Annotated in this window: 467 protein-coding genes, 10 tRNA genes and 8 pseudogenes (2 of these 485 only partly in view); 202 read left to right on the top strand and 283 right to left on the bottom strand. The window is 60.3% G+C overall.

Annotated elements, in window-relative coordinates:
• Positions 1-67: the 3' end of a hypothetical protein gene (locus ACSQ2Z_RS13345; protein ID WP_436081655.1), read on the top strand. The gene continues 293 nt to the left of window position 1, outside the view; only the last 67 of its 360 coding nucleotides appear in the window; the start codon falls outside the window, past its left edge; the stop codon is at positions 65-67.
• Positions 68-165: 98 nt separating this feature from the next.
• On the opposite strand, the gene rplQ is transcribed toward ACSQ2Z_RS13345, so the two are convergent.
• From rplQ to rpsL, 31 genes are all read right to left on the bottom strand, one after another.
• On the bottom strand, positions 166-591 hold the full coding sequence (gene rplQ / locus ACSQ2Z_RS13350; protein ID WP_436081656.1) for a 50S ribosomal protein L17: 426 nt from the start codon (positions 589-591) through the stop codon (positions 166-168).
• 216 nt (positions 592-807) lie between these two features.
• Positions 808-1,818, bottom strand: coding sequence for a DNA-directed RNA polymerase subunit alpha (locus tag ACSQ2Z_RS13355; RefSeq protein WP_018328262.1), 1,011 nt, complete (start codon positions 1,816-1,818; stop codon positions 808-810).
• A 100-nt stretch (positions 1,819-1,918) separates the two neighbouring features.
• Positions 1,919-2,308, bottom strand: a complete 390-nt coding sequence (rpsK, locus tag ACSQ2Z_RS13360; protein ID WP_018328263.1) for a 30S ribosomal protein S11 — start codon at positions 2,306-2,308, stop codon at positions 1,919-1,921.
• 233 nt (positions 2,309-2,541) lie between these two features.
• The gene (rpsM, locus tag ACSQ2Z_RS13365) at positions 2,542-2,910 is read right to left on the bottom strand and encodes a 30S ribosomal protein S13 (protein WP_436081657.1); all 369 of its coding nucleotides are present in this window, start codon (positions 2,908-2,910) and stop codon (positions 2,542-2,544) included.
• Between the two features lie 230 nt (positions 2,911-3,140).
• A complete protein-coding gene (locus ACSQ2Z_RS13370) occupies positions 3,141-3,737 on the bottom strand; it encodes an adenylate kinase (protein WP_436081658.1) in 597 nt (198 codons plus the stop codon).
• On the bottom strand, positions 3,734-5,074 hold the full coding sequence (gene secY / locus ACSQ2Z_RS13375; RefSeq protein WP_436081659.1) for a preprotein translocase subunit SecY: 1,341 nt from the start codon (positions 5,072-5,074) through the stop codon (positions 3,734-3,736). The genes ACSQ2Z_RS13370 and secY overlap by 4 nt, the downstream gene beginning before the upstream one ends.
• A 235-nt stretch (positions 5,075-5,309) precedes the next feature.
• Positions 5,310-5,780 carry a 50S ribosomal protein L15 gene (gene rplO, locus ACSQ2Z_RS13380; RefSeq protein ID WP_349433998.1) on the bottom strand — a complete coding sequence of 157 codons (471 nt, stop codon included), beginning with the start codon at positions 5,778-5,780 and terminating at the stop codon, positions 5,310-5,312.
• A 13-nt stretch (positions 5,781-5,793) separates the two neighbouring features.
• Positions 5,794-5,997 carry a 50S ribosomal protein L30 gene (rpmD, locus tag ACSQ2Z_RS13385; RefSeq protein WP_436081660.1) on the bottom strand — a complete coding sequence of 68 codons (204 nt, stop codon included), beginning with the start codon at positions 5,995-5,997 and terminating at the stop codon, positions 5,794-5,796.
• A 13-nt stretch (positions 5,998-6,010) separates the two neighbouring features.
• On the bottom strand, positions 6,011-6,580 hold the full coding sequence (gene rpsE, locus ACSQ2Z_RS13390; protein WP_436081661.1) for a 30S ribosomal protein S5: 570 nt from the start codon (positions 6,578-6,580) through the stop codon (positions 6,011-6,013).
• A gap of 234 nt (positions 6,581-6,814) precedes the next feature.
• Entirely contained in the window at positions 6,815-7,177 is a 363-nt protein-coding gene (gene rplR / locus ACSQ2Z_RS13395; protein WP_349433996.1) for a 50S ribosomal protein L18, read from the bottom strand.
• Between the two features lie 12 nt (positions 7,178-7,189).
• Positions 7,190-7,726, bottom strand: a complete 537-nt coding sequence (rplF, locus tag ACSQ2Z_RS13400) for a 50S ribosomal protein L6 (RefSeq protein WP_037169468.1) — start codon at positions 7,724-7,726, stop codon at positions 7,190-7,192.
• Between the two features lie 43 nt (positions 7,727-7,769).
• Complete coding sequence (rpsH, locus tag ACSQ2Z_RS13405; protein WP_018328272.1) at positions 7,770-8,168, bottom strand: 30S ribosomal protein S8; 399 nt, start codon at positions 8,166-8,168, stop codon at positions 7,770-7,772.
• Between the two features lie 12 nt (positions 8,169-8,180).
• On the bottom strand, positions 8,181-8,486 hold the full coding sequence (rpsN, locus tag ACSQ2Z_RS13410) for a 30S ribosomal protein S14 (protein WP_037133565.1): 306 nt from the start codon (positions 8,484-8,486) through the stop codon (positions 8,181-8,183).
• 31 nt (positions 8,487-8,517) lie between these two features.
• Positions 8,518-9,078: a 50S ribosomal protein L5 gene (gene rplE / locus ACSQ2Z_RS13415; protein ID WP_436081662.1), complete on the bottom strand. Its 561-nt coding sequence runs from the start codon at positions 9,076-9,078 to the stop codon at positions 8,518-8,520.
• Complete coding sequence (rplX, locus tag ACSQ2Z_RS13420) at positions 9,071-9,382, bottom strand: 50S ribosomal protein L24 (RefSeq protein ID WP_113005482.1); 312 nt, start codon at positions 9,380-9,382, stop codon at positions 9,071-9,073. Before rplX ends, rplE begins: the two co-directional genes overlap by 8 nt.
• Positions 9,383-9,394: 12 nt before the next feature.
• Positions 9,395-9,763 (bottom strand): 50S ribosomal protein L14, encoded by a 369-nt coding sequence (gene rplN / locus ACSQ2Z_RS13425; RefSeq protein ID WP_018328276.1) that lies wholly within the window; start codon positions 9,761-9,763, stop codon positions 9,395-9,397.
• Positions 9,764-10,086: 323 nt separating this feature from the next.
• Positions 10,087-10,323, bottom strand: coding sequence for a 30S ribosomal protein S17 (rpsQ, locus tag ACSQ2Z_RS13430; protein ID WP_018328277.1), 237 nt, complete (start codon positions 10,321-10,323; stop codon positions 10,087-10,089).
• A gap of 12 nt (positions 10,324-10,335) precedes the next feature.
• Positions 10,336-10,536 (bottom strand): 50S ribosomal protein L29, encoded by a 201-nt coding sequence (gene rpmC / locus ACSQ2Z_RS13435; RefSeq protein WP_018328278.1) that lies wholly within the window; start codon positions 10,534-10,536, stop codon positions 10,336-10,338.
• Between the two features lie 12 nt (positions 10,537-10,548).
• Positions 10,549-10,962, bottom strand: a complete 414-nt coding sequence (gene rplP / locus ACSQ2Z_RS13440) for a 50S ribosomal protein L16 (RefSeq protein ID WP_018239489.1) — start codon at positions 10,960-10,962, stop codon at positions 10,549-10,551.
• 38 nt (positions 10,963-11,000) lie between these two features.
• Positions 11,001-11,714: a 30S ribosomal protein S3 gene (gene rpsC / locus ACSQ2Z_RS13445; protein WP_037133573.1), complete on the bottom strand. Its 714-nt coding sequence runs from the start codon at positions 11,712-11,714 to the stop codon at positions 11,001-11,003.
• A complete protein-coding gene (gene rplV, locus ACSQ2Z_RS13450) occupies positions 11,714-12,103 on the bottom strand; it encodes a 50S ribosomal protein L22 (RefSeq protein WP_018328280.1) in 390 nt (129 codons plus the stop codon). The genes rpsC and rplV overlap by 1 nt, the downstream gene beginning before the upstream one ends.
• A 2-nt stretch (positions 12,104-12,105) precedes the next feature.
• Positions 12,106-12,384, bottom strand: a complete 279-nt coding sequence (gene rpsS / locus ACSQ2Z_RS13455; protein ID WP_018328281.1) for a 30S ribosomal protein S19 — start codon at positions 12,382-12,384, stop codon at positions 12,106-12,108.
• A 15-nt stretch (positions 12,385-12,399) separates the two neighbouring features.
• Positions 12,400-13,236 carry a 50S ribosomal protein L2 gene (gene rplB / locus ACSQ2Z_RS13460; protein WP_018328282.1) on the bottom strand — a complete coding sequence of 279 codons (837 nt, stop codon included), beginning with the start codon at positions 13,234-13,236 and terminating at the stop codon, positions 12,400-12,402.
• A gap of 11 nt (positions 13,237-13,247) precedes the next feature.
• A complete protein-coding gene (locus ACSQ2Z_RS13465; RefSeq protein WP_037169458.1) occupies positions 13,248-13,541 on the bottom strand; it encodes a 50S ribosomal protein L23 in 294 nt (97 codons plus the stop codon).
• On the bottom strand, positions 13,538-14,158 hold the full coding sequence (gene rplD, locus ACSQ2Z_RS13470; RefSeq protein ID WP_436081663.1) for a 50S ribosomal protein L4: 621 nt from the start codon (positions 14,156-14,158) through the stop codon (positions 13,538-13,540). Before rplD ends, ACSQ2Z_RS13465 begins: the two co-directional genes overlap by 4 nt.
• A gap of 12 nt (positions 14,159-14,170) precedes the next feature.
• Positions 14,171-14,851, bottom strand: a complete 681-nt coding sequence (gene rplC, locus ACSQ2Z_RS13475) for a 50S ribosomal protein L3 (RefSeq protein WP_436081664.1) — start codon at positions 14,849-14,851, stop codon at positions 14,171-14,173.
• A 153-nt stretch (positions 14,852-15,004) separates the two neighbouring features.
• Positions 15,005-15,313, bottom strand: a complete 309-nt coding sequence (rpsJ, locus tag ACSQ2Z_RS13480) for a 30S ribosomal protein S10 (protein ID WP_003507767.1) — start codon at positions 15,311-15,313, stop codon at positions 15,005-15,007.
• A gap of 291 nt (positions 15,314-15,604) precedes the next feature.
• Positions 15,605-16,780: an elongation factor Tu gene (gene tuf / locus ACSQ2Z_RS13485; RefSeq protein WP_436081665.1), complete on the bottom strand. Its 1,176-nt coding sequence runs from the start codon at positions 16,778-16,780 to the stop codon at positions 15,605-15,607.
• A gap of 75 nt (positions 16,781-16,855) precedes the next feature.
• On the bottom strand, positions 16,856-18,955 hold the full coding sequence (gene fusA / locus ACSQ2Z_RS13490; protein WP_113004435.1) for an elongation factor G: 2,100 nt from the start codon (positions 18,953-18,955) through the stop codon (positions 16,856-16,858).
• A 29-nt stretch (positions 18,956-18,984) separates the two neighbouring features.
• On the bottom strand, positions 18,985-19,455 hold the full coding sequence (gene rpsG, locus ACSQ2Z_RS13495) for a 30S ribosomal protein S7 (RefSeq protein ID WP_037133877.1): 471 nt from the start codon (positions 19,453-19,455) through the stop codon (positions 18,985-18,987).
• A 78-nt stretch (positions 19,456-19,533) separates the two neighbouring features.
• Complete coding sequence (rpsL, locus tag ACSQ2Z_RS13500; RefSeq protein ID WP_003507760.1) at positions 19,534-19,905, bottom strand: 30S ribosomal protein S12; 372 nt, start codon at positions 19,903-19,905, stop codon at positions 19,534-19,536.
• A gap of 564 nt (positions 19,906-20,469) precedes the next feature.
• Here rpsL and ACSQ2Z_RS13505 point away from each other — a divergent pair.
• Positions 20,470-20,766 carry a hypothetical protein gene (locus ACSQ2Z_RS13505; RefSeq protein WP_037133873.1) on the top strand — a complete coding sequence of 99 codons (297 nt, stop codon included), beginning with the start codon at positions 20,470-20,472 and terminating at the stop codon, positions 20,764-20,766.
• Between the two features lie 164 nt (positions 20,767-20,930).
• Here the strand turns inward: ACSQ2Z_RS13505 and rpoC are convergent, their stop codons facing one another.
• From rpoC to ACSQ2Z_RS13555, 10 genes are all read right to left on the bottom strand, one after another.
• Positions 20,931-25,139, bottom strand: coding sequence for a DNA-directed RNA polymerase subunit beta' (rpoC, locus tag ACSQ2Z_RS13510; RefSeq protein ID WP_436081666.1), 4,209 nt, complete (start codon positions 25,137-25,139; stop codon positions 20,931-20,933).
• Between the two features lie 193 nt (positions 25,140-25,332).
• The gene (rpoB, locus tag ACSQ2Z_RS13515; RefSeq protein WP_436081667.1) at positions 25,333-29,472 is read right to left on the bottom strand and encodes a DNA-directed RNA polymerase subunit beta; all 4,140 of its coding nucleotides are present in this window, start codon (positions 29,470-29,472) and stop codon (positions 25,333-25,335) included.
• Between the two features lie 266 nt (positions 29,473-29,738).
• The gene (gene rplL / locus ACSQ2Z_RS13520) at positions 29,739-30,116 is read right to left on the bottom strand and encodes a 50S ribosomal protein L7/L12 (protein WP_113004439.1); all 378 of its coding nucleotides are present in this window, start codon (positions 30,114-30,116) and stop codon (positions 29,739-29,741) included.
• 58 nt (positions 30,117-30,174) lie between these two features.
• Positions 30,175-30,696: a 50S ribosomal protein L10 gene (gene rplJ / locus ACSQ2Z_RS13525; protein ID WP_113004440.1), complete on the bottom strand. Its 522-nt coding sequence runs from the start codon at positions 30,694-30,696 to the stop codon at positions 30,175-30,177.
• 332 nt (positions 30,697-31,028) lie between these two features.
• Positions 31,029-31,727 (bottom strand): 50S ribosomal protein L1, encoded by a 699-nt coding sequence (rplA, locus tag ACSQ2Z_RS13530; protein WP_436081668.1) that lies wholly within the window; start codon positions 31,725-31,727, stop codon positions 31,029-31,031.
• Positions 31,728-31,731: 4 nt separating this feature from the next.
• The gene (gene rplK / locus ACSQ2Z_RS13535) at positions 31,732-32,163 is read right to left on the bottom strand and encodes a 50S ribosomal protein L11 (protein WP_037133858.1); all 432 of its coding nucleotides are present in this window, start codon (positions 32,161-32,163) and stop codon (positions 31,732-31,734) included.
• Positions 32,164-32,430: 267 nt separating this feature from the next.
• Positions 32,431-32,961: a transcription termination/antitermination protein NusG gene (gene nusG, locus ACSQ2Z_RS13540; RefSeq protein ID WP_436081669.1), complete on the bottom strand. Its 531-nt coding sequence runs from the start codon at positions 32,959-32,961 to the stop codon at positions 32,431-32,433.
• Positions 32,962-32,977: 16 nt separating this feature from the next.
• Positions 32,978-33,178, bottom strand: coding sequence for a preprotein translocase subunit SecE (gene secE / locus ACSQ2Z_RS13545; RefSeq protein WP_037133855.1), 201 nt, complete (start codon positions 33,176-33,178; stop codon positions 32,978-32,980).
• Positions 33,179-33,377: 199 nt separating this feature from the next.
• Positions 33,378-33,453 (bottom strand) — tRNA-Trp (locus tag ACSQ2Z_RS13550).
• A 153-nt stretch (positions 33,454-33,606) separates the two neighbouring features.
• A complete protein-coding gene (locus tag ACSQ2Z_RS13555) occupies positions 33,607-34,500 on the bottom strand; it encodes an NAD-dependent epimerase/dehydratase family protein (protein WP_436081670.1) in 894 nt (297 codons plus the stop codon).
• A 183-nt stretch (positions 34,501-34,683) separates the two neighbouring features.
• On the opposite strand from ACSQ2Z_RS13555, the gene ACSQ2Z_RS13560 reads away from it, so the two are divergent.
• Positions 34,684-35,484, top strand: a complete 801-nt coding sequence (locus tag ACSQ2Z_RS13560; RefSeq protein WP_436081671.1) for a hypothetical protein — start codon at positions 34,684-34,686, stop codon at positions 35,482-35,484.
• 40 nt (positions 35,485-35,524) lie between these two features.
• Here the strand turns inward: ACSQ2Z_RS13560 and ACSQ2Z_RS13565 are convergent, their stop codons facing one another.
• From ACSQ2Z_RS13565 to ACSQ2Z_RS13580, 4 genes are all read right to left on the bottom strand, one after another.
• Positions 35,525-36,208, bottom strand: coding sequence for a glycosyltransferase (locus ACSQ2Z_RS13565; RefSeq protein ID WP_436081672.1), 684 nt, complete (start codon positions 36,206-36,208; stop codon positions 35,525-35,527).
• Between the two features lie 572 nt (positions 36,209-36,780).
• Complete coding sequence (gene tuf, locus ACSQ2Z_RS13570; protein ID WP_436081665.1) at positions 36,781-37,956, bottom strand: elongation factor Tu; 1,176 nt, start codon at positions 37,954-37,956, stop codon at positions 36,781-36,783.
• A 262-nt stretch (positions 37,957-38,218) separates the two neighbouring features.
• Positions 38,219-38,292: transfer RNA gene (locus tag ACSQ2Z_RS13575), tRNA-Gly, on the bottom strand.
• 23 nt (positions 38,293-38,315) lie between these two features.
• Positions 38,316-38,400, bottom strand: a tRNA-Tyr gene (locus tag ACSQ2Z_RS13580).
• Positions 38,401-38,615: 215 nt separating this feature from the next.
• On the opposite strand from ACSQ2Z_RS13580, the gene ACSQ2Z_RS13585 reads away from it, so the two are divergent.
• Positions 38,616-39,500 (top strand): TrmH family RNA methyltransferase, encoded by an 885-nt coding sequence (locus ACSQ2Z_RS13585; RefSeq protein ID WP_436081673.1) that lies wholly within the window; start codon positions 38,616-38,618, stop codon positions 39,498-39,500.
• A gap of 6 nt (positions 39,501-39,506) precedes the next feature.
• On the opposite strand, the gene ACSQ2Z_RS13590 is transcribed toward ACSQ2Z_RS13585, so the two are convergent.
• The 3 genes from ACSQ2Z_RS13590 to ACSQ2Z_RS13600 all read right to left on the bottom strand — a co-directional run bounded on the left by ACSQ2Z_RS13590 (position 39,507) and on the right by ACSQ2Z_RS13600 (position 40,881).
• The gene (locus ACSQ2Z_RS13590; protein ID WP_436081674.1) at positions 39,507-39,788 is read right to left on the bottom strand and encodes a hypothetical protein; all 282 of its coding nucleotides are present in this window, start codon (positions 39,786-39,788) and stop codon (positions 39,507-39,509) included.
• 71 nt (positions 39,789-39,859) lie between these two features.
• A complete protein-coding gene (locus ACSQ2Z_RS13595; RefSeq protein ID WP_436081675.1) occupies positions 39,860-40,072 on the bottom strand; it encodes an alkylphosphonate utilization protein in 213 nt (70 codons plus the stop codon).
• A 182-nt stretch (positions 40,073-40,254) separates the two neighbouring features.
• Positions 40,255-40,881 (bottom strand): FMN-dependent NADH-azoreductase, encoded by a 627-nt coding sequence (locus tag ACSQ2Z_RS13600; protein WP_436081676.1) that lies wholly within the window; start codon positions 40,879-40,881, stop codon positions 40,255-40,257.
• 176 nt (positions 40,882-41,057) lie between these two features.
• On the opposite strand from ACSQ2Z_RS13600, the gene ACSQ2Z_RS13605 reads away from it, so the two are divergent.
• From ACSQ2Z_RS13605 to ACSQ2Z_RS13620, 4 genes are all read left to right on the top strand, one after another.
• Complete coding sequence (locus ACSQ2Z_RS13605) at positions 41,058-42,002, top strand: LysR family transcriptional regulator (RefSeq protein ID WP_436081677.1); 945 nt, start codon at positions 41,058-41,060, stop codon at positions 42,000-42,002.
• 126 nt (positions 42,003-42,128) lie between these two features.
• Positions 42,129-42,204 (top strand) — tRNA-Thr (locus tag ACSQ2Z_RS13610).
• 151 nt (positions 42,205-42,355) lie between these two features.
• Positions 42,356-43,129: an NAD kinase gene (locus ACSQ2Z_RS13615; RefSeq protein ID WP_436081678.1), complete on the top strand. Its 774-nt coding sequence runs from the start codon at positions 42,356-42,358 to the stop codon at positions 43,127-43,129.
• Between the two features lie 153 nt (positions 43,130-43,282).
• Positions 43,283-43,825, top strand: a complete 543-nt coding sequence (locus ACSQ2Z_RS13620; RefSeq protein WP_436081679.1) for a hypothetical protein — start codon at positions 43,283-43,285, stop codon at positions 43,823-43,825.
• 74 nt (positions 43,826-43,899) lie between these two features.
• Here ACSQ2Z_RS13620 and prfB read toward each other — a convergent pair.
• From prfB to ACSQ2Z_RS13635, 3 genes are all read right to left on the bottom strand, one after another.
• A protein-coding gene (gene prfB / locus ACSQ2Z_RS13625) for a peptide chain release factor 2 (protein ID WP_436081680.1) occupies positions 43,900-45,031 on the bottom strand; the annotation gives its coding sequence in 2 pieces (ribosomal slippage) (positions 43,900-44,961 and positions 44,963-45,031; 1,131 coding nt in all).
• A 101-nt stretch (positions 45,032-45,132) separates the two neighbouring features.
• Positions 45,133-47,586, bottom strand: coding sequence for a penicillin-binding protein 1A (locus ACSQ2Z_RS13630; RefSeq protein WP_436081681.1), 2,454 nt, complete (start codon positions 47,584-47,586; stop codon positions 45,133-45,135).
• A gap of 366 nt (positions 47,587-47,952) precedes the next feature.
• Complete coding sequence (locus ACSQ2Z_RS13635; RefSeq protein ID WP_436083073.1) at positions 47,953-49,137, bottom strand: N-acetylmuramoyl-L-alanine amidase; 1,185 nt, start codon at positions 49,135-49,137, stop codon at positions 47,953-47,955.
• 826 nt (positions 49,138-49,963) lie between these two features.
• Between ACSQ2Z_RS13635 and ACSQ2Z_RS13640 the strand changes: the two genes are divergently transcribed.
• Positions 49,964-52,819: an Rne/Rng family ribonuclease gene (locus tag ACSQ2Z_RS13640; protein ID WP_436081682.1), complete on the top strand. Its 2,856-nt coding sequence runs from the start codon at positions 49,964-49,966 to the stop codon at positions 52,817-52,819.
• A 163-nt stretch (positions 52,820-52,982) separates the two neighbouring features.
• Positions 52,983-53,198, top strand: a complete 216-nt coding sequence (locus tag ACSQ2Z_RS13645; protein ID WP_436081683.1) for a hypothetical protein — start codon at positions 52,983-52,985, stop codon at positions 53,196-53,198.
• Positions 53,199-53,358: 160 nt separating this feature from the next.
• Here the strand turns inward: ACSQ2Z_RS13645 and ACSQ2Z_RS13650 are convergent, their stop codons facing one another.
• A complete protein-coding gene (locus ACSQ2Z_RS13650; protein WP_436081684.1) occupies positions 53,359-54,552 on the bottom strand; it encodes a pyridoxal phosphate-dependent aminotransferase in 1,194 nt (397 codons plus the stop codon).
• Positions 54,553-54,742: 190 nt separating this feature from the next.
• On the opposite strand from ACSQ2Z_RS13650, the gene ACSQ2Z_RS13655 reads away from it, so the two are divergent.
• From ACSQ2Z_RS13655 to aat, 5 genes are all read left to right on the top strand, one after another.
• A complete protein-coding gene (locus ACSQ2Z_RS13655) occupies positions 54,743-55,510 on the top strand; it encodes a DsbA family protein (RefSeq protein WP_436081685.1) in 768 nt (255 codons plus the stop codon).
• 114 nt (positions 55,511-55,624) lie between these two features.
• Positions 55,625-56,071, top strand: a complete 447-nt coding sequence (gene aroQ / locus ACSQ2Z_RS13660) for a type II 3-dehydroquinate dehydratase (RefSeq protein ID WP_436081686.1) — start codon at positions 55,625-55,627, stop codon at positions 56,069-56,071.
• Between the two features lie 22 nt (positions 56,072-56,093).
• Positions 56,094-56,561 carry an acetyl-CoA carboxylase biotin carboxyl carrier protein gene (gene accB, locus ACSQ2Z_RS13665; RefSeq protein WP_436081687.1) on the top strand — a complete coding sequence of 156 codons (468 nt, stop codon included), beginning with the start codon at positions 56,094-56,096 and terminating at the stop codon, positions 56,559-56,561.
• 10 nt (positions 56,562-56,571) lie between these two features.
• Positions 56,572-57,915 (top strand): acetyl-CoA carboxylase biotin carboxylase subunit, encoded by a 1,344-nt coding sequence (gene accC, locus ACSQ2Z_RS13670; RefSeq protein ID WP_436081688.1) that lies wholly within the window; start codon positions 56,572-56,574, stop codon positions 57,913-57,915.
• 8 nt (positions 57,916-57,923) lie between these two features.
• A complete protein-coding gene (gene aat / locus ACSQ2Z_RS13675; RefSeq protein ID WP_436081689.1) occupies positions 57,924-58,538 on the top strand; it encodes a leucyl/phenylalanyl-tRNA--protein transferase in 615 nt (204 codons plus the stop codon).
• An 18-nt stretch (positions 58,539-58,556) separates the two neighbouring features.
• Here aat and ACSQ2Z_RS13680 read toward each other — a convergent pair whose 3' ends face one another.
• The 4 genes from ACSQ2Z_RS13680 to gatB all read right to left on the bottom strand — a co-directional run bounded on the left by ACSQ2Z_RS13680 (position 58,557) and on the right by gatB (position 61,726).
• The gene (locus ACSQ2Z_RS13680) at positions 58,557-58,979 is read right to left on the bottom strand and encodes a DUF2155 domain-containing protein (protein ID WP_436083074.1); all 423 of its coding nucleotides are present in this window, start codon (positions 58,977-58,979) and stop codon (positions 58,557-58,559) included.
• Positions 58,980-59,131: 152 nt separating this feature from the next.
• Entirely contained in the window at positions 59,132-59,530 is a 399-nt protein-coding gene (locus tag ACSQ2Z_RS13685) for an NADH:ubiquinone oxidoreductase subunit NDUFA12 (RefSeq protein ID WP_436083075.1), read from the bottom strand.
• Between the two features lie 191 nt (positions 59,531-59,721).
• On the bottom strand, positions 59,722-60,219 hold the full coding sequence (locus tag ACSQ2Z_RS13690; protein ID WP_436081690.1) for an N-acetyltransferase family protein: 498 nt from the start codon (positions 60,217-60,219) through the stop codon (positions 59,722-59,724).
• Between the two features lie 4 nt (positions 60,220-60,223).
• On the bottom strand, positions 60,224-61,726 hold the full coding sequence (gene gatB / locus ACSQ2Z_RS13695; RefSeq protein WP_436081691.1) for an Asp-tRNA(Asn)/Glu-tRNA(Gln) amidotransferase subunit GatB: 1,503 nt from the start codon (positions 61,724-61,726) through the stop codon (positions 60,224-60,226).
• A gap of 149 nt (positions 61,727-61,875) precedes the next feature.
• On the opposite strand from gatB, the gene ACSQ2Z_RS13700 reads away from it, so the two are divergent.
• From ACSQ2Z_RS13700 to ACSQ2Z_RS13710, 3 genes are all read left to right on the top strand, one after another.
• Positions 61,876-62,184: a DUF1294 domain-containing protein gene (locus tag ACSQ2Z_RS13700; protein ID WP_436081692.1), complete on the top strand. Its 309-nt coding sequence runs from the start codon at positions 61,876-61,878 to the stop codon at positions 62,182-62,184.
• Between the two features lie 82 nt (positions 62,185-62,266).
• Complete coding sequence (locus ACSQ2Z_RS13705; protein WP_436081693.1) at positions 62,267-62,719, top strand: Rrf2 family transcriptional regulator; 453 nt, start codon at positions 62,267-62,269, stop codon at positions 62,717-62,719.
• A gap of 76 nt (positions 62,720-62,795) precedes the next feature.
• Positions 62,796-63,704: an NAD(P)/FAD-dependent oxidoreductase gene (locus tag ACSQ2Z_RS13710; protein WP_436081694.1), complete on the top strand. Its 909-nt coding sequence runs from the start codon at positions 62,796-62,798 to the stop codon at positions 63,702-63,704.
• 20 nt (positions 63,705-63,724) lie between these two features.
• Here the strand turns inward: ACSQ2Z_RS13710 and ACSQ2Z_RS13715 are convergent, their stop codons facing one another.
• The 5 genes from ACSQ2Z_RS13715 to ACSQ2Z_RS13735 all read right to left on the bottom strand — a co-directional run bounded on the left by ACSQ2Z_RS13715 (position 63,725) and on the right by ACSQ2Z_RS13735 (position 67,403).
• Positions 63,725-64,234, bottom strand: coding sequence for an N-acetyltransferase family protein (locus ACSQ2Z_RS13715; RefSeq protein ID WP_436081695.1), 510 nt, complete (start codon positions 64,232-64,234; stop codon positions 63,725-63,727).
• Between the two features lie 62 nt (positions 64,235-64,296).
• Positions 64,297-64,671: a GNAT family N-acetyltransferase gene (locus ACSQ2Z_RS13720; RefSeq protein WP_436081696.1), complete on the bottom strand. Its 375-nt coding sequence runs from the start codon at positions 64,669-64,671 to the stop codon at positions 64,297-64,299.
• 95 nt (positions 64,672-64,766) lie between these two features.
• Entirely contained in the window at positions 64,767-66,248 is a 1,482-nt protein-coding gene (gatA, locus tag ACSQ2Z_RS13725; RefSeq protein ID WP_436081697.1) for an Asp-tRNA(Asn)/Glu-tRNA(Gln) amidotransferase subunit GatA, read from the bottom strand.
• A 47-nt stretch (positions 66,249-66,295) separates the two neighbouring features.
• Complete coding sequence (gene gatC, locus ACSQ2Z_RS13730) at positions 66,296-66,583, bottom strand: Asp-tRNA(Asn)/Glu-tRNA(Gln) amidotransferase subunit GatC (protein ID WP_436081698.1); 288 nt, start codon at positions 66,581-66,583, stop codon at positions 66,296-66,298.
• Positions 66,584-66,698: 115 nt separating this feature from the next.
• Positions 66,699-67,403 carry a metal-dependent hydrolase gene (locus ACSQ2Z_RS13735; RefSeq protein WP_436081699.1) on the bottom strand — a complete coding sequence of 235 codons (705 nt, stop codon included), beginning with the start codon at positions 67,401-67,403 and terminating at the stop codon, positions 66,699-66,701.
• 81 nt (positions 67,404-67,484) lie between these two features.
• Here ACSQ2Z_RS13735 and ruvX point away from each other — a divergent pair, with 81 nt between their 5' ends.
• Positions 67,485-67,979 (top strand): Holliday junction resolvase RuvX, encoded by a 495-nt coding sequence (gene ruvX, locus ACSQ2Z_RS13740; RefSeq protein WP_436081700.1) that lies wholly within the window; start codon positions 67,485-67,487, stop codon positions 67,977-67,979.
• On the opposite strand, the gene ACSQ2Z_RS13745 is transcribed toward ruvX, so the two are convergent.
• Both ACSQ2Z_RS13745 and ACSQ2Z_RS13750 read right to left on the bottom strand, forming a co-directional pair.
• The gene (locus ACSQ2Z_RS13745; protein WP_436081701.1) at positions 67,916-68,260 is read right to left on the bottom strand and encodes a DUF6105 family protein; all 345 of its coding nucleotides are present in this window, start codon (positions 68,258-68,260) and stop codon (positions 67,916-67,918) included. The two genes, ruvX and ACSQ2Z_RS13745, sit on opposite strands and share 64 nt — an antisense overlap.
• Complete coding sequence (locus ACSQ2Z_RS13750; RefSeq protein WP_436081702.1) at positions 68,257-68,412, bottom strand: hypothetical protein; 156 nt, start codon at positions 68,410-68,412, stop codon at positions 68,257-68,259. The genes ACSQ2Z_RS13745 and ACSQ2Z_RS13750 overlap by 4 nt, the downstream gene beginning before the upstream one ends.
• Positions 68,413-68,581: 169 nt before the next feature.
• On the opposite strand from ACSQ2Z_RS13750, the gene ACSQ2Z_RS13755 reads away from it, so the two are divergent.
• Entirely contained in the window at positions 68,582-69,517 is a 936-nt protein-coding gene (locus ACSQ2Z_RS13755; protein WP_436081703.1) for an AEC family transporter, read from the top strand.
• On the opposite strand, the gene ACSQ2Z_RS13760 is transcribed toward ACSQ2Z_RS13755, so the two are convergent.
• A complete protein-coding gene (locus ACSQ2Z_RS13760; RefSeq protein WP_436081704.1) occupies positions 69,499-71,148 on the bottom strand; it encodes an acyl-CoA dehydrogenase family protein in 1,650 nt (549 codons plus the stop codon). The two genes, ACSQ2Z_RS13755 and ACSQ2Z_RS13760, sit on opposite strands and share 19 nt — an antisense overlap.
• A 211-nt stretch (positions 71,149-71,359) precedes the next feature.
• Here ACSQ2Z_RS13760 and ACSQ2Z_RS13765 point away from each other — a divergent pair, with 211 nt between their 5' ends.
• Genes ACSQ2Z_RS13765 through dprA form a run of 4 tightly spaced genes read left to right on the top strand, consistent with a single transcriptional unit; the run spans position 71,360 to position 75,383 of the window.
• Positions 71,360-72,301: an aspartate carbamoyltransferase catalytic subunit gene (locus ACSQ2Z_RS13765; protein WP_436081705.1), complete on the top strand. Its 942-nt coding sequence runs from the start codon at positions 71,360-71,362 to the stop codon at positions 72,299-72,301.
• A complete protein-coding gene (locus ACSQ2Z_RS13770) occupies positions 72,298-73,587 on the top strand; it encodes a dihydroorotase (protein ID WP_436081706.1) in 1,290 nt (429 codons plus the stop codon). The genes ACSQ2Z_RS13765 and ACSQ2Z_RS13770 overlap by 4 nt, the downstream gene beginning before the upstream one ends.
• A 26-nt stretch (positions 73,588-73,613) precedes the next feature.
• A complete protein-coding gene (gene plsY / locus ACSQ2Z_RS13775) occupies positions 73,614-74,225 on the top strand; it encodes a glycerol-3-phosphate 1-O-acyltransferase PlsY (RefSeq protein WP_436081707.1) in 612 nt (203 codons plus the stop codon).
• 6 nt (positions 74,226-74,231) lie between these two features.
• The gene (dprA, locus tag ACSQ2Z_RS13780) at positions 74,232-75,383 is read left to right on the top strand and encodes a DNA-processing protein DprA (protein ID WP_436081708.1); all 1,152 of its coding nucleotides are present in this window, start codon (positions 74,232-74,234) and stop codon (positions 75,381-75,383) included.
• Here dprA and ACSQ2Z_RS13785 read toward each other — a convergent pair.
• Positions 75,312-75,569 carry a hypothetical protein gene (locus ACSQ2Z_RS13785; RefSeq protein WP_436081709.1) on the bottom strand — a complete coding sequence of 86 codons (258 nt, stop codon included), beginning with the start codon at positions 75,567-75,569 and terminating at the stop codon, positions 75,312-75,314. The genes dprA and ACSQ2Z_RS13785 overlap by 72 nt on opposite strands.
• A gap of 355 nt (positions 75,570-75,924) precedes the next feature.
• On the opposite strand from ACSQ2Z_RS13785, the gene topA reads away from it, so the two are divergent.
• From topA to rpmG, 6 genes are all read left to right on the top strand, one after another.
• The gene (gene topA / locus ACSQ2Z_RS13790; protein WP_436081710.1) at positions 75,925-78,606 is read left to right on the top strand and encodes a type I DNA topoisomerase; all 2,682 of its coding nucleotides are present in this window, start codon (positions 75,925-75,927) and stop codon (positions 78,604-78,606) included.
• 2 nt (positions 78,607-78,608) lie between these two features.
• The gene (rnr, locus tag ACSQ2Z_RS13795) at positions 78,609-80,984 is read left to right on the top strand and encodes a ribonuclease R (protein ID WP_436081711.1); all 2,376 of its coding nucleotides are present in this window, start codon (positions 78,609-78,611) and stop codon (positions 80,982-80,984) included.
• 46 nt (positions 80,985-81,030) lie between these two features.
• Positions 81,031-81,492: a DUF983 domain-containing protein gene (locus ACSQ2Z_RS13800; protein WP_436081712.1), complete on the top strand. Its 462-nt coding sequence runs from the start codon at positions 81,031-81,033 to the stop codon at positions 81,490-81,492.
• Positions 81,493-81,578: 86 nt separating this feature from the next.
• A complete protein-coding gene (locus ACSQ2Z_RS13805) occupies positions 81,579-82,199 on the top strand; it encodes an NUDIX hydrolase (protein WP_436081713.1) in 621 nt (206 codons plus the stop codon).
• 13 nt (positions 82,200-82,212) lie between these two features.
• Complete coding sequence (locus ACSQ2Z_RS13810) at positions 82,213-83,397, top strand: MFS transporter (RefSeq protein WP_436081714.1); 1,185 nt, start codon at positions 82,213-82,215, stop codon at positions 83,395-83,397.
• A gap of 92 nt (positions 83,398-83,489) precedes the next feature.
• The gene (rpmG, locus tag ACSQ2Z_RS13815; RefSeq protein ID WP_018325943.1) at positions 83,490-83,657 is read left to right on the top strand and encodes a 50S ribosomal protein L33; all 168 of its coding nucleotides are present in this window, start codon (positions 83,490-83,492) and stop codon (positions 83,655-83,657) included.
• A gap of 712 nt (positions 83,658-84,369) precedes the next feature.
• Here rpmG and ACSQ2Z_RS13820 read toward each other — a convergent pair.
• On the bottom strand, positions 84,370-85,737 hold the full coding sequence (locus ACSQ2Z_RS13820; RefSeq protein WP_436081715.1) for a PleD family two-component system response regulator: 1,368 nt from the start codon (positions 85,735-85,737) through the stop codon (positions 84,370-84,372).
• An 89-nt stretch (positions 85,738-85,826) separates the two neighbouring features.
• Entirely contained in the window at positions 85,827-86,198 is a 372-nt protein-coding gene (locus ACSQ2Z_RS13825; protein ID WP_003547430.1) for a response regulator, read from the bottom strand.
• A 167-nt stretch (positions 86,199-86,365) separates the two neighbouring features.
• Here ACSQ2Z_RS13825 and ACSQ2Z_RS13830 point away from each other — a divergent pair, with 167 nt between their 5' ends.
• Complete coding sequence (locus ACSQ2Z_RS13830; protein ID WP_436081716.1) at positions 86,366-86,632, top strand: DUF3572 domain-containing protein; 267 nt, start codon at positions 86,366-86,368, stop codon at positions 86,630-86,632.
• 2 nt (positions 86,633-86,634) lie between these two features.
• A complete protein-coding gene (locus tag ACSQ2Z_RS13835) occupies positions 86,635-87,276 on the top strand; it encodes a hypothetical protein (RefSeq protein WP_436081717.1) in 642 nt (213 codons plus the stop codon).
• A 17-nt stretch (positions 87,277-87,293) separates the two neighbouring features.
• On the opposite strand, the gene ACSQ2Z_RS13840 is transcribed toward ACSQ2Z_RS13835, so the two are convergent.
• The gene (locus ACSQ2Z_RS13840) at positions 87,294-87,881 is read right to left on the bottom strand and encodes a GNAT family N-acetyltransferase (RefSeq protein ID WP_436081718.1); all 588 of its coding nucleotides are present in this window, start codon (positions 87,879-87,881) and stop codon (positions 87,294-87,296) included.
• 73 nt (positions 87,882-87,954) lie between these two features.
• Between ACSQ2Z_RS13840 and ACSQ2Z_RS13845 the strand changes: the two genes are divergently transcribed.
• Entirely contained in the window at positions 87,955-89,244 is a 1,290-nt protein-coding gene (locus tag ACSQ2Z_RS13845) for a DNA polymerase IV (RefSeq protein ID WP_436081719.1), read from the top strand.
• Between the two features lie 98 nt (positions 89,245-89,342).
• Complete coding sequence (locus ACSQ2Z_RS13850) at positions 89,343-90,563, top strand: L,D-transpeptidase family protein (RefSeq protein WP_436083076.1); 1,221 nt, start codon at positions 89,343-89,345, stop codon at positions 90,561-90,563.
• A 19-nt stretch (positions 90,564-90,582) separates the two neighbouring features.
• On the opposite strand, the gene dnaE is transcribed toward ACSQ2Z_RS13850, so the two are convergent.
• Positions 90,583-94,077, bottom strand: coding sequence for a DNA polymerase III subunit alpha (gene dnaE / locus ACSQ2Z_RS13855; RefSeq protein WP_436081720.1), 3,495 nt, complete (start codon positions 94,075-94,077; stop codon positions 90,583-90,585).
• A 441-nt stretch (positions 94,078-94,518) separates the two neighbouring features.
• Here dnaE and ACSQ2Z_RS13860 point away from each other — a divergent pair, with 441 nt between their 5' ends.
• A complete protein-coding gene (locus ACSQ2Z_RS13860) occupies positions 94,519-95,100 on the top strand; it encodes a hypothetical protein (RefSeq protein WP_436081721.1) in 582 nt (193 codons plus the stop codon).
• Between the two features lie 27 nt (positions 95,101-95,127).
• On the opposite strand, the gene ACSQ2Z_RS13865 is transcribed toward ACSQ2Z_RS13860, so the two are convergent.
• The 25 genes from ACSQ2Z_RS13865 to ACSQ2Z_RS13985 all read right to left on the bottom strand — a co-directional run bounded on the left by ACSQ2Z_RS13865 (position 95,128) and on the right by ACSQ2Z_RS13985 (position 119,359).
• A complete protein-coding gene (locus ACSQ2Z_RS13865) occupies positions 95,128-95,811 on the bottom strand; it encodes an ABC transporter ATP-binding protein (protein WP_113005663.1) in 684 nt (227 codons plus the stop codon).
• Between the two features lie 18 nt (positions 95,812-95,829).
• The gene (locus ACSQ2Z_RS13870) at positions 95,830-97,140 is read right to left on the bottom strand and encodes a lipoprotein-releasing ABC transporter permease subunit (protein WP_436081722.1); all 1,311 of its coding nucleotides are present in this window, start codon (positions 97,138-97,140) and stop codon (positions 95,830-95,832) included.
• Between the two features lie 10 nt (positions 97,141-97,150).
• Positions 97,151-98,479 carry a proline--tRNA ligase gene (gene proS, locus ACSQ2Z_RS13875; RefSeq protein ID WP_436081723.1) on the bottom strand — a complete coding sequence of 443 codons (1,329 nt, stop codon included), beginning with the start codon at positions 98,477-98,479 and terminating at the stop codon, positions 97,151-97,153.
• A gap of 702 nt (positions 98,480-99,181) precedes the next feature.
• A complete protein-coding gene (locus ACSQ2Z_RS13880; RefSeq protein ID WP_436081724.1) occupies positions 99,182-99,451 on the bottom strand; it encodes a DUF1467 family protein in 270 nt (89 codons plus the stop codon).
• Positions 99,452-99,563: 112 nt separating this feature from the next.
• Complete coding sequence (gene mce, locus ACSQ2Z_RS13885) at positions 99,564-99,968, bottom strand: methylmalonyl-CoA epimerase (RefSeq protein ID WP_436081725.1); 405 nt, start codon at positions 99,966-99,968, stop codon at positions 99,564-99,566.
• 33 nt (positions 99,969-100,001) lie between these two features.
• Positions 100,002-101,669 (bottom strand): ribonuclease J, encoded by a 1,668-nt coding sequence (locus ACSQ2Z_RS13890; protein WP_436081726.1) that lies wholly within the window; start codon positions 101,667-101,669, stop codon positions 100,002-100,004.
• Positions 101,670-101,688: 19 nt separating this feature from the next.
• Entirely contained in the window at positions 101,689-102,453 is a 765-nt protein-coding gene (locus ACSQ2Z_RS13895) for a biotin--[acetyl-CoA-carboxylase] ligase (RefSeq protein WP_436083077.1), read from the bottom strand.
• Positions 102,453-103,895, bottom strand: coding sequence for an NADH-quinone oxidoreductase subunit NuoN (nuoN, locus tag ACSQ2Z_RS13900; RefSeq protein WP_436081727.1), 1,443 nt, complete (start codon positions 103,893-103,895; stop codon positions 102,453-102,455). The genes ACSQ2Z_RS13895 and nuoN overlap by 1 nt, the downstream gene beginning before the upstream one ends.
• Before the next feature lie 18 nt (positions 103,896-103,913).
• Entirely contained in the window at positions 103,914-105,425 is a 1,512-nt protein-coding gene (locus ACSQ2Z_RS13905; protein WP_436081728.1) for an NADH-quinone oxidoreductase subunit M, read from the bottom strand.
• Entirely contained in the window at positions 105,425-107,422 is a 1,998-nt protein-coding gene (gene nuoL / locus ACSQ2Z_RS13910) for an NADH-quinone oxidoreductase subunit L (protein WP_436081729.1), read from the bottom strand. Before nuoL ends, ACSQ2Z_RS13905 begins: the two co-directional genes overlap by 1 nt.
• A gap of 7 nt (positions 107,423-107,429) precedes the next feature.
• Entirely contained in the window at positions 107,430-107,738 is a 309-nt protein-coding gene (gene nuoK, locus ACSQ2Z_RS13915; protein ID WP_436081730.1) for an NADH-quinone oxidoreductase subunit NuoK, read from the bottom strand.
• Positions 107,739-107,765: 27 nt separating this feature from the next.
• Positions 107,766-108,380 carry an NADH-quinone oxidoreductase subunit J gene (locus ACSQ2Z_RS13920; protein WP_436083078.1) on the bottom strand — a complete coding sequence of 205 codons (615 nt, stop codon included), beginning with the start codon at positions 108,378-108,380 and terminating at the stop codon, positions 107,766-107,768.
• A gap of 139 nt (positions 108,381-108,519) precedes the next feature.
• A complete protein-coding gene (nuoI, locus tag ACSQ2Z_RS13925) occupies positions 108,520-109,011 on the bottom strand; it encodes an NADH-quinone oxidoreductase subunit NuoI (RefSeq protein WP_436081731.1) in 492 nt (163 codons plus the stop codon).
• 64 nt (positions 109,012-109,075) lie between these two features.
• On the bottom strand, positions 109,076-110,119 hold the full coding sequence (gene nuoH / locus ACSQ2Z_RS13930; protein WP_436081732.1) for an NADH-quinone oxidoreductase subunit NuoH: 1,044 nt from the start codon (positions 110,117-110,119) through the stop codon (positions 109,076-109,078).
• Positions 110,120-110,140: 21 nt separating this feature from the next.
• The gene (gene nuoG / locus ACSQ2Z_RS13935) at positions 110,141-112,222 is read right to left on the bottom strand and encodes an NADH-quinone oxidoreductase subunit NuoG (protein ID WP_436081733.1); all 2,082 of its coding nucleotides are present in this window, start codon (positions 112,220-112,222) and stop codon (positions 110,141-110,143) included.
• 113 nt (positions 112,223-112,335) lie between these two features.
• Positions 112,336-113,022, bottom strand: a complete 687-nt coding sequence (locus ACSQ2Z_RS13940; RefSeq protein ID WP_436081734.1) for an NADH:ubiquinone oxidoreductase — start codon at positions 113,020-113,022, stop codon at positions 112,336-112,338.
• A 5-nt stretch (positions 113,023-113,027) separates the two neighbouring features.
• A complete protein-coding gene (gene nuoF / locus ACSQ2Z_RS13945) occupies positions 113,028-114,332 on the bottom strand; it encodes an NADH-quinone oxidoreductase subunit NuoF (protein WP_436081735.1) in 1,305 nt (434 codons plus the stop codon).
• 12 nt (positions 114,333-114,344) lie between these two features.
• Positions 114,345-115,457 (bottom strand): NADH-quinone oxidoreductase subunit E, encoded by a 1,113-nt coding sequence (locus ACSQ2Z_RS13950; RefSeq protein WP_436081736.1) that lies wholly within the window; start codon positions 115,455-115,457, stop codon positions 114,345-114,347.
• A 15-nt stretch (positions 115,458-115,472) separates the two neighbouring features.
• Positions 115,473-115,736 (bottom strand): hypothetical protein, encoded by a 264-nt coding sequence (locus ACSQ2Z_RS13955; RefSeq protein ID WP_436081737.1) that lies wholly within the window; start codon positions 115,734-115,736, stop codon positions 115,473-115,475.
• Positions 115,736-116,926 carry an NADH-quinone oxidoreductase subunit D gene (locus ACSQ2Z_RS13960; protein ID WP_436081738.1) on the bottom strand — a complete coding sequence of 397 codons (1,191 nt, stop codon included), beginning with the start codon at positions 116,924-116,926 and terminating at the stop codon, positions 115,736-115,738. The genes ACSQ2Z_RS13955 and ACSQ2Z_RS13960 overlap by 1 nt, the downstream gene beginning before the upstream one ends.
• 59 nt (positions 116,927-116,985) lie before the next feature.
• Positions 116,986-117,588, bottom strand: a complete 603-nt coding sequence (locus ACSQ2Z_RS13965; RefSeq protein WP_436081739.1) for an NADH-quinone oxidoreductase subunit C — start codon at positions 117,586-117,588, stop codon at positions 116,986-116,988.
• A 17-nt stretch (positions 117,589-117,605) separates the two neighbouring features.
• Positions 117,606-118,184 (bottom strand): NuoB/complex I 20 kDa subunit family protein, encoded by a 579-nt coding sequence (locus ACSQ2Z_RS13970; protein WP_436081740.1) that lies wholly within the window; start codon positions 118,182-118,184, stop codon positions 117,606-117,608.
• Entirely contained in the window at positions 118,175-118,540 is a 366-nt protein-coding gene (locus ACSQ2Z_RS13975; protein WP_026203374.1) for an NADH-quinone oxidoreductase subunit A, read from the bottom strand. Before ACSQ2Z_RS13975 ends, ACSQ2Z_RS13970 begins: the two co-directional genes overlap by 10 nt.
• 617 nt (positions 118,541-119,157) lie before the next feature.
• A tRNA-Asp gene (locus ACSQ2Z_RS13980) sits at positions 119,158-119,234 on the bottom strand.
• A 48-nt stretch (positions 119,235-119,282) separates the two neighbouring features.
• Positions 119,283-119,359: transfer RNA gene (locus tag ACSQ2Z_RS13985), tRNA-Asp, on the bottom strand.
• 119 nt (positions 119,360-119,478) lie between these two features.
• On the opposite strand from ACSQ2Z_RS13985, the gene ACSQ2Z_RS13990 reads away from it, so the two are divergent.
• The 3 genes from ACSQ2Z_RS13990 to ACSQ2Z_RS14000 all read left to right on the top strand — a co-directional run bounded on the left by ACSQ2Z_RS13990 (position 119,479) and on the right by ACSQ2Z_RS14000 (position 120,306).
• Entirely contained in the window at positions 119,479-119,721 is a 243-nt protein-coding gene (locus tag ACSQ2Z_RS13990; RefSeq protein WP_436081741.1) for a hypothetical protein, read from the top strand.
• Positions 119,722-119,764: 43 nt separating this feature from the next.
• Positions 119,765-119,840, top strand: a tRNA-Val gene (locus ACSQ2Z_RS13995).
• A 193-nt stretch (positions 119,841-120,033) separates the two neighbouring features.
• Entirely contained in the window at positions 120,034-120,306 is a 273-nt protein-coding gene (locus ACSQ2Z_RS14000; RefSeq protein ID WP_436081742.1) for a hypothetical protein, read from the top strand.
• Positions 120,307-120,414: 108 nt separating this feature from the next.
• On the opposite strand, the gene ACSQ2Z_RS14005 is transcribed toward ACSQ2Z_RS14000, so the two are convergent.
• The 4 genes from ACSQ2Z_RS14005 to ACSQ2Z_RS14020 all read right to left on the bottom strand — a co-directional run bounded on the left by ACSQ2Z_RS14005 (position 120,415) and on the right by ACSQ2Z_RS14020 (position 126,259).
• Positions 120,415-120,789 carry a CAP-Gly domain protein gene (locus tag ACSQ2Z_RS14005; RefSeq protein ID WP_436083079.1) on the bottom strand — a complete coding sequence of 125 codons (375 nt, stop codon included), beginning with the start codon at positions 120,787-120,789 and terminating at the stop codon, positions 120,415-120,417.
• Between the two features lie 178 nt (positions 120,790-120,967).
• Complete coding sequence (locus tag ACSQ2Z_RS14010) at positions 120,968-121,366, bottom strand: (R)-mandelonitrile lyase (protein WP_436081743.1); 399 nt, start codon at positions 121,364-121,366, stop codon at positions 120,968-120,970.
• Positions 121,367-121,505: 139 nt separating this feature from the next.
• The gene (locus tag ACSQ2Z_RS14015) at positions 121,506-124,982 is read right to left on the bottom strand and encodes an AAA family ATPase (protein ID WP_436081744.1); all 3,477 of its coding nucleotides are present in this window, start codon (positions 124,980-124,982) and stop codon (positions 121,506-121,508) included.
• The gene (locus ACSQ2Z_RS14020) at positions 124,982-126,259 is read right to left on the bottom strand and encodes a metallophosphoesterase family protein (protein WP_436081745.1); all 1,278 of its coding nucleotides are present in this window, start codon (positions 126,257-126,259) and stop codon (positions 124,982-124,984) included. Before ACSQ2Z_RS14020 ends, ACSQ2Z_RS14015 begins: the two co-directional genes overlap by 1 nt.
• A 169-nt stretch (positions 126,260-126,428) precedes the next feature.
• On the opposite strand from ACSQ2Z_RS14020, the gene ACSQ2Z_RS14025 reads away from it, so the two are divergent.
• The gene (locus ACSQ2Z_RS14025) at positions 126,429-126,896 is read left to right on the top strand and encodes a MarR family winged helix-turn-helix transcriptional regulator (protein ID WP_436081746.1); all 468 of its coding nucleotides are present in this window, start codon (positions 126,429-126,431) and stop codon (positions 126,894-126,896) included.
• Between the two features lie 201 nt (positions 126,897-127,097).
• Here ACSQ2Z_RS14025 and hupB read toward each other — a convergent pair whose 3' ends face one another.
• The 6 genes from hupB to ACSQ2Z_RS14055 form a co-directional block, all read right to left on the bottom strand.
• Positions 127,098-127,370 carry a DNA-binding protein HupB gene (gene hupB / locus ACSQ2Z_RS14030; protein ID WP_037121853.1) on the bottom strand — a complete coding sequence of 91 codons (273 nt, stop codon included), beginning with the start codon at positions 127,368-127,370 and terminating at the stop codon, positions 127,098-127,100.
• A 230-nt stretch (positions 127,371-127,600) separates the two neighbouring features.
• Positions 127,601-130,021 carry an endopeptidase La gene (gene lon / locus ACSQ2Z_RS14035; RefSeq protein ID WP_436081747.1) on the bottom strand — a complete coding sequence of 807 codons (2,421 nt, stop codon included), beginning with the start codon at positions 130,019-130,021 and terminating at the stop codon, positions 127,601-127,603.
• A gap of 465 nt (positions 130,022-130,486) precedes the next feature.
• Positions 130,487-131,764 carry an ATP-dependent Clp protease ATP-binding subunit ClpX gene (gene clpX / locus ACSQ2Z_RS14040; protein WP_037121850.1) on the bottom strand — a complete coding sequence of 426 codons (1,278 nt, stop codon included), beginning with the start codon at positions 131,762-131,764 and terminating at the stop codon, positions 130,487-130,489.
• A 301-nt stretch (positions 131,765-132,065) separates the two neighbouring features.
• Complete coding sequence (clpP, locus tag ACSQ2Z_RS14045; RefSeq protein WP_436081748.1) at positions 132,066-132,698, bottom strand: ATP-dependent Clp endopeptidase proteolytic subunit ClpP; 633 nt, start codon at positions 132,696-132,698, stop codon at positions 132,066-132,068.
• A 271-nt stretch (positions 132,699-132,969) separates the two neighbouring features.
• A complete protein-coding gene (locus ACSQ2Z_RS14050; RefSeq protein WP_436081749.1) occupies positions 132,970-134,529 on the bottom strand; it encodes a phospholipase D family protein in 1,560 nt (519 codons plus the stop codon).
• 18 nt (positions 134,530-134,547) lie between these two features.
• Positions 134,548-135,402: an endonuclease/exonuclease/phosphatase family protein gene (locus ACSQ2Z_RS14055; RefSeq protein ID WP_436081750.1), complete on the bottom strand. Its 855-nt coding sequence runs from the start codon at positions 135,400-135,402 to the stop codon at positions 134,548-134,550.
• A 210-nt stretch (positions 135,403-135,612) separates the two neighbouring features.
• On the opposite strand from ACSQ2Z_RS14055, the gene ACSQ2Z_RS14060 reads away from it, so the two are divergent.
• A complete protein-coding gene (locus ACSQ2Z_RS14060) occupies positions 135,613-136,860 on the top strand; it encodes a cytochrome P450 (RefSeq protein ID WP_436081751.1) in 1,248 nt (415 codons plus the stop codon).
• A 19-nt stretch (positions 136,861-136,879) separates the two neighbouring features.
• Here ACSQ2Z_RS14060 and ACSQ2Z_RS14065 read toward each other — a convergent pair whose 3' ends face one another.
• From ACSQ2Z_RS14065 to ACSQ2Z_RS14140, 16 genes and pseudogenes are all read right to left on the bottom strand, one after another.
• Positions 136,880-137,638 (bottom strand): adenylate/guanylate cyclase domain-containing protein, encoded by a 759-nt coding sequence (locus ACSQ2Z_RS14065; protein WP_436081752.1) that lies wholly within the window; start codon positions 137,636-137,638, stop codon positions 136,880-136,882.
• A 104-nt stretch (positions 137,639-137,742) separates the two neighbouring features.
• A complete protein-coding gene (locus tag ACSQ2Z_RS14070; RefSeq protein ID WP_436081753.1) occupies positions 137,743-138,087 on the bottom strand; it encodes a cupin domain-containing protein in 345 nt (114 codons plus the stop codon).
• A gap of 366 nt (positions 138,088-138,453) precedes the next feature.
• Complete coding sequence (gene arsK / locus ACSQ2Z_RS14075; RefSeq protein ID WP_436081754.1) at positions 138,454-139,803, bottom strand: arsenite efflux MFS transporter ArsK; 1,350 nt, start codon at positions 139,801-139,803, stop codon at positions 138,454-138,456.
• Between the two features lie 51 nt (positions 139,804-139,854).
• Complete coding sequence (locus ACSQ2Z_RS14080; RefSeq protein WP_436081755.1) at positions 139,855-140,139, bottom strand: FAD-dependent oxidoreductase; 285 nt, start codon at positions 140,137-140,139, stop codon at positions 139,855-139,857.
• 57 nt (positions 140,140-140,196) lie between these two features.
• Positions 140,197-140,517 carry an ArsR/SmtB family transcription factor gene (locus ACSQ2Z_RS14085; protein WP_436081756.1) on the bottom strand — a complete coding sequence of 107 codons (321 nt, stop codon included), beginning with the start codon at positions 140,515-140,517 and terminating at the stop codon, positions 140,197-140,199.
• A 548-nt stretch (positions 140,518-141,065) separates the two neighbouring features.
• Positions 141,066-141,263, bottom strand: a complete 198-nt coding sequence (locus ACSQ2Z_RS14090; RefSeq protein ID WP_436081757.1) for a hypothetical protein — start codon at positions 141,261-141,263, stop codon at positions 141,066-141,068.
• Between the two features lie 327 nt (positions 141,264-141,590).
• The gene (locus ACSQ2Z_RS14095) at positions 141,591-141,962 is read right to left on the bottom strand and encodes a c-type cytochrome (RefSeq protein WP_436081758.1); all 372 of its coding nucleotides are present in this window, start codon (positions 141,960-141,962) and stop codon (positions 141,591-141,593) included.
• A 109-nt stretch (positions 141,963-142,071) separates the two neighbouring features.
• Complete coding sequence (locus ACSQ2Z_RS14100) at positions 142,072-142,902, bottom strand: DsbA family protein (RefSeq protein WP_436081759.1); 831 nt, start codon at positions 142,900-142,902, stop codon at positions 142,072-142,074.
• Positions 142,896-143,630: an SCO family protein gene (locus ACSQ2Z_RS14105; RefSeq protein WP_436081760.1), complete on the bottom strand. Its 735-nt coding sequence runs from the start codon at positions 143,628-143,630 to the stop codon at positions 142,896-142,898. The genes ACSQ2Z_RS14100 and ACSQ2Z_RS14105 overlap by 7 nt, the downstream gene beginning before the upstream one ends.
• Complete coding sequence (locus tag ACSQ2Z_RS14110) at positions 143,627-144,268, bottom strand: TlpA family protein disulfide reductase (RefSeq protein WP_436081761.1); 642 nt, start codon at positions 144,266-144,268, stop codon at positions 143,627-143,629. Before ACSQ2Z_RS14110 ends, ACSQ2Z_RS14105 begins: the two co-directional genes overlap by 4 nt.
• A gap of 5 nt (positions 144,269-144,273) precedes the next feature.
• Positions 144,274-144,714 carry a DUF411 domain-containing protein gene (locus tag ACSQ2Z_RS14115; RefSeq protein WP_436081762.1) on the bottom strand — a complete coding sequence of 147 codons (441 nt, stop codon included), beginning with the start codon at positions 144,712-144,714 and terminating at the stop codon, positions 144,274-144,276.
• A 31-nt stretch (positions 144,715-144,745) separates the two neighbouring features.
• The gene (locus ACSQ2Z_RS14120; RefSeq protein ID WP_436081301.1) at positions 144,746-146,185 is read right to left on the bottom strand and encodes a multicopper oxidase family protein; all 1,440 of its coding nucleotides are present in this window, start codon (positions 146,183-146,185) and stop codon (positions 144,746-144,748) included.
• A 137-nt stretch (positions 146,186-146,322) separates the two neighbouring features.
• Positions 146,323-146,730: a hypothetical protein gene (locus ACSQ2Z_RS14125; protein WP_436081300.1), complete on the bottom strand. Its 408-nt coding sequence runs from the start codon at positions 146,728-146,730 to the stop codon at positions 146,323-146,325.
• Positions 146,731-146,915: 185 nt separating this feature from the next.
• Complete coding sequence (locus tag ACSQ2Z_RS14130; RefSeq protein ID WP_436081299.1) at positions 146,916-150,089, bottom strand: efflux RND transporter permease subunit; 3,174 nt, start codon at positions 150,087-150,089, stop codon at positions 146,916-146,918.
• Positions 150,086-150,775: pseudogene (locus ACSQ2Z_RS14135) on the bottom strand (efflux RND transporter periplasmic adaptor subunit); the annotation flags it as partial. The pseudogene ACSQ2Z_RS14135 and the gene ACSQ2Z_RS14130, both read right to left, overlap by 4 nt.
• Before the next feature lie 201 nt (positions 150,776-150,976).
• Complete coding sequence (locus ACSQ2Z_RS14140; protein WP_436081763.1) at positions 150,977-154,489, bottom strand: DEAD/DEAH box helicase; 3,513 nt, start codon at positions 154,487-154,489, stop codon at positions 150,977-150,979.
• Between the two features lie 552 nt (positions 154,490-155,041).
• On the opposite strand from ACSQ2Z_RS14140, the gene ACSQ2Z_RS14145 reads away from it, so the two are divergent.
• The 7 genes from ACSQ2Z_RS14145 to ACSQ2Z_RS14175 all read left to right on the top strand — a co-directional run bounded on the left by ACSQ2Z_RS14145 (position 155,042) and on the right by ACSQ2Z_RS14175 (position 160,217).
• Complete coding sequence (locus ACSQ2Z_RS14145; RefSeq protein ID WP_436081764.1) at positions 155,042-155,986, top strand: ABC-three component system protein; 945 nt, start codon at positions 155,042-155,044, stop codon at positions 155,984-155,986.
• Entirely contained in the window at positions 155,970-156,197 is a 228-nt protein-coding gene (locus tag ACSQ2Z_RS14150) for an ABC-three component system middle component 6 (protein ID WP_436081765.1), read from the top strand. Before ACSQ2Z_RS14145 ends, ACSQ2Z_RS14150 begins: the two co-directional genes overlap by 17 nt.
• A 579-nt stretch (positions 156,198-156,776) precedes the next feature.
• Positions 156,777-157,376, top strand: coding sequence for an ABC-three component system protein (locus tag ACSQ2Z_RS14155; RefSeq protein ID WP_436081766.1), 600 nt, complete (start codon positions 156,777-156,779; stop codon positions 157,374-157,376).
• Positions 157,373-157,978, top strand: a complete 606-nt coding sequence (locus ACSQ2Z_RS14160; RefSeq protein WP_436081767.1) for a DUF2326 domain-containing protein — start codon at positions 157,373-157,375, stop codon at positions 157,976-157,978. Before ACSQ2Z_RS14155 ends, ACSQ2Z_RS14160 begins: the two co-directional genes overlap by 4 nt.
• 375 nt (positions 157,979-158,353) lie before the next feature.
• Positions 158,354-158,974 (top strand): hypothetical protein, encoded by a 621-nt coding sequence (locus ACSQ2Z_RS14165; protein ID WP_436081768.1) that lies wholly within the window; start codon positions 158,354-158,356, stop codon positions 158,972-158,974.
• A 135-nt stretch (positions 158,975-159,109) separates the two neighbouring features.
• Entirely contained in the window at positions 159,110-159,691 is a 582-nt protein-coding gene (locus ACSQ2Z_RS14170) for a hypothetical protein (protein WP_436081769.1), read from the top strand.
• 52 nt (positions 159,692-159,743) lie between these two features.
• Complete coding sequence (locus ACSQ2Z_RS14175) at positions 159,744-160,217, top strand: ATP-binding protein (protein ID WP_436081770.1); 474 nt, start codon at positions 159,744-159,746, stop codon at positions 160,215-160,217.
• Here ACSQ2Z_RS14175 and ACSQ2Z_RS14180 read toward each other — a convergent pair.
• Positions 160,180-161,460 carry an O-acetylhomoserine aminocarboxypropyltransferase gene (locus ACSQ2Z_RS14180; protein WP_436081771.1) on the bottom strand — a complete coding sequence of 427 codons (1,281 nt, stop codon included), beginning with the start codon at positions 161,458-161,460 and terminating at the stop codon, positions 160,180-160,182. The two genes, ACSQ2Z_RS14175 and ACSQ2Z_RS14180, sit on opposite strands and share 38 nt — an antisense overlap.
• Before the next feature lie 133 nt (positions 161,461-161,593).
• Positions 161,594-162,022, bottom strand: coding sequence for a CoA-binding protein (locus ACSQ2Z_RS14185; RefSeq protein ID WP_436081772.1), 429 nt, complete (start codon positions 162,020-162,022; stop codon positions 161,594-161,596).
• 214 nt (positions 162,023-162,236) lie between these two features.
• Here ACSQ2Z_RS14185 and ACSQ2Z_RS14190 point away from each other — a divergent pair, with 214 nt between their 5' ends.
• Genes ACSQ2Z_RS14190 through ACSQ2Z_RS14200 form a run of 3 tightly spaced genes read left to right on the top strand, consistent with a single transcriptional unit; the run spans position 162,237 to position 163,656 of the window.
• On the top strand, positions 162,237-163,073 hold the full coding sequence (locus ACSQ2Z_RS14190; protein WP_436081773.1) for an EamA family transporter: 837 nt from the start codon (positions 162,237-162,239) through the stop codon (positions 163,071-163,073).
• Between the two features lie 50 nt (positions 163,074-163,123).
• A complete protein-coding gene (locus ACSQ2Z_RS14195; RefSeq protein ID WP_436081774.1) occupies positions 163,124-163,390 on the top strand; it encodes a type II toxin-antitoxin system Phd/YefM family antitoxin in 267 nt (88 codons plus the stop codon).
• Positions 163,387-163,656, top strand: a complete 270-nt coding sequence (locus tag ACSQ2Z_RS14200; RefSeq protein WP_436081775.1) for a Txe/YoeB family addiction module toxin — start codon at positions 163,387-163,389, stop codon at positions 163,654-163,656. The genes ACSQ2Z_RS14195 and ACSQ2Z_RS14200 overlap by 4 nt, the downstream gene beginning before the upstream one ends.
• Here ACSQ2Z_RS14200 and ACSQ2Z_RS14205 read toward each other — a convergent pair whose 3' ends face one another.
• On the bottom strand, positions 163,657-164,478 hold the full coding sequence (locus ACSQ2Z_RS14205; RefSeq protein ID WP_436081776.1) for an enoyl-CoA hydratase: 822 nt from the start codon (positions 164,476-164,478) through the stop codon (positions 163,657-163,659).
• 416 nt (positions 164,479-164,894) lie between these two features.
• Here ACSQ2Z_RS14205 and rplM point away from each other — a divergent pair, with 416 nt between their 5' ends.
• Positions 164,895-165,359, top strand: a complete 465-nt coding sequence (gene rplM, locus ACSQ2Z_RS14210; protein ID WP_113006048.1) for a 50S ribosomal protein L13 — start codon at positions 164,895-164,897, stop codon at positions 165,357-165,359.
• Positions 165,360-165,361: 2 nt separating this feature from the next.
• The gene (rpsI, locus tag ACSQ2Z_RS14215; RefSeq protein ID WP_113006025.1) at positions 165,362-165,835 is read left to right on the top strand and encodes a 30S ribosomal protein S9; all 474 of its coding nucleotides are present in this window, start codon (positions 165,362-165,364) and stop codon (positions 165,833-165,835) included.
• 114 nt (positions 165,836-165,949) lie between these two features.
• On the opposite strand, the gene ACSQ2Z_RS14220 is transcribed toward rpsI, so the two are convergent.
• The gene (locus tag ACSQ2Z_RS14220) at positions 165,950-166,411 is read right to left on the bottom strand and encodes an Lrp/AsnC family transcriptional regulator (protein ID WP_436081777.1); all 462 of its coding nucleotides are present in this window, start codon (positions 166,409-166,411) and stop codon (positions 165,950-165,952) included.
• A 163-nt stretch (positions 166,412-166,574) separates the two neighbouring features.
• Here ACSQ2Z_RS14220 and ACSQ2Z_RS14225 point away from each other — a divergent pair, with 163 nt between their 5' ends.
• Complete coding sequence (locus ACSQ2Z_RS14225; RefSeq protein WP_436081778.1) at positions 166,575-167,366, top strand: phenylalanine 4-monooxygenase; 792 nt, start codon at positions 166,575-166,577, stop codon at positions 167,364-167,366.
• 9 nt (positions 167,367-167,375) lie between these two features.
• Here ACSQ2Z_RS14225 and ACSQ2Z_RS14230 read toward each other — a convergent pair whose 3' ends face one another.
• Positions 167,376-168,401, bottom strand: a complete 1,026-nt coding sequence (locus ACSQ2Z_RS14230) for an acyltransferase family protein (RefSeq protein ID WP_436081779.1) — start codon at positions 168,399-168,401, stop codon at positions 167,376-167,378.
• Positions 168,402-168,731: 330 nt separating this feature from the next.
• On the opposite strand from ACSQ2Z_RS14230, the gene speB reads away from it, so the two are divergent.
• Positions 168,732-169,688, top strand: a complete 957-nt coding sequence (speB, locus tag ACSQ2Z_RS14235; RefSeq protein ID WP_436081780.1) for an agmatinase — start codon at positions 168,732-168,734, stop codon at positions 169,686-169,688.
• Between the two features lie 81 nt (positions 169,689-169,769).
• On the top strand, positions 169,770-170,702 hold the full coding sequence (gene argC / locus ACSQ2Z_RS14240; RefSeq protein WP_436081781.1) for an N-acetyl-gamma-glutamyl-phosphate reductase: 933 nt from the start codon (positions 169,770-169,772) through the stop codon (positions 170,700-170,702).
• Between the two features lie 66 nt (positions 170,703-170,768).
• On the opposite strand, the gene ACSQ2Z_RS14245 is transcribed toward argC, so the two are convergent.
• Positions 170,769-171,872 (bottom strand): COX15/CtaA family protein, encoded by a 1,104-nt coding sequence (locus ACSQ2Z_RS14245; RefSeq protein WP_436081782.1) that lies wholly within the window; start codon positions 171,870-171,872, stop codon positions 170,769-170,771.
• A 183-nt stretch (positions 171,873-172,055) separates the two neighbouring features.
• Here ACSQ2Z_RS14245 and ACSQ2Z_RS14250 point away from each other — a divergent pair, with 183 nt between their 5' ends.
• The 3 genes from ACSQ2Z_RS14250 to ACSQ2Z_RS14260 all read left to right on the top strand — a co-directional run bounded on the left by ACSQ2Z_RS14250 (position 172,056) and on the right by ACSQ2Z_RS14260 (position 174,448).
• Complete coding sequence (locus ACSQ2Z_RS14250; protein ID WP_436081783.1) at positions 172,056-172,268, top strand: DUF2842 domain-containing protein; 213 nt, start codon at positions 172,056-172,058, stop codon at positions 172,266-172,268.
• Between the two features lie 12 nt (positions 172,269-172,280).
• Positions 172,281-173,024 (top strand): metallophosphoesterase family protein, encoded by a 744-nt coding sequence (locus ACSQ2Z_RS14255; RefSeq protein WP_436081784.1) that lies wholly within the window; start codon positions 172,281-172,283, stop codon positions 173,022-173,024.
• Positions 173,025-173,179: 155 nt separating this feature from the next.
• Positions 173,180-174,448, top strand: coding sequence for a GNAT family N-acetyltransferase (locus tag ACSQ2Z_RS14260; RefSeq protein ID WP_436083080.1), 1,269 nt, complete (start codon positions 173,180-173,182; stop codon positions 174,446-174,448).
• Positions 174,449-174,458: 10 nt separating this feature from the next.
• Here the strand turns inward: ACSQ2Z_RS14260 and ACSQ2Z_RS14265 are convergent, their stop codons facing one another.
• Complete coding sequence (locus ACSQ2Z_RS14265; protein WP_436081785.1) at positions 174,459-176,573, bottom strand: GumC family protein; 2,115 nt, start codon at positions 176,571-176,573, stop codon at positions 174,459-174,461.
• Positions 176,574-176,848: 275 nt separating this feature from the next.
• Between ACSQ2Z_RS14265 and ACSQ2Z_RS14270 the strand changes: the two genes are divergently transcribed.
• The 5 genes from ACSQ2Z_RS14270 to ACSQ2Z_RS14290 all read left to right on the top strand — a co-directional run bounded on the left by ACSQ2Z_RS14270 (position 176,849) and on the right by ACSQ2Z_RS14290 (position 182,653).
• Positions 176,849-177,364 (top strand): polysaccharide biosynthesis/export family protein, encoded by a 516-nt coding sequence (locus ACSQ2Z_RS14270; protein WP_436083081.1) that lies wholly within the window; start codon positions 176,849-176,851, stop codon positions 177,362-177,364.
• 5 nt (positions 177,365-177,369) lie between these two features.
• Positions 177,370-178,545, top strand: a complete 1,176-nt coding sequence (locus ACSQ2Z_RS14275; protein WP_436081786.1) for a glycosyltransferase family 4 protein — start codon at positions 177,370-177,372, stop codon at positions 178,543-178,545.
• Positions 178,546-178,602: 57 nt separating this feature from the next.
• Positions 178,603-180,162, top strand: coding sequence for an undecaprenyl-phosphate glucose phosphotransferase (locus tag ACSQ2Z_RS14280; RefSeq protein WP_436081787.1), 1,560 nt, complete (start codon positions 178,603-178,605; stop codon positions 180,160-180,162).
• Entirely contained in the window at positions 180,159-181,424 is a 1,266-nt protein-coding gene (locus tag ACSQ2Z_RS14285; RefSeq protein WP_436081788.1) for an O-antigen ligase family protein, read from the top strand. Before ACSQ2Z_RS14280 ends, ACSQ2Z_RS14285 begins: the two co-directional genes overlap by 4 nt.
• 62 nt (positions 181,425-181,486) lie before the next feature.
• Complete coding sequence (locus tag ACSQ2Z_RS14290) at positions 181,487-182,653, top strand: glycosyltransferase (protein ID WP_436081789.1); 1,167 nt, start codon at positions 181,487-181,489, stop codon at positions 182,651-182,653.
• Here the strand turns inward: ACSQ2Z_RS14290 and ACSQ2Z_RS14295 are convergent.
• Positions 182,650-183,303: a hypothetical protein gene (locus ACSQ2Z_RS14295; RefSeq protein ID WP_436081790.1), complete on the bottom strand. Its 654-nt coding sequence runs from the start codon at positions 183,301-183,303 to the stop codon at positions 182,650-182,652. The genes ACSQ2Z_RS14290 and ACSQ2Z_RS14295 overlap by 4 nt on opposite strands.
• A gap of 192 nt (positions 183,304-183,495) precedes the next feature.
• Here ACSQ2Z_RS14295 and ACSQ2Z_RS14300 point away from each other — a divergent pair.
• A tRNA-Pro gene (locus ACSQ2Z_RS14300) sits at positions 183,496-183,572 on the top strand.
• A 543-nt stretch (positions 183,573-184,115) separates the two neighbouring features.
• On the opposite strand, the gene ACSQ2Z_RS14305 is transcribed toward ACSQ2Z_RS14300, so the two are convergent.
• Positions 184,116-185,057, bottom strand: a complete 942-nt coding sequence (locus tag ACSQ2Z_RS14305) for a hypothetical protein (RefSeq protein WP_436081791.1) — start codon at positions 185,055-185,057, stop codon at positions 184,116-184,118.
• A gap of 12 nt (positions 185,058-185,069) precedes the next feature.
• Positions 185,070-185,540 carry a hypothetical protein gene (locus tag ACSQ2Z_RS14310; protein WP_436081792.1) on the bottom strand — a complete coding sequence of 157 codons (471 nt, stop codon included), beginning with the start codon at positions 185,538-185,540 and terminating at the stop codon, positions 185,070-185,072.
• Positions 185,541-185,672: 132 nt separating this feature from the next.
• Between ACSQ2Z_RS14310 and ACSQ2Z_RS14315 the strand changes: the two genes are divergently transcribed.
• A complete protein-coding gene (locus ACSQ2Z_RS14315; RefSeq protein WP_436081793.1) occupies positions 185,673-185,888 on the top strand; it encodes a helix-turn-helix transcriptional regulator in 216 nt (71 codons plus the stop codon).
• Positions 185,889-185,909: 21 nt separating this feature from the next.
• Here the strand turns inward: ACSQ2Z_RS14315 and ACSQ2Z_RS14320 are convergent, their stop codons facing one another.
• Positions 185,910-186,086, bottom strand: coding sequence for a hypothetical protein (locus ACSQ2Z_RS14320; RefSeq protein ID WP_436081794.1), 177 nt, complete (start codon positions 186,084-186,086; stop codon positions 185,910-185,912).
• 305 nt (positions 186,087-186,391) lie between these two features.
• Positions 186,392-187,405, bottom strand: coding sequence for a hypothetical protein (locus ACSQ2Z_RS14325; RefSeq protein WP_436081795.1), 1,014 nt, complete (start codon positions 187,403-187,405; stop codon positions 186,392-186,394).
• Between ACSQ2Z_RS14325 and ACSQ2Z_RS14330 the strand changes: the two genes are divergently transcribed.
• The 3 genes and pseudogenes from ACSQ2Z_RS14330 to ACSQ2Z_RS14340 all read left to right on the top strand — a co-directional run.
• Positions 187,404-187,772: a hypothetical protein gene (locus tag ACSQ2Z_RS14330; protein WP_436081796.1), complete on the top strand. Its 369-nt coding sequence runs from the start codon at positions 187,404-187,406 to the stop codon at positions 187,770-187,772. The genes ACSQ2Z_RS14325 and ACSQ2Z_RS14330 overlap by 2 nt on opposite strands.
• Before the next feature lie 42 nt (positions 187,773-187,814).
• Positions 187,815-188,081: pseudogene (locus ACSQ2Z_RS14335) on the top strand (hypothetical protein).
• 33 nt (positions 188,082-188,114) lie between these two features.
• A pseudogene (locus ACSQ2Z_RS14340) lies at positions 188,115-188,612 on the top strand (non-homologous end-joining DNA ligase); the annotation flags it as partial.
• Between the two features lie 10 nt (positions 188,613-188,622).
• On the opposite strand, the gene ACSQ2Z_RS14345 reads toward ACSQ2Z_RS14340, so the two are convergent.
• On the bottom strand, positions 188,623-188,772 hold the full coding sequence (locus ACSQ2Z_RS14345) for a hypothetical protein (RefSeq protein WP_436081797.1): 150 nt from the start codon (positions 188,770-188,772) through the stop codon (positions 188,623-188,625).
• A gap of 273 nt (positions 188,773-189,045) precedes the next feature.
• Here ACSQ2Z_RS14345 and ACSQ2Z_RS14350 point away from each other — a divergent pair, with 273 nt between their 5' ends.
• The gene (locus ACSQ2Z_RS14350) at positions 189,046-189,378 is read left to right on the top strand and encodes a hypothetical protein (protein ID WP_436081798.1); all 333 of its coding nucleotides are present in this window, start codon (positions 189,046-189,048) and stop codon (positions 189,376-189,378) included.
• Between the two features lie 46 nt (positions 189,379-189,424).
• On the opposite strand, the gene ACSQ2Z_RS14355 is transcribed toward ACSQ2Z_RS14350, so the two are convergent.
• The 12 genes and pseudogenes from ACSQ2Z_RS14355 to ACSQ2Z_RS14410 form a co-directional block, all read right to left on the bottom strand.
• Positions 189,425-189,757: a phage holin family protein gene (locus ACSQ2Z_RS14355; protein ID WP_436081799.1), complete on the bottom strand. Its 333-nt coding sequence runs from the start codon at positions 189,755-189,757 to the stop codon at positions 189,425-189,427.
• A gap of 24 nt (positions 189,758-189,781) precedes the next feature.
• Positions 189,782-189,955 carry a hypothetical protein gene (locus ACSQ2Z_RS14360; RefSeq protein ID WP_436081800.1) on the bottom strand — a complete coding sequence of 58 codons (174 nt, stop codon included), beginning with the start codon at positions 189,953-189,955 and terminating at the stop codon, positions 189,782-189,784.
• Between the two features lie 33 nt (positions 189,956-189,988).
• Positions 189,989-190,714: a peptidoglycan-binding protein gene (locus tag ACSQ2Z_RS14365; RefSeq protein ID WP_436081801.1), complete on the bottom strand. Its 726-nt coding sequence runs from the start codon at positions 190,712-190,714 to the stop codon at positions 189,989-189,991.
• Between the two features lie 33 nt (positions 190,715-190,747).
• Positions 190,748-190,999 (bottom strand): annotated as a pseudogene (locus ACSQ2Z_RS14370) (hypothetical protein); the annotation flags it as partial.
• A 287-nt stretch (positions 191,000-191,286) separates the two neighbouring features.
• Complete coding sequence (locus ACSQ2Z_RS14375; RefSeq protein WP_436081802.1) at positions 191,287-192,240, bottom strand: gp53-like domain-containing protein; 954 nt, start codon at positions 192,238-192,240, stop codon at positions 191,287-191,289.
• A complete protein-coding gene (locus tag ACSQ2Z_RS14380) occupies positions 192,240-192,551 on the bottom strand; it encodes a hypothetical protein (protein WP_436081803.1) in 312 nt (103 codons plus the stop codon). Before ACSQ2Z_RS14380 ends, ACSQ2Z_RS14375 begins: the two co-directional genes overlap by 1 nt.
• 21 nt (positions 192,552-192,572) lie before the next feature.
• A complete protein-coding gene (locus ACSQ2Z_RS14385; protein WP_436081804.1) occupies positions 192,573-194,069 on the bottom strand; it encodes a hypothetical protein in 1,497 nt (498 codons plus the stop codon).
• A gap of 11 nt (positions 194,070-194,080) precedes the next feature.
• Positions 194,081-196,900, bottom strand: coding sequence for a phage tail protein (locus ACSQ2Z_RS14390; protein ID WP_436081805.1), 2,820 nt, complete (start codon positions 196,898-196,900; stop codon positions 194,081-194,083).
• A 5-nt stretch (positions 196,901-196,905) separates the two neighbouring features.
• Positions 196,906-197,325 (bottom strand): DUF6950 family protein, encoded by a 420-nt coding sequence (locus ACSQ2Z_RS14395; RefSeq protein WP_436081806.1) that lies wholly within the window; start codon positions 197,323-197,325, stop codon positions 196,906-196,908.
• Positions 197,322-197,945, bottom strand: a complete 624-nt coding sequence (locus ACSQ2Z_RS14400; protein WP_436081807.1) for a hypothetical protein — start codon at positions 197,943-197,945, stop codon at positions 197,322-197,324. Before ACSQ2Z_RS14400 ends, ACSQ2Z_RS14395 begins: the two co-directional genes overlap by 4 nt.
• Positions 197,946-197,947: 2 nt before the next feature.
• Positions 197,948-198,601 carry a hypothetical protein gene (locus ACSQ2Z_RS14405; RefSeq protein WP_436081808.1) on the bottom strand — a complete coding sequence of 218 codons (654 nt, stop codon included), beginning with the start codon at positions 198,599-198,601 and terminating at the stop codon, positions 197,948-197,950.
• A complete protein-coding gene (locus ACSQ2Z_RS14410) occupies positions 198,598-200,697 on the bottom strand; it encodes a phage tail tape-measure protein (RefSeq protein ID WP_436081809.1) in 2,100 nt (699 codons plus the stop codon). The genes ACSQ2Z_RS14405 and ACSQ2Z_RS14410 overlap by 4 nt, the downstream gene beginning before the upstream one ends.
• A 200-nt stretch (positions 200,698-200,897) precedes the next feature.
• Between ACSQ2Z_RS14410 and ACSQ2Z_RS14415 the strand changes: the two genes are divergently transcribed.
• From ACSQ2Z_RS14415 to ACSQ2Z_RS14425, 3 genes are all read left to right on the top strand, one after another.
• Positions 200,898-201,293, top strand: coding sequence for a hypothetical protein (locus ACSQ2Z_RS14415; RefSeq protein WP_156141910.1), 396 nt, complete (start codon positions 200,898-200,900; stop codon positions 201,291-201,293).
• Between the two features lie 110 nt (positions 201,294-201,403).
• Positions 201,404-201,682 (top strand): type II toxin-antitoxin system RelE/ParE family toxin, encoded by a 279-nt coding sequence (locus ACSQ2Z_RS14420; protein ID WP_436081810.1) that lies wholly within the window; start codon positions 201,404-201,406, stop codon positions 201,680-201,682.
• A 26-nt stretch (positions 201,683-201,708) separates the two neighbouring features.
• Complete coding sequence (locus ACSQ2Z_RS14425; RefSeq protein WP_113005990.1) at positions 201,709-202,017, top strand: HigA family addiction module antitoxin; 309 nt, start codon at positions 201,709-201,711, stop codon at positions 202,015-202,017.
• A gap of 23 nt (positions 202,018-202,040) precedes the next feature.
• Here the strand turns inward: ACSQ2Z_RS14425 and ACSQ2Z_RS14430 are convergent, their stop codons facing one another.
• The 7 genes from ACSQ2Z_RS14430 to ACSQ2Z_RS14460 form a co-directional block, all read right to left on the bottom strand.
• Positions 202,041-202,346, bottom strand: coding sequence for a phage tail assembly chaperone (locus ACSQ2Z_RS14430; RefSeq protein WP_436081811.1), 306 nt, complete (start codon positions 202,344-202,346; stop codon positions 202,041-202,043).
• Between the two features lie 23 nt (positions 202,347-202,369).
• Positions 202,370-202,771, bottom strand: coding sequence for a hypothetical protein (locus ACSQ2Z_RS14435; RefSeq protein WP_436081812.1), 402 nt, complete (start codon positions 202,769-202,771; stop codon positions 202,370-202,372).
• A 15-nt stretch (positions 202,772-202,786) separates the two neighbouring features.
• Positions 202,787-203,272, bottom strand: coding sequence for a hypothetical protein (locus ACSQ2Z_RS14440; RefSeq protein WP_436081813.1), 486 nt, complete (start codon positions 203,270-203,272; stop codon positions 202,787-202,789).
• A gap of 2 nt (positions 203,273-203,274) precedes the next feature.
• Positions 203,275-203,706 carry a phage tail terminator-like protein gene (locus ACSQ2Z_RS14445; RefSeq protein ID WP_436081814.1) on the bottom strand — a complete coding sequence of 144 codons (432 nt, stop codon included), beginning with the start codon at positions 203,704-203,706 and terminating at the stop codon, positions 203,275-203,277.
• Positions 203,707-203,891: 185 nt separating this feature from the next.
• On the bottom strand, positions 203,892-204,338 hold the full coding sequence (locus ACSQ2Z_RS14450) for an HK97 gp10 family phage protein (protein WP_436081815.1): 447 nt from the start codon (positions 204,336-204,338) through the stop codon (positions 203,892-203,894).
• Complete coding sequence (locus ACSQ2Z_RS14455) at positions 204,338-205,375, bottom strand: phage minor head protein (RefSeq protein WP_436081816.1); 1,038 nt, start codon at positions 205,373-205,375, stop codon at positions 204,338-204,340. The genes ACSQ2Z_RS14450 and ACSQ2Z_RS14455 overlap by 1 nt, the downstream gene beginning before the upstream one ends.
• Entirely contained in the window at positions 205,372-205,722 is a 351-nt protein-coding gene (locus ACSQ2Z_RS14460; protein WP_436081817.1) for a hypothetical protein, read from the bottom strand. Before ACSQ2Z_RS14460 ends, ACSQ2Z_RS14455 begins: the two co-directional genes overlap by 4 nt.
• 69 nt (positions 205,723-205,791) lie before the next feature.
• Here ACSQ2Z_RS14460 and ACSQ2Z_RS14465 point away from each other — a divergent pair, with 69 nt between their 5' ends.
• Positions 205,792-206,301, top strand: a complete 510-nt coding sequence (locus ACSQ2Z_RS14465; protein ID WP_436081818.1) for a hypothetical protein — start codon at positions 205,792-205,794, stop codon at positions 206,299-206,301.
• Here the strand turns inward: ACSQ2Z_RS14465 and ACSQ2Z_RS14470 are convergent, their stop codons facing one another.
• From ACSQ2Z_RS14470 to ACSQ2Z_RS14490, 5 genes are read right to left on the bottom strand one after another with little or no spacing between them, the layout of a single operon-like run.
• Positions 206,302-206,796 (bottom strand): DnaT-like ssDNA-binding protein, encoded by a 495-nt coding sequence (locus ACSQ2Z_RS14470; RefSeq protein ID WP_436081819.1) that lies wholly within the window; start codon positions 206,794-206,796, stop codon positions 206,302-206,304.
• A 52-nt stretch (positions 206,797-206,848) separates the two neighbouring features.
• Entirely contained in the window at positions 206,849-207,145 is a 297-nt protein-coding gene (locus ACSQ2Z_RS14475; protein ID WP_436081820.1) for a hypothetical protein, read from the bottom strand.
• A 2-nt stretch (positions 207,146-207,147) separates the two neighbouring features.
• Complete coding sequence (locus ACSQ2Z_RS14480) at positions 207,148-208,086, bottom strand: DUF2184 domain-containing protein (RefSeq protein ID WP_436081821.1); 939 nt, start codon at positions 208,084-208,086, stop codon at positions 207,148-207,150.
• Between the two features lie 11 nt (positions 208,087-208,097).
• Complete coding sequence (locus tag ACSQ2Z_RS14485) at positions 208,098-208,562, bottom strand: structural cement protein Gp24 (RefSeq protein ID WP_436081822.1); 465 nt, start codon at positions 208,560-208,562, stop codon at positions 208,098-208,100.
• On the bottom strand, positions 208,562-209,713 hold the full coding sequence (locus ACSQ2Z_RS14490) for a DUF2213 domain-containing protein (RefSeq protein ID WP_436081823.1): 1,152 nt from the start codon (positions 209,711-209,713) through the stop codon (positions 208,562-208,564). Before ACSQ2Z_RS14490 ends, ACSQ2Z_RS14485 begins: the two co-directional genes overlap by 1 nt.
• A gap of 65 nt (positions 209,714-209,778) precedes the next feature.
• Here ACSQ2Z_RS14490 and ACSQ2Z_RS14495 point away from each other — a divergent pair, with 65 nt between their 5' ends.
• On the top strand, positions 209,779-210,240 hold the full coding sequence (locus ACSQ2Z_RS14495) for a hypothetical protein (RefSeq protein WP_436081824.1): 462 nt from the start codon (positions 209,779-209,781) through the stop codon (positions 210,238-210,240).
• A 381-nt stretch (positions 210,241-210,621) separates the two neighbouring features.
• On the top strand, positions 210,622-211,443 hold the full coding sequence (locus tag ACSQ2Z_RS14500; RefSeq protein WP_436081825.1) for a hypothetical protein: 822 nt from the start codon (positions 210,622-210,624) through the stop codon (positions 211,441-211,443).
• Between the two features lie 6 nt (positions 211,444-211,449).
• On the opposite strand, the gene ACSQ2Z_RS14505 is transcribed toward ACSQ2Z_RS14500, so the two are convergent.
• Genes ACSQ2Z_RS14505 through ACSQ2Z_RS14515 form a run of 3 tightly spaced genes read right to left on the bottom strand, consistent with a single transcriptional unit; the run spans position 211,450 to position 214,338 of the window.
• A complete protein-coding gene (locus tag ACSQ2Z_RS14505) occupies positions 211,450-212,829 on the bottom strand; it encodes a DUF1073 domain-containing protein (protein WP_436081826.1) in 1,380 nt (459 codons plus the stop codon).
• Entirely contained in the window at positions 212,829-214,052 is a 1,224-nt protein-coding gene (locus ACSQ2Z_RS14510) for a PBSX family phage terminase large subunit (protein ID WP_436081827.1), read from the bottom strand. Before ACSQ2Z_RS14510 ends, ACSQ2Z_RS14505 begins: the two co-directional genes overlap by 1 nt.
• The gene (locus ACSQ2Z_RS14515; RefSeq protein WP_436081828.1) at positions 214,024-214,338 is read right to left on the bottom strand and encodes a DUF5681 domain-containing protein; all 315 of its coding nucleotides are present in this window, start codon (positions 214,336-214,338) and stop codon (positions 214,024-214,026) included. The genes ACSQ2Z_RS14510 and ACSQ2Z_RS14515 overlap by 29 nt, the downstream gene beginning before the upstream one ends.
• Before the next feature lie 99 nt (positions 214,339-214,437).
• Between ACSQ2Z_RS14515 and ACSQ2Z_RS14520 the strand changes: the two genes are divergently transcribed.
• From ACSQ2Z_RS14520 to ACSQ2Z_RS14530, 3 genes are all read left to right on the top strand, one after another.
• Positions 214,438-214,791, top strand: a complete 354-nt coding sequence (locus ACSQ2Z_RS14520; protein ID WP_436081829.1) for a 4-fold beta flower protein — start codon at positions 214,438-214,440, stop codon at positions 214,789-214,791.
• A 54-nt stretch (positions 214,792-214,845) separates the two neighbouring features.
• Entirely contained in the window at positions 214,846-215,097 is a 252-nt protein-coding gene (locus ACSQ2Z_RS14525; RefSeq protein ID WP_436081830.1) for a hypothetical protein, read from the top strand.
• A gap of 245 nt (positions 215,098-215,342) precedes the next feature.
• Positions 215,343-215,627: a hypothetical protein gene (locus ACSQ2Z_RS14530; protein WP_436081831.1), complete on the top strand. Its 285-nt coding sequence runs from the start codon at positions 215,343-215,345 to the stop codon at positions 215,625-215,627.
• An 83-nt stretch (positions 215,628-215,710) separates the two neighbouring features.
• Here the strand turns inward: ACSQ2Z_RS14530 and ACSQ2Z_RS14535 are convergent, their stop codons facing one another.
• Positions 215,711-216,730 (bottom strand): DUF2806 domain-containing protein, encoded by a 1,020-nt coding sequence (locus ACSQ2Z_RS14535; protein WP_436081832.1) that lies wholly within the window; start codon positions 216,728-216,730, stop codon positions 215,711-215,713.
• 352 nt (positions 216,731-217,082) lie between these two features.
• On the opposite strand from ACSQ2Z_RS14535, the gene ACSQ2Z_RS14540 reads away from it, so the two are divergent.
• Positions 217,083-217,934: a TIR domain-containing protein gene (locus tag ACSQ2Z_RS14540; protein WP_436081833.1), complete on the top strand. Its 852-nt coding sequence runs from the start codon at positions 217,083-217,085 to the stop codon at positions 217,932-217,934.
• Between the two features lie 52 nt (positions 217,935-217,986).
• Positions 217,987-218,223, top strand: a complete 237-nt coding sequence (locus ACSQ2Z_RS14545) for a hypothetical protein (RefSeq protein ID WP_436081834.1) — start codon at positions 217,987-217,989, stop codon at positions 218,221-218,223.
• 173 nt (positions 218,224-218,396) lie between these two features.
• Here the strand turns inward: ACSQ2Z_RS14545 and ACSQ2Z_RS14550 are convergent.
• Positions 218,397-218,474: transfer RNA gene (locus ACSQ2Z_RS14550), tRNA-Met, on the bottom strand.
• Between the two features lie 734 nt (positions 218,475-219,208).
• Between ACSQ2Z_RS14550 and ACSQ2Z_RS14555 the strand changes: the two genes are divergently transcribed.
• From ACSQ2Z_RS14555 to ACSQ2Z_RS14565, 3 genes are all read left to right on the top strand, one after another.
• Positions 219,209-219,382 (top strand): hypothetical protein, encoded by a 174-nt coding sequence (locus ACSQ2Z_RS14555; RefSeq protein ID WP_436081835.1) that lies wholly within the window; start codon positions 219,209-219,211, stop codon positions 219,380-219,382.
• Between the two features lie 163 nt (positions 219,383-219,545).
• Positions 219,546-219,878 carry a hypothetical protein gene (locus ACSQ2Z_RS14560; protein WP_436081836.1) on the top strand — a complete coding sequence of 111 codons (333 nt, stop codon included), beginning with the start codon at positions 219,546-219,548 and terminating at the stop codon, positions 219,876-219,878.
• An 80-nt stretch (positions 219,879-219,958) separates the two neighbouring features.
• The gene (locus ACSQ2Z_RS14565; RefSeq protein WP_436081837.1) at positions 219,959-220,474 is read left to right on the top strand and encodes a hypothetical protein; all 516 of its coding nucleotides are present in this window, start codon (positions 219,959-219,961) and stop codon (positions 220,472-220,474) included.
• Between the two features lie 948 nt (positions 220,475-221,422).
• Here ACSQ2Z_RS14565 and ACSQ2Z_RS14570 read toward each other — a convergent pair.
• Complete coding sequence (locus tag ACSQ2Z_RS14570; protein WP_436081838.1) at positions 221,423-221,641, bottom strand: hypothetical protein; 219 nt, start codon at positions 221,639-221,641, stop codon at positions 221,423-221,425.
• A 708-nt stretch (positions 221,642-222,349) separates the two neighbouring features.
• Here ACSQ2Z_RS14570 and ACSQ2Z_RS14575 point away from each other — a divergent pair.
• A complete protein-coding gene (locus tag ACSQ2Z_RS14575) occupies positions 222,350-222,580 on the top strand; it encodes a hypothetical protein (RefSeq protein WP_436081839.1) in 231 nt (76 codons plus the stop codon).
• Positions 222,581-222,772: 192 nt separating this feature from the next.
• Here ACSQ2Z_RS14575 and ACSQ2Z_RS14580 read toward each other — a convergent pair whose 3' ends face one another.
• From ACSQ2Z_RS14580 to ACSQ2Z_RS14635, 12 genes and pseudogenes are all read right to left on the bottom strand, one after another.
• A complete protein-coding gene (locus ACSQ2Z_RS14580; protein WP_436081840.1) occupies positions 222,773-223,402 on the bottom strand; it encodes a transcription termination/antitermination NusG family protein in 630 nt (209 codons plus the stop codon).
• Between the two features lie 86 nt (positions 223,403-223,488).
• On the bottom strand, positions 223,489-224,157 hold the full coding sequence (locus ACSQ2Z_RS14585; RefSeq protein WP_436081841.1) for a hypothetical protein: 669 nt from the start codon (positions 224,155-224,157) through the stop codon (positions 223,489-223,491).
• Positions 224,158-224,308: 151 nt separating this feature from the next.
• On the bottom strand, positions 224,309-224,521 hold the full coding sequence (locus ACSQ2Z_RS14590) for a hypothetical protein (protein WP_436081842.1): 213 nt from the start codon (positions 224,519-224,521) through the stop codon (positions 224,309-224,311).
• Positions 224,514-224,879, bottom strand: a complete 366-nt coding sequence (locus ACSQ2Z_RS14595; protein ID WP_436081843.1) for a hypothetical protein — start codon at positions 224,877-224,879, stop codon at positions 224,514-224,516. The genes ACSQ2Z_RS14590 and ACSQ2Z_RS14595 overlap by 8 nt, the downstream gene beginning before the upstream one ends.
• Positions 224,880-225,047: 168 nt before the next feature.
• Positions 225,048-225,461, bottom strand: coding sequence for a hypothetical protein (locus ACSQ2Z_RS14600; protein ID WP_436081844.1), 414 nt, complete (start codon positions 225,459-225,461; stop codon positions 225,048-225,050).
• 161 nt (positions 225,462-225,622) lie between these two features.
• Positions 225,623-225,802 (bottom strand): hypothetical protein, encoded by a 180-nt coding sequence (locus ACSQ2Z_RS14605; RefSeq protein ID WP_436081845.1) that lies wholly within the window; start codon positions 225,800-225,802, stop codon positions 225,623-225,625.
• Complete coding sequence (locus ACSQ2Z_RS14610) at positions 225,802-226,002, bottom strand: hypothetical protein (RefSeq protein WP_436081846.1); 201 nt, start codon at positions 226,000-226,002, stop codon at positions 225,802-225,804. Before ACSQ2Z_RS14610 ends, ACSQ2Z_RS14605 begins: the two co-directional genes overlap by 1 nt.
• Complete coding sequence (locus tag ACSQ2Z_RS14615) at positions 225,992-226,201, bottom strand: hypothetical protein (RefSeq protein WP_436081847.1); 210 nt, start codon at positions 226,199-226,201, stop codon at positions 225,992-225,994. The genes ACSQ2Z_RS14610 and ACSQ2Z_RS14615 overlap by 11 nt, the downstream gene beginning before the upstream one ends.
• Positions 226,202-226,203: 2 nt before the next feature.
• The gene (locus tag ACSQ2Z_RS14620) at positions 226,204-226,545 is read right to left on the bottom strand and encodes a hypothetical protein (RefSeq protein WP_436081848.1); all 342 of its coding nucleotides are present in this window, start codon (positions 226,543-226,545) and stop codon (positions 226,204-226,206) included.
• A gap of 509 nt (positions 226,546-227,054) precedes the next feature.
• Positions 227,055-227,306: pseudogene (locus tag ACSQ2Z_RS14625) on the bottom strand (DUF2312 domain-containing protein); the annotation flags it as partial.
• A 3-nt stretch (positions 227,307-227,309) separates the two neighbouring features.
• Complete coding sequence (locus ACSQ2Z_RS14630; protein WP_436081849.1) at positions 227,310-227,522, bottom strand: hypothetical protein; 213 nt, start codon at positions 227,520-227,522, stop codon at positions 227,310-227,312.
• Positions 227,519-227,752: a carph-isopro domain-containing protein gene (locus tag ACSQ2Z_RS14635; RefSeq protein ID WP_436081850.1), complete on the bottom strand. Its 234-nt coding sequence runs from the start codon at positions 227,750-227,752 to the stop codon at positions 227,519-227,521. The genes ACSQ2Z_RS14630 and ACSQ2Z_RS14635 overlap by 4 nt, the downstream gene beginning before the upstream one ends.
• Positions 227,753-227,847: 95 nt before the next feature.
• Here ACSQ2Z_RS14635 and ACSQ2Z_RS14640 point away from each other — a divergent pair, with 95 nt between their 5' ends.
• From ACSQ2Z_RS14640 to ACSQ2Z_RS14720, 17 genes are all read left to right on the top strand, one after another.
• Positions 227,848-228,657: a LexA family transcriptional regulator gene (locus ACSQ2Z_RS14640; protein ID WP_436081851.1), complete on the top strand. Its 810-nt coding sequence runs from the start codon at positions 227,848-227,850 to the stop codon at positions 228,655-228,657.
• 8 nt (positions 228,658-228,665) lie between these two features.
• On the top strand, positions 228,666-229,106 hold the full coding sequence (locus tag ACSQ2Z_RS14645; RefSeq protein ID WP_436081852.1) for a hypothetical protein: 441 nt from the start codon (positions 228,666-228,668) through the stop codon (positions 229,104-229,106).
• 185 nt (positions 229,107-229,291) lie between these two features.
• Positions 229,292-229,522 (top strand): hypothetical protein, encoded by a 231-nt coding sequence (locus ACSQ2Z_RS14650; protein WP_436081853.1) that lies wholly within the window; start codon positions 229,292-229,294, stop codon positions 229,520-229,522.
• Positions 229,519-229,770 (top strand): hypothetical protein, encoded by a 252-nt coding sequence (locus ACSQ2Z_RS14655; RefSeq protein WP_436081854.1) that lies wholly within the window; start codon positions 229,519-229,521, stop codon positions 229,768-229,770. The genes ACSQ2Z_RS14650 and ACSQ2Z_RS14655 overlap by 4 nt, the downstream gene beginning before the upstream one ends.
• Positions 229,767-229,901: a hypothetical protein gene (locus tag ACSQ2Z_RS14660; protein WP_436081855.1), complete on the top strand. Its 135-nt coding sequence runs from the start codon at positions 229,767-229,769 to the stop codon at positions 229,899-229,901. Before ACSQ2Z_RS14655 ends, ACSQ2Z_RS14660 begins: the two co-directional genes overlap by 4 nt.
• Positions 229,902-229,908: 7 nt before the next feature.
• Positions 229,909-230,439 carry a siphovirus Gp157 family protein gene (locus tag ACSQ2Z_RS14665; RefSeq protein ID WP_436081856.1) on the top strand — a complete coding sequence of 177 codons (531 nt, stop codon included), beginning with the start codon at positions 229,909-229,911 and terminating at the stop codon, positions 230,437-230,439.
• The gene (gene bet / locus ACSQ2Z_RS14670; protein ID WP_436081857.1) at positions 230,439-231,449 is read left to right on the top strand and encodes a phage recombination protein Bet; all 1,011 of its coding nucleotides are present in this window, start codon (positions 230,439-230,441) and stop codon (positions 231,447-231,449) included. The genes ACSQ2Z_RS14665 and bet overlap by 1 nt, the downstream gene beginning before the upstream one ends.
• A gap of 4 nt (positions 231,450-231,453) precedes the next feature.
• Positions 231,454-231,945: a hypothetical protein gene (locus ACSQ2Z_RS14675; RefSeq protein WP_436081858.1), complete on the top strand. Its 492-nt coding sequence runs from the start codon at positions 231,454-231,456 to the stop codon at positions 231,943-231,945.
• Between the two features lie 10 nt (positions 231,946-231,955).
• Positions 231,956-232,177, top strand: a complete 222-nt coding sequence (locus ACSQ2Z_RS14680; RefSeq protein ID WP_436081859.1) for a hypothetical protein — start codon at positions 231,956-231,958, stop codon at positions 232,175-232,177.
• Positions 232,178-232,600: a hypothetical protein gene (locus ACSQ2Z_RS14685; protein WP_436081860.1), complete on the top strand. Its 423-nt coding sequence runs from the start codon at positions 232,178-232,180 to the stop codon at positions 232,598-232,600.
• Positions 232,601-232,670: 70 nt separating this feature from the next.
• Complete coding sequence (locus ACSQ2Z_RS14690; protein WP_436081861.1) at positions 232,671-233,180, top strand: DUF1643 domain-containing protein; 510 nt, start codon at positions 232,671-232,673, stop codon at positions 233,178-233,180.
• Positions 233,177-233,371: a hypothetical protein gene (locus ACSQ2Z_RS14695; RefSeq protein ID WP_436081862.1), complete on the top strand. Its 195-nt coding sequence runs from the start codon at positions 233,177-233,179 to the stop codon at positions 233,369-233,371. Before ACSQ2Z_RS14690 ends, ACSQ2Z_RS14695 begins: the two co-directional genes overlap by 4 nt.
• 34 nt (positions 233,372-233,405) lie before the next feature.
• Positions 233,406-233,708 (top strand): helix-turn-helix domain-containing protein, encoded by a 303-nt coding sequence (locus tag ACSQ2Z_RS14700; protein ID WP_436081863.1) that lies wholly within the window; start codon positions 233,406-233,408, stop codon positions 233,706-233,708.
• Positions 233,594-234,730 carry a tyrosine-type recombinase/integrase gene (locus tag ACSQ2Z_RS14705; RefSeq protein ID WP_436081864.1) on the top strand — a complete coding sequence of 379 codons (1,137 nt, stop codon included), beginning with the start codon at positions 233,594-233,596 and terminating at the stop codon, positions 234,728-234,730. Before ACSQ2Z_RS14700 ends, ACSQ2Z_RS14705 begins: the two co-directional genes overlap by 115 nt.
• 216 nt (positions 234,731-234,946) lie before the next feature.
• Positions 234,947-237,553 carry an MrcB family domain-containing protein gene (locus ACSQ2Z_RS14710; RefSeq protein WP_436081865.1) on the top strand — a complete coding sequence of 869 codons (2,607 nt, stop codon included), beginning with the start codon at positions 234,947-234,949 and terminating at the stop codon, positions 237,551-237,553.
• Positions 237,550-238,629: a 5-methylcytosine restriction system specificity protein McrC gene (locus ACSQ2Z_RS14715; protein ID WP_436081866.1), complete on the top strand. Its 1,080-nt coding sequence runs from the start codon at positions 237,550-237,552 to the stop codon at positions 238,627-238,629. The genes ACSQ2Z_RS14710 and ACSQ2Z_RS14715 overlap by 4 nt, the downstream gene beginning before the upstream one ends.
• Before the next feature lie 173 nt (positions 238,630-238,802).
• Positions 238,803-240,839 (top strand): AAA family ATPase, encoded by a 2,037-nt coding sequence (locus tag ACSQ2Z_RS14720; protein ID WP_436083082.1) that lies wholly within the window; start codon positions 238,803-238,805, stop codon positions 240,837-240,839.
• A 308-nt stretch (positions 240,840-241,147) separates the two neighbouring features.
• On the opposite strand, the gene ACSQ2Z_RS14725 is transcribed toward ACSQ2Z_RS14720, so the two are convergent.
• The 9 genes from ACSQ2Z_RS14725 to ACSQ2Z_RS14765 form a co-directional block, all read right to left on the bottom strand.
• Positions 241,148-241,414, bottom strand: coding sequence for a hypothetical protein (locus tag ACSQ2Z_RS14725; RefSeq protein ID WP_436081867.1), 267 nt, complete (start codon positions 241,412-241,414; stop codon positions 241,148-241,150).
• 4 nt (positions 241,415-241,418) lie between these two features.
• The gene (locus tag ACSQ2Z_RS14730) at positions 241,419-241,769 is read right to left on the bottom strand and encodes a hypothetical protein (protein WP_436081868.1); all 351 of its coding nucleotides are present in this window, start codon (positions 241,767-241,769) and stop codon (positions 241,419-241,421) included.
• Positions 241,770-241,901: 132 nt separating this feature from the next.
• The gene (locus tag ACSQ2Z_RS14735) at positions 241,902-242,147 is read right to left on the bottom strand and encodes a DUF982 domain-containing protein (protein WP_436081869.1); all 246 of its coding nucleotides are present in this window, start codon (positions 242,145-242,147) and stop codon (positions 241,902-241,904) included.
• 139 nt (positions 242,148-242,286) lie between these two features.
• The gene (locus tag ACSQ2Z_RS14740) at positions 242,287-242,820 is read right to left on the bottom strand and encodes a MerR family transcriptional regulator (protein ID WP_436081870.1); all 534 of its coding nucleotides are present in this window, start codon (positions 242,818-242,820) and stop codon (positions 242,287-242,289) included.
• Positions 242,821-242,944: 124 nt separating this feature from the next.
• Positions 242,945-243,283 (bottom strand): integration host factor subunit alpha, encoded by a 339-nt coding sequence (locus ACSQ2Z_RS14745; protein WP_113003933.1) that lies wholly within the window; start codon positions 243,281-243,283, stop codon positions 242,945-242,947.
• 94 nt (positions 243,284-243,377) lie between these two features.
• A complete protein-coding gene (locus ACSQ2Z_RS14750; RefSeq protein ID WP_436081871.1) occupies positions 243,378-244,349 on the bottom strand; it encodes a beta-ketoacyl-ACP synthase III in 972 nt (323 codons plus the stop codon).
• 5 nt (positions 244,350-244,354) lie between these two features.
• Entirely contained in the window at positions 244,355-245,413 is a 1,059-nt protein-coding gene (gene plsX, locus ACSQ2Z_RS14755) for a phosphate acyltransferase PlsX (protein WP_436081872.1), read from the bottom strand.
• Between the two features lie 203 nt (positions 245,414-245,616).
• On the bottom strand, positions 245,617-246,168 hold the full coding sequence (locus ACSQ2Z_RS14760) for a YceD family protein (RefSeq protein WP_436081873.1): 552 nt from the start codon (positions 246,166-246,168) through the stop codon (positions 245,617-245,619).
• 87 nt (positions 246,169-246,255) lie between these two features.
• Positions 246,256-246,795, bottom strand: a complete 540-nt coding sequence (locus tag ACSQ2Z_RS14765; RefSeq protein ID WP_436081874.1) for a ubiquinol-cytochrome C chaperone family protein — start codon at positions 246,793-246,795, stop codon at positions 246,256-246,258.
• Between the two features lie 131 nt (positions 246,796-246,926).
• On the opposite strand from ACSQ2Z_RS14765, the gene ACSQ2Z_RS14770 reads away from it, so the two are divergent.
• Positions 246,927-247,451: an outer membrane protein assembly factor BamE gene (locus ACSQ2Z_RS14770; protein WP_436081875.1), complete on the top strand. Its 525-nt coding sequence runs from the start codon at positions 246,927-246,929 to the stop codon at positions 247,449-247,451.
• A 112-nt stretch (positions 247,452-247,563) separates the two neighbouring features.
• On the opposite strand, the gene ACSQ2Z_RS14775 is transcribed toward ACSQ2Z_RS14770, so the two are convergent.
• Positions 247,564-249,699: a sodium-translocating pyrophosphatase gene (locus ACSQ2Z_RS14775; protein WP_436081876.1), complete on the bottom strand. Its 2,136-nt coding sequence runs from the start codon at positions 249,697-249,699 to the stop codon at positions 247,564-247,566.
• A gap of 220 nt (positions 249,700-249,919) precedes the next feature.
• A pseudogene (locus tag ACSQ2Z_RS14780) lies at positions 249,920-250,165 on the bottom strand (MFS transporter); the annotation flags it as partial.
• A 253-nt stretch (positions 250,166-250,418) separates the two neighbouring features.
• On the opposite strand from ACSQ2Z_RS14780, the gene ACSQ2Z_RS14785 reads away from it, so the two are divergent.
• A protein-coding gene (locus ACSQ2Z_RS14785) for an IS3 family transposase (RefSeq protein ID WP_436080263.1) occupies positions 250,419-251,608 on the top strand; the annotation gives its coding sequence in 2 pieces (ribosomal slippage) (positions 250,419-250,671 and positions 250,671-251,608; 1,191 coding nt in all).
• Positions 251,609-251,723: 115 nt separating this feature from the next.
• On the opposite strand, the gene ACSQ2Z_RS14790 is transcribed toward ACSQ2Z_RS14785, so the two are convergent.
• Positions 251,724-252,176: a hypothetical protein gene (locus tag ACSQ2Z_RS14790; protein ID WP_436081877.1), complete on the bottom strand. Its 453-nt coding sequence runs from the start codon at positions 252,174-252,176 to the stop codon at positions 251,724-251,726.
• Between the two features lie 274 nt (positions 252,177-252,450).
• Positions 252,451-252,606, bottom strand: coding sequence for a hypothetical protein (locus ACSQ2Z_RS14795; RefSeq protein ID WP_436081878.1), 156 nt, complete (start codon positions 252,604-252,606; stop codon positions 252,451-252,453).
• A gap of 874 nt (positions 252,607-253,480) precedes the next feature.
• Between ACSQ2Z_RS14795 and ACSQ2Z_RS14800 the strand changes: the two genes are divergently transcribed.
• The 3 genes from ACSQ2Z_RS14800 to ACSQ2Z_RS14810 are packed head-to-tail and all read left to right on the top strand — an operon-like array spanning position 253,481 to position 256,962.
• Positions 253,481-255,175 (top strand): peptidase domain-containing ABC transporter, encoded by a 1,695-nt coding sequence (locus tag ACSQ2Z_RS14800; protein WP_436081879.1) that lies wholly within the window; start codon positions 253,481-253,483, stop codon positions 255,173-255,175.
• Positions 255,172-256,497, top strand: coding sequence for an HlyD family type I secretion periplasmic adaptor subunit (locus ACSQ2Z_RS14805; protein ID WP_436081880.1), 1,326 nt, complete (start codon positions 255,172-255,174; stop codon positions 256,495-256,497). Before ACSQ2Z_RS14800 ends, ACSQ2Z_RS14805 begins: the two co-directional genes overlap by 4 nt.
• A gap of 3 nt (positions 256,498-256,500) precedes the next feature.
• The gene (locus ACSQ2Z_RS14810; protein ID WP_436083083.1) at positions 256,501-256,962 is read left to right on the top strand and encodes a toxin-activating lysine-acyltransferase; all 462 of its coding nucleotides are present in this window, start codon (positions 256,501-256,503) and stop codon (positions 256,960-256,962) included.
• Positions 256,963-257,051: 89 nt separating this feature from the next.
• Here the strand turns inward: ACSQ2Z_RS14810 and ACSQ2Z_RS14815 are convergent, their stop codons facing one another.
• From ACSQ2Z_RS14815 to ribH, 3 genes are read right to left on the bottom strand one after another with little or no spacing between them, the layout of a single operon-like run.
• Positions 257,052-258,257 carry an MFS transporter gene (locus ACSQ2Z_RS14815; RefSeq protein WP_436081881.1) on the bottom strand — a complete coding sequence of 402 codons (1,206 nt, stop codon included), beginning with the start codon at positions 258,255-258,257 and terminating at the stop codon, positions 257,052-257,054.
• 40 nt (positions 258,258-258,297) lie between these two features.
• Positions 258,298-258,780, bottom strand: a complete 483-nt coding sequence (gene nusB / locus ACSQ2Z_RS14820) for a transcription antitermination factor NusB (RefSeq protein WP_436081882.1) — start codon at positions 258,778-258,780, stop codon at positions 258,298-258,300.
• Positions 258,777-259,238, bottom strand: a complete 462-nt coding sequence (gene ribH / locus ACSQ2Z_RS14825) for a 6,7-dimethyl-8-ribityllumazine synthase (protein WP_436081883.1) — start codon at positions 259,236-259,238, stop codon at positions 258,777-258,779. Before ribH ends, nusB begins: the two co-directional genes overlap by 4 nt.
• A gap of 206 nt (positions 259,239-259,444) precedes the next feature.
• On the opposite strand from ribH, the gene ACSQ2Z_RS14830 reads away from it, so the two are divergent.
• From ACSQ2Z_RS14830 to ACSQ2Z_RS14840, 3 genes are all read left to right on the top strand, one after another.
• A complete protein-coding gene (locus ACSQ2Z_RS14830) occupies positions 259,445-259,948 on the top strand; it encodes a cupin domain-containing protein (protein WP_436081884.1) in 504 nt (167 codons plus the stop codon).
• 39 nt (positions 259,949-259,987) lie between these two features.
• Positions 259,988-260,506, top strand: coding sequence for a GNAT family N-acetyltransferase (locus tag ACSQ2Z_RS14835; protein WP_436081885.1), 519 nt, complete (start codon positions 259,988-259,990; stop codon positions 260,504-260,506).
• A 146-nt stretch (positions 260,507-260,652) separates the two neighbouring features.
• The gene (locus ACSQ2Z_RS14840) at positions 260,653-262,404 is read left to right on the top strand and encodes an adenylate/guanylate cyclase domain-containing protein (protein ID WP_436083084.1); all 1,752 of its coding nucleotides are present in this window, start codon (positions 260,653-260,655) and stop codon (positions 262,402-262,404) included.
• Positions 262,405-262,440: 36 nt separating this feature from the next.
• Here the strand turns inward: ACSQ2Z_RS14840 and ACSQ2Z_RS14845 are convergent, their stop codons facing one another.
• From ACSQ2Z_RS14845 to ACSQ2Z_RS14875, 7 genes are all read right to left on the bottom strand, one after another.
• The gene (locus tag ACSQ2Z_RS14845) at positions 262,441-263,064 is read right to left on the bottom strand and encodes a riboflavin synthase (protein WP_436081886.1); all 624 of its coding nucleotides are present in this window, start codon (positions 263,062-263,064) and stop codon (positions 262,441-262,443) included.
• The gene (ribD, locus tag ACSQ2Z_RS14850; RefSeq protein ID WP_436081887.1) at positions 263,064-264,173 is read right to left on the bottom strand and encodes a bifunctional diaminohydroxyphosphoribosylaminopyrimidine deaminase/5-amino-6-(5-phosphoribosylamino)uracil reductase RibD; all 1,110 of its coding nucleotides are present in this window, start codon (positions 264,171-264,173) and stop codon (positions 263,064-263,066) included. Before ribD ends, ACSQ2Z_RS14845 begins: the two co-directional genes overlap by 1 nt.
• A 65-nt stretch (positions 264,174-264,238) precedes the next feature.
• Entirely contained in the window at positions 264,239-264,712 is a 474-nt protein-coding gene (gene nrdR / locus ACSQ2Z_RS14855) for a transcriptional regulator NrdR (RefSeq protein WP_037170417.1), read from the bottom strand.
• Positions 264,713-264,729: 17 nt separating this feature from the next.
• Positions 264,730-266,031: a serine hydroxymethyltransferase gene (gene glyA, locus ACSQ2Z_RS14860; protein WP_436081888.1), complete on the bottom strand. Its 1,302-nt coding sequence runs from the start codon at positions 266,029-266,031 to the stop codon at positions 264,730-264,732.
• A gap of 171 nt (positions 266,032-266,202) precedes the next feature.
• A complete protein-coding gene (locus ACSQ2Z_RS14865; protein ID WP_436081889.1) occupies positions 266,203-267,561 on the bottom strand; it encodes a L,D-transpeptidase family protein in 1,359 nt (452 codons plus the stop codon).
• A 338-nt stretch (positions 267,562-267,899) separates the two neighbouring features.
• A complete protein-coding gene (gene ldtR, locus ACSQ2Z_RS14870; protein WP_018326047.1) occupies positions 267,900-268,412 on the bottom strand; it encodes a transcriptional regulator LdtR in 513 nt (170 codons plus the stop codon).
• A 131-nt stretch (positions 268,413-268,543) separates the two neighbouring features.
• The gene (locus ACSQ2Z_RS14875; protein WP_436081890.1) at positions 268,544-268,981 is read right to left on the bottom strand and encodes a DUF6163 family protein; all 438 of its coding nucleotides are present in this window, start codon (positions 268,979-268,981) and stop codon (positions 268,544-268,546) included.
• A 374-nt stretch (positions 268,982-269,355) separates the two neighbouring features.
• Here ACSQ2Z_RS14875 and ACSQ2Z_RS14880 point away from each other — a divergent pair, with 374 nt between their 5' ends.
• Positions 269,356-269,661: a hypothetical protein gene (locus ACSQ2Z_RS14880; RefSeq protein ID WP_436081891.1), complete on the top strand. Its 306-nt coding sequence runs from the start codon at positions 269,356-269,358 to the stop codon at positions 269,659-269,661.
• Positions 269,662-269,927: 266 nt separating this feature from the next.
• On the opposite strand, the gene ACSQ2Z_RS14885 is transcribed toward ACSQ2Z_RS14880, so the two are convergent.
• The 7 genes from ACSQ2Z_RS14885 to ACSQ2Z_RS14915 all read right to left on the bottom strand — a co-directional run bounded on the left by ACSQ2Z_RS14885 (position 269,928) and on the right by ACSQ2Z_RS14915 (position 274,561).
• Positions 269,928-270,194 (bottom strand): DUF1488 domain-containing protein, encoded by a 267-nt coding sequence (locus tag ACSQ2Z_RS14885; protein WP_436081892.1) that lies wholly within the window; start codon positions 270,192-270,194, stop codon positions 269,928-269,930.
• A gap of 130 nt (positions 270,195-270,324) precedes the next feature.
• Positions 270,325-270,651 (bottom strand): hypothetical protein, encoded by a 327-nt coding sequence (locus ACSQ2Z_RS14890; protein WP_436081893.1) that lies wholly within the window; start codon positions 270,649-270,651, stop codon positions 270,325-270,327.
• A 265-nt stretch (positions 270,652-270,916) separates the two neighbouring features.
• On the bottom strand, positions 270,917-271,642 hold the full coding sequence (locus ACSQ2Z_RS14895; RefSeq protein WP_436081894.1) for an amino acid ABC transporter ATP-binding protein: 726 nt from the start codon (positions 271,640-271,642) through the stop codon (positions 270,917-270,919).
• On the bottom strand, positions 271,620-272,279 hold the full coding sequence (locus ACSQ2Z_RS14900) for an amino acid ABC transporter permease (RefSeq protein ID WP_436081895.1): 660 nt from the start codon (positions 272,277-272,279) through the stop codon (positions 271,620-271,622). The genes ACSQ2Z_RS14895 and ACSQ2Z_RS14900 overlap by 23 nt, the downstream gene beginning before the upstream one ends.
• The gene (locus tag ACSQ2Z_RS14905) at positions 272,276-272,947 is read right to left on the bottom strand and encodes an amino acid ABC transporter permease (protein WP_436081896.1); all 672 of its coding nucleotides are present in this window, start codon (positions 272,945-272,947) and stop codon (positions 272,276-272,278) included. Before ACSQ2Z_RS14905 ends, ACSQ2Z_RS14900 begins: the two co-directional genes overlap by 4 nt.
• Positions 272,948-273,019: 72 nt before the next feature.
• On the bottom strand, positions 273,020-273,775 hold the full coding sequence (locus tag ACSQ2Z_RS14910; RefSeq protein WP_436083085.1) for a transporter substrate-binding domain-containing protein: 756 nt from the start codon (positions 273,773-273,775) through the stop codon (positions 273,020-273,022).
• A gap of 51 nt (positions 273,776-273,826) precedes the next feature.
• Positions 273,827-274,561 (bottom strand): GntR family transcriptional regulator, encoded by a 735-nt coding sequence (locus ACSQ2Z_RS14915; RefSeq protein WP_436081897.1) that lies wholly within the window; start codon positions 274,559-274,561, stop codon positions 273,827-273,829.
• Between the two features lie 851 nt (positions 274,562-275,412).
• On the opposite strand from ACSQ2Z_RS14915, the gene hemB reads away from it, so the two are divergent.
• The 7 genes from hemB to ACSQ2Z_RS14950 all read left to right on the top strand — a co-directional run bounded on the left by hemB (position 275,413) and on the right by ACSQ2Z_RS14950 (position 280,124).
• Positions 275,413-276,429, top strand: coding sequence for a porphobilinogen synthase (gene hemB / locus ACSQ2Z_RS14920; protein ID WP_436081898.1), 1,017 nt, complete (start codon positions 275,413-275,415; stop codon positions 276,427-276,429).
• 44 nt (positions 276,430-276,473) lie between these two features.
• The gene (locus ACSQ2Z_RS14925; RefSeq protein ID WP_436081899.1) at positions 276,474-277,049 is read left to right on the top strand and encodes a class I SAM-dependent methyltransferase; all 576 of its coding nucleotides are present in this window, start codon (positions 276,474-276,476) and stop codon (positions 277,047-277,049) included.
• Positions 277,050-277,139: 90 nt separating this feature from the next.
• Positions 277,140-277,604 carry an RDD family protein gene (locus ACSQ2Z_RS14930; protein ID WP_436081900.1) on the top strand — a complete coding sequence of 155 codons (465 nt, stop codon included), beginning with the start codon at positions 277,140-277,142 and terminating at the stop codon, positions 277,602-277,604.
• 176 nt (positions 277,605-277,780) lie between these two features.
• Positions 277,781-278,551 carry an arginyltransferase gene (locus tag ACSQ2Z_RS14935; protein ID WP_436081901.1) on the top strand — a complete coding sequence of 257 codons (771 nt, stop codon included), beginning with the start codon at positions 277,781-277,783 and terminating at the stop codon, positions 278,549-278,551.
• A gap of 3 nt (positions 278,552-278,554) precedes the next feature.
• On the top strand, positions 278,555-279,451 hold the full coding sequence (locus ACSQ2Z_RS14940; RefSeq protein WP_436081902.1) for a DMT family transporter: 897 nt from the start codon (positions 278,555-278,557) through the stop codon (positions 279,449-279,451).
• Positions 279,452-279,516: 65 nt separating this feature from the next.
• Positions 279,517-279,738: an AbrB/MazE/SpoVT family DNA-binding domain-containing protein gene (locus tag ACSQ2Z_RS14945; RefSeq protein ID WP_436081903.1), complete on the top strand. Its 222-nt coding sequence runs from the start codon at positions 279,517-279,519 to the stop codon at positions 279,736-279,738.
• On the top strand, positions 279,735-280,124 hold the full coding sequence (locus ACSQ2Z_RS14950) for a type II toxin-antitoxin system death-on-curing family toxin (protein ID WP_436081904.1): 390 nt from the start codon (positions 279,735-279,737) through the stop codon (positions 280,122-280,124). The genes ACSQ2Z_RS14945 and ACSQ2Z_RS14950 overlap by 4 nt, the downstream gene beginning before the upstream one ends.
• Positions 280,125-280,138: 14 nt before the next feature.
• On the opposite strand, the gene parC is transcribed toward ACSQ2Z_RS14950, so the two are convergent.
• Positions 280,139-282,415, bottom strand: coding sequence for a DNA topoisomerase IV subunit A (parC, locus tag ACSQ2Z_RS14955; RefSeq protein WP_436081905.1), 2,277 nt, complete (start codon positions 282,413-282,415; stop codon positions 280,139-280,141).
• A gap of 258 nt (positions 282,416-282,673) precedes the next feature.
• Between parC and ACSQ2Z_RS14960 the strand changes: the two genes are divergently transcribed.
• Positions 282,674-283,867, top strand: coding sequence for a hypothetical protein (locus tag ACSQ2Z_RS14960; RefSeq protein WP_436081906.1), 1,194 nt, complete (start codon positions 282,674-282,676; stop codon positions 283,865-283,867).
• A gap of 56 nt (positions 283,868-283,923) precedes the next feature.
• On the opposite strand, the gene ACSQ2Z_RS14965 is transcribed toward ACSQ2Z_RS14960, so the two are convergent.
• From ACSQ2Z_RS14965 to aspS, 3 genes are all read right to left on the bottom strand, one after another.
• Entirely contained in the window at positions 283,924-284,241 is a 318-nt protein-coding gene (locus ACSQ2Z_RS14965) for a DUF1236 domain-containing protein (protein WP_436081907.1), read from the bottom strand.
• A gap of 136 nt (positions 284,242-284,377) precedes the next feature.
• Complete coding sequence (locus ACSQ2Z_RS14970; RefSeq protein WP_436083086.1) at positions 284,378-284,542, bottom strand: inner membrane CreD family protein; 165 nt, start codon at positions 284,540-284,542, stop codon at positions 284,378-284,380.
• Between the two features lie 96 nt (positions 284,543-284,638).
• Positions 284,639-286,429, bottom strand: coding sequence for an aspartate--tRNA ligase (gene aspS / locus ACSQ2Z_RS14975; protein ID WP_436081908.1), 1,791 nt, complete (start codon positions 286,427-286,429; stop codon positions 284,639-284,641).
• 295 nt (positions 286,430-286,724) lie between these two features.
• Here aspS and ACSQ2Z_RS14980 point away from each other — a divergent pair, with 295 nt between their 5' ends.
• From ACSQ2Z_RS14980 to ACSQ2Z_RS14995, 4 genes are all read left to right on the top strand, one after another.
• Positions 286,725-287,963 (top strand): MFS transporter, encoded by a 1,239-nt coding sequence (locus ACSQ2Z_RS14980; protein ID WP_436081909.1) that lies wholly within the window; start codon positions 286,725-286,727, stop codon positions 287,961-287,963.
• A gap of 91 nt (positions 287,964-288,054) precedes the next feature.
• Positions 288,055-289,455: a multicopper oxidase family protein gene (locus ACSQ2Z_RS14985; RefSeq protein WP_436081910.1), complete on the top strand. Its 1,401-nt coding sequence runs from the start codon at positions 288,055-288,057 to the stop codon at positions 289,453-289,455.
• Between the two features lie 83 nt (positions 289,456-289,538).
• Positions 289,539-290,684 (top strand): ribonuclease D, encoded by a 1,146-nt coding sequence (rnd, locus tag ACSQ2Z_RS14990; RefSeq protein ID WP_436081911.1) that lies wholly within the window; start codon positions 289,539-289,541, stop codon positions 290,682-290,684.
• A 191-nt stretch (positions 290,685-290,875) separates the two neighbouring features.
• Positions 290,876-291,946: an adenylate/guanylate cyclase domain-containing protein gene (locus tag ACSQ2Z_RS14995; protein ID WP_436081912.1), complete on the top strand. Its 1,071-nt coding sequence runs from the start codon at positions 290,876-290,878 to the stop codon at positions 291,944-291,946.
• An 89-nt stretch (positions 291,947-292,035) separates the two neighbouring features.
• Here the strand turns inward: ACSQ2Z_RS14995 and ppx are convergent, their stop codons facing one another.
• From ppx to ACSQ2Z_RS15015, 4 genes are all read right to left on the bottom strand, one after another.
• Positions 292,036-293,556 (bottom strand): exopolyphosphatase, encoded by a 1,521-nt coding sequence (gene ppx, locus ACSQ2Z_RS15000; RefSeq protein WP_436081913.1) that lies wholly within the window; start codon positions 293,554-293,556, stop codon positions 292,036-292,038.
• Between the two features lie 12 nt (positions 293,557-293,568).
• Positions 293,569-295,755: an RNA degradosome polyphosphate kinase gene (locus tag ACSQ2Z_RS15005; protein WP_436081914.1), complete on the bottom strand. Its 2,187-nt coding sequence runs from the start codon at positions 295,753-295,755 to the stop codon at positions 293,569-293,571.
• A 66-nt stretch (positions 295,756-295,821) separates the two neighbouring features.
• On the bottom strand, positions 295,822-296,508 hold the full coding sequence (gene hdaA / locus ACSQ2Z_RS15010) for a DnaA regulatory inactivator HdaA (RefSeq protein ID WP_436081915.1): 687 nt from the start codon (positions 296,506-296,508) through the stop codon (positions 295,822-295,824).
• Between the two features lie 7 nt (positions 296,509-296,515).
• On the bottom strand, positions 296,516-297,637 hold the full coding sequence (locus tag ACSQ2Z_RS15015) for an AI-2E family transporter (RefSeq protein WP_436081916.1): 1,122 nt from the start codon (positions 297,635-297,637) through the stop codon (positions 296,516-296,518).
• A 217-nt stretch (positions 297,638-297,854) separates the two neighbouring features.
• On the opposite strand from ACSQ2Z_RS15015, the gene purM reads away from it, so the two are divergent.
• From purM to ACSQ2Z_RS15035, 4 genes are all read left to right on the top strand, one after another.
• The gene (gene purM / locus ACSQ2Z_RS15020; protein WP_436081917.1) at positions 297,855-298,925 is read left to right on the top strand and encodes a phosphoribosylformylglycinamidine cyclo-ligase; all 1,071 of its coding nucleotides are present in this window, start codon (positions 297,855-297,857) and stop codon (positions 298,923-298,925) included.
• Positions 298,922-299,581, top strand: coding sequence for a phosphoribosylglycinamide formyltransferase (purN, locus tag ACSQ2Z_RS15025; RefSeq protein WP_436081918.1), 660 nt, complete (start codon positions 298,922-298,924; stop codon positions 299,579-299,581). Before purM ends, purN begins: the two co-directional genes overlap by 4 nt.
• Positions 299,582-299,672: 91 nt before the next feature.
• Complete coding sequence (locus tag ACSQ2Z_RS15030) at positions 299,673-299,918, top strand: type II toxin-antitoxin system Phd/YefM family antitoxin (RefSeq protein WP_436081919.1); 246 nt, start codon at positions 299,673-299,675, stop codon at positions 299,916-299,918.
• On the top strand, positions 299,915-300,316 hold the full coding sequence (locus tag ACSQ2Z_RS15035) for a type II toxin-antitoxin system VapC family toxin (protein ID WP_436081920.1): 402 nt from the start codon (positions 299,915-299,917) through the stop codon (positions 300,314-300,316). The genes ACSQ2Z_RS15030 and ACSQ2Z_RS15035 overlap by 4 nt, the downstream gene beginning before the upstream one ends.
• Here the strand turns inward: ACSQ2Z_RS15035 and ACSQ2Z_RS15040 are convergent.
• Both ACSQ2Z_RS15040 and ACSQ2Z_RS15045 read right to left on the bottom strand, forming a co-directional pair.
• On the bottom strand, positions 300,313-300,918 hold the full coding sequence (locus ACSQ2Z_RS15040; protein ID WP_436081921.1) for an NUDIX domain-containing protein: 606 nt from the start codon (positions 300,916-300,918) through the stop codon (positions 300,313-300,315). The two genes, ACSQ2Z_RS15035 and ACSQ2Z_RS15040, sit on opposite strands and share 4 nt — an antisense overlap.
• Before the next feature lie 7 nt (positions 300,919-300,925).
• Positions 300,926-303,058, bottom strand: coding sequence for a molybdopterin-containing oxidoreductase family protein (locus ACSQ2Z_RS15045; RefSeq protein WP_436081922.1), 2,133 nt, complete (start codon positions 303,056-303,058; stop codon positions 300,926-300,928).
• An 83-nt stretch (positions 303,059-303,141) separates the two neighbouring features.
• On the opposite strand from ACSQ2Z_RS15045, the gene ACSQ2Z_RS15050 reads away from it, so the two are divergent.
• The 4 genes from ACSQ2Z_RS15050 (at position 303,142) to ACSQ2Z_RS15065 (ending at position 305,869) form a co-directional block, all read left to right on the top strand.
• Positions 303,142-304,008, top strand: a complete 867-nt coding sequence (locus tag ACSQ2Z_RS15050; protein WP_436081923.1) for a 23S rRNA (adenine(2030)-N(6))-methyltransferase RlmJ — start codon at positions 303,142-303,144, stop codon at positions 304,006-304,008.
• Positions 304,009-304,069: 61 nt separating this feature from the next.
• Positions 304,070-304,501 carry a hypothetical protein gene (locus tag ACSQ2Z_RS15055; protein ID WP_436081924.1) on the top strand — a complete coding sequence of 144 codons (432 nt, stop codon included), beginning with the start codon at positions 304,070-304,072 and terminating at the stop codon, positions 304,499-304,501.
• Positions 304,502-304,506: 5 nt separating this feature from the next.
• The gene (locus tag ACSQ2Z_RS15060) at positions 304,507-305,241 is read left to right on the top strand and encodes a ribonuclease T2 family protein (protein ID WP_436081925.1); all 735 of its coding nucleotides are present in this window, start codon (positions 304,507-304,509) and stop codon (positions 305,239-305,241) included.
• Positions 305,242-305,278: 37 nt separating this feature from the next.
• Complete coding sequence (locus ACSQ2Z_RS15065; protein ID WP_436081926.1) at positions 305,279-305,869, top strand: glutathione S-transferase; 591 nt, start codon at positions 305,279-305,281, stop codon at positions 305,867-305,869.
• Between the two features lie 76 nt (positions 305,870-305,945).
• On the opposite strand, the gene ACSQ2Z_RS15070 is transcribed toward ACSQ2Z_RS15065, so the two are convergent.
• Complete coding sequence (locus ACSQ2Z_RS15070) at positions 305,946-306,584, bottom strand: outer membrane protein (protein ID WP_436081927.1); 639 nt, start codon at positions 306,582-306,584, stop codon at positions 305,946-305,948.
• 368 nt (positions 306,585-306,952) lie between these two features.
• On the opposite strand from ACSQ2Z_RS15070, the gene ACSQ2Z_RS15075 reads away from it, so the two are divergent.
• The 5 genes from ACSQ2Z_RS15075 (at position 306,953) to ACSQ2Z_RS15095 (ending at position 311,190) form a co-directional block, all read left to right on the top strand.
• The gene (locus ACSQ2Z_RS15075) at positions 306,953-307,717 is read left to right on the top strand and encodes an SDR family oxidoreductase (RefSeq protein WP_436081928.1); all 765 of its coding nucleotides are present in this window, start codon (positions 306,953-306,955) and stop codon (positions 307,715-307,717) included.
• Complete coding sequence (gene uvrC / locus ACSQ2Z_RS15080) at positions 307,714-309,735, top strand: excinuclease ABC subunit UvrC (protein WP_436081929.1); 2,022 nt, start codon at positions 307,714-307,716, stop codon at positions 309,733-309,735. Before ACSQ2Z_RS15075 ends, uvrC begins: the two co-directional genes overlap by 4 nt.
• A gap of 131 nt (positions 309,736-309,866) precedes the next feature.
• Positions 309,867-310,454 carry a CDP-diacylglycerol--glycerol-3-phosphate 3-phosphatidyltransferase gene (gene pgsA, locus ACSQ2Z_RS15085; protein ID WP_436081930.1) on the top strand — a complete coding sequence of 196 codons (588 nt, stop codon included), beginning with the start codon at positions 309,867-309,869 and terminating at the stop codon, positions 310,452-310,454.
• Positions 310,454-310,714 (top strand): molybdopterin converting factor subunit 1, encoded by a 261-nt coding sequence (gene moaD, locus ACSQ2Z_RS15090; protein ID WP_436081931.1) that lies wholly within the window; start codon positions 310,454-310,456, stop codon positions 310,712-310,714. The genes pgsA and moaD overlap by 1 nt, the downstream gene beginning before the upstream one ends.
• A gap of 5 nt (positions 310,715-310,719) precedes the next feature.
• Complete coding sequence (locus tag ACSQ2Z_RS15095) at positions 310,720-311,190, top strand: molybdenum cofactor biosynthesis protein MoaE (RefSeq protein ID WP_436081932.1); 471 nt, start codon at positions 310,720-310,722, stop codon at positions 311,188-311,190.
• Here the strand turns inward: ACSQ2Z_RS15095 and ACSQ2Z_RS15100 are convergent, their stop codons facing one another.
• A complete protein-coding gene (locus ACSQ2Z_RS15100) occupies positions 311,191-312,087 on the bottom strand; it encodes a branched-chain amino acid ABC transporter permease (RefSeq protein ID WP_436081933.1) in 897 nt (298 codons plus the stop codon).
• A gap of 75 nt (positions 312,088-312,162) precedes the next feature.
• Between ACSQ2Z_RS15100 and ACSQ2Z_RS15105 the strand changes: the two genes are divergently transcribed.
• A complete protein-coding gene (locus ACSQ2Z_RS15105; protein WP_436081934.1) occupies positions 312,163-312,723 on the top strand; it encodes a CGNR zinc finger domain-containing protein in 561 nt (186 codons plus the stop codon).
• Entirely contained in the window at positions 312,720-313,241 is a 522-nt protein-coding gene (locus ACSQ2Z_RS15110; protein WP_436081935.1) for a hypothetical protein, read from the top strand. The genes ACSQ2Z_RS15105 and ACSQ2Z_RS15110 overlap by 4 nt, the downstream gene beginning before the upstream one ends.
• A 98-nt stretch (positions 313,242-313,339) precedes the next feature.
• Here ACSQ2Z_RS15110 and ndk read toward each other — a convergent pair whose 3' ends face one another.
• A complete protein-coding gene (gene ndk, locus ACSQ2Z_RS15115; protein WP_112857430.1) occupies positions 313,340-313,762 on the bottom strand; it encodes a nucleoside-diphosphate kinase in 423 nt (140 codons plus the stop codon).
• 266 nt (positions 313,763-314,028) lie between these two features.
• On the opposite strand from ndk, the gene ACSQ2Z_RS15120 reads away from it, so the two are divergent.
• The 4 genes from ACSQ2Z_RS15120 to ACSQ2Z_RS15135 all read left to right on the top strand — a co-directional run bounded on the left by ACSQ2Z_RS15120 (position 314,029) and on the right by ACSQ2Z_RS15135 (position 318,023).
• Entirely contained in the window at positions 314,029-314,544 is a 516-nt protein-coding gene (locus ACSQ2Z_RS15120; protein WP_436081936.1) for a DinB family protein, read from the top strand.
• A 126-nt stretch (positions 314,545-314,670) separates the two neighbouring features.
• Positions 314,671-315,750, top strand: a complete 1,080-nt coding sequence (locus ACSQ2Z_RS15125) for a GGDEF domain-containing protein (protein WP_436081937.1) — start codon at positions 314,671-314,673, stop codon at positions 315,748-315,750.
• 58 nt (positions 315,751-315,808) lie between these two features.
• Positions 315,809-317,698, top strand: coding sequence for an ABC-F family ATP-binding cassette domain-containing protein (locus ACSQ2Z_RS15130; RefSeq protein ID WP_436081938.1), 1,890 nt, complete (start codon positions 315,809-315,811; stop codon positions 317,696-317,698).
• A gap of 172 nt (positions 317,699-317,870) precedes the next feature.
• The gene (locus ACSQ2Z_RS15135) at positions 317,871-318,023 is read left to right on the top strand and encodes a hypothetical protein (protein WP_436081939.1); all 153 of its coding nucleotides are present in this window, start codon (positions 317,871-317,873) and stop codon (positions 318,021-318,023) included.
• Positions 318,024-318,035: 12 nt separating this feature from the next.
• Here ACSQ2Z_RS15135 and ACSQ2Z_RS15140 read toward each other — a convergent pair whose 3' ends face one another.
• On the bottom strand, positions 318,036-318,878 hold the full coding sequence (locus ACSQ2Z_RS15140) for a GNAT family N-acetyltransferase (protein WP_436081940.1): 843 nt from the start codon (positions 318,876-318,878) through the stop codon (positions 318,036-318,038).
• Positions 318,879-319,037: 159 nt separating this feature from the next.
• Here ACSQ2Z_RS15140 and ACSQ2Z_RS15145 point away from each other — a divergent pair, with 159 nt between their 5' ends.
• The 3 genes and pseudogenes from ACSQ2Z_RS15145 (at position 319,038) to ACSQ2Z_RS15155 (ending at position 320,605) form a co-directional block, all read left to right on the top strand.
• On the top strand, positions 319,038-319,964 hold the full coding sequence (locus ACSQ2Z_RS15145) for a Gfo/Idh/MocA family protein (protein ID WP_436081941.1): 927 nt from the start codon (positions 319,038-319,040) through the stop codon (positions 319,962-319,964).
• Between the two features lie 113 nt (positions 319,965-320,077).
• Positions 320,078-320,369 (top strand): annotated as a pseudogene (locus ACSQ2Z_RS15150) (ribbon-helix-helix domain-containing protein).
• Positions 320,366-320,605, top strand: coding sequence for a type II toxin-antitoxin system RelE/ParE family toxin (locus ACSQ2Z_RS15155; RefSeq protein WP_436081942.1), 240 nt, complete (start codon positions 320,366-320,368; stop codon positions 320,603-320,605). The pseudogene ACSQ2Z_RS15150 and the gene ACSQ2Z_RS15155 overlap by 4 nt, the downstream one beginning before the upstream one ends.
• 75 nt (positions 320,606-320,680) lie before the next feature.
• Here the strand turns inward: ACSQ2Z_RS15155 and ACSQ2Z_RS15160 are convergent, their stop codons facing one another.
• Positions 320,681-321,130, bottom strand: a complete 450-nt coding sequence (locus tag ACSQ2Z_RS15160; protein WP_436081943.1) for a DNA polymerase III subunit chi — start codon at positions 321,128-321,130, stop codon at positions 320,681-320,683.
• Between the two features lie 8 nt (positions 321,131-321,138).
• Positions 321,139-322,635: a leucyl aminopeptidase gene (locus ACSQ2Z_RS15165; protein ID WP_436081944.1), complete on the bottom strand. Its 1,497-nt coding sequence runs from the start codon at positions 322,633-322,635 to the stop codon at positions 321,139-321,141.
• 323 nt (positions 322,636-322,958) lie between these two features.
• Between ACSQ2Z_RS15165 and lptF the strand changes: the two genes are divergently transcribed.
• From lptF to ACSQ2Z_RS15200, 7 genes are all read left to right on the top strand, one after another.
• Positions 322,959-324,134, top strand: a complete 1,176-nt coding sequence (lptF, locus tag ACSQ2Z_RS15170; protein WP_436081945.1) for an LPS export ABC transporter permease LptF — start codon at positions 322,959-322,961, stop codon at positions 324,132-324,134.
• The gene (gene lptG / locus ACSQ2Z_RS15175; RefSeq protein WP_436081946.1) at positions 324,131-325,216 is read left to right on the top strand and encodes an LPS export ABC transporter permease LptG; all 1,086 of its coding nucleotides are present in this window, start codon (positions 324,131-324,133) and stop codon (positions 325,214-325,216) included. Before lptF ends, lptG begins: the two co-directional genes overlap by 4 nt.
• Positions 325,216-327,549 carry an LPS-assembly protein LptD gene (locus ACSQ2Z_RS15180; protein WP_436081947.1) on the top strand — a complete coding sequence of 778 codons (2,334 nt, stop codon included), beginning with the start codon at positions 325,216-325,218 and terminating at the stop codon, positions 327,547-327,549. Before lptG ends, ACSQ2Z_RS15180 begins: the two co-directional genes overlap by 1 nt.
• Before the next feature lie 178 nt (positions 327,550-327,727).
• Complete coding sequence (locus ACSQ2Z_RS15185) at positions 327,728-328,666, top strand: peptidylprolyl isomerase (RefSeq protein ID WP_436081948.1); 939 nt, start codon at positions 327,728-327,730, stop codon at positions 328,664-328,666.
• Positions 328,667-328,676: 10 nt separating this feature from the next.
• On the top strand, positions 328,677-329,708 hold the full coding sequence (gene pdxA / locus ACSQ2Z_RS15190) for a 4-hydroxythreonine-4-phosphate dehydrogenase PdxA (RefSeq protein ID WP_436081949.1): 1,032 nt from the start codon (positions 328,677-328,679) through the stop codon (positions 329,706-329,708).
• Positions 329,708-330,535 carry a 16S rRNA (adenine(1518)-N(6)/adenine(1519)-N(6))-dimethyltransferase RsmA gene (gene rsmA / locus ACSQ2Z_RS15195; RefSeq protein ID WP_436081950.1) on the top strand — a complete coding sequence of 276 codons (828 nt, stop codon included), beginning with the start codon at positions 329,708-329,710 and terminating at the stop codon, positions 330,533-330,535. Before pdxA ends, rsmA begins: the two co-directional genes overlap by 1 nt.
• A 109-nt stretch (positions 330,536-330,644) precedes the next feature.
• On the top strand, positions 330,645-331,268 hold the full coding sequence (locus tag ACSQ2Z_RS15200; RefSeq protein ID WP_436081951.1) for a methyltransferase family protein: 624 nt from the start codon (positions 330,645-330,647) through the stop codon (positions 331,266-331,268).
• A gap of 4 nt (positions 331,269-331,272) precedes the next feature.
• On the opposite strand, the gene gmk is transcribed toward ACSQ2Z_RS15200, so the two are convergent.
• From gmk to fabD, 7 genes are all read right to left on the bottom strand, one after another.
• Entirely contained in the window at positions 331,273-331,938 is a 666-nt protein-coding gene (gene gmk, locus ACSQ2Z_RS15205) for a guanylate kinase (protein WP_436081952.1), read from the bottom strand.
• A 2-nt stretch (positions 331,939-331,940) separates the two neighbouring features.
• Positions 331,941-332,828, bottom strand: coding sequence for a YicC/YloC family endoribonuclease (locus tag ACSQ2Z_RS15210; protein WP_436081953.1), 888 nt, complete (start codon positions 332,826-332,828; stop codon positions 331,941-331,943).
• A 155-nt stretch (positions 332,829-332,983) separates the two neighbouring features.
• The gene (gene mltG / locus ACSQ2Z_RS15215) at positions 332,984-334,162 is read right to left on the bottom strand and encodes an endolytic transglycosylase MltG (protein ID WP_436081954.1); all 1,179 of its coding nucleotides are present in this window, start codon (positions 334,160-334,162) and stop codon (positions 332,984-332,986) included.
• Positions 334,163-334,463: 301 nt separating this feature from the next.
• On the bottom strand, positions 334,464-335,723 hold the full coding sequence (gene fabF, locus ACSQ2Z_RS15220; RefSeq protein WP_436081955.1) for a beta-ketoacyl-ACP synthase II: 1,260 nt from the start codon (positions 335,721-335,723) through the stop codon (positions 334,464-334,466).
• Positions 335,724-335,945: 222 nt separating this feature from the next.
• Positions 335,946-336,182 (bottom strand): acyl carrier protein, encoded by a 237-nt coding sequence (locus ACSQ2Z_RS15225; RefSeq protein ID WP_018327362.1) that lies wholly within the window; start codon positions 336,180-336,182, stop codon positions 335,946-335,948.
• 317 nt (positions 336,183-336,499) lie between these two features.
• Positions 336,500-337,237, bottom strand: coding sequence for a 3-oxoacyl-[acyl-carrier-protein] reductase (gene fabG, locus ACSQ2Z_RS15230; protein WP_436081956.1), 738 nt, complete (start codon positions 337,235-337,237; stop codon positions 336,500-336,502).
• 24 nt (positions 337,238-337,261) lie between these two features.
• A complete protein-coding gene (gene fabD, locus ACSQ2Z_RS15235; RefSeq protein ID WP_436081957.1) occupies positions 337,262-338,206 on the bottom strand; it encodes an ACP S-malonyltransferase in 945 nt (314 codons plus the stop codon).
• Between the two features lie 165 nt (positions 338,207-338,371).
• Between fabD and ACSQ2Z_RS15240 the strand changes: the two genes are divergently transcribed.
• Entirely contained in the window at positions 338,372-339,415 is a 1,044-nt protein-coding gene (locus ACSQ2Z_RS15240) for an aldo/keto reductase (protein ID WP_436081958.1), read from the top strand.
• Between the two features lie 376 nt (positions 339,416-339,791).
• Here ACSQ2Z_RS15240 and ACSQ2Z_RS15245 read toward each other — a convergent pair whose 3' ends face one another.
• Entirely contained in the window at positions 339,792-340,835 is a 1,044-nt protein-coding gene (locus ACSQ2Z_RS15245; RefSeq protein ID WP_436081959.1) for a class I SAM-dependent methyltransferase, read from the bottom strand.
• Positions 340,836-341,143: 308 nt separating this feature from the next.
• On the opposite strand from ACSQ2Z_RS15245, the gene ACSQ2Z_RS15250 reads away from it, so the two are divergent.
• The 15 genes from ACSQ2Z_RS15250 (at position 341,144) to ACSQ2Z_RS15320 (ending at position 356,081) form a co-directional block, all read left to right on the top strand.
• Positions 341,144-343,147 (top strand): putative bifunctional diguanylate cyclase/phosphodiesterase, encoded by a 2,004-nt coding sequence (locus ACSQ2Z_RS15250; protein ID WP_436081960.1) that lies wholly within the window; start codon positions 341,144-341,146, stop codon positions 343,145-343,147.
• A gap of 550 nt (positions 343,148-343,697) precedes the next feature.
• Entirely contained in the window at positions 343,698-343,919 is a 222-nt protein-coding gene (locus tag ACSQ2Z_RS15255) for a GrpB family protein (protein ID WP_436083087.1), read from the top strand.
• 226 nt (positions 343,920-344,145) lie between these two features.
• Entirely contained in the window at positions 344,146-344,592 is a 447-nt protein-coding gene (gene rpsF, locus ACSQ2Z_RS15260) for a 30S ribosomal protein S6 (protein ID WP_026204037.1), read from the top strand.
• A gap of 12 nt (positions 344,593-344,604) precedes the next feature.
• Positions 344,605-344,853, top strand: a complete 249-nt coding sequence (gene rpsR, locus ACSQ2Z_RS15265; protein ID WP_158473674.1) for a 30S ribosomal protein S18 — start codon at positions 344,605-344,607, stop codon at positions 344,851-344,853.
• 254 nt (positions 344,854-345,107) lie between these two features.
• The gene (locus ACSQ2Z_RS15270; protein WP_436081961.1) at positions 345,108-346,085 is read left to right on the top strand and encodes a DUF2232 domain-containing protein; all 978 of its coding nucleotides are present in this window, start codon (positions 345,108-345,110) and stop codon (positions 346,083-346,085) included.
• A gap of 24 nt (positions 346,086-346,109) precedes the next feature.
• A complete protein-coding gene (rplI, locus tag ACSQ2Z_RS15275; RefSeq protein WP_436081962.1) occupies positions 346,110-346,685 on the top strand; it encodes a 50S ribosomal protein L9 in 576 nt (191 codons plus the stop codon).
• 418 nt (positions 346,686-347,103) lie between these two features.
• Positions 347,104-348,603 (top strand): replicative DNA helicase, encoded by a 1,500-nt coding sequence (locus tag ACSQ2Z_RS15280; RefSeq protein ID WP_436081963.1) that lies wholly within the window; start codon positions 347,104-347,106, stop codon positions 348,601-348,603.
• A 140-nt stretch (positions 348,604-348,743) separates the two neighbouring features.
• Entirely contained in the window at positions 348,744-349,388 is a 645-nt protein-coding gene (locus ACSQ2Z_RS15285) for a TerC family protein (RefSeq protein ID WP_436081964.1), read from the top strand.
• Positions 349,389-349,518: 130 nt separating this feature from the next.
• Positions 349,519-350,682 carry an alanine racemase gene (gene alr / locus ACSQ2Z_RS15290; protein ID WP_436081965.1) on the top strand — a complete coding sequence of 388 codons (1,164 nt, stop codon included), beginning with the start codon at positions 349,519-349,521 and terminating at the stop codon, positions 350,680-350,682.
• 66 nt (positions 350,683-350,748) lie between these two features.
• Complete coding sequence (locus ACSQ2Z_RS15295) at positions 350,749-350,997, top strand: type II toxin-antitoxin system ParD family antitoxin (RefSeq protein WP_436081966.1); 249 nt, start codon at positions 350,749-350,751, stop codon at positions 350,995-350,997.
• On the top strand, positions 350,997-351,308 hold the full coding sequence (locus ACSQ2Z_RS15300) for a type II toxin-antitoxin system RelE/ParE family toxin (RefSeq protein WP_436081967.1): 312 nt from the start codon (positions 350,997-350,999) through the stop codon (positions 351,306-351,308). The genes ACSQ2Z_RS15295 and ACSQ2Z_RS15300 overlap by 1 nt, the downstream gene beginning before the upstream one ends.
• Positions 351,308-352,711: a DNA repair protein RadA gene (gene radA, locus ACSQ2Z_RS15305; protein WP_436081968.1), complete on the top strand. Its 1,404-nt coding sequence runs from the start codon at positions 351,308-351,310 to the stop codon at positions 352,709-352,711. Before ACSQ2Z_RS15300 ends, radA begins: the two co-directional genes overlap by 1 nt.
• Positions 352,712-352,950: 239 nt before the next feature.
• A complete protein-coding gene (locus ACSQ2Z_RS15310) occupies positions 352,951-353,565 on the top strand; it encodes a CvpA family protein (RefSeq protein ID WP_436081969.1) in 615 nt (204 codons plus the stop codon).
• 156 nt (positions 353,566-353,721) lie between these two features.
• Complete coding sequence (purF, locus tag ACSQ2Z_RS15315) at positions 353,722-355,212, top strand: amidophosphoribosyltransferase (RefSeq protein ID WP_436081970.1); 1,491 nt, start codon at positions 353,722-353,724, stop codon at positions 355,210-355,212.
• A gap of 128 nt (positions 355,213-355,340) precedes the next feature.
• Positions 355,341-356,081 (top strand): SDR family NAD(P)-dependent oxidoreductase, encoded by a 741-nt coding sequence (locus ACSQ2Z_RS15320; protein ID WP_436081971.1) that lies wholly within the window; start codon positions 355,341-355,343, stop codon positions 356,079-356,081.
• 70 nt (positions 356,082-356,151) lie between these two features.
• On the opposite strand, the gene pssA is transcribed toward ACSQ2Z_RS15320, so the two are convergent.
• The 4 genes from pssA to ACSQ2Z_RS15340 all read right to left on the bottom strand — a co-directional run bounded on the left by pssA (position 356,152) and on the right by ACSQ2Z_RS15340 (position 361,755).
• Positions 356,152-357,003 carry a CDP-diacylglycerol--serine O-phosphatidyltransferase gene (pssA, locus tag ACSQ2Z_RS15325; RefSeq protein ID WP_436081972.1) on the bottom strand — a complete coding sequence of 284 codons (852 nt, stop codon included), beginning with the start codon at positions 357,001-357,003 and terminating at the stop codon, positions 356,152-356,154.
• Positions 357,004-357,038: 35 nt separating this feature from the next.
• Positions 357,039-357,737, bottom strand: coding sequence for a phosphatidylserine decarboxylase (locus ACSQ2Z_RS15330; RefSeq protein ID WP_436081973.1), 699 nt, complete (start codon positions 357,735-357,737; stop codon positions 357,039-357,041).
• Positions 357,738-357,871: 134 nt separating this feature from the next.
• Positions 357,872-359,758, bottom strand: a complete 1,887-nt coding sequence (locus tag ACSQ2Z_RS15335; RefSeq protein WP_436083088.1) for an ABCB family ABC transporter ATP-binding protein/permease — start codon at positions 359,756-359,758, stop codon at positions 357,872-357,874.
• Positions 359,759-359,958: 200 nt separating this feature from the next.
• Positions 359,959-361,755 (bottom strand): LysM peptidoglycan-binding domain-containing protein, encoded by a 1,797-nt coding sequence (locus ACSQ2Z_RS15340; RefSeq protein WP_436081974.1) that lies wholly within the window; start codon positions 361,753-361,755, stop codon positions 359,959-359,961.
• Positions 361,756-362,014: 259 nt separating this feature from the next.
• Here ACSQ2Z_RS15340 and ACSQ2Z_RS15345 point away from each other — a divergent pair, with 259 nt between their 5' ends.
• Positions 362,015-362,635, top strand: a complete 621-nt coding sequence (locus ACSQ2Z_RS15345) for a TIGR00730 family Rossman fold protein (protein WP_436083089.1) — start codon at positions 362,015-362,017, stop codon at positions 362,633-362,635.
• 20 nt (positions 362,636-362,655) lie between these two features.
• Here ACSQ2Z_RS15345 and rarD read toward each other — a convergent pair whose 3' ends face one another.
• Positions 362,656-363,594, bottom strand: coding sequence for an EamA family transporter RarD (gene rarD, locus ACSQ2Z_RS15350; protein WP_436081975.1), 939 nt, complete (start codon positions 363,592-363,594; stop codon positions 362,656-362,658).
• 214 nt (positions 363,595-363,808) lie between these two features.
• Between rarD and ACSQ2Z_RS15355 the strand changes: the two genes are divergently transcribed.
• A complete protein-coding gene (locus ACSQ2Z_RS15355; protein ID WP_436081976.1) occupies positions 363,809-365,794 on the top strand; it encodes a bifunctional 2',3'-cyclic-nucleotide 2'-phosphodiesterase/3'-nucleotidase in 1,986 nt (661 codons plus the stop codon).
• 6 nt (positions 365,795-365,800) lie between these two features.
• Here the strand turns inward: ACSQ2Z_RS15355 and ACSQ2Z_RS15360 are convergent, their stop codons facing one another.
• From ACSQ2Z_RS15360 to cysS, 10 genes are all read right to left on the bottom strand, one after another.
• Positions 365,801-366,130, bottom strand: coding sequence for a DUF5615 family PIN-like protein (locus tag ACSQ2Z_RS15360; protein ID WP_436081977.1), 330 nt, complete (start codon positions 366,128-366,130; stop codon positions 365,801-365,803).
• Positions 366,130-366,354: a DUF433 domain-containing protein gene (locus tag ACSQ2Z_RS15365; RefSeq protein ID WP_436081978.1), complete on the bottom strand. Its 225-nt coding sequence runs from the start codon at positions 366,352-366,354 to the stop codon at positions 366,130-366,132. Before ACSQ2Z_RS15365 ends, ACSQ2Z_RS15360 begins: the two co-directional genes overlap by 1 nt.
• Positions 366,355-366,434: 80 nt before the next feature.
• A complete protein-coding gene (gene cimA / locus ACSQ2Z_RS15370) occupies positions 366,435-368,048 on the bottom strand; it encodes a citramalate synthase (protein ID WP_436081979.1) in 1,614 nt (537 codons plus the stop codon).
• Between the two features lie 231 nt (positions 368,049-368,279).
• On the bottom strand, positions 368,280-369,239 hold the full coding sequence (gene pip, locus ACSQ2Z_RS15375; protein ID WP_436081980.1) for a prolyl aminopeptidase: 960 nt from the start codon (positions 369,237-369,239) through the stop codon (positions 368,280-368,282).
• Positions 369,236-369,712, bottom strand: coding sequence for a GFA family protein (locus ACSQ2Z_RS15380; RefSeq protein ID WP_436081981.1), 477 nt, complete (start codon positions 369,710-369,712; stop codon positions 369,236-369,238). Before ACSQ2Z_RS15380 ends, pip begins: the two co-directional genes overlap by 4 nt.
• A 2-nt stretch (positions 369,713-369,714) precedes the next feature.
• Entirely contained in the window at positions 369,715-370,209 is a 495-nt protein-coding gene (locus ACSQ2Z_RS15385) for a GFA family protein (protein ID WP_436081982.1), read from the bottom strand.
• Positions 370,206-370,688 carry a GFA family protein gene (locus ACSQ2Z_RS15390; RefSeq protein ID WP_436081983.1) on the bottom strand — a complete coding sequence of 161 codons (483 nt, stop codon included), beginning with the start codon at positions 370,686-370,688 and terminating at the stop codon, positions 370,206-370,208. Before ACSQ2Z_RS15390 ends, ACSQ2Z_RS15385 begins: the two co-directional genes overlap by 4 nt.
• A gap of 4 nt (positions 370,689-370,692) precedes the next feature.
• Positions 370,693-371,091 carry a type II toxin-antitoxin system VapC family toxin gene (locus ACSQ2Z_RS15395; RefSeq protein WP_436083090.1) on the bottom strand — a complete coding sequence of 133 codons (399 nt, stop codon included), beginning with the start codon at positions 371,089-371,091 and terminating at the stop codon, positions 370,693-370,695.
• 14 nt (positions 371,092-371,105) lie between these two features.
• On the bottom strand, positions 371,106-371,360 hold the full coding sequence (locus ACSQ2Z_RS15400; RefSeq protein WP_436081984.1) for an antitoxin: 255 nt from the start codon (positions 371,358-371,360) through the stop codon (positions 371,106-371,108).
• Between the two features lie 57 nt (positions 371,361-371,417).
• Positions 371,418-372,809, bottom strand: coding sequence for a cysteine--tRNA ligase (cysS, locus tag ACSQ2Z_RS15405; protein WP_436081985.1), 1,392 nt, complete (start codon positions 372,807-372,809; stop codon positions 371,418-371,420).
• Positions 372,810-373,224: 415 nt separating this feature from the next.
• On the opposite strand from cysS, the gene ACSQ2Z_RS15410 reads away from it, so the two are divergent.
• Complete coding sequence (locus ACSQ2Z_RS15410) at positions 373,225-373,380, top strand: hypothetical protein (protein ID WP_436081986.1); 156 nt, start codon at positions 373,225-373,227, stop codon at positions 373,378-373,380.
• Positions 373,381-373,384: 4 nt separating this feature from the next.
• Here the strand turns inward: ACSQ2Z_RS15410 and ACSQ2Z_RS15415 are convergent, their stop codons facing one another.
• From ACSQ2Z_RS15415 to ACSQ2Z_RS15425, 3 genes are read right to left on the bottom strand one after another with little or no spacing between them, the layout of a single operon-like run.
• Positions 373,385-374,149 carry an SOS response-associated peptidase gene (locus tag ACSQ2Z_RS15415; RefSeq protein WP_436081987.1) on the bottom strand — a complete coding sequence of 255 codons (765 nt, stop codon included), beginning with the start codon at positions 374,147-374,149 and terminating at the stop codon, positions 373,385-373,387.
• Positions 374,150-374,152: 3 nt separating this feature from the next.
• Positions 374,153-374,839 (bottom strand): nucleotidyl transferase AbiEii/AbiGii toxin family protein, encoded by a 687-nt coding sequence (locus tag ACSQ2Z_RS15420; protein ID WP_436081988.1) that lies wholly within the window; start codon positions 374,837-374,839, stop codon positions 374,153-374,155.
• Complete coding sequence (locus ACSQ2Z_RS15425; RefSeq protein ID WP_436081989.1) at positions 374,836-375,168, bottom strand: hypothetical protein; 333 nt, start codon at positions 375,166-375,168, stop codon at positions 374,836-374,838. Before ACSQ2Z_RS15425 ends, ACSQ2Z_RS15420 begins: the two co-directional genes overlap by 4 nt.
• Before the next feature lie 51 nt (positions 375,169-375,219).
• On the opposite strand from ACSQ2Z_RS15425, the gene ACSQ2Z_RS15430 reads away from it, so the two are divergent.
• The 8 genes from ACSQ2Z_RS15430 (at position 375,220) to ACSQ2Z_RS15465 (ending at position 380,298) form a co-directional block, all read left to right on the top strand.
• Positions 375,220-375,642, top strand: a complete 423-nt coding sequence (locus tag ACSQ2Z_RS15430; RefSeq protein WP_436081990.1) for an NUDIX hydrolase — start codon at positions 375,220-375,222, stop codon at positions 375,640-375,642.
• Positions 375,643-375,700: 58 nt separating this feature from the next.
• On the top strand, positions 375,701-376,123 hold the full coding sequence (locus ACSQ2Z_RS15435; protein WP_436081991.1) for a TIGR02301 family protein: 423 nt from the start codon (positions 375,701-375,703) through the stop codon (positions 376,121-376,123).
• Positions 376,124-376,248: 125 nt separating this feature from the next.
• Positions 376,249-376,518, top strand: a complete 270-nt coding sequence (locus ACSQ2Z_RS15440; protein ID WP_113004128.1) for a hypothetical protein — start codon at positions 376,249-376,251, stop codon at positions 376,516-376,518.
• A gap of 25 nt (positions 376,519-376,543) precedes the next feature.
• Positions 376,544-377,275, top strand: coding sequence for a hypothetical protein (locus tag ACSQ2Z_RS15445; RefSeq protein WP_436081992.1), 732 nt, complete (start codon positions 376,544-376,546; stop codon positions 377,273-377,275).
• Between the two features lie 72 nt (positions 377,276-377,347).
• A complete protein-coding gene (gene ygfZ / locus ACSQ2Z_RS15450) occupies positions 377,348-378,187 on the top strand; it encodes a CAF17-like 4Fe-4S cluster assembly/insertion protein YgfZ (RefSeq protein WP_436081993.1) in 840 nt (279 codons plus the stop codon).
• Complete coding sequence (locus ACSQ2Z_RS15455; RefSeq protein WP_436083091.1) at positions 378,184-378,792, top strand: YfbR-like 5'-deoxynucleotidase; 609 nt, start codon at positions 378,184-378,186, stop codon at positions 378,790-378,792. Before ygfZ ends, ACSQ2Z_RS15455 begins: the two co-directional genes overlap by 4 nt.
• On the top strand, positions 378,792-379,331 hold the full coding sequence (locus ACSQ2Z_RS15460) for a tyrosine phosphatase family protein (protein WP_436081994.1): 540 nt from the start codon (positions 378,792-378,794) through the stop codon (positions 379,329-379,331). Before ACSQ2Z_RS15455 ends, ACSQ2Z_RS15460 begins: the two co-directional genes overlap by 1 nt.
• Positions 379,321-380,298, top strand: coding sequence for an NUDIX hydrolase (locus tag ACSQ2Z_RS15465; protein WP_436081995.1), 978 nt, complete (start codon positions 379,321-379,323; stop codon positions 380,296-380,298). The genes ACSQ2Z_RS15460 and ACSQ2Z_RS15465 overlap by 11 nt, the downstream gene beginning before the upstream one ends.
• 174 nt (positions 380,299-380,472) lie before the next feature.
• Here ACSQ2Z_RS15465 and ACSQ2Z_RS15470 read toward each other — a convergent pair whose 3' ends face one another.
• Together ACSQ2Z_RS15470 and ACSQ2Z_RS15475 are read right to left on the bottom strand one after the other, a co-directional pair.
• Complete coding sequence (locus ACSQ2Z_RS15470; protein ID WP_436081996.1) at positions 380,473-380,985, bottom strand: superoxide dismutase family protein; 513 nt, start codon at positions 380,983-380,985, stop codon at positions 380,473-380,475.
• Positions 380,986-381,136: 151 nt separating this feature from the next.
• Positions 381,137-381,868 (bottom strand): sulfite exporter TauE/SafE family protein, encoded by a 732-nt coding sequence (locus tag ACSQ2Z_RS15475; protein ID WP_436081997.1) that lies wholly within the window; start codon positions 381,866-381,868, stop codon positions 381,137-381,139.
• Between the two features lie 115 nt (positions 381,869-381,983).
• On the opposite strand from ACSQ2Z_RS15475, the gene ACSQ2Z_RS15480 reads away from it, so the two are divergent.
• Both ACSQ2Z_RS15480 and ACSQ2Z_RS15485 read left to right on the top strand, forming a co-directional pair.
• Positions 381,984-382,214 carry a hypothetical protein gene (locus ACSQ2Z_RS15480; protein WP_436081998.1) on the top strand — a complete coding sequence of 77 codons (231 nt, stop codon included), beginning with the start codon at positions 381,984-381,986 and terminating at the stop codon, positions 382,212-382,214.
• A 9-nt stretch (positions 382,215-382,223) separates the two neighbouring features.
• A complete protein-coding gene (locus ACSQ2Z_RS15485; RefSeq protein ID WP_436081999.1) occupies positions 382,224-382,460 on the top strand; it encodes a DUF6434 domain-containing protein in 237 nt (78 codons plus the stop codon).
• On the opposite strand, the gene nadC is transcribed toward ACSQ2Z_RS15485, so the two are convergent.
• The 4 genes from nadC to ACSQ2Z_RS15505 all read right to left on the bottom strand — a co-directional run bounded on the left by nadC (position 382,450) and on the right by ACSQ2Z_RS15505 (position 387,824).
• A complete protein-coding gene (gene nadC / locus ACSQ2Z_RS15490) occupies positions 382,450-383,352 on the bottom strand; it encodes a carboxylating nicotinate-nucleotide diphosphorylase (RefSeq protein ID WP_436083092.1) in 903 nt (300 codons plus the stop codon). The genes ACSQ2Z_RS15485 and nadC overlap by 11 nt on opposite strands.
• 150 nt (positions 383,353-383,502) lie before the next feature.
• Positions 383,503-385,101 (bottom strand): L-aspartate oxidase, encoded by a 1,599-nt coding sequence (locus ACSQ2Z_RS15495; RefSeq protein WP_436082000.1) that lies wholly within the window; start codon positions 385,099-385,101, stop codon positions 383,503-383,505.
• 223 nt (positions 385,102-385,324) lie between these two features.
• Positions 385,325-386,404: a quinolinate synthase NadA gene (nadA, locus tag ACSQ2Z_RS15500; protein WP_436082001.1), complete on the bottom strand. Its 1,080-nt coding sequence runs from the start codon at positions 386,402-386,404 to the stop codon at positions 385,325-385,327.
• Positions 386,405-386,582: 178 nt separating this feature from the next.
• A complete protein-coding gene (locus ACSQ2Z_RS15505; RefSeq protein ID WP_436082002.1) occupies positions 386,583-387,824 on the bottom strand; it encodes an MFS transporter in 1,242 nt (413 codons plus the stop codon).
• A gap of 212 nt (positions 387,825-388,036) precedes the next feature.
• Between ACSQ2Z_RS15505 and ACSQ2Z_RS15510 the strand changes: the two genes are divergently transcribed.
• The gene (locus ACSQ2Z_RS15510; protein WP_436082003.1) at positions 388,037-389,029 is read left to right on the top strand and encodes an aldo/keto reductase; all 993 of its coding nucleotides are present in this window, start codon (positions 388,037-388,039) and stop codon (positions 389,027-389,029) included.
• Positions 389,030-389,048: 19 nt separating this feature from the next.
• On the opposite strand, the gene ACSQ2Z_RS15515 is transcribed toward ACSQ2Z_RS15510, so the two are convergent.
• The 3 genes from ACSQ2Z_RS15515 to ACSQ2Z_RS15525 all read right to left on the bottom strand — a co-directional run bounded on the left by ACSQ2Z_RS15515 (position 389,049) and on the right by ACSQ2Z_RS15525 (position 393,522).
• Complete coding sequence (locus ACSQ2Z_RS15515; RefSeq protein WP_436082004.1) at positions 389,049-389,894, bottom strand: MOSC domain-containing protein; 846 nt, start codon at positions 389,892-389,894, stop codon at positions 389,049-389,051.
• A gap of 79 nt (positions 389,895-389,973) precedes the next feature.
• Positions 389,974-390,630, bottom strand: coding sequence for an HD domain-containing protein (locus ACSQ2Z_RS15520; protein ID WP_436082005.1), 657 nt, complete (start codon positions 390,628-390,630; stop codon positions 389,974-389,976).
• Positions 390,631-390,669: 39 nt separating this feature from the next.
• Complete coding sequence (locus ACSQ2Z_RS15525; protein ID WP_436082006.1) at positions 390,670-393,522, bottom strand: DUF2339 domain-containing protein; 2,853 nt, start codon at positions 393,520-393,522, stop codon at positions 390,670-390,672.
• Between the two features lie 187 nt (positions 393,523-393,709).
• Between ACSQ2Z_RS15525 and ACSQ2Z_RS15530 the strand changes: the two genes are divergently transcribed.
• Entirely contained in the window at positions 393,710-395,713 is a 2,004-nt protein-coding gene (locus ACSQ2Z_RS15530) for a PhoX family protein (RefSeq protein WP_436082007.1), read from the top strand.
• 118 nt (positions 395,714-395,831) lie between these two features.
• Here the strand turns inward: ACSQ2Z_RS15530 and recO are convergent, their stop codons facing one another.
• From recO to ACSQ2Z_RS15550, 4 genes are all read right to left on the bottom strand, one after another.
• Positions 395,832-396,578 carry a DNA repair protein RecO gene (gene recO / locus ACSQ2Z_RS15535; protein ID WP_436082008.1) on the bottom strand — a complete coding sequence of 249 codons (747 nt, stop codon included), beginning with the start codon at positions 396,576-396,578 and terminating at the stop codon, positions 395,832-395,834.
• Positions 396,579-396,748: 170 nt separating this feature from the next.
• On the bottom strand, positions 396,749-399,070 hold the full coding sequence (locus ACSQ2Z_RS15540) for a Tex family protein (protein ID WP_436083093.1): 2,322 nt from the start codon (positions 399,068-399,070) through the stop codon (positions 396,749-396,751).
• Between the two features lie 131 nt (positions 399,071-399,201).
• Entirely contained in the window at positions 399,202-400,458 is a 1,257-nt protein-coding gene (locus ACSQ2Z_RS15545) for a class I SAM-dependent methyltransferase (RefSeq protein WP_436082009.1), read from the bottom strand.
• 297 nt (positions 400,459-400,755) lie between these two features.
• The gene (locus tag ACSQ2Z_RS15550; RefSeq protein WP_436082010.1) at positions 400,756-401,754 is read right to left on the bottom strand and encodes a glutathione S-transferase family protein; all 999 of its coding nucleotides are present in this window, start codon (positions 401,752-401,754) and stop codon (positions 400,756-400,758) included.
• 176 nt (positions 401,755-401,930) lie between these two features.
• On the opposite strand from ACSQ2Z_RS15550, the gene ACSQ2Z_RS15555 reads away from it, so the two are divergent.
• From ACSQ2Z_RS15555 to arsH, 5 genes are read left to right on the top strand one after another with little or no spacing between them, the layout of a single operon-like run.
• A complete protein-coding gene (locus ACSQ2Z_RS15555) occupies positions 401,931-402,287 on the top strand; it encodes an ArsR/SmtB family transcription factor (protein WP_436082011.1) in 357 nt (118 codons plus the stop codon).
• A complete protein-coding gene (locus ACSQ2Z_RS15560; protein ID WP_436082012.1) occupies positions 402,280-402,807 on the top strand; it encodes an arsenate reductase ArsC in 528 nt (175 codons plus the stop codon). The genes ACSQ2Z_RS15555 and ACSQ2Z_RS15560 overlap by 8 nt, the downstream gene beginning before the upstream one ends.
• On the top strand, positions 402,807-403,502 hold the full coding sequence (locus ACSQ2Z_RS15565; protein WP_436082013.1) for an MIP/aquaporin family protein: 696 nt from the start codon (positions 402,807-402,809) through the stop codon (positions 403,500-403,502). Before ACSQ2Z_RS15560 ends, ACSQ2Z_RS15565 begins: the two co-directional genes overlap by 1 nt.
• Positions 403,499-403,921 carry an arsenate reductase (glutaredoxin) gene (arsC, locus tag ACSQ2Z_RS15570; protein WP_436082014.1) on the top strand — a complete coding sequence of 141 codons (423 nt, stop codon included), beginning with the start codon at positions 403,499-403,501 and terminating at the stop codon, positions 403,919-403,921. The genes ACSQ2Z_RS15565 and arsC overlap by 4 nt, the downstream gene beginning before the upstream one ends.
• Positions 403,914-404,621, top strand: a complete 708-nt coding sequence (arsH, locus tag ACSQ2Z_RS15575) for an arsenical resistance protein ArsH (protein WP_436082015.1) — start codon at positions 403,914-403,916, stop codon at positions 404,619-404,621. Before arsC ends, arsH begins: the two co-directional genes overlap by 8 nt.
• Before the next feature lie 37 nt (positions 404,622-404,658).
• On the opposite strand, the gene era is transcribed toward arsH, so the two are convergent.
• From era to rpoZ, 8 genes are all read right to left on the bottom strand, one after another.
• Positions 404,659-405,591, bottom strand: a complete 933-nt coding sequence (era, locus tag ACSQ2Z_RS15580; RefSeq protein WP_436082016.1) for a GTPase Era — start codon at positions 405,589-405,591, stop codon at positions 404,659-404,661.
• A gap of 103 nt (positions 405,592-405,694) precedes the next feature.
• On the bottom strand, positions 405,695-406,411 hold the full coding sequence (gene rnc / locus ACSQ2Z_RS15585) for a ribonuclease III (protein ID WP_436082017.1): 717 nt from the start codon (positions 406,409-406,411) through the stop codon (positions 405,695-405,697).
• Positions 406,408-407,151 carry a signal peptidase I gene (gene lepB / locus ACSQ2Z_RS15590; RefSeq protein WP_436082018.1) on the bottom strand — a complete coding sequence of 248 codons (744 nt, stop codon included), beginning with the start codon at positions 407,149-407,151 and terminating at the stop codon, positions 406,408-406,410. Before lepB ends, rnc begins: the two co-directional genes overlap by 4 nt.
• A gap of 174 nt (positions 407,152-407,325) precedes the next feature.
• A complete protein-coding gene (gene acpS / locus ACSQ2Z_RS15595) occupies positions 407,326-407,745 on the bottom strand; it encodes a holo-ACP synthase (protein ID WP_436082019.1) in 420 nt (139 codons plus the stop codon).
• A gap of 87 nt (positions 407,746-407,832) precedes the next feature.
• Positions 407,833-408,411, bottom strand: coding sequence for a DUF2062 domain-containing protein (locus ACSQ2Z_RS15600; RefSeq protein WP_436082020.1), 579 nt, complete (start codon positions 408,409-408,411; stop codon positions 407,833-407,835).
• A gap of 197 nt (positions 408,412-408,608) precedes the next feature.
• Complete coding sequence (locus ACSQ2Z_RS15605) at positions 408,609-408,761, bottom strand: DUF3563 domain-containing protein (RefSeq protein WP_436082021.1); 153 nt, start codon at positions 408,759-408,761, stop codon at positions 408,609-408,611.
• Between the two features lie 260 nt (positions 408,762-409,021).
• Positions 409,022-411,244 carry a RelA/SpoT family protein gene (locus ACSQ2Z_RS15610; protein WP_436082022.1) on the bottom strand — a complete coding sequence of 741 codons (2,223 nt, stop codon included), beginning with the start codon at positions 411,242-411,244 and terminating at the stop codon, positions 409,022-409,024.
• 156 nt (positions 411,245-411,400) lie between these two features.
• Entirely contained in the window at positions 411,401-411,808 is a 408-nt protein-coding gene (gene rpoZ, locus ACSQ2Z_RS15615; RefSeq protein ID WP_113006685.1) for a DNA-directed RNA polymerase subunit omega, read from the bottom strand.
• Positions 411,809-412,426: 618 nt separating this feature from the next.
• On the opposite strand from rpoZ, the gene ACSQ2Z_RS15620 reads away from it, so the two are divergent.
• On the top strand, positions 412,427-413,005 hold the full coding sequence (locus ACSQ2Z_RS15620) for an NYN domain-containing protein (RefSeq protein ID WP_436082023.1): 579 nt from the start codon (positions 412,427-412,429) through the stop codon (positions 413,003-413,005).
• Between the two features lie 58 nt (positions 413,006-413,063).
• On the opposite strand, the gene smpB is transcribed toward ACSQ2Z_RS15620, so the two are convergent.
• Positions 413,064-413,540: an SsrA-binding protein SmpB gene (smpB, locus tag ACSQ2Z_RS15625; protein ID WP_436082024.1), complete on the bottom strand. Its 477-nt coding sequence runs from the start codon at positions 413,538-413,540 to the stop codon at positions 413,064-413,066.
• Positions 413,540-414,424 carry a 4-hydroxy-tetrahydrodipicolinate synthase gene (gene dapA, locus ACSQ2Z_RS15630; protein WP_436082025.1) on the bottom strand — a complete coding sequence of 295 codons (885 nt, stop codon included), beginning with the start codon at positions 414,422-414,424 and terminating at the stop codon, positions 413,540-413,542. The genes smpB and dapA overlap by 1 nt, the downstream gene beginning before the upstream one ends.
• Before the next feature lie 326 nt (positions 414,425-414,750).
• Here dapA and ACSQ2Z_RS15635 point away from each other — a divergent pair, with 326 nt between their 5' ends.
• Together ACSQ2Z_RS15635 and ACSQ2Z_RS15640 are read left to right on the top strand one after the other, a co-directional pair.
• The gene (locus tag ACSQ2Z_RS15635) at positions 414,751-416,799 is read left to right on the top strand and encodes a transglycosylase SLT domain-containing protein (RefSeq protein WP_436083094.1); all 2,049 of its coding nucleotides are present in this window, start codon (positions 414,751-414,753) and stop codon (positions 416,797-416,799) included.
• A gap of 93 nt (positions 416,800-416,892) precedes the next feature.
• On the top strand, positions 416,893-417,804 hold the full coding sequence (locus tag ACSQ2Z_RS15640; RefSeq protein WP_436082026.1) for an alpha/beta fold hydrolase: 912 nt from the start codon (positions 416,893-416,895) through the stop codon (positions 417,802-417,804).
• A 100-nt stretch (positions 417,805-417,904) separates the two neighbouring features.
• Here ACSQ2Z_RS15640 and ACSQ2Z_RS15645 read toward each other — a convergent pair whose 3' ends face one another.
• The 4 genes from ACSQ2Z_RS15645 to ACSQ2Z_RS15660 form a co-directional block, all read right to left on the bottom strand.
• Positions 417,905-418,891 carry a porin gene (locus ACSQ2Z_RS15645; protein ID WP_436082027.1) on the bottom strand — a complete coding sequence of 329 codons (987 nt, stop codon included), beginning with the start codon at positions 418,889-418,891 and terminating at the stop codon, positions 417,905-417,907.
• A gap of 695 nt (positions 418,892-419,586) precedes the next feature.
• Positions 419,587-420,984, bottom strand: a complete 1,398-nt coding sequence (locus ACSQ2Z_RS15650) for an O-antigen ligase family protein (protein ID WP_436082028.1) — start codon at positions 420,982-420,984, stop codon at positions 419,587-419,589.
• Positions 420,985-421,015: 31 nt separating this feature from the next.
• Positions 421,016-422,740, bottom strand: a complete 1,725-nt coding sequence (locus ACSQ2Z_RS15655; protein WP_436082029.1) for a tetratricopeptide repeat protein — start codon at positions 422,738-422,740, stop codon at positions 421,016-421,018.
• A 325-nt stretch (positions 422,741-423,065) separates the two neighbouring features.
• Positions 423,066-423,155, bottom strand: a tRNA-Ser gene (locus tag ACSQ2Z_RS15660).
• Between the two features lie 296 nt (positions 423,156-423,451).
• Here ACSQ2Z_RS15660 and ACSQ2Z_RS15665 point away from each other — a divergent pair.
• Positions 423,452-423,631 carry a hypothetical protein gene (locus tag ACSQ2Z_RS15665; RefSeq protein ID WP_436082030.1) on the top strand — a complete coding sequence of 60 codons (180 nt, stop codon included), beginning with the start codon at positions 423,452-423,454 and terminating at the stop codon, positions 423,629-423,631.
• Positions 423,632-423,715: 84 nt separating this feature from the next.
• Here the strand turns inward: ACSQ2Z_RS15665 and ACSQ2Z_RS15670 are convergent, their stop codons facing one another.
• Positions 423,716-425,941 (bottom strand): caspase family protein, encoded by a 2,226-nt coding sequence (locus tag ACSQ2Z_RS15670; RefSeq protein ID WP_436082031.1) that lies wholly within the window; start codon positions 425,939-425,941, stop codon positions 423,716-423,718.
• A 326-nt stretch (positions 425,942-426,267) separates the two neighbouring features.
• Between ACSQ2Z_RS15670 and ACSQ2Z_RS15675 the strand changes: the two genes are divergently transcribed.
• From ACSQ2Z_RS15675 to ACSQ2Z_RS15685, 3 genes are all read left to right on the top strand, one after another.
• A complete protein-coding gene (locus ACSQ2Z_RS15675) occupies positions 426,268-426,624 on the top strand; it encodes a PilZ domain-containing protein (protein ID WP_436082032.1) in 357 nt (118 codons plus the stop codon).
• Between the two features lie 153 nt (positions 426,625-426,777).
• A complete protein-coding gene (locus ACSQ2Z_RS15680) occupies positions 426,778-427,266 on the top strand; it encodes a PilZ domain-containing protein (protein WP_436082033.1) in 489 nt (162 codons plus the stop codon).
• Between the two features lie 121 nt (positions 427,267-427,387).
• Positions 427,388-428,512, top strand: coding sequence for a pyridoxal phosphate-dependent aminotransferase (locus ACSQ2Z_RS15685; protein WP_436082034.1), 1,125 nt, complete (start codon positions 427,388-427,390; stop codon positions 428,510-428,512).
• A 22-nt stretch (positions 428,513-428,534) separates the two neighbouring features.
• Here the strand turns inward: ACSQ2Z_RS15685 and ACSQ2Z_RS15690 are convergent, their stop codons facing one another.
• Complete coding sequence (locus ACSQ2Z_RS15690; protein ID WP_436082035.1) at positions 428,535-428,801, bottom strand: sel1 repeat family protein; 267 nt, start codon at positions 428,799-428,801, stop codon at positions 428,535-428,537.
• A gap of 649 nt (positions 428,802-429,450) precedes the next feature.
• On the opposite strand from ACSQ2Z_RS15690, the gene ACSQ2Z_RS15695 reads away from it, so the two are divergent.
• Positions 429,451-429,792: a DUF2147 domain-containing protein gene (locus tag ACSQ2Z_RS15695; protein ID WP_436082036.1), complete on the top strand. Its 342-nt coding sequence runs from the start codon at positions 429,451-429,453 to the stop codon at positions 429,790-429,792.
• 48 nt (positions 429,793-429,840) lie between these two features.
• Here ACSQ2Z_RS15695 and ACSQ2Z_RS15700 read toward each other — a convergent pair whose 3' ends face one another.
• On the bottom strand, positions 429,841-430,542 hold the full coding sequence (locus ACSQ2Z_RS15700) for a glutathione S-transferase N-terminal domain-containing protein (RefSeq protein WP_436082037.1): 702 nt from the start codon (positions 430,540-430,542) through the stop codon (positions 429,841-429,843).
• Positions 430,543-430,723: 181 nt separating this feature from the next.
• Between ACSQ2Z_RS15700 and ACSQ2Z_RS15705 the strand changes: the two genes are divergently transcribed.
• From ACSQ2Z_RS15705 to ACSQ2Z_RS15720, 4 genes and pseudogenes are all read left to right on the top strand, one after another.
• Positions 430,724-430,897, top strand: coding sequence for a hypothetical protein (locus ACSQ2Z_RS15705; protein ID WP_037121339.1), 174 nt, complete (start codon positions 430,724-430,726; stop codon positions 430,895-430,897).
• A gap of 12 nt (positions 430,898-430,909) precedes the next feature.
• Positions 430,910-431,083 carry a hypothetical protein gene (locus ACSQ2Z_RS15710; protein WP_436082038.1) on the top strand — a complete coding sequence of 58 codons (174 nt, stop codon included), beginning with the start codon at positions 430,910-430,912 and terminating at the stop codon, positions 431,081-431,083.
• 179 nt (positions 431,084-431,262) lie between these two features.
• Positions 431,263-431,588: pseudogene (locus tag ACSQ2Z_RS15715) on the top strand (YnfA family protein).
• Positions 431,589-431,664: 76 nt separating this feature from the next.
• Positions 431,665-433,167 (top strand): AMP nucleosidase, encoded by a 1,503-nt coding sequence (locus ACSQ2Z_RS15720; protein ID WP_436082039.1) that lies wholly within the window; start codon positions 431,665-431,667, stop codon positions 433,165-433,167.
• Positions 433,168-433,170: 3 nt separating this feature from the next.
• Here the strand turns inward: ACSQ2Z_RS15720 and ACSQ2Z_RS15725 are convergent, their stop codons facing one another.
• Positions 433,171-434,127, bottom strand: coding sequence for a lysylphosphatidylglycerol synthase domain-containing protein (locus tag ACSQ2Z_RS15725; RefSeq protein ID WP_436082040.1), 957 nt, complete (start codon positions 434,125-434,127; stop codon positions 433,171-433,173).
• A 108-nt stretch (positions 434,128-434,235) separates the two neighbouring features.
• On the opposite strand from ACSQ2Z_RS15725, the gene ACSQ2Z_RS15730 reads away from it, so the two are divergent.
• Positions 434,236-435,243 carry a glycosyltransferase family 2 protein gene (locus ACSQ2Z_RS15730; RefSeq protein WP_436082041.1) on the top strand — a complete coding sequence of 336 codons (1,008 nt, stop codon included), beginning with the start codon at positions 434,236-434,238 and terminating at the stop codon, positions 435,241-435,243.
• 10 nt (positions 435,244-435,253) lie between these two features.
• On the opposite strand, the gene ACSQ2Z_RS15735 is transcribed toward ACSQ2Z_RS15730, so the two are convergent.
• Entirely contained in the window at positions 435,254-436,150 is an 897-nt protein-coding gene (locus ACSQ2Z_RS15735; protein WP_436082042.1) for a diacylglycerol/lipid kinase family protein, read from the bottom strand.
• A gap of 202 nt (positions 436,151-436,352) precedes the next feature.
• Between ACSQ2Z_RS15735 and ACSQ2Z_RS15740 the strand changes: the two genes are divergently transcribed.
• Both ACSQ2Z_RS15740 and ACSQ2Z_RS15745 read left to right on the top strand, forming a co-directional pair.
• Complete coding sequence (locus ACSQ2Z_RS15740) at positions 436,353-437,852, top strand: glycosyltransferase family 39 protein (RefSeq protein WP_436082043.1); 1,500 nt, start codon at positions 436,353-436,355, stop codon at positions 437,850-437,852.
• A 231-nt stretch (positions 437,853-438,083) separates the two neighbouring features.
• On the top strand, positions 438,084-438,530 hold the full coding sequence (locus ACSQ2Z_RS15745) for a DoxX family protein (RefSeq protein ID WP_436082044.1): 447 nt from the start codon (positions 438,084-438,086) through the stop codon (positions 438,528-438,530).
• Between the two features lie 64 nt (positions 438,531-438,594).
• Here ACSQ2Z_RS15745 and ACSQ2Z_RS15750 read toward each other — a convergent pair whose 3' ends face one another.
• The 4 genes from ACSQ2Z_RS15750 to ACSQ2Z_RS15765 form a co-directional block, all read right to left on the bottom strand.
• Positions 438,595-439,482 (bottom strand): ABC transporter permease, encoded by an 888-nt coding sequence (locus tag ACSQ2Z_RS15750; protein ID WP_436082045.1) that lies wholly within the window; start codon positions 439,480-439,482, stop codon positions 438,595-438,597.
• 96 nt (positions 439,483-439,578) lie between these two features.
• The gene (locus ACSQ2Z_RS15755; RefSeq protein ID WP_436082046.1) at positions 439,579-440,580 is read right to left on the bottom strand and encodes an ABC transporter substrate-binding protein; all 1,002 of its coding nucleotides are present in this window, start codon (positions 440,578-440,580) and stop codon (positions 439,579-439,581) included.
• 281 nt (positions 440,581-440,861) lie between these two features.
• Positions 440,862-441,476: a L,D-transpeptidase gene (locus ACSQ2Z_RS15760; RefSeq protein ID WP_436082047.1), complete on the bottom strand. Its 615-nt coding sequence runs from the start codon at positions 441,474-441,476 to the stop codon at positions 440,862-440,864.
• Positions 441,477-441,590: 114 nt separating this feature from the next.
• Positions 441,591-442,301: the end of a 4Fe-4S dicluster domain-containing protein gene (locus ACSQ2Z_RS15765; protein WP_436082048.1), read on the bottom strand. 954 nt of this gene lie beyond the right edge of the window; 711 of the gene's 1,665 nt are visible here — the last part of the coding sequence; the start codon falls outside the window, past its right edge; the stop codon is at positions 441,591-441,593.

Genomic DNA, 442,301 nt, shown 5'->3' on the forward strand with positions numbered 1-442,301 from the left:
GGGACCGAAGCTCTATCGAACACCCACCAAGATGAATGAGGAACCGAGCCTCAAATTCGAATTTTGACGAAATCGGGAAAACCACGCAGGGTTCGGGCAGTTCTTATGCAAGAAGGCCGGATGGTCTCCCATCCGGCCTTCTTGCATGACCCGTCGCCGGGTATTTTATGCGGCGTCTGCAGCTTCTGCTTCGGCGGCAACGCGAGCGATGTCCTTGGCGCCCTTGGCCGAAGTGTCGCGGTCAACGAATTCGATGACGGCCAGAGCGGCGTTGTCGCCGTGGCGGAAGCCGGCCTTCATGATGCGCAGGTAGCCGCCGTTGCGGGTGGCGTAGCGCGATGCGATGGCATCGAACAGCTTCGAAACGACAGCAACGTCGCGAATCTGCGAGATGGCCTGACGACGGGCATGCAGGTCACCCTTCTTGCCGAGGGTGACGAGCTTCTCGACGATCGGGCGGATTTCCTTTGCCTTCGGCAGGGTAGTGACAATCTGCTCATGTTCGATGAGCGAGGCAGCCATGTTGGCGAACATTGCCTTGCGGTGGCTGGCGGTTCTGTTCAGCTTGCGGCCGGCTTTCTGGTGGCGCATTGCTATTCTCCTTAAATGCAGGTGCCCTTCACTTTATGGGCCTGCCGTTTCCTGGCACATACAGGTTCGAAACCTGCTGTTTGACGGGGAAAGGCAGAGGGTTAACCTGCCTCTTGTTTGCGCGCATGTCCCTTTCAAATTCATTTGAAAGAAAGGCACATGCGCAATTAAAAGCGCTAAGGCCAAGCTGACCGCGTTCTTTGAACGCGGGCGGCCTTAGTATTGGTCTTCGTAACGCTTGGCGAGATCTTCGATGTTCTCGGGCGGCCATGCCGGCACTTCCATACCGAGGTGCAGGCCCATGGAAGCGAGAACTTCCTTGATTTCGTTCAGCGACTTGCGACCAAAGTTCGGAGTGCGAAGCATTTCGGCCTCGGTCTTCTGAATGAGATCGCCGATGTAAACGATGTTGTCGTTCTTCAGGCAGTTGGCCGAACGGACGGAGAGTTCCAGTTCGTCGACCTTTTTCAAGAGCGCCGGGTTGAACGCCAGTTCGGTAACGGCTTCTTCTTCGGCTTCCTTCTGCGGCTCGTCGAAATTGACGAAGACGCCGAGCTGATCCTGAAGGATACGGGCCGCAAATGCGACTGCATCTTCACCGGTGACTGAACCATCGGTTTCGATCTGCATGGACAGCTTGTCGTAGTCGAGAACCTGGCCTTCGCGGGTGTTTTCCACCTTGTAGGACACTTTCTTGACCGGCGAATACAGGCTGTCAACCGGGATAAGGCCGATCGGAGCATCTTCCGAACGGTTGCGGTCGGCCGGCACATAGCCCTTGCCGTTGTTGACGGTGAATTCCATGCGGATCTCGGCGCCCTCGTCGAGGGTACAGATCACGTGGTTCGGGTTGAGGATTTCGATATCGCCAACCGTCTGGATGTCACCGGCGGTTACAACGCCCGGACCCTGCTTGCGCACGACCATGCGCTTGGAATCATCGCCATCCATCTTGATGGCGATTTCCTTGATGTTGAGCACGATGTCCGTCACGTCTTCCCGAACACCCGGGATCGAGGAGAACTCGTGCAGCACGCCGTCGATCTGCACTGCGGTGACCGCAGCGCCGCGAAGCGACGACAGAAGCACGCGGCGAAGCGCGTTGCCGAGGGTGAGGCCGAAGCCACGCTCCAGCGGCTCTGCAACAAGGCTAACCTTGGTGCGGCCGGAAGAGGAGAACTCCACCTTGTTCGGCTTGATCAGTTCCTGCCAGTTTTTCTGAATCATATGTCTTGCCTTCCGTTCGTTGCCACCATCCAATCGTGGCAACCGAGCCTTGAAGCGCCGGAGGAAGCATGGCCTCCCCCGGCTTGATGAATGTCGCTGATCAGACGCGGCGCTTCTTGCGCGGGCGGCAGCCGTTGTGCGGGATCGGCGTCACGTCACGGATCGAGGTGATCATGAAGCCGGCAGCCTGCAGCGCGCGCAGAGCCGATTCACGGCCGGAACCCGGACCGCAAACTTCGACTTCCAGTGTCTTCATGCCGTGTTCCTGGGCCTTCTTGGCCGCGTCTTCAGCAGCCATCTGAGCTGCGAACGGGGTCGACTTGCGCGAGCCCTTGAAGCCCTTCGAACCAGCCGACGACCAGGCAATCGCGTTGCCCTGCGCGTCAGTGATGGTGATCATCGTATTGTTGAACGACGAATTGACGTGTGCGACGCCCGTGGAGATGTTCTTACGCTCGCGACGGCGAACGCGTGTGGCTTCCTTGGCCATGGTATACCTTTCGTTGATCTCTGCACCGCCGTAACACCAGCGGCTCCACCGGGCAGAGGAACACCCCTGCCCTGAATTTCAATAGGCGCGAACGGATAGCCCGAACAGCGCGGCGATATCGTCACTGCCGTAATGCCAGCAGCTCCACCGGAGGGACGCGACAAGCGCCCTTCCGAAACCACAAAAGAGGCCGGCGCCGAGCGCCAGCCTCTGCACTTCCCCTTTCAGGGAAATTACTTCTTCTTGCCTGCAATCGCCTTTGCCGGGCCCTTGCGGGTACGGGCATTGGTGTGCGTGCGCTGGCCGCGAACCGGCAGCGAGCGGCGATGACGCAGGCCGCGATAGCAGCCGAGGTCCATCAGGCGCTTGATGTTCATCGAGGTTTCGCGGCGCAGATCACCCTCGACCTGATATTCGCGGTCGATGGCTTCGCGGATCTGAAGGACTTCAGCATCCGTCAGCTGATGCACACGACGTTCAGCCGGAATACCGACCTTCTCGACGATTTCCTGTGCGAATTTCGGACCAATCCCGTGAATGTAACGGAGCGCGATTACCACGCGCTTTGCCGTCGGGATGTTGACGCCAGCGATACGAGCCACGCCTGTTCTCCTTGCTTCCAGTTGCCATCCGGCAATAGGTGCTTCGTTATGCAGCCTTAAAAAGGCCAACCGTTAAAGTGGTGTTCGGAACACGTCAAAAGAATCGCGCCCGGACTTCGTTATTTTGAAATCCGCGCCGATCCCCTGCATGTAGCGAGTTAGCGCGGTCTTTGAAGGAATCGACCGCAAAAGTCAACTCCCCGCCCATCCTTTTTCAAGAAGGGGCCTTTTCAGGCGTCGGCTGAAGCCGATGCCAGTATCTTGTTGATTTCCGAGGTCACCGTTTCAACCGATGCCATCCCGTCAACCGTCTTGAGTTCGCCCGTCGCCGCGTAATGCTGCGACAACGGCGCCGTCTTTTCGCGATATTCGACCAGACGCTTCCTGAAAGCTTCCGGATTGTCGTCGGAGCGAACCTTGCCGCCCGCGGCGATGGTTTCTGCTACGCGATTCTCCATCCGCCGCACAAGCGCGACTTCATCGACTTTCAACTCGATAACCGCATCGAGCCTGAGCCCCTTGTCTTCGAGCATCTTGCCGAGCGCAACCGCCTGCGGAACTGTGCGCGGATAGCCGTCGAGGATGAAACCCTTGGAGCAATCGGGCGAATCGATGCGGTCCGAAACGATCTCGTTGACGATTTCGTCTGAAACGAGTTGGCCGGCGTCCATAACGGCCTTGGCACGCTTGCCGACATCGCTCTGTTCTGCAACGGCCGCACGCAGCATGTCGCCGGTGGAAAGCTGCGGAATACCGTATTTTTCCGTTAAAAGCTTAGCCTGCGTTCCCTTGCCTGCTCCAGGCGGTCCCAAAAATATCAGTCTCATCGACCCCGCTTGCCTCCACGCAGCTTTGATTTCTTGATCAGCCCCTCATACTGCTGAGCAATCAGGTGACCCTGCACCTGTGCTACAGTATCAAGGGTCACGCTGACAACAATCAAAAGCGACGTACCACCAAGGTAGAACGGCACGCCGGTCTGCGCGATCATGACTTCGGGCAGAATACAGACGAACATCAGGTAAAGCGCGCCAAGCACGGTGATGCGCGTCAGCACGTAGTCGATGTATTCAGCGGTGCGCTCGCCTGGACGGATACCAAGGATGAAGCCGCCATGCTTTTTCAGATTGTCGGCCGTATCCTTCGGATTGAAGACAATGGCTGTATAGAAAAAGGCAAAGAACGCGATCATGCCGCCGTAGAGCGCCATGTAGAGCGGCTGGCCGTGGCCGAGCGCAGCAACGATCGTCGTCGCCCAGGAGGGCAGCGAAGAGGTATTGGCAAAGCCAGCGAGCGTCGCCGGCAAAAGCAGCAGCGAGGATGCGAAGATCGCCGGGATAACGCCTGACGTGTTGAGCTTCAGCGGCAGGTGCGAGGTGTCGCCCTGGAACATCCGGTTGCCGACCTGGCGCTTCGGATACTGGATCAAAAGGCGGCGCTGGGCCCGCTCGACGAAGACGATCAGCGCGATCACGCCGACGACCATTACGATGATGGCAAGGATGAGCGGCGTCGACAGCGCGCCGGTGCGGCCGAGTTCGAGCGTACCGGCAAGAGCCGTCGGCAGATGCGCGACGATGCCGGCGAAGATGATCAGCGAGATGCCATTGCCGATGCCGCGCGAGGTGATCTGCTCGCCGAGCCACATCAGGAACATCGTGCCGCCGAGGAGCGAGATGACGGTCGAGATGCGGAAGAACCAGCCCGGATCCCCGACGAGCCCGTTGCCGCTCTCGAGGCCGACCGAGATGCCATAGGCCTGCAACGCGCCGAGCAACACCGTGCCGTAGCGCGTATACTGGTTGATGACCTTGCGGCCCTGCTCGCCTTCCTTCTTCAATTGCTCAAGCGCCGGAACCACGGAGGTCATCAGCTGAACGATGATCGAGGCAGAAATATAAGGCATGATGCCGAGAGCGAAGATCGCCATACGCGAAACGGCGCCGCCCGAAAACATGTTGAAAAGACCGAGAATACCGCCGCTCTGGCCCTGGAAGGCCTGGGCAAAGGCGTCCGGGTTGAGGCCGGGAAGCGGAATATAGGTGCCGAGACGATAAACCAGAAGGGCACCGAGGGTGAACCAGAGGCGCTTTTTCAGATCTTCCGCCTTGGCGAAAGTCGAAAAATTCAGGTTGGAGGCGAGCTGTTCCGCTGCAGAAGCCATGCAATTCTCCGCGTAGCCAGTTCGGAACCCGCGGGAGAAACCCGGTCAGCTCCGGAAAAAGCTATCTTCTTTTGTGAAAACCGGCTCGGGAACGATCGCATCCGCAATCATGCGCCTCACCGTGGTTCCCCGTTAAATGCTTTGCGGCGGATCAATCCCGCCGCGAATCCGTGAGGCTCTCATATGGGAGCAAAACCGCCCGGTGTGAAGCACCCGGGCGGTTCATCAGCAACAATTATTCAGCAGCGCCCGAAAGCAGCTTGATCGAGCCGCCGGCCTTTTCGATCTTTTCGATCGCAGGCTTGGAAGCACCGGCAACTTCTAGCGAGAGCTTCGCCTTCAGTTCGCCGTCGGCCAGAACGCGGATGCCATCCTTGGCGCGGCGGATGACGCCGGCAGCCTGGAGGGCAGCTGCATCGACTGTCTTCGAAGCGTCGAGCTTCTTGGCGTCGATTGCGGTCTGGATGCGGCCGAGCGACACGACAACAAAGTCCGAACGGAAAATGTTGTTGAAGCCGCGCTTCGGCAGACGGCGGTAGATTGGCATCTGGCCGCCTTCGAAGCCGTTGATGGCGACGCCCGAACGAGCCTTCTGACCCTTCACACCGCGTCCGGCAGTCTTGCCGGAGCCGGAGCCGATGCCGCGGCCGAGACGCTTGCGGTTCTTGGTCGAACCTTCGTTGTCCTTGATTTCATTCAGTTTCATGATGGTATCCCCCTCACTTCTCGTCGACGACGCGAACGAGGTGCTGGACGGCCCGGATCATGCCACGAACGGAAGGCGTATCTTCCAGCGTGCTGACCCGGTGCATCTTGTTGAGACCGAGACCGACCAGCGTCGCGCGCTGTACGGCAGGCCGGCGAATGGGGCTGCCGGTCTGCTCGACCGTAACCGTCTTCTTTGCAACTTCTTTCTTGGCCATTGTTCAGACTCCCTTATTCTTCGGAAGCGACGCCGGCGGACGCACGACGGGCCTGGAGCGTGGCGTATTTCAGGCCGCGCTGTGCCGCGACGTCCTTCGGATGCGCCTGGTTCTTCAGGGCATCGAACGTGGCGCGAATCATGTTGTACGGGTTCGACGAACCGGTCGACTTCGCAACGACGTCATGCATGCCGAGCGTTTCGAAAACGGCGCGCATCGGACCACCGGCGATGATACCGGTACCAGCCTTGGCGGAGCGCAGCAGGACCTTGCCGGCGCCATGGCGGCCATGGACGTCATGATGAAGCGTGCGGCCCGAGCGCAGCGGAACGAAGATCAGTTCGCGCTTGGCAGCTTCGGTTGCCTTGCGGATGGCTTCCGGCACTTCGCGTGCCTTGCCATGACCGAAGCCAACGCGGCCCTTCTGGTCGCCGACGACGACAAGAGCAGCAAAGCCGAAACGACGGCCGCCCTTTACCACCTTGGCAACGCGGTTGATTGCTACGAGCTTGTCAACGAATTCGCTGTCGCGCTCCTCGCGGCTCTGGCGATCGTCGCGAGAACCTCTTTTTTCTTGTGCCATTGTCCTTTTCCTTTTTCTTTTCCGGGTGCAATCGGCAGGTTGACAAAAGTCGCCTCGGTTTCTTTGAACCGAAGCGACCGGGTCCTTACAGCGCCGCGCGTCGCAGACGCGCGCAAAGGCGCTGTAACACTCTGAGTGCCGCTTAATCTTGCCCTGAAATCGCCGAGCGATTTAAGGGATTAAGCGGTCCATGCAATTCGTTCGAGTCCAGACGATAACGTCTGGAAAATTGCATCAGAAGTTCAGGCCACCCTCGCGGGCTGCCTCGGCGAGCGCCTTGACGCGGCCGTGATAGATGAAGGCGCCACGGTCAAAGACGACGTCCTTGACACCAGCCTTCGAGGCGCGCTCTGCGAGGAGCTTGCCAACGGCAGCAGCTGCCGCCGTGTCAGCGCCCGTCTTCAAAGACGAACGCAGATCGGTGTCGAGCGTGGAGGCAGACGCAACGGTCTTGCCTGCAACGTCATCGATAACCTGTGCGTAGATGTTCTTCGACGAGCGATGAACCGACAGGCGCAGGCGGCCATTGGCGACTGCCTTGATTTGACGGCGCACGCGGCTGGCGCGGCGCACAAGTGTATCTTTCCTTGTAGCCATTTCGCGTGATCCTTACTTCTTCTTGCCTTCTTTGCGGACAATCCGCTCGCCGGCATACTTGACGCCCTTGCCCTTGTAGGGCTCGGGGCCACGGTATTCGCGGATTTCCGCGGCAACCTGGCCGACCTGCTGCTTGTTGATGCCGGTGACGACGATTTCCGTCGGCTTCGGCACAGCAATCGAAATGCCTTCCGGAGTCTGATAGACCACGTCATGGCTGAAGCCGAGCGCCAGCTGCAGGTTCTTGCCCTGCAGGGACGCACGATAGCCGACGCCGTTGATTTCGAGCTTGCGCTCGTAGCCGTCCTTGACGCCCTTGAAGATGTTTTCGATCATCGTGCGGGACATGCCCCACTTCGAGCGAGCATCCTTGGACTGGTCAACCGGGGTCACCGACACCGCGTTGTTGTCTTCCAGCTTTACGACGACTTCGTCATTAGCAACGAAGAAGAGTTCGCCTTTCGGGCCCTTTGCAGTCACCGTCTGGCCACTAACCGTGGCCGTGACACCTGCAGGAACCGGAACGGGCTTTTTACCGATACGAGACATATTTCAAACCTGTCTGTCCGTTATGGAGATCACTGCTGCCGTATTAGAATACGGAGCAGAGAACCTCGCCACCAACGTTCTGTTCGCGTGCCTGATGATCGGCCATCACACCCTTCGGGGTCGAAAGGATGGTGATGCCGAGACCGTTCGCGACCTGCGGAATGGACTTGACCGAGACATAAACCCGGCGGCCCGGCTTCGATACGCGGCCGATCTCACGGATCACCGACGCACCTTCGTAGTACTTCAATTCGATGTTGATCTCGGACTTGCCGTTACCAAATTCGACTTCAGAGTATCCGCGGATGTAGCCTTCAGCCTGAAGGACATCCAGAACGCGTGCGCGCAGCTTGGAAGCCGGAGTGGAAACACTCGACTTGCGGCGTGCAGCACCGTTACGGATACGTGTGAGCATATCGCCCAGCGGATCTGTCATTGCCATGTGCCCGTCTCCTTACCAGCTCGACTTGACAATGCCCGGCACCTTGCCGAAATTGCCCAGTTCACGAAGCGCAATACGCGACATCTTGAGTTTGCGATAATATGCGCGCGGACGACCGGTCACTTCGCAACGGTTGCGAATGCGGGTCTTGGATCCGTCACGCGGGAGGCTCGCCAACTTCAAGGTCGCCTTGAAGCGATCTTCGATCGGAAGAGACTGATTCATGATGATTGCCTTAAGGGCTGCCCGCTTGGAGGCATCCTGGGCAACCGACTTACGGCGGCGATTGTTCTTTTCAATTGCGCTCGTCTTCGCCATTCAACTTAATCCTTCTGCTTGTCGTTACGGCTTACTGGCGGAACGGGAAGTTGAACTCTGTGAGCAGAGCGCGTGCTTCGTCGTCCGTCGTTGCCGTCGTGCAAACGATGATGTCCATGCCCCACATCTGATCAACCTTGTCGTAGTTGATCTCAGGGAACACAATGTGCTCCTTGATACCCATGGCGAAGTTGCCACGGCCATCGAAGGACTTCGGATTCAGGCCGCGGAAGTCGCGAACGCGCGGAAGCGCGATGTTGATCAGACGGTCCAGGAATTCGTACATGCGAACGCCGCGAAGGGTAACCTTGGCGCCGATCGGCATGCCTTCGCGCAGCTTGAAGCCGGCGATGGAGTTGCGGGCCTTGGTGATGACCGGCTTCTGGCCGGCGATCGCTGCGAGGTCGGCAGCAGCAACAGTCGGCTTCTTGCTATCGCCCGTCGATTCACCAACGCCCATGTTGATGACGATCTTGTCGAGACGCGGAATCTGCATGACGTTGGAGTAGGAGAACTTCTCCTGCATCGCCTTGCTGATACGCTCGACATAGTCGGTCTTGAGCCGGGGCTCGTACTTCTTGGTGTCAGCCATCGATCGACACTCCCGAACGCTTTGCGACGCGAACCTTCTTGTCGCCTTCGATCTTGAAACCGACGCGGGTCGGCTTGCCGTCCTGCGGATCGGCGATCGCGATATTCGACAGATGGATCGACGCTTCCTTGTTGATGATACCGGCTTCCTGGCTCTGGGTCTGGCGCTGGTGACGCTTCACCATGTTGACGCCACGCACAACAGCCCGGTCTTCCTTCGGCAGCACCTGGAGAACTTCTCCGGAGCGGCCCTTGTCCTTGCCGGTCAATACGACGACCTTGTCGCCCTTGCGAATCTTTTGCATCTCAATCGCTCCTTACAGTACTTCTGGAGCCAGCGAGATGATCTTCATGTGGTTCTTGGCGCGAAGTTCGCGCGGAACCGGTCCGAAGATGCGGGTGCCGATCGGCTCTTTCTTGTTGTCGATAAGAACAGCTGCGTTGTTATCGAACCGGATGACGCTGCCGTCCGGACGACGGATGTCCTTGGCGGTGCGAACGACAACCGCCTTCATCACATCACCCTTCTTGACGCGGCCGCGCGGGATCGCTTCCTTGATCGAAACGACGATAATGTCGCCGACCGAAGCGTACTTGCGCTTGGAGCCGCCCAGCACCTTGATGCACATGACACGACGCGCGCCGGAATTATCCGCCACGTCGAGGTTTGTTTGCATCTGAATCATGTCAGGTCGCCTTCTTGTTGTTACCGGACCGGTTGGGCAACTGCCCCCTTCTCCGGCTTATGAAAACTTTGTTCCGCAGCGCCACGCGCCTTACCGACACGCAGTGACGCTACAGCACTTTGAATAGCTGCACGTTTCGTCTTCAAATCGATTCCGAACGGGGAATCGTGCAGTCGCGCGGGATAGGTCGTTGCCAGGGTGGTTTCCCAAACGGGACCTTCCGTGCGCTCAAAGCAAAAGAACGCTCGACACCGGAGCGTTCTGACGCTGCTTCATACAGATTTTTGCGCCTGGCGCAAGGGCCAAGCGCAAATCAATCGCAATCAGGCCTGAACGGAAACGACCGTCCAAGTCTTGTCCTTGGAGATCGGCGCGCATTCCTCGATGGAAACGACGTCGCCGACCTTATACTGGTTGTTCTCGTCGTGCGCCTTGTACTTCTTCGACCGGCGAACGGTCTTCTGGAAGATCGGGTGCGCAAAGCGACGCTCGACCCGGACCACTACGGTCTTGTCGTTCTTGTCGCTGACGACTGTGCCCTGCAGAATGCGTTTTGGCATATTCTTCGGTCCTTAAGCCTTGGCTTCTGCCGCCTTCTGGCGGGCAATGGTTTTGACGCGCGCAATGTCCTTGCGGACTTCATTGATGCGCGACGACTTTTCGAGCTGGCCTGTCGCCTTCTGGAAGCGCAGGTTGAACTGCTCTTTCTTCAGCTTGGCAAGCTCTTCGTTGAGCTGATCTGCGCTCAGGGCGCGAACGGTCTCGGCTTTCATGGGCTTTACTCCTTACTCTGCAATGCGCTGAACGAAGCGCGTCTTGACAGAGAGTTTCGCAGCACCAAGGCGAAGCGCCTCACGGGCGAGTTCTTCGCTGACGCCGTCGATTTCGAACATCATTCGGCCGGGCTTGACCTTGCAAGCCCAGTATTCGACCGAACCCTTACCTTTACCCATGCGGACTTCGGTCGGCTTGGCCGTGACCGGAACGTCTGGGAATACGCGGATCCACACGCGACCGGCACGCTTCATGTGACGGGTGATCGCGCGGCGTGCCGCTTCAATTTCGCGTGCGTTGACGCGGTTCGGTTCCTGAGACTTCAGGCCGAATTCACCGAAAGCAAGGTCGGAACCGCCCTTGGCAACGCCCTTGATGCGTCCCTTGAACTGCTTGCGGTACTTAGTACGCTTTGGCTGCAACATTTTTTTACTTCTCCGATATTAGCTGCCAGGAACGACTGTTACGCGTTTTCGCGACGACGGCTGCTGCTGCTCGGGCCCTGGGCATCACTCTCGGACGCGCGACGCTCGGAAGCCATCGGATCGTGCTCGAGGATTTCGCCCTTGAAGATCCAGACCTTGATGCCGCAGATACCGAAAGCGGTTTTGGCTTCAGCCACACCGTAGTCGATGTCGGCGCGAAGCGTGTGCAACGGCACGCGGCCTTCGCGGTACCATTCGGTACGAGCGATTTCAGCACCGCCGAGGCGGCCGCCGCAGGTGATCTTGATGCCTTCGGCGCCAAGACGCATGGCCGACTGAACAGCGCGCTTCATCGCACGGCGGAAAGCAACGCGGCGTTCCAGCTGCTGGGCGATCGACTGGGCAACGAGGGTCGAGTCAACTTCCGGCTTGCGAACTTCAACAATGTTGAGGTGCGTTTCGGAGTTGGTCATCTCGGAAAGCTTCTTGCGGAGCTTTTCGATGTCTGCACCCTTCTTGCCGATGATAAGGCCCGGACGAGCCGAGTGGATCGTGACGCGGCACTTCTTGTGCGGACGCTCGATGACCACCTTGGCGATGCCGGCCTGCTTCAGTTCTTCCATCAGGTAAGCGCGGATCTTCAGATCTTCGTGAAGAAGCTGACCGTATTCCGCGTTGTCCGCGAACCAGCGGCTATCCCAGGTCCGGTTGATGCCGAGACGAAAACCGACTGGATTAATCTTCTGGCCCATTATGCGGCCTCCCCTTTGGCTTCCACTTCACGAACGACGATCGTCAGATGCGCGAAAGGCTTTTCAATACGCGATGCACGGCCACGGCCACGAGCGTGGAAACGCTTCATGACGATGGACTTGCCAACGTAGGCTTCGGCGACGATCAAACTATCGACGTCGAGATCATGGTTGTTCTCTGCGTTTGCGATTGCGGACTCAAGGGTCTTCTTGACCGTGTCCGAGATGCGCTTGCGCGAGAATTCCAGTTCGGCCAGAGCCCGGTCGACCTTCTTGCCGCGAATCATCGCGGCAACCAGGTTGAGCTTCTGGGGGCTGACGCGGATCGTGCGCGCAATTGCCTGCGCCTCATTATCCTTCAGCCGGCGTTCGGCTTTTGCCTTGCCCATGATTACTTCCTCTTTGCCTTCTTGTCCGCACCGTGACCGTAATAGGTCCGGGTCGGAGAGAATTCACCGAACTTGTGACCGACCATGTCTTCCGACACCGAAACCGGCACATGCTTGCTGCCATTGTAGACGCCGAAGGTCAGACCGACGAACTGCGGCAGGATGGTGGAGCGACGGCTCCACATCTTGATCACTTCGTTACGACCGCCTTCACGAACCTTCTCAGCCTTCTTGAGAAGATAGCCGTCAACAAACGGACCTTTCCATACTGAACGAGCCATTGGAGACTTCCTCTCTTACTTCTTACGCTGATGACGCGAGCGCATGATGAACTTGTCGGTCGACTTGTTCGAACGCGTGCGCTTGCCCTTGGTGGGCTTGCCCCACGGGGAGACCGGATGACGGCCACCCGAGGTGCGGCCTTCACCACCGCCGTGCGGATGGTCAACAGGGTTCATGACGACGCCGCGAACGTGCGGACGCTTGCCGCGCCACACCGAACGGCCGGCCTTGCCGTCGTTGATGTTGCCGTGATCGGGGTTCGATACAGCACCGACCGTTGCAAGGCAGGAGCCATGCACCAGGCGCTGTTCGCCGGAGTTGAGGCGAAGGATCGCCATACCCTGGTCGCGACCGACGAGCTGGACGTAGGCGCCAGCAGAACGGGCGATCTGCCCGCCCTTGCCCGGCTTCATCTCGACGTTGTGAACGATCGAACCGACCGGCATGTACTGAAGCGGCATGGTGTTGCCCGGCTTCACGTCGACCTGCTTTTCCGAAGCGATCACCTTGTCGCCGGCAGCAAGACGCTGCGGCGCAAGGATGTAGGCCTGCTCGCCATCGGCATAGTTGATCAGCGCGATGAACGCGGTGCGGTTCGGGTCGTATTCGATACGCTCGACCGTGCCTTCGACGTCGAACTTGCGACGCTTGAAATCGATCAGACGGTAGGTCCGCTTGTGACCGCCGCCCTGGAAGCGCACCGTGATGCGACCGGTGTTGTTACGACCGCCCTTGGAGGACAGGCCTTCGGTCAGCGCCTTGACGGGCTTGCCCTTCCAGAGGCCGGACCGGTCGACGATGACCAGCTGACGCTGGCTCGGGGTGGTCGGATTGAAACTTTTCAATGCCATTGTTCTATTCCTCAGAGTCCGGTGGAGACGTCGATGGTCTGACCGTCAGCGAGTGTGACGATAGCCTTCTTGACGTCTTTCTGCCGGCCAGCGAAGCCGCGGAAGCGCTTCAGCTTGCCCTTGCGGACCAGCGTGTTCACAGCCGTAACCTTGACGCCGAACAGCGCTTCGATCGCAGCCTTGATTTCCGGCTTCGACGCACCCTTGGCGACGTTGAAGATGATCTGGTTCTGTTCAGAAACCAGCGTCGACTTTTCGGTGATCGAAGGAGAAACGATCACATCATAGTGGCGAAGGTCAGTCATTTGAACCGCTCCTCAAGAGCTTCAACTGCAGCCTTGGACAGGACGAGCTTGCCGCGGCGCAGAATATCGTAAACATTGATGCCCTGGACCGGCAGAACGTCCACGTTCGGGATGTTCTGGGCTGCGAGCTTGAAGTTGCTGTCGAGTTCGACGCCACCGATGAACAGTGCATTGGTCAGGCCGAGGTTAGCGAAAGCGCCGGTCAGCGTCTTCGTCTTGGCCTCGGTCGCAACCAGGTTGTCGACGATGATCAGATCTTCAGCACGAAGCTTGGCGGACAGCGCGTGGCGCAGGCCGAGAGCGCGAACCTTCTTCGGCAGGTCATGAGCGTGGCTGCGAACAACCGGGCCATGAGCCTTACCACCGCCGCGGAACTGCGGAGCGCGCGCCGAATGGTGACGAGCGCGGCCCGTACCTTTCTGCTTGAACATCTTGGCGCCGGTGCGCGAAACTTCTGCGCGACCCTTGGCCTTGTGCGTGCCCTGCTGCTTCTTGGCGAGCTGCCAGCGAACGACGCGGGCAATGATATCTTCGCGAGGCTCGAGACCGAAAATCGCGTCGGACAGGGAGACCTGGCCGGCTTCTTTTCCCTCGAGTGTGGTGACTTTGAGATCCATGATCTGGCCCCCTTACTTGGCTGCGCGCACGGCGGCAGGACGCGGAGCGTCAGCCGGGGTGCCGGACTTGATGGCGTCGCGAACGACGATCCATGCGCCCTTGGAGCCGGGTACGGCGCCCTTGACGAGGATCAGACCGCGGTCTTCATCGGTGGAGACCACTTCCAGGTTCTGGGTGGTGATGCGCGTCTGGCCCATATGACCAGCCATGCGCTTGCCCTTCCAGACGCGGCCCGGATCCTGGTTGGAACCAGTCGAACCATGCGAACGGTGTGATACGGACACGCCGTGCGTTGCACGCAGACCGCCGAAGTTGTGGCGCTTCATCGCACCGGCAAAACCCTTACCGACAGATGTACCGGTCACGTCAACGAGCTGGCCCGCGACGAAATGGTTTGCAGTGAGTTCGGCGCCGACATCGATCAGATTGTCCGACGTAACGCGAAACTCGACGACCTTGGCCTTCGGCTCAACGCTTGCGGCAGCGAACTGACCGCGCAACGGCTTGCTCGTGTTCTTGACCTTGGACTGACCAGCACCGAGTTGAACTGCGGTGTAGCCGTTCTTGTCTTCTGTGCGATGGGCAACCACTTGGCAGTTTTCCATCCGCAATACTGTAACTGGGATATGCTCACCAGCGTCGTTATAGACGCGGGTCATCCCAACTTTCTGTGCAATCACACCTGAACGCATTGGTTCATTCCTCTTGAGAGTTAGCGACGGAGAAAACCCCGTTGCATCTCTGGTTTAAGGTCTCCCTCAGATCATCCGCCCGTGTGACCGGAAGATTGGGGGTCGCCCGTTTTTGGAAGCCGTTGGACCGAAATCCACGTACCTTCCTTGTTTTTAAAGCTTGATTTCTACGTCTACGCCGGCAGCGAGATCGAGCTTCATCAGCGCGTCTACTGTCTGCGGGGTCGGATCGACGATATCGAGCAGGCGCTTGTGCGTGCGCATCTCAAACTGTTCACGGCTCTTCTTGTCCACGTGGGGCGAGCGGTTGACCGTGAACTTTTCAATCCGCGTCGGAAGCGGCACCGGACCACGAACCGAAGCACCTGTGCGCTTGGCCGTCGAAACGATTTCCCGCGTGGAGGCGTCAAGAATCCGGTGATCAAACGCCTTGAGGCGGATACGGATATTCTGGCCGTTCATTCGAGTTATCCTTGTTGTTGTTAGGCGAATGCCTCAGATGAGGCACTTCGTCATTCGTTTCCGGGTGCGGATGCTTCAAAGAGCACAAAGAGCAAATCGCTCTCTGTCCGATTCTGCAATTCGACCCGCCACATATACGTAATCAGCGTCCGACACAATGACCGAACGCCCGCGGAAGAGCGATTTTTCGCGCTTCCGCCAATTCGAGAGGCATACGACTTTACTCGCATGCTTCGACCAACAAATGATCGAGGAAGCGGCGCTTATGGCGCGCCGCTTCCAACCGAGTTTTTACTCGACAATCGACGCGACGATGCCGGCGCCGACGGTGCGGCCGCCTTCACGAATTGCGAAGCGCAGCTTTTCTTCCATCGCGATCGGCACGATCAGCTCGACGGCAACGGTGACGTTGTCGCCCGGCATGACCATTTCGGTGCCTTCCGGCAGCGACACGATGCCGGTCACGTCGGTCGTGCGGAAGTAGAACTGCGGACGGTAGTTGGTGAAGAACGGCGTATGACGGCCGCCTTCTTCCTTCGTCAGGATGTAGGCTTCGGCCATGAACTTCTTGTGCGGCTTGACCGAACCCGGCTTGCACAGGATCTGGCCACGCTCGACGCCGTCACGGGTGACGCCGCGCAACAGCGCACCGATGTTGTCGCCGGCCTGGCCCTGGTCGAGCAGCTTGCGGAACATTTCAACGCCGGTGCAGGTCGTCTTCGTCGTCGGACGGATGCCGACGATCTCGATTTCCTCGCCAACCTTGACAACGCCACGCTCGACGCGGCCGGTGACGACCGTGCCGCGGCCCGAGATCGAGAACACGTCTTCGATCGGCATCAGGAACGGCTGGTCGATCGGACGCTCCGGCGTCGGGATGTAGGCGTCAACCGCGGCCATCAGCTCGCGGATCGCGTCTTCGCCGATCTTCTTGTCGCTATCTTCGAGAGCAGCCAGGGCCGAACCCTTGATGATCGGGATGTCGTCGCCCGGGAAGTCGTAGGACGACAGCAGTTCGCGCACTTCCAGTTCGACGAGCTCGAGCAGTTCGGCGTCGTCGACCTGGTCGACCTTGTTCAGGAACACGACGATCGCCGGAACGCCAACCTGACGGGCAAGCAGGATGTGCTCGCGGGTCTGCGGCATCGGGCCGTCGGCAGCCGAGCAAACCAGGATCGCGCCGTCCATCTGCGCCGCACCGGTGATCATGTTCTTGACGTAGTCGGCGTGGCCGGGGCAGTCGACATGCGCATAGTGACGGGCCGTCGTCTCATATTCGACGTGCGCCGTCGAGATGGTGATGCCGCGCGCCTTTTCTTCCGGGGCGGCGTCGATCTGGTCATACGCCTTGTATTCGCCGAAATACTTCGTGATCGCTGCCGTCAGCGACGTCTTGCCATGGTCAACGTGGCCGATCGTGCCAATGTTAACGTGCGGCTTGTTGCGCTCAAATTTGCTCTTTGCCATTTCCGGCTCTCCGTTTTCTGACCCCAATCAGGGGGTAATTCTCTTGTTTCTGTCACCTGGCTGAAAGTAGTCCGATCACTTCTGACCGGAATACTTTGCCTGGATTTCCTGTGCCACGTTCGAAGGAACCGGCGCATAGTGATCGAAGGTCATCGTGTACTGCGCGCGACCCTGGCTCATCGAGCGCAGGTTGTCCACGTACTTGAACATGTTGGCCAGCGGCACGTTGGCGTTGATCACGACGGCGATGCCGCGCGATTCCTGGCCCTGGATCTGACCGCGACGCGAGTTCAGATCGCCGATAACGTCACCGACGTAATCTTCCGGGGTCACGACTTCAACCTTCATCATCGGCTCGAGCAGCTGTGCGCCGGCCTTCTTTGCTGCTTCACGGAAGCAGGCGCGGGAGGCGATTTCGAAGGCGAGGACCGAGGAGTCGACGTCATGGAAGGCACCGTCGATGAGCGTCGCCTTGACGCCGAGCATCGGGAAGCCAGCCAGCGGGCCGGAAGACAGAACGCTTTCGATGCCCTTCTGAACGCCGGGGATGTATTCCTTCGGAATGGAACCACCAACGATCTTGGACTCGAACTTGAAGTCGTCGCCTTCTTCATTCGGTTCGAAGACGATCTTGACGCGCGCGAACTGGCCGGTACCACCGGACTGCTTCTTGTGCGTGTAGTCTTCTTCGTGCTTGCGCGTGATCGATTCACGGTAGGCAACCTGCGGCGCGCCGACGGTGGCTTCAACCTTGAATTCGCGGCGCATGCGGTCGACGAGGATGTCGAGGTGAAGTTCACCCATGCCGGCGATGATCGTCTGACCGGATTCTTCGTCAGTCTTGACGCGGAACGAAGGATCTTCAGCAGCCAGGCGGTTGAGCGCGAGGCCCATCTTTTCCTGATCGCCCTTGGTCTTCGGCTCGATGGCGATCTGGATGACCGGCTCGGGGAATTCCATGCGCTCGAGGATAACCTGCTTCAACGGATCGCAGAGCGTGTCGCCGGTGGTGGTTTCCTTGAGGCCTGCGAGAGCAACGATGTCGCCGGCAAAAGCTTCGTCGATGTCTTCACGGGAGTTGGAATGCATCTGCAGCATACGGCCAACGCGCTCGCGCTTTTCCTTGACCGTGTTCATGACCGACGTGCCCTTTTCGAGCTTGCCGGAATAGATGCGGGCGAAGGTGAGCGAACCGACGAAGGGGTCGTTCATGATCTTGAAGGCGAGCATCGAAAGCGGCTCGTCATCGGACGGATGACGCTCGATTTCGGCTTCGGTCTTGACGTCGATGCCCTTGATCGACGGAATGTCGAGCGGCGACGGCAGGTATTCGACAACGGCGTCGAGCAGAGGCTGAACGCCCTTGTTCTTGAACGCGGTACCGCAGAACATCGGATGAAACTTCACGTCGATGGTGCCGCGGCGAACCAGCGCACGGATCTGCTCGTTGTCCGGCATGATGCCGTTCAGGTAGTTTTCCATCGCGGCTTCGTCGATGTCGACGACGGTCTCGATGAGGAGCTCGCGATATTCAGCGGCCTTTTCCTTCATGTCGTCCGGGATTTCGACAACATCCCACTGGGCGCCGAGCGACTCGTCGCGCCAGATGAGAGCGTTCATCTCGATCAGATCGATAACGCCCTTGAATTCCGTCTCAGCGCCGATCGGCAGCTGCATGACGACCGGGATCGCGCCGAGACGTGACTTGATCATCGAAACCGAACGATAGAAGTCGGCGCCGGTCTTGTCCATCTTGTTGCAGAAGATCATCCGCGGAACGTTGTACTTCTCGGCCTGGCGCCAGACGGTTTCCGTCTGCGGCTCAACACCGGCGTTGGCGTCGAGAAGAGCAATCGCACCGTCGAGAACGCGCAGCGAACGCTCGACTTCGATGGTGAAGTCGACGTGGCCGGGGGTGTCGATGATGTTGAAGCGGCGCATCTTGCCGTCACGGCCCTTCCAGAAGGTCGTCGTGGCAGCGGAGGTGATGGTGATGCCGCGTTCCTGCTCCTGCTCCATCCAGTCCATGGTGGCAGCGCCGTCATGGACTTCGCCGATCTTGTGCGACTTGCCCGTGTAATACAGGATGCGCTCGGTCGTCGTGGTCTTGCCGGCGTCGATGTGCGCCATGATACCGAAGTTGCGGTAGTCTTCGATTTTATATTCGCGAGCCATAATGACTGCCTTTCGAAATTGTTCGTCGATTACCAGCGGTAATGCGAGAATGCACGGTTCGCGTCAGCCATCTTGTGCGTGTCTTCGCGCTTCTTGACGGCGCTGCCACGGTTGTTGGCAGCGTCCATGAGTTCGCCGCAAAGGCGATCGATCATGGTGGTCTCGTTGCGCTTGCGGGCAGCAGCGATCAGCCAGCGGATGGCAAGAGCCTGACGGCGCTCGGGGCGAACATCGACCGGAACCTGGTAGGTAGCACCACCGACGCGGCGCGAACGGACTTCGACGTGCGGCGCGATGTTGTCGAGAGCCGAATGGAACACGGTGACCGGCTCCTGCTTCAACTTGCCCTGCACCAGATCGAAGGCACCGTAAACGATGTTTTCAGCGACCGACTTCTTACCATGAAGCATGATTGCGTTCATGAACTTGGTGACGACCAGATCGCCGAACTTCGGGTCTGGGTTGATCTCGCGCTTTTCTGCACTATGACGACGTGACATACTTTTGTCTCTCAGCTGTTAACTGGCGCCTTATCACGCGGAGAACCTCGCGCAGCGCCTAAAATTGTGTAACCCGAATTACTTCGGACGCTTCGCACCATACTTGGAACGGCGTTGCTTGCGGTTCTTGACACCCTGGGTATCGAGAACACCACGGATGATGTGGTAGCGAACGCCCGGCAAGTCCTTGACGCGGCCGCCGCGGATCATGACAACGGAGTGTTCCTGAAGGTTGTGGCCTTCACCCGGAATATAGCCGATGACTTCGAAGCCGTTGGTCAGGCGAATCTTGGCAACCTTACGCAGAGCCGAGTTCGGCTTCTTCGGGGTCGTCGTGTAGACGCGGGTGCAAACGCCGCGCTTCTGCGGGTTTTCCTGCAGAGCAGGAACCTTGTTGCGCTTTACCTGTGCCTGACGCGGCTTGCGGATCAGCTGGTTTACGGTAGGCATATAACCATCCCTTACAAAATCTGTCTCATTACCCTTGCGGGCGGATCGATGCCGTCGCCGGCGGTTTCGAACGCTTGATAAATGCGCAAAACGAGGACCGATCCGCCTCTCGGCAGATGGCCCGCAAAAAAGCAGAGGACGCAATGTTTTCTGCGTCTTGCATGCAGCATTTTGGACTTCAGCGTGCGTTTCGAACCTTGTTTGAGGCGAACTCCAGAACGAGACGTTCCGAACCAGCCAGCCTCACATGGGCTCCGATGGGGCGGGGTGTACTGATTTCGGGGTGTCCCGTCAAGGGGAATTAACAAATATTCGTACCCGCGCACAGCCGACATGCCTGCAAAACAAGGCTTTTGCGGCCGACCCTGCCCCAGCCAGCCATCTGGCAGGACTGAATGCCGCTGCATTCCGCTCAACTTAAAGAATCATAAAGCAATTTGACAATCCAGCCGTAAGGACAGAATTGGTCGCCCGATTCGTCTTGGATGATTTGTTTTTTAGGGCGCACCGTGCGGCAATACGCGGTAAGGTCAATACATACATCTTTCGAACAAGGACATGACCATGACTGCCATCCCCGACAACGACAACAACCTCGACGGCCCGATGATTTTCATCATCATCGGCAAGGCCTATGAGCAGGATGGCGACGACGAGGGCATCGATATCCACGTCATGCTGCGCGCGCCGGACGACGACACCGCAGTGCGCGAAGCTTTGAACGCGCTTGCTGAAGAAGGTTTCCTCGAGGCCGACCTCGATCAGATCGGCACTCTCACCGACATTCCCGACGACGAACCGCATGCCTCGGCCTATCAGGGCGCGCTGTCAGGCGAAGTGGCGATCATCAAGTTCGGCTGAGCGTCCTTGGATGGCTGATCAACCCGTTCCGGATCTGAGCCTCGGTTACGGCATGGACCATGCGTCTCGCGATGATCGCCAGATAGAAAAGCCGCCCGGATCGCTCCGGGCGGCTTTTTCAATTGGGTCGGAAAGGGCGGCAGAACCGCCCTCGCCTTTCGGCCTTATTCGGCCGCGGCATCTTCCTTGGCCGCCATGTCGGCGAGCATCGGCGTTGCGGCCTCCGCTCCGGTTCCCTTGCGGCGCTCCTCGAGGATCATCTCGTCGCGAGCCGTCGCAATACGGCGGATCTGGGTCATGGTGCCGCCGGTACCGGCCGGGATCAGACGGCCGACGATGACGTTTTCCTTCAGACCCTGCAGGCCGTCGGTCTTGCCGGCGATCGCAGCTTCCGTCAGCACCTTCGTCGTTTCCTGGAAGGACGCGGCCGAGATGAAGGACGGCGTCTGCAGCGACGCTTTGGTGATGCCAAGCAGCACCGGATCGCCGTAGGCCGGCTTCTTGCCCTGTTCGATCAGCTGATCGTTGACGTCTTCCAGCTCAATGCGGTCGACGCTGTCGCCAACGATATAGGTCGAGTCACCGGCGTCGGTCACTTCCACCTTCTGCAGCATCTGGCGAACGATCACCTCGATGTGCTTGTCGTTGATCACAACGCCCTGCAGACGGTAGACTTCCTGGATTTCGTTCACGAGGTAGGAAGCGAGTGCCTCCACGCCCTTGATCGCCAGGATGTCGTGCGGTGCCGGGTTACCGTCGAGGATATAGTCACCCTTTTCGATATAGTCGCCATCCTGAAGATGGAAGGGCTTGCCCTTCGGGATCAGGTATTCGACCGGCTCGACACCGTCTTCCGCAGGCTCGATCAGCACGCGGCGCTTGTTCTTGTAGTCGCGGCCGAAGCGGATCGTACCATCGATTTCGGCGATGATCGCGTGATCCTTCGGACGGCGCGCTTCGAAGAGTTCGGCAACGCGCGGCAGACCACCGGTGATGTCCTTCGTCTTGGCGCTTTCCAGCGGCGAACGTGCAAGCACGTCACCCTGGGAAACCTTCGTGCCCGGCTCGACCGACAGAATGGCGTCGACCGACAACATGAAGCGAGCTTCGCCGCCACGGGCAAGCTTGGCAACGGCGCCATTCTTGTCCTTGATGACGATCGCCGGCTTCAGGTCGATACCGCGCGGCGTCGAGCGCCAGTCGATAACCTGGCGCTTGGTGATGCCGGTCGCTTCGTCGGTTGCTTCCAGAACGGAGATACCATCAACGATATCTTCGAAATGAACGGTACCTTCGACTTCCGTCATCATCGGACGCGTGTAAGGGTCCCACTCGGCGAGGCGCTGGCCGCGCTTCACCTTGTCGGCGTCGTCGACATAGATCTTCGAACCGTAGGCAACGCGCTGCGAGGAGCGTTCGACACCACGTTCGTCGAGGATCTGGATCGCCATGTTGCGGCCCATGGCAACCAGAACGTTGTCCGAGTTGCGCAACATGTTGCGGTTCTTGATCTGAACCGTACCTTCATACGACGCTTCGAGGAACGACTGGTCGACCACGGTTGCCGTACCACCAAGGTGGAACGTACGCATCGTCAGCTGGGTGCCCGGCTCGCCGATCGACTGAGCGGCGATGACGCCGACAGCTTCACCCATGTTGACTGGCGTACCACGCGCCAGGTCGCGACCGTAGCAGACGCCGCAGACGCCGGTCTGGATCTCGCAGGTCAGCGCCGAACGGATGCGGATCGACTGGATACCAGCCTTCTCGATTTCGACGACATCGGCCTCGAGGATCATGCGGCCGGCATCGACGATGCGCTCACCTGTCACCGGATGATCGATGTTGTCGAGGGCTGTTCGGCCGAGAACGCGAGCACCGAGCGAGGCAACGACCTGACCGGCATCGACGATGGCGGTCATGGTGAGGCCGGTTTCGGTACCGCAATCCACCGAGTTGACGATGCAATCCTGCGCGACGTCGACGAGACGGCGGGTCAGGTAACCGGAGTTCGCAGTCTTCAAGGCGGTGTCTGCGAGACCCTTACGGGCGCCGTGGGTCGAGTTGAAGTACTCGTTAACGGTCAGGCCTTCCTTGAAGTTCGAGATGATTGGCGTCTCGATGATTTCGCCCGAAGGCTTGGCCATCAGGCCGCGCATGCCGCCCAGCTGACGCATTTGGTTCGGAGAACCACGGGCGCCGGAGTGCGACATCATGTAGATCGAGTTCATCGGCTTCTGACGGCCGTTGTCATCGAATTCCACCGCCTTGATGCGTGCCATCATCTCGTCGGCGACCTTTTCGGTCGCCTTGCCCCAGGCGTCGACAACCTTGTTGTACTTTTCGCCCTGGGTGATGAGGCCGTCGTTGTACTGCTGCTCGTATTCCTTCACCAGGCTTTCGGTGTCACCGACGATCTTGGCCTTGGTGTCCGGAATAACCATGTCGTCCTTGCCGAACGATATGCCGGCGCGGCAGGCATGGGCGAAGCCGAGCTGCATGATGCGGTCGCAGAAAATGACCGTGTCCTTCTGGCCGCAGTGACGGTAGACCGTGTCGATCATCTTGGAGATGTTCTTCTTGGTCAGTTCCTGGTTGCAGACGTCGAACGGCACATTGACGTTCTTCGGCAGAAGTTCGCCGATGAGCATACGGCCCGGCGTGGTTTCGAAGATCTTCGAAACCGGCTTGCCTTCCGCATCCACCGTCTTGAAGCGGCCGCGAATCTTGGCATGCAGCGTTACCGACTTGGTTTCAAGCGCATGATGCAGTTCGCCGAGATCGGAGAAGGCCATGCCTTCGCCCGGCTCGTTCTGGTTCATGATCGACAGATAGTAGAGGCCGAGAACCATGTCCTGCGACGGAACGATGATCGGCGCGCCGTTTGCCGGGTGCAGGATGTTGTTGGTCGACATCATCAGCACGCGGGCTTCCAGCTGCGCTTCGAGCGACAGCGGAACGTGAACCGCCATCTGGTCACCGTCGAAGTCGGCGTTGAACGCCGTGCAGACGAGCGGATGCAGCTGGATCGCCTTGCCCTCGACCAGGGTGGGTTCGAAGGCTTGGATGCCCAGGCGGTGCAGCGTCGGAGCGCGGTTGAGCAGAACCGGATGTTCGCGGATGACTTCGTCGAGGATATCCCAGACTTCCGGCTTTTCCTTTTCAACCAGCTTCTTCGCCTGCTTGACGGTCGAGGAGTAACCCTTGGCGTCGAGGCGGGCGTAGATGAACGGCTTGAACAGTTCGAGCGCCATCTTCTTCGGCAGGCCGCACTGGTGCAGCTTCAGTTCCGGGCCGGTCACGATGACCGAACGGCCGGAATAGTCGACGCGCTTGCCGAGCAGGTTCTGACGGAAGCGGCCCTGCTTGCCCTTGAGCATGTCGGACAGCGACTTCAGCGGACGCTTGTTGGCACCCGTGATGACGCGGCCGCGGCGACCGTTGTCGAACAGCGCATCGACGGATTCCTGCAGCATGCGCTTTTCGTTGCGGATGATGATGCCCGGAGCGCGCAGTTCGATCAGGCGCTTCAGACGGTTGTTGCGGTTGATGACGCGGCGATAGAGATCGTTGAGGTCGGACGTCGCGAAACGGCCGCCATCCAGCGGAACCAGCGGACGCAGGTCCGGCGGGATCACCGGAACGACCTTCATGATCATCCATTCCGGACGGTTGCCGGAGTCCATGAAGTTCTCGACGATTTTCAGGCGCTTCATCAGCTTCTTCTGCTTCAGCTCGGACGTGGTGTCAGCCATTTCCGAACGCAGATCGCCGGCGATCTTGTCGAGGTTCATCGAAGCGAGCATCTCGTAGATGGCTTCCGCACCGATCATCGCCGTGAACTGATCTTCGCCGAACTCGTCGACGGCGATCATGTATTCTTCTTCCGAGAGGAGCTGGTTTTCCTTGAGGGAAGTCAGGCCCGGCTCGGTGACGATGTAGTTTTCGAAATAGAGGACGCGCTCGATATCCTTCAGTGTCATGTCGAGCAGCGTCGCGATGCGGCTCGGCAGGGACTTCAGGAACCAGATGTGGGCAACGGGAGCGGCGAGCTCGATGTGACCCATGCGCTCACGGCGAACGCGCGAGAGCGTAACTTCGACGCCGCACTTTTCGCAGATGATGCCCTTGTACTTCATGCGCTTGTACTTGCCGCACAGGCATTCGTAGTCCTTGATCGGCCCAAAGATGCGCGCGCAGAAAAGGCCGTCGCGTTCCGGCTTGAACGTGCGGTAGTTGATCGTCTCCGGCTTCTTGATCTCACCGTAAGACCAGGAGAGAATCTTCTCCGGCGAGGCAATCGAGATCCGGATGGAGTCGAATGTCTGTGCTGGCACCTGCGGATTGAAAAGGTTCATGACCTCTTGGTTCATGCCTATCTCCTTCGTGGGCGTATCGCCCTCTTCTTGGCTGGACGGTTCCGGCAAATCCCGGGCGCCGGACCGCAGCCTGAAAATGGATAAAACCGCATTTTATGCGGCCGCATTTCCTGCCCTTCCCTTAGGTGCGGGATCGGGCGGAAACGGTGCGCGCCGCTTGGACAGCGGCACGCACCTCGATGATGTCTTACTCGGCGGCGTCCGGCAGTTGCGTCGGCTGCAGCTCTTCGAGCTTCGAGTTTTCCAGCTCGACGGACAGACCCAGCGACCGCATTTCCTTGACGAGAACGTTGAAGCTCTCCGGAATACCGGCCTCGAAGGTGTCGTCGCCACGGACGATCGCTTCATAGACCTTGGTGCGCCCGGCCACGTCGTCCGACTTCACCGTCAGCATTTCCTGCAGGGTGTAGGCGGCGCCGTAGGCTTCCAGAGCCCAGACTTCCATTTCCCCGAAGCGCTGACCGCCGAACTGCGCCTTGCCGCCCAACGGCTGCTGGGTAACGAGCGAGTAGGGACCGATCGAACGGGCGTGGATCTTGTCGTCGACAAGGTGGTTCAGCTTCAGCATGTAAATATAGCCGACGGTGACCTGGCGGTCGAACTGATCGCCGGTACGGCCGTCATACAAGGTCGACTGACCGGTGACTTTCAGGCCTGCCTGCTCCAGCATCTCGTTGACGTCGGCTTCCACCGCGCCGTCGAAGACCGGCGTTGCGATTGACACGCCGCGGCGGGTCTGCTCGGCCAGGCGGACGATCGATTCATCGTCGTACTGCTTGATCGGCTCGCCCTTAGGACCGGACCCGATGACGCTGTCGATGGTGTCGCGCAGCGGCTGAATGTCAGCCCCGGCCTTATAGGCATCGAGCATCGCACCGATCTTCTTGCCCATGCCGGCGCAAGCCCAGCCGAGATGGGTTTCGAGGATCTGGCCGACGTTCATGCGCGAAGGCACGCCGAGCGGGTTCAGAACGACGTCAACATGCGTGCCGTCTTCCAGGAACGGCATGTCTTCGATCGGCACGATGCGGGAAACCACACCCTTGTTGCCGTGACGGCCGGCCATCTTGTCACCCGGCTGGATCTTGCGCTTCACAGCGACGAAGACCTTGACCATCTTCATGACGCCCGGAGGCATTTCGTCGCCGCGCTGGACCTTTTCGACCTTGTCCATGAAGCGGTGTTCGAGAAGCGACTTGGACTCGTCGTACTGGCCGCGCAGGGCCTCGACTTCGCCCTGAGCCTTTTCGTCTTCAACTGCGAACATCCACCACTGCGAGCGGGGATATTCGGAGATGACGGCGTTCGAAAGCTCGGTGCCCTTCTTGAAGCCCTTCGGACCTGCAACCGCGACGTGGCCGCGCAGCATGTCGAGAAGACGCGAGTAGACGTTGCGATCGAGGATCGCCTGTTCGTCGTCGCGGTCCTTTGCCAGGCGCTCGATCTCTTCGCGCTCGATCGCCATCGCACGCTCGTCTTTTTCCACGCCATGGCGGTTGAAGACGCGCACTTCGACGATGGTGCCGAATGTGCCCGGAGGCATGCGCATCGAGGTGTCGCGGACGTCGGAAGCCTTTTCACCGAAGATGGCGCGCAGAAGCTTTTCTTCCGGCGTCATCGGGCTTTCGCCCTTCGGCGTGATCTTGCCGACGAGGATGTCGCCCGGCTGAACTTCCGCACCGATGTAGACGATACCGGCTTCATCGAGGTTCTTCAGCGCTTCTTCCGAAACGTTCGGAATGTCGCGGGTGATTTCTTCCGGACCAAGCTTGGTGTCGCGCGCCATCACTTCGAACTCTTCGATGTGGATGGAGGTGAACACGTCATCGCGAACGATGCGCTCGGAAAGCAGGATCGAGTCTTCGTAGTTATAGCCGTTCCAGGGCATGAACGCGACGAGCGCGTTGCGGCCGAGCGCCAGGTCGCCGAGATCGGTCGACGGACCGTCAGCGATGATGTCGCCCTTGTTCAGAACGTCGCCGACGGTAACCAGCGGACGCTGATTGACGCAGGTGTTCTGGTTGGAACGCTGGAACTTCTGCAGACGGTAGATATCGACACCGGACTTGCCGGCCTCGAGGTCTTCCGTCGCACGGATAACGATACGGGTCGCGTCGACCTGGTCGACCACGCCGCCACGGCGGGCAGCGATGGCTGCACCGGAGTCGCGAGCAACGACCGGCTCCATGCCGGTACCGACGAACGGTGCTTCGGCACGCAGCAGAGGCACGGCCTGACGCTGCATGTTCGAGCCCATGAGCGCGCGGTTGGCGTCGTCGTTTTCGAGGAACGGAATGAGCGCTGCCGCAACAGAGACGAGCTGCTTCGGCGAAACGTCCATCAGGTTGATCTGGTCGCGCGGCGCCAGCATGACGTCGCCGGCGTGACGGCAGACGACGAATTCTTCCACGAACGACTGGTCGGCAGCAAGTTCGGAGTTGGCCTGAGCGACGTGATACTTGGCTTCTTCCATCGCCGACAGATAGACGACATCCTTCGTCACCTTGCCGTCGACGATCTTGCGGTACGGGCTTTCGATAAAGCCGTACTTGTTGACGCGAGCGAAGGTTGCAAGCGAGTTGATCAGACCGATGTTCGGGCCTTCTGGCGTTTCGATCGGGCAGATACGGCCATAATGGGTCGGATGAACGTCGCGGACTTCGAAACCGGCGCGTTCGCGCGTCAGACCGCCCGGACCAAGAGCCGAGAGACGGCGCTTGTGGGTGATTTCCGACAGCGGGTTGACCTGGTCCATGAACTGCGAAAGCTGCGAGGAACCGAAGAACTCGCGGACGGCTGCAGCAGCCGGCTTGGCGTTGATCAGATCCTGCGGCATGACAGTGTCGATTTCGATCGACGACATGCGTTCCTTGATCGCGCGCTCCATGCGAAGCAGGCCGAGACGATACTGATTTTCCATCAACTCGCCGACCGAACGCACACGGCGGTTGCCGAGGTTGTCGATATCGTCGATCTCGCCCTTACCGTCGCGCAGGTCGACCAGCATCTTGACGACAGCCAGGATGTCTTCCTTGCGCAGGATACGGACGGTGTCGGCCGCATCGAGGTCAAGCCGCATGTTCATCTTCACGCGGCCAACGGCGGAGAGGTCGTAACGCTCCGCATCGAAGAACAGCGTGTTGAACATGGCTTCAGCCGAATCCATGGTCGGCGGTTCGCCCGGACGCATGACGCGGTAGATATCGAACAGAGCGTCCTGACGGTTCTCGTTCTTGTCCACGGTCAGCGTGTTGCGGATATAGGCACCGACATTGATATGGTCGATGTCGAGAACCGGGATTTCGTCAAAGCCGGCGCCCAAGATGACGCCGAGTGTCTTCTCATCGATTTCGTCGCCGGCCTCGAGGAAGATTTCACCCGTCTGCATGTTGACGAGATCTTCGGCAAGGAAGTTGCCGTAGAGATCGTCGTCGGAGGCCTTGATGGCCTTCAGCCCCTTTTCCTTCAGCGTCTTCAACAGGCGCGGCGTCAGCTTCTTGCCGGACTCGACCACGACTTCGCCGGTGTCGGCGTCGATCAGGTCGGAGAGGGCCTTCTGGCCCTTGAGCGTATCCGGCTGGAATGGGATGCGCCAGCCCTTGCCGTCGCGCTGGTAGTCCGACTTTGTGTAGAAGGTCTCAAGGATTTCCTCGCCGTCCATGCCGAGCGCCATCAGGAGCGACGTGACAGGGATCTTGCGGCGGCGATCGATACGCGCGTGAACAACGTCCTTGGCATCGAATTCGATGTCGAGCCAGGAGCCGCGATAAGGGATGACGCGGGCAGCGAACAACAGCTTGCCCGACGAGTGGCTCTTGCCCTTGTCGTGATCGAAGAACACGCCCGGCGAACGGTGCATCTGGGAAACGATGACGCGCTCGGTGCCGTTGACGATGAACGTGCCGTTGTTGGTCATGAGCGGCATGTCGCCCATGTAGACGTTCTGTTCCTTGATGTCCTTGATGGACTTGGCGCCCGTATCCTCGTCGATATCAAACACGATGAGGCGCAGCGTCACCTTCAGCGGCGCTGCGTAAGTCAGGTCGCGCTGACGGCATTCCTCGACATCGAACTTCGGCTGTTCGAATTCGTAGGATACGAATTCCAGCATCGATGCGCCGGAGAAATCCGTGATCGGGAAAACGGACTTGAAAACGGATTGAAGCCCCTCGTCCGGACGGCCGCCCTGCGGCTCTTCGACCATGAGGAACTGGTCGTAGGATGCCTTCTGAACCTCGATGAGGTTCGGCATTTCTGCGACTTCGGGAATTTTACCAAAAAACTTGCGTACGCGCCTACGACCATTGAAAGAAAGGGTCTGAGCCATCGTCGCTCCTTCAAATTTTGCATCCGGGCCTGCAACGGACGGGAACCGATGGCCAGTCGACCCCGTCAATCAATGGGTTGTCCAATCTCGTCCAACCTCCAAAAACGCTCAGCGCGGATTGCTGTGCTGTCCTTGGATCGAGACCATCCTTTTGAAGAACCCATTACCCAAAAGCCGTTTTCAATGGGGCTTTTGGGTAATATGTTCAGAAAGCGGTCAAAGAGAGGCGGTCCTTTCGGACCACCTCTCTCTTGAAACAGGCACGATTACTTGACGTCGACCTTGGCGCCAGCGTCTTCGAGCTTCTTCTTGAGATCAGCGGCTTCAGCCTTGGAAACGCCTTCCTTGACAGCCTTCGGAGCGGCTTCAACGAGGTCCTTGGCTTCCTTCAGGCCGAGGCCCGTGATAGCGCGAACTTCCTTGATGACGTTGATCTTGTTTGCGCCGGCATCAGCGAGGATGACGTCGAATTCAGTCTTTTCTTCTTCAACGACAGCAGCAGCACCGGCGCCGCCAGCAGCAGCAACTGCTACCGGAGCAGCAGCGGAAACGCCCCACTTTTCTTCAAGAAGCTTCGACAGTTCTGCAGCTTCCAGAACGGTCAGCGAGGACAGGTCGTCTACGATCTTAGAGAGATCAGCCATTTTTTAGTTCCTTTTGTTCGGTTCGAACTTGGTTAGATATAAACAACGAAAAACCGCCTTATGCGGCTTCTTCGTCCTTCTTGGCGTAGGCCGCGAACACGCGGGCAAGCTGGCTTGCCGGTGCTGCAACAACGCTTGCGATGCGGGTAGCCGGGGTCTGGATCATGCCCAGCAGCTTCGCACGCAGTTCATCCAGCGAAGGCAGGGTCGCAAGCGACTTGACTGCATCCGCATTGAGCGTCGTTGCTCCCATGGCGCCACCCAAAACAACGATCTTGTCGTTGGTCTTGGCGAAATCCATGACAACCTTCGGAGCCGTGATCGGATCGGCGCTGAATGCAACCAGCGTCTGCCCCTTGAAGAGATTGGTCATCCCTTCGGCTTCCGTACCCTGAAGGGCGATCTTGGCCAGGCGGTTCTTCGCGACTTTGACGGTGCCGCCAGCAGCGCGCATCTTCGAACGGAAGTCGTTCATCTGTGCGACTGTGACACCAGCATAGTGGGCCACGACAACCGAACCGGCGCCCTTGAAGGACTCGTTCAGCTCCGTGACGAATTCGCGTTTTTCCGCTCTTTCCACTGCCTATCTCCAGTTGACGGGACCACGAAATGCAGTCCCATCGGGTTTGCCTTTGCCACATGGGATCAGAATTGATCCCAAGCGACGCTCGAGGATCCTGTCCCCTGCGCGTTCCCGTTTGAGCGGGTCCGGCACAAGGCAAGCCGAGGTTCGAACCGAATTCCCACGCTTTCGCGCGTCAAATGAAATTCGGGACTCACCCGTCTCATGCAGGCTGAAGTGATTAAGGGATAACCACCTGCAATCTCGGACAGGAGTTCCGGGTTTGAACCCGGAATTTCCGGCCCCGAAGGGCCGGAAATCTGTGACCGGACCGAAGTCCGGATAAATCATTAAGCGACGGTGACCGACGAAGGATCAACCTTGACGCCCGGGCCCATGGTCGAGGAAATCGCCACGCGCTTGACGTAGTTGCCCTTGGCGCCTGCCGGCTTTGCCTTGATGACCGCATCCGCGAAAGCGCGAATGTTTTCTTCGATGGCGGAAGCCGTGAAGGACGCCTTGCCGATACCGGCATGAACGATACCGGCCTTCTCGACGCGGAATTCGACGGCGCCGCCCTTCGATGCCTTGACGGCACCGGCAACGTCCATGGTGACCGTCCCCACCTTCGGGTTCGGCATCATGCCGCGCGGTCCGAGAACCTTACCGAGGCGGCCGACGAGCGGCATCATGTCCGGGGTCGCGATGCAGCGATCGAAATCGATCTTGCCGCCCTGAACGATTTCGACCAGATCTTCGGCTCCAACGATGTCAGCGCCAGCAGCCTTGGCTTCATCAGCCTTGGCGCCGCGGGCGAAAACGGCGACGCGAACGTCACGGCCGGTGCCGTTCGGCAGATTGACGACGCCACGAACCATCTGGTCGGCGTGACGCGGATCAACACCGAGGTTCATCGCAACTTCAATGGTTTCGTCGAACTTGGCGATGGCACGGGCCTTCACCAGAGAAATAGCTTCGGACAGAGCGACGAGCTTCGTCGGGTCGATGCCTTCGCGGATCTTCTGTATACGCTTTGCAAGCTTTGCCATGATCTTAGCCCACCACTTCCAGACCCATGGCGCGGGCGGAGCCCTCGATCATGGTCATTGCGCCTTCGATATCGGCTGCGTTCAGGTCCTTCATCTTGGCTTTGGCGATCGTCTCGATCTGAGCCTTGGTGAGCTTGCCTGCGGTCGCACCCTTGCCCGGCGTCTTCGAGCCGGACGAGATCTTTGCTTCCTTCTTCAGGAAGTAGCTGACCGGCGGCTGCTTCATGATGAAGGTGAAGGACTTGTCCTGGTAGTAGGTGATGACGACCGGGATCGGCATGCCCTTTTCGAGTTCCTGCGTGGCGGCATTGAACGCCTTGCAGAATTCCATGATGTTTACGCCACGCTGACCAAGCGCCGGGCCGATCGGCGGGGACGGGTTTGCCGATCCTGCCTTGACCTGAAGCTTGAGCTGGCCTGCAACTTTCTTAGCCATTTCTCTCTGCCTTTTGGTTTTTCCTGCCTTACCGCCGTTAGACGACGGGCTGAACCTGGAAACGTTCCGACCGGTTTCCCGGTCCTTCATGCCATCCCTCGTCAAAGGGAGTAGCGGCTGCGGTTGCGTGGTGCGGAACGCCGATCCGGCTAAGACCGGTTTCCTTCCACGCGGATTACGGGTCACCCCGCCTTTACCGGATACGAATATCCGGAAAACAAAAGAATGCCGCGCAGCCGGTTACCCCAGCGCTGCGGCAATCAGAAATCAGACTTTCTCGACCTGAGCGTATTCAAGGTCAACCGGCGTCGCACGGCCAAAGATCGAGACTTCGACCTTGAGGCGCGAACGCTCTTCGTCCACGTCCTGCACGATGCCGTTGAACGAGGCAAACGGACCGTCGGAGACGCGAACCTGCTCGCCGATCTCGAACGAGATCGAAGGCTTCGGACGATCGACACCGTCCTGTACCTGACCGAGAATGCGCTCGGCCTCGAAATCCGGAATCGGAACCGGCTTGTTGTCGGACCCGAGGAAGCCGGTCACCTTCGGCGTATTCTTGATGAGGTGATAGGCCTCATCGGTCAGATCGGCACGCACGAGCACGTAGCCGGGAAAGAACTTGCGCTCGGCATCGACCTTGCGGCCACGACGAACTTCAACGACCTTTTCGGTCGGGACGAGAATCTTTTCAAACAGATGGCTGAGCCCCTTCTGCTTAGCCTTCTCCTCGATTGATTCTGCAACCTTCTTCTCGAAATTCGAGTAGGCGTGAACAATGTACCAACGCGCTGCCATATTGATCCCCACCCGCTCAGATGCCAGCATTCAGGACGAGGCCGATCAGCCAGCCCATCAGTTGGTCCGCAGCAAAAAAGAAGAGTGCCGCAAAGAAGACCATGACGAATACCATCAGCGTCGAGATCGTCGTCTCGCGCCGCGAAGGCCATGTCACTTTCGACGTCTCGGAGCGCACCTGCTGCAGAAACGTAAACGGATTTGTTTTGGATGCCATTGAATGCTCACGCCTTAACGGCCCGTAAAGCTGACGATCAGCCCCACGCGCCGCGTGTCTGTTTAAACCCTACATAAAGACCGATTCTATAAATCACAAGAGGTCAACGGTCTTTTTGCGAAATTAGCCGGAAAAAGGCAAGCCCTCTTCATGTATGTGCCGCCATGCCGCCGCTGCATATATGTTGCGCTGGTTCGAATGGCAGGGGCAGCAGGGCTCGAACCTGCGACCTGCGGTTTTGGAGACCGCCGCTCTACCAACTGAGCTATACCCCTAGACCGCAGCACTGATGCCTCAAAGGCTGTGCACCGCGGTAAGTCTGCGGCTTATTATTCAGTTTGCCCGGCGATGACAAGCGTCTTTACGGGAAAAAGAGAAAGAATTCGGTGATATCCGGCTTTCTTTATTACCGGGCAAATCAGCTTCGCTCAGTTGCCGACATATTTCCGCCAGTCATGTTCTTCCTTGAACCCGAGCACTTCGCGGATCTTGCGATTCGACAGAAGCCCCTCGAATTCGCCGATTTCCCGCGTGAACGGCACGTTGGGGTAATAGCGCGCCGCAAGCTCGCGCGATGGCGTATCGGCCGATACCGTGTCGTTCGCCGCATTGAAGACCTCGAAGCCAAGACCGTCCTTCTCAATGCAGAGCTTGACGATCTGGCCGAGATCGCGTGCATCAATATAGCTCCAGGCGATGCGCTTGCGTATTTCCGGATTGGCGAAATATGCCGGGAAATGCTCATATTCATGCGGCTCGATGACATTACCGATGCGCAGCGCATAGATATCGAAGCCCGAACGCTCGGCAAAGGCGCGCGCCGTCTTCTCATTGATCACCTTCGACAGGCCGTAGCTGTCTATCGGATTGACGTCATAGTCCTCCTCCAGCGGAAACCGATGGAAGTCGCGGTGGCCTTCGGCAAAGCAGACGCCATAGGTGGTTTCGCTGGACGCAACGATGATCTTGCGGATGCCGAGCTTCACCGCCGCCTCGACGACATTGTAGGTGCCCATTGTGTTGATGCGGAACGTCTCGTTATCCGGCTTGATCAAGATGCGCGGCACGGCTGCGAAATGAACGACGGCATCAAACGGCTGCGGCCCCTTCCCGTGCTCCAGATCCGGAAAGTCCCGATGCATCGACATGACGTTGAACATCTGGCCACTATCGGTGATGTCGGCGATGAGGTTGGTGACGCCGGGGCTGTCGAGCGGAACCAGATCGACATTATGAACCTCATAGCCGGCCTCGACCAGATATGGCACGGCATGCCGCCCCGCCTTGCCCGCACCGCCGGTGAACAGAATCCGCTTGCTCATGGGACATCCTCCGATTGCTGGCCACCCGCAGGGGCGGCGGCTTTCCTCGTCAAAACCGATATGCCCTGTCCGTTCAGAAGCCGCAACGTTATTTCTGCGTTGCAAGGGATGACGGAAGGCTCGGCGTCATCTATGTCGTACAGCGCTAGGTATAACAGTCCGGACGGCCACAAGAACATGTCGATGCAAGCCGAAGATTTCGAAGCGCTTCTCTCAGACTATGAAATGGTGGCGTTGATCGCCAACAGCGAAAGCGTCGATATCGATGTGATCACGCGCACTTTGCCGGATAAAACGCTCTACGTCTTCTTCACGGGGTGCGCCAAAGTCCTCCCCCACCCTTTCGACAAGGACGCCGTACTCTGTCATCGCCTCGTCGCCGGCGGTACGCGCTTCCTGAAGTCGCAGAAGCATTTCGACAAGGCCTACAGTCTTTTTACGCGTCGCCTGAAGGCTGAAATCGGGGTGATCGCCGATCGCGGGGTTCCAGACGGGAGCCCCAGAGTGCCGGCGCCGCGCAAAAGCGCCCTGGTGCCGCACACGCTCGATTTCGATTATGCGTTCGGCCCGCTCTACCCGGTGGAGCGCATGCCGACGACAGGGTTTGCCATTGCCGTCTGGCTTGCCGAGAAGATACCGCATGCCAACGTCTGCCTTTGCGGCTTCAGCGGCGTCGCCGGCCTGCAGTTCAGCATGTACACGGAACATGACTGGACGTTCGAGCAGATCATGCTGCAGCTCTTCGTCAAGAAAGGGCGCATCCGGCGTTTCGAGGAAACCCTCGGCGAACCGGCCGGCTCGTTCGCCCGCATCCACAACCGATTCCCGGAGTTCAGCCAGGCCACGATCGCGCTCGTCGCCACCAATGTCCTTGCCAACCGTTTCACCGGCATGGAACGGCAGGTTGCCAAGCTCTGGTCGAAGACAAAGCTCGAGCGCCGCATACGCGGCTTCTTCAAGCGCTTCAAGAGCTTCGGCCACTGACGCGCACATTGCACGTTTCAGTGTAGCACCGTCCGAGCGATCAGCGTTGTGCGACGTAGAGAACGCGATCGCGCGCGTCGAACCATTCCCCGGCATAATCGTCGTTCTTGTATTCCTCGAAATACGGGCCACCGTCGGTGAAGTGCACGAGGTTGGCGTCTGCGTTGTAGTCGTATTCGTTGACCAGCCAATTCCACGTCTGCGGCAGGGCACCGATCAGCTCATCCGATTCGAGCCACTTGAACTGGTGTAACTGCAGGCCTGTCGCGGTGTTGACGAAGTCCGGCGTCAGCGCCTGGCACTTGGCGTTGTTGAACAGAATGACGCTCGACCAGTTCTTCTTCTCGTATTTGGTCTGGGTTTGTCCCAGAAACTTGGTCTCGACCTTCGGCGTATAGTCGTGCTTGACGCACATGGCGGCATAGCCGTCATCGCGCAACTCCCAGAGCTCGGCGATGTCCGTGCGCATCAGCATGTCGCAATCGGCAAAAAGGCTCCAGCCTTCATAGTTGCTGAGATAGGGAACGAGAAACCGCGAAAAGGAAAACTCCGTTGACTGCAGCTGATTGCGTTCACGCGTGAAAACACCGCCGAGGTTGCTCAACGATACCGGAATAAACTCGACCGGAATGGAGCTTTTTTCCAGAATGCTCTGACAAAATACATGATAGGCCACGACTTCCTTGCTGTCGAAACCAATGAATACGCGCGCTTTATCCGCCATTTCCCCTCCGAAAACAACACACGTCCGCATGTCCGGCATGCGGAACAATAACTCAAACACGCTCCTCGGACGTCTTCCTTCGCCGAAGTAAGGAGCGCGCATATCAAGGCTTAATTTGAGCCGCTGGATTATTCAACCGCGATACAGTCAAGTTTTGTCGCGTTGTGAAAGATCGAGATATAATCGGGATAACCGTTGCCGCCACACGACATCTTGCAGTGGCTTGATGGAGATGCCGTAGAAACCGGCAAGACGATAACAAAAAGGCCCTGCCGTTTTTTTTCAACAGGGCCTTTTCAGAAATCCGGCAATCTTAGGTACTCGACAATCGATGCGACGATGCCGGCACCGCCGCGAATTCGCGCTTCCGCCAATTCGAGAGGCATACGACTTTACTCGCATGCTTCGACCAACAAATGATCGAGGAAGCGGCGCTTATGGCGCGCCGCTTCCAACCGAGTTTTTACTCGACAATCGACGCGACGATGCCGGCGCCGCCGCGAATTCGCGCTTGCGCGCCAATTCGCTGTTCCAAGTGCCGTCGGCTCGCAACGGCACGGCGCTTCGATTTGTTATTCAACAATCGACGCGACGATGCCGGCGCCGACGGTGCGGCCGCCTTCACGAATGGCGAAGCGCAGCTTTTCTTCCATGGCGATCGGTACGATCAGCTCGACGGCAACGGTGACGTTGTCGCCCGGCATGACCATTTCGGTGCCTTCCGGCAGCGACACGATGCCGGTCACGTCGGTCGTGCGGAAGTAGAACTGCGGACGGTAGTTGGTGAAGAACGGCGTATGACGGCCGCCTTCTTCCTTCGTCAGGATGTAGGCTTCGGCCATGAACTTCTTGTGCGGCTTGACCGAACCCGGCTTGCACAGGATCTGGCCACGCTCGACGCCGTCACGGGTGACGCCGCGCAACAGCGCACCGATGTTGTCGCCGGCCTGGCCCTGGTCGAGCAGCTTGCGGAACATTTCAACGCCGGTGCAGGTCGTCTTCGTCGTCGGACGGATGCCGACGATCTCGATTTCCTCGCCAACCTTGACAACGCCACGCTCGACGCGGCCGGTGACGACCGTGCCGCGGCCCGAGATCGAGAACACGTCTTCGATCGGCATCAGGAACGGCTGGTCGATCGGACGCTCCGGCGTCGGGATGTAGGCGTCAACCGCGGCCATCAGCTCGCGGATCGCGTCTTCGCCGATCTTCTTGTCGCTATCTTCGAGAGCAGCCAGGGCCGAACCCTTGATGATCGGGATGTCGTCGCCCGGGAAGTCGTAGGACGACAGCAGTTCGCGCACTTCCAGTTCGACGAGCTCGAGCAGTTCGGCGTCGTCGACCTGGTCGACCTTGTTCAGGAACACGACGATCGCCGGAACGCCAACCTGACGGGCAAGCAGGATGTGCTCGCGGGTCTGCGGCATCGGGCCGTCGGCAGCCGAGCAAACCAGGATCGCGCCGTCCATCTGCGCCGCACCGGTGATCATGTTCTTGACGTAGTCGGCGTGGCCGGGGCAGTCGACATGTGCATAGTGACGGGCCGTCGTCTCATATTCGACGTGCGCCGTCGAGATGGTGATGCCGCGCGCCTTTTCTTCCGGGGCGGCGTCGATCTGGTCATACGCCTTGTATTCGCCGAAATACTTCGTGATCGCTGCCGTCAGCGACGTCTTGCCATGGTCAACGTGGCCGATCGTGCCAATGTTAACGTGCGGCTTGTTGCGCTCAAATTTGCTCTTTGCCATGGGTACGTTTCCTGTGATCAATGAGAATGGATCATCCGGCGGCGCCGGTTTGGGGAGGCGTTTAAGGGTTTCGGAAGAATTGCGCAAGACTTAATTATTTTGCGCCCGTCCGAGACCTTGGCCTCCTGATAATGTCTATGTGGGGATTGCCGAGCGCGATTCCAACGCCGCCGATGACAAAGGCGCAAGTTAGCGAAAATCAACGACTTATGCGCGATTGCTAGCAAAACACTTCAGGCGGCGGGATTGCTTGACCATTTGCTGGAGCGGGTAGCGGGAATCGAACCCGCGTATTCAGCTTGGAAGGCTGCTGCTCTACCATTGAGCTATACCCGCGGGTCATGATCCGTCTGACAGAATGGTGGAGGGAGTTGGATTTGAACCAACGTAGGCTGAGCCAACGGATTTACAGTCCGTCCCCTTTAACCACTCGGGCATCCCTCCATATTCTGTCGGGATCAAGCGACCAGGCATTTCAGATCGAAGCGCACTGCCGGAGCAAGGCGCCCCTTCGATCTGCGCCGGGTATATGACCGCCCCGTTTCATCCTGTCAACACGATCAGTCAGAAAAAGTTGCGAAATTCGCCATAAAGATTGCAAGCCATCGATTTCGCGAAAAACGGTTCCCCGTGCCCCCGATCACCAGTATAAGGCGGGCATGAGCAAAGATATTCCGGGCGACAAGAGCGCCAAAGACACCCATTACGCCACTCTCCGCCGCGCCCATCGCGACGCCCGGCGCGAGCGCGGCGAAATTCCGACGCCCGTCCAGGACCGCCGCAAGAAAACATCGAATGCCGACTGGAAGGCACCGCAGTTGGCGCCCGACCAGGTCCTGCTCTACGGCATCCATACCGTTCGCGCCGCGCTCGATAATCCTGAACGCAAGACCACCAAGCTGTCGGTGACGCAGAACGCGCTTGTGCGGCTCGAAACCGGTCCGGTCGAATCGCTCGGCTTTCCGGTGGAAATCGTCACGCCGCAGGATCTCGATAGGATTCTCGGACCAGACGCCATCCATCAGGGCGCGATGCTGGAAACCCAGCCCCTGCCCGTTCGCCGCCTTTCGGCACTGAAGGACAGCCCGCTGATCCTCGTGCTCGACCAGGTCACAGACCCGCACAATGTCGGCGCCATCATGCGCTCGGCCGTCGCCTTCAATGCTGGAGCGCTGATCACCACCATGCGCCACAGCCCGACGGAATCTGGCGTCATGGCCAAGTCCGCTTCCGGCGCGCTGGAAATGATCCCCTATATCCAGATCACCAATCTGGCCGATGCGCTGGAGGAACTGCACAGGCTCGGCTTCGTTTCGGTCGGTCTTGATTCGGAAGGCCCTGCCCCCCTCGAGCAGGCACTGTCCGGCGATAAGATCGCGCTCGTGCTCGGCGCCGAAGGCAAGGGATTGCGGCAGAAGACGCGCCAGACCGTCAATGCGCTCGCCCGGCTCGATATGCCCGGCGCCATCAAGTCGCTCAATGTCTCCAATGCCGCGGCAATCGCCATGTATGCCGCAAGCAGTCACCTGGCCAACAAGGCGTGACCGGGGTTATTGGGTGAGGTTCAGCAGCTTGCCGACCGACACTCTGGCTTCGGGGCAGCCGTCCTGCAGCTTGCGCCATGTGGTGACATTGAGTGCCATTTCGCAGCGTGCAAGATAGGCGACATTGCCGATGCGAATGCAGGTGGTCTGGCCAAGCTCGAGTTTCGAACCATCGCGATCGCGGCAAGTGCAGCGTATGTTCGGCGGCGACGCATGCGACAGAGCGGGAATGATTCCGGCAAAGGCCGAAACGAGCATGACCAAAAAAGGAGCCGCAACGCTTTTCATGGGTCGAGTTTAATACAAAAACGCCCGAGCTCCAAGCAAAGCAGGAGACACCAGCAAAGCGGCCGCGTCGATCAGGCCTTCTTCAGAAACTCGGTCCGCAGCACCAGGCCTTTGATCTTGGCATGGCGGCACTCGACTTCCTGCGGATCATCGGTGAGGTGGATTCCCTTGATCATCGTGCCCCGCTTGAGCGTCTCTGAGGTGCCCTTGACCTTCAGATCCTTGATGAGCGTAACGTTGTCGCCCTCGACGAGGATCGTGCCGTTGCTGTCCCTGACGTCCATTTTTCGATTCCAATTCATGATGCTGTAAAGCTTGTGATCGGCTTTATCGCCCCGCGCGCCGCCTGTCCAGTCACCCGCAAAAGGGCAGCAGGTGCACAGTCCGCGCACTCATTAGGAGAATGATATAAAAAGCCGGACACTCATCGTGCCCGGCTTTCAAAGCTCTACAAGTCGGCCGGTGATCAGGCGGCGATATCGAAATGACCGCGGTCGGCGATCGCCTTTTCAGCCTCGGTGATTGCTGCTTCCTTCGAATCCGGGCTGATGGCGAGGCCTTCGGCACGAACGAATTCGACATCGGTGATGCCGATGAAGCCGAACACCGTGCTCAGGTAGGTCTCCTGATGGTCCATTGCGCTCATCGGAGAAGCACCCGAATAATGGCCGCCACGGGTCGAGGCAACAATCACCTTCTTGCCCTTTGCCAGACCTTCAACTCCGGATTCGGTGTAGCGGAAGGTGGTTCCGGCAACGAGGATGCGGTCGATCCATGTCTTCAACTGGCTCGGGACGGCGAAATTGTACATCGGTGCGCCGATGACGATGACGTCGGCAGCGAGAAATTCGTTGAGCGAGGCGCGACCGGCATCAAGCTCGGAAACGAGGGTGGCATCGAGCCCCTCGGGGTTGGCCGAGGCGGCCATCAGGTGCGAACCGTTCAGATGCGCCAGAGGTGCGGCGGCGAGATCGCGGTAGGTGACCGTGTCGCCCGGGCGCTCTGCCTTGATGCGTGCAACGATCGACGCTGTCAGGCGACGGGATACGGAATGATCTCCGAGGATACCGGAGTCGATATGGAGAATGTTCATGTTGGCACCTTCGTGTCTTGAGTGGGTTTGGGGGCATTACATATGAATTTAAAACAATGAGCCGAGAAGTCCGCCCTTCTTTGACAGACTGTTTCCTGATAGAGACAATCCAGTCTCGACATTGGCCAGTCTCGACTTTGGCCAGTCTCGACTTTGGACGGAACGGAAGGTGTGACATGCAGGACCTGAACGACCTCGCCCTGTTTGCTGCCGTGGTGAAGCACAAGGGCTTTTCCGCCGCGGCGCGGGTGCTCAACATCCCGAAATCCAAGCTTAGCAAACATGTGGCACGGCTGGAGCAGCAGCTTGACGTTCGCCTCCTCGAACGCTCGACGCGCAAGCTGCGGGTGACCGAGATCGGCCAGGCCTTCTACGAGCGCTGCGAGACGATTCTCTCCGGCGTCGAGGCGGCGGAAGCGGTGGTCGCGGCGGCTAAAAGCGAGCCGTCCGGCATCGTCCGCCTCGCCTGCCCGATCGGCTTCACGCCGATGGTCGGCCATATCCTGCCCGCCTTCCACCGGCGCTATCCCGGCGTCCGGTTGCTGATCACCACCACCAACCGGCGGATCGACCTGGTCGAAGAGCGCATCGACATTGCACTGCGGGCCCGCGACAATCTCGATACCGACAATCACCTGATCGTCCGCAAGCTTGGACAGGCGCGCCAGTTCCTCGCGGCAAGTCCGGCACTAATGGCGAGGATCGGCAGTGTGACGATCGACACACTCGGCAGGATGCCGACGCTTTCGATGAACGAACAGCACAGCTCCGACGCGTGGCAACTCAATCACACCGACGGCACGAAGCGCGATATCGTCCACCAGCCGATCATCGGCTGCAGCGATTTCGGCATTCTCGAGCGCGCGGCAATCGAAGGCCTCGGGATTGCGCTTCTGCCGGATCATCTTTGCGCGCGCGCCTTCCGCACCGGCGTACTCTTGCCCGTACTGCCGGAATGGTCTTCCAACGACGCCATCGTTCACCTGGTTTTCACCTCGCGCCACGGCATCCTGCCCGGCGTCCGAGCGCTCATCGACTTCCTCGTTGAAAATCTGCCCGGCGCCATGTCTCGTTGCAAGGAAATCGATCCGGCCCCGGCGATGCTTGACGCTGCGGAATAATCCGGGTGCCGGAAGACGAGGCCATTGTGGTTGCGACCATGCGCATAGCAGCCGGAAAACCGGACTGCCAATTGCATTTTCCCTTTACACATGATCAGAATATGCTAACTCCCTGCTCCACATGCTGCCCTTATAGCTCAGTTGGTAGAGCACCTGATTTGTAATCAGGGGGTCCCGGGTTCGAGTCCTGGTGGGGGCACCATTCTTTTCCTTTCCCGCCTTGATCTTTTATGCATGATACCGATGGTATCGGCAGCGGTGATACCTGCCGCGAGTTGAAGAACGGACGCGCAGGACTTTTTCGAGGGCTCTCAGTTCGCCGGCGCCCGTTTCTTAAAGCATACAGGCATTTCATGGCTCGCACGTTCAAAACCATCGCTTTCGCAGCCTCCGCCACCACCGAAGCGCGGAGGGCTGCAGAGGAATTGATCGCTCTTTACGGCCAATATGATCCCGAGGAAGCAGACGTGATCGTGGCGCTCGGCGGCGATGGCTTCATGCTGCACACGCTGCACAAGACGATGAATTCCGGCAAGCTGGTCTACGGCATGAACCGGGGCTCGATCGGCTTTCTGATGAACCGTTACAGCACTGAGAACCTACACGAGCGCCTCGCGGAGGCTGTCGAGAACACCTTTCGGCCGCTGGAAATGCAGACCACCGATACGGAAGGCAAGCACGTCCGGGCGCTTGCCATCAATGAGGTCTATCTTTTTCGCCAGTCTTATCAGGCCGCGAAACTGCGGGTCATCGTCGATGGCCGTGTCAGGCTCGAGGAACTGATCTGCGATGGCGTTCTGTTGTCGACGCCGGCCGGCTCCACCGCCTACAACCTCTCCGCCCACGGCCCGATCCTGCCGCTCGAAGCGCCGCTTTTGGCGCTAACGCCCGTCAGCCCCTTCCGGCCCCGCCGCTGGCGCGGCGCGCTTTTGCCCAACAAGGTGACTGTCGATATCGCCATTCTCGAGCCGGACAAACGTCCGGTCAACGCAGTGGCGGATCACGTCGAAGTCAAGTCGGTTGTCAAGGTCCGCATCGCCGAATCGGAGAACATCACGGCCCATATTCTTTCGGATCCGGATTACTCCTGGTCGGATCGAATCCTCGCCGAGCAATTCTCGAATTAGCACCGACGCCGCCTCCGCGCCTCCCGCAATCTCTTGAATTGGAATCGATTCCAGCCGAAGGTTGTGCAACACTTCAGGGTGCCCCCGGGTCCGCAAAGAGATGCCGGCACCCGAGCATCCTGCTGTCACCTGAGCGCACCAAAGGCGAAGACGATGCTCCAGCTTCGAAATTCCAGCGCAGCCGCGCGTTGCGCCTGTTGTCTGGCCTTGTTTCTCGCCATGGGCGCTTCCGCCCATGCCGACGACACCGTACTCGTACTCATGCCCGACAATATCATTTTCGTGACGAGCACCGGATATTGGGAAGAGAGCGGTGATCCGCTAAGCGTGCTTGATCCGAACGCCGCCAAGACGGAAAACGCACTGGGGGCGAGTCCCTCTGCGACGGTGCAACGGGGGTACTACAAGCTCGTCGCCGTGCGCCAGCCCGAAGGGAACACCCACGTCTTCCTGCAGCAGATCGCACTTGGCACTGCAGGACCGAAGGTCGTGTCCTCCGCCGAACTGGAAGAGTTTTCCGCGATGAAGGCCTATGTGACCGATATTCGGCCGGAAACATCGGATGGCATTGCCCGGCAGCCGGGACTGTTTGCCACTGTCTATCTGAAAACCGATCCGGCCCAGACGGAACCGGAAACCTGGACCGTGCTGATCGACGACATCGGCGACATCAAGGTCGATCGCGAAACCAACTGATCGGCATTCAGCATCAGAAGCAAAAAACCGGGCAATCAAGCGCCCGGTTTTTTGTCTTTCACGACGATTTCGCCTCAGGCGATATCGTCGACCAGGGCATCGGCGCCGCCATTGATCCGATGGGCCAGGGCCGCTTCCATGAACTCGTTGAGATCGCCGTCAAGCACGTCGTCTGGCGCGGTGCTCGCAACCCCCGTGCGCAGGTCCTTGACCAGCTGGTAGGGCTGCAGGACGTAAGAGCGAATCTGATGGCCCCAGCCGATATCGGTCTTCGACGCGGCTTCGGCGTTGGCTGCCTCCTCGCGCTTCTTCAGTTCCGATTCGTAAAGGCGGGCGCGCAGCATGTCCCAAGCCTTGGCCTTGTTCTTGTGCTGCGAGCGCTCCTGCTGGCATTGCACGACGATGCCGGAGGGCATGTGCGTGATACGCACGGCCGAATCGGTGGTGTTGACATGCTGGCCGCCGGCGCCGGACGAACGATAGGTATCTATGCGGCAATCACCCTCGTTGATGTCGATCTGGATCGAGTCGTCGACCACCGGGTAGACCCAGATGGACGAGAACGAGGTGTGACGGCGGGCGTTGCTGTCATAGGGCGAGATCCGCACCAGGCGATGCACGCCCGATTCGGTCTTCAGCCAGCCATAGGCATTATGGCCCTTGACGAGCAGGGTCGCCGACTTGATGCCAGCTTCTTCGCCGTCATGGATTTCCATCAGCTCGACCTTGAAGCCCTGCCGTTCGGCCCAGCGGGTATACATGCGCAGCAGCATGTTCGCCCAGTCCTGGCTTTCGGTGCCGCCGGCGCCGGAGTGCACTTCGAGATAGGTGTCGTTGCTGTCCGCCTCGCCAGAGAGCATGGCTTCGACCTGGCGGCGGGCCGCTTCGGCCCGAAGCGCCTTCAGCGCCTCCTCCGCATCGTTGACGATATCGGCGTCGCCCTCTTCCTCGCCGAGTTCGATGAGGTCGATGGCATCCTGCATCTGCTGTTCGAACGCTCGAACGCTGTTGATGCCGTCATCGAGTTGCTGGCGTTCGCGCATCAGCTTCTGCGCTTCGGCCGCATCGTTCCAGAGATTCGGGTCTTCGGCCTTGTTGTTCAACCAGTCCAGTCGTCGTACCGCCTGGTCCCAGTCAAAGATGCCTCCTCAGCAGGCTTATGGCCTGCTTGATTTCGTCGACGATATTCTCGATTTCGGTCCGCATTGTCCTGCTTCTTGCACTTAAATGAAATGTGCGCCGTGAATACCGGCGCCCGCCGCTTATGTAAAGACGGCGGGTGCCAGTAAGGAAAGATTAGGGCGACGTTAAAACAGTCCGCTTGAGCCGCGGTTGATGGCGTCGTTTGCCTGCGGCGAAGCCTTCAGGATTTCCTCCGGCGGAATATACTCGGCGCCGCCATCGATCACCGAGAAGCTCTCGGCCGGGCCAGTCCCGGGCTTGAAGGCTTCGATGATGGTGTCCGGGTCACCTTCAGCCGCCGCCATGCCGGTCTTGCGGTTGACCGGAATAAGGCTCATTCCTTCGGGCGGTACGAACTTGACGGGGCGCGTGCCCTGCATCGCCGCCTGCATGAAATCGTTGAAGACCGGGGCAGCAAGACCGCCGCCCGTCGCGCCGCGTCCGAGTGGCGCCGGATTGTCGAAACCAAGATAGAGGCCGGCGACCATATCCGGCGTGTAACCGACGAACCAGGCATCCTTTTCATCATTTGTCGTGCCGGTCTTGCCGGCCACCGGACGATCAAGCTTGATCTTGCCGGCAGCGGTGCCGCGCGCGATCACGCCTTCCATCATCGAAGTGATCTGGTAGGCGGTCATCGGATCAAGAACCTGCTCGCGATTGTCGGTGAGAACCGGTTCTTCCTGGTCTTCCCAATCAGCGGCATTGCAATTGTCGCAGGTACGCTCCTCGTGGCGGAAGATCGTCTTGCCGTAACGGTCCTGAATGCGGTCGATCATCGACGGCTTGATCTGCTTGCCGCCATTGGCAAGCACGGCATAGGCAGAAACCATCCGCAGCACCGTCGTCTCGCCCGAACCGAGCGACATGGCAAGCACGGGCATCATCTTGTCGTAGATGCCGAAACGCTCGGCATATTCGGCGACGAGATTCATGCCCATGTCGTTGGCAAGCCGCACCGTCATCAGGTTACGCGACTTTTCGATGCCGAGGCGCAGCGTCGACGGACCAGCCGAACCGCCGCCATAGTTTTCCGGGCGCCAGACCTGGCCGCTGGTGACGAGCTCGAACGGCGCATCGAGGATTACGGATGCTGGCGTATAGCCGTTGTCGAGAGCGGCCGCATAGACGAAGGGCTTGAAGGACGATCCGGGCTGGCGCATCGCCTGCGTCGCGCGGTTGAACTCCGACTGCCCGTAGGAGAAGCCGCCGGCCATGGCCAGAACGCGGCCGGTCTGCGGGTCCATCGCGACAAAGCCGCCCTGCACTTTCGGGGGCTGTCGCAGGCGATAGTCGCCGTCCACGTCGGTCGCCTCGACATAGATCACATCGCCTAGACCGACGACGCCTTCCGGAGACTTGGCCGACTTGCGATCGCCGGTGGAAGAACGATAGGCCCATTGCATATTCTTTGCAGTGATGCGCCCCGTCACACGATCGGTGCCGATCTTGCCGGCGCCATCCTTCTCCGGCTGGATACCGATTTCGGCGCCGTTTTCATCGACGGCCAACACCACTGCCAGTTTCCATTCCGGTACGTCGGAAAGTGCTTCGAGCTTGCCGATTGGCTCGCCCCAGTCACCGCCGATTTCAATCGTCTTCAGCGCGCCGTGGAAGCCGCGACGCTCGTCATAGGAGACCAGCGCGTTCTGCAGCGCCTTGCGGGCTTCGACCTGCAGGCGCGGATCAAGCGAGGTGCGAACGGACAGGCCGCCTTCATAGAGTGCATTATCGCCATAACGCTGGATGATCTGGCGGCGGACCTCCTCGGCGAAATATTCGGAGGCGAACAGGTGAGATCCGCCGCGCCGGACACTGACGCCCAGCGGCTGCTTCTTGGCGTCCTCGCCGTCGGTCTTGGTGACATAGCCGTTCTCGACCATGCGGTCGATGACCCAGTCGCGGCGCTCGAGCGCTGCCTTTTCGCGGCGGAACGGGTGATAGTTGGAAGGCCCCTTCGGCAGCGCTGCCAGATAGGCGGTCTCGGCAATGGTCAGTTCCGTCACCGATTTGTCGAAATAAGTGAGTGCTGCGCCGGCGATGCCGTAGGAATTCAGGCCGAAGAAAATCTCGTTAAGGTAGAGTTCGAGAATGCGATCCTTGCTGTAGGCCTGCTCGATGCGGAAGGACAGGATCGCTTCCTTGACCTTACGGTCGATCGTCTGGTCGGCCGAAAGCAGGAAGTTCTTGGCGACCTGCTGGGTGATCGTCGAGGCACCAACGGGGCGGCGGCCGGAACCGAAGTTCTGCAAGTTGACGGTGATGGCGCGTGCAAGACCGGTGATATCAACGCCCGGATGCTGATAGAAATTCTTGTCTTCGGCCGAAATGAAGGCGGCCTTGACCCGGTCCGGAATGGCCTGAATCGGCAAATAGAGGCGGCGCTCGCGGGCATATTCGGCCATCAGGGCGCCGTTGCCAGCGTGAACGCGCGTTGTTACCGGCGGTGCATAGCTGTTGAGAACCTCATAGTCCGGAAGGTCCTTGCTCACGTGGCCAAGATAGATGGCGGCAGCCGCGGCCACGCCGAGCACCAGAAATGCGCCAATGCCGAAGAAATATCCAATCAGTCTGATCATCAGCCAGATACCGGTACCCTGTTGTCGTTTCTCTGTGCGGAGCACGCGAACATGGTGGGCCTACCCCGCACCTTGTCCGAATGCAATCACGCCGAATGAATAAAACCGCAAGGGACGCCGCTGCCGATTGTACCGCAGCCCCGCACTTCGCGCCTGCGAACGGCCACCTTCTTCCGGACTACCGATCGCAAAATTCAGGTTCCGGATAGCGACCGGATTGTGAGCAAAATAGGGCTTTTCGCGTATTAAGCACGCGCATCCCCTTGAAAACGATATCGCTGTTACTTCAGCGACACAAATCACATCAAATGTTATTGCTTTGGAAAACGGGAAAACAGATCAGAGCGCATTCGCCACGACTATGTCTTAACCGCCATTTGCGACCGCCCCGCCCCGATAGTTGCGCACCGCACCGGCCAAAAGACCCGCTACTTTCTTGCGCCAAAGCGGATCGACCAGCAGCTTCTCGTCCTGCTTGTTGGACAAAAAACCGAGTTCAAGCAGGATAGACGGGACGTCGGGCGCCTGCAAAACCCGGAAGCCGGCATGGCGGTGGGGATTGTTGATGAGGTTGATCTGCCCCTCGAATGACGAGACCACGGAGCGCGCCAGATTGACCGAGAACGCCTGCGTCTCACGGCGCGTCAGATCGATAAGGATGTCGGCAACCTCGGCGGGTTCGCTCTGCAATGTAATTCCGGCAATCTCGTCGGACAGGTTTTCGCGCTCGGCGAGGTTGGCCGCCAGATGATCGGATGCCTTGTCGGAGATCGTGTAAACGGTCGCGCCGCGGATATCGCGCTGCTTGAGCGTATCGGCATGTACGGAAATAAACAGGTTGGCGCCGTGCTGGCGAGCAATCTGCACTCGTTCCGGCAAGGACAGGAACTCGTCCTTTTCCCGCGTCAGGAATGCCTTGACACCCGCTTCCTTATTGAGTGTCTCCATCAAGTCGCCCGCAAAGGCGAGCGTCACGCTCTTTTCTTCCATCTTGGTTTCAGAGCCGACCGCGCCGGTATCGATGCCGCCATGCCCGGCATCGACGGCGATCACAAATTGTCCCGTAGCCGGCGGGTCGATGACACGGCCCGCCTTGATGGCTGACACTGTACCCGTCCATTTCTGTTCCTCAAGGAGCCCCGAAAAGCGCTCCTCGGTCACACGCTCCGCATCAAGGACCAGCCGAAAGCCCCTGCCCTCCTCGTCGGCCTTCACATCCGCGACCGTGATCTCCACCGGCTTGTTTGCCGTCAGCACGACACGCGCGCTGCCGGCTCCCATCGCGCCGTAACGGATTTCCGAGAACAGGCCACGTGCCGTGAGGTCGTCCGGCTTCAATCCGAACGATGTTTCGGGCAAATCGACGATGACGCGCGTCGGGTTGGCGACGTAGTGAACGAAGAACACCGGCTTCCTGTCGAAATCGATGACCACCCGGGTACGGGCGCTGTCACCCGCGATCCGCGGGCCATAAGCGAGCAACGGCGCGTCTGCAGCTCGCGCGCAAAGTGGCGAACACAGGACGAAAAGCCAGAGCAAACATTGCCGCATCACCGCAGATAGGGTCAAACCCGCTTTTCCTTGTCGCCAACGCTTCGCCGGATGCGCGACCGGCGCCTCACGGATAATTCGGACACCGCCTCCTGATGGAGGAGTTGACTATGCACACCGCCGGTTGCCATTCCGATCATCCATGACCCCATATGGTTAACCAAACCTTGCCAAACGCGGCAAACGCCGCCGGCCACCGGTCCCGGCACCGAAAAACATGCCCCGAAGCCGCCAAAACCGGCATCGTGGCAGTGCATACCCCGACAAGCGAATCAATCAATATTATGGCCGTTCCGGCTTTTCCCTTGCCATTGTGACATAGAAAACATAAAAGCTTCACAGGGAGAAAGTGTTGACGGGATAGAATCGACAACCGGCAGCCAAAGGGTTTTTTAAAGCCCCGGCGCCAGAGCATGATCGGAACAGGTAAGACCCGGTTCAACGTGGATCATGTCTCGGACAAGCAGTCGCGCTTCATCCGCCGTCGCTCCACCTTCTCCTCGCATACTGAATCGTGAAATTCCGGCGGTGGCCGGTGCGTTTATGGTGACGATCACCGAAGGCCCGTGAGCGGGCACATTCATCGGGCCTCCAGGGCCTACTACATTGGCATTCTTGTTTGGTCATTGACGTTGTCTCAGCAGTATCGGTCAGAAGTAAACAGGCCCCGGAACGAAACCGTTCCGGCTGCCGTCTGGCTGTTGGACCATCTCCCCGACCATGCAGGAACATTCACATCCGGCGAAAAACCTGAACTGTATGGAACGTGTCCTCCGGGGCGCGATTTTCCTGCTGTTTCACAGGTGCGCCGAGGAGCACCACTTACATGGCAGAGAAAATGCTTATCGATGCGTCTCACGCTGAAGAGACGCGCGTCGTTGTCGTACGCGGAAACCGCATAGAAGAATTCGACTTCGAATCCGAACACAAGAAACAGATCCGCGGCAACATCTACCTCGCGAAAGTCACGCGCGTAGAGCCGTCGCTGCAGGCCGCCTTTGTCGATTACGGCGGCAACCGCCACGGCTTCCTGGCCTTCGCCGAAATCCACCCCGACTACTACCAGATCCCGCTCGCCGACCGGCAGGCACTGCTGAAGGCGGAAGCTGAGGAAGCGCGCCGGGATGACGATATCGAGCATGTCGAGACCGGGACGGATCTCGGCCCTGATTCCGACGAGGAAACAGTAGCTGCAACGGAAGAAACCGTTGCCGAGGCAATCGAGACCGCTGCCGAGCCAGAAGACGCCGCAGTCGAGGAAAAGCCTAAGGCCAAGGCAAAGCGCCCGCGCCGGACCAAGAAGGCGGCAGCCGAGACGGTCGAAGCCGTGGCGGAAACCGCCGACGCCGATGGCGAGGAAGGTTCGACCGGCGAGATGGCCGCCATGGTCGATACCGACAGCATCTCGGAAGAGACGCGCGGTCGCCGCCGCAATTCCGATGACGATGATGACGACGATGGTCATCAGGAGGAAAAGGAAGTCATCGAGTCCGTTGGCGCCGAAGACGCCATGGAAGAAGTGCCGGATCGTCAGGTTCGCAAGCCGCGCAAGCAGTACCGCATCCAGGAAGTCATCAAGCGCCGGCAGATCCTGCTCGTACAGGTGGCCAAGGAAGAACGCGGCAACAAGGGCGCAGCCCTCACTACCTATCTGTCGCTCGCTGGCCGCTATTCGGTGCTGATGCCGAACACGGCGCGGGGCGGCGGCATTTCGCGCAAGATCACCAACCTGCCGGACCGCAAGCGCCTGAAGGAAATCGCCCGCGCGCTCGATGTGCCGCAGGGCATGGGCGTCATCCTGCGCACCGCCGGTGCCAACCGCACCAAGGTCGAGGTCAAGCGCGACTTCGAATATCTGATGCGCCTGTGGGAAAACGTCCGCACGCTGACGCTGTCCTCGACAGCTCCCTGCCTCGTCTATGAAGAAGGCAGCCTGATCAAGCGCTCGATCCGCGACCTTTACAACAAGGACATCAGCGAGATCATCGTTGCCGGCGAGGAAGGCTACAAGGAAGCCAAGGGCTTCATGAAGATGCTGATGCCGAGCCATGCCAAGGTGGTTCAGCCGTACCGCGACGTGCACCCGATCTTCTCGCGCTCGGGCATCGAAGCCCAGCTCGACCGCATGCTGGTGCCGCAGGTGACGCTGAAGTCCGGCGGCTACATCATTATCAACCAGACCGAAGCGCTGGTGGCGATCGACGTCAACTCCGGCCGTTCGACCCGCGAGCACTCGATCGAGGACACGGCACTCCAGACGAACCTCGAAGCGGCCGAGGAGGTCGCTCGTCAGCTGCGCCTGCGCGACCTTGCCGGTCTCGTGGTCGTCGACTTCATCGACATGGAAGAAAAACGCAACAACCGCGCTGTCGAGAAGCGTCTGAAGGATCATCTGAAGAACGACCGGGCCCGCATCCAGGTCGGCCGCATCTCGCATTTCGGCCTGCTCGAAATGTCGCGCCAGCGCATCCGCGCGTCCGTTCTCGAATCGACGATGCAGACCTGCCCGCATTGCAACGGCACGGGCCATGTGCGTTCGCAGTCTTCTGTCGCCCTGCATGTCCTGCGCGGCGTGGAAGAATATCTGCTGAAGAACACCACGCACAACATCACCGTGCGCACCACGCCGGATATCGCGCTCTACCTGCTCAACCACAAGCGCGGCACGATCGTTGATTATGAAGAGCGTTTCGGCGTTCAGATCATCATCGAGGCGGACGCCCATGTCGGCGCGCAGCATTTTGCCATCGATCGTGGCGAAGCCGTCGAAAATCCGGTCAAGATCGACCAGATCATCCACTTCGAACCCGAGTCCGATGAAGACGATGATATCGTCATCGAAGAGGACATCGAGGACGAAGAAGAAGTCGCAGTTGAGGCCAAGGCTGAGCGCGCTGAGCGCGCCGAGCGCGAGCCGGCCGCACTGGGCGACGACCAGGGCAACCGCAAGCGCAAGCGCCGCCGCCGGCGTCGTGGCGGCCGCGGTATCGGTCCGAACGGCGAACAGCCGTCCGCAGAAGCCGGTGCCCGTGCCGATGACATGTCGGATGAGGATGGCGACGAGGACGAAGGCGACGACGATGCCGTTCAGGCAGCTGCCGATGACGCCCAGGATGCCGGGTTGAGCGAGGAAGAACGCCAGAAGCGCAAACGCCGCCGCCGCGGCAAGCGTGGCGGCCGACGCAACCGGCCGGACGAAGCCGAGGGCGAAAACCTTGCCGTCAGCGGCGAGACGGCGAACGATGAACTATTGGAGACAGAATTCGACGCTTCGCCGGCTGTCGCAGCCGAGGCGACTGTATCGGCTGCAGCAACAACAGAAGAGGCGTCCGAGACACCCGTCGTCGCGGAAGAAGAGGCAAAACCCGCCAAGCCGAAGCGCGGCCGCAGCAAGAAAGCCGTAGCCGCCGCTGTTGAGGAGGCCCCCGTTGAGGAAGCGACCGCCGATGCAGACGCCCAGGCAGCGATCGAAGCACAGCCGCAGGACGTCCCCGTCGCTGAGGAACCCGTCGTCGAAAAGGCGGCAGCTTCCCTTGAAGAGACCAAGCCGGTTCGTGCCAACCGCGACATCGATGCGATCGCCAGCGAACCGGTGGTAAAATCATCCTCCACCGCTCAAGACGGCGACGAACCGCCGAAGCCCAAGAAGGGCGGCTGGTGGCAAAAGCGCGGCTTCTTTTGAGCAACATCTGAAAAATCGAAACTGAAAAAAACCGGCCAGGCGATTGGCCGGTTTTTTTGTGCCCGCTCCTGTTTCATAAGGAACAGCGAAAATACCGCTCCGATGGGATTGTACCGCCGTCGACGAGATGGGCTCGTCCGACAGCAACCGGAGGAGACAAGTCATGCGACGCTTCGTTATCGCCACGGCCCTTGCCGCCGTTCCGGCGGTTTCCTTGGCAGCAACGTTTCATGCCGACAGCTACAGCCGCCAACGCTTCAATGACTATTATTACAAGAGCTATGACACCGCATATGAGCCGATCTGCGTGGTGCGGAAAATCCGTTGGCTTGACGACAAGGGCGATCCGGTCGTCCGGAAAGTCCGCATTTGCCGCTGAGGCCTGCCGCCTGGTGCATATCGAACCCTTGCGCGTCCGTTGGGCGCGCATCGCGGGCCTCAAGCTCCGGCCCAGTAAAACTGGTCAGCTTCACAGTTTGATTCAGCACCATCACAGCCTGAATCCAAAAAATCCGGCAATCATCTGATATCGTTCGATGTTACGCGAGCCAGCGAGTGATGCGGTCCATCGCCTCGGCCATGTCGGCTTCAGCGCCAGCATAGGAAAAGCGTATCGCGCGGTGTCCTTCAAGCGGGTCGAAATCCAGCCCCGGCGTTGCCGCGACGTTGATTTCCGCCAACATCCTCCTGGCAAAATCCATGCTGTCATTGGTAAACCGGCTGACATCGGCATAGGCGTAGAAGGCGCCGTCCATCGGCGAGGCGATGGAAAAGCCGATCTCTGGCAGGCGTTTCAACAGGAGCTCGCGGTTGGCGGCATAGGATGCCTTGTAGACGTCAAGCTCGGCCTCGGCCCCAAGGGCAGCTTCGGCTGCGATCTGCGACAATTCCGGCGGCGAGATATAGAGGCTCTGGGCGATGCGTTCGAAGGCACGCACCTGCGTTTCCGGCAGCACCATCCAGCCGATCCGCCAACCGGTCATGCAGTAATATTTCGAGAAGGAATTGATGACCACGGCCTCGTCGGTGACGCTGAGAGTCGTCGTCTCCTCGCCCGCAAAGGTCAGGCCGTGGTAGATTTCGTCCGAAATGAAGGCGATCCCGCGCTCGTTGCAATAGTCGGCCAGCGCCTTCAGGCCTGCCTTGCCGGTGACAGTGCCGGTCGGATTGGCGGGACTTGCCAGGAGAACGCCGTTCAGCGGTTTTCCGGTTTTTGCCGCGGCTGCCTCGAGACTTTGCGGTGTCAGCGTGAAGCCGTTTTCGGCATCCGCCTCGACTTCAACGACCGTCAGGCCGAGCGCTGCCAGGATGTTTCGGTAGGCCGGATAGCCCGGCCGGGCGATCGCAACGCAGTCACCTGGATCGAACAGGGCCAGAAAGGCCAGATTGAAGCCCGCCGACGACCCCGTCGTCACCGCGACCCGCTGCGGATCGACCTCGACGCCGTAGCGGCTGCGATAGTGCCTGGCGATCGCGATCCGGAGCGACGAGGTTCCAAGCGCATCCGTGTAACTCAACCGCCCATGCACGAGTGCCGCACGCGCCGCTTCCAACGCGGCCTTTGGCGCCGGATGGCTCGGTTGCCCGACCGCCATGGAAATGACCGGATATCCGGCCTCACGGCGCTTCGTTGCCTCGGCCAGCACGTCCATAGCGTGAAAGGGTTCGACGGAGCTGCGGGTGGAAAGCGGCTTCAACAGCACATCCTCGATGTTTTTGATCTCAGCAGCCATGTGCCTGATCGCAATGGGCTTCACAAGTACGCGAGCGCCGCATTTCCGTCGATTTTACAGTTTCGTTTGGCGCCGCGCGCCCCTATGCTGGCCTGCGAATATTCTGTTGTCTTTCAAACAAGCCGGTTGACCCCGCCTCGGCAAATTGAACGACAGACCGAACACATATGAAAAGGCTACGAGGAAAGACATGGCATTCAACGCCCGAAAGACCATCGCCGCAACGCTCATCCTGCTTTTGGCGACGGCTGCGCTGCCTCAAGGAGCGCACGCGCTGGATGACAAGCAGAAACAGGAGATCGGCGCGTTCATCAAGGAATACCTCGTCGCAAATCCGGAAATCCTCCTGGAAGCGCAGCAGGCGCTGAAGAAGAAACAGGCCGACGAGCAACTGCAGCAGGCAGAAGCTACCATCAACGATAATGAAAAGGCGATTTTTCAGTCGAAATATGATGTCACGCTCGGCAATCCGAACGGCGACGTGACCATCGTCGAGTTCTACGACTACAATTGCGGCTATTGCAAACGCGCTCTGTCCGACATGGACGCCATTCTCGAAAAAGACAAGAACGTCCGTTTCGTGCTGAAGGAATTGCCGATCCTCGGACCGGATTCGATGGCCGCGCATAAGGTAAGTGCAGCCTTCCGCGACATTGCGCCGGAGAAATACGGCGACTTCCATCGCGCGCTGCTCGGCGGAGAAGAGCGCGCGACCGAGGAAACGGCCATCGCCGTTGCCGGCAAGCTCGGCGTTGCGGAAGCCGACCTTCGCAAGAAGATGGACGCGAACACGCAGGATGAAGGCGTCAAGGAAGCTTATACACTTGCCAACAGCCTCGGCATCACCGGCACCCCCTCCTATGTCGTCGGTCGGGAAGCCGTTTTCGGCGCAGTCGGTGCTGAGGAATTGGAAACGAAGGTCGCGAATGTCCGCGCTTGTGGCAAGACCGCCTGCTGAAGGCTGATTTTGCGGCGTTATCACTTGTGGACAAAAGCCGCGAGGGGCCGTAGGGCTTTTCCTCGCGGAACCATCCGTCTATAGATAACGCTCGATTATCGGACCCGATCCCCTATGCCATCGACAATATTCGTGCTGAACGGCCCCAACCTCAACGCGCTCGGTAGACGTGAGCCGGGCATCTATGGGGCGCAGACGCTGGCCGATATCGAGGCGATGTGTGTGGAGCATGGCAAGACGCTCGGTCTCGACGTCGTCTGCCGTCAGAGCAATCATGAGGGCGACCTCGTCGACTGGTTTCACGAGGCGGGAGGCGTGGCGCAGGGCATTATCGTCAACGCTGGAGCCTATACCCACACGTCGATCGCCTTGCACGATGCCGCAAGGGCAATCGGCATCCCGGTCATCGAAGTGCACCTTTCCAATGTCCACGCCCGTGAAGAATTCCGGCACAAGTCTATGCTCGCTCCGGCGGCAAAGGGCGTGATTTGCGGCTTTGGCGCCGATAGTTACATTCTCGCGCTCAATGCGCTAAAGACACTCACGCAACAGACGAAATAAAAAGAACACGAGGCTCTCATCCATGGCTGACAAGAAACCCGGCATCGACCAGACACTGATCCGCGATCTCGCCAACATCCTGAACGAAACCGATCTCACCGAAATCGAAGTGGAACAGGAAGACCTGCGTATCCGCGTATCGCGCGCCGGGACACCGCAATACGTCTCCGCTCCGGTTCCGGCCATGGCAGCACCGGTTCAGGCTGCTTCAGCCGCTGTGGCCCAGGCCACCGCTGCGGAAAGCGCGAGGGCATCGAAGAACGCCGTGACCGCGCCGATGGTGGGCACTGCCTATCTGTCGCCCGTTCCGGGTTCGCGCCCCTTCGTTGAAGCCGGCGCCACAGTCAAGGAAGGCCAGACCATCCTGATCATCGAAGCCATGAAGACGATGAACCAGATTCCGGCGCCGCGCTCCGGCCGGGTAGTCGAAATCCTCGTTGAAGACGGCGCGCCGGTTGAATACGGCGAAGCGCTAATCATCATCGAATAGGCCATCACAGATGATTTCCAAGATCCTTATCGCCAATCGCGGCGAAATTGCCCTCCGGGTCCTGCGCGCGTGCAAGGAACTCGGAATCGCGACAGTTGCCGTTCACTCCACGGCCGATGCCGATGCCATGCATGTACGCCTTGCCGACGAAAGTGTCTGCATCGGACCGCCGCCCTCGCGCGACAGCTATCTGAACATCCACCAGATCGTCGCGGCCTGCGAGATCACCGGCGCCGATGCCGTGCATCCGGGCTATGGCTTCCTGTCGGAGAATGCCAAGTTCGCCGATATCCTCGACGCGCATGGCATCACGTTCATCGGTCCGACGGCCGATCACATCCGCATCATGGGCGACAAGATCACGGCGAAGGAAACCGCCAAGTCCCTTGGCATTCCCGTCGTTCCCGGCTCCGCCGGCGAGGTGAAGCCGGAGAACGCGCTGGAAATCGCCCGCAAAATCGGCTTTCCCGTGCTGATCAAGGCGACGGCCGGCGGCGGCGGACGCGGCATGAAGGTGGCCCGCAGCGAGGACGATCTGTCCGAAGCCGTTTCCACCGCCCGTTCGGAAGCTCTGGCCGCGTTCGGCAATGACGCAGTTTATATGGAAAAATACCTCAGCAAGCCGCGCCATATCGAGATACAGGTGATCGGCGATGGCGAAGGCAATGCGATCCATTTGGGCGAACGCGACTGCTCGCTGCAGCGCCGCCACCAGAAGGTCTGGGAAGAAGCCAACTCCCCGGCGCTTAATGTCGAGCAGCGGATGAAGATCGGCGAAATCTGCGCCGACGCCATGCGCAAGCTGAAATATCGCGGCGCAGGCACCATCGAGTTCCTCTACGAGAACGGCGCGTTCTACTTCATCGAGATGAACACCCGACTGCAGGTGGAACACCCGATCACCGAGGCGATCACCGGCATCGACCTTGTCCACGAGCAGATCCGCGTCGCTTCCGGCGCCGGCCTGTCGGTGACACAGGAAGAGGTGGTATTCTCCGGCCATGCCATCGAATGCCGCATCAATGCCGAGGACCCGCGCACTTTCGTGCCCTCGCCCGGCACGATCACGCATTTTCATGCACCTGGCGGTCTCGGCGTGCGCGTCGATTCCGGCGCTTATCAGGGCTATCGGATTCCGCCCTATTATGACAGTCTGATCGGCAAGCTGATCGTGCACGGACGTACCCGCGTCGAATGCATGATGCGCCTGCGCCGGGTGCTGGACGAATTCGTCATCGACGGCATCAAGACGACGCTGCCGCTGTTTCAGGACCTGATCAACAATCAGGACATCGCCAACGGCGATTACGACATCCACTGGCTGGAGCACTATCTGGCCCAGCCGTCCGAATGAGGTTTTGAATGAAAGGGACCCGCAGCAGGCCGCCGGACATTACCCCGGATTTGCTGTTGCGGGCCTATTCCATCGGCCTTTTCCCGATGGCGGATTCGGCCAACGACCCGGAGCTTTTCTGGGTCGAGCCGGAACTGCGCGGCATCATTCCGCTCGACAACTTCCATGTTTCTAAAAGCCTCGCGAAGACGATAAGGCGCGCACCTTTCGATATCCGTTACGACACGGCCTTCGAGGAGGTCATGGAAGGCTGCGCTGCCCCTGCCCCGGACCGGCCGACAACCTGGATCAACGCCAAAATCCGCTCGCTCTACGCCACGCTGCACGGCATGGGACACGCTCACTCCGTGGAAGCATGGGAGGGGGAGGAACTGGTCGGAGGGCTCTATGGGGTCTCGCTCGGCTCGGCCTTCTTCGGCGAAAGCATGTTCTCGCGCCGCACGGACGCCTCGAAGATCTGCCTCGTCCATCTGGTCGAGCGCCTGCGCAACCGCGGCTTTACGCTGCTCGACACGCAATTTACCACCGAACACCTGAAAAGCTTCGGCGCCATCGACGTGCCCAAAGCGCGCTACGAAAAGATGCTGGCGCGCGCCATCGCTTCGCCACATCTGAAATTCTGAAAATCGGGTTGGTGTTTACTAGTTGGCCGCTGCGTCCGGCGGCGGCAGATCGGACTTTGCCTTACAGTTGTTCAGCCAGACGTCATAGACCGGATGTTCGACGGCATTCAGGCCGGGGCTGTCGGCAAACATCCAGCCAGTAAAGATGCGGCGGATCTTGCGGTCGAGGGTGATCTCGTCGACCTCGACGAAGGTGTCGGTCTTTGGCGCCTCGGTATCGTCGCGGCTGTAGCAGACGCGCGGCGTCACCTGCAGGGCGCCGAACTGAACCGTCTCGCCGATATAGACGTCGAAGGTGGTAATGCGGCCGGTGATCTTGTCGATGCCGGAAAAGACGGCGACCGGATTGGTGATCCGCGCCGCCTCGGCAACCACAGCCATGGAGAGAAGCGAGCTACCGGCAATCGCGAACAGGGCAGCCGCCGCAAAGGCCCGGCGCATCTGAATTCGCTGATTTGAAATTACCATTTACGCCCGTCTCCCGCGCGATCCCGACAAAGTACCGGGTATCAGGCGCTAAACATGAAATGTGGCCGAGGCATGATGCCACGGGTGCAATCGAAAGTCGGAAAACGCCCGCCTTGAAACTCTGCTCAGGACCGTGGCGTCCAGGCATCATAATCGCCGGTCACCCGCGGACGCTCGCCATTCTTGCTGATCGAGCCTTGGGGACGATAGGCATCGGCGGTACCGGTGGCGTTCATACGATGCGGCTTCTGCCACTCGCGCGGCTGATAGTTTTCGTCGGCGGGCGAAACATCGGTGCGGTGATGCATCCAGCCATGCCAGCCCGGCGGAATGGCCGAAGCCTCGGCATAACCGTTGTAGATCACCCAACGGCGCGTGCGGCCTTCGGAGTCCTTGCCGCCCTCGTAATAGACGTTACCGGCAGCATCTTCGCCGACCCGCTTGCCGAAGCGCCAGGTATGAAAGCGCGTGCCGATCGTCTGTCCATTCCACCAGGTAAAAATCTGCAGCAGAGACTTCATGATGTCCGTCCTTGACCGCGCCAAAACAACCGCGCGGGATATCCTAGAGTGCTGCTCCGCTTATGCCGTGCAGCCTGTTCAATGTCCAGTGATTCCGTTGCCGCAGCGTCATTTCAAACGGATCTTGAAGCCGGAACGAGAGGGCGAAACCGGCTCGTCCAGCGCGCCGGACATCGACGCGAAACGCCCAATTCTTAGCCGAGGGGCTTTTCCATGATGATCGCGGGGATGCCCGACTCGCGACCGCCGCAATTTTTGGTCTCGCCGATTTTGACGAAGCCATGCGCCTCATAGAAAGCGATGGCCGCATGGTTCGCGGGCTCGACCTCGAGCTGCATGAACTCGGCATTGGGAAAGCAGGTTTCGAGTTCGGCGAACATGTCACGGCCGATGCCCTGCCGCTGGAATTTCGGCAGAACATAGAGCTGATGGAGGATGGCGCCCTTCTTCAGAGTTTCGGACATGGCGGCAAACCCCATGCCGCCGATCTCCTTGCCGTTGTCCGCCACCACGAATTCCGCATTCTTGCGGGCAAGCCTGGCCTTCAGTGCCGGCACGGAATGCCACTTAGCTGTCAGCTCGGCGATCTTGTCGGCGCCATAGAGGGCGTCATAGGTCGCGTGCCATGTTTCACCAAGAAGCACGCTCACTTTCGCCAGATCGCGCTCCGAGGCAGTGCGGACGAAGAACACCGGGTTACTCCTCGATGCCGAGCTTGGCCTTGACCAGAGCCTGTACGGCTTGCGGGTTGGCCTTGCCGCCGGTCGCCTTCATCACCTGGCCGACGAACCAGCCGGCAAGCGAGGGCTTCGCCTGAACCTTGGCGACCTGATCGGGATTGGCAGCGATGATCTCATCGACGGCCTTTTCGATGGCGCCGGTGTCGGTCACCTGCTTCATGCCGCGCGATTCGACCAGTTCCGCCGGATCGCCGCCCTCGTTCCAGACGATTTCGAACAGGTCCTTGGCGATCTTGCCGGAGATCACTTCCGACTTGATGAGGTCAAGGATGCCGCCGAGCTGGGCAGGCGAAACCGGAGTCTCTTCAATGCCTTTGCCGGCTTTGTTCAAGGCGCCGAGCAGGTCGTTGATCACCCAGTTCGCGGCAATCTTGCCATCGCGGCCGGCAGCAACGGCCTCGTAATAGTCGGCGATCGCCTTTTCCGAGACGAGCACGGACGCGTCATAGACCGACAGGCCGAGTTCGCGCACGAAACGCTCTTTCTTGTCATCCGGCAATTCCGGCAGATGCGCCTTCAGATCCTCGATGAAGGCATCGTCGAACTCCAGCGGCAGAAGGTCCGGATCGGGGAAATAGCGGTAGTCATGCGCGTCTTCCTTGGAGCGCATCGAGCGGGTCTCGCCCTTGTTCGGGTCGAACAGGCGGGTTTCCTGATCGATCGTGCCGCCATCCTCCAGGATGGCGATCTGGCGGCGGGCTTCGTATTCGATGGCCTGGCCGATGAAGCGGATGGAATTGACGTTCTTGATCTCGCAGCGCGTGCCGAACCCTTCGCCCGGACGGCGCACCGAGACGTTGACGTCAGCGCGCATCGAGCCCTCGTCCATGTTGCCGTCGCAGGTGCCGAGATAGCGCACGATCGAGCGCAGCTTGGTCATGTAGGCCTTGGCCTCGTCCGAGGAGCGCATATCGGGCTTGGAAACGATCTCCATCAGCGCCACGCCCGAGCGGTTGAGATCGACATGGGACATGGTCGGATTCTGGTCGTGCATCGACTTGCCCGCATCCTGCTCCAGATGCAGCCGCTCGATACCGACCTCGACATCCTCGAACTGGCCCTGCCGATCGGGGCCGACTGAAATGATGATCTTGCCCTCGCCGACGATCGGGTCCTTGAACTGGGAAATCTGGTAGCCCTGCGGCAGGTCCGGATAGAAATAGTTCTTGCGATCGAAGATCGAGCGCTTGTTGATCTTAGCCTTCAAGCCAAGCCCGGTGCGCACTGCCTGCTTGACGCATTCCTCGTTGATGACCGGCAGCATGCCGGGCATGGCGGCATCGACGAGCGAAACGTTGGAGTTCGGCGCATTGCCGAAGGTCGTGGACGCACCCGAAAACAGCTTCGACTTGCTCGTCACCTGGGCATGCACTTCCATGCCGACAATGATTTCCCAGTCGCCGGTGGCGCCTGGAATATAGCGTTTCGGATCGGAAATGCGGACATCGACAAGGGTCATGGAATGCTCTTCTGTAAGCTCGAAATCGTGACCTTCTCGGTAGAACAATTGGCTGGGGGGTGCAAGGCTTGTCGCATCCTGCGTGACGCATTGATGCCTACAATACGGGCGTTTGCGATCTGTTCAATTTTTTCCGGCACTCTGTCTCGATGACCGTCTGCCTGTCGCTCCTAGTCCTGTTCCTCATCCTGAACATCATGACGTTTTGCGTCTTCTGGTGGGACAAGATCGCTGCGAGCGGCGGAAAGCGGCGCGTCTCGGAAAACGATCTTTTGAGTCTTGCGCTTTTCGGTGGCAGCCTCGGCGGCTGGGCCGCTCAAAGGCTTTTGCGGCATAAGACCCGAAAGGAACCGTTCCGCGCCCGGCTGGCAGCGATTCTCGTCCTGCACGCCGCCATTCTTTCTGTCGGGCTTCTGGCATTGCCATGGGTGCTGGCTGGTCACGTTTTCAACTCGTAACGCGCGCCGCATAACCGGCAATCCCGTTAACTCCGGCAGCGATGGCTTGACGTGCGGATCGATTCGTAACTATTGTTATTACATGAAACGAAACAGCCGCCTTTCCGCAGTGCTGCATGCGCTGCTGCACATGGCAGAACGCGATCGCCCGATGACATCGGAAGAACTCGCGGCCTGCCTTCACACCAATCCCGTCGTCGTCCGGCGCACCATGGCCGGGCTGCGCGAAGCCGGGCTCGTCACCTCCGGCCGTGGCCACGGCGGGGGGTGGACGCTTGGCCGCCCGCTGGAAGACGTGACCATGCATGACATCTACGCAGCACTTGGCGAACCGATGCTGTTCCAGATGGGCAATGCCACCGAAAGCCCGGGCTGCCTCGTCGAACAAGTGGTCAATTACGCGCTGGACGATGCATTTCGTGATGCCGAAGCCATGCTGATTGCGCGCCTTGGTGAAGTGACGCTCGCCACGCTGGCCGACGATTTCAAGAGGCGCTTTGCCGAACACAGGGCCGCGCTGAAACAGCCCGGCTGACAGTCACCATCTCCGTTTTGCGCTTTCCGGTTTCCCTCTCGGGCTTCCGGCCGGCGAAGCCATGAAAGGGAAGACTATGCAACAGGATGCAATCATCATCGGTGGCGGTTTTGCAGGCTTGTCTGCCGCTTACATTCTCGGTCGCGCGAGGCGACATGTGACGATCATCGATAGTGGAACGCCACGCAACCGCTTCGCAGCGCATTCGCATGGCGTGCTGGCGCTCGACGGCAAATCGGGGCTGGAGATCCTGGCCGACGCTCGGAGACAGCTTGCCGCCTACCCGACGGTAACTTTCATCGAAGGACAGGCTGACTCTGCGGGAGGCACGATAGATAATTTCCACGTTCACCTTGCGGGACGGGAGCCCATCACCGCCAGGCGCCTGCTGCTTGCAACTGGCATGGAAGACCGCCTGCCCGAGATTCCGGGCCTGAAGGAACGCTGGGGCAAGACAGTGCTGCATTGCCCCTATTGCCACGGTTACGAAATCAACGGCGGGCCGATTGGGGTCATAGCAATGCATTCGATGTCGGCGCATCAGGCGGTCGTCGTTGCCGACTGGGGTGATGTCACGTTGTTCACCAACGGCATGCCCGAGCCGGATGAGGCGGCACTTTCCCTGCTTGAAAGACGTAATGTCACCCTTCAGGCAGGCGCCGTCAGCGCGATCGAGACAGGCGCGGACGAGATGCTGAGGGTGCGCCTGGCAAACGGCCGGGTCTTCGAGGTGAAGGCCTTGTTCGTCGGACCGGACATGCATATCCGCGGTCCCTTCGCCGAAAACCTCGGCTGCCGGCTGGAGGAAACGCCGGCTGGCAAGATCATCGCCACGGATGCCGTCAAGGCGACCAGTGCTGCGGGCGTCTATGCCGCGGGAGACATTGCCCGCGCCTTTGGCAACATCACGCTTTCTTCCGCCGATGGGGTGATGGCAGGGCTCGGGGTTCATCAATCGCTGATGTTCGCCGAAGCGCATCCTTGACGGACTGGCCGCCGGTGAGCTCAAAACCACTGCTGCCCCGATTGAACAGCAGGCTCTTCCAACAACTTTCTCATGCCGACGGACTCGACGTCCCTGTCGAGTTTTGGCGCATAGGCAGTCGAAAGCCAGCTGACCGAATATCCGTGTTTGCGGAAGAAGCCGATCGCGGGGGAATTTTGTGAATGGGTCTTGATAACGGACGCCTCGAACCCTTCGACGAGAATACGGCGCTCCAATTCGGCAAGCAGGACGGAGCCAAGGCCATTCCGTTGCACCGCAGGCCTTATCCAGAGGTCGGAGATATGGCCGTCATTGTCTTCGCGCGCCGCCCAGCCGGCGGCTTCGCCGCCGGATTCGACGACGCTGACTGAAAACCACTTCGATCGCAAAAAGGACAGGAACGCCAGTTCCGCCACGCGGCGCATCGCCGACGCATCCGCAACGCCCGAAACGGCCTTCTCCCAAGCCTCGAGCCCGATCGCCGTCAAGACGAGGATTTCTTCTTCGCGCGCTGGGCGGACGCTGATCATGCGGCGGATCCTTTCCGCTTCAATAGAACATTCGAAGCGAGTCTTGGCCAGACCGGTGCCGATCAAAGGAATTTTCGCAGTCCCACCTTTTCCACAACGGCACCCACCACATCCCAGTCGGCAGGTGCCTGCCAGCAGATATCGAATGTCATCCGATGATAGAAAGACAAAGCTGGCGAATTGTCCCGGTGGGTTTCGAGCACAGCAACCGTGCCGCCTTTGGTCCGGATAAGTTGGCACGCTTCAGCCACCAATGCTGTTGCTACCCCTCGACGCTGAAACTGCGGCGACACCCAAAGATCGGCGATTTCGCCACGCGCGGCGATGACGCCGCACCAGCCCGCGATATTGCCGTCAACCTCCGCGATTATCGCGTGTGGGATGCATTTGGCGGACATTTCTGCAAAAATACGGCGAGCACCGTTCAGGACTTCCACAGAAGTCCAGTGCGGCTCAACCGGATTGGCGGCAAAAGCCTCCAGGCTGGTTCGCGCGATCGCCGCCGCATCGGTTGCGACGGCGGATCGTATCGTTACCACCACTTCTGCGGCGAGAACTTACCAGCCGCCTGTTCGATGACATGCGCAGTCTTGAACAGGGTTTCTTCCTCGAACGGCTTGCCGATCAGCTGCAGGCCGAGCGGCAGGCCCTTGTGGTCGAGGCCGGCGGGAACGGCGATGCCGGGAAGTCCGGCCATGTTCACCGTCACTGTGAAGATGTCGTTCAAATACATCTTGACCGGATCCGATGCCAGGTCCTCGTCGGCGATGCCGAAGGCCGAGGAAGGAGTGGCAGGCGTCAGGATCGCATCGACGCCGGCATGGAAGGCCAGCTCGAAATCGCGCTTGATCAGCGTGCGGACCTTCTGTGCGCGCAGGTAGTAGGCATCGTAGTACCCGGCCGAGAGCACATAGGTGCCGATCATGATACGACGCTTGACCTCCTGGCCGAAGCCGCTAGCGCGGGTCTTTTCGTACATGTCGGCAATGTCCTTGCCGTCGACGCGCAGGCCGTAGCGGACGCCGTCATAGCGGGCAAGGTTGGACGAGGCTTCGGCCGGGGCAACGATGTAATAGGCCGGAAGCGCATATTTGGTGTGCGGCAGGCTGATATCGACGATCTCGGCACCGGCATCCTTCAGCCAGGCGATGCCCTGCTGCCAGAGCGTCTCGATCTCTTCCGGCATGCCATCGACGCGGTATTCCTTCGGAATGCCGATCTTCATGCCCTTCAGCGACTGGCCAAGGGAGGCCTCGTAGTCCGGCACCGGCAGATCGACGGAGGTGGTGTCCTTCGGGTCGACGCTCGCCATCGATTTCAAGAGGATCGCCGCGTCGCGCACGTCGCGGGCGATCGGGCCGGCCTGATCGAGCGAGGAGGCGAAGGCGACGATGCCCCAGCGCGAGCAGCGTCCATAGGTCGGCTTGATGCCGACGGTGCCGGTAAAGGCGGCCGGCTGCCGGATCGAACCGCCGGTATCGGTCGCGGTAGCGCCGGCGCAGAGGAAGGCGGCCACGGCCGCGGCCGAACCGCCGGACGAGCCGCCGGGAACCAGATCAAGGTTCGAGCCCTTTGCTTTCCAGGGGTTGATGACCGGGCCGTAGTAAGAGGTCTCGTTCGAGGAGCCCATGGCGAACTCGTCCATGTTGAGTTTGCCGAGCATGACGGCACCCTCGTTCCAGAGGTTCTGGGTGACGGTGGATTCGTAACGCGGCTTGAAGCCGTCGAGGATGTGGCTGCAGGCCTGCGTGTGCACACCTTCTGTGCCGAACAGGTCCTTGATCCCGAGCGGAATGCCTTCCAACGCTCCGGCCTTGCCGGCTGCGATGCGGGCATCGGAGGCCTTCGCCATGTCTCGCGCCTTGTCCGGCGTTACCGTCACATAGGCGTTCAGCGCAGGATTGGCCGCCTCGATCGCTCCGATATAAGCCTCCGTCAGTTCGACGGCGGTAATGTCCTTGGAAGTGAGCATGGTGCGCGCTTCAGCGATGGTCAGGCGGGTCAGGTCGGTCATGGCAGGCTTTCAAAATCGGGGGCGTTCGGGCGATGGCTGCGAAGGGCTTATTCGACCACTTTCGGGACGAGGAAGAAATTCCGGTCCTCGTTCGGGGCATTGGCGACGATGTCGTCGGCCTTGTTGCCGTCGGTCACCACGTCCGCCCGCTTCTTCATCGCCATCGGCGTCACCGAGGTCATCGGCTCGACGCCATCGACATTCACTTCGGAGAGCTGCTCGACGAAACCCAGGATGCCATTCAGCTCGCCGGTCATGCGCTGCGCATCCTCTTCGCTGACGGCAATGCGGGCAAGACGGGCGACGCGCTTCACGGTGGCGAGATCAACTGACATGGATATTCTCCGAGTACTACATTTCCTACCCGCTATAATGACCAAGCATCGGGCACGCAACGGGGGAATCGCCCCATTGCGTACCTCGTCGAGCATTTCCGCGGGGTGGAAGAGGCTAGAAAGAGACGATACCACCGACGGCAGGAACCTCGACCTTCGCCTTGCCACCGTCCATTGCGGCGACGAATGTGTCGGCCGTCTGGTCGATGATGCCGAACGAGCCATAATGGCAGGGCAACACGCTTGCGAACGTGAAGAAGCGCTGGCAGGCGAGCGCCGCGACGGCCCCGCCCATGGTGAAGCGATCGCCGATCGGCACAAGGCCGATTTCCGGCTGGTGCAGCTCATTGATGAGCGCCATGTCTGAAAAGATGTCGGTGTCGCCCATATGGTAGAGCGTCGGTTCGTCTTCGAAATGCAGCACCAGCCCGTTGGCGTTGCCAAGCGAATGCGAGGTGCCGTCTTCGGTAATCTGCGCCGACGAATGCAGCGCGTTGACGAAGGTGGTCGAGAAGCCATCGAGGTGAATGGTGCCGCCGGTATTGCCCATTTCCAGCGCCTTGACGCCGCGCGAGCCGAGCCATGCCGCCAGATCGGCATTGGCGACGACGGTTGCGCCGGTTTCCTTGGCGAGCGCGATCGTATCGCCGACGTGGTCGCCATGGCCGTGGGTCAGGAGAATATGGGTCAGCCCTGCCGCCGCATCCTTGCGTGTCGATTCGTCGAAGGACGGATTGCCGGTGAAGAATGGATCGATCAGGATTTTCGCCTTGGCGGTTTCCAGATGAAAGGCGGAATGCCCGAGCCATTTGATCTTCATGAAATACTCCTTGGTGATTTGTCGGCGGGATGCGGATATGGATCAGCCGACTAATCCTTAAAGACCGAATCGGCAAATCACATGGCTGTTCTCACGATAGACGAACTCGCATCCACCCTCCTGCCCGGCCAGGCGATCGGCGGGCTCGACCTCGGTACCAAGACAATCGGCATTTCCGTCTCCGATCTCGGCCGACGATTTGCCACGCCTCGCGAGGTGATCAAGCGGGTGAAGTTCGGCATCGATGCCAAAGCGCTGCTTGCCATGGCGGCCAAGGAGAAGATCGCCGCCTTCGTCATCGGCCTGCCGATCAACATGGATGGTTCCGAAGGCCCGCGCGCCCAGGCAACCATGGCCTTCGTGCGCAACATGGCGCAGAAGACCGACATACCCTTCATCTATTGGGACGAACGGCTTTCGACGGTGGCAGCGGAACGGGTGCTGATCGAGATGGATGTCTCGCGAAAGAAGCGCGCTGACCGGATCGATTCGGCCGCCGCATCCTTCATTCTTCAGGGTGCGCTCGACAGATTGACGTCGTTGGCGAAGGACGCGACCCCGGATTCGGCAGGCTGAACCGCCGGAAAGCGGCGGCTGTACCAGGCGCGAATCTCGCGGCGCTTGCGATAGCCGATGATCGCAAAGACGATCAGGCTGTCGAAGGCAATGGCGCGGGCGACGAGCGGCGGGATGGTTTCCGGCGGCAGGCCGAGCACGTGGCCGTAGACGGCGAAGACGAGATCATGCGCCTGGCGGGTCAGCATGAAGATGCCGAAGCTCATGTCGTAATAGGAAAGGCCGTACCAGCCGGTGAGCAGGATGACGGGGCAAGCCCAGAGGATCAGGAACCACTTCATGCAGCTCTCCCCTCAACCATCATGCCGCGCTTCAGCTGCAATGATGCCCAGTCGAGCGCCATGGCGCCGACCAGAAAAACGGTGGGTATCGTCAGATCGAGCGCGAGGCTCGCAAAAAACATCATCATGATGATCGTCAAGCCAGTTCTCACCGAACGTGCTCCATTCCGGAAATCTTAAGTTTGTCTTACAAACCACTCTTGCCCCTTAACCCCGGCCGCGCAACGTAAACCATCCGTTAAGGTTAATTTCGGCGCGATGCGGTTGCCGTCCTGTGGACAAGGGTCTATCGATGGATCTCTCCCTCCTTCGGGCCCCTTCATGACGATCATCTTCGAAAGCATCCTGCCGATCTTCCTGCTCGTGTCGCTGGGCGTCTGGCTGAAGCGTTCGCCGCTGATCGATCTGACGCTCTGGGAGGGACTGGAGCAGCTCGGCTACTATATCCTCTTCCCCGCCCTTCTGTTCTCGACGCTGGCGACGGCCGATTTTACCGGCATGAAGACGGATGCGACGGCGCTGGCGACGATCGGAAGCGTTACGCTGATGTCGGCCGCGCTGCTGTTGCTCTGGCCGATGCTGCGTGCCCGCCACATCTCGTCCGCCGCCTTCACATCCATCTTCCAGACGGCGACACGCTGGAACGGTTTCATGGCGCTCGCCATCGCGCAGAAGCTCTACGGCCCGCTCGGCCTCAGCCTGACGGCGCTGGTGATGACCCTGGTGATCATCCCGATCAACCTCTACAATGTCGGCGTTCTCATCGGCTTCAATGGCGGCCCGAAGGGACTGAAATTCTTCGCCTTCAAGATCGCCACCAATCCGCTCATCGTCGCCTCGGCGCTCGGCATCGTGCTGAATGCGTCGGGGATCCCGGTCTACGGACCGGTGCTGAACGCCATCGAGATGCTGGCGAGCGCCTCGCTCAGCCTCGGCCTTGTCATGGTCGGCGCCGGCCTGAAGGTCTCCGACGCGCTGCGGCCGAGCCTTGTCGCCCTTCTCGCCGTCTTCCTGAAGCTGATCGTCATGCCCGTCTTCATGGTCGGCACCGCCTATGCTCTCGGCATTCGCAGCGACAGCCTGCTGGTGATCGCGCTCGGCGCCAGTGTACCGACGGCCATGAACGGCTACCTGCTCGCCAAGCAGATGGGGGGCGATGCGCCGCTCTACGCGGCTGTCGCCACCGTGCAGACGGTCGTCTCGTTCTTCACCATACCGCTGGTGCTGACCGTTACCGGTTACGTCGCCGCCGGATAAAGCAGGTCGACGATATAGGCGGAATCGAAGCGCGAATCGAGCATGCCATAGGTCGAGCGCCAGCCGGCAGCGAGACGGGATTCGAGGAAGGCATCGGCAATCCGCCCTGCCCCGAGCCGGTAAAGTTCGGCAGCAGCGGCAGCAAGCGCGAGCTGTTCGACCAGCATGCGCGCCGCGCCTTCGTCGCGCTCGCAGAGCGACATCGCCGCCCTGAGCACATCGACAGTCTTCTTGGCAGACGGGCCGAGATCACGGCTGATCACCTGGAACAGCAACTCGAACAGATCCTTGCCGCGCGTCAGCACCCTGAGCACGTCGAGCGCCATGACGTTACCCGAGCCTTCCCAGATCGCATTGACCGGCGCTTCACGATAATGCCGGGCGATCGGTCGCTCCTCGACATAGCCGCTGCCGCCGAGGCATTCCATCGCCTCGTAGATCAGCGCGGGGGCGATCTTGCAGCACCAGTATTTCGCGACCGGCGTCATGATCCGCGCATAGGCCGCGTCCTCGGCACTGTCACGCGCCTTGTCGAAGGCTTCGGCGAGACGGAAGGACAAGGCACTTGCCGCCGCCACGTCCAGCGCCATATCGGCCAGAACCCGGGTCATCATCGGTTGGGCAATCAGCGTCTTGCCGGAAACCTTGCGGCCGCGCACATGATGCACGGCTTCGGCAAGTGAAGCGCGCATCATGCCGGCGGATGCTAAAGCGCAATCGAGCCGCGTCAGCGTCACCATGTCGAGAATGGTGCGGATGCCGGCATCCGGCGTACCGAGCACGAACCCGAACGTGTCGGAGAATTCGACCTCGGACGAGGCGTTCGAGCGATTGCCGAGCTTGTCCTTCAGCCGCTGGAAGCGCAGGCCGTTCGCGGATCCATCCTCCAGGAGACGCGGCACGAGGAAGCAGCCCAGGCCGTCGCGGGTCTGCGCCAGCATCACGAAGGCGTCGCTCATTGGCGCCGACATGAACCATTTGTGGCCGTTGAGCCGATAGATGCCCTCGCCGACCCGTTCGGCCGTCGAGGTATTGGCACGCACGTCCGTGCCGCCCTGCTTTTCCGTCATGCCCATGCCGATAGTGACGGACGACTTCTGCATCCAGGGCCGGTTGGATGAATCATACTTCCGCGACAGGATTTTTGGCGCCCATTCCTTCTGGACGGCTGGCGACGCAGATATCGCCGCCACGGAGGCGCTGGTCATTGTCAGCGGGCAGAGATGGCCACATTCGAGCTGTGCCGTCAGATAGAAGCGGATGGCCCGCGCCTTGTGCGATCGTCCGCGCTCGTCCGCGATGTTTTCCCAGGCCGAGGCGTGCAGGCCGGAGGTCATCGAGCGGCGCATCAGCGCGTGCCAGGCGGGGTGGAATTCAACGACGTCCAGACGCTCGCCGCGCGGCCCATGGGTGCGCAGCTTCGGTACGCCCTCATTGGCCATGCGCGCCAGGTCCTGCGCCTCCGGCGATGTCGCATAGCGGCCAAGCGCCTCGAAATCATCGCGCAAGGGCCGCGGCATCGACGCAGCGATGTCGACCACGAGCGGATCGGACCGGAAAGCATTGATGCCCGACCAGGGCTTCGGCTGGTTCAGTTCGGCGAGTTTCTGTTCATTTCGGTTCAGAGTCATGTCGCGTTTCTAACCCAAGTCCCTGTGCTTAGGAACAGTATCGGGACGGGATAAACACCGCTTCCCGCAACAATTTACGGGAAGTGTGCAAGAAGCGCGCCAGCGGCCACAAAAGCATGGGAATGCGCCCTGTTTGCATAGCCTCAGCCTTGCCGGTTCGCCCTGCAGTCATTATAGACCCACGCAACTTCACCATATGAGGCGGCTCCCCATGGATTTCTTTCCGCATCGCCACCTGCTCGGCATCAAGGGCCTGAGCGAACAGGACATCACGCTCCTGCTCGACCGGGCCGACGAAGCCGTCAAGATTTCCCGCCAGAGAGAAAAGAAGACTTCGACGCTGCGCGGGCTGACGCAAATCAACCTCTTCTTCGAAGCCTCGACCCGGACGCAATCCTCCTTCGAGCTTGCCGGCAAACGCCTCGGCGCCGACGTCATGAACATGTCGGTCAGCAACTCCTCGGTGAAGAAGGGCGAGACGCTGATCGACACCGCGATGACGCTGAACGCGATGCATCCGGACGTCTTGGTCGTGCGCCATTCCTCGGCCGGGGCGGCCGCACTGCTCGCACAAAAGGTTTCCTGCTCCGTCGTCAATGCCGGCGACGGCCAGCATGAGCATCCGACGCAGGCGCTGCTCGACGCGCTGACGATTCGCCGTGCCAAGGGCAAGCTGTCGCGCATCACCGTGGCGATCTGCGGCGACGTGCTGCATTCGCGTGTCGCCCGCTCCAACATCCTGCTTCTGAACCAGATGGGCGCCCGCGTCCGCGTCGTGGCCCCTGCCACGCTGCTGCCGTCCGGCATCGCCGACATGGGCGCCGAGGTCTACCATTCGATGAAAGAAGGGCTGAAGGACGCCGATGTGGTGATGATGCTGCGCCTGCAGCGCGAGCGCATGGCCGGCTCCTTCGTGCCCTCGGTGCGCGAATATTTCCGCTATTACGGGCTCGACGCCGAAAAGCTGAAGGCGGCCAAGGACGATGCGCTTGTCATGCATCCCGGCCCGATGAACCGCGGCGTCGAGATCGCCTCGGAAATCGCCGACGGCCCCCAGAGCGTGATCGAGCAACAGGTCGAGATGGGGGTCGCGGTGCGCATGGCGGTGATGGAAACGCTTCTTCTCTCGCAGAACCAGGGGCCGCGCGCATGACCAACGCCCTCGTCCTGAAAAACCTCCGCATCATCGACCCCTCGCGGGGCCTCGACGAGACCGGGACGATCATCGTCGAAAACGGCGTCATCCGTGCCGCCGGAAAATCAGCCGACAATCAGAGCGCTCCGAAGGGTGCTGACGTCAGGGATTGCAGCGGCCTCGTCGCGGTCCCCGGCCTTGTCGATGCCCGCGTCTTCGTCGGCGAGCCCGGCGGCGAATATCGCGAAACCATCGAATCCGCATCACGGGCGGCCGCCGCCGGCGGTGTCACCTCGATCATCACCATGCCGGATACCGATCCGGTCATCGACGACATCGCCCTGGTCGAGTTCGTGCAGAAGACGGCGCGCGACAAGGCGGTGGTCAATGTCTATCCCGCGGCGGCGCTCACCAAGCATCTCGACGGCGAGGAAATGACCGAGTTCGGCCTGTTGCGCGAGGCGGGCGCCGTCTGCTTCACCAATGGACGCGAGCCCGTGCACGACACGCTGGTTCTGCGGCGTGCCATGACCTATGCCCGCGAATTCGGCGCCGTCATCGCGCTCGAAACCCGCGACAAATACCTGGGTGCCGGCGGCGTCATGAACGAAGGCCTGCTCGCCAGCTGGCTCGGCCTCGCCGGCGTGCCGCGCGAAGCCGAGATCATCCCGCTCGAGCGTGACCTGCGCATCGCCGGATTGACCAGGGCTGCTTATCATGCCGCGAAGATCTCCCTGCCCGAATCCGCCGAAGCCATTGCAATGGCCCGCAAGCGTGGGGCGAACGTCACCTGCGGCATCTCGATCAATCATTTGACGCTGAATGAGAACGACATCGGCGAATACCGCACCTTCTTCAAGCTCTCGCCGCCGCTGCGTGGCGAAGACGACCGCGTGGCGATGGTTCAGGCGCTCGCCGACGGCACGATCGATATCATCGTTTCCTCGCACGATCCGCAGGACGTCGATACCAAGCGGCTGCCCTTTGCCGATGCCGCGGATGGCGCAATCGGTCTGGAGACGATGCTGGCGGCTGCCCTGCGCCTCTATCACAGCGGCGACGTGCCCCTGATGCGCCTGATCGACGCCCTGTCCACGCGGCCTGCCCAGATCTTCGGGCTCGACGCCGGAACGTTGAAGCCGGGCGCCAAGGCCGACATCACGCTGATCGATCTCGACGAACCCTGGATCGTTTCGAAGGACGCCATCGTGTCCCGTTCGAAAAACACACCGTTCGAAAATGCCCGCTTTACCGGCCGGGCAGTTCAAACCTATGTTGCGGGAAAACTGGTCCACGCCATCTAGGCGAAACGACCACGGGAGGGGAACCGGTGGAACTTTTTGTCTGGCAACTCGGACCTGCGCCGACGGTCATCAGCATCATCTTTGGCTACCTGCTCGGCTCCATCCCCTTCGGCCTCATCCTGACGCGCTTGGCCGGCCTTGGAGATGTCCGCAAGATCGGCTCCGGCAATATCGGTGCGACCAATGTCCTGCGCACCGGCAACAAGAAACTCGCGGCCGCCACCCTGCTGCTTGATGCCCTGAAGGGAACTGCCGCAGCGGCAATTGCCTCACGCTGGGGTATCGAAGCCGGCATCGCCGCCGGCTTTGCCGCTTTCCTCGGTCATCTCTTTCCCGTCTGGCTTGGGTTCAAGGGTGGCAAGGGCATTGCGACCTATATTGGCGTGTTGCTCGGGCTGGCACCGATCATCGTTCTCGTCTTTACCGCCGTCTGGCTGGCCATGGCTAGACTGACGCGTTATTCCTCCCTCTCGGCACTGGTTGCAACGCTCGTCGTTCCGGTTGTACTGTTGGTTTCAGGATACGGGAAAATCGGCCTGCTCTTCGTGCTGATGAGCATCATCACGTGGATCAAGCACAGGGCAAATATTCAGCGATTGCTGGCCGGAACGGAAAGCAAGATCGGGCAGAAGGGATAGGACTGCATGTCGAACGCCAGCGCGGGACGAAACGGGATTGCGCTGACGGAACGACAACGGATTGCCTGGCTGAGGCTGATCCGCAGCGACAATGTCGGCCCTGTGACCTTTCGCGATCTCATCAATCATTTCGGCTCGGCCGAAACGGCGCTCGAAATGTTGCCCGAACTGTCGCGCCGCGGCGGTTCCACCCGCGCGATCCGGGTCGCCTCCGTGGCCGAAGCGGAAAAAGAGCTTGCTAGCGCCCATCGTTTCGGCGCCCGTTTCCTTGGCATCGGCGAGCCGGATTATCCTCCGGCCCTGCGCCAGATCGACGGCGCACCGCCTCTCCTCGCCGTCAAGGGCAATCTGGCCATCGGCACCGTGCCCTCTCTCGGCATCGTCGGCTCGCGCAACGCCTCGATCAGCGGCACCAAATTTGCCGCGATGATCGCGCGAGACGTCGGCCGTGCGGGCTACTCCATTATCTCGGGCCTCGCCCGTGGGATCGATACGGCGGCCCATCGTGCGAGCCTCGACACGGGCACGATCGCAGCGCTTGCCGGCGGTCTCGACCAGCCCTATCCGCCCGAAAATATCGGCCTTCTGGACGAGATCACCGAAGGTAATGGCCTGGCAATCAGCGAAATGCCCTTCGGCTGGGAACCGCGCGCCCGTGATTTCCCACGCCGCAACCGCTTGATCGCCGGCGTCAGCCTCGGCCTTGCCGTCGTCGAGGCGGCCTCCCGTTCCGGCTCGCTGATCACCGCGCGCTACGCCGCCGATTTCGGCCGGCTCGTTTTTGCCGTGCCCGGCTCGCCGCTCGATCCCCGCTGCCATGGTACCAATGCCCTGTTGAAAGACGGCGCGATCGTGACGACGGAACCACAGGATATTCTGCAAGCTCTGGCGCCGCTCAGCCGTATCGACCTGTTCACGCCACCCCAGGCGGAGGAACCGGGCGAACATGATGCCGGCCCGATGGCGCCGCCGCCGAATGAAAACGATCGCATGCGGATCACCGATGCACTCGGGCCAACGCCCGTCGAGATCGACGATATCATCCGCCACACCGGCCTTTCCGCGTCGGCCGTCTATCTTGTCCTGTTAGAACTGGATCTTGCCGGACGGCTTCACCGGCATCCCGCCGGCCTTGTTTCGCTCGCCATTGGCGAATGACAGATGCCGCTTGCCCGACAGGATGTCGCCGGCCTCGACGAAGGCCATCTCGATCAGGTAACACAGCATGTCCGCGCCCTCATCGCTGGCGACGCCGCGCAGTTCGCCCAGCATCTGCCGGATATAGGTGATCTTGTCATGTGTCTGAGCGTCCCTCTTGCCGGCGCCGGGCGTATTCGGAATCATCGGTTTTCCCTGCTGTGCATTCAACTCGCCCCGCAAACAGACACATGTGTCCGAGCCGAACCCAAGACGACGCCCTGTGCATGTCATCGCCTGGTAGCGCATTACGAAGCTGGAAGCTCCCCCTTCCGGCCTCTTTCCAGCCCGGACGAGTACACTAAAAAGACGATAACGCATTTATCTTTAATTGCAATACTAACTAAATCCCTTATAGGTTGTATTGCGTTGTATGGGCTTATTTTCAGCCCGGCACTTGACCGCGGACGAATCCCTGTCCATGTCGGGGCTTCGATATTCCCAATGTGCCGCCTCTTCCCGGCATGGCACAGCTTTGAACGGTTGCTCTAAGAAAATGACCATGAATGTTGTCGTCGTGGAATCGCCTGCAAAGGCGAAGACCATCAACAAGTATCTCGGGCCTGGTTACAAGGTGCTCGCCTCGTTTGGCCACGTTCGCGACTTGCCGGCCAAGGACGGCTCCGTCCTGCCGGATGACGATTTCGCCATGCTGTGGGAAGTCGACAGTGCATCTGCCAAGCGGGTCAAGGACATCGGTGATGCCCTCAAGTCCTCGGACGGCCTCATCCTTGCAACCGACCCGGATCGCGAGGGAGAAGCGATTTCCTGGCACGTGCTCGACCTTCTGAAAAAGAAGAAGCTGATCGGCGACAAGCCGGTGAGCCGCGTCGTCTTCAACGCCATCACCAAGAAGGCGGTGCTCGATGCCATGGCCAATCCACGCGATATCGACGTGCCGCTGGTCGATGCCTACCTCGCCCGCCGCGCACTCGACTATCTCGTCGGCTTCAACCTATCGCCGGTTCTCTGGCGCAAGCTGCCGGGTGCCCGTTCGGCCGGCCGCGTCCAGTCAGTCGCTCTGCGCCTCGTCTGCGACCGTGAATCCGAAATAGAGCGCTTCGTTTCTGAAGAATACTGGAACCTTTCGGCGCTCCTGAAGACGCCGCGCGGCGATGAATTCGAAGCGCGGCTGGTATCGGCCGAAGGCAAGCGCCTGCAGCCCCGTTCGGTTACCAATGGCGAGGATGCCGGCAAGCTCAAGGCCCTGCTCGAAGGCGCCGCCTACGTCGTCGAAAGCGTCGAGGCGAAGCCAGTCAAGCGTAACCCATCGCCGCCCTTCACCACCTCGACCTTGCAGCAGGCCGCCTCCTCCAAGCTCGGCTTTTCTGCCTCGCGCACCATGCAGGTGGCGCAGAAACTGTACGAGGGCGTCGATCTCGGCGGCGAGACCGTCGGTCTGATCACCTATATGCGTACCGACGGCGTGCAGATGGCCGCGGAAGCGATCGATGCGGCCCGCAGCGCGATCGGCAGCCAGTTCGGCAGCCGTTACGTGCCGGAAAAGGCAAGGCTCTATTCGACCAAGGCAAAGAACGCCCAGGAAGCGCATGAGGCCGTGCGTCCCACTGACTTCGACCGCACACCAGACCAGGTGAAGCGTTCCCTCGATGCCGACCAGTTGCGTCTCTACGACCTGATCTGGAAACGCGGCATCGCCAGCCAGATGGCATCGGCCGAGATCGAGCGCACCACGGTCGAGATTCTTGCCGACAACAACGGCCAAAAGGCAGGTCTCAGGGCCGTCGGCTCCGTCATCCGCTTCGACGGCTTTATCGCAGCCTATACCGACGCCAAGGAAGACGGCGAGCAAAGCGACGGCGACGACGAGGATGGCCGCCTACCGGAAATCAACGCGCGCGAAAACCTCGCCAAGCAGAAGATCAATTCGACCCAGCATTTCACCGAGCCGCCGCCGCGCTATTCGGAAGCGACGCTGATCAAAAAGATGGAAGAGCTCGGCATCGGCCGTCCCTCCACTTATGCCGCGACACTCGCAACCCTGCGCGACCGCGAATATGTCACCATCGACAAGCGCAAGCTGATTCCGGAAGCCAAGGGCCGCCTGGTCACTGCCTTCCTCGAGAGTTTCTTCGCGCGCTACGTCGAGTATGATTTCACTGCGTCGCTGGAAGAAAAGCTCGACCAGATTTCCGCCGGCGAGCTGAACTGGAAGGATGTGCTTCGCGACTTCTGGAAGGACTTCTTCGCGCAGATCGAGGACACCAAGGAACTTCGCGTCACCAACGTTCTCGACGCCCTGAACGAGGAACTGGCGCCGCTGGTCTTCCCGAAGCGTGAGGACGGCAGCGATCCGCGCATCTGTCAGGTCTGCGGCACCGGCAAGCTGTCGTTGAAGCTCGGCAAATACGGCGCCTTCGTCGGCTGCTCGAATTATCCGGAATGCAACTTCACGCGCCAGCTCTCGTCCGACAGCAATGGCAGCGACGAGGCTTCGGTATCGAACGAGCCGCAGTCGCTCGGCAAGGATCCACATACGGGTGAGGAAATCACCCTGCGCACCGGGCGTTTCGGCCCTTATGTCCAGCGCGGCGACGGCAAGGAAGCCAAGCGCTCGAGCCTGCCCAAGGGCTGGACGCCGGCGACCGTCGATCACGAGAAGGCGCTGGCGCTTCTCTCATTGCCGCGCGACATCGGCGCCCATCCGGAAACCGGCAAGATGATCTCCTCTGGTCTCGGCCGATACGGACCGTTCATCCTGCATGAGGGCACCTATGCGAATGTCGATTCGATCGAGGACGTCTTCTCGATCGGCCTCAACCGCGCCGTCTCCGTGCTGGCCGACAAACAGTCGAAGGGGCCGGGAGGCCGCGGGCGCACTGCGGCAGCGGCTCTGAAGGAGATCGGCGAACACCCGGATGGCGGAGCCATCACCGTGCGCGACGGCAAATACGGTCCTTACGTGAACTGGGGCAAGGTCAATGCGACGCTGCCGAAGGGCAAGGATCCAGCGTCGGTGACGCTGGCGGAAGCACTCCTCCTCATTGCCGAGCGCATCGCCAAGGGCGGCATCAAGACGACCAAGGCGAAGACAACCAAAACGGCAAAGCCGAAGGCGGCGAAGGCTGAAGGCACTACGGCCAAGGTCGCCAAGCCGAAAGCAGCAGCCAAACCCAAGGCGGCCGCCAAGCCGAAGACGGCAGCAAAAGCCAAGAAGGGCTGAACGTGACCAGGACACCGCGCGATCGACCCGAACGGCCCGGCAAACCCGCAGTCCGGCTCGGACGCGCTGGCAAGAAGGTGCCCGTACCGGCTGACGACACCGTGATCATTCACGGCGCCGTGCCGCCGCGTGACATCCTGATGCGGTTCATTGCCGACAATCCGGACAAGGCATCGAAGCGCGATATTTCCAAGGCTTTCGGACTGAAGGGAGAGGCGCGCGTCGAGCTCAAGGCGCTTCTTCGCGAACTTGAAGAAGAGGGTATGCTCGAAAAGAAGCGCAAGTCACTGGTGCGTCCCGGCGCCCTGCCGCCGGTCACCGTGCTCGACATCACGACCCGCGACAAGGATGGCGAACTGATCGGCCGCCCCGCCGAATGGCCGGAGGATGCGGGCGTTGCACCCGCTGTCGCCATCCGCCAATCCGCAGTCGGCAAGGCCAAGGGCAAGACGCCGGTCGGCGGGCTTGGCGATCGGGTGCTCGCAAAGATTTTCCCGTCCAAGGATCGCGCCGGCCCGGCCTATACGGCGCGCATCGTCAAGGTCCTCGACAGGAAGCGCAGCGGCAACGCCGCACTCGGCGTCTTCCGCGCCTCACCCGGCGGCGGCGGCCGCATCATGCCGATCGAAAAACGCGGCGAGGAACTGCAGGTCGATGCCGGTCATGAGGGAGACGCGCAGGACGGCGATCTGGTCGAAGTCGAAATCGCCCGCCTCGGCCGTTTCGGCCTGCCGCGCGCCCAGGTGAAATCTGTTATCGGCTCGGTTGCGACGGAAAAGGCGATCTCGATGATCGCGATCCACGCCCACGGCATTCCCTACATCTTTCCCGACAGCGTTATCCGCGAAGCCGAGGCGGCTGGCCCCATGACAATGTCGCACCGGGAGGATTGGCGCTCGCTGCCGCTCGTCACGATCGACCCCGCCGACGCCAAGGACCATGACGACGCGGTACATGCCGAACCCGATCCTTCGCCTGAAAATCCGGGCGGCGTGATCGTCACCGTGGCGATCGCCGACGTCTCCTGGTATGTGCGGCCGAAATCGGCGCTCGACCACGAAGCGCTGAAGCGCGGCAACTCCGTCTATTTCCCCGACCGGGTCGTGCCGATGCTGCCGGAGCGGATTTCCAACGAACTCTGCTCGCTGAAGCAGGGAGTCGATCGCCCGGCACTTGCCGTGCGCATGCGTTTTTCGAAGGAAGGCCGCAAGGCCGGCCACACCTTCCACCGCATCATGATGAAGAGTGCGGCCAAGCTCTCCTACAGCCAAGCTCAGGCGGCCATCGACGGCACGCCGGACGATCAGACCGGGCCGCTGCTCGAGCCGATCCTGAAGCCGCTCTGGGATGCCTACCGGATCCTCACGCGCGGTCGCGAACGCCGTCAGCCGCTCGAGCTCAACATGCCCGAGCGCAAGATCATCCTGAAGCCGGACGGCACGGTCGACCGGGTTTTCGTGCCGGATCGCCTCGATGCGCACAAGCTGATCGAGGAGATGATGATCCAGGCGAATGTGGCCGCCGCCGAGACGCTGGAGATCAAGCGCCAGCCGCTGGTCTACCGCATCCACGACGCGCCGTCGCTCGCCAAACAGGAAAGCCTGCGCGCGTTTCTGGCGACCCTCGACCTCTCCCTGGTCAAGGGTGGCAACCTGCGCTCAAACCACTTCAACGGCATCCTGTCGAAGGCTGAGGGCCAGCCCTACGAGACCATGGTCAACGAGATGGTGCTGCGCTCGCAGAGCCAGGCGATCTACAGCCCCGAAAATATCGGCCATTTCGGCCTCAACCTGATGAAATACGCGCATTTCACCTCGCCTATCCGCCGTTACGCGGACCTGATCGTGCATCGCGCGCTGGTCGGTACGCTCGGGTTCGGCGAAGGCGGCATCACGCCGGCCGAGGAAGCGGCACTCAACGATATCGCAGCGGAGATTTCGACCTTCGAGCGCCGCGCGATGGCGGCCGAGCGCGACACGGTCGACCGGCTGATCGCGCATTATCTGAGCGGCCGCGTCAACGAGGAATTCGACGGTCGCGTATCAGGGGTGACCAAATCGGGACTATTTGTCACCCTTCCGGCCTATGGCGCGGACGGTTTTGTGCCTATATCTACGCTGGGACGCGACTATTTCATTTATGACGAGGCGCATCAGGCTCTTTCCGGTGAAAAAACCGGGCTCGGCTACCGCCTCGGTGATCCCGTCCGTGTCAAACTGGTGGAGGCGGTGCCGCTCGCTGGCGCGCTCCGCTTCGACATGCTCAGCGAAGGACGCAAGATGCCGACGGCGACCCGTTCCTTCCACAAATCCGGCCGCCGGGATCGCAGCGGCGCGCGCAAGATGCCGGGAACGCGACCATCGCGCGGCAGCCGATAAAGGACGTGACGGCAAAGCCTCGCGTCCGCAGATTGAGGATATGGACATGCAGGCAACTGGCAGCACTCCGGAAACCGTCCGCTTCGAGCCGACGCACGCGGCCGAGCGTCCCGTCGGCCGATCGATCAAGCGCGGACTTCTGAACGCCTGCCCGGCCTGCGGCAGCGGCAGGCTGTTCGGCCGATTCCTGAAGGCCGTGCATGCCTGCGAAGCCTGCGGCGAGCGGCTCGACGAGCATCGCGCCGACGACTTTCCGCCCTACATCGTCGTGACGATCATGGGCCATATCGTTCTCGGCGGATTCATGATGACGGAAATGATCCTGCCGCTCTCCAACTGGGGCCACCTGGCAATCTGGGTGCCGGTGACCGTCCTCGGCTCGCTCGGCCTGATGCAGCCCGTCAAGGGCGGCGTCATCGGGCTGCAATGGGCGCTGCGCATGCACGGCTTCGGCGGCCATGAGGATGCGCCGGAAGACATTCTTCCCGTCACGGACCGCACTGCGTGACGGGCTTGGCCGGCGGACCGGCCAAGGGCCCGCTTTCCGATACGCCGAGACATCGTTCGCCGCGACCACGAGACGCAGCGTCGATCATGCTGCTCGATCGTTCACAAGCCCATGTGCGCGTGCTCGTCGGCAAGCGCCACAAGGCGCATGTCTTCATGCCGGACCTGCATGTGTTTCCCGGCGGACGCAGGGACACGTCGGACCATAAACTCCACTGGGCCGGCGATATTCATCCCGCCGTGCTCGAACGCCTAAAAACCTGTTACGGACAACGCGCCTCCGAAAGCCGGCTGCGGGCCATCGCCCTGGCCGCCCTACGCGAACTCCACGAAGAAGCAAGCATCGCTGTCGGCCGCAAGGACTGCGGAAACACAACGTTACCTTTCCTTCCCGATCTCACAAACTTGCGCTATATGGCGCGGGCGATTACCCCTCCGGGATTTCCGCGCCGGTTCGACACCCACTTCTTCGCCGTTTTTACGGACGAGGCAGGCGTGGAACCCACGGATATCCGCGACAGCCGGGAGCTCGAAGATTTGAGATGGATTGATGTGAACGACGTTTCGGCCTTGCAGATGCCCGACATCACCGAAATCATCCTCGGCGATTTGAGGGCAAGCCTCAAATCCGATGCTTCTCTGCCCTTTGGAAGGCCGGTGCCGTTCTACTACACACGTCATGGACGATTCGTCCGAGACCTTCTCTAAGGAAATTCATTGCATGTCACAGCCGCCGTCCGGCACGCCAGCGCCGGTTGAGGAGATACACTGGCCGTCGCTGATCGCCGCGATCGCCTCCATCACGGCGGTGGGGATCGCGATCGGCCTCGGCCTGCCGCTGCTCAGCATCATCATGGAGAAGCGCGGCATCTCCTCGACACTCATCGGCCTGAACTCGGCGATGGCCGGGCTTGCCTCGATGGCCGCCGCCGCCGTCACGGCAAAGACCGCCCACAACTACGGTGTTGCCAACACGATGCTGCTCGCCATCCTGTTTGCGGCAATCAGCGCGCTCGGCTTTTACTACATCGAAGACTTCTGGCTCTGGTTTCCCCTCCGCGTCGTTTTTCACGGCGCCATCACCGTGTTGTTCGTCCTGTCGGAATTCTGGATCAACGCCACGGCGCCACCCAGCCGCCGCGGTCTGGTGCTCGGCATCTATGGTACCATCCTGTCCCTGGGATTTGCCGCCGGCCCCCTGCTCTTCTCCATCCTTGGCAGTGAGGGCATCCTGCCCTTTGCCTTCGGAGCCGGCGTGATTCTGCTTTCGGCCATACCGATCTTCCTTGCCCGCAACGAAAGCCCGGTTCTTAATGAGAAGCCCGAGTTGCATTTTATGCGCTATGTCTTCCTGGTGCCGACCGCGACGGCCGCAGTCTTCATTTTTGGCGCCGTCGAATCAGGTGGCCTGTCGCTGTTTCCCATCTACGGAACGCGCACCGGCTTCACCGAATCACAGGCAGCGCTGCTTCTGACCGTCATGGGCATCGGCAACGTGATTTTCCAGATCCCGCTTGGCATGCTGTCGGACCGGATGAGGGACCGCCGCAACCTTCTGGCTATGATGACCGTCGTTGGCTTGGCCGGAGCACTGTGTCTGCCGCTGCTGCAGGGCAACTGGTGGCTGATGGCGGTCGTGCTCCTGTTCTGGGGTGGCAGCGTGTCGGGTCTTTATACCGTGGGCCTGAGCCACCTCGGCTCGCGCCTGCATGGTGCCGACCTCGCGGCCGCCAATGCTGCCTTCATCTTCTCCTATGCGGTCGGCACGGTGGCTGGCCCGCAGGCCATTGGAGCCGCGATGGACATTACCGGCAACGACGGCTTTGCCTGGTCGATCGCCGCCTTCTTCGCGCTTTATGTGGTACTTTCCGTGATCAGGATGGTTTTCAACCCAAAACGGACTTGACTTTTCGGGCGCGATTTGTAGTTTCGCGCCAAGTTTGCCGGGACCCGCCTTGGATGTCCGCGGCTTTGTTTTTTTATAGAGGCAGGACGACCATGGCGAAAGCTGCAAAAATCAAGATCAAGCTGCTGTCGACGGCCGACACGGGTTTCTTCTACGTGACTTCGAAGAACAGCCGCACGAAGACGGACAAGATGTCCTTCACGAAATATGACCCGGTCGTACGCAAGCACGTCGAATTCAAGGAAACCAAGATCAAGTAGATCGGTTTCCCTCGGGAATGCAAAGGCGCCGGCTGAAAAGCCTGGCGCTTTTTTTGTGCCGGAAAGAGTGAGCCGATCTGGTGCCTTCGCTATCCCGCCTCGTCTGTCGCTGCTGCGAATCAAAACGCCGTCCCGGAAAGGGACGGCGTTTCAATGGGCGTCGACTGATCGAAACCGCGGCACGAGGAACCGCATTGGTTACAGATCAGTCGACAAACCCCACGACCCAGGAGATGCGGCGGACCTGACATCATGGGGTAACCGACGGGAGTTTATCTCCCTTATCGATGACAATTGACCGGAAATAAAAAAAAATCAATGAATTCTTAACCAAAGCCCAAGCGAGAGCGCTGACATGGTTAATTTCACCAATGCCTTATAGACGACTCGCGCATATTTCGAACTGTATCTGCCCCCAGATAACGGCTTTGCAAAAGTAATATAATATTTTCATAAAATGAGCGAGTAGCAACATGGAAAAAATCAGGCAGCGATTTCACTCACCGTAATACGCTGAATTCATTATTTTAATTTAGAAACAGACAATTCATCGATGCGCCCCGCCCCGACATTTCATGATTTTGGACAGCAAGCATGACATGCAGCATGAGCCGGCGACCCGTTTGACGCTTAGCCGGATAAACCGGGCGGACTAAATCAGTTTTTCTGTGGAAAACTGCGCCATATGCGGAAATTTTGTGCGAGTTCCCACTCAGGCCGCAGCGGCAACGACCTGGTTTCTGCCGTTGTTCTTGGCCTGGTAGAGCGCGGTATCGGCGCGCTTCAACAATGCCTCCGGTGTGTCGCCTCCCGGATTGAGGGTGGCTATTCCAAGAGACGCAGTTATCGGCAGAATTGTATCTGTATTGCGAAGAGAGAAAGGCCTGTCTTCGACGATCGTACGCAGACGCTCGGCGATCGTCGCAGCCGCATCGGCGGGCGTATCGGGCATGACCAGAACGAATTCCTCGCCGCCAAACCGACAGGCGAGATCGGCACCGCGCACTGTCGAGCGAACCCGGTGCGCAAATTCGCGCAGCACCTCGTCGCCGGCGTCGTGTCCATAGGTATCGTTGACGCTCTTGAACCGGTCGATATCGGTGATGCAGATCGACAGGGGCCGGCCGCGAGCAATGGCACGATCGAGCAGCAGCTTCAGATGACTATCGAGATAACGGCGATTGTGCAGCCCGGTCAGCCCGTCGGTGACCGCAAGCTCGATCGTCTGTTTGACGCTCGCCCGGAGCCGGTCGTTGCAGTGCTTGCGGCGGATCTGCGTCAGACTGCGGGCAACGAGCTCATTGGGATCGACCGGGCGCATCAGATAGTCTGTGACGCCGAGATCGAGCGCGCGCACGACCATGTCCTCATGCCCCTGCTCGGCAATCAGCAGGAGCGGAATATACCGCGTGCGTTCCAGCGAGCGCAGCTGCGAGCAAAGCCGCAAGGGGTCGTAGTTGTCGAAATTCGAATTGACGATGACGAGATCGAAGCCGTTTTCGGCCGCCTCGAACAGCGCAGCCTGCGGATCGGATATTGCCGTCAACTGGGCCACCGGCTTCAGCGCACGGGCAAGCCGCTCCTGCGAGCTGCCGCGGCCATCGACCAGCAGGACATTGCCGAATTCGTCAGGGCGGTCGATGGACGCAAGGTCCGACAAACCGACACTATGGGCCGTCTCGGCGCGCAGACGCAGTTCGTCGCTGACGTTCTTCAACCGCACGAGGCTCTTGACGCGCGACATCAGCTGCAGGTCGTTGACCGGCTTGGTGAGGAAATCATCGGCGCCGGCCTTCAGACCGCGCACCCGGTCGGATGGCTGGTCGAGCGCCGTAACCATGACGACGGGGATATGGGCCGTGCGAGAATTCGCCTTCAGGCGCGCGCAGACTTCGAAACCGTCGATGCCGGGCATCATGATGTCGAGCAGGATCAGATCAACCGGCTGCTTGTCGCAGATTGCCAGCGCCTGATACCCATCGGCGGCCGTCAGGACGTCGAAATACTCGGCCACGAGCCGCGCCTCAAGCAGCTTGACGTTGGCCGGTATGTCATCGACGACAAGAATACGCGCAGTCATGCAATCTTTCCTGCCAATGAGCGCCTGACGTTGCATCAAACGCAGATCTCTCGTTCAAAGCGGCCTGTTGATGACCGTTCGGCGCCGCGTCAGGCGTCACCCAGATAAGTCTTGATCGTTTCAATAAACTTCGGCACCGAGATCGGCTTGGAGACATAGGCCTCGCAGCCTCCCTGCCTGATCCGTTCCTCGTCGCCCTTCATGGCAAAGGCGGTGACGGCGATGACCGGAATCACATGCAATTCGTCATCTTCCTTCAGCCACTTGGTCACCTCGAGCCCGGAAACCTCTGGAAGCTGAATGTCCATCAGAATCAGGTCCGGGCGATGTTTTCTCGCAAGATCAAGGGCTTCCATACCGTTGCGGGTCTGGATAGTCGTGTAACCCGACGCCTCGATCAGGTCACGAAAGAGCTTCATATTCAGCTCGTTGTCTTCAACAATCATCACCTGCTTGGGCATTTCGATCCCTTGTTTTGCGGTTCCGGCTTGCAAGCCCGGCGCATCCAGATAAGTTGCGCGCGGATGATTTCACCTGTTCCCGGAAACCTGACGCTAAAGCTATTTGGTTGAAAAACAGGTAATATTCGGTGAAAAAATCACCTGAAAGAAACAAAGGACAGACACCTTTGACACCCGCGGAAGAAACATCGATCGCCATCCTCGCATGGCTGGCAAACGAGCCGGAACTGCTTGGACGTTTCCTGGCATTGACGGGTACCGATCCATCCTCCTTGCGCCATGCGGCCACCGATCCCGGCTTTCTGGCCGGCGTCGTCGACTTCCTGATGGGCCATGAGCCGACGCTGCTTTCCTTCTGCGCGGCGACCGGCACGCGGCCCGAAGACGTCGTGCGCGCGCATATGGTTCTGTCCGGTCCGCCCGGAGATTTCTGACAATGGCCGAACTGCTCGACCTCGACCATGTCCGGCTGACGGACCGGCCACTGATCGTCTGCGATGTCGATGAGGTCGTGCTCGAGTTCCTGACGCCGTTCCGCAATTTCCTGCGCGCCTCCGGCCGCGACCTCTTGCCGCGATCGTTCCGCCTGCATGGCAATATCGTGCTGCTCGAGAGCGGCGAGACGGTCGCCGACGACCTCGTCTCGGCCCTGCAGGAGGAATTTTTCACGCGACAGGAGGAATGGCAGACGCCGGCGGCGCTTGCCGTCGAGACGCTGGCCGAACTCGCTGAAGAGGCGGACATTGTTTTCCTCACCGCCATGCCGCCTCGCCATGCCGTCGTTCGCCGCGCCCTGCTCGACCGTTTCAGTCTCGGCTATCCGCTGGTTGCCAGCAAAGAAGCGAAAGGTCCCATCGTCAAACGGCTGCATGCCGGGCGCAAGCTTCCCTTCGTTTTCATCGATGACATCTCGCATAACCTTCATTCCGTTCGCGAACACGCTCCGGACTGTCTTCTCGTCAATCTGATGGTGAATGCTGATTTCCGGCGGTTGGCGCCCGACCCCGGGGAAGGCATCGCCAAAGCGGACGACTGGACGGACGTGGCGCGGATCGTCCGCGTCCATATTTCCCGCTAGCGTCCGCGTCGTTTCCATCAGCGCAGCTCCAGTCGCATCAGCGGGCGTCCATCCTTGCGTTTGGCCACCTCCGCAAAGCCGGCGGCCTCGAAAATGCGGGTCGAACCGACATAAAGGCCGATCGATTTCGACTGCTTGGTCCTGTCGATCGGACAGGCCTCCAGAACGCGCGCCGCGTTGCCCTTGGCAAACAAGATGGCTTCCGACAGCATTTTGTGGCTCAACCCCTTCCCGCGCTGAGGGTGCGGCATGTAGAAGCAACTAACGGCCCAGACTGCGGGATCCGTCGCGTCCCCGGGCGAAAGCGGCCTCGATACCGTTCTCGGCGAATTCCATTGCGGCAGGTCGGCGCGCGGTCCGACCTGCACCCACGCGATCGCCTGCCCGCCGCGATAGCCGAGCAGGCCGGGGGGCGGCCCTTCAGCCACGCGATCGTGCATGAACATGCGCTTGGCATCCGCGTTCATTGCCTGGCGCTCTTTTGCGGAAACCCGAAAATAGGTGCACCAGCAGCCATAGCAGGCGCCCTGTGGTCCGAAAAGTGTCGCAAAATCGTCCCAGCGATCCGGCGTCAGCGGCCGTGCTTCGAAATCTTCCGGCGTCACGTTCCCTTCCCTTTCGTCTTGAGACTCGGCAGTTTACGGCGTAACCTGAAGATGTTCAACATTTGTTCCCATCATGACCGCAAACGAGGCCGCCATCCCGGGATTTTGCCGCGACTGCTTAAAACAGGCGACAGGCGGACGACGCTGCTCGGCCTGCGGCAGTCCGCGGCTGCTTTACCATGCCGAACTCTACCAGCTGACGCTTGCCCACATCGATTGCGACGCTTTCTATGCGTCCGTCGAAAAACGCGATAATCCTGATCTCGCCGACACGCCCGTGATCATCGGCGGCGGCAAGCGCGGGGTCGTCTCGACCGCCTGCTATATCGCCCGCATCCACGGCGTGCGCTCCGCCATGCCCATGTTCAAGGCGCTGGAGGCCTGTCCGCAGGCGGTCGTCATCAAGCCGGACATGGAGAAATATGTCCGCGTCGGCCGGCAGGTGCGCATGCTGATGCAGGAGCTGACGCCCCTCGTCCAGCCGCTTTCGATCGACGAGGCCTTCCTGGAGCTCAAGGGGACGGAGCGGCTGCATCACGATCCCCCTGCCCGGACGCTCGCAAGATTCGCCCGCCGCATCGAAGAGGAGATCGGCATCACGGTCTCGGTCGGCCTCTCCTATTGCAAGTTCCTCGCCAAGGTCGCCTCCGACCTGCAGAAGCCCCGCGGCTTTTCGGTCATCGGCGCTGCCGAGGCGCTGAACTTTCTGAAAGAGAAGCCGGTCACACTGATCTGGGGTGTCGGCAAGGCCTTTGCCACGACGCTGGAGCGCGACGGCATCCGCACCATAGGTCAATTACAGGCGATGGAAGAAACCGAGCTGATGAAGCGCTACGGCACGATGGGCCAGCGCCTCTATCGGCTCTCGCGCGGTCAAGACGAACGCACTGTGGAAATAAACGGCGAAGCCAAAAGCGTTTCGTCCGAAACTACCTTCAACGACGATCTCTGCGACTATGGTGATCTGGTTTCGCATCTGCGCCGGTTGAGCGAACAGGTGGCGCACCGGCTGAGGAAGGCCGGTATCGCCGGCCAGACCGTCGTGCTGAAGCTGAAGACCGCCGACTTCAAGAGCCGCACCCGCAATCGCCGCCTCGACAGCCCGACACGGCTGGCCGACCGCATTTTCCGCACCGGCATGCAGCTTCTCGACAAGGAAACCGACGGCACGAAATTCCGCCTGATCGGCATCGGCGTCACCGATCTCTCCGATACGGATCTCGCCGACCCGCCCGACCTTGTCGATACCCAGGCGACGCGCCGGGCGGCGGCGGAAGCTGCGATCAACGTGCTGCACGACAAGTTCGGCAAGACGACGGTCGAGACAGGCTACACGTTCGGCAGGGGCCGGCGCGGGAAGTAGCACAATCAGCGCGCGTTCCCGGCGGAACAGCAAAGTTTCCTTAAATCTCTCAGGCTAGGCTCATCCTTCATTTCCTGCGTCCGGATGTGTTCATGGTTTTGCGTTTCGCATTTGGCATCGGCCTTGTCTTTGCCCTCTCCGCCAGCACCGCACTTGCAGCCGGTAGCCCGGCTCCCTTGCAGATCGTCGTCTCCAAGGACCAGCAGTCGCTGGTCCTCTACGACGGCGACACGGTGATCGCCACCTCCAACGTCTCGACGGGCAAGGCCGGTCATTCCACGCCGACCGGCATCTTCTCCATTCTGGAAAAGCGCCGCTTCCACAAGTCGAACATCTATTCGAACGCACCGATGCCGTTCATGCAGCGGCTGACCTGGTCGGGTATCGCCCTGCATGCGTCGAATCACGTTCCGGCCTATCCGGCATCGCACGGCTGCGTGCGAATGCCGGAGGATTTCGCCAGGCAATTGTTCAAGATGACCGGCCGCGGCCTGCATGTCCTGATCTCCGATCGCCAGTTGACGCCAGTCGCCATCTCCGATCCCTTCCTCTTTCAGCCAGCGGTCGCAGAGCCCGCATTGCTTTCGGATGTGACGCTGCGGCCGAGCGTCTCGCAGGTTCACACGAAGACAGTTGAAGTTGCCACGATTGAGGCGGAACCGGCCAAACCGGCAACCGTCGAAACCGGGCAAGAACCGCCAATCCGCATGCTGATTACCCATCGCGGAGAGCGCGAGATCACGCTCGATGTCCAGACGCTGCTCAACGCGCTCGGTTATGCAGCCGGTATTTCGGATGGTTATGCCGGCCCTCAAACCGTGGAAGCCATCAAGGCCTTCCAAACCGCGGAAGGGGTCGCCGTCGACGGCCGGATGACGCCCGGCTTCGTGGGGGCGCTCTATGCCAAGGCCGGCAAGGGCAAGCCGCCGAACGGGCAGCTTCTGGTGCGCCGCAATTTCGAGCCGCTATTCGAAACGCCGGTGGTGATCGCCCAGCCCGAGATCGCGCTCGGCACACATTTCCTGCAGTTCCAGAACAGCGACGCCTCGACGGGCAAGGGCGAGTGGTTCGCCATGACGCTCGACAATGCGCTGCCCGGTCCGATAAAGAAACGGCTTGGAATTACCCTCGAAGAGGATGCGATGGCCTTCAATGCCGTCCAGCGCACGATGGGTCGCATCACCATCCCCGACGATGCACGCCAGCGGATCAACGAGTTGCTGACCGAGGGATCGTCGATGACCATATCCGACATGGGCCTTGGACAGGAAACCGGTGACGGTACCAACTTCGTGACAATCACCCGAAGCGGGCCCTGAGCTGCAGGGAGGCGTTCTGCTACACCAGTTCGACGTCGATCACGCCGGGAGCTGTTCGGAGCGCCGCGGCGATCTCGGCCGAGATGCGGTATTTCTCGCTAAGCTCCACCTCGATCTCGCGCTGACCATTGTCCTTGATGACGATGAAGGAAACGAGCCCGTCACCCTTGGTGTTCAGATGCGTGGCGACCGAGCGCAAGGGGCCGGAATCGCGAACATAAACCCTCAGCGCCTTCTGCAGCTGCAGCGAGCGTTCCTCCAGAGATTGCAGTGTCTGGATGCGCAGGCCGATACCCTCCGGACGCTCTTCCGCCTGCACGGTCATCACCAGCGATTTTCCGGGTTCGAGCAGGTCTCGATACTGGTTGAGCGCCTCCGAAAACAGCACCGCCTCGAACTGGCCGGTCGAATCGGAAAAGGCGATGATGCCCATCTTGTTGCCGGTGCGGGTCTTCCGCTCCTGCTTCGAGGTTACCGTGCCCGCAAGCCGGCCGGCAGTCGCGCCCTTTTTTACCGAAGCGGCGAAATCGGCGAAGGTCTGGACGCGGATCTTGGCGAGCAGGTCGTTGTAGGTGTCGAGCGGATGGGCGGAGAGGTAGAAGCCGAGCACCTGGAATTCGCGATGCAGCTTCTCCGAAGCAAGCCATGGCGCGTAGGCCGGCAGGCTGATCTTTTCCGGCCCGGTGGCCGCCCCTGCCCCGAACATGTCGCTCTGGCCGCTGACCTTGTTGGCCTGGGCGATCTGCGCAAAACCGAGGACGCGGTCGAGGCCGCCCACGAGTTCGGCCCGGTCATGGCCGAAGCAATCAAAGGCGCCGGCGCAGATCAGGCTTTCGAAGACGCGGCGGTTCAGCAGCTTCGGATCGATCCGGAGGCAGAAGTCCTCGAGATTGGCGAAGGGCTCGTCTCCACGCACCTCGACGATGTGATCGACAGCCGCCTCGCCGACGCCCTTGATGGCGGCCAGCGAGTAGTAGATGCGGTTGTCACCGGTCTCGAAGCGCCTGAAGGAGGTCTGCACCGACGGCGGAATAACGTCGATGCCGAGCCGGGCTGCATCCTGGCGGAAATCGTTGATCTTGTCGGTGTTCGACATGTCGAGCGTCATCGACGCCGCCAGGAACTCGACCGGATAATGCGCCTTCAGATAGGCCGTCTGGTAGGAAACGATGGCATAGGCGGCCGCGTGCGACTTGTTGAAGCCGTAATTCGCGAATTTGGCGAGCAGATCGAAGATCATGTCGGACTGCGCCTTGGAGACGCCATTGGCGACGGCGCCGTCGACGAAGCGGGCACGCTGCTTGTCCATCTCCTCCTTGATCTTCTTGCCCATGGCGCGGCGCAGAAGGTCGGCTTCGCCCAGCGAATAGCCGGACAGGACTTGGGCGATCTGCATCACCTGTTCCTGGTAGACGATAACGCCCTGCGTTTCCTTGAGCAGATAGTCGATTTTCGGATGGATCGATTCGATCTCTTCCTCGCCATGCTTGCGGGCGTTGTAGACTGGGATATTCTCCATCGGGCCCGGACGATACAGCGCCACCAGCGCAATGATGTCCTCGATGCAGTCCGGCCGCATGCCGATCAGTGCCTTGCGCATGCCGGCACTTTCCACCTGGAACACGCCGACGGTGTCGCCCTTCGACAGCATCTCGTAGGTTATCTGGTCGTCGAGCGGCAGCGCTTCGAGCTTGACCTCGATGCCGCGCTTGGCGATGAAATCGACGGCAACCTTGAGCACCGTCAGCGTCTTCAGCCCGAGGAAGTCGAACTTCACCAGCCCCGCCTGCTCCACCCACTTCATGTTGAACTGGGTGACCGGCATGTCCGAGCGCGGATCGCGGTACATCGGCACGAGCTGCGACAACGGCCGGTCTCCGATGACGATGCCGGCGGCATGGGTCGAGGCGTGGCGGTAGAGGCCCTCGATCTTCTGGGCAATATCCAGAAGCCGGCCGATCACCGGCTCCTTGTCGACCTCCTCCTGGAAACGCGGCTCCTCTTCGATCGCCTTCGACAAGGGCGTCGGATTGGCCGGATTGTTCGGCACCAGCTTGCAGATCTTGTCGACTTGGCCATAGGGCATTTCGAGCACGCGGCCGACGTCGCGCAAGGCGGCGCGCGCCTGCAGCGATCCGAAGGTAATAATCTGCGCTACCTGCTCCCGGCCATACTTGCGCTGGACGTAGCGGATCACCTCTTCGCGGCGGTCCTGGCAGAAATCGATGTCGAAGTCGGGCATCGAGACGCGGTCCGGATTGAGGAAGCGTTCGAACAGCAGCGAGAACCGCAGGGGATCAACGTCGGTGATGGTGAGCGCATAGGCGACCAGCGATCCCGCACCTGAACCGCGGCCCGGCCCGACGGGGATATCCTGAAGCTTCGCCCATTTGATGAAGTCGGCAACGATCAGGAAGTAGCCCGGGAACTTCATCTTCTCGATGACGCTGAGTTCGAAGTCTAGCCGCTCGCGATAGTCCGTCTCGGAGTAGCCGGGCGATATGCCCAGCTTCTGCAGCCGGTCTTCCAGGCCCGCGACGGCCTGACGGCGCAGTTCGAGCGCCTCGGCGCGTTCAGCTTCCGCCGGATCGTCAGAGGCTCCGGTGAACCGCGGCAGGATCGGTCCGCGGGTCTTGAGCACAAACGCGCAGCGCCTGGCGACCTCGATCGTGTTTTCCAACGCCTCCGGCAGGTCGGCAAACAGCGCCGCCATGTCCTTGCGGCTTTTCAGGTAGTGATCCGGCGTCAGACGGAAGCGGCTGTCATCCGACACCATCGCATTGTGCGCCACGGCCATCAGCGCATCGTGCGCCTCGAACTCAGCCGGCGACGGAAAGAACGGCTCGTTGGTCGCGACCAGCGGCAGCTCGAGCTTGTAGGCGAGGTCGATGATCCGCCCCTCGTGACGGCGATCATATTTGCCGTGACGCTGCAATTCGACGTAAAGACGGTTCCCGAACAGTGCGGCCAGCGTTTTCAACCGGGTCTCAGCCTGAGCCGGATGACCGGACTTCAGGGCCATATCAACCGGTCCGCCCGACGCGCCGGTCAGCGCGATCAGGCCTTCCGTTCCGACCTCCTGCAGCCAGGACAAGGCAATGCGGACGGATTGGTTGCCTTCGCCGCCAAGATAGGCGCGACTGACGAGATCGACGAGACGGACATAACCGGCATCCGTCGCAGCGATCAGCACGATCGCCGGAAGTTTCGCCAGGTGCTGCGCGTGCCCGCGCTTCTCGCCCTCGGCCTCATCCTCCATATCAATCGACAACTGGCAGCCGATCAGCGGCTGCAGGCCGTCATCCACGCATTTCAGCGAAAACTCAAGCGCTGCAAACAGATTGTTGGTGTCGGCAATACCGATCGCGGGCTGCCCGTCCGCCACGGCCTTGCCAATGATCTTCTTGATCGGCAGAGCCCCTTCGAGCAGCGAAAAGGCCGAATGAACGCGAAGATGCACAAACTGCGGAGATGCTTCACCGTCCTGCTGCTTGTCGTTTACTGCATCCGCCATCGCGCACCCCGATTCCCATGAGGGCCTGAGGATATCCCGTTTCCGCCCGCCGGTGTCCAGATTTCATCCGCCAGGCAGCGGCTTTTTCATGTGACCTACCGCTTGTCCACAGCCGGGCATATGAAGCACCCACCGCTATCATGAGAAAACGCGCGTCACATCCCCATGACGATAATCGAAAAGCTGGCCACGAACATGGCGATTGAGGTGAAAGCAGCGAGGTCCCGAAGAAAGTCAGTCATTGCAAGGCTCCTTTTTCCGTTATGTTCTTATCTTGTTCTATTTATGTTCACTCGTCAAGCAACAACAGCAGATCTTCCGTCTCGGCATTCGCGAGATGGTAAACAGTTTCAATCGGGGCTTCCTCCGACAGTGAGGACCTCTGGACGCCTGCAGGCGAGCCGACTAGTCTCACGCCGATGACAATCAAAGGGCTTAGAAATGAGGATGTCACTGGCCGTCATGACGGCGTTTATTGGCCTTTCCGCAACTGCGGCGCAGGCTGCCGAAGCGATCGATCCCGAGCGCATCGTCTCCGCCGCCACCGGCGACTGGGACAAGGACGGCAGCTTGGATCTTGCAATGCTGGTTTCAGCGCCTGAGGGCAGCGAGGAGGATCACACGGTCTATATCTACCTCGATGACGGAGATACCGCGCGGTTGAAATTGAAAACCGTGGCGCCGAACAAGGTCTGGGGGGACCATATCATGGCCGGTCGAGCCCCCTTGATCGCTGCCTTGCCGAACGGCTCGATCCTGATCACGTCACATAACGACTCCATCGGCCGCAACCGCTGGGAGCAGAAGCTGACCGTCGCCTACCGGAATTTCGATTTCGTGGTCGCCGGATACACCTATTCGTCTTACGACACGCTCGATCTCGACAACACCTCGGAATGCGATTTCAACGTGCTCACGGGCAAGGGCAAGAGCAGTGGCAAGCCGATCGCCACCAAGGGCGAAATCGTGCTGCTGAAAGATTGGTCGGACGATCGCGGCCAGTCGGCCTGTGGCAACGAATAGGGTTGCTTCATAGCGCCGTGTTCGCTGCTAAAGTTCCACGACCTTGCCATCCTCGATGGTGACGCGGCGGTCCATGCGCGACGCGAGCTCATAATTGTGCGTGGCGATCATGGCCGCGAGCCCTGATTGACGCACCAGCGCTTCCAGCGCTTCGAAGACATAGCCTGCCGTTTCCGGATCGAGATTGCCGGTCGGTTCATCGGCCAGCAGCACCAACGGCGCATTGGCGACGGCCCTGGCGATCGCAACACGCTGCTGCTCGCCGCCCGAAAGTTCCGAGGGGCGATGCTCGGCGCGGTGGCCGATACGCATATAGTCGAGCAGCGCTGCGGCCCGTTCGCGCGCCTCAGCCTTGTTGAGGCCGGCGATCAGCTGCGGCATCATGATATTTTCGATTGCCGTGAATTCCGGCAGCAGATGGTGGAACTGGTAGACGAAGCCGATGTCGTTGCGGCGGATCGCCGTGCGCTGCTCGTCGCCGAGGGTGCCGCAGGACTGGCCGTTGATCAAAACCTCGCCGGCATCCGGCCGCTCGAGCAGCCCTGCCAGATGCAAAAGCGTCGACTTGCCGGTGCCCGACGGCGCCACGAGCGCGACCGTCTGCCCCCCATGCAAGGAAAAGTCGGCGCCCTTGAGGATCGACAGAACGCCCTCGCCCTGGGTGTAATGACGCTCGACGCCGGAAAGCTGCAATGCCACGCGCGCATTCATCGTGTCTGTAATCCTCATTTATTCGTAGCGCAGAGCCTGAACCGGATCGAGGCGCGAGGCGCGCCAGGCCGGAAAGATCGTGGCAAGGAAGGATAGGCTGATCGCCATGACGACGACTGAAATGGTCTCGCCCGGGTTCATGTCGGCCGGGAGCTGGCTCAAGAAATAGAGCTCGGGATTGAACAGCGTCGTGCCGGAAATCCAGGAAAAGAACTGCCGGATGGATTCGACGTTGAGGCAGACGACGATGCCAAGGAGCACGCCCGCGAAGGTGCCGACGATACCGATCGCCGCGCCTGTCATGAAGAAGATGCGCATGATCGAACCGGAGGACGCGCCCATGGTGCGCAGGATGGCGATGTCGCTGCCCTTGTCCTTCACCAGCATGATCAGGCCGGAGACGATGTTGAGCGCCGCCACCAGCACAATCAAAGTGAGGATCATGAACATGACGTTGCGCTCGACCTGCAGGGCGGAAAAGAACGTCTTGTTGCGGTCGCGCCAGTCGCTGATCAGCACCTGGCGGCCGGCGGCATCTTCGATCGGCTGGCGCAGGTCATCGACCAGATCCGGATTGGTGACGAAGAGCTCGATCGACTGGGCGATGCCTTCGGCGTTGAAATAGAGCTGCGCCTCCTCAAGCGGCATGAAGATGATCGAGGCGTCATATTCCGACATGCCGATCTCGAAGATCGCCGAGACGGTATAGGACTTGACGCGCGGGTTGACGCCCATCGGCGTCACGTCGCCCTCGGGCGCCACCAGCGTGATAGTGCCACCGGCGGTGATGCCGAGCTGTTCGGCCATGCGTGAACCGATGGCAACACCGGTTCCGGCCGTATAGCCGACGAGGTCGCCGGACTTGATATGATCGGAGATGGATCTCATCTTGATGAGATCATCGGCGCGCACACCGCGTACCAGAGCACCGGTGCCCGCCCCGCCCGGCCCCGAGGCGAGCGTCTGGCCCTCGATCATCGGGATCGCCATGGTGACGCCCTTGACGCCGGAAAATTTCGCCGCCAGGTCCGCATAATTGTCGAGCGGCCCGTCGAGCGGCTGGACGATCATGTGGCCGTTGATGCCGAGAATGCGCGAGATGAGCTCGGTGCGAAAGCCGTTCATCACCGCCATGACGATGATCAGCGTCGCCACGCCGAGCATGATGCCGATGAAGGAAAAGCCGGCGATCACCGAAATGAACGCTTCCTTGCGCCGCGAGCGCAGATAGCGCCAGGCCACCATGCGCTCGAACGTCGAAAACGGACGGCTCGACGGCGGCTGAACGGCGGCCGCTGCCTTGTCCTGCTCTAGCGTGGTGGCGCTCATCCCGGCTCCCTTATTTCGAAGCAGTCAGCTTGTTGATCGCAGCCTCGATGGTCAACGTCTCGCGGGCGCCAGTCTTGCGATCCTTGAGCTCGACCTCGCCGTTTGCCACGGAGCGTGGACCGGCAATGATCTGCACCGGCACACCGATCAGGTCGGCGGTCGCAAACTTGGTGCCGGCGCGATCGTCCTTGTCGTCATAGAGCGGATCAAGGCCGGCCTTGTTGAGCGCGCCATAGATAGTTTCGCAGGCAGCGTCGCAAGCGGCGTCGCCGGATTTCATGTTGATCACGACAGCATCGAAAGGCGCAATCGAAGCCGGCCAGATGATGCCGTTTTCGTCATGCGATGCCTCGATGATCGCCGGCACCAGCCGCGTCGGACCGATGCCGTAGGAGCCCATATGCACCGTGTGCTCCTTGCCGTCCGGCCCTTGCACCTTGGCGCCCATGGCTTCGGAGTACTTGGTGCCGAAATAGAAGATGTGGCCAACCTCGATGCCGCGCGCGGAGACCTTGGCGCCTTCCTCGATTGCGTTGAAGGCGGCCTCGTTGTGCATCTCCGAGGTGGCGGCATAGAGCGACGTCCACTTGTCGAAGATCGCCTTCATTGCAGCCGCGTCCCAGAAATCGGTGTCTTCGGCCGGAACGTCGAAGTCCAGGAAATCCTTGTGGCAGAACACTTCCGATTCGCCGGTGTCGGCGAGGATAATGAATTCGTGGCTGAGATCGCCGCCGATCGGGCCGGTGTCGGCACGCATCGGAATGGCGCGAAGCCCCAGGCGCGAGAAGGTGCGCAAATAGGCAGCAAACATCCGGTTATAGGAATCCACCGCGCCTTCACGATTGAGATCGAAGGAATAGGCGTCCTTCATCAGGAACTCGCGCGAGCGCATGGTGCCGAAGCGCGGGCGGATCTCGTCGCGGAACTTCAGCTGGATATGGTAGAGGTTGAGCGGCAGGTCCTTGTAGGACTTCACATAGGAGCGGAACACATCGGTGATCATCTCCTCGTTGGTCGGGCCGTAGAGCATCGGCCGGTCCTGACGGTCCTTGATGCGCAGCATTTCCTTGCCGTAGGCGTCGTAGCGGCCGCTCTCCTGCCAGAGTTCGGCCGATTGCAGCGTCGGCATCAAAAGCTCGACGGCGCCTGCCCGGTTCTGCTCCTCACGGATGATGGCGTTGACCTTGTCCAGCACCCGTTTACCCAGCGGCAGCCAGGTATAGATGCCGGCCGACTGCTGCCGAACCATGCCGGCGCGCAGCATCAGGCGATGCGATACGATCTCCGCTTCCTTCGGGTTTTCCTTCAGAATGGGCATGAAAAAGCGGGACAGGCGCATGAACGGGTTCCGGAACTTGAAGCACTTCGCACTATCGTTGGATTCGGGCGAAATAACGTTGAGCTTGCAGCCCCCTCACGCTCAACGAGCATGCAACGGTCACTGCTGTTTGATTATGTACCGCGACGCTCCGACCAGCCGATTCAGTAAGAGGGATACACCGCGCCCAAGCGTTCATAGACGCTTCGCGACAGGAAGAAAACCCGTCATCTTCGCTGGCGTCATAGCGAGAGGAGCCGGCGTTTCGGGCGCTGAAAAAGCGGTCAAGGAGGTGCGGCAAAAAGGCACGGAAGTAACATCAACCCGACAGATATTGTCAACGGAAAAATTTTGCTCGACTGTAGCAAAAATGCAAAAAAATCAGATGACAACGCATAATGTTTAAGCTAGTTTCGGCTCACAAAAGAGGCAGGGAGATTAAATTCTTGTCGATTTCGCGGTCAAGTCTTGGGAGGATAAGATCTTAGGCGCGGTCACACGCAGCCACCGGTAACGGATAAGGATCACGCGATACTTTAAAAAACAGGGCTTTTAGCCTTGTTTTTTTTTGACTTTTGAGAAAATTGATTCCCCGCCAAAAGCGTCGCCGCTCCAATCGTGTCTATTCCGTGGCAAGGCACCTCGACCGCATTGACCCGACCATCCGTAAGCCGTCGCTATCGCAACAGTGAATATCTCAACAACGACACGTTCGATTTGATCTTAGTAAAATTTCGGCGCGAATTGCGGAATTGCGTCCAAACCGTAACCAAGGCGCACGGAGAGGATATACCACGCGAAGTGGATAACGCCAGCGAGCGCCGAGGTCAGAAGAAAAACACGCAGCGCCCGGAAGCGCGCCGGCGCGCTCTCGACGCTGCCGGGCACGACCTCATTCTCCTCAGCCTGGGTGCGCAGACCGATCGGCAGCACGATGAACAGCGTCAGCCACCAGATGATGAAGTAGATCGCAAAGATGGAAAAGATCGGCATCGTGGTCTCTCACTGCGAAGGATGCTGAACGAGCTCCCTTTGGCATTGTCTATCGGCTGGCGTTATACCGCTTTCCGGCCGCTCGGACAAACGTCCGGCTCGCGCCCTTCTGTCACACCTCTTCCAGTTCGATCAGCGTGCCGAAGAAATCCTTGGGATGAAGAAAGAGCACCGGCTTTCCATGCGCCCCGATCTTCGGCTGGCCGTCGCCGAGAATCCGCCCGCCCGCAGCGACAAGACTATCGCGGGCGGCGATGATGTCATCGACCTCGTAGCAGATATGATGCATGCCGCCGTCCGGGTTCTTGGCAAGGAAGGCTGCGATCGGCGAGGCTTCGCCCAGCGGCTCCAGCAGTTCCACCTTGGTGTTTTCAAGCGTCACGAAAACCACGCTGACGCCATGTTCGGGCAGCGCATCCGGCGCGGTAACCGAGGCGCCCAGCACCGACCGGTATTTTTCCGCCGCCTCGGCAAGGTTGGGAACGGCCAGAGCGATGTGATTGACACGTCCGAGCATGTGAATTTGCCTTTCGCGTGAACTTTCCGGCTCTCACAGCTTGTTGATGAACACGGTGACGACCGGTTTTTTGCCCCAGACCTCGTTGGCCGTGCCGCGAACCGCCCGTCGAACCGCTTCCTGCACCATGGCAAGATCCTTGCGCTTGCCGCGCGGGATGCTTTCGACGGCGCCAAGCACGGCATCATAGAGCGTATCATTCATGTCCTCGCCCTCGTCGTCGAATTCGGGCAGGCCGATGATGACAACATCTGGATCGGCGTTGAAATCATAGCGTTCGTCAAGCACGACATTGACCGAAACATGGCCGGCAAAGGAAAGCTTGCGGCGCTCGCCGATGCCCATCTCGTCGAAATCGCCGATCAGCCGGCCATCCTTGTAGATACGACCATGAGGCGCCGTGCCGATCACCGTTGCCGGACCGGGCGCGAGCCGCAGGATATCTCCATTGCGTACCCGCGGAACGGTCTTGATGCCGGATTGCAGGCCGAGTTCGGCCTGTGCCGTCAGATGAGCCGCCTCGCCATGAACCGGCACGAGGATCTGCGGCCGTGTCCATTCGTACATCTGCTGCAACTCGTGACGGCGAGGATGGCCGGAAACATGCACGAGGGCTTCGGTATCGGTGACGATATGGATGCCCTGCTCGACGAGGCCATTCTTGATGTCGTTGATCGCCTTCTCGTTGCCGGGAATGGCGCGGGAAGAAAACACCACCGTGTCGCCGGCCGTGAAGGCAACGTTACGCATTTCGTCGCGGGCGATCTTTGCGAGCGCTGCGCGGGATTCTCCCTGGCTGCCGGTGAGGATCACCACGACCTTGTCGCGCGGGATATAGCCGAACTCATCTTCGGCGATAAACGGGTTCAGCCCCTCCATCAGGCCGACATCGCGGGCCACGGCGCAGACACGCCTCATCGAACTGCCGAGCAGAAGGACTTCGCGACCGGCGGCGGCGGATGCCTTGGCGATCGAGCGGATACGGCCGACATTGGACGAGAAGGTGGTGATCGCAACGCGACCGGTTGCGTTCTCGATGATCTTGGTGAGGCTCGCCGAAACTTCCTCTTCCTGGGGCGACACGCCATCGCGCATCGCATTGGTGCTGTCGCACATCAGCGCCAGCACGCCCTCGTCGCCGATCGCGCGGAACCGCGCCTCGTCTGTCAACGGACCCAGTGAAGGCGCATGATCGATCTTCCAGTCGCCGGTATGGACAATATTGCCGAGCGGCGTGCGGATGACGAGCGACGTCGGCTCGGGGATTGAGTGGTTAACGCCGACCGCCTCGATCTCGAAGGGACCGACATTAATCCGGTCGCCCTGCTTGAAGATCGTGATCGGTACGTCGGTGCGCGTTCGTTCGAAATTGCGTTTGGCGTCAAGCATGCCGTCCGTAAACGGCGACGCATAGACCGGCACGTTCAGGCCCGGCCAGAGATCGGCGAGCGCGCCGTAGTGATCTTCATGGGCATGCGTGATGATGATGCCCTTGAGGTTCTTGCGCTCCTCCGCCAGGAATCGGATGTCAGGCAGCACCAGGTCAACGCCCGGCAGGTCCGGCCCCGGAAAGGTCACGCCGCAATCGACCATGATCCACTGGCGGCTGGACGGCGCACCATAGCCGTAAAGGGCCAGGTTCATGCCGATTTCCCCAACTCCGCCCAGCGGCAGGAAGACGAGTTCGTCTTGTTTGCTCATTTAATGATTGCGCCTTGTTTCATCCAAAAAATACATCGCCCGCGGCGATGCGGTGGACCACGCCTGCGCCCATATCGAGCATCAGCCGGCCTTCTTCATCTATGCCCTCGAACCGTCCGGAAAGCGAGCGATCCGGCAGGTTGACCGTGATCTTCTGGCCTATACCGCCCGCTGCGGACCGCCATTGGCTAATGATCTCGGCTATGCCCTGCCCGCTATTCCAGACATTCAATACATCGCCCATGCTGCGAAACAGATGGGCAAACAATTCGTCCGGTGAAGCTGCTGCCCCTTCCGCCTGCAGGCTCGTCACGGGATAGAGTCCATGATCGGGCGCCCGCGCGACATTGATGCCGCAACCGATGACCAGCGCGTGCCTGCCGTCAGGCAACCCCTCGCCTTCGAGCAGAATGCCGCAGCACTTCTTGCCGGCAATCAGGATGTCGTTCGGCCATTTGATCGATATGGGGTTGGATCCCGGCGGCATAACCGCCTGGATCGCTCGATGCACCGCGACGGCGACCGCGAGCGGAAGCGAATGAAGCTTGTCCATCGGCGCCGGGTCGATCAAAAGCAGCGAGGCATAGAGATTGCCCGGTTCCGAAGCCCAGGCCCGTCCACGCCGCCCCCGTCCTTCGAGCTGCCGTGTTGCGGTGATCCAGTGAAGTCCCGGATCACCCGCGCGGGCGCGGATCAGGCATTCGGTGTTCGTCGATCCGACATCGCCAAGCGCGGTATGGCGGAAGTCATCGAGCGAGATCCTGCCGATCCGGTCCCTCCTGATCAAAAGAAGGTCCGCGCAGCAACTTCGGCCGCCGTACCGATCGGTCCGCCGATCAGCACATAGGCAGCCACGAACAGACCTGAGAGACCGTAGACGAGCCGCAGCACGCCGGAGGGACGCGCAAACTCGCCCTTGGCATCATCGAACCACATCAGCTTGATGACCCGCAGATAATAGTAGGCACCCACGACCGAAGCCAGAACGCCGATGATCGCCAGTGCATAAAGTTGCGCCTCGATCGCCGCCATGAACACGAAATATTTGGCGAAGAAGCCTGCCAGCGGCGGAATGCCGGCCAGCGAGAACATCATCACCGTCAATACCGTCGCCATGAGAGGATTGGTTTGCGACAGGCCGGCGAGGTCATCGACGCCTTCGACGTGCTCGCCATCCTTGCGGCGCATCGACAGGATGCAGGCAAAGGTGCCAAGCGTCATGACCATATAGACCAGCATATAGATCAGCACACCGCGCACACCGGCCATGGAACCGCTGGCAAGACCGACCAGCGCGTAGCCCATATGGCCGATCGAGGAATAAGCCATCAGTCGCTTGATGTTCTTCTGGCCGATCGCCGCAAATGCGCCGAGCAGCATCGAGGCGATCGAGATGAAGACGACGATCTGCTGCCAATCGGCGACGATCGGCTGGAATGGCGTGATCACCAGACGGATGAGCATCGCCATCGCTGCAACCTTTGGCGCCGCGGCGAAGAACGCCGTTACCGGCGTCGGCGCGCCTTCGTAGACATCCGGCGTCCACATGTGGAACGGAACGGCCGAGATCTTGAAGGCGACGCCGGCGAGAATGAAGACGAGCCCGAAAACCAGACCGAGCGAACGGCCTTCGGCCGACAGAGCAGACGCGATAGCTTCGAAGCCGGTATGGCCGGTGAATCCGTAAACCAGCGACATGCCGTAGAGCAGCATGCCCGATGACAGGGCGCCGAGAACGAAATATTTGAGGCCCGCTTCGGTCGAGCGGAGATTGTCGCGGTGCATGGCAGCGACGACATAGAGCGACAGCGACTGCAGCTCGAGCGCGAGATAGACGGAGATGAGGTCGTTGGCCGAAATCATCAGCAGCATGCCGAGCGTCGCCAGCACCACCAGCACCGGGAACTCGAAGCGGTCGATACCGGCCGAGCGCGCCTCGCCCGCCGACATGACCAGTGTAACCAGGGAACCGGCCAGCGTCAGCACCTTCATGAAGCGGGCGAACGGATCAGAGAGGAACACGCCGCCATAGGCCTGACCGTCGCCGGTCTGCCAGATCAGCCAGGCCCCCGAAACGGCAAGCAGGCCGACCGCAAGGCCGGTGACCAGTCCGAACGATTTCTCGCCCGAGAAGACACCGATCATCAACAGGATCATGGCGCCGGCCGCAAGGATCAGCTCCGGCGTCGACAGGTGCAGGCTAGCGAGGAATGTTTCAGCAGTCATTTCAATCCCGTCCTGTCGTCATTTCGCCGAAAGCGCAACGTCTTGCGCGGCCTGCACGGCGGCAGTGTAGTTGTTCACGAGGAGATCCACCGAGGCTGCCGTCGCATCGAACACCGGAGCCGGATAGACGCCGAAGAAGATGGTCAGCACGACCAGCGGATAAAGAATGGCCTTCTCGCGGCCCGAGAGGTCCAGCAGCAACTTCAGGCTGTCCTTCTCGAGTGCACCGAAGATCACGCGGCGGTAAAGCCAGAGCGCGTAGCAGGCCGAGAGAATGACGCCGCTCGTTGCGAAGAAGGCAACCCAGGTGTTTGCCCGGAAAGCACCGAGCAGCGTGGTGATTTCGCCAACGAAGCCGGAGGTGCCGGGAAGGCCGACATTGGCCATGGTGAAGACCATGAAGGCGACCGCATATTTCGGCATGTTGTTGACAAGGCCGCCATAGGCGCTGATCTCGCGGGTGTGGGTGCGGTCATAGACAACGCCGACGCAAAGGAAGAGCGCGCCCGAGACGATGCCGTGCGACAGCATCTGGAAGATCGCGCCCTGTACGCCTTGCGTATTCGCGGCGAAAATCCCCATGGTGACGTAGCCCATATGGGCGACCGACGAATAGGCGATCAGTTTCTTGATGTCGGACTGCATCATCGCGACCAGCGAGGTGTAGATGATGGCGACGATCGACAGCGAGAAGACCATGGGCGCAAAATATTCCGACGCCAGCGGGAACATCGGCAGCGAGAAGCGCAGGAAGCCGTAACCGCCGAGCTTCAAGAGGATGCCCGCCAGGATGACCGAGCCTGCCGTCGGCGCCTGGACGTGCGCATCGGGAAGCCAGGTATGAACCGGCCACATCGGCATCTTCACGGCGAAGGAGGCGAAGAAGGCGAGCCATAGCCAGGTCTGCATCTGGCGCGGGAAGTTGTAGGCAAGCAGTTCCGTAATATCGGTCGTGCCGGCTTGCCAGTACATCGCCATGATGGCGAGCAGCATCAGCACCGAGCCGAGCAGCGTATAGAGGAAGAACTTGTAGGACGCGTAGACGCGATCCCTGCCGCCCCAGACGCCGATAATGATGAACATCGGGATCAGGCCGGCTTCGAAGAACACGTAAAACAGCACGATATCGAGCGAGACAAAGACGCCGACCATGAACACTTCCAGAAGCAGGAAGGCGATCATGTACGCCTTCAGGCGCTTCTCGATGGTCACCCAACTCGCCAGCACGCAGAAGGGCATCAGGAAGGCCGACAGCACGACGAAGAGCACCGAAATGCCGTCTACGCCGAGATAATAGGAGATGCCCGTACCGAGCCAGGCATGCTTCTCGATCATCTGGAAGCCCGGGTTGGTGTAGTCGAAGCTCCACCAGACCCAGAGCGACAGGATGAATGTCGCGATCGTCGTCAGAAGCGAGATATTCAGGATATTGCGGCGACCGGAGGCGCTGTCTTCACGCATGAGGAGCAGAAGAGCAACGCCGGCCAAAGGCAGGAAGGTGACCGCGGAAAGAATGGGCCAATCGGTCATCAGAAGGAGCTCCCGAGCATCATCCAGGTAACGAGCGCCGCAATGCCGATCAGCATCGCGAAAGCATAGTGATAGAGGTAGCCGGTCTGCAGGCGAACGACCCGGTCGGTGACGTCCATGACGCGGGCGGCGATGCCGTTCGGGCCAAAGCCGTCGATGACCCGGCCGTCGCCTTCCTTCCAGAGGAAGGTGCCAAGACGCTTGGCCGGACGCACGAACAGGAAGTCATAGATTTCGTCGAAATACCACTTGTTGAGCAGGAACTGGTAGAGGACGCGATGCTGATTGGCCAGGTACTTCGGCGTTTCAGGCGAGCGAATGTACATGTACCAAGCTGTGATCAGGCCGAGTGCCATGGCGCAGAACGGGCTCCATTTCACCCAGAGCGGAACATGGTGATATTCCTCGAGCAGCTCGTTCTCCGGCAGCGTGAACAGCGAGCCCTGCCAGAATTCGGCATAGTGATGGCCGAAGAAATAATCATGGAACAGGAAGCCGGCGAGAAGCGCGCCGGCGCCGAGAAGGTAGAGCGGCACCAGCATGACCTGCGGCGATTCATGGACGTGGTGCATGACTTCATGGGAAGCGCGCGGCCTGCCGTGGAAGGTCATGAAGGTCAGGCGCCAGGAATAGAAGCTCGTGAACAGCGCGGCGAGCACCAGCAGCGAGAAAGCGAAACCGGAGAGCACGCTGTGTGAGGCGAAGGTCGATTCGATGATCGCGTCCTTCGAGAAGAAGCCTGCCGTACCGATGACCGTGCCTGGGATACCGACCCCCGTCAGCGCAATCGTGCCGATGAACATCGTCCAATAGGTCAGGGGAATGTGCTTGCGCAGGCCGCCCATGAACCGCATGTCCTGTTCACCGTCGACGGCATGGATGACCGAGCCGGCGCCAAGGAACAGAAGCGCCTTGAAGAAGGCATGCGTGAACAGGTGGAAGATACCAGCACCATAGGCACCGACGCCGAGCGCCACGAACATGTAGCCGAGCTGCGAACAGGTCGAATAGGCGATGACGCGTTTGATGTCGTTCTGCACGAGGCCGACGGTGGCTGCGAAGAAGGCCGTGATCGCGCCGATCAGGACGACGACCGTGCGGGCATCCTCGGTCAGTTCGAACAACGGTGACATACGGGCAACGAGGAAGACGCCGGCGGTGACCATGGTTGCGGCATGGATGAGCGCCGACACAGGGGTCGGGCCTTCCATCGCGTCCGGCAGCCAGGTGTGCAGCAGGAACTGCGCCGACTTGCCCATCGCGCCCATGAAGAGCAGCAGGCAGATGGCAGTGACAGCATGCGCCTTGTCGAGATGCATGCCGAAAAGGTTGATGACGGCTTCGCCGCCTTCAGCGGCCCCCTCGGCCGGCAGATAGCTGGCAGCGGCCGCAAAGATCGTTTCGAAATTGACCGAGCCGAACAGAACGAAGACACCGCAGATGCCGAGCGCAAAGCCGAAGTCGCCAACGCGGTTGACGACGAAGGCCTTGATAGCCGCGGCGTTCGCCGAAGGCTTCTTGTACCAGAAGCCGATCAGCAGATAGGACGCGAGACCCACGCCTTCCCAGCCGAAGAACATCTGCACCAGATTGTCGGAGGTGATCAGCATCAGCATCGCGAAGGTGAACAGCGACAGGTAGGCGAAGAAGCGCGGCCGGTTTGGATCGTGGTGCATGTAGCCGATCGAGTAGATATGCACCAGGCTCGACACCGTGTTGACAACGACGAACATCACGGCCGTCAGCGTATCGACGCGGAAAGCCCACTCGGCGTCGAAACTGCCGGACTGGATCCAGCGCATCACCTGGACCTTGATCATCTCCGTCTCGCCAAGCGCGACGTTGAAGAAGACGAACCACGACAGCACGACGACGATGACCATGAAGCCGCTGGTGACATATTCCGACGCCTTGGCACCAATCGAAGTGCCGAACAGGCCGGCGATCAGGAAGCCGATCAGCGGCAGGAAGACGATGGCTTGAATAATCGTATTCATTCCCAGCTCAGCCCTTCATCATGTTGACGTCTTCGACGGCGATCGAGCCGCGGTTGCGGTAGAAGACGACGAGAATTGCAAGACCGATCGCGGCTTCCGCGGCTGCGACGGTCAGAATGAACAAGGCGAACACCTGGCCGGTGATGTCGTTCAGGAACGACGAGAAGGCAACCATATTGATGTTCACCGCAAGCAGGAGGAGTTCCACCGACATCAGGATGATGATGACGTTCTTCCGGTTGAGGAAGATGCCGAAGACGCCGAGTGTAAACAGGACGGCGCTAACGGTCAGATAGTGGGAAATACCTATTTCCATGATGATTGTTCCTTGACCCCGCCCGCCTTAAAGACCTTGTCCCGACTTCACCTTGACCACTTCGACAGCGGTCTTCGGCGAACGGGCAACCTGTGTGGGAATATCCTGGCGCTTGATGTGTTCGCGATGGCGCAGCGTCAGCACGATGGCACCGATCATCGCGACCAAAAGAACCAGGCCAGCGATCTGGAAGAAGTAGACATAGTGCGTGTAGAGCACGTCACCGAGTGCTGCCGTGTTGGTTCGCTCCGTAACGGCCGGGATCGGCATCGAAATTGACTTGGCGATCTCCGGCGAGAGCGTGCTACCGCCGACCACGATGATCAGCTCGGCCGCGAGCACAAGGCCGATCAGCGCCCCAACCGGCGCATAGTCAAGCACCCCTGCCCTCAATTCGGCGAAATCGATGTCGAGCATCATCACCACAAAGAGGAAGAGAACCGCAACCGCGCCGATATAGACGACCAGCAGGATCATCGCGAGGAACTCAGCGCCTGTCAGAAGGAACAGACCGGCCGAGTTGAAGAACGTCAGGATCAGGAACAGCACGGAATAAACCGGATTCCGCGCGGAAATGACCATGAACGCCGACGCAACCGCGACGAATGAAAAAAGATAGAAAAAAAGAGCCTGCAGACCCATGATCGGTGCCTTTTTCGTCTTCCCAAGGCAGGCATGACCGGCAGGCCACCCTTCCCACTGGCGGACCGGTCTTCCGGCCACGCCCAAAATCTCGTTTACGCCTGCCCGGCAAGGCAGGGCGCAGTTCCATCGAACGGTCTCAGCGGTAAGGCGAGTCCATTGCGATGTTGCGGGCGATTTCCCGTTCCCAACGGTCGCCGTTGGAAAGCAGGCGCTCCTTGTCGTAGTAGAGCTCCTCGCGCGTCTCGGTGGCGAACTCAAAGTTCGGACCTTCGACGATCGCGTCCACCGGACAGGCTTCCTGGCAGAAACCGCAATAGATGCATTTCACCATGTCGATGTCGTAGCGGACCGTGCGGCGCGTGCCATCGTTGCGGCGCGGGCCGGCTTCGATGGTGATCGCCTGGGCAGGACAGATCGCCTCGCACAGCTTGCAGGCAATGCAGCGCTCTTCGCCGTTCGGATAGCGGCGCAACGCATGCTCTCCGCGGAACCTCGGGCTGACCGGCCCCTTTTCGAACGGATAGTTCAGCGTCGACTTCGGCGCGAAGAAATAGCGCATCGACAGGAAGAACGCGCCGACGAATTCCTTGAGGAACAGCGAACTGACGGCTTGCGACAGACTTGCCATCATCAACCTCCAAACATGCCGGCCTGGGAGGCGCCGGCCAATTTTGCGAAACGGGAAACGGACATCAGGCCCACACCACCAGTTTCAGCGTGACTGCAACAATGAAGACCATGGCGAGCGACAGCGGCAGGAAGACCTTCCAGCCAAGGCGCATCAACTGGTCGTAGCGGTAGCGCGGCACGAAAGCCTTCACCATGGCGAACATGAAGAACACCATCGAAGCCTTCAGGACGAACCAGACGATGCCGGGAACCCAATTGAAGAACCAGACATCGACCGGAGGCAGCCAGCCGCCGAGGAACAGGATCGTCGTCAGCGCGCACATCAGGCAGATGGCCGCATATTCGCCGAGCATGAACATCATGTAGGGGGTCGAGCCATATTCGACCATGAAGCCGGCGACCAGTTCCGATTCCGCTTCGACGAGGTCGAAGGGCGGACGGTTGGTTTCAGCCAGCGCCGAGATGAAGAAGACGATGAACATCGGGAACAGCGGCAGCCAGTACCAATCCAGGAAGGAACCTGGCAGCCCGATCATCGTGCCGAGGCCGTCACGCTGCGAATCGACGATATCCGTCAGATTCAGCGAGCCGGCGCAAAGCAACACGGTGACGATCACGAAACCGATCGAGACTTCATAGGAGACCATCTGCGCTGCCGAGCGCAGCGCGCTGAGGAACGGATATTTCGAGTTCGATGCCCAACCGCCAATGATGACGCCGTAGACTTCAAGTGACGATATGGCGAACACATAGAGGATGCCGACATTGATATTTGCCATCACCCAGTTGGCATTGAGCGGAATGACGGCCCAGGCCGCCAGCGCCAGAGTGACGGAGACCAGCGGCGCCAGCAGGAAGAGCACCTTGTTCGAGCCTGACGGGATGACCGGTTCCTTGAAGACGAACTTCAAAAGATCGGCGAAGGACTGGAAAAGTCCCCAGGGGCCGACCACATTCGGTCCACGGCGCATCTGCACCGCGGCCCAGATCTTGCGGTCGGCGAGCAGAACATAGGCAATGAAGATCAGGAGAGCGACCAGAAGCAGAAGCGACTGGGCGATCATGAGGGCCGTCGGCCACACATAGGTCGAAATGAAAGCGTCCATTTTCGTCTTATTCCCTCGCGCTCATTCCGCCGCAGCTTTGAAGTTGTTGCGTGCCAAAGCCGAACATTCGGCCATGACGGCGGATGCGCGTGCTATCGGGTTCGTCAAATAGAAGTCTTTGACCGGAGACGCAAACACCGATTTGGCCATCTCACCGGCTTTTTGCCCAAGTGCGGCAATTTCACCGCTGGCGCCCGGAGCGATGACGTCGACCTCGGCGAAATGCGGATGAGCAGCATAAAGCTTTGCGCGCAATTCGCTCAGCGAATCAAACGGCAGGCGTTTGCCGAGCACATCCGACAGCGCGCGGATGATGGCCCAGTCCTCGCGGGCATCGCCCGGCGCGAAACCGGCGCGGTTGCCCATCTGGACGCGGCCTTCGGTATTCACCCAGGTTCCGGATTTTTCGGTATAGGTCGCAGCCGGCAGGATCACGTCGGCACCATGCGCGCCTTCGTCGCCGTGCGAACCGATATAGACGGTGAAGCCGGCGGTCTTGGCCGAGAAATCCATCTCATCGGCGCCGAGCAGGAAGAGCACGTCCATAGCAGTCAGCATCTCGGCTGCTGTCTTGCCCCCCTCGCCCGGCACGAAGCCGAGATCGAGGCCACCGACACGGGCGGCTGCCGTGTGCAGAACGGCAAACCCGTTCCAGTCGGCGGTGACCGCACCAATGGCGCCTGCGAGCTTGGCAGCTGCGGCGAGGACCGACGCACCGTTGCCACCCGAAATCGCACCCTGACCGACGATGATCATCGGGCGCTGCGCCTTCTTCAAGACGCTCAGGAACTTGCCCTTGCCGCCGACCAGTTCGGCCAGCGTATCGGTGCCGGCGCCCAGATATTCGTAAGAGTACCGCAGCTCGCTCTGCTCGCCGATCACGCCGATCGGGAAATTGGCCATGCGGAACCGCTTGCGGATGCGGGCGTTCAGAACCGAGGCCTCGAAGCGCGGGTTCGAGCCGATGATCAACAGCGCGTCGGCGCTTTCAATGCCCTGGATCGTCGGATTGAAAATGTAGCTTGAACGGCCGAACGACGGATCGAGCGCTGCGCCATCCTGGCGGCAGTCGATGTTCTTCGAGCCGAGCGACGAGATCAATTCCTTCAGCGCGTACATTTCCTCGACGGAGGCCAGATCGCCGGCGATCGCGCCGATCCTGTCGCCGCTCGTCCTCGCAACTGCCGACTTGATCGCGGCAAAGGCCTCGTTCCAGGTCGCAGGCTGCAGGCGGCCGTCCTTCTTCACGTAAGGGCGGTCGAGGCGCTGGGTCTTCAGGCCATCCCAGATGAAGCGGGTCTTGTCGGAAATCCACTCTTCGTTGATCTCCTCGTTGACGCGCGGCATGACACGCATCACTTCGCGGCCGCGCGTATCGACGCGGATCGCAGAACCGACGGCGTCCATGACGTCGATCGATTCGGTCTTGCCGAGTTCCCACGGACGGGCATTGAAGGCGTAGGGCTTTGAGGTCAGCGCGCCAACCGGGCAGAGGTCGACGACGTTGCCCTGCAACTCCGAGGTCATCGCCTGCTCGAGATAGGTGGTGATCTCGGCATCCTCGCCTCGGCCGATCAGGCCGAGTTCGGCGATACCGGCAACTTCAGTGGTAAAGCGGACGCAGCGCGTGCAGTGGATGCAACGGTTCATCACGGTCTTGACCAGCGGGCCGATATACTTGTCTTCGACGGCGCGCTTGTTCTCGTTGTAGCGGGTCGAATCGACGCCGAAGGCCATGGCCTGGTCCTGCAGGTCGCACTCGCCGCCCTGATCGCAGATCGGGCAGTCGAGCGGATGGTTGATCAGCAGGAATTCCATGACGCCTTCGCGGGCCTTCTTGACCATCGGCGTGGTCGTGAAGACTTCCGGCGCTTCGCCGTTCGGGCCGGGACGCAGATCGCGCACGCCCATGGCGCAGGAGGCTGCCGGTTTCGGTGGCCCACCCTTCACTTCGATCAGACACATACGGCAGTTTCCGGCGACCGACAGCCGCTCATGAAAACAGAAGCGCGGAACCTCGGCGCCGGCTTCTTCACACGCTTGCAACAGCGTGAAATGATCCGGGACCTCGATCTCTTTTCCGTCAACTTTCAGCTTCGCCATCTTCGCACTCAATCCTGTCGTTCATTCGCCGGCCAAAGCGGCGAACAGAAATTATAAAGGCACGCTAACCTCTTGAACGGAAACCGTCTTCGATTGCCGTTCGAAACTCAATCTCAACCCTTCATCAGGGCCTTCGCCTGCTCGATCCAGCGATCCCGCGCGATGCGCCCGCCAAAACCGAGCTGCGCGTCGAAACGCTGCACATCTTTTTCGCTCCACGACGCCACGTCGGCGTAACGCCGGATACCCATGCCGTTCAGCACCTGTTCCAGCTTCGGACCGATGCCCGAAATCTGCTTCAGGTCGTCGGCCTGCGTTTCGACTATGTGCGCCGCAGCCTTCTGCCGTTTCGGTTTTTCAACCTTCACGGGCGTCTTGACAACCGGCTCTTGACTGACCGGCCTCGCGGCGACTGGCGTCGCGGAATCCGGCGCCTTCGCCACGGGCGCTGTTTCCCTTACCGCCGCCGTATCCACGACCACGGCAGCGCTTGCCACCGGTTCTGCGGGACCCTGCGCCGCTTTTTCATCTGCGACGGCCGTTTTCTGCGTCGTCCCGGCTACGCTCTGCATCGCGCCGAACATCAAGCCGGCAAAGTGACTGGTCATGCCGAGACCGATCGCAGTTGCCGCCGCCATCGCTGCTGCCTGCTGCTGCATCAGCGGATGCAGCGGCACCTTCGGCATGTCCTTCAACCATGCGGCCATGCCGAACGGATCGCCACCGACCGGGGAATTCGCCGTAGGACCGGCATTTCCTGCCCACATTCCCTTGCCTGCTTCCTGTTCCGGCCTGGTCATATCGCTTACTCCGCTGCTTGCAGCACCGCCCCATGCGATGTCGAATTCCGCGTGTATTCGTCGATGCGCTTTTCCATTTCCGGACGGAAATTGCGGATCAAACCCTGGATCGGCCATGCGGCCGCGTCTCCGAGCGCGCAGATCGTGTGACCTTCGACCTGCTTCGTCACGTCGAACAGCATGTCGATTTCGCGCTTCTGGGCGCGGCCCTGAACCATGCGCTCCATGACGCGCATCATCCAGCCGGTACCTTCGCGACACGGCGTGCACTGGCCGCAGCTCTCGTGCTTGTAGAATGCAGCCAGCCGCCAGATCGCTTTGATGATATCGGTCGAGCGGTCCATGACGATGACGGCAGCCGTTCCGAAGGACGACTTGACGTCGCGCATGCCGTCGAAATCCATCGGCGCGTCCATGATGTCTTCGGCCTTGACCACCGGACAGGACGAACCGCCCGGAATGACCGCCAGGAGATTGTCCCAGCCGCCGCGGATGCCGCCGCAATGGCGCTCGATCATCTCGCGGAACGGCACACCCATCGCATCTTCGAAGGTGCACGGCCTGTTGACGTGGCCGGACACCATGAACAGCTTCGTGCCGACATTGTTCGGACGGCCGATCGCCGAGAACCAGCCGGCGCCGCGGCGCAGGATCGTCGGCGCGACAGCGATCGATTCAACGTTGTTGACGGTGGTCGGGCAGCCGTAGAGGCCCATATTGGCCGGGAACGGCGGCTTCAGGCGCGGCTGGCCCTTCTTGCCTTCGAGGCTTTCGAGCAGCGCCGTTTCTTCACCGCAAATATAGGCGCCGGCGCCGTGATGGACGTAGATGTCCATGTCCCAGCCGTGCTTGTTGTTGGTGCCGAGAAGGCCAGCGTCGTAGCATTCATCGATCGCCGCCTGCAGCGCCTCGCGTTCGCGGATATATTCGCCGCGAACATAGATATAGGCGGCATGCGCGCCCATGGCGAAGCTCGCGATCAGGCAGCCTTCGATCAGCGTATGCGGATCGTGGCGCATGATGTCACGGTCCTTGCAGGTGCCTGGCTCGGACTCGTCGGCATTGACGACCAGGTAATGCGGCCGGCCGTCGCTTTCCTTCGGCATGAAGGACCATTTGAGACCCGTCGGGAAGCCGGCGCCGCCACGACCGCGAAGACCGGACGCCTTCATCTCGTTGATGATCCAGTCGCGGCCCTTTTCGAGGATCTGCTTGGTGCCATCCCAATGGCCACGGCTCATGGCGCCCTTCAGCGACTTGTCGTGAATGCCGTAGATATTGGTAAAAATGCGATCTTTATCGTCGAGCATGGTTCACCTAACTTATCGCGGCTTCTTGCCGAAGACTTTGATGTATTCGGCTTCGCCGCCCTTGGCCAGCGCCTTGGCTTGCTTGACCCAGTCGTCACGGTCGATGCGGCCCTTGAAATTCAGATAGCCGTCGACCCATTCGCGCTCGGCCTTCTTCCAGCCCGCAACCTGCGCGTAGGTGAAAATCCCGAGTTCATGCAGGGTACCTTCGATCTTCTGACCAACGCCCGAAATCAGCTTCAGGTCATCCGGGGTGGCCGGTTTCTCGATGCCGGCCGGGCGGTTCTTGTCCTGAAGCGACAGCTTTGGAGCTTTAGCAGCAGGGCCGCCTTCGGCTTTGGTTTCCCCGGCAACCTTGTTGTTCGCCGCCGATTCCGCCTTTGCGGTCGCCGGCGTCTTCAAGGTTGGATCGGTCTCCGGCGCAGCGGTCTTCACCCTTGCGGCATTGGACGGCGGTACGCTGACGGCGGGCTCGGCGCTCACCTTTTTCACGCGTGGCGTAGCCGGTTTCTTTTCCGGTGTCAGCAGCGTCGTCGGACCGCCGACAGGTGCCGAGAAGATGCGGTCGATCTGCGGCCCCGGCTTAACGTCGGACCCCTTGCCTGCGTCGAATCGGTCGATGATATATTCCAGTTGCGGAACCGTGAGGTCTTCGTAGGTATCCTTGAAGATCATCACCATCGGCGCGTTCACGCAGGTGCCCTGACACTCCACCTCTTCCCAGGACAGCGTGCCCGCCAAATTCGGCGTCAGCGGCTCGGGGTGGATGCGCTTCTTGCATAGATTGATCAGATCCTCGGAGCCGCGCAGCATGCAGGGCGTCGTGCCGCAGACCTGGACGTGGGCGCGCGTACCGACCGGCTTCAGCTGGAACTGGGTGTAGAAGGTGGCGACTTCAAGCACACGGATATAGGGCATGCCGAGCATGTCGGCGACGCTTTCGATTGCCGCCTTGGTCACCCAGCCATCTTGCTCTTGCGCCCGCATCAACAGCGGAATGACCGCGGATTGCTCGCGGCCTTTCGGGTATTTCTTGATCGTTGCCTTGGCCCAGACAGCATTGTCCTTGCTGAAGGCAAAGCTCGCTGGCTGGACATTTTCCTCGGCTAGTCGACGAACGGACATTCTTCCCGCACCTTATCAGTTAATCGAACCGCACCGCGACTTCGTCAGGGAGACGAACTCGCAGGCATAGGCTGACTGGTCTTTCTGCAAAAATACAATATAGCGCGTGCCGTTCGGCACTGCGGCCCTGATCTCGTAGCCTTGGCTCAGGAGCTTGCCCATGCCGCTGCCCGACGAACTGCTCATGCTCGGATCGCCGGTGTCGGTCGCAGTTTCCTGCGCGAACGCCGGCGCCGCCGCAAGCAGCGATCCGCAAAGCATCAGGGTGCTCAGACGCATCAACGGTCTACCTCGCCGAACACAATATCGAGCGAGCCCAGAATGGCCGATACGTCGGCCAGCTGGTGGCCACGACAGATGTAGTCCATCGCCTGCAGATGCGCGTAACCCGGGGCGCGGATCTTGCAGCGATAGGGCTTGTTGGAGCCGTCGGAGACGAGATAGACGCCAAATTCGCCCTTCGGCGCTTCGACGGCCGCGTAAACCTCGCCCTCCGGCACATGATAGCCTTCGGTGTAGAGCTTGAAATGATGGATCAGCGCTTCCATCGAGCGCTTCATCTCGCCACGCTTCGGCGGCACGATCTTGCCGTCGAGCGACGAAATCGGCCCGATCTTGGCATCGCCGAGCAGTCGATCGACGCACTGGCGCATGATCTTGGCCGCTTCGCGCATCTCGATCATGCGGATCAGGTAGCGGTCGTAGCAGTCACCGTTCTTGCCGATCGGGATGTCGAAATCCATGTCGGCATAGCACTCGTAAGGCTGCGCCTTGCGTAGGTCCCATGCGGCACCCGAACCGCGCACCATGACGCCGGAAAAACCCCAGGCCCAGGCATCGTCGAGCGTCACCACGCCGATGTCGACGTTGCGTTGCTTGAAGATGCGGTTGCCGGTCAAAAGCTCATCAATATCGTCGACGGTCTTCAGGAACGGATCGATCCACTTGCCGATGTCTTCCACCAGTTCATGCGGCAAGTCCTGATGAACGCCGCCCGGACGGAAATAGGCCGAGTGCATGCGCGCGCCGCAGGCTCGCTCATAAAAGACCATCAGCTTTTCGCGCTCTTCGAAGCCCCAGAGCGGCGGCGTCAGCGCGCCGACGTCCATGGCCTGCGTCGTGACGTTCAGAAGGTGCGACAGGATACGGCCGATTTCCGAATAGAGAACGCGGATCAGCTGGCCGCGGATCGGCACTTCCGTTCCGGTCAATTTCTCAACCGCCAGCGCAAAGGCATGCTCCTGGTTCATCGGCGCGACATAGTCGAGCCGGTCGAAATAGGGCACGGCCTGCAGATAGGTCTTGGTTTCAATCAGCTTCTCGGTACCGCGGTGAAGCAGGCCGATATGCGGATCGACGCGCTCGACGATTTCGCCGTCGAGCTCCAGCACGAGACGCAGCACGCCGTGCGCCGCCGGATGCTGCGGGCCGAAATTGATGTTGAAATTCCGGACGTTATGTTCGTTCATGCCGCTTGCTCCGAGCCGAAGCGCCTACGCAATAGCGTCGGCGTCGGCCTTCGTTGTTCTTACTGCTTCGCCTTTTCATCACCCGGCAGAACGTAGTCCGTTCCTTCCCAGGGCGACGTGAAGTCGAAGTTTCGGAATTCCTGCTTCAGTTCCACCGGCTCGTAGACAACCCGCTTGGCTTCGTCGTCGTAGCGCACTTCGACGAAACCGGTCGTCGGGAAGTCCTTGCGCAGCGGATACCCCTCAAAACCGTAGTCGGTCAGAATGCGGCGCAGATCCGGGTGGCCGGTGAAGAGGATGCCGTACATGTCGTAGGCTTCCCGTTCGAACCAGTCGGCGCCCGGATAGACGGCGCAGGCCGACGGTACCGGCTGATCTTCGCCGGTTGCGAGTTTGACGCGGATGCGCAAGTTCTGCTTCGGCGACAGGAGATGATAGACGACATCGAAACGGTCAGGGCGCTGCGGCCAGTCGACGCCGCAGATATCGGTGAAATTGACGAAACCGCAGCGCGCGTCGTCTCGCAGGAAGGTCAAAAGCGCAATCAGGTTGTCCGCGGTCGCCATCAGCGTCAGTTCGCCGAAGCTGATGACAGCATCGGAAATCAACGCGCCGCGGGTCTCGCGGATGTAGGTCGCCAGTCCGTTCAGGGCTTCACTCATGATCAGATCCCCTGCCCTTACCGTTCGATCGTGCCTGTGCGGCGGATCTTCTTCTGCAGCAGCAGCACCCCGTAAAGGAGAGCCTCTGCCGTGGGAGGACAGCCTGGCACATAGATGTCGACCGGCACGACGCGGTCACAGCCGCGCACCACCGAATAGGAATAGTGATAGTAGCCACCGCCATTGGCGCAGGAACCCATGGAGATGACGTAACGCGGCTCGGGCATCTGGTCGTAGACCTTGCGCAGAGCCGGCGCCATCTTGTTTGTGAGCGTGCCGGCGACGATCATGACGTCGGACTGGCGCGGCGAGGCGCGCGGCGCAAAGCCGAAGCGCTCGGCGTCATAACGCGGCATCGACATCTGCATCATTTCGACGGCGCAACAGGCCAGACCGAAGGTCATCCACATCAGCGAACCGGTGCGCGCCCAATTGATCAACTCGTCGGTCGACGTAACCAGAAATCCCTTGTCGGCAAGCTCGTTGTTGATCTCGCCAAAGTATTTGTCATTGCTGCCGATCGGCTTGCCGGTCGAAGGATCGACGATCCCTCTCGCCCTTGGCGCAACGAGCGTGGTGCTGGAGGTCAGTTCCATTCCAGCGCTCCCTTCTTCCATTCATAGATAAAGCCGATGGTGAGCACACCGAGGAAGACCATCATCGACCAGAAACCGAACCAGCCCATTTCCTTGAACGAAACGGCCCAGGGAAACAGGAAGGCCACTTCAAGGTCGAAGATGATGAAGAGAATCGACACGAGATAGAATCGGATGTCGAACTTCATGCGGGCGTCATCGAACGCGTTGAAGCCGCATTCGTAGGCCGACAGCTTTTCATCGTCAGGCGCCTTATAGGCGACGGCGAACGGCGCAATCAGCAGCGCCAGGCCGATGACCAGCGAGATACCGATGAAGATGGCGATCGGAATATAGGAACCGAGAAGGTCTGTCATTGTATCCGTCCCCGCCTGCGAGGCGCGCTGGAGAAGCGCAAAAAACAAAGCCCACAGGTCGAAAAGTATGTTGCAACGCCAAAGTCGTTAGCGCAGCCAGCGCCGCTGTGCAAGCCTCCAGAACGGTTTTCATCCCCTTCGGCGGGCGGAATGAAGACCGGGCAAAAGCTAGCATCTGCGCGAGCCACGCGCAAATCTCGCAAAACCCGCAAGTAGGCAGGCGCCCAGATCGCAATGGCCTCGCGGCACAGCTCCAGAGACATATGGTCGCGCGCGCTAAAATCGATTGAAATCTCACGTTGAAATCAGGAATTTACCCTCCCGTGCAGCCTGCAAGGTACCGCAACAGGGCAGAGCGCCATCCGGGGTTCGCGTGAGTGGAAATGCCTGTGACGACGTCGTGGTCGTAGCGGGCGCTCGCGCGGCGACCGAGGAAGCGGAGACTGAGATATAGACCCGCGGTCATGGCCAGCATCGATTCAACCGGAGAAAACAGAGCCGGAATCGGCGCGGCGGGACTCGATCGCGACGGCCATCGAAGCATACGACGTCAAACCGAAATCAAACACGCGGCAGAGCCGCTTTTGCTGTTTCTCGTTTCGATTTAAAGACAAAAATGGCGCGAGTGACGGGGCTCGAACCCGCGACCTCCGGCGTGACAGGCCGGCACTCTAACCGACTGAGCTACACCCGCGCACTATGGATGGAAAACCCGGATTGGCGCAGAAGCACGTCCTTGAAATGGCGCGAGTGACGGGGCTCGAACCCGCGACCTCCGGCGTGACAGGCCGGCACTCTAACCGACTGAGCTACACCCGCGCATTTCATTTCAAGCAATCCGGATGCTTTCGCATCCGCTCGAACCGGACTGGCCGCTTCGATGAGCGGCTAACTACGGGGTTCGTGTTTTAGTGTCAAGCGCGTTTGGAGACAAAACGATGACAGCCGGCGAATTGTTTCCACAGGGACGAAAAAGCACAATGGAAAACGCACCGGAGACGGGTGAGCCGCGCCTCTCCATCGCACTGGCGTCGACCGCCGCGCCGCTTTGGCCGCATCGCAGTTCCGCCAGTTTTCCACAACGCATTCATCGCCTTGTTGCCGGGCTTATTCACGATGGCCCGCAAAAAAATCAAAAAATCTTTGCAAACGCTCTTGCGGTTTTTCGCCGATACGCATAGATCACGGCCACCGACGCGGCGGACGCTGATCCTGCTTCGCGAAGGGCGATTAGCTCAGTTGGTAGAGCGCCTCGTTTACACCGAGGATGTCGGGAGTTCGAGTCTCTCATCGCCCACCATTTATCCCTTAAGCAAATGCATGACTACCATTGCGACATCACGCGTGGCTGTAAAAGGCTTTCTTGTGAACACCGCTCATCGCTCTTGCCAACGGATGGCGATACCACCATGTGTTGGCGGATGAAAATATGGGAACGATCGGGCTTCGTCCCCGGTTCGTCATGGTTGACCGGTTCACAAATAGGGGATGCGATGAGGAATGCGATTTTGATTGCAGCGCTTGCCGCCGGGCTTGCCGCCTGCGCTGCCATGCCGGAACTTGCGCCTATACCCGGCAGCATCACCTATAAAGGCCAGCCGGCAACAAAACTGAGCAAGGCGCCCGTCGGCAGCGTGGTGCGCCACCGACTGAACGACGAATACGGTCATCCCGCCGAAGAGACCTATGTCATCCAGCCGGACCGGTCGTTGCGGCTCGTGCGCAGAGAGACCGTATTCGACGGGAACGGCAACACGTCATTTTGAGCGACGCAGCAGACCTGCCGCCAGGAAACAGGGTTTCCGGCGGGAGCCTGTGACGTGGCCTGCAATGCGGACTTGCCGCGCCTGATTCAAACAGACGCGTGAAGCTCGTCAGACAATTTCCTTCTTGCGCACCGGCGTCTTGCGCTTCGGTTCTTCCGGTGCCTCGGGCAAATACGGCTTTTCCCCCTTCGGCGTCGGCGCAAGCAGGTTCTTCAGCGCCGATAGCCGATCCTTCAGCAACGGCCGGAACCGCGTCGCACGATAGGGCATGTCGTCCGCGCCGTAGCCTTCAGGGCCATCATCGGGGCCGCGGTGGATTTCCGCCAGCTTGACGCCGATGAACTCGCCATCGATATAGTGCTTGTAGGGCCCAACCCAGCGGATCGTATAGATCTGGCCCTTGCGGATACCCTGGTCGATCGAGACATGTTTGAACGTGTCGTTGATGCAGACGACCTTCTGTCCGACATGAAAATTGTACATCGCGAAATCCTTCTGCCCGGCTTCCATGTACGCGATTGCAGCCGGCAAGTTCCTTGCTATCAAATAACGCTGGCCGTGCTCGCATTGCAACGAACAAGTGCCGATGGCGCGCATACGACCAACCTCAAGCGAAAACACCTGCGCCTCGGTCACCCCAACCAGCCGCGATGACGCAGCCTTATCCGCCACGATACTGGCTGTCCGTCACATGCTCCATCCAGTCCACCGCTTTTCCGTCAAGCGCCTCCTGGATGGCGATATGGGTCATGGCCGTGGTAGCGGCCGCGCCGTGCCAGTGTTTTTCACCCGGCGGAAACCAGACGACGTCCCCTGTCCTGATCTCGCGGATAGGCTCGCCCCAGACCTGCGCCAGCCCGCTGCCGGCGGTGACGATCAAAGTCTGCCCGAGCGGGTGCGTGTGCCAGGCCGTGCGTGCGCCCGGTTCGAAGGTGACGGATGCGCTGCGCATACGGGCCGGTTCCGGCGCGTCCATGATCGGATCCAGCCGGACGCTGCCGGTAAAATAGTCTGGCGACGGCTTGACCGATGGCCGGGATCCGCAGGGTTTGATCTCCATGGCGATGACTCCTTGGTTTGACACATCTGTCATGCCGTTCGCCGCTTCAGGAATGGAAGCGGCGTTACGATGGATCATACCTTGCATATCACTGCCGCCGAATCGAGCCGTCACGGAGCGGCAAAACGACAAGCGACAGTCAAAGTGAATGGATCGTCACGTCCGGGCAGGCGGCACGGGCAATATCGCACAGGTGCTGATGGTGGGTGAGGTAGATCACCTGTCCGACCCGCGCCATGTCTGCCATCAGCGCGAAGGCATGTTGCGCGCGGCCGTCATCGAAGGTTTCCATGATGTCGTCAGCGATGAAGGGCAAAGATTCGCGCGTTGCCGCGACCTCGTGATAGCCGGCGATGCGCAACGCCAGATACAGCTGGAAACGAGTGCCCTTGGAAAGGTCGTCCGCCAGTTTCGAGCCGCCGCTGGCCGCGTTCGCGATCAGGAATTCCTTGCCGTTTTCCGCCTGGGTCGAAAGCCCGACATAATCGCCGCCGCTGATCGCGCTGAAGGCTGCCGAAGCCCGCTGCATCATCGCACTGCGATGCCGTTCGCGGTAGAGCCTGAGCGCTGTTTCGCCCGCAAGGATGCCGGTTTTAAGCCGCAGATAGGCGATCGCCCGCTCCTCGACTTCCGCCAGCAGGGTGCGGCGGCGTTCCTCGATATGGGCAGCCGCATCGCCGCCGCCAATTGCCGCCAGCGCCTTCTCCGCGTCACGCCGCTCAGCATGCAGTTCGCTGGCGTCTCGATCGCATTGCTCCCACCGCGACTGCAGTTCCGCCGCTTCCAGCCGCAGGCCCGCCTCGTCGACCGCGCTCAAAATCATCTCCGCTTCTTCGACACGCCCGACAGCCAGGCGCGCCGCCAAATCGGATTCGGCTTCGGCAATCCGCTCCCGCAGACGACCACGCGCCTTGGCTGTCTCCAGACATTCGGCGACTTCCGCGAGCGTGACGCAACCATAGAGATCGAGCATGCTTTGCTTCTGAGCGTCGTGTCGCCGCCGCGATTCGATCAAATCACGATGTTCTGACACACGCAGCTCAGTCTCATCCGAAATCCGCCGAAGCAACGCCTCCTTTTGTTCGGCATCGGCAAATCGCTGACCGATCACCCGAAAAGCAAGCAATGGCTCATCGGGCGCCGGCAATACGAGCCTTTCGGCGAGACAGGCGACGGCGGTCGCGAAGGCCACCTGATCCTTGCGCATGCCGTCGATGCGATGGTCCAGGTCGGACCTGCGCTGGATGAGCTTGTCCAGCTCTTGAAGGACGGCAAGGACGGCCACCGTTTCCTGGACAGCCAAGGCCCTTCCGTCCCTGGCAAGCCAGGTCGCACCGATTGTCTCATCCCACCGCGCGATCCAGCCTGCCATTTCGGTATCCGCCGAGGACCAGGCCGCATCGCGCGCGCGCAAAGCCGCCTGCGTCCGCTCCACCGTCTCCGCGGCGGCGGCATGGGCGCGATGTGCCGACTGCAGCGCCGTTATCGTGCGCTCGGCCAAGGCAAGTGCATCGTCCAGGCGCTCGGGGATGCCTTTTGTCACCTCGCGTTCCGCGAACGCCCTCGCCAGCCGTTCGAGCGCCCGTTCCTCGTCTTCTCTTGCGAGACGCAAATCCTGACGTACTGCGCGAAGCTGATTGCGCACGTCCAATACCACCGTCCGGCGGCTAAGCCAGGCAACCAGCTGATTGAGCTTTGTCTCTTCGGGAAGGCCACAGCCGCGAGCAGCCGCTGAAATCTCCTCCCTCAGCTCAGCGACCTCAGCGAGCACGGCCTGGTGCTGCTCATGAAACGCAGAAAGCTTTGCATTGCGCTCAGCGATGGAGAGGGAAAGCCCCCTCGCCGCAGCGAGATCTTCGGCCCGCGCCAGTCGCATCGCCGTCGCCTCATCGTCCTTGCGCAGGGCGGCTTCGAATGCGCGTGCAGTCTCGCAAACCAGGTTGGTCACATGGATCTTCCAGGCGTCATCCCGTTCCTGCCGCAACGTCCTGGCCATATCGTCGGCGGCAAAACCTCCGCTTCGCGTCAATTCCGCCAGCCGGGCTTCCTCCGCCGCAACCAGTGCCAACTCGTCGGCTATCCGGTCATCGAGCCGCTTCAGCTGTTCCGTCAACGCCGTTCGCCGCGCCGTCCACTCGGCGAGATCGGTGTCTTCGGGGATGGCAAGAGCCGCCAAACCGTCCGCGTCCAGCTGAGACGGGGCCAATGCCGCGAGCTTTTCGGCAAGCTGGCCGTCGATTAAGGCAAGCTGCCGGTTCGCCGCCTGCTGCCGCAGCAGGCAATCGTTCTGCCGCAGGCTTTTAAGGACATCGGCGAGATGCACCGGATCACCCGAGCCGGCGGCGCTACCCGATTCCGACAGGGCCGCATGTGCCTTCAGCGCCTCGCTGTTCGCCTCCACGGCAAGCTGCCGCTCCCGCACGGCGCTGACCAGTCGCTCGTTCAAGGCGGAATAGTTCTGCGCCAGGCCCTGAATACGGCCGGTGACGGCCACAGGCAGAATGAGGGTCGCTGGGTTCGCCACATCGGCACGGTCCAGGCGTACAAGACATACGGCAATGTCTGCACCGATCTTGCCGCTCTCGTCGAGGCGATTGGACATGTCGCTCGCAGCCGATATATGGCGCGCTTCCAGCCCGGAGCGCTCCAAGTCAAGGATATCGGCTGCAAGAGCAAGCACGGCTCCGTCCCGCTCGATGGCGGCAATCTCGGCGCTCCTGCGCTGGATATCCGCTTCCAGCTGTTCAAGGCGGGTCTCGATCTCGGTTTCCTGACGCTGCAGCTGCGGCAGCATGGTGTGCCAGATAGCCGGCGGTTCTGGCATGTCGCCGAAAGCGCCAAGCTCGGCGCGCAGGCCGCGCAGTCGAGCCAGAAGGGGAAGTCCCTCGATGCGGTCGCGGGCGTGGTCAAGGGAAACGCGCAGCTCTGCCCGTGCTTTCACCGCGGCCTCATGTCGTTCAGCAGCCGCGTCCCGCGCCTTGCGCAGCGCCGCAAACTCGCGCGCATTCACGTCGATTTTGCTCTTTTCGTCCTTCAGCGCATCGAGTTCCGCCTTCAACTCACCCAGTCGATGTTTTTGCCCTCGCGGCTTGTAAAAGGCATCGACCTGCGCTTTCAGGCCGGACAGGACGGCGCTGCTGTCCGGCAGGCCGGAACTGGCGGAAAACAAGAGAGTTCCAAGTTCCCCCTCACTTTTCAGGATGCTTTCGCCGCCCTTTTCGATGCTGTCGTCATCGAGCGAAAACATCATCTTGTAGGTCACCCGGTCGATCGAGCCGAGCGCTGCGGAAAACAGATTGTCCGGCACCGGCTGGTCATCCGGTCCGAGAAGCGTATTTTGCCGGCGCTTGATCCGCGCGACAGCCCGAGCGCTGCCGCCGACTGCGATCACGCCGCCAATCCGCATTGTCTCGTAGGGGTGCAAAAAACCGTAGGTGCTGCGGTTGTCGATGCCGAACAGCAGATCGAGAAAGGCGGAAAACAGCGTAGATTTCCCCGCCTCGTTCGGACCGTAGACGAGATGAAAATCCGGACTCTGATGGCGGGCATCACCAAAGTCGAGGCTGCGTCCGGTAAACTTGCCGTAGCGAACAAGGTCGAGACGATTGAGACGCATCAGCGGGCCGCCTCGCGTTCGCTGCCATGCAGATGGGCAAGCACATCATCGCTGCCGGCAGCCGCGATCGTTTCAACCAGCCGTGCGGCAGCGGCCTCATCGTTTGCCAAGGTCTCGCGCAGTTCACGCGGCAGCTGCAGCAATAGCTCGTCCAGCATCGCACCGGCTTCCTGGCGAAAGGCGTGCGACGGCAGCACGTCGGAACGGATCAGCGCTGCAAGTTCCTCGACAGGATCGGGCCCGGATGCCGTCCCTGCGCCTTCCGGCCCCCGGCAATCGATATCGATCTTCTCGATCCAGCAACCGCTCAGGCCCGCGGCGACATTGGACAGTTCGGCAAACAGGAAATCCGGATCGCGCCGGAGCTTCCAGGCAAGCGGCGTGGAACCGGTCAGGGAAATCCGCAGTATGAGATGATCGGCAATCGTTCGGTTTCTGAGCGATGACAGCGTTTCTGTCACCCTGTCCAGCATCTGGCGCCACTCCTGCGCACCGGCGAGATCAATCGCGACACGCTCGAACATCGCTTGCCCGATCGCGCATTCCTCGTGCATCAAGTATCCGTCGTCGCCGACGGTCACCAGCGTCACCGATTTCGGCCCGGCTTCGTTGATATCCCGTCCCTGCGGCATGCCCGGCATGACGATCAGCGGCTTTTCGGAGTGTATCTGCCTGCAATGCACGTGGCCCAGCGCCCAATAGTCGAAGCCGTGCCGCGTCAGTTCGGCGACGCTGCAGGGCGCGTAGGGATCATGCCCAGGCGTGCCGGCGAGGCTCGTGTGCAGCATGCCGATATTGACCGCATCCGCGATGGGCACCTGGAACCACGGCAGCAGGCTCTCGGGCGCATGCGGATTGGCAAAGCTGACACCGTGAATATAAACCTCGCGCCCATCCGCGAGCGTCTGGGCCTGAACAGTCTTGGCTTGGCCGGAAAACACATGGACGTTGGCCGGCAAGGTCAACTCGCGCGTCACCGTCGACTGGGAATCGTGATTGCCGCGGATCAGGAAGACGCGGATCCCAGCGGCCTCCAGCCGGCGCAGTTCGCCCGCCAGATAAAGCGCCGTGTTCATCGATGTCTGCGAGCCGTCGTAGAGGTCACCCGCAATCAGCAGGGCATCGACGTTTTCCGCCAGGCACAGGTCGACGATCCCTGCGAGCGCCGTCCGCGTCGCTCCCCGAACCAGTTCGGCAAGCTCCGGATTTTTCAGCGCCAGACTGCGCAAGGGGGAATCGAGATGAATGTCGGCGGTATGAACGAAGCGGAAAGGCATGACCGACCATGGCCTGCGGTCCGTGGTTGCGTCAATGCCGCGAACCGCTGCCCCGGCGACTATTCAGGCCTTTCACTGCTGCATGAGGAAGAACTGAAAAATAAACTTGACTATGCCGCTGGAAGTGCGGCCATTTGACATGGCACCTCATAATATCCATATAAAACCCATGAAATCCACGTTCGAAGTCTCCGACAAGCTCTTTGAGCTTTATCATCGCGTTCACCGGCTCATCAACGAATCGATGACCGAAGAAGGCGTGTCGCTGGCACGCAGCAAGTTTCTGTTTTTTTTGAGCAAGCTCGGCCCCTGCCGGTCGACTGACATAGCCTGCGCGCTCAACTTCGCGCCGCGCACCGTAACCGAAGCAATCGACGGGCTTGAACGCGACAAGCTGGTGGTGCGCGCACCCGATCCGGAAGATCGGCGGGCAAAGATCGTCTCGATCACCGACGTCGGCCGCATCGTGCTGGAGGCCGCCGAACATCCGCGAAAACAGCTGATCGAGGAAATCTTCTCGGCGCTCGATGACGAGCAGCTTGACCAGATGCACGACATCGTCAGTCGCCTCGTCGCCAAGGCCGACGAAATCCGCAAGCGCAAGGAAGACGGCGGGGACGAGATCGCCGCAGAATAGCCGGACCTCGCAGGTCGAATTGTAGTTGCAATAGACAAGGCCGGGACCATGATGTCCCGGCTTTTTCCGTTACCGGTACGGACGTAACAGAACAGCGTTCTGTGCGAATCGAAAAGAGGCCCGGGAAAACCCGGGCCCCAAATCAACCTGCTATCGAACCGCCGGCGTTGCCGCCACGGTGCTGCAGATGAAACATGAAACTTAGTTTACGGCGTCCTTCAGACCCTTGCCGGCAGAGAACTTCGGCACGTTTCGTGCCGGGATGTCTACTTCTGCGCCGGTGGACGGGTTGCGACCCTTGGATGCTTCGCGGCGGCTGACCGAGAAATTGCCGAAGCCGACGAGACGAACGTCACCGCCGTTCTTCAGTTCCACCTGGATAGCGTCGAAGATTGCATCAACTGCAGAAGATGCGTCCGTCTTCGAAAGTCCGGCCTTCTCGGCAACTGCTGACACGAGCTCATTCTTGTTCATGTTTCCACCCCTTTCAATACTGGTTCGAAACGACTCAAATTTTAAGCCGGGGGCAGCATACGCAAGACCCTCGCCTTGGCAAACCCAATCGCTCCGAATCCCATGGAATGCAAGGCTTTGCGGGAGGTTTTACATAAAAAAGACCGGCAAAAATGCCGGTCTTCCACTGTTTATGTGCCAAATCGATCCCCGTATGGTTGCGGGCATCATTTGACGTTCACGTCAAGTGCCTAGTGGGCAATCGACACTGCGGTGTCATCGGCTGGATCAGCAGCCGCGATCGGAACCACCTGCTTGGACGGATCCCACTCGATCGCCACCGGAACCCGCAACAGCGCGTGGCTCAGAACCTCGCCGATATGCGAAACCGGGATGATCTCCATGTTGTTCTTCACGTTGTCCGGAATGTCCGCCAGATCCTTGGCGTTTTCTTCCGGGATCAGCACCTTCTTGATGCCGCCGCGAAGTGCCGCAAGCAGCTTTTCCTTCAAACCGCCGATCGGCAGCACGCGGCCGCGCAGCGTAATTTCGCCGGTCATTGCCACGTCCTTGTTGACCGGGATGCCGGTCATGATCGAGACGATTGCCGTTGCCATGGCGACACCTGCGGACGGACCGTCCTTCGGCGTCGCACCTTCCGGCACGTGCACGTGGATATCGCTCCGATCGAACAATGGCGGCTCGATACCGAAATCGATGGCCCGCGAACGGACATAGGAGGCCGCCGCCGAGATCGATTCCTTCATCACGTCCCTGAGGTTACCGGTCACCGTCATGCGGCCCTTGCCAGGCATCATGACGCCTTCGATCGTCAGCAGTTCGCCGCCGACCTCGGTCCAGGCGAGACCCGTGACGACACCCACCTGGTCGGCGCGCTCGGCTTCGCCGTGGCGAAAGCGTGGAACGCCCAGATAGTCGTTGATGTTCTCTGCGGTAACCACAACCTTTTCGGTACGGCCTTTCAGGATTTCGGTCACGGCCTTGCGGGCGACCTTCATCAGTTCGCGCTCAAGGTTACGCACGCCGGCTTCGCGGGTGTAGGTCTGGATCACTGCCGAGATAGCACCGTCGGTTATCGAGAACTCCTTCGGCTGAAGCGCGTGATCGGCAATCGCCTTCGGCAAGAGGTGCCGCTTGGCGATCTCCAGCTTTTCCTCTTCCGTGTAACCGGCGATGCGGATCACTTCCATGCGGTCCATCAGCGGCGGCGGAATGTTCAGCGTGTTGGCCGTTGTGATGAACATCACGTTCGACAGGTCATATTCCACTTCGAGATAGTGGTCCATGAAGGTAAAGTTCTGTTCCGGATCCAGCACCTCGAGCAGGGCCGAGGACGGGTCGCCGCGGAAATCCTGGCCCATCTTGTCGATCTCGTCGAGCAGGAAGAGCGGATTGGACTTCTTCGCCTTCTTCATCGACTGGATGACCTTGCCGGGCATCGAGCCGATATAGGTGCGGCGGTGGCCGCGGATCTCGGCTTCGTCACGAACGCCGCCGAGTGCCATGCGGATATATTCACGGCCGGTCGCCTTGGCGATCGACTTGGCAAGCGAGGTCTTGCCGACGCCCGGAGGGCCGACGAGGCACAGGATCGGTCCTTTGATCTTCTGCGACCGCGCCTGCACGGCAAGATATTCGATGATCCGTTCCTTGACCTTGTCGAGACCGAAATGATCGTGTTCGAGCACCTGTTCGGCATGGTTGAGGTCGGTCTTGACCTTCGACTTCTTGCCCCACGGAATGCCGAGCAGCCAATCCAGATAATTGCGCACGACGGTGGCTTCCGCTGACATCGGGCTCATCTGGCGCAGCTTCTTGACTTCCGCGTCTGCCTTTTCACGGGCTTCCTTGGAAAGCTTGGTCTTGGTGATGCGGTCTTCCAACTCGGCCATCTCGTCGCGGCCTTCGTCGCCGTCACCGAGTTCCTTCTGGATCGCCTTCATCTGCTCGTTGAGGTAATATTCGCGTTGCGTCTTCTCCATCTGGCGCTTGACGCGCGAACGGATGCGCTTCTCGACTTGGAGAACGGAGATCTCGCCTTCCATGAAGCCAAGGGCCTTCTCGAGGCGCAGCTTGACGCTCGTCGTCTCGAGCATTTCCTGCTTTTCGACGATCTTGATGGAAAGATGCGAAGCAACCGTGTCGGCGAGCTTCGAATAGTCTTCGATCTGGCTGGCTGCGCCGACGACTTCCGGAGAAATCTTCTTGTTGAGCTTCACATAGCTCTCGAATTCGGAGACCACGGAGCGGCTGAGCGCCTCGATCTCGACCGGATCCTCTTCAGGCTCCGGCAGCGCATGCGCCATTGCTTCGTAGAACTCTTCGCGATGGGTATAGCCGTCGATCTCGGCGCGCGAACGCCCTTCGACCAGAACCTTGACGGTGCCGTCAGGCAGCTTCAGGAGCTGCAGCACGTTGGCGATCGTGCCGATCTGATAGATCGCAGAGGCTTCCGGATCGTCGTCGCTCGCATTGATCTGGGTGGCAAGCATGATCTGCTTGTCGGTGCCCATGACCTCTTCCAGCGCGCGGATCGATTTTTCACGGCCGACAAACAGAGGCACGATCATGTGCGGGAACACCACGATGTCGCGCAGCGGCAGCACCGGATAGGTCGCGCTCTCGATTGCCGGAGACGTTTTGTTCGTCATGTCATTTCCTTTCCGTCCCGTTTCCGGGCCCGTTACCCGAAGCGTTCAAGGGCGCTCCCGGTTCTCATTCTTTCCACTGTCACGTGGAGTGTGTGACGTCTGTTTTCAACCCCTTGCCGAAGACCGGCGTGGGAGGCGCCGTAGCTGGGCATTAAATGGCATCAGACTGTCGCGGACCTTGCCGCGGGATTGAAGCGCACACGACCTGCATCAGGTAAGCCGATGCGGAATCATAACATAATTGCGTTGTTGGCCACGTTTAGCAATCGCCGATTCTACCCATTGCTCGTCCGTTGGCGATATCTGCCACGTTTCCTGTGCATCCGAGCCCTGCAATGCACGCAAGGCTCGCGGGACTGCTTCGGCTTTGCACCATGGCGGGAGTCTTCGTCCCCGATGTATTACATATGCCCCACAAAAAAGGCCCGCACGTGGCGGGCCTCTTCAACTTACGTCGGATGCGGATCAGGCCGAAACGTTGGCCTTCTCTTCCGAGCGCTCCGAATAGATGTAGAGCGGACGGGCAGAACCCTTGACCACCTCGTCGGAGATGACCACTTCACGCACGCCTTCCAGCGTCGGCAGCTCGAACATGGTGTCGAGCAGGATCTTTTCCATGATCGAGCGCAGGCCGCGGGCGCCGGTCTTGCGCACGATCGCCTTGCGGGCAATCTCGCGCAGCGCATCCTCGTGGAAGGTCAGTTCGACGTCTTCCATCTCGAACAGGCGCTGGTACTGCTTGATCAGTGCGTTCTTCGGCTCGGACAGGATCTGGATCAGGGCCGGTTCGTCGAGGTCCTCGAGCGTTGCAAGCACGGGCAGGCGGCCAATGAATTCCGGGATCAGGCCGAACTTTACCAGGTCTTCGGGCTCGAGCTCGCGCAGGACTTCGCCAACGCGGCGATCTTCCGGTGCGCGCACCGCGGCACCGAAGCCGATCGAGGTCTTTTCGCCGCGCGCCGAGATGATCTTGTCCAGGCCGGCAAAAGCGCCGCCGCAGATGAACAGGATGTTGGTCGTATCCACCTGCAGGAACTCCTGCTGCGGATGCTTGCGGCCACCCTGGGGCGGAACCGAAGCGACCGTGCCTTCCATGATCTTCAGAAGTGCCTGCTGCACGCCCTCGCCCGACACGTCGCGGGTGATCGACGGGTTATCGGACTTGCGCGAGATCTTATCGACTTCGTCGATGTAGACGATGCCGCGCTGCGCCCGCTCGACATTGTAGTCGGCCGACTGCAGCAGCTTCAGGATGATATTTTCGACGTCCTCGCCGACATAGCCGGCTTCGGTCAGCGTCGTCGCGTCAGCCATCGTGAACGGCACGTCGATGATGCGCGCCAGCGTCTGGGCCAGATAGGTCTTGCCGCAACCGGTCGGGCCGACGAGCATGATGTTGGATTTCGCCAACTCGACGTCGGTGCCCTTGGCGGCATGTGCCAGGCGCTTGTAGTGGTTGTGGACGGCGACCGACAGGATGCGCTTGGCCTGCTGCTGACCGATCACATATTCGTCGAGCACCTTGATGATCTCCTGCGGCGTCGGAACGCCGTCACGGGATTTGACCATCGAGGTCTTGTTCTCTTCGCGGATGATGTCCATGCAGAGCTCGACGCACTCATCACAGATGAACACGGTCGGTCCGGCAATCAGCTTGCGGACCTCATGCTGGCTCTTGCCGCAGAAGGAACAATAAAGGGTATTCTTCGAGTCACCGCCGTTGCTACCGCTGACTTTGCTCATATCACTTTCCTTCCAGCACGCCGGACACCTCCTGAAAGGTGAAACGGACTACTCAACCCGTTCCGCAATTCTTTCCGCCTTCATGCGCGAAAATGCGGCACTTTCGGGAGTACGAACCGGCTTCAAACAACCACGTTTGATGTCCGGCAGCAACGAATCTCCCACCGAATACCGAATGCTAGGACCTCAAACTTCAACATAGCATTAACGGTCAATATTAACGGCTTTGGCCTGCGGATAAAGCCCTATCAGGGATACAAATGTGTCACAAATGCATCTATCCGCACACAAAAGCTTGAAATCAAGCCTGCTCGGCCATTTCCATGGCCTCACGCGAGGTGATGACCTTGTCGACGACACCCCAGCTAAGTGCTTCATCCGCACTCATAAAATGGTCACGGTCAAGCGTCTGTTCAACCTCTTCATAGGTCCGGCCGGTGTGCTTGACATAGACTTCGTTCAGGCGGCGCTTCATTTTCAGGATATCGCGGGCATGCCGTTCGATGTCGGAGGCCTGGCCCTGGAAGCCGCCGGAAGGCTGATGAACCATGATGCGGGCGTTCGGCGTCGCAAAGCGCATGTCCTTGTGACCGGCAGCCAGGAGCAGCGAGCCCATCGAGGCGGCCTGGCCGATGCAAAGCGTCGAGACGGCAGGCTTGATGAACTGCATCGTATCGTAGATCGCCATACCTGCTGTCACCACACCACCGGGAGAATTGATGTAGAGGGCGATTTCCTTCTTCGGGTTCTCGGCCTCGAGGAACAGCAGCTGGGCGCAGATCAGCGTTGCCATCTGGTCTTCCACGGCACCCGTCAAAAAGATGATGCGCTCTTTCAGAAGGCGCGAGAAAATGTCGTAGGAACGTTCGCCGCGATTGGTCTGTTCAACGACCATCGGCACCAGAGCCATGGCGGTATCAACGGGATTTCTCATGTCAAACCTTTGTCTAGCTGGCGCGCAAACTCTCCTGCGCACCGGGAATCATCGGGAATATCTCGCTTCATACATAGAGTGTCCAAGTACCCCACTTCAAGTCGCGAACGCTGCATAACGTTAATACCGCCGCAGCCCAACATTTCCGTCACGCCACATTCATGCACGATCCTTTAGCGATTCCTAAGGAGCGCGATACGGGCCCGGTCGCTTTTTGAACGTTTTCACACAGGCATTCGGGCTTTCAGGGTAAAAAATGGGTAAATTGAGGTCAAAGCTGGGATTCGATCGGCAGGATGCTGATGATCCCTGCGGTCAGGCGGCGCAGGAGCCCGGCCTCCGGCTCGCGGCGAAGCACACGCGGCGTGTTGTTCTCGGTGTCGTGCCAGCGCAGACGGCCTTCCTCGAGGGTCAGCCGGAAGCTGTTGGCCGGGCGCGTCTCCTCCTCGAAGACCGCCTCGACTTCATCAACAAGCCCCCGATGGGTGAAGAGCACGCCCATTTCCGTATTCAACGACGCCGAGCGCGGATCGAAGTTCAGCGAGCCGACGAAGGCCGTCCTGCCGTCGACCGTGAAAGCCTTGGTATGAAGGCTGGCGCCCCGCGACCCGAACAGCGACATGCGCCTGGGGTCGCGGAATTCGTGGACCGCCTTCAATTCGAACAGCGTCGCACCGCTCTTCAGCAGCGCCTTGCGATAATTGACGTAGGCGCCGTGAACCGCCGCGACATCGGTTGCGGCAAGCGAGTTCGTCAGGACCGACACCTTGACCCGTCGCGCGACGAGCCTCGCAATTTCGGCGATGCCCTGGCTGCCGGGAATGAAATAGGGAGAAATGATCCGCACTTCCTGCCGTGCACACGTGAGAACCGGCATCAGTTCGCGCATGATCCAGTTGTTATGCTTCTGTAGAAATGCCTTCTCAGGCGGATCGGAGACGAGCCTGGCGTCACCTGTCCAGTGAAGGGGCTCTGCTGTCGGCATCCAGCCGCCGTGCTTCATTGCCGCATCAATATGCGTCAGATAGTGCTGACCGCCTGATGTCGCCGCGATCCTTTCGAGCTTCGCCCTGAACGCCGGCAGATAGTGCTTGCGCAGCGTCCGCAATGATCCAATCGGCAGCACGACAGGGCTGTTCCAGTAGCAGTCGAAGACCGTAGCTGCTTCCATAGCCACAGGGCCGAGCATCCAGACATCGAGATCGCGGAAATTCGCCTGCTCGCCCGCGTCGAAATAGGCGTCGCCAATGTTGCGGCCGCCGGCGATCACCAGATGGCCATCGGCGATCCACTGCTTGTTGTGCATACGCCGGGAGGTGCGCAGAGGCCGCAGCATCATCTCCAAACCGCGCCTGAAGCGATCGGTCCGTGCCCGGCTTGGATTGAACAGACGTACCTCGATGTTCGGATGGGCATCGAGCGACAGGCACATGCGATCGTGCAGGCCGGCGTTGATGTCGTCGAGCAGCAGGCGCACGCGAACGCCGCGGTCGGCAGCGGCGAGCACCTCGCGGGTCAGCATCCACCCGGTCAGGTCATTCTTCCAGTAATAATACTGCAGATCGAGACTGCGCCCCGCTTTGCGGGCTGACAGGGCGCGAAGGGCAAAGGCCGACATATTGTCGGAGATCAGCGAGACGCCATTTTGTCCCCCGTTTTCGTCAAGCAGCGGCGCCGCCAGCCGATCGAGCTCGGTTTGATCCCTTTGCGGGTTCAGCGCGCTCGACGCCGGCCCATGCAGCCGCCGCCCGAAACGGCCATAGGCATAGACCAGGATCAACGCCAACAGGCCGGATGCAAAAACAGAGAGAGCAACGATAGCGGCACGCATGAGACGACAACCTGTGCGTCAGGATTGAGCCGCGGAAACCGCTTCGGCCATAGTCGTACCGGTGCCGGCAAGCGCGGCCTTCAGATCAATATAGGCCTTGATCGGCAGATGATCAGATGCCACCCGCGAAAGCGGCGTATTGTGCACCTCGACGGCTGTGACCAGATTATGTGGGCTGCCCAACACCCGATCGAGCGCCAAGAGGGGAAAACGCGAGGGAAAACTCGGCACCGCAGTCGCAGCGTGATCGAAAACAGGACTGAGGAAGCGCAACGCCGAGCGAGGCCCCAGCCGCCATTCGTTGAGATCGCCTATCAAAAGCGTCGGTCGCTCCTCCGCCTCGCTGATGGCGGCCAGGATCGCCTCCGCCTGCCGGGCACGGGAATGCCTGAGCAGGCCGAAATGGGCGGCGATGATCCTGAGCGGCCCGTGCTTGAGATCGAGATCGACGACGAGCGCGCCGCGCGGCTCGACGCCGGGCAGGTCCAGTTGATGAACCTTGGCGACGGCGCCCTCGCGCAACAACAGCACATTGCCATGCCAGCCATGCCCCTTGGACGAAAAGGCGGCGATCGGCACCGAAATAAGGTGACACTCCCGATGCAGCCGTTCCAGATCAAGAAGCCCTGCCCGCTCCCCGAAACGCTGATCGACCTCTTGCAGCGCTATGATGTCGGCGCCGATTTCGCCGATGACTTCCGTGGTCCGCCCCGGATCAAAACGGCTGTCTGTGCCGACGCATTTATGGATGTTGTAGGAGGCGATCACGGTGTCGCCGCGCTCCCCTGCGGGATCCCGGCCGGCAAGCGCGACGCGCTTTCCACGGATCGCGGCCAAGATGCCGGCTGACAGGCTGTTGTGCGACGAAGCCATAGTCTCTCTCTGGTCCTGCCGTTCATCGTGCAAAAATAGACATGCCGCGCTGCAAGGCAAGGCGGTATCCGGCAAATGCGAACTTTTGAACGTCTACGCCCCAACTTCGAGTGGCGATATCTAGGCATCGTCCCGACAATTTTCTTGCCGAGGACGCTGCTTGAACCATAGATCAGGTCAACACCTGTTCCATCCAGCGAGAATTCCTCCATGTCTGCGCCCTCAGCACTTTCCATCAACCCAGCGAGCCGGCATGTCAGCATCGACGTGCGCAATCCGGCCTTCTATCAGGAGCCGCTGTCGGCCTACGCCGCCTTGCATGCGCAATGTCCCGCCTTCGTCTGGGAAGAGCAGCAGCAATGGTATTTTGCAGGCTACGATCAGGTGAACGGCCTTTTGCGAGATCGCCGCTTCGGCCGCCAGATCCTGCATGTGGCCACGCGCGAGGAACTCGGGCTGACGGAGCCGAAGCCCCATCTTGAGGATTTCGACCGGCTGGAACGCTACTCGCTGCTCGAACTGGAGCCGCCGGCCCACACGCGGCTTCGGACCCTCGTCAACCGCGCCTTCGTCTCGCGCCAGATCGAACAGCTGCGTCCGGAAATCGCCACACTCGCACACTCGATCATCGACGGCTTCGAAAAGGACGGCGAAGTCGAGTTGCTGAAGACCTATGCCGAGATCATTCCGGTAACGGTGATCGCACGCATGCTCGGCATGCCGGTGGACATGGCGCCGAAGCTGCTCGACTGGTCGCACCGCATGGTGCGCATGTACATGTTCAATCCGACGCTCGAAACCGAGCTTGACGCCAATGAAGCATCGGCCGAGTTCAGCGTCTATCTGAAGAGCATCATCGACTGGAAACGTGACAATCCGGCCGATGATCTCCTCACGCATATGATCACCACCGAGAAGGACGGCGAGCGGCTGTCCGACGACGAACTCATCTCGACGGCGGCTCTTCTGCTCAATGCCGGCCACGAGGCGACCGTGCACCAACTCGGCAACGCCGTGCGCGTTCTGCTCGAGAAAGGCACGCCCGCGGAACAGGCTTTTGCTGACGATACTGCCACCGAGCGCACGATCGAGGAGTGCATGCGCTATGCCGCACCGCTGCACGTCTTCCAGCGCTACGCCCTCTTTGATATCGAGCTTGAGGACGGCATCAGCCTCAGGAAGGGCGACAAGATCGGCCTGCTGCTTGCCGCCGCCAATGTCGATCCGACAAAATTCTCCGATCCCCTGACCTTCCGCCCCGACCGCAACGAGGGGCCGCACCTCTCCTTCGGCGCGGGCCTGCATTTCTGCATCGGCGCGCCGCTCGCAAGGCTGGAACTGAAGCTGTCGCTGCCGATCCTGTTTGAGCGGCTTCCTGGGCTGCGGTTGAAAACCGTGCCGCAGGTCAAGGACAGTTACCATTTCCACGGGCTGGAGCGGCTGGAGCTGGCGTGGTGAGACAGGCCCACCATGCCCGTCAGCCGCGCGGGGTAAGAACATAGGCAGGCACCGGATGCTCGATGCCCTTGAGCACAAGTAGCCGCGTGGCAGCAAGGACGACAAGATCCTGCGCCTGCGCCGCAGCTTCATCGGAGACCAGAATCTCGCCCCCGGCCGCCTGGGATTCAAGACGGGCGGTCAAGTTTACCGTACCGCCAATCGCCGTGAAGTCGCTGCGGAAGGTTGAGAACTCCCCAATTTCGACCTGACCGGTGTGGACGCCGACACCAACGCCGAATGCGTCGATCGGAACTGCTGCACCGCGCGCTTTCATTTCCTCAAGCACCGAACCGCAGCGCCGCTGAATGTCGATCGCCGCCGCGATCGCAGCTTTGGCATGGTGCTCGTTTTTGATTGGAAAATTGAAGATCGCCATCAGGCCATCGCCCATCTGTTTGTTGACGATCCCATCGCAGGCCCAGATGGCCTGGGCGCACTGGTCCTGAAAGGCGCTGACGATGTCGATGAGGGTGACGGCGTCCATCCGCTCGGACAAATGGGTATAGCCGCGGATGTCGGCAAAAAGGATTGTGGCGGTGGCGGAGATGTGCCGCTGCTTTTTGACGTAACGGAAAGACCGTTCGCAGATCGTGCAGATGTTCGGGTTCATCTTGCTGCGCGTGATGCCGCAGACGCGAAATGGAACTGCCAGCGGCCCCTTGATAGGGATCGGCACGTGCATCTGATCCCAGCAGCCCCGGCAGATGAGGGCTTGTTCGTGTGCGGTCGACCGCATTGACTAGACACCCCGATTTGCCAGGCACCCTCTACAAGCGTGCTCGCGTGAGCCAGACTGTCCCTTTCGATAGCGTTTGGCAAGGTTGAGCCGCGCCGTTCCGTTTAAACCCGAATGACATAATCCTTGCGAGTCGTTTCAATGACTTCCCAGGTTCCCTTGAAGCCGGGTCTGAGGATCATGCTGTAGCCGGCCTTGAGATGCGTCTCGGCGCCACCCTCTTCGGTGACGACGGAATAGCCGGAGAGGATGTGGAAATACTCCCACTCCTCATAAACGATCCGCCACTTTCCCGGCGTCGCCTCCCAGATGCCGGCATAAATGCCGCCATCGGCTTCCTCGAAATTCCAGGTGCGGAACTGCGGATTGCCGGAAATCAGACGATCCGGCGCAGGTCCGCCGATCTCCGGTTCAAGCGACGATGGATCGAATATCAGCGCGTGGATCATGATGGCTCCATCGGAGAAACGGCCTGTGTCCCGGCCATCTTAAACTCAGTCAAATGTGGTTCATCAGGTACGTCCGGCAGGTGAACCGTTGTAAACTAACGATAAATCTGTCGAGAACATTTCGGCTCTTTGGGCCGTTCATCACATACCTACAATCTGCTCGCCAAGAACATCACATACCAGAGGTCAGCTTTGCAACCTATGCAAGCGCCCTCTCCTACCCCTGAAAACAAGGGCTCTCGACCAACATTGCCGACATGTGGAACGCCTAGTCGACGACCCTGAAAAACTCGACAGCTGCAGACTCAACCGACCCACGGCTAACTGATTCTTCCGTTCGGTGCACCCGCTCGATACTGGACGACTTTATGGCTCTTGGACGGTTTGGCGTTGGCTTACCTCTTTGCAAAAATCCGTTGCCGAGTTGCTCGGCGCGCGTTCAGGAGTTCGGTCTAAATGACACGATTCCTTTAACTGTCGAAGGTTGATTACGAGGGGGATCAATGCGAACGCCGCTGCTCCGGCCAATCCAGCTCCGATGACGACCCACAGCGACCCGTGCACGCCGATCCCCGCCATGGACGTCGACATCAGCACTGGCGCGATGGCTGAAGTCACCTGCTTCGCCGACGTGCACCATCCGAGCCTGCTGCCGTAGCCATTGCGGCCGAATAGTTCGAGGGGCAACGTTCCGCCGACGATGCTTGTCAGCCCCGACCCCAAGCCCATGCAGATGGCGAAGACGACGGCTCCGGCGAACCATGGAATAGTTGAAAGCAGGATAATGATACCAATCGGCATCAGCACGGCTGCGATGACCGCCAACCACATCTGGGGAAGGCCGCCGCCGAACACCAGGTTTATCAGGCGGCTGGCCACCTGTGCAGGACCGAAGAGCGAGGCTATCAGCAAGCCTGCGGTACCAAGGCCCAGCGCCTGCGTGAGGGGCACCATGTGGACCAGCATCGCCGAGAGGGCGTAACCTTCGACGGCGAAACCGAGGAGCATGAGAACGAAAATCAGGGTGCCGTTGCTCAAAGGGTTCGCGCTTTCCTCCGTCGGAGGTGCGGTGCGAGCCGCCACCACGGCCCCGGAGGTGAGGCGAGCAAGTCCGATATGGACGGGCAGGCAGACGAGAACGTGCATGGTGGCATACAGCACCAAGACTTCCCGCCAGGACATAAAGCCGTGCAACCATGTCGTAAGAGGCCAGAACAGGGATGATGCGAAACCCGCGATCAAGGTGAGATGGACGATCGAGGTCTGCGATTTCCTGCCACCAGCCTGCACGATCGCGGTGAAGGCGATCGAATAGAGAACCCCCGCGGAGACGACCTGCATCAGCGTGAGCGATACAGCGAAACCTACCGCTCCGGACGACATCGCCGTCAGGACCAGCGTCAGCGCCGAACCTATCGATCCGAACGCCATCACCCTTCCCGCCCCCCATCGGTCTGCGAGCTTGCCGGACATGGGAGCGGCGAATGCTCCAACCAGCAGTGCCAGGGAGAAGGCTCCAAATACCCATTGCGCAGACACAGCCAGATCACGCGCGATGTCGGGAACGAGAATGCTCAGGCAATAGTAGAGCGTGCCGTAGCCAATGATCTGTGTCGCCCCCAGTCCGGAGAGCGCCCACACTGGCAGTTTCGCTTCCAACATCGTCAAACGCTCTCGACCACTCTCTCCGGCGCAGCCGTCGAGCCACATCCACATCCCGACTTTCCTTCGTCCTTTGCAACTGCGTCCGCGACGCAGCAGGCGTCATCACGCGCCGGAGCCGGGCCACCGCAACATCCGCCGGATGTAGTCTTGACGGCGACCGAGCAGACCCCGGTTTCCGGTCTCGAGGAGTGTGCGGGCCGCGTCATCGATGTTGTACTTCCATGGCGAGAAGACCCGCACATGTCCCCAGGAGAGCAATGCCGAACCGACGCTTTCACCCTTCTCGAAGATGATTGGACGGAGATTTCGGGAAACAAGATGCGCCGCTGCGGCAAGTCCGACTGGTCCTGCCCCGATGACTGCGACCGGAAGTTCGTTCTTCGACATCATTATGCACTCCTTCGATACTTCCAGAATGATAGAATTTTAAGTTCAAAAAAAGAGTCAGGCCGCGACTTCGTCCGCCTTCGCCGCACATTTGGCATCCGCGCAGCATTCGTTCACGAGGTAGCCGATAAGGGTATTCATGTTGCCGTAGTTGGCCGTGCAGATGAGCGTCGTCGCCTGCCTCTCCTGGACGACCAGGCCTGTGTCGACGAGCTTCTTCAGGTGATGTGACAGCGTCGAAGCTGCAATGTCGATTTTCTCCTGAAGTCGACCTACGGGCATGCCCTCCTCGCCCGCTCGCACCAGCGCCCGGTAAATCCGGAGGCGCGTCACGTTGCCGAGAGCTTCGAGTTGGGATGCTGCTTTTTCGATAATCATGGAAATAAGCTAGCTCTACCCGCGGGGACCGTCAAGAGGGTATTTCGGCAAATATCGAAATAAGCCAAGGACTACCTGACGATTTGGATGTCGTGCTCATCTACCACCACATCCTCTGTTCGAAATTGGAACGAAGTCCAATGACAAACAATGCGCCCCACCTTGCGCGCCTGCATACGCGGACGGCCGAATGGTTGAGCAGGTCGGAGCAATCTGCTTTCGCACAGGTCTTCAAGGAAGCACCGAAGTCCTACTTGTCACGGAGAGATCGGCGTCATGGATTGTGCATTAGCAGGTCCGGCATGCGGGCGGACATCCCTCAAGTCGGGAGAAGACCACCGTCCAGCAAGGACCGATCCTCGGACTCGCGATAAAGTTCTAGTCGCAGGCAATCAAAATGGGCGCTCCGCCGAACGCGCGCCGCGCGTCCGAGTTTGGGCCACTATGAGGGACCCCGCTCCTCGACGAAATTGGCCGCCCCTGGGCTACTCTATGAAAAACCCGGCTGACCAGGCCGGGTTCTCGACTATAAGCGGCGGTTGAGCCCGCTAGTGCGTGGTGCTGTCTATAAGTGCATCGATGAGTTTGATCTGCGAGCGCGTGCCGCGCTTGTACTCGTTGATCAATATCTTCGCTTCTGCAGTCGCTTCCTTGCGCGGAATGCGATGCTGTGTGCACCAAGCGTCAAGAACCGACTGGAGCATATTGAGGTCTTTTGGCGGTATTGCGATATCGGAATTCTGCATCATTTTCCTCCCAGGAATTGACATCTTTTTTGTGAGAAGCCGCCTCCCTGCGGCCTCCGGCGCATGCAACTTTAGTCTAAAGTAATAGGGGTACAAGATGAAAATGTGGCATTTGAGGTGAGGTACGTACCCGTTTTCCTAAACCGCCGGTCGAGACCAATAGGGTCGAGCCAGGGACTGAAGGGGCATATCCTCAAGTGGTCGTTTTCAACGGACCCGAAGCACTGAAGTTACTGCCAGAAACGTGGGTTGGGCAGAGAAGCCTGAACGAAGGACAGAACATCGATCTGCCGAAGCAACGATGATCCGAATGGCGCACACCCTCTGTCACAGAGTTGTTTCCCGCTCACGACGGCTCATCTCCGCCTGATACTCGTGCTCCCGCTCGGGCCAAGTGCCTTTGATAAAGGCTATCACGGCGCGGATATCGTCGTCGCTCATGATATTCCCGAAGCCCGGCATATCGCTTTGGTAACCCCCGCCGACAACTGCTGCCGGTCCTTCCCTGGTAATGCGGAAGAGTACGCCGTCCGCATGACGCCAGGTGTGGCCGGATGCATCGTGCGGCGGCGCGGGCATGCGTCCGGAGGGCAGCGGGCTTTTCCAGTCCCGCTGGCCTTCGAGGTTCGCTCCGTGACAGGTGGCGCAATGCTTGGCATAGAGCGTCTTCCCAAGCGCGAATGTGGGTGGCCGAGGCATCGCCGTTCGAAGTCTGAGCGGCCAGCCAGGGCCATGCCCCTACGAGCCCCAAGCCCGCCGCGGCAATTCCCAGCACTGTGAAGAGAACCGTCCTCACCGACATCGGTGCCTAGCTCCCCCGTGCCGATGCGATCAGCCGCTTCATCCCGCCCGCGTCGGTCAGTCCTCGCACGATCTCCCGACCCGCGACGAAGCTCGGCGTACCCGAGATACGCAACGCCTGTGCGAGCGCGATGTTGCGCCTGATGGTTTCGTCAATTGCCGGGTCCTTCATGTCTTGCTTCAATTTCTTGACATCGAGACCCACATCGGATGCGACTTCGAGGCTGGAAGTTTCCGTTATGCGGCCCTGGTAGGCCATCATCGCCTTGTGGAAGGCGAGGTATTTGCCCTGCTTCTGGCTTGCGAGCGCCGCTCGGGCGGCGAAGACCGAGCCGGGACCGAGGATCGGATATTCCTTGAAAACAAGGCGCAGTTCCTTGTCCTCCTGCTCGAGTCTATCGAGCATCGGCGTCGCCTGACGGCAGTACGGGCAGTTGTAATCGAAGAACTCCACGATGATGGCGTCGCCCTGAGGATTGGCTCCGAGCGGAGAATCGGGATCGTTGAAGATTTCATCGCGCCGTTCTGAGATGACCGCAGTCACTTCGCTCTCAGCCGCAGCCTGCCGACGGAGTTCCATGCCGTTGATGGATTCGACGATCACCCCGGGGTTGTTGAGCAGATAGGCGCGCAGTTGACGCTCGAGATTGTCGGTACCGCGAAGCGGTGGAAGAATTCCCGCCGCGAACAGCAGCGCCAGGGCGGAGAACACGACCGACAGCCCGGCCAGGGCAAATGTGGCCAACACCAAGGCTCTCAGGCCCCTCGACTGCTTCCCAGTGTTGGCGTTCGGCTCGGGCGAGCCGGATGCCAAATCTTTCGGCCCGTCTGCTACCATGGAAGCGATCCTTTGAGCTTGTCCCAAAAGCCGGGTCGCGGGTGCGGATGCGGTTTTTGGGTCCGGTTTGTCAGCGCATTGATGAAGACGACAAGATTGACCGGCTCGAACTTCAGCCCGTGAAACCGGGCGCGAAGACGGCCGTCCTGGTCGATCACGTGGGTGACGATCCCGTGCATCTGCATGCCGTCCTCGCCTTCCGTAAATTTGAGTCCGTAGGCTTCGGCGATCTTGCGGGTCGTGTCCTCGGGCCTGTCCATCGCAGACGTCAGGAAAACCCAATTTACGGAATCGAGTCCGTGCGCCTTGCCATAGTCGCTGAGGACCGGCCCGAAGTCGCGCTTCGGGTCAGTGGTGATGGTAACGAACTCGACCATCTCCTTCATCGGCGTCTGGTTGACCATCTTCTGAATCTCGGCGATCCGTTCCGCATGCAGCGGACAGATGTCGGGACAGTTGGTGTAGACGAAATTCAGGACGACGACCTTGCCGCGGAGATCGGAAAGGCTGACGGCACGCCCGTCCGCGTCCCGCAACGAGAACCCGGGCGCCTCGCCGTCGACGGCCTGGAAATATTTCTCCTTCTCACGGAGGTCCTGGTCGACCTCCTCGAGCGAGTGCGCCGAGGCGGGGGCGATCAACGCGATCATCATGGCGATCGCCAGCACTGCCAAGTGAAGGACCCGCGCGGGGGGAACGACGAAGGGTCCGGAAGCAAAGTCGGTCATGGCGTACTTTCCTTTTTCTCGGGGACGGCCCTGCGTCCCGTCTCCCTTTCGACGATCGGCTTGAGGAACGCGACCATGTCCTTCGCGTCCCATTCGGCGGGTCCCATCAGACGGCCGAGTTCGCGCCCCTCGGGGTCGATCAGGATTGTCGTAGGCAATCCGACCGCCGCAAGGGCGGAGAGCGCCTGACCGCTGGCGTCGACGTGGACGGCGAGGTTCCGCACCCCGATCTCCGAGTAGAACGTCTTCACCGCCTCCGCTCCCTGGCGGTCGACCGACAGTGCGACGACCTCGAAGCCGCCGCCGCCCAGCGCCGCCTGAAGCCGATCGAGGGTGGGCATCTCCTTGCGGCATGGCAGGCACCAGGTTGCCCACATGTTGAGCAAGACGACTTTGCCACGGAAATCCGCGAGCGCGCGCGGACGCCCTTCGTCATCGGTGAACTGGACTTCCGGCAGGGAACTGGGGACCTCGTTCAGTACGAAGCCTTTTGGAGTGCCCTCAAGCGCCGGGGCGACGGGGGAGCGGAGCATGAATATGCCCGCAAGCCCGGCGCAGCCGATGACCACCAGCAGAAGCATCATCCAGCGGCGCGAGGCGGACGCGCCTGATCGGTCGACTGAGACGGTGCGGGTCATCCTGGTCATTCCGTCGCGTAAACGTCCTGTGACTTGCCGTCCTTAGGCACGGTGTAGATCACGAATTTTTCAGTCTTGGTGCCGGTCATGCCAGGCGATCCCATCGGCATGCCCGGCAGGGTGATGCCGGCGATCGCGGGCTTCTCGGTGAGGAGCTTGCGGACGACGTTGACGGGCACGTGGCCGTCGATGACGTAGCCGTCGATGAACATCGTGTGGCAGCCTTCCATCCCTTCCGGCACGCCGGCCTTGTGGCTGATCTCGAGGAGGTCGTTGGTCGGCTTGATGTCGACAGTGAAGCCGTTGTCGCGGAGATAGGCGGCATAACCCTCGCAGCAGCCGCACTGCGGGTTCCTGTAGAGCGTCGCCTGAAGCGGTTCGGCGAGGGCAGGTGACGCGAAGGCGATGAGAGCGGTGAGGCTGGCGAAGCGGATTGTACGGTTCATTTCGGTTTCTCCTTGGATAGATCTGTTTGGTTCAGGCGACGCGCAACACGGTCATCAGGCCTGCCATCTGGTGGTCCATGACATGGCAGTGCAGCATCCAGTCGCCGGGATTGTCGGCGACGAAGGCGACCTTGACGACGTCCTTCGGTGCCATCAGCACCGTGTCCTGCCATTGGCGGTGCGGTACGGACATTCCGTTTCGGTTCAGCACCGCCAAGCTGTGGCCATGGAAATGCATCGGGTGCCACCAGGCGGTCTCGTTGCGCATCACCAGGATGATGCTGCGACCGCGCTGGAATGTGAGGGCAGGCTGCATGCCGGCATGGCCGTCACCGGTCATCGACATGCCGTTGATCGTCCATGTCGGACTGCCGACCATGCTCATCATTCCATGCATCATCCCCCCGCCCTGCATGCCACCCATGCCGCTCATCATGCCGCCCTGGAGGGTCAGGCCATGACGCTCGATCGCGGCAAGGTCGGGTTCCGGCAAAGGATTGCGCGGCAGGTCAAGCGAGGCGTCGAGAGGGTGCTCGCGGACTGGCGGACTGTCGTCGTAGGCGAGCTGCGTCACCAGATAGGACAGGCCGTCATAGAAATCGTCGATGACGCCGTAGCGCCGACCCGGTTCGCCCTGCATGTCGAGCATGACATCGACGCGCATGGCGGGACCGAGCAGGATGCGCCTGCGCTCGGGCTCGTGCGGATCGCAGGGCTGACCGTCGATCGCGACGATCAAGGGCCTGTGCCCCTCAAAGCGCAACGCCATGATACGAGCGAGCGAGCCGTTGACGAGGCGCAGGCGGATGCGCTCTCCGGCCCGGACCGGTTCCGCCTCCGAGACCTGGCCGTTCAGTGTGACGGTGTTGCCGACGCGGCCGGACATCGCCGCCTCCATACGGTTGCCGAAGCCGGAGGCGATCCCGCCTTCGTCGGTCAACCGCCAATCGGTGAGCAGCCAGAGAAGATCGCGGTCGACGGCGACGGGTTGGCGTTCCTCGACGATCACCGGTCCGGCCAGACCGCGGCCGAGCTGCTCAAGGCTATTGGCATGCGGGTGGTACCAGAAGGTCCCTGCATCCGGCGGGGTGAATTCGTAGACGAAGCTCCCGCCCGGTTTGATCGGCGGCTGGGTCAGGCCGGGAACGCCGTCCATGGCGTTGGGCAGTCTGATTCCGTGCCAGTGGACGGTGGTCTCCTGGTCGAGCCTGTTTTCGACGACGAGACGGGCTGGCTCGCCTTGGCGCAGGCGCACGAGCGAGCCCGGTATGGTGCCGTCATAGGCCCAGACATCCGTCTCCGGGCGACCTGCACCAGCAAGACGCGCACGGGCTGGCGCGGCGACGATCCGGTACTCGTTGGAGCCCGCCGCGTGTCCCAGCAATGGCGGCAATGCAACGGTCAACAGGAGCCCAGCGCCAGTCCGGAGCAATCCCCGGCGCGACACTAGGCCATTGAATTGGGTATTCACATTCGATCCTTCCAATCATCGTGGATGAGGGAACGCATCGGCCCTTGGTGGGCTCTCTCACCGTGTTGGCCGCTCGGCGCAAAAACAGCGCATACGTTCGCTTGCCCGGCCCGGTCGCTTGACGCGACAGTCGGACATCAGCCGATGTCGGAGGTTCGTGGCGGATAGGGATCGGGCGGCAATGCTTTCCCGCGCAGGAGCGGGTCGCGCCTGGCAAAGAAAGCAAGCTTGCGAGGCTCGCGCATGAGCGTCGCTGCCGGAAGCATTGCGAACACGGCGGCTGCACAGACGACGCCGCAGGCCTTCATGCCTTTGTCAGTATGCTTGTCGGGGCAGTCCTGACAGTCGCCTTGAGCCGACATGTCCATCTCGGACATTGTCGCCATCCTGGCGTTCATGCCGCTTGCCTGAGCAACCGACAGGCTCATCCCCGCGGCGATAAAGACCGCGAGGACCAAAGCGTAGAGCTTTCGAGCCGACCAGTGTCTCATGACACGAAGAATTACGCCGAACTGGGTTAAAAACAAGCCATTGTTGCGTCTCATAGCGTTCGGCCGGCCGCCACGTGAACCGTCGATCGACGACGCGGGCGCATGCGTCAGCGAAAGAACAAATACTTGATGAGCGCCGCGATCGCGAGAACGATCACCACGATCCCGATAAGGCCCGCGAGCCCCATGCCCCACATCATTCCGCTGCCCATCATGTCGTTTATCATGGCTTCCTCCTGTCATTCCGCGGCCTCCTTCAGGGCCGTCACGTCTGCCCCGATCGAGGCCGCGCGGGCCTCCGAACGCGCCGAGAGCCGCCAACCCTTGACCAGCCCGTAGATCGCGGGGATCACCACAAGCGTGAGGATGGTCGACGAGATCATCCCGCCAATCATCGGCACGGCGATGCGCTGCATGATTTCCGACCCGGCACCCGTGCTCCAGAGGATCGGCACCAGGCCCGCCATGATCGCCACGACAGTCATCATCTTCGGCCGGACGCGTTCGACAGCGCCGACCATGATCGCCTCATGAAGGTCGGCTCGGGTGAAGTCTCGTCCTTCAGTCTCGCAGAGCGCGCGCTGCTCCCTCAGAGCCTGGTCGAGGTAGATGAGCATGATCACTCCGGTCTCCGCCGCAACGCCCGCGAGCGCGATGAAGCCGACCGCGACGGCAACCGAGGCGTTGAAGCCGAGCCACCACATCATCCAGATGCCGCCGACCAGCGCGAACGGCAGCGACAGCATGACGATCAGCGTTTCGGTCAGCGCCTTGAAGTTCAGGAAGAGCAGCAGGAAGATGAGCGCGAGCGTCAGCGGAACGACGATCGTCAGGCGGGCCTTCGCCCGTTCGAGATATTCGAACTGGCCGCTCCAGGCGACCGAATAGCCCGGCGGCATCTCAACGCTTGCCGCTACGGCAGCCTGGGCTTCCGCCACGTAACCTCCGAGGTCCCGGTTGGCGATGTCGACGAAGATGTAGACGGCAAGCTGGCCGTTTTCAGTGCGGATGGTCGTAGCACCGCGGGTGAGCTTGACCTCCGCGACTTCCCCGAGCGGGACCGTGCCGCCTCCCGGCAGGGATACCTGGACGTCACGGGCGATGGATTGCGGATCGCTTCGAAACGCCCGCGGATACCGGATGGCGACCCCGTACCGCTCCCTGCCCTCCACAGTCGACGTCACGACCTCGGATCCCAGAGCCATCGCGATGACGTCCTGGACGTCGTCGATGGAAAGACCGTACCGCCCCAGAGCCATGCGGTCTGGGATGATGTCGAGGTAGTATCCGCCGATGACCCGCTCGGCATAGGCGCTAGACGTTCCCGGCACGGCTTTGAGGACGGTCTCGATATCCCGTGCGACCTTCTCCATCTCCTTGAGATCCGTGCCGTAGACCTTCACGCCGACGGGCGTCCTGATCCCGGTCGAAAGCATATCGATGCGGGCACGGATTGGCATGGTCCAGGCATTGGAGACGCCGGGGAACTGCAGCGCGGCGTCCATCTCCTGTTTCAGGCTGTCGGAGGTGACGCCCGGCCGCCATTCGGATTTCGGCTTCAACGTGATGATGGTCTCGAACATTTCGGTCGGAGCCGGATCGGTTGCGGTCAGCGCACGCCCCGCCTTGCCGAACACCGTCTCCACTTCCGGGAACGACTTGATGATGCGGTCCTGCGTCTGCATCAGCTCGGCCGCCTTGGTCACCGACAGGCCTGGCAGGGTGGTCGGCATGTACATCAGCGTGCCCTCGTCGAGACTGGGCATGAACTCGCTGCCGACATGCTGCACAGGCCAGGCCGTGACGGCGAGAATGGCAATGGCCGCCATGATAGTCAGGGTCTTTGCCTTCAGGACGCCAGCAATGACGGGACGGTAAATCCAGATCAGCAGGCGGTTGAGCGGGTTCCTGTGTTCCGGAACGATGCGGCCCCGGACGAACAGGATCATCAATGCCGGCACCAACGTAATCGACAGCAGCGCGGCGGCGGCCATGGCGAACGTCTTGGTGAAGGCGAGCGGACCAAACAGGCGGCCTTCCTGCGATTCAAGCGTGAAGATCGGCAGGAACGACACGGTGATGATCAGCAGGCTGAAGAACAGCGCCGGACCGACCTCGCTTGCAGCGTCGATCAGGACTTCCGTTCTCGGCTTGTCCGGCGCGCGCTCCAGATGCTTGTGCGCGTTCTCGATCATGACGATGGCGGCGTCGATCATCGCGCCGATGGCGATGGCGATGCCGCCCAGGCTCATGATGTTCGAGCCGAGGCCGAGCGCCCGCATCGCCATGAAGGCGATCAGGATGCCGATCGGCAGCATGATGATGGCCACCAGCGCGCTGCGCACATGCAGCAGGAAGGCGATGGTCACCAGAGCGACGACGATCGATTCCTCGACCAGCGTGCCCTTCAGGGTCTCGATGGCCGCTTCGATGAGTTTCGAACGGTCATAGACGGGAAGGATTTCAGTTCCGGCGGGCAGGCTGTCCTGGATCGCCGCAAGGCTCTCCTTGGCATTCTCGATGACAGTCAGAGCATTGGCCCCAACGCGTTGAAGGACGATGCCGCTGGCGACCTCGCCCTCGCCGTTCAGCTCGGTGATGCCGCGCCGCTCGTCCGGGACCAGTTCGACCCTCGCCACGTCGGACAGACGCAGCGGAATGCCCGCGTTCGTCTTCAGGACGATGTTCTCGATGTCCTTGATGCCCTGCAGGTAGCCCTTGCCGCGCACCATGAACTCGAACTCGGAGATTTCCACGGTCCGGCCGCCGACGTCGCGGTTGCTGGTGCGGACGGCGTCGGAGATGTCCGACAGCGAGACGTTCTGCGCCTTCAGGCGGGCCGGATCGACGACGATGGAATACTGCTTGACGAAGCCGCCGACGCTGGCCACCTCGGCCACGCCTTCCGACTTGGAGACGGCGATGCGCACGACCCAGTCCTGCAGCGACCGAAGCTCTGCCAGCGACAGTTCCTTAGCGACGACGGCGTATTGGTAGACCCAGCCCACGCCCGTAGCATCCGGGCCGAGGCTCGGCGACACCCCGTCCGGCAGTCGGCTGGCAGCGGCATTCAGATATTCGAGCACGCGGCTACGCGCCCAGTAGGGATCGGTGCCGTCCTCGAAGATCACGTAGACGAACGACACGCCGAAGAACGAGAAGCCGCGCACCACCTTCGACTTCGGCACGGTCAGCATCGACGTCGTCAGCGGATAGGTGACCTGGTCCTCGACGACCTGCGGAGCCTGTCCCGGATAGTCGGTGAAGACGATCACCTGGACATCGGAGAGATCGGGGATCGCATCAAGCGGCAAGGTGCGCAGCGCATAGACGCCGCCCGCGATGGACAGCGCCGCGCCGAAGAAGACCAGCAGGAGATTGCGGGCGGACCACGAGATGATATGCGCGATCATGGCTTCACCTCGTCCGCCGTCATGGCGCTCAATGCTGCGTTCAGGTTGCTTTCGGCATCCAACAGGAAGTTGGCAGACACGACCACGCGGTCGCCGGCGGCAATTCCTTTGGTGATTTCGGTCATGTCCTCGCCACGGACACCGAGAGAGACATCCATCGGTTCGAACCTGCCCTCGCCCTTGTCGAGGAAGACGATCTGGCGGTCGCCCGTATCGATGACCGAACTATTGGGAACGGCGACCACCGCGCTTCCGGCTCCGGCCTCGATCTCAACCTCGGCATACATGTTGGACATCAGTCGCCCGTCCGGATTGGGCAACTCGATCCGGACCTTCGTTGTGCGGGTCTGCATCTCAACCTCGGGATAGATCAGATCGACCTTTCCCTTGAACGTCGTGCCCGGCAGATTGCGGACGATCACGGAGACGACCGCGCCCTTGCGGACGGAGCCCAGTTCGTACTCAGGAACGTCGGCGATCACCCAGACCTTTGACACGTCGGCGATGCGGAACAGGATATCTCCCGCCTCGGCCATCATGCCGCTCACCGCCATGCGCTCCAGCACGACGCCGTCGCGCGGCGACGTGTAGGCGATGCTCCGGGGCACCTTCCGCTCGGCCGCGATGCTGCTGATCGTCGCGCTAGGTACGCCAAGGTTTTTCAGTCGCAGCGCCGCTCCGGAATCCGAGTTCGCAGGTGCGCCAGCGATCCAGGACGCCGGATATCCGGTTTCGTACGCAAAACGTTGACATCGACCAACGGCCGCCCCTGTTTGCCGGGGGGCGGCCGTTATCCGGGCGCTTTGTAGCCGCGCAGCCTGTTATACGCGCTCTGACTACAACGTCTTTTTCGGATTCAGCAAAGGCGTGGTGGAAGTTTATGGCATTTACGATCCGGTAACCGGTCCGCTGACATTGACTGCGTATCGAGGTAGAAGTCGGTCGAGGGTCGAAAAATAGCCCGCTGTCCTCCAGCTTTCCCTGTTTCCGATAACGTACAGCGTCGTTTTCGCGCGGGTTACCGCGACATTCGCCAGATTTGGACGTCCGCCCGCCCACGAGCGGGCACCACCCTGCGAAGGCATTGGTGCGCCCAACACGAAGAACACGATGGCGGCCTCCCGCCCCTGCACCGTGTGGACGGTCCCTACCCTTTCGTTTACCCACTTCCGCGGGTTCTCGACCCATCCCTCGAGAATCCCGTCCCTTAGCAGCTCGTTGCGGAGGCTGTCTTGGACGATGACGAACGGGGTCACGATATATAGATCAGGCTCCCCGCCGCCGGCGCGCAGTTGGCGAAGCATCTTTAACAGGACCGCTCCCTCCTCCGCAGACCATTTGTCATGAGAGGAATTGCTGACCACGTTCGTCCATGCGGATCGTCCGAGGACTGGATTGTCTTTCGTCGGTTGTTTTGCTTGGACCATCAGGTTTGCGTAGGCGATCTCGTTCGAAATATCGAACATCGGACTGTTGCAACGACGGTGGACCAACAAGGGAGCGCCGACATGACGATGTCCGCTACCGATCGGGAACCGAGCACAGTAGATGCTTGCCGCGTCGGCGAGGGTTTGTACCGACGCCTCGGGTGCGTTGAACCGCAGCGGGTCGATGCCAAAGAAACCGCAAACCGTATCGGTCAGACTGTTGGGCAAGCTCACGACTGGCTCGATCTGAAGTGGGTCTCCCACAACGATTGAGCGCTTGGTTCTCATCATGGCACCGACGACGGCCTGGGGATTTGCCTGCCCCGCTTCGTCGACCAGCAACCAGCCCAGGCTCTCCGGCGGTAGGCGGGAGAACATGCGATGGACCGAGGCAAACGTGGTCGAAATCACGGGAACAACGAGGAAGAACGATGCCCAGAGTTCTGGAATGAGGGCGTCCTTCTCCGGAGTTCCCAGGGAACGTGTGCCGAAGCTTTCCATGAAGATCGAGAGGTTTTGTCTTAGGCAATCGGCGGCGCAATCGATGAAGGCGCGATGCAAGTGGATCGCTTCTTCAAAGACCTGATCGCGCATTACGCTTGTGCCTTTATCAAACCAGACATTCAGCAACTGGATTTCATCGTGCGGTCGGCCGAAAAATTCAGTATCGGGGATCGCCACTCCCAGCGCCGCTCGCGCAGGTATGGTAGTCCTTTCGAGGACTATCCGCTCGTTGTTGAGCTCCGAGAGCGTTGACATGATCTTGGCGACGGATTGTTTAAGGCGCTGTGTCTCGGAAGCAAGAGTTTGAGACTGGACCATCAGAGGCGATAGGACGCTTTCGTGTCGCTTGACGGTGGCCGAAAAACCGTCGTTTCTCGCTACCCATTCTCGATGAGGCGCGGTTCTGAAAATTCGACCGAAAATACCAGGGCGCGCGTTCGCATGTTGTCGCTTTTGCTCAAGGACACCGTCCAGCGCCTGTTGTTGCGTGCGTGCCGCCTGCGTTACGGAGGCCAACTGCCCCTCAATATCGGCTATCCTGTTTGCCAAAGCCGCGCGCTGATCGACGGCAGTCCTGTATTCAACGCCTATTTGGACAAGGCGATTTATTTGAACGTGAAGCTTTTGGAGATGTGACTGCCTCCCTTCAAGGCTAGATTTCGCCTTCTGGAAACGGGCTCTTGCTGCATCCCATCGTGACGCGGCCTCCATCGCGTTCTGAGGCGGGCGTTCACGCTCGATGATTTCGCGAAGCCGACGAATGGGTGGTCCGTCTTCCTGAGGGATCGTTACGATCTGTGGCTGGCCACTGCCGTGATTGAGATAGGTCGATAGGCCATTCTCTTCGTCTTTCCAGAAATCCTGTGAAAACTGGAATCGGTTGGATGACTTACCCAGGACCGCCGCGATCAGGCCCCATGTATCCCGCTTCAACACGTTGTTCGAAACTGCCTGAAAATAGCGTAGCTGTGGCGCATCGGTCGCGACGGCCTCGATCGACGGCAACTCCGCGCTGACGTTCTCAACGGCCTTGTTGTTCGATGACGCGACGACCATCTCGAAGCCTTTGAGGCGCTTGTCGAGCCTATAAAGAGAGATGGTTGCCCCACTGCGGGAAAAGCTTATGCGCGATTGTTCGAATGCTTCGGACGGGCGTTCGAATATTGCCATCACGGTGGCGCGCTCCACAACCCTTGCCGCGACGACGTCGCGCAGCAGAGTGGTCTTCCCAGTCCCAGGCGGTCCGTTTACCCCCAATATGCCTGTAGGCAATTGGTCTGGTCCGGTGGCGTTGACGGCGGCTTGCTGGAGAAGCGCCAGCGGATTACGACCATTGCCCGGCCAGCGGCCCGTTGGGGTCAGCTTAGGCTGCAACAATTCCTGCAAACCGATTGTGTCCTCCAACAAGTCCGTTCGTTTCGTTGGGGAGTTCATCCCGAGATAGTGCGAGAGAGCAAGTGGAACGCTGTTCCCATCCACCAGCGTCCGTGCAGTAGCCAGGTCTTCGAGATAGAATGAATTCATCAGGTTCGGTTCGGGAGGATTTTTGTTCCCAATCCACTCGAACCGTTTGATGACGAAATAGGGAGCCTTCGTTTCGAGACCGCCAAGTTCGAGCGCCTGGACGAGCCAGTTATAGACGTTTCGGATGTGCCCCTTGGTTAGAGGCGCAATTTCGTTCGCGCGATTTCTCGAGACGAGCTTTTCTCGGAGCGCCGCCGTCAGCAAACGCTCCTGTCGTGGCCAATCAGCTAGTCTTCGGAGGTCGCCCCGCAATGCCACTGGCACTCCCCAGGCGAAGCTGGATATCGATGCGCTGGTATCTTCTTCAAGAGGCCGTCCTTCCTTGTCGAGAATGACGCTTGCGATCGGGCTGAACCCCTTCACAGTCGGCCGCTCGGGCCGACTGTCAGAATAGACCTTCAACAGAGCTTCAACAGAGGGAGCCATGGCAACGGTCCCGAGGTAGAGTTCGAAATAGAGGCGCTTCTTGGGTCTCGATTTTTGGCTTATCTCCCACGGAAGATCGTCCTTATCGAACATGGCCAACGCCGACCTGTCTTCCGGCACCAGGTCAGTTTCCTTTTTGAAGCCCTGTGGCGACAAAACTTCCAGCGCGGTCCAAGCGCTAAGGATATCACCTGCCTTATTGGTAACCGGCGGAATTTGAACTAGACGGGATGGCTGAGGCTGTTCCACCGCAGGACGCCTGTCCGCCTTCGGCTCGACTTGCCCCTGTGGTGTCGATGTCCGCGATCGTTCCTCCGGCGCTGACGGCCGCGTTTTCTCTAATGGTCGGGAGACAGCCTGTTCGTTGGCGATACGCTCTCGCAACGCAGCCGCCTTCTGGGTCGTACGATAGCTCAACTCTATCGTCAGTAGCTCTGACGTTCTTCTATCTTTGTTGCTGGCTTTATAAATTGCCTCCAACTCGGCGACATTTTTGGAGAGAAACGGTCTTTTCGACATCAATAGGAACCTGTGAATGCGGTTTGTACGCAGTCTTCAACCAGTGTGCCGGGAAATGCAACCGGCGGCGCTCGAAGTCACGGTCTGTCCATGCGGCAAGGGTGGCCGGCGGGATCATGCCTCTTTCGTAAAACGTCGACCCGGGCTAGCCTCCCGCGGTAATTCTGCTTCAAGGGCGCTGATCGCAACAAAATGACACTCGCCGATTCGAGCGCTACGCTCCCCGAAAACTCGGAAAGATTGATGCGTGGCGGCATGTTTTTGAGAGTGGAACCTGCGATGCTAAGCAGCGGTAAATAGCTTTCACCGCGGCAGGAGGGGATCGCTCCCGATGCCGATCGTCTAGTTCGAATGAGCGCGCAGTCGGGCGTCCCATCTGGCGCGTATTCACGACGAGCCGCTCAAACCTTGGAACTCCGGGCCGTTTCTCGCAGTCATGCTCCCCCTTTCAGGGCCGTTCTCAATTCCCAGTTGTTTCATCGAAAATTCAGATAAACAATACGATAACGATTCAGGTCGGCCGCAGGCGCGACAACGCGAGGATACACTTCAATGGCGCGCCCCGAAAACTGGAACAAGCTCCTCGAGCTGCACCTCCGTCAAAACCACGGTACGGCATTCCAGGCATTCGTCAGTACCGTTTTCGGGCGCGTCTACGGAGATGCCTTCGTTCCGATCCGCGCCCACAGAAATGCTGGTGACGATGGTTTGGACGGTTTTCACACGTCCGACGGCACCGTCTATCAGTGCTACGGAGCCGAAAACGGGGTGAGCAAGAAGCCATCCTATGTCTGCAATAAAATGGTCGCCGACCACGAGAAGGCGCTCAAATCGGGTATCGGGATGAGCCGATGGAAGTTCCTGCACAACATGGTCGACGGTCTTACGGCCGACATGACCGTCACCCTGAACGATCTGATCAAGCGGGGAAAAACAGACGGCGTTGAAGTCGGCCATTTCGGTCTGGAGGGCTTTCGCTCGATGTTGCGAGGCATGACCGACGTAGATTGCCAGGACATCATCGGCTTCATGAATTCCTCGGACGTCGATCGAACCATGCTGCCGGCCGCGTTGTCTCTCGTAATCGCAGACCTTGTGAAATCGTTCAACGTAGCCGTGGACCAATCCAACGGCACGTGGGTCGTTCCCGTGGACAAACTGGCCTACAACGATATTCCGCCCAATTGGCGGCTCCAGATGCGCCAATATTACAGCTTTTCTCCCGAGGTCCAGGCCGCCCTTGCGACGGTTGACAGCGACACCGTGACGAAAGGTATCCGAGGTCTTTACGAAGACTTCCGCAATCAGGGTCTCAAGCCCCAGGACATCCTTCACGAAATGCACGCGGCGATCATGGGAAGGATCACGCAGGAAAACATGGAGTACCGCGAACCGGCGGCGATGGCTGTCTTGGCGACGATGTTTGAAGTCTGCGTGATCTTCGAAGAAAATCCCGTATCCACGCCCGCGGTGCTGATCCATGATCTTGCCAACTAAGTTCCTGCCGGCCGAACGGTCGCTTATCGTCATAGGAGGCGAAATACTCGGTCTCCTCGGCGATGGCCCGCGCTCGGTCAGCGAACTGTGGGAACGCATCCGTGCAGACAAGGCTCGCAAGTACCCGGTCGGATACGACTGGTTCACGCTTGCGCTGTCCCTTCTCTACATGATCGATTCCATCGACATGACGTCGGGCCTATCGGACTGAAGAACAGGACCACGACATGATATTGGGAATCGGGAGCTCGATCGAAACTTTCAAGACCATGACGTTCCACCAAGGTCTCAACATCCTGCTCGCCGAGCGGAACACGGAGTCTGACGACACTGATACCCGAAACGGGGCTGGTAAGTCGAGCGTTGTCCAGATCGTCCATTTCCTGCTCGGCGGGGACAAGACCGGCGACATGTTCTTCCGTTTTCCCGAAATGGCAGACGCATCGTTCTGGGGCGAATTCGAGTTTTCGGGCATCCGCGTCAGGGTGCGCCGAGACGTGGGCAACAGCGGCATAGTGTATCCCGACTTTCAGGGCGGCATCCCGGACGGCGTTCACGTCTCGACCGATGTCTTCGGTGTTATCACGATGGAGAACTCCGACTGGACCCGCTGGCTGGGGCATGTCGCATTCCGCCTGCCTCTCGAGCGGAAGCGCGAACCGTTCAGTTCGCCGCACGCGCCGACGTTCCGTTCGATGATGGGATATTTCGCACGACGTCGCGAGGATGGCGGTTTCCTCGGTGCCCGGCAGTATCACAAGAGGAGTCGGAAGGCGGAGCGCGGATCGCCTTGTCCTACCTCTTCGGGCTCGACTGGACGCTCTCTCTCGAATTTGAAAAGCTGCGCGAGGAACGGGCCAAGCAGAAGGCGGAACGCAAGCGCCTGACTGCCAAGCTCGATCCCAAGACGAATACGATATCCCGCATCTTCAATGCTAAAACAGCGGCCGAAGCCGATGCGGTGAAGCTTCGAGAGGACGTGTCCAATTTCCAGGTCGAACAACATTTCCACGAGCTGGTCGCGGAGGCCGATGCGGAGAGATCAAAGCTTGAAAAGCTTGCCCGGGAATCGGCCAGGCTCACGATGTCGTTGCGTCACCTGAAAGAAAGCCTGGAGCAGGAGGTCCCGGCCGACGCGGAGGCCGTCGATCGTGTTTACAGAGAAGCCGGAATCAATCTTCCGGGATCGGTGACGAAACGGTTCGAGGATGTCAGGAATTTCCACGAATCCATCCTCACTAATCGCCGCGTCCATCTGGGGGAAGAACTGGCATCAGTCGAGGCTAGACTTGGTGAGATCGACGGGGAGAAGGTGCCGCGGCTAAGAGGCGTTCCGAGATACTCACCCAGCTCGAAGGCAAGGGGGCGTTCAGCGATTTGGCTTCCATGACGCAGAGGCTCGCCCAAAAAGAGGAGACCCTCGCACGGCTCGAAAGCCAGCTTGAAGATGCCCTGTCCCTTCAGACCAAGACGACGAAAACCAAGACGGTCGAGAACTCGCTCCTGCTGCGCCTGCAAAACGACCTTGCCGCGCGCTCGGATGTGATTAGCGATGCCGTGAATGCAGTGCGCGAGGCCCGGACATCGCTATACGCCGACCGTTGGGGCACATTCGAAATCAATCCCCTCCCCACGGGACCCGAGTTCAAGGTAGAGATCGAAAGCGGTAACAGCGGCGGCATCGCGAGCATGGAGATATTCTGCTTCGACTACGCCCTCTATAAGGTCGTCACCACCAGACTCGGCGGTCTCGGATTTCTCATTCACGACAGCCACCTATTCGATCCCGTTGACAGTCGACAGAAGGCAACGGCTCTGGAACTTGGCGCGTCTCTGACGGCTGAGGTTGGTGGCCAGTACATCGCAATGTTGAATTCGGACGAATACGAAAAGCTGGAATTTTCGGCTGGGTTCGACGCGCCAAGTCGGGTCCTACCCGTCGTCCTCGAGGACACACTTGGCGGCGGCCTTTTTGGGTTCCGGTTTGGCTAGCGCTGGAGCTATGCTTTCCATGGCAAGCTCCAGACCCCGATATCATCGATACTCGTCAAATGGTTGGAAACCGAAAACGGACAGCGGGAAGCGGGATCGACGGCCGACCGCTCTGTTTGGTGGCTGGCCATCGGTGTCCCGCGTGACACGTCAGTTGTCTCGATTCGGTTTCGGTCAACAGCCGCCGCCCGGATGTCTATTGTTCTCGCTCGCAAAAATGGAAAAAATCCACCTGGGCCCCTAGGACATTCCGGTATTTTGTTCTATTTTTGTTCCCCATGAGCATCCGGACCCAACGCCTAACATCGCGAATACGCTGACCGTCACACGGCCATGATGGCCGTCGGGCGTTTCTCGTTGTTGAGGTCCTTCTACATGACTGTTTTGCAGAATACCGCGGCCATTGTCGCCGTCGGAGGTGTTGCCTCCCGGAAGTCTTTCTTTCCCAGAACCACGATCAAGTGCGAAGGCCCGGCCGTCTTTCGATCTCAGGTCGCTCGTGACGTCGCCTGCCTCCTCGATGTCGATCACTCAGTTCGGACCTGGACGTGCAATCCACCGTCCCTGCTGGTTTCCGATCATCATTACGCATGCGATTTCTTGGTGACCGACAACTCGGGTTTTGAAGTCATGCTCGACGCCCCCGATCGAAGCGAGACATCGACGGCTGGGTTGCTGAAATCGGCCGCAAAAAGCGCGGGCTACGAGTTTCGAACATTTGAAAGGACCGATCTCTATTTCGGAAATCGCCTTCGGAACGCGAAGGACCTCCTTAGATACGGGAACTATCTCGTAACGCTTGGCGATCGTGTTCGTCTTCTCGCCGCCCTGGATGAACATGGTGCGCTCACGGTGGCTGAATGTCTGACAGCGTTCTCCGAAACCAAACCAATCGGAGGCCTTGCCTGCATGATCCTGAATGGTTTCGTGGACGTGGACCTGGACGAAGCGCTTATAGGACCCCGGACGACGGTGAAACGGATATCGGCGGCCTGACGCCGTTCGCCGCAATCGTTTCATCGAGGTCCTCAGAGAATGCGTAAGAGTTTGCTCAAGTCATCTACAAATCCCATCGACGAGTTCGCAGAGCGGACTTGACATGAGCTCCCGCTTGCAGCGCAGCTGGCCCTCGTGGCCCTATCCCGCGTGCTGAGGCATTTCCTTCGCAGTTCGAAAGGTTTCGTCGCGTCGGTAGTGGTTCCGGAGGGGACCAACATCCATCCCTACTCGGCGGCGGCCCATCGGCTGCTCGGAGACCCATTTGACGGAGCGCATATTCGCAACCCCTCCGATGTCATCGTAATCAAGGATGACCCGGACCTCAGCGACATCACCAAGCTCACCAGATACAACGGAACCCGGCGAGTGATCATCCTGCTGGCATTCGAGGAGTGGGTGACGGACGATGTTCGCCTGCTCTCCGACGTGACCGCTGCCTTGCCTCGTCCGACGGCCATGGACATTAAGATCGCGGCCAAGAGAATGGGGTTCGGTAGGATCGGTGACGCCGACGCCGAATTCCTCATGACCCACGACATCACCAGGCTTTCGCTGATGATGAGGCGCGGACGCTCGGTGGACGCCATGATTGCCCGACTGCGTCGATACCCCACTCCTCCCGAAGCCCCCGCGCCAGACAACGCCGATCCCGGCCCGACACTGCATGACCTCCATGGATTTGGACCCGCGGCGACGTGGGGAACTTGCCACTGATCTCGCAGACTGGAGGAGCGGAAAGCTGACCTGGAGCGATGTGGATCGCGGCATGCTCCTGTCCGATCCGCCCGGCTGCGGGAAGACATCGTTCGCTGCGGCACTGGCGAGGACGTGCGGAGTGAAACTTGTACTCGCGTCAGCCGCTCGCTGGCAGGCGATGGGGCATCTGGGCGATCTCCTCAAGGCAATGAGACGCGCCTTCGACGACGCGACGAAGAATTCGACGTCGATCCTGTTTATCGACGAATTCGACAGCTTTGGCGACAGGCAGGCACTGTCCGGAGACAATGCCAGCTACTCGCGGCAGGTGGTAAACGGTCTTCTCGAGTGCATGGACGGTGTCCGTGGCCGAGAGGGCGTCATCGTCATCGGGGCGACGAACTTCCCCGCCCTGATCGACGAGGCATTACTGCGTCCGGGACGGCTCGAACGCCATTGCGCCATCCCCCTCCCCGAGAAAATGCAGACATATGTGATGAACCACATCAAACCTTGGCAAGCGATTGGTCGAGGTCGGCGATGATGTCGGCGATGTCCTCGATGCCGACCGACAGGCGCACGACTTCCGGGCCGGCCCCCGCCGCCGCCTGCTGTTCCGGCGTCAACTGCCGGTGGGTCGTGGATGCCGGATGGATGACGAGCGAGCGGGTGTCGCCGATATTGGCGAGGTGCGAGAACATCTCCAGTCCCTCGACGAAGCGTTTCCCCGCCTCATAGCCATCCTTCAGGCCGAAGGTGAATACCGCGCCAGCGCCCTTCGGCGAATATGTCCGCTGAAGCGAGTGGTTCGCATCAGCCTCCAGACCAGCGTAGCGGACCCAAGCGACCTTGTCATGCGTGCTGAGCCAGGTGGCGACCGCAAGGGCATTGTCGCAATGGCGCTGCATCCTGAGCGGCAGCGTCTCGATGCCCGTCAGAAGAAGGAAGGCGTTGAACGGCGAGAGAGCCGGGCCGAAGTCGCGCAGGCCTAGCACGCGGCAGGCGATGGCGAAGGCGAAGTTGCCGAAAGTCGCATGCAGCACCATGCCGGCGTATTCCGGGCGCGGCTCCGACAAGATCGGGTATTTGCCCGATTTCGACCAGTCGAACGTACCGCCATCGACGATCACACCGCCCATCGAGTTGCCGTGTCCGCCCATGAACTTGGTCAGTGAATGCACGATGATGTCGGCGCCATGCTCGATCGGCTGGATCAGATATGGGGTCGCCATCGTATTGTCGACAATCAGCGGCAAGCCGTGCTTTTTCGCGACCTCCGAGATCGCCGCAATATCGACGAATGTCCCGCCTGGATTGGCAAGGCTCTCGATGAAGATTGCCTTGGTGCGCTCGTCGATCTGGCTTTCGAACGACGAAATATCCGCCGTATCGACCCACCGCACCCGCCAGTCGAAGGATTTGAAGGCATTGCCGAACTGGTTGACGGAGCCGCCATAGAGCTGGCGCGCGGCGAGAAAATTGTCGCCCGGGCTCATGATGGCGTGGAAGACCAGCAACTGCGCCGCATGGCCGGAGGCGACGGCGAGCGCTGCCGTGCCGCCTTCGAGCGCCGCGACCCGCTCTTCCAGCACCGCCTGCGTCGGGTTCATGATGCGGGTATAGATGTTGCCGAAGGCCTGCAGGCCGAACAGCGAGGCGGCGTGATCGGCATCGTTGAAGACGAAGCTCGTCGTCTGATAGATCGGCGTCGCGCGCGCGCCCGTGGCCGGATCAGGCTGGGCGCCGGCATGAATGGCAAGCGTATTGAAACCTGGATTGTTCTTCACGGACATATTCTCCCTCGCCCAAGATCGGCGCACTATTCCAGAGGCCACAGCTGCTGGTCAAAGACTGTTTTACTGGATATACACGCTGGGCGAGTATGGATTTCCAATCTCTGGCCGGATGCCAGCGGCGCCGTCAGCCGACAAGACGCGGATATTCGATCGCCGGACAGCGGTCCATGACGACCTTTATGCCTTGCACTTCCGCCTTTGCCGCCGCCTGGTCGTCGCGCACCGACAATTGTCCCCAGATCACCGTCGGGCGCACTTGCAGAGCCAGGATTTCATCGACCAGCGCCGGGAGGGCATGGGCGGCGCGGAAGACATCGACCATGTCGATAGCCTCCGGGATATCGGCCAGCCGGGCATAGACCTTCTGTCCCTGGATCTCCTTGCCGGCCTGCCCCGGATTGACCGGGAAAACCGTGTAGCCCTTGCGCAACAGGAACGCCATCACCCGATGGCTCGGCCGCTCGGGGTTCGGCGACGCGCCGACAAGTGCAATCGTCTTCGTCGATTTCAGAATGTCGGAGATATAAAAATCCGGATAGGCATCATGGTTCATCGTCGAAGTCCACCTAAAGCAATCGTCGCGCGATAATTGGGATAGCCCCCTCCACTGTCAACCGATCGGATGGCGCTTTGAATACAAATCCAAAGGCCGACAGCGTCCGCGGCGTCGCCAAAACTGGCTATCCGTCAGAATCGGGTTGCTTTTCCCGATGCTCGCCTTCAGAAAATGCAGGTATCCGATCGTCTCGCGTCCCTGAAGGTTCATCTTGCCCCTCGACGTCATCGCTCTCGTTCTGTTCGGGGCGTTACTGCACGCGACCTGGAATGCGCTGGTCAAGGCGGGATCGGAAAAATCGCTCGATGCGGCGATGATCGCCCTCGGCGCAGCGGCCGTTGCGCTGCCCTTCCTTCCCTTCATGCCGCTGCCGCATCCGGATGCCTGGCCGTTCATCCTCGTGTCGGCGGTGTTCCAGTTCGTCTATTTCCAGCTTGTGGCCGCCTCCTACCGTGCCGGCGACATCGGTCTCGTCTATCCGCTGATGCGCGGAGTGGCACCCTTGCTGGTCGCAATGACGAGCGGCGCGCTCATCGGGGAGAAACTTTCGCCTGGCGCGCTGGCCGGTGTGCTGACGATCTCGACCGGCGTGCTGACGCTCGCCTTCGAGGCGCGCAAGGGCGGCAAACACGCCATCCTCCTGGCGCTCGCCAATGCCGTGGTCATCGCCAGCTATACCTATGTCGACGGCATCGGCGCCCGCATCGCGCTCAATCCGATCTCCTACACGCTCTGGATGGCCTTGCTGCCGCCGGTCCTGTTGTTTTCCTGGGCCTTCATCTCGCGCGGCGTCAAGCCCGTCCTGCGCCATGTCCGTCATCAATGGTGGCGCGGCCTGATCGGCGGTGGCGGCTCGATCGGCGCCTATGGCTTGGCGCTATGGGCGATGACGAAGGCCCCGGTCGCAACCGTCGCGGCGCTGCGCGAAACCTCGATCCTCTTCGCCATCGTCATTTCCATCGTCTTCCTCAAGGAGCGCATCAGCATCTTCCGCATCGCCGCCGCCTGCCTGATCGCACTCGGGGCTCTGATGCTGAAGCTTGCTTGAGAAATCCGCTGAAATAACGTATGTACAGGATTACGTACAGAGGATCCATTATGAACGTCATCAGCCTTTCCGAGCTTCGCGCCAATATGGCAAGGCATTTCGACCGGGTCGAGCAGGATCACGATGAACTCATCGTAACACGGCAGAACCGCGAGCCGATGGTCGTTATGTCGCTCAGCGATTTCGAAGGGTGGAAGGAGACGATGTATCTGCTTTCCAACCCGGCGAACAAGGAACGTCTTTTGCGGTCGATCGCCGAGCTTGACGAAGGCAAGGGCATCGCAGTCGATTTTGACGCACTTTCGTCCACCAAATGAAGATACATTTCTCGCAGGATGCGTGGGAAGACCTCCAGCATTGGATCAATACTGACGAGAAATTGCTGCAGAAGATTTTAGCCCTGCTCAAGGAGTGCCAACGCGCGCCCTTTTCCGGAACGGGCAAGCCAGACCCCCTCAAAAATGAGCTTAAGGGCTGGTGGTCTCGCCGGATCACGCAAGAGCATCGGCTGATCTACCGCGTCACGGGAAGTGGAGAAACTCAAGCACTCGAAATTGCCGCCTGCCGAAACCACTACTCCTGATCAATTCTCTTTCCACTCCGGCATGCGCTTGCCCAGAAAAGCCCCGATCCCCTCTTCCGCGTCACGCGCCAGCATATTCTCCACCATGACACCCGTGGCGAAATCATAGGCTTCGGCGATACCCATCTCCACCTGCCGGTAGAACACTTCCTTGCCGATCTTCAGCGCCTGCGGCGATTTCGAGGCGATGACGGCAGCGTATTTGTTGACGACCTGCTGCAGATACGGCTTTGGCACGATGCGGTTGACGAGGCCGAAATCCTTTGCCGTCGAGGCATCGATCGTCTCGCCGGTCAAAAGCATTTCCATCGCCTGCTTGCGGTGTGCTGCGCGCGAGACGGCGACCATCGGTGTCGAGCAGAACAGGCCGATATTGACGCCGGGCGTGCAGAAGGTCGAGCTATCGGTGCAGATCGCCAGATCGCAGCTTGCCACCAGCTGGCAGCCGGCAGCCGTCGCCAGCCCGTCGATCTCGGCGATGACCGGCTGCGGCAAGCGGTTGATCGCCAGCATGAGGTCGGCGCAAAGACGGACGGATTTTTCAAAGAAGGCCCTGCCCCTGTCGTCGTCCGCGCGATGCGTTGTCAGTTCCTTGAGGTCATGGCCTGCCGAGAACAGCTCTCCGGAAGCGGCCAGGATGACGACACGAATGTCGGCGGATTTGGCGGCGGCGGCGAGTTCCGCCATCAATGCTTCCATCAGCGCGATCGACAGGGCATTTGCCGGAGGATTGTTCAAGGTCAGCCGCAGCACATCGCCCGAAACTTCCCGCAACACCAGGCCATGCAGGTCTTGCCTGCGCAGGGAAACCACGTCTGCCATGTCTTTTATCCTCAGTCTCGTGTCTGGTCTGGGCTTGGCCGGATAAACTTGGCCGTATCAGCGCTTGGTACGCCGCAGCGGCTGGGGTTTCAAGCGCCCGGCCATGCTCGATGCCGGGATTTCGCAGCTTGCCGGCGACGAACTGGTGGCGCAAGCAACCGCGCCCCATTCGGGTCCATCAAAATAAATTGTGGTATTATAATACCCCACTGCTAACCGACTGTTTTCTATAGGCAATTTTTCAAACCTGCCAGAATCGTAAGCTTGACGGCACTTCGTCCCTTGCGTATAAGCCGCAGCAGATCGCGGTCCTCTCGGGCCGCTTTCATTTTTGGCTGACTTTCGGGTCCGCCAATTCAAGCAACAAGAAACGCCCGGGCGGCAACGCGCCGGGTTCCAAACGAAAGAGTTTCAACATGTCAACCTTCGTTCAGAAGCCTGCAGAGGTGGAGAAGAAGTGGATCCTCATCGACGCCGAAGGCCTCGTTGTTGGTCGCGTCGCTTCCCTCATCGCCAACATCCTGCGCGGCAAGCACAAAGCAACCTACACCCCTCACGTTGACGATGGTGACAATGTCATCGTGATCAACGCCGAGAAGGCTGTCCTGACCGGCAAGAAGTACAGCGACAAGAAGTACTACTGGCACACCGGTTACCCGGGCGGCATCAAGGAGCGCACCGCGCGCCAGATCATCGAAGGCCGCTTCCCGGAGCGCGTTCTCGAGAAGGCTGTCGAGCGCATGGTTCCCCGCGGTCCGCTTGGCCGTCGCCAGATGAAGAACCTGCGCGTCTACGCCGGCACCAACCATCCGCATGAAGCACAGCAGCCGACCGTCCTCGACGTCGCCAAGCTGAATGCCAAGAACACAAGGAGCGCCTAATCGTGGCTGATCTCTCTTCTCTGAAAGACCTCGGCACGGCGACTGAAGCAACTGCTTCGGCTCCGGTTCACGTCCGCAAGGTTGACGCCCAGGGCCGCTCCTATGCGACCGGCAAGCGCAAGAACGCCGTAGCCCGCGTCTGGGTCAAGCCGGGCTCCGGCAAGATCACCGTCAACGGCAAGGAATTCGCAAACTACTTCGCCCGTCCGGTTCTGCAGATGATCCTGCGCCAGCCGATCGTCGCTGCCGCCCGTGACGGCCAGTTCGACATCGACGCAACGGTTGCAGGCGGCGGTCTTTCCGGCCAGGCCGGCGCCGTTCGTCACGGCATCTCCAAGGCGCTGACCTACTTCGAACCGGGCCTGCGCTCGGTCCTGAAGAAGGGTGGCTTCCTGACCCGCGACAGCCGCGTCGTCGAGCGTAAGAAGTACGGTAAGGCCAAGGCCCGCCGTTCGTTCCAGTTCTCGAAGCGTTAATCGTTTCGCGACTTGTCGATTTGGGAAAGGCGGGCATTGTCCCGCCTTTTTCTTTGACCACGGGCCTGTGCAGGTCGTTTTCTGCAAACGCTGCGCACTTGCAGGCGAAAGGCGCTAGATCGGCAGCTCAGTCGAGAATTTGAGCTCGCGCAGCACGAAACTCGAGACCACAGTGCGCACATGCGGGTTGCGCATCAGATACCGCGTCATGAAAGCCTCGTAGCTTTCAACGTCGCTTGCCCGGATCTTCAGCATGTAGTCGAAGGCCCCCGACAGCGCATAACATTCCATTATTTCCGGCCGCTCCAGCACGACGGAGGCAAAGGAGGCGACAGCTTCCTCATGGTGATCTTCCAGCGTCACATGGGCGATGACGCAGAGCTTGAGATCAAGCTTGCCGGGATCGAGCAGCGTCACACGCTTGCGGATGACGCCATCGGCTTCGAGTTCCTGGATCTTCCGCCAGGCCGAACTCTGCGACATGCCCGCCTTCTCCGCCAGCTCCGCCAGCGACAGGCTGCCGTCGGCCTGGACGAGCTGCAGAAGCTTACGGTGAAAGCTCCCAGTTTCTTTCATTTTCTGCCCAGTCTGCGAAAACTCCTGCCAAGATTATGACAATCGCCAGCAGGAAAGAAAGAAAAATCCGTTGTTCTGGGAGCATAATTACTTTTGAAGCGCCACGCCTAGCCACGTGCTGGCCACGTGTTGGCCACGTGCTGGAATGACGGAGGATCAGAGCATGACGAAGGAAAGTACCTACACCGCCAAACTGCCCGGCCCGGACGGTTTGTACGACTACACGCCCGAAGAAGACGCCATCTGGGGCGAGCTCTATGAGCGCCAGATGAAGTTGCTGGCAAACATGGCCTGCCGTGAATATCTCGATGGCGTCAAGACGCTTGGCCTCAGGCCGGACAAGGTTCCGCAACTGCTCGACGTCAACCGCCGCCTGAACGAGACCACCGGCTTCGGCGTCGAAGGCGTACCCGCCCTTATTCCGCCGTCGCAATTCTATGAGCTTCTGTCGCAGGGCAAATTCCCGCTCGCCACCTTCCTCCGCCGCCGCGAGCATATCGACTACATCGAAGAGCCTGACCTGTTTCATGAGGTGTTTGGCCATTGCCCGCTCTTGACCAACCAGAGCTACGCCAATTTCGTCCGCCGTTTCGGCGAAACCGCCGTCCGCCTCGGCAAGGGCTATTCGTGGCACCTGTTCCGCATTTTCTGGTTCACGGTCGAATTCGGCCTGATCAACACACCGGAAGGCCGGCGCTGCTACGGCGCGGGCATCGTGTCCTCGCCGAGCGAGGCGAAGGCCGCGATGAAGGGCACAGAGTGCGAATTCCGGCCGTTCGACCTGTTGCACGTGCTCAGAACTCCTTACCGGATCGATATCGTCCAGCCGATCTACTATGTCATAGACAGCTTCGCCGATCTCGAAGCGATCATTGATCAGGATATCGGTGGCATGATCGAGAAGGCAAAATCGCTGGGTGATTTCGCCCCGACGTTCGAGGCGGAAGCATCCTGAAGCATGTCGTCAATAGGCACGGCTGTCCCTCGGCCAGACGGCGGCAAGCCATCGGTTCAAGGCCTGGGTTGCGGGCCTTTCGAACCGTGAAAACTGCAAGGCGGATATCAGCACGATTACGCCGAGCGCGACCATGGCCTCGAAAGCCAGCAGGCCATAATTGCCGATTGCCCCCTTCGCGACGACCTTGACGAACAGCTGGATGACATAGACGTGCAGCAGATAGGTGGAGAACGACCAGTCGCCGAGGCGCGCAAGCCAAGGCTGGCGCATCGCGAACAATGGGATGGCGCCAAGAACGAAAAACGCTGAAGGTATCCCCCAGATCAGAGAGCGGATTTCATCGTAGTAGATGCCGCTCGCAGCCAGCCCCGCAAAGACCGGCGGAAGGCATAGGAGCCAAACGGGCCTGAACCATCTTTTGCTGTGGATCGCTGCACCATAGTTCCAGATGAGAATACCCAACACGAATTCCAGGATGATCGGCTGCGTATAGAACTCGAAAATCCGGCCGCCGTCGACAAGGGCGCCTCCGGCGACGCAAACGCAAAGCATGAGCGCCGCGACAAGCAGCGTTCGATCGCCAGACAGCCAGATCGAACACGCGACAATGCCATAGAAGAAAATTTCGTAGTTTAGCGTCCAGCCGATCATCAGTGCGGGCAGCGTCGTGCCTTCAACGAAGTCGGGCAGAAAAAACAGCGAGAAAAACATCCTGCTCCAGGTTATGTCGGGATTGTTGACGACCGAGGGACAGATCAGGCAGAGCACGCAGAAAGCCAGGGTCATCAGCCAATAGAGCGGCGCAATGCGGATCGCCCGACGCAGAACGAATTCGAGCGGGGAGAACTTGGCCGTTCGGGCTGCGATCATCGCCATGATGTAGCCGCTGATAACGAAAAATATATCGACCCCGATTGCCCCGATCGCGAAGCCGTGACCCCAGCCGAACTGTGAACTGAGCGATGTGGACAGATGGTAGAAGACCACCAGCCACGCCGCGATCGCCCGAAGGTACTGGATCGAATCGACCATCCCCGTCTGCTCTGGGGAGGTGGCCGCGCGAGGAGCGCCGGCTGCGCGACGGAGCGGTATCGACGCGGCGCCAGCCGTCAAAAGCAGTTTCTCCGAAATCATCAAGGATACCTTTTCGTCCCGATAAACCATGCGTTTCGCAATTCTGTTTCAAATCGAGACAGACAAGGTGAAAACCGCGTGCCCCGGCACCAGTCCAGCAAGTACCGTGCCAGAAACTTAACGGGCTCTCCACGGCAGGAAGCAATTCCTATTCCCCGATGGCGGATCAGCGGTTATCGTGCGCGCCCTGCCGCCATTTCAGCAGAACGACAAACGACGGGACCGACCATGGCCAACAAGACGATAGACCACGCGATTACCGCGACATCGCTGAAGAGTGCCGCCAGCGACCCGACCCATGCGGGCGTGCTGTCCTTCATGCGCCGGCGATACACCAAGAGCCTGAAGGGCGCCGATGCCGTCGTCTGGGGCATTCCCTTCGATGCGGCGACATCCAATCGCCCCGGCGCGCGCTTCGGACCACAGGCAATCCGCCGGGCGTCGGCCATCTTCGACAACGATCCACAATATCCCTTCGAGCGCGACTTGTTCGCGGACATGGCGACGATCGACTATGGCGATTGCCTGCTCGACTACGGCGACCACAGCAAGACGCCCGCCACCATCGAACGCGAGGCGGCGAAAATCCTGAAGAGCGGCGCCTTCCTGCTGACGCTTGGTGGCGACCACTTCGTCACTCTGCCGCTGCTGCGCGCCCACGCCGCTATCCACGGCCCCCTGTCCCTTGTCCACTTCGATGCGCATCAGGATACCTGGGCCGACGAGAAAGGCCGCATCGATCATGGCTCCTTCGTCGGTCGTGCCGCGCGCGAAGGGCTGATCGATACGGCAAGCTCCATCCAGATCGGCGTCCGCACGCATGCGCCGGACGATTGCGGCATTCGCATCCTCTATGGCTACGCTATCGAGGAGATGAGCGCGGGCGAGATTGCCGACGTCATCCTTCGTCATGTCGCAGACCATCCCGCCTATCTCACCTTCGATATCGACTGCCTCGACCCGGCCTATGCGCCCGGCACCGGCACTCCCGTTTCCGGCGGGCCGTCAAGCGCCAAGATCCTGTCGGTGATCCGCAAGCTCGGCGCGCTCGCCATCAAGGGCGCCGACGTGGTCGAGGTTGCGCCAGCCTATGACCATGCCGATATCACCGCCATTGCAGCCTCCACCATCGCCATGTATATGCTCGGCCTTCATGCGGAACAGCTGGCGGAACGGCGCGGCTGAGATTGTTGTCAAACTGATTCAATTTCATGCCAAAGTGATTCCGCACTCGCGGCTAATCAATTGGCAGGACAGGATAAAACCATGAAACCGAAGATCTTCATCGATGGCGAGCACGGCACGACCGGACTGCAGATCCGCAGCCGCATGGCAGGCCGTTCGAATGTCGAGCTCCTGTCCATTCCGGAAGCGGAGCGCCGCAATGCCGCCATCCGCGAAGACCTTTTGAACAGCGCCGATGTCGCCATCCTCTGCCTGCCCGACGATGCCTCGAAACAGGCGGTCGCGATGCTCGAAGGCAACAACAGGGTGCGCATAATCGATACCTCGACGGCGCACCGCATCGCGCCGGACTGGGCCTATGGCTTCGCCGAAATGGACAAGGGCCAGACCGGCAAGATCCGCGACGCCCGCCTTGTCGCAAATCCAGGTTGCTACCCGACCGGCGCTATCGGTCTTATCCGCCCGCTGCGGCAGGCGGGCATCCTGCCGGAAAACTACCCGGTGACGGTCAATGCAGTCTCGGGCTACACCGGCGGCGGCAAGCAGATGATCGCGCAGATGGAAGACCCGGCCAATCCGGATCACATCGCCTCGCCGAACTTCCTCTACGGCCTGACGCTCAAGCACAAGCATGTGCCGGAGATGCAGACCCACGGGCTGCTTGACCGCGCCCCGATCTTCTCCCCCTCGGTCGGCCGCTTCCCGCAGGGCATGATCGTCCAGGTGCCGCTGTTCCTCGACCAACTCGCGGGTGGCTCGACGCGTGAAAGCATTCACGCAGCCCTGGTTGCCCACTATGCCGGACAGTCGATCGTCGAGGTCGTATCCCTGGACGACAGCGCGAAAATGGCCCGCGTCGATGCCGTCGAGCTTGCCGGCAAGGACACGATGAAGCTTTATGTCTTCGGATCGAACGGCGGCGAACAGGTCAATCTCGTCGCGCTGCTCGACAATCTCGGCAAGGGCGCGTCCGGGGCGGCAGTGCAGAACATGGACCTGATGCTGTCGGCTTGAACCCGCGCCTTTCCGGGCGTCGAGCCTCGTCGCCCTGGAACCGGCCGCCACGGCAAGAGGCGCTGATCAGTCCCGCACGTCGATCGCCAGCGGGCGCGGATATTCGCCGATGAAGGCGCGCCAATGAGCGACCGCGAAGCCGAGCACGATCAGCGCCCCGCCCTGATGCGCGACACCCCAGCCGACCGGCACTTGCAGGATCAGCGTGGTGATGCCGATGATCGCCTGGATCGTCACCAGCCCGAACAGCAGAACCGAACGCCGTGCATGGGTCGTGTCCGGCGCGCTGCGCAGCGAGGCGATCATGTGCATCAGCACGAAGGCGAACAGCACATAGGCGCCGATACGGTGGACGAACTGCACCGTCTTCGGGTTCTCGAACAGATTGAGCCATGCCGGCTGCTGGATGAACAGGTCACCCGGCACGAAGGAACCATCTATCAGCGGCCAGGTGTTGTAGCTCAGGCCCGCATCGAGGCCGGCGACCAGTGCGCCGAGATAGATCTGAACCAGCGCCATGCAGGCGATGATGGCAGCCATCTTCCTCGAACTCCTTGTCGGCGCCGGATCGCCCGCATGGGGCGCAAGTCCGCGGCTGACCCAGATGCAGGAGACGAAGATCAGGCAGGCGATGACGAGATGGGTAGCGAGCCGGTACTGGCTGACCTCGGTGCGATCGGCAAGGCCGGAGGAGACCATCCACCAGCCGATGAAACCCTGAAAGCCGCCCAGCGCCAGAATGCCGATCAGCGGCAGTTTCAAACGCGGCTCGATCTGTCCCCTGATCCAGAAGAAGACGAGCGGCAGGGCAAAGATCAGCCCGATGGAACGAGCGAGCAGCCGGTGCGCCCATTCCCACCAGAAGATCGTCTTGAAGCCCTCGATGGTCATGTCGCTGTTGAGCTGCGCATATTGCGGGATCTGCTTGTAGAGTGTGAACTCTTCCTGCCACTCGGCGTCGGAGAGCGGCGGAATGACGCCGTGGATCGGCTTCCACTGCGTGATCGAGAGCCCGGATTCGGTCAGCCGCGTCGCCCCACCGACGAGCACCAGCGCAAACAGCGCCAGCACGACAACGCCGAGCCAGATCCTGATTTGTGCGCGGTTGCGGCTGTCCGTGCCAATCTCGCTCAGGAGACGCTGTTGCGTTGCCAAATCGGTGCTCGCCATCGAGGACTCCACTCTTAAAACGGCATGGCCCTGCCTGCGGGAGGCAATTTGTCTTAAGGGCGATGCATCAAAGCCGTTGATTTGCACGAGAGCAGCATGCAAAACAAGACTTATCCCTTTGCGGCATGCCGTCGCGGCCCGATGCCGATATGCGACAAAAACCTGCCAACCGGAAAGACGTCAATGCCCGTACGCCTCAGAAAACTGATCGGCACTATCATCATCATCATTCTCGTCGTCGTCTATGCGCTGGCAGCCACCACCTTCGCCTCGCTGTTGCTTGGCGCTGCGCCATGGTGGGTGCACCTCGCCTATTTCTTCTTCACCGGCCTGTTGTGGGTGCTGCCCGCCATGCTAGTCATCAAGTGGATGGAAAAGCCCGCCAAGCCGCGCTGAACGGAGCATCGCATGAAAATCGCCGTGATCGCCGATATCCATGGCAACGACCTCGCACTCGAAGCCGTGCTCGCCGACATCGCCGTGCAGGGCATCGAGGATGTTGTCAATCTTGGCGACCACCTGAGCGGCCCGCTCAATGCGGCGCGAACGGCCGATACTCTGCTCGCGCGCGATTTCCCGTCGATCCGCGGCAATCATGATCGCTGGCTCATCACCGTCGATCCGGCCGAGATGGGACGTTCGGACCGCACCGCCTTTGACGAGTTGCAGCCGCGCCACCTCGAATGGCTGCGTGCCCTGCCCGCAACGCTGGTCCACCGGCAGGAGGTCTTTCTCTGCCACGGCACGCCGCAAAGCGACACCACCTATTGGCTCGAGGCTTTGACGGCCGACGGTGTCGTGCACATGGCGGAGCGTCAAGGGATCGAAGCCGCGGCTGTTGGCACGGACTTTCCCGTCATCCTCTGTGGCCACACGCATATCCAGCGTTCCGTCCGGCTTGCCGATGGACGGCTCGTCATCAATCCCGGCAGCGTCGGCTGCCCGGGCTACGAAGACGACGAACCCGTGCCGCACAAGGTCGAGGCCGGCTCGCCGGATGCCTGCTACGCCATCCTCTCAAAGGTTGGCGGACGCTGGGACGTGACGTTCCGCAAGGTGCCCTACGACAATATGGCCATGTCACGTCTCGCCCGGTCGCGTGGCCGCAACGAATGGGCCAATGTGCTGGCCACGGGTTGGCTTGACGCATAGGCGGCCACACTGCCCGTTATTTCCCGGTTTTATCCATTCGGTAACCTCATTTGACGAAATGCCGGTTAAGCAACTACCCGCGCGCCAATCTAAATGAAAATAAGGGCATGCTTGCGCTAGATGGGGTTTTCATCCAGCTCACGGAACGGCAACCGATCATGACTGACGCGGACTTCAAGATGATGCCCGTTAATGAGGCCCGCAGCCGCCTCTGGCATGCACGCGAAAAAGTGCATGATGTCGCCGTCACGCGCGATCTCCGGCTGACGGTACACGTCAACATGCAGCCGCTGGAAGCCGATTGGCGCTTGCTGGAGGCATCGTCGGCGGCGTCGCTGCATCAGAGCTTCGACTGGTGCGCTGCCTGGGCTGCCACCCATGCCAACCAGTTGCTTCTGGTGCGCGGCAGCATCGGTCGCAAGACGGTCTTCATCCTGCCACTCGAACTGGTCCGCGGCCGGTTCTTCCGTACGGCCCGGTTCATCGGCTCGCCGCACAGCAACATCAACACGGGCCTCTTTGCCGCCGAGTTCGATCCGCTTAACCGCGAACACCTTGCCCGCACATTGATTGCGGATCTCGCAACGAAACTGTCGCGCGTCGCCGATATCGTCACGCTGGAAAAGATGCCGTTCGAATGGCGGGGTGCCGGTCATCCACTCGCCTCGCTTCCGGCTGTGCGCAACCAGAATTCGTCGTTCCAGTTGCCGCTTCTTGTAAACTTCGAGGCGACGCTCGCCCAGCTCAACGCCAAACGGCGGCGCAAGAAATTTCGGGTTTCGGAAAAGCGGCTGGAAGCACTTGGCGGCTACGAACACATTGTAGCCACAACACCGGACGAACGCCAGCAGACGTTGGACCTGTTCTTCGGGCAGAAGGCCGCCCGCTTCAAGGCGCTCGGCCTTCCCGATGTCTTTCAGGACTGCGAGACGCAGGCCTTCTTCCACACACTCGCCGCCATCGGGCCGACCGGCGACAGGCAACCGCTTGAACTGCACGCGATCCGCCTGCGCGGCAACCAACAGGGTCGCGTCGTCGCGATCGCGGGTCTGTCGCGCAAGGGCGATCATGTCATCTGTCAGTTCGGATCGATCGACGAGGATATCGCAGCCGACGCCAGCCCCGGCGAATTGCTGTTCTATCTGATGATCCGCAAGTGCAATGCCGAAGGGGTTTCGCTGTTCGATTTCGGTATCGGCGACCAGACCTACAAGCGCTCCTGGTGCACGGTCGAAACGCCGCAGCAGGACATCGTCCTGCCGCTGACGATACGCGGACGTCTGGCGGCATCAGCCCACCGCTTTGCGGTCAGGCTCAAGGCTGAGATCAAGAAGAACAAGCAGGCCTACGCCTTTGTGCAGCGCTTGCGCCAACGCCGGCAAACACCGGGCAGCGCGGCAGCCAACGACACGGTTGACGACTGAACAGCGCTTCTCAGGCTGCACGGCGGCCGGGTTTCCCCGACTGCGGATAACCCGTTCCCGTCATCAGCACGATCTCGCCGAAACCTTCGGCATCAAAGCCGGTGATCAGGTCGACAATCTCGGCATTGGCGACGGCAGGTGCCGAGATGATGATTTTCGAATCCTTAGACCGCGTTACCTTGCGGATGGCGCCAACACCGGCCGCACCGCATTCGACAAGCACCGTGTCATAGGCGTTCGACAAGGCATCGATAATTATCTGCAGCCGCTCGATGCCGCGGACCGCAAGGACCGGGTCGGCATCACCCTGTGGGATGATATGCGCGTCAGATAGGCGATCGGCATGGATCGTCTCGGTGAACGGAACCTCGCCCACCAGCAGATTGGTGATGCCCGCGAGATCGGCCGACTGTGCCATCAGCCGCGTCGGGCAGGCCGTGCCGGTCAGATCGATCAGCACAATCTTGCGCCCCTCCTCGGCGACCAGCCGTGCGAGCATGACAGCATTGGTCGACCCCGCGTCACCCGTTGGCGATACTGAGATAGCGACGCGAATGTCATCGTCGCAGAGATGGGCGGCGACCGATTCGACGGAGAAATCATCAGCTGCCGCGGCCTCCGTCTCGTCCGGCGCAGTCGCGGGCTGGGATGCGGTTTCACGCATCGGCGGGGCTTCCGACCGTTCCGCTTCGAAGTCCGGCTCTAATTCCTGGCCCACCGGTCGCAGGGCGCGCCCGCTGAACAGTTCTGAAAGCATGATGACCACGCAACTGACGAGGAAGCTGGCAAGGGTCGCGACGACGGTGATCGGCAGGACCTTGGGGAAATGCCGCTCGGTCGGCTCGACGGCTTGGGAAATGACGCGCGCGTCGGCAGGTGCCGCGTTCTCGCCGCTGCGTGACGTCGCCTCGCGGTAGCGCGCCAGATAGGTTTCAAGCAACTGCCGTTGCGCCGTCGCTTCCCGCTCCAGTGCCCGCAGCCCAACCTCGTCTTCGCCCGCCTTGGCAGACGTCGCTTTCATCGTGTTGAGCTGCGCCACAAGCTGGCGCTCGCGCAACTGGGCGACATTGGCCTCGTTTTCGAGGCTGCCCAAAATCTTCCTCGTTTCGCCGACTATCTGCGTGCGGATGCCCTGCAGCTGCGACTTCAGCCCCTTCAGACGTGGATGCCCGTCCAGCAGGCTGGTGGAGAGATCGGCGATCTGCCCCTGGACGCTGGATTCGGTTTCCTTGAGGCGCTGGATCATCGGCGAGGCGACGACGTCATTCAGCGTATCGACGGCGCGGCCGCTCGCAAGTGCTACGCGCACGTTCTCGGCGCGGGCCTCGGCATTGGCGCGCTCGCCGCGCACGCGGGCAAGCTCGGTGGAAATATCGTTCAACTGCTTCGTCGCAAACGTGCCGCCGGCTTCGCCGGTGAGCAACAGGTCGGACGACGCGCGGTAGTCCGCAACCTTGGCCTCGGCGTCGCGAACCTTTTCGCGCAGGTTGGCGATTTCGGGCTCCAGCCAGCGGCTGGCCTCGGAGTTGGAATCAAGCTTTGCGCCGCTCTGCAGCGACAGGAAGACTTTTGCCATCGCATTCGGGATGGCGGCTGCCAGGCGCGGGTCCTTGGAGGTGAACTGGATCGCGATCACCCGCGACTTCTCGACCTGGTAGACCTGCAGCTTCTCCTGGAACTCCTTCAGCACGCGCTCTTCCGGCGGCAGGTCGAGAGGGTTCTTCTTGACGCCGAGCATCACCAGAATATCGGAAATCGCCGAAGGGTCCGCTGTGGGATCGAATTCCGGCAGCTGATGCAGCTTCATTTCGCGGGCGACCTGTTTAATCAGATCGACCGAGCGCAGCACCTGCACCTGGCTGGAAATGCCGGATTCGTCGAAAGGGCTGTCGGTTGTCTGCGGCGGTCCTTGGTTGTTGGCGCCGCTGAATTCCGGCTGGCGCGATTCGATCAGCAGCCGCGCCTCGCTCTGATAGTCGGGAGACATCAAACTCGTGCCGGTGAATGCGAGGCCGGCGAAGACGACGGTCGCGGCAAGCACCCTGCCCCGCCGCCGCCAGATGGCACGGAACAGACCGCCGAGATCGATGTCTACATCCTGATGACCGCCGTTGACGCCCGACATGCGCTTTTTACCCCGAACCTGCATATACCGCGGCACCGTAAACAAACATGGTAACGCAAGGGTTAATGAAACCGAGGCGAGCGCCCTGCCAACAACCACCGAATGTAGAGCAAACGCACAACCGGCGGCAAAATGTGCGGCTCCTTTACCGGCTATTAACCCTAACGGATTGATAACATAACGCCATGACACGGTTTCTGGAGCGCGAGAGCCTAATGACGTCCGCACGATTGAAAACAGGCCCTTCCCTGGCCGCACTCTCTCTGTGCCTGGCAATGTCTGGCTGCAGCAGCTACCAGCCTGCGCCGAAGGCGTTTCATGAAGCGACGATCCAGCCGTACCGGGTCGATAGCGGCGACCGGCTGCGCATCAGCGTCTTCGAACAAACAGGCCTTACCGGGACCTATACGGTCGATCAGGCGGGCTATGTCGCCTTCCCGTTGATCGGCGCCGTGCCGTCGCGCGGCCATACCCTGCCCGAGATGGAGAAGATGATCGCCGGCAAGCTGCGCGAAGGCTACCTGCGCGATCCGGACGTGACGATCGAGGTCGATCGCTACCGCTCCGTCTTCATCATGGGCGAAGTCGGTCAGGCCGGGCAATATTCCTACGTTCCGGGCATGACGGTGCAGAACGCCATTGCGGTTGCGGGCGGCTATTCGCCACGCGCCAACCAGGCGAATGTCGACGTCACCCGCAAGATCAACGGACGCATCCTTACCGGCCGGGTTTCGATTTCCGATCCGATCATGGCCGGCGACACCATCTATGTGCGCGAGCGGCTGTTCTGACAGCCATGCCGGATCCCCGCCCGCTGCGCATCATTCATTGCTTCAGGTCGCCGATCGGCGGCATTTTCCGCCATGTCCGCGACCTGGTCGAAGCGCATGCCAGGCAGGGTCATGAAATCGGCATCGTCTGCGACAGCACCACGGGAGGCAGCCACGAAGACGCTCTTTTCGACGAGATACGGCCGTTCCTCGCGCTCGGTCTCGTTCGACTGCCAATCCCCCGGTCCATCGGCCCGACCGATCTGGCGGCACTCTGGAGCAGCTACAAGGAAATCAGAAGTTTGCAGCCGGATATCCTGCACGGTCATGGCGCCAAAGGCGGCGTTCTGGCCCGGATCATCGGTTCAGCGTTGCGGGTGAACAGGTATTGCGTTGCCCGCCTTTATTCGCCGCACGGCGGCAGCTTGCACTACGACAGCGGCACGTTTTCCGGCAAGGCCGTGTTTGTTCTCGAGCGCCTTCAGGAATATCTGACGGACGCGATCGTCTTCGTCTGTGAATTCGAGCGCACGACCTACGAGACGAAGGTGGGCAAGCCGCGTACCCGCAGCGAATTGATCTACAACGGCGTCGACGATCGCGATTTCGAGACTGTCCATGCCCGGCCCGACGCCGTTGATTTCCTCTATATCGGCATGCTGCGCGACCTGAAGGGGCCGGACCTCTTCGTCGATGCTTTCGCGCGGGCGGAGCGGACCATCGGCAAGCCGCTGTCGGCCATGATGATCGGCGACGGGCCGCAAAAGGCCAAATACGAGCAGATGATGCTGGAACGCGGCCTTGGCCGCCGCATCGAAATGCTGCCGGCGATGAAGGCACGCGACGCATTTGCCTTGACCCGCAATGTCGTCGTGCCCTCACGCGCCGAATCCATGCCCTATATCGTGCTTGAGGCGCTGGCCGCCCGCAAGCCGGTGATCGCCGCCCGGGTCGGCGGCATTCCGGAGGTGCTGGGCCCGGAAAGTTCTGCTCTTGCGATTCCGAGCGACGCGCAGTCGCTTGCCAATGCCATGACCGCCGCGATGACCGAGCAGGACTGGGCGACCAAGGTGATGCCGGATGCGGGAGCATTCAAGGCAGCCTTCGCGACATCCACCATGGCTGGCAGCATCATGCGGCTCTATAGCCAGCTTGTCCCGGATTTGGCCGTGCGGCGGGACAGCGGCCACAACCGCTCGTAAGCGTTTCTTAGGGGCTTTCTGCTATCCCGAACGGATATAAACGGCCGAGCGGATATCATGAATCAGATCGACAAACCGGAAACTTTCGATACCGAGGCGCTGCGAAAGAGGATCTCCGAAATCCGGACCATTACGCCGGGCGAGAAACGCGGCGACGAACCGCGCGAGCTCAACCCGCTGGCCCGCCGCATCGCCGCGCAGTTCCGTACCGACACCTATTCTCCGAACATGATCATCGGCCTGATGCGGCTGTTTGAATTCACGGCATTGTTCGCGATCGGCTATGCCATCCACATGTTCTATGTCGCGCCGAAGCTGGAGGACTGGCTCGGCTATTGCGGCATGATTGCCGGCGGTTCGGCCCTGACCGTCGCCTTCCTGCAATTGTGCGACGGCTATCAGGTTCCCCTGCTGCGTTCGTCCGCACGCGCTTTGCCGCGGTTGATTGGATGCTGGACGCTTGCCTTCGCCTCCATGGCTCTGGCGCTCTTCCTTCTCAAGCTCGGCGATACCTTCTCGCGGCTCTCGTTTACCGGATGGTATGTCGCTGGCGTGCTGTTCCTCGTCGCTGAACGCACCTTCGTCGCCTATTCGATCCGCCGCTGGGCGCGCAACGGCACCATGGAGCGCCGGGCAGTCATCGTCGGCGGCGGCCAGCCGGCCAAGGACCTGATCCGCTCGCTCGAACAGCAATCCGACAACGACATCCGCATCTGCGGCATCTTCGACGATCGCGACGAGCGCCGCTCGCCGGTGATCGTCGCCGGCTACCCGAAGCTCGGCACCGTCGCCGAACTGGTGGACTTCGCCCGCCTCACCCGCATCGACATGCTGATCATCGCCCTGCCGCTGTCGGCGGAAAAACGCATCCTTGAACTGTTGAAGAAGCTCTGGATCCTGCCGGCCGATATCCGTCTTGCGGCCCACGCCAACAATCTCCGTTTCCGCCCGCGCAGCTATTCGCATGTCGGCAAGGTGCCGATGCTCGACATCTTCGACAAGCCGATCGCCGACTGGGATTCGGTCGCAAAGCGTATCTTCGATATGTTCTTCAGTCTTGCCGCGCTGGCCCTCCTCTGGCCGGTGTTCATCGGAGCAGCGATCGCGGTAAAGGCGAGTTCACCCGGCCCGATCATCTTCAAGCAGAAGCGCCATGGCTTCAACAACGAGACGATCGAGGTGTACAAGTTCCGCTCCATGTATACCGACATGAGCGATCCCACGGCCCGCAATGCCGTCACAAAGGGCGACCCGCGTGTCACTCGGGTCGGGCGGTTCCTGCGCAAATCCTCGATCGACGAACTGCCGCAGATCTTCAATGTGCTGAAAGGCCAGTTGTCCCTTGTGGGTCCGAGGCCCCACGCGGTGCTGGCCCAGACGGCCGACCGCACCTATTCGGATGTCGTCGAGGGCTACTTCGCCCGCCACCGCGTCAAGCCGGGCGTCACCGGCTGGGCACAGATCAACGGTTGGCGCGGCGAGATCGACAATGACGACAAGATCAAGTTCCGCACGGCCTTTGATCTCTACTACATCGAAAACTGGTCGCTTTGGTTCGATCTGAAGATCCTGCTGCTGACCCCGTATAAGCTCCTCAACACGGAAAACGCTTATTGAGCACGCTCGGCGCCACGTCTGCCGCGGGCTTTCGTCCGCAACTTGCCGCCGTGGCGATCCTCGGCTCGGCGATGGTGACCTTCGGGGTTTTCCTGTCGGGTTTCGTCATTGCCGAACCTGCCCCTTACGAAGTCTTCATGGCGACGCTGATCGGCCTCTGGTTCCTCTTCGGGCTGAAAATCTCGCGCGCCGTCGCGCCGCTGCTCGCCCTGCTCCTGCTGTTCATGACTGGCGGCATCCTGTCGCTGACCGTCATGAGCGACCTTGCGACGGGGCCGATGTACATGGCCGTATCCGGCTTCCTGGCCCTGACGGCGGTGTTCTACGCGGCGATCATCGACGCACGCCACGAGCGCCTGAAGCTGATCTTCGATGCCTGGGTTGCCGCCGGCGTCCTCACCTCCCTGCTCGGCATCCTCGGCTATTTCGGCGCGATACCGGGGGCTCAGAATTTTACGCTCTACGACCGCGCCAAGGGCGCTTTCCAGGATCCCAACGTCTTCGGGCCGTTCCTCGTCGCTCCGTCGATCTATCTCATGTACCGGCTGCTCACCGAGCGGATCACCACCGCGCCGATCAAGGCCGCCGCGATCCTGATCATGGCGCTCGGCCTGTTCCTGTCCTTCTCGCGCGCGGCCTGGGCGCTCTATCTCTTCTGCGCCTGCGCTCTCGTGCTTATCATGCTGCTCAAGGAACGCACGGGCGCCTTCCGGCTGAAAATCCTGGTGCTGGCGCTTGGCGGCGCGCTCTTGATGATCACAGCCCTTGTCGTCGCGCTGCAGATCCCGCAGGTCGCCGATCTCTTCTCCAACCGTACGCAGCTTGTCCAGGACTATGATGGCGGCCATCTCGGCCGTTTCGATCGCCACAAGATCGGTTTCCTGATGTCTATGGAAAAGCCGCTCGGCATCGGCCCGATGGTATTCAGCTCGATCTTTCCCGAGGACGAACACAATATCTGGCTGAAGTGCCTCACCTCCTATGGCTGGCTTGGCTTCGTCAGCTATATCACGCTGATTATCTGGACAGTGACCATGGGCTTTCGCTTCCTGCTGCTCGACCGGCCCTGGCAGCCCTATCTGATGATCGCCTGGATCGTGCTGATCGGCCATGCGGCCATCGGCAATGTTATCGACACTGACCACTGGCGGCATGTCTATCTGCTGCTCGGCGTCATCTGGGGCTGTGGTGCCCTGGAGCACCGCCACCGGCGCAGGGCCATCCTGACGCGTCTGCTTTCGGCTGCGCCAACGCTGCGTTAACATCAACATTGTACAGAGACTACGGATCGGTTCCGCATCGGGGCCGGCGACGGATTGTCAGAATGAGCATCGACCCTCCTATCGCTGAAATTGGCGGCAGCCTGCGTATTCTCCAGGTGCTCGAGCCGAGCGGCGGCGGCTCGGGGCGCCATTTCCTCGATCTTTGCCGCGGGCTGAAACGCCGCGGCCATCATGTCGAAGCGGTGTATTCCCCGGTTCGCGCGGAGGATGCATTTGTCCGCGAATTGAAATCCCTCAATTTGTCTGCCGTCCACACCCTTGCAATGAAACGTGCTCCCGGCTGGTCCGACATTGCGGCCTTCCGCGCACTTCGCGACATCATCGCAGATGGCGGGCCATTCGACATCATCCATAGCCACAGTTCGAAGGCCGGCGCGCTCGCGCGCCCTCATCTGCCCGGCCGCCACATTCCGCGCGTCTATACGCCACATGCCTTCCGCACCATGGACCCGGCGCTCGGCAAAGCCGGACGCCTGATCTACGGCGCCATCGAACTGATCCTGGCGAGCCTCTTCACCGACCATCTCATTTGCGTGTCCGACGACGAATATGCCCATGCCCGATCGCTTGGAATCCCCGAGCGCAGACTATCGGTCATCGTCAACGGCGTCGGGTCGCTGCGGCTTGACATGGCAAAGACGGTCCGCGCCAGCTTCGGCATCTCGCCCGAAACCTTTGTCTTTGGCTTCGTCGGGCGCCTGTCGCATCAAAAGGCCCCCGAACGGCTGATCGAAGCCTTCCGCAAGGCCGCGGCGCGCCTGCCCGATGCACAGCTGATCATGGTCGGTTCGGGCGAACGCGAGCGGCAGGTGCGCAAGGCCATCGCCGAGAGCGGCCTGCAAAACCGGATTCGTCTGACGTCGGCCTTTACCGGCTCCCAGGCCATCCCCGCCTTCGACGTCCTCGTCATGCCGAGCCGCTACGAGGCAATGTCCTATGTGATGCTGGAAGCAGCCGCGGCCGGAAAGCCGATCATTGCGACTGACGTCGGCGGAGCGTCGACGGCAATCGACAGGGACAAAAGCGGCCTGATCGTCGCAAACGACGGCGATACCGGCAAGCTGGCAAACGCGATGATCGAAAGCGCCGATCCTGGCCGCTACAAAGCCATGGTCGCAGCCGCTGAGGCAAGAATGTCGGATTTTTCGATGGAGAAGATGATCGACAAGACGCAGGCCGTCTACCGGCAGCTTGCCGCAGGGGCTTAGCCCTCTGCGCACCAGCCCCGCTTGCCATCCGCCCCGTGCCGCGCCAAGCCCTCGGCCACAAGCATGTCGCCAATCGAGCGCCCCTCGCCCACCGTCACCTGGGTATCCTGGGCGCCGGCTTTTCCACCCGCCGCGGCAAGTTGAACCTCGCCGGCATTGAGAATTTCCCAGAGCCGCCGTTTTGCCAGCGAGCCGAACTTGCGCTCATTGTCGCATTTTGCCTGTTTGATGCGCGGCACCTGGATATCCGCGATCTGGATTTTCTGGCGCCCGTACCAGAACGTGCCGCCGTCGACGACGCAGTTTTCGAGCGTTACCGTGCAGAAATAATAGGTTCCCGGCTTGCGGCCGCTGGCCTTTTGGTCGTTCGGCTCCCAGGCCGCCTGCTCGACTGGGCGCGCTCCCGGCCGCGGCATCGCCAGGGCCGACCTTGCCTTTTCCGGCTCGGCGCGCTTTTCCGCCGGCCGCGCTTTGGCGATCGACGCCGTGTAAAATGGCGCCGCCATTGGCATGATGTCCGCGCGATGATCATAGGCGATGGCCGCGCTGGCCGACAGGACACCGGCCAGATACCAGGGCCACATGCCGCCCTTCGCCTGCTTCCGGCCCGTCCGCCGCTTCCGGCCTTTTCTACCTGCTGTCTTCGCCATCACCCGGCTCCCCGATTCGCAACCCGCATTATCGGGACAACGGGTTGCTGAAAACTTTAAGGGCTCAAAAATTTGGCGCGGCGACTTGGGATGGCGGCGCCAAACGTCCAAGCTTTTTCTCACCGATTTCTCGCCTTTTCCAAAATCAGGGCTTGCGCCTCAAGTCCCGATTATATACGGCTCTTTTCGGTTCGGAGCGTAGCGCAGCCCGGTAGCGCACTTGACTGGGGGTCAAGGGGTCGTGGGTTCGAATCCCGCCGCTCCGACCAAAAACCTTTTGATTTCCCTATTAAAATTGCCTTGTCCACTTTCTCAGCTACCGGAAGAAAACGGAACAAAAAGGCGACGAAATGCCGTTTTGGGAGCAGGGAGTCCCGTAAAAGTCCCGAACAATTTCGACTTTGTTCCTGCGATGTTCGCTACCCGACTGATTCGTGTTGACGGGGCTCAAGCCACAGACCGGCAGTCGCGGCCGAGCCTGTGATGCGTCATTTCCGCTGATGTTGGGCCCGGAGGGCCTATCAAAAGGCTACGTTTTCAATGGGCTAATGAGCAGGTTAGCCGACGCAGTTTCCCGTCTGTTCCCGAACGTAGGCTAACCTGTGGTAGCTCGAACGCTGAGGGCCTGAGACGGGACCGACCAGCTTAGGTTGCAGCCAGCTGGCTAGCTGACAAAAATTCCCGGACGAAACGCGGCGACTTGATGTTCGTCCCGCATTCTCGCATGGCCGCTACGCGCCGAACTCCCGCCCACCACGCGATCTCACAGGCAGGAAGCGGCCCGAAGGCCACCCCCCCCTGTCCCCTTACCGCTATGCGGGGTGTTTCGGCGTCAGAAAGCCTTTGTTGACGTTGGCCGACACCCGCGTGAGCGGCTTGCCCTCAACATGAGCATTCCACGCGCTGATGCAGGCCTGATAAATCTGTGCCGGACTGGCATCGATCTGCTTCGTCGACTTGACGGCCCACAGCCAATCGTCGAGAACCTCGGCGGGACTGGTGGTGTCGTTCGATATAACAACCCGCGCAGCGGCCTCGTCCCAGAACTCACTGGCTACACCCGCGTTGAGCGGGAATGTCGCCCACATTGCCGCCAACACATGCGGGTTCTTCAGTTCTGTGGCCTTCGGCGCTACTGTCTTATTGGCCCAGATGTAGAAGGCGAGGTTGTCTGGTTCGATGGCAAGTTCGTACCTGTCGTCGGAAGTCGGAACGTTGATCTCCTTGGCGACTGTTTTGCGATACCAAGCGATCCCCTCACAGGCGATCTTGAGGAACCTGCGGTCGACACTCGCGAGTTTGTCCTCTACGTTGGCATACGCACCAACTATGTCGAGCGGTGTACGAGCCGACTTCCGTGGATCGAATTGCCTAAAAAGAATCGGCAAGCCGTCCTTGGTCATGACCTCGTACTCGTCGATGTGAGCGATGAGTCCGCTCGGCATAGTGCCATTCAGACCAGCAAGGTGAGTGCTGCTGTGGTGGCCGTTGACGCGAATGCGGCCCATTTCCGGGTTGTCTCTAACCCGTGCATAGGCCCATTGGAAGGTAACCGCGAGGCCAGCGGCGATCTGGAAAGCCAGATACGCCGTGCGGCTCGGGTCGAGTTCCCGCTCGGTAATCGAGCCGGGCATTTTTGCGAACTCGTTGGCGAGAGCAGTGTCGATCTGCTTGGTCTCCGAGTTCACTAGTCGGAAAACACTCATTTGAGCGCCCTCCAGATGCGTTGATCGGGATGGGTTGTCGGTTTGCATCAAACCGGTCCATCATTCGGCCCATTGGTCGAGGAGCTTCCGTAGCTGGGCGGCAGCGGCGCGGTAGCGGCCAGCGGACTGGTGCGATACGGGAAGCTCTGCCTGCTTAAGGAAGTCTGCGATCAGGTGCTCGAATTGGGTTTCGATCTCGTCGAGCGAGATCAGGCGATCAGTACGTTTCGAAAATCTGTATCTGTGGTTGCCGCGAGCGCCAGGCTGCATCTCAACCGCTACCTTGGACGACCGCTTCATCACGCCGATCGCCGTCGTGTAGGCGTTGAGCTGGATGTCGGGGTCGACCTTGGCCTGGATGTCCTTGAGCGAATAGAATTTGCCGGTGTCGGCGAAGTGCCAGATGATCCAGTCGCCGATGCCTTTGCGACCGGTGACGTTGCCGCTACGGTCGACGCGACCGGGCGAGATCGGCGCAGGCGGTTTGCCGCGACGACGCCTTTGCGGCGTGTCGTTCACTTCGATGGCCATATTCGGATGACCTCGTCTATACGGAAGCCGCCTACATTACCTGTGGAAAACACCTAACGCAAGTGTAAAACACCATTCGGAAGAGGTAATTATTACTACCAATATGATGGATGCAGAGAGCATGGAAACAGCATGATTAGCCCTCGCCAATGTCGGGCCGCCCGCGCGTGGCTAGGCTGGACCCAGCGCCAACTGGCGGCACGGGCGGGCGTCGACATGCAAACGGTGATGAATCTCGAGATAGGGCGCGGTGCTCCCCGGAAGGCTACGGCGCTGGCGCTCCTGGTGGTATTTAAGCAAGCAGGTATCCATCTTGACGACGATGAAAACCTGGTGCTACCGCAATAATAGGAGCGGCACCGCTGGTGGTCACCAGAAGATCCACCAGTCGCGCACAGTCGCGATCACTGCCGCCGCCGGGTAAGTGGCGGCAAAGTGCGAAACGCGGCTGGTGCCGAGGCTATGCGGCGTGTCGCGGGCAAGAGCCAGCGATCCGCGTCGGAGCGCAGCTTTTAATTGGGTGGACGAATTCGCCTCGCTTGTCATTGGTCCACGCCGCTGACTGGCGCGAGATGCATAGGGCCAGCCTCATTGAGAGTGTGCTCATGGTCGTGGTGTAGATAGTGCATGCGACCAGCCAGCCGGTGACTCGCGACATGGTTCATACGCGGCTAGGACGAGAGATGGGAGTGGAAGAAGGTTGACGACCGCCTGAGCTTGGCGCCGTTTCAGTACAAGGTCAGCATCACCGCAGGCCCGCAGAACAAGGCGATCTACCAGAAGCGATCGAAAACGGGATCGATATCAAGTCGACGACGGCTAGACTTTTTTTGCGGGACACACGTCTGTGGTCACAATGGCTGGTATGCGACCTCGATAACGCGTTCTGCTTGCTTAACCAACGAATCAACCAGACGTTCGCCGTCGGCATTGAGCGGAACATCAAGCTGTATCCAAATGTGGCCTCCGCTCTCAATCAGCCGCTGCGAAAAGCCAGACGCGACAAGACGTTCGCGGATAACCGAGAACTTGGGCGTGACACGGTGGAACCGCAGCCAGATAGGCGTCTTGTGCCCCGCAAAAGGATCGCGGACTCCCACGCTGAAGCAGGGCTGCTCGGCGCCAAGCGGCCGGCAGACATATCGACGCTGGTAGTCGTTGGGGTCCTTTTCGTGGCCCATCGGCAAGACTCGGCTCTGCTGCGCCAAGCGGCGGGTAACGCGATCCACGAGATTGACGAAGACCTCTTCCCGCTCGCGCCAAGCGAGCAGTTCAGATACACTCCTCAGTGGCTCGATGTCGTAGCCCTTAAGGACCCTGTACATGGCCTCGAATTGGGCGAGGTCACCACGAAACGGCTCCGAGCGAACGGCTCCCAGAGCGACCAAGACCTCTTCCCAATAGATCACCGCAACGGAAAAGTCGGACGTGTCACCCAGCTGCCAAGGACCATTCCCGGTAAGAGCGAACGCAATCGACACAGATGCTGTCATCTCAGCAGCCCGGTGAAGTGGTACCAGCACCAGCAACAGCCCACTTTCAGAGCTTTCTTGAAGGTCGCCAAGGTACGAACTGAGTTGGCCCTCGCCAAACGCCGCGCCCAACTTCGCCTCTATCTTGACCACGAGCTTTCCGTCAGCCGTGCAGCCCTCCAAGTCGGGCCGGGCACCGTCTTTCTGTCGAACCTCGGCTCGCCAAGTCAGGTTGGAGTTGACAGTTCTGCCCACCGCCTTGGAGATATGGTCCCCAAATCTCTTACGTGCATCCGGATTCTGAAGAAGGTAGGCAACACCCTGCGTGCACAGCAACTCTCCCTGTTTGGAGAGTGAGCTGAATTGGGCGAGGTGGCCCATGAGTCGTCGCATGACTATCCTCTTGACTTTCAGGACCAACGACGAGCCCTTAATGGATAGCATTGATGAGTTCAAGAAGTTCATTGGCACGCGCCACTGGCGCTACGCGAAAACCATGCCGCAGTGGCCGCACGAATACTCGGTAAGGCGATTTGACGATCCAGCGCAGGATCAGGTCCTGTTTGAGGAAGCGGTCACGTTTATCCGCGCCCATGGCGAACGAAAGAGGTTTGAGCCAACCGGCAAAAGCTCTGTCTACCTTGACATCGACGGGCGCCAGTATTGGACCATGGGCGCTCCGGTTGAGGAAACAATTATCATAAACCGCGCGCGGCTGGATTGGAAAGAGCGCCTTGCCCGCGGCGAGTCAGGGTTGTGATCCAATCGATACAACCTCTTACAAGATAGCAGCGGTGCGGCGCTGGCGGTTTCCGGTTGCGCCAAAAGACCAGACGAGATCGTTCCCTTCGATATTCCGATGGCCGCTTACACTAACCTTGGCTGTCCACCCTGGTGCGGGAACTGCTGAAAGCAGCAAAACAATCTTGCGGCTCTTTCTAAGCAACAAAATCGGGCTGCGACGGGAGATGCGATTGGTGTGTTCCTCGTTGGCGTTCCAGCATCGAGCACGTTCGGCGGGGACAAGGAAGGCCAAGTCGCGGTTTCCAAGGGTGGTTGCCAAGGGTAAAGTCAATGCGCTCAATTCGGCGATCATGAGAACGGCGCCGTTCGTCTTTCGGAAGAGGTGGGTGCTGAGGGATCGGATTTCTTCCGCGCCGCCTGCGAGCTCGGTCTCGAAGGCATCATTGCCAAAGATCGTCAGCGGCCCTATCGCTCTGGCCGCCGGCCGGAATGGCTGAAGATCAAATGCGTTCGCCGCGACAGTTTCGTGATCGTCGGTTTCGAGCCGTCTACCGTGCCAGATGCCATCGGCCGGCTGCTGCTGGCCGCGCGCAAGGGCGACGCCCTCGCCTATGTCGGCGGCGTCGGAACCGGTTTCACACATCAGACCTCGGCGCGGCTGCGCGAGCTGCTGGAGGAGATCGTGACGAGTAAACCAGCCGTCAACCTGAGACGGAAGAACGCGGTCTTCACCCGGCCGATACTGGCCGCTGAGATAGAGTATCGCGCATGGACTGACGATGGCAAACTGCGCCATCCATCATTCAAGGGTCTAAGTGAGATCACCGACAACGCGACGATCTACGCACTCGAGTAAGCAATCCTATTCAGTGGTGTTTCCGCCGCTGTTCGACCTGGTGCGCTCCCTCCATCACCGCCATTCCGATCAAGTAGACCAGAAGATCTGCCGCCTTGATATCCTCAGCCGTTTTTAGGGCCGTCTTGAGCAAATCAACCACCCTCACCAAATCGTCCATTGCTTCCACCCCAATATTTATAGTTGAAATTAGGAGACGATAACTCAACTTTATAAAGTAGCAAGCGGAGACAGGAGGTTGATTTTATCCCCATAGAAAAATGGGACCGTTTCAGAGGGGTGGCGTTTCTATAAAGCAGAAATAATCGTCCCCTCACTTGACCCGTTGTCGAACCTCCTCGGGCACTATACGGCCGCTTGACTATCGCTTGCGTTGTGTTCAGGTTACGCGCATGGGGCGTGGGGTCGCCCCGATAAAACCTTAGGGGCATTGATGTATTTCAGAATTTTAATGCTGGCCGCCGCGCTGGCGGTTTCCGGTTGCGCCAAAAGACCAGACGCGATTGTTCCCGTCGATATTCCGATGGCCGCCTACACCAATCTTGGCTGTCCCGCCCTGGTGCAGGAACTGCTGAAAGAGCAGAACAACCTGGCAGCTCTTTCCAAGCAGCAAAACCAGGCCGCGACAGGAGATGCGATTGGCGTCTTCCTCGTCGGCGTTCCAGCATCGAGCACGTTCGGCGGCGACAAGGAAGGCCAGGTCGCGGTTTCCAAAGGCAAAGTCAATGCGCTCAATTCGGCAATGATGAGTAAGGGCTGCAAGTAGGCGCGATAAGGAAAGGCGGTGAGCGCCTCGCCGCCTTCCACTTTGATCAGCTGTCTTTTTCGATCCTGGCGCCAAACCAGCGCATGAACAGGACTTCAGAACCCCGCGGCCCGAGATAGGCAAGGCTACCGACGATGGTAGGCCGAAGCAGCGGTCCGGCGTCGATCCAGATTGCCACTCCCTCCCCGATGATTGCCATGCCGGCCGCCAGCGGGAACTCCCAGGCGAGTTCCTTGCCGAAGAACTTCTTCCGGTGGGAACGGCGGACTTCGGTGGTGTGCCACATCAACCTCCCCATCACGGCGGCTACGATCGTCGTCAGGCCGCCGCCGATCCACGCGTTGAGCATCTCGGCGAGCGATTGATACTTTTCAGGCATGAGCCGTTTTCTCCGTGGTTGACGCTATTGAGCGTTCTTCGGCGCGAGATAAGTCAGCACCGCCGGCAGGCCGATCGTGATGGCATAGAGGATCAGGTAGCCGTACCAGGGCGTGTCCTCGGGCATTAACGGAATGCCGAGCGTGCCCGTCGCCGCCCCGCCAGCCGCCGCCGCAATGGCTTTCGTGATTTTCTGCATGGATTTTTCCTTTCACGCTTCGTTGGTGGAGAGTTAAAGCCGTGCCGCCTGGACGTGCATCCAGTCGAAGTCCCGCGCCCGGCCGAGCGAGAGCCAGCTGGCGCTTTCCCACGCGACCCAGAAGGCGACCGCGTCAGGATGCGAGAGGCGCGCATTCGGTCTGTGGACATTGAGCTGATTGCGCTCGGGATCGAAATCGATGGCGATGCCCCAGCTGTGCATCGAATAGCTATTGCCGCCGCGCATCTTGCGGACGTTCAAGGATCCGCCGAACAGGTCGACGCCGAGCGCCCGGCGTTCCGCCGCGCTGTAGAGCGCCCCTACCCTCTGTAGAACCTGCAGCGCCGATTCCGCGACACGGCTATGCAGCGTCATGCGCTTGAGCCGAGTGGATTTGCTCCAGGCGAGATACATGTCGAAGGGAACTTCGATCTGCTTCTGGTTCTGCGCGACCGGACCGTAGTAGGCCATGCAATCGGACTGGCGTGGCCAGATCGCCTTCGACGGCTGAAATACTTCCCGCTCCGGGGCAATGTCGCGGTTCGGGATATCCGCCATCATCTTTGGCGGCACGGCGCTGGCCGAAGCTCTGAGCGCCTGTACCAGGACTGGATCGGCGGTTCCGTCCGCCCTCAGCCCATTTGCCTTTTCGAAGGCCTTCAGCGCTCCGATCGTGTCCTCGCCGATAAAGCCGTCGATCGGCCCGACCGGATAGCCGTGCGCCGTCAGGCGGCTTTGCAGCCACTTCTCAAAAACCATGACGATTTCCTTTGATGTTGAGGCTTGGCGGCCTTACGGCCAGATGAACGCCGGCAACTCGCCGATGAACTCTTTAATGCCCGGCTGCGTCCGCTCGCCGGCGGTCACCTTTTCCAGTTCCGCCGTAGCATAGGTCCAGACAGCCGATCGCCAGGCGAACAGCGCCGCGGCTTCGGCCGCGAACTGCTCGTTGGCATCGTCACGATAGCTGACGGCTGACTGGACGCTGTCGTAGTGCCGTTCGCGCGCCTTTGCCTCGAGGAGCGCCTGAATGGCCACGCTATAATCTTGGACAGTGACTGGAGGGGGCGGCGGATCATAGGGGATCACCCCGTTTCCGCTCCAGAGACGAGTGCCAGGGAACTGAATGAATTCCATCCACTGCTCATCTGTGATGGCCACAGCATCCGCTGGGATTAGGCAATCCGGGTTGCTCTCTTCTCCCGTGACAGGTGACAATCCGTTTTCATCTGCGTCTCCATATACGGGGCGCATTCTCGCGCCGTGAATATCCTCAGCGTAAAATTCGAGAGGCAAGCCATTGCCATCAAAAACAGCATACTTGGTCACGTTCAATACCCCCATGCCATCCACGCGACGGCAAAACTTGGATTGGGATAGGACAGCCCCCCGCCTGCGGATATCACGGTGCGGCGAATGGCAAAGCCGCTGTTCGCCGGGAGATCGTAGGAAGCGGCATAGGTTACATTGGTCAAAGCGCCGTAGCCAATCGGCGTAACGGACGCGCCGCGAAGAGCTGACGGAAACGAAATTGGGAAAGTAACCGGAACGTCCGAGACTGTATTAGCCGCGATTTGACCCCACTGCAGGATAAAGCCGCTAGGAAACTTCTGATATCCATTTAGGGAGTTTGACTGCTGTGCATAGGCATCTGTCCAAATCCCGCCCAGATCGGATGCGTCTACCTGCGCCTTCAGTTTGCTTACGCCATCCCAGCCGATATAGACTTTATTCGTCGTCTGCCCGGCTCCTCCCGATTGCTGCACGGGTGTAAAGTTCGCCCCGAGGAAAGTTCGGCCCGCTGCTTTTATGTCACTCAGCGCCAGAGCACCGGCGCCCGTGAAATACGCCATCCTATCAGCAGCGCCAGTCAGGTTCGCGAATGCTAGAAGGTTGGTGAAGTCGGCAAGCGTCATCGTCCCAGCGCCCGTGAAATAGGGAACCTTTTTATCGGCACCAGACAGACCGGCGAATGCATCGATGTTGCCGCCGAGAAGCATCACCAGCAGTTGGCGGGTGCTCTCCTGGACACGCGCCATATCGCTTTGGAGCATGATCTCGAAGGCGGCCGCCGTCTGCGCCGCACCCGGCCACGGATTGGCCAGGGTGAGCGCAGTATTGCTTTCGACGGATGCGATGCGGATCGGCATTCCCTTGTGGACGCCGAAGAAGTCACCGGGCAGCACGGAATTCATAAAGAGCGTGCTCTGTCCGGTAACCGCGATTCCGCCGGCGGCGACGGTCGCCGTGCCGTCCTTGTAGACGCTGGGAAGGATGACGGTCATTATTCACCACCTCGCGACATGACGCGCCTTGCATCCAGCATCAGACTTTCAACAGCGGGCGGCGCGATATTGCCCTCGGAGACGAATGCCCGCAGCAATGCCGCGAGCGCCCTGTCCTCTTCCTCGATCGGCTTCGACATTGCCTCGATCTGCTCACGAAGCTCGGCGACCAGGTTGGATGTCTCGTGAAACCCCTTGGTCATGTCCGCCAGTTTCTGCGCAAGAATGAGCGAGCGGTTGCAGTAGTAGTCGGCCAAATCCGACTTTTCCGCCGCGTAGGTATCGACGCTGATTTCGATCTTGTTTTGCATGATTTCCCCTTGCCCCGTGCTTCAAGCCGGGATCCCGAAAATGTAATAGCGGATGCCCGTCACCGGGACTTGGACGGCTTCCGTCACCTCCGGATGACCGCTCGCGTTGGCGTCGAGGTAGACGTCGCCCGGCTCTCCTCGGTGCGTAAAGAATGTCACCTGAGTGCCGATCATCCGGGCATAGGTGCTATCGCCCGCATGGCCGCCGGTCCTGACCAATGTCTTGACATACGGCATGCGTACGGCCGACGAGAACGAACCGTGCTGCGTCGCGCCGGCCCCGTGAACGGTCATGTATTTGACCATCAGGAACATGCCGGATGCGTTCGCAACGTTGATCACCTCGGTCAGGGAACCGGTGCCAACCGCGAAATAGCCCTCGGCAAGCAGCTGCACCGCAGGCCAGCGGCTATCGATGACGATGTCAGCAAACGTCAGCACGAGCCCGGAGCCTGGACGCAGGAATTGCACAACTTCGACACCGCCGATCGTGGTCTGACGCAGCACCCTGTTGCTGCCGGAGGATGCCGCCGAGCCGTCTCTGGCGTAGATCATGAACCGTGCCCGACCGGCGCTGTGGCCGTTGACGAACTTGATTTTCGTCCCGGAGAAATAGTAATCCGCGCCGAACTCCAGATTTTGCGGGTTCGACGGATAATAAATGCTACCCGTCTCGTAAAAATGCACATCGGCGAGCACGTCGTCGGGAAGATCGATCCCGGTGTCGTATTCGCTATTACCGGTCGGCATCGAGACGTCGGCGGCGGCAATGATCTTCATGCCGTTCCGCGTGCTGTCGAAGGCAAGCTGCGTCCCGGTTGCCGTCGCCGCGTCATAACCCGGCTTTGCGATCTTCAGCGATGTTGACGTGATCCGGACCGCGCGCTTTCCCACCGTTGGCGTCGTCGGCTGCGCATCCGTGATCGCCCCGCTATTGCCCGGCAGATTCCACAGTACGATTGTCTGACGGCGGCTTTCATCCTGGTTGTAATTGTCATTGTCGTCACTGGTCGTCGCTTCGACGAACCATCCGTAAGCCAGCGTTCCGAACGCACTCAGACCAGAGGCGAAATTGGAACACCAAGGCTCAATCGACGCCCCAAGCGTTGCATAGTACCCGCCATTGTCATTGTAGTATTTGCCGGACCATTTCCGGGTAAAGATATTCTGCTTGTAGCGAAGAACCGGCCAGGTCGCGTTGCGGACCAACTTCACATCGAACACCGGCATATTGTATTGTAGTCCCCCGAACAGGGTATTTCTGACGTAGTAAAGCCCCTGCTCAACGGCATATTCGTAGTTGCTCGCGTTGCTTCCAGAGGGGACGTAAGTCAGGCCGGAAGTGCCGGCATTGAAATCCCGAAATCCCCAGATGTGCGGCTGGACGTCGAATTTCGAATTGTACAGAAACTTCGATCGCGCCGTGTCGGCGGTCGTTCGGGGATCGTCTGAATTAGACTTCATGATCTTGATGCAGCCGATACCGGTGCTGTCGACGCCGATTAGTGTTCTGGGCATGCTGCCTCCGCCTAGCTGTAGATCTCGATCGTCCCGTTGTTCAGGTTGATGTCCATCTTGCCGTTCAAGGCCAGCAATCGCCCGGAGTTCACCGTGCCGATGTTGGCGACATTCAAGGTCGCAACACCGCTCTGAAAAACGAACGGGTTTTCAACGTTCGTTCCGTTGGTGATGGAGAACTGATCCGCCGTGACATTGAAGCGCGTAGGGCTTGATGCCGACGCAGGGACGTCAAGGGACCAGCCAGCGGCACGCCATGCACCTGCGCCCCCCGTTCTCGCCTCCATCGCGATCCGCGAAGCATAGCCGGAAGGTCCAGCCGTAACCTGCATTCGAAAGTTTGCCGTCGCGATGTCGCCGCCGACCTGCCCCGCGGTGATTGATGTGATCGCTTGCGCCTGCGCGTCTACAACACCATCGATAAGGTTAACCTGGGCCTGTAGCGACGACAGAGCCGAGGCGGTGGCCAAGTTCGGGATCGTCGCCTCAAGCGAGGTGATGTCCAACGCAATCGCCGTGATGTTTCCCTCGGCGTTCGTCACCCTGACAACCAAAGCATCAAGGGCAGTTGCCGTCACCGCAAGGGAGGCGTTTGTCGCGAGGGTCGGTAGCGTCGCTTCAAGAGTCGTCGTTCGCCGTGCGAGAGCGGAGGTCGGTCCTGTCGCCACGTCGATCTGCTCAACTGCATAGGCCTTGGCAATACCGATCGTCGTTTGTGTCGTCGCGGTCGCTTCCGTTCGGATGGATTGGCGCGATGTGTAGGCAACGATATCCTTGTCGATATCCAGACGCGCAAGACGCTGTTGCTCAAGCATCGTCTGGCGCAAGCCCTCGCGAATGAACGCCGTGGATCCATCCAGGTACTCTCGCAGGTCCTCGATAACACCGGGCAAATAGATGTCGTCTCCGCTCAGCAGAACGTTGGGTGTCGTGACATCCAGCCAGGAAGACCACAGCGTTTCCCGGCTGGTGTACGGGATAAGCCGACCGCGCGCCTGGTAAAGCGCGTTCGGCAAGGTCCACTGCCCGCTGATGATCCATTCATAAGGCGAGCCATAGGGCGATGCATCGCTATCGAATACCACCGCACCACTCGACTTGAGCCGGACCTGTATGCGCACATTCTTGACGTCGTCGAGATCTGCCGCCGCCGTCACCTTGATCCCCGGACGGCGGGGATTGCCGCTCGAGTCCAGGACTGTGTAACCAGCAGCCGTCCATCCCGTCATGGGCTGTGGATCTGGCGTGATTGGCTTGACCGGCCCCACAACGGTCGGAAGCTCCTCGGATGCCTCCCAATCGTAGTCGCTCGGGTCTATTTCCTTCAGGCTGACCAGCTGATTGAAGGTCCGGCGTCCGATCACTCGAACGACGAAGAATTTCTTATTGATGTAGCCATTGCGGTCAGAGGACCACGAAACGACATCATTCGGCTCAAGTCGCCTGGCGCTCGGTGGCAGGTAAAATTCATGCGTGCGGAAACGACGCTCTTCCTTCAGCATCGTTTTCATCAGACGCTGCACCTGCGTCTTGAACGGGCAAGCCTCGAACTCGACACCGACGACCAGCTCCTGACCGAGATCGGCTTCCATATAGCTCGACGAATAGCGCGCCGGCGCATCCTTCGTTGCCCATTTCTCGGCCGGCTCGGGATAGGTCGCCTCGATCCCGTTATGGGTGTCGCTGAAGGGCGGGAACGGATTGAACGATTGCCCCTCGGTCACCAGCACGTCTTCATCGGTGAAGGAGTAGACTGCAGCGCCAGGTGCCCCGACCAGCACCTTAAAGATCCCGCCCACTTCGGCCATGCGACCGTTGCAGGCCTGCAGCAGCTCCTCGATGACCGTCAGCGGCTCGACGTCGCAGAACACCTCATAGCCACAGCGAAACTGCCTTTCCGTGCCGCCTGCGCTCAGGGCAATATCGACGTCGCATTCATTGGCGGCCGCAATCCAGTTGGAGGCAGGCAGGCGGAAGGCAGCCAGGTTCTGGCCCCCATAGATCCACTCGTCACCGTAATAGATGCCGCGCACGATATTGTAGGTGTTGATGATCGGGTTTTCGCTTGGCTCCCAGGTCGCTGGGTTATCCCAGCGATGCGAACCACTGCCGCCGTTGGTGCTGTCCTTGCGCAGGTCATAGACCGGCCGCACCGGCATTTCCGTCAGAACGGTCGGAACGCTCGAAAAGATCTCCGGATTGAAGCGCGCCGTGACGATGATGTAGGGGCAGCCGCGGCCGATCATGTCCGATGACCACGGACGATCCGGCTCCGAACCGAACTTGTCTAGCAGGTAGGCATCAGCAGTCGTCTGCGTGCCATCGTGATAAATGATCCAGAGGCGATCCGTGCCGTCGCTGCTGAACTCCGGAACTGGATACCCGAAGCCGTTCGGGTTCGGATTTTCCCAATCGAGCGTGACCTTCTCGTCATTGACCCAGAACTCCGGCAGACCGGGGCAAGGCAGGTTGCCAAGCTCGATCACGTCGACGAAATAGCGTCCGTCCTGACCATGGATGCCGGTATATTTGCGACGGCCGCCTGATGCATACTTCCCTAGCGTGAAGGACATCGGCTGGTTGTCGCCGACCTGCAGTTCGAACGAAATGCCCCGCGTTTGCTCCTTGGCTTTCCTTTTGGCCTTGGCCTTCTGGATCAGACCGACGCCGAAGTTGAAGGCTAGCCCAAGACCCAGTGTGGCCAGCTGACCGGCAAACGATGAGGCAAAGGCGGCGCCGAAAATGGCAGCCGTGACAGGCTCGCCGTAGGCAAGCTCCGCCCCTGACAGGATGAACCAACTCATCGTCAGCGCAATGCAGATCAATTTCATGAAATTCATCCGACCTTAAAGGCTCGTTCGCATTGGAGAAGGTCCACAGTCCCGATGCCGTCTTCCATAAGGACGAACACCCGCTCGCCGTTGACGACGCCGAGGGCATAACCGAAGGCGCTGTCCGTCTTGATGGCGCCGATGTCGCCGATTTTCGCTTGCGAGGGGTGGATCTCTGGCAGCATCGAGGCGACCATGTCACCGAGATTGGCGAAGCCCTTCCTCTTGATGATCCGCAGCGCCCCTTTGGCGTCGAAATACTTGCCACGATAGGGCTTAGCGGGATCCTCGCCGGTAATGGCGTTCACAACATTTCCGACCAGGCCAGGCCCGCAATCATGATCGCCCCACAAAAACGGCTTTGACTTCAGCTCGTCGATCACCGCCTCGAACCTGCCTCGCCATTTCGGAAGCCTCTGCATCATTGCGGTCCCCACTTGATCTGCCAGTTTTTCACCGCGCCGGCATATTTGCCCCATCTGTCACCCGAGCGCCGTTTCTGGCTCTGAAAGGACGACTTGCGCGGATTGACCCGAGCAAGCATCGACATGGCATCGGAGTTGATAGAGAAGGTGATCGCGCCATTCTCGCCGGCGCTCGGAGTCTCGATCGGCGCACCGTCGATCTGGCCGAGAAAGATGACTTCTGGGTCCGAAATTGGCAGCCGGCTCGCCGGATCGAGCGCCATTTCGTGGATCTCAACCTTGGCCAGACGCACATCGTATCCGCGCACTAAAAGCTCGGTAGCCGTTGCGATCTGGCTGACCTCGATCTGGATCGACTGGATGGTCATATCGGAAACACGGGGGATATTATCGACCACCATGTTGACGGCGCCGTAATAAGTCCGGTCGACCGGCAATCCGGTATCGCCGTCGATCACCGTGAAAATCGCGTCTTCATCGCCTGACCAGAAGCCGAAGGATTCCGCAGCTCCGCCGCCAAACGGCTTGACGTTCTTGACATAGACGAATTGGCGCGGCGCAAGACCAGTGTCTTGCGCGATCGCTATCGCGTTGTTGAATGCCGTCGCGCTGTTTCTCATGGCTATTTCTTCTGGATAACCTTGAAGCCGGCGCCATCCGTGAAGAGCTCGGCTGCGGTTCCAGGGTTGTGGCTGCCAGGAACGATGATGCACTTGCACGCCGGTTTTTTGAGAACGACCTCCGCGCCGGCAGCCACACCAGTCGGAACGAACGGAAACACCGCAATTTGTGTAGTGGTGCCGGAACCGTTCGCTGTGATCGTCTCCGACGCCTCCAGAAAAGCGAACTTCGTCTGCCCCGCCCCGAAGGCGATCGACATTTTGTCGCCGACCGTGATGCGATAATTCGCGGGCAAGCCCACAAGGCTCAATGAGCTGCGGTTCGCGGCAATCGATCCGATCGTAACGACGCTGGAGCCGAGGATCGACCCTGTCGGATCGTACTGCGGGTACCTCGACAGCGGGTCATAAAGCATAAGCGCCTCTTGCGCCCCGTGAAGCTTTCGGACCATCGCAGCGATCTGTTTGAGCTCGGCGCTCAGTTTCCGGTTGAGCGTGACAGTGCCGATCCAAAGCGGTGGAGCGAGTTCAGCCTGCCAGACACGCCCGTCACCAGTGCCCGACATCTCGTCGTTGCGCTGGATGTCCCAGATGACGGACGCGATATCGAGCTTGTCGGCGAAGAACGCTAGGGAATAAGGATACGATACTGTCATGATGCTCTCTGCCGCGGGTTACGGTTAATCTGCTGAACACGATCCGGCATCTTTTTGTCGTACGTTTTCAGCGCCTCGCTCATTTGCGCCGCAGCGCCCTGCCGAGCCTGCTCGAGCAGTTCCTTGTCGCCAGTCCCCTTGACCTCCAGTGACATGTTGAAGTTCACGTTCTGGGCAGATGCCGCGCGAGTATTCTCGTTTGAGGCCCTGAGCTTGTGGTTGGGGATGACCTCTTCACCGCCCTTGAACCGCACGAGTTCCGGGCCTTTCTCACCAACCCATTTGACGCCTGGGCTTGCTGCAGGTGTCCCTGTCGCGTACCCGCGTAAGCCTGCCCAAGGATCGGACGCCGCGCCACCTCCAAACAGGCTGAGAATGCCGCCGAGGATACCGCCACCTGAGCCAGACGCCGCGCTGTTGACCTCAAAGAAAGCGTCCACGACATCATTCAGCAGCTTGTCGGCGATCCTGTCGAGCACGCCGAGGGCGGCATCTCCGAACGATTCCCAAACAGATTTCCCACTTTCTAGACCGGAGAAAAAGTCGTCGAGGAACCCTTTGGTCAGATCTTTGGAGAACTCGATCGCCTCCCCCATCCGCTTGGTCTCGGCCTCGACAGAAGCCATGACCTGGGCGAGCGCGGACAGTTCACCTTTCTGGGCGTCACTGAGGGTAATTCCACGCTGCTGGGCTTGGTTCAGCAGATCGGTTTCGTACCGCAAGGCCGCCGCCGCTTCTTCCGTCATGCCGATTGCGCGCTGTTCAGCTTCAAGCGAAGCGATGCGACGTGCGGCGCCGTCGACAATCTCGGAATACTTTTCGGTGTCGGTTTTGCCGCTGCCTCTCTTCTTGGCTTTCTCGTCGACGTCGGTGAGACCCTTTGCGAGTTCTTTCAACTTGTCAGACGCAGCCGATGCGCCACGGGCGATAGCGTCCGTGACCCCACCCACATAGTCGGTGCCTTGGGCTGCTTTCATCTCCTCCAGGAGTTTACTTGTCGCGGCCTCGGTGGCGCCCGCGTAGGGATTTGCTGGCTTATCAATAGTTACAGCCGAGATGAAATCGACGTTCAGAGGCACGCCGATCTTGAGGGATGCCATCTTCGCTTCATTTATGAGGTTGTTGATCCCACCTATCGCGCTGTTGATCATACTTTCAATGGCACTGATGACGCCCGCGACTGTGGAATAGACGAGATCGCCAAGAACCGACGGCAGAGCGCCCCAGATTGCCTTGATCCCATTAAAGCCGCCGACGAACGCACCAACGATGAAGTTCACTCCGTTCTTCGCGTCAGCCACGATGTCTCGGCCGAAGATTTGTGTCAGTTCGTCCCTGAATATGTTCGCGGCGGCGACAGCGGCCGTGATGCCAAGGACGAACGCACCGATCGGATTCGCGGCAATTATCGCGGCCGCTGCAGTGACAGCAGCTACAGCAAGACGGCCGAGAAGGGCGATGACTGTGATTATGCCGCCGATGATCGCCGGCGCGTAGAGCAAGGCTAACGCCGCGGCTGCGCCGATCGCGTAAGGCGCGATGTCTTCCAACACGTCTGCAAGGGCGTGCAGGGCCGAGGCTGCCAGCTTCGGCCAGTCGACCATTTGGATGCCAACAGCGACGAGGGAAACAAGGGCAATCGTCAACAGGCTTGCCGGGGATAGGACTGACGTGAATGCCTGTGCCAGTCCGCGCACTGGATTTTCCATGGTCGCGATCACTGCTGCCAGCTGGGTACCCTGCTGCAAGCCAATTTGAAGCGCTCCCATCCCCATCTGCGCGCTTACCGCTACGTCTTGAAATTGCGCTGCGAGGTTCGCCACATTGCCCCGCCCAACTGGCCCTCGGGCGTTCTGGTTCGCTGCGCGACTGAACATTTCAAGTTGCTTCGATGCAGAAGCTGCTGATGCTCCCTCTTTCGCATAGGCCTGTGCGGTGGCAGCAGCGGCCCCGGCGGCGCCGCGGTTCGCGCCCGCCAGGCCGTCCGTTGCCGCTTCGGCACGAGCTGCAGCCCCCGACAATTTGTTGAGATCATCGGTGCCTTTTCGGACACTGGCGCTCTCGACTTGAAGGCCCAGCGTAGCGATGTCTGCCATGGGGTCCGCCTTTGTAACGGCTGCGCGCTGTCTTCCTCGCCTTTTCAAGGAGGGTGATTATGCGAGCGATGATAATTCTCTTGATGCCTACGCCGGCTAGCGCAGAAACGGGCAAGACTTACCAAGCCGCCGCCGTAAGCCCGACTCGACTCGCGGTTGCCTCCGTGCTTCCTTCCATTGCCAAGCCAATGGAGGAATGCATGAAGCTGAAAAACCCGATGAGTGCCGACTACGACCCTACCTCCCGCCTCTTTAAAATCAGCGGGAAAAACAGCATTGGAAAACAGTCAAGCGTGGAGTTTGAGGTCGAGGACGAGGATGCATTTATTGGCTGGCTGATATCCGCGATGCACGAAAAATATCAGCGGCCGGAGGGAGCCGGCAAAGCTCTGAAAGCCCAAGCAATTGAATTCGGCCTACATCAGAATAGAGCTGGAGCCTTTGAAGCATCGTTCAGCTTTTCTGCTGGCGATTTGCGTCTGGCTTTCTTGGCTCCCATTCAGACCACTGCACCTGAACGGATAGCTGCCATAAAGGGGCACCTAGAACAAGCGTTAGCGGAGATGGGTCATTCGAAATCTGTTTCAAAACAGTAGGGTAAGCGATCATTGTAATCTCCTTATTGAAAGAGAGTCCGAAGGCCAAAATGTAAGATGATTGCTTACATCCCCCTTGACATGACGTAAGCAAACAGCTTACATAAATCATGATCAAGTCGTTCAAGAACAAAGCGCTGGCGAGCCTCTTTGAGACCGGAACAACCGGGAAGATTGACGCCAAAATGCAGAAGCGCATTCTTGTACGATTGGACCGTCTTGAAGCTGCGGAGCGACCAGAAGACTTGAACCTTCCCGGTTTTGACTTCCACTCCCTGAAAGGCTTCAACCCGACGAGATACACGATCCATGTCAACGGACCGTGGTGCATTACATTCGAATTCGACGGCAAAGATGCCGCTCACGTCGATTTCGAGCAATATCATTGAGGCGGCTCAGATTGGGGAATGATCCTATGCCCGTTTATGAAGTAACGAGGCCACTCAAGCGCTGCCCCACGCACCCTGGAGCTCTGCTTGAAGACATCATCCCGGCGACGGGAAAGACCAAGGTGGAAATCGCCAATTTGCTCGGCATTTCCCGTCAGCAGCTCTACGATATCCTTCGGGAGAAGAAGCCTGTTTCTCCGAATATTGCCGTGCGTCTCGGCAAGATGTTCGGCGACGGCGCCGCCGTATGGCTGCGTACGCAGGCAGCATACGATGCGTGGCACGCCGAACAGGAAGTTGACGTTAGCGGCATACCTACGCTGCATGCTGCCTAGCTCCACGAAGCGAGGGGCTTGGTCTACTCGACCTCCCTCGCCCTTATCGCCTCGCTCTCCTTGTCGATCTCCGAGCAGTATCGGGAACTCATCGATTTGAGGATTTTCACCTCCTCCCGACGAACCACATTGCCGGTCAAGCTCACCCATGCGACCAGCTCCTGATTAGATATCGGAGGCGGACCAGAGAAACCTGGCGCCGAACTTTCGCGCAACTCCCAAAACCAATTCCAGAGGAACATACCGATCTCGGGAACCTCGACGTCGGGGCTTTCCACCTCAAAGCTCTCGTTTCGCTCGCGCCGGGTTTCGCCGTCCTTATCCTTCACGCAGTCATAGCGCGCGGTGAGCGCTATGGCTTCGCAGAGCCTTTCCCCAAGCTCTTCGTAAAATTTGCGCGATCCTCAGAAGCTGCAGCGACCTGATCGTAAATCCAGCCCGCTTCCTCGACGACCTCACGCGCCTTGTCGAACGTGAGTTCCGGCTTTTCGCCCTTCCAATCGTGATCGCCCCAATCCCAAGACGCGATCGAGGCCGCGGCCTTGTCGAGGTACTCATCCTCGACCTTGGCCGTAGTCAGCTTTTTCTTCCGGCTGGCGAGGAACTTGTCGCTGTGCTGCCGGACGACCTTCTTGACCTCATTGCTCTCACTCGAACGGATCATGAAGGTAATGCCGATCAACTCGTCCGTGTCAGGGCCGGTGAGCTTGAGCGTGAAAAGGTCATCAGAGTTTACAAGTTTTGAAATGTCCAAGGGGCACCTATCGGGTTACGGGATTACGGCCGGGTTCACACGGAGCGGTAGCTGGTTAAGGCCGACCGTGTAGCGCTCGAGCTCGAAGTCGTCGGAGCCGCCGCCCGGATAGAGCGGACCGGAAACGACACCGCGGCTGTAGAAGATCGTGTTGGTGAAACCAGCACCACCGTCGTTGCGCTCGATCTTGATTGCCATGTTGTCCTGGTTCAGCGGGTCGCCAAACATGCGGAGGATCACCTGGCCGGCGTCGGTTGCGATCGAGGCCACTTCAATCTGAGGATCGCCTGCGTTGGCCGTGCCCTTCTGCTTCTGGGTAACGGGTTCGTCGAGGGTATTGTACGAGTTCATCGCAGAATCAGCGCCGAAATCGCCAATGTTTCCAACCTTGCCGACCTGAACCCAGGTCAGAGCTGCGAAGGCGGATAGAATGAGATCGCTGTTCTGGGCAGTTGAGCAAACATAGACTTTGCTGCCCTTCTTTGTTGCCTTGTTGGCCATGTTCAGTTCTCCGGTTCGAAGGCGTGATAGGGAATGGTGACCGGGATCAGAACGCGGTCATCCTCTTGGATCGGGCTCGCAGCCCACGGCTCGCTGCTGATCGTGATCCTCACGCCAGAGGCGAACAGTGTCTGGTTCTTGAAGTGGTCGATGATCCGGCCGGCGGCATCGAGCGGCTTGATATGGCCGACGCCCGATTTCCAGTAGACGGAGACCTGAAGCAGCCCGCGCTTCTGCTGCGGGTCGTCGCCCGTAGTGATCTGGCGCGTCTGGTTGGGAAGGAACGCGACCTGCAGGTAATTGTCCGGCTTGGTCTGCCCCGACGCGGGAAAATCAATGCCAGGCTCAGCAACGGCCAAAGCGGGCGTGAAGATCAGGGTTTTCAGCCGCTCCAGCAAGGCAGCCAGAATGATTGCGTCGGTGCTTGTCGCCATGTATCGATTACCTATGTCCGAAAAGCCGCCTCTATCAGACAGCGAGATTTACGACCGCCTGCACCAGGCGTGGTTATTGCTGGCGCAGGGACGCGGCGAAACAGCGTTCGGCGACCACACGATCAAGGCCGCTCGGCTTGCGCTATTCACTTTGCAATCTGCGCTCGTGAAAAAGGCTGATGGAGCTACAAACCCAGCCGAGCCTTGAGTTCGGCCGCTTTGCGATCAACCACGACCGGCCAATTTTGTACTGCAAGACGAACGAACGCGTCCGCCGGCTGACCACGCGCGCCATATTCGCGATGCGCTGCGTAGGCCGCCGTGTAGCCGAAATAGAGCTCGTCGCCGAGGTCGGCGCCGATGATCACGGCCTCGATCTGATCCATTTCGAACGTGTAGTGCTGCCCCTTGACCGGTAGGGCATTCGGATTGATGCGCGGCATGGCCGACGTCGATGCCATGAGCGAGGCCCACAGAAACCCAGTATCGACGCGCATCCGCCCGCCCTCTATCCGCGTGGTCTGCATCTCCTCGACGACTTCCTGTGTGGCTTCCTTGAAAACCGCCTCAACAGCTCCTTCGACTTTGTCTGCCCAACCTGCGACGGCGGCTCTGAAAGAGAGCGTTGCCATTAGGCCGCCTCGGCACGAAATCGACGGACGACCCCGGCGAAGAAATCGACCTTGTATTGCAGACGGCAACGGCAGCCGGATATCTCGCTGATCGGCGCCTTCGGATCACCTGGGTAACGCATCGTGGCGCCGGATGCGGTGATGAAGATGTCATCGACCCCTACCGATTTCCCATTGAGAACGCGATGTGTGTGACGCACCCTGTTGTCGCCGGCCGAACGCCAAATCTTCTGCACGTCCTGCGCCGCAACCTTACCTGCCTCGATCTGCTGGCGCATGGCCTCGTCGCGGGCGCTTCCGAGCGCCATCATGGTTTCTGTGCGCGCCAGCATCTCGCCGCGGAGCAACAGGTTCTTGTCGGACAGCCGCCCGATGATTTTTGTGAGCGCTTCCCCCTTCACCGGCTTACCATCGCGCATCGCTGCCGACACTGAGCGATCGAAACGTTTATCGCGCGTCTTCAAGGCGAAGTACTGCTTCATTAAGTCGGGATCGCCGGAGGCGAGGTTTAGCCTCGCGCGCTCAATGAACTCGATTTGGTGGCTGGTTAGGCCGATTATGCCGCCTTCCCTGCGGCCCGTGATACGGTTTTGGCGACCGACAACATCCAATGCCGTTAAACGCGGGTTGCCGCCTTGCGCCAAGCCCTGCTCAAGCGCGTAGCGGATACCCTGTTTCTGATCCTCGGTGACATGGGTGACGAGTGTTGACGACAGATCGCGAAGGATGGCTTCGGCCGCTGGGTTCCTCACGCCAAAACGCCAGATCACGCGATTGCCCTGCGGATCCTTGATCGCCGGAAACTCATCGACCGCGTTGATACCACCGGCGTTAAATGCTTCCGTCAACGCGACCTCAAGCGCAGAGAAGGCCTCCGGCTCGATCTGCATTGCCTGGACGGCGCCGCTGATGTCGCCTCGCTCCAGACGTTCGATCACACGAGCCACAATGATTTGGGAACGGAGCGCTTCGATCCCTTCAAGGAAGGCCTGCGCGATGGCGAGCTCGTACTTTGCCAGCAGATGTTCGAACATCATCGCCTGCCCTGCACCTCCCAATAGACGATCGTTCCGGCCGGGTTCAGCGGCTTCAGGCTCACTATGGAGTACTCATCCGTGCCGACGGCGATCTTGTCACTTTGCTCAAGACCGGAAGTCAGGCCGGCCGTGCTGACATAGATCATCTTGTCGCTGCGTTTGATCAGCGCCCCGTCAACCCTGCTGTCCTCGTAGTCGAGAACGACCAACTGGCACGAGAACGTCGCAGGCGTCTGCGTCGGGTCGTAGGACGTGCCAGCGTTGACCAGCCGCGTCCCGGTGCCTGTCTGGCCGTATTTCTCAATCAGGCGCTTCGCGGTGGCCTGCAGGCGACTGTAAACATTCACCATAAGATCCCATCATTTTTTAACCCCCGCGATTTACGAACGACGTGCAAACTCTTGGGGGTAATTAAATTGCGCTATGCAACCGAACAGCTTCGAGTCAGCAGCATCCCAGCTCTGCTCGCAATCTCCGTCTTGATTTATGCTTTCGCCTTCGCAATCGAGCGCTTTTCCGGCGTAGAGATGATGAAGAGGGTCGTCGCGCTGTCAGATACGTCACAGATACTTCTTGTTTTCTCCGCTCTTTGCATGGCAATTGCGCTCAACTTAGTTCTTCCGTCGAACCTCACAGAGAAGGGGCTTGTGGAAGTCGTTAAGGTGTTGCTGGATGCGTTCTGGTTTACATGGTCCGCATTGTGCGTGGGTGCGGCGTATGCTTGGATAGCCGAGGGTCGGCTTGAAGTTCTGACACTTGCCATCGTGCTTCCGATTGCGGCAATTGCCCTTGTGGTCGGCGGCAGATGGATATGGACCGACTTTCGGCGAACGAACCCAGGAATACTGGTGAGCTTTATCCTGGCAGCAATGATGCTTGTCGTGGCAGCATACCTACTCTCAGAGGTGCCTTTGCAAAATGGCTAGTTAGACGACCAGTACTCCAGGCACTACCTGTATCAGGAATGGCCACAACAGCCCTTCGATCGTCGTCACGATTGGAGTGGCCATGACAACCATGTCGGAAACGCTTATCGACGAGGAAGCGGCGTACTCGACCTCAAGCTGACCGACTTTCTCGCGCTTTACTGTGGATGATCCTGTGACCACTGGCGACAGGCTGCCGGGATTGGTCAGCTCGAGGAATGCGGCCTCATACGAGGCATTGACCACCGCAACCGGATTAACCCCGTCCGGAATCGCCTCGCCATAACAGGTGGTGGCGCCCGCGCGCGGCCAAGCTCTCTCCTGCGCAAAGCCGCCGGTGCGCGTGCCCGAGAACCGCGGCTCATACCGATCGATCATAAGGGAGGCGCGCTGACGGGCTGCGGTCTTCTGGTCGTCGGTCGTACCATCGGGAAAGACATAGCCCGCAGCAGCCGCATAGGCCGTGAACGCAGCATTATCCCCGTATCCAGCCATGTTGTTCTCCAATGATGGGGCGCTCGGCAGTTGAACGCCGGGCTGGTTGGCATCAGGAAGCAAGCTTCGCGTCGATCAGCTCTTTCAGCTTCTCGGTACTGATGTTCTTCGGGTATTCCAGCCCGAGTTCGGCCGCTTGCTTCTTGAGGTCGTCGCGCTCCGAGGGCTTCGGATCATCATCTTCGCCCGACACGATGAGGTGTTCGGTCTTGATCCACGCGGCGACAACCGGATGGTCCTTCACCGTATCCCAATCAGACTGCTCGACCTCGAGGATGGATTTTCCGGCAATGACCGGACCGCCGGGAATGCCGAAGCCACCAGGACGGGTGTTTTCAAGCTTGACCATGATCAAATCCCATCCAAATAACGCATCGCACCCGGGCGACGGACCTCGACACCGCCAAGGCGGAAGATGCCAGGCACCTCGTACTTGAGCAGACGCTGTTCGGCCTGCAGCCAGCGAAGCGGCATGGGGACATGCATCTTCACAACGCCGGGATCGCGACGGTAGGCAACGAGCCGGTGGGTGCTGCCGGCGCCCGCATTCTCGAGGCCGAAGACGGCCCGGATGGTCAGAGGGCGACCGGTCCGGATCGTGTAGATGTTCGCACGCTGGATGTGCTCCAGAATGGTCGTTGTCATCGTGGCGTCGAGGCGCTTGGTGGCGATCAGCGCATAACGATCCTGGTCAAGCAGGATGGTATCGGCCTGCTCAATGCCGTTGGAAGCGGTGAAGATGACGGAGAGCACGCTGTTGACGTCGGCGAGGATCTCGTCTGCCGTCTTCGTGGTCCAGGTGGCTGTGCCACCTGCCCCGTTCGCCGCGGTCAGAGCGGTCACGCTGACGGTGTTCAGTAGCCCGGTAAGACCGAGCTTCGGGCGGCCGAGAAATGCGACGTTGTCGACGAACTGTTCGTACTTGCGGCGCGCGGCGTCGGCGCGGTCGCTTTCCAGTCGGATACCGTATGCCTGCGCATGCGCAAGCTCCTGGAGATTGTACCGGTAGCCGATGCCAGCCATGAAGACGCGGCTGTTGCCGTTGTCGAGCTTGAAGTCAACGAACGGGATATCATCGCCATCCGCTGCAAATTCGCGTGCCTGACCGACGTCATCGCCCATCGAAAAGAAGTCGATCGCGGTGGTCCAGTCGGGCGCGGAGTTATCGACCGGCACCAGTTCCCGGTACTGATAGTCAGGATACTGGCGGGCATAGATACCAGGCTCGATATAGTTCTGCGCGGTGCGTAGGAAGTTCAGCGCCAGTGCGGGCGCGTCCGTGGTGAACATGCTCGTTCTCCTTACTTGGTGACGCCAAGGCGGAGACGTGCGAGCTGGTTGGTACCGCTCGTGACGCTTGCCCATTCGGCATTTTCGATGAGTTGGTTGGCGGACGAGTTCGACACGTTCGTAAACGTACCGGTTGGGGTCATGTAGACCGGATCGCCCTGTGCGACAGCGACGAGCGCCGTGGCCCAGATGGAACCGGTTTTCATCACGCTGATCTGGTCGAATGGCTTGTAGACCTCGCCATTGGCAAAGGGCAGCGTGCGATCGACCACGGCAACGCCGGCGAACTTGCCGAGCGCGGCGGGCAAAGCAACCGTGTCTTCGGCGGCCGCGTAGATCACGCCACGGCCGAACGGGATGTCACCGGAGGCGCTCCCGACCACCGTGGAAGTGATCCAGTGCGGCTCGGTGGTGGAGATCATGCCGGGATAGCCGGCCGGAGTGTCGCGCGAGTAGGATACGGTCGGAAAAGCCATTATGCGGATTCCTTCTGATTGCCCTGCCAGGCGTTGCGATCACGCTGGAGCATGGCATCGTATGCCTTGGCGGAATCGTTGGTGTTGCCGTCCTGCGTCTGGAGACCGCTCTTGACGATGGTAGCAAACGGATCGGCGGCGCCCTTGGCAGCATCTTCAACCAGCAGGTCGAAGCGTGCGTCGATGTAGGCGTCTGCCTTGCCGGCAATGGCAGCGTCACCGATCTTGGCGACAACAACGGCCTTGCGAATGCCCGCATCGGTCAGACCGTCGGTCTTGACGTCCTTGGCGATCGTTTTGGCGACTGCAATCAGGTCGGCGCGTGCCTGAACCTTCTTGTCGAGATCGGCGTCGGACAGAACCTTGCCCTTGAGGGCATCGATCTCGGCATCCTTCTTGGCCAGGTCGGCGTCCTTGGCGGCCATTGCCGTCTGATGCGCCGTTTCCGTCGCGGTGATTTTGGTGATTGCGTCGGCCAGCCGCGTCTGCAGCGTGCCGATGACGATCGCGCCCTGGTCGGTTACTTCGACCGGGATGCCATCGACGGTTACCGTCTTCAGAGTCATGATCTTTTCCTCTTTCGGTTTTTGATCACTGGTGACAGGGGAAACACCCCAGTTTCCCACACCGTCTCCGATGCGAGCTTGTGGACCGGCCCGCGCGCTATCGACGATCGCGAGATGGTTGATCTTGATGTCGCGCTGAATGGCGTCGAACTGCTCGCCGTCGGCGGTGATGCCGGGTGTCCAGTCGAGCTGGCATTCGTAGCCGGCGGACAGCTCGCGCTTGCCGCTTTCAACCGATGCGATGGCGTCCTTGTCCTTGAGGATCAGAGGAAGCCAGACCCAGTCGCCGTCCTGCTTGGCGGCCGTACTGACCTCGCCAACGGCAAGCTCCTTCCAGTTGCCGGAATTGACCGCCTCGTCAGGGTGGTCGACCGTAACTGGTGCGTGAGTGAACGACTGCAAGCTCTTGTCTGCGAACACTTCTTCCGCGGGCCGGTAGACGCGCACTGTACGCATCTCGGGCTTGCCGACCTCGTCACCCGCATAGAGCTGGATGCCGGTGCGGACCGCCTTTGCCTCTGCAATCAGATAGCCGTCTTCGGTCCGGCGCGTGCCCGCGACGGTTACAGTGTCGGTAAAGTTCATCGGATCGACTTTCGGTTGAATGTATGTTTCTAATTCACCGACTTTGACTGTCGGGGGACACGTTGATGAATGAGAACTTTGTATTCGCCGCCAGCTGCATCTGCCTGCTGGCCGGTATCGCCTTGTGTTTCCTTCCAGCGGCTCGATATTGGCGCCGAGTGGCGGTGGGCGCTTTCGGTCCATTGCTGATACTGATGGGCGTCGTTCTCATGACCACATTCAAGTGGACTGAAGTGGCTATCAAAATCAGCGACTTGGAGGTTAAACTCGCCGAAGCAGAGCTAAAAAACACACTGACCCAGGCCCGTTTCGCCGCTGTGCAGGAAGCAGTAACCCCTGAGGGCAAGTCTCAGACTCTGCAAACCCTCCTCACCAACTACAAGCAAGTCGCCAAAACGCCTCCCAGTGACGAGCAGCTAGCAAACTTCAATGCAGCACTGAAAGCCGCAAAGGTCACGTTGATTCCAGTAGAGGCTGTTACGGGGGTACCAGACTACAGCAATTTAAAATTCGAACCGTCGAACTGACTACTTCTTCAAGCAAATCTTAGACACTTCCTGGAACACGTCCGGCCCGAGTACGATCTCGCCCTGGTAGGGCTCCACGTCGGCGAGGTCCGGCGCATCCGGGTCACGCTGATTGTGATGTGTGGCTGGTACTCGGGATGATCCCAGCTCGCGCCCTTCTCGAACCAGTCAACCGGCGTGCGGCTGTAGGTGATTGTGACATGAAGATCCGGAACGATGTCCGTGTACCCTGCTCTGCCGCCCACTTGACGATCTCGACGCGGTTTATGACGTCGCGGCGTACGTACAGCGTCCGTGGAGTTAAAGCCTTCTACTTCTGCGACATGCCCCAGCAACAACGTAGCCGTCGGCGTTTGCGTGCCCCTGACGGTTGCGGCGTCGGTGAAATTCATTGGACTCATCCCGTTTCTGCGCTATCGCTCGACCCGTTTTTGTGGGGTATTCAAAATGAAAAGCGTTTCGCACGTTGTCGTTGCCATGTGTGCAGCGCTTCTATTTTTTCCTCTAGGATGGGGCGTATCAATCGCGTTTGGCTTGCGCGCATCGGACGCCAGCCTATGGGGCGCTGCGGGAACAGTGGTCACGGCGATCGCGACAATCGTTTTGGTGATAGTCACCGCTCTACTGTGGAATGTAACCGACAGGTCGGCGTCTTCAGCCGAAAAAGCCGCGGACGCAGCCGCTGATTCTGCGCGCGTTGCAGGCGAAGCTTCAAATCAGGCCGCGGACACCGCCAAGAAACAACTGCGGCCTTACGTTTTGGTTGAAGGATCTGCCTTAACCTGCGATGCAGGGGGAGTTCAAATGGACTATGTTCAACCTAACTCGCTGCCGATTGGCACGATAGCATTCAAAAACACGGGACAGACCCCCGCGCTGAAGCTGCATGTCAATGTTCGCATCGGGACCAGAAATGAACCCGCTGACCAAGGTTCGTTTGCGCTAGAGTTCACCGCTCCTCAATCTGTCACATCAATCGGTGCAGGTCATGCAAGTGCGTCGAGTGCGGTATTGCCAGAACCGATTAGTCTCTCATCGGTTCAAAACCTCTCTGCGGGCACAGAAGCGATATACCTATATGGTGAGATTAGATATTCCGACATTTTTGGAGACGAACATACCACCACGTTCCGGCTCCGAAACAAGAGTGGGGTCTACAACGGCGCCATGACCTTTACCGACCAAGGTAACCATGCCAACTAGCGAATCTCACGCACTTAAAGGCGCGCGTGGCTGCGCAACCACAGCGGCTGCCAGTTCCTCTTCCGAGGGCTCTTGCTCCTCGATCGGGCCGTATTCCTCGATCGCTTCAGCCAGCCCCGGAAGGATTCCGTCTTCAACAATCCGGTTGGCGAGCGACCTCGAAATGGCTTCCCGAGTGATGATCTCCTGTCCGGTGTTCGTCCCGATGATAGCACGAGCACCGTCGGCATAGATCTTGAACGTCTCGGCCCGCTCCTTTTCACTCTGGGTGTAGAGCGGTGCCCATTCGTAGAAGATTGCCGGATCCCGCTTGCCTGTCGCCGACCGGATGCAGATCTCATCGAAGCGCCAGAGGTTCGGGCTCAGCTTGTTGCGCTGGTCGGCGCTGATCTTGTCGTAGTAGTTCTTGAGCGCGGTTTCACCGTTCGATCCGAGACCGGACGGCGCGTCTTGGAGGAACCTGGCCAGCGGGATATCGCCGGCGCCGGCGGCCACCTGCATGTATTGGCGCATCAGTTCGGGGAACTGCCCGAAGTTGATGGTCTTCTGCTCCCACTTCTCGCCTTGGGCGTTTTCACCTGCGCCGCCGTTGCCTTCCAGAAGTAGCATATTGAACATGCTCTTCATCGTGTTGGCGTACGTGAAGCGCTCGGTGAGTTGCTTGGTCGTGACAGGGTTCTTCAACACGGCCGACAAGCCGGGCATGTAGATAACGTCGGTCTTCGCTTCCGGGATCAGGGAGGCGATGTGCTCCTGGGACGAGGCTGCATTCTGGATCGCGTCATAGACGATCTGCAGGATGGAATCGCCCCAGCATTCGTTCGGCGTCAATTGGCGATCTAGGATCGGTGCGCCAATGAAGCGAATGACGCGGGACGGATGAAGGTCCACCTGCGTTACGCCTCGCACCTGATACATGACCGGTTCACCGAAATACGGTGATGTAAGATCGCGGTTGATATGCGTGTAGGTGATCTCGTCCCGCCCGAGCACATGGACGTAGAGCAGGTCGCCCTGCTTCACGTTCTCAAGGACGAGCTCTTCAGCCGGCTTGGCGTCCTTCATGCCGAGTACGAGCGCCGCTCCACCGCGAAGGCGGGCCAGCTGCATGGCCTCGTTCACCTTCGCCTGAATGTTGATCTGTGGCGCCCGCTCGACCTTCTCGAGCAATTCGACAACCGCTTCATCCGCCTTCCACTCGCGCCATTCCCGCGTCATGTCGTCCGGGATGATGTCCACGATCTTGCGGGCCATCCAGTCAGACCGGTGCATCGCGTTGAGCTGCGATGCGTCGATCGGATTGAACCCGTAGACAGTCGCCGTTTTCTTGTCCTTCGACGAGCCGAGGCCGCTGACGAGGTTCTGCAGGCGATCAAGTAGCAGCATCAGACAACACCCAGCATTCCATATTCGAAACCACGCTTGATCATTGGCGCAACCGCATACCGCAGCGCGTCGATGTAATGGTTATTGGCGTCGACGATGACCGACAGGATGTCCTGCGTCAGGCGGTCGATCTTGTAGCTGTAGAGCCGCATTTCGCGGATGGTCTCGACGCAGCGTGGATGAATGACGATCTCGCGGAAGGTGCGAAGGAAGGCCACTCCGTCCTCAACGCTGCCTTTCCATTTCTCGACCGGCTCGGACCGTGGTAGGCCGTGCCGTTTCAGGTGGCTGATACTCTCCGGCCGCGCGCTGTCCCAGCGGGTGACGTAGAGCCCGAAGCCGGGGATGCGCTCGCCGATGTATTGAGCCGTGTCGTCGAGCTCGAGCTGTGTCTTGCCAGCCTCGTGGCTGATGTAAAGCCGGTCGCCGTCGACATAGCACCGGATCGCCGCGGTAGGATCCTGAGAGAAACCGAAGTCGCCGCCCTGATAGGGGCCATCCCATTCCGGCTTCGGTTCAAATCCCTCGACACGGTACTTGTTTGCAAACACCTGGGCGTCGGAGTTGACGAGATAGGCACCTTCCCAGACGTGCGCATATGTGTTCGGGTCGAGCCGTTGTTGCTCCCGCCGGCGGAGCACGTCCAGCCCTTTCGGGAAGAACGGGTTATCATCCCAGTTCATCTCGGCGATGATGGCGTTGCCCGGACGCGACTTCCGGAACCGCTCGTCTACCGGCGACCCTTCAAACCGCGGGTTCCAGATCGGCCACAGTTCCGACTTAGGCTGACGAAACACTGTCGCCTCAAGCGCCAGCCATGCGACTTCGGGAACGTCCTCTGCTTCCTCGACAATCGTCAGATCAACCTTGGCCAGCGACTTGATCGTGTTGACGCCGTGCCGGAGGCCACGAAAGATGAACTCCGTTCCGTTCCGCCCGCGCAGATAATCAACGCCGACGTCATAGTGATCTTCAAGCCAAGGCTCTGAAGCGATCGCCGCCTTCAGTTCTGCGTGAAAGCTCTCTTTGATCGACGCCTGAAATTCACGGGTCGCCAGAACACGAAGCGGCTCCGCATATCCCCACACCGCTGCCATCTTGGCGAAGTTGAATGACTTGCCCGATCCACGGCCGCCATGCGCTCCACGATATGCAACAGCACCACGAGGCGGGGTGAAGACCGGAACAAGCTTCTCAGGGAGCCTTAGTTGGGCCGTGGTCATGTTTTGGAGAGACCGGTACGATTTGGATCACGTTCGGCCCCAAGGCTGTGCCGTCAGGGTTGCTGATAGAAACCGACTGGCCGGGTTTGCCATATCCACGATCAAGGATGGCAGTTGCTGCAGAGACGCGGGCGGATTCACTTTCACCATCGGTTGCGATTTTCACGAGAACCTCAAGCGCCTTTTCGGTGTGGGTCCTTGCGAGTTCCGCCAGGTCTTTCTTCTGCTGGCTAACCGCGCCAATCTTCCGACCGGCGCCGGGCCGCTTTCCTCCGCGTTCCGCCACGTTTGATTTCCTTTGATTGTTATTCAAAGCGATAAGCGCCCTTGCGACTCAAGCGTGTTTATCGTTTCTTTCTTATGCAACCGAAAAAGGATCGAGTTCATGGACTTTCATGATCGGCAAGGTCGAGCAACTCACTACATCAATCCGAATGGTGTCCTCTACACTTGGAAGGGGAAGGCTGTAGGCAAGCTTCATGGAGAGAACCTCTACAACAACGCTGGCAGGCAAATTGGTAGAATTACAAACGGATGGCTGCGCGACACGTCTGGCAAGGCCGTAGCATTTACCAAGGGCGCGAGTGGCGGACCAATCCCCCCGATACCACAGATCCCGGCGATAAAAGGGATACCAGCAATCCCGCCAATCCCTGCCATCCCCGCAATCCCGCGCATACCTGCTATTCCCAGCCTCTCCTGGAGCAACTTTTCGATAGATGATCTTTTGAACGCATGATCAAACAATGCCGGGCTTTATTAGAACTGGCATAGTTAACCTTGGGAGAGTGAAATGGCAGACGTCGAAAAAGAGTTCTTTCGTGAGGGGCTACCCCACGACAACCAGATTTGGATGACACTCGTTTTCGATTCCGTTCAAGGACATCTCAAAGTCCGGACATACCGCACCAGGGCGCGGGGGACCTCTGTGGCGATTGAGGAAGACCCTTTGCCAACTTATCTTGCGACCGTGAAACACACTAAAGCCAAGCGAAGCCTGAAGTCCCACCTTGGCAAGCTTTCGATCGCCATAAGAGATCTATAGGTGACAACCTCCCACCTACCGGAGCAGATGGGGCGGAACTGATCCCATGTCTCAATCTCTGCCCTCAAATGAGGACACAGAATGGGACATCGGCCGTCTTGCCTTTGGCGATCACCTAACCACCCTGTGGACAAGTGGGACACATGTAGGCAGCCTGTGAAAAAGCCATTCCTACTAGCGTGCCGCACTTGCGATTTGGGCAGGTTAATTGTTTCTTGCTAATGCAACTTTCGCAGGAGATGACCATGGGTGTGATTGAAGATGTAAGGAAGTGGCTGAAGGAAATCCCTATCTGGCAAGAGCTGGAAAAGGTTCCGGACCGCTTGACTGCTCTGGAAGAGCGGATGGACAAACTGGAGGCCAGGCTCGAGCGCCGCCCTGGAGATACGTGTGACACCTGTGGCGAGCACGCTATGCGGCGCACCCGGACAGGGCGTGTCATGGGAAATTTCGGCGCGCAAGTCCGTCAAGATATTTGGACCTGCGAGAAATGCGGCGCGACTGAGCAACGTGTCGTGAAGTTATTCTGACGCAAAATCATCTCCTCGCCGCTGCGGGACATCGGGAACCGGGCGGTTAGGCCCAGTTCTCCATTTCAGGTATGCGTAGCATGTTAAACGAAATCCGATGGTAGACTATGCAATCTACCGTCCGGGAATATCTTGAAGAACAGAAGCTGGCCCTCGGGTACTACATTTTTGAGTTGCATCGCAAACTCGCGGAAGACGGCGAAGCTGTCCCACGGTAAAATGGTGCTCAGTGCAGCGCCGACATCGGTCAAAACATACGCTGGGACCGCAGCTTTTCCTTCCTTGTTCACGACCGGACCCCCGTCGCTGTATTTTACGGGACAAGATTTTTTGAACCCTAGCGCTAAATTGGCGATGGGGAAGATCCAAATTTCATCGCCGCTATCCAAGCGGCCTTCGATGAAAAGTGTAAGGTGGCCAGTAATGCCAGGATCTGCAATCAAGCCTGCGGATGTCAAAGCCAGCTTCTCGTGAAAGTTAAGCTCGCCAGCTATCTGTTTGAAGATGACATTCTCGCGGCCCTTAAAACCGCAAATGCGTTCAAAGATCTTAGCGGTCTCACTATCTAATTCATCTGTTGCGCGCAGAACTTTGGCGCTGAATGTCCCCGGAACGCGCACTTCTGACGACAGAACTCGACCCCAACGCTGGCGTAGCTCCTCTGTGGTTGCCCCTTCTGCGTATTGCTCAAATCGATCCATAAACTCATCGCTGAGTACCGCAGGCCCTGCTACGGCATCTGCATCAGATGGCGGTTGCTGGCGCAGATCTTCCAAAGCCTCTGCCACAACAGCATCTTTATTGAGCTGTTGCCGCGCTACTTTCCTGAAGTGGCCGTCGAAGGCTCGACTAGCAAACTCGTCGTCTATTCCCATGCGTTCCACACCGTACTTAGCCGTGGCCTCGATCAGCTGACGTTCGCCTTCGTTTTTAGCACGCCGGCGCATTGCTACGCCTTCAAGCCATGCATTTCCGATATCCGCGACACCGCCCAGGAGCCGATCAAACGCAGCCACAGCCCTGCTTTTTGCGGAAGCCTTCACCCCCGTCTCCGTCAGTTCGGCGGAGATGGATGTTTCGCTACTAAGATGATCTTCAGACATTTTGCCCCCCAAAGAAGAAGAACAATCTATCGGAAAACGATTCCTAGCAAATGGCGATCCACCCATGACCGCTTGGATTTGCGCACGTCCCGGTCAACAAGGACTTGCTAAACCACGCATGAACGATCGTTGAACGGATATTGTACGGTTGCTGAATTACTGCCGCGCAGTACGCCCTTTGGCTGACAGCGATGCTGCGTTGACGCCTTGCTCGAATTGGAACCACTGCAAATTACCGCCGTCTAGCCGAAGGCACAGTTCGACACCTGCTGCGATCCCGGGTGGATGTGGCCGCACGTTTGATTTCCTGATTGATCAAATTCAAAGTGCCTCACCGAACGGGGAGAATCATATGGCACGCAAAACCAGCTCGCAGGCGCCGGAAACTGCGAACATGACCGCCGACGACATGGAGCGTGGCATCCGAAGGTTAGAACGACGACTGAAGGCGGTGGAGGACTTTGATCCAAAATCGCTTGACCGAACAGATCCATATTCGACCACCCGTCCACTTGAAGCGGATATTGAGACCGCTCTCACAGAAACGTTTGGTCACGGCACGAAGGAATACACTCGTTTTCGATTAGCCGCACGTTTCGACTGGCCAATTTTTATTGGAGGAGAAATCCCTCATCACGAGAAAATAGAGCATGTCGCTAAAGACCGGCAGCGTTCGATCCAACTGCTATCTGCCGCCATTGCAATGCTCCGCGAACGGCTGGAGGACGCAGGACCCACTGCCAAGCAAGTGGATGCCTCAGCTATGGGCAAGCTATCGAACCGCATTTTCATAGTTCACGGACACGACAACGAGCCAAAAGAAGCCACCGCCAGATATTTGGACGCACTAGGTTATAGGCCTGTCATTCTGCATGAGGCGGCCAACAAAGGTCGAACTATCATACAGAAATTCCGTGAGGAGGCATCGGACGTTGGCTTTGCGATTATCCTCCTCACCCCGGACGATGCCATGCCCTCCGGCATTCACCGCGCGCGGCAGAACGTTATCCTGGAACTAGGTTTTTTCCTCGGCCAACTAGGGCCGCACCGCGTCGCAGCTGTGGTCAAGGGCCGGGTCGAGGTCCCAAGCGATTTCGACGGTGTTGTTTACATTCCGTTTGATGGGGGTTGGAAAATGTCCCTTGCGAAAGAATTGGAAGCCGCCGGATACGAAATCGACTGGAATATCGTGATGCGGCAATGATGACATGCCGGGCGCTTTTGAGAACTGGCATGGGTAACCTTGGGAGGAATGAATGAACTGGACCAACGACACGTGCCCTATATCCCTTGAGCCAGCCCAGGAGGAGCTATCGGGGATAGAAGACGTTGTCGAATTCATCTGTCCCACCTGCGGCCGATTTCGGATCACGGGAACCGCCTTGGCGATGATCCTCCACAGAGACCCAGACACCAGAGAGGCCGCCCTTGCCCAAGCAAAGACGAAGGCAAAGGAAGGGGAAATACCGACGATCGATAGCTCTATGCTTTAGTCCGGCTGACCCACTTCACGCCGTAAATGAAGCCCGATGGGGCCGGAGGGGCGGCGCGGGTTCTTCACCCGTGAGTGTAGCCTTGTTCCTCGTGCCTGTGACCGAAGCCGGGAGGTACCCGCTCCGCATGGAAATGAGAAACCCCGCCACCAGTGAAGGCGACGGGGCTGATCTGGTTGCGGAGGGTGGATTTGAACCACCGGCCTCATGGTTATGAGCCATGCGAGCTACCAGGCGGCTCTACGCCGACGTGTGGATTGAAAATTCCATGCGGCGCGCCATTTCACTAAGTGGAAGCTACACTTAGGAGGAGCCAGCATGAACCGGAATACCCTTATTGGCCTTGCAGTTGCCCTCGTGGTTATTGTCCTTGCGGTTGTTTACCTGGTGCCAGGGACCAATGACACTACGACCGAGACAACTACACCGCCAGTGACGACGACCGAGCCGATGACCTCGCAGCCTTCGACTACCGAGCCGTCAACTGAGACTCCGTCAACAACTGAACCGACAACAACGCAGCCTTCGACCACGACACCAGCTCAATAAAGGCAAATTGAAGGCGACCACCCTACCGCATAGACGGCGGTCATCAGGTGGTCGCACTTGCCCAGTGAAGGGCTGCTCTACGCCGGCAAACTGAAAAATTGGCAGCGCTCTTTTTGAGCGGGCGGCGGTGAAACGAACTGCGCGATGATGATCGCGAGCTCGCCGTGTCCTCAAGGAAGGTTTTGCACGGCTCGACAAACAGAACCCTTAGCATTCGCCTGAAACGATGAACCCCGTCACCAGTGAAGGCGACGAGGTCCATACGGACGCGCTAAGCGGACGGGCGATGATCGCTCGAAAGATATCGTCTCTACCCAATGACAAACCTCGGCGGCGGGGACGAACGATTTGAGTTCTGCTATGTCAAACATCGACGCCGGCGGCATCGCACGCGCAGAGTTCATGGCTGGCATGAGTTAAACCTTGGGAGGGTCGAATGGACGAAATCGAAATCGAGCGGCTAGCCGCAATCCTGTGGAAGCGAGAGAACCCCGATCGCCCTTGGACGATTGTTTCCAGCCGTGCGGTACTTGGGCAGGATATTCCGACAGGCGCCAGCCAAGAAGACAGAGATCGATACATTCAACGTGTACGCGATGGCGAACGCTGATGGACACAAAACGGGACATTGGGGGGGCCGCCCAATTATGGCGACCCTCCACACGTGACTTTATTGGCGGATTGTACGTGCCCGTTTGAGCCGACTTCACGCGAACGATGGTAGTGGGGCGCCGTTTTGGCAACCGGCGCTCTCTCGTCTGCCGCCTCTCGACATGTTTGATTTCCTGATGCAGGTTTTGATTGTTTTTCAAACGCTGGGTGACGAATTGGAATACTTAGAAAACTCAAGGCTTCGTACAAAAGGTTGGACCTCAAGGCAGTATTCACATGACGTACGTGGGTTAGTAGGCGCCACAAAACCCCACGATAGTGCGCCAGACGAAAAGGCCGTGTTCCTGTCCCAAACTTTCGGAACAATTCGGACAACCAAGGTCCTGATTAAGATTGATCCAGCGGACTTCAAAGCTCTCGCCAGCCTCATGTTCGAGGCCGATAAGAAGGCTGCTATCCAGGCCTTTGCTCAGATACTAAAAGCGACAGCCTAACTAGCTATTTACCCGCACCTGGGCGAACTTCTCGTGCCGGGCGTTTTTCAGGACTGGCATAGCGAACCTTGGGGTAATGGATGAAAATTCCGGATATTAGCGATCGCTCAGTGCCAGATGATGCCGTAGAGGCCATGAGCTCAACAATCGGCGAGATGTTTCTGAACTTCGCATTCATAGATCAAGCGCTTGACTACCTCTTGATTGAGTTATTCCCCTTTGCCGTGAAGCGAAATATCGCCAGCAAAATGCCGTTTCAGCTTGGCCAGAAGATCGATTTCCTCACTAAGTGCTTTGACAGGATGAGAGAACTCGCGCCGCTCCAAGCCGATGCTGGATCGGTTTTCAAAGAGATCAACGACTACGCATGGGTTAGGAACACCCTCGCTCATGGCGCGCTCTCTCACTATATCGACAAACCGCAGTCTTCATTCGTCTTCGTCAAGCTTTCCTACAGTAAGGCCAACGGGGTGCACTTGGCCGATGATGTGGTGCTAAACTTCAACGCGCTTTCACAGGCTACCCGCCTCGCTAGGGGAGCGGTTCCCAAGCTCCATGCGCTTCTGAAAAAGATTCAGGCCTTGGGCCTCGCCTGAAAAAAATCATTCCTACCAGCCGGTGTGGACATCCGCATTTCGCGATATGAATTTTCTACGGACGTCTCAATCTCTACCCTCATCAGAGGACACAGAGCGGGACATCGGTCGCATGGCTAGCCTGCGAGCGCGGCAAAGAGAACTAGGCGTGGTCGCGTGGTGTCACCTCACCCAAAGCAACCTGTCATTCCGGGGCAATTTTCATTGTCTCGTTTAATTTAGGTTTTACTCCTAAACGCTGTGCCTTACTGCTCATACTGCAAAAGCATTTATAGGGCTGGCCTGGATATGTGATGGGATCCAGACATGAAATGCTTCCCGCACAGTTTTTCTTCATCGCTACGCAGTCAGCGCCGCTCTCCACACCCTTACATTCGCATTTTTGAGTGTCTGCATCACAACTGAAACCAAGTCCCGAGCCCCCTATTTGTCGGCTGGCGCTCCAAGAGGGAGCAACCGCCAATCCAAGTGTTTGGACAAACACAGTAAGGAGAAGCACTGTTCTTTTGTACGACATGAGAACCTCCCGATCCGGCGAATGATGCTCTTGAGACCCACGCTGGGCGCCGCGCTATCGCGCTATGAAAGTAGCACGGGCTACTTGCGGCTGAAACCAACCCCTTCGGACGTTGTGGCTAACAAAATAGGCTTGCATGGCGGACGCGGAAGTCGCTGGCCGGGGACCGCATTACCGCACCTGACGAAGCTCTAGTGATCGTCGAGAAGCCTGTACAAAGACGGGGAGCAAGAAAATCAGACCGGGATCGCGGCGGCAAGAGCGCGGCGAGGTTGCAGTCCCGAAAGATGGAAAACTCGGGCTTTCTCCTTGTCGAACGCCCACCGCCCCGGCGGCCTCGGCGGCCTCGCGTCGAGAAAACAAAGTGGGGGCATCTTCCCCTATCGGGAGCCGGACAGTGATGCCCGGCTCTCCATTTCAGGCATGCGGGATCAGGATCGCATTCGATCGGGCTCAAGGCTGAGGCCGTGGGTTTCATAGCTCTCGCGGTAGACGGGCCGGAGATCGGTGATCTTGCGATACGCGGTGATGCCGAGACTGCGCAGCGAGTGCCAGATATGGCCGACGCCATAGTGGATGACCGCCAGCGTGAACGAGGCGAGTACCGCGACGACGGCGGCAAGAATGTCGAACACGCAATCGAAGCGCATGCTGTTTCCTTTCGGGCTGGTGATTAAGGGCGGGTCGAGGTCCCCCGAGATTTCGTTTGGCGGCGCACAATAAACACCTTGCTTTCCTAGGTCGATGAGCGGGTTATGCTGTTCCATAAACAAAGGAGCGCAGCAGATGGCTAAAAGTCAGGTCCGAGGCAACAGAGAGGCCCGGAAACCAAAGAAAGAAAAAGTCGCCGACAAACCAGCTCCCACCCTCGGCTCGCAGGTAAAGAACAGCGAGAGCACGCTCAGGAAAAAGTAACGAAAAAAACCCTGCCGCCAGTGAAAGCGACGGGGTCAATAAGTACTTGCTAAACTACTCAGGAACGAGTGTTGAACGAATATTGTACGGTTGCTGAATTACTTCAGCGCAGTACGCCCTTTGGCTGGTAACGGTGCGGGCTGGGTTGAAAACGATTCGACACTCAACCCTCTCTGTGCTTTGTTTGCACAATAAGAGGGGGCATCTGTGGCGTTTGTTAGGATTTTGGCTGTTGCGGCCATTTTCGCAACATCATGCTCGAATGCATTTGCCCATGGGGGCGGCTGCCGGAAGAGCTCACCGCCAGGACAATGCTGCCATATGCAGAAGAGCTCCGGCCGGGTTCACTGCCACTGATCCGCGCATTCTTTCGGTTGGTTGACAAACTCAGGTGATTTCGGGTCGAGTAAATGGACCGATCGGCTGGAACACTAGGATTCAAGATGAGTGAAGACCCGACCACGATCACCGCAGAATTCCAGGACCATGACATCGACGTGGTGTCAAAAGATCCTCTCATAGGGAGGCTCGAGCTCATTGCCGACACAGACGAGGTTATCGAAGTAGCCCTGGATCGAACCAACGCCGAAGCGTTACTGTCTGCGCTGGTACAGTTCCTCGCCCAAGGTGAAGGCGAAGACGCGCCCAACATCACGACGTCTACTGTCCAGTGACCTTTTGTCCGGCGACCTGCAGCTTATGAAGCTGGCGAGTTGCCGGGCTGCCCTATTCCGACACACTGAAATTTCGACAGCATTCTTTTTGAGCGGGAGGCGGTGAAACCCTCCCTGAGGCCCGGCGAGTATTCCCTCTAATCGAGGTCCGCGATCAGAACAGCCTGAAAATCACCAATGATTGCAGCGATTCTAAGCGACTTTCGCAATCTCTGCAACAGCCTCATCGGCATAAAGGCTGTCCAGTTCTTTGATAATCCCCAGCACTTTCGGCCTGGCGCCGTCGTTGAGGTTGTCGATGAAACGATCGGCCCATTCTCGCATTGAGACGGTACGCGCCCTGCCCTTCGGAAGGATTTTCTTGAGCTGCCCGCGCAGGCCTTCCGCCTTCATGAACTTGGCCGTTTCGGTCCTGACGCGCTGGTCATGGAGGTGCCTTTCACATGCGTCGAACTCGGCAAGCATCAGCTTGGCGATCGTGGTTTCTGGAAAGCGGATCGGGCCGGAGTTCCGTGACGGCGCCAGCATGCACATCACACCCTCGACGCCGCGTACCTTCTCAAATTCAAGGTTCGGCAGATGCACGAAGGCATAGCCGACGAGCAGCGGCAGACGGCGCTCGATGATCTCGTTCGTTCGGTGGTGCTTCACTTCGATCTTGAATGAAGGCATGTAGACGTCGATGCCCTGGTTTCGCAGCTGGCGCTCGATGACGGATTCGTCCTTCCGGTGCGCGGGCATGCCTTCGAGCGCCTTCGCCATCCGCTGAGAGCCTGGCACGGTCCGCACCGCGTACCACCTCGTTGTGTCTTTTACTGCCATTTCCCTGTCCTCGCTGTTATTGAGCCGCCCGCCCGATGATCATCCGTTTTCCCGCAGACATGCCGATGGCGCTGGTGTGTGCATGTTCATTGGAAGCTCCTTTCCGATCTGCGCTTCTCGGCTGCGAGGTATTCCTCACGGGACTGCGTCTTGCCGGAGATGGCTGCGAGAGTACCGGTCGGAGGAGGCTTGACCTTCGCCCTCTCCCACAGCCTTTTCGAAAGGAATTTGTCAGCGGCGAAGAACGTTCGCTTGTTGGCGCGAACCGTGGCGACATAGGCCGGCGTTTCGGACGCGACTGCTTTCCGATCATCCGGCGTCAGGGCCTGCCACGCTGATCGCGCCTCGTCTTCGTCGTCGGTCGTGAAGGTGGGCCAAGACGAAAACCAGCTTTGGAAAGCCTTCTCGTCCAAATCGATTTCGCGCTCGTGTTTTTTTTGAATAGGTTCTGAACGAAGTGAAGAACCTTCTACCTCTGTATCTGTATCTTGGGCCGTTACTGAAACGTTTCGTTCCGTTTCATCGCGTTTCGCCTTTGTTTTTTCACGATATTTCCGCACGCGATCGGTGCTGTTGTCGCTGCGATACTGAAGCTCGTCCCACGCGACCGGCTTCATGTTTTCGTCGACCAGACCAACCTCAGAGAGGCGGCGTTTGATCTCGTCAAGTTCCCTCGCCTGCACGCCAAGTTTGACCGCGATCTTGCGATCCTTGAGGTTCGATACGGGTTCGTCGAGAAGACCGTCAGCCTTCAAGCAGCAGATAGCGACGAAGTGCCAGCGGTCTTCGAACGCGAGAAGGCGAACCTTCTCGTCGTCGATGATGCGATGATAGAGACGAAACCATGGGAGGTTACTCATTGCGCCCCTCCTAGTACATTTTCGGCGCCTGCTGATGCGACGATTGTCATGGCGCCTCACTTCGCCGCTTTTCGGCAGCGCGACGGCACAGATCAACAATCTTAGACGCCCACGCAAGTCGACGGGTCTTGGAATGGATCTCGTTGTCCGGCCGCTTTTTCTTGCCGCTCGAAAACGTTTCAAGCCAGCCCTCAAGCTCGCGGCAGTACCGCGCTCCCTCGTTTGCCATGTCTTCGTAGATCTGGAAGTCTTCAGGCATCAGCGGCCACCAGTTTCTTGGGTGGCAAAGCCCGTTCCGAAGCCTCAAACAAACAGCAGGATTTCGCGTGATGCGGTATCAGTCGGTTTGCCTTGTTCAGGATCGGCCGATTGCACTTCGCTTTCCTCAGTTCCAGCGGCGTCTTCTCGTGACGCTTCCCGAAATAACCGGGGTCGCAAGCCACATACTCCTCCCGCTCCCTTTCGTATTTCCAGGCATGCCAGAACACACATTCTCGGCAGGTTACCCCCCGCGGACCGGTACCGGCGATGTGTGCCTGACCGAGATGGGTTTCTGCAATCGGCCGGTGAACTTCCTTAGCCGTCAGATGGTCGCTGAACTGAAGATGCTCTGGCATGTTCATTCGCCTTTTGCTGATAGAAAATCGGGACATTCACGTCTCGCAGTTGGCCCCGGTCTTAGGAGTAGACCGGCGGGGCTGTTTGGCCGCTTGAGGAGGAGTTAAGCGGCCGGGGGAACATCGTCGTCCGTCAGCCAGTCGGCTCGTGCAGCCCACGCGTGCGCCCTAGCCCGCCATCGTTTCCCGATGAGAAGCCGCCTCATAGGCGGCAAGCTTTTCATCCAGCGCATCCAGACGGGCACGGAGTTCTTCTTTTTCACGACGGCTCTCCTCGATGACTGCCAATCTCAATGCGTCCATTTCTTCGCTGTCGATTCGGCGGACGGTACCCTCCCAAATCGATCGCGCCCGACGAAGGGTGAAGTCTTTTTCGAGAAGCTCGTTCATGAACCGACGCGCCTCATAGAAAACGTTCTCCAGTTTTCCGTACCGCTCCTGGGGGAATGCGTCCCGGAATAAGCTTCGAGCTTCAAAAACAGCACTCATAACCTTGCCCCTGTTCTGCTTCTGCCTCTTGGGTTTGAAACCCAAATCCTTGTCGTGACTTCCCAACACCTTGTCGGTCTCCTGTGCGATCATCCTCTTGCTTAAGGAGAACTTGATGCACAGGGATGTTACCTTAGAAGATGAACACGGAGAGCCAGGCCTAGCAGGGCTTGAGCCCTCCGTGTCGCAGTCCGCCGCATGCGGGCCGATGCAATTGGGCGATGTCGTCGCCCTCGTCGTTTCCGATCTCCGCGTCAGGCGGAAAGCCGCGCCGGCCGATCTTTGTAGGGAGAAGGAAGGTCGAGTTCTGCGCTTCGCTGCTCCGATATCCATTTCTCAGCGACCCGTTCGGGGACGTTGAGCTTGTTGGCGACGGCGAGTGTGTCGAGGCCTTGACGGAAGAGCGTGAGGGCTTTCCGGCTCTCCCCGATCATCACATGCCGCCGGCGTTGCGGATGGACCCGATAACGCCTTCGAACTTCATCTTGGCTTCGGTCCGCTTCCACTCTGCGTTCTTCTTCGCCCTATGGGCAGCGAGGTGATCGAGCGAGATGACGACGATCAGCGCCATCGCGACCAGCGTGGCAAAAACCACCAGAGGCCAAAGGATGTGGGCCGGAATGCTATTTCCCATCTGCGCTTCCAAAGATGTGATCGAGTTCGTCGGTGGCTGCTGCTCTCGTGGCGTCCGTCCACTCGCTCGCCGGCCGGTCGAGAGCGGTGAAGCGGGATACCGCCGCACGTTGCTGCTTTCCGCTCTCGACGGCCAATTGCGCTTCTGCGTCGATCGGGTCGCCAGAGATGCCGGTAAAATCTGCGTCGAAGAGATCCAAGATCACGCCTCCTCGTACGGAAGAGTGTCGAACAGAGGAGACCGGGCTTGATCATCCTCGAAAATCGAGAACGCGCTCCGGATTTGGAGATTTGGAAGGCCACGACGCTGCGCGCTGATGACGCCCGCATTGCGCTTTGCCTCACGCCTGACCTTCGAATAGTCGCCGTTGAAATGGCGGCCGTGACTATTGGCAAAGCGGTCGACAGCGCTCTGCTTCCCGCCTGGATACGTCGGGACGCGCAGGTTCATGGCGACCTGTCGGCCGGTCATGCCAAGTTCGATTCCGCCGTCGATCTGCTTCAAGCGCTCTTCGTGGGACGCGCGTTTCCACCAGGTGCTCATGCCTCCTCGCTTTCGCGCCCTGCGCTCATCGATTTTTCGCAGCTGTAACAATGGCGGAGCCCGGAAGCGCCGCATGCATCGGGACGAAGGCAGTTGGGCCGGTAGTCGCTCGCTGTCATCTGCCGAATGGGTACGGGAGACAACGGTTCAACGTCCACGACGTTCGCCAGTCGGGCCTTGCCCTTCACTGCAGCGATTGCGTCGTCTTCCGATGGGGAATTGGGTGCCGTCTCTCCGGCTGCCACGGCAGTCGCTTCCGTCCTCGCCATGCCCACCCCTGCGCCGCCATGTACATTGCTAGTCGCAACCACGGCCGTGTCGTCGTTGGCATCCATTGCCGTATCCGGGGTATTCTGTTCTACCGCTTCCTCGCGCTCGATCATGATATCGACGGCCGTGATCAGGGCCTTGGGCCCCGTTTCGGTTCGCACGCCGGTGACGATCGTGTGGGCGAGATTCGGGCTCAGCTCGCCGGTCGCGGCATCATAAGGCTCGTCGTCGTAAAGGCCGGGCTGCTCAATCATGCCGAGAGCCGCGAGGTAGGTATCCAGGATCGCTTCACGCTCCGCGCGCTCGTCCCGATCCATTTTGCGGATCTTAATCACCTCCTTGAGGATTTTCACCTCAAAGCCCATCCCCTTCGCCTCGCCATAGACGTCCTTGATGTCGTCGGCGATTGTCTTCTTCTCCTCTTCAAGACGTTCAATCCGCTCGATGAAAGAGCGCAGTTGGTCGCGGGCTACGCCGTGTGCGTCGGACATTTGTTATTCTCCTACTCGGATTGCGCGGGCGATAACCGGAGCGACATCGTGCTCTGCCAGTTGAGACATCGAAAGCTTGAGGGCGCGCTGCTGCTGTTCGTTCTGGAGACCGAACGGATGAGCCACCGCGATGATCGCGGTTTCTGCACGGGCCTTTGTCAGCGGGCGGACATCTTCCGAAATTGCCAGGGCTTTGATCTGTCCTTCGGAGGTCATTGCGCAGCCTCCGGTGTTTTGAGAAACATCTCGTACTCGATATGCTTTCCGGCAGCGCATCCGGCCTCTATCAGCGGATCCCAATGTTCTTGTGGGATGCGGCCACGCTCCTTCCAGCCCTGCACCGTCGAAATAGCAAACGGACGCTCAGGCCTGGAAAGTGCCTTGGCAGTCTTGGTCAGCCCGCCAAGTTCGTTGATGATAAATTCCGCCGGGGATTTGGCTTCCACTTTACGCGTCCATCGTTGGTCCGCGACTTTTATACGCGCTTCACGTAAGCATGTCAACGTGGAAAACGTAAACGCTTTTTGCGTAATTCTACGTCATGAACGCAGAATCTGATTCGGTCACCGTGAAATTCCGCGCCTTGCGCGAAAGGGCAGAGATGTCGATGGACGATCTCGCCCGTGCGATGGGCTACTCCCGCGCGTCCAGCATCCAACGATACGAAGACCCTTCGCTCTATAAGAAGGAGTTCATCGCGCCAGAGCTGGTGCTCAAAATGATCAAGGCTCTTACCGGAAAGGGTGAGCCACCAATCACAGCAGCCGAGATATGGACCCTCGCCCGTCCGGAAGTAGTCTCGAGCCGCGGTGGCATCATTCAAAGCTTCGATCCAGATGCCGCCGAGCCAGAAGGCGATCCAGCCTATTCGCGCGAACACTGGAAGCCGAGTGTCGCTGGCGCCCTACCTGAGCTCGACATGCAACTTGGGGCGGGCGAAGGGACAATCGGAGAAGTCATAAGCTTGCCGACCAGCGACGGTTCGATCAGCGGTCATCGGGTCGTGGCCGAATGGCTGATCCCGCTGGACTACCTCCGCAACGAAGCGAAGGTTTCACCGAACACCACCATCATTCAAGAGGTCAAAGGGGATTCAATGATCCCCACGTATATGCCTGGCGATCGGGTGATTATCGACCTGTCTCAGAATGCCATGACCAGTGATACGGTCTATGCGATCAGCTATGAGGGCGTGTCAGAGCCTCAGATCAAGCGTCTGCAGCGCGTCCCCCTCAGCAGCCCGGCGCAGGTAGTCATCATTTCCGATAATGCGAACCTGAAAGACTTCACTGTCGAACTTTCACAAGTCCATGTGCTGGGGCGGATTTGCGGTCATGTGGCCAGAAAATAGGGCTTGATATGAAATGGATGCAATTCGCCTTCTTCTGGTTCTTAGATGTAGCTCTAAGCGCCGCGATAGCGCAGTTCGCTCCACCCTACGAAAAGTGGTCATTGTTTTTTCTTAGCATGGCCGTCTTTTGGCTTTTGCCAACAGTGCTGGGCGCTTGGACGCTGATCAAGTTCTGGATCGCTTACCATCTCTTCACCAAGCGGCGCCTTGTCCGCTATTTCAAGGCGAAGATGCACGAGAACAAATTCCCGGCTTCCGCCGGACACTTTGACCACATGACCTATCTCTCTTTCGTGCTTGATGAAGATAGCGACCTGAAAGCAAAGATGAAGGCTGCTTTTTTTGTTGGCGAACTGACAACCTATAAAGAGTCGAAACCCTTCACCATGGGTATAGCAGCGCAATCGGCCTTTGAAGTTGCGATGGAAGAATACCGGCCAGACCGGTAGCGGACATTCCGAAGCTGGTAGGAACGCATCTTGAGCGCCGGCCGGATCATCCCGCCGGCGTTTTCTGATAGCGCCCTTACGCATACCGCGCAATACATTTACGCACATAGCGTACATTTTCTCTTGCGATTTACGTTTTCTGAGTATACGTTATTTCTCAACAAACCGCTTCACGGAGTTGAGACATGGACATCCAGGCAGCAGTGCAGAAGATCATCGAACGCACCCAGAGCATGAAGCCGGGCGCCGCTTCGATCTTCCTCGCGGAGAACGTTCGTCATCACCAGAACCTCTGCAAGCAGATCGCTGCCAGGATGGCAAAGCCCGCTGGCTGGAATCTCGCCGCTCACGAAGAACTGATCCACGCGCTGATCTCCGCTGAAAACGCCCTTCGCAACGAGAGGGTTGCAGCATGATCACCTCCCAAATCCTCCGTAAATTGGCGTTCTTCTACAGCAACACGGATCGCTCGACTCTTGAGCATGCCGGGATCATTCAGCCCGGCTCCGGGGGCGACACGGCTTGGAAGCGCTTTAATCACGACTTCGATGTGTTCCTGATTAAGCTCGACGCCGCAAAACTCGAAGCCCTCACGGCACTGCTTAACAACTATCTCGCACCGTCTGTCGCACTTGCCGGTCGCAGTCTTGAGGCCGCCGAATGACCCGTCCTGTCGGCCGCCCGACCATCGAAATCTTTCCCTCGACCCAAAGCCCAAGAGACCCGAACGAGTGGCTGCGTATCGCTGCCACGATTTTTTTCGCGCTCGGCCTTGCCGTCGCATTCCAGCTGTGAGGACCAAATGATACTCGCTCCGAACAATGAACGGACCTTGGTAATCCAGATGGAGGCCGCCAAGGCGCTTCTGACGAGCCTTCGCCACCAGGGGGCCGAGCATGATGCCGATCTCGTGGCTGACAGCCTGGAAGGTGAAACCAACCTCCTTGAAGCGCTCGACGCCGCACTCTCCGAAATTGACGAGTGCGAAATCCTGATCGCTGGGCTGGATGAAAAGATCAAGGCCTTCGATACGCGGAAGAAGCAACAGAAGGACCGGGCGGAGCGCATCCGTGCACTGATCGAACAGGCGCTGATCACGACCGAGCAGGTTTCACTCAAACTCGCAAGCGCCACTCTGTCGCTCACCAAGCGCGCGCCGCAACTCGTCGTCACCAGCGAAGCCGACATTCCGAGCCGGTTCTGGGTCGAGCAGGAGCGCCCTGCCCCGAAGCTCGACAAGAAGGCCTTGGCCGATGTCCTCAAGGCCAATGAAATAATCCCCGGCGCAATGCTCGACAACGGCTCTCTCAGCCTTACCGTCAGGAGACGATAGTGAACCAGATGACGAAATTCGACCTCTCGGCGCGGCAGATCACGCTTGTCCAGCAGACCGTTGCCAAGGACTGCAACAACGACGAGTTCAATCTTTTCATGGAGGCGGCACGAAGCTACGGGCTGGATCCGTTCCGCAAGCAGATCATGCCGCTGGTGTTCGGCAAGAATGCCGATGACGCGAGCAAGCGGCGCATGTCGATCGTTGTCTCGCGTGATGGCCTGCGCGTCATAGCTCAACGCTGCAAAAACTACCGCCCGGCCTCCGAGCCTGCGGAAATCGAATTTGATGAAGCTCTGAAATCACCGACAAACCCGAAGGGTATTGTTCTCGCCCGTGTATATCTCTGGCAACAGGACAGCCGCGGCGAATGGTTCAAGGTCGTCGGTGAAGCCTATTGGGACGAATTCGCGCCGATCAAGCACGAAGCCGAAGGTGGCTATGACTGGGAGGACACCGGCGAAAAATGGCCTGACAGCGGCAAGCCGAAGAAGCGGAAGGTTCCGCGCGGCGAAGTTCGGGATGTTCTCGACACATCCGGCCAGTGGGGCAAAATGCCGGTTGTCATGATCACCAAATGCGCCGAGGCGCAGGCCTTGCGTGCTGGATGGCCGGAACAGTTCGGCGGCGTCTATGCCGAAGAGGAAATGGACCGCGCGCGCGTTCTGGACCTGACCGCGGCTGAAATTGTCGAGCAGGAACGTGAAGACCATCGCATGAAGGCGATCGGCGGCAACAACGCGATCACCGTCTTTTGGGGCGAGAACTTTGCCCTTGAAAATGTCCCGATCGGGCAGTTCTTCGACCGCGCCGCCGAGTTTGTCGACCAGGAGCTGCCGGCGACCGTTCGCAAGTGGCAGGATGCGAACCGGGACCCGCTCAAGCTCTTCTGGGCTCGCCATCCAGGCGATGCTCTGGAACTCAAGAAGCTGATCGAAGCCAAGCTGGCGGCACCTGTGCATCGCCCTGTCGATGATGCGTTTCGCAATCACGTTCTGAACGCGGGGTGATCCAATGTCTGCCCCGATCTTCCTCCAATATCAAGGCGAAGGCGAGTTCAAAGCGCCCTCGCCACACTGGGCCCGCGAAGCGGATAAAGAGTTCGTCGTTGGCGAGAATTATCGACTGGCCGAACATCACGATCGTAGCGACGCGACGCACGCGCATTACTTCGCTGTTGTCAACGAAACCTGGCACTCGCTGCCGGACGGGCTGATGGACGAATACCCAACCGCCGAACACCTTCGCAAGAAGATGCTCGTGAAATGCAGCTACGCCGACGAGCGGTCAATCGTATGTGCTAGCAAGCAGGAGGCGCGTCGCGTGGCGGCATTCATCCGCCCGATGGATCAATACGCCGTCGTCAGCGTCCGCGAAGCCGTGGTGCGCGTCTACACCGCTCAGAGCCAGAGCTACAAAGCTATGGGAAGCGGGTATTCGCCGAGAGCAAAGAAAAGGTTCTCGACGCGCTCTCCGATCTTCTCGGGTCTGACCGACCTGCAGTAGCGAGGGCGTCATGACCGTCACTACGACAGTCCGTTCCCACCAGCGACGCAAGCCTGAAAAGCCTCAGGTCTACGTCGATACCCATGTGAAGCTCCGTGCCGAAGTAGCCGAGATGAAGCGCGTGAACGATTTCCGCGACAGCGTTGATTATCAGCCTGGGACGAACGCGCTGCTGCTGATCGCCGGCAGATTGAAGGTCTTAGCGCTTCTGGCGAAAGAGCTGGTGCAGTAAATGGCATTCGCAATCCGCCGCCCCTCAACAGCATTCAGCGAAGACCCGTCAGATAGAGCGCAGAAGCGCATTCGCGACGAAGGCCACCTTGCGTTCATCCGCCGGCTACCGAGCGTGCTATCCGGCGTTTACGGCTGCGAAGCCTGCCACATCCGCTATGGAGACCCGGTTTTTCGGAAGAAGCACACTGGCAAGGCTCAAAAGCCAGACGACGCTTGGACAGTTCCGCTGTCGCCGGACGAACACTGGGCGCAGCACGACACGAACGAGCGGGAATGGTGGCTGTCCCACCGCATTGATCCGCTTGCCCTCGCGCAGGCGCTTTACGCCGTCACGGGCGACACCGACGCCGCGGTTCGGATCATTGTCCAGGCACGGACCACCCTGGGCCTTTCCGCTACCGTGCGGACTGCAGGGGAGTAGGATACGCTATGAACGCAATGTTGATTTTTCGTTTGCCTGTTGAAACGCGCCGGTTGAAAGAGATTCTGCAATGACGGATCTCATCCAACGCGGTTCAGCCATCTTTTCCGCCTGCGGCACCTACCGGTGGCGCCTTGATCGCATCCTGGGCGGCGCTGGCATCGTCTATGCCTACTTCGGCGTCAACGGCTCGACCGCCACCGGCGAGTACAATGACCACACCGTCGTGAAATGGAATGGGTTCACCCTTCGCAATGGCGGTGGCCGGTACATCGTCGGAAATCTGTTTGGAAGAACCGCAACGGACGTCAGCGAGTTGTGCATGGTTGCCGACCCGGTTGGGTCGCTGAACGACGCCTACCTCGCCGAGATAATCGCCGAGGCGGACGTATTGGTTCCTTGCTGGGGCAGTCGCCTGAAATTGCCGTCGCGCCTTCGCCCACGCATTGATGTGGTGAAGTCGCTGATCTTCTCGGCGGGCAAGCCTGTGAAGATTTTCGGGCTCACTGACTCGGGCGATCCGCTGCACCCCCTCACACTTGCCTATTCCACGCCTCTGATCGATTGGACTCACCCATGAACGACAACTCCAAGGCTCTACAGTCTGCAGAGGCGATTGCATCAATTATCATGCGACTGCGCACCGAGATGAAAGAGCATTTCACTGAGGGACTGGCAGTCATTACGTCCGATGAACTCGATCTCATCGAAGCTGCATTAGCCGAGTCTGGCCGCCCCGCCCTCCGAGACGACAGAGGTGGAGAGGAATGAGAAGGTATCAAGAGATCTGCGACGAGGTGCCGTGATGGATCACGATCTTCTGACCCCGGCCGAGGCCGCGTCCATACTGACGATCTCAACAAAGACCTTGCGCGGTCACGTAAAGGCTGGCGAGATAGCTTTCATTCCGCTCGGCCGGGGCGAAAAACGGCCTCGCGTGGGGTTTGACCGCAAGGACATCCTCGACTTCATCAACCGCCGCAGGATGCGTCAATGTCCACCTACAAGCCCAAAAACTCGCCGTTCTACCACTACGACTTCCAGTGCGGCGGTCATCGGTTTTACGGCACTACGGGAACAGCGAATCGCCGAGAAGCAGAAGCGGTAGAACGCGCCGAGAAGGAAAAGGCCAGGGCCGCGGTTAAGGCGGCCAAGGCCGCCGGCGGTGGCCCGTTGACCATCGACGTCGCAACCGCGCGGTATTGGGAAGAGGTCGGTAAGCTGCACGCGAATTCCGAGACGACCTGGACAGACCTTGCTCGCCTCGTCGATTATTTCACAGCGTCCAAGCTCCTCCCTGACATTTCCGACGCCGATGTGGCACGGCTTGTCACTTGGCGCCGATCGCAGCCGGCGTGGGGTCGCGAAAAGATGAAGGACGATTCGCCGATGCGTATGGTGTCGGCCGCCACGGTCAACCGCTCGACGACGCTCGTCCTGAAGAAGATCTTCACACGCGCCAAGCGCACCTGGCGCTATTCGTTTCCGATCGAGCCGAACTGGAAAGATCACTGGCTTGCCGAACCGACCGAACGGGTACGCGAACTGAAATCGCACGAGGGTTCGGCCATCACACTGGCAACCAGAGCGGATTATCAGCCCATCTTCGATTTCGCCCGTGCCACCGGCCTGCGGCTAGAGGAATGCCTCTTGAAATGGTCGGAAGTGGACTGGCAAACGGGATGGATCGTCAAGACCGGTAAGGGTGGCCGGCTGGTGAAGACGGCAATTACGCCGACTGTTCGCGAGATCCTGTTGCCTCTGCGCGGCCACAACGCGGAATGGGTGTTCACTTATCAGGCCGCTCGCGTCCGCAAGGCCGAGTCTGCCTTCAAGGGCGATGGCAAGGCCCGTATTCGAGGCCAGCGTTACCCGATCACCTACAATGGCTTGAAGTCGCAATGGAAACAGATCCGCGCGGCGGCTTCAGTCGAGGACTTCCGCTTCCATGATTTCCGCCACGACCTGGCAACCAAACTCCTGCGCGCCACCGGCAATTTGAAGATGGTTCAGAAGGCCCTCAGCCATGCCGATATAAAGACCACGACGCGCTATGCCCATGTGCTCGACGAGGAGGTTGCAGGGGCATTGGAGAAGCTTTCGCGAAAGCAAAAACGGAACGTTCGGTAGCGATCGCCACCTACGGCCTGGCCGGAGCCGACATTGGAGAGGTCAGGCAGCACCCGAGAACAGACCTTTTTTTGCCGAAGGTCCCGCTCGTGACAGAGATTGCACCGCGCCGGCGGCGCCTAGAGACTGGAGCCTCCTGCGCCGTTACAAATACATCGGTGGGTTGAACTGTTCTTCTGTTATAGAGACTAGCCGATCTGTATCATGGGGAGATAAATGGCGCTTTCAGATTTGACCGATCCCGCAGCAGTCACCGCTGCGCTGGATGAGTTCGACCAGCTCGGTCGAGAGAGTTTTCTCCAAAAGTACGGCTTCCGCCCTGCAAGAGCTTACTTCATCCGTCGAAATGGAAAGCATTACGATTCAAAGGCCATTGTGGGTGCCGCGCGCGGCATCCAGCACTCCGAGCTCGGTAGCCTTCGCTCCGATGAATTTAGCGGTGGCGAGCAAACCGTTCGCGCACTTCTTGAAAGGCTGGGATTCGAGGTGGTTGTCGAAGAAGGGAACCAAGCGCCCGCAATCACCTCGCGGGATATCGAACTCATGAGGCAAAGCCGTGCCAAGGCTCGGTATACGGATTTTTCTGAAGAAGAGCGTTCAGCGTACCAAAGGGTTCATGCCGCCCTGGGTGAACTTGGGCATGTCGCCATTGCGGAGCTCGGCGGCCCAACAAAGTATGTTCTGAAGGTAACTTCTGGATTTCATCCTTCCTCGGGCATTCGGGGAGGCAAACCAAAGGACCTGTGGTTTGGTGTGTATCGGCGGGAAAACGAAGACCCCTTTCTCGGAAACCCTCAAATCTTCATGATCGTGTCCGAACGTGGCATTGAGTTTGGCTTTGGCGCGCTCACTCACCCCGACGACTTTTCGAACCAAGAAATTAAGAATCGGGTCCGGGCGATTGCACCGCAAGTGCTTCAGCTTCTTCCCCCGCCTGACTCAATCCAAGCGCAGGATCTGAGCGCGCGGCTTACAGAGACCGGACCTTGGTATTTTCGCCGAAAGCAGCGTCTCGAACCAAAGCAGTCAGAATATGTCCCTTTCGAACAATGGCTTAGGTTTGTTCGATCTCCCGATGGCGCCCGCAACGCTGGAGGAGGCATCACGCAGTATCTACAAATTGACGAGGTTGATGGCGCCAACCTCAACGAGCTAGTCCGTCAGACCGTTTACGTTTTTGGTTCTCTAATGGAGGCGGCAAGCGCCAACAAGGAGCACGAATTGATCGCAATATCCGAAAGTCCCAGCGACAGTGCAGACCCCGACTTACAGGTTGGAAATCGGGAGTTCGCCGATGCTCTCGGCACGTTCTTGGCGCAATTTACAAAAGCGCGCGCTGAGCCATTTCAAAAGACCGAGATTCTCTGGGCGGCGATGGGTCGGGTTAAAGAGCGACTTGAGCGTTTTCCAGCTGTGCAGAGCCGCAAGGATATCGTGGTTAGCATGAGTGTCGGACAGGGCAACTGGGCCAGCGTACCCTGGATTGCCCTGATGAACACCAAGGTAACGCGCTCAACGCAAGAAGGTGTCTACGTTGTCTTTCTGATCGCAAAAAACCTCGAGCGAATTTTCCTTACTCTCAATCAAGGCACAACAAAGCTAGTCAATGAGCTTGGACAAACCGGTGCGCAAGCCCGAATGGAGGCTGTTGCCAAAGCCGCACGTGTTCAAATCTCTGATTCTCTGGGAAGCCGCTATTCGCTCGACAATCTCATTGATTTAGGAGCAACCGGCTGGCTTGCCAGGAACTATGAGTTCGGCACCATCGCGCACACGGATCTGGAGGCAAGCAATCTTCCCTCCGATGAGGACATGAATGAAATGCTAGAGGCTGTGCTCTCTGCTTATGACCAAGTCATTGATGCGCCCGAACGTCCTGCGCCGCTTCACAATGTTTCCGATACTCGAGACGCAGAAGAGAATGGTACGAGCGGACCCGAGCCTTACGCGATTGAAGATGCCCTTGATGATATCTTCATGGATCGCGATGCGCTTGAACGGCTTCTGGCGATTTGGCGCAGCAAGAAGAACTTAATACTCCAGGGTGCACCTGGCGTAGGAAAGAGCTATGTCGCAAAGCGGCTTGCTCAATTGTTGTTGGGCGCCAAAGACGCAAGCCGAATCGCGACGATTCAGTTCCATCAATCTTACAGCTATGAGGATTTCGTTCAGGGCTATCGCCCTGACGGTGCGGGTGGCTTCGAGCTGCGAAATGGGATCTTTCACCGCTTCTGTGAAAAGGCGGATCGCTCACCGGCCCTGCCTCACGTCTTCATCATCGATGAAATCAATCGCGGAAATCTCTCGAAAATCCTCGGCGAGCTTATGTTGCTGGTGGAACACGATAAACGCGGCCCCGGGTGGGCAACGACCCTGACATACTCAAAGGAGGGTGACGCCCCCTTCTTCGTTCCGGATAATATCTACATCTTGGGGATGATGAACACCGCTGACCGGTCGCTCTCACTGGTGGACTATGCACTTAGACGCAGATTCTCATTCGCATCACTCGACCCCATGTTCAATAGCCCGAAGTTGGGCGCCTTGCTGGAAGCGCGCGGTGTACCTGGCGAAATCGTAGCAATGATCGTCGAGCGCATGAACGCACTAAATCACACGATCGGCGATGATCGGGCTAATCTTGGGCCCGGGTATCGGATCGGACACAGCTTCTTCGTTCCGCCGTCCAAATTTCAGTACGACGATGGCTGGTATCGTCGCGTAATTGAGACTGAAATCTACCCTCTTCTTGAAGAGTACTGGTTCGATGATCCGGATAAGGCGCTCGACTGGCAAGTGCGCTTGCTCACAGGCGCGCCGTGAAAATACCGATCCGGAACCTCTATTATCTCTTCCTCTACGCATGGGATCGTTTCCCGGGCGGAGCCCTGACGAGTGCTGGTATCGACGACAGCCCAGATCTCCCCAATTTATTGGCGCGCCTTTTATCGTCCGGTACCAAACGCTTGGTTCGCCGCGGGTTGGACCGGGACTACAGGGCTTTCACCGAAGAGGTGGTGAGCCCTCGTGGCCGTTTACGGCTAGACCGCATGGTGAAGGCGACTACGGAGCTTCGGGGAACGGTCGTCTGCGACATCGATGAACTTTCCCATGACGTCCTGCATAACCAGATCCTAAAGTCGACCCTATCCAGTCTCGGTCGCAGCCCCGAGGTTGAAAAAGCGACGAGGCATGAACTGCGGGCACTTGTCAGTCGATTTCAGGACGTGTCAGACATTCGCGTTTCGGGTGGGTTGTTCCGGCAGATCGCGGTCTCGCGGAACAATCGAGAGTACGCGTTCCTTATGCGTATCTGTGAATTCTTATTCTGGTCGCAGATGCCGGACCAAAATGGGGCCGAGGTGCGTTTCCAGAGGATCCTCGAAGACGAGACAAAGATGTCCTCGGTCTTCGAAAAATTCCTCCGTAGCTTCTACCAAATCCATCGGCCTGAATACCGGGTTCGAGCGGAGGCGCCAGACTGGCATGTTTCTGAGGCAACTGAGGCTGACTTGGCTCTGCTCCCACGCATGATCACCGATATCACACTGCGGGGCCGCGACAGGACTATCATCGTCGACGCAAAATTCTACCGAGCGGCCTTGGCGCAGAGTCCATTTGGTCAGCGGGTCAGGTCACAGCACCTATATCAGTTGGTCACATATCTCCAACACGAGCGCGCTCGACGCGATGGAGGGACGGTTGTCGGCATGCTTCTTTACCCGCAGGTCGAAAGGCAACTTCGCCTGCAGTACCGACTGCTCGGTATCCCAACAATCGTCGCAACCGTCGACTTGGGACAGGATTGGCAGAGTGTCGAGGCTGAGCTCCATCAACTCCTCGACATCTGCGGGGAATATGGACAACCCATAGTGGACGGCCGTGAACAGATGGTCTGAGTTGTTTGGCCAACAACTGCCACGGCCTAGGCCGAAGGCGGACGCGCAGCATGAGCCTGCAATAAAAACGCGGCGATTAAAGCGCGCTTTTCCAACGCGATTGCTACTTGGGGCCTTACAAAGGGTTGTAACCTTGATAGGCTGCCCGAGAAAGTATGGGGGGCAAATTGGACATGAAGCTGCTGAGTTTTCGAATCCAGAACTATCGGTCGATCAACGACAGCGGCCCGATTTCAGTCGACAAAATCACGAGCCTCGTCGGGCGCAACGAGAGCGGCAAGTCGAACTTGCTGTTGGGGCTCCGGACACTCAACCCGCCCGAGGGCGCGGTTGCACTCAAACCGATCAAGGACTTTCCCCGACATCGCCGCCTTTCCGAGTGCACAGATGCTACGCCGGTTGTGGAGACAGAGTGGGAGCTTAGCGACGACGACCAAGCGGAGATCATTAAGATTTTTCCACGCGCGAGGGACGTCACCAAGCTGAAGATTGGAAGGTCGTACAAAGAAAATAGCCGCTGGGTAGAGCTGGTCGACCTGAAGCCAATTGAATACGCGGCACCCCAGATAGCTACCAAAGTGCGGAAGATCGCGCCGGTCCTGGAGGGTTTGGTGGAAACGCTGGAGGAGGCTTCACGAGCCGAGCCGAAGACTTCAATCGACGCGTTTGCCGCTATCGCCGGGCAATCTGATGCGAAGTCATGGGCCACCACTGCAGGGCCTGCTTGCACTACATTACGGAAGGCAATGGCGAAGGTCGGAATCGAGATACCGGAAACCGATGACGGGGTGCTGTCAGAGCTCGAGGAACTGGCGGCGACGATCAATGGTGACGACGCCGCATGGGCGCTCACTCGAACTTGGGCGATCCAACACCTCCCCGTGTTCGTCTACGTATCCGAGTACCCGGAGCTCTCAGGCCACCAGGACATTGCGAGCTATGTTAGCCGGATGACCAATCCGGGCCAATTAACCGACGCTGAGCTCAACTTCGCGAAGATGTGTGCAGTTGCCGGACTTGACCCTATCGAGCTGCACACACTTCACGGTCAGCGTGATCACGAGACCCGCAACCAGCTCACAAACCGCGCGAGTGCAGTCGTTACCACGGAGCTCCGGCGGCTGTGGAAGGATCGTGAACTCAAGGTTCGCTTTAGCCCGGACGGCGATCACCTGGACACGTTCATTTCCGATCCGAACACCACCTACGACGTCGAGGTCAATCTCGACGAGCGCAGTCGTGGGTTGAAATGGTTTTTCTCGTTCTACATCACGTTTTCGGCGGATACTAAGGGTGGACATGCTGAGAACGCAATTCTCCTTCTCGACGAGCCGGGGCTTTATCTACACGCGCTTTCGCAGGGCGACCTGCTGCGACACCTTGAAAAGGACTTCGCCAACCAAATCATCTACACGACACATTCGCCCTTCATGGTTCCAGCGCATAACGTGAGCGCTGTGCGCACAGTGAACATTAGTCAAGAAGGCGGTACTACTGTTACCGACACCCCGACCGGCGACACTCGCACACTGTTCCCCTTGCAGGTGGCACTTGGCTACTCGCTTTCGCAGAGCCTCTTCGTCGGAACCGATAATCTCGTCGTCGAGGGCGTGACCGACTACTGGATCTTGTCCAGTGTCGCGGAATTTCTGAGCAACCTTGGAAAGCCTTCACTCCCGAGGGAGATCACAATTACGCCGGCTGGCGGCGCTCAGAAGGTGAGCTACATGGTCGCGCTGCTATCTTCCGAGAAGCTTCGCGTGGTCGTGCTCCTCGACGACGAGAAGCAGTCTAGGGCGACTCGCGACGAACTCGTCAAGGCGCGCCTCATCCGCGATGATGCTGTTCTCTTTGCCTCAACAGCTTTCCCCGATACGGCGCCCCCGAGCCAATCCGACATTGAGGACATCATAGATCCTGCGGTCTATGAGGCACTGATCCGTGAGAGCTACAGCAAGGAACTTGAGGGCAAGAAGCTCGCGCTCAATACCCACATGCCACGGATCGTGAAACGCTTTGAGGAAGCCTTTGCAGCTGTCGGCCTCGACTTTAATAAGACCCGTGTCGCGCGCCTCTTCCTCATGAAGATGGCTAGCGAGCCCGCTAGCGTTCTCCCTCAGAGTAGCATCGACCGGTTCGAGAAGCTCTTTGCGGCTATCGGCGCGGCCCATGCCAAAGCTACCAGCCGCGAGTTTAAGCCTTTCAGCTAATGCCTCGCAAGCGTCAGTACGGGCGGCCGTGGTTTTACGCCATACCGGGCGAATCGCTGCCGTACAGCGTGCCCGGTCACAACGGCTATTGGAATTGCCGGCCAGCGCAAAAACGCGACATGGAGTCCCGAAGGAAGTCCCGAACTTGGATAAAGAGTCCCTTGCAACCCCTTTTTAGTGATGAGAAATCGGCTTTAGGCGCATTCTCCTGGGGGTCAAGGGGTCGCAAGTTCGAATCTTGTCGCTCCGACCATTTAAACCCTTGAAGCCCTCGTCATATTTTCCCGCCCCGCGGCAGCGGCGGCCTGTCAATGCACCGACGCCTCTGGCTCCGGGTCCTCCAGAAACGACCGGATGCCATCGCGCTCGACGGTCGCGAGGAATTCCTCGAAGGCTTCCTTGTCGGTGGGGAACGGCTCTTCCCAGACGGTCAGCCCCTCATCCTGGTCGATCACCTCCATTGTCCAGCCGTCGTTGCTTCCCGCATCGCGGAAGATGTCGACCAGCACGGTGACGCCGTCATCGGTGAATTCGCCGGCGAAATCCGAATGCTCGAGCTTCTGCTTCTTTGCCATTTGACTATGCCTGTTTCGGGTTGGTGACGGTAGCGGTGAGCCGGCCCCGGGAGCGCTCGCGGGTGACCGTCCCCTCGAGGCGCTTGGCGGCTTCCTTGATTTCGAGCGGCGTAAACAGCGGGCGATACTGCGCCCGCACCATCACCGCCTCCATCGACAGTTCGGTCTTGCCGGCGTCCATCAGGCGCTCGAGGCCGGTCGTGCCCGGCTTGAATACCAGTTCCTTCGCCGCCTCGGCGCCGCCGTTCAGGATGACGAGGCGGCGAAACAGGACAGGCCGAAAGCCGAAGCGCGCGCAGTGATCGTAGAGGGCGAGCATCTCGGCATGGAACTTCGCCTGAAGGGACTTCGTCATGTCGTTCTTTTCTTCATTCGGGGTAGCGGAGATATGAGGTGCGAGGCGCGGCAACCAAGGGCTTGTCAGTCGTTTCCATAAAATGAGTTGTGAAAGACCGTGTGACACATCGAAAAGGATTGGAGAAAACCCTCACTCCTGAACATGGATCTCCGCCTCGGCGGCGGCCTCGACAAACGCCTTTCGCGCATCCTCCGCCGGCCTCTTGCCTTCGACGGCCGCGGCGCAAATGTCGAGCGCGCGGTTCAAGGCAGGTGCATCGTCGAGCGGCCAATCCTCGATCATCGCCCAGGACGCCTCGGTGATGTTGGAGATCGTCACATATTTGCCCGGTCCCTCAAGGGCCAGAGTCACGCTTTTCGTCCAGGGCTTTTCCATGCGTTGCACCTTGCTCTTCAAAATCGATGGAGGTTCGTAGTAACACGTCGCTGCCCACACGAGCGAAAAGCGCTGCAACAGGGAGCGCTGGCTCATTCGCTACGCGGCACTCGCTGCGAACCGGCGCACCTGCCCTGCCTCAACGCACCTGGTCGAGCAGGCGCTTGCATTCCAGGAGATCGTAGAGCGCTTCCTGCAGCAGGGCGCGATCCTCCTTGCCGACGGATGTCTTGCCGATCGAGATTTCCGGCGCCTCGTCATTGCCGCCGACGAAGGAGAAGAACCGGCGGCTCGCCGGCGCCTTGGCGCGGCCGACGATCTGGTCCTCGTCCGGATTGCCGAGCTTCGGCTGTGCCGGCTCCTCGATATTGGCCGCGGCGAGCGCCTCGACGGTCGCGAGATCGCCGCTGGCGATCGCCGCGACGAACTTGTTGCCGTTCATCTTCAAAAGCTTCTGCACGCCCTTGATCGTATAGCCGTGATCATAGAGCAGATGGCGAATGCCCTTCAGCAGATCGACGTCCTCCGGCCGGTAATAGCGCCGGCCGCCACCGCGTTTCATCGGCTTGATCTGCGGAAAGCGCGTCTCCCAGAATCGAAGCACGTGCTGCGGCAGGTCGAGATCGTCGGCCACTTCACTGATGGTGCGGAACGCGTCCGGGCTCTTCTCCATGTCTTCCCCCATCGAACACGGCTGCTGCGGCGCTGTAGGCCAGCAATACGCATGCTTACACGAATCATGCGTATTTCAACGGCTTATGGACGTGTTTTCAACCACTTTAATGATAAGTGAGCGATTACAAAGCCGGCGATTGCGGTTTCAGCTTGGCCTTGCGCGACAGATGCGCCTTGAGAACGCGCTGCTTCAGCACGTTGGAGGCTTTGAAAGTCATGACGCGGCGGGGCGAAATCGGCACTTCCTCGCCGGTTTTCGGATTGCGGCCGATGCGCTCGTTCTTGTCGCGCACCTGGAATGTTGCGAAGGAGGAGAGCTTGACGCTTTCGCCGCGCACGATGGCATTGCAGATCTCATCAATCACGGTCTCGACCAGTTCGGCCGATTCCGTTCGGGAAAGACCGACCTTGCGAAAAACCGATTCGGCCAGGTCTGCTCGTGTCACCGTTTTTCCGCTCATCGTCCCCCACCGATTTTCTTGAAATATCGATTAGCCCGGAAGAGTATTGCCCTTGTCCATTCCGGTCAAGCCTCTGCGTTATATTGTCTTTTCTTTACCAGCGCAGCAGCACGGAACCCCAGGTGAAGCCGCCGCCCATGGCCTCGAGCAGGACGAGATCGCCCTCCTTGATGCGGCCGTCGGATGCCGCGACGTTGAGTGCCAGCGGAATGGAGGCGGCGGACGTGTTGCCGTGGAGGTCGACTGTAACCACAACCTTGTCAAGCGGGATGCCAAGTTTCCTGGCCGAGCCGTCGATGATGCGGCGGTTGGCCTGGTGCGGCACCAGCCAGTCGAGGTCCTCGGCCGTCGTGCCGGTCGCCTCGAAAGCGGCTTCGATGACGTCGGTGATCATGCCGACCGCATGCTTGAAGACCTCGCGGCCCTCCATGCGCAGATGGCCGACCGTGCCGGTGGTGGACGGTCCACCGTCGACATAGAGCTTTTCCTTGTGCGCGCCATCCGAGCGCAGTTGCGCTGTCAGGACGCCGCGATCAGCGGTCGTACCGCCGCCTTCCGCACGTTCCAGAATGATGGCGCCGGCGCCGTCACCGAACAGCACGCAGGTGGTGCGGTCGTTCCAATCGAGAATACGCGAAAACGTTTCAGCGCCGATCACCAGCACGCGCTTGGCAAGACCACCGCGGATATAGGCATCGGCCGTCGCAACAGCATAGACGAAGCCGGAACAGACCGCCTGCAGGTCGAAGGCCGCGCCATGATGCATGCCGAGGCGGTTCTGGATGTTGACGGCGGTCGCCGGAAAGGTGTTGTCCGGCGTCGAGGTCGCGACGATGATGACGTCGAGGTCGGCGGGCGTCAGGCCGGCCTTGTCGAGAGCCGCGCGCGCCGCCGCCTCTCCCAGCGATGCGGTCGTTTCGCCCTCGCCGGCGATATGGCGCTGGCGGATGCCGGTGCGCTGCACGATCCATTCGTCGGACGTGTCGACCTTCTCTTCCATTTCGCTATTGGTCATCACCCGTTTGGGAAGCGACGCCCCAAAACCGCGAACCACAGAACGGATCATACTCTTCAAACCTCGTCAGCCAGACCGCGCGCAGCACCTTCGGAAGGGCGCGAGGCATGGTATTTTTGCAAATCGTTTTCGATCTTGGCTTTCAGGCCGTTACGGACCATGTCGTAGCCGACGTCGATGGCCGCTGCGAAACCTTCCGCGTCGGTTCCTCCATGGCTCTTGATCACGACACCATTAAGGCCGAGGAAGACGCCGCCATTGACCTTGCGCGGATCCATCTTCTCGCGCAGGCGGTCGAAGGCGCCCTTGGCAAGAATATATCCTATTTTGGCAAGCAGCGTGCGCGACATCGCGGCGCGCAGATATTCGGCGATCTGCCGCGCGGTGCCCTCGGATGCCTTCAGCGCGATGTTGCCGGAAAAGCCTTCCGTCACCACGACATCGACAGTACCGCGGCCGATGTCATCGCCCTCGACGAAGCCGAAATAGTCGATGCCGTCAGGCGCCGCTTCGCGGATCAGCCGCCCGGCTTCCTTGACCTCTTCCTGGCCCTTGATCTCCTCGACGCCGACATTGAGCAAACCGAGTGTCGGGCGCTCGACCTCGAACAAGGCGCGCGCCATGGCGCCGCCCATCAGGGCGAAGTCCATCAGTTGCTGCGCGTCCGCGCCGATCGTCGCGCCCACGTCGAGCACAATGCTCTCGCCTTTCAGCGTCGGCCAGATCGCTGCAATTGCCGGGCGCTGGATGCCGGCCATGGTGCGCAGGCAGAACACCGACATCGCCATCAGCGCGCCGGTATTGCCGGCCGAAACGATCACGTCCGCTTCACCCTTGTTGACGGCGTCGATCGCCTGCCACATGCTGGCCTTGCCGCGGCCGCGCCGGAGCGCCTGGCTCGGCTTCTCATCCATGCCGATCGCCAGTTCGGATGCGTGAAAGGTGCTGTTCGCCTTCAACTTAGGGTATTTTTCCAGGAGCGGCGCGCACTGATCCTCAAGGCCATACAGTACGAACCGGATATCGGGATGCCGTTCAAGCGCCCTTGCGGCACCCGGAATGACGACCTGCGGACCGAAGTCGCCGCCCATCACATCAAGAGAAATTCTTACCACGCGTGCCTTATCCTTTGTTCCTGCCACACTGCATGTTTCGTCCCGGCGCAATCAGTGTGAGCGATGGAGACACACGTGTTTCATGACGTTTGAGACGCAACGGCCCCTGCTTGCGGGGCAAACGGCCCAACGGGCTGGATTTCGGCCAAAATACCGTTTTTCGCTGATGTGACAACCGAATTGTGCCGCACCCTTTTCCAGACTCAGTCCTTTTTCCAATCCTTGAGCATGGCAAAGGGATTGGGACGGACATCATCCTTCTCTCTGCTTTCGATCCGTTCACCGAAGCTCGCGCCCTGCTTGCGCGGATAGGGGTCGATCGCAAGTGCCGCGTGTTCGGTGACGGTAACGCCTACATCGATGGTGTCGCCGGTGAACATGTCGGGAAGATCGGGGCCATCCGGATCGAGAATCATCTCGCCGCTGTCATTGGCGGCAATCCGCGCCAGCCGCGAGCCCTCCGGCACGAAGATCGCTTCCACCGGTTCGTCGATTTCCGATTCCACCGGCTCCAGCGTCACGACGCAGGCCTGGACGATCTTCGCTTTGACCCTGCCCTTGATCTTGACGCCATCCTTCTTCCAGCGGGCGATCTGCAGATCGGAAGAGAGCGACAGCACGTCCGACACATCCCACAGATCGCGCAGCGCCTTGCGCTCTGCCGCATTCGCCTCGATATGAACCGTCACGGCGTTGGCGGAGATATGGCCAACCTTGACCGGATAGGAAAACGCGGGTTTCTCGTGGTGGTTCATCGTCAAGTCCTTTCGGGCAGCGTCGCCGCCCAAGACAATGCTGCCCGTCTTTGTCGCGGCTCTGGCGTCGCGTGTCCCGGGACGGTTTCAGACCGCCGCTTCGGCCAGTTCGATCCGGCCGGTTTCTACGACATCCTCTGCCTCTTCCGCAAGCTGCGCTTCAACATGGAGCATATAGCCGGCAAGCCCGTGCATGGAGGGGGCCTGATCGTCCGCCTGCGGGTGAAAATTGCGCTTCAGCGCCTTCGCCAGTTCATCGCCATCCTTATGATCCAGCGCCGCGGCATAGCTTTCGAGCCGGCCGTAGAACATCGAGGCGAACTTCTTCATCTTCTTCGGCACGCTGACGTCGCCAACGCCGAGCTCCCGGATCGAATGATCGACATCCTCGAAGAAGGCGTCGATGATTTCCTGCGCGATCTCGTGCCCTGTCCGCCCGGAACTGCGCGTGCGCCGGAAATAGAGGATCAGCGTCGCCGACAGCATTTCGAAGCGCCCCATCACCGTATCTGGAACGCCAAGATCGGTATAGAGATAAGGCCGCCGGGCGGCCGCGGTCAAAAGGTCGTATTGGCGCGCGACGATGGCCGCATTGCTGTTTTTTTTGCCGAACAGTCCGAATATCATCATAAAGCCCAAGTTTGACCGCTTCAAAATGCGCCGGCCCGCGTATCCTGTTATTGCATGATCGCTGAAGCTGGTTTACCGAAGCAGGCACGAAATGCAATGGCGCATCTGCCAGCGTTACCTTGAGGGAGATGTCGTTGACGAAACGGTATTTCAAGTCAGACATGAAATTTCTGAGCAACGTCACTTTTACATTGGCAATTTGCGCAACGACCCTTTCGGGATGCAAGACGGCAGAAGTGCTGAACACCAGCCAGACCATCAATCAGGGTTATGTCGTCGATCAGGAAACGCTGGCCTTGGCGCCGGTCGGCTCCAGCCGCGAACAGGTGCTCCTGTCGCTTGGCACCCCCTCGACGACCGCGACCTTCGACAATGAAGTGTTCTACTACATCTCGCAGAAGCGTCAGCGGCCTGTTGCCTTCATGAAGCCTAAGCTGGTCGACCAGAGCGTCCTTGCGGTCTATTTCGACAAGGAAGGCGTCGTCTCGCAACTGGCACACTACACGCTGCAGGACGGCAAGGTCTTCGACGTGATTTCCCGCACGACGCCGACCGGCGGCAAGGAAATGACCTTCCTCGGCCAGCTGCTCTCCGGCAACGGCATCGGCAAAAGCATGGCGCGGTCGATTTTCGCGGACGGCTCGGACAAGTAGCGACCGTCAAACCGCTAGCAATGAACAAAGAAACCCGCGGAAATCGCTTTCCGCGGGTTTCTTTTTTGGCGATTGAGCGCCGCGTACCAACTGACGCGCGGCGCGGTAACGATCAGGCGAGAACCGCCAGAAGCAGAAGAGCGACGATGTTGGTGATCTTGATCGCCGGGTTGACGGCGGGGCCGGCCGTATCCTTGTAGGGATCGCCGACCGTATCACCGGTGACGGACGCCTTGTGGGCTTCCGAGCCCTTCATGTGACGCGTGCCGTCCTTGCCGACGAAACCGTCTTCGAAACTCTTCTTGGCATTGTCCCAGGCGCCGCCACCGGAGGTCATCGAAATGGCGACGAACAGGCCGTTGACGATGACACCGAGCAGGGACGCGCCAAGGGCAGAAAAGGCCGAGGCCTTCGAGCCCGATAGCGCCAGAACGCCGAAATAGACGACGATCGGGGCGAGAACCGGCAAGAGAGACGGCACGATCATTTCGCGGATCGCAGCCTTGGTCAGCATGTCGACGGCGCGGCCATAATCCGGCTTCTCCGTTCCTGCCATGATGCCTGGCTTTTCCTTGAACTGGCGGCGAACTTCTTCCACCACCGAACCGGCTGCCCGGCCGACGGCAGTCATGGCGATGCCGCCGAACAGGTAGGGAATGAGCCCGCCGAAGATCAGGCCGGAGACGACATAGGGGTTGGACAGATCAAACGAGATCGCCCCGATATCCGCAAAATAGGGATACTTGTCGCCGTTCGCGGCGAAATATTTGAGATCGTTCGAATAGGCGGCGAACAGGACAAGGGCGCCGAGACCGGCCGAGCCGATCGCATAACCCTTGGTGACCGCCTTGGTGGTGTTGCCGACCGCATCGAGCGCATCGGTCGACTTGCGCACCTCCGGCGGCAGATGCGACATCTCGGCGATGCCGCCGGCATTGTCGGTGACCGGACCGAAGGCATCGAGCGCCACGATCATGCCGGCGATACCGAGCATGGCGGTGACCGCGATACCAGTGCCGAACAGGCCTGCCAGCTGATAAGTCGAAATGATACCGCCAATGATAACGATGGCCGGAAGCGCAGTCGATTCCAGCGACACGGCAAGCCCCTGGATGACGTTGGTGCCATGGCCGCTGACGGAGGCCTGGGCGATGGAAATCACCGGCCGCTTGTTAGTGCCGGTATAATATTCGGTGATCACCACGATCAGCGCCGTGACGACGAGGCCGAGAATGCCGCAGACGAACAGGTTGGCACCGGTGATGTCCTTGCCGTCGATGGCGCCGATCGAGCCCCAGCCGATGGTGAGCGACGTCGCGGCGCCGAGGCCGACGATCGATAGGAGGCCCGTGACGATGAGCCCCTTGTAGAGCGCGCCCATGATCGAACCGTTGGAGCCGAGCTTGACGAAGAAGGCACCGATGATCGAAGTGATGATGCAGGCGCCGCAGATGGCCAGCGGATAGACCATGACGACCGCCAGGTTCGCAGCGCCGGCAAAGAAGATCGACGCCAGGACCATGGTGGCGACGATCGAGACGGCATAGGTCTCGAACAGGTCGGCCGCCATGCCGGCGCAATCGCCGACATTGTCGCCGACATTGTCGGCGATCGTCGCCGGGTTGCGCGGATCGTCTTCCGGAATGCCGGCCTCGACCTTGCCGACGAGATCGCCGCCGACATCGGCGCCCTTGGTAAAGATGCCGCCGCCGAGACGGGCGAAGATCGAGATCAGCGAAGCGCCGAAGCCGAGCGACACCAACGAGTCGATAACTTCACGCGAGCCTTCCGGCAAACCAAGGCCGGCCGTCAGCACGAGATAGTAGATCGACACGCCGAGCAGCGCCAGACCGGCAACCAGCATGCCGGTGATGGCACCGGACTTGAAGGCGATATCGAGACCTGCAGCGAGGCTGACCGACGAGGCCTGCGCCGTGCGCACATTGGCCCGGACCGAGACATGCATACCGATGAAACCGGCAGTACCGGACAGGACAGCACCGATCAGGAAGCCAATGGCGGCTGTCGCGGAGAGAAGAACCCATGCAGCGACGAAAACGACAGCGCCGACCATGGCAATGGTCATGTATTGACGTGTGAGATAGGCCTGCGCCCCCTCGCGTATGAAGCCTGCGATCTCTTGCATGCGGGCATTGCCCTGGTCGGCTGATAGCACCGACTGCGTTGCCCAGGCGGCATAAACCACCGAAAGCAACCCGCATGCGATAACGCCCAGTAATATGGTCATTTCGCTCTTTCCTCCGTTTAAGCCTGCAGGCTCACTCCGTTCCACAAGCCCCCAAAAAGCGCCGCAGACCGTGCCTCCTCTTCAAGCGACGGCAGCAGACGTGGCCGCAGAGTGCGTGGACGAATCGGGATCGTCAAGCCGCCAAAAACGGAAAAACCCACGTTTTTCGGTATGTTGGCGGCAGCTTACAGGTGCGGGAAAGCAGTTTCGGCGTCAAATCTCAGACGGGACGCCGCTTTTCGGCAATAAACAGCGAAATCAGCAATAGAAGGCAAAATGCCGTAACCGGCCAGACCGCGGCGCTCAGCATGTCCCAGCCATAGGCGGTCAGCACCTTGCCCGAGCCGAAGGAGGCGAGCGCGACCGCGGTGAACAGGATGATGTCGTGAAACCCCTGCACCTTGTCGGCCTCCTGCGGCCGGTAGCTCGAAGCGACGATCTCATCGATGCTTGCGCCGGCAAAACCCTGACGGCAGAAGACTTCGGCGGCGGCGTCCAGGATGGAGATGCGCTTGGCGCATTGGCCACGCTGACTGTGCACGGAGGTCTTGGGCACGGGCTCGTTGGAACTTTTCATGCCGTGAAGATAATGCCTGTTGACAGTTTAGACAATGATGTCCAATTGCCCGTTCGCTCCATGATTTCAACGATGCCCCCTGACCTGCCACTGAGAATTTCCTCCAGAATGGATTAGAGTCCGGCCAATTAAGGACGGACGAATGAAGAAGCAGAGATTTACGGAAGCGCAGATTATCGGGGTGCTGAAGGAGCAGGAGGCTGGCGCGAAGGCGGCCGACCTCTGCCGCAAGCACGGGATTTCAGAAGCAACGTTTTATAACTGGAAGGCCAAATACGGCGGCATGGAAGTCTCCGAGGCGAAGCGGCTGAAGGCGCTTGAGGATGAGAATACCAGGCTAAAGAAGCTGCTCGCCGAACAGATGCTGGATGCAGCCGCACTTCGCGAGCTTCTTGCAAAAAAATGGTAGGGCCTGCCGCCAAGCGTGACGCCGTCACGCATCTGAAGGCCGTCATGGGTCTTTCGGAGCGTCGGGCCTGCCAGATCATATCCGCCGACCGCAAGACGATCCGTTATCGGTCCAGTCGACCGCCGGAGATCGCGCTGCGAGCAAAGCTGCGCGACCTCGCCAACGAGCGGCGGCGTTTCGGTTACCGTCGGCTGTTCATCCTGCTTCGGCGGGATGGAGAGCTGTCCGGTGTCAATCGCATATACCGTCTTTATCGCGAGGAAGGGCTTTCCGTTCGCAAGCGAAAAGCCCGGCGGCGTGCTGTCGGCACGCGTGCACCGATCCTGGTCGAGGCGAAAGTCAATGCCCGCTGGTCGCTGGATTTCGTCCACGACCAGTTCGCCTGCGGCAGACGCTTCCGGGTGCTCAATGTCGTTGATGACGTGACGCGCGAATGCCTGGCAGCGATCCCGGACACGTCTATCTCCGGTCGACGTGTCGCCCGAGAACTGACGACGCTGATCGAACGACGCGGCAAGCCCGGAATGATCGTCTCCGACAACGGCACCGAACTAACGTCGAATGCCATTCTCGCTTGGTCGAGGGATCACAAGGTCGAGTGGCACTACATCGCGCCGGGCAAGCCAATGCAGAACGGCTATGTCGAGAGTTTCAACGGTCGGATGCGCGACGAGTTGCTCAACGAAAGCCTGTTCTTCGGTCTCGATCATGCCCGCAGCGCCATCGCTGAATGGGCTGAGGATTATAACCATTTCCGGCCGCACTCATCGCTCGGATACCAAACCCCGGCTGACTATGCCGGGTCCATCGCCGCAACCGGCTCCAACGCTGCGCAAGATGAAAGCTTCGCGTTTCCGCCGGTTGCTCCCACCGCGCCATTTGGCGTATTCAAAGCCGCCGAGGCTCTAATCGCAGTCGGATGAAAGTTCAGTGGCAGGTCACCCCGCCGTTGGCACTCAACAGAATGATCTCCCCCGCCCGACGTGCTTTTGCGGTTGTCGCGATACCAAACCGGACCCTGATGTTAGGCGGAAACCACTAGCGACCGGATTGGAGCCGGAGCGACTTTTGGTGTGTTAACCAGGCAAAAGAAATCGCCAACACATAGATAAGTATCAATAATGCGGCACCTTTTGGAAATTCAGGAATAGGAAATTCCTCTCCGACCAGTTGGATAGACAAACTGTTCAACAGGGCGTGAGATACTACTGTGCATGCCACGGTAAACACTAAATAAAAGGAGCCTCTATTTGATAATAAAGGAACGTATCCGATGGTTATTAGCACGTGCATTAACATTGGCGCAGAATATACAATATAGGTGTGAAAAATCGCCGCACCGCAATTGTTCGCGCAAAAGCTAAAATCATCCGAATATGAGTACGCTTTCAACAGGAGTTCGACTAAGCCGAACCATAATCCAAATGTCACAAAATCTTGGAACTTAAGTCCGTTCTTGACGAGCCATATCATCAAGGCAATGCCGAGCATTCTGCTGATTTCTTCAACGGTAGCAGACCCGAACAAATATGCGAGCCCGAACGGCTCAATATAGCCCATCGAGTGTTTATGGAATAGCATTCCTACAACCAGCGCCAGGAAAAGCGACGCAGAGGAAGAGAATAAAACTATAAGAGGTTTAATAGCTCGGGACATCAATATGAACAGAAAGGGGCGCGCTGTAGAGATTGCGGAAATTGTAATAGCGGCCCCTTTCGTCCTATTTAATCGCAAAACTTACGGCGGAGATTTGCAGTAGGCCCGACTAAAAATATTTACCCACCAAGTAAAAGACGACAAATGCCATAATGGCAGTAACCACGACCTTATTTAGCTTGCGCAGCACTAAAACCCTGCGAGCCGCGAAATCGAAGAAAGTCAGCAAGAAAAAGAGGATGGCTGCTCCGAATAGATATTTCATATAGTCTCCTAAAGTGACGCCTCCCATGCGGGAGACGTCTGATTCAGCAGTTAGTGGAGACCACTTAGATTCCCCTTGAAGCCTCCCTGGCGGCGGCAGTCCAATACAAAAGGCACCCCTATTCGAACATCCTAGACGTCGCTGTTGGATCAAGATTCCGCACTGCGCATCTGATCGATATGAATGGAAAGGGGTCGATGCTGTAGTCACTATAAAAACAACTACCCCGAAAATTTGCTAAAGAGCCAAGTTAGTATGAACGCAACAATGATAGAAAGCGCCGAGCTTATTAAATAGTCTCTCAAATTAAGCTGGTTTTTAAGCATATATGAATAGTATATATATGAGAATACTGCGGTAATAAATGACGCACTAAGGGCGACCTTAAGCATGTTATACTCCTGAGAATGGAGTGGAATGACCGTATGTTTATCCCACTCCTTTGAGCAGGGGAATCCAATCGTGTGGTGTACGTCACCATGACCTAAATCGAACTACCAGCAGGAAGAAATTGCTCCGGCAACGGCGCCGCCAACTGCACCCAGTGCAGCCCCCTTGACCCCACCTGCCGAGCCAGCAATTGCGCCGCCTACAGCACCTCCTCCTACCGCCTTTTCACACGCGGTCGGTGCCGGTGTCCCCTTGTTTCCTTTTCCACCTCTCTGCTTTGAGCCCGCCCGCGAGCGACCGTTGCCGCTGCCACCACTATTACCGCTACCCATAAGAAATCTCCCTATAATTTGGTTTCCATCACGTTTCCCTCATAAGTAAATACCTGAAAAACATAACAACCCTAGGCTTGCAAATATCATCCTGGAGTGTCAAGACAAAAAAATACAATTAAACACATGGCGCGGGTTCACTGATAAATCAAATGGCAGTTCACAGAGAAGATCCTGTCGAACTATCGTGGTTCACTCGGACCACCTTCAGATATACGCCGCTGATCGTCGAATTGATGGTAATCGCCATCGTCCTACGATGGCTCGGTCTGGTTCAGCCCTTTGTCTTTCAGACGATTATCGACCGCGTTCTGCCGTTTCAACGTGAGGCAACGCTCTCTCTGATCGTCGTGGTTCTGGTTCTGACGACGGTCTTTTCCGCCGGACTCGACGCTGTGACTGCGTATCTCGGCAGTCATATGGCCAACCGTCTGATCGCGGAATTGGCTCGCAGGATGTTCCGCCACGTTCTCGGTCTGCCGCTGCGCTTTCTCGAACGGTGGCGAGTCGGCGAAACCCTCGCACGCATAGGAGAGATCGACACAGTCAGAGATTTCGTTACCGGCACGACGATCGGCTTTGCGCTCGACGTGCTGTTCGCGGCGACTTACATCATAGCGCTTCTCTCCATCAGCCCATTTCTGACCGTGCTGGTGCTGATCATGCTGCCACTTCAGATCATGACCTTCGGTATGATCGGGCCATTCGTCCGGCGTCGCATGCAGGAATCATTTGCTGCCGGTTCCCGCCATCAATCACGCCTCGTCGAGGCATTCGGAAATGCCGTCACCGTCAAGGCGCTGGCATCCGAACAACGGCAGGCCGAGCGTTTCGAGGAGACGTTGGACGTGAGCCTCGTTGCCGGCTTTCGCGTCGCCAAACTCAACATCCTCAACGGTTTCCTTGGCGAAATCCTTGAGAATGGGTCGGTGATCCTGATCATATTTTTCGGCTCACGACTGGTGTTTCAAAACGAGATCACGCTTGGCGAGCTGATCGCGTTTCATCTTCTGGCTGACAAGGTGTCGGGCCCGATCATGTCGCTCTCCTCGATATGGGAGCAGTGGCAAGCGCTGAAGGTTGCGCGGCTGCGGCTTGGTGATTTTCTCAACACGCCGGCTGAAACGGATATCCTCAAGCCTCGACTGCGGATCGAGGGGCCGCTGACGCTGTGCCTGAACCGCTTGTCGTTCAGCTACACGACGGATCAGGCGGTCATCCGCGACGTGAGCGCCGACATCGAGCCAAATCGACCGACACTCATTGTCGGCGATTCCGGCTCGGGCAAGTCCACCTTGGCGAAGCTGATCGCCGGTCTCTACGAACCGGCCGGCGGGACCGTTGAGGCCAACGGTCAGAGCCTTTCCGACCACGATCCGGGAAGCGTCAGGCGAACAATCGCTTATCTACCGCAGGAGCCTGTGTTGTTTGCCGGGTCCGTCCTCGACAATCTCCTGCTGGCCAAGCCGGACGCAACCGAAGAGGAGATCCAAAGCGTCCTGATGGAAAGCGGGAGCGACCGGGTTGTGGTGCAGCTTCCAAATGGAATCGATACCGACGTCGGAGAGCGCGGCGGTCATCTGTCCGGCGGTCAGCGCCAACGCATCGCTTTGGCGCGAGCCCTTCTCACGAACCCGCAGGCGCTCATCCTCGATGAGCCGACCAGTGCCCTCGATGTGCAATCGGCGGCGATCATTGTCGAGATGATGAAGCGTTTCGCGCGCGACAGGACATTGGTGGTGGTTACGCACAATCCCCGCCTGCTCGGCTCGAATATCAACGTGATCGACCTCAGCCACACAGCGTCGGAGCAGCAGTGGACGCCTGCAGAAACGATGCCGGCATGACGAACGACACGGTCGAAAAGCCGGCATCGCCGACCATCCGCATGACGGCCTGGTTTCTCGTTAGCCTGTTCGTCATGATCGTCGCTGGCAGCTATGTCGCAAAGACCGAAATCGTCGCGCGCGGCCAGGGTAAGGCCCTACCCACCGGCCGGGTCCAGATCGTTCAGCCTCAGGTCGACGGCAAGATCATGGCGATCCTGGTTGAAGAGGGCCAGTCTGTGAAACGCGGCGACGTCCTGGTGACGATGGATGTTACCGCAGCCGAGAGTGACATCGCACGCATCGAGGCAGGGATTGAACGGCAGGTACAGGAGGAGGCTGTCGCCTCGTCGATCCTGGAGCCTCTGGTCCGCAAAGATCCGACAGATGAGGGCTTTATCGAGGCGGGAAAGGTAGCTCTGCGGCGCCAGAAGGTTGGCATCCAGGTAGAGGTGGACGGCACGGAGGAACTTGTCATCGCCGTTCTCGCCGCGCTTCGTGATCAGGTGGCTCAAACCGACGCGCAACTAAAACGAATCGAGGGCGCGAAAAGCGCCCAATTGGCGCGGATCGAAAAAGCTCGTTCGGATCAGGAAATCGTCGCGCAGAGATTTGCCTCCGCGGAAACACTGAGGAAGCGGGGAGCGACCAGTGAGGTTGACTATCTTGATCGGCTTCGTGAGTTCAAGGCGGTCGAAAACGATGCCAAAATTGCCGAACGTCAGCTCGGTGAGCTTGATGCCGAGGCTGAGGCCGTGGCCAAGCAGAGGACGGGCGCGATATCGGCTGTTCTCGCGACCTATCGCAAGCAATTGAACGAGGCGAGAATCGCCCTTCGGGGTTCGCGGGCCGAGCTGAATACCGCTCAAACCTATCGCGCGAATCTATCCCTCGAGGCGCCCGCAAACGGCCGGGTCGAGCACCTCTCGGTGTTTACGCTCGGCGGGTTCATCGAGGCCGGATCGCCCCTGATGTCTATCGTTCCTTCCGATGGTGGCGTTGAGATCGAGGCCTTCTTCGACAACCGGGATGTCGGCTTTTTGGAGGCGGGCCAACAGGCATTCGTGAAATTCGACGCTTTCCCGGCGGAGCGCTTCGGCATAGTTCGGGGGCGTGTCTCCAGCGTCGGCGCTGATGCGCGCGAAGATGCGATCACGCGCAAATGGGTCTATGCCGTTCGCCTGAACCTCGAGCGGCCCAATATCCGGGTCTCGGGGCGCATTCTCGATTTCACGCCGGGCATGACGGTAACTGTCGACGTAATCACAGGCGAGCGTCGGCTGATCAGCTATTTCTTCGAGCCTATTCTGAAGGCCATCCAAGACAGTTTCGGGGAGCGATGAGTGATGCACAACGATAATGCAGGCGGGAGAGATCGGTCTATCGGTTTTTTTGAAGCGCTTGGAATGATGACTGCCGTGGCTATGGCGTCCGACTATAGAAACTGGTCCGTCTCCGAGATAGAAGCCTATCTCGTTCCAGCTCTGCAGGCGGGACAAAGCAAGGTTTACTTTGATGAAGATAGCCTGCCCATGGCCTTCGTCACATGGGCTTTAGTAAATGACGAATACCACAATGCACTCTATCTTCACGGACAGAACCCTCCCCCCGATCGCTGGACATCCGGCAGCAATCTTTGGTTTATCGACATCGTTGCCCCTTTCGGAAATACGCTGCAGATAATCCGAGACTTGCAGCGCAACCACTTCCCACATCTTCACGCCCACTCGATCAAGCGAAATGCCGACGGCGGCATCAAGCGGATCAAGGTTTGGCGGAACGTCCTCGCCAACAAGGCTAAGCAATGATTGCCCCACAACCCGCATGCGACAACGCCCAGTATTGGGTATGTTGGCGCCAACTTACGGGAGCGGGAAAGCATTTTCGGCGTCGAATCTCAGGCAGGACGCCGCTTTTCGGCAATAAACAGCGAAATCAGCAATAGAAGGCAAAATACCGTAACCGGCCAGACCGCCGCGCTCAGCATATCCCAGCCATAGGCGGTCAGGACCTTGCCCGAACCGAAGGAGGCGAGCGCGACCGCGGTGAACAGGATGATGTCGTGGAAACCCTGCACCTTGTCGGCTTCCTGCGGCCGGTAGCTCGAGGCGATGATCGCGGTCGACCCGATGAAGCCGAAGTTCCAGCCGGCACCGAGCAGGATGAGCGCGCCCCAGAAATTCCACAGCGCGATCCCCGCATGGGCAACCAGCGCGCAGAGCATCAGGATCACCAGACCGCAGGCGACGATCCTTTCGGCGCCGTAGCGGCTGACCAGCATGCCGGTGAAGAAGCTGGGCGCAAACATCGCCAGCACGTGCCACTGGATGCCAAGCGTCGCCATGTCCTGCGAAAAGCCGCAACCGACAACCATGGCGATCGGCGCGCCGGTCATCATGAAGGTCATCAGCGCATAGGTGGAGATGCCGCATGTCATGCCGGTCAGGAAGCGCTGGTTCATCACGATCTGCCGCAGGGGCCGCACCGGCCCGATCGGAGCGGCGCCGGCAGCAGGGCGCTGGTCCGGAAGCCGCAGGAAGGCCAGGATGGCGATCGCCGCAAGGCAGGTCGGGATCAGCGCGAGGAAGGCGCCGGCAAAGAAAACCGGTGCGAGCATGTCCTTGGTCAGGATGACGAGCTGCGGCCCGAGCACGGCGGAAACCATGCCGCCCGCCAGAATCCAGGAAATCGCCCGGGGCTTGTAGAAGCCGGGGGAAGCATCGGCAGCGGCGAAACGCAACTTCTGGGTAAAGCCGCCGGACACGCCAGACAGGCACAGGCCGAGCGCAAACAGCCAGAAGTCGTTGAGATACAGCGCGTAGGCCGCAAGTACGCCGCCACAGGCGCCAAGCAGGGCGCCGGCCATGAAGGCCGCCTTGCGGCCGAGCAATCGCGAAGCGGCAGCGACGAAGACCGCGCCAAGCGCCACGCCGGCATTGAAACCTGTCAGCGGCGCGGTCGCGAGCGACTTGTCGTCGCCGAGCAGCTGATAACCGGCGACGCCACCGACGGCAAAGACGATCGGCCCGATCGTGCCCAACACGGCTTGAGCGGCCGTGAGAAGGTAGACATTGCGGCGGGCGCCGCGCAGTTCATGATCCATGCCAACGCACCGCGCCTACCTGCACTGTCATCGGATGATCCTATTTCTTGACGTCGGTTCTGATCGTCCGGGCGATCCGGTCGAGCACCGCATTGACGAGCTTCGGTTCGTCATCCTCGAAGAAGGCCTTGGCGATCTCGACATATTCCGTGACGATCACGGCGACGGGAACGTCCTTGCGTTCGCGAAGCTCGAACGTGCCGGCACGCAGGATAGCGCGGACCGTCGAGTCCAGACGCGACAGCGCCCAATCGTCCTGAAGGGCCGTGCCGATCAAAGGATCCAGCAGACGCTGGTCGCGCACGACACCCGACACGATCGAGCGGAACCAGGAGGCGTCGGCCTTCAGATAGGTGTCGCCATCGAGCTCCTGGCCCAGCCGGTGGGCTTCGTATTCGGCGACGATCTCCAGCACGCCGGTGCCGCCGACGTCCATCTGGTAGAGCGCTTGCACAGCGGCCAGACGGGCGGCCCCGCGCTGGTTAGCCTGCTTGATCGGCGGGTCGGAAGGATTATCGCTCACAATTCGCCGCCCAGCTTGAGTTTCAGGTCGATCATCGTCAGCGCGGCGCGGGCGGCAAAGCCGCCCTTGTCGCCCTCGCCCTTCCTGGCGCGCGCCCAGGCCTGATCATCATTCTCGACCGTGAGGATGCCGTTGCCGATGGCAAGGCTTTCGCTGACGGCAAGATCCATCAGGGCACGCGAGGATTCGTTGGCGACGATGTCGAAATGATAGGTCTCGCCGCGGACGACCATGCCGAGCGCGACGAAGCCGTCATATTCGGTGCCGCCATTGTCGGCGCCGTCGAGCGCCATGGCGATCGCGGCTGGAATTTCGAGCGCGCCGGGAACCGTCACGACGTCATAGGTCGCGCCGGCCTCTTTCAGCGCCGAGGTCGCGCCGTCGAGCAGCGCGTCGGCCATGTCGTCATAGAAGCGCGCTTCCACAATCAGGATATGTGGTTTCTCGGTATCGGACATTTGTCACCTGTCTGAAATGGGGGGCCGGACATCTCCAGCGCAGGCGGCGGTCAAATCATGCCAAGGCCCGGTTGGCAAGCATTTTTCGCTGGAAAGCGCCGATTTGCGGCACCGCTTGAAGAGCGCGCGTATCAAAGGCTCGAATTGCCGCCGCCTTTTCAATCTCATGGCGTCTCGGTACAAGTTTAAGCGGAGTGGAGAAAAACATGACAGATTTGCAAGAACCGATCATCAATCTCGCCGAACTCGAACTGGAACACTGGACCGAAGGCACATTCTTCGAGTCCCGTGACGCGTCTTTCGGTGCGCAACTCGGCCTCAAGGATCTCGGCATCGGCTACGGTGAAGTACCGCCGGGCAAGTCCGGCTGTCCATTTCACAATCACCATATCGATGAAGAACTGTTCGTCATCCTGAGCGGCGAAGGCGAATATCGCTTCGGCCCGAACCGCTATCCGGTCAAGCCCGGAGACGTTCTCGGCGCCCCGGCCGGCGGACCGGACACGGCCCACCACCTGATCAACACCGGTACAGTCCCGCTGAAATATCTATCCATCTCGGCCAATGCCAAGGCCGAAATCGTCGAATATCCGGATTCGGGCAAGTTTCTGGCAAAATCACGCGCCATTGATGGCGGCAAGCCGAGCTTCCGCTTTATCGGAAGGCGGGAAAACGAAGTCGATTATTGGGACGGCGAGCCGGGAATCTGATCGAATGACGGAATCGACCAACCGGACTGAACAGCCGTCATGCACAGCGTCCCCACCATCGAGACCGAACGCCTGATCCTGCGTCCCTACCGGCGCGACGATTTCGGCCCCTACAGTACCCTCTTTGCCGATCCCGAGGTGACGCGCTTCATCGGCGGCGTGCCGTTCTCGCGCGAACAGGCCTGGACGCGGTTTCTGCGCCAGGTCGGCATGTGGCACTATTTCGGCTTCGGCTTCTTCGCGCTGCAGGACCGCGAGACCGGCCATTTCATCGGCGAGGCTGGCTTTCACGACCTGCACCGCGTCATCACCCCATCACTGGAAGGCACGATGGAAACCGGCTGGGCCCTTTCCCCCCGCTCGCACGGCCGCGGCCTTGCCACTGAAGCCATCAGTGCTGCGCTGCGCTGGGGCGACCAGCAATTCCCGGCGCTGCGGAAAACCTGCATCATCGACATCGCCAACCTTGCCTCGCTGCGCGTTGCGTCGAAACTGCACTTCAAGGAAGCGCGGCGGACGGTCTATCACGGGGCGCAGGTGGTCTTGATGGAGCGGTGAGACCGGAACTGCCGAGATTCGCGACCGCGCCCTGCGTCCTGCCGATTGCCACCCGCGACGCCGCGATGGCCAAGTCGGGCGATCAGGTTTACAGTCCTTGTGGCGGCGCCTTCGCCGCCACACACGACAACAACGAGGTCTGCACCATGACGGGCGAGCATGTTCAGCGCAGGCTTGCCGCCATACTTGCGGCCGATGTCGTCGGCTACTCGCGCCTGATGGAGACCGACGAGGCCGGCACGCTGGCTCGGCTGAAGGCGCTGCGCGGCGCCGTTATCGACCCGGCCGTCGCGCGCCATTGCGGCCGCATGGTCAAGCTCATGGGCGACGGCGCGCTGCTGGAGTTTGCCAGCGCCGTCGAGGCGGTGACCTGTGCCATGGAGATCCAGAAACAGGTGCCCGAGTACGATCCCGGCGACTCTCCCGAAAACCGGATCCGGTTCCGCATCGGCATCAATGTCGGCGACGTGATCGTCGATGGAGACGACATATACGGCGACGGCGTCAATGTAGCGGCGCGGATCGAGGCCCTGGCGCAGCCCGGCGGCATCTACATCTCCCGGTCCGCCGCCGATCAGGTGCGCGACAAGGTTCCCGTCGGGATCGAAAGCCGTGGGTCGCAGACGGTCAAGAACATCGCGCGGCCGATCGAGATTTTCTGCCTCGTCAACGGTGACGCCCTCGCCGCCGCATCATCTCAGCCGTCGTCAACGGAAAAGACCTCGATTGCCGTGCTCGCCTTCAACAACATGAGTGGGGACACCGACCAAGAATATTTTTCGGACGGGATCAGCGAGGACATCATCACCGATCTTGCAAAACTCTCGGAACTGCATGTCATCGCCCGCAATTCCTCCTTCGTTTACAAGAAAAGCCCCGTTGCGATCCGCGATGTCGCGGCCGCACTCGGGGTCCGCTACGTCCTCGAAGGCAGCGTGCGCAAAGCCGGCAACAGGGTGCGGGTCACCGCGCAGCTGATCGACGCGATGACGGGCGGCCATGCCTGGGCCGAGCGTTTCGACCGCGACCTGACGGACATCTTCGCCGTTCAGGACGAACTCACCCAGCAGATCGTTGCCGCGCTGAAAATCAGATTGACGACGTCGGAAATTGACCGCCTCTCCGGCAGGCGGATTGCCGATCTCACGGCCTACAATTACTTCCTGCAGGGGCGCGATCAGGTGTGGCTCCACACACGGGCCGGCAACATCAATGCCCGCGCCTTCATGGCAAAGGTGATCGACATCGATCCGGACTGTGCGGCGGCATACGCGTTCACCGCGTTCACGCACATCAATGACTATGTGAACGGTTGGGCCGCCGAGCCGGATACGGCCCTGTCGGCGGGCCTCGATCTTGCCCGCCGCGCGGTCGCGATGGACGACGAGGAGCCGGAAGCGCATTTCGCCATGGGGGTGGCGCTGTTGTGGAGCCGCGAGATCGACAAGGCTCTCGATGCCGCGGCGCGCTGCATTGCCCTCAAGCCCAGTGCGGCGGAAGCGCGCGTTCTGAAGGCTCACATTCAGATTTTCAGCGGCCTTCCCTCGGAGGCGGTCGAGACGCTCGAGAGCTACATGCAGCTCGATCCTTTCTATCCCGAAATTGCGCTGCAATTTCTCGCCGAAGCGCAGCTCTCGCTGGGTCGGTTCGACCTGGCTGCCGAGACGCTCCGCAAACGGCTCGCGCGCAATCCGGAATCGGCTACGGCCTATGCCTTGCTTGCGTCGTGCTATGGCCATCTCGGACAAATCGAGGAGGGCCACTCAGCCTGGACGCAGGTACTGAGGATCGACCCCGGCTACTCGATCGAACACCGGCGGCGGGTGTTGCCGTACAAGAACCCTGCCGATTTCGAACTGCGCGTCGAAGGTCTGCGAAAGCTCGGCCTTGTGGTCTGAAGCAGGCGGGCTGCCACAACCGTTACTTTCTTCCCCTCACGCCTCCGCCTTCGGCGCCGGAAATTCCGCCAGCCTTGCTGCATAGCGCGCCATCGTATCGACCTCGAAATTGACGAAATCGCCGGCCTTGCGCTCGCCCCAGGTCGTCACTTCCAGCGAGTGACGGATCAAAAGCACGTCGAACTGCGCGCCATCGACGGCGTTGACCGTCAGTGAGGTACCGTCGAGGGCGACGGAGCCCTTTGGTGCCACGAATTTCGCCAGATGGTCCGGCGCGCGCAGGCGAAAGCGGGTCGCCTCGCCTTCCGTCTCGACCGACAGGATTTCCGCCTTGCCGTCGACATGGCCGGAGACGAGGTGGCCGCCGAGTTCGTCGCCGATCTTCAGCGAGCGTTCGAGATTGATCGGCTGCCCCGCCGCCCAGGACGAGATCGTCGTCAGGCGCAGCGCCTCTTCCCAGGCCTCGACCTCGAACCAGCGGCCATTGGCGCCCTCTTCCGGCAGTGCCGTTACCGTCAGGCAGACGCCGGAGCAGGCGATCGAGGCGCCGATGTCGATTCGCTGCGGATCGTAAGCCGTGGCGATCTTCAGCTTGATGCCCTCGTCGAGGGGGGTGATCGTTTCGACGGTGCCGATATCGGTGATAATGCCGGTGAACATCAGGGGGCTCTTTCGTATTCGTAGGTGTCGAGAAGGTCGTCGCCGAAAGTGTCCGTCCGCGTGTGGACGAAGCCGACGGGCAAGAGGCGCCGGTCAAGTGGGGACGGCACCCCCTCTTCGCCAAGGGTCGACGGTCCGGTGAACAGTAAAATCCGGTCGACAAGCCCGGCATTGAGAAACATCTCAGCCGTCCGTGCGCCGCCTTCGACCAAAAGCGAGGAAATCCCGCGCGTCGCGAGCGCTTCGAGGAGAAGGTCGATGCGGCGCGGATCGCAGACCAGCACTTCGACGCCGGCGGCCTCTAGCGCCGCCTGGCGGCCTTGCCCGCCCTCGGCTCCGCCATCCGCGGCGACGGCGATGAGCGGAATCTCGCGGGCCGTCCGCACCAGCTTCGAGGTGAGCGGCAAGCGCAGGTCCTGATCAAGCACGATGCGCAGCGGCGAGCGATGGACAAGCCCGGGAATGCGCACAGTCAGTTCCGGATCGTCGGCAATGGCCGTGCCGATACCGACAAGGATCGCATCGGTCTCTGCGCGCAGCCGATGCACGAACTCGCGGGCGGTGGCACCGGTAATGCGCACCTGGCCATGGCCCTTGATCCCGATCATGCCATCGGCGGAAACCGCAAGTTTCAGAGTCACATACGGCCGGTTGTTGCGCTTGCGCATGAGGTAGGCTTCGAGCTCCCGCTCGCCCTCCTCCTCCAGCACACCCGTCACCACCTCGATGCCCGCCCCGCGCAGCATGGCAAGTCCCCGCCCCGCGACCCGTTCGTCGGGGTCCGTCACGGCAACAACGACGCGGGCGACACCGGCTGCAATCAGCGCATCGGCGCAAGGCGGCGTCTTGCCGTGATGAGAGCAGGGTTCGAGTGTCACATAGGCCGTTGCGCCGCGCGCCGCCTCTCCGGCGGCAGTGAGAGCGCCCGTCTCCGCATGCGGCCGCCCGCCGATCGCGGTGACGGCGCTGCCGACGATCCTCTGGCCCTCGCCGTCGTCGCGGACGATCACGCAACCGACAGAGGGGTTGGAACCGGTTGCGCCAAGGTGCTGGTGCGCAAGCTTCAGCGCCTCCGCCATGAACCGTTCGTCGTCCGCCCTGCCTGCCATGTCAATGAAGTTCCGTTCTCGCCCCGGAAATGTCAAACGCCGCCTTTCGGCGGCGTCGGGATTGCTCAGGCCCCAGGATCGCGGGCAATCTTGGCGCTGATCTCGGCGATCACCTTCTCGAAATCCTCCGCATGGGAGAAATCGCGATAGACCGAGGCGTAGCGGACGAAGGCGACGTCATCCAGGCTCTTGAGCGCTTCGAGAACCTGCAGACCGATCTCTTCGGACGGGATTTCCGTCTCGCCCGAGCTTTCCAGCCGCCGGACGATGCCGGAAACGGCCCGCTCGATCCGGTCGCGATCGACCGGCCGCTTGCGCAACGCGATCTCGAACGACCGCAGCAGCTTGTCGCGGTCGAACGGCGCCTTGCGGCCGGTCTTTTTCAGGATCATCAGTTCCCGCAGTTGCACCCGTTCGAAGGTCGTGAAGCGTCCGCCGCAATCGGGACAGATGCGCCGGCGGCGAATGGCGGCGCCGTCCTCTGCAGGACGGCTATCCTTCACCTGGCTGTCTTCCGATCCGCAATAGGGGCAGCGCATCCGGGCTCCTGTCCTGATTACATGTAGGCGTACATCGGGAAGCGCTCGGTCAGCTTGACCACCTTCTCGCGAACGCCCGCTTCGACGGCAGCATTGCCTTCATCCGAGTTCGCCACCTTCAGGCCGTCGAGGACTTCGACGATCAGGTTACCGATCTCGCGGAATTCCGCTTCCTTGAAGCCGCGCGTGGTGCCCGCCGGCGTGCCGAGACGGATACCGGAGGTGACGAAGGGCTTTTCCGGATCGAACGGGATGCCGTTCTTGTTGCAGGTGACGTAGGCGCGGCCAAGCGCTGTTTCGGCGCGCTTGCCGGTGGCGTTCTTCTTGCGAAGATCGACCAGCATCAGATGGTTGTCGGTGCCGCCCGAGACGATGTCGAGACCGCCGGCCACCAGGGTTTCGGAGAGCGCCCTGGCGTTCTTGACGATCTGGGCCGCGTAATCCTGGAATTCCGGCTGCAACGCTTCGCCGAGCGCCACGGCCTTGGCGGCGATGACGTGCATCAGCGGGCCGCCCTGCAGCCCCGGAAAGACGGCCGAGTTGAACTTCTTCGCCAGATCCTCGTCATTGGTGAGGATCATGCCGCCGCGCGGACCGCGCAGCGACTTGTGGGTGGTGGTCGTCGCGACATGGCAATGCGGGAACGGCGACGGATGCTGATTGCCGGCAACGAGACCGGCAATGTGGGCCATGTCGACCATCAAGTACGCGCCCACCTCATCGGCGATCTCGCGGAAGCGCTTCCAGTCCCAGATGCGGGAATAAGCCGTGCCGCCGGCGATGATGAGCTTCGGCTTGTGGGTGCGCGCCTTTTCGGCAACAGCATCCATGTCGAGCAGGTTGTCGCCTTCGCGCACGCCGTAGGAAACAACGTTGAACCACTTGCCGGACATGTTGACCGGAGAACCATGCGTCAGGTGACCGCCGGAATTGAGATCCAGGCCCATGAACGTGTCGCCCGGCTGCAAGAGCGCCAGGAACACAGCCTGGTTCATCTGCGAACCAGAGTTCGGCTGAACGTTGGCGAAATTGACGCCGAACAGCTTCTTGGCACGTTCGATCGCCAGTTCTTCGGCGATATCGACGAACTGGCAGCCGCCGTAGTAGCGCTTGCCCGGATAGCCTTCGGCATATTTGTTCGTCATGATCGAACCCTGCGCTTCCAGAACGGCGCGCGAGACGATGTTTTCCGAGGCGATCAGCTCGATTTCGTGACGCTGGCGGCCGAGTTCCTTCTCGATCGCGCCAAAAATGTCCGGATCGCTGTCGGCAAGGGAACGGCTGAAGAAAATGTCAGTGGCGGCGGAAGAAACGCTCATTCTCAAAGCTCCTCGAGAGACTGTGGCACGCTGTTTATCGTCCTCGCATGGCAAGGGCAATACGGGCTGTGCGATTTGCGCCATTTCCCCCACCTGCCGCGCCGGAACCAGAATGCGAAAGGCCGCGAACCCCCGGGGATACGCGGCCTCGCTAAAGAAAGGCGGATCGCCTTATTGCGGCAGCAAGTCCTGCTCGACCGAACCCGCAGGCAGCAAGTCCTGCTCGACCGAACCCGCAGCCTGCTCGATGCCTGTCGTAGTCTGCAGCGCCAGCTCCTGCTCCCCATCCATCTGGTAGATGTCGTCGCGGAACTGCACGATGCCGTCCGTCGCCGCCCAGGCGGTGATGTATTTGAAGTAGACCGGAACCTCGACAGCAAGCTGGATCGGTGAATTCTGACCCGCACGGATCGTCGCCTCGATCTGCTGACGCGACCAGCCGGGCGTGTCGCGCAGAAGCCAGGTCGTCAGATCGCGCACATTCTGGACGCGCACGCATCCCGAACTCTCGAAGCGGGCGAGCTTGTTGAACAGGCCCTGTTGCGGCGTGTCGTGCATGTACTCGTTGTTTTCGTTATGGAAATTGATCTTGGTCGAGGCCATGGCGTTGGTTTTGCCGGGATCCTGGCGGAACGTCACGTTCGGGGCCTTTTCGGCGTTCCAGTCGATCGTCTCGGGAGCAACCTCGTTGCCCTGGCCGTCGATGAGACGGATCGAATTCTTCTTCAGATACTCCGGATCCTTGCGCATCAACGGAACGATGTCCTTTTCGACGATAGAGCGCGGAGCCGTCCAATAGGGGTTGAGGATAACCTCGTAGATCTTCGAGTTGATGATGTGGGTCGGACGGCTGATGCGGCCTACAACGGCGGTATGGCGCGTCGCCACGCGGCCGTTTTCGACGGCTTCGATATAGGCGGCCGGAATATTCACCATGACGTAGCGGCCACCAAGATCGCCCGACATCGACTGCAGGCGAACCACGTTGGTGTTCAACTGCTGGAGGCGAACATCGGCTGAGATGTTCATCGCCTTGATGGAGTATTCGCCGAGTACACCGTCGGCAGGCAGGCCGTGGCGGGCCTGGAAGCGCTTGACCGCGCCATCGACATAGCTGTCGAAGGAATTGGAAATACCGGCAGATTGAGGAAGGTCGCCAACAATCATCAGCCGCTGGCGAAGGGCCTGAACCGCCGGATCGGAAACGCCCATCTCCAGCCTTGCACCTGCCGGATTGACCTGTGGCCAGCCGCCGGCGGAGACGATCTGCTGATACTGGGCAATGGCATTCTGCGTGTTGGCAAGCGTATCCATGCCGAAGATCGGCGTGTTGGAAACGACAGCGGTTGCGCTACGCGAAGCCTTGGCGTCGAACTGGTCGTCCCAGGCGCCGCGGCGCGGCGCATTGATGATCTCGTCGAGCGCATCCTGCGCCAGAGCACCGCCGGCCCATGTCGCCGCGCTAAAGGCTGCGGCCGAACGCAGAAAGCTGCGGCGTGAGAAAGCATCAATTCCGTTTTTCTTCGACATAGTCCCTACCATCTAATGCTGCGACGCAAAACGCAGCGCTATCACAGATATGGTTAACAAACGCAAACTATACCCGGTCCCCGCCCGGTTCACATTCGTGGGAGCGCGACTGCAAATTGCCGTCCGTGGCCCATCGGCAACAGCCGGAAACGAGAAGCCTTGCAGTTCGCATTCTCTTGCCGTCGTCGCTGTCACAGCAATATGGCCAATTCGTGTCGCCTGCAGGTGATACGCTGCCTGAATGCTCACCCTCTGATTGCAGCCGGAATCCAAGATGCGCGAAAGCCGGACGCTCGTGAGCACCCGGCTTTCGCGCATCCGGATTGAACAAGATCAACTCAGAGCTTGTAGAGCATCGTGTCGTTCCAGAAGCGGTCGAGACGCTGCAGGAGCTTGTTCATCTGGCCGAATTCGTCGGTGCCGATGCCGCCGACCTTCTGGATCGAGCCGATATGGCGCTCGTAAAGCTTGGCGACCGTCTCGGCGATCTCCTGACCATCGTCCGTCAGGCTGATGCGGACCGAGCGGCGGTCGATGCGCGAGCGCTGGTGGTTGATGAAGCCGAGGTCAACCAGCTTTTTAACATTGTAGGATACGTTGGAGCCGAGGTAATAACCGCGCGAGCGCAGTTCGCCGGCCGTCAGCTCGGAATTGCCGATATTGAAGAGGAGAAGCGCCTGGACGGCGTTGACGTCCGAGCGGCCCGAGCGGTCGAATTCGTCCTTGATGACGTCCAGGAGACGGCGATGTAGACGCTCGACGAGGTGGAGGGATTCCATGTAGAGCGAACGGATCGCGTCTTCATGCGGATCTTTGACGGCAACGGCCTGCGGTTTCATTTTGGTGTTCATGATGACTGCCTCACTGTTTTGTTTGGCGGTGTATGTTTCTCTTCCCGCCTTGAGTGAGACACTATCGAATACGTATAAAATTCGACTTAAACTACAGCCTTAACAGCGCCTTACCATCCACAGCCCTTGTCTCAGGGTAAATCATTTCTTGCAGCCTTGGCCTGTCTGGCCCGCTGGTAGAGGATCGCAAGCCGGAAAAGGACGAAGGTGACGGCGACCGTTCCATGCATCATCAGCAGCATCGGCTTCTTGCCGAAAATCTCCGGATAGAAGCCGAACATCGTGACTTCCGTCGCTGCCGCCACCACCCAGAGCACCGGCCCCCAGGAGACCAGAAGCCACAGGCCGAGGGCTGCCACCGGATAGACCACCGCGAGCGCCGTGGCGGCCACGCGCCAGGGCACCGGCAACAGATCGAACCGCCCGCTGCCTTCGAACGAGAAGCCGATCAGAAGCGCCCAGTAATTGAGCCCGAACCAGAAACACGCGACCGCAACCAGCCGCAGCAACAACCCGAAGATCGTTTCCGTCAGCGACAGTTTCGGCACTTTCACAGAATCAGGAGCCATGGCGCAGAGAATAGGCGGCGGTGGGGCGCTTTGCCAGACTGATGTTTTCGGCAAGGAGCGCCTGCTGATGACGCGAGAGGTGATGTCAGGCTGGACCGGAGACAAATCATTGCTCCGGGCGGGCAGCCACGCTGGCGGCCACGGGGGTCGAGCACATTGGTGGTAGCAAGGATGCGCCGCAAGCGCCGCAAGCCGCCCAACAAAAGCTATGCTGATCACTGCCGACTGTAGCTGCTTGGATGTGGGCGTTCATGTTCATGGCCGACCTCTCCCCTTTTCCGGATGCGTCTACGTCTAAAAGAGAGGCGCGCTTTGGAAGATTTGCAGGTAATTATTGACTGTAAACAACGCGACAGCAACGCGATGAGACGATCATGGGGAAGGCCCTTGCCGTGAGCGAAAGCGACATGTCGAAATGGGATGTCGACCTCGAGAACAAACTGAAAGCCTACACCCTCCTCGAATGGGGCACGGCCACCGCGGACCCGTACCATGTCATCATGCGGGTCGGCTACGCCATCTCCAAGAGGGAATGGGATCAGTACCGGGACACGGAACTTTCGCCCCATCAGCTTCAGGTGGCAATGTCTCCGGCCGCGGCCAAGGAACTCGGAGCCCATCTGATCCGCTACGCCAAAAAACTGGAAAAACAGGTTCCAGCCAAACGTATGCAAAACTAGCGTCAGTCATGAATAATTCCTGATGCGCGACCGTCATGCTTTCAGCCCTGGGCAGGGTTAGAGGCCGCCGTGTGTTTTGCGTGGTAAAGGGAACGGCGGCCTCGCTATCTTCTCCACAGAAAGTCGAAGCTATGTGCCCGCACAACAGATCTCGAGCCTGTCGGGCTTTCACAGTATCAGAAGCCATGGCGCGGCGGGTGCGCGCGCTGCCAGACGGATGTTTTCTAGGGGATGCGCGCGAATGAGCATACGCCCGTTGCGCGAGACTATCTGAAGTTCGACAAATCCAGAAGCACCATGGCTTGCCGCTTCGCGTTGTATGCACGTTTCGCAACGTCCAGGATTTTGGGACGCATCTTGTCGAAAGCGTCGAGATAGTCCCGCTCCGCCGCGGTCCGTAAAACCAGTCCTTTGGCGAGAACGTCGGCGGTCACGAAGAATTTGACCTCGAACATGCCGTCGTAGCCGGTAAACCGGACACGCATTTTGGCTTCGTCATAACTGCGGGCACTATTGGGAAACGACAGAGTCATTACGCACTTTCGATTTGCATGAGGCACAAGCAATTACTGCATGGCGAAATAGGCGACGAATATCAGGGACAAGACCAATGACGACTTGATCAGGAACAGCGCCACCGCAGGCGCGACCGGTAAGCCGGACTTAAACATCTTCGGGTCCCACCCCGTCCTGTTCTTTCGCCTGAAGAGGTGCACTTCGCCCGTTCTTCCAAGTGTAGACTGCGATTCCCGCCTGCGAGACACAAGGCGCGTTCATATCCGAGAACGGCTGGTCCGCACCGCTCCCTATGCCATGCAGGTTCTTGATCCTCACGGAAAGTCTGAACCGGTTGTGCAGAAAATAGATCAGTTCCGAGCGCCCGGCCAACGTCGCAGCCGGCGGCTTCAAGTCGACGCCACAATGGCGGCCCCGGTCAATGGATCTCAGATCTATGGAATCGACAAAATCTTGCTGGATGGTGGAAGACACGACGTCCTCCTTTGATTGAGGCTAGGGTATGAGGGCCCTCAAGCGGCAGCGCCCGCATAAAATGCTGCCGAAGCGCGAAACATGCGCTAATTGCAGCCTCCATACAAGACAATTATATCGCGTATCATTTGCACATGCACCGGATCGGTGCCGAACAGAGAGCGCAGGTTCGCTGGCATCACCCTCTTCCCGGCCGGGGAGACGGTGATCTCCCGGCCCATGCCTCGCCCGCCTCGGACGCTGCGAACCACCCCAGTCCCGCGCCTCAATGCACGCCCAGAAACTGCTGCAGTTCCGGTGTCTTCGGATTGGCGAAGACCTCGTCCGGCGGGCCGATCTCGTGCACCCGCCCCTGGTGCATGAAGACGACCCGCGAGCAGACGTCGCGGGCAAACTTCATTTCGTGCGTCACCATCAGAAGCGTCATGCCTTCCGCGGCAAGCTCCCGAACGACCGCGAGCACCTCCGACACCAGTTCGGGATCAAGCGCCGAGGTGATTTCGTCGCAGAGAAGGGCGATCGGCTGCATGGCGAGCGCCCGGGCGATCGCGACGCGTTGCTGCTGGCCGCCGGAAAGCTCGTCCGGATAGGCGTCGAACTTGTGCGCCAGCCCGACGCGATCGAGCATCTTGCGCGCCATCGCCTCGGCTTCCGCCTTGCCGGTCTTCTTGACGACGGACTGGGAGAGGATGACGTTGCCGCCGACCGTCAGATGCGGGAAGAGATTGAACTGCTGGAAGATCATCCCGACCTTCAGCCTGAGCGCCTTCAGGTGCACCTCGTCGTCGATGAGCTGCGCACCGGCAACGGAGATCGAGCCTTGCGTGATCGTCTCCAGTCCGTTGATGCAGCGAAGCAGCGTCGACTTGCCCGAACCGCTCTTGCCGATGATGGCGATCACCTCGCCGGGCTCGACGTTAAGATTGATGCCCTTGAGAACCTCGTTGGTCCCGTAGCTTTTGCGGACCTCAGTGATTTCGATGAGCGACATTGAGCTTCCTTTCGAGAATTTGGCTGCTCTTGGACAAGGGCCAGCAGAGCGCGAAATAGATGAGGGCGACAAGGCCGTAGACGGTGAAGGGCTGGAAGGTGGCATTGGTGACGACAGTGCCGGCCTTCGACAGTTCGACGAAACCGATGATCGAGGTCAGCGCCGTTCCCTTGACGACCTGCACCGAGAAGCCGACGGTCGGCGGCACGGCGATCTTCAGCGCCTGCGGCAGGATGACGTAGCGCATCTGCTGCAACCGCCCCATGCCGAGGCTGGCAGACGCCTCCCATTGCCCCCTAACGATGGATTCCACGCAGCCCCGCCAGATTTCGGCGAGAAACGATGCCGTCCACAGGATGAGCGCCAGACCCGCGGCAAGCCAGGCCGGCACGTCGATGCCGAAGAGCCCCAGGCCGAAAAAGGCGATGAAGAGCTGCATCAGGAGTGGCGTTCCCTGAAACAGCTCGATGTAAGATTTGGCGAAGGCACGCGCTGCCTTGCGCTTGCTGATGCGCAGGAAAAGCAGGAGCAGCCCGACCGCCCCGCCCCCGATGAAGGAGACGAGTGACAAAAGGATGGTCCAGCGCGTCGCCAGCAGGAGATTGCGCAGGATGTCCCATGTGGAAAATTCGATCATTGCGCCGCCCTTCGGGGAAAGATGAAGCCGCCCAGGACGGCCAGTGTCTGGCGCAGCAGGACGGCAAGGCAGAGATAGATGAGGGTCGAAACCATATAGGCCTCGAAGGCCCGGAAGGTCCGCGACTGGATAAAATTGGCGGCAAAGGTCAGGTCCTCCGCCGCGATCTGCGACACCACCGACGAGCCGAGCATGACGATGACCACCTGCGAGGATAAGGCCGGCCAGATCCGCTGCAGCGAGGGCACCAGCACGACATGGCGGAAGGTCTCGAAGCGGCTCATGGCAAGGCTGGCACCGGCCTCGAACTGGCCCTTCGGCGTCGCCTGGATGCCGGCGCGGATGATCTCGCAGCTATAGGCGCCGAGATTGACCACCATTGCGATGTTGGCGGCCGTCAGTTCGCCAAGTTGCAGGCCGAGCGACGGCAGGCCGAAGAAGATGAAGAAAAGCTGGATCAGGAACGGCGTGTTGCGGATCATCTCGACATAGGTGGCGACGATCGGCTTCAGCCAGGCCGGTCCCAGCGCCCGCGCCCAGGCACAGAAGATGCCCAGCGATATTCCGAGCACCGCGCCAACGGCAATCAGCTGGAGGGTTATCAGAACGCCCTTGACGATCTCAGGATAATATTGGGCTAACCAGCCGAATTCAAAAACATAGTTCAAGTTGTGCCCCTCTTCGTCTTCAACGGCGGTTTCGCCATCCCGCTACGTGCGGGATGGCGACCATCAATCCGGTCAGAGGTCGGCCGGAAGATCGGCGCCGAGCCATTTCTGGGAGATGCCGTTGAGCGTGCCGTCCGTCTTGGCGGCGGCGATGACGCCGTTGACCTTTTCGAGCAGCGCCGCCTCGTTCTTGTTCATGCCGATGTAGCAGGGAGAGTTCTTGATCAGGAACTTCAGCTCCGGGCGCTTCGGCGGGTTCTTGGCAAGGATGGCGGCCGCAACGACGTTACCGGTCGCGACGACGTCCACCTGACCGGAGAGGAAGGCGGAGATCGTTCCGTTGTTGTCCTCGTAGCGCTTGATCGTCGCATCGGAGGGAGCGATCTTGGTCAGTTCCAGATCCTCGACAGCACCGCGCGTGACGCCGATGGTCTTGCCGGAAAGCTCCTCTACCTTCGTCACGGTAACATCGGCAGGCGCGAAGACGCCGTTGAAGAACGGGGCGTACGAAGTGGAGAAGTCGATCACCGCTTCGCGTTCGGCATTCTTGCCGAGGCTTGAAATCACCAGATCGACCTTGTTGGTCTGCAGGTAGGGAATGCGGTTGGCGCTGGTGACTGGCACGAGTTCGGTCTTCACGCCGAGCTTTTCGGCAATGAGGTTTGCCATGTCGATGTCGTAGCCCATCGGCGCCATGTCGGTGCCGACGCTGCCGAAGGGCGGGAAATCCTGCGGCACGGCGACGCGGATCGTGCCGCGCGCGGTGATGTCGGCAAGCGCATCGGCGCGGGAGGCCGATGCCGTGACAAAGATGGCGGCAACGGCCATCGCCGCGACGGCGAGATGTTTGGTGAATGTCATGCTGTTCTCCTTTGACAATTATTTCTTCTGGGATGAGACGGCCGCCACTTTCGAGTTCGCGGCCGCGGGTGGAAGGGAAAGCGAGGTGCGCAGTTCCGACAGCGGATCGCGGCGCGACGTCAGGTCGAGACCTTCCTCGACCTCCTCGAGATGCGAGATGCTGAGTTCGGCGGCTTTCGTGAAGTCGCCGACCTCCAAGGCGTCGACGATCGCGCAGTGGCCGAGATGGGACTGCATGGCGTGGAAATCCGACTGGTAGAGCAGGGAAATCAGGATGGTCCGCGCCGTCAGGTCGCGCAGGATGTCGATGAGCACCGTATTGCCGCTCAACTCCGCCAGCCGAATATGGAAATCGCCCATCAGGCAGGTGAGACGCTGCTTGTCGCCGGCGGCAATCGCCTCCTTTTCCTCGGCGAGATGCGCGTGCAGTTTCGCTCGCCCGGCCTCCGTCAATTCGCTCATCGAGCGAAGCAGGCCGGATTCGATGACACGCCGGGCGGCGTACACCGTCATGGCTTCGCCAGCCGAGGGTTCGGCCACGAACCAGCCGCGGCGAGGGCTGACATGGACGATGGCGCGGGTTTCAAGCCGCATCATCGCCTCCCGCACCCGCGTGCGCGAGACGCCGAAAACCGTTGCAAGCTGGTTCTCGCTGAGGCGCGTGCCGGGTTTGATGCGGGCCGAAAGGATACCGGAGACAATGGACCGCTCGATATCGTCCTGCGCCGTCTGTGCTGTATGTAAATCTTGCATACCAGACAGGAGAGCAAGCTGCGTGCCAAATTTCAGAAAGGTGCCGAGTCAGGCACTTAGTGTCTTATCGCCATGAGCATGGTGAAAAATGCGGCAGGGGATCATTGATGTGGCGTTTTTTGCTGCATGACGAGCGATGCGGCGCACACCAAGCCCCTCACCTGCAATTTCTAACACTTAGCTGCGCTAAATGTTGAAATTGCTTCCTCTTCCACAAGGGGAGAGGTAATCCGCGGCATCCTCTCGCTTAAAACGGGGAGGACAGTCTGCCGCAAGGGCGCGGCACGCGCTACCTCTCCCCCAGTGGGAGAGGACACAAAATCAACATCTTAGCCAAAGGCTAAGTGTTAGATTTTGTTGGTGAGGGGATCTCCGCCATGCGCTCAATATCCCCGTCCCAAAAACCTCTGCCATAATCCCCCCGTCCCGCCCTCGGATACGCTGCCAGCCGTGGCAGCCGGCGGGGCCGGCGCCGGTTTCGAGGAAAGGACGGAAGTCCTTGCGATCGGGGTTCGCAAGAAGGTTCCCCTCCGCAGGCTGATGCTGCTGCGGGCGTGCGATGCACAGAGGGCCGACGAGGCCGTAGCGGAACGCGTTTGCGGACAAAAACCGCCGAACGGGGCGCTGAGAGGTGTCACTTTTTACTATCCAAACGAGGCAGCTTTCAGCGCCCCGTCCGAACTGCTCCTTCACGCCCACGGCGGTTTTTCCGCGCGTGGAGGAAGGCGCTTGCGGCAACCGCACCTCGCGCGTGAGGGGAGAGCAAACGTGCCGCACCTCAATCATTTTCCTTTGCCCGCCCCGCATGATAAACCGCCACCACGCACACGAACGGACCGAAAGACGACGACATGACCGACAAGACCAACCCTGTTGACCTCATCACCGGCCACCGGCGCATGCGCCGCAACCGCAAGGCCGACTGGACGCGCCGGATGGTGCAGGAGAACCGGCTGACGGCCGATGATCTGATCTGGCCGATCTTCGTCGTTCCCGGCTCCGGCATCGTCGTGCCAATCGAGGCGATGCCCGGCGTCAACCGCATGAGCATCGACAAGGCCGTCGAGGCAGCAAAGGAAGCCGCCGATCTCGGCATTCCGGCCCTCGCCACCTTTCCCAATATCGAGATGCGGCTGCGCGACGAAACCGGCTCCAACAGCCTTGCGGCCAACAATCTGATCAACGAGACGACGCGGGCGATCAAAAAAGCCGTGCCGAACATCGGCGTCATCACCGACGTGGCGCTCGATCCGTTCACCAGCCACGGCCATGACGGCATCCTGCGCAACGGCGAGATCGTCAACGACGAGACGGTTGCGCAGATCGCCAGGGCCGCCGTCGTGCAGGCCGAGGCCGGCGCCGACATCATCGCCCCCTCCGACATGATGGACGGCCGCGTCGGGGCCATCCGCCGGGCACTCGATGCGGCAGGCCACCAGAATGTCGGCATCATGTCCTATGCTACAAAATTCGCCTCCGCCTTCTACGGCCCCTATCGCGAGGCGATCGGCACCGGCGGCCTGCTCAAGGGCGACAAGAAGACCTACTACATCGACCCCGCCAACGGCACCGAGGCGATGCGCGACGCCGCCCTCGATGTCGAGGAAGGCGCCGACATGCTGATGGTCAAGCCCGGCCTGCCCTATCTCGACATCTGCTGGCGCATGAAGGAAAGTTTCGGCCTGCCGGTCTTCGCCTACCAGGTCTCCGGCGAGTACACGATGATCAAGGCGGCTGCCGCCAACGGCTGGATCGATGGCGAACGCGTCATGCTGGAAACCCTGCTCGCCTTCAAGCGCGCCGGCTGCGACGGTATCCTCAGCTATTTTGCCATGGACGTGGCGCGAATTCTGGCGAAGCGGCCTTGACGCCGTTTGGAAGCGACACAGGGGATAGCCTGGACGTCGAGACCTTGAACTTTTACGCCGCTGAAGCGGAAACCTATTCGCTGCATGCACGCGGAGCGACGAGCAAACGCCTCGACCCCTTCCTTGCGACGCTGCCTGCCGGCGCGAAAATTCTCGAACTGGGATGCGGCGGCGGACAGGACAGCCTTGTTATGCTGACGCGCGGTTTCGACGTTACATCAACCGACGGTTCGCCGGAAATGGCACGGCAGGCGGAACGATTGCTCGGGCGACCGGTCACCGTTCTTCCGTTTGATCAGCTGGAACAGGCCGACATATATCAGGGTATCTGGGCGAATGCCTGTCTGCTGCATGTCCCGCGCCCGAAACTCGCCCTTGTGCTCGCCCGCATTCATCGCGCCCTCAAGCCAGGCGGTGTCTTCTACGCCAGTTTCAAGGCTGGGGCGGCGGAAGGACGTGACCGGTTTCAGCGCTACTACAACTATCCATCGCGCGAGTGGCTGATGTCACAATATACACCGCTCGTTTGGATGAGCGTTGAAATCGACGAGAACAGCGGTGGCGGTTACGACGGCGAGACAACGGCATGGCTGCACGTAACTGCAGTCCGTTCGGCATGAGCCGGCCGCTTGCGCCTCTATTTTCCCCCGCTATTTGCATTTTTCGCCCGCCCTCCCCATATCGGTGCCTGTTGACGATGGAGAACGGCCATGACTGTGCAGGATGAAAATTTGCGAATCCCGAGCAATGACTGGCGGGCCTATCAGGGCGTTTTGAGCCGCCGCGTCATCGCTTTCGTGATCGACTATGCGATCGTCGCACTCCTGTGGATCCCGGCCGCCGTCGTCGTTTTCTTCCTCGGCATCCTGACGCTCGGCCTCGGCTTCTTGCTCTATCCGGTGCTCTTCGCCGGTCTCGCCATGCTCTATTTCGGCCTGACCGTCGGCGGCCCGAAACAGGCCTCGCCCGGCATGAACTTGATGGGCATCGCCATTGCCCGAACAGACGGCCGGCCGATGGATTTTCTGACCGCCATCGTGCATCTGGTGATCTTCTGGATCGCCAACGCGCTGCTCACCCCGCTGGTCCTGCTGATCGGCCTCTTCACCGACCGCGGCCGCCTGCTGCACGACCTTCTGATCGGCACGGTGACGGTCCGCCGCGACATTTATTGATTCGCCCGCCGGCAGGGCGGCAAGGGTTCTGCCCTGCCCTCGCCGCGGCGAAAACAGCCGAAAACACAGATTTAGCGCAGAGCGACACGACGTTCAAAAAGTCGCGATTGACCTTTTTCAATCTTGCGCCATGCTGATGTTTTCGAAGCGGCCCTGAAGAGCGATCTCCGCAGCATATGAACACGCAAACTGCACCGTCTCCACAGTTCTACCTGACCGCACCGGCGACCTGCCCCTATCTGCCGCACGAGATGGAGCGGAAAGTGTTTACCCACATGGTGGGCGAACGGGCACCCGAGCTCAATGACCTCCTGACGCAAGGCGGCTTCCGCCGGTCACAGAACATCGCCTACCGGCCGGCTTGCGAAACCTGCCGGGCCTGTATCTCGGTGCGCATCATCGCCAGCGAATTTTCCCCCAGCCGCTCGATGCGGCGCATCCTTGCCCTCAACAGTGATCTGGTTTCGACCGAATATCCGGCCGAGCCCTCCGGCGAGCAGTACAACCTGTTCCGCCGCTATCTCGACCACCGCCACCAGAAGGGCGGCATGTCGGACATGTCCGTCCTCGATTACGCGATGATGGTGGAGGATACGCATGTCAACACCAAGATCATCGAGTACCGCCTGAAGGTCGAAGGCGACGGCATCGGCAAGGCCAAGGGGCCACTGATCGCAGCCGCCCTCACCGACAAGATGGCTGACGGCATGTCGATGGTCTATTCCTATTTCGACCCGGACCTATCGCACCGCTCGCTCGGCACATACATGATCCTCGACCATATCCGAAAGGCGCAGGAGCGCGGCCTGCCGCATGTCTATCTCGGCTACTGGGTCAAGGGGTCGCGCAAGATGGACTACAAGACAAAGTTTTTGCCGCAGGAACACCTTATGGCCCGCGGCTGGGAGCGCTATACAGCCGAGAGCGCAGCCACCGTACAGGACTGAATCTTGAACCAGACCATCGATGCCATCCACCATCGCCGTGGCCTTCTCATCACCGGGCTGGGCGGCCTTGCCCTCTCCTTCGACATTCCGCTGATCCGTTCCTCGGACGGAGAAGTCTGGTCGCTGCTCGCCGTCCGCAGCCTCTGCACCTTCGTGGTGGCGCTTCTGGCCTGGGTCGTGCTCAACCGGTTTCTCGGGCGGAAAATCGCGCTGCTGCCGGGCAAGTCGGGACTGGCGGCCGGCCTGTTCTACGGCCTGGGCTCCTTCACCTTTTTGCTTTCCGTTTTCAACACCGCAACCGCCAATGTCGTCTTCATCGTCGCCTTCACCTCGATGTTCGCCGCCGTGCTGTCCTGGATCTTCCTGAAGGAACGGCCATCCAACGCGACCTTGGTGACGATGGCTATCATGGTGTTCGGTGTCGGGCTGATCGTCCTGGACGGTTTGCAGAGCGGCGGCGTCTTCGGCGATGCCATGGCTGTCTGCTCGGCCTTGCTGCTCGCCTCGGCCATCACCGTCAGTCGCGCCAGCGGCAAAGACATGGGACTGGTGCCGCTCGCAACCGCCATCTTCCCCTGCATCCTCGGCTACCTCCTGTCGCCAGCCGAAGGCCTCGCAATCGCCCATCCCGGCTGGATCATGTTCGACGGGCTGGTCATGATCCCGCTCGCCTTCTTCTGCCTCGCCACCGGCCCGCGCTACCTGTCGGCTCCTGAAGTCGGCATGTTCTACCTGCTCGAAACCATCCTCGCCCCGATCTGGATCGGGCTCGTCTTCAGCGAAGTCCCAACCAGCCAGACACTGGCCGGCGGTGCGATCCTGATCCTCGCGCTAGTCGGGCATTCGGTGTGGCAGATGCGGCAACGATCCGCATCAGGCGTTGCGCCGCCCATACATTAAGAGATCGCATTGTAGAACTGTCTGGCTGATGTTATAACACCTGTTATAACATCAGGAGTTCACACATGAACGTGACCATTCGAAAGATCGGCAACTCCGAAGGCGTGATCATTCCGAAAGAGGTTCTTGACCGGTTGGGCTTGAAGGCCGGGGATGAACTCAGCCTCCAGGAGGTCAACAACGGCATGCAACTGGTCGTACAGCAAGCAGATTTGACCGAGCAGGTAAAAGCCGCTCGCGTGGGCATGGAAAAGTACCGCGTCGCCCTTCGTGAACTCGCGAAATGACATCACCAAAATGGTTGACGCGCGAAGCCGTGGAGATCATGCACCGGGAGCAACTTGCTGAACATGGCGGCCTCCCCGGTCTGAAGGACGAAAACGCGCTTGAGGCTGCCCTCGCGCGACCGCTGAACAAGGCTGCCTATGGCGAAAATGAACTCTTTGTTCTTGCTGCCGCTTACCTATACGGCATCGTTCGCAACCATCCGTTCTCAGATGGGAATAAACGGACGGGCTTTCTTGCCGCGTTCACCTTCCTGCTGATCAACGGATATCTGATCGAGGCCCAGCAGGCGTCGATCATCGCATTTGTGCTCGGCGTTGCCGCGGGTGAAATCGATGAAGACGGCACAGCGCGGTTTCTCCGAGATGTTTCGGTTAAACTGGCTTAGTTCTGCGCGCCCAATTACCCCGTAAACTTCCCGCTCCTCGGAAAGCCCTTCGGCACCGTCCTACCCGCAGACGCGCGGTCGCCCAGCCATTCGATCAATTCGTCCCTGGTCTTAACGAAACTGCGGCCGGCGCTGTCGGCCCAGGTCAGGCCGTCAGCGATGGCGAAGCAGCGGATGTCGCAGACGCCGCCGTCTTTGTAGCGCTGCAGCCGCACGCCCTTGCCGCGTCCCATTTCCGGAATCTGCGCGAGCGGGAAGACCAGCATCTTGCGGTTCTCGCCGACAACAGCAACGTGATCGCCCTTGACCGGGATGACGAGCTTTGCCTCGTCCGGCATGGCGACGTTCATGATCTGCTTGCCCTTGCGAGTGTTGGCGACCATGTCGGCCTCCGGCACAACGAAACCGTTGCCGGCCGCCGACGAGATCAGCAGCTTGCGGGCGGGGTCATGCACGAAGGCCGTGAGCACGTCCTGGTCGTTTTCCATGTCGACGATGATGCGCAGCGGCTCGCCATGGCCGCGCCCGCCCGGCAATTTGTCGCCGCCCAGCGTATAGGCCTTGCCGCCGGTGGTGACGACGAGGATGCGGTCGGTGGTAGAGGCCGTGAACGACAGCTTCAGGCCGTCGCCTTCCTTGAACTGCAAGGTCGACACATCGGAGATGTGGCCCTTCAGCGCCCGGATCCAGCCCTTCTCGGAGATGACGACGGTGATCGGCTCCTTCTCGATCATCGCCTGCTGGATCGCTTCCAAATCGGCTTCCGGTGCGTTCGAGAACAGCGTGCGGCGGCGGCCGATCTCGGTGGCCTTGGCGAATTTCTTCTTCACCTCGCCGATTTCCCAGGCGACGGTCTGCCACTGTTTGTCGTCGGAGGCGAGCAGCGCCTCGATTTCCGCCTTCTCCTTCGACAAGGCATCGAATTCGGTGCGGATCTCGAATTCCTCGAGCTTGCGCAAAGAGCGCAGCCGCATGTTGAGGATCGATTCGGCCTGCAGGTCGGTGAGCGTGAAGCGCTCGATCAGGGCGGGCTTCGGTTCATCCTCCTCGCGGATGATGCGAATGACTTCGTCGAGATTGAGATAGGCAATGAGATAGCCGCCCAAAATTTCGAGCCGGCGGTCGATGGCGGCGAGCCGGAAGCGCGAACGGCGCAGCAAGACTTCGCGGCGATGGTCCAGCCATTCGAGCAGGACCTCGTTCAGCGCCATCACCTTGGGCACGCGGCCCATCGACAGGACGTTCATGTTGAGCGGAATGCGGTTTTCGAGCTCCGACAGCTTGAACAGCGATTCCATCAGGATCGTCGGGTCGACCGAACGGCTCTTCGGCACCAGCACAAGGCGGATATCCTCGGCCGATTCGTCGCGCACGTCTTCGAGGAGCGGCAGCTTGCGGGCCAAAAGAAGCTCGGCAATCTTCTCGATCAGCCGCGACTTCTGCACCTGGAAGGGGATTTCGGTGACGATGATCTGATAGCCGCCGCGGCCGGTATCCTCGACCTCCCATTTGGACCGGACGCGGAAACCGCCGCGACCGGTCTTGTAGGCTTCGATGATGCTCTCACGGCTGTCGATGATGATGCCGCCGGTCGGAAGGTCGGGGCCTTCGATCCCGCCCCGTTCGGGGTTGTTCGGATCGAACATCAGGTCTTCGATGGTCGCATCCGGTTTCTTGATCAGGTGCAGCGCCGCATCGCAGAGTTCATGCGCGTTGTGCGGCGGAATGGACGTTGCCATGCCGACGGCAATGCCGGAGGCGCCATTCGCCAAAAGGTTCGGGAAGGCGCCCGGCAGAACAACGGGCTCCTGATCTTCCTCGTTGTAGGTCGGGCGGAAATCGCACGCGTCCTGGTCGATGCCTTCGAGAAGCAGGCTCGCCACGTCGGTCATGCGTGCTTCGGTGTAGCGGTATGCGGCGGCGCTGTCGCCGTCGATATTGCCGAAGTTGCCCTGCCCGTCGACGATCGGATAACGCTGCGAGAAGTCCTGCGCCAGGCGCACCAGTGCATCATAGACCGACTGGTCGCCATGCGGGTGGAACTTACCGATGACGTCACCGACGATGCGGGCGCACTTCTTGAACGACGAGTTGGAGCGCAGCCCCATTTCGCTCATCGCATGGACAATGCGGCGATGCACCGGCTTCAGGCCGTCGCGAACATCCGGCAGCGCGCGATGCATGATGGTCGACAGCGCATAGGCAAGGTAGCGCTCTTCCAGCGCCGCCTTGAGGTCAACAGGCAGAATGTGATCGTCTCCGCCCGACGGCGGCAAAAGGCTTTGTCCCATGCTTTGTTGCTACCTCAAGAAACCCGCAACAGCAAGGATTGCAGGGCATTGCGCTGTGGAGAACCCGCGTTTTGGCACCCTCGATTTACGTCGTTTCATCAACAACGGGACGCGATGATGCAAATGTCACAGGTCGCTTTTCAGCCGGAAATTGAACCCGTCGCCAAAACATGACGTAGTTGTGCAATTCGAATATATTTCGGCCTCAATCCGTATTAGGAATGCTTTCGAAATTAAATTACAACAAGGACCCTCCTCATGATGCCTACCCGCAACCTCCGTCTGATGCTGGCAAGCGCCGCTTTTATCGGCCTTTCCGGTCCGGCCTTCGCGCTCGACGGCGCGGATCTCGTCACCAAGCTGAATGCCTCCTATGCGCTCAAGGGCGGGAACGTCGCCTATGAGAACGTCTCAGTCGATGGCACGACGGTGACGCTGACCGGTGTCAGTGTCAAATCGACAGCGGCCCCAGGCAAGGACTTCAAGGTTGGCGACGTCACGCTCGAGGGCGTCGAGGAAACCGACGGCGGCGGCTACTATGTCGAGACCGTGACCCTTCCTGATGTCGACATCAAGGAAGACGACGCAGCGATAACGGCCAAGGACATTACCATCGGCGGCCTTTCCATCCCCGGCAATCCGTCAGGCGGCACCATCAACGATATCGCGCTTTACGAAACCGCAGGCACTGGCCCGGTCACCGTCACCGTCAAGGGCAAGCAGGTTTTCTCGATGGAGGAATCCGAAGCCAATCTGACGAAGCAGGAAAGTGACGCCGGCTTCGACTTCGACGCGACGTTCTCGGGCATCAAGGCCGATCTTTCCGAAGTCGAGGACGCCAAAGCCAGGGACGCCATCGAGAAACTCGGCCTGAAGACGCTCGACGGCGAAATGACGATGAAAGGCAGCTGGGAAATCGCCAGCGGCAATGTCTCGCTCGAGGAATATGCCTTCGACTTCGCCAACGTCGGCCGGCTTGCCCTTGCCTTCGATATTTCCGGCTACACGCTCGACTTCGTGAAGGCCATGCAGGAGGCGATGAAGGCGCAGGAGGCCAATCCGAACAAGGAAGAAGCCAATCAGGCGATGGGCCTTGCGATGATGGGTCTCGCCCAGCAGCTGACATTCAAAAGCGCCTCGATCCGCTTCGACGACGCGACGATCACCAAGCGCGTTCTCGATTATATCGGCTCCCAGCAGGGCGTTTCCGGCGATCAGTTGGCGCAGTCGCTGAAGGGCATGGTGCCGCTGATGATGGCGCAGCTCAACGTACCGGAACTGCAGAACCAGGTCTCGACCGCCGTCAACAGCTATCTTGACGCGCCGAAGAGCCTGACGATCAGCGCAGAGCCGGAAAATCCGGTTCCCTTCCCGATGATCGTCGGCGCAGCCATGGGTGCTCCGAACACGGTGCCGAGCGTGCTCGGCGTCAAGGTGACGGCGAACGACTGATAGTTTCAAAAGCCCCGGCCGTTGATCAGCGGCCGGGGCTTTTGATTGCGAACTGATTATTCCAGAACTTGAATGACCATGCGATTTTGCGGATTGACGATCACGCGCCGTTCGTTAACGACGGTATAGGCATAATCGGGGTGCCCATCGACCAGATGAAGCTGGATCGTGTCCGGCAAAGGCTGCCCGACGACGATGGCACCCTCATAGGCGACGGACGGAACCTGACGCTCCAGGACATAGGTGCGAACCTCGCCGGGAAGCTCGACCGTGGTCGAACTGGTGACGCCAGGATCGACGACCACAGCCTGGGGAAAGGCCGGCGCCGTGAGCGCCATGAAGACCGCAGAGACGGCCAGAACTGTCTTGTGCATGCTCTTTCTCCTTGCTCTTACCCGTCAACAACAGCCCGGCCGGGAGAAAGTTCCAATTTTTGGGCACTCGGGGGTTCCCCGTTGGGCAACGAAAAACCCGGCGGGAGCCGCCGGGTCTGTTTCTGCAAGGGTGCTCTCAGGCCCTTCTTGTCGCCCCGGACCAGTCGACCTTGCGCGTCGAGAACATGATTGCAGCAATCGTCACAAAAGAGATCAGCGCACCAGCAAGCAGCGCATATTCGTCTTCGCGCAGGATCAGATACATGACTGCATAGCTTGAGGCTGATTGCGCGCGGAATATCGCCGCTTTAAGGGGCTCCTTTCAGGCGAATTGCAGATGCAAAAAAACCCGGCATTCGCATGCCGGGTTCGATGGAATTCGTCAGTGAAAAGACGCTCAGTCCTTCTTCGTCGTCGGGATGACCCGCAGCGCGAGTTCGCGCAACTGCGCAGGCGTTGCCGGGCTCGGGGCGCCCATCAGAAGGTCCTGGGCCTGCTGGTTCATCGGGAACAGCGTGACTTCGCGCAGGTTCTTGGCGCCGACGAGCAGCATGATGACGCGGTCGATGCCTGCAGCCATGCCGCCATGCGGCGGGGCGCCGTACTGGAAGGCGCGGTAGAGACCGCCGAACTGTTGCTCGACATCCGACTGGCTGAGGCCAACCATTTCGAAGGCCCTAACCATCAGGTCCGGCGACTGGTTACGGATCGAACCGGAGGCGATTTCGAAGCCGTTGCAGACCAGATCGTACTGGTAGGCCTTGATCGACAGCGGGTCTTCGCCGGCGAGCGCTTCCAGACCACCCTGCGGCATCGAGAAGGGGTTGTGGGCAAAGTCGATCTTCTTTTCTTCTTCGTTCCATTCGAAGAAGGGGAAGTCGACGATCCAGCACAGTTCGAACCGGTCGCGGTCGACGAGATCCAGTTCCTCGCCGGCGCGGGTGCGAGCTTCGCCGGCGAACTTGTAGAACTTGGCGGGGTCGCCCGCGACGAAGAAGCAGGCGTCGCCATCATCGAGGCCGAGCTGGGTGCGGATCGCATCGGTGCGCTCCTCGCCGATGTTCTTGGCCAGCGGGCCGGCACCTTCGAGCTTCTCGCCTTCCTTGCGCCAGAAGATATAGCCCAGCCCCGGCTGGCCGGTCGATTGCGCCCAGGCGTTCATGCGGTCGCAGAAGGCGCGCGAACCGCCGGTCTTGGCCGGGATCGCCCAGACCTCGACCTTCGGGTTCGACGCGATCATGTTGGCGAACACCTTGAAGCCGGAGCCGGCGAAATGCTCGGTGACGGCCTGCATCTCGATCGGGTTGCGCAGGTCCGGCTTGTCGGAGCCGTAGGTGCGGACCGCCGTCTCGTGGGGAATGCGGCGGAAAGTCTGCGTCACCGGCTTGCCTTCGGAGAACTGCTCGAAGACGCCGCGCAGGACCGGCTCCATCGTGCTCCAGACGTCTTCCTGGGTGACGAAGCTCATTTCCAGGTCAAGCTGGTAGAATTCGCCCGGCAGGCGGTCGGCGCGCGGGTCTTCGTCGCGGAAGCACGGCGCGATCTGGAAATAACGGTCGAAACCGGCAACCATCAGCAGCTGCTTGTACTGCTGCGGCGCCTGCGGCAGGGCGAAGAACTTGCCTTCATGGATGCGGGAAGGCACCAGGAAGTCGCGCGCACCTTCCGGCGAGGAGGCGGTCAGGATCGGCGTCGAATATTCGGCAAAGCCGATCTCGTTCATGCGGCGGCGCATGTCGGCGATGATCTGGGTGCGCTTGACGATGTTTTTGTGCAGCGTCTCGCGGCGCAGGTCAAGGAAGCGGTATTTCAGGCGCACGTCCTCGGGGTATTCCGGCTCGCCGAAAACTGGAAGCGGCAGTTCTTTTGCCGCGGAGAGGACTTCGATCTCCTGGGCATAAAGCTCGATCTCGCCGGTTGCCATGTGCTTGTTGACGGTGTCGTCCGAGCGCGCCTTGACGAGACCGTCGACGCGGATGACCCACTCGCCGCGTACGGTTTCCGCCGCCTTGAAGGCCGGGCTGTCGGGATCGACGACGATCTGCGTCATGCCGTAGTGATCGCGAAGGTCGATGAACAGCAGGCCGCCATGGTCACGGACGCGGTGAACCCAGCCGGACAGGCGGACGGTCTGGCCGACATCGGATTTGCTGAGAGCGGCACAAGTGTGGCTGCGGTAAGGGTGCATCATATTATCCTGGAACCAAGGGTGGCGCGCAGCCACGCCAAAGCGCGCTGCGGCAGCGTCAAAATCGGGCGGAAAAGCGCATGGTGAGGCCGATTTGTCAAGGCCGGGGGACCGATGACCGGGGTTGCCGGGAGGATGCGGCTGCTGTTCGGCGCCGATCGAACATTGAAATCGCCCATCCATAGGGGAAGCTGAACGGACCATCAATTATCGTGACTGTTTTTGACGGCGCGGGCCGTTTAAGGATGATCCTCGGCACGCAGGCATAGAGTCGCGTCCTCCGGATGATTTCTTAATGTCCCAGATTCGCCCGCTCATCCCCCTCCTGATCACCGCTGGCATTCTGATCGGCGGCAACGGGTTGCAGGGAACGTATATTTCTTTGCGGGCCCTGCATGAGGGCTTTTCGACCTCGCTGATCGGCCTTGTCGGCACTGGCTACAATATCGGCTTTGCCATCGGCTGCATCTATGTGACACGCATCCTGCGTTCCATAGGCCATATCCGGACGTTTTCGGCGATGGCCGCCATCGCATCCGCAGCCTCCATTGCCATGGTCCTCTTGATCGATCCGTGGTTCTGGTTCCTGATGCGGCTGGTTGCCGGCATCTGTTTTGCCAGCCTGTTCGCCACCGTCGAAAGCTGGCTGAACGCGCGCGTGACGAATTCCAACCGCGCCCGCACGCTCTCGATTTACCGCCTGGTCGATCTCGGCTCGGTCACCGCGGCGCAATATCTGATCCCGACCGTCGGCATCGAAGGCTTCCAGCTTTTTGCCATCGTCTCCATGGCGCTAACTTTGTCGCTGGTACCGATCGCCTTTGCCGACCGCTCCAGCCCCGGCGCACCGGCGGCGATCAAGTTCGACATCAAGGCGCTCTGGAACATCTCGCCGCTCGCAACGATCGGCTGCATCGTGGTGGGTCTCACCAACTCGACCTTCCGTTCGCTTGGACCGATCTATGCCGAGGGCATCGGCCTGTCGATCACCGCGATTGCCACCTTCATGAGCGTCGGCATCATCGGCGGCGTCGTGCTGCAATATCCGCTGGGGCTCTATTCCGACCGGCTGGACCGGCGGCTGATCATTCTCTTCGCCACCTTCGGCTCGCTCATCGCCGGTCTCTACCTCGCCTTCTTCGCCGGCAGCGACGAGTGGCTGAATTTCATCGGCATCTTCGTCTTCGGCGCCTTCGCCATGCCGCTCTATTCGCTCTGTTCGGCCCATGCCAACGACCACGCCAACGAAGGCCAGCATGCGCTGGTATCTGCGGGTATGCTGTTCTTTTGGTCGTGCGGCGCTGTTGTCGGCCCGCTGTTTGCCTCCTTCATGCTGGATATTTTCGGGCCGCAGGCACTGTTCATCTATACCGCCGCGGTGCTTGCCGCCTTCATGCTCTACACGCTGCAGCGCATGACGGCGCGCGGCGCGGTGCCGGCCGGGGCGCGCCGCATGCGCTTCCGCAATCTGTTGCGCACCTCCTCCTTCTTCAACAAGCTCGCGGCAGCACCCGGGGAAAAGAAGGACGCCTAAGCACTGCGGCAAGATGCCGGCGCTTTGCAATTGCTGAATGATGCCGTCAAGTTTAAGAAGCGTAAGCATCCCAACTGCCGGAACCTTCCTCATGCCAGTCATCAGCCGCCGCAAGCTTCTCAAGGGATCAGCCGCCGCAGCCGCCTCCTTCTCGCTCGGCGCCGGCCTTGCGGCCAGAAGCGGTGCCGCCGCCCCCTCACCGCTTCTGCTCAGGGCGCAGCTCATTGATGCAAAGCTTGCGACGGACGGCATCACGCCAAAGGTGATGACCTACGGGACAGACCAGGCCGCCACAGGCATGCCGCCGGTCATCAGGATGAGGAAAGGTGAACCCTTTGCCGCCCGGCTGGTGAACGGCCTTGACGAGCCGACGACGATCCATTGGCACGGCCTGCGCATCGTCAATGCGATGGACGGCGTTCCGGAGATGACGCAACCTTACGTCTATCCAGGCGACGGCTTCGACTATGCCTTCACGCCGCCGGACGCCGGGATCTTCTGGTACCATCCGCATTGCAACACGCTGACCCAGATGGGCCATGGCCTCACCGGTGTCATCGTCGTCGAAAACCCCTCCGATCCGGTCTTCGACGCCGAAATCGTACTCAATCTGCGCGACTGGCGATTGGGCAATGGCGGCGCATTCCTCGCTCCGTTCAAACCCCGCGACGCGGCGCGCGGCGGCACCTATGGCACGATCCGCACGGCCAACTGGCAGCAAGAGCCCGCCTACGACGCGCCGTCCGGCGGCCTTGTGCGGGTTCGGCTGGCGGCGACCGATGTCACGCGCATCTACACGCTGGGAGCGGATGGTGCAGCAGCTGTGGTCATCGCACTTGACGGCAACCCGGTTGAGACGCCCTTCCCCCTCGACCGCCTGGATTTCGGCCCCGGGCAGCGCGTCGAGCTGATCCTGCGCATGCCGGACACGGAGGGCACAGTGGTCAGGCTCGGCAATTTCCGCGGCTCCCATCCCTGGACGATCGCGACTGTGCGGGCGACCGGCGCCTCGCTGAAACGCGATATCGGCGATGTCAAACCGCTTGCCGCCAATCCGATCGCCGAAGCCGATCTGTCGACCGCCGAACGCATTCCTCTCGATTTCACCGCAACGGCCGAACATGCGCCGGCGCCAAGCATCTGCGGCACGCTCGGCTATACCTTCTGGGCAATCAACAAGGTGCCGTGGCCGGGCGATACGCTCGATCCGGTGGCACCGCTTTCGGAGCTGAAGCTTGGCAGGAGCTATGTGCTGCAGGTCAGGAACCGCACGCCGCATGCGCATCCGATCCACCTGCATGGCCTCAGCTTCCGTATCCTCAGTTCGAACAAGCGCACGATGCTGCCGCCCCCGACAGACACCATCCTTTTGCTTCCAGACGAGCAGGCCGAACTCGGTTTCGTCGCCGACAACCTTGGAGACTGGCTCCTGCATTGCCATATCATCGAGCATCAGAAGACCGGAATGTCGGGATATTTCCGTATCGCTTGAGCTTTTGCCATTGTGACAGATAGCGCGAAGCGATACATCGGATGAGTTTATAGCCTCATTTCCGCCATAGTGATTGAAGTTTGATGATCGAGACAACCGCCGAACTCGCCGCCGCCTGCGAAACGCTGGCTCAGGGGCAGTACCTGACAATCGATACGGAATTTCTCCGCGAAACGACCTTCTGGCCGCAGTTGTGCCTGATCCAGATGGCCGGACCGGACATCGCCGTCATCGTCGATCCGATGGCGAAAGACATCGATCTTGCGCCATTCTTCGAATTGATGGCCGATACCAGCGTGATCAAGGTGTTTCACGCCGCGCGCCAGGACATCGAAATCATCTACAACCTCGGCCAGCTGATCCCGCATCCGATCTTCGATACGCAGGTCGCCGCTATGGTCTGCGGCTTTGGCGACAGCGTTTCCTACGACCAGCTCGTCAGCCGCATCAAGGGCGTGCATATCGACAAGTCCTCGCGCTTCACCGACTGGAGCCGGCGGCCGTTGTCGGACAAGCAGCTCGATTATGCGCTGGCCGACGTCACCCATCTGCGCGAGATTTACCTGCATCTGAAGGAAGAGCTTGAGCGCGAAGGCCGCTCGCTCTGGCTGACCGAGGAGATGGCGATCCTCGAAGCCAAGGAAACCTACGACATCCACCCGGACGATGCCTGGCAGCGGCTGAAGATGCGGCTGAAGAAGCCACAGGAACTCGCCGTCTTGCAAAAGGTCGCCGCCTGGCGCGAGCGCGAGGCGCGCAGCCGTAACGTCCCGCGCGGCCGCATCCTCAAGGATGACGGCCTCTACGAGATCGCCCAGCAGCAGCCCAAGGACACGGAAGCCCTGTCGCGCCTGCGCACGATCCCCAAGGGCTGGGAGCGTTCGGCAGCGGGCACAGCCATTCTCGAGGCCGTCAACGCCGCGCTCGAACTGCCGAAATCGGAAATGCCGAAGCTGCCGCGTCAGAACCAGTCGCAGGAAGGAGCCGCTGCCGCCAGCGAAATGCTCAAGGTACTGCTCAAGCTGATTGCGGAAAAGCAGGGTGTCGCCGCCAAGATCATCGCCAATTCCGACGATCTGGAGCGCATCGCCTCCGAAGGCCCGAAGGCCGATGTCGGCGCGCTTAAGGGCTGGCGCCGCGAGTTGTTCGGCGATACCGCGCTCAAGCTGATCAATGGCGAAGTCGCGCTGCGTTTCATCGACCGCAAGATCGAGGCCGTCGAGCTTTAAGCTCTCAACCATCAGGGGTGCGCCTTCGCAACCCTTGATGATCTTGTCAACCAGCTTCTTGTCGGCAGGAATGGCGATGCCGGCGACCGTGACGTCATCCGACCCATTTCGATAAGAAGATTACGCGAATTTTCTTGACCATACGTCCCCAAGTGGAACAATGGCGTCTCCTGCCACGGCAAACCGGGATCATGAGAGAAATATCTCCCACAGAGAACTGGCTGGTGATAACGCTCGGCATGGCGCTGAGCGGTGTGCTCTACAGCCTGGTGGCCTATCCCGGCGAACCGGTGATCATCGGCGCGATTTTCGCGATGTTCATGGGCGTACCTCTCATCGCCTTCGAGCGGCGCTTGCTGTTTCGCCCGCTGAGCCGGTGGATCGAGCGGCTTCCAACGCCCGTCTTCATCGTCTCGGCGCTGGTGATCTATGAAGTTCTGATGAGCGCCGGCTTTGCGCTGGCCGCCCTGTTGCTGTGGCCGCTGGGCCTCCTCAATTCGAAATCGCTGGCCGAAGCCATCGTCATGCCGTTCCACGTGTTCCTCTATGCGCTTGCCGTCTGCTCGCTGATCGTCTTCATTCTGCGCGTCCGCGATCTGCTCGGCCATGATGTTTTTACGAGCATGCTGATCAGCCGTTACCGCACACCGGTGAAGGAGGAGCGCGTCTTCCTGTTCATCGATCTCGCCGATTCGACTTCCTTTGCCGAGAAGCATGGGGATCTGCGCGCGCAGCAATTCCTGAAAGCGCTGTTTGCGGCCTTTGCGGAGCCGGTCCGGCGCCACAAGGGCGCGATCGACGACTATATCGGCGACGCTGCGATCGTTACCTGGCCATTGGAAAAAGGCGTGAAACATGCACGCTGCGTGCGCTGCATCTTCGACATCCTTGACGATATCGAAGCCGATGCGGAAGCCTGGCGCAAGCGGTTTGGCCAGGTGCCACGGCTGCGGGCCGCCCTTCATGGCGGATCGATCATCACGGCGGAAATCGGCGTACACCACCACAAGATCGCCTATTTTGGCGATACGGTGAACACGACGGCGCGGCTGGAATCGCTGTGCAAGACGCTGAACAGGCCGGTGCTGATCTCGGCCGAGCTTGCGGAAAGGATCAAGCTTCCGCGCACGGTCGCGATCGAGGATCTCGGCAGCCACGCGGTCAAGGGGCGTGGCCAGACGCTCGGCGTCATGGCGCTGAAATCACAGGCCAAGGTCGCGGCCGCCGTGGAGACGTTCGATCTGCGGATTCCGGCCGAATAGCATTTTGCAACGAAGTTGAACCAGCAATATTCGCCTGGGCCACCGTCTCATCTCCGGGAAGCCGCCTAACCTACAATCGGATTCCCTGCCTATTCGAACCGAAACGCGATCCGCCTGCCTGTCAGCCTGGCAAGCTGCTGCAGCCGGCCGTCGAGGCGCTCGCCGGTAAATTCCGAATAGGCGGAGGGCACGACGAATTCGAGATCGAGGTCCGGGGCCATGGACGGGCGGATATCGAGATTGCGAACGATGCCCGGCATTGAGGCCGACAACAGGTAGACGACCCTGAGCAGGCCGCCCAGAAGCTTGGCGAGTTCCAGCAGGCGCGGCGTGGCGATCGCCGCCAGGGGTTCGGTGGCGCCGTCGTCGTTGAGGCCTTCGAAACGATAGTAGTTGGCAAGCGCGATATAGGCGCGGCCAGCATGGGTGATACCGGCGAAGGTACTGTGGGCGATGATGTTGAGCGCCTGCAGTCCGCGGTAGTCGGGATGGGCGCGCCAACTGATATCGGCGAGCAGGCAGGCGGCCTGGCGGTAACGCCCCTCTTCCTCGGTCTCGGTGATGCCGAAATGCGGCACCATCTTGCCGCTCCAATCGGCAAGCTCGCGCGCATGCTCGGGCGAGCGGGCACGCAGGATGGCGATTTCGCCGGCCGCCGTCAGCAGCGGATCATGGGCGCGCATGGTTTCCGACAGCAGCGAAAACAGATAGCCCTCGCGAACGCCGAGCGCTGAAAACGAGATGCGTGCCGGCTTCATCTGCGCGATCGCTTCCTGCATGGCAACGGCGCCGAAGGGCAGGAGGGCACGGCGGGTTTTCGAGATGCTCGCATATGCCGGAGACCTGGTGTCCTTCGGCTCGATCACCTCGGGCAGGAAGGCAATGGCTTCCCCATAGGAGATCTCGTACCCCTGCATCATGTTCAGCGGATAATTGCGCATCTCCATATGCAGCTTGGCGATCGAGCGCCAGGTGCCACCAACGGCGTAGAAAGTGCGGCCGGCAACGTTCCGCAGCACCTGCGCGCCCTTCATGTAGCGGCGCACATGGCTGCGCGCCTTGACGATCGATCCTTCGGCGTGTTCCGACAGTCGGATGCCGCCGAGTGGCAGGGTGATGCCCTTGCCGACCTTGGTGCCGACGACATCGACAAGCTCCAGCGAACCGCCGCCGAGATCGCCGACGACGCCGTCCGGATCGTGATAGCCGCTGATGATGCCCATCGCGGAGAAATAGGCTTCTTCCTCGCCGGTCAGCACGCGAATCTTCTGGCCGAGTATGATCTCCGCCCGGCGGATGAAATCCGGGCCGTTCGAGGCATCGCGGGCGGCGGCTGTGGCGAGCACGAAAACGGTGGAGGCGCGCGCCTGGGTGGACAGAGCCCTGAAGCGATGCAGCGCCTTCAGTGCCCGCTCGACGCTCACGGCGTCCATGCGTCCGGTCGCGTCGATGCCCTTGCCGAGGCCGCACATGACTTTTTCGTTGAACAGCACTGCGGGGGAGCGGCTCAGCCCCTCATAGATCACCAGTCGAATCGAGTTCGACCCGATATCCATGACGGAGACCGGGGCAATTCCAGGCAAACGCCCCTGGGCTTCAGATTCTACCATGCAAATCCAGTTTTATCTTCTGCGGCCGCTGTCCCAGCCGGCGATTACCTTCGGGGTGCTGGATTTCAAGGCTTCTCCCCGCCCGGACAGGCTGGGGTTGGTCATGAAATAGACCTGAGCATTGAACGGCTCGGAATCGCGGGCGACTTCCATGCGCCGCGACGTTCCGTCCGGAAGGATCTCGTAGCTCTGCTGGTTATCGATGAGATTGCCCAGCATGATCTGCGACAGCACCTGTTCATGCACAGTCCGATTGATGAGAGGCACAAGGGTCTCCACCCGCCGGTCCAGATTGCGCGGCATCATGTCCGCCGACCCGATATAGACGAGCGCGTGCTCGGAGGGAAGTCCATGGCCGTTGCCGAAGCAGAAGATGCGCGAATGTTCAAGGAAACGTCCGACGATCGATTTGACGCGGATATTGTCGGACAGACCCGCCACCTGCGGCCGCAAACAGCAGATGCCGCGCACGACCAAATCGATTTCGACGCCGGCGCGGCTGGCCTTGTAGAGCGCATCGATGATTTCCGGATCGACCAGCGAATTCATCTTCATCCAGATCGACGCGGGACGGCCGGCCTCGGCATGGTCGATTTCCTCGCCGATATGCTGCAGGATGCGCGGACGCAGCGTGTGCGGCGAAATCGCCAGCTTCATGCCGGCCTCGGGCTCGCCGTAGCCGGTGATAAAGTTGAAGATATTGGCCATGTCATGGGCAATCTTCGGATTGCAGGTGAAGAAGGACAAGTCCGTATAGATCTTCGCCGTGACCGGGTGGTAGTTGCCGGTGCCGAGGTGGCAGTAGGTCCTGAGCTTGCCCTCCTCGCGACGCACCACCATCGACATCTTCGCATGTGTCTTCAGTTCGATGAAGCCGAACACCACCTGCACGCCGGCGCGTTCGAGGTCGCGCGCCCAGCGGATATTGGCTTCCTCGTCAAAGCGCGCCTTGAGTTCGACCAGCGCCGTCACCGACTTGCCGGCTTCGGCGGCATCGATCAACGCACGCACGATCGGGCTGTCGTTGGACGTCCGATAAAGCGTCTGCTTTATCGCCAGAACGTCAGGATCGCGCGCAGCCTGGAGCAGAAACTGGACCACCACGTCGAAGCTCTCATAGGGGTGGTGGACAACCATGTCCTTTTCGCGGATCGCGGCAAGACAGTCTCCGGCGTGTTCGCGGACGCGTTCGGGAAATCGCGCATTGTACGGCTCGAAGCGCAAATCGTCGCGCGGCGCCTTCGTGATCTCGGACAAAGTATTGAGGGCCAGAAGTCCGGGCAGCACGGCGACGCGGTTTTCCGCGACGCCGAGTTCGCCGACAACGAAATGGCGCAGCTCAAGCGGCATCTCTGAATCGATCTCGATACGGATCACCGATCCGCGCCGGCGGCGCTTCAGCGCCGTCTCGAAGAAGCGGACGAGATCTTCGGCCTCTTCCTCGACTTCGATATCGCTGTCTCTGATGATGCGGAACGTGCCCGAACCCTTGACCTCATAGCCGGGGAAGAGCCGCTCGATGAACAGGCTGACGGCATCCTCCAGCGTAATGTAGCGGATAACGGACTTGGCGTCCGGCAAGCGGATGAACCGGTCGAGCGCGACCGGCAGGCGTAGAAGCGCTGTCATCGGCTCGCGGCCGCTTTTGCTGGCGAGCTGCAAGCCCATGGTGAAGCCGAGATTCGGGATGAACGGGAACGGGTGCGCCGGATCGATCGAAAGTGGCGTCAGCACCGGAAAGATCGACTGCTCGAACTCATTCGCCAGCCAGGTCCGGTCCTGCGCCGACAGCGACACCGGGCGGACGATGAGAACATCTTCCTTGGCGAGATATTGCTGCAGGACGGCAAGCGAGGCTTGCTGTTCCATCTGCAGATTGTCGATTTCCTTGAGGATGTCCTCCAACTGCTCGACCGGCGTCTTTCCATCCGGGCTGCGCACCAGCACGCCCTGACGCACCTGGCCTTCGAGACCGGCGACGCGGACCATGAAGAATTCGTCGAGGTTGGCGGCGGAAATCGACAGGAAACGCACGCGCTCCAGCAACGGATGCGCGGTGTTCAGCGTTTCCTCCAGAACGCGGCGATTGAACTGAAGCCAGGAGAATTCGCGGTTGATGAAGCGTTCCGGGCTCGTCAGGAGATCGGTTGCATCGGCCACCGGCTCTTTTACAGTCGTTGCAGATGTTGCAGTGTCCATTATCCTCAGCCCGCCTTATGCTTTTCCCGAAGCGCCTAGTCCAGTTTGACGACGGAACTGTGACAGTCAATCGATTTCGCGTGTCTTTCCAAGGGTGTTGAGCACTTGTGACGCCAGCGCCCTATTGATGCGCGTTCCGCGTGCAAGCGCCAGATGATCGAGTCGCTCGATGATCGTCTGGGCCGATTCGAGCGAGCGTTCCATGCGCGCCACGATGTAGCCGATCAGCCGGTCATCGACACTGAGCTGGCGATCGGCCAAAAGCTTGACCAGAACCTGGGCCAGCAGCTCATCATCCGGCTCGCCGATCTCGACCACGGTTGCAGCCTTCAGGCGCGAGCGCAGGTCGGCCAGCTCGACCGGCCAGGACATCGGCCACAGCCGGCTGGTGATCAGCAGGCTGGTGCCATTCTCGCGCACGCTGTTGATGACGTGGAACAGGGCCTGGTCGTCAAAACCCTGCCGGTCGGCATCCTCAAACAGAACTGGGTTTTTCGCCGCGACCTCAGCTGCCTCGCTGCCCGCTGCCGGATGAATGGCGACAGCGCCGCTCGTTTCCCGCCAGATGGCTGCAAGATGCGATTTTCCCGAGCCGACAGGCCCGGCCAGGATGACGACGGGCGACGGCCAGCGCGGCCAGCTGTCGATGATGGACACGGCTGCCTTCAGCCGTTCGGAAACGAGAAGATCGTCACGACCCGTCTGAGGCTCATGCTCGAAAACGAGCGGCAGTTGTTCGAACTTGCTGACCATACGCTGCTTACTCTGGAAGTTCCGGCTCCGGCGCGGTCTTCCTGCCGGTCCGGTGGCCGTGATAGAGCGTGCTGTCAAGGTAGCGCCCGATGCCGAAGCGGACAAGCACGCCGATCGCGGCAGCCGACGGTACCGCCACTAGCAGGCCAACGAAACCGAAGAGGGCGCCAAAGGCCAGGAGCGCAAACATCAGCCAGACCGGATGCAGCCCGACGCTTTTGCCGACGAGCCGCGGCTGAAGCACATTGCCTTCAAGAAACTGCCCGACGAAAAAGATAACGGCCACGATGCCGATGTGAAGATAGTCCGGCCAGAACTGGACGAGCGCCACGCCGACGGCAAGTACGAGGCCGACGAGCGATCCGACATAGGGAATGAAGCTGATCATGCCGGCAAACAGGCCGATGAGCAGGCCGAAGTTCAGGCCGGTGAAGGACAGCGCAATGCCGTAGAACAGGCCGAGGATGATGCAGAGTGACCCCTGCCCGCGCACGAAACCGGCAATCGTCAGGTTCATCTCCCGGGCGATCTGGCGAACGGTGGCGACATGGTCGCGCGGGATCCAGCTATCGACCCTCCCGACCATCCGGTCCCAGTCGAGCAGCAGATAGAAGGCGACGACCGGGGTGACGACCAACAGCGAGATGATATCGAGCAGCGCCATGCCCGAATTCCATATCTGCTGGAACAGCGTGCCGAGGAAGCTCGCCCCCTGTTCGAGCAGTTTGGCGGAGTTCTGCTTGATCGTATCCATCTGTCCGGCCACCCAATCGGGAAGCCAGCCGGAATGCGGGCTGGTGACGAATTCCTGCAGCTTGGTGATATAGCCCGGCATCTTCTGGATGAAATCGGCTGCCTGGGTGAAAACGATCGGGATGATGACGACGAGCGACAGGGCAAAGACGACAACGAAGCCGAACAGAATGACGATCGTTGCCATCAGGCGGGTGAGGCCCAGCCTTTCCAGCCGGTCGGCGACCGGATCGAGAAAATAGGCGAGCGCCATGCCGGCGATGAACGGCAGGAGGATCGTCGAGAACACCATCAGGAAGGCAATGAAGCCCGCGAGAAACAGCGCCCAGAAGATGACCTGGCGCTGCAGTCCGCTGCTGCTTACTTTGTTGACCATGCCGCTATTCCGATGCCCCGTGCCAAGCCGCATAACGCCGCTCCTGCCTTTGGAGATAGGATGTGCCACCAACCGCGGTCAAGCCTATGGCTGCAAACGGTCGGCACAACGCGGCAAAACAGTAAAAAAGCGGGAGTTTCAGGGGCAATATGCTTGCACTTCCCCGATCGTCATGCCAATCGCATTGCCAAAACGACAAACCGCTGGAGATCAAGCCATGAGCGAGCCAGGAAAGAACGGTCTGACCTACAGCGATGCGGGTGTGGATATCGACGCCGGAAACCTTTTGGTAGAAAAGATCAAGCCGCACGTGCGCTCGACCCGGCGTCCCGGCGCCGACGGCGAGATCGGCGGTTTCGGCGGCCTGTTCGACCTGAAGGCGGCAGGCTTCACCGATCCGGTTCTGGTTGCCGCCAATGACGGCGTCGGCACCAAGCTGAAGATCGCCATCGACGCCAACAAGCACGACACCGTCGGCATCGACCTTGTTGCCATGTGCGTCAACGATCTCGTCGTGCAGGGCGCGGAACCCCTGTTCTTCCTCGATTACTTTGCCACCGGCAAGCTCGATCCGGACCAGGGTGCCGCGATCGTCGGCGGCATCGCCACGGGCTGCCGCGAGGCGGGCTGCGCGCTGATCGGCGGCGAGACGGCGGAAATGCCGGGCATGTATTCGGGCGGCGACTACGATCTCGCAGGTTTCGCCGTCGGTGCGGCCGAACGCGGGCAACTGCTGCCGGCGGGCGATATCGCCGAGGGCGACGTCATCCTTGGCCTCGCCTCCTCCGGCGTCCATTCGAACGGCTATTCGCTAGTCCGCAAGATCGTTTCGCTCTCCGGTCTTGCCTGGGACGCGCCCGCCCCCTTCGGCGAAGGCACGTTGGCCGACGTGCTGATGACGCCGACGCGCATCTATGTGAAGCCGCTGCTGAAGGCCATTCGCGAGACCGGCGCGCTGAAGGCGCTCGCCCATATCACCGGCGGCGGCTTTCCGGAAAACATTCCGCGCGTGCTGCCGAAGCATCTGGCCGCCGAGATCGATCTTTCCGCCATAACGCCGCCGGCCGTCTTCTCCTGGCTTGCCAAGACGGGTGGCGTTGCCGCAAACGAGATGCTGCGCACCTTCAACTGCGGCGTCGGCATGATCGTCGTCGTGGCAGCGGAAGATGCTGAAAAAGTGGCTTCGGTTCTAAAGGCCGAAGGCGAGACCGTCTTTGCGCTCGGCCGCATGGTCGCCCGCGAGGAAGGTGCCGCCGGCACGGTCTACAAAGGCACGCTCGCTCTATGACGGAGACGCTGAAGACGATCCGCAAGCGGGTCGTTGTGTTCATTTCCGGCGGCGGCTCCAATATGCTGGCGCTGGCGAAGGCCGCTTCCGCACCGGATTTTCCGGCGGATATCGTCGCGGTGATTTCCGACAAGGCCGAGGCCGGCGGGCTTGCCAAGGCGGCGGCACTCGGTATTCCGACCTTTTCCTTCGTCCGCAAGGACTATGACAGCAAGGACGCGCACGAAGCGGCGATCCTGTCGACGCTGGAAAGCCTTGCGCCCGACATCATCTGCCTCGCCGGCTACATGCGCCTGCTGAGCGCGGCCTTCATCAACGCCTACGAAGGCCGGATCATCAACATCCACCCTTCCCTGCTGCCGCTTTTTCCAGGCCTCCATACCCACCAACGGGCAATCGATGCCGGCATGACGGAAGCCGGCTGTACCGTGCATTTCGTCACCGAGGGCATGGACGAAGGGCCGGTTATCCTGCAGGCAACCGTCCCGGTCGTTACCGGCGATACGGCGGACGCCCTCGCTGCGCGGGTACTGGTGGAAGAGCATCGGACTTATCCCGCAGCGCTGCGGCTCGTTGCTGAAGGCAAAGTGCGGATGGACGGCGGCAAGGCGGTAAAAAATGCACCCGTCAATGACGACAGCGCCCATTTTGGGTAAGCGCACGGCGAGTTGGTCAACCTATTGACCAACTTTCGGACAATGCCTATCTTGCTGGATGAACCAGTCGTTTCGGCACGGAGAGGCACCGATGACTATTGAAGTCAAAGTAGCCCAGGCGAAGGCGCATCTCTCTGAATTGCTTTCTAAGGTCGAAGCGGGAGAAGATGTCGTCATTTCTCGTGGCAACGAACCCGTAGCCCGTCTTGTTCGGATCGAAAACCGTCAAGAGCGGATCGCCGCGATTGAGGCGCTCAGGGCGGAGCGCGCTCGACATAAGCCCGTGAGCATCGAAGAGATATTCGAGTTCCGCGACGAAGGTCGCCGCTGGAAATGAACTTTGTCGTCGATGCGTCGATCGTTGCCGCCTGGCTGCTTCCGGACGAAGACAATGAACTCGCCGAACAGGCGCGGTTGGCGCTGACGGGCGAGGATGCGCTTGCACCGGGCCTCCTCTGGCATGAAATCCGCAATATCCTGATTGTCGCAGAAAGGCGAAATCGCGTGACGGCGGAAGGCGCGGCCAATCTGTTGATACGTCTGCGGCGAATTCCCTTGCGGACTATTGATATTATGGACGATCTGAGGATCCTCCAACTTGCCAGGGAACATCGACTCTCCGGCTATGACGCAACATATCTTGCGCTGGCGGTTGCTGAAAATGTGGCGTTGGTTACCTTAGACAGAAAGCTGGATGCGGCAGCACGTACTGCGGGGCTGCCACTTTTTGGTTAGGCCGCTTCGGCAACCAGCTTCTCCCGGTTCAGCATCGCCCATTGCAGCAGCATGATGGTCTTGCCGTCGCAGATCTCGCCGCTGTCGATCATCGCCATGGCGTCCTTGAGCGGCACTTCGAGCACCTCGATATCCTCGTCCTCGTGCACAGCCCCGCCGCCGTCTTGCGCCTTCACCGTCACGTCGATGATCGCGGCGAAGAAATGGATGGTCTCGGTCACTGCACCGGGCGACATGAAGGCCTGGAAGACGGGACGCACATCCGTGATCAGATAACCGGTTTCCTCCATCACCTCCCGCCGGATCGCCTCCTCCGGATGATCGCCGTCGAGCAATCCGGCCGGCGTTTCAAGCAGCCAGCCGGAGTGGCCGTTGAGATATGCGGGCACACGGAACTGGCGAACGAGGACGACGCTGTCGCGCCTGGGATCGTAGAGCAGAATGGTCGCGCCGTTGCCGCGATCGTAGACCTCGCGTTTCAACTTCTTCGTAACCCCATCGGAGCCGGTATAGTTGAAGGTGACATTGCGCAGGTGATACCAGTTCTTCGAAAGCGTCTCATCTTTCAGGATTTCGATCTTTGCATCGCGGAATTTCGTCATTCGCCCTTCAATCCTTGCGCAGCCATACGTGATTGTCATGGAAGGCGGCGCCGCCATAGGGCGCTGCCGCATCGGCGCCGGTGAGCACGTTGATGCCCTCCCCGTCCAGGTGCGAATCGTTCGGCCAAAGCCCCTCGGCGATCACCACGCCGCGCCGCGCGCCGCCGCCGAGCCTGGCATGTAGCCGGATTTCGCCGCGCTCGTTGCCGATCCGAACGATATCGCCATCGACGATGCCAAGAGCCGCAGCATCGTCCGCTTGGACCATCGCCTCGGGGCGAACCTCCTTCTGGATAGAAGACGGCGTCTCGGCGAAGGTCGAGTTCAGGAAGGAGCGCGCCGGCGATGTCGCCAAGCGGAACGGATGTTTCTCGTCCGCGACCTCGATCAGGTCGACGTGATCGGGAAATTCCGGAAGCAAGGCGTGCGGTCCGAAAGGCCCCAGTGCCTTCGGTGGCCGGTTCGGCGCCGGCGTTCCGGTCCAGTCAGCCTTGAAGCGGAATTTGCCGTCGGGATGGCCGAATCCCCTGATGAAATGCGCCGTGTCGAAATCCGGCTGGACATCCAGCCATTTGTCGCGTTTCAGCCCGTCGAAATCCGTGCCGTGGTTGACGAGGATGCGGTCGATATGCTCGCGCTCGCTAAGGCCGAAGCCGGGCTTGTCGGCCACGCCGAGGCGCTTTGCCAGTTCCTCGATGACGAAGAGATTGGTGCGCACCGTCGATGGCGGCTCGACCACCTTCGGGCCGAGCAGGATGTGCTGATGGCCGCCGCCGCGGTAGAGATCGTCATGCTCGAGAAACATCGTGGCGGGCAGGACGATATCGGCGAGCTTGGCCGTGTCGGTCATGAACTGCTCGTGTACGGCGACGAACAGGTCGTCGCGCAGGAAGCCGCGCTTCACCAGCCGCTGCTCGGGCGCGACGTTGGCCGGATTGGTGTTCTGGATCAGCATCGCCGTGACCGGCCCGCGATGGCGCAACGCCTCGGCATCACCGGTCAAGACGCGGCCGATCTGCGATTGATCGAGCATCCGGATGTCCGGGTCCAGCATCGCCGAGCCCACCAACTCCCGCTTGTCGAACTTGAAGATGTCGTTGTTGGAATGGAACGCGCCGCCGCCCTCATGCTTCCACGATCCAAGAACGGTCGCCACCGACGCTGCCGCGTGGATGGCGACGGCGCCGTTGCGCTGGCGGGTAAAGCCGTAGCCGAGGCGAAAATAGGTTTTCCGTGTCGTACCGACGAGCTTGCCGAAGGCCTCGATTTCTCCGACCGGCAGGCCGGTAATGGCGGACGCCCATTCCGGCGTGCGGGTTTTCAGGTGACTTTCGAGCCCGGCCGGATCATCGGCATATTGCGCCAGATAGGCCCGGTCCGCGTAGCCGTCGCGGAAGGCAATGTGCATGATGGCGCAGGCGAGCGCCGCGTCGGTGCCGGGCTTCAGCACGAGCCCCATATCCGCCTGCTTGATTGTCGGGTTGTCGTAGATGTCGATGACGACGATCCTGGCGCCGCGCTCCTTGCGCGCCTTGATGGCGTGGGTCATCACGTTGACCTGCGTCGAAACTGCATTCGTGCCCCAGATGACGACGCAGTCGGATTTCGCCATCTCGCGCGGATCGGGGCCTCTGAGCGAGCCCGTGGCCATCGTCAGGCCGGTCCAGGCGAGATTGGTACAGATCGAGCTGAAGAAGCCGGAATAGCGCTTGGCATGGCGCAGGCGTTCGATCGAATCGCGCTGCACCTGGCCCATGGTGCCGGCGTAGAAATAGGGCCAGACGGCTTCCGAGCCGTGCTGCTGCTCCGCCTTGACGAAAGCCCCGGCGATTTCGTCAAGCGCATCGTCCCAGCTGATCTCCTGCCAGCTTCCGTAGCCCTTGGCCCCCTTGCGCCGCTGCGGCACCATCAGGCGGCCGGGATGGTAGATACGCTCGGAATAGCGCGCGACCTTGGCGCAGATGACGCCGGCCGTATAGGTATTGGCGCTGGCGCCGCGAACCCGGCCGATCCGTCCTTCCTGCGTCAGATCGATTTCGAGCGCGCAGGCGGAGGGACAGTCATGCGGACAGACCGAATGGGCGGTGGACTTTTCTGGCTTGATGGGGGTCGCAACGTTCATGGCTTTTCTATATTGCATCGCGCAAGGGTCTCAAAGTCCCAACCGCCATGCATTCCAACATTTCATCGGCCCAAACGTTCATAAGGCCGGCAGGGACGCGAATGAATTATCGTCACATCTACCATGCAGGCAATTTCGCCGACGTCCTGAAGCACGCCGTGCTCGCCCGCCTGATCGTCTACATGAAACAGAAGGACAAGGCTTTCCGAGTACTCGATACGCATGCGGGCATCGGCCTCTATGACCTGTCGAGCGAGGAGGCGCAGAAGACCGGCGAATGGCAAGACGGCATCGGCCGCCTTCTCGACGCGGACATCCCGGCGAAGGCAAAGGCCCTGCTTCAACCCTATCTGGCGGCCGTGCGCGACCTCAATCCGGATGGCGGCCTCAAACTCTATCCCGGCTCGCCGAAGCTCACCCGCATGCTGATGCGGCCGCAGGACCGGCTGTCGGCGATGGAACTGCATCCTGACGACTACGAGACGTTGCACCGCCTGTTCGACGGCGATTTCCAGAGCCGCATCACCCAGCTCGACGGCTGGCTGGCGCTGGGCGCCCATCTGCCACCGAAGGAAAAGCGCGGGCTGGTGCTGGTCGATCCGCCTTTCGAGGCGGCTGGCGAGTTCGAGCGCCTGGCGGACGGTCTTGCAAAGGCCTGGCGCCGGTTTTCCGGCGGCACTTTCTGCCTGTGGTATCCGCTGAAACAGGGCGCCCCGATTGCCGCCTTTCACGCGGCGCTGAAAGCGCTGGAAATCCCGAAGATGCTGTGCGCCGAACTGTCGGTGCGCAGCGATCGTGACACGACTGGTCTTTCGGGCTCGGGGCTGATCGTCGTCAACCCGCCCTATACGCTGAAGGATGAGCTCGATGTCCTCCTGCCGTTCCTCAAGGATCGGCTGAAGCAGGATCGGCATGCCTCCGCCCGCGCCTTCTGGCTGCGCGGCGAGGAAGTGCCGGAGCGGGATTGAACGAGACTTGACGGCTAGCCGCCGGAGACGCAATCTCGGGGGGATTTTTCGGGAGACGATCATGACCAGAATGCGCGCCGCATGCCTCCTTCTCTCCCTCGCGACCGCCTTGCCCGGTGCAGTCCCGGCCGCGGCAGCCGAACCGTCGAGCAGACTGGATTATAGCGAGACGGCTTGCCACAACCGCGCAATTCTCGGCTTCATCACGTCCGATTTCGGCTATCGCGCTCGCCACTACCTGAAGGCGGACATCGCCATCGCGGAAATCCGCGACATGGGCCTGAACCGGCTCGAGCTGCGCGATGAGACCCATCCGGTGGAGCGCGAATATTGCTTCGCCACCGCCGTGACGACCGATGGCGAGCGGCGGGCTCTCTGGTATCTGATCGAGCGCGGCTGGGGTTTTGCCGGCATCGGCTCCAACATCGAGTTCTGCCTGAGCGGTCTTGATCCCTGGTATGTCTACGGTGCGCAGTGCGCCTCGCTGCGGTAAGCCTTGTGACGGGTTTCCGGCACCGTTTCCTGCCGCTCCTCGTCGCGCTTCTGCTTTCGGCCTGTAACGGAGAAAGTGAACAGCAGAAGGGAGCGGTGACGACCGGTACGCCCGCCGCAACCACTCCCATCGCCACAGCACAGACCAGAGCCCAACCCATCCCGCTCGGCAGCGGCTTCGATTTCTACGTGCTGTCGCTCTCCTGGTCGCCGAGCTGGTGCCTTGAAAACGACCCTTCCGGCCGGTCGCAGCAATGTGCGGCGGAAAACGATCACGGCTTTATCGTTCACGGTCTCTGGCCGCAGAACGAAGAGGGGTATCCGGAATTCTGCCGGACGCGCCAATCCGACCGGGTGCCGGAGGCGCTGGGTCGCACCCTATTCGACATCATGCCGTCGATGGGGCTGATCGGCCATGAATGGCGCAAGCACGGTTCCTGTTCGGGGCTTAGCCAGAAAGACTATTTCACTGTGCTCCGCGCCGCCCGCGAGGCGGTGACGATACCGCCGGCGCTGCAATCAGTGGAAACCCACCGGCGAACAAACGCCGAGGAGATTGAAACATCGCTAGCCGCCGCCAATCCCGGTCTGCGCAAGAATGCGCTCGCGGTCACCTGCGCGGCCGGGCGCGTCGACGAGGTGCGCATCTGCTTTAACAAGGACCTCAGTTACCGTACCTGCAACGCCATCGACCGCGGCGGCTGCAAATTGAAAAACCTCGACCAGCCGCCTATACGCTGATGTCTAACGGGCCTTGAACACAAAAAGAAAGAACACGATGAAAATTCTCTACTCCCCCGCCTCCCCCTATTCCAACAAGGTGCGCATGGGCGCTCGCTACGCCGGCATCAAAGCCGACAGCGTGCTGACCGACACCAACGCCAATCCGCCGGAACTGATCTCCGGCAACCCGCTCGGCAAGATCCCGACGCTGATAACGCCCGATGGGAAGGCGATCTACGACAGCCGGGCGATCATGCATTTCATCGACCGTGAGACCAAGGGCAAGCTCTATCCGCGCAATGGCGAAAAGCGGACCGAGGTGGAAATGCTGGAGGCGCTCTGCGACGGCATCTGCGACAGCCTGCTCGCCATCGTCTACGAAAAGCGCTTCCATCCGCCGGAAAAGATCCACCAGCCCTGGATTGACAGGCAGTGGGAAAAGGTCGTGCGCGGCCTCGACTACCTCAACGCCAACCTGCCGAAGACCGGCGCCAAGCTCCATGCCGGCCATTTCGCGCTTGCCGCGATGCTGCGCTATATCGAACTGCGCTTTGCCGGCGAATGGCAGAAGGGCCGTCCGAAGTTGAAGAACTGGCCGCAGAAGTTCGAAAAATTCTTCCCTGACTATGCGCAGTTCAAGGCTTGAGCCGACTGATAGCGGAGATGAGAAACGCAAGAAGGCCGGATCGCTCCGGCCTTCTTGTCATGCATGAACTTCGGTATCAGAACTTGACGCCCATACCGACGCGAACGCTGTGTTCGTCGTAGCCCGACGAAACCTTGCCGCCTGGCAGGTTGAAGTCCTTCGAGCCGTAGTCGGTGTAACGATATTCGACGCGCGCCGTGACGTTGTCGGTGACGAAGGCTTCGGCACCGGCACCGGCCGTCCAACCGAGCAGCGTGTTCTTATCCGAACCGCCGGCCTGCGTTGCCTTGACGCTGGATGCGGCAACACCGGCCGTACCGTAGAGGAGAACCGGGTTCAGGTCATAACCGACGCGGGCACGAACCGAGCCGTTGACGCCCTGTTCCATCTTGCGGACCGGGTTGCGGGTGTCGTTGTCGCCGTAGTTGATATCGGCTTCACCGCCGTAGACGATCTGGCCGCTCTGCATGTTGTAGCCGCCATAGAGGCCGCCGCCGAAGCCGGAAGCGCCACGGCCGCCCGTCGCGTCATATTCGCCGCGGGCCCAGTTGGCCGTACCACCGACATAGGCACCCGACCAGTTCTTCACGGCCGGCTCGCTGTATTCGGCAGCCGGAGCAGCCGGAACTTCGTCGATCGCGTCGGCTGCCTGCGCGGCGGAGAAGGCGATGAGGGACACGGCAGATGCCATGAGGGTGGCGATGAGAGTACGCATTAAAGTCTCCTTTCGAACCGATGCTCCGGACCTTCGTGGTCCTAAATTGATACATCGGACAAATTGCAATTAACCCGCCCGGTTGACGGAGAAATTGGCGACCAAATGCGGATACACAAGAGCCAAATTGTGAAATTTTAGTGGCACGAGGGCGGCAGAAATTCGATGTTGCTCCGCAGCCACAGGGTATTTATTAACCAGAAAATATGATTAACTGAATATATACTATGACCGCAGAAAACAATTCAATTTAGCGCTTTCGCGTTAATTTTTTCGAAACGAATGACTGGGTCCCGTTTCGCAATCCGTCTCCTCCTCCTATATCCTTGCGACATGCATAGTTACGAATCGCAGAGCAGGACCGGCCCTTGAGGACGCCTTTGAAAACAGCGCTGGTCACCGGTGGCGCCAAGCGCATCGGCAAGGCGATCGTCGAGGATCTGGCGGCGCACGGCTTTGCCGTTGCCATTCATGCCAATGCCTCCTTGACGGACGCCGAAGCGCTTGCAATGCATCTTCGCGCCCAGGGCGGCAAGGCGGCCGCAGTTGCAGCAGACCTGACCGATACCGCCTCCGTCGCCACCGTGATGGCCAAAGCCGTCGAAGCGCTCGGTCCGATCGGCCTTCTCGTCAACAATGCCTCGCTGTTCAAGAAGGATAGTCTCGAAGAGTTCGACGAGACGATCTGGGACCGGCATTTCGCCCTGCATGTGAAGGCGCCGTCGCTGCTGGCGCGCGATTTCGCAGCGCAGCTGCCGCAGACCAATTCGGGCCTGATCGTCAACATCGTCGATCAGCGGGTCTGGTCTCCAAATCCGCGATTTTATTCCTATATGTTATCGAAATCGGCGCTGCTGACGGCGACCAAGACGATGGCTCAGGCCTTGGCCCCAAGAATTCGCGTCAACGCCATCGGCCCCGGCCCGACCCTGCCGAACGAACGGCAGAACCAGGCGGACTTCCAGACGCAGGTGGAAGCCGTGATCCTGAAGACCGGGCCGCAACTCAGGGAATTCGGTCGCACGATCCGATTTCTGTTCGACACGCCCTCGATGACCGGGCAGATGATCGCGCTGGACGGCGGCCAGCATCTGGCCTGGCAGACACCGGATATTTTGGAGATTGTGGAATGATTGGGCGCGTGCCCACCGATGGCGGCATTCTGTACGATGAAAATGCCAGCGACGAAGACGACCTCATCGACGTAGCGGAAAGCCCCGCGCCGGCGCCCATTCTTGACTGGGCGGAAACCAGCGCGATCCCGGACGGGCTGCGCGGCGCCGAACTGATCCAGGCCTTCGTCAAGCTTTTGCCCAACAGCCCCGGCGTCTACCGCATGTTCAACGAGGCGGGCGACGTGCTCTATGTCGGCAAGGCACGCAGCCTGAAGAAGCGCGTCGGCAACTACGCGCAGGGCCGCGTCCACTCCAACCGTCTCGCCAAGATGGTGCGCGAGACCGCGCATATGGAATTCGTGACGACGCGCACCGAGATCGAGGCGCTGCTGCTCGAAGCGAACCTGATCAAACGCTTGCGGCCGCGCTTCAATGTCCTTCTGCGCGACGACAAGTCCTTTCCCTATATTCTGGTGACCGGCGACTCCAGGGCCCCGGCGCTCTACAAGCATCGCGGCGCCCGCAGCCGCAAGGGCGATTATTTCGGCCCCTTCGCCTCGGCCGGCGCCGTCGGCCGGACGATCAATTCGCTGCAACGCGCCTTCCTTCTGCGCACCTGTACCGACAGCGTCTTCGAGACCCGCACAAGGCCCTGCCTGCTGCATCAGATCAAGCGCTGCGCCGCCCCCTGCACGCATGAGATCAGTGACGCCGGCTATGCCGAACTGGTGAGCGAAGCCAAGGATTTCCTCTCCGGCAAGAGCCAGGCCGTCAAGGCGACCATTGCTGCCGCCATGAACGAAGCTTCGGAGAATCTCGATTTCGAGCGGGCCGCCCTTTACCGCGACCGGCTGGCGGCGCTGTCGCATGTCCAGAGCCATCAGGGCATCAACCCCTCCGGCGTCGAGGAAGCCGATGTCTTTGCCATCCACCACGAAGGCGGCGTATCCTGCATCCAGGTGTTCTTCTTCCGCACCGGCCAGAACTGGGGCAACCGCGCCTATTTTCCGAAGGCCGATCCCTCCCTGCCAGCAGCCGAGGTGCTAAGCGCCTTCCTCGCCCAGTTCTACGACGACAAGCCCTGTCCGCGGCAGATCCTGCTCTGCGAGCCGGTGGCCGAACAGGAACTGCTTGGCGAGGCGCTGACCGAGAAATCCGGCTACAAGGTCTCGATCCTCGTGCCGCAGCGCGGCGAAAAGAAAGATCTGGTCGAGCACGCAGTCGCCAATGCCCGCGAGGCGCATGGCCGCAAGCTCGCCGAAACCGCGTCGCAGTCGCGCCTGCTCGAGGGGTTTGCCGAGACCTTCAAGCTGGAGCGCGTTCCGCGCCGGATCGAGATCTACGACAACTCCCATATCATGGGCACCAATGCCGTTGGCGGCATGGTGGTGGCGGGGCCTGAAGGTTTCGTCAAAGGCCAGTACCGCAAGTTCAACATCAAATCGACCGACATCACGCCCGGCGACGATTTCGGCATGATGAAGGAAGTGATGACCCGGAGGTTTTCGCGGCTCTTGAAGGAAGAGGGAAAGCCGGATCGCAGTGCAGAACCGGGCGAGGACGCCGGCTTTCCGGCCTGGCCGGACGTTATCCTGATCGACGGCGGCCAGGGGCAGATGACGGCGGTCAGGGCGATCCTCAAGGAACTACACATCGAGGATTGCCTGACCGCCATCGGCGTCGCCAAGGGCGTCGATCGCGATGCCGGGCGCGAGCGCTTCTTTCCGCCCGGCCGCGACGGCTTCACGCTGCCGCCGCGCGACCCGGTGCTTTATTTCATCCAGCGGATGCGCGACGAGGCGCACCGCTTCGCCATCGGCTCGCACCGGGCGCGGCGGAAGAAGGAAATGGTCAAGAACCCGCTGGACGAGATCGCCGGCATCGGGCCGACGCGCAAGCGCGCGCTGCTGCAGCATTTCGGCACCGCCAAGGCGGTTTCCCGCGCCGGCATCAACGATCTCGTGGCTGTCGAGGGTATTTCCGAAGCGGTGGCGCGGCTGGTCTATGACCACTTCCATGAGGATGGGGCGAAATAGCGTGTCAATCGGTTCACCGTCCGTTCAGATGAATTCCGCCAAAATTGGAGGTGATCTATCAAAGAACGGTTGACGCGGCTGTCACAAAGCCGTTCATCTGTCGCCCAAGAACTCGCAGAGAACCCGAATCCATGTCCTCCACGCCGACCACCTACAGCATCCCCAATCTTCTGACCTATGGACGCATTCTGGCTGTTCCGCTGATCGTTCTGTGCTTCTTCATCGAAGGCAAACTGCAGAGTTCAGACCTTGCCCGCTGGACGGCGCTGGCGCTGTTCGCGATCGCCTCGATCACCGATTTCTTCGACGGCTATCTCGCCCGCATCTGGCAGCAGACCTCCAATATCGGCAAGATGCTCGACCCGATCGCCGACAAGCTGCTGGTCGCCTCGGTCCTGCTGCTCGTCGCCGCCGATGGCACGATCGCCGGCTGGTCGATCTGGGCCGCGATCATCATCCTGTGCCGCGAAATCCTCGTTTCGGGCCTGCGCGAATATCTCGCCGCCCTGAAGGTCAGCGTGCCGGTGACCCGCATCGCCAAGTGGAAGACGACGATCCAGATGATCGCCATCGCCTTCCTGCTCGCCGGTCCCGCCGGCGACAAGATCCTGCCCTACACCACCGAGATGGGCATCCTGCTGCTCTGGATCGCCGCGGCCATCACGCTCTATACCGGCTATGACTATTTCCGTGCCGGCCTCAAGCATATGGTCGACTGATGGCAAGCGTCGATCTCGTCTATTTCGCCTGGGTGCGCGAGCGGATCGGCAAAGCCGGCGAAACGCTGGAGCTTCCCGAAAGTGTCGTCACGGCCGGCGACCTGCTGGCATACCTGAAGACGCTGGGCGAGGAATACGAGACGGCGCTGGAGCACGAGAACGTCATCCGCGTGGCCGTCAACCAGGAACATGTCGATCATCACGAGCCGATCGCCGGCGCGCGGGAAATCGCGCTGTTTCCGCCGATGACCGGAGGCTGAGGCCTATGTCCGGCGCGCCTGTCACGGTTCGCGTCCAGCGGGAGGATTTCGATCTGGCCGCCGAGGTGCGCGCGCTATCGGCCGGCCGCCACGATATCGGTGCCATCGTCACCTTCTCCGGTCTCTGCCGTGACGAGGCCGGTACGCTTAGCGCCCTTGAACTGGAGCACTATCCGGGCATGGCGGAAGCGCAGATCACCCGCATCTGCGAGAAAGCGGTCAGCCGGTTCGGGCTGCAAGCTGCAAGCGCCATCCACCGCTATGGCAAGATCCTGCCCGGCGAAAACATTGTCCTGGTCGTCACCGCCTCGCCGCACCGGCAGGCAGCGTTCGACGGCGCCAATTTCATCATGGCTTTCCTCAAAACCTCCGCCCCCTTCTGGAAGAAGGAACATGCGGTCGATGGCAGCGCCGGCGGCTGGGTCAGCGCCAAGGACGATGACGACAGCGCCCGGGATCGCTGGTCCAAAAGCTGACTAGGGCTGGAACTGCTCCTTTCGCGTCAGGACCAGAAGCAGGACAAGGAACGAGAAGATCACAAAATCCCGCCACAGCATCGGGCCGTAGGCGCTCCACAGCGTTTCACTCAAGCCCATTGCAGCTGCCCCGACTGCTGCCAATAGCGGTGCCGTCTGGCCGCCGATGGCGGCGATGAACAGCACCTTGACGCCGAAAACCAGGCCTGCGCCAAAATCCATGTTGCCGTAGTAGGAGGTGGCCAGAATGCCGGCGATGGCGGCCAGCAGCGCCGACAGGCCGTAGGCGGCGACGAAGACGCGCGTGCCGTCGACGCCGCAGAGTGCCGCTGCACCTGCATCGTCGGACACCGCCCGCCAGGACCGGCCCCAGGCGGAGCGCGTCAGGAATTGGTGCCCTGCCCCCACCACGGCCAGCATCAGCGCCGTGTTCAGAAGCTGGATCGCCGTCAGCGTCACCGGGAATTTCGGATCGGACCAGAGTGTGAACGGCGTGTTGAGGAACGGCGGCAGCCACAGGCTGCGCGTCTCCGCCGCGATCCGCGACAGTTCCATCAGCACCATCGCCACGCCGAGAGAGGCAACAACCACCGTATTGGCCGACGTCATCGCCAGCTTGCGCATGACCGAGCGGCCGACGACGAGGCCCGCGCCCAGCGCGTAGACCAGCGCCGAGATCGCCCCGACCGCAAGCGCAACCGGCAGCACCAGCCAGAGACGGTTCCAGGCAAAATCGGAAAACAGCAGGAAGATCTGGCCGGCAAAACCGAACAGCGCCCCATAGGTCAGATCGGCCCTTCGGGTAACCGAGAAGGAAATCGAATAGCCGAAGGCGAGCAGCGCGTAGAGGGCGGCGATCGGCAGGGCACTGGCAAGTTGCTGAAGAAAATAGGCCATGGAAAATCCGGTTGATGACAACATCAGCGCAAATCATTATAACTAGTAAAATGCGTTTTACCAGTTAGGTGTTGCGTGACGTTTACCTGGACCTCACATCGTTTCTCCGGCGGCGCGCTCGCTCTCGATGTCGCAAATTCAGTCGTGCTGCGCTTCGATGCCGAGCGTCGGATCGACCGCTATACTGACCCCGTCGTCCTCGACACCTTTGCCGTGGCGGCGACACGTTACTGCGCCGACAGGGACCTGTTCGGGCCGCTGGAGCCGGTCGTGCCGCAAAACCGGACGGTCTTTCTAAATCTCAGGGAAGCAACCGACCGACATTTTCGCGCCGAGGCACTCGGGCATCCCTCTTCCGAGCACCTGGCCGATCTGCTCGACGCGGCATCCACCATCATCCGGCGGTATCCGATCAGTGCAACGCCCACGCCGCTCGATGTCGCCACGGCGCGCTCGGCTCTGGTGCTTGCCACTTCGAGCGAGCCGGAGCGCCTGAAAATCTGCCCCAATTGCCAATGGCTTTTCCTCGATCGCAGCCGCAACCGCAGCCGCACCTGGTGCGACATGACGGTCTGCGGCAACCGCGCGAAGGCGAGCCGGCACTACCAGCGCCAGAAGAAGGAGTTGACCCAATGAGCATGCAGCCGAAACACCTCACCCTTGCCGTGCTCCTTCTGGCTGGTGCGGCTGCCCTTGCCGGATGCCAGCGCGAAACCGGACCGGACCCGCTCGAACTCACCGGCAAGATGTTCATCTTCAACTATCGGCTGGCCTATGCCACCTACATGATCACGCTGACCAAAACCGAGCCGGTTCCGGAAGGCAGTACGGTTGTGGCTACATTCGAGAACCCCGCTGGCGGGGCGCCGCTGGCGCTCGATCGCAAGCTTTTTCCGAAGCTCGACAAAGTGGTCCTCGAAAGCCCGGACGTGACTTGCGTGAAAAAGAACCGCCCCTATGCCGTCACCATCGAGGTCAAGGGGCCGGACGGCGCCATCCTGCAAACGCTGAAGACCACGGTGACCTCCAATCTCGATCAGGACATCCTGCCCGCCAAGGCGCTGGTCGTCGGCCCCGCCTATGACAAGAACCCGGAGGTCTTCAAGGACGGCAAGGCGCCCGAGCATTTCGAAACGGCTTCCTGCGCGTCATAGGGTCGCCTGCCCCAAAAAGGAAAAGCCGGAGCGTTGCAGCCCCGGCTTTTAAAAGGAGTCTTTTCAAGCTCTTCGGGCCGAAACCCTCAGACATTGAATCAGCCGACGATTTCGGTGTCGGAGAACCAGTACTTGATTTCTTCAGCAGCGGTTTCCGGAGCGTCCGAGCCGTGAACCGAGTTCTCGCCGATCGACAGGGCATGGACCTTGCGGATGGTGCCTTCGTCGGCATTGGCCGGGTTGGTGGCGCCCATGATTTCGCGGTTCTTCAGGATGGCGTTCTCGCCTTCGAGCACCTGGACGACGGTCGGACCGGAGGTCATGGTTTCGACCAGTTCGCCGAAGAAGGGGCGTTCCTTGTGAACGGCATAGAAGCCTTCGGCTTCGCGCTTGCTCATCCACACGCGCTTGGAGGCGACGATACGCAGGCCTGCGTCTTCAAACATCTTGGTGATGGCGCCCGTCAGGTTGCGCTTGGTGGCGTCCGGCTTGATCATCGAAAAGGTGCGTTCAATCGCCATTGTTTCAATTCCCTTGGTTTTCCGTGAGTCGGCGGTTCAATAACCGCCAATCCCGCGCAAAACAAGGGGGAGCGGCGAAGTTTCACAGCCCTGTCACGAAGCGCCCGATGCTGCTCTGAAGGTCAAGACAGCACGCGAACCAGCCATTGTCGGGTCGATATCGAACGCGGAAACGGCGAACGGTCAAATCAGTAAATTTCATGGATCGCATCACCCACCGCGATGCCATTCTGGATTAAGCTCCCGGCACGCCAAAGGAGACCGCAATGCTCGATCACTACCACATGTTCGCCAAATATAACCGCTGGGCAAACCGCCTGCTCTACCAGGCGGCGGGGGCGCTGACGGATGCCCAATACCGCGAGGACAAGGGGGCCTTCTTCGGCTCGCTGCACAGGACGCTCAACCACATCCTCGCCGCCGACCGCATCTGGATGAAACGCTTCACCGGCACGGGCGAAGCGCCAACCTCCCTCGATGCCCTCCTGTTCGACGATCTCAACACACTGTCAGCGGCCCGCGCCACCGAGGACGAGCGCATCCTCGCCTGGACCGGCGATCTCTCCGCAGCTGATCTCACCGCGCATTTCACCTACACGCCGATCACCGACCCGGTTCCGGTCACCCAGCGCCTCGCCCCGGCGCTCGCCCATGTCTTCAACCACCAGACCCACCATCGCGGCCAGTGCCACATGATCTTGACGGCCCTCGGCCAGCCGAGCCTTGGACTGGACCTGGCTTATTTTCTCAGGACACCGGAGGGGGAAGGCTACGCAAAGTGACGCTGACGCGCCGCGCCAACCACCGGTCACCCGCTGTCAGGCACATCCTGCCAGCAGTCACCTTTGACGGTCTCTTAATGCCGGCATGGTATGAGGCATCCGGTACAATCGGCAAGGATCGAGGACATGGCGGACAAATTCCGGCAGGACGGCCATCAGGCGCAGAATGCGGCCGTGCTCCTCAAGGTCGCGCAAACGATGGCCAAGCTCGGCATTGCCCCGTTTCCCCGCAACTACGAGCTGTTCTATGATGCTTTGTGCCGCCAGAATGCCGCGCTGACGCGCGACGTGGCAAGCCTCGGCGCCGAGCCGGCACAGAGCAGGCTTGATGAGGTCGGAATCAAACATCACCTGCCCGGCTTTGCCGCGATCGCCACGGAGAATATCCGCACCGACGCCGCCCAAACGATTTCGGCGATCAACCACGGGCTGAACAACAGCATCGCCAAGAAGGAAGCTTTTGCCGCACTGCTGCGCCAGTTCATCAGCCGCCTCGAAACCGATCCCGTCGCCGGAATGTCTGATTTTGCCGATGACGCCGGCAGATTGCGGGATGCCGTCACCGCCTTCGAGCGGGAGGAGCGGGCCCTCGCCGTCTCCATGAACGAAACGATTGCGGAACTCGGCGGCATCGTCAGCGACATCGAGATCATGCGCAAGGCCTCGACCCGCGACCCCGTGACCGGCCTTGGCAACAGGATCGCCTTTTCCGCCAAGCTCGCGGCCCTGTATGACGATGGCAATGCGGCCGGCCCCGCGGCCCTGGCGCTGGTCACTGTCGAGGGTCTGCGCGGCCTCAGTGAGAGCCACGGCGCGGCCACTGCCGAGAAGGTCTTGAAGAAACTGGCGCCGGTGTTCCGTAAATCAGTCAAGAAGAACGACTTCGTCGCCCGCATCGGCGCGGACGAATTCGCCTTCGTGTTCCATGACGTCAGTGCCGACAATGCCGAGGCGATCGCGCAGCGCATCCGCGCCTCCGTCGAGGCCGTTGAGATCACGCTGCCGAACCGGACGTTCACGTCGGAAACGCTGTCCATCTCCACCGGCATTGCCATGGCGCTGACCGCATCCAGCAGCACCGATCTCTTCACCCAGGCAGAGCTTGCGCTTCACGCCGTTCGCGCCGGCGGCAGGCCCGGCGTTCTCGTCTTCTCGGCCGCGATCGGCAGCCGCGCAACAAAAACCTACTCCCCGCACGCCGCTTGAGCCTGTTGCGCTGCGGCGAACTCTTGCCTTCGGCCAAGACTTCGGCCAAAACGCCGCCATGATTACGATCAACGACCTCTCCGCCCGCATCGCCGGGCGTCTCCTCATCGATCATGCGAGCGTGGCGCTTCCGGCGGGCACGAAGGCTGGTCTCGTCGGCAGGAACGGCGCCGGCAAGTCGACGCTGTTCAAGATCATCACCGGCGACATGGAAAGCGAGAGCGGCTCGGTTTCCATCCCGAGGAACACCCGCATCGGCCAGGTGGCGCAGGAAGCGCCCGGCACCGAAGAACCGCTGATCGAGATCGTGCTCAAGGCCGACAAGGAACGCGAGGCGCTTCTGACGGAAGCCGAAACCGCGTCCGATCCGCACCGGATCGCCGAAATCCACACGCGCTTGACGGACATCGATTCTCATTCGGCGGAGGCGCGGGCCGCCAGCATCCTGTCCGGCCTCGGTTTCGACGCGGAAGCGCAGTTGCGGCCGGCCTCGAGCTTTTCCGGCGGCTGGCGCATGCGCGTGGCGCTGGCAGCGGTGCTGTTCTCCGAACCGGACCTGTTGCTGCTCGACGAACCGACCAACTATCTCGACCTCGAGGGCACCTTGTGGCTGGAGGACTATGTCCGCCGCTATCCGCACACGGTCATCATAATCAGCCATGATCGTGACATGCTGAACATGGCGGTCAATTCGATCATCCACCTTGACCAGAAGAAACTCACCTTCTATCGCGGCTCCTACGACCAGTTCGAGCGCCAGCGCGCCGAGGCGATCGAGCTGCAGACCAAGGCGAAGGCCAAGAACGACGCTGCGCGAAAACACCTGCAGTCCTTCATCGACCGCTTCAAGGCCAAGGCCTCCAAGGCCCGTCAGGCGCAGAGCCGCGTCAAGGCGCTGGAGCGCATGGGCACGGTTTCTGCAGTGATCGAGGATCACGTCCAGCCAATCCGCTTTCCCAAGCCCGAGAAGCAGCCGGCCTCGCCGATCGTGGCGATCACCGGCGGCGCGGTCGGCTATACGCCGGGCAAACCCATCCTCAAGGGCCTCAACCTAAGGATCGACAATGACGACCGCATCGCGTTGCTCGGTTCGAACGGCAACGGCAAGTCGACCTTCGCGAAGTTCATTTCCGGCCGGCTTTCCGCCGAAAGCGGCGATATCCGCGTGCCACCCAATCTGAAGATCGGCTTCTTCGCCCAGCACCAGCTCGATGACCTCAGACCGGCCGAGACGGCCGTCCAGCACGTTCGGCCGCTGATGCCGGACGCGCCGGAAGCCAAGGTGCGCGCCCGCGTCGCCCAGATGGGGCTGGCGACAGAAAAGATGGAAACTCCTGCCAAGGATCTTTCCGGCGGCGAGAAGGCCCGCCTTTTGATGGGCCTTGCCGCTTTCGAGGCGCCGAACCTGCTGATCCTCGACGAGCCGACCAATCATCTCGACATCGATAGCCGCAATGCGCTGATCGAGGCGCTCAACGAGTATGAGGGCGCGGTCATCCTGATCTCGCACGACCGCCATCTGATCGAGGCAACCGTCGACCGCCTTTGGCTGGTCAAGGACGGCACCGTTGCCAACTACGACGGCGACCTCGAGGACTACCGCAACACCATCGTCCAGAGTTCCCGCGGCAAGGGGAACAAGGACAAGGGCAACGGCTCCGATGACAACCGCTCCAAGGCCGAGCAGCGCAAGGCCAATGCCGACAAGCGGGCAGCATTTGCGCCGCTCAAGAAAAAGATCAATGATGTCGAATCCTTGACCGGCAAACTGCAGAAACAGATTCAGGTTCTCGACAAGGAGCTTGAAGACCAGGAACTCTACGAAAAATTTCCTGCCAAGGCCGCCGCCAAGGTGAAGGAGCGCGCCGAGATCTTGGTCAAGCTCACCAGGGCTGAAGAACACTGGATGGACCTGTCCACCGAGTATGAAGAGGCGATGGCGGGGTGAGCCCGCCGTCTTCCTTTTGAGAAACACGCTCGTCCACAAGCAAAGTCTAAAATTTTAACGGAGCGTTTAAAGTCTCGTTTAAAATCGAGCCTTATATTCGCTCTTCATGAAACACGAGACCCAAAATGCTTTTCGCTTCCGGCGCGTCAAATGGGGAAATCCCCGGCACGCTTTGAACGCGTTGCGCAACAAGGAGCCGGTTTTCGTCGATGACGCTCCGGCGCCGGGCAGATTGTTCTGGGTACTCGTTGCGCTTCTGGTGATCAGCGTCTTTGCCAGCGTCCTGATCATCGGCGGACAGCACGATCTGTTCCCCTGGGCCTGATGCCCGCTCTCGTTATCCGAGCTCGAAGGTGGTGATGCCGTAGATCTGTCCGAGAGGCAGCTCCGGCGCTGGGCCACGGTACATCCGCGCCGTCTCGAACACCGGCTTCAGATTGTAGCGATCGCAGAGCGCCCGCGCGCCAGCGTTCGGCTCGGGGATATCGAGATAGACCCGGCCGCCGCCGACGCTCATCACCAGTTTGCGGAAGATCAGGTCGGCGCCGGTTTCCGTATCGGCAAACAGCGGTCCGATCTTGTGGCCCTCGCGGCAGGCGCGGATTGTGCCGTAGCCCAGGACCTCGGCGTTTCTGATCAACGCAAAGCTCTCGCGCGTTGAAAGCGGCTTCAGCCACTCGCGCAGGAAGGCATCGCGGCGGGCCGGATTGAAGCACGCGTCGTAGTCGATGAGCATCGGGACATGCACCGGGGAGACGGAAACCAGCTCGGCGCCTGGCGGCTCGGTGCATTGGACCTCGCCGCCATAGCGGAAATTGGCATGGGCATAGGCGAAACCGGATTTACGGTAGTTGTCCTGCTGCGCCACCACGCCATCGAGCCCGATGGTCCGGTCTCCCGCGGCCGAAACCGCCTTCTGCCACAGCGTAAAGCCGATGCCCTGGCCACGATAATCCGGATGCGCCATGTAGAAACCGAGAAAGGCATAGGCCTCGCCGTACCGGACAAGCGACAGCGCTGCCGCCACGGCCCCCTCCTCCTCGGCGATCCAGTAGCCTTCCGGATCCGCCGCCCAGAAAGCGGCGGCATCGTCGAGACCGGGATTCCAGCCCTCCCGCGCGGCCCAGTCGATGAGAATATCGAGATCGGCGCGGCTGGCTTTTCGAATGATCGGGGGCATGGCGGCTCCTGTTTGGAATTGCAGCCTTATCCAAATAGGGCGGCTTTGCTATTGTCCACCACCGGCAGCAACGAATATCTGCGCCACGGCAGCGCTTGCCCGGCTCTCGCTTTCTGCTACAAAGCCGTCCATAAAGTCATACAAATCGAGCGAAACACCATGAGCCCCATCAACATCTCGATCGTCGGCGTCGGCAAGATCGTCCGCGACCAGCACCTGCCCGCCATCGCCAGGAATTCGGACTACAAGCTGATTGCCGCCGCCAGCCGCCACGGCGTCGTCGATGGCATCGATAATTTCAAGTCGATCGAGGCGATGCTCGACGCGGTGCCGGCTATCGACGCCGTGTCGCTCTGCATGCCGCCGCAGTTCCGCTACCAGGCGGCGCGCGTGGCGCTCGAGGCCGGCAAGCACGTGTTCCTCGAAAAGCCGCCGGGCGCGACGCTGAGTGAGGTGGCCGATCTCGAATCGCTCGCCGCCGCCAAGGGCCTGTCGCTGTTCGCCAGCTGGCATTCGCGCTATGCGCCGGCTGTCGAAGCCGCCAAATCCTTCCTCGCCTCGACCAAGATCAACAGCGTCAAGGTGATCTGGAAGGAGGATGTGCGCCATTGGCACCCGAACCAGGACTGGATCTGGCAGGCCGGCGGCCTCGGCGTCTTCGATCCCGGCATTAACGCGCTCTCGATCGTCACGCATATCCTGCCGAACCCGCTGTTCATCACCTCGGCGACGCTCGAATTCCCGGAAAACCGAGACGCGCCGATCGCCGCCTCGATCACCTTTACCGACGCCAACAACCTGCCGGTCCTGGCCGAATTCGACTGGCGCCAGACCGGCCACCAGAGCTGGGACATCATCGCCGAAACCGACGCCGGCACGATGACGCTCGCCGAAGGCGGCGCCAAGCTGTCGATCGACGGCAAACTGGTTCATGACGAGCCGGAACAGGAATATCCAGCGCTCTACGCCCGCTTCGCCGAGATCATCAAGGCGAAACAATCCGACGTCGACCTTTCACCGCTGCGCCACGTCGCGGATGCCTTCATGCTCGGCAAGCGGAAGTTCGTCGCGGCGTTTGTCGATTGAGTCCATCTCACTGTTTCACGGGCCGCGCCTCCAGTGCGCGGCCTTTTTTTTGCGGTGAAACTCGATACGATTAAATCATACCGTGTGGTAAAAGGGATGAAGAGGATCGAGCGATGAGAACAACGCAGGCACTCAGCATAACTTTGCCCCTGGAAATGGCCAAAACGGTCAAGGCGAAGGTGGCGTCCGGGGAGTACGCGAGCGAAAGGCGAAGTCATCCGCGATGGCCTGCGCACTCTGGCTTCCCGCGATGCGGCGATTGAAAAGTGGCTGGTCGAAGAAGTGGTGCCGACCATAGCGGCCCATGATATCGACCCCAGCCGCGCGCTCTCCGCTGAGGAGATGCGCAGGCGGTTAAATGCTCATATGGACGCGCGCAAGGGGCAAAAACTGTCCCGCACATGACCTATTCCGTCGTTTTCGACATTGCGGCCGAGGGCGACCTCACGGAGTTATACGACTATCTTCTGCCACGGGCGGGAGAAAGAGACGCTGCGGCCAATATCAATGACATCATTGATTACTGCGTCTCTTCCAGCACCGTTCCTGAGCGGGGAACGCGTTCCGAGAGAAGCCCCGGGCTGCGTACGGTGGGTTTCCGCCGCAAAGCGACGATAGCGTTCCGGGTCAAGGCGACGTGATTACAGTCATGCCCATATTTCACGGCGGCGGGAACGTTGTATTCCCCCAAGAGGACTGATTGAAGGCTCGGAGGATCACGCCTTCTTCACCCACCGCCCGTCCTGGTTCTGCTGCCAGTAGGTCAGCGAATGCCCCTCGCCCTTGAGCGCCTTCCAATGCGCCCGCGCGCCTTCCAGCTGCGCCTGGTCGTAAGCGTCGAACATGAACACCACGCGCTCGTAGCTGCCGACCGGCGGCGGTTCTGCGCCATCGACGAGAAAGCGGACGGTGGCGCCGTTGGGGTTGCCGTCTCCCGCCGTCAACAGGATCGGCTGCTCCTCGGCGAAATTTGCGACATCCGTGCCGTGGGGCAAAAAACTGTCGTCGCGATAGGTCCATAGATGCGTGTCGAGCATGTCGCGCCGTTCCTCGTCCACCGTCTGCACGACGACGCGCCAGCCGCGCTCGATGCTTTTGTCAAGCAGCGGCGGCAGCGCGTCTTCGAGCTTCGATTCGGTCAGGTGATAGAACAGGATATCCGTCACGGGTGAGATCAGCCCTCGTAATTCGTGCGGACGAACTCATCCAGCAGGCGCACGCCGAAGCCCGAGCCCCACGACGGGTTGACCTCGTCGGTCGGCGAGCCCATGGCAGTGCCGGCGATGTCGAGGTGCGCCCATAGCGTATCCTTGACGAAGCGCTTCAGAAACTGCGCCGCGGTGATCGAGCCGGCATAGCGGCCGCCGGTGTTCTTCATGTCGGCGAACTTGCTGTCGATCATCTTGTCGTATTCCTTGCCGAGCGGCAGGCGCCACAGCCGTTCCTGCGTCGTCAGCCCCGCCGCCGTCAATTGTCCCGCAAGCGTGTCGTCGTTGGTGAACAGGCCGGCATGATGACTGCCGAGCGCCACCATGACGGCGCCGGTCAGCGTTGCTAGATTGATCATGAACTGCGGCTTGAAGCGGTCGTTGCAGTACCACAGCGCGTCGCACAGAACGAGCCGGCCTTCGGCGTCCGTATTGATGATCTCGATCGTCTGGCCGGACATGGAGGTGACGATGTCGCCCGGACGCTGGGCATTGCCGTCGGGCATGTTTTCCACAAGGCCGATGATGCCGACGACATTCGCCCTGGCCTTGCGCGTCGCCAGGACATGCATCAGGCCGGTGACGGCAGCCGCCCCGCCCATGTCGCCCTTCATGTCCTCCATGCCGGCTCCGGGCTTGATCGAAATGCCGCCCGAATCGAAGACCACGCCCTTGCCGATGAAGGCGACCGGTCTGTCTTTCGGTTTTCCACCTTTCCACTGCATGATCGCCAGCCGCGGCGGCCGCACCGATCCCTGCGCTACGCCGAGCAGCGCGCCCATGCCGAGCTTCTTCATTTCGCGCTCGGTCAGGATCTCGACTTCGACGCCAAGCTTTTCGAGTTCCTTGGCCCTGGCCGCGAACTCGACCGGCCCAAGCACGTTCGCCGGTTCGTTGACGAGATTGCGGGCGATGAAGACGCCTTCGGCGATCGCCTGCGAATTGGCCGCCGCCTTCTTGGCTGCAATGACCGCGCCGGTGACAATGGTGACTTTCACTGGCTTTGGCGGTCCCTTCTGCTCGTCGTCGTCCTTCTTCGTCGTCTTGTAGGTATCGAAGCAATAGGCGTTCATCTCCATGCCGAGCGCAAAATCGGCAGCCGCCTTGCCGGAGACCTCGACGCCGGGTGCATCGAGGAAAATCGTCACCTTCTCCGCGCCGCGGATTTTCGACGCCGCGGCCCCGCCCGCCTTCAGCCAGTCATGCGCGGAAAGGCCGGCGCCATCGCCGAGCCCGAGAACCACGATGCGATCGACCGGCGCCCCCTGCGGTGCAACGATATCGAGCGTGCTCAACGACTTGGCCTTGAACTTGGCGATCCGCGCAGCCTTGGCGATAATCGCCTCGGGATCAGTGTCCGCAGCGCCAGCCGCCTCTTTTCCGTCAACAGTCTTGAGCAGGATAGCTAGACCACCGGACAAGCGTGCTGATTTGCTGAAACCGATTTCGAATTTCATCGACATGAAGACACTCCAGAAGGGCCGCCGGCAAACGCCGCTATGTTACATGGCGGCTACAGTGGCAAACATTCGCCATCAACCGCAAGCCCGGAAACAGATCTGTGCACCCTTCTTGGTTTTGATGGCCTTGGCAAGACGCGAGCACATGTTTACATGCTGTTAACTGTCATTCTTTGCCGTGCATTAGCCCTGCCCTTTTACAATTTGGTTGTCGTGGAAAACTTGCAAACCGGTTCGATCAGCGCGATAGGGACACGCCGTCCGACCCGAAGCCTATCGCCGGCGCCAGACCGGGCAGGCGGTAGAAAGATGGGCCAGGATCAGCCATGAAATTGATCGAGCGCTATATCCTGAGGCGGGCAACGGGCATGTTCCTTGCCACACTCCTGCCGCTGATGGCGATCGTCTGGACGACGCAGGCGCTGACCAGCGTCAACCTTGTGACGGACAGCGGCCAGTCTATCCTCGCCTTCCTGCGGCTCGCGACGCTCATCCTGCCGTCGATCATCCCGCTGATCCTGCCCTTCGCACTCGTTATCGGCGTGGCGCAGACACTGACGGCGATGAATGCCGATTCGGAGCTCACGGTGCTGAATGCCGCCGGCAGCTCGCGCATGACGATCATCCGGCCGGTCCTTTACCTCGCCATCGCACTCAGCATCCTGTCCTTTGCGGTCGACAATTTCGCCGAACCCTATTCACGCATGGCCGTGCGCAAGATGATCGCCACCGCCCATGCCGACCTCCTGTCGTCCGTGGTGCAGGAAAACACCTTCCGCAAGATTGCCGACGGCCTCTATGTCCAGGTCGCCTCGCGCCGCAGTGGCGGCGTTCTGCACGGGATTTTCGTCGCCGATTCGCGCAACCCGGCCTATGAGCTGGTCTATTACGCACGCGAAGGTGCTGTGGACGAGAACGGCTCGGCGCTGGTGATGAAGGATGGCGAGGTGCACCGCAAGCTTCCGGACAGCAATGTCTCGATCATCAAGTTCGATTCCTATGCCTTCGACCTCACGGACCTGACAAAGATGGCGGGCCAAGCCACCATCCGCGCGAAGGACCGGGATCTGTTTTTCCTGCTCGATCCGGATCCGAAGGACCCGGTTTACGAGAAGGACCCGATGTCCTTCTCGGCGGAACTGCACCGCCGGTTCACCGAGTGGACCTTTCCCCTGCTCTTTGCGCTGATTACGCTGGTCGTCAGCAGCGATGCGCGATCGCATCGCGAAGCCCGCATGCATCCGATGATTACCGCCCTCCTGACCTGTCTTTTCGTCCGCTGGGCAACCTTCTACGCCGCCAACAGCGCGGAGGAATCACGCGCCTTCGTTCCAGTCATGTATCTGATCCCGCTCGCGACCGGCGCTCTGGCGATCCGTCAGCTGATGGGCAACAAGCGGCTTGAAATCCCGCTGACCTGGGAGCAGAAACTGAAGGAGATCCTGGCTCGCCTGCGCCTCGCCAAGGTCGCGCCTGCATCCGACGGGAACCAGTCCGCATGATATCCACCACGCTCGGGCGTTATTTCTTCAGGCGATATGCGGTGACGACCTTCTGGTTCCTTACCGGCATTTTCGCACTGATCTTCATCATCGATTTCAGCGAGCTGTCGAACCGGATGTCGCAATTGCCGCGGTACTCGGTCGCAGGCGCCCTTCTGATGACAACGTTCCGCATTCCAATGATTCTGCAGCAGACCGTTCCCTTCGTGGCGTTGTTTGCCGGCATGACGGCACTGATCTCGCTCAACCGCCGCTATGAGCTGGTGGTGACCCGTGCTGCGGGCATTTCCGTCTGGCAATTTCTGCAGCCCTTCGTCATCGGCGCATTCCTGTTCGGCATCCTGACGGTCATCGCCCTCAATCCGATCGCTGCCTGGGGCACGAAGCAGGCGGAAGCGCTGGAAGCGGAATGGGGAAGCTCATCCTCGGCCGGGTCGGCGATCTCCGTCCCCTGGCTGCGGCAGATCTACGGAAATGACGATATGATCATCGGCGCCCGCTCCGTTCAGGACGAGGGCAAGAAGCTGGTCAACGTCACGGTGCTCCATTTCGATCCGCTCGGCACGATCGTTTCGAGACAGGATGCCGCGACGGCAAAACTGGAAGATGGTTACTGGCTTCTTAACGCTGTGACAGAAACGCGCAACGGGCAACTGCCGCGCCGTCTCGCCACGGCACAACTGCCGACCCATTTGAAGCCGGAATTCGTCCAGGAAACGCTAGCAAAGGCTGATTCCATTCAGTTTTTTGACCTTCAGCGCAAGATGGAGGTGGCAAAATCCTTCGGCTTCCCGACAAACGGCATGGAAACCCAATTCCACTCGATGCTTTCGCTTCCACTGCTTCTGGTGGCAATGACGCTGATCGCTGCAAGCGTCTCTTTAAAATTTAGCCGGTTTAACCAATCGAGGCCGGTGATTCTCGGTGGCATCCTGTCAGGCTTCGTGCTTTATGTCGTCACCGTGCTTGTCAAAGCATTCGGGAGCAGCGGCATTGTGCCTCCGTTCGTTGCAGCCTGGCTGCCGGTTGTTGTAGCGATGGCGCTGGGCTCGACTATTCTATTGCATGAGGAAGATGGCTAGTGGCGGCAGGCAACCGCAAACATATCAGGCTGCTCACGGCCCTTCTGCTTTCCGGCGTTGCGTTCCAGGCGCTTACCCCGATCGCACCCGCTTGGGCACAAGAAACCAATATCGATTCGCTTCAGCCGAAGCTCCCCGAAGACGCCAAGATGCTTCTTTCGGCCAACGAGCTCGTCTACAATCAGGACGCGGAGCGCGTGATCGTGCGCGGCGGCGTGCAGATCAATTATGGCGGCTACCAGATGGTCGCCCAGCAGGTCGAATACAGCCAGAAGACCGGGCGCATCATTGCGACCGGCGAAATCGAACTCATCGAACCCGGCGGCAACAAGATCTACGCCGACAAGATGGACGTGACAGACAATTTCGCCGATGGCTTCATCGAAACGATGCGGCTTGAAACGACCGACCTCACGAAACTCGCGGCCGTCTCCGGCGAGCGTCGCAACGGCGAGGAGATGATCCTCAACAATGCCGTCTATACCGCCTGCACGCCCTGCGCGACCAATCCGGACCATCGCTCGCTCTGGCACGTCAAGGCGCAGCGCATCGTCCAGAACGGCAAGACCCATACCGTTCGCATGGAGAATGCCAAGTTCGAGCTGTTCGGCAAGCCGATCCTCTACTTGCCCGTTCTCGAGGTTCCCGACCATACGGTAAAGCGCAAGAGCGGCTTCCTGTTTCCAAAGTTCAAATACACGCAGAAACTCGGCGCCGGTGTCGGCGTTCCCTACTATTGGGCGATTTCGCCCTATATGGACGCGACCGTCACCGCGACCGGTTTGACGCGCCAGGGTTTCCTGCTCGAAGGCGAATTCCGTCAGCGCTTCGAAAACGGCGAACATATCCTCAGCATGGCCGGCATCAGCCAGCTGGATCGCGAAAGTTTCACCGGCGGCACCATCGATGCCAAGGAAACGGCCCGCGGCATGGTCGCCTCGAAGGCCAAATTCGAGATCAATCCGCGCTGGACGTTCGGCTGGAACGTTCTGGTACAGAGCGACAACAACTTCGCCAAGACCTACGAGCTTTCGACCTTTGACGGTACGACCTATACGAACCAAGTCTATCTGACCGGTCTCGGCAAGCGCAATTACTTCGACGCGCGCGCCTTCTACTTCGACATTCAGGATGCCGACCTGGACAGCCTTGCCGAAAACAAGCAGGCCGTCGCACAGGTGCTCGACTATTCTTACACTGCACCTCAACCCGTGCTTGGCGGCGAATTGAACGCCAATTTCAACCTGACCAACGTCAAGCGCAACCGCGAGGATGAGCTTGAAATACCGGGCGTGGTCGATCGGTTCCGCGGCCTTGAAGGCACGGCTCACCGGCTCAGCGCGGAAGTGGAATGGAAGCGCAACTTCATCGTTCCGGGCGGCCTGTCGCTGACGCCGCTCTTGGCGGCGCGCGGCGACGTCCTCGGATTGAACATGACCGACCCGGGCACCGACTATACCGGCAATTTTTACGATAACGACGCCGCCACCCGGCGCATGCTGACGGCGGGGATCGACGCGCGCTATCCCATTCTGCTGACGACCGACTACAGCAGTCATATCATCGAGCCGATTGCCCAGGTCTATGCCCGCCCCGACGAGGAATATGCCGGCGGTCTGCCGAACGAGGACGCACAGAGCTTCGTCTTCGATGCGACCACGCTTTTCGACCGCGACAAGTTCTCCGGCTACGATCGCATCGAGGGCGGCACGCGGGCCAATCTCGGCGTCCGCTACACCGGCGCGCTCGGCAATGGCTATGCGCTGCGCGCCATCGCCGGCCAGTCGTTCCATCTGGGCGGCGTGAACTCTTTCGCGACCGACGACCTGGTCAAGGCGGGTTCGGATTCCGGACTTGAAACAGACCGGTCCGACTATGTCGCGATGGTCGGCATCGATGCACCCTCCGGCATCACCACAAGCCTGAGCGGCCGCTTCGACGAAAGCAATTTCGATCTGCGGCGCGCCGATGCGACGATCGGCTACCAGGGCATCTTCTGGCAGACGGCGCTGACCTACACCAGCATTCAGGCGCAGCCCCTTTACGGTTCGACCAGCGACCAGGACGAGATCCAGACGGCAGCGGCCTACAAGTTCCACGACTACTGGTCGGTGTTCGGCTCGGTCACCTACGACCTGAATAGCAACGTCGTGACCCGCAACGGCATCGGCATCACCTATGACGACCGCGACACGATCTTCTCGCTGGTCTACAAGGAAGAGCGCGACACCGATCAGAGCGTCGCCAATGACTGGTCGATCGGCGCCCGCATCAGCTTTCGTACATTGGGCGACATCAATGTCGGCGACACGGACTTCGACAGCCTGAACTGAGCCGCCCTGCTTTCGCCGTGCGACAGACGGAACCGCGGCCTCCAGCGACTTGCAGGTCTTGTCATTGTTCGGCCGCATGTATTATGCATCTTGCGGAAAAACGCGCAGGACGATTGCGCTCGGCACAAGATCATCACCTCCGGGGCTTCGCATTCGGGGAAGACGAAAAGGATAAGAAATGGGCGGGAAACACTCGATCATGCGCGCGGTTTCGACAATGATCCTCGCCTGTGGCCTGGCATTTGCTGCCGCGCCGGCGGCAGTGCAGGCGGCAAGCAAGGTCGTCGCCGTCGTCAACGGTTCGCCCATTACCTCCGGCGACATCGCCAAGCGTGCCGCGTTCCTGCGCCTGCAGCGACAGGGCGGTGGCCAGGCTGCTGCCCGCCAGCAGTTGATCGACGAAGTTCTCAAGCGCGCCGAAGTCATCCGGGTCGGCGCCTCCGTTGGCACGAGTGATGTCGATGCCGCAGTTGGCCGCTTTGCCTCCGGCAACAAGCTGACCATCGAGCAATTGTCGCACGTGCTTGATCAGGCCGGGGTGGGCCTCGACCACTTCAAGAGCTACGTTGCGGTCGCCATGAGCTGGCCGCGTGTCGTCAACGCCCGTTATGGCGGCGGCAGTCGCCTTTCCAATGAGGAACTCGTCCGGCGCATGCAGGAAAACGGCGGCAACAAGCCGGTGACGACGGAATATTTCCTGCAGCAGGTGATCTTCGTGGTCCCTGCCTCCAAGCGCAACGCCATCATCGGCAAGCGCCAGGCGGAAGCCAACGCATCGCGCGCGAAGTATCCCGGCTGCGAACAGGCCAAGGTCTTTGCCGCAACGATGCGGGACGTGTCGATCCGCAGTCTCGGCCGCATGATGGTGCAGGAGATTCCCGAGGACTGGAAGTCGCTAGTCGAAAAGGCCGGCGACGGCAACACGACGGGAACGCGCGTCACCGAAAAGGGCGTCGAGTATCTCGCCATCTGCAAGAAGCGCCAGGTTTCCGACGACCTTGCTGCTGAAGTCGTCTTCCGCGCTGAGGATATTGGCAAGAAGACCGAGGGCGAAGACGCCAACAGCAAGCGTTACATCGAGGAACTGCGCAAGCGGGCGCAGATCATCGAAAAGTAATCGCCCTGTCATGACAGCACCAGCAAGCGACAGGCCGCTCGCCTTGACCATGGGTGATCCGGCCGGCATCGGCCTCGACATCGGCCTTGCCGTGTGGGCAAACAGGCAGGCTTGGCGGACGCCGCCCTTCATCCTGATCGGCGATCCCGCCGCCCTTGCCGGGCGCGCCCGGATTCTTGGCCATGACATCGCGATCAGCGAAACTGATTGCGCCGAAGCCATTGCCGTTTTCGCGACCGCGCTGCCGGTTCTGCCGGTCGCCTGCGCCAACCCTGTCACGCCGGGCCAGCCGGATTCCGCCAATGCCGGCGCCATTACCGACGCCATCGAAACTGCCGTCCGGCTGGCGATGGAGAATACCGCCTCCGCCGTCGTCACCAATCCGATCGCCAAATCGGTGCTCTACGCGGCCGGCTTCAAGTTCCCCGGACACACCGAATTTCTCGCCGATATCGCCGAACGTGCCACCGGTAAAAAACGGCTGCCGATCATGATGCTGGCGGGGCCGAAGCTGAAAGCGGTGCCGGTGACTATCCACATCCCGCTGAAGGATGTGCCGGCCCAACTGACGTCCGACCTGATCTACCGGACATGTACGATCACCGCGCAGGATCTGAAGCAGCGTTTTGGTCTTCCCTCGCCTCGCATCGCTGTCGCGGGGCTTAACCCGCATGCCGGTGAAAACGGCGCATTGGGTCTCGAGGACGATGCGATCATTCGCCCTGTCATCGACCGATTGAAGGCCGAAGGGCTCGATATCACCGGCCCCCTGCCCGCCGATACGATGTTCCACGATCGCGCCCGCGCAACCTATGACGTGGCGATCTGCATGTACCACGATCAGGCGCTGATCCCGGCCAAGGCGCTCGGCTTCGATGACAGCGTCAACGTAACGCTCGGCCTTCCCTTCATCCGCACATCGCCGGATCACGGCACAGCGTTCAGCCTTGCGGCCAAGGGTATCGCTCGTGCCGACAGTCTGCTGGCCGCGCTGCGGATGGCTCGGGAACTGGCTGACACTGCCGCAAAGGCGAACGGTTGATGGCGGCGATCGACGGCCTGCCGCCGCTGCGCGATGTCATCCAACGCCATGGCCTCGATGCCAAAAAGGCATTGGGCCAGAACTTTCTGTTCGACCTCAACCTCACTCAGAAGATCGCTCGCACCGCCGGCCCGCTCGATAGCGTGACGGTCATCGAAGTCGGCCCCGGACCCGGTGGCCTGACCCGCGCCATCCTGTCGCTCGGCGCCAAAAAGGTGATTGCAGTTGAACGGGACAGCCGCTGCCTGCCCGCGCTCGCCGAGATCGCCGATCACTATCCCGGTCGCCTGGAAGTGATCGAGGGCGACGCGCTGAAGATCGATTTCGAAGATCTCGCAAGCGATGGCCCGATCAGGATCATCGCCAACCTGCCTTACAATGTCGGCACGCAACTTTTGGTCAACTGGCTGCTGCCGAAGGCATGGCCGCCCTTCTACCAGTCGATGACACTGATGTTCCAGCGCGAGGTTGGCTTGAGGATCGTGGCGGAGGCGGACGACGACCACTATGGTCGGCTCGGGGTTCTCTGCGGTTGGCGGACGAATGCCCGCATGGCCTTCGACGTGCCGCCACAGGCGTTTTCGCCGCCGCCCAAGGTGACCTCGTCGGTGGTCCATCTGGAACCGCTCGACAACCCCATCCCCTGCTCTGCTGCTAACCTCGAAAAGGTAACGATGGCCGCCTTCGGTCAGCGCCGCAAGATGCTGCGCCAAAGCGTCAAGTCGATCGGCGGCGAAGCCTTGCTCGCCAAGGCCGGCATCGATCCGCAGCGGCGTGCCGAAACGCTTTCCGTCGAAGAATTCTGCCGGCTCGCCAATTGCCTTTAGTGGTGCAGGCCGCTTCTCAAATTTGTCGCAAAAATACCCCAAGATGGCCGGAGGAATCTCGATCGCGCAAGATCGAAGGTACAGGCGTGCGTCCAAAGGAAATTTCGACATGCACTCGGCATCGCAACCCGCTCCGTTCAACCAGAAAATGCGCCTCTATGCGCTCTGGCTTCTCGCCACGGCCTTTCTGGCAGCCTTCCTCGTCAGCATGCCGCTCTGGGGTGAAGGCAGCAGCGTTCACGAACCGATGGAAATCGCCGGCCTGGTTCTTCTCTTCACAGCCATCCTCGGGCGGCTCTGGAGCATTCTCTATATCGGATCTCACAAGAACAGTCGGCTGATCACAGATGGTCCCTATTCCATCAGCCGCAATCCGCTTTACCTGTTCTCGCTCATCGGAGTGACCGGCATCGGCTTCATGTTTGGCTCTTTGCTGATCACCGCGGTCCTCGTCAGCGTGGCATTCCTGATCTTTCATGCTACCGCCCTGCGAGAGGCAGCGCACCTGCACGGAAAATTCGCTGACGCCTACAATGCCTATGCCGCCGACACGCCACTTTTCTGGCCGAATTTCCGTCGGTACAGGAGCGAATCCGAAGTCACCTTCTCGACGGCCGCGCTCACGACAACGTTTCGTGATGCGATCTGCCTAGTTGCCCTGTTCCCAGCCGTCGAGCTCTTGGAAAAACTGCATACCGCCGGCTATCTGACGACTCTCTTCTACATCCCCTGACCCGTCAGAGTTTCGGCGTCTCGGTCAAAAGCCTATTGACGAACTCGAACAGGCCCGGACGCCGGTCGCGGCGCAGGCGCTCGGCCTCGACGATGGCCTGGACGGAGGCAAACGCGCTGTCGAGGTCCTCGTTGACGACGATATAGTCGTATTCGATCCAGTGCTCGATTTCGGACCGTGAATTGGCGAGCCGGGTGGCAATGACCTCTTCCGTATCCTCGGCGCGGCGATGCAAGCGCGACTGCAGCTCGGCCATCGACGGCGGCAGGATGAAGATCGATACGACATCGCCGCCCATCTTCTCCTGCAACTGCTGGGCGCCCTGCCAGTCGATGTCGAAAAGCATGTCGCGGCCTTCGGCCATGGCTTCTTCCACCGCGTCGCGCGGCGTGCCGTAGAAATTGCCGTGGACCTCGGCCCATTCCAGAAGCGCGTCGGTCTGGCGCAGGCCCTCGAACTCGCGGATCGACTTGAAGAAGTAGTGACGGCCTTCGATCTCGCTCGGGCGGCGCTTGCGCGTCGTCACGCTGACGGAAATGCTCAGTTGCGGGTCGGCTTCGAGCAGGTTTCGCGCGATCGTCGACTTGCCGGCGCCGGAGGGTGAGGAGATCACCAGCATGAGGCCGCGGCGCTGAATGGCTTTCGTGGATGGTGGGCTGGCGGGGCTCATGGTCACTCCAGATTTTGGACCTGTTCACGAAACTGGTCGATGACGACCTTCAGTTCGATGCCGGCAGCAGTCACCGTCGCGGCATTCGATTTGGAGCAGATCGTATTCGATTCGCGGTTAAATTCCTGGGAAAGGAAATCGAGTTTCCGTCCGACCGGTCCGCCCTTTTTCAAGAGATCCCGGGCAGCGATGACATGCGTGCGCAACCGGTCGATCTCCTCGCGGATGTCCGCCTTCGCCGCAAGCAGCGCCACCTCGCCGTAGAGTCGATCCTGATCGATCGTCAAGCCGCCATCCAACACCAAGGCCACTTGCTGCGCCAACCGCGCAGCGATCGATTGCTGGCTGCGCGACGGGTCCGTTTCGATCTGGCGGGTCAGCATTCCAATCGCTTCGATCTGGTCGAGCAGGACCTGGCAGAGTGCCGCCCCTTCCGTCTCGCGCATGGCGGCGATGTCTGCAAGCGCCAGCCGCAGGCCTGCCAGGAGCTCGCTGTCGCGAGCGGTGCGCTCCCCCTCCCGTTCTTCCGGCTCACGAAAATCGACGATACCGCGGATCGAGAGCAGCGTGTCGAGGCGCAACGGTGCCGGGTCGATGACGTCACGCAGTTGCTCGCGCAGCGACAGGACAGCGGCCAGCGCAGTGTGGTTGACCACCGTCTCGACGCCCGCCTCGCTGGCGCTGACGGTTAGATTGATCTGCATGTTACCACGCGAAATGCTCGCCGCGACGAGCTTGCGCACCTCGGTTTCCAGATGCTCGGTGCCGGTCGGCAGCCGCAGCCGCAGATCGAGGCCCTTGCCATTGACCGAGCGCAGTTCCCACGCCCAACGATAGCGCCCGGAGGTTCCCTCGCGGCGGGCAAATCCGGTCATGGATTGCAACGGCATGGTCTTCTCCCTGGGTCCGCGGCACATTGGCCGGAATTGGCTCGCGAAACGCGCGCGGAACTATTGAAACAGTGCATGAATGTGTACGGCTCCGACGCCGTTGACCGCAAGGGTCAAGCGCGCCGGAGCCGTATCATCCACAAGCGTCGCACTGATTATTCCTGGACGGCCACTGGTTCTGCCGCCTTGGCAGCCGCAGCGGCCTTCTCGGCCTCCAGCTTGCGCCAGCGCCGGACATTGTTGTTGTGCTCGTCGAGCGTGGCTGCGAACACATGCCCGCCTGTGCCGTCGGCAACGAAATAGAGATCCGATGTCCGCGACGGATTGGCAACCGCCTCGAGCGCCGCGCGGCCGGGGTTGGCGATCGGTGTCGGCGGCAGGCCCTTGATCAGATAGGTGTTGTAGGGCGTCTGCTTGTCGAGGTCCGATTTCAGGATCGGCCGGTCGGTGGGCTTTCCGTCGCCGCCGAAGATGCCGTAGATGATCGTCGGGTCGGATTGCAGGCGCATGCCCTTTTCCAGCCGGTTGATGAAGACGGAGGCGACACGCGAGCGCTCGTCGGCAATGCCCGTTTCCTTCTCCACGATTGACGCGAGCGTGACGAACTCGTCACGGCTGGAAACCGGCAGGTCCGGGCCGCGACGATCCCATATCTGATCGACCAGCGCCTTCTGCGCGGCGGCCATCTGCGCGACGATTTCGCTGCGCTTGGTACCGCGCGAGAATTTATAGGTATCCGGGCGCAACGTGCCTTCGGCGGGCAACTCTGCAGGCAGATTGCCTTCGAGTATGGGATCCGCGCTCAGCTTGCTGAACATCTGCCTGACGGTCAGGCCTTCGGGAAGCGACACGGAGTAGAGGATCGACTTGCCGGACTTCAGCAGTTGCATGATCTCCTGCATGGAGGAGCCAGCCTTGATTTCGTACTCGCCGGCCTTCAGCGTGTCGTCATCCAGATAGGCTTCCGACATGAAGCGGAAGACACGCCCGTCGGAGACAATATTGTTGCGCTCGAGGCTGCCTGCGATCTCCTGGATGCCGGCGCCGTTGCGCACGATGAAATTGGTGTTTGCCGTCAGCGGACCCTTAGCCTCGTAAGCCGTCATGGCATAGTAAACCGTCGCGGCGGCGGCGACCGTCAGGCAGACGATAACGGTCATCAGGAAGTTCAGAAAGATGACGACCTGGCTTTTCGCCTTGCGCGACCGCTTCGGCGGCTGCGGCACTTTTTCGGGACGAAGAGCTTCGCTCGCCGATTTCGGAATGATCGGGCCGTTATTTCCGGCCTCGCTGCGGCCGAAAGGCACTGCGCTGTTTTCGTTTGCGTCGTTCACGAGTGTCCTGATTCTGGAGTTCGCATCCTGCACGTCTCAATCCCTGATGCGAACTCCAGAAGAGAAGCAGGAAAGAGAATCATTTCATCACGACTATAGCGAACCTATCCCATTCGCCTTGTGTCAGCATGACCAGCGTCTGGCTCCCCGGTCATCGGCCGCAAATCGTTCCTATTGCACGTTTGAACTGAGCAATGCGGCAAAAGCTGGATAACGGATGCAATTACAGCATCGGACAGAGGAGAAGCGCTGACATCGAAGGACACGGGCCGCTGTCGGTGCGGCACCGTGAACGATGAAATCAGCCAAAGCGGCGCAGAACGAGGGAGGCATTCGTGCCGCCGAAACCGAAGGAATTCGACAGAGCGACATTGATCTCGCGCTTGCGCGCCACATGCGGCACCAGATCTATCTTCGTTTCAACCGAAGGATGGTCGAGATTGAGCGTCGGCGGCGCGACATTGTCGCGGATCGCCAGCGCGCAGAAGATCGCCTCCACCGCACCGGCGGCACCGAGCAGATGGCCGATCGCCGACTTGGTCGACGACATCGAAACCTTGGAGGCATGTTCGCCAAGGACGCGCTCGGCGGCGCCAAGCTCGATCGTGTCCGCCATTGTCGAGGTACCATGCGCGTTGATGTAGTCGATATCGGCAGCCGTCAGGCCGGCGCGCTTCAACGCCATCTGCATGCAGCGATACGCCCCGTCGCCATCTTCCGCCGGCGCGGTGATGTGGAAGGCATCACCCGAGAGGCCGTAGCCGACAACTTCCGCATAGATCTTGGCGCCTCGCGCCTGGGCATGCTCGAGTTCTTCGAGCACGACGATGCCTGCGCCCTCGCCCATGACAAAACCGTCACGATCCTTGTCATAGGGGCGCGACGCCTTCTGCGGATCGTCATTGTGCTGGGTGGACAGCGCCTTGCAGGCCGCAAAGCCGGCAAGCGCGATGCGCGAAATCGGCGATTCCGTGCCGCCCGCGACCATCACCTCGGCGTCGCCGAGCGCGATCAGCCGGGCTGCGTCGCCAATGGCGTGAGCGCCGGTGGAACAGGCCGTGACGACGGAATGGTTGGGGCCGCGCAGCTTGTGGCGGATCGACACCTGACCGGAGGCGAGGTTGATCAAACGGCCGGGAATGAAGAAGGGGGAAACGCGGCGCGGACCCTTGTCGCGCAACGTGATACCGCCATCGACGATGCCTTCGAGACCGCCGATGCCGGAACCGATCATGACGCCGGTGGCGATCTGGTCTTCGTCGGATTTCGGATGCCAGTCGGCATCCGCCAGTGCCATGTCGGCTGCGGCCATGGCATAGATGATGAAGGAATCGACCTTGCGCTGTTCCTTCAGCTCCATCCAATTATCGGGATTGAAAGTGCCATCGGTGCCATCGCCGAACGGCAGGCGGCAGGCAATCTTCGCAGGCAGGTCTTCGACTTCGAATTCAGTCACCTTGCGGGCGGCGTTTCCTCCGGCAAGAAGCCGCGACCAGGTGATCTCGGTTCCACAACCCAATGGAGATACCATGCCGGTACCGGTGATAACGACACGTCTCATAACCCGTGATCCACCCTGCCTGTTAATTCCAGAACCGGACCGGACCACATGCTAAAAACCGGACCCGTACATCCATTTCCGTGATGTTCATATCGCGCGATCAGGTACGGAAGCCACCAGACTTTCCTTAAATGCGCATATTGCTCCCCAGAAAGAGAGAGCATGCCCCGCCAGGGGACTTGAAGGCGGGCCGCGATGCGCCCCGCCCTGCACGACCTGATATCAGGCCTGTGCCTTTTCAATGAACTTGACAGCGTCGCCGACCGTCAGGATCGAATCGGCTGCATCGTCGGGGATTTCGACGCCGAACTCTTCTTCGAATGCCATGACCAGTTCGACGGTGTCGAGCGAGTCCGCGCCCAGATCGTCGATGAAGCTTGCGCCTTCCGAAACCTTTTCGGCATCGACGCCAAGATGATCAATAACAATTTTCTTTACGCGTTCTGCTACGTCGCTCATGTCGGATTCCTCGACCTTTGTTTTTTCTCAACGATGCCGTTCTGACATCGGTACCCTATTAACGCCAGAGAGATCAAGACGATCACCCCGGCAATCTCTTCAACCGCAAGAGCGGCAGACCACGCACTGCAAAAGACGGCGGGTGCCTCATATCTTCCGATCGACTGCGCACAGTCATGGCCCGCTTAACACGGTTTAAGTCTGTCGCAAAGTCCGAAAATGGCCGGGAATGGCTTGGTCAACACGCAATTCCCGGTATTTCCGCCCCGCCCCTTCGATTAACGCGAAAACGCGGCAGCGCAGGCGTTTTGCCGCCTTCAGATCATTGCCATGCCGCCATTCACATGGATCGTCTGGCCGGTGACATAACCAGCCTCGTTCGACGCCAGATAGGCGACGGCGGAGGCAACTTCGGCGCCGGTGCCCATTCGCTTCATCGGGATGGCGCCCATGATGGCGTCCTTCTGCTTGTCGTTCAGCTTGCCGGTCATGGCGCTCTCGATGAAGCCGGGGGCGACGCAGTTGACCGTCACGTTACGGGTGGCGATCTCCTGGGCGAGCGACTTGGAAAAGCCGATCATGCCCGCCTTGGAAGCGCAGTAGTTGGCCTGCCCCGGATTGCCGGTGACGCCGACGATCGAGGTGATGTTGATGATGCGACCATGGCGACGGCGCATCATCGGATGGGTCAGCTCGCGCGTCAGCCGGAAGACCGACGTCAGGTTGACTTCCAGCACCGCGTCCCAGTCCTCGTCGCTCATCCGCACGAACAGGCCGTCCTTGGTGATGCCGGCATTGTTGACGAGAATATCGACGCCACCGAGCTCGCTCTCGGCCTTTTCACCGAGCGCCTTGACGGCGGCCCGGTCGGCAAGGTTGGCCGGAAACAGGTGGACGCGCTCGCCGAGCTCGTTGCCGAGCGCCTCGAGCTTTTCGACGCGGGTGCCGTGCAACCCGACGATGGCGCCCTGCGCATGCAAGATGCGGGCGATCTCTTCGCCGATGCCGCCGGATGCGCCGGTAACGAGAGCCTTGCGGCCAGACAGATCGAACATGGTCTTGATCCTTATGGTTTCGGCTCAGGCGAGCAGAGTTTGAAGCGCCGCGTCGATATCGGCGGGGGAATTGACGGCGATGCCGGTCACCGTCTTGTCGATGCGGCGGGCAAGACCGGTCAGCACCTTGCCGGAGCCGATCTCGTACAGCGTCGTCACGCCGTTCGCAGCGAACCACTCGACGGTCTCGCGCCAGCGGACCTGGCCGGTAACCTGCTCGACCAGAAGGCTGGCGATCTCGCCTGCATCCGTCACCGGCGCTGCCCGCACATTGGCGATCAGCGGCACCACCGGATTGCTCTTCGCAACCGTCGACAGCGCCTTGCGCATGGCGTCTGCCGCGGGCGTCATCAGCGCCGAATGGAAGGGCGCGGACACAGGCAAAAGGATGGCGCGCTTGGCGCCCTTCTCGGTCGCAAGCATCGCCGCCTTTTCGACCGCGGCCTTTTCGCCTGAGATCACCAGCTGGCCGCCACCATTGTCGTTGGCGATCTGGCATGAGCCGAGCGCGGAGGCGGCCGCGCAAACCGCGTCGACGTCGCCATGCTCAAGCCCGATGATCGCCGCCATCGCGCCCTTGCCGACGGGAACCGCCGCCTGCATGGCGTTGCCGCGGATGCGCAGAAGTCGCGCCGTATCGGCAAGCGAGAAGGTTCCGGCGGCACAGAGTGCGGAATATTCGCCGAGCGAATGGCCGGCGACATAGGCGACCCTGGATATCAGATCGAGCCCCTTGGCTTCCATCACGCGCAGCGCCGCGATCGAGACCGCCATCAACGCCGGTTGGGCGTTTGCCGTCAGCGTCAGCGTCTCTTCCGGGCCGTTCCACATGATGTCGGAGAGCTTTTCGCCGAGCGCCTCGTCGACCTCGGCAAAGACGGCTGCGGCCTCCGGAAAGGCATCGGCCAGGTCCTTGCCCATGCCAAGCGCTTGGCTGCCCTGTCCGGGAAATGTGAATGCGATTGCCATGGGATATGTCCTTCCCTTCAATTTTCCTTTCCATTCACATTCCTTGCGCCCGAGTCAAGGCTTGAGCGGCCTTCGACCCCATCTGTGCATGGGGACGCGCGCTTTTCTCTTGCGCTGCAACAAACAGCCTCTACATTCGCCGCCAAACAAGATCGAGGCACATCCATGCACTACAAGACACTCGGCCGCACCGGCATCACCGTTTCCGAAATCTGCCTCGGCACCATGACCTGGGGCAGCCAGAACCCGGAAAGCGAGGCCCACGAGCAATTGGACTATGCCCTCGGGCAAGGCATCAACTTCATCGACACGGCCGAGCTCTACCCCGTGACGCCGCTTTCGGCCGAAACGCAAGGGCGCACCGAAGCCTATATCGGCACATGGCTGAAGGCGCGCGGAAAACGCGATGACGTCGTCGTCGCCACCAAGGTCGCAGGCCCCGGACGTCCCTATATCCGCGGCGGCAGCCCCATGAGCCCCGCCACCATGCGGATTGCGCTCGACGAAAGCCTGAAACGGCTGCAGACGGACTATGTCGATCTCTATCAGCTGCACTGGCCGAACCGCGGCCACTACCACTTCCGCAATGCCTGGAACTACACTCCGTCGAAACAGGACAGGACCACGGTGCCGGCCGAGCTTCTGGCGCTCCTCGAAACGCTTGGAGAATTCGTGAAAGCGGGCAAGATCCGCGCCGTCGGCCTGTCGAACGACACCGCCTGGGGCGCAATGACGATGCTGTCGCTTGCCGAGGAACACGGCCTGCCGCGCATCGCCTCGATCCAGAACGAATACAATTTCCTCTACCGCGCCTTCGATCTCGACCTTGCCGAAGTCAGCCACCACGAGGACATCGGCCTGCTCGCCTATTCGCCGCTTGCCGCCGGCCTCATGACCGGCAAATATCTCAACGGTGCGTGCCCTGAAGGCTCCCGCCTCAGCATCAACGGCGACCTCGGCGGCCGCTATACCGAATACCAGGAAGGAGCCGTCGCCGCCTATGCCGGGCTCGCCCGCGCCCACGGCCTCGACCTTGCCCAGATGCAGCTCGCCTTCAGCCTCACCCGCCCCTTCATGACCTCGGTCATTATCGGCGCGACGAGCATGGCGCAGCTGAAGACGAATATCGGCGCCAAGGATGTCAGGCTGTCGGCCGAGGTGCTGAAGGGAATCGGGCGGCTGCACCGCCAGTTCCCGGCCCCGATCTGAACACAGAAAGCCCGTCAGCGGCTCTCCGTACCAGAGAGTGTGAGACCGGTATGGCTGCGGCCGGGATCTTCTGAACCCATGCAAAAATGGCCCGCTGCATTCAGCAGGCCATTCAGATGCGGACAAAGTCATATTATCGGCAGGTCATTGGGGACATTAAGCGGCAGTCAAACCTCCGTCATTCCTGTGCTTGTCACAGGAATCCAGCTAGCCCAAGTCGTTGGGCTGAAGGTCTTTTGACCCGACAGACGTCGGGTCGCTGGATCCCCGCCACAAGGGCGAGGATGACGGAGAAAGGGTGGCCAATACCCGCTTTCAGGGTTTGTCAGCAGTCTGAGTGGCCCGCTGCGTGCAGCAGGCCACTGACCGCAATCGTTCACGAACGCTTCCTGATCGTGCCGTAGACGATGTTCCGGTTCTCGCCGTACCAGACGCTTGCGTCAACGCTGTTGCGCTCGACGCTCGAATTGATGACGTTCCACATGTCCGCCTCCGAGCGCAAGAGCAGCGCCCAGTTCATGTAGGACTCCATATAACCGTCGTCGGCCATGTCCTGCGCGAAATTGGCGAAGAGGAAGACGCCGCCGGGCTTCAGCATGTCCATGCAGGTCTGCGTCAGCTTGACCGCAACCTTGTCGGCAAGATAGTCATAGAGACCGGCGGCATAGATGAAATCGAACTTGCCAAGCTGATGTTTTTTGCTGAGCAGTCCACGGACCGAGCCATCGATCGCCTCGATGCAGGTGCCCTGGAAATCCCGCGTGATCGACCCGATGCTGAGTGGATCCTGATCGAGCGCGACCCACCGCTTGATCTGCCCGTCCTTCAGCGCGACCGAGCTGTCGGCTTCGCGCAGATGGCCGGCGGCGACCGTGAGTATCTCGGTTTCGGGGCCTTTTTCCGCGGCGATCTCGTCAACGTAGCGGGTCAGGATGTCCCGCCGCTCCCTGACCGCGACCGGGCCCGGGGCGTTCCTGGTATATTCATAAATCCCGAGTCCAAGCGGCGTGGACTTTGCGACTTCGTGCGCAACGGCGGGGTGGCCATAGATGAAGTCGATCAGGCTCGCATCGCCGGAATAGCCGCGCGGCTTCTCGAAAGACCAGCGCGTGAACGGATCCTGCTGAAAGAACTTCGCCGACGGATGGCTCTGCACGATCGGGATCAGCGCCTGCCAGACGCTCGGCTCGAACTTGTTACGCGTCTCATGCAGCGCGCCGATAAGCCGCTTGACGGTCTGTGCCGGGTCCCGGGCTTCTTCGATCTGCCGCAGGGCAATTGCCAGCACGAGCGCAAGTTCAGCTTTCGCTGTTGCCAGTTGCTCGTCGTGTCGATCGGTTTTGGAGGAAGAGAGTTCAGTGATGATGGCTTGGGGGGTGATCAGGCTTTCGCCGTCGAACGCAATATTGGATTGGGACACTCGAACCTCGTCGGTTAATAGATCATTAATATAATGGTGAAAAATGAAGGAAGTGCCAATCCGAGCGGCCCCGTTTTCGTGGGTTATGGTTAACGCACTCGCGTGTCGGTTGTCTCCGCCGCGGGTGGGTCGACGCTCGTCCCCAAGTTCAGAAAAAGTTAAGGCCCCTGTCCTATTGTGCCGAAAACTGCTGCCCTTTCCTGATAGCTTGCCTATCCGGATGGCCGGCGTGGGGCGACTGAGACAGCGTCGACGTTGGAAAGGGACCTCGAGCTCTAGAGAATGCGACGCAACGCAATGGAAAGTGCATGAAGCACACGTTGGCCGACGTAGTTGAAATCGATCTCCATACCGAGCCGCCGAGGCCGGCGTCGGCGGAGCTTCGTGCGCTCTATCGGGAAGAAGGCCAAAGCACGCGCAGGCAGGCCACCAGACAAGGGCTCTGGATCGCCGTCGCCGCCTATCTGCTGTTTTCGATCACCGACATCTTGCTCGTTCCGGACGTCGCGCTCTACACGATCGCCGCACGCTTCGCCGTCGGCATCGTCGCAATCGCCGCGCTCGAAATACAGGTCCGCTTGAATGCCAACGCGAATGCGATCGATGCCACCTGTGCGGCAGCGGTTATCCTGGCCTATGCGGGCTGGCTATGCACGGCCATGATGACATCAGATGTTCAGAGCATATCCTACTACATGGTGTTCGGCGCCATCTTCATGATGAGCGTCAACCTGTTCTTCAGCTTCCACTTTCGCCTTTCCGTCGTTGCATCGATCATCATTCTCCTGATTTTCCTGTCCGCTCTGCTGTCCTTCCCCCCCATGGACCCCACCTACAAGCTCGCATTCGGCACCTTTTGCGTCTCGTGCTTCGTCTTCACGTCCTATGTGAACTGGAAACTCAACAGGGAACGCTACAAGGTCTTCCTCAACGCGCTGGAGGCGAAGGTTCAGCACAACGAGGCATCGGAGCGGGGCAAGGCTCTGCTGAGGCTGTCGAATACCGATCCGTTGACGGGCCTTGCAAATCGCCGGGCGATCGACCAGAGGTTGCGTTACTACTGGGACGACTGGCAAAAATCCGGCAGGAACTTTGCAGCGATCCTGATCGACGTCGATTTCTTCAAGCGATACAACGATTGCTACGGCCATCAGGAGGGCGATCGCTGCCTCATCCTCGTGGCCAATGCACTCGAGGCTTCGATCAGCGCGTATGGCGGCTCGATCGGACGCTATGGCGGCGAAGAGTTCATCGTTCTCGCCCACCTGGACACCGGCGAGATGGTGGCGGACCTTGCAGAAGCCATTCGCCGCACGGTCGAGGACCTGGCGCTCGCGCACGGCCAGCGGCGGGACGGGACGTCGATCGTCACCGTCAGCGTTGGCGCCTCGTTCACCCGCAACCAAACGGGCACGAAGCTCGAGAAGGTTATCCACGAGGCGGATCGCGCCCTTTACGCAGCCAAGGCAAGCGGCCGCAACGGTGTGCGCCTCTTCGATCCGAACGATCCCCAGAGCAGCGACGAGAGCGAGAATGTCGCCGCCTTGCTGAAGATCGCCATCGACCAGAAACTCGTTTCCCTCGTCTATCAGCCGATAAGACATGTCGCCACGGGCCGGATCGATGCCGTCGAAGCGCTGATGCGCCTGAAAATGCTGGACGGCACCGCAGTCACGCCGAGCCTGTTCATTCCCGTTGCGGAACGAACCGGTGCCATCCTGGAGCTCGGGCGCTGGGCCATACGGACGGTGTGCCGGGAACTCCTGATGGACAATCATGTGCCGGTCGTCAGCGTCAACGTCTCGCCAATTCAGCTCAAGGCGCCCGGCTTTGCAGCGTCCGTCGCGGCGATTCTCGGAGAGACCGGCGTTGCCGGCGGCCGGCTGGCGCTGGAGATCACCGAAGGCCTCGAAATGGAGATGCATTCGGACGTTCTTCGCTGCATCAGCGACCTGAAGACGCTGGGCATCCGGATCTGGCTCGATGATTTCGGGACAGGCTTTGCCGGTCTTTCGTGGCTTCGCCTGATCGATTTCGACACGGTGAAGATCGACCGCTCGTTCCTGCACGACGCCGGCACACCGCGCGGTAAGGCCATGCTCCAGGATATCATCGGCCTGGTGCGAAATCGCGGCCATAAGATCCTCGTCGAAGGGGTGGAAACCGATGAGCAACTCAGGCTCATGAAGGAATGCCGCATCGACCAGGTCCAGGGCTTCCACGTCGGCCGCCCCGCCCCCGCGAATAATTTCACGGCACCCCCACCCGCGGATCCGCGCCGGGCGCGGCTGGCAAGTCCCCTGCGGGGATGAGCTAGGCGCTTTGCGCACAAGCCCCTGGGCGATGCGAGGATCCCTTCCTCAAAGGGAGAGGTAGTCCGCTGCAAATATTCCATCTAAAAACGGGGACGTTGAGTTCCCGCGAGGCGGCCCACCCGCTCCCTCCTATCAGTGGAATATAACATAAAATCAACACATTATCCAAAAACTAGGTGTTAGCTTTTGTTGGCGATGGATCTCCACCACACGCCAAAAATCCCCGCCGCCGAAACCGCCTCTACACTAACCCCGTTCCGCCCTCGGATACGCTGCCAGCCGTGGCAGCGAGGCGGGATCGGCGCCGGTTTCAGGGAAAAGACGGAAGTCCCTGGCATCGGGGTTCGCGAGAAGGTTCCCCTCCGCAGGCTGATGCTGCTGCGGGCGTGCAAGGGCACAGAGGGCCGATGAGGCCGTAGCGGAACGAGTTTGCGGGCAAAAACCGCCGAACGGGGCGCTGAGAGGTGTCACCTATTCTAATTCCTACGAGGCAGCTTTCAGCGCCCCGTCCGACTTGCTCTTTGACAACCGCGGCGGCTTTCCGCACGTGGGCGGAAGGCGTTGCAGGCATCACCCGGACGCAGCCGCCGAATATGCCGCTCTGAAGTACAAACTGGCAGCAAAGGCAAATGGCGATTGGAAGTTCTATACCGGGGGCAAATCCGACTACGTCGCGAGCATCGTCCAGCAGGCTTCCACCTCAAAAGGCCACGCAGCCCCCGCGCTAATTTCACCCCGCCCCTTGCTTCCTGGCCGAAAATGCGTATAAGCGCGCTGTTCGCAACATCCGGTCTTCTGGCTGGTGGCTGAACGGAGGGCCGGTTTCCGTTTTTAGAAACCTGTCAGGACCTAAAGGGGTCCAGCCTCCCGTGTCTCCGCTCTCGACCGTCTCGAAACAACACTTTCTTGCCAGCTCATCTGAGCCAAAAGAACAGTCGTTGAGGCTTAGCCGCCGGGGTCCGGGTGACGATTAACGCAAGAAAGGCTTGGCCATCATGGCTCTTTATGAACATGTATTCCTTGCCCGGCAGGATATTTCCGCTCAGCAGGTCGACGCTCTCGTCGAACAGTACAAGGGTGTACTGGAAGCTAACGGCGGAAAAGTCGGGCGCGTCGAAAACTGGGGCCTCAAGTCCCTGACGTACCGCATCAACAAGAACCGCAAGGCTCACTACGTTCTGATGGACATCGATGCTCCGGCACCGGCCGTTCACGAAGTCGAGCGCCAGATGCGCATCAACGAAGACATCCTTCGTTACATGACCATCGCTGTCGAAAAGCATGAAGACGGCCCGTCCGCCATGATGCAGAAGCGCGACCGCGACGACCGTCCGCGCCGCGATGGCGACCGTCCGGAGCGTGGCTTCGGCGACCGTGGCCCGCGTCCGGACCGTGGTGATCGTGAAGACCGTCCGCGCCGTCCGCGCGAAGACCGGGCATAAGGAGAGAAGATCATGGCTGACATTTCATCCGCTCCGGCACGCCGCCCATTCCATCGCCGCCGCAAGACCTGCCCCTTCTCCGGCGCCAACGCTCCGAAGATCGACTACAAGGACGTCCGTCTCTTGCAGCGCTACATTTCCGAGCGCGGCAAGATCGTTCCGTCCCGCATCACGGCAGTCTCCCAGAAGAAGCAGCGCGAACTCGCCCAGGCGATCAAGCGTGCCCGCTTCCTCGGCCTCCTGCCCTACGTCATGTCCTAATGCATGTCCCCCTTGGAACCTGCTCCAAGGAAAGGCATATGCATCTGGATCAGCATGACTCTCCGTCAGTCGCCTGACTCGACGGAAGCTGACTCAAGGTGAGGCGAAACGCCATCCGGCATTGCCTCACTTCTCCCTTTCGCGTTGGGCGCGGATCGGAAACACCGGCGCAACACCAGCGCTAAAACCCATGTTGGGGCTTCGTTCCTTCATCAGGAAACGCCTCTAACTGCTTGATAAGCAGGACAGCGACCGTGAAGACACTGAATGCAACATCGCTGCTGACCGGCGCGCTGGCCGGCGTCACCGCCGCCCTGCTTTTGCTCGGCGCGACGCCGCAGTCATATTTCGCCATCCTGCTCGTCGTCGCGTCCGCGCTGCCCGTTCTCATTGCCGGCCTCGGCTGGGGCAATGCCGCCGCCGCTACCGCCGTTGTTGTTGCTGCTCTCGGCCTTGCCGTGTTTGCCTCCCCCTTGTCTGCCCTGTTTGTCGTGATCATCATGCTCGCGCCCGCCGCCTGGCTCAGCCACCTCGCCAATCTGGCGCGGCCGGCTTCCGAGATCGGCGGCCCGGAAGGCGCGCTTGCCTGGTATCCGCTCTCCGATATCCTCGCCCACCTCGTGGCTCTGGTTACGGTCTCGGCGATCGTCATCGGCGCGGTGCTGGGATATGACGACCGTTTCGCCAGCATCGTGGTCGATCAGGTGCTGATCGCGATGAAGGCGCAGGACCCGCTGTTCAATCCGGATCAGCCGGTGGTCGAGCAGATCAAGTCGCTCTTTCACATTGCGTGGCCGCTCTTGTTCGGCGCCCTCTGGGTGATGATCCTGTTTGCGGCCTATTACATCGCCAGCCGCATCGTCCAGACGTCCGGCAAGGGCCTGCGTCCGCGCGAGGACATGCCGTCAACGCTGCGCATGCACCGCTATGCCATCTTCGCCTTCCTCGGCGGCCTGGTTCTCGCCTTCATGGGCGGCATGCCGGCCATTATCGGCGCGCTCATCTGCGGCACCTTCGGCGCGGGCTTCCTGCTTGCCGGTTTCGCCGTCTTCCATTTCCGCACGCGCGGCAAGTCCTGGCGGCGGCCCGTCCTGTGGATCGGCTACATGTCGGTTCTGGTCTTCCAGGTACCGGCATTCTTCTTTCTCCTGTCGGGCCTGATGGACACGCGGCGCGCCATCGCGCTGTCGCCGGCAGGGAAAACAACTGAGACTGAAACAAAAGACCTCTGAACAGACAAACGAAAGGATATCACCATGCAAGTCATTCTTCTCGAACGCGTTGCCAAGCTCGGCCAGATGGGCGAAACCGTCAAGGTTCGCGACGGCTTTGCCCGTAACTACCTCTTGCCGCTCGGCAAGGCGCTGCGCGCCAACGAAGCCAACAAGAAGCGTTTCGAATCCGAGCGCGCGACGCTCGAAGCCCGCAACCTCGAGCGCAAGTCCGAAGCCCAGACCGTTGCCGAACAGCTGGATGGCAAGTCCTTCGTCGTCGTTCGCTCGGCTGGCGAAACCGGTCAGCTCTACGGTTCGGTCGCTGCCCGCGACATCGTTGACGTTCTGGCTGCCGAAGGCTTCAACATCGGCCGCAACCAGGTCGACCTCAACAACCCGATCAAGACCATCGGCCTGCACGACGTCGTCCTGCAGCTGCATGCCGAAGTCGAAATCAAGGTTCAGATGAACGTTGCCCGCTCGGCTGAAGAAGCAGAACGCCAGCTCAAGGGCGAAAGCCTCACCTCCGCCGACGCCATCTACGGCGTTGACGAAGACGCCCTGAAGCCGGAAGACTTCTTCAACCCGGAAGCAGAATTCGAAGCCGAAGAAGAATAAGCCTGAAGAGCGGCGGCGCTAGAGCCGGCGCTCCTCTTCGACAAGCAGAAAGGCCCGCGATTATGATGTCGCGGGCCTTTTTTCGTTCTCGCGCGCCGTTTGCTTCTCCCGGCGCGTTGCAGTCAAAACCTGTTTTCCCATGCCATCCCGCAGCAAAAACTCCTGCAAGTAAATGCAAGAGGCGGTAGAATCCTGCGTAGACGTCGACGGCAGTGATTCGGCGAAAACCGGTCAATGACCAATGCCCGTATCGACGGAATTTTCGCGTTCAACTGTGAAACCCTGTGAACAACGGTGACGGCTTGCCGCCGGATCAAATGCGTCAGCGGCTGTTGCAACCATACACTAGACCCCTGGCCGCAATGCCCGCACATCGGTACCCGCAACATGAGACCACGCGAGACAGAGACGGAACGCCATGAACGAAGCAGCGCGCAGACTTGTCCCCATTGCCAAGGACCAGGCCGAAGCACAGTATCGCGAAGCGCCGAACAATCTCGAGGCCGAGCAGGCGCTCCTGGGCGCCATTCTCGTCAATAACGACGCGTTCTATCGCGTCTCGGACTTCCTGAAGCCGGTTCACCTTAACGAGCCACTGCATCGCAAGATCTTCGAGGTCGCCGGCGACATCATCCGCATGGGAAAAACCGCCAACCCGGTCACCATCAAGACCTTCCTGAAGGCCGACGAGAAGGTCGGCGACATGACGGTGGCGCAATATCTCGCCCGTCTCGCCTCGGAAGCCGTCTCGATCATCAACGCGGAAGATTACGGCCGGGCGATCTACGATCTGGCACTGCGCCGCTCGCTGATCACCATCGGCGAGGACATGGTCAACATCGCCTATGACGCGCCGCTCGACATGCCGCCGCAGAGCCAGATCGAGGATGCCGAACGCCGCCTGTTCGAACTCGCAGAAACCGGGCGCTACGATGGCGGCTTCCAGTCGTTCAACGACGCGGTGGCATTGGCGATCGACATGGCGGGACAGGCCTTCGAGCGCGATGGTTCACTGTCGGGCATCTCGACCGGCATTCACTCGCTCGACGCCCGCATGGGCGGTCTGCAGCGCTCCGACTTGATCGTGCTTGCCGGACGTCCGGGCATGGGCAAGACCTCGCTTGCCACCAACATCGCCTACAACATCGCCGCGGCTTACGAAAGCGAAGTCCAGGCCGACGGTTCGATGAAGGCGAAGAACGGCGGCGTCGTCGGCTTCTATTCGCTCGAAATGTCGTCGGAGCAGCTGGCAACGCGCATCATTTCCGAGCAGACGGAAGTCTCCTCCTCGAAGATCCGTCGCGGTGACATTTCCGAGCATGATTTCGAGAAGCTCGTCGCCTGCTCGCAGCACATGCAGAAGGTGCCGCTCTATATCGACCAGACCGGTGGCATCTCAATTGCCCAGCTTTCCGCCCGCGCCCGCCGGCTGAAGCGCCAGCGCGGTCTCGATTGCCTTGTGGTGGACTATATCCAGCTGATGACCGGTTCGGGCAAATCCAGCGACAACCGCGTGCAGGAAATCACCCAGATCACCACGGGTCTGAAGGCGCTCGGCAAGGAGCTGAACGTGCCGATCATCGCGCTCTCGCAGCTCTCCCGTCAGGTGGAAAACCGCGAAGACAAGCGCCCGCAGCTTTCAGACCTGCGTGAATCGGGCTCGATCGAGCAGGACGCCGACGTCGTGCTCTTCGTGTTCCGCGAGGAATATTACGTCAAGAACATGGAGCCGCGCGACGAGTTCGACCCGAAATATGAAGAATGGAAGATGCAGTTCGAGAAGGTGAAGGGCACCGCCGACGTGATCATCGCGAAGCAGCGTCACGGACCGACCGGCACCGTCAAGCTCGCCTTCCAGGCGGAATTCACCCGTTTCACGGACCTGGCCGATCCGTCCTTCACCCAATACGAGCATTGACTGGAAAAGACCGCTCTGGGGCAAACGGGGTTCGGCACGTTGCAAATTGCCGGGCTTCCGGATAAGCGAAAACAAAATAGCTGTATAGTCGTGGCTGCAACCGCCGCGGCCCAACATCTCTAATCTGGGGAAATCTGTCCATGGATGCCTTAATCGCGCTGCTGCAGGTGCTTGCGATCGACCTCGTGCTCGCAGGCGACAACGCCATCGTCATCGGGCTCGCCGCAGCCGGCCTTCCAAAGGAACAGCGTACTCAGGCGATCCTGATCGGGATCGGGGCTGCGACTGTGCTGCGTATCGCCTTTGCGCTGCTTACGACGCAATTGCTCGACATTCTCGGCCTGCTGCTCGTCGGTGGTATCCTCCTCCTGTGGGTCTGCTGGAAGATGTGGCGTGAACTCAGAACCACCGCGAAGGAAGAAGCTGTAGGTGTGGAAACACTGACGGGCGAGCTCATCGATCAAAACGGCGTTGTCGGCGATCGCGCGCCGCGCAAAACGCTGAAACAGGCAGCCCTGCAGATCGTCGTTGCCGACGTCTCGATGTCGCTCGACAATGTGCTCGCCGTTGCCGGTGCCGCGCGCGAACACCCTAACATCCTTATCATTGGCCTTGCCGTTTCCGTCGCGCTGATGGGCATTGCCGCGTCGTTCATCGCCAAGCTGCTGCACCGCTATCACTGGGTCTCCTATGTGGGTTTCGCCATCATCCTCTTCGTTGCGCTCAAAATGATCTACGAGGGCATCCTTGAAGTAGAACCGGTTCTTGCGTCCTCGTTCATGTAACTGGCGAGCGGCAATCGGCGGCAACGGCTGCCGGTTGTCGCTGTGAAAATATTCCGGGAAGCGTTTGCACTTGCTTCTTGCGCGAGCGCTGCAATTGCAGTCCAGGCCGGTTGGCTGTATCCCTTTTTCCATGGCCCAATCGCACGATCCTTCCTCCGCCCTTCCCGCATTCGATGCTGCCTCCAACCGTCTGATCATCGATCTCGGCGCGCTCGCCGGCAATTGGCGCAAGATGGACAAACTGTCCGGCAAGGCACGGGCGGCCGCGGTGCTGAAAGCCAATGCCTATGGCATCGGCATCGAACCGGCAGCCGAAACCCTGTACGCGGCCGGGGCCCGGGATTTCTTCGTCGCCAATGCCGAGGAAGGGGCTGTACTGCGCCCGCTGGTGCCGGACGGGCGGATCTACATCCTCGCTGGCATGTGGCCCGGCAACGAGCAGCTTTTCTTCGACAACGGCCTGGTGCCGATCATCAATTCCGAAGAACAGCTTGCCTTCTTCATGTCGGTACTGTCGGAGCGCGGTGATCACCCTTGCGTGCTGCACGTGGATACCGGCATGAACCGTCTGGGACTGAACGTTTCCGAGGCTCTGGCGCTGGCAAACGACCCTGCCTGCCCGGCAAGCTTTTCGCCCATCCTGGTGATGAGCCACCTCGCCTGCGCTGACGATCCCGCCCATCCGCTGAACCGCCGGCAACTCGAATCATTCCGGGCGGTTACTGCTGCCTTCGAGGGTATCGAATCAAGCCTCGCCAATTCGGCCGGCGTGCATCTTGGACCGGACTTCCATTTCGATCTCACCCGTCCCGGCATCGCCGTCTACGGCGGCGAGGCCGTCAACGGCGTACCGAACGCGATGAAGCCGGTGGTGACGGCTGAGGCGCGCATCATCCAGATCCGAAGCGTCAGAACAGGCGAAACCGCAAGCTATGGCGCTTCGGCGCAATTTTCCCGTGACAGCCGCGTGGCAATCGTCGCCATAGGCTATGCGGACGGCTACCACCGGTCGGTATCGGGCGGCGGGGTCACCTTGCGCCAAGCCAGGCCATTGGGCGCATTCGGGTTTCTCAACGGTCACAAGGTGCCGCATCTCGGTCGCGTGACCATGGATTTGAGCCTGTTCGACATCACCGACCTGCCGGAAAATGCGGTCCGGCCAGGGGACTACGTAGAGTTGTTCGGCAAGAATATCGCGATCGACGATGTGGCGCGGGCGGGCGGGACGATAGGCTACGAGATGCTGACGAGCCTTGGGGGCCGATACGAGCGGCGTTATGTCCAGACCGAATAGCTTTTCGGGAAGGTAGCCTTGGAATCGAGAAAATGATGATATAGATTAGAACAAAAGGAGATCATCATGACGGATATCCAATTGAGTGACGAAGATCGGGCGTTTATTGAAGAGCGCGTTCTGCGCGGGCATTACAAGAATATGAACGACGTGGTTCATGCCGGACTTCGGTCACTTCAGCGCGACGAAGCGGCTCTCAAGCAACTCATTCAAGAGGGCGAGGATGACATCGCGGCGGGGAGCTTCTACGAATTTGGCGAAGACGACAATTTGACTGAGTTTATCATTGCACGTTCGAAGGCACGACACGCCTGATGCGGCGAAGGCGCTTTCGCCTGTCAGAGCGGGCTGCTGATGATCTGACCGAGATTTATGACTACATCGCGAACGCAAATCCGGATGCCGCGCAGCGCGTCATCGACGGCATTGACGCGAAGATCCGATCCATCGCCACTCTAGGCCTGACCGGTTCTCCCAGAAACGATACGAAATCGGATTTGCGGGCGACCGTTTTCCGAAATTATCTGATCTACTTCCGCGCCACGCCCTCCCATATCTACATCATCCGCATCCTCCACGGCCGCCAGGACATTTCCTCCGAAGACTTCCCCGAAAGCGAAATTTGATGGCGAAAGCCCGGACACAATTCATCTGCCAGAACTGCGGCACCGTTCATCCCCGCTGGGTCGGAAAGTGCGAAGGCTGCGGCCAGTGGAACACCATTGTCGAGGAAGACCCGATGGGCGGTATCGGCGGCGGGCCCGGCAAGACGCCGAAGAAGGGCCGGCCGGTTGCGCTGACCACCCTGTCTGGCGAGATCGAGGACGCGCCGCGCATTCACAGCGGCATTTCCGAACTTGACCGGGCGACCGGCGGCGGATTCGTGCGCGGCTCGGCCGTGCTCATCGGCGGCGATCCCGGCATCGGCAAATCAACCGTCCTGATGCAGGCGGCGGCGGCGTTGTCGCGACGCAAACACCGGGTCATCTATGTCTCGGGCGAGGAGGCCGTGGCGCAGGTTCGCCTGCGGGCTCAAAGGCTGGGAGCGGCGGATACCGACGTGCTGCTCGCGGCCGAAACCAATGTCGAGGATATTCTGGCGACGCTGAGCGACGGCAAGCGGCCCGATCTGGTCATCATCGATTCGATCCAGACGTTGTGGAGCGATATCGTCGATTCGGCCCCGGGCACGGTGACGCAGGTGCGCACTGGCGTGCAGGCGATGATCCGGTTTGCCAAGCAGACTGGCGCAACGGTCGTGCTCGTCGGCCACGTCACCAAGGAAGGCCAGATTGCAGGGCCCCGCGTCGTCGAGCATATGGTCGATGCCGTGCTTTATTTCGAAGGCGACCGCGGCCATCACTACCGTATCCTGCGCACCGTCAAGAACCGGTTTGGCCCAACCGACGAGATCGGCGTGTTCGAGATGTCGGACAAGGGCTTGCGCGAAGTCGGCAACCCGTCGGAGCTCTTCCTCGGCGAGCGCAATGCGAAATCTCCAGGCGCCGCTGTCTTTGCCGGCATGGAGGGAACGCGGCCGGTGCTGGTCGAGGTCCAGGCGCTGGTGGCGCCGACATCGCTTGGCACGCCGCGCCGCGCCGTCGTCGGCTGGGATGGAGCCCGACTGTCGATGATCCTTGCGGTCCTGGAAGCGCATTGCGGTGTGCGGCTCGGCCAGCACGATGTTTATCTCAATGTCGCCGGTGGATACCGGATTTCCGAGCCTGCGGCCGATCTTGCCGTCGCATCCGCGCTGGTTTCGTCGCTTGCCGGTCTTGCCCTTCCCGCCGATTGCGTCTATTTCGGCGAAGTCAGTCTGTCCGGCGCCATCCGGCCGGTCGCCCATACCCCGCAGCGCCTTAAAGAAGCCGAAAAGCTCGGCTTTTCACAAGCCGTCCTGCCGTCCGCCTCCGCCGACCTGCCGAAGGGCAACGGCATGAGCTGGAGCGAGATGGAAAGCCTGCCGGATCTGGTGGCGCGCATCGCCGGCTCGAAGGGAGCCTTGAAGCAGGCAGACAACGATGATTGAGGAACCCGCCGCTGAAAATTCGGCGAATTCCGGTGAAAACAGTGTTCAACGATGAACCATCGAAAGACGCTTGCGGCGTCATGATATATGGTTCGCGGAAAATCAGCGTGGAGTCGCGCCGCATAGTTTTTAAATCGCCGTTCGATTTAAAAACTATGCAGCAGATACAAAGGGGTGCTGCGTCCTTTGCGCGTCCGACTGGACGCGCGGCGCAGCAGGCGGTTTCGGAGTAGGACAACATGCCCATTACAATTCTCGACGGTATCGTTCTCGGCGTCGCGCTTTTCTCGGCCATCCTGGCGATGGTGCGCGGCTTTTCCCGGGAAGTGCTGTCAGTCGCAAGCTGGGTCGGCGCCGCCGCTGCCGCCTACTTCCTCTACCCCTTTCTCCTGCCCTATGCGAAGAACTACACCAGCAGCGACACCGTCGCGATGATAGGCTCGGCCGGCGTGGTCTTTCTCGTCGCCCTGATCGTCATTTCGTTCATCACCATGCGGATCGCCGATTTCATCATCGATAGCCGTATCGGCGCGCTTGACCGGACGCTCGGCTTCCTCTTTGGCGCTGCTCGCGGTATTCTGCTGGTCGTCGTCGCCATGCTGTTCTTCAACTGGCTGGTCGCGCCACAGCAGCAGCCGGAGTGGGTAACAACCGCGAAATCGAAGCCGCTGCTCGACAATCTCGGCGGCAAGCTGATCGCGCTCCTGCCGGAAAATGCCGATGCGACGATCCTCGACCGCCTGCGCGGCAAGGATACGACCGGCGAAGGCGAGAACGAAGGCACTGGCGGCACGACCACCCAGCCGCCGGCCGAGGAAACGCCCGCGACCAACGGTGCGGCGACCAACGGCTAAGGCCGAATGATTGAAAAATATGGGCCTGCTCCGGCGGGCTCTGCCTATTCTGCAATGATGATATGTAATTCCCTCAGGTCGTCGTGGCTTGAAGGGCCGATGACCCGATACAATATGCGCAACGCGTTCCTGCCCTTAGGATAAAGGCCAACAGCGATGACCCATTTGCGATCCGAAGAGATCAACGACGAATTCGATGGCGACACGCTGCACGAGGAATGCGGCGTCTTCGGTATCCTGGGACATCAGGACGCCGCGACGCTGACGGCGCTCGGCCTGCACGCGCTTCAGCATCGTGGACAGGAAGCGGCCGGCATCGTCACCTTCGACGGCAGACAATTCCGCACCGAAAAGCGCATGGGGCTGGTCGGCGACCACTACACCGATCCGGCGATCCTGGCGAAGCTGCCCGGCTCGATCGCCATCGGCCATACCCGCTACTCGACCACCGGGGAAGTCGCCCTGCGCAACGTTCAGCCGCTGTTTGCAGAACTCGAAGTCGGCGGCATCGCCATTGCTCACAACGGCAACTTCACCAACGGCCTGACGCTCCGCCGCCAGATCATCGCCACCGGCGCCATCTGTCAGTCGACTTCGGACACAGAGGTCGTGCTTCACCTGATTGCCCGCTCGCGCCACTCATCGACGGTGGACCGCTTCATCGACGCCATCCGGCAGATGGAGGGCGGCTACTCGATGCTCGCCATGACGCGCACCAAGCTCATTGCCGCGCGCGACCCCACCGGCATCCGACCGCTGGTCATGGGCGAGCTCGACGGCAAGCCGATCTTCTGCTCGGAAACCTGCGCGCTCGACATCATCGGCGCAAAATACGTCCGCGACGTCGAAAACGGCGAAGTCATCATCTGCGAGACACAGCCTGACGGGTCAATTTCCATCGATGCCCGCAAACCGGCCAATCCGCAGCCGGAGCGCCTCTGCCTGTTCGAATATGTCTATTTCGCACGGCCCGATTCGGTCGTAGGCGGCCGCAGCGTCTACGTGGCGCGCAAGAATATGGGCATCAATCTCGCCAAGGAATCCCCTGTCGAGGGTGATGTTGTGGTTCCGGTGCCGGACGGCGGTACTCCGGCGGCGCTCGGCTATGCGCAGCAGAGCGGCATTCCTTTCGAATACGGCATCATCCGCAACCATTATGTCGGCCGCACCTTCATCGAGCCCACGCAGCAGATCCGCGCCTTCGGCGTGAAGCTGAAGCATTCGGCCAACCGTGCCATGATCGAAGGCAAGCGGGTCGTGCTGGTGGACGATTCGATTGTGCGCGGCACCACCTCGCTGAAGATCGTGCAAATGATCCGCGATGCGGGCGCAACCGAAGTCCATGTCCGCGTTGCAAGCCCTATGATCTTCTATCCCGATTTCTACGGCATCGACACGCCGAACGCCGACAAGCTGCTCGCCAACCAATATGCCGACGTCAAGGCAATGGCGAAGTACATCGGCGCCGACTCGCTGGAGTTCCTGACCATCGATGGGCTCTACCGTGCCGTCGGCGGCGAGAACCGCAACCCGGCCCGCCCGCAGTTCACCGATCACTATTTCACCGGCGACTATCCGACCCGACTTCTCGACAAGAACGGTGAAACCGCCGGCCTCAAGCTGTCGGTGCTTGCCACCGGCGGCTGACGCTCCTCCAATCCAACAGGATTCGAGGACCGTCCCTCGCCCACCGAACGTGCCGAGCCAAGCCTTGCGTTCGGACCTGGACGTGTGGCACAGCAGGCCCGCATCAATGAATTCGGAGTGATCCAGACATGATCGATCTTACGGGCCGCATAGCACTGGTCACCGGCGCCTCGCGCGGCATCGGCTATTTCACAGCGCTTGAACTGGCAAAGGCCGGCGCCCAGGTGATCGCCTGCGCCCGCACCATCGGCGGGCTGGAAGAACTGGACGATGCGATCAAGGCGGCCGGCGGCCTGCCGGCAACACTGGTTCCCTTCGATCTTGCCGACATGGCGGCGATCGACAAGCTCGGCGGTGCGATCCACGAGCGCTGGGGCAAACTCGACATCCTCGTTGCCAATGCCGGCGTGCTCGGCGTCATCTCGCCGATCGGCCATGTCGAGGCCAAGGTTTTCGAGAAGGTGATGACCATCAATGTCACCGCCACCTGGCGCCTGATCCGCTCCGTCGATCCGCTGCTGCAGCAGTCGGATGCCGGCCGCGCGCTCATCCTGTCCTCCAGCGCCGCACACAAGTGCAAACCGTTCTGGGGTCCCTACTCCGCCTCGAAGGCCGCCGTCGAGGCCCTGGCGCGCACCTGGGCCGGCGAGACGCAGCGCCTGCCGCTGCGCGTCCTCAGCGTCGATCCGGGCCCCACCCGCACGGCCATGCGGGCACAGGCCATTCCCGGCGAAGACCCGTCGACCGTACCGCATCCTTCGGAAGTCGCCACCAAACTTCTGCCGTTGGTCGGACCCGACCAGACGGAGACCGGCAAGCTCTTCATCCTGCGCGAAAACCGGATCGTTGATTACCGGATGCCGGATTGATCTTCGAATACAGAAACTAAAAAAACCGCTGCGGTTTCTCGCGGCGGTTTTTTGTTGGGCGGTAGAGACCCTACTTCTTGTCTTCAGGCAGGCCATCTTCGACCAGCACCGGATGATCCGGATGCAGTGGCCAGTCGCCGTATTTCTTCTGCCACTTGCGCGCGCCGAACGGCAGGCTGATGAGATAGCCGACTGCCGTGATCGCCATAGTCTCCCAGGTAAAGCTCATCAGGGTCGCGACATAGAGCACGACGAAGAGGATGATCGGCAGGACGAGATCGCGGCGCACGCGGTTTCCGGACTTGCCGGACCAGACCGGCAGGCGGCTCACCAGCAGAAAGGCGATCAGCACCGTGTAGCCGGATGAGACGAAAGCAACGACGCGATCCGGCGCAAGGCCAAGAAGGCCGAGATACATCGGCAGCAGCACCAGCATGGCGCCGGCTGGCGCCGGTACGCCGACGAAATATTCCGACTGCCAGGAGGCCTTCACCTCGCGCTCGGCCATGACGTTGAAGCGGGCAAGACGCAGGCCGGCGGCAATGACGTAGATCAATGCCGCGATCCAGCCGAGCGAGCGCGCCTGGTCGAGAACAAAGGCGTAGAGAACGAGCGCGGGCGCAACACCGAAATTGACGATGTCGGCAAGCGAATCCATCTGTGCGCCGAACTTCGAGGTCGCCTTCATCAGCCGCGCCACCCGCCCGTCGATGCCATCGAGAAAGGCTGCGACCAGCACCATGGCGACGGCAAGCTCGAAGCGGTTTTCGAACGCCAGCCGGATGCCGGAGAGGCCAGCGCAGATGGCAAGCACGGTGATCACGTTGGGCACGATCAGCCTGAGCGGTATTTGCCGGAGGCGCGGCCCGCGTGCCTCGTCGTTCGGGCCGTTCGGTTCAAAGGACGGAAAGGGCGTTTCCATGACGTGCTCCTGTTCCTGTTTCTGAGCGCCGGCCATCAACCGCGGCGGCTGATGACCGGACCCTTGGCAGAGCCGAATTCCGCGAGCACGGTTTCGCCGGCAATCGCGGTCTGGCCAAGGCTGACGCGCGGTTGCGCGCCTTCGGGCAGGAAGACGTCGAGACGGGAGCCGAAACGAATGAGGCCGAAGCGCTCACCCGGCTGCAGCGCGTCATTTTCCGCCGACCAGCAGACGATACGGCGGGCGACAAGACCCGCGATCTGGACAACGCCGATTTCGCCATGGGCGGTGTCGATGACGAGGCCGTTGCGCTCGTTATCGTGGCTTGCCTTGTCGAGATCGGCATTGACGAACTTACCGGCACGATAGGCGATGCGGCGGATCGTGCCGCGTACGGGCGAGCGGTTCACGTGGCAATTGAAGACATTCATGAACACCGAGATGCGCAGCATCGGGTTGGTGCCGAGGCCGAGTTCGTCCGGCGGCGTGACCAGCGCGATCGAAGAGACGCGGCCGTCGGCGGGGCTGATGACCAGATCGTCATCGAGCGGCGTCATTCGTTCCGGATCGCGGAAGAAATAGGCGCACCAGGCCGTCAGGATAAAGCCGAGCCACATCAGCGGCTCCCACAGAAACCCGAGGATCAGCGAGATGACGAAGAAACCGGCGATGAAGCGATATCCTTCCTTGTGCACCGGAACCAGCGTGTTGCGCACCGTATTGATCAAGCTCATGAACAGGGATCTCCAGATTTTCGTTCGGCTAGGACGTACAGGGAAAAAGCCGCAGTTGGTAGTCGTTAGTGAGCAGTAAGCGAGAAGTCCTCAGAAAGCTCACCCTTCACTGCTCACTAGTCACTAATCACCCCTCACACCGCCGCCGTGCCACGCACCACAACCCCAAGGTCGTCGCTTTCGCGGACCTTCTTCAGCATTTCCTCGGCCTGCGTCGCTTCGCGCTGGCGCTTCCACATGGAGGCGTAAAGGCCGTCGCGGCCGATAAGTTCCCCATGGGTGCCGCGCTCGGCGATGCCACCGTCCTTCAGGACGATGATCTCGTCGGCATGGACGACCGTCGACAGGCGGTGGGCGATGACCAGCGTCGTGCGGTTCTGCGAGACGATATCGAGTGCTGTCTGGATCTCCTGTTCGGTGCGGGTGTCGAGCGCCGAGGTCGCCTCGTCCAGGATCAGGATCGGCGGGCTTTTCAACACCGTGCGGGCGATCGCCACGCGCTGCTTCTCGCCGCCGGACAGTTTCAGGCCGCGCTCGCCGACCATGGCGCCGTACCCGTCAGGCAGGCTCTCGATGAACTCGCCGATCTGGGCGATATCCGCCGCGGTCTCGATCTCTGCCTGCGTCGCGGAAATTCGACCGTAACGGATGTTATAGGCGATCGTGTCGTTGAACAGCACCGTATCCTGCGGCACCATGCCGATCACGGCGCGCAGGCTCTTCTGCTTCACGTCGCGCACATCCTGTCCATCGATGGTGATGGCGCCCTCCTGGACATCATAGAATCGGTAAAGAAGCCGCGACAGCGTCGATTTGCCGGCGCCCGAAGGACCGACCACGGCCACGGTCTTGCCCGCCGGGACCTCGAAGCTGACACCCTTGAGGATCGGGCGGGCTGGATCATAGGCGAAATGCACGTCCTTGAAGGCAATCGCGCCGCGATTGATCACCAGTTCCTTCGCCTCCGGACAGTCGACGACCTCCGCCTCGACGTCAAGGAGGTCGAACATCTTCTCGATATCAGTCATACCCTGGCGGATTTCGCGATAAACGAAGCCGATGAAGTTGAGGGGAATGGCAAGCTGTATCAGCATGGCATTGATAAAAACGAAATCGCCAAGCGTCTGCTCGCCGCGCTGGACGGCAAGCGCCGACATGACCATCATGACTGCGGTGCCCGCACCGAAAATCATGGCCTGGCCGAAGTTGAGCCAGCCGAGCGAGGTCCAGACCTGCGTCGCGGACCGCTCGTAGCGCGCCATGGACTGGTCGAAACGCTTGGCCTCCATCTCCTCGTTGCCGAAATATTTGACCGTCTCGAAGTTCAGCAGCGAATCGATCGCCTTGGTATTGGCGTCCGTATCGCTGTCGTTCATCGAGCGGCGGATCGAGATGCGCCAGTCGCTCGCCTTGATGGTGAACCAGATGTAGAGCCAGACGGTGATGGCGGTCACAGCCAAGTAGCTGAAGCCATAGCCCCTCCAGAAGACCACGGCCGTCAAAAGGAACTCGATCAGGGTCGGCGCCGTGTTGAGGATGGTGAAGCGGACGATGGTCTCGATGCCCTTGGTGCCGCGCTCGATGATCCGCGACAGGCCACCGGTGCGGCGTTCCAGATGGAAGCGCAGTGACAACTGATGCATGTGGACGAAGGTGCGATAGGCAAGCTGGCGCACCGCGTGCTGGCCGACGCTGGCAAAGAGAGCGTCACGCAGCTGGTTGAGGCCCGCCTGCAGCAGGCGCGCCAGATTATAGGAGAGCACGAGCATCACGGCGCCGGTAAAGACGGCAGGAACGGCGCCGACGATGTCGGTCTTGCCGTTCAGCGCATCGGTCGCCCATTTGAAGAAGTAGGGTACGAGCAGCAGCACGATCTTGGAGGCCAGCAGAATGACCGTCGCCCACACCACGCGCATCTTGAGGTCGCTGCGGTTGCTCGGCCACATATAGGGCCAGAGATTGATGATCGTTTGCAGCGGATTGCCTGCGTCCGCCGATACCGTCTTCTTCTGCGCTGCCACTTTGTGTTCCGCCTTCTTCTTCGGACCGCCCTTTTCACAGCAGCCGTGCTTGCGCGCTTTGGATGTCACGACGATGACCGTCGATGCGAAAGCGCGCCCGCAAATCTCCAATCAAAAACGGCGCCTTCTCAAGGCGCCGCTTTTTGTTTCAGATAGGCTTCATAAAGACCAGCCGCAATGGAGGAGCCGGCGAAAAGCGATCAAGGCAGATGCTTCATGTGCTTGCGGTGCACTTCCTGCGCTTCAGCCTCCGGCATCGCCTTGTCCGGTACGCCGAAGATCTGGCCCGGCAGGATGCGGTCCGGATTGGTGATCTGGTCCTCGTTGGCGAGATAGATCGTCGTATAGCGGACACCGGCACCATAGACACGGCGCGAAATCTGCCAGAGCGTATCGCCACGACGGATGATCACCGAGGCCTTGCTCTGCTGCAGCGGCGCCTGCTGCACCGTCTGCGGCTCGGCAGCAGTCTGCCCGTTTGCCGGTTTCTCGGCCGGTGCGGCACTGTCGCCGCCTGCCGTCACGGCAGCACCTGACTCAGCGGAAGGCGTGGCTGACTCTGCGGCAGGCTTCTCAGCCGTTTCAGCTGCCGGCTTGGCGACATCCTGTGCAGGCGTTGCCGGAATATCGGTCGCAACGGCATTGCCACCGGTGCCGTCGGTGCGCGGCATCAACGCCGAACCGACCGCCGCCTCGATCTTGCCGAGCGATGCGGAAACGCTGGCGGCATCCGCCGGCAGCGCCTTCAGCACGGCTAGCGCATCGGCCGCGGCCTTGGCCGTCTTGGCCGCCATTTCCTTGACGCTGGCATCGAGATTGTCGGCGACTTTGAAATCGGCGAGCGATTTCAGGGCGATTTCGGTTGCCGAGCGCGCCGCCGCCAGCTCTTCCGCCGTCGGGACCTTGCCGTCTGCAAACAGCCCCTTGAGCAGGCCTAGCGCCTTTGTCGCCTCCATCCGCAGACCATCGAAGCTGCCGCCCTCGAGAGGCGTAACGGTGCCTTGCGCATTGGGTTGGGCAACCGCTGCCACCTGATCGCCGGCCGGGCGATCGAAGGGAACAGCGGCGCGCATCACAACCGTGCTGCCGTCGGCGCCCATCACATCGGCGCGGATCGTGTGGTTTCCGACCGGCAGGTCGATCGTACCCTCGACAACGAAACGTCCCTGCTCATCGGCCTTCATCTCGCCGACAAGCTTGTCATCAGCATAAATGCGAACCAGCGCGCCGGCCTTGGCGCTACCGGCAACGAAAATCTTCTTGCCTTCGATCTCTACGGCAGAGACGGCGACAGCCGGCTTCTCGCCGGTTGCCGGCGTCTCGGCCGAAACGGCAGTGTCAGCCGCCGTGGCGGATGCCTCGGGCGCAGGCTCTGCCTTTGCGACTTCACTCGTGGCGGTCGTCGACTGGGCATTGGCCTGTTTTGCCTCGGCCGCCGGTTTGGTAATGATGCGGCTTGCCTCGCCCGGCTTCGAGACCATGGCGAGCAGTTCGCCGGTCTTGTCCTTGGGGATCGAGACGGTAGCGACTTCTTCCGAAGACTTGGTCACGCCATTTTCGCCGACGCTGCGCAGCGTTAGCTGATAATCGCCGGCCGGCAGCGGCTTCTCGAAGATCGCGGCAAAATCACCCGTCGCCCCGACATCAGCCGTGCCGATGACCGCATCGCCGCTGACGATTTCAAGTTTGGTGTTGGGCTGAGCCCGCCCGGCAATGACTGTCGACCCGTCCGGTTCGACGCGCAGGACATCAAAACCGGGGACCGTCCAGGCTGCAGCCGGGTCGGCGGGTTTGGCAGTCGTATCCGTCGCCGCCTCGCCCTCAGCCACTGGGCGTGCGCTCTTCGCATCGCTCAGCTTTGCCGGACTATCCACCGGGGCATCGGCGGTGAGCGTGTCCTTGCCCTTGTTGATATTCGGCAGGACAAAGAAAACCATCAGCAGGGATGCAATTGCCAGGACGATAAGGGCCACCCAGCCGGCCTTGTTCTTCATCATGCACATCTCCAAATGGCCGGGAGCCGGCTGCGCCCGAAATGGACACCAGCGAACGGCTCTCCCGAAGCCTACATGCCTGCCGCTTTCCGGTTTCCTAACCAGACGGAATCAGCCCCTGCACATATCGTCAGCTTACTCCTAAAAACGCTAACGATTTCCGTCGCTTTCTACAAGCATCGCCTCATGTCCGGACCAAGCCAGGCCCCGGTTTTCCGTCATTTTTCTTGACGCCTGCTGCGGTGGGATGTCTCTTTGGATGATGAACGAGAAAAATATCCCGATTCGATCCATCTGCGTCTATTGCGGCTCCCAACCCGGTCGCGATAAATCCTACATCGATGCCGGCCGCATTCTGGGCAAATCCATCGCCGACAACCATCTCCGGCTCGTCTATGGCGGCGGCACGAAGGGCATCATGGGCGCGGTCGCAAGCGGCGTTCTTTCGCACGGTGGCCGCGTTACCGGCATCATACCAGAATTTCTGATGGATATGGAGGCCACCCGCCATTCGTTGGGGCAGCTCAGCGAACTGATCGTGACGCCGGACATGCATGACCGCAAGCACAAGATGTTCGAGCGTGCCGACGCCTTTGTCACCCTGCCGGGCGGCATCGGCACGCTGGAGGAGATCGTCGAGATCATGACCTGGGCGCAGCTCGGCCGTCACCGCAAGCCGATCGTGCTCGTCAACATCAATGGCTTTTGGGATCCGTTGATGACGCTCATCGAGCACATGGCGGAAGCCGGCTTCATCCACACCGCCCATCTCGTCCAGCCACTCGTCATCGACGCGGCCGAGGAAGTCGTTCCGGCGCTGCTGGCCCATTGGGCAAGCGATGTCGACCGCGACGGCGAGCCCGGGATTATCTCCAAGCTTTGACGTCTGGCCGTGGCCCGGAATTATTCCGCCGGGTTTGCCATCACCGCGCGCCGCGCGCGGCTTTCCATGAGCATCGACGTCGAATAGACCGCCAGTGCTGCCCAGATCAGGATGAAGGCGATCAGCTTCGGCGTGCCGAAGGGTTCGTGGAAGACGAACACGGCGATGATGAAGATCATCGTCGGAGCGATGTACTGCATAATGCCGATGGTGGAGAGCCGGAGCAGCTTGGCGCCGTTCGCGTAAATCATCAGCGGCACGGCAGTTACGACACCGCAGGCCATCAGCCAGGCGATATCGGCCCAGCCGGTGTCGGAGAAATGCCCCTGCCCCGAGGCTTCAAGATAGACGATATAGCCGAGCGCGGGAATGCTGAGCAGCAGCACTTCCAGGAAGAAACCCTGATTCGGGCCGACCGGCAGGGTCTTGCGGAAGAAGGCATAGAGCCCCCAGGAGAGCGCGAGGCCGATCGATACCCAGGGCAGCCCGCCCGCATCGAAGGCCAGCACGACGACGGCGACGCCGGCGAGAACGATCGCGACGATCTGCGCTGGATTGAGCTTTTCCTTGAGGAGCACGGCGCCGAGGAAGATCGAGAACAGGGGGTTGATGTAGTAGCCGAGCGCGGTCTCCAGCGCGCGGCCTGCCCCGATCGCCCAGACATAGATGCCCCAGTTGATGGTGATGAGAACGGCGGTCAGCATCGCCATCTTCAGCATACGCGGCGAGCGCAGCGCAATCTTTATGTCATCGGTGCGGCCGAGCAGGACGAGGACGGCGCCGGCAAGCGGCACCGACCAGACGATCCGGTGGGCGACGACCTCAAAGGCGGGGATATGCGCGACAGCCTTCATGAAGAAGGGCAGGAATCCCCAGAGGAGATAGGCCGTCAGCGCGAAGGCGAAGCCGCGCGGCGAATCGCCGTTCTGCACCGCCGGTGTTTGTTTCGCATCAGCCATGGCGCTTCATCCCGTCGACAATTTTAACGTCGGCCCGTCCTACTCCAAAGACCGTTGATCAACCAATTCATTTCCGTGAACCTTGCATGCAATAAACCTGACAGAGACTTCAGCTAAGAAGAGGAAAATAGGTGATATTTTGCGGGGTGCATTCCGCAGCTTCCCGCCATAGGTTTTTCAGCCAGGCAATGACGGTCAGACGAAGGGACTTCACATGTCTTCCAACCTCGCGCTCCACCCGATAACCCGCCGCTCGCTCTTGAGCGGTGCCGCCGCCACCTCCGCTCTGATCCTGCTGCACCCCTTTGCCACGCGTGCAGCCGCCAACCAGGCGCACCTGCGCATCATGGAAACGACCGACATCCACGTCCACGTCTTCCCCTATGACTATTACGGCGACAAACCGAACGACACGATGGGGCTTGCCCGCACTGCCTCGATCATCGACGCCATCCGCGCCGAGGCCGGCAATTCCTTCCTTATCGACAATGGCGATTTCCTGCAGGGCAACCCGATGGGCGACTACATGGCCTATCAGCGCGGCATGAAAGAGGGCGACGTGCATCCGGTCATCAAGGCGATGAACGTGCTCGGCTACGAGGCGGGTACGCTCGGCAATCACGAGTTCAACTATGGCCTCGATTATATGTTCAAGGTGCTTGCCGGTGCCAATTTCCCCTATGTCTGCGCCAATCTGACCAAGGGCCAGTTAGCGTCCGATCCAAAGGACGACAAACTCTTCTTCAAACCCTATACAATCGTCGAGAAGATCGTCGCCGACGGTTCGGGCGCCACCAGCCCGCTGAAGATCGGCATCATCGGCTTCGTGCCGCCGCAGATCATGCTTTGGGATATCAAGAACCTGGAAGGCAAGGCTCAGACCCGCGATATCGTCGAGGCGGCAAACGCCTGGGTGCCAGCGATGAAGGAGGAAGGCGCCGACATCGTCATCGCACTCTCCCACTCCGGCATCGATGGCAGCGGGCAGACGGAGCGGATGGAAAACGCCTCGCTCTATCTCGCCGGCGTCGAAGGCATCGACGCGGTCTTTACCGGCCACCAGCACCTCGTTTTTCCCGGCCCGAAGAGTTTCGACGGCATCGAGGGCGTCGATCCCGCCAAGGGCACGCTGCTCGGCAAACCGGCGGTGATGGGCGGCTTCTGGGGCTCGCATCTCGGGCTGATCGACCTGCTCATCGAAAAGGACGGCAAGAACTGGAAGATCGTCGATTTCTCCACCGAGGCGCGGCCGATCTACCACCGCGAGGACAAGAAGGTGGTCGCCGACGTGGCGGATCGGGCCGACGTGCTGAATGCCGCCAATGCCGAACATGAGGCGACGCTTGCCTATATCCGCACGCCCGTCGGCAAGACCTCGGCGCCGCTCTATTCCTACTTCGCGCTGGTGGCGGACGACCCGTCGGTGCAGATCGTCTCCAATGCGCAGACCTGGTACATCAAGGACATGCTGAAGGACACGGACTACAAGGACCTGCCGGTGCTTTCGGCGGCAGCCCCGTTCAAATCCGGCGGGCGCGGCGGCGCGGACTATTACACCGACGTCCCCACCGGCGACATCGCCATCAAGAACGTCGCCGACCTCTATCTTTATCCGAATACGGTGCAAGCGGTCGTCATCACCGGCGCACAGGTGAAGAACTGGCTGGAAATGTCGGCGGGCATGTTCAACACCGTCTCGCCGGGCGCCAGGGATGCAGCGCTGCTCAACCCAGAATTCCCCTCCTACAACTTCGATATCATCGACGGCGTGACCTATCAGATCGACCTGTCGCAACCAGCAAAGTACGACAAGGACGGCAACGCGGTGAACCCGGGTTCAAACCGAATCCAGAACCTCTCCTTCGAGGGAAAACCGATCGATCCAACACAGAAATTCGTCGTCGCGTCCAACAATTACCGCGCTGGCGGCGGCGGTAAATTCCCCGAAATCGCCGCCGACAAGGTGGTCTTCGCAGCCCCCGATACCAACCGCGACGTCATCGTCCGCTACATCATCGCCGAAGGCACCATCAACCCATCGGCCGATGGCAACTGGAGCTTCAAGCCGGTGGAAGGAGCGACCGCAACCTTCGAGACCGGCCCCAAGGCACGCGGACTGATCGCCGGCGTCAAGGGCGTGAAGATCGAGGATGCGGGGGACGGCGCGGATGGATTTGCGAAGTTCCGGCTGGTGCTGTGAGCCTCGTCAAACCACTTCGATCAATGTTTCGCCGCGCACAAGCGCGGCGACGATCGTGGGTAAAACTACTTCGAACCGGACGAGAAGTTGGTGGCGTCGCGTATTAGGCCATCTGATCCAGACCACAGCCGGGCCAGCTTGCGTAAACACCTTGTGCTGGGCAAAGTCCTCGTCCTTCGTCACGATGACCCAGCCCTCATTCAACGCGCAGTCCCAGATCAGCCGGTCGGTCGCGGCTTGCATTCCCGTTTCAGAGACATGCACCGCTTCGTAGCCGCGCACAGTCAGCCAACGCGCGAGCGCCGGCGGCAACTGGGCATCGACCAGGAAGCGCATTACGCGACGTGAAGGACAGGATGATCGCTTTGGCGCGCGGCATATTCGAGCGCGGCCTGGACGTCGCCCTCTTCGAGCGCGGGGTAATCCTGAAGGATCTCAGCATGACTGGCTCCTGCCGCCAGCAGGTCCAGCACGTCCTTGACGCGGATGCGAAGGTTTCGAAGGGTCGGGCGACCGCCGCACTGCTCAGGATCGACGGTAATCCGATAGATTTCGCTCATTTCGCTTCCTCGATATTGTCTCGTCGCATGTTCCAACGAACATAACATGTCGCAAGCGGACGGTCGCGCCCTCTTGTCATTTATTCCGCCGCCGCAAGCCCCGCCTGGTCGCGGTTCTTCAACAGCTTGAAGACGATCGAATCCATCAGTGCCTGGAAGGACGCGTCGATGATGTTGTCGGACACGCCGACCGTCCACCAGCGGGCGCCGGTGGCGTCGACTGATTCGATCAGGACACGGGTGATGGCCTCCGTGCCGCCATTGAGGATACGCACCTTGTAGTCCACCAGTTCCAGATCCTCGATCTCAGACTGGTATTTGCCGAGATCCTTGCGGAGCGCCAAATCGAGCGCATTGACGGGGCCATGGCCTTCGGCGACAGACATCATCGTCTCGCCGTCGACCGAGACCTTCACCACGGCTTCCGAGACGGTTTTCAGCTTGCCGTTGGCATCGAAGCGGCGCTCGACCATGACGCGGAAACTGTCGACCAGGAAGAATTCCGGCACCGAACCGAGGATCCGCTGGGCGAGGATGGCGAAGCTCGCGTCGGCGCCCTCATAGGCATAACCGGTCGCCTCGCGTTCCTTGACGATGGCGATCAGCTTGTCGAGCTTCGGATCATCCTTTGAGACGACGATGCCGCGCCGTTTCAGGGCATTGATGAAATTGGCCTTGCCGCCCTGATCCGACACCATGACCTTGCGCAGATTGCCGACGCTTTCCGGCGTCACATGCTCGTAGGTGCGCGGGTCCTTCAGCAACGCGGAAGCATGAATACCGGCCTTGGTGGCGAAGGCGGAAGCGCCGACATAGGGCATCTGATGGTCCGGCGAGCGGTTCAGGAGTTCGTCGAAGGCATGGGAGAGCGTCGTCAGTTCCTGCAGCCGATCGGCGTCGATCGCCGTCTCGAAACGGCGGTTATAGGCTTCCTTGAGTGCGAGCGTCGGGATCAGCGTGACGAGATTGGCGTTGCCGCAGCGCTCGCCGATGCCATTCAGCGTGCCCTGGACCTGGCGCACGCCGGCCTCGACGGCGGCCAGCGAATTGGCAACGGCCTGGCCCGTGTCGTTGTGCGCATGGATGCCGAGTTTGATGCCTGGAACCCCATGGGCGACGACGGCGGCGACAATGTCGCGGATTTCCGGCGGCTGGGTGCCGCCATTGGTGTCGCAGAGCACCACCCAGCGGGCGCCGGCATCATAGGCGGTCCTGGCGCAGGCCAACGCATAGGCCGGATTGGCCTTGTAGCCATCGAAGAAATGCTCGCAGTCGATCATCGCCTCGCGGCCGCTCTGGACGACGGCTTCGACGGACGTGCGGATCCCTTCGAGATTTTCCTCGTTGGAACAGCCGAGCGCCACGCGGACATGATAATCCCAGCTCTTGGCGACAAGACAGATCGCGTCGCTTTGCGCCTGCAGCAGCGCCGTCAGCCCGGGATCGTTGGACGCCGACACGCCGGCGCGCTTGGTCATGCCGAACGCAACAAAGCGTGCCTTCCCGGTGCGCTTCTTCTCAAAAAACTCAGTATCCGTTGGGTTGGCACCAGGATAGCCGCCTTCGACATAGTCCATGCCGAATTCGTCCAGCATCTTGGCAATGGAGATCTTGTCCTCGACGGAAAAATCGATGCCGGGCGTTTGCTGCCCGTCGCGCAGGGTGGTGTCGAAGAGGTAGATGCGTTCTTTCACAGTAATGCCTCCGATGATGGGGCGCTCTGAGTTCGCCGCGCCTTACCACCCTCTGTCGGCGACGCCGACATCTCCCCCACAAGGGTGGAGATTAGCCGCACGTTCCGTGCTCGTCTCAACGGAAAACTGGCAAAGGAAATGAATGATCTCCCCCCTTGTGGGGGAGATGTCACGAAGTGACAGAGGGGGGTAAGCTGCGGCAAATTCAAAACCATCGATAATTCCACCTCGTTACACCTTCCCCGCAAACCGGTCCGTCGCCCGGATGAGCTTGTCGAGAATGCCTGGCTCGGAATAGGCATGCCCCGCCCCTTCGATCAGATGAAACTCTGCCTCGCTCCAGGCATTGTGCAGCGCCCAAGCATATTTCGCCGGGCATGGCATGTCGTAACGGCCATGGACGATGACGCCGGGAATGCCGTGCAGCTTGTGAGCGTCACGCAGAAGCTGCCCTTCCTCCAGCCAGCCGGCATTGACGAAGAAATGGTTTTCGATGCGGGCGAAGGCGTAGGCGAACTCGTCGTCCTCGAACTTGTCACTGGTTGCGGGTTCCGGCAGCAGCGTGATGGTCTCGCCTTCCCAGATGCTCCAGGCCTTGGCGGCGGCAAGGCGCGTCGCCCTGTCGTCGCTCGTCAGGCGCCGGTGATAGGCGAGCATCATCTCGTGACGCTCTTCCAGCGGGATCGGCGCGATGAAGCGCTCCCACTTGTCCGGGAACATTTCCGAGACGCCGAACTGATAGTACCAGTCGAGTTCGGCCCTCGTCAGCGTATAGATGCCGCGCACGACGAGTTCCGACACCCGCTCCGGGTGCTTCTCGGCATAGGCGAGCGACAGCGTCGAGCCCCAGGAACCGCCGAAGACGAGCCACTTCTCGACGCCGGCCATTTCGCGCAGCCGCTCGATATCGGCGACCAGATGCCAGGTCGTGTTGGCCTTCAGCTCCGCATGCGGCGTGGACTTGCCGCAGCCGCGCTGGTCGAACAGGATCACGTCGTAAAGCTTGGGATCGAACAGGCGGCGGTGGCTCGGCGAGATGGTGCCGCCTGGGCCGCCATGCAGGAAGACGGCAGGCTTGGCACCGGGGGTCCCGGCCTTCTCCCAATAGATGACGTGACCATCACCGACATCGAGATGGCCGGACGCGTAAGGTTCGATTTCCGGATAAAGCGTGCGCAGTTCTGCTGTCATAGGTTCAAACCATGGGTGGGCCATTCGGCCGTGTCGTGATCGGGATGCTGGAACGAGATGATCTGCTCCTGCTTTGAATAGTAATCCGGATCGTCATGGACTGGCTGGTCGAAGATCGTCGTCACCCAGGGCAGCCGGGCGGCGTAGTTGACCTGGATCTGCGGCGCGAGATCGGAGCGGTCGTCGAAGGCGCCGATGGCGATTTCGAGGCCGCCGGGATGGCGATAGGTTAGCGGCGTGCCGCAGGATGAGCAGAAACCGCGGCTGATGTTCACCGACGACTGGAAATAGTTGGGCTCGTTGCGCGTCCACTCGACGCCGCTTTCCGGTGCCGTCACAAGCGGGCCGAAAAAGCCGCCAAAGGCCTTCTGGCACATGCGGCAATGGCAGATCGACGGGCGGCCGAGCTTGCCCTTCAGGCGGAAGCGCACGGCGCCGCACTGGCAACCTCCGGTTCGAATGGTCTCGGTCATGTCTATTCCTCCGGTGGCCAATGTTCAGTATCGAAATCGGGATGCTGGCGGTTCGATTCAAGGATCGCCAGATGCCGTTCCGCGCCCGCCTCGTTGGCGGCATCGGTCTCCTTACCCGGCAACTCCGGCAGGTGCGAAAACCAGGGTACGCGCGATTCCACGCCGGACTGCTTCAACGGCCGCACATCATAGGGATCGTCGAGCGAACCGAGAACGATATTGATGAAATCCGCCTCCGGCATGTCATAGAACAATGGCGTGCCGCAGGCGGCGCAAAAACCGCGCCGGGCGAATTCGGAGGAGTGAAACCAGCTCGGCTCCCCCCGCGTGATGCGGAACGACGCTCGCTTCGCATTGGCAAGTGGCATGAAATAATTGCCGGCCGCCTTCTGGCACATGCGGCAATGGCACAGGTGCGGATCACTGAGCGTGCCTTCCGCCCGATAGCGCACCGCGCCGCACTGGCAGCCGCCGGTATAGATGCGGGAGATGCTCATCCGCGCTCCTTCGGCGGCCATTCGGCGGTGTCGTGATCCGGATGCTGGTAAGAGACGAGCGTGGCGAGAAAGGACGCCGCATCCTGATCCGCCATCGTCTCCTCGCCCGGGAGGTTCGAAATATGGTCGACATACGGGAGCTTTGCCTCGATGCCCCACTGGATTTTCGGGACGATACCCTCCGGTTTATCGAAGGCCGCAATCGCCAGCGCCACACCATCCGGCGCCTCATAGGTCAGCGGCGTGCCGCAATCGCTGCAGAAGCCGCGGAATACCGCATTCGACGACTGAAAACGCTTCGGCTCGCCGCGCGTCCAGGTGAGCCTGGCTCCGCGCACGGAGACCAGCGGCAGGTAGAAATTCCCGGCCGCCTTCTGGCACATGCGGCAATGGCAGACGGAGGCGTCGCCGAGCGTGCCTTCGACGCGGAAACGGACGGCGCCGCATTGACAGCCGCCGGTGTGGGTAGAGTCAGTCATGGGCTCATTCCTCTTCACCGAGCCAGTTTTCCACCTTGAGACCGCTCACGCGGGAAAATTCACGGGTGTTGTCGGTTACAAACGTGAGTTCCAGCACACGGGCGTGGGCAGCAATCAAAATATCCATCGGACCAATGAGATTGCCATTGCGTGTGAGTTGATCACGAATCTCTGCATAGTGGATGGCTGCGGCGGCCTCGTAGGCAACGATGTCGAGGCGTTCGAGCATGTTTTCCACGAGCGATGATAACCTCTCCGATCGTCTCTTCATCGCGCCGTATCGCAGTTCCGAGGCCACGAGCGCGCTTACACAAAGACTGCTGTTCCCAACCCTTTCTATGTGGCGGACGACTTTGCCGTCTGGAGCACGGATTATGTGCGACACAATGTTCGTATCGAGCATGTATTGCCAGCTGCTCACAGATCAACGTCCTCAAGTGGCAATTGCCCTTCGTCAACGTCGGGAAACTCCTCGTCCCACGGTTCGATAGTCGCCAGCCATTCGAGCAATCCGCTCTTCGTCTTCGGCTCGATGATCAAGCGGTCACCTTCTTTGCGCATGATCGCCTCATTCCCCGGAAGCTCGAACTCCACGGGAATGCGAACGGCCTGATTGCGACCGTTGCGAAAGAGTTTTACCTCCCTGCCTTCATCAATGCGGATCACATTCATGGTACGCTCCTTTTGGCATATGCCTAAACATATGCCTCTCACGGAAGGAATACAAGGTTATCGCTTGACCTCCCAGGTCGTGACCCGCTCGCCGGTCGCCGTATCCTTTCCGTCCCTCAGTTGGATGCCTTTGGCTGCGAGATCGGCGCGGATCTTGTCGGCTTCGGTGAAGTTCTTCGCTTTGAGCATTTCCATCCGCATGGCTACCAGGGCGTCAACGGCGGACGCCACGGCTTCGTCGACTTCGGTTTCCTTCGGCTCAACGCCGAGCAAAGCTGCGCTCGCGGCGAAAGCCGGAAGCAGAGCCGGATCGGCATTGGCAGCCTGCGCGAGAGCGTGCAGCGCCTGCACCGCCGCGACCGTATTGAGATCGTCCGCGAGCGCACTGATCACCGTCGCGTCGGGTGCCGCGCCGCTTTCCTCGACCACCGGCCATTTGGCGAGGAGCCGCTCCGCTTCCTCCAGCCGTTTGATCGAAAAATCGATCGGTTCGCGGTAATGCGTCATCAGCATCGCCAGGCGCAGGACCTCGCCCGGCCACTGGCGGCCGCCGAATTTCTCCGTGTGCAGCAATTCGTAGATCGTGACGAAATTGCCCTCGGACTTCGACATCTTGCGGCCTTCGACCTGCAGGAAGCCGTTGTGCATCCAGACATTGGCCATGGCATCCGTGCCATGGGCGCAACGCGACTGGGCGATCTCGTTTTCGTGGTGGGGGAAGATCAGGTCCAGCCCGCCGCCGTGAATGTCGAAGATCTCGCCGAGATAACGCTCGCTCATCGCCGAGCATTCGATATGCCAGCCGGGACGGCCACGGCCCCAGGGGCTGTCCCAGCCGGGTTCGCTTTCGGACGACAGCTTCCACAGCACGAAATCGCCCGGATTCTTCTTGTGGGCATCGACAGCCACGCGGGCGCCCGCCTGCTGGTCGTCGAGATTGCGGTTGGAGAGACGGCCATAGTCGGCCATCGAGCGGGTATCGAACAGCACCTCGCCTTCCGCCGCATAGGCATGGCCCTTGGCGACCAGTTTTTCGATGATGTCGATCATCTGGCCAATGTTGTCGGTCGCGCGCGGCTGCACGGTCGGATCGAGGCAGCCGAGCGCCTTGGCGTCCTCGAGATACTGCGTCTCGGTCTTTTCGGTGACGAGGCGAATGGCCTCGTTCAGCGGCAGGCCAGGATGGTCACGCAGCGCCCGCGCGTTGATCTTGTCATCGACGTCGGTGATGTTGCGGGCATAGGTGACGCGGTTTTCGCCATAGACATGACGCAATAGCCGGAACAGCACGTCAAAGACGATCGCCGGGCGCGCGTTGCCGATATGGGCGTAGTCGTAAACGGTCGGGCCGCAGACATACACGCGGACATTGGCTGGGTCGATCGGCGCGAAAACCGATTTCTCCCGTGTCAGCGTGTTGTACAGTTTCAATGTCGGCTGTCCGCCCATTCCCAATCTCCCATTCACATCATATCGGATACACGCAATCGCCCGGCTGGACCTTCGCGTTGTCATCTTGATTTTTGGGAGACGAAAACGGCCAGGCCAGCGTTGAGGCTAGCGAATAATAATCCGGCAGATGATGCAGATAACCGTTTTCATGGGCAGCTTTATCGCGCTTCGCTTGCGCCCGGTCAAGAGGTCAACCGCGTTCCAGTATCATATGTTGGGATGCCGGAGAATTCGTCATCGTTTTGTCACGATTGGGCTTATCTGGAGACGCAGACGCTCGGGGAATCAAGGCTTTCAGGCACTTGCACATTGCTGCCTGTTTCCTGGGGCACAATAAGAAACGCCGTTTTGGTGGAAAACACACCGGAACGAAGCGCCTACAGCTAGGGAAAGCACCAAAGGAGAGTTTGAAATGCCTGGTAAAAAGACCGACAAGAACAGTCCGCGAAACGCGGCCAATCTTGTCGAGCAATACCGTCCGCTCGGCCTGAAGGCCGTCCTTGCTGCCGCTTTGCAGGTCAAACCAAAGCCGGTCAAGAAACCCGCTCAGCCGAAGCAGCTCGCCTGATCCCTCAAAATAGTGACAACTGACGGTCTGCCGGAGGCTCCTTAGGCTTCGCGGCAGGCCTTGCGGCAACGCTCACCGGAGTCTGAAGATCGGCGCCTGTGTTTGCCACCTTGTTCACCTTGTCGGAGACGGCGATGGCTTCGAAACAGTCGTCGCTCGCCGGCGCCATGAGGTCCACGATGTCGCGCGGCTCCTGCGTCCTGCAGTCAAGCCAGCGGGCAAAATCCTCGGGCTTGATGACGACCGGCATGCGATCGTGAATGTCCGCGATCCGGGCATTGGCGCGCGTGGTCAGGATTGCGCCGGTATCAACCTCCGAGCCATCCGCGGAGGACCAGGTCTCCATGAGGCCGGCGAAAGCGACGATGCCGCCATTTTTCGGGCGAACCCAGTAAGCCTGCGATAGCTCGCCGCTCTCCTTGGGCGGACGATGCCATTCGTAGAAGCCGGAAGCCGGAATGAGGATGCGCCGGTGGCGCATGGCGGCCTTGAACGAGGCCTTGCCGATGGCGGTTTCGGCGCGGGCATTGATCAGCAGCGGAAAATCGCGCGGATCCTTCACCCAGGAGGGCGTAAAGCCCCAGCGGACGAGCAGAGCCCTGCGCTCCGGCAGGTTGCTGCCCGGCTGCTGGCGATCGCCAGCAATGACGACGAGAATGGGTTGCGTCGGCGCGATGTTGAACCGCACCGGAAAGTCGTCGGTCTCCAGGAGGCCGAGAAATTCCGCCACTTCTTCCGGTGTCGCCGTCAGCGCAAATCGTCCGCACATGGATTAACCCAACCTCCCGATGGAAAGGCAATGATCAAGGATGGCAACATCAGGAATCGCCTTCACAGTTTTCACTGCTTCGATCAACACCCGCCGCTCCTGCTGCGAGAGTTGCCGCAGGTCGCCCCCCTCAAAATAGGTCATAGCTTTCAGGCTCTCGCTAGGTTGGAACGATAGGCCGAACATAGCCCTGGCGCCGCCGAGCGCCCTCGCCACATCGTGTCCGGAAGCAATCATCGCGGCGATATCGCGGTAGTCCTTGGCTTCGATCCGCTGGAGAAGAACCTTGACCTTGGTCGCGAAGAGGTCTTCCGGCGAGGCGACAACCATCATGCCATCATCGGTGAACTGAGGCATGCCTACCCTTCCGGTTCGAACCGGACCAAAGAAGGATATTTTTACCGGACGGTCGGTGGATCCCGCCATTGATGAAAGAACTGTAAGCGCCGTGGGCTCCTGCTGGATAACCGTCGCGGTCCGCAGGAACGGCATTGCGTCAAAAAGCGCGTCGATCTCGAGGTCCCGTTCGGTAAAAAAATCGAAATCGATGGATTGCCGATGTCCTAGCCGCAGCGCGACCGCCGTCCCACCGTAGAGCACGAAACCCAACGCGGCCGTGGGTTTCAGCAACGGCCAGATCACCCGTTGCTGCGCGGGCAATATCTCCATCCGAGGAACAAGAACCGTCACCCCAATCTCCGTGAGGGCATGGTAGGAACCTCATCAACCGCAGCCAGATCGAGACGATAGTGCCAATAAGACCAGGAGCGCGGCGAGAATTGCCCGATCTCGGCCTCATTTAAGATCTTTTTCAGCAATTCGGTACCTGCCAGCATCTCAAGGGTCTGAACATCGTCAAAGTCGCCGATGTTCATCACCTGGGCGATGACGCGCTCCGGTTGCTCGCCGGCTTCGTCCTCGGACTTCCACCAGACATATTTTTTGGCAAAAAAGGATAAGGTATCCCGGTCCAATTTCCGAACTGCCACGCTAAGGTTCTCGCTTTTGCTACGATCCATTATATTTCTTCGACGCGTTGGAATATAGGCCGAACGCCGATGAAAGGCCACATGACCCAGCCCTCTCCTCAACTCGCTTCCTCCGCCATTCTCGAGCGCGACGGGCGATACCTGCTCGTGCGACGGGCCAATCCGCCTTCCGTGGACATGTATGCCTTTCCCGGCGGGCGGGCTGAGGCCGGGGAGACGCCGCCAGACACGGCGGTGCGCGAGTTTCACGAGGAGACCGGCATCCGGCCACGCAATCCGCAGCTGTTCGAAACCTATGACCTGCCACCAGGCGAAGCGGATGGGCCGGGAGCGCGGCATTTTTTCCTGTCCGTCTTCAGGGTGGAGGCAGATTCGGACCTCATTGCCGTCGCGGGCGATGATGCGGCCGGCATCGGCTGGTACACAGCCGCCGAAATCCTCAACCTGCCGATCCCCGACAGCGTTCGCCAATGCGTGGAAAAACTCGAGGCGCTTCACCGGTGATAATCGCCGCGCCGAGAATCAACTTGCTTCAGGCAGCGATTCGGGGCTTCAAAGGACCATGATCCGCTGTCTGGCCATTCGATCGTCTCTTTTGCTGGCTCTTGTTGCTCCGCCATTTGGCGCCCAGGCGCAGGACATGCCGGCAACCGGCACCGCGGCGGTGACCGCGGAAAAACCTGCGCCCTATGACGCCCGGCTGTTGCGGCTTTCGGAAATCCTCGGTTCCATTCATTATCTGCGCACACTTTGCAAGGACGCGGCGGCGGACAGCTGGCGGCAATCAATGCAGGATATGCTCGACAAGGAGGCCGGCGGCGAAGCACAGAGGCGCGCCCGCATGACGGCCGCATTCAACCGCGGATACCGGACTTTTGCCTCCGTTTACACGACCTGCACAGCCGCGGCGGTGGTCGCCGACGAGAGATACCGTGCCGAAGGAGCAACACTTGCTTCAGAAATAACCGCCCGCTTTGGAAATTAACGGGAAATTAACCTCTTTTTTGAGGAGCCCGTGTCGTTTTGGGAAAAGGCTGCTAAGGTCGTTAAGAGAGTGGTAAGAAGTGGCGCCGCCTCAAATCAGGTGCCAGGTAAAGAGCGTGGAACGGCATGGAACGAATGATGGAACCCAGTCTGAATGACATCGACGACATGATCGTTCATGAGAAGATGCAGGCAGCCCTGGAACACCAGAATGAAGCCTGGGCGGATGGCATGGCAGACGGCATCGAGCCTGAGATCATCGCCGATGCGGCCATTGCCCTTGCCATGCGCGAGACGATCCGCCTGCATGGCGAAGACGGGGCCGAAGCCATGCTGAACTCGCTGCGCGAGCGCATGCTGGCCGGCGAATTCTCACCGGAACGTACTCTGCAGTAGTTTCGAGGCAGCCATGTTACGCCAGATGTCAGCAAACCGACCAGGTGCGGTTCGATTGTCTGCGTTATTGTTCGCCGGCCTCCTCGTTTCCTCTTTCCTTCCTCACCATACCGCATTCGCGCTCAGCGAGCTCAAGCAGATTCCGGGCCAGGCAAAAGAGGACGACAAGGACGCTCCCGAAGTGGAGGAGCCGGACGATGTGGGACCGATGCAGATCCCTATGCCCGATCCACTCGTGAACAAGCCTGTTGACGACGTGAAGGACGATTCGGCTGAAGATCCGGCCCCAGCCGCTCCCGTCGAAGTGCTGTCCGATGTGTCGAAAATTCCCGAGGCCGTCGCCCGCATGCGCGAACTGATCGTCGAGGCCGCCGCTTCCGGCGATATCGAACGGTTGCGACCGCTGCTCGGCAAGGGCGCGACGCAGACGCAGGTGGGCGAGAACGGCCCCGATCCCGTCGAGGTCCTCAAGGGACTGTCCGGTGATCCGGACGGAATCGAGATTCTGGCGATCCTGCTCGACGTATTGTCGACGGGCTTCGTCCTCGTCGACAAGGGAACGCCCGAGGAAATGTATGTCTGGCCCTATTTCACCGAAAAATCGCTTTCCTCCCTCACCGCGCCTGAAAAGGTCGATCTCTTCCGACTGGTGACCGCCGGGGACGTGGCCGGGATGGAAGAGGGCGGCAACTACAATTTCTATCGCGTCGGCATCACGCCGGACGGCCAATGGAAATTTTTCGTTGCGGGAGACTGACCAGCGGCGCAAAGCGCTTGCTCAGCCTCGCATGAAATCCTACCTGTTCATCTGATGAACAGGACAAATCTCATGCAACCCATTGCCCTTCCCGATCGCGCCATCGTCACCGTGTCTGGACAGGGTGCCCAGGAATTCCTGCAGGCGCTGATCACCACCGATCTCGGACGGTTAAAAGATGGCGAAGCCAAGCCGGGCGCACTGCTGACGCCGCAGGGCAAGATCCTTTTCGATTTTTTGGTGACACGCGACGGCGAAGCGATCCGGCTTGAAACCGGGACAGACCAGGCCGATGGCCTGTTGAAGCGGCTGACCATGTACAAGCTGCGGCTTCCGATCACACTCTCCGTAGCGTCGCCGGCTGCGGTTACCATCCAGTTTGCCGAGGCATCTGGCGGTTATCGCGATGCCCGTTTCGCCAAGGCGGGCCACACCGTTTATCGCTCCTATGGCAAAGAGACGGGAGCAACCGGCATCGACGAATACGAACGCCTGCGGATTGCGAGCGGCATTGCCGTTTCCGGCAGCGACTATGCGCTGCAGGATGCCTTTCCGCATGACGTTCTGATGGACAAGAACGGTGCGCTGTCGTTCAAGAAGGGATGCTATGTCGGACAGGAGGTCGTGTCCCGCATGCAGCATCGCGGCACGGCGCGCAAGCGCATCGTCACCGTCACGGCAGATCGCGCCCTGTCCGCAACGGGCACGCCTTTGACGGTCAAGGACCGGCCGATCGGCACGCTCGGCAGCGTCATCGGCGCTTCCGGTCTGGCGATCGTCCGCATCGACAAGGCGGGCGAGGCTATTGCTTCGGGTGAGGCAATCCTGGCTGGCGACGTGCCGGTAAAACTCGCCCTGCCCGCCTGGACGGGGCTTGAATTTCCAGCCGAAGCCGACGAGGCGAGCGCCTGATGTCTGCCCGCGCCTGGCAACGCATGCTCTCCGGACGGCGGCTCGACCTGCTCGATCCGTCGCCGCTCGATGTGGAACTCTCCGATATCGCCCACGGGCTCGCCCGTGTCGCCCGCTGGAATGGCCAGACAGAGGGCGACCATGCATTTTCCGTCGCCCAGCACAGTCTCGTCGTCGAGGAGATCTTTCGCCGGCAATACAATGGTACGCCGGACGAATGCCAGATGGCGCTTCTGCACGATGCGCCGGAATATGTGATCGGCGACATGATCTCGCCGTTCAAGGCGGTCGTGGGTGGCGGCTACAAGGTCGTGGAGAAGCGCCTGGAAGGCGCCATTCACACCCGCTTCGGGCTTCCCGCGACGACACCGGCAGAGCTCAAGACCAAGATCAAGAAGGCCGACCAGATCGCCGCCTATTTCGAGGCGACGGTGCTTGCCGGGTTTTCGCTCGTGGAAGCACGGAAATTCTTCGGCCAGCCGCGCGGCATCACCCGCGAGATGATCCTGATCGATCCGCTGCCGGCTATCGAGGCCCAAAAGCTCTTTACCGCGCGGTTCGAAGCCATCGAGGCGCTGCGCGCCAACGCGCGGGCGGCATCCTGATGCCGCAGATCGTCGTCTCACCGCTCTCGCGCATCGCCGAAATGGCCGTTCGCCACGGCTGCCGCGAAATGATGAGCCTGCTTGCCAAGGACCAGAACTTTCATCGCCCGGCGGTGATCGACGCGACGCGTCATCTTCTGCTCAGCGTCAACGACATCAGTTTCGGTGGCAATGACGGGCTTGTGGCACCGCAGGAAGCTCATGTCATGCAGATCATCGGCTTTGCGCGGCAATGGGATCGGGCAGCACCGCTGCTTGTCCACTGCTGGATGGGGATTTCGCGTTCGCCGGCCGCCGCCGTCATCGCCGCCTTGGCGGTGGAACCCGATCAGGACGAGATGGAACTGGCACGGCGCCTGCGCGCTGCCTCCACCTATGTCACACCGAACAGCCGCCTGATCGCGATCGGCGACCATCTTTTGTCGCGCAATGGGCGGCTGGTGGCAGCTGTCAAGGCGATTGGCCGAGGCGCTGACGCGGACGGCAACGTGCCCTTTGTCTTTTCGCCACTGGCGGAGCCCGTCTCCCATGCCGGCTGACGACAGGGCGATCACTGTCGAGATCGGCCTCAACGCGGCGATCGTTGCGGTAACCAGCCGCTCGCCGCGCATCCTTGTCGTCAGCGAAGGACAGGAGGACAGCCGCGACGGCCTGCCCTTCGGCCCCTTCGATCCCGCCCGTCACCGGACCTTCGAGACCAGCCTGCGCGCCAGCGTCGAACAGCAGACTGCGCTTGATCTCGGCTACATCGAACAGCTCTACACCTTCGGCGACCGCGGCCGGCATCACTCGCCCGGCGAAAGCGGCAAGCATATGGTGTCGGTCGGCTATCTGGCGCTGACGCGCACCGATGCGGAAAACAATGCGCGGCTGGCGGATGCCGGTGCCCATTGGCGCGACTGGTACAGCTACCTTCCCTGGGAAGACTGGCGACAGGGACGGCCTGCGATCATCGACCAGATCATTCTTCCCGCCTTGCGGCTCTGGGAAAAAACGGGTCATCAGGACGAACGCATGGGCTTGCCGCAGCGGCGCACGCGCATGCGCCTTGCCTTCGGGCTTGATGATTTTCCGTGGGACGAGGAACGCGTACTGGAGCGCTACGAACTGCTCTACGAGGCGGGGCTGGTCGGCGAGGCAGTGATCGACGGGCGGGCGGTTGCGACGGCGACGCCGCCGATCGGGCTCACCATGCGGCACGACCACCGGCGCATCGTCGCCACCGCCGTCGCGCGGCTGCGCGGCAAGATCAAATACCGGCCGGTAATCTTCGAGCTGATGCCTCCGGATTTTACATTGACGGACCTGCAGGCGACGGTCGAGGCCATTTCCGGCCGCCATCTGCACAAGCAGAACTTCCGCCGCCTGGTCGAAGGGGCCGAGTTGGTGGAGCCGACCGGGATGTTGACGGCGGCCACCGGCGGCCGGCCGGCGGCCCTCTTCCGCTTCCGCCGCCAGATTCTCGGCGAACGCCCCGCCCCGGGATTGAAAGTCGGCGTCCGATAGCGCCGCGGCTTGCACCCATCTTCCACGCCATGTCCCCCACCTATTGCATAATTCCTTAAATCGGAATCGATCTAAGGATAAAATTATCCAGCAGATTTAAAGCGTTACAGCGTCCTTTGCGCGTCATGTCTGACGCTCGGCGCTTTAATGCAGCGAGCCGCAGGAGCGCGATCGCTATTCGATCACGGCGCAGGCCAGGCGTTCGCCGGCATCGCCGGAGGGCTGGCTGCGGTTGTCGTCGGATCGGGCATGGATGATCAGCGCCCGGCCGCGAATGCCGTTTTCGGCATTGTCGAGCACGACCATGCTGTCGAACACCTGCGCACGCAAGACGCCGTCGCTGCCGACATACTGGTTCGGCATGTCACCGGCATGTGGGCCATTGGCAGCGAGGAACCCGTGTTCGGTCTTGCCCGGATTGAAATGCTTGCCGGCCGACTCGTGGCCGTGCGCGGCATCGCATTTGCCGGTTTCATGGACATGGAACGCCACCCATTTGCCCGGCGGCAGGTCGGTCACCTCGACTTCGATGAACACGCCGTTCTTCGCCGCGGTCAGCGTCGCCCTACCCGTCTCCTTGCCATCCTTGCCGATAAAATTGGCGACGGCAGTCTGCGAGGAGGACTGGGCAAGGATGGGGGTAGCGACACAGGCGGCCAGCGCCACCGTCAAGATGAGATACTTCATCTGGATATCCTTCCGGTTGATCGAACGCGTGCGATCAACCCCAACGCATGGACGCCATTGCGGTTCCGGCTGGAAGACGAGAAGTATCCGCTATACGCGATATGGGACAGGAACGGGGTTAAACCGGTTCGGCACGACGCGACGGAAGCGCCTAAAAAAACCTGATGGCCGACGTCACCATGATGACGAGGGCAACGGCGATCATCAACGGCCGTACCGGCAGGCGTTTGACGACCAGTGCCCCGGCTGGCGCCGCAAGAATGCCGCCGAGGATGAGGCCAATTGCCGAGCCGAGATCCGACCAGCCGAGCGTCAGAATGAAGGTAAGCGAGATCGTCAGTGTGACGACGAATTCGGTGAGGCTGGTGGAGCCGATGACCCTCTTGGGCTCGTGGCCGCGTCCGATCAGCGAGGTCGTGACGATCGGCCCCCAGCCGCCACCGCCAGCCGCGTCCAGCGCACCGCCGCCGAAGCCGACGAGCGGTACTGCCCAGTCCTTGACCTCCCGTAGCCAGAGCGGCCGAAACGCCTTGAACAGGATGTAGAGGCCGACGAGCACCAGATAGGCTGAGACAAAGGGTTCGAGCATCTTGCCCTCGACATTGGAGACCCCATAGGCACCCAGGGCCCCGCCGATCATGCCGGCCGGCGTCAGGCGCAGGACGAGCCGCCAATCGATATTGCGATGATAGATGTGAGAGGCGCCGGAAGCCGCGGTGGTGAAGATTTCGGTAATATGGGTCATGGCGCTAGCCGTTGCCGGCAGCACGCCAAAGGCGAGCAGGCTCGTCGTGGAAAGAAGGCCAAAGGCCATCCCCAGCGCACCATCGACGAGTTGCGCAAGAAAACCAATGATAACGAAAACCCAGAAATCCGCCGACACGAACAGTCCTCTAAATTTCGCCACTCCAACCGAGGCAGTTTGCGCCAACTGCCCAGCGTGATAAAAGTTCCCGTCGACAATGCACGCATGTCGACAGGCAGCGAGGTCCGAATCGATGCTGACCATTGTTCTCCTTCTCGCCGGCTCCCTGCTCACAGCGCCAGAGGAACAGCCGAACATTCCCGATTATTTTGACAGCAACGGCGCATCGGACCAGCCGAAGATCACCATATGCAACCTGAACGGCGAGGATGTGAATGGTCCCTTCAAGACCTGCCGCTACGATTGCGGCAAGTCGCTGACGATCGGCGCGCGCCTTGTCTGCCCGTTCGTGCTGCAGCAATAGGGGACGGAGATGAAGGGCGGCTTCGACTGTGCCGACGCGATCAATCGCGATACCGCTGTCACGGCGACGTACCGCAACACCCAGAATGCCCGACGCTTCCTCACGGAGCAGTGCGGCGAAAACTTCGCGTTTGATCGGCCCGTCATGGCCTGGATCAAGAACGGCAGGCGAAGACAATGGGTGATGTTGCGGATGAATGGACGAGACGTGCTGCGGCAAGCGGCTGTGACGCCCTTTAGCCAATGACGACGTCGAGCCCGATGTCCAGCGTCGGCGCCGCCATGGTGATCTTCGAAGTCGAGATGTAATCGACGCCGGTTTCGGCGATGGCGCGGATGGTCTGGAAATTGACGTTGCCGGAAGCCTCCAGCCGGGTACGGCGGGGATCGGCCGCATAGGCATCGGCCGAAAGCTGCCAATGGGCCACATTGACCGCGACGGCTTCGCTCAGCAGGTCCGGTCCCATATTATCGAGCAGAATGACATCGGGGCCGGCGGTCAGGGCTTCGCGCATCTGCTCCAGGCCATCGACCTCCACCTCGATCTTGACCAGATGGCCGCAATAGGCTCGTGCGGCGTTGACGGCGCTGGCGACACCGCCGGAAACGGCGATGTGGTTGTCCTTGATCAGGATCGCATCGTCGAGGCCGTAGCGATGGTTGGAACCGCCGCCAAGCCGGACGGCGTATTTCTCGAGCGCCCGCATGCCCGGAATGGTCTTGCGGGTGCAGCAGACCCTGGCGCGGGTGTGGGCGATCTCGGTGGCGAATGTCGAGGTATAGGTCGCGATACCGCCGAGATGCATGAGGAAATTCAGGGCGACGCGCTCGGCCGACAGAAGCCCGCGCGCGGGGCCGGAGATGCGGGCAAGCACCGTGCCCGGATGAACCCGGTCGCCATCGGCCACCAGCGCGTCGAAGCGAATTGCCGGATCGATCAGCCGGAAGGCCGCGCGGGCCAGTTCCATACCAGCGACGACGCCAGTTTCGCGGGCGTTCATTTCGGCAGTGGCTGTCCTGTCAGGTGCAATCGTCGCATAGGTGGTGATATCGCCGGCGCGACCCAGGTCTTCCAGTAGCGCTGCGCGAACATGCTCCTCGGCCATCAGGGCAGGCAGTTCGGGACGAAGGGCAGTCAGCGTCATGGCAGGTTCCTTTCAAAGTGCTGCGTCGAAGGCTCCAGTTTCTCGCAAAACCGCCCCTCCCATCGTCATCCTCGGGCTTGCCCGGAGGATTCACGCCGGTTGTGTCTGTCAAGGTGACGGAGCAAGATGGCTACGGTGAGAACTCTAAACCACTTCCGTCTCCGCCACGTCCGCGACGATGCGGTCGGCCTCAGCGAGCGTCAGATAGGTGCGGCGCTTCCATTCGGCGCGCCGCTCCGGGCAATCCGAGCGGAAATGGCCGCCGCGGCTCTCGGTGCGCTGGAGGGCGGCAACCGCCATCAGCTTGGCCGTGGTGAGGATGTTGCTGAAACGCAGACGGGTGTTCTGGTGCTCGAGATTGGCGATGGCGCGGATGGCGCGGGTCAGGCTGTCCTTGTTGCGGATGACACCGACATGGTCACTCATGACATGCCGCAGCGCCGTTAGCGGCGGGCTGTCTTCCAGCGTCACCGGATCGTCGTTCTCACCGGCATTGTTGCCCCAGCCGGTGATCTTCGGCTCGGGTAGCATGCCCTTTATGTTTTCGGCGATGCGAGCGGCGAAGACGACGGCCTCCAGCAGCGAGTTGGAGGCAAGGCGGTTGGCGCCGTGGACGCCGGTCGAAGTCACCTCGCCCGCTGCCCACAGCCCGTCGATCGCGGTGCGGCCTTCGGCGTCGGTGAGGACGCCGCCCATATGATAGTGCACGGCCGGGACGACCGGGATCGGCTGGGTCGCCGGGTCGATGCCGGCTGACATGCAGGAGGCGTAGACGGTCGGGAAGGCCTCGGGGAAATGCGCGCCGACAGCCTTCGTGCAGTCGAGGAACGCGCCGCGTTTGGCCAGCACCTCGGCGAAAACGCCGCGCGAAACGATATCGCGTGGCGCAAGTTCACCGTCCGGATGGATGTCGAGCATGAAGCGATGACCGGCGGAATTGATCAGGTGTGCGCCGTCGCCGCGCAGGGCCTCCGTTGCAAGCGGCGCCGGGTCGCGGCCGATATTGATCGCGGTCGGATGGAACTGGACGAATTCCGGATCGGCGATGATCGCGCCGGCACGGGCGGCCATGCCGACGCCCTGCCCGCAGGCTTCGGTCGGGTTGGTCGTGACGGAAAAGAGATGGCCGACACCGCCCGAGCAGAGCACGACGGCGCGGGCGGGGAACGACACGCGCTTCTTCGACTGGCCGGCATCCGGCCGGGCGATGACGCCGGAGATGAAGCGGCCCTGGCGCACCAGTTCCTCGACGACATAACCTTCGAGCACGCGGATCGACGGCGTGTTGCGCACGGCCGCGATAAGAGCCTCCATGATCGCCTTGCCGGCCATGTCGCCCTTGACGCGGACGATGCGGCGCTCGGAGTGCGCGGCCTCGCGCGACAAAACCAGCTTGCCTTCAAGATCGCGGTCGAAAGGCACGCCGTAGCCGAGCAGATCGTGAATGCGCGCCGGGCCTTCGGCGACCATCAGCCGCGTCATCTTCTCATCGACGATGCCGGCACCGGCGTTGAGCGTATCGGCGACATGCTTGTCGATCGTATCGCCGAGACCCATGGCCGCGGCAATGCCCCCTTGCGCCCAGGTGGAAGAGGCGCCGTGGCCGATCGGCGCGGCGGCGAGCACGGTGACAGGACGCGGGCTGAGCTTCAGCGCGCAGAAAAGGCCGGCAAGACCGCCGCCGACAATGACGATATCGTCGATGCCGTTGAAGGATTGCGGGCGGAAATGGTCAGTCAGCATTGCTTCAGGCTCCCACGGTCGCGGACTGATCTCCCCCCTTGAGGGGGAGATGTCACGAAGTGACACAGGGGGGGGCCACGATTGAGGTCGGCACCAGGAACACCCCCCTCTGCCCTGTCGGGCATCTCCCCCTCAAGGGGGGAGATCGCAAACCGGGAGTTCCCGGTTTCAAATCCATTGTCCGCGCTGTTTCGCATTTCGCCCCTCCCGGCGGAACCAAAAATTACTGCTTCAAGTTCACCATCCGCTCGACGGCAAGGCGGGCTCGGTCGGCGATCGCCGGATCGACAAGCACCTCCTCCGTCATGTTGAGCAGGCTGTCGAGAATCTTCGGCAGCGTGATGCGCTTCATGTGCGGACAGAGATTGCATGGCTTGATGAAATCGACGCCCTTGACCTCCGCCTGGATGTTCGACGCCATGGAGCATTCGGTGACGAGCAGCACGCGGGCCGGACGCTTGTCCTTGACATAGTTGATCATGCCCGACGTGGAGCCGGCAAAGTCGCAGACGGCGATGACGTCCGGATGGCATTCAGGGTGCCCAATGATCTCGATCGAGGGATCGGCCTCCTTGTAGGCGAGCAGTTCGGCTGCCGTGAAGCGTTCGTGTACCTCGCAGTGGCCCTTCCAGGTGAGGATCTTCTTCTTCGTCTGCTTGGCGACGTTCATCGCCAGGTATTCATCGGGGATGCAGAGCACAGTGTCGCTCTCGAAGCTTTCGACGACCGCCAGAACGTTGGACGAGGTGCAGCAGATATCGGTCTCGGCCTTCACGTCGGCCGAGGTGTTGACATAGGTCACCACCGGCACGCCGGGATAACGCTCCTTCAACAGCCGGACATCGGCGCCGGTAATCGATTCCGACAGCGAGCAGCCGGCCCTGGCATCCGGGATCAGCACGGTCTTTTCCGGATTGAGCAGCTTGGAGGTCTCGGCCATGAAGTGCACGCCACACTGGATGATGATCTCGGCATCGACCTTGGTGGCGTCGCGGGCAAGCTGCAACGAGTCCCCGACGATATCGGCGACGCAGTGAAAGATATCCGGCGTCTGGTAATTATGGGCGAGGATGACGGCACCGCGCTCCTTCTTCAGCCGGTTGATGGCGTGCACATAGGGCGCATAGACCGGCCACTCGAAGGCGGGAATGAATTGCTTCACGCGCTCGTAGAGTTGGGCCGTTTCGCGGGCGATCTCAGGCGTAAAGGTCAGGTCCGGTTTCTCGATGATGCCAAAACGCTCGGCAGCGGTCTGGAATGCGCCGGAATTCTGTAAGGACGCCTGGGTTTGCGCGATCGTCATCGGACTACTGCTCCTCTCGCCGCCCCTCCGGCGGCAAAACCAATTTTGCTCAACTTGAGCATAACTGGTTCAAAACAAAACCGGCAGTGCCGGTGGACGAGACTTAGAAAGTTTTGTGACAATTTTCAAGAATGCCCTCCCGCTATTTCTGCGGGAGGGCGAAGAATTTGCGGGGGTGTCAGGCGATCGCCGGGCGGGCGACGGGCTTCTCCTCGATCGGCCAATGGACGAAGGCGGCGAAGATGCCGAGCGCCACGCCAAGCCACCAGACCGGATCATAGGAGCCGAAGCGGTCATAGAGATAGCCGCCCATCCAGACGCCGAGGAACGAGCCCACCTGATGCGACAAAAAGACGATGCCGCCGAGCAGGCCGAGATGGCCCGTACCGAACATGATGGCGACGAGACCATTGGTCGGCGGCACGGTCGACAGCCACAAGAGACCCATGACGACAGCAAAAATGATTACCGACGCCGGCGACTGCGGCAAGAGCAGGAAGAGAGCGACAGCGATCGAACGGCCGATATAGATCAGCGACAGGAAATAGGGTTTCGAATAGTGCTGGCCGATGATGCCAGCCGATAGCGAGCCGATGATGTTGAAGAAGCCGATCAGCGCGAGAGCGATCACCGCATAGCGCGCATCGATGCCGATATCGCCGATGTAGGCCGGGAAATGCGCGGTGATGAACGCCACTTGATAGCCGCAGACGAAGAAGCCGGATACGAGCAGCAGGTAGCTCTTGTGGGCGAAAGCCTCCTTCAAGGCCTCGCCGATCGACTGCTTGTAGAGCGCTTCCTTCTGACTGCCGGACGAGGAATTGCCACGCAGCGGGATCGCGAACAGCGGCACAAGCAGCATCAGAAGGCCGAGATAAACGAGACTGTCCGACCAGCCATAGGCGGAGATCAGGCCCTGGCTCAGGGGCGCGAACAGGAACATGCCGGCCGAACCCGCCGCCGTGCCGATGCCGAAGACCATGGAGCGCCGGTGCGGCGTGACGTTGCGGGCGAAGGCCGACAACACCGTGCCGAAGGAGCCGGCACCGACCGCCAGGCCCACCAGCACACCGCCACCGATATGCAAGGTGGCGGGCGAGCCGCCTAGCGACATCAGGACCAGCCCGGCGGCATAGAGAAGCCCGGAGAGGGCCAGCACCCGCCACGTGCCGAACTTGTCGGCAATGGCGCCGAAGAAGGGCTGGCTGAGACCCCAGCAGAGGTTCTGCAGCGCCATGGCAAGGCCGAAGGTGGTTCGGTCCCAGCCGGTATCGGCGAGCATCGGCAACTGGAAAAAGCCCATGGCCGAGCGTGGGCCGAAGGTGAGCAAGGCGACGAGCGACCCGGCGGCAATGATCAGCCAGGGAAGACCGTGGCTGGCGGCGGGTGCGCGCGTCGTGGATTGGGAAATAGCGGACATAAGCGGCTCCCGGTTGTTGAGGCGCCACGCTACCCGCCCTGGAGGCTCCAAAAAAGTGAATTAAAATGACCTTGTGATCAACCAAATTGATAGGTGGCCGGACGATCCTGGCGGCAAGGCGTTTTTCGTTTCTGAAAAACATCCTCCGGTCCTTTGCGTTTCTCGACTGGAGGACGGCTGATAGCTTCGCCGAAAATTACGCGGAGGCGATCATGCTGACAAAAACCAAATCGACGGACATCACCCTCTGGGACGGACGCGCGATCCCGCGGCTCGGCATGGGCTGCTGGGCGATCGGCGGGCCGTTTTATGCCGGCGACGTGCCGCTTGGTTGGGGCGATGTGGACGATGCGGAATCAATCCGGGCGATCCGCCGCGCCATAGATCTGGGTATTTTCTTCTTCGATACGGCATCGAACTACGGTGCCGGCCACTCGGAGGAAGTGCTGGGAGAGGCGCTGGCCGAGCATCCCGACATCGTCGTGGCGACGAAATTCGGCTTTGCGACGGACTATGCAACGAAACAGGCAACCGGCGCCTTCGCCTCGCCGGATTTCATCCGTGCGTCGCTCGAAACCTCCCTCAAGCGGCTGAGGCGCGAGCGGATCGACCTATTGCAATTCCACCTCAACGAATTCGATCCCATCGAAGCCGATGACGTCTTCGATACGCTCGACGCGCTGCGCGCCGAAGGTAAGATCGCGGCCTATGGCTGGAGCACGGATTGGCCGGAACGGGCAGCCCGCTTTGCCAATCGCGAGGGCTTCGTTTCCGTTCAGCACACGATGAATGTGCTCGAACCGGTGCCCGAGATGATCGCGCTCATCGAAAGGGAGAACCTCATCTCCATCAACCGCGGTCCGCTGGCAATGGGCCTCTTGTCCGGCAAATTCAAGCTGGGCGACAGGCTGGCGGCAAACGACGTGCGCAGCGCCGATCTCGACTGGCTGAAATATTTCCGCGATGGCGCCGTCGATGCGGATTTTTCCAGGCGGCTCGATTCGATCCGCGAGCTATTGCGGTCCGACAGGCGGACGCTGACACAGGGCGCGCTTGCCTGGCTTTGGGCACGCTCACCGAACACGCTGCCGATTCCGGGTTTCCGGACGGTTGCGCAAGTGGAGGAGAATGCCGGGGCGCTTGAGAAAGGACCGCTGTCGCCGCCCATCATGGAGACTATCGAACGGGCGCTGAAACGACAGTGATGCCTGAGCCGTTGCCGGATCACGCCCTCACCTTCATCGGCCAGCGCTCTTCACGGACCTTGAGGACCCGCATCTCGTCGCCGAGGCTGAGCGTCCCCTCGCCGCGCGGCACGGCATTCCAGCCGAACAGGACGCCCGGAACGCGGCGGTCGGCCGACATGCGTTTTTCGGCGAGCCCCTGGATCGGGTTGCCGCCGATGCGCTCGCCGGTCGCCTGGTCCTGCGTCGTCATGATGCATCGGGCGCAGGGTTTGACGAGATCGAAGGCGATGCCGCCGATCTCGACGCTTTCCCACAGGTCTTCTTCCCAAGGGTCGTCATTGTCGACGAGGATATTTGTGCGGAAGCGATCCATGCCGACCGGCTCCTGCCCCTTGGCGATCAGCGAGACGTTGAGATCGGCGAGCGAGGCGGTCGTTGTGATCAGCACCTGATAGCCGTCCGCAAAGCTCATCGGGCTCTCAGGCCCCGCCCATTCCGGATTGGCATAGCGGCTGGCGGCGGCATCGATATGGACGAGCTTGACCGGTTGGCCGAACCAGCCGGACAGCGTCGTGTTGACGGCCTCCGTCGCGACTGCGGCGTTGACGTCGCTCGACCAGACGCGCACGTCCATGCGGTTGGCGGGATCGAACGAGGCGGTGACGGCGCTGGCCCCCATCGTCAGGTGAATGCCGCCGCTGACATGCGTCGCCTCGACCTGGGCGAGCGACTGCAATTCGCGCTGGGTGATGAACCGGCCATCCGGATCGACGATCATGAAACGGCGATCGCCGGCAAGGCCGTCCAGTTGGACGGAGACGCGGGTCTGCGCGATGGCACGGCCACTTTTCAGCGGGTGAATGTTGAGCCCGGTCACCTTCATGTCGTATCCCTGCCGCTCAGAGTGTGATTCAAGTCCATCGCAGACTGATTCCGCCGATCGACGTAAATCATTGTCTTTGCTATATTTCCTCGATCAGCATGGCAAGCACCGCGCGCAGCCTCTCCTGCCGCTGGCGGGCAAGCGCGCGGCCCGCGGCCGTCTGGAAGCCGTCCGTCAGCTTGAACAGCTTCGTCTCGAAATGGTCAATGGCATAGGCCTTGTCGTCGAGCGGACGGTCTTCTGCCAGAGGGTCGAGCGGATCGTAGAGCCCGCTTCCCATGCGGCCGGCAATGTAGAAGCAGCGGGCCGCACCGATCATGCCGATGGCATCGAGTCGGTCTGCATCCTGCAGGATTTTCGCTTCCAGACTTTCCGGCGGGAGGTTGGCTGAGAAACTGTGCGTGAGGATGGCATGCGCAACGGCGGTGATCTCTGCGGTGCGCCAGCCGAGTTCGTCGAGCAGTTCGAAGGCCCTTTCGGCGGCGAGGCGCGACGCCTGGGCGCGCACGGGCGAATTCTTCTCGACCGAGACGCAATCATGCAGCAGCACGGCAGCAGCAAGGATGCGCAGGTCGCCGCCTTCGGCCCCATGGATACGCCGGACATTCTTCCACACACGAATCAGATGGGCGGCATCATGCGAGCCATCATCTACGGAAGCGCCGTGCGGCAGAAGCCGTTCGGCGAGAGCTTCATGAGGTGCGAATGCAGCGGCAAGCGAAGACAGGTGACCCATGCGAAAGCCCTCCAAGGGGAGACACGAGAATCGAAGCGATCAGGCTGTTTGGCCCGGTTCCGCGTCGATGTCCACAGGCGTTTTCGGCTCTGGTGGAACCCTGCCGGACAGTATCCGCTGGTAGAACAGGCCGATGCCGATCAACACGCCGCCGAGGCCGATGAACGAGAGCGCCCGCAGGAAGCCTTCCAGATTGGCCATGTCGATCAGGAAGACCTTCAGCACCGCGACGAAGACCAGCACTGCAGAGGCGACACGGATGCTCTTGGCGTTGAAACGCGAACCGAGCGCTAGAAGCAGAACGCCGAGAACGAGCCAGACGACGGAATAGGTATAGGTCTCGCCCTGCAGGAAGCCTTTCCAGTCGGCAATGCTTTCGCCCTGCCAGAAGCGGCGCACGGAAAGCGTGGCCCAGGAAAAGGCGAGGACCGCGCCCGTCACCGCAAGCGCAGTAACATAGGGCATCGGCCGTTTGCCGCGGGCATACCAGGCAAGGCCCCCATAGCCCAGTCCCGGCAACAGATAACCGATCAGCAGCAGGTCGAAGAACGCCACGGAGCCGAGCAGTTCGCCGCTGAAATAGGGATTGAGGCCGAGCAGATGCGCACCAAGGATCGAGAGCATCGACAAGACGCCGGCCGTCATGCTGCCATAGCGGAAGACAGGGCTTGGCGATTTCATGTCGAATGTCATCAGGATGCCGGAGGCGCCGATCGCAAGCAGGGTGTAGATCGACTGTTCTTTGAGTGTCGGCACCGAACTGTCGAGCACGCCGTCGTTCATCGCGTGGCGCACCAGGATGGCGACGGCCAGCAGCGCAAACAGGCTCGCAAGCGCCTGCAGCAGGTTTCGGGCGCGCAGGTCAGGCCAATTCCTGAGTTCAAAGGCTGAAAGGGCGAGAAGCAGCGCCGGAATACCGTAACCGGCGAGCAGCGCGTTGAAAACCGGCGTCGTGCCAAGGCTCTGCGGCCCGACGATGGTCGGTTCCCAGGCGATGCGGGCAAGCACCACAATCGCGGCACCCACCATCATCCAGGGCAACGCCGGCCAAGCGCGCAGACGTGTTGCCGCGACATAGGCACCCCCCAGGGAGGCGATCAGGGTGGTGGTTGCAAGACCTTCCGTCAACGCATGCAGTGCGATGACGAACAGGCCAAGCGATCCGGCGACCACAAACATCTGCGGCAGAGCGATATTTTCCTGCGGCACATCGCGGCGCGGCAGCCATTCGGCAAGACCGAGCAGGACAATGCCCGCGGTAAGCGAAAACAAGCCGTGCGGCAGGTCGAAGCTCAGGTTACCGGTCATCAGCAGCGACATGCCGGTGAGCGCGAATGGCACGATCGCCATGATCGCCGCCCATAGTGTGGCGAGAGGCGGATGATCGATCAGATGCAGACGGTTTGCCAGGGCTCCAAGCGCGATGAAGACAGAGGAGAGCGCCATGCTGGCGAGCATCGCGGTTCGTCCGGATACGGCAATCGTTGCAATGGCCCCAGGAAAAGCTGGATCGATGAAGATCAGGAGGCCGCTCAGCGCCGTGATGCTCCAGAGGCCCGCGATCGCGATAAAGGCGGCCAACAAGGCGGGATACACTGCATAGCCGCGCAGAGCGCCCAGCCCCGCTAGCGCAGAAACGACCACACAGAACACCGCGACCGGATAATCGGACGCGGCAGCGATTGGGCTGATCATGGCGAGCGCGGTCAAAAGCGTGGAGATGCCGGTCGTGACCGTAATAGCGGCCAACGGTGGCGCCATCACATGGTCCCACGACGTGCGCGGCAGCGCCGATCGTTGACCACCCACCGCCCCCGGCAGATCGGCGGCAGCAGCGTCAGCGATGCGTCCCGGCCAGATGAACCCGACCCCGGCGATCATCACCAGCATGACCAGTGTCACCGGCAGCGTCTCGAACGGCGTTGCCGAGGCGATATAGGCGAGCGCCCAGAGGCAAAGGCCGATATTGGCGAGCGAGGGAACGATCGCCCAGCGGCGAATACGGGCCGCAAGTAGCGTCGCGCTCCAGGCGATGGCAAGGAAGCCGAACAGGCTCCAGGGGCTGGGGCTTTCGGACGACACCAGTGCCGGGGTGACGAGCGAGGCGAGAAGGCCGAGCCCGGCAAGTGCCTGGCCATGCAGCAGGGAAAGGCCGACCGTCGCGAGCGACACCAGTGCCAGCAGCGCGAAGGCAGCGGCCGGGCCGATGAAGCCGTAGATGCCGTGCGCGGCATAGCAGACGCCGAACAGGGTCACCGCGCCCGCTGCCGTCAGGATGCCGGGGATCATCGCATTCTGGAACGTGTCGGCGACCAGCGGCACGGCGCGGCGGCGGACCAGTTCCCCGATCCCCATCAGCAGGAGACCGAAGATGGCCGCCATGAGCAGCCGCACCGCGGGGCTGAGCAAACCCGCGTCGATCGAATATTTGACCATGAAGACGCCGCCAAGCGCCAGCGCGATGCCGCCGACCCAAACGGCCCAGCGCGCGCCGAGGCGGCTTTCCAGGCTTTCCTTCGGCCGCGGTGCGACCGCGTCGATCACGGACGCTGGTGCGGATCTCGCCGCCACCGGCTCACCGCGCGAGGCCTTTTCGACGATATCCTGGCTGGGCGGCGGCCCGCCGAAGATCGCGTCGCCCTTGCTGATTTCGGCGAGGCGCTTCCGCTCGACGGTTGCGGTCCGAACCGCTTGCTGGGATTCCGCCGGTTCGGATTGCGCGGCGCGCTCCGTCCCCGCAGCGGCTGAAAGAGCGGGCCGCAGTTCCTCGATCCGTTTCAACTCTTCCTTGAGTGCCGCAATCTCCGTCTCCAGCCGCTCGGCTGTCTTGCGTCCGTTGAGAAGCGCCGCCAACGCGATGCCAAAGGCAACGAAAGCAATGACTTCGATCATGTTTTCTCCTCCGGCCGGGGTGTGGCGCAGCGGCACCGAGCATACAGCTTTTCACCCGCAGTCAAAATCCAACACGGTTGAAGAAAGCAATCTCTTCGCCAGATTGTCGCGAACCTGTCATTGTCCAGCGGCTATGCATGTTTCGATGCGTCTCTGCGCAGTTTCCGGACCAAGAGGAGAATGAACGATGGATCATGTTGCTGCCCCCACAACCGCGCCCGAAATCGAGACGCTGACCGACCGGCGCGAAGCGCTCGAAGATATCGGCCAGAACTGTTCCACCAACCCGACGATGGGCGACATCATCAACCGCCGCTTTTCGCGCCGGTCGTTCATGGCCGGTTCGCTTGCCGTGGCGGCGATCTCTACCACCGTCAGCCCGCTCGCGATCCTGACGGCAGAGGATGCACGCGCCAACGGCCGCCTGTCCGGTTTCGATTTCACCGAGATCGAGGCCGGCGTCGATGAAACCCATCACGTCGCCGAAGGCTATGACGCCGATATCCTCCTGCGCTGGGGCGACAAGCTGTTTGCCGACAGCCCGGATTTCGATCCGCTGAACCAGACGGCCGCGGCGCAGGAAAAGCTGTTCGGCTACAACAATGACTATGTCGGCTTCATTCCGCTCGAGGGCAATCCCGATCACGGCCTGCTCGTCGTCAACCACGAATATACCAATGCCGAAATCATGTTTCCGAAGTTCACGTCCATCGTGAAGGAAACGAAGGATGGCAAGGAAGTCGAGAAGGTCCAACTCGGCGAATACACCAAAGAGCTGGTCGATATCGAAATGGCCGCGCATGGCGGCACGATCGTCGAAATCCGCAAGGTCGATGGCAAATGGCAGCCGGTGCTCGACGGCAAGTACAATCGCCGCATCACCGCCACGACCGAAATGCACCTTTCCGGCCCGGTTGCCGGTCACGAGCGGGCGAAGACGCCGTCCGACCCGACCGGCAAACAGGTCTTCGGCACGATCAACAACTGCGCCGGCGGCGTCACCGCATGGGGCACGTATCTGATGTCGGAAGAGAACTTCAATGGCTATTTCGGCGGCGAGATCGCCGAGGACCATCCGGAATTCAAGCAGCTGAAGCGCCTCGGTGCTCCGGGCGGCAGTTATGAGTGGTCGAAGTTCTACGAACGTTTTGACGTTTCAAAGGAGCCGACCGAAGCCAACCGCTTCGGCTGGATCGTCGAAGTCGACGTCATGGACCCGAATTCGCTGCCGAAGAAGCGCACCGCGATCGGCCGCTTTAAGCATGAGGGCTGCGAATCGATCGTCAACAAGGATGGTCGCGTCGTGCTCTATTCCGGCGACGACGAGCGTTTCGACTATGTCTACAAGTTCGTGACCAAGGCTGCCTTCAATCCGAACGATCGCGCCGCCAACATGGACATTCTCGACGAGGGCACCCTCTATGTCGCCAAGTTCGATGCCGACGGCACCGTCGAGTGGATGCCGCTCATCCATGGCGAAGGTCCGCTGACCGAAGCGAACGGCTTTGCCTCGCAGGCCGACGTTCTGATCAACACGCGTCTTGCCTCCGACGCGCTCGGCGCCACCAAGATGGACCGGCCGGAAGATATCCAGCCTAACCCGAAGACCGGCAAGGTCTATGTGATGCTGACCAACAATACCAAGCGCAAGGACGACCAGATCGACGCTGCCAACCCGCGCGCCAAAAACGCCTTCGGTCACATCGTCGAGATCACCGAGACCGACGGTGACTATACCTCGACCAAATCGAAGTGGGACGTTCTCCTGAAATGCGGCGATCCTTCGGTGGCCGAGGTCGGCGCCTCCTTCTCGACAGCGACGACGAAGAACGGCTGGTTCGGCATGCCGGACAACTGCGCCATCGACGCCGACGGCCGCCTCTGGGTCGCAACCGACGGCAACAATGAGAAGGACACGGGCCGCACCGATGGCATCTGGGCCGTCGATACCGAGGGCGATGCCCGAGGCACGTCGAAGCTGTTCTTCCGTGTGCCGGTCGGCGCCGAAATGTGCGGACCGAGCTTCAACCCGACGTCAGACACGTTCTTCGTCGCGGTCCAGCATCCGGGTGACGCGGGTCTTGCAACCTTTGAAAATCCCGCCACACGCTGGCCGGACTTCAAAGACGACATGCCGGTGCGCCCGGCCGTGATCGCCATCACCAAACAGGGCGGCGGCAAGATCGGCTGATACTTTCCTGAAGGGAGAAATGGCGCTGCATTCGCGGCGCCATTTTTCGTTGTTGCGCAGCCGCAGGGGACGATCCTGCCTTCGCAGAACACCTTGCCCATGCCGGTCCGGGGATTCCTTATGAGCGCGCGACGGTATCTTGAGGCTTCAGCGCCTTCAGGGCGGCCTGGACGAAACCGTCACGCGCCGTCGAGAGGGCAATGCCACGCGGCTCATAGACATGGCGATGAAGAAAAAAGGCCGTCATGCGGAAGGCCGCCAGCAGGCTGTCGTAGTCGGCGGCTCCACCTTCGGTCAGAAAAGCAGGCAGCGCCAGCATCCTGTCGGCATAGGGGGCGCCCGCCGTGCGGCTAACGGCGCGGCCGGATTTCGGAGAAACATAGATCAGATCGGAGCGCTCACCGGTTGCAACACATTCCGCCAGATCAAGCCCGAAGCCGAGATCATTGAGCACGGCGATCTCGAAGCGCACGAACAATTCGCCGGCATCGCGCGGATCGTGAAGATTTTCGAGGATGACATCAAGCGCTTCATAGAGATGCGGATGCGGATCACGTTCCGGGAGAAGCCTCAGAAGCGCCCCCATGGCCTGGACGCCGTAGACCGATGTCGCCGCCTCCATCAGGCGTGCCGCACGCAGGCGCACCGGCTCGACGCGGAATTCACCGAGATGCTCATCGAGCCGCGCCCGCCAGACGACCTCGACCTCGTTTCCGGGCTGCAAGACCGGCTGCATCGTCCGCGAACGGCCGCCACGCACGAGCCCAAGATGACGCCCGTGCGCACGGGTCATGAGCTCGGCAATGACGGAGGTTTCGCCATGCCGCTTGACGCCGATGATGATGGCCTGATCGCTCCACTGCATGGAACTGTTCTACCCTTGGCGACCGATGAAGACAACGGCGAGACGCTTCTGGCTTTAGAACAAGCACGTTTGCGCGGCATAAAAATGGAGCTTCAAACGCCCGACTTTCCGCCGCAGTTGCACGAAGTGCCACGTTGTGCACGCTATCCCGGGCGGTGAACGTCGGACCGCTATTTCCGCTTCATCGCCTCGGCCAGGGCCGCCCCGAAGGCGCCCTGCGACGGGGCCTGCGGCTTCGGCTGTGGCGCGCGAGCCTGGTTCTGGCGGCTCTGATGGGCCGCCTTTGCGTCGCCCCTCGCCTCGTGCCCGCCTTGCTCTGCGCCGCCATCCTTACGCATGGTAAGCCCGATGCGCTTGCGCGGGACATCGACCTCTGTGACGCGCACCTTGACGACATCGCCGGCTTTCACCACCTCATGCGGGTCCTTGACGAAGCGATCGGCGAGCTGGGAGACGTGGACGAGCCCGTCCTGGTGTACGCCGATGTCGACGAAGGCGCCGAAGGCCGCGACGTTGGTGACGGTGCCTTCGAGCAGCATGCCGGGCTTCAGGTCCTTGATGTCGTCGATACCATCGGCGAAGGTCGCCGTCTTGAAGCTCGGGCGCGGGTCGCGGCCGGGCTTTTCGAGTTCGGCAAGAATGTCCTTGACCGTTGGCAGGCCGAACCGCTCATCGACGAAGGTGCGCGGATCGAGACTTTTCAGGATGGCGCTGTCGCCCATGATGGCGCGCACGTCGCGGCCGCAGGCGGCGACGATCTTCTTCGCCACGCCGTAGGCTTCCGGATGCACGGAAGATGCATCCAGCGGCTCCTTGCCGTTCGGGATGCGCAGGAAGCCGGCGCATTGCTCGAAGGTGCGGGCGCCGAGCCGCGGCACCTTCATCAGTTGCTTGCGGCTTTCGAAGGGGCCCGTCGCATCGCGATGGGCAACAATCGCCTCGGCGGACGATTTTCCAAGTCCGGAAACACGGGCGAGCAGCGGCGCCGACGCAGTGTTGAGATCAACCCCGACGGCGTTCACCGCGTCTTCGACGACGGCGTCGAGCGAGCGGTTGAGACGGCCCTGGTCGACATCGTGCTGGTATTGGCCGACGCCGATCGATTTCGGCTCGATCTTGACCAGTTCTGCCAGTGGATCCTGCAGACGGCGGGCAATAGAGACGGCACCGCGCAGGGATACGTCGAGGCCGGGGAATTCGTCAGCCGCCGTTTGCGAGGCGGAATAGACCGAGGCGCCGGCTTCCGAGACGATCACCTTGGTGGGCTTCGGTCCGGCCGGCAGGTGGCCCAGCATGTCGGCGACGAGGCGTTCCGTCTCGCGGCTGCCTGTGCCGTTGCCGATGGCGATCAGTTCTATCTTATGTTTGCGAACGAGGCTTGCAAGTTCGGCCTGCGTGCCGCGAATGTCATTCTTCGGTGGGAACGGATAGACCGTGGTCGTCTCAAGCAGCTTGCCGGTGCCGTCGACGACCGCGACCTTGACGCCGGTGCGAATGCCGGGATCGAGCCCCATCGTCGCGCGTGAGCCGGCGGGAGCGGCCAGAAGCAGGTCCTTCAGATTGCGCGCGAAAACATGGATCGCCTCTTCTTCAGCCCGTTCACGCATTTCGCGCATCAGATCGAGCGTCAGCGACATCGACAGCTTGACGCGCCAGGTCCAGCCGATCACCTCCATCAGCCATTTGTCGGCCGGCAGCGTGCCGCCAACGTTGTAGACGGCGGCGATGGTGCGCTCGACCGGCTTGACCGGCGACGTGTCGTCCTGATCGACGACGATATCGACGGAGAGAAACTCCTCGTTCCAACCGCGCAACATGGCAAGTGCCCGGTGGCCAGCGACGGTTGCCCAGCGTTCGGAATGGTCGAAATAGTCGGAGAATTTGGCGCCGGCCTCCTGCTTGCCGTCGACCACCTTGGCGCGCAGGAATGCGACCTGCCGCATATGAGCGCGCAGCCGCCCGAGCAGGTCGGCATTCTCGGTGATGCCCTCGGCAATGATGTCGCGGGCGCCATCGAGCGCTGTCTTGACGTCCGGCACCTCCGCCGTGATGAAGGCCGTTGCGCGGTCTGCCGGCGCGATGGAGCGGTCGAGAAGAGTGGCCTCGGCCAAGGGCGCCAGTCCGCGCTCACGGGCGATTTCCGCCTTGGTTCGCCGCTTCGGCTTGTAGGGCAGATAGATATCTTCCAGTTCCGCCTTCGTGGCGACGGCGGCGATCTTGGCTTCCAGCTCCTCCGTCAGCTTCTCCTGACTGCGGATCGAATCGAGGATCGAGACCCGGCGGGCTTCCAGTTCGCGCAGATAGACGAGACGTTCGGCCAGATCGCGCAACTGCGTGTCGTCCAGACCGCCGGTCACTTCCTTGCGATAGCGCGCGATGAAGGGAACGGTGGCGCCCTCGTCAAGCAACTCGATGGCTGCAATCACCTGCGCAGGCGTCGCCTTGATTTCCTGGGCGATGAGGACCGCAATGGGCTTTGAAGGCAGGGGCATGGCATTCCGTGTCTTGATGATGATGATGATGATGTGGCAGGCACCATAGAGGCACATGCCATCAAGGCCAAGTGCTCCACCGGTTAATGAGCGTCCACAGAAGGATCATGCCGTCCTTGCCAGCAGTCGACTCAGAACTCGACCGGCTCCAGCGGCGGGCGAGTCTTTTCGAATTCCCGCAGCGCCGCCTCGCGCTCGCCAATGTAGTTTCGAGTATAAGGCACGGCATCCTGCTCACGCGAAAGCTGGATCTGGAAGATCAACAGCTTGTCGTAAAGAAACGCGGTCTCGGACGCCGCAAGATAGAACTCCCACATGCGGAAGAAGCGCTCGTCATAAAGCCGGATCGCTTCCTCCTTGCGCGCCGTGAAGCGGTCGCGCCAGGCCCGCAGCGTGTGGGCATAATGCATCGGCAGGATCTCGATGTCCCTGATCATCAGCCGCGCCTTTTCGATCGCCGGCAAGACTTCCGTCAGCGCCGGCATGTAGCCGCCGGGAAAGATGTATTTCTCGATCCAGGGATTGGTCGCCCAGGGCTTTTCCGCCTGGCCGATCGAATGCAGCAGCATCACACCCTTAGGGGCAAGCAGGTCTGCCATCTTGTTGAAGAAATTGCCGTAATTGGCCATGCCGACATGCTCGAACATGCCGACGGAGACGATGCGGTCGAACCTTTGGTTCGCCATGGTCATGTAGTCCTGCAGTTCGAAACGAACCCGCCCCGCAAGCCCGCGCTTTGCCGCTCGCCCGCGGGAGACCTTCAATTGCTCTTCGCTGAGCGTAATGCCGGTAACTTCAACGTCCGAGGATTCGGCAAGGTACATCCCCATGCCGCCCCAGCCCGAGCCCACATCCAGCACGCTTTGGCCGGGCTCCAGCAGCAGCTTTGCCGCGATGTGGCGCTTCTTCGCCGTCTGCGCCTCATCGAGGCTGATGCCGGGCGGATCGAAATAGGCGCAGGAGTATTGCCAGTCGCTATCGAGAAACAGATCGAACAGCTTGCCATCGAGATCGTAGTGATGGGCGACATTGGGCTTGTTGCGATTGACCGGCAGACGGCTTTTGATCTGCTGCTCGGCAACGTGCAGAAGGGCGGTGACGGTGTTGCTGACGGTCGCCGCCCGTTCGAGGCCATTGGCCTTCATCATCGAAATGACATCGAAAATGTTGCCCTCATCGATGACGAGGCGCCCGTCGACATACATCTCTCCGAATTTCAGGCCCGGATCGCGCAAGATCGCCTTTTCCGCGTCTTCATCGAGCGTCCGGAGCGCAACGGGCTGACCGGAGCCGTCCCCCAGGACAGCCTGTTCTCCAGACGAGAGGGCAATGCGCAGATTGCCTTTTTGAACCAGCCGGCGAAGTAGTTTCAGAAATGTTGTGCTCATTCCAGACCTCAGCCACAGCCCATCGGATCGTTCCGCTGGATACCCGCGCGGCTGCCGGTCTCGACATGTCGCCGGAAAATCCGGTGACGGGAAAGCCGGAGCTGGAACGCCAGGGGCCGCCAAAACCAAGCCTTGCTGGAAGAACAGTGATACCGCCAGTCGGCATGCCGGGCAGATCGTCTTGGCGCTCCCGATCGGGAACCATCAGAACGGGTATTAAACTAGCGCGATTTCGCTTTTCCGCAATGGCCTTCGGCTGGGCCCTCAAGATTTATTTGCTTGGTAAAATTAGCAAAATCAAAGGGTAACTACGCCCCGCCCGTCGAGACGTGCCCTGTCGTGCGGCCGGTCGAGGTCCAGCGCAGGGCCGACGGGGACAATTCGCGTCGGGTTGATATGAGCGATGGAATAATAACCGCGCTTGATGTGATCGATCCGCACGGTCGCGCGGATGCCCGGCCACTGGTAGATCTCGCGCAGATAGTGCGACAGGCTAGGATAATCCTCCAGCCGCCGCAGATTGCATTTGAAGGCGCCGTGATAGGCGGCATCGAAGCGGATCAGCGTCACGAACAGCCGGATGTCGGCCTCGGTGAAGTGAGTTCCGGCGATGTAGCGGTGTTGCGACAGGTGCGCTTCGAGCGTATCGAGCATGTCAAAGAGGCTGGTCACGGCCTCGTCGTAGGCATGTTGCGTTTTGGCAAAACCAGCCCGGTAGACGCCGTTGTTGACGTTCTCATAGATCGGCGCGTTCCAGCGGTCGATCTCCGGGCGCAGCGTCTCAGGGTAGAAATCAAGCCTGTTGCCCGTCAGATGATTGAAGGCCGTGTTGAGGATGCGAATGATATCGGCGGATTCGTTGTTGACGATGCGGCCTTCCCTTCGGTCCCAGAGCACCGGGACGGAGACCTTGCCGGTATAATGCGGGTCGGATGCCGTGTAGAGCTCGTGCTGATAACGGATCTTCCCGATGCGCGGGCCGGCATCCTGCGGCTCGGCATAGGTCCAGCCGTTTTCGCCCAGTTCCGGTTGAGCGATGGAAACGGAGATAATGTCCTGCAGGCCCTTCAGATTGCGCATCATCAGCGTGCGGGACGCCCAGGGGCAGGTGAAGGCGACGAATAGCTGATAGCGTCCGGCCTCAGTGGGAAGTGCCGCCTGGCCATCCGGCCCCGGTGTGCCATCTGGGGTGATCCAGTTGTGGAAGCTGGTACGTTCGCGATGAAAGACACCATCCTTCATCTCGCTGGCGGCGACATCGCCCTTTTCCCATTTTCCATCGACCAGTTGCGGCATCGTGTCCATCCCATTCAAACCCGAAACGCAGAGCGCTTCATTTTGTTCGGAAATCCCATGGACCTTCGGGAACGGCAAGACGGCGTTTCCTCGACAGACTGTTCGACGATCGGCGCTGGGGGCGGGATGGTGGTTCCGTCTTGACGCAGCGCCATTATGTCGATAACTCTCGACATATGGACAATAATAACGCAGTCAATGCTTTTGCCGCTCTCGCCCAGGGTACCCGCCTGGATGCCTTCCGGCTGCTCGTCTCCCACGAACCGGGTGGCCTGCCCGCCGGGGAAATCGCCCGGCTGCTCGGCGTTCCGCACAACACCATGTCGACGCATCTGGCGACGCTTCAGCGGGTCGGCCTCGTTACGGCGGAGCGGCAAAGCCGGTCCATCGTCTACCGCGTCAGCCTCGACAGCCTGCGCAATGTCGTGACGTTTCTTCTCAAAGATTGCTGTTCCGGCCACCCCGATATCTGCGCGCCGCTGATTGCAGACCTCGTCCCCTGCTGTAGTCCAAAGGAAAAAATCAATGCCTGACCGTGTCTACAATGTGCTCTTCCTGTGCACCGGAAACTCAGCCCGCTCCATTCTCGCCGAGGCCATTCTGAATGCCGAAGGAAAAGGCCGCTTCAAGGCCTATTCGGCGGGGAGCTATCCGAAGGGGACCGTTCATCCCCTGGCCCTGAGGGAACTCAGCGCCCTGGGCTACCCATCAACCGGCTTCAGTTCCAAGAGCTGGGAGGTCTTTGCCGCAGACGGCGCGCCGCAGATGGATTTCATATTTACGGTTTGCGACAATGCGGCCGGCGAGGCCTGCCCTGTCTGGCTCGGACATCCGATGACGGCGCATTGGGGCGTCAAGGACCCTGCAGCCGTCGAAGGCAGCGAGTTCGAAAAGGAGCGCGCCTTCTCGCAAGCCGCCCGGTTCCTGAAAAACCGCATCATGGCGTTTCTCGCCCTGCCGCACAGCTCGATCGACAAGCTGGCGATGGAAACGCATCTGCGCCAGATCGGCGCCATGGAAGGGGCAACAATCAGCCCGGTGAAGGCAGGGTGATGTCAGCATTCGACTTACAACGCCGCGTCTTTGCCGAAGCGCTCGGAACCTGCCTGCTGGTCGCGACCGTGGTTGGATCGGGCATCATGGCCGATAGGCTGACAGATGATGTCGCGCTATCTCTGCTTGGCAATACGCTCGCGACCGGTGCCATTCTAGTGGTGCTGATCACCATCTTCGGACCGGTCTCCGGCGCGCATTTCAATCCGGCCGTATCGTTGGTTTTCGCTCTGAAACGCGAGCTGCCACGGCGCGATCTGGCACTCTATATCGTCGCGCAATGCCTGGGCGGCATCGCCGGAACGGTCGCAGCCCATCTGATGTTCGATCTGGCTCCGATCGAAGCGTCGCTGAAGGTACGAACCGGGGCGGCACAATGGTTTTCCGAGGGCGTGGCCGCCTTCGGCCTCGTCGCCATGATCCTCGGCGGCATCCGATCTGATCCGAAAAGCGTGCCATGGCTGGTCGGGCTCTATATCACCGCCGCCTATTGGTTCACCGCCTCCACATCCTTCGCCAATCCTGCTGTGGCGCTGGCGCGATCGCTGACAAATACCTTCTCGGGCATCCGCCCGGTCGACCTCCCGGGTTTCGTCATCGCCGAAATTCTGGGAGCAGTTCTTGCATTTGTCCTGATGAGCTGGTTGCTACGCTCCCCCTCCTCCGACCCCCTTGCATCAAAGGCCTCGATATGACCGTTACCATTTATCACAACCCCGACTGCGGCACCTCACGCAATACGCTCGCTATGATCCGCAATGCCGGGATCGAACCTGTAGTAGTCGAATATCTCCACAACCAGCCAAGCCGGGACGCTTTGAAAACGATGATCGCGGATGCCGGGCTCAGTGTCCGCGAGGCGATCCGCGAAAAGGGCACGCCCTTCGACGAACTCGGCCTTGCCGATCCGGCCTTGACCGACGACCAGCTTCTGGCTGCAATGCTGGCGCATCCGATCCTGATCAACCGGCCCTTCGTCGTCACACCGATGGGGACACGGCTCTGCCGGCCGTCCGAGATCGTTCTCGACATCCTGCCGCAGACGCACAAGGGGCCTTTTGCCAAGGAAGACGGCGAGCAGGTGCTCGACGCGGAGGGAAAGCGACTTGCATGATCTGCCCGCAGCACATGCACAGCACCTGCGCCTGCCAGACGTCGAGGCTTTGCGTACGCCGCTCTCGGCCCATCCGCCGCGCATCCTCATTCTCTACGGCTCGCTTCGGACCGTATCCTACAGCCGCTTGCTGGCCGAGGAAGCCGGCCGTCTGCTTACGCATTTCGGTGCGGAGGTCCGTTTCTTCAATCCGGAAGGCCTGCCCCTGCCCGATGCGGCTCCGGCCAGCCATCCCAAGGTGCAGGAACTCAGGGACCTGTCGCAATGGTCGGAAGGCCAGGTCTGGGTCAGCCCCGAGCGGCATGGTGCCATGAGCGGTGTCATGAAGGCGCAGATCGACTGGATTCCGCTTTCGGTCGGTTCAGTCCGCCCGACGCAGGGCCGCACGCTTGCCGTCATGCAGGTCTCGGGCGGCTCGCAGAGCTTCAATGCCGTCAACCAGATGCGCATTCTCGGGCGCTGGATGCGGATGATCACCATTCCCAACCAGTCGTCCGTCGCCAAGGCCTTTCAGGAATTCGATGCGAATGGCCGGATGAAACCATCCTCCTACTATGATCGCGTCGTCGATGTGACGGAGGAACTGGTGAAATTCACTCTGCTGACGCGCGACATCTCGGGCTATCTGACCGACCGCTACAGCGAGCGCAAGGAAGATGCGGAGAAACTCGAGCAGCGTGTCGGCTTGAAGGCCATATGAGCCACAAAAAAAAGGCGCCGTTGCCAGCGCCTTTCTTTTACTTCGGAAACTCCAGCCCCATTTCGCGGAACCGCTCGGGGTCGTCGCCCCAGTTCTCGCGGACCTTGACGAACAGGAACAGGTGGACCGGCTGTTCGAGGATCTCGGAGAGTTCCTTGCGCGAGGCCATGGAGATCGCCTTGATCGCCTCGCCGTTCTTGCCGAGCGCGATCTTCTTCTGGCTGTCGCGCTCGACATAGATCACCTGCTCGATGCGCACCGAGCCGTCCTTGCGCTCCTCCCATTTCTCCGTTTCGACATGCGAGGAATAGGGAAGTTCCTGATGCAGCCGCAGAAAGAGCTTTTCGCGGGTGATTTCAGCGGCGAGCTGACGCATCGGCAGATCAGAAATCTGGTCTTCAGGATAGTACCAGGGGCCTTCCGGCAGCTTCATGGCGAGATAGTCGAGCACATCGTCGCAGCCCGAGCCGGTCAGTGCCGAGATCATGAAGGTACGCTCGAAATCGACATATTCGTTTGCCGCGGTCGCAAGCTTGAGCAGCTCCTCGCGCGAAACCTGGTCGATCTTGTTGAGGACTAGCATCTTGGGCTGCTCAACTTCCTTCAGCCCTTCGAGAATGGTCTCGGCGTCGCCCTTCAGGCCGCGCTCGCTGTCGATCAGCATCATGATGGCGTCCGCATCCTTAGCGCCGCCCCAGGCGCTCGTCACCATGGCGCGATCGAGGCGGCGGCGCGGCTTGAAGATGCCGGGCGTATCCATGAAGACGATCTGGGCTTGTTTGTGAATGGCGATGCCGCGGACGATTGCACGCGTCGTCTGCACCTTGTGGCTGACAATCGACACCTTGGCGCCGACCAGGCGGTTGACCAGCGTGGACTTGCCGGCATTGGTGGCGCCGATCAGCGCCACGAAGCCGGAGCGGGTGGCAGCGCTTTCGGGCGGTGCCGTCTTTACATCATCTTGGCTCATAGTGTCCGTAATTCCGATTGTGCGCCGGGCGCCGGTGGCGCAGGATCGCATGTCTATCAAAAGATTGCCTGATCTTTCGGGAGGATCTTTGCCTCCGGACAGGTCAGGCCGTCATCGCTGTCTTCCAGATGCCTTCCCGCTCCAGGATTTTCGTGGCGGCTACCTGTTCGGCGGCTCGCTTGGAGCGATCGATGCCGGTTGCCGGCGCAATGCCCGGTATCTCCACCGTCACCGTGAAGCGCGGATCGTGATCAGGCCCCGACCGGTCGTCGATGCGATAGTTCGGTGTCACGCCGAACTTGGCGTGTGCCCATTCCTGCAATTCCGTCTTGGCGTCGCGGCGCGCACCATCGACCCGGCTTGCCCGCGCCGACCAGTGGCGCTGAATAAACCCCCGCGCCGCTTCCAGTCCGCCATCAAGATAGATCGCCGCGATCAGCGACTCTACCACATCGGCGCGCACATTCAGCATGTGTTTTCCGGTGAGCTTTTTCACGTCAGCGCCGGTGCGGATGAAGAGGTGCAGTGACAGCGCATCGGCAACAAGAGCACAGCTTTCGGCGCTGACCAACTGGTTCAGGCGAACGGAGAGTTCGCCTTCGTCAGCCTCCTTGAAGGTCTGGAACAGCAACTCGGCGACACAGAGGCCGAGCACGCGGTCCCCGAGGAATTCCAACCGCTCATAGTTCGAGCCTTTGGCGTTGCGGGCGCTCGCATGGGTCAGCGCCCGGTCGAGCCGCTCCTTCTGAGCGAAGCTGTAGCCGATCGCAGCTTCAAGGCGCTCCCGGTCCTCCGTGTTCAGCGAACGGCCCTTACTCATTCAACGGCCTTGAAAAGGCGGTCGTAGCGCAGGTTCGTCGGCCACTTCCACACTTCACGGAATGACGTGTCGTTGCCGAGCGAGAAGAAGATCATGCTGGCGCGGCCGACAAGGTTCTGGGCAGGCACGAAACCTACGTCGAAACGGCTGTCGGCCGAGTTGTCGCGGTTGTCGCCCATCATGAAATAATGGCCTTCGGGGACGATGAACTCGCGGGTGTTGTCGCCACGCGAATCCGGAAACTGGTCGAGCGTGTCGAACGTGGCGCCGGTGTCCAACGTCTCACGATAGACCGGAATTTCAGCGCCGGTGTCATACTGATCGTCGGCGCGGAAGGCACCATCCTGCACACGCGGAACAGGCTTGTCGTTGACATAAAGAATACTGTCGCGAACCTGGATCCTGTCGCCCGGCAGACCGATCAGGCGCTTGATGTAGTCGATGTCCGGGTTCGGCGGGAAACGGAATACGACGACATCGCCGCGCTTCGGCTCACTCGCAAAGATGCGGCCGCTGAACAGGTCCGGCGCGAACGGCAGCGAGTATTTTGAATAGCCATAGGCGAACTTGTTAACGAAGATATAGTCGCCGACGAGAAGCGTTGGCATCATGGAGCCGGAGGGAATGGTAAAGGGCTGGAAGAAAATGGTGCGAATCACCACAGCCAAGAGAAGCGCCTGGATAATGACCTTGACATTTTCCCAAAGGCCACTCTGCTTCTTTTCTATCTTTTCTGCCACGCCGTCGTTCCTTGATCTGGTCATTGCTCGCACCGCTCCGTGTCGAACGAAGATATTACTTGCGGTCTATATCCTGACGGGGATTTGATCACAGGCCGTCCGGACATATTGCGCCCGGCGCCGCTTTTCAAATGAACCACGCCCGTTTTCCGGTCCGCTTCATGCGGACATGCTCTAAACGCTTCCTTTATCCGGGGCAACGGGCAGAGCTTCGATTATCACGAAGGCCTGCGCCAGGGGGAAGTCATCGGTGATCGTTAGGTGAATGACGCCGCGATGCCCGGGAGGCAGGATTTCGCTGAGCCTTTCGGCAGCGCCGCCCGTCAACTGCATGGTCGGCTTGCCGCCCGGCAGGTTGACGACGCCCATGTCCTTCCAGAACACGCCCCGCGCCATGCCCGTCCCAAGTGCCTTGCAACAGGCTTCCTTCGCCGCGAACCGCTTGGCATAGGATTCGGCCCGGTTTTTCCGGCCTTCGGATTTCCGGATCTCTATTTCGGTGAAACAGCGCTGGCTGAACCTCTCGCCGAAGCGTTCAAGCGAGCTTTCGATACGCCTGATGTCGATCAGGTCACTGCCGATGCCGATAATCATCGAAACGAAAATACCTTATGAGAGTTGAGGCGCGCCTCACCGGACAAGAGCAAACAGACGGCCGCCTGCCAAGTTAAAAATTCGCGATCAAAGACCATTCGCCGATCCCGCCGTGCGCGGCTGCACCTTGCTGGAGCGCCGGACCTGGCGGCGGGACTGGAACAGTTTGACGGCTTGGAAGGCCACGAAATAGAAGGCAGCGGCACTGCCGGCCGCAACCGGCACCGAACCGATCAGCAGCGGCTTCAACACAGGCTCCCATAGATGCATGAGTTCAAGATGGCCCAGCATATGGAGGATGTTTTCCCCCGTCAGAGCACCGCTGCCGCCCGTGCCGAGGATCATCACGCCAACCTCGTAGGTCGCAACGAGAATGACCGGGATGGTCAGCGGATTGGCAAGCGCGGTGGTTATGCCGGCTGCGATCAGATTGCCCGACAAGAGATAGGCAAGAGCAAGCGCGATGAGGATGTGAAAGCCGATAAACGGCGTTGCGGAAGACGCCGCCCCGGCGGCAACGCCGACGGCGATGGAGTGCGGCGAGGACGACAGTCGCAGGACGCGCATCGACAAATACCGCACGCCACGCGAAAAGCCCTTTCGCGGCCACAGAAACTCACGGAGCCTTCCCGACAAGGTTGCCGGCTTCTTGCGTCTGAACAACATGCTGTCCTGATAGACATGCGGATATGGCTGTTCAATGGCGGCCGCGGGAAAATCAGCATTCCGACACAGCATATCTGGCCATCATGCCAGGACACCTGAGGGCGCCTGCACCTCATGCGCGGTGAGCCGGTCAGGCATGCAACATTTGCATAGGTCCAGGCAGCCTGCGGAAACAGGCAGCCGGACGGCAGCTTGACTTAGAAGGAGTTGCGGAACAGGCCGCGATCAACCTGACGCTGACGGTATTCCAGATCGATCCGATCGAGCGAACCATTGAGATAGTTCATTTCGCGCTCTTCGACGGACGGTACGCGCAAAGCGCGGGTGATAGTCTTCAGTTGCTTAAACATGGTAAACCTCTTTCGTTTACCTCCCGACGCTGAAGATAGTTGAGGCTGCGCTTATTCACCAGAGCCACAAAGACGCGGCAGCCATGCGCAAGATGCATGGCATGCACATCTTCTCCCCACAAAGTGCACATTTCCAGAGCAATTGCCGCCCGGCTATGCGAAAATATCGTCAATCGTGACCGGCGTAGCCCGCGGCCGGAAGCTGGGCGATGCGAACGACGCGCGCTCTCGTCCTCATCCGGCAATGCCGCACATGCGCATCACTCGAAGACGCGCTTGACCGTGGAAACACTCGGCAATTCGCGGATTTGCGTGATTAGATGATTGAGCTGACGCAGATCCCAGACTTCCAGATCGAGCTGGAACTCGCTGAAATCGGCAGCCACCCGGCCCATCGACAGGGTACGGATATTGATGTCGCTGGTGGCGATCGACTGGGCGATTTCGGCAAGCGTGCCCGGCTCGTTCAGCGCATTGATCTGTATGCGGGCCATGAAGCGGGTGTTGTTCGCTTCGTCGAGATCCCAGCGCACATCGATCCAGCGCTCGGACTCGTCGTCGAATTTCTGCAGGCTGGGCGACTGGATCGGATAGATCGTGATGCCGCGGTCCTTTTCCATGATGCCGACGATGCGGTCACCAGGCACGGCGCCGGAGGCGCTGAAATGAACTTCGGCGTTGCCGGACAGCCCGCGAATAGGCAGAGCTTCCGGGCCCTCCCCCTCAAGCATGTCGAACATGTCCTTGGGCCGGTTCGGCAGCTTGAACACCATGCCGGCGGCACTGCGCATGTTGAACCAGCCTTCGTCCTGCGGCTTTATCGTGACGCGCTCGTCCTGATGATCAGGGAATACGGCGCGCAGCACATCGAGTGACGACAGTTCGCCGCGGCCGACTGCTGCAATCGCATCCTCGATATCCTTGTGGCCGAGACGATGCAGGACCGGCTTCATCGCCTCGCGGGTAAACGACTTGCCCGCCCGCTCGAACGTGCGCTCGAGAATGCGGTAGCCAAGCCCGGAATATTGCTTGCGAACGGCAGCCCGGGTCGCGCGCCGAATCGCTGCGCGCGCCTTGCCGGTGACGACGATTTCTTCCCAGGCCGGCGGCGGCACCTGGATGCCGGAGCGGACGATCTCGACCTCGTCGCCATTGTTCAGCCGGGTGACCAGCGGCATGATCCGGCCATTGATTTTCGCGCCGACACAGGTGTCGCCGATATTGGTGTGGACGGCATAGGCGAAATCGATCGGCGTCGCGCCACGCGGCAAGGCGATCAGTTGGCCTTTCGGGGTGAAACAGAAAACCTGATCCTGGAACAGTTCGAGCTTGGTATGCTCAAGGAATTCTTCCGGATTGTCGCCTTCAGCCAAGGATTCGATCGTCCGGCGCAGCCAGGAATAGGCATTCGACTTCGGCGACAGCTTGACGTCCCCGGCGGGCTCGACACTGTCCTTGTAGAGCGTATGGGCGGCAATCCCGTATTCGGCGATCTCGTGCATGTGGCGCGTGCGGATCTGCAGCTCGATGCGCTGGCGGGATGGTCCGACGATTGTCGTGTGGATCGACTGATAGTCGTTCTGCTTCGGCGTCGAGATGTAGTCCTTGAACCGTCCAGGCACGACGCGCCAGCGGGTATGGACGATGCCGAGCGCCCGGTAACAGTCCGGGATGTCGGCAACGATGATGCGGAAGCCCCAGACGTCGGACAGTTGCTCGAAGGAAAGCGACTTCGATTGCATCTTCTTGAAGACCGAATAGGGTTTCTTCTGCCGCCCCTTGACGATGGCGCCCACCAGCCCCCGTGCCAGAATGAGTTCGCCCAGTTCGTCCTCGATCTTCTTGATCAGCCCTTCGTTGCGCGTTGACAATTCGTTCAGGCGGCGGGTGACCGTCTCGAAAGCTTCGGGATTGATGTGGCGGAACGAGAGGTTCTCCAGTTCCTCGCGCATATCCTGCATACCCATGCGGCCAGCAAGCGGCGCATAGATATCCATCGTCTCCTCGGAAATCCGGGCGCGCTTTTCCGCCGACATATGATCGAGCGTGCGCATGTTGTGCAGCCGGTCGGCAAGCTTGACGAGAAGTACGCGCACGTCGTCGGAAATCGCCAGAAGCAGTTTGCGCAGATTTTCCGCCTGCTTGGCCTTCTTCGTCACCAGATCGAGCTTCTTGATCTTGGTGAGCCCCTCGACCAGCGCGCCGATATCCTCGCCGAACAGATCGTCGATCTCGGCGCGCGTCGCCGTCGTATCCTCGATCGTATCGTGCAGAAGTGCCACCGCGATGGTCGATTCATCGAGATGCATCTCGGTGAGGATCGCGGCCACTTCGAGAGGGTGGGAGATATAGGGGTCGCCGCTCGCCCGCTTCTGCTGGCCATGTTTCTGCATGGCGTAAACATAGGCCTTGTTCAGCAGCGCCTCGTTTACATCGGGCTTGTATTTTTGAACGCGCTCAACGAGCTCGTATTGGCGCATCATCCGCTAGCGGCTCCAGGGGTATCCGGAAAAGAAAAAGTGCGCCAATCATAGGAGTGGCGCACCGCTTTGCAAATACCGGCTTTACGCGATTTCCGAACGAAAACGCGGCATTGCGTCAGAGCGTCGCATCCGGCGACAAGCCGGAAGAGCAATGGCTCAATAGTCGTCGCTTTTTTCCGGCGGAACCAGGCCTTCGATGCCGGCCAGCAACTCTTCTTCCGACATGCGGTCGAAGGTGATCGGCTCCGGCTGATCATCGTCTTCAGCCGTTTCAGCGAAGGCCGCAGCGGCATCGCCGCTGATCATCGACGATGGATCGGGCTCAGGCTCGTCCACTTCGACATGCTTCTGCAGCGAGTGGATCAGGTCTTCCTTCAAGTCGCCAGGAGACAGCGTTTCATCTGCAATCTCGCGAAGGGCAACGACCGGATTCTTGTCGTTGTCACGGTCGATGGTGATCGCAGCACCCTGCGAGATCAGGCGGGCGCGATGGCTTGCCAGAAGGACGAGTTCGAAACGGTTATCGACTTTGTCGATGCAATCTTCAACAGTGACGCGGGCCATTGCCTGTCCTTTGGGTCTCAAGAGCGCAGCTTCAATCACAGATACCCTGAAATGATCCGTCGCGTGCGCTGATTAACAACATCGGAACCCGGCCAGCCGTCGGCCTGACGCCATGCGTGGCTCCGATTTCAGGAATTAACCTGCCCGATACAATCAAAAGCGGACAAATTCAAGTTTTTCCTGCACTTCAACAAAATATATCCGCGCGATGCCCGCTAGCGGCGCGATTGCCCTGCCGACGCGATGCCATTGCGGTCAATCGACAGGCTTTGACATCCTCACAAATGATGATTGAATGCCACTAAAGCCTATTATCGTTCTAGAAGATGGATATTGGCTAAAACGGCGTGGACCGATACAATGTCGGCAAAAATAATTCCAAATAAAGCCACAAACTTCTCATTGTTAGCAAAAAAGTGCGAAAAATAGCTATTTCAACCGGGATTTTCTTAGACTAAAGCAAATTGCGGTGTAGATGGCTGGCATATGAAGAAATCTTTTAGATGGCTAGCATATGAAGAAATCTTAATGTAAGCGGGATTATTCCGCCACTGGTGCCTATTCGCGCGCGTCAGGTTGAAAATCAAAAAACACTGAGACAACAAAAAGGATAAAACGATGTTCGACCCCCGCGAAAAAATCGCCCTGTTCATCGACGGCGCGAACCTCTACGCGGCCTCGAAAAGCCTTGGTTTCGACATTGATTATCGCAAGCTGCTCAAGGCTTTCCAGAAGCGCGGTTATCTTCTTCGCGCCTACTATTACACGGCGCTGATCGAAGACCAGGAATACTCGTCGATCCGTCCGCTGATCGACTGGCTAGACTACAATGGTTACAAGGTTGTGACAAAGCCCGCGAAGGAATTCACTGATTCGCTCGGGCGGCGGAAGATCAAAGGTAACATGGACATCGAACTGGCCATCGACGCGATGGAACAATCCGAAACGGTCGATCACCTTGTCATCTTCTCCGGCGACGGAGACTTCACGACGCTGGTGGAAGCGCTGCAGCGCAAGGGACGCAAGGTCTCGGTGGTCTCGACCATGTCGACGCAGCCGCCAATGATCGCCGACGACCTGCGCCGCCAGGCCGATCACTTCATCGAACTGGTCAGTCTCAAGGCCGAAGTCGGTCGCGATCCCTCCGAGCGAGCGCCCCGCGTCACCGAACCGGTCATCGAAGACACCAGCGAATGAAACCAAAAGGACCGGCCGCTTGCGACCGGTCCTTTGATTTTTGAGAGCTGCGTCAAGATCAGTGCTCCTTGAGGAGCCTGCTCTTCTGCCGGTTCCAGTCGCGCTCCTTCTCGGTCTCACGCTTGTCGTGCAGCTTCTTGCCCTTGCCGAGCGCCAGCTCGAGCTTCGCCCTGCCCTGATCGTTGAAATAGATCTTGAGCGGAATGAGCGTCATGCCCTCGCGATTGATCGCGCTCTGGAGCCGGTGGGCCTCCCGTTTCGACAAAAGCAGCTTGCGGCGGCGGCGCGGCTCGTGATTGAAGCGGTTTGCCTGCAGATATTCCGGCAGATAGGAATTGATCAGCCACATCTCGCCGCCTTCGTCGGTGGCGTAGGACTCTGCAATATTGGCCTTGCCCTCGCGCAGCGACTTGACCTCGGTGCCGGTCAGAACCAGACCGGCCTCGTAGGTGTCGATGATCTCGTAGTTGAAGCGGGCCTTCCGGTTTTCCGCGACAATTCTCTTGACCACGCGCTGGCTGCCCTTGGGTGCCATCAGTTCGTCAGCCCTGCATGGCCAAGCGCTGCATCGATCGCGGCTTCCGTCGACGGCTCGAGCGTCGACAGCAGAGGCGAGCGGACGGTGCGGCTCATCTGGCGCAGCCGGTTCAGCGCATATTTGGCGCCGCAGAGACCGGGCTCCATAAAGATCGCCTTGTGCAGCGGCATCAGCTTATCCTGATATTCCAGAGCCTTGGCATAATCGCCAGCAAGTGTCGCCTCCTGGAATTCGGCACAAAGACGCGGCGCGACGTTGGCGGTCACGGAAATGCAGCCGACGCCGCCATGGGCGTTGAAGCCAAGCGCCGTTGCGTCCTCGCCCGAAAGCTGGACGAAGCCGGCCCCGCAGGCCATGCGCTGCTCGGAAACGCGCTCGATCTTGCCGGTCGCATCCTTGACACCCATGATCGACGGATAGGCCCTGTGAAGGGCTGCCATCGTCTCGACGCTCATATCCACCACCGAACGGCCGGGAATATTGTAGATGACGATCGGCAGTTTCACGCTCTCGGCGATCGCGGCATAGTGCGCGAAAAGACCCTTCTGGGTCGGCTTGTTGTAGTAGGGGGTGACCACCAGAACGGCATCAGCACCGGCCTTTTCGGCGTGGTGCGCCAGTTCGACAGCCTCCGTCGTATTGTTGGAGCCAGCACCTGCGATCACCGGCACGCGCTTTGCCGCGATTTCGATGCACAGCTCAACCACGCGTTTATGCTCGGGATGCGACAGAGTCGGCGATTCACCGGTGGTGCCGACCGGCACGAGGCCGTGGCTGCCTTCGCTGATCTGCCATTCGACATGCGCGGCAAAACTATCCGTATCGACTGCTCCGGAAGCGGTGAACGGGGTGACGAGAGCGGGAATGGACCCCTTGAACATGCACGACTCCTGACGGCGCCCGGGAAGCTTGAAACCAACCCACGCTTTGGCCGCATTTCATGGTTAGAAAACTGGCGCACCATAATCATGTGAGGTGCCTGCGGCAAGCACTCTATCACGCCATTCATCGCCGGTTCCCGTCTATTTCCCCGGCATCAGCGGCGTTTTTATGCATTTCAGGGCGCAACCACCCGCTGGCGTGGATGCGCCGATATTTATGGGATTGAATGGACGCGAGTAACCTTTCGTTAACAATTGCATCGCCAAATGAGAGACTGACACGGGCAAGCGTGGGGTTCTTGATGCGTGGACACAAGTCTCGCCGGATGATTGCGATGCTCGGCGCATCCGTGATCGCGTTCTCGACTGTCACCGGATATGCGCAGGAAAACCAAGTCCCCCTGCCGCGCCTCAAACCCCAGGCCTTCGCCAAAACCAACCGATCACAATCTCAGGGTGTCACCGGCTCGATCGTCCCGGTGATCGCTGCCCTGCCGGTCAATTCGAACCTCAAGGCCGGGCTCGACGCCCTTTCCAACAAGGACGCCGGGCGCGCCATCGTGGCCCGCAATGCCATGGTCAAGGGCACGCTCGATCGCCACGTCCTCACCTGGGCAATCGCCGTTTCCGGCCAGAAAGGCGTTCCCTCCTATGAAATTGCCGAGGCTCAGCGGGAATTGAAGGGCTGGCCGGGGCTTGGCGCGCTGCGCGCCAACTCCGAACGCGCCCTTTACCGCGAGAATCCGCCCGCATCGGACGTGCTCTCGGCCTTTGGCACGACACGGCCGGAAACCGCCGATGGCACCATTATCCTCGCCCGCGCTTTGCAGGCGAACGGAGACAAGGCCGCCGCCGCGAAACTGCTGCATGCCCTTTGGTCGAAAGAGGCTCTCGACAAGGCGACCGAAACCAGGATTCTTGCAGAATTTCCAAGCCTGCTCACGACTGCCGATCACAAACGGCGAATGGAAATGCTGCTCTATCGAAGCCGTCTGGATCAGGCTGCCCGCTTCAGTGATCTCGGTAAGGCCCAGTCTCTCTATCGTGCCTGGGTGGCCGTTGCGAAAAAAGCCAGAAATGCCGCAGCGCTCATCGCGGCCGTCGATCCTTCATGGGCCAAGGAACCGGCCTACCTGTTCATCCGCGTCGAATATTTGCGCGCCCAAGAAAAATATGAGGAAGCGGCGAAGCTGCTCGCCGGTCTGCCGAAGGACCAGGATGCGCTCGTCAACCCCGCAGAATGGTGGGTCGAGCAGCGGATCATCAGTCGGGGACTGCTCGACCAGGGCAAGTTCAAGGCCGCCTACCGGATCGCGGCGAACCACGTCGCAACCGATCCGGTGGATATCGTCGATGCCGAATTTCATGCCGGCTGGTATGCGCTGCGCGGTCTTGAGGATGCGGCAACGGCGGCCCGGCATTTCCAGCGTATCCTGCAGGCGTCCAACAGGCCGATCTCGGTTTCCCGTGCCTGGTACTGGCTGGGCCGCGCCGCCGAGGCGGGTGCGCCGGGCAATGCGGACGATTATTATGCCAAGGCAGCGACCCTGCCCGGCACGTTTTACGGCCAGCTTGCGGCCGCCCGTCTCGGCCGGAAGTCACTGAATGTCACCTATCCGTCACCGAGCGCCGATGATCGTTCACGGTTCGAGAGCCGCGAGGCGGTTCGCGCAATTGCCCGCCTCGAAGCGGCCGGACACGGCTGGCGCGCCGACAGCCTCTATCGGGCGCTGGCCGCGGAACTGACAAGCCCGGGAGAACTTGCAATCCTCTGCGCCCGCGCGGAAAAAACCGGTGGTCATCAACTGTCACTGCAGATCGGCAAGCTCGCCGTCGGCCGCGGCATCGATGTCGCAGCGCTCGCCTTCCCGATCGGCGTCATTCCGGCGACCGCGAACATCGGCGGATCCGGAAAGGCGCTTGCCTATGCAATCGCGCGGCAGGAAAGCGCCTTCAACCCTGCGGCCATTTCGCCGGCCAACGCGCGCGGACTGTTGCAGATCCTGCCCGGCACGGCAAAAGGCGTCGCCGGACGCCATGGCCTTGCCTATTCCAAGGAGCGGTTGACCACCGATACCGCCTACAACGCTACGCTCGGGGCACACTATCTTGGCGAACAGATCGATGATTTCGGCGGCTCATACATCCTCACCTTCATCGCCTATAATGCCGGCCCCCGCCGCGTGCCCGAATGGATCGGCCGCTATGGCGATCCGCGCGGCAAGTCGATGGACGATGTCGTTGATTGGATCGAACGCATACCCTTCGCCGAGACCCGCAACTATGTGCAGCGGGTGATGGAGAACTACCAGGTCTACAAGTCTCGACTCGGGCAGACAGCCGATATCGTCCATGACCTGCGCATAGGGCGTTAAAGCACACCGCCCATTGGGACGCGGATCGCGTGAAGATCAAGGCCGGCCGCCCTTCACGCGGCGCCGCGATCCGCTATGGTTCTCCAATCAGAAATGAAGGGACAACCCGTGACGCGCGCGACCAGGACCAATTTTGCGGAACGTTATTTTTCGGCAAGCGACGGATTGCCGCTCTATGCCCGGGACTACGGCCATGACAACCCGCAGGCGAAGGGAACGCTACCGATCGTTTGCCTGGCCGGCCTCAGCCGCAACAGCCGCGACTTTCACCTTCTGGCGGAACAACTCTCCACCCACCCCGAGAAACCGCACCGCGTCGTCGCGCTCGACTATCGCGGCCGCGGCTTTTCCGCCTGGGATCCGGATAAGAGCCACTATCAGCTTCCGATCGAGGCAGAAGATGTGCTCACGGCATGCGCGGTGCTCGATGTCCAGCAGGCGATTTTCATCGGGACATCCCGTGGCGGCCTGATCCTCCACCTGCTTGCCGCCATGCGCCCGACACTGTTGCGCGGCGTCATTCTCAACGACATCGGACCGGTCGTCGAGACCAGCGGCCTGCTCCTGATACGCCAATATCTTGAGGCACAGCCGCTGCTGCGATCCTGGGATGAGGCAGCCGAAAGTCTGAAGCGCGTGCACGGCGCTTCGTTCCCGGCCCTTGGTCAAGCCGATTGGGATGACATGGCAGAAGCGATCTTCAGGGAAAAGGACGGCGCGATCGTCGCGGATTTCGATCCTGCCCTGATCGAGCCGCTGAGAAGCATCAGCGAAGACAGCCCGATGGCCGATCTCTGGACGCTCTACGAAGGGCTGAAACCGGTGCCCTTGATGGCGATCCGGGGAGAAAACTCCGCGATCCTCTCGCCAGCGACATTCGCGGAGATGGCTGAGCGGCATCCACGCATGAGGTCGGTCGCCGCCGCAGGCCAGGGCCACGCCCCGCTCTTGCACCGCCCGGATTTGCTCGCCGAAATCCTGGGGTTCATCAACGGAATTTCATAGGCGCGTCATGCCGCCACGCGCCGACACAAGAGAAGCACCGCAACGGAAAAAGCCCGGCCGAAAGGCCGGGCTTTCCATCACTGACCGAAGTCAGATCAAATTAGAAGTCGCGCTGCAGGCGGAGGAAGCCAGTCCAGGTAGCGTCATCGGCGCCGTCAACATCGAGGTAGTTGACGGTAGCGAGCGTACGCAGGCCTTCCGTGATCTGGTAACCAGCCGTTACGCCAACCTTCCAGGCGTCGTCGCCAGCGAAGGAACCGTCAGCAGCAATACCGTAGTCGCCGAAGTACTGAGCAGCCGGGGTGATGAAGAACTTTTCAGTTGCCTGGATCTTGTATTCGGCAGCAACCGACCATTCAGACACGTCCCAGTAGAAGTTCGGGTCGGTCGCATAGATACCCATCAGGCCGAAGGTGCCCGGGCCGAGTTCGGCGGTCAGGCGAGCCTTGAGAGCGGTTTCTTCAGCGTCGAAGTCGTAGGAAGCGATGAGCAGAGCATCAACGCCGCCAACCGTGCCGCGAATGAGGCCGGATACGCCGACGTCGTCGTTCGTGCCGTCACCAGCGATTTCTTCAACCGAAGCGCCGACCTGGAACGAGCCACCGTCGTAGGTGTAACGAACCGAGTTGGTCAGGTTGCCGCCGGCTACGTCGGTTTCGCCGCTGAGGCCGAAATCGTCCCACCAGTTGTAGAAGTAACCAACGTCGAAGCCAGCGATGTTGATCCAGGCACCATCGAGGAAGGTGTCGGAGTCGCTGTCAGCCTGCAGGTTGATGTAGCCGGAAAGCGCGCCGAATTCGGTGTCGCTCTTGGCAGCAAACGTCAGGTAACCGCGGGTATACGCATCCCAGTCAGCGCCACCACGCGTCCAGTTTTCATCATATTCCAGCTGGGTACGAACGTAACCGCCGACCTTGAGGCAGGTTTCCGTGCCCGGGATGTAGAAGTAGCCAGTGCCGAAAGCGTCGCAAACGCGAACGTATTCCATGGGCTCCGGCTCAGCAGCTACGATAGCGTCAGCTGCCTGGGCGCCGGATACTACTGCGAGAGCCGCAGCGGAGCCGAGAAGAAGGCTCTTGATGTTCATTTCTGACCTCCAGTCAAAAGTTTCAAACGGGTCTGGGTATTTTGCTGAAGGACAGCGTTCCCTGCCCCATCCCCAACATTTAAGAAGTCGGACGATCAACCGCCCTTGCTTCCGGAGTTGAAAATACAAGACCGGACCGTCTGCGCAATCACCAACTTGCGAGTTCACGCAGTTTGATACCCCCTTCCCCCTGCGCTGTTGCTGAAACGACACAAAATCGCCTTAAGCGGCCGGAAGGTGTTAACAAGACCTTAAGAAACCCTTTATTCATCAGAGCTTAGCCGGTCCCGCCAACCGCCTGTCCGTGTCATAACGAGGCAAAAATGGGGCAAAACGAGAGCCGGAGCGCAGATTCGCGCCCCGGCAGGAGCCGCGTGGCGACCTCCTACCCGGTCAATTCCATGCCTCGGAGATGGAATCACGATGCGCATCTGGCGAGTGACGAAGAGATTCGCAGAATCAGGTCGCAACGGGCCTATCGAACGATTCCGCATCTTGAATGACGCCGGCGTAAAAGAGCGCGCCGCCAAACCGCTCGCCATTGTTATGCTCACATTCTGCAAAGGCGCGACCGCTGCGTCCTGACGAGGGAATGCTCACGCTGACGTTTCTTGGGACACCGGTGTCAGGCAAAACCTACCGAATTCACGCGCATTTGCTCTCAAGAGATGCTTCACCAAGGTCAACGCGAGCGGCTAGTTTGCCGGCGTCTCGGTCATCGGAACTTTCTCTTGTTTAACCTCTGGGCCGCAGGTCAAAGCAAGCAGGCAGACCAGGAAAAACACCGTGAAGCCCTCGCGGCCATAAAAGGTGATCGTGACCTCAGTACCGCATACCGTCAGTAGAGCGATAAGGAACACCATCAGCCCCCTCCAGAGGGGCTGGTGTCTTCCTTGAACTCTGGCATAAAGCCGCAACCGCCCAAGCACCAACACGATCAATCCGATGTACAGCACAGCACTAATCAGGCCGCCGTCGATCAAGAACTGCAGATACGAATTGTGAAGCGACGCCAGATTTTGACCGGCATCGTTCCACCCAGCAAAGACAAACGAATAGCTACTGGATATTCCCGACGCCACCTGTCCGTAAACGCCATTGCCAAAAAACAACTGCGCGAACGAGGCGCCGTTCCAATAGCTGAGAAAGATCGTCCAGAGGTATTCGCGGCCAGAGAAAAGGCCATAGGTATCGTACCGATCGCTAGCGATGTCGATCAGGTTGGAATTTTTGAGGATAACTGCCAGGAACAAAGCAAGAGGCAGGCAGGCAGCAACCACAACCATAGCAGCACCAAAACGCCGAGCCATCCACCAGAAGGCAAAGGCGATGGGCAACGCCATTTGGTAGGTTCGAGAGTCGTTCATCAACAGTAAGGCGGCCGCGAGCAGAAACCAAATGAGTGACCAACCGGATGAGCGCAGACGAAACAACGAGAGCGATGCAAGGAGAAGTGGGTAAACGCAGGCATTGGTCATCCCTGTTGAAATAGGGAACAGGAAGCGATTGAAATCAATTCCGACATAAGAGAGGAAGAGCGCAGGACGCTGCGTTTGCGGAATTTGCGCCTTATCAGCATGCTCGATGCCAAGGCTGTTTAGAAGAAGTTGCGCCAGGCAGAACCACACCAGCGCGGAAACCAGCGATCGTTGCAGAACCTCTTGCCGCTGATCATCTTTGACTGACAGGAGAATGGTGACGATCGCGACGAGGAGCGCGCCTTGCATCGCCGTCGACACAAGCAGTTTTGATGCGGTCGATCTCACCAACTCCATATCGGAGATCATCGCCGTTCCGAAGAGGATGACGTTGAAGACAAAGATTAGCGTCACCAAGAACATGCCTGCGTCGAACGGCCATTGCCTTTTCCAGACCATTCCAGAAGCAAAGAGTAGCACCAAAAACGCGCAGGGGATGGCGATCAGCCCTGCACCGATATAAGGCGAAAGTTCCTGACCGTTAAAAAGGCCAGGCAGCGCGAACAAAATAAAAAAGCTGAACTTTAATACGATCGAACGTTGCGACGTGCCGGCCAATACGGCCGTTGGCTTCGTTTCATCAGATGGAACTGCAAAAGCTGAGATGGCCGACATGTCTTTTGTTTACCTTGGATATGATCGTCGCTTAGTTCATCTTTCCGATGTCGGACAGCAAGATGTACTTTAGGGCGGCGCGAGCTTCAGGGCTCAGCGGTCCGTTCGAGCATTCCTGCGATTCTGACGAGCATATCGAATTGATGGCCCTGATCGTTGAGGCCGTCAACATACCGTTAGTGCTGCCTGAGTATAAGCCTTTCTCGCGCAAAAACTCTTGCAGATAGTAAACATAGACGTTGGGGTTGGTGTAGCTCAAGCGATCAATGATGCCGACCTGAGTGTCAGGCTTCATCGTTTTCACTTCTTGGACGATTGCGGCAACCGCTGAACGAGATGATGCAGAGGAGCCGTCGAGGTAGAGTTTTTCCGTTTGATATCGTTCATCGGGTAGTGAACCCTTGACCGTTTCAAGTGCCTGTCGTGCGCGCGTAATGCTCTTAGGAACGGCAACACCGGAGCCCATTGAGTAAAGCCCGGCTAGGCGAACGCCGGCCTCACCATCGCCCCCTGCAGCCGCTTTGCCAAGAATTTTGATTGCCCGCGCTGGATTGCGTGGCACGCCCCGGCCATAGAGGTATGTTTCGGCGCTCACGACGGTTATCCCGGGAATGTTCTTTGCCATGCCTTCGTTAATCAGTTCTATCGCGCGCGCCTGCTGTTTTTTGGTTCCGCGGGAAAGAAGATTTGCGGCCTTTACAAGCGCGTCCTTGTTGCCACCCTTATACGAAGTCAAATACAGATCGATGGCCTTGTCGAGATCGCGCGCCGCTATCGTACCTTCGCGGTAGATGTCCCCCATGCCGGCGATGGCCCATGGATCGTTCGCGTCGACCCCGACCTGGTAGAACTCCATAGCCTTCGTCACATCCAGCCCAGCGGAAAGGCCGCGCTGGTACACAGATCCGAGTTTCCACGCTGCTCCCATGTTTCCCAGAGCAAGCGCCTTTTCGTAAAGATCGATCGCTTTGTTAACGTCGCGATCGGCAAGAATGCCATCCTTGTAGACGTCTCCCAACCCAACCATTGCGCCGGGATCGTCGGCATCGACGCCCTGCTGCAGGTATTTGATGGCTTGCGCGGTATCCAGGCCGTAGCGATCACCGAGGCGGTAGATGTTGCCAAGTTTGCCTGCCGCCGTCGGGTTGTCTTTCTGCAGGGCCTGTTCATAGAGTGAAACAGCCTTTTGGGCATCCTGCGGTAAGACAGTGCCCTCCCGATACATGTCGCCCAGAGCTATCATTGCCCAACTGTCGCCAGCTGCCACGCCCTTTTCAAGGAGAGGGGCGGCGTTGGCTGGATCTAAACCCATGCGGTCGCCTTGCTTATATAGGCTGCCGAGCTTGAAATAAGCTGACGTATTATTCTTAGCTAGCGCCTGTTCGTACAGTGAGACGGCCTTTGGCACGTCTTGCGGGACGATTTTGCCGTCCTTGTAAATGTCACCAAGGGCAATCAGAGCCGAAGGATCACCCTTTGCGGCGGCTTGCTCGAAGTAGCTGACCGCCTTACCCCTGAGAGCGACCTCGGAAGCCCGCCAATAAAACTCACCCAGAGCTAACGCGGCGGTTTGATCGCCCTTGGACGCTAGGCCTTCAAGCATTGTGACGGCCGACTTGATTTCAGGAGAATCGCCGCCGTTACGCACAATCGATCTGAGATGTTTGGTGTCTGGCGCAGGGTTTGTTTGTGCGAATACTGAAGCTGCAGTGATGCTGAAAAATACTGTTGTTAAAAGAAGAGTTCTAAAAAACATAGGGGACCCTCGTTGGTTGAAAAACGCGTGAACGGTACGACCGTTCGGTATTTTTGTCCACAAACGGAAGGGTTCACTAGTCCGTGTTCAATCCACAGCGAAAGAGGTGTCATCTCGCCCTGCAAGCCGTACAGGCCGAAAAGGTTGCTTTGCTGCAAGACCCGGTGACAGAAAATGCAAAATCTGGCGTCAACTACAAGGGAGGTGATTATCACACCCAAAGCGGCGCAAGGCTGATCAGTTTGACACGGTGGAAAACAAAAATTCCGATTCGCCCCGTCAAATTCCGGAAAGGCGCGGAGCTACAATCGGACAAACAGGAAAGTGGCGGAGAAGAAGGGATTCGAACCCTCGATACCCTTCCGGGTATACTCCCTTAGCAGGGGAGCGCCTTCGACCACTCGGCCACCTCTCCGTTAGCGCCTGACTAGAGTCAGGAGCCCTTCATTGCAAGGGATTTTTGCGGTTACCCGCTACAAAGTTGAATTTTCCATCCTGTACGACGGCGCACCTTCAGTCCCTGACAAGAGCCGATCAAGCCTGTTACGGGCGGATCTGCTGTCTTGCCGCCCCGTTCCCGGCCAACTTCCCGATCGCCTTTGCGCCATACTCACCGATTGCCCGCTATGGGCATTTTGCAGTAGTCCTGTGCCCTTGAATCCGCCCTTGCCCGCCGCTGCGGGCGGCGCAAGATAGCTTTGGGAGCAGAGAGTGAACAGCAACAGCAAACCGGAAACTCAAGTGACGATCGAAAAGCTTCGCAACGGGCGCTGGGCTTTCGTCATCAAGCGCGGCACCGTTGTCTATCCTGCCGGCGGCCAGTTTATCAGCCAGTTGCAGGCGCATGCCGCCGGTCAGATGGCGCTCAAAGCCCTGGAAAACAAGCGTTAGCCAGTCGCGCATCGTCACCAGATCGCGAAAGCCGGCCTGCTGCCACAGGCCCGGCCTTCGTTTTTCAATGCAGTTTGATATCGGTCAGCTCTTTTTCGCCAGCCGGTCCATCGCATTCTGGGTGGCTGCGCCAAAGTCACCGTCGAGCGGTCCGCTATAATAGCCGCGCTCCCGAAGTAGCGCCTGGATTTCCTTGCGGAAGGCGGGCGTGAAGTTGTTCGGCGAGGTCTTCATCTCCTGGAGCTTCGCCGGGTCGCCGCCCTCGACGCTGGCCGCTGCCCAGCGGGCAGCTTCCTTCGGGTCCGCCTTCGTGCCGAGGCCGAAATCATAGAGGCGGCTCAGATTGCCCATGGCATAGGCGCTCCCGGCGTTCGCTGCCGTTTCATACCAATTGCGGGCCTGAACATAGTCCTGCGGCACGCCGTTGCCGACGTCGTAGAACCAGCCGAGCAGCGCCATCGAATAGGAATCGCCGACATTGGCGGCCTTTTCGTACCATTTCTTGGCTTCCGCATAATCCTGCGCCGTGCCGAGACCGTTCTGGTAGGCCCAGCCGAGCGAGGACATGGCATTGGCATCGCCGCCTTCAGCCGCCTTCTGGTACCAGGAAAGCGACTGGTTGAAGTCCTTCGCGACGCCGTTTCCTTCACGGTAGAACCAGCCGATCGTCGCCATGGCATTGGCATAACCCTGGTTGGCCGAGAGCTGATACCATTTCAGCGCCTCTGCATAATCCTGGGGAACGCCGCCGTAGCCCTCGCGATAGAGCCAGCCGAGCGATGCCTGGGCATAGGAATTGCCTGCATTGGCGGCCTGCTCGAACATCTGCTTGCCTTTCTCGATGTCGACCGGACCATCCGTGCCGTAAATCGAGAACCAGGCGAGGTTCGTCAGCCCGTACATGTTGCCGCCGTCAGCCGCCTTCTGGTAGTTGCGCCGCGCCTCGACATAGTTGCGGCCGGCATCCTGCGCCCGCCCGAGCATGTTGACGAGCATCATGTCGTCGGGGTTTTCATTGACGGCCTGGGCGCAGGCGGTCAGCGCGCGGGCCGAATCGATCTTCAGGAAATTGACGCCGAGGAAGCCCGGCATCGACTGTGGTTCACCGGCCAGCAGGTAACAGTCGCGCGATGCCTGCGTGTCCTTGCCGGTCTGGGAGATGTTGAGCCCCTTCTTCGGCTCGAGCGCCGCGATCTGGGTTTCGGCTTCCGCCTTGTGCTTGCTGTCAGGATAACGCTCCATGAAACGGGTGAGTGCGGCGGCATCGGTCGACTGCTTCAGCGCGTCCCAGGCGATCTCGTCGGGGCTGCTTACGGAGTTCTGTTCCGCTTCGGTCAAAAGTTTAAGCTTCTTCTCGGCCAACATCTTGTAGACGGGGTCGGAGCCATGCTTGGCGAGGAAAACCTCGATCAGGTCCTTGTCGGCGAGATCGCGGATGTTCTGCCAGTCGGCGGCAGCGGCCGATTGGCCGTTCGGCGAGACTTCTTCCGTGTTGCCGTTGTTGGTGACGTTGACGTTGACCTCCCTGATGTTGAGGAAGATCTGGGCGCCGCCGAGCGAGCCGTAGACGAAGGGTTCCTGGCTGCGGTTGGTCGCGGCCACCACTTCGTCGCGGACCTTGCCAAGCGCGATGCGCACATCGACGCCGGGCTCCGTCAGATATTTGGACAGCGCCGTTGCAAATGGGCTGTTCTTGCCCTCGCCGTCCATGGCGACCGTGCCGGCCTTCGAGGCGAAGGCAACCAGCAGATCGGCCGATTCGGGCTCGACGCGGGCGAGACCGCGGCTGACGGCGCGGGTCGAGATCGACCGCGTCATCGATTGCTCGAACGGATTGTTGCGGCAGGCATCGAGAATGACCAGCTTCAGCCGGGTCGCGCCTTCCAGCGAACGCTGCACGCGATCGAGCGGAACGGCCTCGTCTTCCACATCCTTGTCGGTCTTCAAAGCGACATCGACGGGCAACAGGAAATTCTGGCCGTTCATCTCCATGCCGTGGCCGGAATAATAGATGATCGCGACTTCGGCGCCTGTCGCCGCATCCTCGAAATCGCGGAGCGCCCGCACCATCGAGGCGCGGTCGAGATCATGGACGGTCGTCACCGTATCGAAACCGGCGTCCTCGAAGGAGGCCTTCATCAGGTCGACGTCATTGGCCGGGTTGTTCAGCTGCGATGTCGCCTCATATTTTTCATTGCCGATCAGGAGAGCGACGCGTTTCGCGGCCTCGGCCGCGCCAGCCTGAAACGCGAAAACTGATAGTGACAGAACGAAGATCGGCACCCAGTGCCGGGAATAGGCTTTGAACATGATTTTCCCTCCGCGCTTGCGCAGCGGGCCGGGACGTTTCGCGCCCCCCGCAAACCGCACAAACATGATCCCTAATTTCCGCGCAGTTTTTCCCCCGCGCGCTTTTCATGAAAGTATTACGTATGGCCCAGCCGGTTTCAATGTCCGCTTTTGTGCTTTTTTAAGCAAGCCAGAAGACAGGGCAGCACAAGCTCAGGACAAGCCTGGTGGCTAAAACTGCTGTCACAGCAATGTGGCGCGCGATCAAAGCGTGACGCGCGCCTTCGTCAGACGTTGCACAATCCAGCACAAGCGGCGCAGCGCCGTCATTTTTTCCGGAGTTTCCGATGTCGATGGTGATGCATCTCGCCGAGGCAAAGCCGGGTCAACCGACCACCAGGTACAAGCATTATTATATCGAGCGCCCCTGCCGCATCCTTGTCGTCGGGCAGCACCTGAAGACGAAGACGAAATACCAGTGCCTGCTGCGTCACATTTCCATCGGCGGTGCCATGCTGGATTTCAACGCCAATATCCTTTTGCCGAAACATTTCTTCCTGGAGATCGACGGCTTCCGGGAAGAAATCGGCTGTTCGCAGGTACACCGGCACAATTTCGAGCTCGGCGTGCGCTTCAACATGCCGTTGGCGCCCGAATTCATCAGCCGGCTGATCCGGATGGACTTTACCAGCGGGCTGATCTGAGCCGACCACACGATTTCCCTTGCGCCTGCGATCCGGCCGCCTGCCAATGCCGTGGGTCGGCGCCTTGAATCGCCACGCCAAAAAACGAGGCGTTTTAGCGATTTAAGTCCTCATTAAATTTTTAGGGAAAGCTTTCAAAGGATTGCAATATCCATGATCGATTCTCAATGGATCGCTTGCCGTCGTCAGGAGGAGGGCAAGAGCGGGAAGATGTTGACGGCGAGCAGTGTGGGGATCGAGCGATCCGCCGCCCATCGCTACCGAGGAGTGGTGATGCAGAACTCGACGATGTACTCCGTGGTCAGCTCCAAGCTTTATGAGGAGCGCTTCGAGCGTTTCACGATCGGGCAGGCCGGCACCCTGATGGCGGTTCGGCCAGCCCTTGGCGGCGTTTCGACCCGCACTTGCAAAATGCTGGAAATTTCACGTGGCGGCGCCGCCTTCACCGTCAACACCACGATCGGCCTGCCGCAGCACTATTATCTGACCATCGTCGGCACCAAGAGGCGAATCGGCTGCGCTGAAATTTTCCGCAACGACCATCGTATCCAGGTGCATTTCATCAAGCCGATCGACGAGGAGTTCCTTCACGAGATCGTCCGCTACGAGTTCTTCACCGGGAACGAGTCGAAAAAACATTGACACCTTCCCAAGCGATCGAGGGCGGGCAGGTGCATTTCGCGAATGGGATTCGGTTTCCATGACGATCAAACATCGCTAGTGTCCGCTGCGGTTTCATCCATTGTCAGGCTCGATCAACAGCATGTCCGCATTTTCCCGCTTTACGCCCCTGGTTTCCTCCCTTCCCTCCACCATTCCCTTTGTCGGCCCCGAAGCGATCGAGCGACAGCGCGGCCGTCCGATCAAGGCGCGGATCGGTGCCAATGAAAGCGGTTTTGGCCCTGCCCCCTCGGTTCTCAAGGCCATGGCCGAGGCGGGGACCGGCGTCTGGAAATACAACGATCCGGAAAATTTCGAGCTGAAGCAGGCGCTGGCCAGCCATCTCGGCACTTTGCCGGCGAACCTGGCTGTCGGCGAGGGCATCGACGGTCTTCTCGGACAGATCGTCCGGATGGTGATCGAGCCCGGTCTGCCGGTCGTTACCTCGCTCGGCGGTTATCCGACGTTCAACTTCCATGTCGCAGGTCATGGTGGCCGGCTGGTAACGGTGCCTTACGTCAACGACCGCGAGGACCTCGACGGTCTCCTGGCGGCGGTCAAGCGGGAAGATGCGCCGCTCGTCTACTTCGCCAATCCCGACAATCCGATGGGGAGCTGGTGGGACGCCGACAGTGTCGTCAGGTTTGCCAAGGCGCTGCCGGAGACATGCCTGCTGGTGCTCGACGAAGCCTACGGCGAAACCGCGCCGGGGAGCACGATCCCGCCGATCGCATCGCTGATCGACATGCCGAACGTGATCCGCACCCGCACATTCTCCAAGGCCTACGGTCTGGCAGGCGCGCGCATCGGCTATGCCATCAGCACGCCGGGAACCGCGCAAGCCTTCGACAAGATCCGCAACCATTTCGGCATGAACAGGATCGGCACGGCGGCAGCGATCGCGGCGCTGGCCGACGGCGCATATTTGACAGAGGTGCTTGGGAACATCGCTGCCTCGCGCGAAAGGATCGCTGCGATTGCCATCAGGAACGGGCTGGAGCCCCTGCCGTCGGCAACGAATTTCGTCACCGTCGATGGCGGCAGAGACGCGATTTTTGCGCGCGCGATCGTCGATCGGCTGATGCAGGATCACGGCGTGTTCATCCGCATGCCGGGGGTTGCGCCGCTCAACCGCTGCATCCGCATCAGCACCGGCCCGGAGGCGGATATGGCGCTTCTGGAAGAGGCGCTGCCGAAGGTTATCGAGGCAGTAGTTAATAGGCAGTAAGCAGGACCTGTTGCCTATCGCCTCAGTGCATGGTCATCCATTCGCGGGCGGCGCGCAGGGCCGTGGCAAGGTCGGTCTTGCTCATGGTCATCGTAAGATCCGCACGCAGCGCGGCAGCCCGGTCGGAGCCTTTGATCGCCGCGATGTTGAGCCACTTGTGTGCAGCGACGAGATCAATGTCGCAACCACGTCCGGTTGCATACATCAAGCCCATTTCGCAGAATACGTCCGCGCGGTTTTCGCCACCCATCGTGGCATCCGAAGCATTTTGAATGTCAAAGCGTGCCATTGTCTATGTCCCTGTTTGCCGGTTGGTTACTACAGCGCAGCGCGCCTTTCAGACGCGCAAAAATCGCTGTAAAACTTTGATCTGCTGCAGAATCCTGTTCTTAAATCGATTCCGATTTAAGAAATTGTGCAGCAGCGCAGTCCCTGTTTTGCTTGCCTTTTTTGAGGCTCCTTGGGGGCCGGCCGTCTTGTGCGGCTTTCGGTCCCCAAGGGGTTCCGGCGGGGTGTTTTTCCCTGCTCGTCTTATGGGCTTGAGTATGCCGCAGCGGTTTCAATACACGCTTAAAATGCATGATTAATGTGCGACAAACAAAGTTCAAACGATTGGTAAACTTGGGTTTTTGTTAAACATCGGACCGCCTTGAAACGCTGGCTTTTGCCTCGATCTTTACGGAAAATTCAATTCTCGATTTCAACCAATCGCTAACCACATGAAACGGTGACACGCTCCATTTCGAAAAGAGTGAGGGCACGAAGGGGCTGTTTTGCCGGGATTTTTCAGCGGAAAATGGGGGAAACACATATTTACGTTTACGTTCGCGTAAGCTATTTTCCGCGTGTTGAGCGGTGAGGAGACCAGCTCTGGCAACATTTCAACCGAACCATGCGGCAAAGCATGATTATCCGGCGAACTTTATGGGAGGAACTATATGATCCGCGCATTCATCCTGGCCGCAGCCATGACGCTGGTCACGACCACCGCAGGTTTTTCCGCCGAACCGATCGTCGGCAACTGGAAGACCGCGAGCGGCGAGACGGCAGCCATCGCCTCCTGCGGCGGCGGCTACTGCATCACCTTGAAAACGGGAAAACATGCAGGCAAGCACATCGGCAGCATGAATGGCAGCGGCGACAGCTATAGGGGCGAGATCACCGATCCCGCCAACGACAAGACCTATAGCGGATCGGCGTCAATCGAGGGCAGTTCGCTCAAAATGCAAGGCTGCGTGCTGAAGATCCTCTGCAAGTCTCAGACCTGGAGCCGTATGTAGCTGCGGGAATGGTCCAGCGGGCATGCCGGCCGGACCATGTTTTCACCTTCAGCGAGCGGTCTGGCCGAACAGGATTTTCTGCGCTTCCTTGTCTTCCGAAAGGTGCTTCTGCCGCTCCCGCTCCTGCCTGCCGACATCAAAGCCCCTCTGAACCGCCGGGCGGGCCGTCAGCGTCTCGAACCAGCGTTTCAGGTTGGGGAATTCGTTAAGGTCCTGGCCATTTCCTTCGTACTGGCGCACCCAGCCAAGGCAGGCCATGTCGGCGATCGAATATTCACCGGCGAGGAACGGTCGGTACGCCAGCCGCTTGTTCATCACGCCGTAGAGGCGATTGACCTCGTTGGTGTAGCGGGTGATGCCGTATTCGATCTTCTCGGGCGCATAATTGCGGAAATGGTTTGCCTGGCCGGCCATCGGCCCCAGCCCGCCCATCTGCCAGAACAGCCATTGATCGACATCGACGCGAGCGCGCTCGTCGGTGGGATAGAACTTGCCGAACTTGCGGCCGAGATATTGCAGGATGGCGCCGGATTCAAACACCGAGATCGGCTCGCCGCCCGGGCCGTCGGGATCGATGATTGCCGGCATGCGGTTGTTGGGAGCGATCGTCAGAAAGTCCGGCGTGAACTGCTCGCCCTTGCCGATATTGACGTATTTCACCTCATAGGGAACGCCGAGTTCCTCAAGCATGACGGTGATCTTCCAGCCGTTCGGGGTCGGCCAGTAGTAGAGTTCGATCGGCGCAGTCATCGGCAATCTCCAGTTGGGTAACTCGACCGAAGACTTAAGGGGCACCCCCCCACCGTTGCAAGGGTGAAAGCCGCGAAGATGAACGGGAGATGAACCGGGGTCTCAGCAACAGTTCAGTTTGCCCATGCGAAAAAGCCATCATCGCGTTGAACCCGACCGACAAACCCAGACGGACAAAGCCATGGACATTCTCGCACGCCGCCTCACCATCATCAGCATGCTCATGGTCGTCTTCGCGATCACGCTTGCGGCCGCCGTCAGTGCCGACACGCAGCGCCGCCGCCACAATTATGCAGGCTCGATCGCCGACTGCACCGTGCACACCGCCCAGTTCTGCGAACAAGCCAAGCTCTAAAGGTCAGAAACGATGTCTTCCCTCGCCCATTCCGCAATCATCGCTCTGCGCATGCTGACGCTTGCAGCCCTGCTGATGGCGCCGATGGGTGCGATTGCCTACAACAAGGCCTCTGGCCTTGGCATCAGCAAGCAGGGAGCCGGCTTCGTTCTTTTCGTGACGCTTCAGCGCCAGTCCATGAGCTGATGCTGTCGAAGCAAGCGACGCACTTGCGCATTTAAATCTGCTGCCTTCCTACTGCATAATTCCATAAATCGGAATCGATTTAAGAACAAAATTATGCAGCAGATCAAAGTGTTACAGCGACACCTTTGCGCCTCTGAAAAGACGCGCGGCGCTGTATGCACCGCCAAGGAAGGAACACCATGCCCATCTCCGCATTCGCCATCTATGCCCTTGCCGCCCTCGCGGAAATCGCCGGCTGCTTCGCGTTCTGGACATGGCTCAAGCTGGATAAGCCGATCTGGTGGCTCATTCCCGGCATGGCAAGCCTCGCGCTCTTCGCCTGGCTTCTCACGCTGACCGATACGACTGCTGCCGGGCGCGCCTACGCGGCCTATGGCGGCATCTATATCGCTGCGTCGCTGACCTGGCTCTGGATTGTCGAAGATGTTTGTCCGGATGCTGGGATATAAGCGGCGTCGCGCTTGCCATTGCAGGCACAGTCGTCATCCTTGCCGGCCCGCGCTGAGTGGCTTTCTCCGAACGATGCCTGTGCATTCAAATCTTGTCGTTTGCTTGTAAAAGACGCCATCCTATAATGTCGCATGAACAAACGAATCTTTTCCCTCTCCGCCCTTTCCGTCGCCACGCCGGACACTTTCGAGCCGCAGACGTTCGATGACCCAGCCGCAGCGGTTGATGCCTTGTCGGCGCTCTACGAGCGCAACACCAAATTCCTGGTCGATGCCTTTACCGAACTCGGTCGCACGGGCACGCCGATGTCGCGCTATCGCGCCTGCTATCCCCAGGTCAGCATCGAGACCAGCAGTTTCAGCCATATCGATTCGCGCCTGTCCTATGGCTATGTCAGCGCGCCGGGCGTCTATACGACGACGGTCACCCGGCCGAAGCTGTTCCGCCACTACCTCAAGGAACAGCTCGGCCTCCTGATCCGCAGCCACGGCGTCGGTGTCACTGTCTCCGAATCGGCAACACCGATCCCGCTGCATTTCGCTTTCGGAGAAGGCGCCCATGTAGAGGCGTCGATGGCGGAAAACATCGACGTGCCGCTGCGCGACCTGTTCGACGCACCCGACCTGACGACCACCGACGACGAGATCGCCAACGGCTCCTACGAGCCCGGTCCGGGCGATCCCTCCCCGCTGGCGCCGTTCACCGCCCAGCGCATCGACTATTCGCTCGCCCGCCTCAGCCACTACACGGCAACCAGTGCGACGCATTTCCAGAACTTCGTGCTTTTCACCAACTACCAGTTCTACGTCGATGAATTCTGCGCCTGGGCGCGCAAGCAGATGGCGGAGGGAGGCAATGGCTATGCCTCCTTCGTGGAACCGGGCAACATCATCACGCAGGCCGGATCTGACAAGCCGGAATCGGATCTTTCGCTGGTGCGGATGCCGCAGATGCCGGCCTATCATCTGAAGAAAAAGGGCCATGGCGGCATTACCGTCGTCAATATCGGCGTGGGCCCATCCAATGCCAAGACCATTACCGATCATATCGCGGTGCTCAGGCCACATGCCTGGCTGATGCTTGGCCATTGCGCGGGCCTGCGCAACAGCCAGACGCTCGGCGACTATGTGCTGGCGCATGCCTACGTGCGCGAAGATCACGTGCTGGACGACGATCTGCCGGTCTGGGTGCCGATCCCGGCACTGGCGGAAGTTCAGGTGGCGATGCAGGACGCGGTGGCGGAAATCACCGGTTACGAGGGCTACGACCTGAAACGGATCATGCGGACGGGGACAGTTGCAACAATCGACAACCGCAACTGGGAACTGCGCGACCAGCGCGGCCCGGTGAAGCGGCTGTCACAGTCGCGCGCCATCGCGCTCGACATGGAATCGGCCACGGTCGCGGCAAACGGCTTCCGCTTCCGCGTACCGTACGGAACCCTACTCTGCGTCTCCGACAAGCCGCTGCACGGCGAATTGAAGCTGCCGGGCATGGCCACAGCCTTCTACAAGACGCAAGTCAGCCAGCATCTGCAGATTGGCATTCTGGCGCTGCAGAAACTCGCCGCCATGCCGAAGGAAAAGCTGCATTCGCGCAAGCTTCGCAGCTTCTTCGAGACGGCTTTCCAGTAATCCTCAGCGTCGCGGCGACAGCGCAATCGACAGCAGCGTGCCCGCAACCGCCGACACGACGATCATCAGGTGGGCGTTGACGCTGGCGCTGGCGAGCAGATCGAAAGTGGTGCCCTTCGCCGAGGCACCGAACGAGATCGCGCCCGCAGTGATGCCGGCTGGATAGGTGCCGACCCCAGCCGGAGCGTGAACCGGCAGCACTGACGACAACTCGCCGCCCAGCGCGCCGCCGAAACAGGCGCCGAACGGCACGACGCCCATAGTGAACAGCACCCAGGCAAGCACCGCGACCTTGGTCGACCAGTTGAGAACAGTCATCAGCCATGCCCGCACGAAGACCATCGCATTCGCCGGCAGGCCGGCCTCTATTTCCTCGAGCAACCTGCCGAGCTTGTCCGGAAGCCGGCGCTCGACAAACGCAAGGGCGCTGCCCTTCAGGAAAAACAAAAGCAGTGGCGAGACGAGGAAGAGGGCCCAGAGAAGCCAGCCGAGACGCTGATTATCGTGTTCGAGCACAAGGCCGATGCCGGCGGCAGCAAACAGCGCATGCAGGTCGAGCACGCGCATGAGCAGCAGCGCCGACGTGCTGCGCGCCAGGGGAATGGCGAATTCCGAGCGCATCAGGATAGGAAAGCTGGTCTCACCGGCGCGGAAAGGCAGCATGATGTTCAGAAGATTGTGGACCTGCGTCACGCGCAGGAGCAGAAGGAAGCGGCCGCGGGTCTCGCCCGGGAAATAATCGTAGATCCGGTAGCAGCGGATGAAATAGGTGCCGACCAGCAGCGCCAGCGCCGAAAGCACCGGCAGGAAGCCGATCTCCGCCCACTGCCGAAAAAGCGCGGGCCAGCCCCAGATCCACTGAACGAATGCGGCATAGGCGATCACGGCGACCAGGGAAACCACCGTCATCCGGTTGCGGACAAGCCACGAGCCCCGGCTGGCATCCCCTTTTGCATTCATATATTTGCTACTTTCCTGTCCGGTGCTATGGGATCATGGCTGTTATCACGAGAATCCGGGCAAGAGAACCGGCAGCGTTTTTCAGAGGCTTTGACATTGGATCCCATCTTGCAAGCAAACAGGACAGAAACTGTCGTCGCTGACGCGATAGAATTGTCCGTTGTCGTGCCGATCTATAACGAAGAGGAAAGCGTCGGTCCGCTGATCGCGCGCATCCGCGACGCCATGGCCGATTTCGGACGCAGCTGGGAGCTGATTCTCGTTGACGACGGAAGCACCGACGCGACGCTGGTGAATGCCCGCAAGGAACTTGCCGATTCCAGCCTGCGCTTGAGGATCGTGGAGTTGCAGCGCAATTTCGGCCAGACCGCCGCCATGCAGGCCGGCATTGATACTGCCGCGGGAAGGCTGATCGCGACGCTGGACGGCGATCTTCAGAACGATCCGCGTGATATCCCTGCCATGGTTGCAGCGATCGAGGCGCGCGAACTCGACCTTCTGGTCGGCTGGCGCAAGAACCGGCAGGACGGGCTTTTCCTGCGCAAGATCCCCTCCTGGTGCGCCAACTACCTTATCGGCAAGATCACCGGTGTGAAGCTGCACGATTATGGCTGCAGCCTGAAGATCTACCGGGCATCAATCATCAAGCAGGTCAAGCTGATGGGCGAAATGCACCGGTTCATTCCGGCCTGGGTCGCCGGCGTGGTGCCGAGCAGCCGAATCGGCGAGATGCCGGTCACTCATCACGCCCGCCAGCACGGGACATCGAAATACGGGATCTCGCGGACCTTCCGCGTCATTCTCGACCTGCTCTCCGTGCTGTTCTTCATGCGCTACAAGGCACGGCCGGGGCATTTCTTCGGCTCGATTGGCCTCGCGGCCGGAGCGCTCAGCGCGCTTATCCTGCTCTACCTCTTCATCGACAAGTTCGTGCTTGGCAACGATATCGGCGGCAGGCCGATGCTGATTGTCGGCGTCATGCTGTTTCTCTCCTCCGTCCAGCTCATTACCACCGGCATTCTGGCGGAGATGATGGCGCGCATCTATTCGGGCGAAAACGACACGCCGCCCTACATTGTGCGCAAGGTCTTCGGCAGCGACGATTCAAGCACCTGAACGCGGCAGGCTATTGTCCGACAAGCACTTTCAATTCGCCCGGGTGGATACGCAGGGCGACAGTGCGGCCGATCGGCAGCAATTCGCCGTCAATGACGCAGTTTGTCTTGTGACGCGCGGTGGGGAAATGCAGGTCGACTGCCGTTACGCTCATTTCGGTTATGAGCGGACTTTCGCGAAATTTTCCGCGCAGGACATCGAAGGCCAGCTTGGCGACACCAGCCGGCTTCAGGGGCGGCGCCGTATAGAATCCCAGATGCCCGCCAGTCAGGTCATCGGCATACATCAGCGCATTCGGGCCAAAATGGTTGTTGGAAACGGAAATGGCCGAAACGGCACGCCTTTCATGAACGCCATCCACATCGAATTCGATCTCGAATTCAGGCGGATTGAAGATCACACCGACCGCCGCGCGCATGGTGGCACGAATTTTTCCGAGCCGTGAGGCGAAGGTGTAGGCTTCGCGGTAACGCACCATGCGGGCATGCAACCCCATGGAAAACTGATGCACGAAAGCCCGGCCGTCGGCGCTGCCGATATCGGCATCGATGATCCTGCCGTCGGCAAGCACATCCAGCACCTTCCAGATATCGAGCGGCAGTTTTAGTGACCGGGCAAAGAGGTTCATCGTTCCGGCGGGAATGACGCCGAGCGGCATGCCGTTCTTCCAGGCGACGCCGGCCGCCCCGGATATCGTGCCATCCCCGCCGCCTGCAATCATGGCATCGAGGTCGCCGCGTTTTGCTGCTTTTTCAAGGGTATCGCCCATCTCGCGGCCGGAGACGACCGCGATTTCGATCTCATGGCCCCTTGCGCGAAAAACCTCTTCGGCCTTCCGGCTATAGGCCCCCATATCCGTCGTGCGGAAGGTCCCCCCATCCCGATTGAAAATGGCCTTGATCTTCATACATCGTCTTTCTGACAGCGCCATGCCGGCAACCATCATATGGGGCGCACGCTATAAATTGTCAGGGCATGAGGGCGAACCGCGGCGATTGAAGACCGGATCGAGCGGTTCATCAATCGCAGATACGCAAAGCGCACCGGCTGTTGTCACGGTAACGCCGTGTGGTAGAACCCGCGCAATCCAAGCGCAAAGGCCACCCAGCATGACTTCGCTCGCCGAAAAACTTGAAACGCGACCCAACACGTTCATCCTGCTGATCGGCGCCTATTTCCTGCTCAATCTGATCGTTCGCATCTGCCTGCCGAATTCGCTCGAAATGGACGAGGCCGGGCAGATCCTGATGAGCCAATGGTACGCTCTCGGATACGATACGCAGCCACCATTCTTCAATTGGGTGCAGCATGCGGTCATCGACGGCATCGGACAGTCCCTGTTGGCGCTGAGCCTGGTCAAGAACCTCTTCCTGTTCCTGAGCTACCTCTTCTATTACCTTGCCGCCCGGCAGGTGCTTGCAAACAGGTCGCTCGCCGTTGCCGCAGCGCTAGGGCTTCTCACCATTCCGGAAATCGGCTGGCTGGCACAGCGTGATCTCACCCATTCGAACGCCTCGCTCTTCGCCGCCTGCCTGTTTGTCTACGGGTTGTTTCGCACGCTCGACCGGCCGGCGATCGCCACCTATCTTGTGACCGGCATCGCCATCGGTATCGGGTTGCTGTCGAAATATAATTTCTCGATTCTCTGCCTCTGCGCCTTCGTCGCCGTGCTTGCCAGTCCGTCCTATCGCCAGCGGCTGCTCGATCCGCGCATTCTCATCACCGCCGCGGTGGCGCTGGCGATTGCTCTGCCGCACGCGGTCTGGCTGTTCCAGAATTTCGAGATCGCCTCGCACGATACCGTCGACAAGATGGCCTCGGATGCCGAGGGCGGCACGCTGATGCAGATCGCCCGTGGTCTCGCGGAACTTCCGCTGACACTCCTGAGCTTCTGCGCGCTGACCGTCATCGTTTATGCTTCAACCTTTCGCGCCGGTTTCTGGCGGTCACTGCTGGCGGGGAATGCAAAGACGCGATTGATCGAGACGATGTTCCTTGTCCTGCTCGTCTTTTTGCTTTTCATGGTGCTGTTCATGGGCACAGCGCAGTTGAAGGTCCGTTGGGTGTCGCCGGTGCTGTTCCTGCTGCCGATGTATCTCTGCATGAAGATCGATGTCTCAGGGGCTCCGATCGGTGACTTTCTGCGGCGTTTCATGCCGGTCATTCTGCTGCTGATGATCCTCATTCCAACGTCGCTGGTGTTGCGCATCACGGCTGCGGGCGTGACGAACTCCCATCCGAAACTGACTGTGCCCTACCAGGCATTCATCGAGGAAACCGTCAAGAAACCGGCCATCACCCCCGCCCTTGTGATCGCTGAAGACGCCTTCATGGCGGGAAATATCCGCATGCAACTGCCGCACACGCCGGTTGATACACAGACCTACCGGCTCTATAGCCCGCCTTTCTCCTGGTCGAAGGAAAGCCCGATTCTTCTACTCTGGCGCGATAAGGGTGACGCTCACGTGCCCGAGCGTCTGGAAAGCCGCCTCAAGCAGCGCGTCGCCACCGTTCCGCCGCTGCAACCGCAAACGATCGCCCTGCCCTTCATCTATGGCAGCGACGGCGATCTCTTCCGCTTCGGTTATGCCTGGGTTCACAAACCCTGACCCTGGTGCCATTCGGCTGGGCCCGCCGGATTCCGGTTGCGCTCCAAGCGAGCTTCTCCGCAGTTCCCGCAGGAACCTCGCTTCCTCTCTGTGGCCAGTAAACAGGAGACAGCGCGGCACACCGGGGAGCCTCCCGAACCGGTGAGGCCGCGCTGCCCCGGGAACCGGTCCAAAGCCCGCGACAGGAGACCGGTTCCGGGGCAGTTTCATCACCTGTCACCGGAGAAGAAAATGCAATCCTTCATTGATTCCATCGTCGGTTCCCACCCGTTCGGCTACCTCGCCCGGGCTATCCTCACTTACATGTTCTGGGCAAGCGGCCTTGCCAAACTCCTCGATTTCAACGCCGGCGTCGCCGAGATGTCGCACTTCGGGCTAGAGCCGGCACCGCTCTTCAACATAGCGGTAATCTTCACCCAGCTTGGCGGCTCCGCGCTGATCATCGCCAATCGCTGTGCCTGGCTTGGCGCCGGCGCTCTTGCCGTCTTCACCCTGCTCACCATTCCGATCGCTCATACCTTCTGGACCATGCAGGAGCCGATCAGGACCCTCGAGTTCTACGTGGTCATGGAGCATGTCACGGTGATCGGCGGCCTGATGGTGGTCGCCTGGAAATCAGCCCCAAAGCGCGAGAGCGCGCCTGCATCCCGGCCGAATTTCGCGGAACTCAACGCGTAACGCTGCAGGCCTCGGCCCGATTGAAATCACCTGCCGGACATTCCCCGGCAGGTGATTTCCGCTATCAACCGTGAATGATTTCGCGGTGGCGTTGCAGCCTTTGTCCATACGCCTGGCTCACCCGATCGAAGATGATCGCGATGCCGACAATCGCCAGACCATTGAAAATGCCGAGCGTGAAATACTGATTGGCGATGGCCTTGAGAACCGGCTGGCCGAGGCCCTGCACCCCGATCATCGAAGCGATGACCACCATCGCAAGCGCCATCATGATCGTCTGGTTGATGCCGGCCATGATGGTGGGCAGCGCAAGCGGCATCTGCACGTTCTTCAGCTTCTGCCAATTGGAGGAACCGAAGGCGTCGGCGGCCTCGAGTACATCCTTGTCGACAAGGCGAATGCCGAGATTGGTGAGCCTGATCATCGGCGGGATCGCATAGATGACGACGGCGATAAGGCCGGGGACCTTGCCAATGCCGAGGAGCATGACGACGGGGATCAGATAGACGAAGCTGGGCATGGTCTGCATCACATCGAGCACCGGATTGACCGCGTTCTGCAGCCGGTCGGACCGCGACATGGCAATGCCGATCGGGATGCCGATCGCGATCGAGAGTACCGTACAGACGAAAATCATCGATATGGTCTTCATCGTGTCGTCCCACATGTCGAAATAGCCGATGGCCAGGAGCGTCGCGATGCAGGCGGCGACGATCTTCCAGTTCCGGCTCGCAAACCATGCGACCAAGGCGACCAAGACCAGGATGATCGGCCAGGGCGTGCGCGTCATAAAGCGTTCGGAGTGGATAAGGAAGAACTGCAGCGGCTCGAAGAACCCCTCGATCACATCGCCATAGGCGCGGGTGAAGGCGCGAAAGCCTTCATCGATCGCCTTTTTCAGATTGCGCAGCGAATCGTCGTTCATGTGCGGAAATTTGGTGAGCCAATCCATGCCGGTCCCCTTATTTGTTATGCATCGACGCCGGCCTTTCCTGAAACCGGCGCCGCAGAACAGAAGGCCGGCGCGGCGCGCCGGCCCGTCACATGATCAGAGCGCAGCCTTGATCTTCTCGGCAGCTTCCGGAGAGACCCACGGCGTCCAGAGCGCTTCGTTTTCCTGCAGGAAATGCTTGGCGCCGTCTTCACCGCTTGCCTGGTTGTCGGTCATCCAGGCCATAAGACCGTTGACCGTATCGTTCGTCCAGGAGCGTTTATTGAGATAGGCCATGACATCCTCGCCGGCGCGGTCGGCAAAGCCCTTGGTAACCAGGGTCTGGACCTTGTCCTTCGGCCAGTCGTTCTTCTTCGGATCCGGGCACTCGGCAACCGTATTGCAGCGTTTCCATTCGGCCGGATCCGCCGGAACGCCGTGCTCAAGCTTGACCATCTCATATTTGCCAAGGAGCGCCGTCGGCGCCCAGTAGTAACCGACCCAGCCTTCCTTGCCTTCGTAAGCCTTGGCGATCGAACCATCGAGGCCGGCGGCGGAGCCGGTGTCGATCAGGCTGAAGTTGGCGGCTTCACCACCATAAGCCTTGTAGAGCTGCGAGGTGACGACCGTGCCGCCCCAGCCCTGCGGACCGTTGTGCACCGCGCCCTTGCTCTTGTCCTCCGGGTCCGGGAAGAGTTCAGGATGCTTCAACGCGTCGTCAATCGTCTTGATATCGGGATGGGTGTCGGCGATGTATTTCGGAATCCACCAACCCTGCACACCGCCGTCGGACAACGCCATCGCTGCGCCGACAATCTTTCCCTCCTTGAGACCGCGATTGACGACGTCGGGGAGCAGGTCGATCCAGCCCTCCGGCGCGACATCCGGCTCGCCCTTTTCGATCATCGAGGTGATCGTCGGCACGGTGTCACCGACGATGATGTCCGCGTTGCAGCCGTAGCCTTCGGTAAGAATGAACTTGTCGAGGCTCGCCAGAACCTCGGCGCTCTGCCAGTTCATGCTGGCGATCGTCACGTCGCCGCAGTCGGCCGCCGAAGCGACATTGCCGAGCGCCAGCAGGCCGAAGGCAAGGCTGGTCGTTGCAAGGAGATGTTTCATTATCGGTTCCCTCTTTATAAGGCGGTGTATGACGCCCACGAGACCCGCCAGCACCGCCGCAGTCGGGCCCATGATCCAGACGACAGGCGGGATAGGTTCCCGCATGCCTCCATTGTCAAATTTTGCAGCTGCGGAGAGGAATGCCGCTCAGACTGCGCCTGCGCCTGCTCCACCTGCGCCATTCCAGTGAGATTTATGGCGGCAGGGTACAAAAACAATGGCGCACGGGCGCAGATCGACGCTCGCTAATCTTTTGGAACGATTAAATTTTACCCCGGCGGTCAGGCCTGCAGCACGACGACCCGTCCGCCGACCGTGACACGTTCATAGAGATCGATAACATCATGATTGAGCATGCGGACACAGCCGCTCGACACGGCCCGTCCTATGGTCTGAGGCTGATTGGTGCCGTGGATGCGGAACATGGTGTCGTTGCCGTTCCGGTAGAGATAGATGGCGCGGGCGCCGAGCGGATTGTGCGGCCCACCGGACACGCCGCCGGCATATCTGAGGTTTCGGGAATCGCGGCGGATCATGTTTCCCGTTGGCGTCCAGCTCGGCCATTGCGCCTTGCGGCCGACATAGGCCGAACCTGCGAGCGCATAGCCCTCGCGCCCCACGCCAATGCCGTAGCGCATCGCCCTTCCCTCGCCGAGAACATAATAGAGCCGGCGCGCCGGCGTATCGATGACAATGGTGCCGGCATCATATTGGGTCTCGTAAGCCACCTCCCGCCGCCGCAGTTCCGGCTTGATCCTTGCAAGCGGCATGGCAGGCAACGGAAACCGTTCGTCCGACAGGGCAGCGTAGTTGGCCGCATGGTTCGGTCCGCTGCCGGCACAGCCGGCAAGAAGACCAGATATGCCCAGAAGCAGGCCACGGCGGGTAAGCGACATGAGGCGTTCCTTAATATCCGGTTGATACAACCGAAATTACGGAAAACATGGTTAATGGCCGGTTAAGCCCTGCGAAGGTTGCCGGCATCTTCCTTGGCTCCGCCCGTCCGATGGTCACATATTCGGATAGACCGGCCCTTCGCCGCCCTGCGGCGGCACCCAGTTGATGTTCTCGTTGGGGTCCTTGATGTCGCAGGTCTTGCAGTGGACGCAGTTCTGGGCGTTGATGACGAAGGTGGGCTGGCCATCCTTCTCCACCCATTCGTAGACGCCGGCCGGACAGTAGCGCGCTGACGGCCCGGCATAGACGTCGTATTCGGAGCGCTTCTGCAGCTCCATGTCCTTGACCTTGAGGTGTACCGGCTGGTCTTCCTCGTGATTGGTGTTCGACAAAAACACCGAGGAGAGACGGTCGAAGGTCAAGACGCCGTCCGGTTTCGGATAGGCGATCGGCTTGTGCTGCGATGCCGGTTCCAGCGATTGCGCGTCGGTCTTGCCGTGCTTCAGCGTGCCGAAGAAGGAGAAGCCGAGCAGCGTGTTCGTCCACATGTCGAGGCCGCCGAGCGCCACGCCGATCGCCGTTCCGAACTTCGACCACAGCGGCTTGACGTTCCTCACCTTCTTCAGGTCCTGGCCGATGGCACTGTCGCGCCAGCCGTTCTCGATCTCGATGACCTCGTCATTGGCCCGGCCGGCGGCGATCGCCGCGGCGAGCTTCTCGGCGGCGAGAATGCCGGACAGCACCGCGTTGTGGCTGCCCTTGATGCGCGGCACGTTGACGAAGCCGGCGGAACAGCCGATCAGCGCGCCGCCGGGGAAGGACAG

Source organism: Pararhizobium sp. LjRoot235, assembly GCF_964254145.1.
Lineage (GTDB): Bacteria > Pseudomonadota > Alphaproteobacteria > Rhizobiales > Rhizobiaceae > Pararhizobium.

Bases quoted from the DNA above. Each gene is read 5' to 3' on its own strand.
- rplQ (WP_436081656.1), bottom strand. From the start codon at position 591: ATGCGCCACCAGAAAGCCGGCCGCAAGCTGAACAGAACCGCCAGCCAC.
- ACSQ2Z_RS13355 (WP_018328262.1), bottom strand. From the start codon at position 1,818: ATGATTCAGAAAAACTGGCAGGAACTGATCAAGCCGAACAAGGTGGAG.
- rpsK (WP_018328263.1), bottom strand. From the start codon at position 2,308: ATGGCCAAGGAAGCCACACGCGTTCGCCGTCGCGAGCGTAAGAACATC.
- ACSQ2Z_RS13370 (WP_436081658.1), bottom strand. From the start codon at position 3,737: ATGAGACTGATATTTTTGGGACCGCCTGGAGCAGGCAAGGGAACGCAG.
- secY (WP_436081659.1), bottom strand. From the start codon at position 5,074: ATGGCTTCTGCAGCGGAACAGCTCGCCTCCAACCTGAATTTTTCGACT.
- rplO (WP_349433998.1), bottom strand. From the start codon at position 5,780: ATGAAACTGAATGAAATCAAGGACAACGAAGGTTCGACCAAGAACCGC.
- rpmD (WP_436081660.1), bottom strand. From the start codon at position 5,997: ATGGCCAAGAAAGAAGTTGCAAAGAAGACGGTTACGGTCGAGCAGACC.
- rpsE (WP_436081661.1), bottom strand. From the start codon at position 6,580: ATGGCACAAGAAAAAAGAGGTTCTCGCGACGATCGCCAGAGCCGCGAG.
- rplR (WP_349433996.1), bottom strand. From the start codon at position 7,177: ATGGCTACAAGGAAAGATACACTTGTGCGCCGCGCCAGCCGCGTGCGC.
- rplF (WP_037169468.1), bottom strand. From the start codon at position 7,726: ATGTCTCGTATCGGTAAAAAGCCCGTTCCGGTTCCTGCAGGTGTCACG.
- rpsH (WP_018328272.1), bottom strand. From the start codon at position 8,168: ATGGCAATGACAGATCCGCTGGGCGATATGCTCACACGTATCCGTAAC.
- rpsN (WP_037133565.1), bottom strand. From the start codon at position 8,486: ATGGCGAAGACGAGCGCAATTGAAAAGAACAATCGCCGCCGTAAGTCG.
- rplE (WP_436081662.1), bottom strand. From the start codon at position 9,078: ATGGCTGACACCAAGAAGTACGAGCCCCGGCTCAAGACCGACTATGTC.
- rplX (WP_113005482.1), bottom strand. From the start codon at position 9,382: ATGCAAAAGATTCGCAAGGGCGACAAGGTCGTCGTATTGACCGGCAAG.
- rplN (WP_018328276.1), bottom strand. From the start codon at position 9,763: ATGATTCAGATGCAAACAAACCTCGACGTGGCGGATAATTCCGGCGCG.
- rpsQ (WP_018328277.1), bottom strand. From the start codon at position 10,323: ATGCCAAAACGCATTCTGCAGGGCACAGTCGTCAGCGACAAGAACGAC.
- rpmC (WP_018328278.1), bottom strand. From the start codon at position 10,536: ATGAAAGCCGAGACCGTTCGCGCCCTGAGCGCAGATCAGCTCAACGAA.
- rplP (WP_018239489.1), bottom strand. From the start codon at position 10,962: ATGTTGCAGCCAAAGCGTACTAAGTACCGCAAGCAGTTCAAGGGACGC.
- rpsC (WP_037133573.1), bottom strand. From the start codon at position 11,714: ATGGGCCAGAAGATTAATCCAGTCGGTTTTCGTCTCGGCATCAACCGG.
- rplV (WP_018328280.1), bottom strand. From the start codon at position 12,103: ATGGGCAAGGCAAAAGCCGAACGCCGGCTGAAGGATAATGAGGCGCAG.
- rpsS (WP_018328281.1), bottom strand. From the start codon at position 12,384: ATGGCTCGTTCAGTATGGAAAGGTCCGTTTGTTGACGGCTATCTTCTC.
- rplB (WP_018328282.1), bottom strand. From the start codon at position 13,236: ATGGCATTGAAAAGTTTCAATCCGACCACCCCGAGCCAGCGTCAGCTG.
- ACSQ2Z_RS13465 (WP_037169458.1), bottom strand. From the start codon at position 13,541: ATGACTGACCTTCGCCACTATGATGTGATCGTTTCTCCTTCGATCACC.
- rplD (WP_436081663.1), bottom strand. From the start codon at position 14,158: ATGGATCTCAAAGTCACCACACTCGAGGGAAAAGAAGCCGGCCAGGTC.
- rplC (WP_436081664.1), bottom strand. From the start codon at position 14,851: ATGCGTTCAGGTGTGATTGCACAGAAAGTTGGGATGACCCGCGTCTAT.
- rpsJ (WP_003507767.1), bottom strand. From the start codon at position 15,313: ATGAACGGCCAGAATATCCGTATCCGCCTCAAGGCGTTTGATCACCGG.
- tuf (WP_436081665.1), bottom strand. From the start codon at position 16,780: ATGGCAAAGAGCAAATTTGAGCGCAACAAGCCGCACGTTAACATTGGC.
- fusA (WP_113004435.1), bottom strand. From the start codon at position 18,955: ATGGCTCGCGAATATAAAATCGAAGACTACCGCAACTTCGGTATCATG.
- rpsG (WP_037133877.1), bottom strand. From the start codon at position 19,455: ATGTCACGTCGTCATAGTGCAGAAAAGCGCGAGATCAACCCAGACCCG.
- rpsL (WP_003507760.1), bottom strand. From the start codon at position 19,905: ATGCCTACCGTAAACCAGCTGATCCGCAAGCCGCGTCAGGCACAGGTA.
- ACSQ2Z_RS13505 (WP_037133873.1), top strand. From the start codon at position 20,470: ATGACTGCCATCCCCGACAACGACAACAACCTCGACGGCCCGATGATT.
- rpoC (WP_436081666.1), bottom strand. From the start codon at position 25,139: ATGAACCAAGAGGTCATGAACCTTTTCAATCCGCAGGTGCCAGCACAG.
- rpoB (WP_436081667.1), bottom strand. From the start codon at position 29,472: ATGGCTCAGACCCTTTCTTTCAATGGTCGTAGGCGCGTACGCAAGTTT.
- rplL (WP_113004439.1), bottom strand. From the start codon at position 30,116: ATGGCTGATCTCTCTAAGATCGTAGACGACCTGTCCTCGCTGACCGTT.
- rplA (WP_436081668.1), bottom strand. From the start codon at position 31,727: ATGGCAAAGCTTGCAAAGCGTATACAGAAGATCCGCGAAGGCATCGAC.
- rplK (WP_037133858.1), bottom strand. From the start codon at position 32,163: ATGGCTAAGAAAGTTGCAGGCCAGCTCAAGCTTCAGGTCAAGGCAGGA.
- nusG (WP_436081669.1), bottom strand. From the start codon at position 32,961: ATGGCAGCGCGTTGGTACATTGTTCACGCCTACTCGAATTTCGAGAAG.
- secE (WP_037133855.1), bottom strand. From the start codon at position 33,178: ATGGCATCCAAAACAAATCCGTTTACGTTTCTGCAGCAGGTGCGCTCC.
- ACSQ2Z_RS13555 (WP_436081670.1), bottom strand. From the start codon at position 34,500: ATGAGCAAGCGGATTCTGTTCACCGGCGGTGCGGGCAAGGCGGGGCGG.
- ACSQ2Z_RS13560 (WP_436081671.1), top strand. From the start codon at position 34,684: ATGCAAGCCGAAGATTTCGAAGCGCTTCTCTCAGACTATGAAATGGTG.
- ACSQ2Z_RS13565 (WP_436081672.1), bottom strand. From the start codon at position 36,208: ATGGCGGATAAAGCGCGCGTATTCATTGGTTTCGACAGCAAGGAAGTC.
- tuf (WP_436081665.1), bottom strand. From the start codon at position 37,956: ATGGCAAAGAGCAAATTTGAGCGCAACAAGCCGCACGTTAACATTGGC.
- ACSQ2Z_RS13585 (WP_436081673.1), top strand. From the start codon at position 38,616: ATGAGCAAAGATATTCCGGGCGACAAGAGCGCCAAAGACACCCATTAC.
- ACSQ2Z_RS13590 (WP_436081674.1), bottom strand. From the start codon at position 39,788: ATGAAAAGCGTTGCGGCTCCTTTTTTGGTCATGCTCGTTTCGGCCTTT.
- ACSQ2Z_RS13595 (WP_436081675.1), bottom strand. From the start codon at position 40,072: ATGGACGTCAGGGACAGCAACGGCACGATCCTCGTCGAGGGCGACAAC.
- ACSQ2Z_RS13600 (WP_436081676.1), bottom strand. From the start codon at position 40,881: ATGAACATTCTCCATATCGACTCCGGTATCCTCGGAGATCATTCCGTA.
- ACSQ2Z_RS13605 (WP_436081677.1), top strand. From the start codon at position 41,058: ATGCAGGACCTGAACGACCTCGCCCTGTTTGCTGCCGTGGTGAAGCAC.
- ACSQ2Z_RS13615 (WP_436081678.1), top strand. From the start codon at position 42,356: ATGGCTCGCACGTTCAAAACCATCGCTTTCGCAGCCTCCGCCACCACC.
- ACSQ2Z_RS13620 (WP_436081679.1), top strand. From the start codon at position 43,283: ATGCTCCAGCTTCGAAATTCCAGCGCAGCCGCGCGTTGCGCCTGTTGT.
- ACSQ2Z_RS13630 (WP_436081681.1), bottom strand. From the start codon at position 47,586: ATGATCAGACTGATTGGATATTTCTTCGGCATTGGCGCATTTCTGGTG.
- ACSQ2Z_RS13635 (WP_436083073.1), bottom strand. From the start codon at position 49,137: ATGCGGCAATGTTTGCTCTGGCTTTTCGTCCTGTGTTCGCCACTTTGC.
- ACSQ2Z_RS13640 (WP_436081682.1), top strand. From the start codon at position 49,964: ATGGCAGAGAAAATGCTTATCGATGCGTCTCACGCTGAAGAGACGCGC.
- ACSQ2Z_RS13645 (WP_436081683.1), top strand. From the start codon at position 52,983: ATGCGACGCTTCGTTATCGCCACGGCCCTTGCCGCCGTTCCGGCGGTT.
- ACSQ2Z_RS13650 (WP_436081684.1), bottom strand. From the start codon at position 54,552: ATGGCTGCTGAGATCAAAAACATCGAGGATGTGCTGTTGAAGCCGCTT.
- ACSQ2Z_RS13655 (WP_436081685.1), top strand. From the start codon at position 54,743: ATGGCATTCAACGCCCGAAAGACCATCGCCGCAACGCTCATCCTGCTT.
- aroQ (WP_436081686.1), top strand. From the start codon at position 55,625: ATGCCATCGACAATATTCGTGCTGAACGGCCCCAACCTCAACGCGCTC.
- accB (WP_436081687.1), top strand. From the start codon at position 56,094: ATGGCTGACAAGAAACCCGGCATCGACCAGACACTGATCCGCGATCTC.
- accC (WP_436081688.1), top strand. From the start codon at position 56,572: ATGATTTCCAAGATCCTTATCGCCAATCGCGGCGAAATTGCCCTCCGG.
- aat (WP_436081689.1), top strand. From the start codon at position 57,924: ATGAAAGGGACCCGCAGCAGGCCGCCGGACATTACCCCGGATTTGCTG.
- ACSQ2Z_RS13680 (WP_436083074.1), bottom strand. From the start codon at position 58,979: ATGCGCCGGGCCTTTGCGGCGGCTGCCCTGTTCGCGATTGCCGGTAGC.
- gatB (WP_436081691.1), bottom strand. From the start codon at position 61,726: ATGACCCTTGTCGATGTCCGCATTTCCGATCCGAAACGCTATATTCCA.
- ACSQ2Z_RS13700 (WP_436081692.1), top strand. From the start codon at position 61,876: ATGACCGTCTGCCTGTCGCTCCTAGTCCTGTTCCTCATCCTGAACATC.
- ACSQ2Z_RS13705 (WP_436081693.1), top strand. From the start codon at position 62,267: ATGAAACGAAACAGCCGCCTTTCCGCAGTGCTGCATGCGCTGCTGCAC.
- ACSQ2Z_RS13710 (WP_436081694.1), top strand. From the start codon at position 62,796: ATGCAACAGGATGCAATCATCATCGGTGGCGGTTTTGCAGGCTTGTCT.
- ACSQ2Z_RS13715 (WP_436081695.1), bottom strand. From the start codon at position 64,234: ATGATCAGCGTCCGCCCAGCGCGCGAAGAAGAAATCCTCGTCTTGACG.
- gatA (WP_436081697.1), bottom strand. From the start codon at position 66,248: ATGACCGACCTGACCCGCCTGACCATCGCTGAAGCGCGCACCATGCTC.
- gatC (WP_436081698.1), bottom strand. From the start codon at position 66,583: ATGTCAGTTGATCTCGCCACCGTGAAGCGCGTCGCCCGTCTTGCCCGC.
- ACSQ2Z_RS13735 (WP_436081699.1), bottom strand. From the start codon at position 67,403: ATGAAGATCAAATGGCTCGGGCATTCCGCCTTTCATCTGGAAACCGCC.
- ruvX (WP_436081700.1), top strand. From the start codon at position 67,485: ATGGCTGTTCTCACGATAGACGAACTCGCATCCACCCTCCTGCCCGGC.
- ACSQ2Z_RS13745 (WP_436081701.1), bottom strand. From the start codon at position 68,260: ATGAAGTGGTTCCTGATCCTCTGGGCTTGCCCCGTCATCCTGCTCACC.
- ACSQ2Z_RS13755 (WP_436081703.1), top strand. From the start codon at position 68,582: ATGACGATCATCTTCGAAAGCATCCTGCCGATCTTCCTGCTCGTGTCG.
- ACSQ2Z_RS13760 (WP_436081704.1), bottom strand. From the start codon at position 71,148: ATGACTCTGAACCGAAATGAACAGAAACTCGCCGAACTGAACCAGCCG.
- ACSQ2Z_RS13765 (WP_436081705.1), top strand. From the start codon at position 71,360: ATGGATTTCTTTCCGCATCGCCACCTGCTCGGCATCAAGGGCCTGAGC.
- ACSQ2Z_RS13770 (WP_436081706.1), top strand. From the start codon at position 72,298: ATGACCAACGCCCTCGTCCTGAAAAACCTCCGCATCATCGACCCCTCG.
- dprA (WP_436081708.1), top strand. From the start codon at position 74,232: ATGTCGAACGCCAGCGCGGGACGAAACGGGATTGCGCTGACGGAACGA.
- ACSQ2Z_RS13785 (WP_436081709.1), bottom strand. From the start codon at position 75,569: ATGATTCCGAATACGCCCGGCGCCGGCAAGAGGGACGCTCAGACACAT.
- topA (WP_436081710.1), top strand. From the start codon at position 75,925: ATGAATGTTGTCGTCGTGGAATCGCCTGCAAAGGCGAAGACCATCAAC.
- ACSQ2Z_RS13800 (WP_436081712.1), top strand. From the start codon at position 81,031: ATGCAGGCAACTGGCAGCACTCCGGAAACCGTCCGCTTCGAGCCGACG.
- ACSQ2Z_RS13805 (WP_436081713.1), top strand. From the start codon at position 81,579: ATGCTGCTCGATCGTTCACAAGCCCATGTGCGCGTGCTCGTCGGCAAG.
- ACSQ2Z_RS13810 (WP_436081714.1), top strand. From the start codon at position 82,213: ATGTCACAGCCGCCGTCCGGCACGCCAGCGCCGGTTGAGGAGATACAC.
- rpmG (WP_018325943.1), top strand. From the start codon at position 83,490: ATGGCGAAAGCTGCAAAAATCAAGATCAAGCTGCTGTCGACGGCCGAC.
- ACSQ2Z_RS13820 (WP_436081715.1), bottom strand. From the start codon at position 85,737: ATGACTGCGCGTATTCTTGTCGTCGATGACATACCGGCCAACGTCAAG.
- ACSQ2Z_RS13825 (WP_003547430.1), bottom strand. From the start codon at position 86,198: ATGCCCAAGCAGGTGATGATTGTTGAAGACAACGAGCTGAATATGAAG.
- ACSQ2Z_RS13835 (WP_436081717.1), top strand. From the start codon at position 86,635: ATGGCCGAACTGCTCGACCTCGACCATGTCCGGCTGACGGACCGGCCA.
- ACSQ2Z_RS13845 (WP_436081719.1), top strand. From the start codon at position 87,955: ATGACCGCAAACGAGGCCGCCATCCCGGGATTTTGCCGCGACTGCTTA.
- dnaE (WP_436081720.1), bottom strand. From the start codon at position 94,077: ATGGCGGATGCAGTAAACGACAAGCAGCAGGACGGTGAAGCATCTCCG.
- ACSQ2Z_RS13860 (WP_436081721.1), top strand. From the start codon at position 94,519: ATGAGGATGTCACTGGCCGTCATGACGGCGTTTATTGGCCTTTCCGCA.
- ACSQ2Z_RS13865 (WP_113005663.1), bottom strand. From the start codon at position 95,811: ATGAATGCGCGCGTGGCATTGCAGCTTTCCGGCGTCGAGCGTCATTAC.
- ACSQ2Z_RS13870 (WP_436081722.1), bottom strand. From the start codon at position 97,140: ATGAGCGCCACCACGCTAGAGCAGGACAAGGCAGCGGCCGCCGTTCAG.
- proS (WP_436081723.1), bottom strand. From the start codon at position 98,479: ATGCGCCTGTCCCGCTTTTTCATGCCCATTCTGAAGGAAAACCCGAAG.
- ACSQ2Z_RS13880 (WP_436081724.1), bottom strand. From the start codon at position 99,451: ATGCCGATCTTTTCCATCTTTGCGATCTACTTCATCATCTGGTGGCTG.
- mce (WP_436081725.1), bottom strand. From the start codon at position 99,968: ATGCTCGGACGTGTCAATCACATCGCTCTGGCCGTTCCCAACCTTGCC.
- ACSQ2Z_RS13890 (WP_436081726.1), bottom strand. From the start codon at position 101,669: ATGAGCAAACAAGACGAACTCGTCTTCCTGCCGCTGGGCGGAGTTGGG.
- nuoN (WP_436081727.1), bottom strand. From the start codon at position 103,895: ATGACTGCTGAAACATTCCTCGCTAGCCTGCACCTGTCGACGCCGGAG.
- ACSQ2Z_RS13905 (WP_436081728.1), bottom strand. From the start codon at position 105,425: ATGACCGATTGGCCCATTCTTTCCGCGGTCACCTTCCTGCCTTTGGCC.
- nuoL (WP_436081729.1), bottom strand. From the start codon at position 107,422: ATGAATACGATTATTCAAGCCATCGTCTTCCTGCCGCTGATCGGCTTC.
- nuoK (WP_436081730.1), bottom strand. From the start codon at position 107,738: ATGGAAATAGGTATTTCCCACTATCTGACCGTTAGCGCCGTCCTGTTT.
- ACSQ2Z_RS13920 (WP_436083078.1), bottom strand. From the start codon at position 108,380: ATGGGTCTGCAGGCTCTTTTTTTCTATCTTTTTTCATTCGTCGCGGTT.
- nuoI (WP_436081731.1), bottom strand. From the start codon at position 109,011: ATGGCAAGTCTGTCGCAAGCCGTCAGTTCGCTGTTCCTCAAGGAATTC.
- nuoH (WP_436081732.1), bottom strand. From the start codon at position 110,119: ATGGACGCTTTCATTTCGACCTATGTGTGGCCGACGGCCCTCATGATC.
- nuoG (WP_436081733.1), bottom strand. From the start codon at position 112,222: ATGGCGAAGCTGAAAGTTGACGGAAAAGAGATCGAGGTCCCGGATCAT.
- ACSQ2Z_RS13940 (WP_436081734.1), bottom strand. From the start codon at position 113,022: ATGACCAGGCCGGAACAGGAAGCAGGCAAGGGAATGTGGGCAGGAAAT.
- nuoF (WP_436081735.1), bottom strand. From the start codon at position 114,332: ATGCTCGACGATAAAGATCGCATTTTTACCAATATCTACGGCATTCAC.
- ACSQ2Z_RS13950 (WP_436081736.1), bottom strand. From the start codon at position 115,457: ATGTCCGTTCGTCGACTAGCCGAGGAAAATGTCCAGCCAGCGAGCTTT.
- ACSQ2Z_RS13955 (WP_436081737.1), bottom strand. From the start codon at position 115,736: ATGCGTCTGAGCACCCTGATGCTTTGCGGATCGCTGCTTGCGGCGGCG.
- ACSQ2Z_RS13960 (WP_436081738.1), bottom strand. From the start codon at position 116,926: ATGAACGAACATAACGTCCGGAATTTCAACATCAATTTCGGCCCGCAG.
- ACSQ2Z_RS13965 (WP_436081739.1), bottom strand. From the start codon at position 117,588: ATGAGTGAAGCCCTGAACGGACTGGCGACCTACATCCGCGAGACCCGC.
- ACSQ2Z_RS13970 (WP_436081740.1), bottom strand. From the start codon at position 118,184: ATGGAACTGACCTCCAGCACCACGCTCGTTGCGCCAAGGGCGAGAGGG.
- ACSQ2Z_RS13975 (WP_026203374.1), bottom strand. From the start codon at position 118,540: ATGACAGACCTTCTCGGTTCCTATATTCCGATCGCCATCTTCATCGGT.
- ACSQ2Z_RS13990 (WP_436081741.1), top strand. From the start codon at position 119,479: ATGACAGCCGGCGAATTGTTTCCACAGGGACGAAAAAGCACAATGGAA.
- ACSQ2Z_RS14000 (WP_436081742.1), top strand. From the start codon at position 120,034: ATGAGGAATGCGATTTTGATTGCAGCGCTTGCCGCCGGGCTTGCCGCC.
- ACSQ2Z_RS14005 (WP_436083079.1), bottom strand. From the start codon at position 120,789: ATGTACAATTTTCATGTCGGACAGAAGGTCGTCTGCATCAACGACACG.
- ACSQ2Z_RS14010 (WP_436081743.1), bottom strand. From the start codon at position 121,366: ATGGAGATCAAACCCTGCGGATCCCGGCCATCGGTCAAGCCGTCGCCA.
- ACSQ2Z_RS14015 (WP_436081744.1), bottom strand. From the start codon at position 124,982: ATGCGTCTCAATCGTCTCGACCTTGTTCGCTACGGCAAGTTTACCGGA.
- ACSQ2Z_RS14020 (WP_436081745.1), bottom strand. From the start codon at position 126,259: ATGCCTTTCCGCTTCGTTCATACCGCCGACATTCATCTCGATTCCCCC.
- ACSQ2Z_RS14025 (WP_436081746.1), top strand. From the start codon at position 126,429: ATGAAATCCACGTTCGAAGTCTCCGACAAGCTCTTTGAGCTTTATCAT.
- hupB (WP_037121853.1), bottom strand. From the start codon at position 127,370: ATGAACAAGAATGAGCTCGTGTCAGCAGTTGCCGAGAAGGCCGGACTT.
- lon (WP_436081747.1), bottom strand. From the start codon at position 130,021: ATGACGAACAAAACGTCTCCGGCAATCGAGAGCGCGACCTATCCGGTG.
- clpX (WP_037121850.1), bottom strand. From the start codon at position 131,764: ATGAGCAAAGTCAGCGGTAGCAACGGCGGTGACTCGAAGAATACCCTT.
- clpP (WP_436081748.1), bottom strand. From the start codon at position 132,698: ATGAGAAATCCCGTTGATACCGCCATGGCTCTGGTGCCGATGGTCGTT.
- ACSQ2Z_RS14050 (WP_436081749.1), bottom strand. From the start codon at position 134,529: ATGCGTGCCGCTATCGTTGCTCTCTCTGTTTTTGCATCCGGCCTGTTG.
- ACSQ2Z_RS14055 (WP_436081750.1), bottom strand. From the start codon at position 135,402: ATGGCTTCGTCGCACAACAGCCTGTCAGCCGGCATCTTGGCCGCGATC.
- ACSQ2Z_RS14060 (WP_436081751.1), top strand. From the start codon at position 135,613: ATGTCTGCGCCCTCAGCACTTTCCATCAACCCAGCGAGCCGGCATGTC.
- ACSQ2Z_RS14065 (WP_436081752.1), bottom strand. From the start codon at position 137,638: ATGCGGTCGACCGCACACGAACAAGCCCTCATCTGCCGGGGCTGCTGG.
- ACSQ2Z_RS14070 (WP_436081753.1), bottom strand. From the start codon at position 138,087: ATGATCCACGCGCTGATATTCGATCCATCGTCGCTTGAACCGGAGATC.
- arsK (WP_436081754.1), bottom strand. From the start codon at position 139,803: ATGTGGATGTGGCTCGACGGCTGCGCCGGAGAGAGTGGTCGAGAGCGT.
- ACSQ2Z_RS14080 (WP_436081755.1), bottom strand. From the start codon at position 140,139: ATGTCGAAGAACGAACTTCCGGTCGCAGTCATCGGGGCAGGACCAGTC.
- ACSQ2Z_RS14085 (WP_436081756.1), bottom strand. From the start codon at position 140,517: ATGATTATCGAAAAAGCAGCATCCCAACTCGAAGCTCTCGGCAACGTG.
- ACSQ2Z_RS14090 (WP_436081757.1), bottom strand. From the start codon at position 141,263: ATGCAGAATTCCGATATCGCAATACCGCCAAAAGACCTCAATATGCTC.
- ACSQ2Z_RS14095 (WP_436081758.1), bottom strand. From the start codon at position 141,962: ATGCCTCGGCCACCCACATTCGCGCTTGGGAAGACGCTCTATGCCAAG.
- ACSQ2Z_RS14100 (WP_436081759.1), bottom strand. From the start codon at position 142,902: ATGGTAGCAGACGGGCCGAAAGATTTGGCATCCGGCTCGCCCGAGCCG.
- ACSQ2Z_RS14105 (WP_436081760.1), bottom strand. From the start codon at position 143,630: ATGACCGACTTTGCTTCCGGACCCTTCGTCGTTCCCCCCGCGCGGGTC.
- ACSQ2Z_RS14110 (WP_436081761.1), bottom strand. From the start codon at position 144,268: ATGACCCGCACCGTCTCAGTCGACCGATCAGGCGCGTCCGCCTCGCGC.
- ACSQ2Z_RS14115 (WP_436081762.1), bottom strand. From the start codon at position 144,714: ATGAACCGTACAATCCGCTTCGCCAGCCTCACCGCTCTCATCGCCTTC.
- ACSQ2Z_RS14125 (WP_436081300.1), bottom strand. From the start codon at position 146,730: ATGAGACGCAACAATGGCTTGTTTTTAACCCAGTTCGGCGTAATTCTT.
- ACSQ2Z_RS14130 (WP_436081299.1), bottom strand. From the start codon at position 150,089: ATGATCGCGCATATCATCTCGTGGTCCGCCCGCAATCTCCTGCTGGTC.
- ACSQ2Z_RS14140 (WP_436081763.1), bottom strand. From the start codon at position 154,489: ATGTCGAAAAGACCGTTTCTCTCCAAAAATGTCGCCGAGTTGGAGGCA.
- ACSQ2Z_RS14145 (WP_436081764.1), top strand. From the start codon at position 155,042: ATGGCGCGCCCCGAAAACTGGAACAAGCTCCTCGAGCTGCACCTCCGT.
- ACSQ2Z_RS14150 (WP_436081765.1), top strand. From the start codon at position 155,970: ATGATCTTGCCAACTAAGTTCCTGCCGGCCGAACGGTCGCTTATCGTC.
- ACSQ2Z_RS14160 (WP_436081767.1), top strand. From the start codon at position 157,373: ATGACGCAGAGGCTCGCCCAAAAAGAGGAGACCCTCGCACGGCTCGAA.
- ACSQ2Z_RS14165 (WP_436081768.1), top strand. From the start codon at position 158,354: ATGACTGTTTTGCAGAATACCGCGGCCATTGTCGCCGTCGGAGGTGTT.
- ACSQ2Z_RS14175 (WP_436081770.1), top strand. From the start codon at position 159,744: ATGCTCCTGTCCGATCCGCCCGGCTGCGGGAAGACATCGTTCGCTGCG.
- ACSQ2Z_RS14185 (WP_436081772.1), bottom strand. From the start codon at position 162,022: ATGAACCATGATGCCTATCCGGATTTTTATATCTCCGACATTCTGAAA.
- ACSQ2Z_RS14195 (WP_436081774.1), top strand. From the start codon at position 163,124: ATGAACGTCATCAGCCTTTCCGAGCTTCGCGCCAATATGGCAAGGCAT.
- ACSQ2Z_RS14200 (WP_436081775.1), top strand. From the start codon at position 163,387: ATGAAGATACATTTCTCGCAGGATGCGTGGGAAGACCTCCAGCATTGG.
- ACSQ2Z_RS14205 (WP_436081776.1), bottom strand. From the start codon at position 164,478: ATGGCAGACGTGGTTTCCCTGCGCAGGCAAGACCTGCATGGCCTGGTG.
- rplM (WP_113006048.1), top strand. From the start codon at position 164,895: ATGTCAACCTTCGTTCAGAAGCCTGCAGAGGTGGAGAAGAAGTGGATC.
- ACSQ2Z_RS14220 (WP_436081777.1), bottom strand. From the start codon at position 166,411: ATGAAAGAAACTGGGAGCTTTCACCGTAAGCTTCTGCAGCTCGTCCAG.
- ACSQ2Z_RS14225 (WP_436081778.1), top strand. From the start codon at position 166,575: ATGACGAAGGAAAGTACCTACACCGCCAAACTGCCCGGCCCGGACGGT.
- ACSQ2Z_RS14230 (WP_436081779.1), bottom strand. From the start codon at position 168,401: ATGGTCGATTCGATCCAGTACCTTCGGGCGATCGCGGCGTGGCTGGTG.
- speB (WP_436081780.1), top strand. From the start codon at position 168,732: ATGGCCAACAAGACGATAGACCACGCGATTACCGCGACATCGCTGAAG.
- argC (WP_436081781.1), top strand. From the start codon at position 169,770: ATGAAACCGAAGATCTTCATCGATGGCGAGCACGGCACGACCGGACTG.
- ACSQ2Z_RS14245 (WP_436081782.1), bottom strand. From the start codon at position 171,872: ATGGCGAGCACCGATTTGGCAACGCAACAGCGTCTCCTGAGCGAGATT.
- ACSQ2Z_RS14250 (WP_436081783.1), top strand. From the start codon at position 172,056: ATGCCCGTACGCCTCAGAAAACTGATCGGCACTATCATCATCATCATT.
- ACSQ2Z_RS14255 (WP_436081784.1), top strand. From the start codon at position 172,281: ATGAAAATCGCCGTGATCGCCGATATCCATGGCAACGACCTCGCACTC.
- ACSQ2Z_RS14265 (WP_436081785.1), bottom strand. From the start codon at position 176,573: ATGTCGGGCGTCAACGGCGGTCATCAGGATGTAGACATCGATCTCGGC.
- ACSQ2Z_RS14270 (WP_436083081.1), top strand. From the start codon at position 176,849: ATGTCTGGCTGCAGCAGCTACCAGCCTGCGCCGAAGGCGTTTCATGAA.
- ACSQ2Z_RS14275 (WP_436081786.1), top strand. From the start codon at position 177,370: ATGCCGGATCCCCGCCCGCTGCGCATCATTCATTGCTTCAGGTCGCCG.
- ACSQ2Z_RS14280 (WP_436081787.1), top strand. From the start codon at position 178,603: ATGAATCAGATCGACAAACCGGAAACTTTCGATACCGAGGCGCTGCGA.
- ACSQ2Z_RS14290 (WP_436081789.1), top strand. From the start codon at position 181,487: ATGAGCATCGACCCTCCTATCGCTGAAATTGGCGGCAGCCTGCGTATT.
- ACSQ2Z_RS14295 (WP_436081790.1), bottom strand. From the start codon at position 183,303: ATGGCGAAGACAGCAGGTAGAAAAGGCCGGAAGCGGCGGACGGGCCGG.
- ACSQ2Z_RS14305 (WP_436081791.1), bottom strand. From the start codon at position 185,057: ATGCAAACCGACAACCCATCCCGATCAACGCATCTGGAGGGCGCTCAA.
- ACSQ2Z_RS14310 (WP_436081792.1), bottom strand. From the start codon at position 185,540: ATGGCCATCGAAGTGAACGACACGCCGCAAAGGCGTCGTCGCGGCAAA.
- ACSQ2Z_RS14315 (WP_436081793.1), top strand. From the start codon at position 185,673: ATGATTAGCCCTCGCCAATGTCGGGCCGCCCGCGCGTGGCTAGGCTGG.
- ACSQ2Z_RS14320 (WP_436081794.1), bottom strand. From the start codon at position 186,086: ATGACAAGCGAGGCGAATTCGTCCACCCAATTAAAAGCTGCGCTCCGA.
- ACSQ2Z_RS14330 (WP_436081796.1), top strand. From the start codon at position 187,404: ATGACTATCCTCTTGACTTTCAGGACCAACGACGAGCCCTTAATGGAT.
- ACSQ2Z_RS14325 (WP_436081795.1), bottom strand. From the start codon at position 187,405: ATGCGACGACTCATGGGCCACCTCGCCCAATTCAGCTCACTCTCCAAA.
- ACSQ2Z_RS14345 (WP_436081797.1), bottom strand. From the start codon at position 188,772: ATGGACGATTTGGTGAGGGTGGTTGATTTGCTCAAGACGGCCCTAAAA.
- ACSQ2Z_RS14350 (WP_436081798.1), top strand. From the start codon at position 189,046: ATGTATTTCAGAATTTTAATGCTGGCCGCCGCGCTGGCGGTTTCCGGT.
- ACSQ2Z_RS14355 (WP_436081799.1), bottom strand. From the start codon at position 189,757: ATGCCTGAAAAGTATCAATCGCTCGCCGAGATGCTCAACGCGTGGATC.
- ACSQ2Z_RS14360 (WP_436081800.1), bottom strand. From the start codon at position 189,955: ATGCAGAAAATCACGAAAGCCATTGCGGCGGCGGCTGGCGGGGCGGCG.
- ACSQ2Z_RS14365 (WP_436081801.1), bottom strand. From the start codon at position 190,714: ATGGTTTTTGAGAAGTGGCTGCAAAGCCGCCTGACGGCGCACGGCTAT.
- ACSQ2Z_RS14375 (WP_436081802.1), bottom strand. From the start codon at position 192,240: ATGACCGTCATCCTTCCCAGCGTCTACAAGGACGGCACGGCGACCGTC.
- ACSQ2Z_RS14380 (WP_436081803.1), bottom strand. From the start codon at position 192,551: ATGCAAAACAAGATCGAAATCAGCGTCGATACCTACGCGGCGGAAAAG.
- ACSQ2Z_RS14385 (WP_436081804.1), bottom strand. From the start codon at position 194,069: ATGCCCAGAACACTAATCGGCGTCGACAGCACCGGTATCGGCTGCATC.
- ACSQ2Z_RS14390 (WP_436081805.1), bottom strand. From the start codon at position 196,900: ATGAAATTGATCTGCATTGCGCTGACGATGAGTTGGTTCATCCTGTCA.
- ACSQ2Z_RS14395 (WP_436081806.1), bottom strand. From the start codon at position 197,325: ATGATGCAGAGGCTTCCGAAATGGCGAGGCAGGTTCGAGGCGGTGATC.
- ACSQ2Z_RS14400 (WP_436081807.1), bottom strand. From the start codon at position 197,945: ATGAGAAACAGCGCGACGGCATTCAACAACGCGATAGCGATCGCGCAA.
- ACSQ2Z_RS14405 (WP_436081808.1), bottom strand. From the start codon at position 198,601: ATGACAGTATCGTATCCTTATTCCCTAGCGTTCTTCGCCGACAAGCTC.
- ACSQ2Z_RS14410 (WP_436081809.1), bottom strand. From the start codon at position 200,697: ATGGCAGACATCGCTACGCTGGGCCTTCAAGTCGAGAGCGCCAGTGTC.
- ACSQ2Z_RS14415 (WP_156141910.1), top strand. From the start codon at position 200,898: ATGAAGCTGAAAAACCCGATGAGTGCCGACTACGACCCTACCTCCCGC.
- ACSQ2Z_RS14420 (WP_436081810.1), top strand. From the start codon at position 201,404: ATGATCAAGTCGTTCAAGAACAAAGCGCTGGCGAGCCTCTTTGAGACC.
- ACSQ2Z_RS14425 (WP_113005990.1), top strand. From the start codon at position 201,709: ATGCCCGTTTATGAAGTAACGAGGCCACTCAAGCGCTGCCCCACGCAC.
- ACSQ2Z_RS14440 (WP_436081813.1), bottom strand. From the start codon at position 203,272: ATGGCCAACAAGGCAACAAAGAAGGGCAGCAAAGTCTATGTTTGCTCA.
- ACSQ2Z_RS14445 (WP_436081814.1), bottom strand. From the start codon at position 203,706: ATGGCGACAAGCACCGACGCAATCATTCTGGCTGCCTTGCTGGAGCGG.
- ACSQ2Z_RS14450 (WP_436081815.1), bottom strand. From the start codon at position 204,338: ATGGCAACGCTCTCTTTCAGAGCCGCCGTCGCAGGTTGGGCAGACAAA.
- ACSQ2Z_RS14455 (WP_436081816.1), bottom strand. From the start codon at position 205,375: ATGATGTTCGAACATCTGCTGGCAAAGTACGAGCTCGCCATCGCGCAG.
- ACSQ2Z_RS14470 (WP_436081819.1), bottom strand. From the start codon at position 206,796: ATGGCTGGATACGGGGATAATGCTGCGTTCACGGCCTATGCGGCTGCT.
- ACSQ2Z_RS14475 (WP_436081820.1), bottom strand. From the start codon at position 207,145: ATGGTCAAGCTTGAAAACACCCGTCCTGGTGGCTTCGGCATTCCCGGC.
- ACSQ2Z_RS14480 (WP_436081821.1), bottom strand. From the start codon at position 208,086: ATGTTCACCACGGACGCGCCCGCACTGGCGCTGAACTTCCTACGCACC.
- ACSQ2Z_RS14485 (WP_436081822.1), bottom strand. From the start codon at position 208,562: ATGGCTTTTCCGACCGTATCCTACTCGCGCGACACTCCGGCCGGCTAT.
- ACSQ2Z_RS14490 (WP_436081823.1), bottom strand. From the start codon at position 209,713: ATGAACTTTACCGACACTGTAACCGTCGCGGGCACGCGCCGGACCGAA.
- ACSQ2Z_RS14495 (WP_436081824.1), top strand. From the start codon at position 209,779: ATGAATGAGAACTTTGTATTCGCCGCCAGCTGCATCTGCCTGCTGGCC.
- ACSQ2Z_RS14505 (WP_436081826.1), bottom strand. From the start codon at position 212,829: ATGCTGCTACTTGATCGCCTGCAGAACCTCGTCAGCGGCCTCGGCTCG.
- ACSQ2Z_RS14510 (WP_436081827.1), bottom strand. From the start codon at position 214,052: ATGACCACGGCCCAACTAAGGCTCCCTGAGAAGCTTGTTCCGGTCTTC.
- ACSQ2Z_RS14520 (WP_436081829.1), top strand. From the start codon at position 214,438: ATGGACTTTCATGATCGGCAAGGTCGAGCAACTCACTACATCAATCCG.
- ACSQ2Z_RS14525 (WP_436081830.1), top strand. From the start codon at position 214,846: ATGGCAGACGTCGAAAAAGAGTTCTTTCGTGAGGGGCTACCCCACGAC.
- ACSQ2Z_RS14530 (WP_436081831.1), top strand. From the start codon at position 215,343: ATGGGTGTGATTGAAGATGTAAGGAAGTGGCTGAAGGAAATCCCTATC.
- ACSQ2Z_RS14535 (WP_436081832.1), bottom strand. From the start codon at position 216,730: ATGTCTGAAGATCATCTTAGTAGCGAAACATCCATCTCCGCCGAACTG.
- ACSQ2Z_RS14540 (WP_436081833.1), top strand. From the start codon at position 217,083: ATGGCACGCAAAACCAGCTCGCAGGCGCCGGAAACTGCGAACATGACC.
- ACSQ2Z_RS14545 (WP_436081834.1), top strand. From the start codon at position 217,987: ATGAACTGGACCAACGACACGTGCCCTATATCCCTTGAGCCAGCCCAG.
- ACSQ2Z_RS14555 (WP_436081835.1), top strand. From the start codon at position 219,209: ATGGACGAAATCGAAATCGAGCGGCTAGCCGCAATCCTGTGGAAGCGA.
- ACSQ2Z_RS14560 (WP_436081836.1), top strand. From the start codon at position 219,546: ATGTTTGATTTCCTGATGCAGGTTTTGATTGTTTTTCAAACGCTGGGT.
- ACSQ2Z_RS14565 (WP_436081837.1), top strand. From the start codon at position 219,959: ATGAAAATTCCGGATATTAGCGATCGCTCAGTGCCAGATGATGCCGTA.
- ACSQ2Z_RS14570 (WP_436081838.1), bottom strand. From the start codon at position 221,641: ATGCGCTTCGATTGCGTGTTCGACATTCTTGCCGCCGTCGTCGCGGTA.
- ACSQ2Z_RS14575 (WP_436081839.1), top strand. From the start codon at position 222,350: ATGAGTGAAGACCCGACCACGATCACCGCAGAATTCCAGGACCATGAC.
- ACSQ2Z_RS14580 (WP_436081840.1), bottom strand. From the start codon at position 223,402: ATGGCAGTAAAAGACACAACGAGGTGGTACGCGGTGCGGACCGTGCCA.
- ACSQ2Z_RS14590 (WP_436081842.1), bottom strand. From the start codon at position 224,521: ATGCCTGAAGACTTCCAGATCTACGAAGACATGGCAAACGAGGGAGCG.
- ACSQ2Z_RS14595 (WP_436081843.1), bottom strand. From the start codon at position 224,879: ATGCCAGAGCATCTTCAGTTCAGCGACCATCTGACGGCTAAGGAAGTT.
- ACSQ2Z_RS14600 (WP_436081844.1), bottom strand. From the start codon at position 225,461: ATGATCGCACAGGAGACCGACAAGGTGTTGGGAAGTCACGACAAGGAT.
- ACSQ2Z_RS14605 (WP_436081845.1), bottom strand. From the start codon at position 225,802: ATGATCGGGGAGAGCCGGAAAGCCCTCACGCTCTTCCGTCAAGGCCTC.
- ACSQ2Z_RS14610 (WP_436081846.1), bottom strand. From the start codon at position 226,002: ATGGGAAATAGCATTCCGGCCCACATCCTTTGGCCTCTGGTGGTTTTT.
- ACSQ2Z_RS14620 (WP_436081848.1), bottom strand. From the start codon at position 226,545: ATGAGCACCTGGTGGAAACGCGCGTCCCACGAAGAGCGCTTGAAGCAG.
- ACSQ2Z_RS14630 (WP_436081849.1), bottom strand. From the start codon at position 227,522: ATGACCTCCGAAGGACAGATCAAAGCCCTGGCAATTTCGGAAGATGTC.
- ACSQ2Z_RS14640 (WP_436081851.1), top strand. From the start codon at position 227,848: ATGAACGCAGAATCTGATTCGGTCACCGTGAAATTCCGCGCCTTGCGC.
- ACSQ2Z_RS14645 (WP_436081852.1), top strand. From the start codon at position 228,666: ATGAAATGGATGCAATTCGCCTTCTTCTGGTTCTTAGATGTAGCTCTA.
- ACSQ2Z_RS14650 (WP_436081853.1), top strand. From the start codon at position 229,292: ATGGACATCCAGGCAGCAGTGCAGAAGATCATCGAACGCACCCAGAGC.
- ACSQ2Z_RS14655 (WP_436081854.1), top strand. From the start codon at position 229,519: ATGATCACCTCCCAAATCCTCCGTAAATTGGCGTTCTTCTACAGCAAC.
- ACSQ2Z_RS14660 (WP_436081855.1), top strand. From the start codon at position 229,767: ATGACCCGTCCTGTCGGCCGCCCGACCATCGAAATCTTTCCCTCGACC.
- ACSQ2Z_RS14665 (WP_436081856.1), top strand. From the start codon at position 229,909: ATGATACTCGCTCCGAACAATGAACGGACCTTGGTAATCCAGATGGAG.
- ACSQ2Z_RS14675 (WP_436081858.1), top strand. From the start codon at position 231,454: ATGTCTGCCCCGATCTTCCTCCAATATCAAGGCGAAGGCGAGTTCAAA.
- ACSQ2Z_RS14680 (WP_436081859.1), top strand. From the start codon at position 231,956: ATGACCGTCACTACGACAGTCCGTTCCCACCAGCGACGCAAGCCTGAA.
- ACSQ2Z_RS14685 (WP_436081860.1), top strand. From the start codon at position 232,178: ATGGCATTCGCAATCCGCCGCCCCTCAACAGCATTCAGCGAAGACCCG.
- ACSQ2Z_RS14690 (WP_436081861.1), top strand. From the start codon at position 232,671: ATGACGGATCTCATCCAACGCGGTTCAGCCATCTTTTCCGCCTGCGGC.
- ACSQ2Z_RS14695 (WP_436081862.1), top strand. From the start codon at position 233,177: ATGAACGACAACTCCAAGGCTCTACAGTCTGCAGAGGCGATTGCATCA.
- ACSQ2Z_RS14700 (WP_436081863.1), top strand. From the start codon at position 233,406: ATGGATCACGATCTTCTGACCCCGGCCGAGGCCGCGTCCATACTGACG.
- ACSQ2Z_RS14705 (WP_436081864.1), top strand. From the start codon at position 233,594: ATGTCCACCTACAAGCCCAAAAACTCGCCGTTCTACCACTACGACTTC.
- ACSQ2Z_RS14710 (WP_436081865.1), top strand. From the start codon at position 234,947: ATGGCGCTTTCAGATTTGACCGATCCCGCAGCAGTCACCGCTGCGCTG.
- ACSQ2Z_RS14720 (WP_436083082.1), top strand. From the start codon at position 238,803: ATGAAGCTGCTGAGTTTTCGAATCCAGAACTATCGGTCGATCAACGAC.
- ACSQ2Z_RS14725 (WP_436081867.1), bottom strand. From the start codon at position 241,414: ATGGCAAAGAAGCAGAAGCTCGAGCATTCGGATTTCGCCGGCGAATTC.
- ACSQ2Z_RS14730 (WP_436081868.1), bottom strand. From the start codon at position 241,769: ATGACGAAGTCCCTTCAGGCGAAGTTCCATGCCGAGATGCTCGCCCTC.
- ACSQ2Z_RS14735 (WP_436081869.1), bottom strand. From the start codon at position 242,147: ATGGAAAAGCCCTGGACGAAAAGCGTGACTCTGGCCCTTGAGGGACCG.
- ACSQ2Z_RS14740 (WP_436081870.1), bottom strand. From the start codon at position 242,820: ATGGAGAAGAGCCCGGACGCGTTCCGCACCATCAGTGAAGTGGCCGAC.
- ACSQ2Z_RS14745 (WP_113003933.1), bottom strand. From the start codon at position 243,283: ATGAGCGGAAAAACGGTGACACGAGCAGACCTGGCCGAATCGGTTTTT.
- ACSQ2Z_RS14750 (WP_436081871.1), bottom strand. From the start codon at position 244,349: ATGATCCGTTCTGTGGTTCGCGGTTTTGGGGCGTCGCTTCCCAAACGG.
- ACSQ2Z_RS14760 (WP_436081873.1), bottom strand. From the start codon at position 246,168: ATGAACCACCACGAGAAACCCGCGTTTTCCTATCCGGTCAAGGTTGGC.
- ACSQ2Z_RS14765 (WP_436081874.1), bottom strand. From the start codon at position 246,795: ATGATATTCGGACTGTTCGGCAAAAAAAACAGCAATGCGGCCATCGTC.
- ACSQ2Z_RS14770 (WP_436081875.1), top strand. From the start codon at position 246,927: ATGTCGTTGACGAAACGGTATTTCAAGTCAGACATGAAATTTCTGAGC.
- ACSQ2Z_RS14775 (WP_436081876.1), bottom strand. From the start codon at position 249,699: ATGACCATATTACTGGGCGTTATCGCATGCGGGTTGCTTTCGGTGGTT.
- ACSQ2Z_RS14790 (WP_436081877.1), bottom strand. From the start codon at position 252,176: ATGCTCGGCATTGCCTTGATGATATGGCTCGTCAAGAACGGACTTAAG.
- ACSQ2Z_RS14795 (WP_436081878.1), bottom strand. From the start codon at position 252,606: ATGAAATATCTATTCGGAGCAGCCATCCTCTTTTTCTTGCTGACTTTC.
- ACSQ2Z_RS14800 (WP_436081879.1), top strand. From the start codon at position 253,481: ATGGCAGTTCACAGAGAAGATCCTGTCGAACTATCGTGGTTCACTCGG.
- ACSQ2Z_RS14805 (WP_436081880.1), top strand. From the start codon at position 255,172: ATGACGAACGACACGGTCGAAAAGCCGGCATCGCCGACCATCCGCATG.
- ACSQ2Z_RS14810 (WP_436083083.1), top strand. From the start codon at position 256,501: ATGCACAACGATAATGCAGGCGGGAGAGATCGGTCTATCGGTTTTTTT.
- ACSQ2Z_RS14815 (WP_436081881.1), bottom strand. From the start codon at position 258,257: ATGGATCATGAACTGCGCGGCGCCCGCCGCAATGTCTACCTTCTCACG.
- ribH (WP_436081883.1), bottom strand. From the start codon at position 259,238: ATGTCCGATACCGAGAAACCACATATCCTGATTGTGGAAGCGCGCTTC.
- ACSQ2Z_RS14830 (WP_436081884.1), top strand. From the start codon at position 259,445: ATGACAGATTTGCAAGAACCGATCATCAATCTCGCCGAACTCGAACTG.
- ACSQ2Z_RS14835 (WP_436081885.1), top strand. From the start codon at position 259,988: ATGCACAGCGTCCCCACCATCGAGACCGAACGCCTGATCCTGCGTCCC.
- ACSQ2Z_RS14840 (WP_436083084.1), top strand. From the start codon at position 260,653: ATGACGGGCGAGCATGTTCAGCGCAGGCTTGCCGCCATACTTGCGGCC.
- ACSQ2Z_RS14845 (WP_436081886.1), bottom strand. From the start codon at position 263,064: ATGTTCACCGGCATTATCACCGATATCGGCACCGTCGAAACGATCACC.
- ribD (WP_436081887.1), bottom strand. From the start codon at position 264,173: ATGGCAGGCAGGGCGGACGACGAACGGTTCATGGCGGAGGCGCTGAAG.
- nrdR (WP_037170417.1), bottom strand. From the start codon at position 264,712: ATGCGCTGCCCCTATTGCGGATCGGAAGACAGCCAGGTGAAGGATAGC.
- glyA (WP_436081888.1), bottom strand. From the start codon at position 266,031: ATGAGCGTTTCTTCCGCCGCCACTGACATTTTCTTCAGCCGTTCCCTT.
- ACSQ2Z_RS14865 (WP_436081889.1), bottom strand. From the start codon at position 267,561: ATGTCGAAGAAAAACGGAATTGATGCTTTCTCACGCCGCAGCTTTCTG.
- ldtR (WP_018326047.1), bottom strand. From the start codon at position 268,412: ATGAACACCAAAATGAAACCGCAGGCCGTTGCCGTCAAAGATCCGCAT.
- ACSQ2Z_RS14875 (WP_436081890.1), bottom strand. From the start codon at position 268,981: ATGGCTCCTGATTCTGTGAAAGTGCCGAAACTGTCGCTGACGGAAACG.
- ACSQ2Z_RS14880 (WP_436081891.1), top strand. From the start codon at position 269,356: ATGGGGAAGGCCCTTGCCGTGAGCGAAAGCGACATGTCGAAATGGGAT.
- ACSQ2Z_RS14885 (WP_436081892.1), bottom strand. From the start codon at position 270,194: ATGACTCTGTCGTTTCCCAATAGTGCCCGCAGTTATGACGAAGCCAAA.
- ACSQ2Z_RS14895 (WP_436081894.1), bottom strand. From the start codon at position 271,642: ATGTCGCTCATCGAAATCACTGAGGTCCGCAAAAGCTACGGGACCAAC.
- ACSQ2Z_RS14900 (WP_436081895.1), bottom strand. From the start codon at position 272,279: ATGATCGAATTTTCCACATGGGACATCCTGCGCAATCTCCTGCTGGCG.
- ACSQ2Z_RS14910 (WP_436083085.1), bottom strand. From the start codon at position 273,775: ATGGCCGTTGCCGCCATCTTTGTCACGGCATCGGCCTCCCGCGCCGAT.
- ACSQ2Z_RS14915 (WP_436081897.1), bottom strand. From the start codon at position 274,561: ATGCAAGATTTACATACAGCACAGACGGCGCAGGACGATATCGAGCGG.
- hemB (WP_436081898.1), top strand. From the start codon at position 275,413: ATGACCGACAAGACCAACCCTGTTGACCTCATCACCGGCCACCGGCGC.
- ACSQ2Z_RS14930 (WP_436081900.1), top strand. From the start codon at position 277,140: ATGACTGTGCAGGATGAAAATTTGCGAATCCCGAGCAATGACTGGCGG.
- ACSQ2Z_RS14935 (WP_436081901.1), top strand. From the start codon at position 277,781: ATGAACACGCAAACTGCACCGTCTCCACAGTTCTACCTGACCGCACCG.
- ACSQ2Z_RS14945 (WP_436081903.1), top strand. From the start codon at position 279,517: ATGAACGTGACCATTCGAAAGATCGGCAACTCCGAAGGCGTGATCATT.
- ACSQ2Z_RS14950 (WP_436081904.1), top strand. From the start codon at position 279,735: ATGACATCACCAAAATGGTTGACGCGCGAAGCCGTGGAGATCATGCAC.
- parC (WP_436081905.1), bottom strand. From the start codon at position 282,415: ATGGGACAAAGCCTTTTGCCGCCGTCGGGCGGAGACGATCACATTCTG.
- ACSQ2Z_RS14960 (WP_436081906.1), top strand. From the start codon at position 282,674: ATGATGCCTACCCGCAACCTCCGTCTGATGCTGGCAAGCGCCGCTTTT.
- ACSQ2Z_RS14965 (WP_436081907.1), bottom strand. From the start codon at position 284,241: ATGCACAAGACAGTTCTGGCCGTCTCTGCGGTCTTCATGGCGCTCACG.
- aspS (WP_436081908.1), bottom strand. From the start codon at position 286,429: ATGCACCCTTACCGCAGCCACACTTGTGCCGCTCTCAGCAAATCCGAT.
- ACSQ2Z_RS14980 (WP_436081909.1), top strand. From the start codon at position 286,725: ATGTCCCAGATTCGCCCGCTCATCCCCCTCCTGATCACCGCTGGCATT.
- ACSQ2Z_RS14985 (WP_436081910.1), top strand. From the start codon at position 288,055: ATGCCAGTCATCAGCCGCCGCAAGCTTCTCAAGGGATCAGCCGCCGCA.
- rnd (WP_436081911.1), top strand. From the start codon at position 289,539: ATGATCGAGACAACCGCCGAACTCGCCGCCGCCTGCGAAACGCTGGCT.
- ACSQ2Z_RS14995 (WP_436081912.1), top strand. From the start codon at position 290,876: ATGAGAGAAATATCTCCCACAGAGAACTGGCTGGTGATAACGCTCGGC.
- ppx (WP_436081913.1), bottom strand. From the start codon at position 293,556: ATGGTAGAATCTGAAGCCCAGGGGCGTTTGCCTGGAATTGCCCCGGTC.
- ACSQ2Z_RS15005 (WP_436081914.1), bottom strand. From the start codon at position 295,755: ATGGACACTGCAACATCTGCAACGACTGTAAAAGAGCCGGTGGCCGAT.
- hdaA (WP_436081915.1), bottom strand. From the start codon at position 296,508: ATGGTCAGCAAGTTCGAACAACTGCCGCTCGTTTTCGAGCATGAGCCT.
- ACSQ2Z_RS15015 (WP_436081916.1), bottom strand. From the start codon at position 297,637: ATGGTCAACAAAGTAAGCAGCAGCGGACTGCAGCGCCAGGTCATCTTC.
- purM (WP_436081917.1), top strand. From the start codon at position 297,855: ATGAGCGAGCCAGGAAAGAACGGTCTGACCTACAGCGATGCGGGTGTG.
- purN (WP_436081918.1), top strand. From the start codon at position 298,922: ATGACGGAGACGCTGAAGACGATCCGCAAGCGGGTCGTTGTGTTCATT.
- ACSQ2Z_RS15030 (WP_436081919.1), top strand. From the start codon at position 299,673: ATGACTATTGAAGTCAAAGTAGCCCAGGCGAAGGCGCATCTCTCTGAA.
- ACSQ2Z_RS15035 (WP_436081920.1), top strand. From the start codon at position 299,915: ATGAACTTTGTCGTCGATGCGTCGATCGTTGCCGCCTGGCTGCTTCCG.
- ACSQ2Z_RS15040 (WP_436081921.1), bottom strand. From the start codon at position 300,918: ATGACGAAATTCCGCGATGCAAAGATCGAAATCCTGAAAGATGAGACG.
- ACSQ2Z_RS15045 (WP_436081922.1), bottom strand. From the start codon at position 303,058: ATGCAATATAGAAAAGCCATGAACGTTGCGACCCCCATCAAGCCAGAA.
- ACSQ2Z_RS15050 (WP_436081923.1), top strand. From the start codon at position 303,142: ATGAATTATCGTCACATCTACCATGCAGGCAATTTCGCCGACGTCCTG.
- ACSQ2Z_RS15055 (WP_436081924.1), top strand. From the start codon at position 304,070: ATGACCAGAATGCGCGCCGCATGCCTCCTTCTCTCCCTCGCGACCGCC.
- ACSQ2Z_RS15065 (WP_436081926.1), top strand. From the start codon at position 305,279: ATGAAAATTCTCTACTCCCCCGCCTCCCCCTATTCCAACAAGGTGCGC.
- ACSQ2Z_RS15070 (WP_436081927.1), bottom strand. From the start codon at position 306,584: ATGCGTACTCTCATCGCCACCCTCATGGCATCTGCCGTGTCCCTCATC.
- uvrC (WP_436081929.1), top strand. From the start codon at position 307,714: ATGATTGGGCGCGTGCCCACCGATGGCGGCATTCTGTACGATGAAAAT.
- pgsA (WP_436081930.1), top strand. From the start codon at position 309,867: ATGTCCTCCACGCCGACCACCTACAGCATCCCCAATCTTCTGACCTAT.
- moaD (WP_436081931.1), top strand. From the start codon at position 310,454: ATGGCAAGCGTCGATCTCGTCTATTTCGCCTGGGTGCGCGAGCGGATC.
- ACSQ2Z_RS15095 (WP_436081932.1), top strand. From the start codon at position 310,720: ATGTCCGGCGCGCCTGTCACGGTTCGCGTCCAGCGGGAGGATTTCGAT.
- ACSQ2Z_RS15100 (WP_436081933.1), bottom strand. From the start codon at position 312,087: ATGGCCTATTTTCTTCAGCAACTTGCCAGTGCCCTGCCGATCGCCGCC.
- ACSQ2Z_RS15110 (WP_436081935.1), top strand. From the start codon at position 312,720: ATGAGCATGCAGCCGAAACACCTCACCCTTGCCGTGCTCCTTCTGGCT.
- ndk (WP_112857430.1), bottom strand. From the start codon at position 313,762: ATGGCGATTGAACGCACCTTTTCGATGATCAAGCCGGACGCCACCAAG.
- ACSQ2Z_RS15120 (WP_436081936.1), top strand. From the start codon at position 314,029: ATGCTCGATCACTACCACATGTTCGCCAAATATAACCGCTGGGCAAAC.
- ACSQ2Z_RS15125 (WP_436081937.1), top strand. From the start codon at position 314,671: ATGGCGGACAAATTCCGGCAGGACGGCCATCAGGCGCAGAATGCGGCC.
- ACSQ2Z_RS15130 (WP_436081938.1), top strand. From the start codon at position 315,809: ATGATTACGATCAACGACCTCTCCGCCCGCATCGCCGGGCGTCTCCTC.
- ACSQ2Z_RS15140 (WP_436081940.1), bottom strand. From the start codon at position 318,878: ATGCCCCCGATCATTCGAAAAGCCAGCCGCGCCGATCTCGATATTCTC.
- ACSQ2Z_RS15145 (WP_436081941.1), top strand. From the start codon at position 319,038: ATGAGCCCCATCAACATCTCGATCGTCGGCGTCGGCAAGATCGTCCGC.
- ACSQ2Z_RS15155 (WP_436081942.1), top strand. From the start codon at position 320,366: ATGACCTATTCCGTCGTTTTCGACATTGCGGCCGAGGGCGACCTCACG.
- ACSQ2Z_RS15165 (WP_436081944.1), bottom strand. From the start codon at position 322,635: ATGTCGATGAAATTCGAAATCGGTTTCAGCAAATCAGCACGCTTGTCC.
- lptF (WP_436081945.1), top strand. From the start codon at position 322,959: ATGAAATTGATCGAGCGCTATATCCTGAGGCGGGCAACGGGCATGTTC.
- lptG (WP_436081946.1), top strand. From the start codon at position 324,131: ATGATATCCACCACGCTCGGGCGTTATTTCTTCAGGCGATATGCGGTG.
- ACSQ2Z_RS15185 (WP_436081948.1), top strand. From the start codon at position 327,728: ATGGGCGGGAAACACTCGATCATGCGCGCGGTTTCGACAATGATCCTC.
- pdxA (WP_436081949.1), top strand. From the start codon at position 328,677: ATGACAGCACCAGCAAGCGACAGGCCGCTCGCCTTGACCATGGGTGAT.
- rsmA (WP_436081950.1), top strand. From the start codon at position 329,708: ATGGCGGCGATCGACGGCCTGCCGCCGCTGCGCGATGTCATCCAACGC.
- ACSQ2Z_RS15200 (WP_436081951.1), top strand. From the start codon at position 330,645: ATGCACTCGGCATCGCAACCCGCTCCGTTCAACCAGAAAATGCGCCTC.
- gmk (WP_436081952.1), bottom strand. From the start codon at position 331,938: ATGAGCCCCGCCAGCCCACCATCCACGAAAGCCATTCAGCGCCGCGGC.
- ACSQ2Z_RS15210 (WP_436081953.1), bottom strand. From the start codon at position 332,828: ATGCCGTTGCAATCCATGACCGGATTTGCCCGCCGCGAGGGAACCTCC.
- fabF (WP_436081955.1), bottom strand. From the start codon at position 335,723: ATGAGACGTGTCGTTATCACCGGTACCGGCATGGTATCTCCATTGGGT.
- ACSQ2Z_RS15225 (WP_018327362.1), bottom strand. From the start codon at position 336,182: ATGAGCGACGTAGCAGAACGCGTAAAGAAAATTGTTATTGATCATCTT.
- fabG (WP_436081956.1), bottom strand. From the start codon at position 337,237: ATGTTCGATCTGTCTGGCCGCAAGGCTCTCGTTACCGGCGCATCCGGC.
- fabD (WP_436081957.1), bottom strand. From the start codon at position 338,206: ATGGCAATCGCATTCACATTTCCCGGACAGGGCAGCCAAGCGCTTGGC.
- ACSQ2Z_RS15240 (WP_436081958.1), top strand. From the start codon at position 338,372: ATGCACTACAAGACACTCGGCCGCACCGGCATCACCGTTTCCGAAATC.
- ACSQ2Z_RS15250 (WP_436081960.1), top strand. From the start codon at position 341,144: ATGAAGCACACGTTGGCCGACGTAGTTGAAATCGATCTCCATACCGAG.
- rpsF (WP_026204037.1), top strand. From the start codon at position 344,146: ATGGCTCTTTATGAACATGTATTCCTTGCCCGGCAGGATATTTCCGCT.
- rpsR (WP_158473674.1), top strand. From the start codon at position 344,605: ATGGCTGACATTTCATCCGCTCCGGCACGCCGCCCATTCCATCGCCGC.
- rplI (WP_436081962.1), top strand. From the start codon at position 346,110: ATGCAAGTCATTCTTCTCGAACGCGTTGCCAAGCTCGGCCAGATGGGC.
- ACSQ2Z_RS15280 (WP_436081963.1), top strand. From the start codon at position 347,104: ATGAACGAAGCAGCGCGCAGACTTGTCCCCATTGCCAAGGACCAGGCC.
- ACSQ2Z_RS15285 (WP_436081964.1), top strand. From the start codon at position 348,744: ATGGATGCCTTAATCGCGCTGCTGCAGGTGCTTGCGATCGACCTCGTG.
- alr (WP_436081965.1), top strand. From the start codon at position 349,519: ATGGCCCAATCGCACGATCCTTCCTCCGCCCTTCCCGCATTCGATGCT.
- ACSQ2Z_RS15295 (WP_436081966.1), top strand. From the start codon at position 350,749: ATGACGGATATCCAATTGAGTGACGAAGATCGGGCGTTTATTGAAGAG.
- ACSQ2Z_RS15300 (WP_436081967.1), top strand. From the start codon at position 350,997: ATGCGGCGAAGGCGCTTTCGCCTGTCAGAGCGGGCTGCTGATGATCTG.
- radA (WP_436081968.1), top strand. From the start codon at position 351,308: ATGGCGAAAGCCCGGACACAATTCATCTGCCAGAACTGCGGCACCGTT.
- ACSQ2Z_RS15310 (WP_436081969.1), top strand. From the start codon at position 352,951: ATGCCCATTACAATTCTCGACGGTATCGTTCTCGGCGTCGCGCTTTTC.
- purF (WP_436081970.1), top strand. From the start codon at position 353,722: ATGACCCATTTGCGATCCGAAGAGATCAACGACGAATTCGATGGCGAC.
- ACSQ2Z_RS15320 (WP_436081971.1), top strand. From the start codon at position 355,341: ATGATCGATCTTACGGGCCGCATAGCACTGGTCACCGGCGCCTCGCGC.
- pssA (WP_436081972.1), bottom strand. From the start codon at position 357,003: ATGGAAACGCCCTTTCCGTCCTTTGAACCGAACGGCCCGAACGACGAG.
- ACSQ2Z_RS15330 (WP_436081973.1), bottom strand. From the start codon at position 357,737: ATGAGCTTGATCAATACGGTGCGCAACACGCTGGTTCCGGTGCACAAG.
- ACSQ2Z_RS15340 (WP_436081974.1), bottom strand. From the start codon at position 361,755: ATGATGAAGAACAAGGCCGGCTGGGTGGCCCTTATCGTCCTGGCAATT.
- ACSQ2Z_RS15345 (WP_436083089.1), top strand. From the start codon at position 362,015: ATGAACGAGAAAAATATCCCGATTCGATCCATCTGCGTCTATTGCGGC.
- rarD (WP_436081975.1), bottom strand. From the start codon at position 363,594: ATGGCTGATGCGAAACAAACACCGGCGGTGCAGAACGGCGATTCGCCG.
- ACSQ2Z_RS15355 (WP_436081976.1), top strand. From the start codon at position 363,809: ATGTCTTCCAACCTCGCGCTCCACCCGATAACCCGCCGCTCGCTCTTG.
- ACSQ2Z_RS15360 (WP_436081977.1), bottom strand. From the start codon at position 366,130: ATGCGCTTCCTGGTCGATGCCCAGTTGCCGCCGGCGCTCGCGCGTTGG.
- ACSQ2Z_RS15365 (WP_436081978.1), bottom strand. From the start codon at position 366,354: ATGAGCGAAATCTATCGGATTACCGTCGATCCTGAGCAGTGCGGCGGT.
- pip (WP_436081980.1), bottom strand. From the start codon at position 369,239: ATGACAGCAGAACTGCGCACGCTTTATCCGGAAATCGAACCTTACGCG.
- ACSQ2Z_RS15380 (WP_436081981.1), bottom strand. From the start codon at position 369,712: ATGACCGAGACCATTCGAACCGGAGGTTGCCAGTGCGGCGCCGTGCGC.
- ACSQ2Z_RS15385 (WP_436081982.1), bottom strand. From the start codon at position 370,209: ATGAGCATCTCCCGCATCTATACCGGCGGCTGCCAGTGCGGCGCGGTG.
- ACSQ2Z_RS15390 (WP_436081983.1), bottom strand. From the start codon at position 370,688: ATGACTGACTCTACCCACACCGGCGGCTGTCAATGCGGCGCCGTCCGT.
- ACSQ2Z_RS15395 (WP_436083090.1), bottom strand. From the start codon at position 371,091: ATGCTCGATACGAACATTGTGTCGCACATAATCCGTGCTCCAGACGGC.
- ACSQ2Z_RS15400 (WP_436081984.1), bottom strand. From the start codon at position 371,360: ATGAATGTGATCCGCATTGATGAAGGCAGGGAGGTAAAACTCTTTCGC.
- cysS (WP_436081985.1), bottom strand. From the start codon at position 372,809: ATGGGCGGACAGCCGACATTGAAACTGTACAACACGCTGACACGGGAG.
- ACSQ2Z_RS15410 (WP_436081986.1), top strand. From the start codon at position 373,225: ATGCCTGGTAAAAAGACCGACAAGAACAGTCCGCGAAACGCGGCCAAT.
- ACSQ2Z_RS15415 (WP_436081987.1), bottom strand. From the start codon at position 374,149: ATGTGCGGACGATTTGCGCTGACGGCGACACCGGAAGAAGTGGCGGAA.
- ACSQ2Z_RS15425 (WP_436081989.1), bottom strand. From the start codon at position 375,168: ATGGATCGTAGCAAAAGCGAGAACCTTAGCGTGGCAGTTCGGAAATTG.
- ACSQ2Z_RS15430 (WP_436081990.1), top strand. From the start codon at position 375,220: ATGACCCAGCCCTCTCCTCAACTCGCTTCCTCCGCCATTCTCGAGCGC.
- ACSQ2Z_RS15435 (WP_436081991.1), top strand. From the start codon at position 375,701: ATGATCCGCTGTCTGGCCATTCGATCGTCTCTTTTGCTGGCTCTTGTT.
- ACSQ2Z_RS15440 (WP_113004128.1), top strand. From the start codon at position 376,249: ATGGAACGAATGATGGAACCCAGTCTGAATGACATCGACGACATGATC.
- ACSQ2Z_RS15445 (WP_436081992.1), top strand. From the start codon at position 376,544: ATGTCAGCAAACCGACCAGGTGCGGTTCGATTGTCTGCGTTATTGTTC.
- ygfZ (WP_436081993.1), top strand. From the start codon at position 377,348: ATGCAACCCATTGCCCTTCCCGATCGCGCCATCGTCACCGTGTCTGGA.
- ACSQ2Z_RS15460 (WP_436081994.1), top strand. From the start codon at position 378,792: ATGCCGCAGATCGTCGTCTCACCGCTCTCGCGCATCGCCGAAATGGCC.
- ACSQ2Z_RS15465 (WP_436081995.1), top strand. From the start codon at position 379,321: ATGCCGGCTGACGACAGGGCGATCACTGTCGAGATCGGCCTCAACGCG.
- ACSQ2Z_RS15470 (WP_436081996.1), bottom strand. From the start codon at position 380,985: ATGAAGTATCTCATCTTGACGGTGGCGCTGGCCGCCTGTGTCGCTACC.
- ACSQ2Z_RS15480 (WP_436081998.1), top strand. From the start codon at position 381,984: ATGCTGACCATTGTTCTCCTTCTCGCCGGCTCCCTGCTCACAGCGCCA.
- ACSQ2Z_RS15485 (WP_436081999.1), top strand. From the start codon at position 382,224: ATGAAGGGCGGCTTCGACTGTGCCGACGCGATCAATCGCGATACCGCT.
- ACSQ2Z_RS15495 (WP_436082000.1), bottom strand. From the start codon at position 385,101: ATGCTGACTGACCATTTCCGCCCGCAATCCTTCAACGGCATCGACGAT.
- nadA (WP_436082001.1), bottom strand. From the start codon at position 386,404: ATGACGATCGCGCAAACCCAGGCGTCCTTACAGAATTCCGGCGCATTC.
- ACSQ2Z_RS15505 (WP_436082002.1), bottom strand. From the start codon at position 387,824: ATGTCCGCTATTTCCCAATCCACGACGCGCGCACCCGCCGCCAGCCAC.
- ACSQ2Z_RS15510 (WP_436082003.1), top strand. From the start codon at position 388,037: ATGCTGACAAAAACCAAATCGACGGACATCACCCTCTGGGACGGACGC.
- ACSQ2Z_RS15515 (WP_436082004.1), bottom strand. From the start codon at position 389,894: ATGAAGGTGACCGGGCTCAACATTCACCCGCTGAAAAGTGGCCGTGCC.
- ACSQ2Z_RS15520 (WP_436082005.1), bottom strand. From the start codon at position 390,630: ATGGGTCACCTGTCTTCGCTTGCCGCTGCATTCGCACCTCATGAAGCT.
- ACSQ2Z_RS15525 (WP_436082006.1), bottom strand. From the start codon at position 393,522: ATGATCGAAGTCATTGCTTTCGTTGCCTTTGGCATCGCGTTGGCGGCG.
- ACSQ2Z_RS15530 (WP_436082007.1), top strand. From the start codon at position 393,710: ATGGATCATGTTGCTGCCCCCACAACCGCGCCCGAAATCGAGACGCTG.
- recO (WP_436082008.1), bottom strand. From the start codon at position 396,578: ATGCAGTGGAGCGATCAGGCCATCATCATCGGCGTCAAGCGGCATGGC.
- ACSQ2Z_RS15540 (WP_436083093.1), bottom strand. From the start codon at position 399,070: ATGCCCCTGCCTTCAAAGCCCATTGCGGTCCTCATCGCCCAGGAAATC.
- ACSQ2Z_RS15545 (WP_436082009.1), bottom strand. From the start codon at position 400,458: ATGAGCACAACATTTCTGAAACTACTTCGCCGGCTGGTTCAAAAAGGC.
- ACSQ2Z_RS15550 (WP_436082010.1), bottom strand. From the start codon at position 401,754: ATGCCGCAACTGGTCGATGGAAAATGGGAAAAGGGCGATGTCGCCGCC.
- ACSQ2Z_RS15555 (WP_436082011.1), top strand. From the start codon at position 401,931: ATGGACAATAATAACGCAGTCAATGCTTTTGCCGCTCTCGCCCAGGGT.
- ACSQ2Z_RS15560 (WP_436082012.1), top strand. From the start codon at position 402,280: ATGCCTGACCGTGTCTACAATGTGCTCTTCCTGTGCACCGGAAACTCA.
- ACSQ2Z_RS15565 (WP_436082013.1), top strand. From the start codon at position 402,807: ATGTCAGCATTCGACTTACAACGCCGCGTCTTTGCCGAAGCGCTCGGA.
- arsC (WP_436082014.1), top strand. From the start codon at position 403,499: ATGACCGTTACCATTTATCACAACCCCGACTGCGGCACCTCACGCAAT.
- era (WP_436082016.1), bottom strand. From the start codon at position 405,591: ATGAGCCAAGATGATGTAAAGACGGCACCGCCCGAAAGCGCTGCCACC.
- rnc (WP_436082017.1), bottom strand. From the start codon at position 406,411: ATGAGTAAGGGCCGTTCGCTGAACACGGAGGACCGGGAGCGCCTTGAA.
- acpS (WP_436082019.1), bottom strand. From the start codon at position 407,745: ATGATTATCGGCATCGGCAGTGACCTGATCGACATCAGGCGTATCGAA.
- ACSQ2Z_RS15600 (WP_436082020.1), bottom strand. From the start codon at position 408,411: ATGTTGTTCAGACGCAAGAAGCCGGCAACCTTGTCGGGAAGGCTCCGT.
- ACSQ2Z_RS15605 (WP_436082021.1), bottom strand. From the start codon at position 408,761: ATGTTTAAGCAACTGAAGACTATCACCCGCGCTTTGCGCGTACCGTCC.
- ACSQ2Z_RS15610 (WP_436082022.1), bottom strand. From the start codon at position 411,244: ATGATGCGCCAATACGAGCTCGTTGAGCGCGTTCAAAAATACAAGCCC.
- rpoZ (WP_113006685.1), bottom strand. From the start codon at position 411,808: ATGGCCCGCGTCACTGTTGAAGATTGCATCGACAAAGTCGATAACCGT.
- ACSQ2Z_RS15620 (WP_436082023.1), top strand. From the start codon at position 412,427: ATGTTCGACCCCCGCGAAAAAATCGCCCTGTTCATCGACGGCGCGAAC.
- smpB (WP_436082024.1), bottom strand. From the start codon at position 413,540: ATGGCACCCAAGGGCAGCCAGCGCGTGGTCAAGAGAATTGTCGCGGAA.
- dapA (WP_436082025.1), bottom strand. From the start codon at position 414,424: ATGTTCAAGGGGTCCATTCCCGCTCTCGTCACCCCGTTCACCGCTTCC.
- ACSQ2Z_RS15635 (WP_436083094.1), top strand. From the start codon at position 414,751: ATGATTGCGATGCTCGGCGCATCCGTGATCGCGTTCTCGACTGTCACC.
- ACSQ2Z_RS15640 (WP_436082026.1), top strand. From the start codon at position 416,893: ATGAAGGGACAACCCGTGACGCGCGCGACCAGGACCAATTTTGCGGAA.
- ACSQ2Z_RS15645 (WP_436082027.1), bottom strand. From the start codon at position 418,891: ATGAACATCAAGAGCCTTCTTCTCGGCTCCGCTGCGGCTCTCGCAGTA.
- ACSQ2Z_RS15650 (WP_436082028.1), bottom strand. From the start codon at position 420,984: ATGTCGGCCATCTCAGCTTTTGCAGTTCCATCTGATGAAACGAAGCCA.
- ACSQ2Z_RS15655 (WP_436082029.1), bottom strand. From the start codon at position 422,740: ATGTTTTTTAGAACTCTTCTTTTAACAACAGTATTTTTCAGCATCACT.
- ACSQ2Z_RS15670 (WP_436082031.1), bottom strand. From the start codon at position 425,941: ATGTTCAAAGCCTATTCCCGGCACTGGGTGCCGATCTTCGTTCTGTCA.
- ACSQ2Z_RS15675 (WP_436082032.1), top strand. From the start codon at position 426,268: ATGTCGATGGTGATGCATCTCGCCGAGGCAAAGCCGGGTCAACCGACC.
- ACSQ2Z_RS15680 (WP_436082033.1), top strand. From the start codon at position 426,778: ATGATCGATTCTCAATGGATCGCTTGCCGTCGTCAGGAGGAGGGCAAG.
- ACSQ2Z_RS15685 (WP_436082034.1), top strand. From the start codon at position 427,388: ATGTCCGCATTTTCCCGCTTTACGCCCCTGGTTTCCTCCCTTCCCTCC.
- ACSQ2Z_RS15690 (WP_436082035.1), bottom strand. From the start codon at position 428,801: ATGGCACGCTTTGACATTCAAAATGCTTCGGATGCCACGATGGGTGGC.
- ACSQ2Z_RS15695 (WP_436082036.1), top strand. From the start codon at position 429,451: ATGATCCGCGCATTCATCCTGGCCGCAGCCATGACGCTGGTCACGACC.
- ACSQ2Z_RS15700 (WP_436082037.1), bottom strand. From the start codon at position 430,542: ATGACTGCGCCGATCGAACTCTACTACTGGCCGACCCCGAACGGCTGG.
- ACSQ2Z_RS15705 (WP_037121339.1), top strand. From the start codon at position 430,724: ATGGACATTCTCGCACGCCGCCTCACCATCATCAGCATGCTCATGGTC.
- ACSQ2Z_RS15710 (WP_436082038.1), top strand. From the start codon at position 430,910: ATGTCTTCCCTCGCCCATTCCGCAATCATCGCTCTGCGCATGCTGACG.
- ACSQ2Z_RS15720 (WP_436082039.1), top strand. From the start codon at position 431,665: ATGAACAAACGAATCTTTTCCCTCTCCGCCCTTTCCGTCGCCACGCCG.
- ACSQ2Z_RS15725 (WP_436082040.1), bottom strand. From the start codon at position 434,127: ATGAATGCAAAAGGGGATGCCAGCCGGGGCTCGTGGCTTGTCCGCAAC.
- ACSQ2Z_RS15735 (WP_436082042.1), bottom strand. From the start codon at position 436,150: ATGAAGATCAAGGCCATTTTCAATCGGGATGGGGGGACCTTCCGCACG.
- ACSQ2Z_RS15740 (WP_436082043.1), top strand. From the start codon at position 436,353: ATGACTTCGCTCGCCGAAAAACTTGAAACGCGACCCAACACGTTCATC.
- ACSQ2Z_RS15745 (WP_436082044.1), top strand. From the start codon at position 438,084: ATGCAATCCTTCATTGATTCCATCGTCGGTTCCCACCCGTTCGGCTAC.
- ACSQ2Z_RS15750 (WP_436082045.1), bottom strand. From the start codon at position 439,482: ATGGATTGGCTCACCAAATTTCCGCACATGAACGACGATTCGCTGCGC.
- ACSQ2Z_RS15755 (WP_436082046.1), bottom strand. From the start codon at position 440,580: ATGAAACATCTCCTTGCAACGACCAGCCTTGCCTTCGGCCTGCTGGCG.
- ACSQ2Z_RS15760 (WP_436082047.1), bottom strand. From the start codon at position 441,476: ATGTCGCTTACCCGCCGTGGCCTGCTTCTGGGCATATCTGGTCTTCTT.